Annotated in this window: 413 protein-coding genes, 4 tRNA genes and 1 pseudogene (2 of these 418 running past the window's edge); 217 read left to right on the top strand and 201 right to left on the bottom strand. The window is 68.5% G+C overall.

All coding sequences use genetic code 11. From position 1 onward, the window contains the following. From KVY00_RS10300 to KVY00_RS10290, 3 genes are all read right to left on the bottom strand, one after another. Positions 1-194, bottom strand: the 5' portion of a protein-coding gene (locus KVY00_RS10300) for an alpha/beta hydrolase (RefSeq protein WP_223042876.1). It extends 1366 nt beyond the left edge of the window; the window shows 194 of its 1560 coding nt (coding positions 1-194); its start codon is at positions 192-194; its stop codon lies off the left edge, out of view. Then, positions 191-1357, bottom strand: coding sequence for a DNA polymerase III subunit delta' (locus KVY00_RS10295; RefSeq protein ID WP_223042875.1), 1167 nt, complete (start codon positions 1355-1357; stop codon positions 191-193). Before KVY00_RS10295 ends, KVY00_RS10300 begins: the two co-directional genes overlap by 4 nt. Positions 1358-1643: 286 nt before the next feature. Further along, positions 1644-2276 (bottom strand): YigZ family protein, encoded by a 633-nt coding sequence (locus tag KVY00_RS10290; protein WP_223042874.1) that lies wholly within the window; start codon positions 2274-2276, stop codon positions 1644-1646. 54 nt (positions 2277-2330) lie between these two features. Between KVY00_RS10290 and KVY00_RS10285 the strand changes: the two genes are divergently transcribed. Further along, positions 2331-2708, top strand: coding sequence for an RNA-binding S4 domain-containing protein (locus KVY00_RS10285; protein ID WP_223042873.1), 378 nt, complete (start codon positions 2331-2333; stop codon positions 2706-2708). Positions 2709-2838: 130 nt separating this feature from the next. Here KVY00_RS10285 and KVY00_RS10280 read toward each other — a convergent pair whose 3' ends face one another. Both KVY00_RS10280 and KVY00_RS10275 read right to left on the bottom strand, forming a co-directional pair. Then, on the bottom strand, positions 2839-15330 hold the full coding sequence (locus KVY00_RS10280) for an isopeptide-forming domain-containing fimbrial protein (RefSeq protein ID WP_223042872.1): 12492 nt from the start codon (positions 15328-15330) through the stop codon (positions 2839-2841). Positions 15331-15494: 164 nt separating this feature from the next. Further along, positions 15495-17108, bottom strand: coding sequence for a helix-turn-helix transcriptional regulator (locus tag KVY00_RS10275; RefSeq protein WP_223042871.1), 1614 nt, complete (start codon positions 17106-17108; stop codon positions 15495-15497). Positions 17109-17345: 237 nt separating this feature from the next. Between KVY00_RS10275 and KVY00_RS10270 the strand changes: the two genes are divergently transcribed. Then, positions 17346-18227, top strand: a complete 882-nt coding sequence (locus tag KVY00_RS10270) for a 3-methyladenine DNA glycosylase (RefSeq protein ID WP_223045276.1) — start codon at positions 17346-17348, stop codon at positions 18225-18227. Here the strand turns inward: KVY00_RS10270 and KVY00_RS10265 are convergent. The 5 genes from KVY00_RS10265 to KVY00_RS10245 all read right to left on the bottom strand — a co-directional run bounded on the left by KVY00_RS10265 (position 18214) and on the right by KVY00_RS10245 (position 22158). Continuing rightward, positions 18214-19284 (bottom strand): Rv2578c family radical SAM protein, encoded by a 1071-nt coding sequence (locus tag KVY00_RS10265; RefSeq protein ID WP_223042870.1) that lies wholly within the window; start codon positions 19282-19284, stop codon positions 18214-18216. The genes KVY00_RS10270 and KVY00_RS10265 overlap by 14 nt on opposite strands. Before the next feature lie 154 nt (positions 19285-19438). Next, on the bottom strand, positions 19439-19738 hold the full coding sequence (locus KVY00_RS10260; protein WP_223042869.1) for a chorismate mutase: 300 nt from the start codon (positions 19736-19738) through the stop codon (positions 19439-19441). Positions 19739-19896: 158 nt separating this feature from the next. Continuing rightward, positions 19897-21183: an adenylosuccinate synthase gene (locus tag KVY00_RS10255; protein ID WP_223042868.1), complete on the bottom strand. Its 1287-nt coding sequence runs from the start codon at positions 21181-21183 to the stop codon at positions 19897-19899. Between the two features lie 57 nt (positions 21184-21240). Continuing rightward, a complete protein-coding gene (locus KVY00_RS10250) occupies positions 21241-21651 on the bottom strand; it encodes a DUF3151 domain-containing protein (RefSeq protein ID WP_223042867.1) in 411 nt (136 codons plus the stop codon). 18 nt (positions 21652-21669) lie between these two features. Further along, positions 21670-22158 (bottom strand): YajQ family cyclic di-GMP-binding protein, encoded by a 489-nt coding sequence (locus KVY00_RS10245; protein WP_223042866.1) that lies wholly within the window; start codon positions 22156-22158, stop codon positions 21670-21672. Between the two features lie 245 nt (positions 22159-22403). On the opposite strand from KVY00_RS10245, the gene KVY00_RS10240 reads away from it, so the two are divergent. The 3 genes from KVY00_RS10240 (at position 22404) to KVY00_RS10230 (ending at position 25810) form a co-directional block, all read left to right on the top strand. After that, the gene (locus tag KVY00_RS10240; protein ID WP_223045275.1) at positions 22404-23810 is read left to right on the top strand and encodes a dicarboxylate/amino acid:cation symporter; all 1407 of its coding nucleotides are present in this window, start codon (positions 22404-22406) and stop codon (positions 23808-23810) included. A gap of 253 nt (positions 23811-24063) precedes the next feature. After that, positions 24064-24495 carry a YciI family protein gene (locus tag KVY00_RS10235; protein ID WP_223042865.1) on the top strand — a complete coding sequence of 144 codons (432 nt, stop codon included), beginning with the start codon at positions 24064-24066 and terminating at the stop codon, positions 24493-24495. A gap of 7 nt (positions 24496-24502) precedes the next feature. Beyond that, positions 24503-25810, top strand: a complete 1308-nt coding sequence (locus tag KVY00_RS10230; RefSeq protein WP_223042864.1) for an RNA polymerase sigma factor — start codon at positions 24503-24505, stop codon at positions 25808-25810. 157 nt (positions 25811-25967) lie between these two features. Here KVY00_RS10230 and KVY00_RS10225 read toward each other — a convergent pair whose 3' ends face one another. Next, a complete protein-coding gene (locus KVY00_RS10225; RefSeq protein ID WP_223042863.1) occupies positions 25968-26879 on the bottom strand; it encodes a LysR family transcriptional regulator in 912 nt (303 codons plus the stop codon). A gap of 108 nt (positions 26880-26987) precedes the next feature. Here KVY00_RS10225 and KVY00_RS10220 point away from each other — a divergent pair, with 108 nt between their 5' ends. Then, positions 26988-28010 carry an MBL fold metallo-hydrolase gene (locus KVY00_RS10220; protein ID WP_223042862.1) on the top strand — a complete coding sequence of 341 codons (1023 nt, stop codon included), beginning with the start codon at positions 26988-26990 and terminating at the stop codon, positions 28008-28010. Positions 28011-28036: 26 nt separating this feature from the next. After that, the gene (locus KVY00_RS10215; RefSeq protein WP_223042861.1) at positions 28037-29389 is read left to right on the top strand and encodes an MFS transporter; all 1353 of its coding nucleotides are present in this window, start codon (positions 28037-28039) and stop codon (positions 29387-29389) included. A 139-nt stretch (positions 29390-29528) separates the two neighbouring features. Here KVY00_RS10215 and KVY00_RS10210 read toward each other — a convergent pair whose 3' ends face one another. The 4 genes from KVY00_RS10210 to KVY00_RS10195 form a co-directional block, all read right to left on the bottom strand. Further along, a complete protein-coding gene (locus KVY00_RS10210; protein WP_223042860.1) occupies positions 29529-30242 on the bottom strand; it encodes a hypothetical protein in 714 nt (237 codons plus the stop codon). Beyond that, on the bottom strand, positions 30239-31183 hold the full coding sequence (locus KVY00_RS10205; protein ID WP_223042859.1) for an ABC transporter ATP-binding protein: 945 nt from the start codon (positions 31181-31183) through the stop codon (positions 30239-30241). The genes KVY00_RS10210 and KVY00_RS10205 overlap by 4 nt, the downstream gene beginning before the upstream one ends. Continuing rightward, positions 31180-31647 carry a GntR family transcriptional regulator gene (locus KVY00_RS10200; RefSeq protein ID WP_223042858.1) on the bottom strand — a complete coding sequence of 156 codons (468 nt, stop codon included), beginning with the start codon at positions 31645-31647 and terminating at the stop codon, positions 31180-31182. Before KVY00_RS10200 ends, KVY00_RS10205 begins: the two co-directional genes overlap by 4 nt. 178 nt (positions 31648-31825) lie before the next feature. Next, positions 31826-32845, bottom strand: a complete 1020-nt coding sequence (locus KVY00_RS10195) for a LacI family DNA-binding transcriptional regulator (protein ID WP_255572593.1) — start codon at positions 32843-32845, stop codon at positions 31826-31828. 281 nt (positions 32846-33126) lie between these two features. Between KVY00_RS10195 and KVY00_RS10190 the strand changes: the two genes are divergently transcribed. From KVY00_RS10190 to KVY00_RS10180, 3 genes are all read left to right on the top strand, one after another. Continuing rightward, positions 33127-34428, top strand: coding sequence for an oligosaccharide MFS transporter (locus KVY00_RS10190; RefSeq protein ID WP_223042857.1), 1302 nt, complete (start codon positions 33127-33129; stop codon positions 34426-34428). A 127-nt stretch (positions 34429-34555) separates the two neighbouring features. Further along, the gene (locus KVY00_RS10185; protein ID WP_223042856.1) at positions 34556-36004 is read left to right on the top strand and encodes a glycoside hydrolase family 32 protein; all 1449 of its coding nucleotides are present in this window, start codon (positions 34556-34558) and stop codon (positions 36002-36004) included. Continuing rightward, a complete protein-coding gene (locus KVY00_RS10180) occupies positions 36001-36897 on the top strand; it encodes a carbohydrate kinase family protein (RefSeq protein ID WP_223042855.1) in 897 nt (298 codons plus the stop codon). The genes KVY00_RS10185 and KVY00_RS10180 overlap by 4 nt, the downstream gene beginning before the upstream one ends. A 368-nt stretch (positions 36898-37265) precedes the next feature. On the opposite strand, the gene KVY00_RS10175 is transcribed toward KVY00_RS10180, so the two are convergent. The 4 genes from KVY00_RS10175 to KVY00_RS10160 all read right to left on the bottom strand — a co-directional run bounded on the left by KVY00_RS10175 (position 37266) and on the right by KVY00_RS10160 (position 41598). Next, a complete protein-coding gene (locus KVY00_RS10175; RefSeq protein WP_255572592.1) occupies positions 37266-38075 on the bottom strand; it encodes a response regulator in 810 nt (269 codons plus the stop codon). Continuing rightward, positions 38072-39619: a sensor histidine kinase gene (locus KVY00_RS10170; protein WP_223042854.1), complete on the bottom strand. Its 1548-nt coding sequence runs from the start codon at positions 39617-39619 to the stop codon at positions 38072-38074. Before KVY00_RS10170 ends, KVY00_RS10175 begins: the two co-directional genes overlap by 4 nt. Before the next feature lie 99 nt (positions 39620-39718). Next, complete coding sequence (locus KVY00_RS10165) at positions 39719-40591, bottom strand: ABC transporter permease (RefSeq protein WP_255572591.1); 873 nt, start codon at positions 40589-40591, stop codon at positions 39719-39721. After that, positions 40588-41598, bottom strand: coding sequence for an ABC transporter ATP-binding protein (locus tag KVY00_RS10160; protein WP_223042853.1), 1011 nt, complete (start codon positions 41596-41598; stop codon positions 40588-40590). Before KVY00_RS10160 ends, KVY00_RS10165 begins: the two co-directional genes overlap by 4 nt. Positions 41599-41865: 267 nt before the next feature. On the opposite strand from KVY00_RS10160, the gene KVY00_RS10155 reads away from it, so the two are divergent. Next, positions 41866-42909, top strand: a complete 1044-nt coding sequence (locus tag KVY00_RS10155) for a threonine aldolase family protein (RefSeq protein WP_223042852.1) — start codon at positions 41866-41868, stop codon at positions 42907-42909. 148 nt (positions 42910-43057) lie between these two features. Here KVY00_RS10155 and KVY00_RS10150 read toward each other — a convergent pair whose 3' ends face one another. Then, entirely contained in the window at positions 43058-43684 is a 627-nt protein-coding gene (locus tag KVY00_RS10150) for a LysE/ArgO family amino acid transporter (protein ID WP_223042851.1), read from the bottom strand. 362 nt (positions 43685-44046) lie between these two features. On the opposite strand from KVY00_RS10150, the gene KVY00_RS10145 reads away from it, so the two are divergent. Next, complete coding sequence (locus KVY00_RS10145) at positions 44047-44931, top strand: LysR family transcriptional regulator ArgP (protein ID WP_223042850.1); 885 nt, start codon at positions 44047-44049, stop codon at positions 44929-44931. Between the two features lie 116 nt (positions 44932-45047). Here KVY00_RS10145 and KVY00_RS10140 read toward each other — a convergent pair whose 3' ends face one another. Next, positions 45048-46424: a TRAP transporter large permease subunit gene (locus tag KVY00_RS10140; RefSeq protein WP_223042849.1), complete on the bottom strand. Its 1377-nt coding sequence runs from the start codon at positions 46422-46424 to the stop codon at positions 45048-45050. A gap of 142 nt (positions 46425-46566) precedes the next feature. Further along, the gene (locus KVY00_RS10135; RefSeq protein ID WP_223042848.1) at positions 46567-48198 is read right to left on the bottom strand and encodes an amidohydrolase; all 1632 of its coding nucleotides are present in this window, start codon (positions 48196-48198) and stop codon (positions 46567-46569) included. A gap of 94 nt (positions 48199-48292) precedes the next feature. Here KVY00_RS10135 and KVY00_RS10130 point away from each other — a divergent pair, with 94 nt between their 5' ends. The 5 genes from KVY00_RS10130 to KVY00_RS10110 all read left to right on the top strand — a co-directional run bounded on the left by KVY00_RS10130 (position 48293) and on the right by KVY00_RS10110 (position 53377). After that, a complete protein-coding gene (locus KVY00_RS10130; protein ID WP_223042847.1) occupies positions 48293-48967 on the top strand; it encodes a TetR/AcrR family transcriptional regulator in 675 nt (224 codons plus the stop codon). Positions 48968-49053: 86 nt separating this feature from the next. Further along, positions 49054-49827: a cyclase family protein gene (locus tag KVY00_RS10125; RefSeq protein WP_223042846.1), complete on the top strand. Its 774-nt coding sequence runs from the start codon at positions 49054-49056 to the stop codon at positions 49825-49827. After that, on the top strand, positions 49827-51656 hold the full coding sequence (locus KVY00_RS10120; RefSeq protein WP_223042845.1) for a thiamine pyrophosphate-binding protein: 1830 nt from the start codon (positions 49827-49829) through the stop codon (positions 51654-51656). Before KVY00_RS10125 ends, KVY00_RS10120 begins: the two co-directional genes overlap by 1 nt. Further along, complete coding sequence (locus KVY00_RS10115; RefSeq protein WP_223042844.1) at positions 51657-52577, top strand: AEC family transporter; 921 nt, start codon at positions 51657-51659, stop codon at positions 52575-52577. Between the two features lie 224 nt (positions 52578-52801). After that, the gene (locus KVY00_RS10110; protein WP_223042843.1) at positions 52802-53377 is read left to right on the top strand and encodes a nitroreductase family protein; all 576 of its coding nucleotides are present in this window, start codon (positions 52802-52804) and stop codon (positions 53375-53377) included. 84 nt (positions 53378-53461) lie between these two features. On the opposite strand, the gene KVY00_RS10105 is transcribed toward KVY00_RS10110, so the two are convergent. From KVY00_RS10105 to KVY00_RS10070, 8 genes are all read right to left on the bottom strand, one after another. Beyond that, positions 53462-54253 carry a uroporphyrinogen-III synthase gene (locus KVY00_RS10105; RefSeq protein WP_223042842.1) on the bottom strand — a complete coding sequence of 264 codons (792 nt, stop codon included), beginning with the start codon at positions 54251-54253 and terminating at the stop codon, positions 53462-53464. A 183-nt stretch (positions 54254-54436) separates the two neighbouring features. Then, entirely contained in the window at positions 54437-54697 is a 261-nt protein-coding gene (locus KVY00_RS10100) for a DUF3618 domain-containing protein (protein WP_223042841.1), read from the bottom strand. After that, positions 54694-55158, bottom strand: a complete 465-nt coding sequence (locus KVY00_RS10095) for a phage holin family protein (protein ID WP_223042840.1) — start codon at positions 55156-55158, stop codon at positions 54694-54696. Before KVY00_RS10095 ends, KVY00_RS10100 begins: the two co-directional genes overlap by 4 nt. Further along, positions 55155-55577: a YtxH domain-containing protein gene (locus KVY00_RS10090; protein WP_223042839.1), complete on the bottom strand. Its 423-nt coding sequence runs from the start codon at positions 55575-55577 to the stop codon at positions 55155-55157. The genes KVY00_RS10095 and KVY00_RS10090 overlap by 4 nt, the downstream gene beginning before the upstream one ends. 130 nt (positions 55578-55707) lie before the next feature. After that, positions 55708-57243 carry a hypothetical protein gene (locus KVY00_RS10085; RefSeq protein ID WP_223042838.1) on the bottom strand — a complete coding sequence of 512 codons (1536 nt, stop codon included), beginning with the start codon at positions 57241-57243 and terminating at the stop codon, positions 55708-55710. Further along, positions 57236-58366 carry a CPBP family intramembrane glutamic endopeptidase gene (locus KVY00_RS10080; protein ID WP_223042837.1) on the bottom strand — a complete coding sequence of 377 codons (1131 nt, stop codon included), beginning with the start codon at positions 58364-58366 and terminating at the stop codon, positions 57236-57238. The genes KVY00_RS10085 and KVY00_RS10080 overlap by 8 nt, the downstream gene beginning before the upstream one ends. Before the next feature lie 532 nt (positions 58367-58898). Further along, positions 58899-60284: a glycine--tRNA ligase gene (locus KVY00_RS10075; protein ID WP_223042836.1), complete on the bottom strand. Its 1386-nt coding sequence runs from the start codon at positions 60282-60284 to the stop codon at positions 58899-58901. Between the two features lie 123 nt (positions 60285-60407). Then, positions 60408-61343, bottom strand: a complete 936-nt coding sequence (locus KVY00_RS10070; protein ID WP_223042835.1) for a 2-hydroxyacid dehydrogenase — start codon at positions 61341-61343, stop codon at positions 60408-60410. A 152-nt stretch (positions 61344-61495) separates the two neighbouring features. Here KVY00_RS10070 and KVY00_RS10065 point away from each other — a divergent pair, with 152 nt between their 5' ends. Both KVY00_RS10065 and KVY00_RS10060 read left to right on the top strand, forming a co-directional pair. After that, positions 61496-61645, top strand: a complete 150-nt coding sequence (locus tag KVY00_RS10065) for a hypothetical protein (protein WP_255572590.1) — start codon at positions 61496-61498, stop codon at positions 61643-61645. A gap of 154 nt (positions 61646-61799) precedes the next feature. Beyond that, positions 61800-62015 carry a hypothetical protein gene (locus KVY00_RS10060; RefSeq protein WP_223042833.1) on the top strand — a complete coding sequence of 72 codons (216 nt, stop codon included), beginning with the start codon at positions 61800-61802 and terminating at the stop codon, positions 62013-62015. Between the two features lie 269 nt (positions 62016-62284). Here KVY00_RS10060 and KVY00_RS10055 read toward each other — a convergent pair. Beyond that, positions 62285-62366, bottom strand: a tRNA-Tyr gene (locus tag KVY00_RS10055). Positions 62367-62562: 196 nt separating this feature from the next. Between KVY00_RS10055 and KVY00_RS10050 the strand changes: the two genes are divergently transcribed. Next, a complete protein-coding gene (locus KVY00_RS10050; RefSeq protein WP_223042832.1) occupies positions 62563-63027 on the top strand; it encodes a GNAT family N-acetyltransferase in 465 nt (154 codons plus the stop codon). A 118-nt stretch (positions 63028-63145) separates the two neighbouring features. Here KVY00_RS10050 and KVY00_RS10045 read toward each other — a convergent pair whose 3' ends face one another. The 6 genes from KVY00_RS10045 to hisC all read right to left on the bottom strand — a co-directional run bounded on the left by KVY00_RS10045 (position 63146) and on the right by hisC (position 72564). Beyond that, a complete protein-coding gene (locus tag KVY00_RS10045; protein ID WP_255572589.1) occupies positions 63146-67024 on the bottom strand; it encodes an aldehyde dehydrogenase family protein in 3879 nt (1292 codons plus the stop codon). 221 nt (positions 67025-67245) lie between these two features. Then, on the bottom strand, positions 67246-68277 hold the full coding sequence (locus KVY00_RS10040; RefSeq protein ID WP_223042831.1) for an ABC transporter substrate-binding protein: 1032 nt from the start codon (positions 68275-68277) through the stop codon (positions 67246-67248). Positions 68278-68481: 204 nt separating this feature from the next. Then, positions 68482-69273, bottom strand: a complete 792-nt coding sequence (locus KVY00_RS10035) for an ABC transporter ATP-binding protein (RefSeq protein ID WP_223042830.1) — start codon at positions 69271-69273, stop codon at positions 68482-68484. A gap of 6 nt (positions 69274-69279) precedes the next feature. Beyond that, positions 69280-70248, bottom strand: coding sequence for an ABC transporter permease (locus tag KVY00_RS10030; protein WP_223042829.1), 969 nt, complete (start codon positions 70246-70248; stop codon positions 69280-69282). A 4-nt stretch (positions 70249-70252) separates the two neighbouring features. Continuing rightward, on the bottom strand, positions 70253-71266 hold the full coding sequence (locus tag KVY00_RS10025; RefSeq protein WP_223042828.1) for an ABC transporter substrate-binding protein: 1014 nt from the start codon (positions 71264-71266) through the stop codon (positions 70253-70255). Positions 71267-71472: 206 nt separating this feature from the next. After that, complete coding sequence (hisC, locus tag KVY00_RS10020; RefSeq protein ID WP_223042827.1) at positions 71473-72564, bottom strand: histidinol-phosphate transaminase; 1092 nt, start codon at positions 72562-72564, stop codon at positions 71473-71475. 156 nt (positions 72565-72720) lie between these two features. Here hisC and KVY00_RS10015 point away from each other — a divergent pair, with 156 nt between their 5' ends. Continuing rightward, entirely contained in the window at positions 72721-73188 is a 468-nt protein-coding gene (locus KVY00_RS10015; protein WP_223042826.1) for an Lrp/AsnC family transcriptional regulator, read from the top strand. Positions 73189-73195: 7 nt separating this feature from the next. Here KVY00_RS10015 and KVY00_RS10010 read toward each other — a convergent pair whose 3' ends face one another. Continuing rightward, a complete protein-coding gene (locus KVY00_RS10010) occupies positions 73196-73657 on the bottom strand; it encodes an Lrp/AsnC family transcriptional regulator (protein ID WP_223042825.1) in 462 nt (153 codons plus the stop codon). Between the two features lie 206 nt (positions 73658-73863). Here KVY00_RS10010 and KVY00_RS10005 point away from each other — a divergent pair, with 206 nt between their 5' ends. Genes KVY00_RS10005 through KVY00_RS09995 form a run of 3 tightly spaced genes read left to right on the top strand, consistent with a single transcriptional unit; the run spans position 73864 to position 76548 of the window. Then, the gene (locus KVY00_RS10005; RefSeq protein WP_223042824.1) at positions 73864-75291 is read left to right on the top strand and encodes a sodium:solute symporter family protein; all 1428 of its coding nucleotides are present in this window, start codon (positions 73864-73866) and stop codon (positions 75289-75291) included. Beyond that, entirely contained in the window at positions 75284-75979 is a 696-nt protein-coding gene (locus KVY00_RS10000) for an SDR family NAD(P)-dependent oxidoreductase (protein WP_223042823.1), read from the top strand. Before KVY00_RS10005 ends, KVY00_RS10000 begins: the two co-directional genes overlap by 8 nt. Positions 75980-76017: 38 nt before the next feature. After that, positions 76018-76548, top strand: a complete 531-nt coding sequence (locus KVY00_RS09995; RefSeq protein WP_223042822.1) for a YbhB/YbcL family Raf kinase inhibitor-like protein — start codon at positions 76018-76020, stop codon at positions 76546-76548. 242 nt (positions 76549-76790) lie between these two features. Here KVY00_RS09995 and KVY00_RS09990 read toward each other — a convergent pair whose 3' ends face one another. The 4 genes from KVY00_RS09990 to KVY00_RS09975 form a co-directional block, all read right to left on the bottom strand. After that, complete coding sequence (locus tag KVY00_RS09990; RefSeq protein WP_223042821.1) at positions 76791-77627, bottom strand: sugar phosphate isomerase/epimerase family protein; 837 nt, start codon at positions 77625-77627, stop codon at positions 76791-76793. 166 nt (positions 77628-77793) lie between these two features. Further along, positions 77794-78678: a carbohydrate ABC transporter permease gene (locus KVY00_RS09985; RefSeq protein ID WP_255572588.1), complete on the bottom strand. Its 885-nt coding sequence runs from the start codon at positions 78676-78678 to the stop codon at positions 77794-77796. Beyond that, entirely contained in the window at positions 78675-79562 is an 888-nt protein-coding gene (locus tag KVY00_RS09980; protein WP_223042820.1) for a carbohydrate ABC transporter permease, read from the bottom strand. Before KVY00_RS09980 ends, KVY00_RS09985 begins: the two co-directional genes overlap by 4 nt. Before the next feature lie 81 nt (positions 79563-79643). Then, positions 79644-80960 (bottom strand): ABC transporter substrate-binding protein, encoded by a 1317-nt coding sequence (locus KVY00_RS09975; protein WP_223042819.1) that lies wholly within the window; start codon positions 80958-80960, stop codon positions 79644-79646. Between the two features lie 343 nt (positions 80961-81303). Here KVY00_RS09975 and KVY00_RS09970 point away from each other — a divergent pair, with 343 nt between their 5' ends. The 3 genes from KVY00_RS09970 to KVY00_RS09960 all read left to right on the top strand — a co-directional run bounded on the left by KVY00_RS09970 (position 81304) and on the right by KVY00_RS09960 (position 84589). Continuing rightward, positions 81304-82305 (top strand): SIS domain-containing protein, encoded by a 1002-nt coding sequence (locus KVY00_RS09970; RefSeq protein WP_223042818.1) that lies wholly within the window; start codon positions 81304-81306, stop codon positions 82303-82305. Between the two features lie 157 nt (positions 82306-82462). Next, positions 82463-83410, top strand: a complete 948-nt coding sequence (locus KVY00_RS09965) for a PfkB family carbohydrate kinase (RefSeq protein ID WP_223042817.1) — start codon at positions 82463-82465, stop codon at positions 83408-83410. A 27-nt stretch (positions 83411-83437) separates the two neighbouring features. Beyond that, positions 83438-84589 (top strand): LacI family DNA-binding transcriptional regulator, encoded by a 1152-nt coding sequence (locus KVY00_RS09960; protein WP_223042816.1) that lies wholly within the window; start codon positions 83438-83440, stop codon positions 84587-84589. Between the two features lie 159 nt (positions 84590-84748). Here the strand turns inward: KVY00_RS09960 and KVY00_RS09955 are convergent, their stop codons facing one another. Continuing rightward, complete coding sequence (locus KVY00_RS09955; RefSeq protein WP_223042815.1) at positions 84749-85492, bottom strand: GntR family transcriptional regulator; 744 nt, start codon at positions 85490-85492, stop codon at positions 84749-84751. A 125-nt stretch (positions 85493-85617) separates the two neighbouring features. Here KVY00_RS09955 and KVY00_RS09950 point away from each other — a divergent pair, with 125 nt between their 5' ends. Together KVY00_RS09950 and KVY00_RS09945 are read left to right on the top strand one after the other, a co-directional pair. Continuing rightward, positions 85618-86631, top strand: coding sequence for an SIS domain-containing protein (locus KVY00_RS09950; RefSeq protein WP_223042814.1), 1014 nt, complete (start codon positions 85618-85620; stop codon positions 86629-86631). A 35-nt stretch (positions 86632-86666) separates the two neighbouring features. Further along, positions 86667-87512: a PfkB family carbohydrate kinase gene (locus KVY00_RS09945; RefSeq protein WP_223042813.1), complete on the top strand. Its 846-nt coding sequence runs from the start codon at positions 86667-86669 to the stop codon at positions 87510-87512. Between the two features lie 38 nt (positions 87513-87550). On the opposite strand, the gene KVY00_RS09940 is transcribed toward KVY00_RS09945, so the two are convergent. Together KVY00_RS09940 and KVY00_RS09935 are read right to left on the bottom strand one after the other, a co-directional pair. Then, the gene (locus tag KVY00_RS09940; RefSeq protein ID WP_223042812.1) at positions 87551-88660 is read right to left on the bottom strand and encodes an ABC transporter ATP-binding protein; all 1110 of its coding nucleotides are present in this window, start codon (positions 88658-88660) and stop codon (positions 87551-87553) included. 152 nt (positions 88661-88812) lie between these two features. Next, on the bottom strand, positions 88813-89370 hold the full coding sequence (locus KVY00_RS09935) for a YbhB/YbcL family Raf kinase inhibitor-like protein (RefSeq protein ID WP_223042811.1): 558 nt from the start codon (positions 89368-89370) through the stop codon (positions 88813-88815). 225 nt (positions 89371-89595) lie between these two features. Here KVY00_RS09935 and KVY00_RS09930 point away from each other — a divergent pair, with 225 nt between their 5' ends. Continuing rightward, the gene (locus KVY00_RS09930; RefSeq protein ID WP_223042810.1) at positions 89596-90414 is read left to right on the top strand and encodes a FadR/GntR family transcriptional regulator; all 819 of its coding nucleotides are present in this window, start codon (positions 89596-89598) and stop codon (positions 90412-90414) included. Here the strand turns inward: KVY00_RS09930 and KVY00_RS09925 are convergent. Further along, positions 90387-91283, bottom strand: a complete 897-nt coding sequence (locus KVY00_RS09925; protein WP_223042809.1) for a MerR family transcriptional regulator — start codon at positions 91281-91283, stop codon at positions 90387-90389. The genes KVY00_RS09930 and KVY00_RS09925 overlap by 28 nt on opposite strands. A 259-nt stretch (positions 91284-91542) precedes the next feature. Continuing rightward, a complete protein-coding gene (locus tag KVY00_RS09920) occupies positions 91543-92907 on the bottom strand; it encodes a pyridoxal phosphate-dependent decarboxylase family protein (RefSeq protein WP_223045269.1) in 1365 nt (454 codons plus the stop codon). 124 nt (positions 92908-93031) lie between these two features. On the opposite strand from KVY00_RS09920, the gene KVY00_RS09915 reads away from it, so the two are divergent. The 3 genes from KVY00_RS09915 to KVY00_RS09905 all read left to right on the top strand — a co-directional run bounded on the left by KVY00_RS09915 (position 93032) and on the right by KVY00_RS09905 (position 95387). Next, positions 93032-93961, top strand: a complete 930-nt coding sequence (locus KVY00_RS09915; RefSeq protein WP_223042808.1) for a tRNA uridine(34) hydroxylase — start codon at positions 93032-93034, stop codon at positions 93959-93961. 248 nt (positions 93962-94209) lie between these two features. Then, positions 94210-94719 carry an ArsR/SmtB family transcription factor gene (locus KVY00_RS09910; protein ID WP_255572587.1) on the top strand — a complete coding sequence of 170 codons (510 nt, stop codon included), beginning with the start codon at positions 94210-94212 and terminating at the stop codon, positions 94717-94719. 2 nt (positions 94720-94721) lie between these two features. Then, positions 94722-95387, top strand: coding sequence for an SRPBCC domain-containing protein (locus KVY00_RS09905; RefSeq protein WP_223042807.1), 666 nt, complete (start codon positions 94722-94724; stop codon positions 95385-95387). Between the two features lie 139 nt (positions 95388-95526). Here KVY00_RS09905 and ppgK read toward each other — a convergent pair whose 3' ends face one another. The 3 genes from ppgK to KVY00_RS09890 all read right to left on the bottom strand — a co-directional run bounded on the left by ppgK (position 95527) and on the right by KVY00_RS09890 (position 99798). Further along, positions 95527-96261, bottom strand: a complete 735-nt coding sequence (gene ppgK, locus KVY00_RS09900) for a polyphosphate--glucose phosphotransferase (protein WP_223042806.1) — start codon at positions 96259-96261, stop codon at positions 95527-95529. Beyond that, positions 96258-97673, bottom strand: coding sequence for a sugar porter family MFS transporter (locus KVY00_RS09895; protein ID WP_223042805.1), 1416 nt, complete (start codon positions 97671-97673; stop codon positions 96258-96260). Before KVY00_RS09895 ends, ppgK begins: the two co-directional genes overlap by 4 nt. 130 nt (positions 97674-97803) lie before the next feature. Beyond that, positions 97804-99798, bottom strand: a complete 1995-nt coding sequence (locus KVY00_RS09890) for a M13 family metallopeptidase (RefSeq protein WP_223042804.1) — start codon at positions 99796-99798, stop codon at positions 97804-97806. 243 nt (positions 99799-100041) lie between these two features. Between KVY00_RS09890 and KVY00_RS09885 the strand changes: the two genes are divergently transcribed. The 3 genes from KVY00_RS09885 (at position 100042) to nucS (ending at position 103573) form a co-directional block, all read left to right on the top strand. Continuing rightward, a complete protein-coding gene (locus KVY00_RS09885) occupies positions 100042-101367 on the top strand; it encodes an MATE family efflux transporter (RefSeq protein WP_223042803.1) in 1326 nt (441 codons plus the stop codon). A 65-nt stretch (positions 101368-101432) separates the two neighbouring features. Beyond that, on the top strand, positions 101433-102821 hold the full coding sequence (locus KVY00_RS09880) for an MFS transporter (RefSeq protein ID WP_223042802.1): 1389 nt from the start codon (positions 101433-101435) through the stop codon (positions 102819-102821). 59 nt (positions 102822-102880) lie between these two features. Then, positions 102881-103573 carry an endonuclease NucS gene (nucS, locus tag KVY00_RS09875; RefSeq protein ID WP_223042801.1) on the top strand — a complete coding sequence of 231 codons (693 nt, stop codon included), beginning with the start codon at positions 102881-102883 and terminating at the stop codon, positions 103571-103573. A gap of 291 nt (positions 103574-103864) precedes the next feature. Here nucS and KVY00_RS09870 read toward each other — a convergent pair whose 3' ends face one another. Continuing rightward, on the bottom strand, positions 103865-104569 hold the full coding sequence (locus tag KVY00_RS09870; protein WP_223042800.1) for a TetR/AcrR family transcriptional regulator: 705 nt from the start codon (positions 104567-104569) through the stop codon (positions 103865-103867). A 94-nt stretch (positions 104570-104663) separates the two neighbouring features. On the opposite strand from KVY00_RS09870, the gene KVY00_RS09865 reads away from it, so the two are divergent. From KVY00_RS09865 to KVY00_RS09845, 5 genes are all read left to right on the top strand, one after another. Continuing rightward, positions 104664-105014 (top strand): CHY zinc finger protein, encoded by a 351-nt coding sequence (locus KVY00_RS09865; RefSeq protein WP_223042799.1) that lies wholly within the window; start codon positions 104664-104666, stop codon positions 105012-105014. Continuing rightward, positions 105011-105805: a biotin transporter BioY gene (locus KVY00_RS09860; RefSeq protein ID WP_223042798.1), complete on the top strand. Its 795-nt coding sequence runs from the start codon at positions 105011-105013 to the stop codon at positions 105803-105805. The genes KVY00_RS09865 and KVY00_RS09860 overlap by 4 nt, the downstream gene beginning before the upstream one ends. 27 nt (positions 105806-105832) lie before the next feature. After that, the gene (locus KVY00_RS09855) at positions 105833-106612 is read left to right on the top strand and encodes an energy-coupling factor ABC transporter ATP-binding protein (protein ID WP_223042797.1); all 780 of its coding nucleotides are present in this window, start codon (positions 105833-105835) and stop codon (positions 106610-106612) included. Next, positions 106609-107286 carry an energy-coupling factor transporter transmembrane component T family protein gene (locus KVY00_RS09850; RefSeq protein ID WP_223042796.1) on the top strand — a complete coding sequence of 226 codons (678 nt, stop codon included), beginning with the start codon at positions 106609-106611 and terminating at the stop codon, positions 107284-107286. The genes KVY00_RS09855 and KVY00_RS09850 overlap by 4 nt, the downstream gene beginning before the upstream one ends. A 156-nt stretch (positions 107287-107442) precedes the next feature. Then, positions 107443-107976: an SseB family protein gene (locus KVY00_RS09845; protein WP_223042795.1), complete on the top strand. Its 534-nt coding sequence runs from the start codon at positions 107443-107445 to the stop codon at positions 107974-107976. Positions 107977-108039: 63 nt separating this feature from the next. On the opposite strand, the gene KVY00_RS09840 is transcribed toward KVY00_RS09845, so the two are convergent. The 3 genes from KVY00_RS09840 to KVY00_RS09830 form a co-directional block, all read right to left on the bottom strand. Continuing rightward, positions 108040-108612: an HdeD family acid-resistance protein gene (locus tag KVY00_RS09840; protein ID WP_223042794.1), complete on the bottom strand. Its 573-nt coding sequence runs from the start codon at positions 108610-108612 to the stop codon at positions 108040-108042. A 155-nt stretch (positions 108613-108767) separates the two neighbouring features. Continuing rightward, entirely contained in the window at positions 108768-109448 is a 681-nt protein-coding gene (locus tag KVY00_RS09835) for an NUDIX hydrolase (RefSeq protein WP_223042793.1), read from the bottom strand. Continuing rightward, positions 109445-110614: a hypothetical protein gene (locus tag KVY00_RS09830; protein WP_223042792.1), complete on the bottom strand. Its 1170-nt coding sequence runs from the start codon at positions 110612-110614 to the stop codon at positions 109445-109447. The genes KVY00_RS09835 and KVY00_RS09830 overlap by 4 nt, the downstream gene beginning before the upstream one ends. A 90-nt stretch (positions 110615-110704) precedes the next feature. Between KVY00_RS09830 and KVY00_RS09825 the strand changes: the two genes are divergently transcribed. Continuing rightward, positions 110705-110995 carry a cupin domain-containing protein gene (locus tag KVY00_RS09825; protein ID WP_223042791.1) on the top strand — a complete coding sequence of 97 codons (291 nt, stop codon included), beginning with the start codon at positions 110705-110707 and terminating at the stop codon, positions 110993-110995. Then, complete coding sequence (locus KVY00_RS09820; protein ID WP_223042790.1) at positions 110992-111456, top strand: GNAT family N-acetyltransferase; 465 nt, start codon at positions 110992-110994, stop codon at positions 111454-111456. Before KVY00_RS09825 ends, KVY00_RS09820 begins: the two co-directional genes overlap by 4 nt. 164 nt (positions 111457-111620) lie before the next feature. On the opposite strand, the gene KVY00_RS09815 is transcribed toward KVY00_RS09820, so the two are convergent. From KVY00_RS09815 to KVY00_RS09780, 8 genes are all read right to left on the bottom strand, one after another. Continuing rightward, on the bottom strand, positions 111621-112778 hold the full coding sequence (locus KVY00_RS09815; protein ID WP_255572586.1) for a glycerate kinase: 1158 nt from the start codon (positions 112776-112778) through the stop codon (positions 111621-111623). A gap of 19 nt (positions 112779-112797) precedes the next feature. Next, complete coding sequence (locus tag KVY00_RS09810; protein WP_223042789.1) at positions 112798-113883, bottom strand: alcohol dehydrogenase catalytic domain-containing protein; 1086 nt, start codon at positions 113881-113883, stop codon at positions 112798-112800. Beyond that, the gene (locus tag KVY00_RS09805; RefSeq protein ID WP_223042788.1) at positions 113880-114917 is read right to left on the bottom strand and encodes an aldo/keto reductase; all 1038 of its coding nucleotides are present in this window, start codon (positions 114915-114917) and stop codon (positions 113880-113882) included. Before KVY00_RS09805 ends, KVY00_RS09810 begins: the two co-directional genes overlap by 4 nt. Before the next feature lie 55 nt (positions 114918-114972). Then, entirely contained in the window at positions 114973-115971 is a 999-nt protein-coding gene (locus KVY00_RS09800) for an ABC transporter permease (RefSeq protein WP_223042787.1), read from the bottom strand. Positions 115972-115981: 10 nt separating this feature from the next. Then, on the bottom strand, positions 115982-117505 hold the full coding sequence (locus KVY00_RS09795; protein ID WP_223042786.1) for a sugar ABC transporter ATP-binding protein: 1524 nt from the start codon (positions 117503-117505) through the stop codon (positions 115982-115984). A gap of 3 nt (positions 117506-117508) precedes the next feature. Then, positions 117509-118546 carry an ABC transporter permease gene (locus KVY00_RS09790; RefSeq protein WP_223042785.1) on the bottom strand — a complete coding sequence of 346 codons (1038 nt, stop codon included), beginning with the start codon at positions 118544-118546 and terminating at the stop codon, positions 117509-117511. Positions 118547-118633: 87 nt separating this feature from the next. Then, positions 118634-119677: a sugar ABC transporter substrate-binding protein gene (locus KVY00_RS09785; protein ID WP_223042784.1), complete on the bottom strand. Its 1044-nt coding sequence runs from the start codon at positions 119675-119677 to the stop codon at positions 118634-118636. Positions 119678-119870: 193 nt separating this feature from the next. Further along, positions 119871-120875, bottom strand: a complete 1005-nt coding sequence (locus tag KVY00_RS09780) for a LacI family DNA-binding transcriptional regulator (protein WP_223042783.1) — start codon at positions 120873-120875, stop codon at positions 119871-119873. A 233-nt stretch (positions 120876-121108) separates the two neighbouring features. Between KVY00_RS09780 and KVY00_RS09775 the strand changes: the two genes are divergently transcribed. Continuing rightward, the gene (locus tag KVY00_RS09775; protein WP_223042782.1) at positions 121109-122605 is read left to right on the top strand and encodes an aldehyde dehydrogenase family protein; all 1497 of its coding nucleotides are present in this window, start codon (positions 121109-121111) and stop codon (positions 122603-122605) included. 47 nt (positions 122606-122652) lie between these two features. Beyond that, positions 122653-124275, top strand: a complete 1623-nt coding sequence (locus tag KVY00_RS09770) for a GMC family oxidoreductase (protein ID WP_223042781.1) — start codon at positions 122653-122655, stop codon at positions 124273-124275. Between the two features lie 139 nt (positions 124276-124414). On the opposite strand, the gene KVY00_RS09765 is transcribed toward KVY00_RS09770, so the two are convergent. The 6 genes from KVY00_RS09765 to KVY00_RS09740 form a co-directional block, all read right to left on the bottom strand. Next, on the bottom strand, positions 124415-125581 hold the full coding sequence (locus KVY00_RS09765; RefSeq protein WP_223042780.1) for a DUF993 family protein: 1167 nt from the start codon (positions 125579-125581) through the stop codon (positions 124415-124417). Positions 125582-125585: 4 nt separating this feature from the next. Next, a complete protein-coding gene (locus tag KVY00_RS09760) occupies positions 125586-126428 on the bottom strand; it encodes a sugar phosphate isomerase/epimerase family protein (protein WP_223042779.1) in 843 nt (280 codons plus the stop codon). A gap of 9 nt (positions 126429-126437) precedes the next feature. Continuing rightward, entirely contained in the window at positions 126438-127619 is a 1182-nt protein-coding gene (locus KVY00_RS09755) for a Gfo/Idh/MocA family protein (RefSeq protein ID WP_255572585.1), read from the bottom strand. Beyond that, a complete protein-coding gene (locus tag KVY00_RS09750) occupies positions 127616-128959 on the bottom strand; it encodes an FAD-binding protein (RefSeq protein ID WP_223042778.1) in 1344 nt (447 codons plus the stop codon). The genes KVY00_RS09755 and KVY00_RS09750 overlap by 4 nt, the downstream gene beginning before the upstream one ends. Before the next feature lie 160 nt (positions 128960-129119). Next, positions 129120-129530 carry an acyl-CoA thioesterase gene (locus KVY00_RS09745; RefSeq protein ID WP_223042777.1) on the bottom strand — a complete coding sequence of 137 codons (411 nt, stop codon included), beginning with the start codon at positions 129528-129530 and terminating at the stop codon, positions 129120-129122. A gap of 167 nt (positions 129531-129697) precedes the next feature. Continuing rightward, a complete protein-coding gene (locus KVY00_RS09740) occupies positions 129698-130369 on the bottom strand; it encodes a GntR family transcriptional regulator (RefSeq protein ID WP_255572858.1) in 672 nt (223 codons plus the stop codon). Between the two features lie 234 nt (positions 130370-130603). Here KVY00_RS09740 and KVY00_RS09735 point away from each other — a divergent pair, with 234 nt between their 5' ends. From KVY00_RS09735 to KVY00_RS09725, 3 genes are read left to right on the top strand one after another with little or no spacing between them, the layout of a single operon-like run. Then, positions 130604-131998: an APC family permease gene (locus tag KVY00_RS09735; RefSeq protein ID WP_223042775.1), complete on the top strand. Its 1395-nt coding sequence runs from the start codon at positions 130604-130606 to the stop codon at positions 131996-131998. Between the two features lie 18 nt (positions 131999-132016). Then, positions 132017-133072, top strand: a complete 1056-nt coding sequence (locus tag KVY00_RS09730; RefSeq protein WP_223042774.1) for an amidohydrolase family protein — start codon at positions 132017-132019, stop codon at positions 133070-133072. Further along, the gene (locus KVY00_RS09725) at positions 133069-134289 is read left to right on the top strand and encodes an MFS transporter (protein ID WP_223042773.1); all 1221 of its coding nucleotides are present in this window, start codon (positions 133069-133071) and stop codon (positions 134287-134289) included. The genes KVY00_RS09730 and KVY00_RS09725 overlap by 4 nt, the downstream gene beginning before the upstream one ends. A gap of 127 nt (positions 134290-134416) precedes the next feature. On the opposite strand, the gene KVY00_RS09720 is transcribed toward KVY00_RS09725, so the two are convergent. Then, positions 134417-134575 carry a hypothetical protein gene (locus KVY00_RS09720; protein ID WP_223042772.1) on the bottom strand — a complete coding sequence of 53 codons (159 nt, stop codon included), beginning with the start codon at positions 134573-134575 and terminating at the stop codon, positions 134417-134419. 82 nt (positions 134576-134657) lie between these two features. Between KVY00_RS09720 and tagD the strand changes: the two genes are divergently transcribed. Continuing rightward, positions 134658-135056: a glycerol-3-phosphate cytidylyltransferase gene (tagD, locus tag KVY00_RS09715; protein WP_223042771.1), complete on the top strand. Its 399-nt coding sequence runs from the start codon at positions 134658-134660 to the stop codon at positions 135054-135056. A 271-nt stretch (positions 135057-135327) separates the two neighbouring features. Further along, positions 135328-136350 carry a hypothetical protein gene (locus KVY00_RS09710; protein ID WP_223042770.1) on the top strand — a complete coding sequence of 341 codons (1023 nt, stop codon included), beginning with the start codon at positions 135328-135330 and terminating at the stop codon, positions 136348-136350. Between the two features lie 134 nt (positions 136351-136484). Here the strand turns inward: KVY00_RS09710 and KVY00_RS09705 are convergent, their stop codons facing one another. The 3 genes from KVY00_RS09705 to KVY00_RS09695 are packed head-to-tail and all read right to left on the bottom strand — an operon-like array spanning position 136485 to position 139215. Continuing rightward, positions 136485-137264 (bottom strand): amino acid ABC transporter ATP-binding protein, encoded by a 780-nt coding sequence (locus tag KVY00_RS09705; protein WP_305069207.1) that lies wholly within the window; start codon positions 137262-137264, stop codon positions 136485-136487. Beyond that, positions 137261-138298, bottom strand: coding sequence for an amino acid ABC transporter permease (locus tag KVY00_RS09700; RefSeq protein ID WP_223045265.1), 1038 nt, complete (start codon positions 138296-138298; stop codon positions 137261-137263). The genes KVY00_RS09705 and KVY00_RS09700 overlap by 4 nt, the downstream gene beginning before the upstream one ends. A 14-nt stretch (positions 138299-138312) precedes the next feature. After that, the gene (locus KVY00_RS09695; RefSeq protein ID WP_223042769.1) at positions 138313-139215 is read right to left on the bottom strand and encodes an ABC transporter substrate-binding protein; all 903 of its coding nucleotides are present in this window, start codon (positions 139213-139215) and stop codon (positions 138313-138315) included. 286 nt (positions 139216-139501) lie between these two features. Between KVY00_RS09695 and KVY00_RS15695 the strand changes: the two genes are divergently transcribed. After that, positions 139502-142060 (top strand): LuxR C-terminal-related transcriptional regulator, encoded by a 2559-nt coding sequence (locus KVY00_RS15695; protein ID WP_255572584.1) that lies wholly within the window; start codon positions 139502-139504, stop codon positions 142058-142060. Between the two features lie 157 nt (positions 142061-142217). Here the strand turns inward: KVY00_RS15695 and KVY00_RS09680 are convergent, their stop codons facing one another. Continuing rightward, positions 142218-143852 carry an amidohydrolase gene (locus tag KVY00_RS09680; protein WP_223042768.1) on the bottom strand — a complete coding sequence of 545 codons (1635 nt, stop codon included), beginning with the start codon at positions 143850-143852 and terminating at the stop codon, positions 142218-142220. 255 nt (positions 143853-144107) lie between these two features. Between KVY00_RS09680 and dhaK the strand changes: the two genes are divergently transcribed. The 3 genes from dhaK to ptsP all read left to right on the top strand — a co-directional run bounded on the left by dhaK (position 144108) and on the right by ptsP (position 148682). Further along, a complete protein-coding gene (dhaK, locus tag KVY00_RS09675) occupies positions 144108-145106 on the top strand; it encodes a dihydroxyacetone kinase subunit DhaK (RefSeq protein WP_223042767.1) in 999 nt (332 codons plus the stop codon). Between the two features lie 120 nt (positions 145107-145226). Then, complete coding sequence (gene dhaL, locus KVY00_RS09670; protein WP_223042766.1) at positions 145227-145856, top strand: dihydroxyacetone kinase subunit DhaL; 630 nt, start codon at positions 145227-145229, stop codon at positions 145854-145856. Positions 145857-146090: 234 nt separating this feature from the next. After that, positions 146091-148682: a phosphoenolpyruvate--protein phosphotransferase gene (gene ptsP / locus KVY00_RS09665; RefSeq protein WP_223042765.1), complete on the top strand. Its 2592-nt coding sequence runs from the start codon at positions 146091-146093 to the stop codon at positions 148680-148682. A gap of 61 nt (positions 148683-148743) precedes the next feature. Here the strand turns inward: ptsP and KVY00_RS09660 are convergent, their stop codons facing one another. Continuing rightward, on the bottom strand, positions 148744-149400 hold the full coding sequence (locus KVY00_RS09660) for a hypothetical protein (RefSeq protein ID WP_223042764.1): 657 nt from the start codon (positions 149398-149400) through the stop codon (positions 148744-148746). Positions 149401-149909: 509 nt separating this feature from the next. On the opposite strand from KVY00_RS09660, the gene KVY00_RS09655 reads away from it, so the two are divergent. Further along, entirely contained in the window at positions 149910-152048 is a 2139-nt protein-coding gene (locus tag KVY00_RS09655; protein ID WP_223042763.1) for a DUF7507 domain-containing protein, read from the top strand. A gap of 253 nt (positions 152049-152301) precedes the next feature. Here KVY00_RS09655 and KVY00_RS09650 read toward each other — a convergent pair whose 3' ends face one another. Then, positions 152302-153672 carry a hypothetical protein gene (locus tag KVY00_RS09650; protein WP_223042762.1) on the bottom strand — a complete coding sequence of 457 codons (1371 nt, stop codon included), beginning with the start codon at positions 153670-153672 and terminating at the stop codon, positions 152302-152304. 205 nt (positions 153673-153877) lie between these two features. Here KVY00_RS09650 and KVY00_RS09645 point away from each other — a divergent pair, with 205 nt between their 5' ends. Next, positions 153878-154717 carry an SDR family oxidoreductase gene (locus tag KVY00_RS09645; protein WP_223042761.1) on the top strand — a complete coding sequence of 280 codons (840 nt, stop codon included), beginning with the start codon at positions 153878-153880 and terminating at the stop codon, positions 154715-154717. Positions 154718-155177: 460 nt separating this feature from the next. On the opposite strand, the gene KVY00_RS09640 is transcribed toward KVY00_RS09645, so the two are convergent. The 5 genes from KVY00_RS09640 to KVY00_RS09620 all read right to left on the bottom strand — a co-directional run bounded on the left by KVY00_RS09640 (position 155178) and on the right by KVY00_RS09620 (position 158317). Beyond that, positions 155178-155564, bottom strand: coding sequence for a PaaI family thioesterase (locus KVY00_RS09640; protein ID WP_223042760.1), 387 nt, complete (start codon positions 155562-155564; stop codon positions 155178-155180). A gap of 115 nt (positions 155565-155679) precedes the next feature. After that, positions 155680-156054: an apolipoprotein A1/A4/E family protein gene (locus KVY00_RS09635; RefSeq protein ID WP_255572583.1), complete on the bottom strand. Its 375-nt coding sequence runs from the start codon at positions 156052-156054 to the stop codon at positions 155680-155682. A gap of 156 nt (positions 156055-156210) precedes the next feature. Next, positions 156211-156717: a metallophosphoesterase family protein gene (locus KVY00_RS09630; RefSeq protein WP_223042759.1), complete on the bottom strand. Its 507-nt coding sequence runs from the start codon at positions 156715-156717 to the stop codon at positions 156211-156213. A gap of 4 nt (positions 156718-156721) precedes the next feature. Beyond that, a complete protein-coding gene (locus tag KVY00_RS09625) occupies positions 156722-157555 on the bottom strand; it encodes a cytochrome c biogenesis CcdA family protein (RefSeq protein ID WP_223042758.1) in 834 nt (277 codons plus the stop codon). A gap of 9 nt (positions 157556-157564) precedes the next feature. After that, complete coding sequence (locus tag KVY00_RS09620) at positions 157565-158317, bottom strand: DsbA family protein (protein ID WP_223042757.1); 753 nt, start codon at positions 158315-158317, stop codon at positions 157565-157567. 121 nt (positions 158318-158438) lie between these two features. On the opposite strand from KVY00_RS09620, the gene KVY00_RS09615 reads away from it, so the two are divergent. Further along, positions 158439-159095 (top strand): GntR family transcriptional regulator, encoded by a 657-nt coding sequence (locus KVY00_RS09615; RefSeq protein WP_223042756.1) that lies wholly within the window; start codon positions 158439-158441, stop codon positions 159093-159095. 29 nt (positions 159096-159124) lie between these two features. On the opposite strand, the gene KVY00_RS09610 is transcribed toward KVY00_RS09615, so the two are convergent. Continuing rightward, positions 159125-160147 carry a LacI family DNA-binding transcriptional regulator gene (locus KVY00_RS09610; RefSeq protein ID WP_223042755.1) on the bottom strand — a complete coding sequence of 341 codons (1023 nt, stop codon included), beginning with the start codon at positions 160145-160147 and terminating at the stop codon, positions 159125-159127. A 62-nt stretch (positions 160148-160209) separates the two neighbouring features. Between KVY00_RS09610 and KVY00_RS09605 the strand changes: the two genes are divergently transcribed. Both KVY00_RS09605 and KVY00_RS09600 read left to right on the top strand, forming a co-directional pair. Next, positions 160210-161067: a nitrilase-related carbon-nitrogen hydrolase gene (locus KVY00_RS09605; protein WP_223042754.1), complete on the top strand. Its 858-nt coding sequence runs from the start codon at positions 160210-160212 to the stop codon at positions 161065-161067. A gap of 21 nt (positions 161068-161088) precedes the next feature. Further along, positions 161089-162447, top strand: coding sequence for an MFS transporter (locus KVY00_RS09600; protein WP_223042753.1), 1359 nt, complete (start codon positions 161089-161091; stop codon positions 162445-162447). A gap of 87 nt (positions 162448-162534) precedes the next feature. Here KVY00_RS09600 and KVY00_RS09595 read toward each other — a convergent pair whose 3' ends face one another. Then, positions 162535-163533 (bottom strand): helix-turn-helix transcriptional regulator, encoded by a 999-nt coding sequence (locus tag KVY00_RS09595; RefSeq protein ID WP_223042752.1) that lies wholly within the window; start codon positions 163531-163533, stop codon positions 162535-162537. 90 nt (positions 163534-163623) lie between these two features. Here KVY00_RS09595 and KVY00_RS09590 point away from each other — a divergent pair, with 90 nt between their 5' ends. Beyond that, positions 163624-163989: a VOC family protein gene (locus KVY00_RS09590; RefSeq protein ID WP_223042751.1), complete on the top strand. Its 366-nt coding sequence runs from the start codon at positions 163624-163626 to the stop codon at positions 163987-163989. A 68-nt stretch (positions 163990-164057) separates the two neighbouring features. Here the strand turns inward: KVY00_RS09590 and KVY00_RS09585 are convergent, their stop codons facing one another. After that, the gene (locus tag KVY00_RS09585; protein ID WP_223042750.1) at positions 164058-164549 is read right to left on the bottom strand and encodes a mycothiol transferase; all 492 of its coding nucleotides are present in this window, start codon (positions 164547-164549) and stop codon (positions 164058-164060) included. Between the two features lie 37 nt (positions 164550-164586). On the opposite strand from KVY00_RS09585, the gene KVY00_RS09580 reads away from it, so the two are divergent. Both KVY00_RS09580 and KVY00_RS09575 read left to right on the top strand, forming a co-directional pair. Then, positions 164587-164952 (top strand): ArsR/SmtB family transcription factor, encoded by a 366-nt coding sequence (locus tag KVY00_RS09580; RefSeq protein ID WP_223042749.1) that lies wholly within the window; start codon positions 164587-164589, stop codon positions 164950-164952. A 40-nt stretch (positions 164953-164992) separates the two neighbouring features. Then, positions 164993-166240, top strand: coding sequence for an MFS transporter (locus tag KVY00_RS09575; protein WP_223042748.1), 1248 nt, complete (start codon positions 164993-164995; stop codon positions 166238-166240). 152 nt (positions 166241-166392) lie between these two features. Here the strand turns inward: KVY00_RS09575 and KVY00_RS09570 are convergent, their stop codons facing one another. From KVY00_RS09570 to KVY00_RS09560, 3 genes are all read right to left on the bottom strand, one after another. Further along, on the bottom strand, positions 166393-167064 hold the full coding sequence (locus tag KVY00_RS09570) for a transient-receptor-potential channel family protein (protein ID WP_223042747.1): 672 nt from the start codon (positions 167062-167064) through the stop codon (positions 166393-166395). A 58-nt stretch (positions 167065-167122) separates the two neighbouring features. Further along, positions 167123-168454: a replication-associated recombination protein A gene (locus KVY00_RS09565; protein WP_223042746.1), complete on the bottom strand. Its 1332-nt coding sequence runs from the start codon at positions 168452-168454 to the stop codon at positions 167123-167125. 180 nt (positions 168455-168634) lie between these two features. Further along, positions 168635-169024 (bottom strand): winged helix-turn-helix transcriptional regulator, encoded by a 390-nt coding sequence (locus KVY00_RS09560; protein WP_223042745.1) that lies wholly within the window; start codon positions 169022-169024, stop codon positions 168635-168637. Between the two features lie 95 nt (positions 169025-169119). On the opposite strand from KVY00_RS09560, the gene KVY00_RS09555 reads away from it, so the two are divergent. Together KVY00_RS09555 and KVY00_RS09550 are read left to right on the top strand one after the other, a co-directional pair. Continuing rightward, positions 169120-169686, top strand: coding sequence for a dihydrofolate reductase family protein (locus tag KVY00_RS09555; protein WP_255572582.1), 567 nt, complete (start codon positions 169120-169122; stop codon positions 169684-169686). Next, positions 169686-170498 carry an MBL fold metallo-hydrolase gene (locus KVY00_RS09550; RefSeq protein ID WP_223042743.1) on the top strand — a complete coding sequence of 271 codons (813 nt, stop codon included), beginning with the start codon at positions 169686-169688 and terminating at the stop codon, positions 170496-170498. The genes KVY00_RS09555 and KVY00_RS09550 overlap by 1 nt, the downstream gene beginning before the upstream one ends. 1071 nt (positions 170499-171569) lie before the next feature. Here KVY00_RS09550 and KVY00_RS09545 read toward each other — a convergent pair. The 6 genes from KVY00_RS09545 to KVY00_RS09520 form a co-directional block, all read right to left on the bottom strand. Next, positions 171570-172763: a hypothetical protein gene (locus KVY00_RS09545; RefSeq protein ID WP_223042742.1), complete on the bottom strand. Its 1194-nt coding sequence runs from the start codon at positions 172761-172763 to the stop codon at positions 171570-171572. A gap of 2 nt (positions 172764-172765) precedes the next feature. Beyond that, positions 172766-173620: a serine/threonine-protein kinase gene (locus KVY00_RS09540; protein ID WP_223042741.1), complete on the bottom strand. Its 855-nt coding sequence runs from the start codon at positions 173618-173620 to the stop codon at positions 172766-172768. 105 nt (positions 173621-173725) lie between these two features. Then, positions 173726-174238 carry a beta/alpha barrel domain-containing protein gene (locus tag KVY00_RS09535; RefSeq protein WP_223042740.1) on the bottom strand — a complete coding sequence of 171 codons (513 nt, stop codon included), beginning with the start codon at positions 174236-174238 and terminating at the stop codon, positions 173726-173728. Positions 174239-174467: 229 nt separating this feature from the next. Next, positions 174468-175382, bottom strand: coding sequence for a DNA-processing protein DprA (locus tag KVY00_RS09530; protein ID WP_223042739.1), 915 nt, complete (start codon positions 175380-175382; stop codon positions 174468-174470). A gap of 239 nt (positions 175383-175621) precedes the next feature. Beyond that, the gene (locus KVY00_RS09525) at positions 175622-175867 is read right to left on the bottom strand and encodes a hypothetical protein (RefSeq protein ID WP_223042738.1); all 246 of its coding nucleotides are present in this window, start codon (positions 175865-175867) and stop codon (positions 175622-175624) included. A gap of 843 nt (positions 175868-176710) precedes the next feature. Further along, positions 176711-176793 (bottom strand) — tRNA-Leu (locus KVY00_RS09520). A gap of 156 nt (positions 176794-176949) precedes the next feature. On the opposite strand from KVY00_RS09520, the gene KVY00_RS09515 reads away from it, so the two are divergent. From KVY00_RS09515 to pknB, 7 genes are all read left to right on the top strand, one after another. Then, positions 176950-177786, top strand: a complete 837-nt coding sequence (locus KVY00_RS09515) for an FhaA domain-containing protein (RefSeq protein ID WP_223042737.1) — start codon at positions 176950-176952, stop codon at positions 177784-177786. Between the two features lie 5 nt (positions 177787-177791). Continuing rightward, positions 177792-178349: an FHA domain-containing protein FhaB/FipA gene (locus KVY00_RS09510; RefSeq protein WP_223042736.1), complete on the top strand. Its 558-nt coding sequence runs from the start codon at positions 177792-177794 to the stop codon at positions 178347-178349. A gap of 2 nt (positions 178350-178351) precedes the next feature. Next, entirely contained in the window at positions 178352-179743 is a 1392-nt protein-coding gene (locus KVY00_RS09505) for a Stp1/IreP family PP2C-type Ser/Thr phosphatase (RefSeq protein WP_223042735.1), read from the top strand. Further along, complete coding sequence (locus KVY00_RS09500; protein ID WP_223042734.1) at positions 179736-181133, top strand: FtsW/RodA/SpoVE family cell cycle protein; 1398 nt, start codon at positions 179736-179738, stop codon at positions 181131-181133. The genes KVY00_RS09505 and KVY00_RS09500 overlap by 8 nt, the downstream gene beginning before the upstream one ends. Further along, a complete protein-coding gene (locus KVY00_RS09495) occupies positions 181130-182617 on the top strand; it encodes a peptidoglycan D,D-transpeptidase FtsI family protein (RefSeq protein WP_223042733.1) in 1488 nt (495 codons plus the stop codon). The genes KVY00_RS09500 and KVY00_RS09495 overlap by 4 nt, the downstream gene beginning before the upstream one ends. Continuing rightward, entirely contained in the window at positions 182614-184437 is a 1824-nt protein-coding gene (locus KVY00_RS09490; protein WP_223042732.1) for a protein kinase domain-containing protein, read from the top strand. Before KVY00_RS09495 ends, KVY00_RS09490 begins: the two co-directional genes overlap by 4 nt. Positions 184438-184505: 68 nt before the next feature. Beyond that, positions 184506-186221, top strand: coding sequence for a Stk1 family PASTA domain-containing Ser/Thr kinase (pknB, locus tag KVY00_RS09485; RefSeq protein ID WP_223042731.1), 1716 nt, complete (start codon positions 184506-184508; stop codon positions 186219-186221). A 78-nt stretch (positions 186222-186299) separates the two neighbouring features. Here pknB and KVY00_RS09480 read toward each other — a convergent pair whose 3' ends face one another. The 3 genes from KVY00_RS09480 to KVY00_RS09470 are packed head-to-tail and all read right to left on the bottom strand — an operon-like array spanning position 186300 to position 187869. After that, positions 186300-186935 carry an anthranilate synthase component II gene (locus KVY00_RS09480; RefSeq protein ID WP_223042730.1) on the bottom strand — a complete coding sequence of 212 codons (636 nt, stop codon included), beginning with the start codon at positions 186933-186935 and terminating at the stop codon, positions 186300-186302. Then, positions 186932-187093, bottom strand: coding sequence for a hypothetical protein (locus tag KVY00_RS09475; RefSeq protein ID WP_223042729.1), 162 nt, complete (start codon positions 187091-187093; stop codon positions 186932-186934). The genes KVY00_RS09480 and KVY00_RS09475 overlap by 4 nt, the downstream gene beginning before the upstream one ends. Then, positions 187093-187869: a class E sortase gene (locus tag KVY00_RS09470; RefSeq protein WP_223045261.1), complete on the bottom strand. Its 777-nt coding sequence runs from the start codon at positions 187867-187869 to the stop codon at positions 187093-187095. Before KVY00_RS09470 ends, KVY00_RS09475 begins: the two co-directional genes overlap by 1 nt. A 61-nt stretch (positions 187870-187930) precedes the next feature. On the opposite strand from KVY00_RS09470, the gene KVY00_RS09465 reads away from it, so the two are divergent. Then, the gene (locus tag KVY00_RS09465) at positions 187931-188206 is read left to right on the top strand and encodes a cell division protein CrgA (RefSeq protein ID WP_223042728.1); all 276 of its coding nucleotides are present in this window, start codon (positions 187931-187933) and stop codon (positions 188204-188206) included. A 137-nt stretch (positions 188207-188343) separates the two neighbouring features. Here the strand turns inward: KVY00_RS09465 and KVY00_RS09460 are convergent, their stop codons facing one another. Both KVY00_RS09460 and KVY00_RS09455 read right to left on the bottom strand, forming a co-directional pair. After that, the gene (locus tag KVY00_RS09460) at positions 188344-189285 is read right to left on the bottom strand and encodes a rhomboid family intramembrane serine protease (RefSeq protein WP_223042727.1); all 942 of its coding nucleotides are present in this window, start codon (positions 189283-189285) and stop codon (positions 188344-188346) included. Positions 189286-189290: 5 nt separating this feature from the next. Next, entirely contained in the window at positions 189291-189800 is a 510-nt protein-coding gene (locus tag KVY00_RS09455) for a peptidylprolyl isomerase (RefSeq protein WP_223042726.1), read from the bottom strand. Positions 189801-189992: 192 nt separating this feature from the next. On the opposite strand from KVY00_RS09455, the gene KVY00_RS09450 reads away from it, so the two are divergent. Next, a complete protein-coding gene (locus KVY00_RS09450; protein ID WP_223042725.1) occupies positions 189993-190502 on the top strand; it encodes a DNA/RNA helicase in 510 nt (169 codons plus the stop codon). A 91-nt stretch (positions 190503-190593) separates the two neighbouring features. Here the strand turns inward: KVY00_RS09450 and KVY00_RS09445 are convergent, their stop codons facing one another. From KVY00_RS09445 to KVY00_RS09425, 5 genes are all read right to left on the bottom strand, one after another. Then, the gene (locus tag KVY00_RS09445; protein WP_255572581.1) at positions 190594-191106 is read right to left on the bottom strand and encodes an NUDIX hydrolase; all 513 of its coding nucleotides are present in this window, start codon (positions 191104-191106) and stop codon (positions 190594-190596) included. 64 nt (positions 191107-191170) lie between these two features. Further along, positions 191171-192187, bottom strand: a complete 1017-nt coding sequence (locus KVY00_RS09440; protein ID WP_223042724.1) for an alpha/beta hydrolase — start codon at positions 192185-192187, stop codon at positions 191171-191173. 40 nt (positions 192188-192227) lie between these two features. Further along, positions 192228-193196, bottom strand: a complete 969-nt coding sequence (locus KVY00_RS09435; RefSeq protein WP_223042723.1) for a hypothetical protein — start codon at positions 193194-193196, stop codon at positions 192228-192230. Next, positions 193193-193912 carry a response regulator transcription factor gene (locus tag KVY00_RS09430; protein ID WP_223042722.1) on the bottom strand — a complete coding sequence of 240 codons (720 nt, stop codon included), beginning with the start codon at positions 193910-193912 and terminating at the stop codon, positions 193193-193195. Before KVY00_RS09430 ends, KVY00_RS09435 begins: the two co-directional genes overlap by 4 nt. Then, complete coding sequence (locus tag KVY00_RS09425) at positions 193900-195384, bottom strand: sensor histidine kinase (protein ID WP_255572579.1); 1485 nt, start codon at positions 195382-195384, stop codon at positions 193900-193902. Before KVY00_RS09425 ends, KVY00_RS09430 begins: the two co-directional genes overlap by 13 nt. Before the next feature lie 128 nt (positions 195385-195512). Here KVY00_RS09425 and KVY00_RS09420 point away from each other — a divergent pair, with 128 nt between their 5' ends. Then, entirely contained in the window at positions 195513-196262 is a 750-nt protein-coding gene (locus KVY00_RS09420; protein WP_223042721.1) for a PIG-L deacetylase family protein, read from the top strand. 182 nt (positions 196263-196444) lie between these two features. On the opposite strand, the gene KVY00_RS09415 is transcribed toward KVY00_RS09420, so the two are convergent. After that, complete coding sequence (locus KVY00_RS09415) at positions 196445-197017, bottom strand: GNAT family N-acetyltransferase (protein ID WP_223042720.1); 573 nt, start codon at positions 197015-197017, stop codon at positions 196445-196447. 519 nt (positions 197018-197536) lie between these two features. On the opposite strand from KVY00_RS09415, the gene KVY00_RS09410 reads away from it, so the two are divergent. Beyond that, positions 197537-198187, top strand: a complete 651-nt coding sequence (locus KVY00_RS09410; RefSeq protein ID WP_223042719.1) for a GyrI-like domain-containing protein — start codon at positions 197537-197539, stop codon at positions 198185-198187. A 208-nt stretch (positions 198188-198395) separates the two neighbouring features. Here KVY00_RS09410 and KVY00_RS09405 read toward each other — a convergent pair whose 3' ends face one another. The 4 genes from KVY00_RS09405 to KVY00_RS09390 form a co-directional block, all read right to left on the bottom strand. Then, complete coding sequence (locus KVY00_RS09405; RefSeq protein WP_223042718.1) at positions 198396-198956, bottom strand: RDD family protein; 561 nt, start codon at positions 198954-198956, stop codon at positions 198396-198398. After that, positions 198953-199261 (bottom strand): hypothetical protein, encoded by a 309-nt coding sequence (locus KVY00_RS09400; protein WP_223042717.1) that lies wholly within the window; start codon positions 199259-199261, stop codon positions 198953-198955. Before KVY00_RS09400 ends, KVY00_RS09405 begins: the two co-directional genes overlap by 4 nt. Before the next feature lie 738 nt (positions 199262-199999). Continuing rightward, a complete protein-coding gene (locus KVY00_RS09395) occupies positions 200000-201046 on the bottom strand; it encodes an NADP-dependent oxidoreductase (protein ID WP_223042716.1) in 1047 nt (348 codons plus the stop codon). Positions 201047-201123: 77 nt separating this feature from the next. Next, entirely contained in the window at positions 201124-201510 is a 387-nt protein-coding gene (locus KVY00_RS09390; protein WP_114045794.1) for a DUF1304 domain-containing protein, read from the bottom strand. A 90-nt stretch (positions 201511-201600) separates the two neighbouring features. On the opposite strand from KVY00_RS09390, the gene KVY00_RS09385 reads away from it, so the two are divergent. Next, entirely contained in the window at positions 201601-202179 is a 579-nt protein-coding gene (locus KVY00_RS09385) for a TetR/AcrR family transcriptional regulator (RefSeq protein WP_062818758.1), read from the top strand. A 240-nt stretch (positions 202180-202419) separates the two neighbouring features. Here KVY00_RS09385 and KVY00_RS09380 read toward each other — a convergent pair whose 3' ends face one another. After that, positions 202420-202638: a hypothetical protein gene (locus tag KVY00_RS09380; RefSeq protein WP_223042715.1), complete on the bottom strand. Its 219-nt coding sequence runs from the start codon at positions 202636-202638 to the stop codon at positions 202420-202422. 52 nt (positions 202639-202690) lie between these two features. Between KVY00_RS09380 and KVY00_RS09375 the strand changes: the two genes are divergently transcribed. After that, complete coding sequence (locus KVY00_RS09375; protein ID WP_223042714.1) at positions 202691-203938, top strand: IS256 family transposase; 1248 nt, start codon at positions 202691-202693, stop codon at positions 203936-203938. Positions 203939-203963: 25 nt separating this feature from the next. Here KVY00_RS09375 and KVY00_RS15570 read toward each other — a convergent pair whose 3' ends face one another. The 10 genes from KVY00_RS15570 to dnaA all read right to left on the bottom strand — a co-directional run bounded on the left by KVY00_RS15570 (position 203964) and on the right by dnaA (position 214839). Continuing rightward, a complete protein-coding gene (locus tag KVY00_RS15570; protein ID WP_255572577.1) occupies positions 203964-204086 on the bottom strand; it encodes a hypothetical protein in 123 nt (40 codons plus the stop codon). 282 nt (positions 204087-204368) lie between these two features. Then, positions 204369-204444: transfer RNA gene (locus KVY00_RS09370), tRNA-Ala, on the bottom strand. A gap of 29 nt (positions 204445-204473) precedes the next feature. Beyond that, positions 204474-204547, bottom strand: a tRNA-Ile gene (locus KVY00_RS09365). A 95-nt stretch (positions 204548-204642) separates the two neighbouring features. Further along, positions 204643-205050 (bottom strand): DUF3566 domain-containing protein, encoded by a 408-nt coding sequence (locus KVY00_RS09360; RefSeq protein WP_223042713.1) that lies wholly within the window; start codon positions 205048-205050, stop codon positions 204643-204645. Beyond that, the gene (gyrA, locus tag KVY00_RS09355; protein ID WP_255572576.1) at positions 205043-207622 is read right to left on the bottom strand and encodes a DNA gyrase subunit A; all 2580 of its coding nucleotides are present in this window, start codon (positions 207620-207622) and stop codon (positions 205043-205045) included. The genes KVY00_RS09360 and gyrA overlap by 8 nt, the downstream gene beginning before the upstream one ends. After that, entirely contained in the window at positions 207612-209609 is a 1998-nt protein-coding gene (gene gyrB, locus KVY00_RS09350) for a DNA topoisomerase (ATP-hydrolyzing) subunit B (protein ID WP_223042712.1), read from the bottom strand. Before gyrB ends, gyrA begins: the two co-directional genes overlap by 11 nt. Positions 209610-210118: 509 nt before the next feature. Continuing rightward, a complete protein-coding gene (locus KVY00_RS09345; RefSeq protein ID WP_223045257.1) occupies positions 210119-210577 on the bottom strand; it encodes a DUF721 domain-containing protein in 459 nt (152 codons plus the stop codon). 32 nt (positions 210578-210609) lie between these two features. After that, positions 210610-211776 carry a DNA replication/repair protein RecF gene (gene recF / locus KVY00_RS09340; RefSeq protein WP_223042711.1) on the bottom strand — a complete coding sequence of 389 codons (1167 nt, stop codon included), beginning with the start codon at positions 211774-211776 and terminating at the stop codon, positions 210610-210612. A gap of 12 nt (positions 211777-211788) precedes the next feature. Further along, positions 211789-212931, bottom strand: a complete 1143-nt coding sequence (gene dnaN / locus KVY00_RS09335; protein ID WP_223042710.1) for a DNA polymerase III subunit beta — start codon at positions 212929-212931, stop codon at positions 211789-211791. Between the two features lie 429 nt (positions 212932-213360). After that, a complete protein-coding gene (gene dnaA / locus KVY00_RS09330) occupies positions 213361-214839 on the bottom strand; it encodes a chromosomal replication initiator protein DnaA (RefSeq protein WP_449405451.1) in 1479 nt (492 codons plus the stop codon). Positions 214840-215167: 328 nt separating this feature from the next. Here dnaA and rpmH point away from each other — a divergent pair, with 328 nt between their 5' ends. The 9 genes from rpmH to KVY00_RS09285 all read left to right on the top strand — a co-directional run bounded on the left by rpmH (position 215168) and on the right by KVY00_RS09285 (position 220763). Next, entirely contained in the window at positions 215168-215305 is a 138-nt protein-coding gene (gene rpmH / locus KVY00_RS09325; protein WP_187554654.1) for a 50S ribosomal protein L34, read from the top strand. Positions 215306-215328: 23 nt separating this feature from the next. After that, complete coding sequence (gene rnpA, locus KVY00_RS09320) at positions 215329-215688, top strand: ribonuclease P protein component (RefSeq protein WP_223042708.1); 360 nt, start codon at positions 215329-215331, stop codon at positions 215686-215688. Between the two features lie 41 nt (positions 215689-215729). Continuing rightward, positions 215730-215993 (top strand): membrane protein insertion efficiency factor YidD, encoded by a 264-nt coding sequence (gene yidD / locus KVY00_RS09315; RefSeq protein ID WP_223042707.1) that lies wholly within the window; start codon positions 215730-215732, stop codon positions 215991-215993. A gap of 5 nt (positions 215994-215998) precedes the next feature. Next, the gene (gene yidC / locus KVY00_RS09310; RefSeq protein ID WP_223042706.1) at positions 215999-216946 is read left to right on the top strand and encodes a membrane protein insertase YidC; all 948 of its coding nucleotides are present in this window, start codon (positions 215999-216001) and stop codon (positions 216944-216946) included. A gap of 7 nt (positions 216947-216953) precedes the next feature. Continuing rightward, complete coding sequence (locus tag KVY00_RS09305) at positions 216954-217457, top strand: Jag family protein (protein WP_223042705.1); 504 nt, start codon at positions 216954-216956, stop codon at positions 217455-217457. 95 nt (positions 217458-217552) lie between these two features. Beyond that, positions 217553-218197 carry a 16S rRNA (guanine(527)-N(7))-methyltransferase RsmG gene (gene rsmG / locus KVY00_RS09300; protein WP_223042704.1) on the top strand — a complete coding sequence of 215 codons (645 nt, stop codon included), beginning with the start codon at positions 217553-217555 and terminating at the stop codon, positions 218195-218197. Continuing rightward, positions 218190-219104: a ParA family protein gene (locus tag KVY00_RS09295; protein ID WP_255572575.1), complete on the top strand. Its 915-nt coding sequence runs from the start codon at positions 218190-218192 to the stop codon at positions 219102-219104. The genes rsmG and KVY00_RS09295 overlap by 8 nt, the downstream gene beginning before the upstream one ends. A 3-nt stretch (positions 219105-219107) precedes the next feature. Beyond that, positions 219108-220127 carry a ParB/RepB/Spo0J family partition protein gene (locus tag KVY00_RS09290; RefSeq protein WP_223042703.1) on the top strand — a complete coding sequence of 340 codons (1020 nt, stop codon included), beginning with the start codon at positions 219108-219110 and terminating at the stop codon, positions 220125-220127. 189 nt (positions 220128-220316) lie between these two features. Then, positions 220317-220763, top strand: a complete 447-nt coding sequence (locus KVY00_RS09285; RefSeq protein ID WP_223042702.1) for an SRPBCC family protein — start codon at positions 220317-220319, stop codon at positions 220761-220763. A gap of 279 nt (positions 220764-221042) precedes the next feature. On the opposite strand, the gene trxA is transcribed toward KVY00_RS09285, so the two are convergent. The 3 genes from trxA to KVY00_RS09270 all read right to left on the bottom strand — a co-directional run bounded on the left by trxA (position 221043) and on the right by KVY00_RS09270 (position 224533). Further along, entirely contained in the window at positions 221043-221366 is a 324-nt protein-coding gene (gene trxA, locus KVY00_RS09280; protein WP_223042701.1) for a thioredoxin, read from the bottom strand. Between the two features lie 29 nt (positions 221367-221395). Next, positions 221396-222322, bottom strand: a complete 927-nt coding sequence (gene trxB, locus KVY00_RS09275) for a thioredoxin-disulfide reductase (RefSeq protein WP_223042700.1) — start codon at positions 222320-222322, stop codon at positions 221396-221398. Positions 222323-222400: 78 nt separating this feature from the next. Next, the gene (locus KVY00_RS09270; protein WP_223042699.1) at positions 222401-224533 is read right to left on the bottom strand and encodes a DUF6049 family protein; all 2133 of its coding nucleotides are present in this window, start codon (positions 224531-224533) and stop codon (positions 222401-222403) included. A gap of 80 nt (positions 224534-224613) precedes the next feature. Between KVY00_RS09270 and KVY00_RS09265 the strand changes: the two genes are divergently transcribed. The 9 genes from KVY00_RS09265 to KVY00_RS09225 all read left to right on the top strand — a co-directional run bounded on the left by KVY00_RS09265 (position 224614) and on the right by KVY00_RS09225 (position 231555). Beyond that, complete coding sequence (locus KVY00_RS09265; RefSeq protein WP_223042698.1) at positions 224614-226044, top strand: CCA tRNA nucleotidyltransferase; 1431 nt, start codon at positions 224614-224616, stop codon at positions 226042-226044. Then, complete coding sequence (locus KVY00_RS09260) at positions 226044-226862, top strand: PIG-L family deacetylase (RefSeq protein ID WP_223042697.1); 819 nt, start codon at positions 226044-226046, stop codon at positions 226860-226862. Before KVY00_RS09265 ends, KVY00_RS09260 begins: the two co-directional genes overlap by 1 nt. Positions 226863-227017: 155 nt before the next feature. Beyond that, on the top strand, positions 227018-227380 hold the full coding sequence (gene rpsF / locus KVY00_RS09255) for a 30S ribosomal protein S6 (protein ID WP_223042696.1): 363 nt from the start codon (positions 227018-227020) through the stop codon (positions 227378-227380). Positions 227381-227383: 3 nt separating this feature from the next. Beyond that, positions 227384-227926, top strand: coding sequence for a single-stranded DNA-binding protein (gene ssb, locus KVY00_RS09250; protein WP_223042695.1), 543 nt, complete (start codon positions 227384-227386; stop codon positions 227924-227926). A 54-nt stretch (positions 227927-227980) separates the two neighbouring features. Then, positions 227981-228241, top strand: coding sequence for a 30S ribosomal protein S18 (gene rpsR / locus KVY00_RS09245; protein ID WP_017884085.1), 261 nt, complete (start codon positions 227981-227983; stop codon positions 228239-228241). Between the two features lie 19 nt (positions 228242-228260). Then, complete coding sequence (gene rplI / locus KVY00_RS09240) at positions 228261-228710, top strand: 50S ribosomal protein L9 (protein ID WP_223042694.1); 450 nt, start codon at positions 228261-228263, stop codon at positions 228708-228710. Between the two features lie 466 nt (positions 228711-229176). After that, positions 229177-230553, top strand: a complete 1377-nt coding sequence (dnaB, locus tag KVY00_RS09235; RefSeq protein WP_223042693.1) for a replicative DNA helicase — start codon at positions 229177-229179, stop codon at positions 230551-230553. A 45-nt stretch (positions 230554-230598) separates the two neighbouring features. Continuing rightward, complete coding sequence (locus tag KVY00_RS09230) at positions 230599-231237, top strand: hypothetical protein (RefSeq protein WP_255572574.1); 639 nt, start codon at positions 230599-230601, stop codon at positions 231235-231237. A 30-nt stretch (positions 231238-231267) separates the two neighbouring features. Then, a complete protein-coding gene (locus KVY00_RS09225) occupies positions 231268-231555 on the top strand; it encodes an ABC transporter ATP-binding protein (protein ID WP_223042692.1) in 288 nt (95 codons plus the stop codon). Positions 231556-231615: 60 nt separating this feature from the next. Here KVY00_RS09225 and KVY00_RS09220 read toward each other — a convergent pair whose 3' ends face one another. From KVY00_RS09220 to KVY00_RS09210, 3 genes are all read right to left on the bottom strand, one after another. After that, positions 231616-232473: a siderophore-interacting protein gene (locus KVY00_RS09220; RefSeq protein WP_223042691.1), complete on the bottom strand. Its 858-nt coding sequence runs from the start codon at positions 232471-232473 to the stop codon at positions 231616-231618. Between the two features lie 727 nt (positions 232474-233200). Then, positions 233201-234586: an adenylosuccinate lyase gene (gene purB, locus KVY00_RS09215; protein ID WP_223042690.1), complete on the bottom strand. Its 1386-nt coding sequence runs from the start codon at positions 234584-234586 to the stop codon at positions 233201-233203. A gap of 187 nt (positions 234587-234773) precedes the next feature. Further along, positions 234774-235259: a hypothetical protein gene (locus tag KVY00_RS09210; protein ID WP_223042689.1), complete on the bottom strand. Its 486-nt coding sequence runs from the start codon at positions 235257-235259 to the stop codon at positions 234774-234776. A gap of 41 nt (positions 235260-235300) precedes the next feature. Here KVY00_RS09210 and KVY00_RS09205 point away from each other — a divergent pair, with 41 nt between their 5' ends. Next, positions 235301-235891, top strand: a complete 591-nt coding sequence (locus KVY00_RS09205) for a hypothetical protein (RefSeq protein ID WP_223042688.1) — start codon at positions 235301-235303, stop codon at positions 235889-235891. Between the two features lie 124 nt (positions 235892-236015). Here the strand turns inward: KVY00_RS09205 and KVY00_RS09200 are convergent, their stop codons facing one another. Next, positions 236016-236261 carry an ATP-binding cassette domain-containing protein gene (locus tag KVY00_RS09200; protein ID WP_223042687.1) on the bottom strand — a complete coding sequence of 82 codons (246 nt, stop codon included), beginning with the start codon at positions 236259-236261 and terminating at the stop codon, positions 236016-236018. 120 nt (positions 236262-236381) lie between these two features. Continuing rightward, on the bottom strand, positions 236382-236873 hold the full coding sequence (locus KVY00_RS09195) for a low molecular weight protein-tyrosine-phosphatase (protein ID WP_223042686.1): 492 nt from the start codon (positions 236871-236873) through the stop codon (positions 236382-236384). A 75-nt stretch (positions 236874-236948) separates the two neighbouring features. Between KVY00_RS09195 and KVY00_RS09190 the strand changes: the two genes are divergently transcribed. Further along, a complete protein-coding gene (locus tag KVY00_RS09190) occupies positions 236949-237224 on the top strand; it encodes an AbrB/MazE/SpoVT family DNA-binding domain-containing protein (RefSeq protein ID WP_223042685.1) in 276 nt (91 codons plus the stop codon). Then, complete coding sequence (locus tag KVY00_RS09185; protein WP_223042684.1) at positions 237196-237609, top strand: PIN domain-containing protein; 414 nt, start codon at positions 237196-237198, stop codon at positions 237607-237609. The genes KVY00_RS09190 and KVY00_RS09185 overlap by 29 nt, the downstream gene beginning before the upstream one ends. 62 nt (positions 237610-237671) lie before the next feature. Here KVY00_RS09185 and KVY00_RS09180 read toward each other — a convergent pair whose 3' ends face one another. After that, complete coding sequence (locus KVY00_RS09180; protein ID WP_223042683.1) at positions 237672-238103, bottom strand: phage holin family protein; 432 nt, start codon at positions 238101-238103, stop codon at positions 237672-237674. Between the two features lie 70 nt (positions 238104-238173). Here KVY00_RS09180 and KVY00_RS09175 point away from each other — a divergent pair, with 70 nt between their 5' ends. From KVY00_RS09175 to KVY00_RS09160, 4 genes are all read left to right on the top strand, one after another. Next, positions 238174-239274 (top strand): histidinol-phosphate transaminase, encoded by a 1101-nt coding sequence (locus KVY00_RS09175; RefSeq protein ID WP_223042682.1) that lies wholly within the window; start codon positions 238174-238176, stop codon positions 239272-239274. Positions 239275-239461: 187 nt separating this feature from the next. Then, a complete protein-coding gene (locus KVY00_RS09170) occupies positions 239462-240649 on the top strand; it encodes a thiamine pyrophosphate-dependent enzyme (protein ID WP_223042681.1) in 1188 nt (395 codons plus the stop codon). Next, a complete protein-coding gene (locus tag KVY00_RS09165; protein ID WP_223042680.1) occupies positions 240646-241647 on the top strand; it encodes an alpha-ketoacid dehydrogenase subunit beta in 1002 nt (333 codons plus the stop codon). The genes KVY00_RS09170 and KVY00_RS09165 overlap by 4 nt, the downstream gene beginning before the upstream one ends. A gap of 27 nt (positions 241648-241674) precedes the next feature. Further along, the gene (locus KVY00_RS09160; RefSeq protein ID WP_223042679.1) at positions 241675-243021 is read left to right on the top strand and encodes a dihydrolipoamide acetyltransferase family protein; all 1347 of its coding nucleotides are present in this window, start codon (positions 241675-241677) and stop codon (positions 243019-243021) included. A gap of 157 nt (positions 243022-243178) precedes the next feature. Here the strand turns inward: KVY00_RS09160 and katG are convergent, their stop codons facing one another. Together katG and KVY00_RS09150 are read right to left on the bottom strand one after the other, a co-directional pair. Next, positions 243179-245380, bottom strand: a complete 2202-nt coding sequence (gene katG, locus KVY00_RS09155) for a catalase/peroxidase HPI (RefSeq protein ID WP_255572856.1) — start codon at positions 245378-245380, stop codon at positions 243179-243181. A gap of 31 nt (positions 245381-245411) precedes the next feature. Beyond that, positions 245412-245909, bottom strand: coding sequence for a Fur family transcriptional regulator (locus tag KVY00_RS09150; RefSeq protein ID WP_223042677.1), 498 nt, complete (start codon positions 245907-245909; stop codon positions 245412-245414). A gap of 240 nt (positions 245910-246149) precedes the next feature. Between KVY00_RS09150 and KVY00_RS09145 the strand changes: the two genes are divergently transcribed. From KVY00_RS09145 to KVY00_RS09135, 3 genes are read left to right on the top strand one after another with little or no spacing between them, the layout of a single operon-like run. Next, complete coding sequence (locus tag KVY00_RS09145; protein ID WP_223042676.1) at positions 246150-247409, top strand: glycosyltransferase; 1260 nt, start codon at positions 246150-246152, stop codon at positions 247407-247409. A 9-nt stretch (positions 247410-247418) separates the two neighbouring features. Further along, complete coding sequence (locus KVY00_RS09140) at positions 247419-248879, top strand: family 4 glycosyl hydrolase (protein WP_223042675.1); 1461 nt, start codon at positions 247419-247421, stop codon at positions 248877-248879. A gap of 42 nt (positions 248880-248921) precedes the next feature. Then, positions 248922-250019: a carbohydrate kinase family protein gene (locus tag KVY00_RS09135; RefSeq protein WP_223042674.1), complete on the top strand. Its 1098-nt coding sequence runs from the start codon at positions 248922-248924 to the stop codon at positions 250017-250019. A 76-nt stretch (positions 250020-250095) separates the two neighbouring features. Here KVY00_RS09135 and KVY00_RS09130 read toward each other — a convergent pair whose 3' ends face one another. The 4 genes from KVY00_RS09130 to KVY00_RS09115 all read right to left on the bottom strand — a co-directional run bounded on the left by KVY00_RS09130 (position 250096) and on the right by KVY00_RS09115 (position 254101). Continuing rightward, the gene (locus KVY00_RS09130) at positions 250096-251442 is read right to left on the bottom strand and encodes an ABC transporter substrate-binding protein (protein ID WP_223042673.1); all 1347 of its coding nucleotides are present in this window, start codon (positions 251440-251442) and stop codon (positions 250096-250098) included. A 22-nt stretch (positions 251443-251464) separates the two neighbouring features. Beyond that, positions 251465-252355, bottom strand: coding sequence for a carbohydrate ABC transporter permease (locus tag KVY00_RS09125; RefSeq protein ID WP_223042672.1), 891 nt, complete (start codon positions 252353-252355; stop codon positions 251465-251467). Next, on the bottom strand, positions 252342-253253 hold the full coding sequence (locus tag KVY00_RS09120) for a carbohydrate ABC transporter permease (protein WP_223042671.1): 912 nt from the start codon (positions 253251-253253) through the stop codon (positions 252342-252344). The genes KVY00_RS09125 and KVY00_RS09120 overlap by 14 nt, the downstream gene beginning before the upstream one ends. Before the next feature lie 89 nt (positions 253254-253342). Further along, positions 253343-254101 (bottom strand): GntR family transcriptional regulator, encoded by a 759-nt coding sequence (locus tag KVY00_RS09115; RefSeq protein ID WP_223042670.1) that lies wholly within the window; start codon positions 254099-254101, stop codon positions 253343-253345. A gap of 174 nt (positions 254102-254275) precedes the next feature. Between KVY00_RS09115 and iolC the strand changes: the two genes are divergently transcribed. From iolC to KVY00_RS09090, 5 genes are all read left to right on the top strand, one after another. Next, positions 254276-255229, top strand: a complete 954-nt coding sequence (iolC, locus tag KVY00_RS09110; protein ID WP_223042669.1) for a 5-dehydro-2-deoxygluconokinase — start codon at positions 254276-254278, stop codon at positions 255227-255229. Between the two features lies 1 nt (position 255230). After that, positions 255231-256112 (top strand): class I fructose-bisphosphate aldolase, encoded by an 882-nt coding sequence (locus KVY00_RS09105; RefSeq protein ID WP_223042668.1) that lies wholly within the window; start codon positions 255231-255233, stop codon positions 256110-256112. 76 nt (positions 256113-256188) lie between these two features. Further along, positions 256189-257700 (top strand): CoA-acylating methylmalonate-semialdehyde dehydrogenase, encoded by a 1512-nt coding sequence (locus KVY00_RS09100; RefSeq protein ID WP_223042667.1) that lies wholly within the window; start codon positions 256189-256191, stop codon positions 257698-257700. A gap of 23 nt (positions 257701-257723) precedes the next feature. Next, positions 257724-258644 carry a 5-deoxy-glucuronate isomerase gene (iolB, locus tag KVY00_RS09095; RefSeq protein ID WP_223042666.1) on the top strand — a complete coding sequence of 307 codons (921 nt, stop codon included), beginning with the start codon at positions 257724-257726 and terminating at the stop codon, positions 258642-258644. An 89-nt stretch (positions 258645-258733) separates the two neighbouring features. Beyond that, positions 258734-259750: a Gfo/Idh/MocA family protein gene (locus KVY00_RS09090; protein ID WP_223042665.1), complete on the top strand. Its 1017-nt coding sequence runs from the start codon at positions 258734-258736 to the stop codon at positions 259748-259750. Between the two features lie 67 nt (positions 259751-259817). On the opposite strand, the gene KVY00_RS09085 is transcribed toward KVY00_RS09090, so the two are convergent. After that, positions 259818-260585, bottom strand: coding sequence for a sulfite exporter TauE/SafE family protein (locus tag KVY00_RS09085; protein WP_255572573.1), 768 nt, complete (start codon positions 260583-260585; stop codon positions 259818-259820). Positions 260586-260835: 250 nt separating this feature from the next. On the opposite strand from KVY00_RS09085, the gene KVY00_RS09080 reads away from it, so the two are divergent. After that, a complete protein-coding gene (locus KVY00_RS09080) occupies positions 260836-262323 on the top strand; it encodes a sugar porter family MFS transporter (RefSeq protein ID WP_223042663.1) in 1488 nt (495 codons plus the stop codon). Positions 262324-262431: 108 nt separating this feature from the next. On the opposite strand, the gene KVY00_RS09075 is transcribed toward KVY00_RS09080, so the two are convergent. Next, positions 262432-263454, bottom strand: coding sequence for a Gfo/Idh/MocA family protein (locus tag KVY00_RS09075; protein WP_223042662.1), 1023 nt, complete (start codon positions 263452-263454; stop codon positions 262432-262434). Positions 263455-263573: 119 nt separating this feature from the next. On the opposite strand from KVY00_RS09075, the gene iolG reads away from it, so the two are divergent. Next, positions 263574-264581 carry an inositol 2-dehydrogenase gene (gene iolG, locus KVY00_RS09070; RefSeq protein WP_223042661.1) on the top strand — a complete coding sequence of 336 codons (1008 nt, stop codon included), beginning with the start codon at positions 263574-263576 and terminating at the stop codon, positions 264579-264581. A 210-nt stretch (positions 264582-264791) separates the two neighbouring features. Then, positions 264792-265817 (top strand): LacI family DNA-binding transcriptional regulator, encoded by a 1026-nt coding sequence (locus KVY00_RS09065; protein WP_255572572.1) that lies wholly within the window; start codon positions 264792-264794, stop codon positions 265815-265817. Between the two features lie 91 nt (positions 265818-265908). Here the strand turns inward: KVY00_RS09065 and KVY00_RS09060 are convergent, their stop codons facing one another. Both KVY00_RS09060 and KVY00_RS09055 read right to left on the bottom strand, forming a co-directional pair. Next, positions 265909-267060, bottom strand: a complete 1152-nt coding sequence (locus tag KVY00_RS09060; RefSeq protein WP_223042659.1) for a Gfo/Idh/MocA family protein — start codon at positions 267058-267060, stop codon at positions 265909-265911. Positions 267061-267064: 4 nt separating this feature from the next. Continuing rightward, the gene (locus KVY00_RS09055) at positions 267065-267859 is read right to left on the bottom strand and encodes a GntR family transcriptional regulator (RefSeq protein WP_223042658.1); all 795 of its coding nucleotides are present in this window, start codon (positions 267857-267859) and stop codon (positions 267065-267067) included. 96 nt (positions 267860-267955) lie between these two features. Between KVY00_RS09055 and KVY00_RS09050 the strand changes: the two genes are divergently transcribed. The 12 genes from KVY00_RS09050 to KVY00_RS08995 all read left to right on the top strand — a co-directional run bounded on the left by KVY00_RS09050 (position 267956) and on the right by KVY00_RS08995 (position 281451). After that, positions 267956-268984, top strand: coding sequence for a sugar ABC transporter substrate-binding protein (locus KVY00_RS09050; RefSeq protein WP_223042657.1), 1029 nt, complete (start codon positions 267956-267958; stop codon positions 268982-268984). Between the two features lie 25 nt (positions 268985-269009). Beyond that, complete coding sequence (locus KVY00_RS09045) at positions 269010-270461, top strand: sugar ABC transporter ATP-binding protein (protein WP_223042656.1); 1452 nt, start codon at positions 269010-269012, stop codon at positions 270459-270461. 24 nt (positions 270462-270485) lie between these two features. Then, the gene (locus KVY00_RS09040) at positions 270486-271544 is read left to right on the top strand and encodes an ABC transporter permease (RefSeq protein ID WP_223042655.1); all 1059 of its coding nucleotides are present in this window, start codon (positions 270486-270488) and stop codon (positions 271542-271544) included. Between the two features lie 21 nt (positions 271545-271565). Next, positions 271566-272738, top strand: coding sequence for a M24 family metallopeptidase (locus tag KVY00_RS09035; RefSeq protein ID WP_223042654.1), 1173 nt, complete (start codon positions 271566-271568; stop codon positions 272736-272738). Then, positions 272735-273211, top strand: coding sequence for a VOC family protein (locus KVY00_RS09030; RefSeq protein WP_255572571.1), 477 nt, complete (start codon positions 272735-272737; stop codon positions 273209-273211). The genes KVY00_RS09035 and KVY00_RS09030 overlap by 4 nt, the downstream gene beginning before the upstream one ends. A 16-nt stretch (positions 273212-273227) precedes the next feature. Then, positions 273228-274289, top strand: coding sequence for a zinc-dependent alcohol dehydrogenase (locus tag KVY00_RS09025; protein ID WP_223042652.1), 1062 nt, complete (start codon positions 273228-273230; stop codon positions 274287-274289). Next, on the top strand, positions 274286-275131 hold the full coding sequence (locus KVY00_RS09020; RefSeq protein ID WP_223042651.1) for an SDR family NAD(P)-dependent oxidoreductase: 846 nt from the start codon (positions 274286-274288) through the stop codon (positions 275129-275131). The genes KVY00_RS09025 and KVY00_RS09020 overlap by 4 nt, the downstream gene beginning before the upstream one ends. Beyond that, positions 275128-276009 (top strand): sugar phosphate isomerase/epimerase family protein, encoded by an 882-nt coding sequence (locus KVY00_RS09015; protein ID WP_223042650.1) that lies wholly within the window; start codon positions 275128-275130, stop codon positions 276007-276009. The genes KVY00_RS09020 and KVY00_RS09015 overlap by 4 nt, the downstream gene beginning before the upstream one ends. Before the next feature lie 157 nt (positions 276010-276166). Further along, the gene (locus tag KVY00_RS09010; protein ID WP_223042649.1) at positions 276167-277621 is read left to right on the top strand and encodes an aldehyde dehydrogenase family protein; all 1455 of its coding nucleotides are present in this window, start codon (positions 276167-276169) and stop codon (positions 277619-277621) included. Positions 277622-277751: 130 nt separating this feature from the next. Beyond that, complete coding sequence (gene iolD, locus KVY00_RS09005) at positions 277752-279728, top strand: 3D-(3,5/4)-trihydroxycyclohexane-1,2-dione acylhydrolase (decyclizing) (RefSeq protein WP_223042648.1); 1977 nt, start codon at positions 277752-277754, stop codon at positions 279726-279728. Next, entirely contained in the window at positions 279725-280516 is a 792-nt protein-coding gene (locus KVY00_RS09000; protein ID WP_223042647.1) for an HpcH/HpaI aldolase family protein, read from the top strand. The genes iolD and KVY00_RS09000 overlap by 4 nt, the downstream gene beginning before the upstream one ends. After that, positions 280513-281451 (top strand): NAD(P)-dependent oxidoreductase, encoded by a 939-nt coding sequence (locus tag KVY00_RS08995; protein WP_223042646.1) that lies wholly within the window; start codon positions 280513-280515, stop codon positions 281449-281451. The genes KVY00_RS09000 and KVY00_RS08995 overlap by 4 nt, the downstream gene beginning before the upstream one ends. A 107-nt stretch (positions 281452-281558) precedes the next feature. Here KVY00_RS08995 and KVY00_RS08990 read toward each other — a convergent pair whose 3' ends face one another. After that, positions 281559-282434 (bottom strand): sugar phosphate isomerase/epimerase family protein, encoded by an 876-nt coding sequence (locus KVY00_RS08990; protein ID WP_223042645.1) that lies wholly within the window; start codon positions 282432-282434, stop codon positions 281559-281561. A gap of 265 nt (positions 282435-282699) precedes the next feature. On the opposite strand from KVY00_RS08990, the gene KVY00_RS08985 reads away from it, so the two are divergent. The 10 genes from KVY00_RS08985 (at position 282700) to KVY00_RS08940 (ending at position 292946) form a co-directional block, all read left to right on the top strand. After that, complete coding sequence (locus KVY00_RS08985) at positions 282700-283710, top strand: sugar ABC transporter substrate-binding protein (protein WP_223042644.1); 1011 nt, start codon at positions 282700-282702, stop codon at positions 283708-283710. A 33-nt stretch (positions 283711-283743) separates the two neighbouring features. Then, positions 283744-284793: an ABC transporter permease gene (locus tag KVY00_RS08980; protein WP_223042643.1), complete on the top strand. Its 1050-nt coding sequence runs from the start codon at positions 283744-283746 to the stop codon at positions 284791-284793. Next, positions 284790-285722 carry an ATP-binding cassette domain-containing protein gene (locus tag KVY00_RS08975; protein ID WP_223042642.1) on the top strand — a complete coding sequence of 311 codons (933 nt, stop codon included), beginning with the start codon at positions 284790-284792 and terminating at the stop codon, positions 285720-285722. Before KVY00_RS08980 ends, KVY00_RS08975 begins: the two co-directional genes overlap by 4 nt. 62 nt (positions 285723-285784) lie before the next feature. After that, on the top strand, positions 285785-286585 hold the full coding sequence (locus KVY00_RS08970; protein WP_223042641.1) for an SDR family NAD(P)-dependent oxidoreductase: 801 nt from the start codon (positions 285785-285787) through the stop codon (positions 286583-286585). A gap of 177 nt (positions 286586-286762) precedes the next feature. Further along, positions 286763-287986 carry a Gfo/Idh/MocA family protein gene (locus tag KVY00_RS08965; protein ID WP_223042640.1) on the top strand — a complete coding sequence of 408 codons (1224 nt, stop codon included), beginning with the start codon at positions 286763-286765 and terminating at the stop codon, positions 287984-287986. Between the two features lie 43 nt (positions 287987-288029). Then, a complete protein-coding gene (locus KVY00_RS08960) occupies positions 288030-288941 on the top strand; it encodes a sugar phosphate isomerase/epimerase family protein (RefSeq protein WP_223042639.1) in 912 nt (303 codons plus the stop codon). Beyond that, entirely contained in the window at positions 288938-289939 is a 1002-nt protein-coding gene (locus KVY00_RS08955) for a Gfo/Idh/MocA family protein (RefSeq protein WP_223042638.1), read from the top strand. The genes KVY00_RS08960 and KVY00_RS08955 overlap by 4 nt, the downstream gene beginning before the upstream one ends. 78 nt (positions 289940-290017) lie before the next feature. Continuing rightward, positions 290018-290803: an SDR family oxidoreductase gene (locus tag KVY00_RS08950; protein ID WP_223042637.1), complete on the top strand. Its 786-nt coding sequence runs from the start codon at positions 290018-290020 to the stop codon at positions 290801-290803. A 47-nt stretch (positions 290804-290850) separates the two neighbouring features. Further along, positions 290851-291915, top strand: coding sequence for a Gfo/Idh/MocA family protein (locus KVY00_RS08945; RefSeq protein WP_223042636.1), 1065 nt, complete (start codon positions 290851-290853; stop codon positions 291913-291915). Further along, positions 291912-292946 carry a Gfo/Idh/MocA family protein gene (locus KVY00_RS08940; protein WP_255572570.1) on the top strand — a complete coding sequence of 345 codons (1035 nt, stop codon included), beginning with the start codon at positions 291912-291914 and terminating at the stop codon, positions 292944-292946. The genes KVY00_RS08945 and KVY00_RS08940 overlap by 4 nt, the downstream gene beginning before the upstream one ends. Positions 292947-293146: 200 nt before the next feature. Here the strand turns inward: KVY00_RS08940 and KVY00_RS08935 are convergent, their stop codons facing one another. After that, the gene (locus KVY00_RS08935; RefSeq protein WP_223042635.1) at positions 293147-294553 is read right to left on the bottom strand and encodes an amidase; all 1407 of its coding nucleotides are present in this window, start codon (positions 294551-294553) and stop codon (positions 293147-293149) included. 297 nt (positions 294554-294850) lie between these two features. On the opposite strand from KVY00_RS08935, the gene KVY00_RS08930 reads away from it, so the two are divergent. From KVY00_RS08930 to KVY00_RS08905, 6 genes are all read left to right on the top strand, one after another. Continuing rightward, on the top strand, positions 294851-296014 hold the full coding sequence (locus KVY00_RS08930; protein WP_223042634.1) for a metal ABC transporter substrate-binding protein: 1164 nt from the start codon (positions 294851-294853) through the stop codon (positions 296012-296014). Beyond that, a complete protein-coding gene (locus KVY00_RS08925; protein WP_255572569.1) occupies positions 296011-296838 on the top strand; it encodes a metal ABC transporter ATP-binding protein in 828 nt (275 codons plus the stop codon). Before KVY00_RS08930 ends, KVY00_RS08925 begins: the two co-directional genes overlap by 4 nt. After that, a complete protein-coding gene (locus tag KVY00_RS08920; protein WP_255572568.1) occupies positions 296838-297860 on the top strand; it encodes a metal ABC transporter permease in 1023 nt (340 codons plus the stop codon). The genes KVY00_RS08925 and KVY00_RS08920 overlap by 1 nt, the downstream gene beginning before the upstream one ends. Next, a complete protein-coding gene (locus KVY00_RS08915) occupies positions 297857-298663 on the top strand; it encodes a metal ABC transporter permease (RefSeq protein WP_223042633.1) in 807 nt (268 codons plus the stop codon). The genes KVY00_RS08920 and KVY00_RS08915 overlap by 4 nt, the downstream gene beginning before the upstream one ends. A 64-nt stretch (positions 298664-298727) precedes the next feature. Further along, positions 298728-299123, top strand: coding sequence for a Fur family transcriptional regulator (locus KVY00_RS08910; protein WP_223042632.1), 396 nt, complete (start codon positions 298728-298730; stop codon positions 299121-299123). A gap of 163 nt (positions 299124-299286) precedes the next feature. Beyond that, entirely contained in the window at positions 299287-300033 is a 747-nt protein-coding gene (locus KVY00_RS08905) for a hypothetical protein (RefSeq protein ID WP_223042631.1), read from the top strand. A 99-nt stretch (positions 300034-300132) separates the two neighbouring features. On the opposite strand, the gene KVY00_RS08900 is transcribed toward KVY00_RS08905, so the two are convergent. The 3 genes from KVY00_RS08900 to KVY00_RS08890 form a co-directional block, all read right to left on the bottom strand. Then, complete coding sequence (locus tag KVY00_RS08900; protein WP_223042630.1) at positions 300133-303831, bottom strand: efflux RND transporter permease subunit; 3699 nt, start codon at positions 303829-303831, stop codon at positions 300133-300135. A gap of 227 nt (positions 303832-304058) precedes the next feature. Continuing rightward, positions 304059-304823 carry an SGNH/GDSL hydrolase family protein gene (locus KVY00_RS08895; protein ID WP_223045252.1) on the bottom strand — a complete coding sequence of 255 codons (765 nt, stop codon included), beginning with the start codon at positions 304821-304823 and terminating at the stop codon, positions 304059-304061. Between the two features lie 263 nt (positions 304824-305086). Further along, entirely contained in the window at positions 305087-306121 is a 1035-nt protein-coding gene (locus tag KVY00_RS08890) for an Ldh family oxidoreductase (RefSeq protein WP_223042629.1), read from the bottom strand. Positions 306122-306289: 168 nt separating this feature from the next. Here KVY00_RS08890 and KVY00_RS08885 point away from each other — a divergent pair, with 168 nt between their 5' ends. The 4 genes from KVY00_RS08885 to rpsN all read left to right on the top strand — a co-directional run bounded on the left by KVY00_RS08885 (position 306290) and on the right by rpsN (position 308520). Next, the gene (locus KVY00_RS08885; RefSeq protein ID WP_223042628.1) at positions 306290-307570 is read left to right on the top strand and encodes a dicarboxylate/amino acid:cation symporter; all 1281 of its coding nucleotides are present in this window, start codon (positions 306290-306292) and stop codon (positions 307568-307570) included. A gap of 238 nt (positions 307571-307808) precedes the next feature. Then, entirely contained in the window at positions 307809-308045 is a 237-nt protein-coding gene (gene rpmB / locus KVY00_RS08880; protein ID WP_105805590.1) for a 50S ribosomal protein L28, read from the top strand. Then, the gene (gene rpmG, locus KVY00_RS08875) at positions 308045-308212 is read left to right on the top strand and encodes a 50S ribosomal protein L33 (protein ID WP_017884003.1); all 168 of its coding nucleotides are present in this window, start codon (positions 308045-308047) and stop codon (positions 308210-308212) included. Before rpmB ends, rpmG begins: the two co-directional genes overlap by 1 nt. Positions 308213-308214: 2 nt before the next feature. Next, entirely contained in the window at positions 308215-308520 is a 306-nt protein-coding gene (rpsN, locus tag KVY00_RS08870; protein WP_017884002.1) for a 30S ribosomal protein S14, read from the top strand. Positions 308521-308611: 91 nt separating this feature from the next. Here rpsN and KVY00_RS08865 read toward each other — a convergent pair whose 3' ends face one another. Both KVY00_RS08865 and KVY00_RS08860 read right to left on the bottom strand, forming a co-directional pair. Next, positions 308612-309019, bottom strand: a complete 408-nt coding sequence (locus KVY00_RS08865; protein ID WP_223042627.1) for an ArsR/SmtB family transcription factor — start codon at positions 309017-309019, stop codon at positions 308612-308614. 31 nt (positions 309020-309050) lie between these two features. Continuing rightward, positions 309051-310268, bottom strand: coding sequence for an MFS transporter (locus KVY00_RS08860; protein WP_223042626.1), 1218 nt, complete (start codon positions 310266-310268; stop codon positions 309051-309053). A 202-nt stretch (positions 310269-310470) separates the two neighbouring features. On the opposite strand from KVY00_RS08860, the gene KVY00_RS08855 reads away from it, so the two are divergent. Then, the gene (locus KVY00_RS08855) at positions 310471-311202 is read left to right on the top strand and encodes a GntR family transcriptional regulator (RefSeq protein WP_223042625.1); all 732 of its coding nucleotides are present in this window, start codon (positions 310471-310473) and stop codon (positions 311200-311202) included. Between the two features lie 42 nt (positions 311203-311244). On the opposite strand, the gene KVY00_RS08850 is transcribed toward KVY00_RS08855, so the two are convergent. After that, positions 311245-312723 (bottom strand): NAD-dependent succinate-semialdehyde dehydrogenase, encoded by a 1479-nt coding sequence (locus KVY00_RS08850; RefSeq protein WP_223042624.1) that lies wholly within the window; start codon positions 312721-312723, stop codon positions 311245-311247. Beyond that, a complete protein-coding gene (locus tag KVY00_RS08845) occupies positions 312720-314009 on the bottom strand; it encodes an aminotransferase family protein (protein ID WP_223042623.1) in 1290 nt (429 codons plus the stop codon). Before KVY00_RS08845 ends, KVY00_RS08850 begins: the two co-directional genes overlap by 4 nt. 162 nt (positions 314010-314171) lie before the next feature. On the opposite strand from KVY00_RS08845, the gene KVY00_RS08840 reads away from it, so the two are divergent. The 11 genes from KVY00_RS08840 (at position 314172) to solA (ending at position 327736) form a co-directional block, all read left to right on the top strand. Then, on the top strand, positions 314172-315236 hold the full coding sequence (locus KVY00_RS08840) for an isocitrate/isopropylmalate dehydrogenase family protein (protein WP_223042622.1): 1065 nt from the start codon (positions 314172-314174) through the stop codon (positions 315234-315236). 115 nt (positions 315237-315351) lie between these two features. Next, positions 315352-317004, top strand: a complete 1653-nt coding sequence (locus tag KVY00_RS08835) for an ATP-binding cassette domain-containing protein (RefSeq protein WP_223042621.1) — start codon at positions 315352-315354, stop codon at positions 317002-317004. A 19-nt stretch (positions 317005-317023) separates the two neighbouring features. Further along, positions 317024-318925 carry an ABC transporter permease subunit gene (locus tag KVY00_RS08830; RefSeq protein WP_223042620.1) on the top strand — a complete coding sequence of 634 codons (1902 nt, stop codon included), beginning with the start codon at positions 317024-317026 and terminating at the stop codon, positions 318923-318925. A gap of 37 nt (positions 318926-318962) precedes the next feature. After that, positions 318963-320474, top strand: coding sequence for an ABC transporter substrate-binding protein (locus KVY00_RS08825; RefSeq protein ID WP_223042619.1), 1512 nt, complete (start codon positions 318963-318965; stop codon positions 320472-320474). 98 nt (positions 320475-320572) lie between these two features. Next, entirely contained in the window at positions 320573-321850 is a 1278-nt protein-coding gene (locus tag KVY00_RS08820) for an NAD(P)/FAD-dependent oxidoreductase (RefSeq protein ID WP_255572855.1), read from the top strand. A 34-nt stretch (positions 321851-321884) separates the two neighbouring features. Further along, complete coding sequence (locus KVY00_RS08815) at positions 321885-323387, top strand: aldehyde dehydrogenase family protein (RefSeq protein WP_223042617.1); 1503 nt, start codon at positions 321885-321887, stop codon at positions 323385-323387. Positions 323388-323398: 11 nt separating this feature from the next. Then, complete coding sequence (locus KVY00_RS08810) at positions 323399-324502, top strand: alanine racemase (protein WP_255572567.1); 1104 nt, start codon at positions 323399-323401, stop codon at positions 324500-324502. A 47-nt stretch (positions 324503-324549) separates the two neighbouring features. Continuing rightward, entirely contained in the window at positions 324550-325014 is a 465-nt protein-coding gene (locus KVY00_RS08805; protein ID WP_223042616.1) for a RidA family protein, read from the top strand. Continuing rightward, positions 325011-325763 carry an SDR family NAD(P)-dependent oxidoreductase gene (locus KVY00_RS08800; RefSeq protein WP_255572566.1) on the top strand — a complete coding sequence of 251 codons (753 nt, stop codon included), beginning with the start codon at positions 325011-325013 and terminating at the stop codon, positions 325761-325763. Before KVY00_RS08805 ends, KVY00_RS08800 begins: the two co-directional genes overlap by 4 nt. A gap of 48 nt (positions 325764-325811) precedes the next feature. Further along, positions 325812-326489: a haloacid dehalogenase type II gene (locus tag KVY00_RS08795; protein WP_223042615.1), complete on the top strand. Its 678-nt coding sequence runs from the start codon at positions 325812-325814 to the stop codon at positions 326487-326489. Between the two features lie 59 nt (positions 326490-326548). Next, the gene (solA, locus tag KVY00_RS08790) at positions 326549-327736 is read left to right on the top strand and encodes an N-methyl-L-tryptophan oxidase (protein ID WP_223042614.1); all 1188 of its coding nucleotides are present in this window, start codon (positions 326549-326551) and stop codon (positions 327734-327736) included. A gap of 67 nt (positions 327737-327803) precedes the next feature. Here the strand turns inward: solA and KVY00_RS08785 are convergent, their stop codons facing one another. The 4 genes from KVY00_RS08785 to KVY00_RS08770 all read right to left on the bottom strand — a co-directional run bounded on the left by KVY00_RS08785 (position 327804) and on the right by KVY00_RS08770 (position 331710). Next, complete coding sequence (locus KVY00_RS08785) at positions 327804-328481, bottom strand: HAD-IA family hydrolase (protein WP_223042613.1); 678 nt, start codon at positions 328479-328481, stop codon at positions 327804-327806. Between the two features lie 125 nt (positions 328482-328606). Further along, entirely contained in the window at positions 328607-329779 is a 1173-nt protein-coding gene (locus KVY00_RS08780) for an ROK family transcriptional regulator (protein ID WP_223042612.1), read from the bottom strand. 65 nt (positions 329780-329844) lie between these two features. Further along, positions 329845-330564: a GntR family transcriptional regulator gene (locus KVY00_RS08775; protein WP_223042611.1), complete on the bottom strand. Its 720-nt coding sequence runs from the start codon at positions 330562-330564 to the stop codon at positions 329845-329847. Between the two features lie 87 nt (positions 330565-330651). Further along, positions 330652-331710 (bottom strand): cation diffusion facilitator family transporter, encoded by a 1059-nt coding sequence (locus KVY00_RS08770; RefSeq protein WP_223042610.1) that lies wholly within the window; start codon positions 331708-331710, stop codon positions 330652-330654. A gap of 116 nt (positions 331711-331826) precedes the next feature. Between KVY00_RS08770 and KVY00_RS08765 the strand changes: the two genes are divergently transcribed. Continuing rightward, entirely contained in the window at positions 331827-332210 is a 384-nt protein-coding gene (locus KVY00_RS08765; protein WP_223042609.1) for a cupin domain-containing protein, read from the top strand. A 94-nt stretch (positions 332211-332304) separates the two neighbouring features. Here KVY00_RS08765 and KVY00_RS08760 read toward each other — a convergent pair whose 3' ends face one another. The 4 genes from KVY00_RS08760 to KVY00_RS08745 all read right to left on the bottom strand — a co-directional run bounded on the left by KVY00_RS08760 (position 332305) and on the right by KVY00_RS08745 (position 336127). After that, the gene (locus KVY00_RS08760; RefSeq protein WP_255572565.1) at positions 332305-332514 is read right to left on the bottom strand and encodes a YHS domain-containing protein; all 210 of its coding nucleotides are present in this window, start codon (positions 332512-332514) and stop codon (positions 332305-332307) included. Positions 332515-332544: 30 nt separating this feature from the next. Continuing rightward, entirely contained in the window at positions 332545-334869 is a 2325-nt protein-coding gene (locus KVY00_RS08755; RefSeq protein WP_255572564.1) for a heavy metal translocating P-type ATPase, read from the bottom strand. 35 nt (positions 334870-334904) lie between these two features. Next, positions 334905-335846, bottom strand: coding sequence for a heavy-metal-associated domain-containing protein (locus KVY00_RS08750; protein ID WP_223042607.1), 942 nt, complete (start codon positions 335844-335846; stop codon positions 334905-334907). 68 nt (positions 335847-335914) lie between these two features. Beyond that, a complete protein-coding gene (locus tag KVY00_RS08745) occupies positions 335915-336127 on the bottom strand; it encodes a heavy-metal-associated domain-containing protein (protein ID WP_223042606.1) in 213 nt (70 codons plus the stop codon). Between the two features lie 112 nt (positions 336128-336239). Between KVY00_RS08745 and KVY00_RS08740 the strand changes: the two genes are divergently transcribed. The 3 genes from KVY00_RS08740 to KVY00_RS08730 all read left to right on the top strand — a co-directional run bounded on the left by KVY00_RS08740 (position 336240) and on the right by KVY00_RS08730 (position 340107). Beyond that, positions 336240-337421 carry an FAD-dependent oxidoreductase gene (locus tag KVY00_RS08740; RefSeq protein WP_223042605.1) on the top strand — a complete coding sequence of 394 codons (1182 nt, stop codon included), beginning with the start codon at positions 336240-336242 and terminating at the stop codon, positions 337419-337421. A 230-nt stretch (positions 337422-337651) separates the two neighbouring features. Beyond that, positions 337652-337930 (top strand): HU family DNA-binding protein, encoded by a 279-nt coding sequence (locus KVY00_RS08735; RefSeq protein WP_017884001.1) that lies wholly within the window; start codon positions 337652-337654, stop codon positions 337928-337930. A gap of 122 nt (positions 337931-338052) precedes the next feature. Continuing rightward, a complete protein-coding gene (locus KVY00_RS08730) occupies positions 338053-340107 on the top strand; it encodes a cytochrome c oxidase assembly protein (protein WP_223042604.1) in 2055 nt (684 codons plus the stop codon). A gap of 119 nt (positions 340108-340226) precedes the next feature. Here KVY00_RS08730 and KVY00_RS08725 read toward each other — a convergent pair whose 3' ends face one another. The 6 genes from KVY00_RS08725 to KVY00_RS08700 all read right to left on the bottom strand — a co-directional run bounded on the left by KVY00_RS08725 (position 340227) and on the right by KVY00_RS08700 (position 344614). After that, positions 340227-340835 carry a DUF305 domain-containing protein gene (locus tag KVY00_RS08725; protein ID WP_223042603.1) on the bottom strand — a complete coding sequence of 203 codons (609 nt, stop codon included), beginning with the start codon at positions 340833-340835 and terminating at the stop codon, positions 340227-340229. Between the two features lie 154 nt (positions 340836-340989). Then, a complete protein-coding gene (locus tag KVY00_RS08720; RefSeq protein WP_223042602.1) occupies positions 340990-341487 on the bottom strand; it encodes a hypothetical protein in 498 nt (165 codons plus the stop codon). A 113-nt stretch (positions 341488-341600) separates the two neighbouring features. Continuing rightward, entirely contained in the window at positions 341601-342242 is a 642-nt protein-coding gene (locus KVY00_RS08715) for a LysE family translocator (RefSeq protein ID WP_223042601.1), read from the bottom strand. A gap of 31 nt (positions 342243-342273) precedes the next feature. Beyond that, positions 342274-342879, bottom strand: a complete 606-nt coding sequence (gene dcd, locus KVY00_RS08710; protein ID WP_223042600.1) for a dCTP deaminase — start codon at positions 342877-342879, stop codon at positions 342274-342276. Between the two features lie 27 nt (positions 342880-342906). Next, on the bottom strand, positions 342907-343620 hold the full coding sequence (locus tag KVY00_RS08705) for a helix-turn-helix domain-containing protein (protein ID WP_223042599.1): 714 nt from the start codon (positions 343618-343620) through the stop codon (positions 342907-342909). A 121-nt stretch (positions 343621-343741) separates the two neighbouring features. After that, complete coding sequence (locus tag KVY00_RS08700; protein WP_223042598.1) at positions 343742-344614, bottom strand: NAD(P)-dependent oxidoreductase; 873 nt, start codon at positions 344612-344614, stop codon at positions 343742-343744. 118 nt (positions 344615-344732) lie between these two features. Here KVY00_RS08700 and KVY00_RS08695 point away from each other — a divergent pair, with 118 nt between their 5' ends. The 3 genes from KVY00_RS08695 to KVY00_RS08685 are packed head-to-tail and all read left to right on the top strand — an operon-like array spanning position 344733 to position 347532. Beyond that, the gene (locus KVY00_RS08695) at positions 344733-346112 is read left to right on the top strand and encodes a M24 family metallopeptidase (protein ID WP_223042597.1); all 1380 of its coding nucleotides are present in this window, start codon (positions 344733-344735) and stop codon (positions 346110-346112) included. Between the two features lie 52 nt (positions 346113-346164). Next, on the top strand, positions 346165-346551 hold the full coding sequence (locus KVY00_RS08690; RefSeq protein WP_223042596.1) for a RidA family protein: 387 nt from the start codon (positions 346165-346167) through the stop codon (positions 346549-346551). 6 nt (positions 346552-346557) lie between these two features. Next, entirely contained in the window at positions 346558-347532 is a 975-nt protein-coding gene (locus KVY00_RS08685) for an alpha/beta hydrolase (RefSeq protein WP_223042595.1), read from the top strand. A gap of 316 nt (positions 347533-347848) precedes the next feature. On the opposite strand, the gene KVY00_RS08680 is transcribed toward KVY00_RS08685, so the two are convergent. Then, the gene (locus KVY00_RS08680; RefSeq protein ID WP_223042594.1) at positions 347849-348499 is read right to left on the bottom strand and encodes a cupin domain-containing protein; all 651 of its coding nucleotides are present in this window, start codon (positions 348497-348499) and stop codon (positions 347849-347851) included. Positions 348500-348661: 162 nt separating this feature from the next. Between KVY00_RS08680 and KVY00_RS08675 the strand changes: the two genes are divergently transcribed. The 5 genes from KVY00_RS08675 to KVY00_RS08655 all read left to right on the top strand — a co-directional run bounded on the left by KVY00_RS08675 (position 348662) and on the right by KVY00_RS08655 (position 353514). Continuing rightward, positions 348662-349864, top strand: coding sequence for an acyl-CoA dehydrogenase family protein (locus KVY00_RS08675; RefSeq protein WP_223042593.1), 1203 nt, complete (start codon positions 348662-348664; stop codon positions 349862-349864). A gap of 56 nt (positions 349865-349920) precedes the next feature. Beyond that, complete coding sequence (locus KVY00_RS08670) at positions 349921-350451, top strand: flavin reductase family protein (RefSeq protein WP_223042592.1); 531 nt, start codon at positions 349921-349923, stop codon at positions 350449-350451. A 123-nt stretch (positions 350452-350574) separates the two neighbouring features. After that, on the top strand, positions 350575-351483 hold the full coding sequence (locus KVY00_RS08665; protein WP_223042591.1) for an N-acyl homoserine lactonase family protein: 909 nt from the start codon (positions 350575-350577) through the stop codon (positions 351481-351483). Positions 351484-351565: 82 nt separating this feature from the next. Then, positions 351566-352630 (top strand): hypothetical protein, encoded by a 1065-nt coding sequence (locus KVY00_RS08660; RefSeq protein WP_223042590.1) that lies wholly within the window; start codon positions 351566-351568, stop codon positions 352628-352630. Next, a complete protein-coding gene (locus KVY00_RS08655; RefSeq protein WP_223042589.1) occupies positions 352627-353514 on the top strand; it encodes an alpha/beta hydrolase in 888 nt (295 codons plus the stop codon). Before KVY00_RS08660 ends, KVY00_RS08655 begins: the two co-directional genes overlap by 4 nt. A 16-nt stretch (positions 353515-353530) precedes the next feature. Here the strand turns inward: KVY00_RS08655 and KVY00_RS08650 are convergent, their stop codons facing one another. Together KVY00_RS08650 and KVY00_RS08645 are read right to left on the bottom strand one after the other, a co-directional pair. Then, positions 353531-354241: a GntR family transcriptional regulator gene (locus KVY00_RS08650; protein ID WP_223042588.1), complete on the bottom strand. Its 711-nt coding sequence runs from the start codon at positions 354239-354241 to the stop codon at positions 353531-353533. A 28-nt stretch (positions 354242-354269) separates the two neighbouring features. Next, complete coding sequence (locus KVY00_RS08645) at positions 354270-354797, bottom strand: VOC family protein (RefSeq protein WP_223042587.1); 528 nt, start codon at positions 354795-354797, stop codon at positions 354270-354272. A 148-nt stretch (positions 354798-354945) separates the two neighbouring features. On the opposite strand from KVY00_RS08645, the gene KVY00_RS08640 reads away from it, so the two are divergent. The 3 genes from KVY00_RS08640 to KVY00_RS08630 all read left to right on the top strand — a co-directional run bounded on the left by KVY00_RS08640 (position 354946) and on the right by KVY00_RS08630 (position 362533). After that, positions 354946-357138: an alpha-ketoacid dehydrogenase subunit alpha/beta gene (locus KVY00_RS08640; RefSeq protein WP_223042586.1), complete on the top strand. Its 2193-nt coding sequence runs from the start codon at positions 354946-354948 to the stop codon at positions 357136-357138. Beyond that, entirely contained in the window at positions 357138-358577 is a 1440-nt protein-coding gene (locus tag KVY00_RS08635) for a pyruvate dehydrogenase complex dihydrolipoamide acetyltransferase (RefSeq protein ID WP_223042585.1), read from the top strand. The genes KVY00_RS08640 and KVY00_RS08635 overlap by 1 nt, the downstream gene beginning before the upstream one ends. A gap of 413 nt (positions 358578-358990) precedes the next feature. Continuing rightward, a complete protein-coding gene (locus tag KVY00_RS08630; protein WP_223042584.1) occupies positions 358991-362533 on the top strand; it encodes a choice-of-anchor I family protein in 3543 nt (1180 codons plus the stop codon). Positions 362534-362878: 345 nt separating this feature from the next. Here the strand turns inward: KVY00_RS08630 and KVY00_RS08625 are convergent, their stop codons facing one another. After that, positions 362879-363565, bottom strand: coding sequence for a TetR/AcrR family transcriptional regulator (locus KVY00_RS08625; protein WP_223042583.1), 687 nt, complete (start codon positions 363563-363565; stop codon positions 362879-362881). Positions 363566-363704: 139 nt separating this feature from the next. Between KVY00_RS08625 and KVY00_RS08620 the strand changes: the two genes are divergently transcribed. The 3 genes from KVY00_RS08620 to KVY00_RS08610 all read left to right on the top strand — a co-directional run bounded on the left by KVY00_RS08620 (position 363705) and on the right by KVY00_RS08610 (position 369944). Continuing rightward, the gene (locus KVY00_RS08620) at positions 363705-366545 is read left to right on the top strand and encodes an MMPL family transporter (RefSeq protein WP_223042582.1); all 2841 of its coding nucleotides are present in this window, start codon (positions 363705-363707) and stop codon (positions 366543-366545) included. Further along, a complete protein-coding gene (locus KVY00_RS08615; RefSeq protein WP_223042581.1) occupies positions 366542-368728 on the top strand; it encodes a YhgE/Pip domain-containing protein in 2187 nt (728 codons plus the stop codon). The genes KVY00_RS08620 and KVY00_RS08615 overlap by 4 nt, the downstream gene beginning before the upstream one ends. Before the next feature lie 253 nt (positions 368729-368981). After that, positions 368982-369944: a quinone oxidoreductase family protein gene (locus KVY00_RS08610; RefSeq protein ID WP_394358285.1), complete on the top strand. Its 963-nt coding sequence runs from the start codon at positions 368982-368984 to the stop codon at positions 369942-369944. An 82-nt stretch (positions 369945-370026) separates the two neighbouring features. Here KVY00_RS08610 and KVY00_RS08605 read toward each other — a convergent pair whose 3' ends face one another. From KVY00_RS08605 to KVY00_RS08590, 4 genes are all read right to left on the bottom strand, one after another. Continuing rightward, a complete protein-coding gene (locus KVY00_RS08605; protein WP_223042579.1) occupies positions 370027-371718 on the bottom strand; it encodes a hypothetical protein in 1692 nt (563 codons plus the stop codon). A gap of 81 nt (positions 371719-371799) precedes the next feature. Then, positions 371800-372849 carry a lipoate--protein ligase family protein gene (locus KVY00_RS08600; protein WP_223045248.1) on the bottom strand — a complete coding sequence of 350 codons (1050 nt, stop codon included), beginning with the start codon at positions 372847-372849 and terminating at the stop codon, positions 371800-371802. Between the two features lie 80 nt (positions 372850-372929). After that, positions 372930-373796, bottom strand: coding sequence for an alpha/beta fold hydrolase (locus tag KVY00_RS08595; RefSeq protein WP_223042578.1), 867 nt, complete (start codon positions 373794-373796; stop codon positions 372930-372932). Between the two features lie 47 nt (positions 373797-373843). After that, positions 373844-375487: an amidohydrolase gene (locus tag KVY00_RS08590; RefSeq protein WP_223042577.1), complete on the bottom strand. Its 1644-nt coding sequence runs from the start codon at positions 375485-375487 to the stop codon at positions 373844-373846. A 332-nt stretch (positions 375488-375819) separates the two neighbouring features. On the opposite strand from KVY00_RS08590, the gene KVY00_RS08585 reads away from it, so the two are divergent. The 3 genes from KVY00_RS08585 to KVY00_RS08575 all read left to right on the top strand — a co-directional run bounded on the left by KVY00_RS08585 (position 375820) and on the right by KVY00_RS08575 (position 377987). Further along, on the top strand, positions 375820-376860 hold the full coding sequence (locus KVY00_RS08585) for an alpha/beta hydrolase (protein ID WP_255572563.1): 1041 nt from the start codon (positions 375820-375822) through the stop codon (positions 376858-376860). 96 nt (positions 376861-376956) lie between these two features. Beyond that, on the top strand, positions 376957-377307 hold the full coding sequence (locus tag KVY00_RS08580) for a YciI family protein (RefSeq protein WP_223042576.1): 351 nt from the start codon (positions 376957-376959) through the stop codon (positions 377305-377307). Positions 377308-377363: 56 nt separating this feature from the next. Then, the gene (locus KVY00_RS08575) at positions 377364-377987 is read left to right on the top strand and encodes a GNAT family N-acetyltransferase (RefSeq protein ID WP_223042575.1); all 624 of its coding nucleotides are present in this window, start codon (positions 377364-377366) and stop codon (positions 377985-377987) included. Positions 377988-378016: 29 nt separating this feature from the next. Here KVY00_RS08575 and KVY00_RS08570 read toward each other — a convergent pair whose 3' ends face one another. From KVY00_RS08570 to KVY00_RS08550, 5 genes are all read right to left on the bottom strand, one after another. Further along, complete coding sequence (locus KVY00_RS08570) at positions 378017-379279, bottom strand: alpha-hydroxy acid oxidase (RefSeq protein ID WP_223042574.1); 1263 nt, start codon at positions 379277-379279, stop codon at positions 378017-378019. Between the two features lie 68 nt (positions 379280-379347). Beyond that, entirely contained in the window at positions 379348-380688 is a 1341-nt protein-coding gene (locus KVY00_RS08565) for an MFS transporter (RefSeq protein WP_223042573.1), read from the bottom strand. A gap of 610 nt (positions 380689-381298) precedes the next feature. Then, the gene (locus tag KVY00_RS08560) at positions 381299-381979 is read right to left on the bottom strand and encodes a FadR/GntR family transcriptional regulator (protein WP_223042572.1); all 681 of its coding nucleotides are present in this window, start codon (positions 381977-381979) and stop codon (positions 381299-381301) included. A gap of 161 nt (positions 381980-382140) precedes the next feature. Then, entirely contained in the window at positions 382141-382875 is a 735-nt protein-coding gene (locus tag KVY00_RS08555; RefSeq protein WP_223042571.1) for a response regulator, read from the bottom strand. Further along, positions 382872-384218 carry a sensor histidine kinase gene (locus tag KVY00_RS08550; RefSeq protein ID WP_223042570.1) on the bottom strand — a complete coding sequence of 449 codons (1347 nt, stop codon included), beginning with the start codon at positions 384216-384218 and terminating at the stop codon, positions 382872-382874. The genes KVY00_RS08555 and KVY00_RS08550 overlap by 4 nt, the downstream gene beginning before the upstream one ends. A 132-nt stretch (positions 384219-384350) precedes the next feature. Between KVY00_RS08550 and KVY00_RS08545 the strand changes: the two genes are divergently transcribed. Both KVY00_RS08545 and KVY00_RS08540 read left to right on the top strand, forming a co-directional pair. After that, the gene (locus KVY00_RS08545) at positions 384351-385256 is read left to right on the top strand and encodes an ABC transporter ATP-binding protein (RefSeq protein WP_223042569.1); all 906 of its coding nucleotides are present in this window, start codon (positions 384351-384353) and stop codon (positions 385254-385256) included. After that, complete coding sequence (locus tag KVY00_RS08540) at positions 385253-386380, top strand: ABC transporter permease (RefSeq protein ID WP_223042568.1); 1128 nt, start codon at positions 385253-385255, stop codon at positions 386378-386380. Before KVY00_RS08545 ends, KVY00_RS08540 begins: the two co-directional genes overlap by 4 nt. An 11-nt stretch (positions 386381-386391) precedes the next feature. Here the strand turns inward: KVY00_RS08540 and KVY00_RS08535 are convergent, their stop codons facing one another. After that, positions 386392-387243, bottom strand: a complete 852-nt coding sequence (locus KVY00_RS08535) for an aldo/keto reductase (RefSeq protein WP_223042567.1) — start codon at positions 387241-387243, stop codon at positions 386392-386394. Between the two features lie 131 nt (positions 387244-387374). Between KVY00_RS08535 and KVY00_RS08530 the strand changes: the two genes are divergently transcribed. Together KVY00_RS08530 and KVY00_RS08525 are read left to right on the top strand one after the other, a co-directional pair. Further along, positions 387375-388826, top strand: a complete 1452-nt coding sequence (locus KVY00_RS08530) for a DHA2 family efflux MFS transporter permease subunit (RefSeq protein WP_255572854.1) — start codon at positions 387375-387377, stop codon at positions 388824-388826. After that, complete coding sequence (locus KVY00_RS08525; RefSeq protein ID WP_223042565.1) at positions 388823-389128, top strand: thiamine-binding protein; 306 nt, start codon at positions 388823-388825, stop codon at positions 389126-389128. The genes KVY00_RS08530 and KVY00_RS08525 overlap by 4 nt, the downstream gene beginning before the upstream one ends. A 132-nt stretch (positions 389129-389260) precedes the next feature. Here KVY00_RS08525 and KVY00_RS08520 read toward each other — a convergent pair whose 3' ends face one another. After that, positions 389261-389578 carry a helix-turn-helix domain-containing protein gene (locus KVY00_RS08520; protein ID WP_223042564.1) on the bottom strand — a complete coding sequence of 106 codons (318 nt, stop codon included), beginning with the start codon at positions 389576-389578 and terminating at the stop codon, positions 389261-389263. A gap of 198 nt (positions 389579-389776) precedes the next feature. On the opposite strand from KVY00_RS08520, the gene KVY00_RS08515 reads away from it, so the two are divergent. Continuing rightward, a complete protein-coding gene (locus KVY00_RS08515) occupies positions 389777-391648 on the top strand; it encodes an ABC transporter ATP-binding protein (protein ID WP_394358242.1) in 1872 nt (623 codons plus the stop codon). 22 nt (positions 391649-391670) lie between these two features. Here KVY00_RS08515 and KVY00_RS08510 read toward each other — a convergent pair whose 3' ends face one another. After that, on the bottom strand, positions 391671-392159 hold the full coding sequence (locus KVY00_RS08510) for a GNAT family N-acetyltransferase (protein ID WP_394358284.1): 489 nt from the start codon (positions 392157-392159) through the stop codon (positions 391671-391673). 147 nt (positions 392160-392306) lie between these two features. Here KVY00_RS08510 and KVY00_RS08505 point away from each other — a divergent pair, with 147 nt between their 5' ends. From KVY00_RS08505 to KVY00_RS08465, 9 genes and pseudogenes are all read left to right on the top strand, one after another. Beyond that, positions 392307-393533, top strand: coding sequence for a pyridoxal phosphate-dependent aminotransferase (locus KVY00_RS08505; RefSeq protein ID WP_223042562.1), 1227 nt, complete (start codon positions 392307-392309; stop codon positions 393531-393533). Further along, positions 393530-393988, top strand: coding sequence for a 23S rRNA (pseudouridine(1915)-N(3))-methyltransferase RlmH (gene rlmH, locus KVY00_RS08500; protein WP_223042561.1), 459 nt, complete (start codon positions 393530-393532; stop codon positions 393986-393988). The genes KVY00_RS08505 and rlmH overlap by 4 nt, the downstream gene beginning before the upstream one ends. A gap of 97 nt (positions 393989-394085) precedes the next feature. Beyond that, a complete protein-coding gene (locus KVY00_RS08495; protein WP_223042560.1) occupies positions 394086-394472 on the top strand; it encodes a hypothetical protein in 387 nt (128 codons plus the stop codon). 307 nt (positions 394473-394779) lie between these two features. Further along, positions 394780-395013 carry a glutaredoxin-like protein NrdH gene (gene nrdH / locus KVY00_RS08490; protein ID WP_024356182.1) on the top strand — a complete coding sequence of 78 codons (234 nt, stop codon included), beginning with the start codon at positions 394780-394782 and terminating at the stop codon, positions 395011-395013. 159 nt (positions 395014-395172) lie between these two features. After that, positions 395173-395574: a class Ib ribonucleoside-diphosphate reductase assembly flavoprotein NrdI gene (gene nrdI / locus KVY00_RS08485; RefSeq protein WP_223042559.1), complete on the top strand. Its 402-nt coding sequence runs from the start codon at positions 395173-395175 to the stop codon at positions 395572-395574. A 62-nt stretch (positions 395575-395636) separates the two neighbouring features. Beyond that, positions 395637-397742: a class 1b ribonucleoside-diphosphate reductase subunit alpha gene (nrdE, locus tag KVY00_RS08480; RefSeq protein WP_223045245.1), complete on the top strand. Its 2106-nt coding sequence runs from the start codon at positions 395637-395639 to the stop codon at positions 397740-397742. Positions 397743-397795: 53 nt separating this feature from the next. Beyond that, positions 397796-398764, top strand: a complete 969-nt coding sequence (nrdF, locus tag KVY00_RS08475; RefSeq protein WP_223042558.1) for a class 1b ribonucleoside-diphosphate reductase subunit beta — start codon at positions 397796-397798, stop codon at positions 398762-398764. Positions 398765-399128: 364 nt separating this feature from the next. Then, positions 399129-399518 (top strand): hypothetical protein, encoded by a 390-nt coding sequence (locus KVY00_RS08470; protein WP_223042557.1) that lies wholly within the window; start codon positions 399129-399131, stop codon positions 399516-399518. Between the two features lie 103 nt (positions 399519-399621). Further along, positions 399622-400870: pseudogene (locus KVY00_RS08465) on the top strand (IS256 family transposase). A 205-nt stretch (positions 400871-401075) separates the two neighbouring features. Here the strand turns inward: KVY00_RS08465 and KVY00_RS08460 are convergent. From KVY00_RS08460 to KVY00_RS08450, 3 genes are read right to left on the bottom strand one after another with little or no spacing between them, the layout of a single operon-like run. Continuing rightward, complete coding sequence (locus KVY00_RS08460; protein ID WP_223042556.1) at positions 401076-402278, bottom strand: amidohydrolase family protein; 1203 nt, start codon at positions 402276-402278, stop codon at positions 401076-401078. Positions 402279-402326: 48 nt separating this feature from the next. Next, on the bottom strand, positions 402327-402815 hold the full coding sequence (locus tag KVY00_RS08455) for a RidA family protein (protein WP_223042555.1): 489 nt from the start codon (positions 402813-402815) through the stop codon (positions 402327-402329). Beyond that, a complete protein-coding gene (locus KVY00_RS08450) occupies positions 402812-404140 on the bottom strand; it encodes an MFS transporter (RefSeq protein ID WP_223042554.1) in 1329 nt (442 codons plus the stop codon). Before KVY00_RS08450 ends, KVY00_RS08455 begins: the two co-directional genes overlap by 4 nt. Positions 404141-404395: 255 nt before the next feature. On the opposite strand from KVY00_RS08450, the gene KVY00_RS08445 reads away from it, so the two are divergent. Together KVY00_RS08445 and KVY00_RS08440 are read left to right on the top strand one after the other, a co-directional pair. After that, entirely contained in the window at positions 404396-405325 is a 930-nt protein-coding gene (locus KVY00_RS08445) for a LysR family transcriptional regulator (RefSeq protein ID WP_223042553.1), read from the top strand. A 156-nt stretch (positions 405326-405481) separates the two neighbouring features. Next, entirely contained in the window at positions 405482-406624 is a 1143-nt protein-coding gene (locus KVY00_RS08440) for a PLP-dependent cysteine synthase family protein (protein WP_255572562.1), read from the top strand. A gap of 138 nt (positions 406625-406762) precedes the next feature. Here the strand turns inward: KVY00_RS08440 and KVY00_RS08435 are convergent. Both KVY00_RS08435 and KVY00_RS08430 read right to left on the bottom strand, forming a co-directional pair. Continuing rightward, a protein-coding gene (locus KVY00_RS08435; RefSeq protein WP_223042552.1) for an IS3 family transposase occupies positions 406763-407985 on the bottom strand; the annotation gives its coding sequence in 2 pieces (ribosomal slippage) (positions 406763-407700 and positions 407700-407985; 1224 coding nt in all). Positions 407986-408139: 154 nt separating this feature from the next. Further along, on the bottom strand, positions 408140-409387 hold the full coding sequence (locus tag KVY00_RS08430) for an IS256 family transposase (RefSeq protein ID WP_223042551.1): 1248 nt from the start codon (positions 409385-409387) through the stop codon (positions 408140-408142). A 123-nt stretch (positions 409388-409510) separates the two neighbouring features. Between KVY00_RS08430 and KVY00_RS08425 the strand changes: the two genes are divergently transcribed. From KVY00_RS08425 to KVY00_RS08415, 3 genes are all read left to right on the top strand, one after another. After that, positions 409511-410140, top strand: coding sequence for a hypothetical protein (locus KVY00_RS08425; RefSeq protein ID WP_223042550.1), 630 nt, complete (start codon positions 409511-409513; stop codon positions 410138-410140). 357 nt (positions 410141-410497) lie between these two features. Continuing rightward, the gene (locus KVY00_RS08420) at positions 410498-411556 is read left to right on the top strand and encodes a Fic family protein (protein ID WP_305069205.1); all 1059 of its coding nucleotides are present in this window, start codon (positions 410498-410500) and stop codon (positions 411554-411556) included. A 66-nt stretch (positions 411557-411622) separates the two neighbouring features. Beyond that, positions 411623-412078: a DUF3817 domain-containing protein gene (locus tag KVY00_RS08415; RefSeq protein WP_223042549.1), complete on the top strand. Its 456-nt coding sequence runs from the start codon at positions 411623-411625 to the stop codon at positions 412076-412078. A gap of 129 nt (positions 412079-412207) precedes the next feature. Here the strand turns inward: KVY00_RS08415 and KVY00_RS08410 are convergent, their stop codons facing one another. After that, positions 412208-412768, bottom strand: coding sequence for a MarR family winged helix-turn-helix transcriptional regulator (locus tag KVY00_RS08410; RefSeq protein ID WP_223042548.1), 561 nt, complete (start codon positions 412766-412768; stop codon positions 412208-412210). Positions 412769-412952: 184 nt separating this feature from the next. Here KVY00_RS08410 and KVY00_RS08405 point away from each other — a divergent pair, with 184 nt between their 5' ends. After that, the gene (locus KVY00_RS08405) at positions 412953-414134 is read left to right on the top strand and encodes a ferrochelatase (protein WP_223042547.1); all 1182 of its coding nucleotides are present in this window, start codon (positions 412953-412955) and stop codon (positions 414132-414134) included. Positions 414135-414152: 18 nt separating this feature from the next. On the opposite strand, the gene KVY00_RS08400 is transcribed toward KVY00_RS08405, so the two are convergent. The 6 genes from KVY00_RS08400 to KVY00_RS08375 all read right to left on the bottom strand — a co-directional run bounded on the left by KVY00_RS08400 (position 414153) and on the right by KVY00_RS08375 (position 421741). Next, a complete protein-coding gene (locus KVY00_RS08400; protein ID WP_223042546.1) occupies positions 414153-414638 on the bottom strand; it encodes a hypothetical protein in 486 nt (161 codons plus the stop codon). A 153-nt stretch (positions 414639-414791) separates the two neighbouring features. Then, positions 414792-416480: an ABC transporter ATP-binding protein gene (locus KVY00_RS08395; RefSeq protein WP_223042545.1), complete on the bottom strand. Its 1689-nt coding sequence runs from the start codon at positions 416478-416480 to the stop codon at positions 414792-414794. Further along, positions 416477-417379, bottom strand: coding sequence for an ABC transporter permease (locus KVY00_RS08390; protein ID WP_223042544.1), 903 nt, complete (start codon positions 417377-417379; stop codon positions 416477-416479). The genes KVY00_RS08395 and KVY00_RS08390 overlap by 4 nt, the downstream gene beginning before the upstream one ends. Beyond that, positions 417376-418434 carry an ABC transporter permease gene (locus KVY00_RS08385; protein WP_255572561.1) on the bottom strand — a complete coding sequence of 353 codons (1059 nt, stop codon included), beginning with the start codon at positions 418432-418434 and terminating at the stop codon, positions 417376-417378. Before KVY00_RS08385 ends, KVY00_RS08390 begins: the two co-directional genes overlap by 4 nt. After that, positions 418434-420071, bottom strand: a complete 1638-nt coding sequence (locus tag KVY00_RS08380; RefSeq protein WP_223042543.1) for an ABC transporter substrate-binding protein — start codon at positions 420069-420071, stop codon at positions 418434-418436. The genes KVY00_RS08385 and KVY00_RS08380 overlap by 1 nt, the downstream gene beginning before the upstream one ends. Beyond that, positions 420068-421741, bottom strand: coding sequence for an amidohydrolase (locus tag KVY00_RS08375; protein WP_223042542.1), 1674 nt, complete (start codon positions 421739-421741; stop codon positions 420068-420070). Before KVY00_RS08375 ends, KVY00_RS08380 begins: the two co-directional genes overlap by 4 nt. A 155-nt stretch (positions 421742-421896) precedes the next feature. On the opposite strand from KVY00_RS08375, the gene KVY00_RS08370 reads away from it, so the two are divergent. Then, on the top strand, positions 421897-422613 hold the full coding sequence (locus tag KVY00_RS08370) for a TetR/AcrR family transcriptional regulator (RefSeq protein WP_223042541.1): 717 nt from the start codon (positions 421897-421899) through the stop codon (positions 422611-422613). A 48-nt stretch (positions 422614-422661) separates the two neighbouring features. Then, positions 422662-424002 (top strand): M20/M25/M40 family metallo-hydrolase, encoded by a 1341-nt coding sequence (locus KVY00_RS08365; RefSeq protein WP_223042540.1) that lies wholly within the window; start codon positions 422662-422664, stop codon positions 424000-424002. Between the two features lie 211 nt (positions 424003-424213). Here KVY00_RS08365 and KVY00_RS08360 read toward each other — a convergent pair whose 3' ends face one another. Beyond that, positions 424214-425380, bottom strand: a complete 1167-nt coding sequence (locus KVY00_RS08360) for a PucR family transcriptional regulator (RefSeq protein WP_223042539.1) — start codon at positions 425378-425380, stop codon at positions 424214-424216. Between the two features lie 158 nt (positions 425381-425538). Here KVY00_RS08360 and KVY00_RS08355 point away from each other — a divergent pair, with 158 nt between their 5' ends. The 4 genes from KVY00_RS08355 to KVY00_RS08340 all read left to right on the top strand — a co-directional run bounded on the left by KVY00_RS08355 (position 425539) and on the right by KVY00_RS08340 (position 431572). After that, the gene (locus KVY00_RS08355; RefSeq protein ID WP_223042538.1) at positions 425539-426870 is read left to right on the top strand and encodes an MFS transporter; all 1332 of its coding nucleotides are present in this window, start codon (positions 425539-425541) and stop codon (positions 426868-426870) included. A 73-nt stretch (positions 426871-426943) separates the two neighbouring features. Beyond that, on the top strand, positions 426944-428599 hold the full coding sequence (locus KVY00_RS08350; RefSeq protein WP_223042537.1) for a thiamine pyrophosphate-dependent enzyme: 1656 nt from the start codon (positions 426944-426946) through the stop codon (positions 428597-428599). Positions 428600-428634: 35 nt separating this feature from the next. Then, entirely contained in the window at positions 428635-430284 is a 1650-nt protein-coding gene (locus KVY00_RS08345; RefSeq protein WP_223042536.1) for an amidohydrolase, read from the top strand. Positions 430285-430312: 28 nt separating this feature from the next. Next, positions 430313-431572 carry a M20 family metallo-hydrolase gene (locus tag KVY00_RS08340; RefSeq protein WP_223042535.1) on the top strand — a complete coding sequence of 420 codons (1260 nt, stop codon included), beginning with the start codon at positions 430313-430315 and terminating at the stop codon, positions 431570-431572. A 175-nt stretch (positions 431573-431747) separates the two neighbouring features. On the opposite strand, the gene KVY00_RS08335 is transcribed toward KVY00_RS08340, so the two are convergent. Then, positions 431748-432176, bottom strand: coding sequence for a TFIIB-type zinc ribbon-containing protein (locus KVY00_RS08335; RefSeq protein ID WP_223042534.1), 429 nt, complete (start codon positions 432174-432176; stop codon positions 431748-431750). A 122-nt stretch (positions 432177-432298) separates the two neighbouring features. Between KVY00_RS08335 and KVY00_RS08330 the strand changes: the two genes are divergently transcribed. Continuing rightward, positions 432299-432688 (top strand): TIGR02611 family protein, encoded by a 390-nt coding sequence (locus KVY00_RS08330; RefSeq protein WP_255572560.1) that lies wholly within the window; start codon positions 432299-432301, stop codon positions 432686-432688. On the opposite strand, the gene KVY00_RS08325 is transcribed toward KVY00_RS08330, so the two are convergent. From KVY00_RS08325 to upp, 3 genes are all read right to left on the bottom strand, one after another. Next, complete coding sequence (locus tag KVY00_RS08325; protein WP_223042533.1) at positions 432681-433319, bottom strand: DUF4870 domain-containing protein; 639 nt, start codon at positions 433317-433319, stop codon at positions 432681-432683. The genes KVY00_RS08330 and KVY00_RS08325 overlap by 8 nt on opposite strands. A 125-nt stretch (positions 433320-433444) precedes the next feature. Next, the gene (locus KVY00_RS08320) at positions 433445-434161 is read right to left on the bottom strand and encodes a winged helix-turn-helix domain-containing protein (protein ID WP_223042532.1); all 717 of its coding nucleotides are present in this window, start codon (positions 434159-434161) and stop codon (positions 433445-433447) included. 376 nt (positions 434162-434537) lie between these two features. Continuing rightward, complete coding sequence (upp, locus tag KVY00_RS08315; RefSeq protein ID WP_223042531.1) at positions 434538-435176, bottom strand: uracil phosphoribosyltransferase; 639 nt, start codon at positions 435174-435176, stop codon at positions 434538-434540. A gap of 56 nt (positions 435177-435232) precedes the next feature. On the opposite strand from upp, the gene KVY00_RS08310 reads away from it, so the two are divergent. Continuing rightward, positions 435233-435667: a nucleoside deaminase gene (locus KVY00_RS08310; RefSeq protein ID WP_223045240.1), complete on the top strand. Its 435-nt coding sequence runs from the start codon at positions 435233-435235 to the stop codon at positions 435665-435667. 81 nt (positions 435668-435748) lie between these two features. Here the strand turns inward: KVY00_RS08310 and KVY00_RS08305 are convergent, their stop codons facing one another. The 6 genes from KVY00_RS08305 to KVY00_RS08280 form a co-directional block, all read right to left on the bottom strand. Next, positions 435749-436819 carry an ABC transporter ATP-binding protein gene (locus tag KVY00_RS08305; RefSeq protein WP_223042530.1) on the bottom strand — a complete coding sequence of 357 codons (1071 nt, stop codon included), beginning with the start codon at positions 436817-436819 and terminating at the stop codon, positions 435749-435751. A 1-nt stretch (position 436820) separates the two neighbouring features. Further along, positions 436821-437711 (bottom strand): ABC transporter permease, encoded by an 891-nt coding sequence (locus KVY00_RS08300; RefSeq protein ID WP_255572559.1) that lies wholly within the window; start codon positions 437709-437711, stop codon positions 436821-436823. Then, positions 437708-438556 carry an ABC transporter permease gene (locus KVY00_RS08295; protein WP_223042529.1) on the bottom strand — a complete coding sequence of 283 codons (849 nt, stop codon included), beginning with the start codon at positions 438554-438556 and terminating at the stop codon, positions 437708-437710. Before KVY00_RS08295 ends, KVY00_RS08300 begins: the two co-directional genes overlap by 4 nt. Before the next feature lie 65 nt (positions 438557-438621). Further along, positions 438622-439764: an ABC transporter substrate-binding protein gene (locus tag KVY00_RS08290; protein ID WP_223042528.1), complete on the bottom strand. Its 1143-nt coding sequence runs from the start codon at positions 439762-439764 to the stop codon at positions 438622-438624. Positions 439765-439917: 153 nt separating this feature from the next. After that, positions 439918-440220, bottom strand: coding sequence for a hypothetical protein (locus KVY00_RS08285; RefSeq protein WP_128387588.1), 303 nt, complete (start codon positions 440218-440220; stop codon positions 439918-439920). Positions 440221-440273: 53 nt separating this feature from the next. Continuing rightward, positions 440274-441242: an AraC-like ligand-binding domain-containing protein gene (locus KVY00_RS08280; protein WP_223042527.1), complete on the bottom strand. Its 969-nt coding sequence runs from the start codon at positions 441240-441242 to the stop codon at positions 440274-440276. Between the two features lie 214 nt (positions 441243-441456). Here KVY00_RS08280 and KVY00_RS08275 point away from each other — a divergent pair, with 214 nt between their 5' ends. The 7 genes from KVY00_RS08275 (at position 441457) to proC (ending at position 448485) form a co-directional block, all read left to right on the top strand. After that, positions 441457-441870 carry a carboxymuconolactone decarboxylase family protein gene (locus KVY00_RS08275; protein WP_223042526.1) on the top strand — a complete coding sequence of 138 codons (414 nt, stop codon included), beginning with the start codon at positions 441457-441459 and terminating at the stop codon, positions 441868-441870. Between the two features lie 36 nt (positions 441871-441906). Beyond that, a complete protein-coding gene (locus KVY00_RS08270) occupies positions 441907-442794 on the top strand; it encodes an NAD(P)-dependent oxidoreductase (RefSeq protein WP_223042525.1) in 888 nt (295 codons plus the stop codon). An 8-nt stretch (positions 442795-442802) separates the two neighbouring features. Beyond that, complete coding sequence (locus KVY00_RS08265; RefSeq protein WP_223042524.1) at positions 442803-443348, top strand: TRAP transporter small permease; 546 nt, start codon at positions 442803-442805, stop codon at positions 443346-443348. Positions 443349-443387: 39 nt separating this feature from the next. Beyond that, a complete protein-coding gene (locus KVY00_RS08260; RefSeq protein ID WP_223042523.1) occupies positions 443388-444842 on the top strand; it encodes a TRAP transporter large permease in 1455 nt (484 codons plus the stop codon). A 115-nt stretch (positions 444843-444957) separates the two neighbouring features. Next, a complete protein-coding gene (gene dctP / locus KVY00_RS08255; RefSeq protein ID WP_223042522.1) occupies positions 444958-446121 on the top strand; it encodes a TRAP transporter substrate-binding protein DctP in 1164 nt (387 codons plus the stop codon). A 35-nt stretch (positions 446122-446156) separates the two neighbouring features. Then, the gene (locus KVY00_RS08250; protein WP_223042521.1) at positions 446157-447560 is read left to right on the top strand and encodes an aldehyde dehydrogenase family protein; all 1404 of its coding nucleotides are present in this window, start codon (positions 446157-446159) and stop codon (positions 447558-447560) included. Positions 447561-447633: 73 nt separating this feature from the next. Continuing rightward, the gene (gene proC / locus KVY00_RS08245; protein ID WP_255572558.1) at positions 447634-448485 is read left to right on the top strand and encodes a pyrroline-5-carboxylate reductase; all 852 of its coding nucleotides are present in this window, start codon (positions 447634-447636) and stop codon (positions 448483-448485) included. Between the two features lie 17 nt (positions 448486-448502). On the opposite strand, the gene KVY00_RS08240 is transcribed toward proC, so the two are convergent. Both KVY00_RS08240 and KVY00_RS08235 read right to left on the bottom strand, forming a co-directional pair. After that, entirely contained in the window at positions 448503-448997 is a 495-nt protein-coding gene (locus KVY00_RS08240; RefSeq protein ID WP_223042520.1) for an oxidoreductase C-terminal domain-containing protein, read from the bottom strand. 87 nt (positions 448998-449084) lie between these two features. Then, positions 449085-450329 (bottom strand): substrate-binding domain-containing protein, encoded by a 1245-nt coding sequence (locus KVY00_RS08235; RefSeq protein ID WP_223042519.1) that lies wholly within the window; start codon positions 450327-450329, stop codon positions 449085-449087. A 148-nt stretch (positions 450330-450477) separates the two neighbouring features. Here KVY00_RS08235 and KVY00_RS08230 point away from each other — a divergent pair, with 148 nt between their 5' ends. The 4 genes in view from KVY00_RS08230 to KVY00_RS08215 are tightly spaced (at most 33 nt apart) and all read left to right on the top strand, a layout consistent with a single transcriptional unit that may run on beyond the window. Beyond that, complete coding sequence (locus KVY00_RS08230; RefSeq protein ID WP_223042518.1) at positions 450478-451998, top strand: sugar ABC transporter ATP-binding protein; 1521 nt, start codon at positions 450478-450480, stop codon at positions 451996-451998. Further along, the gene (locus tag KVY00_RS08225) at positions 451995-452951 is read left to right on the top strand and encodes an ABC transporter permease (RefSeq protein ID WP_223042517.1); all 957 of its coding nucleotides are present in this window, start codon (positions 451995-451997) and stop codon (positions 452949-452951) included. Before KVY00_RS08230 ends, KVY00_RS08225 begins: the two co-directional genes overlap by 4 nt. Then, positions 452951-453973, top strand: coding sequence for an ABC transporter permease (locus tag KVY00_RS08220; protein WP_223042516.1), 1023 nt, complete (start codon positions 452951-452953; stop codon positions 453971-453973). Before KVY00_RS08225 ends, KVY00_RS08220 begins: the two co-directional genes overlap by 1 nt. 33 nt (positions 453974-454006) lie before the next feature. Next, on the top strand, positions 454007-455235 hold the 5' portion of the coding sequence (locus KVY00_RS08215; protein WP_223042515.1) for an acetyl-CoA C-acyltransferase. Its footprint extends 10 nt past the window's final position; 1229 of the gene's 1239 nt are visible here — the first part of the coding sequence; the start codon lies at positions 454007-454009; its stop codon lies off the right edge, out of view.

The following is a 455235-nucleotide window of genomic DNA, read 5'->3' as shown; positions in this document are numbered from 1 at the left end:
GGGGTCCAGATCGGCTGCTGCGCCCCGAACGCCTCGACCCCGCCCGTGGGCCGTTCGGGCAGCTCGTAGCTCTGCTGCTTCCCCGCTTCCCCATCGAACAGCGAGAGGATCGGCGCGCACGCCGTGAGCATCACCAGCGCGGCGGCCAGGGCGGTTGCCGCAACAGCGCGCATCGCCCTGCGCGCGCCGGTCATGCCGCCGCCCCGAGGGACTCGGCGAGCTGCGGCGACACGATCGCCGCGAACAGCGCCTCGAGCACCAGACCCGGCGTGATGCCCCGCGCCAGCCGCTGCCGCGCCGATTCCACCGCCGTCACCATCGCCAGAGCCCGCTCCGGCGACCACCGCTCGGCGAGATCCTCGATGCGCGGCCGCTGCTCTCGGTTGACGAGTTCGGGATCGGCCTCCAGAGAGACGAGCAGCACGTCGCGGTAGAGCGACAGCAGGTCGGTGAGGATGCGGTCGATGCCGTCGCGCAGGCTGCGGGTCGCACGACGCTTCTGATCCTCTTCGAGCGCTCGCACCTGCGCGCGCATCTGGGGCGGGATCGCCGCGCCCGGGGCGAGGCCGAGACTGCGCAGGGCCTCTTCGCGTTCCCGTGCGTCGAGCTGCTCGGTGAGCGCTGCCGCGTCGGCCTCCGCCACCTTCACCAGTGAAGCCGCGGCGCGCATGGCGTCGCCCAGCGTCTCGACCGAGAGCGCCACTGCGATGGATCGCTCGCGACGCGCCAGCGATTCGGGATCGCTCGCCAGGCGACGGGCCATGCCGATGTGGCTCTGAGCGAGGCGGGCTGCCCGCTCGGCCGCTTCGGCGTCGATGCCGTCGCGCTCGTGCAGCAGACGCGCGATGTCTTCCGGGCTCGGGGTGACCAGGCGCAGCGAGCGGGTGCGCGATCGGATCGTGGGCAGCAGGTCCGCCTCGCTTGGGGCGCAGAGCACCCAGATGGTTCGCTCGGGCGGCTCTTCGAGGGCCTTCAGCAGCACGTTCGAGGTGCGCTCGGGCATGCGATCCGCGTCTTCGATGACGATCACCCGGAACCGGCCCTCGGCGGGCGCGTAATGCGCCGTGGTGACGATCTCGCGCGCGGCCCTGATGTCGATCAGCAGCTTCTGGGTGGTGAGCACGCCGAGATCGGGGTGGGTGCGGGCGCGCACCTGCTCGAAGACCGCGTCGCGCTCTGCCTCGCTGCGCGCGATGAGCGCGGCCGCGAAGCGGAACGCCAGGTTCGAGCGGCCGGATCCCGGGGGCCCAGTGATCAGCCAGGCGTGCGCCGGCGGCGCTGAGGCCGCGGGATCGGCGGCATGCTGCAGCGTTCGCACCGCCTCCGGTTGACCGACGATCTCTGTCCAGAATTCCACCCCCAAAGGCTATCGCGCGCCTCTGACGTTCTCGGGAGGGGCGGTCAGGAGGTGCTCGGGATCGGCCTTTCGCACAGAAAGGGTGAAAGCACGGGTGAAGTTCGATGCTTCCGCCGCCTGTGCGAAAACTGCGCTTCTAACATCGGTACTGGCGCTCGACCCAGTTCCCCCCGGGAAGACGCCATCCCTCCCTCCGGTGTCCATAATCCTCTGGGAGGGGCGAGCCCCCGGACCTGTCCCCCAGGTAGCCGGGGGCTTCATACGTTTCGTCCGGCAGCGCGCAGCGTCAGCCCGGCAGGTCGACGTAGCCGGCCTCGCCCGGCCGCACCTCGGCGGCCCCTGCGCTGACCTCCGCGGCGAGCGCGGTCAGCGCCGCGACCTCGCTCTCGGCGACGAGGTAGCGCTGCGCGACACGATCGCTGTACTCGGCGGCGCCGATCCCGAACCCGCGCCGTCGCGCCTCGGACTCGATCTGCGGAGCCAGGTCGTAGGCCGTCGTGATCAGCACCTCGCGCCGCAGGCCGCGCCGCACCCGCACCGCACCCAGCACGGCCTCCGCGACCGCCGCCCGATAGGCGCGCGTGAGCCCGCCGGCGCCGAGCAGCACCCCGCCGAAGTAGCGGGTGACCACCGCCACCGTGTCACTCAGTCCGGCGGAGACGAGGGCGTCGAGCATCGGGGCGCCGGCCGTGCCGCTCGGTTCGCCGTCGTCGTTGGAGCGCTGCACCCGGCCGTCCGCGCCGAGCACGAACGCCGAGCAGTGGTGCCGCGCCCTCGGGTGCTCGCCGCGCACCCGGGCGATCACCTCCCGCGCCGCCGACTCGGTCTCCACCCGCTCGAGTCGGGTGAGGAACCGCGAGCGCGAGATCTCCAGCTCCGCGTCGACGGGGGCGGCGATGGTCTCGTACTCCGTCTCCATGCCTTCCATCCTCGCAGCCCGCGGGGTGTCGCCGCGCCCGCTACGATCGAGCGTATGAGCGAGAGCGTGCGTGCGGACACCTGGGTGTGGGGCGTGCGTCTCGCGAAGACCCGCAGCCAGGCCACTGCAGCGTGCCGCGCGGGCCACGTGCGCGTCAACGATGCTCCCGCGAAGGCGTCTCAGCCGGTGCGCATCGGCGACGTGGTGCGCGTGCGGCTGCACGGTTTCGACCGCATCTACCGCGTCACCGGCCTGCCCATGCGCAGGGGCAGCGCGGCGGAGGCAGCGAAGCACTTCGAGGATCTGACTCCGCCGCCCCCGCCGCGTGTCGAGCGCCCGGCGATGGTGGTTCGGGATCGGGGCGCGGGGCGCCCCACGAAGCGGGAGCGCCGCGAGATCGACCGGCTGCGCGGCCGGGACTCCGCGGAGTAGGGTGCGGCGACGCGGCGCGTCCGCATACGCCGCCGCAGAAGCCCCTACACCGTCCCCGAGAGGCGGATGCAGCACGGGGATTCACCGATCCCGTATGCAGCACCCGCCTCCCGAGGGCGCAGCCCGAGCACTACCCGGCCGCGCCCGCACCGCTCTCTCCAGCCGCGGCCCTTGCCCGCCGCCGCTCCGCCGACAACGCACCGGTACCGCCGAGCAGCAGCAGGAGAGCCACCAGCGCTGCGAAGGCGAGGATGTCGCCGCCGGTGATCGCGAGAGGATCGCGGGGATCCGCCTGAACGACCGAGACGGTCGCTTCATCGCTGATCCTCGAATCGTCCGTCAGCGCGGAATCGGAGTCGAGCACCGCAGTGTTCGTCACGGCGGGGTAAGCGGCCCGCCCCACAGCGACTTCGAGCGTCAGCTCGATCTTCTCGTCGACCTGCAGGCCGCCCGGCAGCACCCAGGTGACCGTGCTGCCATCGACCGAGACGTGCTCATCGGGTGAAGCATGGAAGGTGAGCCCATCGGGCAGTTCGTCGGTCACGGTGATGGGGCCGGGATCGGCCGTGGGGCCGCGGTTCTCGACCTCGATCCGGTATGTGCCGATCTCGCCCACCTTGAACTCGCCCACGGCGGTCTTCGTCACGGCAAGCGTGACGAGGGGGTCCACTACGACCGTCGCATCGGACTCGTCGTTCAACGGGTTGCTGTCATCGTCGGTCGTGACGGTAGCGACGTTGCGCAGACCATCGGGCGCGAAACGGTCCGCGGCCGTAACGGCATCGAGCATCAGAACGATCGTTTCACCGGGTTCCAGGCTCTGCCCCTCGGCTACGGGCGTCCAGGTGAGGCGCTGCGCCCCGCCGGCCGAGCCGAGCTCTGGCTCGATCCCGGCACTCTCACCGTCGGCGACCTGCACCTGCGCGCTTCCGGGAACGTAACTCATGCCCAACGGGAGCGCGTCGGTAACGGTGATCGGTCCGTGCGCGCTGCTCGGCCCCTCATTCGTCACGACGAGCCGGTAGCCGACGGTGTCACCGGCCTGCACCTGCGCGACGTCGGCTGTCTTCACGATCGACAGATCGGCGCTCGCCTGCTGGTGCGAGTTATCGCTGTCATCCGGCCGCTCGTCCTCCGGCACGTTGTCGGCTCGGGCCTGCGCCCAGTTGACCAACTCTGCGTCGGGATCGAGGTCGGGCGCGGTGGTGAACGTCACGATGAACGACGCCGCTTCGCTCTTCCCGACGCCGAGGTCCTCTTCGAGAACCGCCATCAGGCAGTCACCGGCCGAGTACCCGGCCGCCTCAGCGATGCCCGCCTCGCACGCGGTCGTCTCGGCGGCCCACTCACCGGAGCCGATATTCGCCACCCGAGGGTCGCTGAGACCGGCTGGAATCGGATCGACGACCCGTACATCACGTGCGATCGCCGGCCCCTTGTTGATGACGTCGATGCGGTAACTGACGTCGGCGCCGGGTGTGATCGGAGGCGCCGCGGGCGCGATCGAGTTCGCGAGCACCCACTCGCCGTCGACGAGCACGACCCGATTCTTAGCAATGTCGAGCACCGTGCGGTCGCCCGGTGTCACAGTGCTGGTGTCCTCGTTCGGGCCTTCGGGGTCGGTCGTCTCACCCGGTGAAACGACCGCGACATTCGTGATGGCGCCGCCCTCCCACGCGGGGTCGATGAGAGCTGTGATCTCGATATCCGGTTCAGCGCCCACGAGGAAACGATCACCGCGGTATGTGAAGGTGATCATGTCGCCGGCGGTCGCGTGACTCCAACCGCCGGGGTTCGACGTCGTCGCCGCCCAGAAATCGTTCGACGGATCCTCGATCAGGCCGGCAATGCCCGGAGGCAGCGTGTCCATCACCGTGATCGGGCTATCAGCCGAGCTCCACGAGGTCGAGGGACCGGCATTGCGGGGCGTGAGCCGCCAGGTCACCGGCTCACCCGCAGTGATCGCCTCAGCGGGAGTGGTGGCCGTCTTGCCGATCGTGAGATCGGCGACTCCGGTCACGTCGACCGGATCGTCGTCGCGGTCGTTCGTGATGTCGTTGTCGTTCGGGCCGTCGACGACAGCTAGGTTCAGCACGTCCTCCGCCGGCTCGTGATTCGCGTCGACCAGCGCGGTGAAGTCGATCTCCACGGTGCCGCCGACCGCGAGGTCGAGGCCGCCGGTGATGTCGCCCCAGACGAGCCTCTGCCCGTCGAGCGCGGGCTCGACTGCGATGGCCTCCGCATCATCGACCGAGACGCGCGCCGTGCCCTCGACATAGCTAAAGCCGGTCGGCAGGGTGTCGGAGACGACGATCGGCTGGTCGGAGACGCTCGGCCCGTGGTTCGCGACGCGCAGACGGTACTCCACCGTCTCACCGGCCACGACAGCCTCGCCGACGGCGGGCGCCGTGTGCGACTTCTCGATCGAGAGGTCGGCGCTGCGATTGGAGGTCGCGTCGTCGTCGTCCCGGTCGAAGCCGCCCACCCAGTTCTCCGCGGTCGCCTCGGCCCAGTTGATGAGAGGATCGCTCTCGTCGTGCTGCATCGCCGCGTCGGTCGCGTAGGTGACGACGAACTGCAGCGCGGCCTCCGGGCCGACCTCCTGCGAGCCGTCGAGCGTGAAGGTGTCCCAGCCGTCGCTGCCGCCGTTGCTCGTCGTACCGCCGACCGCGTGCTGCCACAGGCGCTCACCGATGCTCTCGTGCCCGACGTACGAGAGCCCCTCGGGCACCTCGTCGACCACCGCGACCTCGCGCGCGTCGGCCGGGCCGTCATTGACGACGGTGATGCGGTAGCTGATGTCGTCGCCCGGAACGAACGGAGGCACCGGTTGCTGCTCGGTCGCGAGGACCCATTCGCCGTCGACCTGCACGACGCGCGCCTTGTCGATGCGCAGCGAGGTGTAGTCGCCTGGTGCGACGGGAACCTCGCTGTCGTTGTTCGACGGATCGCGGTCGCGGGTAGCGCCGGGAACGATCTCGACGCTGTTCAGGATCTCGTCGTCGACCCAGGCGGCATCGATCACGCCGGTCAGCGCGATGCTGAAGGCGGGGTCCGCCGCCTCGTCGGAGTTCGCCGCGATGCGGTCGCCCTGGAAAGTCCAGGTGATCGTGTCGCCGGCACGCGCCGGGAACTCGATCGGCTCGCCGCCGCGGGTCGCGGTGGCGGCCCACTCCTCGGTCGAGGGATCGGTCACGCCGTGCACACCGGCCGGCAGCACGTCGGTGATCGTGATCGGGCTCTCCTCGGTGCTCAGCGAGTCGGAGGGCCCGAGGTTGCGCACATCGAGCCGCCAGGAGAGCTCTTCGCCCGCGGTGATCGCCTCGGGCGCCGTGGTCACCGACTTCTCGATGGCCAGGTCGGCGAGCGGCACGGTGGTGATCACGTCGTCGTCGCAGGGCTCGGTGTTCGTGTTCGTCTCCGTCGTGGCGACGCACGCGTCATTCACGACCTCGACAGCGTCGCCGATCCCGGCGGTCACGAGCGCAGTGATCGTGAGCTGCGGGGCGCGCGAGCCGTCAGCCGGAGCCGCAGGCAGCATGCCGGTGTACTCGGCGACCACGACGACCCGCCCGTGGTCGCCCGGCTCGGCGCTCACGAGCGTCCAGCCGTCGCCTGCCAGCTCGACGAAGTCGAGACCGGTCGGCAACGTGTCTGTCACTGTGACGCCCGTGACGACCGAGGGGCCGTCGTTCGCGACGTCGAGGGTGAAGGTCGCCCTGTCGCCGACCTCGAACTCGTCGTTCGGCTTCGCCGCGACGTGGCTCTTCTCGATCGAGACCTCGACCTGTCGGTCGACGCGCACCTCGGCGATGTCGCTGTCGGGCGCCTCCGCGGGGTCGGTGGTGGGATCGCCGTTCGTCTCGAGGGTCTCCTCATCGATATCGGCGGTGTTCGTCAGAGGGGTGCCGTGACCCACCCCCGCGTCGATATCGACGGCGAAGCGGATCTCGGGCGCGCTGTCGCCGCTCGCGAGGCCCGCGTCGCGCGTGAAGGTCACGCGCTGCGGGTTCTCGGCGTCGACCGCGGCCTGCCAGCCGCTCGCGCCGACCAGCCCGGCGAAGGTCATGCCCTCGGGCAGGGTGTCGTGCACGACCAACGGGCCGACGGCGTCGCTCGGGCCGTCGTTGCGCACGACGAGCTGGTACCACAGCGAGGTGCCTGCGACGGCGACGTCGGTCGCCTCGCCGTCGGCCGGGTCGAGCGCCGTCTTCGCGATGCCGAGGTCGGCCTTCGCGCGCACGACGACATCGGCGCTGTCGGGCAGTTCGTGCGGCTCGTCGGGATCGGTCGTGCGACGATCGATCCAGGTGAGCAGCGCGTCGTTGGTGAGGGTCGCAGAGACGTTGCCGCCGTCCGCGAGCGCCTCGGGCGCGATGTCCACGACGATGTCGATGAAGCTCTCGCCCACCGGCAGCAGCGAGGCGCTGCAGTTCACGGCGCTCGCGCCGGCCTGGTTGCCGTCACTCGGGCAGACCCACGCGCTGCCGGCCTCGGGCGTCACCGAGGCGAGCGTGAGGTGCTCGGGCAGCGTGTCCGCGACGAAGGCTGGGTTCGCAGAGGGACCCTCGTTCTCGATGAACAGACGGAAGGTCGCCTGCTCTCCGGCGACGGCCTCGGCCGAGTCGACCCAGGCGCCGGTCTCGGCATCGTAGACCTTCTTCGCGAAGGTCATGTTCGCCTCGCGCTCGAGGTCGACCTCGTCGGTGGTCGAGTCGTCCGGGCCGTCGGGGCCGCCGACCGTTGCCGTGTTCAGGTACGCGCCGTTCGGGGCGTCGGAGGCGATGTCGACGGTGAGCCTGATGACGAATCCGTCGCCGACGGGCACCGTGAAGGTCTCTTCAGCGGTGCCGATCTCCCAGCTCAGCGTGCCCGGCTCGTCGCCGGGCGCCGCCGTGGTCGCGGCGATGGGCGCCCAGGTCGCACCGCCGTCGAAGCTGATCTGCGACGAGTCGGCGGCGTACGAGAGGTGCGTCGGCAGTGCGTCGGCCACCGTGATCGGGCCGCGCGAGGCCGAGGGACCGCGGTTGACGACGCTGAGCTCGTAGTCGAGCTGCGATCCTGCGACGGCATCGCCGAGGTGCGTCTTCTCGATCTCGAGCGCAGCGCGGCGCTCGACATCGGTCGACGTGCTGGTGTCGTCGTCGGGGTCGGAGTTGTCGGCGTCGGCCACGACCCGGTTGACCACCGCGCTGTTCTCGTCGAGCACGAAGTCCGCGTCGAGCAGCGTCGTGACGACGAACGAGGCTCGGTTCGAGGTGTCATCGGTCGGCAGTCCGACGGGGCTGGGGAGCGGGGACGGATCGGTCAGAGCGAAGAGCTGCTCGCCCGCAGCGTCACTCGTCTCGCGACTCCACTCGCCGACGACGCTCTCGTACGAGACGAACGTCAGATACTCGGGCAACTCGTCGGTCACGGTCACGCCGCGCGCCGTCGCTGGACCGAGGTTCGAGACCTCGACGAGGTAGCTGACGTATTCGCCCGGTACGGGCGCCTCGGTCGCCGCGACCCACTCGCCGCTCGCCTCGTCGTACACGGCGCGCGTCTTGGCGACGTCGATGGCGGTATCGGCCGAAGGCGTCACCGCCGGCGGCGTGGAGGTGTTGTTCTCGTCTTCGGGATCGGGGGTGTCGCCCGGAGTCACCCCTGCTGTGTTCAGCAGTTCGGCGCCGGCCGCCCAGTCGGGGTCGAGCGTGCCGGTCAGCGTGATCGTCGCGGGCGAGGCGCCCACAGCAATGGCCGCGCCCTGGTAGACCCAGGTGATCGTGTCGCCCGCCGAGGCGAGCTCGCCCGCGGGCCAGGCCTCGCCGTTCAGCCGCGCCGTCCAGGTGCCCGCGACCGAGGGATCTGCCACGCCGAAGATGCCCTCGGGCACCTCGTCGGTCACGGTGATGGCTTCATCTGCGCCGCTCAGCGAGTCCGAGGGGCCGAGGTTCGTGACCTCGATGCCCCACGAGATCGGCTTGCCTGCACCGAGGTCCTTCGCCTCCGTGTTCACGGTCTTCACGATCTGCAGATCAGCGGCGGCGCTCGAGGTCTTCTCGGCGTCGTCGCTGTTCGGATTCTCGCTGCCGGGCTCGGTCTTGCCCGGTCGCTCGAAGGTCTCGCCGAGCACCGAGGCGGTGTTCTCGAACGAGGATCCGTCGGCCACGGTCGCGGGGATGTTCACGTCGCCGACGATGCGGATGTAATCGCCGCCATCCGCCGAGAGCGTGATGTTCTCGCCGACGCGGAACTCGAAGGCACCGCTCGCGCCGCTGCCGCCGGTGACCTCGAGGTCGGTGAGCGGCACGACCGTGTCGCCGTGGTGGTAGCTCGCAGTCCAGCCGCTGACCGTGACCCCGCTCGGCAGCTTCTGGGCGTCCTCGAAGGCGAACCAGCCCTCGCTCGCGTCGGGGCCGTGGTTCGTGACGACGATCTCCCACTGCGGCTGCGCGTAGTCGGCGCCGACCGCGGCTCCTGCGACCCAGCTGCCGTCGTCCAAGCCGTAGAGCCCGTTGCTCGTGCCGCCGATGGCGCTCTTCACGAGCTTCAGGTCGGCCTCGGCGATGTGCGCGTCGGCCTGATCGTCGTCGCCGGTGAAGGCGTCGTCCGCGTTCTCCGTGCTGCCGGTCGTGTCGGTGGTCACCGCACGCAGCTGGTTGGTGTGCGGATTGGCCTCGGCACCCGTGCCGGCGTCATCGATCGCGCCCTTCTGCGGGGTCGCCGTGAAGGTGATCGTGACGGTGCGGGCCGCATCATCGCCGGTCGCGTTCGTGCCGGGCAGCAGCTCGAAGCCGTCGGTGTCTTCGCCGAGGCTCCAGAGCAGCGTCTGCCTGCCCGCGTCCGCATCGGTCTTCGGCTCGATTTGCCGAGTGGCTGCCGCGCCGATCTTCACCTGCGCGCTGTGCTCGTCATAGACCCAGTTCCGCGGCAGGACGTCGGTGACGTCGACGGTCTGTGCCGATCCTGCCCCCGTATTGGTGAGCGTCAACTGCCACTGGAAGGGGCTGCCGACCGTCGCGAGCCCGTCGGGGTTCGCATCGCCGACGGTCTTCTCGAGCTCGACGAACGGGAACACCGGTGCGACACTCGCGTCGTCGCGAATGCGGTCGTCGCCGTCGAGGGACGGGTCGTACTCGCGACCGCCGTCTGCGAAGGACTCGAAGTGCGTGACGTTCGCGTAGTTCACGAGCGCTTCGGTCGTCAGCGCCTCAGTGTCGACGAAGCTCGCGTCGTAGCCGAGGATCGCGGCGTTCGGCCGGTCGTCGCCGGCCTGAGCGGCCGGGTGCAGCGGGCCGGCGATCTTCCAGGTGATCGTGCCGCCCGAGCCGTTCGCGATATCGCCGTCGACCGCGGCCGGAGCCGGCGCGATGGAGCCGACGTCGACTCGCACGCCCTCGGGCACCCGGTCGGTCACCGTGACGTTGTGCGCCGCGGTGAGGTTCTGCGCCTCGACGCCGCTGTTGCGCACGGTGATCTCGTAGCTGAAGCCGCCGTCGGGGTTCAGGCTGATCGCGTCTTCATCGATCGCGGTCTCGGCCGCGAAGTCGACCTTCTTCTCGATGGCCAGCACCGGATCGAGCACGTCGACGCGCGCGTCGTCCGTCAGCGGGGCCACAGGGTCGGCGCCGGGCGCCGGGCGCCAGGTGAGGCCGGCGGTGTTCGACAGCTCGCCGATGTTCGCGGCGACGCCGTCGTGCGCGAGCAGCACGTCGTAGCTGAAGATCAGCGTGCGCGGCTCGGCGTTCGAGGCGATATCGCCTCCGTTCTGGCCGTAGCTCCAGGTGCTGGTCTGACCGCCTGCCGCACGGTTCCAGTCACCCGTCACGTCGACGGGGTCACCGGTGCCGGTGATCTGGTGCACGCGCACCGAATCGGCGTCGAGCTCGACACCCGCCGGCAGCGCATCGCGAACCTCGATGTCGTAGTAGTTGATGTTCGGGAAGAGATCGACCCGCACCTCGTACTGCACGGTCTCACCGATGGGAGCCGCGACGGCATCGGGGTCGTAGTCGGCATCGCCCGCGACGCGCACACCCTTGGCGATATCGGCGGTGGTGGCGCGCACCGTCGTCTCGTCTGCGGCGACGCGATCGCCGCGGCGGTTGGTCGCGTCGTCATCGAGGTCTGCCGGCAGCGTCTGCCCGGTGACGCGCGCGGTGTTCGGGTACTCGCGGCCCGCGCCGGCGCTGGGGCTGATGACGGCCGTGTAGCCGAGGGCGACCGTGCCGGGAGCGACGGGAGCGGGCAGCTCATCGAGCTGCGTGAAGGCCTCCGCGCTCCAGGTGATGGTGCCGCCCTCGCCGTCGAGCACGCTCTGCTCGACGACCACGGTGTTCGGCGAGAACGGGCCGGTGTGCGGCGCCTCCGCCACGACGTACTCGGCCGCACTGCCTGCGACCGTGAAGCTGTCGGGATCGACCTCGAGCCCCTCGGGCACCTCGTCGACCACGACGTTGTCGTAGCTCTTCGGGAGGTTCGCCGTCGCGCCGACGGTCAGCGTGTAGTCGACCTCGTCGCCGATCGCGACCTCGCCCCGGGCGTTCTGGGTCTTCACGATGGTCGGCCGGGGCTCGATGTACCGCACCTCGGCGCTCGCGTCGTGCTCGATGCGAGCGCCCGGCGTATTCGGATCGTCGTACCCGAAGGTGGCCGTGTTGCGCAGCTGCGTCGGGTTCGCGAGGTCGGGAGTGCGACTCGGGTTCGAGGCGTCGCGGTCGGTCACCCAGGCCGAGACGCGCACGCGGAACGTCTCGTCCGCGTCGCCGGTCGTGTACTCGTCGCTGCTGAGCACGCCGTGCTCGTCGCCGTCGCTCTGCGCGCAGGTGAAGCCGGCGAGCGAGCCTTCGTCGCAGGTGCCGGGGGCAGCGTCCGTGTCATCGGGCCCGAAGAACTGCGCGCTGCCGTCGACGAACTCGTAGGCGAGGCTCCGACCCCAGTTCGCGCCGTAGCCGAACAGACCGCCGTCCGAGAGCCTGAAGTTCTTGACGGTCGTCTTGGCGGGCAGCGTGATGGTGTACTCGAAGGTCGCGATCTCACCCTGCACGATGGCGTTCGCGGGGTTGCGCGGATCGCTCACCGGGGCGGTACCGGGGGTCGCGGGGGGCGCGATCTGCGTCGAGATCAGCGCCTTCGTCGGCCGCGGGTCGGGCAGCGAGAAGTGCGAGGGATCGGTCGCGAGGTCGGCGGAGATGCCGAATTCACCGTCGCCCGGAGTGTGGCCCGACACTGGCCGCGAACTGCCGCCGTCGCCAGCACCGCCGTGCGCCGCACCGCTCTCGTCGCCGAGCGTCGGCACGATGCGCGAGACGCCGCCGCCGTTGTTCTCGACGGCGAAACTGCTGATCGAGGCGGTGTTCTCGTAGCGCTGGGCGAGCTGCGCGGCGTCGCCGCCGGCGACGCCGTCCGGCGTCACGACGGTGTAGCCGAGGGTGAAGCCGCGCTGCATGGCGGCCTCGGTCTCGCTCGCCTCCGTGCTGCCGGGAATGGACTCCGAGATCTCCCAGACGACGATGGATCGGCCCTCGTAGAAGGGATCCACCTTGATCTCTTGCGGCAGATCATCCCAGTCGTAGACCACGGCGGTGTGCGCTGCCGCGCTGCCGACCGCGGTGCCCTGCCACAGCTGCGCAGACGAATCGAACTCGCCGCTCGCCTGGACGTAGCCCTTCAGGTCGGCGGCCCGGATGCCCTCCGGCAGCGCATCGTAGACCCGGTACCCCTGCGTCGTGGTGCTCGGAGCGGTGACGTCGATGCGGAAGCGCACCTCGTCGCCCTGCACGGCCTCGCCGCCGTCGACGTTGCTGTTCACCGCGTTGCCCGCGGCCGGCTCGCCGTCGAGAGTCTCGAGGCCCTTCGTGAGGCGGGCGCCGGTGTCGAGGTGGATGGCAGCGTCGTCGCGCAGGAAGAAGATCTCGCCGTCGACGTTGCGCTGCTGGTACTTGGCCAGATTCTGCGACAGGTCGACCTCATCGAACGCCGCGACGTCGACGACCCGCACCTTGATGAAGATGTCGATCTGCGTGTTCTTCGGGAAGAAGCGGTGGCCGGCGGTGTCGACGACTCCGCAGTCGGCGCTGCCGAGATCCCAGGTCAGCGACCGGGCGTCTTCGTTGAAAGCGGGGTTCGGCACGAACTCGTCGAGCCAGTCGTCGCCGCTCGGCGAGCAGGTGCCGAGAGCGGTCTCGCTGCTGACTCGGTAGGCGATGTCGGTGAAGCGCCCCTCACCGTCGAGGGCGGGGTCGAACTCCGTGCCCTGGGGCAGGAAGTCGGTGAGCTTCGGTGCGCGCACGTCTGCACCGGCCGGCGGGGTGACGGTGATGCGCCACCACACATCGTCGCCCACGGCGAAGGGCTCGGTCGCCTCCTCGGGCTCCCACGCATCGGCGGGCACGGCGGTGATGTCGCCGCCGGGAATCTCGGCGCTGCGCGGCAGCACCTGCTTCGAGAGCCCGCTGAGGGGCGCCTCGAGCGTGGCGTGCGAGTCGTCCTCCGCACGGTATTCGCCATCGGCGTCGGCCGGCGCAATGCCGTTACCGGGGTCACCTGCCGACGTGACGCCGCTCAGCTCGTCGATCGCGGCGGTGGTGGCGGTGATGTCGACCGTGTTGCGCACGGTGTCGCCCGAGGTGGTCGCGCCCGGCGCGTTCGCATGCTCGTTCTCGTGCTGCGCGTAGAGCGCGTTCTGGGCTGCCGTGTACACGACCTCGTGCCCGGTCGAGCCGCCGTCGTGCCCGTTGCCGGTGCCGGCCCCGAGCGGTTCGATGTACAGGTCGAGGAAGAAGTGGCCGGTGGCCGGGTCGAAGGCGATGCCGCTGAGCGTCGCCCCCTCGAGCGTCGTGTCTGCGCGCTCCGAGGGGTAGGCGCAGTCGGCGCCGACGCCGGCGTCGAGCAGCGCCCGACTCCACGCCTCGGGGCTCATCTCGTCGCTCACGACGGTGCCACCCGGACGGGGATCGCCGATGAGCAGGCGCGGGTAGCCGTCGCCCGGCGTGACCGCTCCGGCGGGGATCGCCGGGCAGATGCCGTCGCCGAGATCGTCGGTGAGTCGGTTGGGGCGGACGTCTGCACTGCTGTCGCCCGGTCCGCCGAGCTCGGCACCCGTGTACTCGCTCGTCGCGATGTCGAGCCGGTACCGCGCGAGACCGCCCTGGGTGAACTCGGCGTTGTCGACCGTTTTCAGCACGCGCACGTCCATCGCGGTCACGGTGTGCTCGGTCGTGTCTCGAACCCGCGCGTCTTCGGACGAGGCCACCTCGCCTGTGTAAACACCGCTGACGCCCGCGACGTTGGTCTGCGCCCGGGGTGCGCCCTCGGGGTCAGGCATCGCCTGGCCCTGGCGAGTGGAGGCGCCGCGGTTGTTGTCGAGGTTCGATCCCTGCAGGCCGCCCTCGGGCGAGGGGGTCTCACCGCCGAAGTCGAGCGTGTTCTCGAACAGCGGCACCGCTGCGCGGTATCGGATCTCGAAGAAACCCGGCCGGCCCGCGGCGTCCGGGTAACTCTGCGCGTGGGGGTCGACGATGCTGTAGTCGACGAGGCCGGCCGCGGCCAGTCGGCCGATGTTCCAGGTGACCTTCGTGTAGACCCTGCCGCTGTCGAGGCCGGGGAAGGCCGCGATGTCGTCGGCCGTCGGCACGAGCGTCTCGACGCGCTCGGCCCCGGCGAGCGCCGCGTTGCGCGCGAGCTCGTGATCGGCGGGGCGATCGGCGTCGGCGTAGAAGCTGTCGTGCGGGGCCGGGGCGTTCATCGCACCCTTGCCCGGATACTCCCCGGGACCGCCCTGTGTGCCGTTCGCGTTGGTCGTGTTGTCGGTGCCGCCCAGCCCGAGGTACTCGAGGCCGGCCGGCAGGAAATCGGTGACGACCAGGTCATCGATGTCGCCCTCACCCGTGTGCCACACGCGCAGCGTATAGGTCGTGGTGTTGTCATGCACGCCGCGCAGCAGCTCGTTCTCGGGGCTGGGCTCGCTCTTCTCGATGCGCGCGGCTCCGACGCGCAGGCCCGCCTCGCCGATGCCGGGCTGCGAGGTCGCTGCGGGGCCGCCGCTGCCGCCGCTGCCGGGGAAGCTGGGCAGGAAGCGTTCGTCGTCGCTCGCGAACGCGAAGACGCGGATGTCGAGATTCGAACCGACCGGGAACGCGCCGGCGTCAGGGCGCAGGGTGAGGGAACCGCGGTTCGAGGCCCCGGCTGGAAGATCCGAGATGTTGGGGAAGACGAGGTACTGCGATCCTTCTGGCACCGTGCAGGAGGCACCGGCTCCGGCACCGGTGAGGCCGACGGCCTCGCAGCTCGCGCCCTGGCTCGGCACGGTCTCGCCCGCCTGGTAGACGCGCTTCGGCTGGCCGAGCGATTCGCCGGCGCCGACGAAGATGACGCCCTGCGGCACGAGCACGCCGAGACCGAGGTTGTAGCCGTCGCTCGTGGACTCGTCGTCATTGGCAACGCCGATGTCGACCGTGACGTCTTCGCCCGCGATGAGCGGAGGGTTCTGCTGCTCGACGGTCACTTTCGGGGCAGCCACGGCGGCCTGCGCCATCTGGGCACCGATACCCACCGCGACGAACGATCCGGCGAGCAGCGACCCCGCCGCAATACCCGCCAACCACTTCTTCGTAGTTCCCTGCACGCGCGACTGTCCCATGTGCCCCGATCACTCCCCGCCCCGGCGCCTCTTCCCGCAGGCGCAATGATTCTGGGCACGAAGCCCGGATTCCCACGCTAGACAGGAAAATCATCCGGTGCCCGCGCAAAAGGGTGAGATCGGGGGTGAGATCGTAGGCGGGAGGGCGGCGGCGTAGCAACGCCTCAGAGCAGGCCCCGGCGCTCTCCCTCGAGCACGGCACCGGTGCGTGAGCGCACGCCGAGCTTGCGATACAGCGAGCGCAGGTGCGTCTTGAGCGTATTCATCGAGATGAACTCCGCCTGCGCTATCTGCTCACGCGACCGACCCGCCGCTAATTCTCCCAGTATCTCCAGCTCCCGCTCCGTGAGTACCGGCCGCACGTCGAACGAGAACCGTTCCGCCCAGCCGGGTAACGAGGGCCAGGCTGCGAAACGGGTTTCGGCGAACGCACGTACCTCACTCGTGAATGCCGCGAGTTCGCGAGGCCTCGGTCCGCCCGGTAAGCGGAGAACGAACCCCAGAACCTCGGCGCATTCCTCTTCCTCGCCGAGGGCGAGATGGCTGCCGGCGAGCACCGAGAGGCGGTACACATCCAGCATGCGCAATCCACGTGTCTCTTGCCGCAGCCCTGCAACGCGCTGCTGCGCTTCACGTGGACGACCGGACAGGAGATCCTGCACCGCTATCGCCAGCCTCGTCACCACCAGGTCGCCGTCGGCCTCAGCAAGGTTCTCTCTGGCCTCCTCGAGATTGCCCGACGCGAGCGCGTTTGCGTATCGGCATAGCGCGAACGCACTGCCGTTGAACCCCTCGCCCAGCACTCGCGGCAGCGCGAGGGTATCGAACAGCGCGAATCGAGCGTCGCTTTCCTCGACGCGCCCTGCGTCGGCGAGGAGTTGCTGCACGGCCACGATGTAGAAGGGCCAGAGCTCGCCGAAGTCTCGCATCGGCACACGGTCGAGCAGGCCAAGCGCGTCATCCGGAGTCTCCGACAGCACGAAGGTTTCGACCAACCGCTGAGCCGCATCGTTCGCCGCCTCGACCCAGCTCTCAGTACGGATGACGTCCTCGGCTTCGACCAGCAGGGCCCGAGCACGTTCGACATCCCCGTAGAGCACCTCGATGATCGCGGACTTCAGGCAGGCGTCTCGCACGAGGAATCCGTGTTCCGGAGCGTACCGCTGCATCCGAGCGCGCGTGAAGCTCGCGAGCGCCGCGGAGAGATCACCGGCCAGCATAGCTGTGATGCCGTGCTGCACCGCGATGAACAGAGTCCAGCCACGACTGCGGTCGAGCACCGTCTCCATGCTTCCCAGGTGCTGTTCGAGTGCCCCGATCACGCGCATGGCCTGCTTCGGTCGACCCTCGAGCCTCAGAGTGAACATGTGCAGCAACTGCACGAGGCTCGTCACCGGTACGCCCTGCTCACCACCCGAACGGCGCAATTGTTCGATCAGGCTGGAATCCATCCCCAGCGCTCCGCCCATCTCGACGACTGCGGCATCGGCATCGAGGGAGCGCTCAGGAACCGCATCGCGGGATCCGTCATCGCCCCCGCTCCTCTTCGACAGCATCAGCGCGAGGATTTGCAGCAAGGCGCCGGGGGGCTCATCGCTCCGCGAGAGATCGCTGACGATCTCCGCGAAGCGCTCCGGAGCAAGCCCGAACCAGCCGGCAATCAAATTGCGCTCGAGCAGTTCCCTCGCTCGGGCGTATCGGCCGTGCGTATATGCATAGTCGATCTCACCGACGACGCGGGCGAGCGGCGTACGGTCGGTGGCTCGGCGCCCGATCATTGGAGGTTCCTCGCGTTGCGCCGCAGCGTCCCGCCTATCAGACAAGCGCTGCCCCTTTCCGCACGCCGAAGCACACGCTCCTGGCGATAACCCGCTCGACGCCCGCGGATTCCGACGATCCGCCCCCGCTTGATTGTAGGCAGTGCGATCGATCCCCGTCGAGTCCCACCTCGCACAGACCGCCTCTCCAGTCTGCCCGGAGACTCGAACCGGTCGAGCGGGTACACTCGGCGGGTGATGCTCACCGAAGCCGCCTGGCGACTCCGCGAGGCCGACCACCAGCGCCGGGCCGACGCCCTCACCGCTGCGCATCGCGAGCGCAAGCAGCGGGGCGAGAAGCATCCGGTCGAGGACTTCCTCTGGACCTACTACTCGGTGAAGCCGAGCGAACTGCGGCGCTGGCATCCGGGCACCGGGGTGCTCGAGGGGGCGGCGGATCGGGCGTCGTGGAAGTACTACCGCGTTCACGGCGAGCACGACGCGACCATCGACCTCGACGCCTTCTTCGCGCGACGCGGCGGCACCGTCGATTACGTCGACGATCTGCTGCGCAGCACCCTCGACCACGCGCCCCGCTTCGGATGCTTCGGCCTCCACGAGTGGGCGATGGTCTACCGCATGACCCCGGAGCAGCTGCGGCACACGTCCCTCCCGCTGCGCATCGGGCACGAGGCCACCGACCGTGTCGTCGAGAGCCACCCCATCGGATGCACGCACTTCGACGCCTTCCGGTTCTTCACCCCCTCGGCGGCGCCGCTCAACGCACTGCAACCGACGCGGGAGACGCAGCCCGAGTTGGAGCAGTCGGGCTGCCTGCACGCGGGCATGGACGTCTACAAGTGGGCCGCCAAACTCGGCCCGATCATCCCCGGCGAGCTGCTGCTCGACTGCTTCGAGCTCGCGCGCGATATCCGCGAGGTCGACATGCAGGCCTCGCCGTACGACGTGACCGGCTTCTTCGGGGCCGACGGTTCGCCGCTCACGCCGATCGCGATCGAGACGGCGGAGGGCAAGCGCGAGTACGTGCGCAGGCAGCGCGTCTTCGCCGAGCGGGGCGACGCGCTGCGCCGACGGGTGCTCGCGGCGATCAGCGCCGCTCGGGCGGCTAGAAGAGCGTAGGCGCGGGAGCGCCTGGCGCATCGAGGGCCGCGAACTCGACGGGTCGGCGGGCAGCCTCGCGGCCGAGCTCCTCAGCTGTGCTGCGCCTCTCGCGCTCGAGGCCGAAGCGCCGGATCAACGGGCGGATCCGCGCCGCCAGTTCCATGCGGTACGCCTGCGGGGCACGACTCGCGCTGCCCGGGTAGAGCCTCCGGTACGCGGGCAGGAGCTCCGGGTACTCCCGTTCGAGCCAGGCGAAGAACCAGGGCTTCACGTGCGACCTGAGGTGGAGCGCGCCGTAGAGCACCGAACTCGCTCCGGCGTCGCGGATGTCCCGCAGGAGTCCGTTCAGGTGCGCCGCCGAATCCGTGAGGTGCGGCAGGACCGGCATCAGGAAGACATCCACCTCGAAGCCCGCCTCGCGCGCCGCGGCGACCGTGTCGAGCCGGGCGCGGGTCGTGGGAGTGCCCGGCTCGATCGACTGCTGCAGTTCGGGATCGCCGACCGCGATCGACATCGCGAGCGCGATGGGCACCCGATGCCTGGCCTCGGCGAGCAGGGGCAGGTCGCGGCGCAGGAGAGTGCCCTTGGTGAGGATCGACATCGGCGTGCCGCTGCGGGCGAGCGCCTCGATGATGCCCGGCATCAGGCGATAGCGCCCCTCGGCGCGCTGATAGGGGTCCGTGTTCGTGCCGAGTGCCACCCGTTCCCGCTCCCAGGAGGGCCTCGCGAGTTCGCGCCCGAGCACCTCGGCCACGTTGACCTTCACCACGACCTGCGAGTCGAAGTCGCGCCCGGCGTCGAACTCGAGATAACGATGGGAACCGCGGGCGAAACAATAAACGCACGCGTGCGAGCATCCGCGGTAGGGATTGATGGTCCAGGAGAACGGCATCGACGACTGGCCCGGCACCTTGTTCAGCGCGCTCTTCGCGATCACCTCGTGGAAGACGAGGCCGGCGAACTCGGGGGCGCGCACGGTGCGCAGGTGCCCGGGCACGGCGGCGACCTCGCCGAGCTCGAGCCCGGGGAGGGCCTCCTCGGCGGTCGCGTCTCGGCGCTGTCCGCTCCATCTCATGGATTCATTCGAACATATGTTCGAATGAATCGCAAGCGTGAGCGCGTGGAGGGACGACCTCTATTCAACGCGGAAGATCCGGCGTATCCCGAACCAGAACTCGCGAGCTGATTCGGGATACGCCGGATCTTCGGCGCAGTGCGGGCGCGGGCTGCTACTCCGAGTCCTCGGCGATCCGCGTGTGGTGGTGGATCACCTCGGCGACGACGAAGTTGAACCACTTCTCGGCGAACTCGGGGTCGAGGTTGGCCTCCTCGGCAAGCGAGCGCAGCCGCGCGATCTGGCGCGCCTCGCGGGCCGGATCCGAGGGGGGCATGTCATGTGCGGCTTTCAGATGGCCGACCTCTTGCGTGCAGCGGAAGCGCTCGGCCAGCATGTGCACGAGCGCGGCGTCGATGTTGTCGATGCTGGATCGCAGTGCGGCCAGTCGGGTCTCGGGCGTCTCTTGGCTCATGGTTCCTATTCGCTTTCGTCATCCGGCGCGAAGCCGCAGGATCTCACGTTCTCAGCGGCGGGTTCTGCGACTCGCTGCGACGCGGTGGCGCCGCCGCGGAATGCGCGAAACGCTGCACGTTTCACTCCAAGCATTCCACGCACGCAGCAGGACCGCGATCAGTCGAGCAGATCGTGGCGCACCACGACCTGCTCGCGCTCGGGGCCCACCCCGATCGCGGAGATGCGCGATCCGCTCATCGCCTCGAGGGCGAGGATGTAATCCTGCGCGTTCTTCGGCAGGTCCTCGAAGCGACGCGCCCCCGAGATGTCCTCGGACCAGCCGGGGAACTCCTCGTAGATCGGCTTCGCGTGGTGGAAATCGCTCTGATTGACGGGCATCTCGTCGTGGCGCACGCCGTTCACGTCGTAGGCGACGCAGACGGGAATGGTCTCGAGCCCCGAGAGCACGTCGAGCTTGGTGAGCACGAAGTCGGTGACGCCGTTGATGCGGGCGGCGTAACGCGCGATGGGGGCGTCGTACCAGCCGCACCGGCGCGGGCGCCCCGTGGTCGTGCCGTACTCGTGGCCGACGCTCGCCAGGTGCTCGCCGAACTCGTCGAAGAGCTCCGTGGGGAACGGCCCGGCGCCGACGCGGGTCGTGTAGGCCTTGACGACCGAGATGACGCGGTCGAGCTGGTGGGGCGGCAGCCCCGATCCGGTGCTCGCGCCGCCGGCCGTCGCGTTCGAGGAGGTCACGAACGGGTAGGTGCCGTGGTCGATGTCGAGCATGGTCGCCTGGCCGGCCTCGAACAGCACGGTCTTGTCGGCCTGCATGGCCTCGTGCAGCAGCAGCCCGGTATCGCACACCATCGGCTCGAGCATCTCGCGGAAGCTCAGCAGGTCGGCGATCACCTCGTCGGCCTCGATGGCGCGTCGGTTGTAGATCTTGACGAGCACCTGGTTCTTGAACTCGAGCGCCGCCTCCACCTTCTGGCGGAGGATGCTCTCGTCGAAGAGATCCTGGATGCGGATGCCGACGCGGTTGATCTTGTCGGCGTAGGCCGGGCCGATCCCGCGGCCCGTCGTGCCGATCTGTCGCTTGCCGAGGAAGCGCTCGGTGACCTTGTCGAGGGTGCGGTGGTAGGCGGTGATGACGTGCGCATTCGCGCTCACCTTCAGCCTCGACACATCGACGCCGCGGCTGCTGAGCGCGTCGAGCTCCTGCTTCAGCACGCCGAGATCGATGACCACGCCGTTGCCGATCACCGGCACGACGCCGGGCGTCAGGATGCCCGATGGGAGCAGGTGCAGCGCGTACTTCTCGTCGCCGACGACGACGGTGTGGCCGGCGTTGTTGCCGCCGTTGAACTTGACGACGTATTCGACGCGACTGCCGAGCAGATCGGTCGCGCGCCCCTTCCCCTCGTCGCCCCACTGGGCACCGGTGATCAGTACAGCGGGCATCTCAGCCCCTTCCTTACAACTGGTCAGTTACCGGCCCAGTCTACCCGGCGCGGGTCGTCACCCCTCGATCGCGGCGATCGCTCCGGGGTCGGCGCCGTTCAGGAACTCGGTGAGTCGCTCGACCTCACCCTGCTCGCCGATGCGGCCGGCAGCCCGGCGGAGCGCGTAGAGCGCGCGCAGCACACCGCGATTGGGCTCGTGCGACCACGGCACCGGACCGGCGCCGCGCCAGCCCGCCTTGCGGAGCGCGTCGAGGCCGCGGTGGTAACCGACGCGCGCGAAGGCGTAGGCCTCGATCTCGTCACCGGCCGCATCGGCGCGGTCGGCGAGGATCGCCCACGCGAGCGGCGATTCGGGGTGCTCGCGCACGACGGATTCGGGATCCGCGCCCGGCTGCGACGCGGTCGCCGCTGCGGGATCCTCGCTCAAGAGGGTCGGCTCGGGGCCGAGCAGGTTCTCGCCGATCATGTTGCGCCTTTCGAGAACTCAGCGGAAGTTGACGAACTGCAGCGCGACATCCACGTCGGCGCCCTTGAGGAGCGCCATGGTCGCCTGAAGGTCGTCGCGGCTCTTCGAGCTGACCCGCAGCTCATCGCCCTGGATCTGCGACTTCACGCTCTTGGGGCCCTCATCGCGGATCAGCTTGTTCAGCTTCTTCGCGGTCGGCTGATCGATGCCCTCCTTGAGCTTGCAGTCGATGCGGTACTCCTTGCCGCTCGCGTAGGGCTCGCCGCTGTCGAGCGCCTTCAGAGAGAGCCCCCGCTTGATGAACTTCGACTGCAGCACGTCGAGCACCGCGTTCGCGCGCTCCTCGGTGTTCGCCTTGATCTGGATGCTCTCGCCCGAGAGCGTCACGTCCGCGCCAACACCCTTGAAGTCGTAGCGCTGCTCGACCTCCTTGCGGGCCTGGTTGACCGCGTTCTCGACCTCCATCGAGTCGATCTTGCTCACCACGTCAAACGAAGAATCTGCCATAGGCACCAGGATACCGGCCCTCGACGCGACCGCCCAGCAGGACGACATATGCAACGTTTCACAATACGTGGAATAACTCTCGCGAATACATTGCTACACTCATCTGCGGCCCGGGCTTCACGCCCGCATGCACTCCGCGGATCCGCCCCCTACCGGCCGATCCCGCGCTCACCCAGCGAAAGGAACACCTCGTCGTGTCGACAACAACGGCCGCCCCCGAAACGCGGCGGCGCCTCCCCAAGTGGATGACCTCCTTCGGCTGGCAGATCCTCGCCGGCCTCGTACTCGGTCTCGTGCTCGGCGGCATCGCCATGTCGCTCGGCGCAGACGCCGAGGACAACAAGAACGGCCTCCACGCCACCCTCGCCACGATCGGCAGCAGCTACGTCTCGCTGCTGCGCGCCGCGGTCGTGCCGCTCATCTTCACCGCGATCGTGTCGAGCATCGTCGGCCTCCGCCAGGTCACGAACGCGGCCCGCCTCGCCGGCCAGACCCTGCTCTGGTTCGCGATCACCGCGCTCATCGCGGTCTCCATCGGCATCGTGCTCGGCGTGGTCTTCCAGCCCGGCACCACCGCCTCGCAGTCCGAGCTCAAGCCCGAGGACCCCTACACGGTGGGCACGTGGTGGAACTTCCTCACCGGCCTCGTACCCGCGAACTTCCTCGGCCTGGGCGTGAGCGTCTCCACCGACGAGGCGACCGGCACGGTCTCCGCGAGCCCCAGCTTCAACGTGCTGCAGATCATCGTGATCTCGGCCGCCGTCGGCATCGCCGCGCTCAAGATCGGCGAGAAGGCCGAGCCCTTCATCCGGCTGACCGAGTCCGCGCTCTCCATCATCCAGAAGGTGCTGTGGTGGATCATCCGCATCGCCCCGATCGGCACCGTCGGCCTCATCGGCAACGCCGTCGCCGAGTACGGCTGGGACAAGATGGGGTCGCTCACCTGGTTCGTCGCGGTGCTGTACCTGGGCCTCGCGCTGGTGCTGTTCGTGGTGTACCCGATCCTCGTCAAGACCCACGGTCTCTCGGTAAAGCAGTACTTCTCGGGGGTCTGGCCCGCGGTGCAGCTCGGCTTCGTGAGCCGCTCATCGATCGGCACCCTGCCCCTCACGCAGCGCGTCACCGAGCGCAACCTCGGCGTGCCCCGCGGCTACGCCTCGTTCGCGGTGCCGCTCGGAGCCACGACCAAGATGGACGGCTGCGCCGCGATCTACCCGGCCGTCGCAGCGATCTTCATCGCCCAGTTCTTCGGCATCGACCTCACGCTCGTGCAGTACCTGCTCATCGTGATCGTCTCGGTCGTGGGCTCGGCGGCGACCGCGGGCACCACCGGCGCGACCGTCATGCTGACCCTGACGCTGTCGACGCTGGGCCTGCCCCTCGAGGGCGTCGGCCTGCTGCTCGCCGTCGATCCGATCATCGACATGGGCCGCACCGCGGTCAACGTCGCGGGCCAGGCGCTCGTGCCCACGATCGTGGCGAAGCGCGAGGGGATCCTCGACACCGACCTCTACAATGCGCCGCGCCAGGGCGTCGCGTTCAACGACGACGAGGCCGGCGACACGCGGGCCCCCGAGTCGGCGCAGGCGGGCGCCGCCGAGGGGCCCTCGGCTGACGAGATCCGGGATCCGGAGCCCGCGGCCCGCCAGTAACCGGCCCGGCCTGCCGGCCTGTTCCCAACGCGGAGTCCGATTCTGCGGCTTCCCCTCACCGGGATGCAGCAGAATCGGACTCCGCGTTCGCATTGGGCGCGGAAGTTGGCTCGGGATCGGAGCGAAACGAGCACCCTACACAAGGCTCAGGATTTTTTCGAGAAAGTTTTCGGCTCGTGTCGATCTCCGCTGTTCCCATTCGACGTCTTCAATGACAGGGTCGAAACAGCCCTCGAATCGAATGGAGAACATCATGAAGTACATGCTCATCATGCGCGCGACCGACGAGGCCCTCGAGGCATCGCAAAACATCCCGCTCGAGGAGATGCTCGAGTCCATGGGCCGCTACAACGAGTCGCTCGTGAAGGCCGGCGTCATGGCCGGCGGCGACGGGCTCACCCCGCCCGAGGAAGGCTTCGTGGTCGACTTCTCGGCCGATCCGCCCCTCGTCACCGACGGCCCCTACGGCGAGACGAAGGAGCTGTTCAACGGCTTCTGGATCCTCGACGTGTCCTCGCGCGAGGAGGCTGCGGAGTGGGCCAAGCGCTGCCCGCTCGGCCCGGGGAGCAAGCTCGAGGTGCGCCGCATCCACGGGCCCGAGGACTTCCCGCAGGACAACGAGTGGGTGCAGAAGGAGCAGCAGTGGATCGCCGAGGCCGAGGCGAAGGCTCAGGGCGAGCAGTAGGGGCGGCATGACCGTCGACAGCAGCGGCGCGGGGCTGGGACCGGACAGGCTTCCGGATCCCGCCCCCGCCCGGCGCGCGGTCGCCGCGGTCTGGCGCATCGAGTCCGCGCGGATCGTCGCGACCCTCACGCGCGCCGTCGGTGACTTCGGTTTGGCCGAGGACCTCGCGCAGGAGGCGCTGGCCGACGCACTCGCGCAGTGGCCCGACTCCGGGGTACCCCGCAATCCGGCGGCCTGGCTCACCGCGGTCGCGAAGCGCAGGGCGGTGGATCACTGGCGTCGCGCCGAGCGCTACGACGCGCGGATCGCCGCGATGATGCGGGATCTGGAGCAGGAGCAGGATCTCGGCACCGGCGGCGATGCGCCGTGGGATCCGGATCGCATCGACGACGAGGTGCTCGGCCTCGTCTTCGTCGCATGCCACCCCGTGCTCTCGCAGCAGGCCCGCGTCGCCCTCACCCTGCGCGTCGTCGGCGGCCTCGGCAGCGAGGAGATCGCGCGGGCGTTCCTCGTGCCGACCGCAACCGTTCAGCAGCGCATCGTGCGGGCGAAGAAGACGCTCGCGGCGGCGCGGGTGCCGTTCGAGGTTCCGGATCGCGCGGAGTTCCCCGAGCGGCTCGCCGGCGTGCTGAGCGTGCTCTACCTCATATTCAACGAGGGGCACACCGCGAGCTCGGGAGACGAATGGATGCGCCCGGAGCTGGCCCGCGAGGCGATCCGGCTGGCGCGGGTACTGGTGGGGCTCGTGCCGCGGGAGCCGGAGGCGCTGGGCCTGCTCGCGCTGATGGAGCTGACTGCGGCGCGCTTCCCGGCCAGGGTGACCGCGAGCGGCGAGCCGATACAGCTGGACCGGCAGGATCGCACCCGCTGGGATCGCGACGCGATCGCGCGGGGCCGAGCCGCCCTCGAGCGCGTCGACGCGCTCGGACGAGGGCGCGGCCCCTACGCGCTGCAGGCCTCGATCGCCGAGTGCCACGCGATCGCCCCGTCGATCGACGACACTGACTGGGAGCGCATCGTGGTGCTCTACGAGGCGCTGGGCCGTGTCGCCCCGTCGCCCGTGGTCGAGCTGAACCGCGCCGGAGCGGTGGCGATGGCCGCGGGGCCGGAGGCGGCGCTGCCGATCCTGGACCGGCTCGAGGCCTCCGGTGAGCTGCGGGGCTACCACCTGCTGCCGGCGATGCGCGCCGACCTCCTGCGCCGCTCGGGCCGCGAACGGCTCGCTCGCGAGGCCTTCGCCGAGGCGGCCGCACTCACGGGCAACGCGCGCGAGCGGGCGCTGCTGGAGGCGAAGGCCGCCGGGGAGCCTGGGTGAGGCTCGAGGTGCCCGTACCCACCCTGCGGTGCGCGCGGAAACGCGGAGTCCCGAATGGCTGCTTCCGGAATCCGGGAAGCAGCCATTCGGGACTCCGCGTTGGTCGTCAGGGGAGGATGCGGGCTGAGGGGCTCCGCGATCCCGCGCTACCGCACCCTCACCCGAGCGCTTCGAGCACCGAATCTTTCATCAGCAGATCCTGCAGCGCCTGCAGTCTCGCGGTCATCCGCTGTCCCTTGGGGGTCGCGAGCACCACCTCGTTCGGGGCGATCGGGTCGGCGAGCGGCACGTAGGCGACGCGGCCGCCGTCGAAGCTCTCCAGCGAGATCGGACGGCCGCTGAACACCGAGTATCCGAGCCCTCGGGCGACCATCGCACGCACGGTCTCCGGGTTCGAGAACGCCCAGCCCCGCTTCGGAGAGACGTCGGCCTCCTCGAGCAAGCGCTCGATCACACCACGCGATCCCTCCGGGTTCACCAGCAGCAGCGGTTCGCTCGCGAGATCCTGCAGGGCGACGCGGTCTCTGCCTGCCAACGGGTGGTCCGCGGCGAGTACGGCGTAGGGCACCACCTCGCGCACGGTCCTCGAATCGAGATCCGACTCGAGTTGGCGGCGGTAGAGCAGACATGCGTCGGCCTCGCCCCTCAGCACCATGCGCTCCACGTCGGAGGCGAGCCCATCCACCAGATCGAGATCGACGAGAGGATGCTCCGCTCGGAAGGCCTCGGCGAGCGCTGGCAGCACCCGGGGCGACAGCGCGCTCGTGCAGGCGACCCGCAGCGGCCCGGCAGCCTCGCTCGCCTCCGCCGCGGCGAGGAGTTCGAGCTCTCGCGCGTCGCTGAGCATGCGGCGGGCGATGGGCAGCGCACGCTCCCCGCTCTTCGTGAGGCGCACACCCTTCGCCGTTCGCCGCACGAACAGCTGGATGCCGAGACCCCGCTCGAGTTCGTTGAGCGCAGTCGACACCGCTGCCTGGGAGGCCGAGCAACGCAGCGCAGCCGCGCTCACGGTGCCGGTGTCAGCCGCCGCCACGAAGTACTCGAGCTGACGAAGAGTCGCCGTATTCATAAACAAAACCTGATCTATGGATTAATTTTATTCATTTTACATAAGGTTGCTTCCTGCCCACACTTGAAGAGTTCTCAACCTCACGTCCGGTTCCGAAGGAGCAGCCCCGTGTCCTCAATCCCCAAGATCGTCACCCTCGGCACGGCCGGCGGACCCCGCTGGTGGACGCCGCTCACCGCGGAGTCGCGCTTCGGCATCTCGACAGCGGTCGTCGTCGGGGACCGCAGCTACCTCGTCGATGTCGGGCTCGGTGCGGGGCGCCAGTTCACCCGAGCGGGTCTCGAGATGGATTCGCTCGGCGGCGTCTTCCTCACCCACCTCCACTCCGACCACACGACCGACCTCGTCAACCTCGCACTCTTCGGCATGTTCGGCTTCACCCGCGAGCGCACCCCGGTGCCGATCATCGGCCCGGGGAACCGCGGCATGCTTCCTCCGGTCTCCCCCCGAGCCACCGGTCCGGTCGAACCGGTCTCCCCCTCCCTCCCCACACCCGGCACGGCAGATATGTTCCGCCTCCTCATGGAGGCTCACGCGACCGACCTCAACGACCGGGTGCTCGACGCTCTTCGTCCGTCCCCGCTCGATCTGTTCCGAGCCCAGGACATCGAGATCCCCGAGGGCATCGGATACCACCCCAACGACAACATGACGCCCGACATGGCGCCGTTCACCGTGTTCGAGGATGATCGCGTGCGAGTCGACGCGATCCTCGTGGAGCACCCGCCCATCGCCCCGGCCTTCGCGTACCGCTTCACCACCGATGAGGGGTCGGTCGCGATCTCGGGGGATACCGCGAAGACCGCCAACATGGCGCGCCTCGCCGAGAACGTGGACCTGCTGCTGCACGAGGCCATCAGCTTCGAATGGGTCGAGGAACTGTACGGCGGCAGCGCCGACAGCACCGGTCAGGCCTCGAAGGATCACCACTACAAGTCGCACACCTCAGTCGCGGAGGCGGCCGACATCGCGCTCGAGGCGGGTGCCCGCCGGCTCGCGATCCACCACCTCGTTCCCGGCCACCTGCCCATCGAGGCCTGGCGCCGCACCGCGGCGCACGCAGCCGTCGACGTACTGATCCCGAACGACCTCGACGTCATCGAATTCGCCCGGACCGCCTCCTCCATCTGAACGCCCGCACACGAAAGAAGTCAAAGATGACTACCCCATCCTCGGACCCCGCCCTCGACCACTCCCCCACGGTCTCGTCGACCACCAACAGCGACGGCACGCAGATCTCGATGACGACGAAGGACATGCGTCGCGTCATCGCTTCGAGCTTCATGGGCTCGATGATCGAGTTCTACGACTTCATCCTCTACGCCACCGCGGCGAGCATCGTCTTCGGCAAGGTGTTCTTCTCGAATCTGCCGCCGGGATTCGACGTGCTCGCATCGTTCGCGACCTTCGCGGTCGGCTACCTCGCCCGCCCGCTCGGCGGGATCGTCTTCGGCCACTTCGGCGACAAGTACGGGCGTAAGAACGTGCTGATCCTCTCGATGCTCATGATGGGCATCGCCTCGATCGTCATGGGCCTGCTCCCGTCGACGGCGACGATCGGCATCGCCGCCCCCGTCATCCTGGTGCTCCTGCGCATCGTGCAGGGCGTCTCCGTCGGCGGCGAATGGGGAGGCGCCGTGCTCATCGCACTGGAGCACGCCCCGAAGAAGAGCCGAGGGCTCGCCGCAGGGCTCGCGAACGCCGGAGGACCGGTCGGAGCCGTGCTGGCGACCCTCATGCTCGGGCTCTTCTCCAACCTGCCGGAGGACCAGTTCCTCGCCTGGGGCTGGCGCGTGCCCTTCCTGCTGAGCGTGGTGCTGCTCGTCGTCGGGCTCGTCATCCGCCTCCGCGTCGCGGAGACCCCGATGTTCCAGAAGCTCGAGGAGGAGGGCGCGAAGAAGCGCGCACCCATCGTCGACGTGCTGCGCCATCACTGGCGCACCGTGCTCGTGGCGCTCGTGGCCGTGCTCGCGTTCACCGCCACGCAGGGGCTCATGACCGTGTGGGGCGTCTCGGAATCCGTCGCCGCGGGCGCCGATCCGACCGGGGTGCTGAACTGGAAGGCCGTCGGCGCGGTCACGACCGTCGTCATCGCGATCTTCGCGGCCAGGCTCAGCGACAGGCTCGGTCGCCGCACCGTCATCATCGCGGGCTGCGCCCTCGGCGTGGTGCTCGCCTTCCCCATCATCTCCCTGCTGCAGACCGGCACGGTCTGGGGATTCGCGGTCGCGATCATCCTCGGCAACGGCTTCGTGCAGGGCATCGTCTACGGCCCGATGGCCGCGTTCGTCGCGGAGCAGTTCCCGACACAACTCCGCTTCACGGGAGCCTCCGCCGCATACCAGACGGCGTCGACGCTCGGCGCGGGCTTCTCGCCGATCATCGCGACGAGCCTCGTCATCGGGATGTCGGCCACCTGGCCCGTGGCGGTCTTCTGGATCGCGGTGCTCGTACTCGCGGCGCTCGCGGTCTTGATCACCCCCGAGGGCAAGGACCGGAAGATCCACTGAGCCTGGCGGCGCGGTGCGCGCGGAAACGCGGAAACGCGGAGTCCCGAATGGCTGCTTCCGGAATCCGGGAAGCAGCCATTCGGGACTCCGCGTTGGTCGTCAGAGAAGGATGCGGGCTGAGGGGCTCCGCGATCCCGCGCTACCGCACCGACGCGCGGCGCATCGCGAACCAGGTGCCGACGAGCGCGACCAGCATGATCACGACCGAGACGAGGCCGACCCGCCCGAAGCTCAGGCCCGCGAAGATCTCTCCGAGTCGCGGTGCGATCGCGAGCAGCGTCAGAGCGAGAACGAGGCCGAGGGCGAGGCCCATGATGAGCGGCCCCTTCGGCCCGAAGCGCACCCACACCGCACCGAACACCCCGCCGATGGTGAGGAAGAACAGCGTGCCGACGAAGGCCGCGCCGAACAGAATGGCGGGGTTGCCCTCGCCGAGCACGTAGGTGTCGAGCACGTAGATGCCCATGAACCAGTGGTTCGTCACGAGCTCCACCCCGAGCAGCACGAGCAGCAGCACCGCTACGTACAGCGACTGCACCGCGTTCGCGAGCACCGTCCCCAGAATGAAGTTGCGGCGCGTCGCCCCGAGCGCGAGGCCGAAGGGATAGGTCGTGGCCACGGCCTGCACGCCGTAGTAGACGAGGAAGCCGGGCAGCGACCAGAGCACCGACGAGTTGTAGCGGGCACTCGCGATGTATTCGGCCGAGTGCACGTCGAGACTGCCGGCGCGCTGGATCGCGAGCTGGATGACGATCGACACCACCATCACGATGGCGAGGATCAGCGGCGGTGTCATGGCATAGGTGCCCAGCTTGTTGAGGTGCAGCCTGGTCACCTTGACGATGCGGTTCATGATGCGCTCCTTCCGGTGAGCGGCGAGACGGTGGCGAGTTCGGGATCGGCCCCTGCTTCGGCGTCCGCGAGATCTCCGAGCCCGTAGGCGGCGACGAGGTCCTGCAGCGAGACCGGCGTGATCTCGAGGCCGTCGGCTGCGGCCGCGCCGCGATCCGCGTCCCCGAGCACACCCTCGATGACGGCGGTGCCGAGGCCGCCGATGGTGCGGCGGGACAGGGCTCGGCGATCCCGAGCGAACTCCTCCACCGCGGCGGCCTTGCCGGCCACCTGATAGGCCCCGCCCCGAAGTTCGTCGACGTCGGCGTGCCGCACGACACGGCCCTGGTCGAGCACGATGACGCGCTCGAGCAGGCGGTCCATCTCGTCGATGAGGTGCGTCGACAGGATGATCGTGCGCGGATGCGCGGAGTAGTCGCGCAGCAGCTCATCGTAGAAGATGCCGCGGGCGGTGGCGTCGAGGCCCAGGTAGGGCTCGTCGAAGAAGGTGATGGGCGAGCGCGAGGCGAGACCGAGCACGATGCCGAGTGCCGAGAGCTGGCCGCGCGAGAACTTCTTCACGACGGGCTTCGTCGGGATGCGGAACAGGTCGATCAGCCGGTCAGCGACCTCCTGCGACCAGTTGGGGTAGAAGATCGCCGCCGCCCGCACGGCGTGCTTCAGCTTGTAGTCGTCCGGGTAGCGCTGGTTGTCACGCACGAAGCACATCTGCTCGATGATGTCGGCGTGCTCGAACGGGGCGCGGCCGTTCACGCTGACGGTGCCGGCGCTGGGGCGATCCTGCGCGGTGATGAGTGACATGAGCGTCGTCTTGCCGGCGCCGTTGCGCCCGAGCAGGCCCGTGATGACGCCGGGTTCGATGTCGAGGGTGACGTCTTCGAGCGCGGTCGCGCCCCGGTAGCGGCGGGTGAGGCCGCGCGTCTGAATGGCTGGTGCGGTCATTGTTCTTCCTTCGCTTGCTGCGCCGCGGGGTGCGCGACGACTTGCGGCTCGGTTTGCTGCTCTGCTCGCCGCTCTGCTTGCGGCTGGGTGGCCTCCGGACCCGCCTGCGGATCGGCCTGCTGCTCGATGAGCCCGACGACGTCGCGGGCGTCGAGGCCGAGATTGCGGGCCTCGGCGAGCAGCGGCACGATGAATCGCTGCACGAACGCCTGCTGGCGCTCGCCGGCGATGAGGGATCGGGCTCCGGGGGCGACGAACATGCCGATGCCGCGGCGCTTGTAGAGCACGCCGCGCTCGACGAGCAGGTTCAGCCCCTTGCCCGCGGTGGCCGGGTTGATGCGCAGGTGCGCGGCGAGCTCGTTGGTGGAGGGCACCTGCTCCTCCTCGGCGTAAACCCCCCGCAGCACGTCGTCGGCGATGCGGTCGGCGAGCTGCTGGAAGATCGGGCGCGTGTCGTCGAACACCGGCGCCTCCGTTCTCTGAGGGGCGGGGTCGGATTCGGGATCCTCACCACGCTTCCCTGGTTCATTACTTCACTAATGAACCTACGAGCCGCCGGAGCGATTGTCAACCCTTGAGCACCGGACAGCGTCCAAAACCTCCCGGCTGGAGGGGGAGCTACACAGCAGCGCTGCTGTGCAACTAGAGCGCCCGCACCGATCCGCGCTCGATGAGGGGCATCGGCAACCGCACGCTCTCGGCGCGCCGATCCCCGAGCAGCATCTCGACGCCCAGCCGACCCATCTCCTCATAGGGCAGGCGAGCGGTCGTGAGCCCCGGCCTGAGGTACGCGGCGAGCTCCTCGTCGTCGAAGGAGACGATCGAGAGGTCGTCGGGGATGCGCAGCCCCCGTTCGGCGGCAGCCTGGTAGATGCCGAACGCCACGTTGTCGTTGCCCGCGATGATCGCCGTCAGTTCGGGGCGCTCGTCGAGCAGGCGCCCGCCGTACTCGTACCCGACCTCCGGCGACCACCCGGGGACCTCGACCCGCGCCGACTCGAGCCCCTCTCCCGCGAGCGCGGAGGCGATGCCGTCGAAGCGGTCGCGGATCGTCGCCGAAGCGGCGAGCGCGGTCATCTCATCGGGGAGCTCGCCCACGATGCCGATCCGGCGATGCCCCCGCGCCACGAGATGCCGGGCCACCGTCTCCCCCGCCAGCTGCTCGGCCGGCAGCACGCAGGGGCGGCCGTCGGGGGACGCCCCGTTGACCAGCACGATCGGCAGCGGCCCCGGCGTCGGCGGCACCTCGATGACCCGGGCGGCCATGAGGCCGATGAGCAGGCCGTCGACCCGGCGATCCACCATCTCCTCGACAGCCTCCGACAGCCCGCCGCCCCGACCGGTCTCGCTCATGAGCACCGTGCGGCCGTGGGCGCGCGCAGCCTCGAGCACGCCCCCGATCATGGCGGAGGCGTAGCGCGTGAGCGTCACCTGATCGGAGACGAACCCGATCGTGCGGGTCTTCCCCAGCCTCAGGCTCTGGGCCGCCGGGTTGGGCCGATAGCCCAGCTCGGCGGCGGCGGCGCGAACCCGCTCGACCGCCTCGGCGGAGAGGCGGGAGCCGGGGCGATCGTTCAGGATCAGGCTGACGGCGGCCGGAGACATCTCCGCCCGGCGCGCGACATCGGCGAGTGTGGGGCGGCGGGACGAGGCTTCGGCCACGGCTTCTCCTCACTCCGATGGGCGCCCGGTGCGGCGCTGCCTCCAAGGTACCGGCGCTGCCACCACGATACCGAGGGCTTGAGCACGGAGCGAGCCGGCGTGAGGGCCGGACGGCAGGTCGCTCCCTCGGACAGCACGCCCGCGAAAACATTGACCGCCCGCGCGCCGGTGTGCTACTTTTCCCATGCTAAATCCTTTTAGCACCGATACAACCCGATTTTGCACGTCCCACCCGAGCAGCGTCGCCCGGATCGGACCGGAGACCGACGGAGGTCCACACCGTGGCAATCAACACGCGCCTGTTCAGGAACGGCGCCTATCTGCAGAGCTCGACAACGCTGTTCGTATTCTTCGCCGGGTGGGGCATCTGGTGGTCGTTCTTCGCGGTCTGGCTCGACAAGGGCCTCGGCCTGAGCGGCGGGCAGATCGGCACCGTCTACTCGGTCAACTCGCTCACGACGATCGCCGTCATGTTCCTCTATGGCATGGTGCAGGATCGCCTGAGCCTCAGGCGGCACCTGGTCATCCTGTCGTCGGCCGTGATGGCGAGCCTCGCGCCGTTCGTGCTGTTCGTCTACCAGCCGCTGCTGCAGAACGAGGGTACGTTCTACGCCGGCGTCGCGGCCGGCGCGATCTTCCTGCCCTTCGGCTACACCGCCGCGGTCGGTCTGCTCGAGGCGTTCTCGGAGCGCATGAGCCGCACCTACGGCTTCGAGTACGGGCAGGCCCGCGGCTGGGGCTCGCTCGGCTACGGCATCGCCGCGCTCTTCACCGGCTTCATCTTCACGATCAACCCCGCGATCAACTTCTTCCTCGGCTCGGCCCTGGGCATCATCTGCCTGCTCGTGCAGATCTTCTGGAAGACCGACCACGTGCCCCTCGCGCCCGGCCATGTGTCGCACCCGTCAACACCGGGCCTGCGCGAGATGGCTTCCGTGCTGAAGATGAAGAACCTGTGGGTGGTCATCGGCTTCGTGATCTTCAGCTGGACCTTCTACAACCTCTACGACAACCAGATGTTCCCGAACTTCTACGCCGGCCTGTTCGAGAACGAGGACGTCGGCATCCACACCTACGGCGTGCTGAACTCGGTGCAGGTGTTCGCCGAGGCGGGCTGCATGATGCTCGTCCCGATCCTCATGAGGCGGGTCGGTGTGCGCAACATCCTGCTCCTCGGCGTCTCCGTCATGTGCCTGCGCATCCTCGGCTCGGCCGTCTTCACCGACCCGATCATCGTGTCGATCGTGAAGATGTTCCACGCCATCGAGGTGCCCCTGTTCATCCTCGGCATTTTCCGCTACCTCACCCTGCACTTCAACGCGGCGCTCTCGGCCACGCTGTACCTGGTCGGTTTCGAGGTCTCGGCCCAGCTGGGCAATACGATCTTCGCGATCCCCTTCGGGTACATCCGCGACGCGCTCGGGTTCCAGCCCACGTTCTTCGTGATCGCCGGCGTGGTCGCGTGCGCGGGTATCTGGGCGTTCTTCGCGCTGAAGAAGGACGATCAGGACGTCGAGGGCGATCCGTTCATCCGCACCGGTCGCTCGGGTGTGACCGGTGTCGTCAAGACGGTGCAACAATAGCGTGAGCCTCACCACCGCGACGGAGACTCCCGCCCGCGCCGCGCTCAGGCGCACGCCGGCGGGGGTCTCTTCGCGTGCAGTAGAAGTCGGCTCGCTCCTCCAAACGCCCGATCCAGAACCCGGAGACATGAACAGCCTGCACTTCGCTCCCCGTCGCAACTGGACGAACGATCCGAACGGCCTGGTCTTCCACAAGGGCCGCTATCACCTCTACTTCCAGCACAATCCGATCGGCATCGACCACCGCAATATGAGCTGGGGGCACGCGTCGAGCCCCGACCTGGTCCACTGGGAGGAGCACCCGGTCGCGATCGAGTTCGACGAGGCCGAGGAGATCTTCTCGGGTTCGATCGTCGTCGACGCCGAGAACACCTCCGGCCTCGGCACGGTCGCGGATCCCGCGCTCATCGCGATCTACACCTCGGAGGCGAGGGATCGCGATCACGAGGCGCAGTCCCTCGCGTTCAGCCTGGACGACGGCATGACGTGGACCAAGTACGCGGGCAACCCGGTGCTGGATCGGTCGTCGGCGCACTTCCGCGACCCGAAGGTGATCCGCTGGGAGGGCCGCGAGGAGTCGTACTGGGTGATGCTGGCCGTGGAGGCCGAGGATCGCCAGGTGCTGTTCTACCGCTCGGACGACCTGCTGACCTGGACGCACCTGTCGTCGTTCGGCCCGCAGGGCGCCGTCGGCGGGGTCTGGGAGTGCCCGGATCTGTTCCCGCTGCGAGTCGAGGGCACGGACGAGACCCACTGGGTGCTGCTCGTGAGCCTCAATCCGGGCGGGATCGCCGGCGGCTCGGGCACGCAGTACTTCGTCGGCGATTTCGACGGCCGGGTGTTCACCCCGCACGAGCGCTTCCCCGAGGTCCTGCCCGACGACGAGGCCGGCATGCGCTCGCTCGACTGGCTCGACTACGGCCGCGACTGCTACGCCGGCGTGAGTTTCGCCGGGCTGCCCGAGGATCGCCGCACCCTGATCGCCTGGATGAGCAACTGGGACTACGCTCGCGTCTTCCCGGTCGACCCCGAGCGCCCCGCACGCGGGCGGTTCACGCTGCCGCGCCGACTGTCGCTCGTGGCCGGCGACGCTCGCCCGCGGCTGCGCCAGACCCCGGTCGCACCCGCGGTGCGCGAGGTCGCCCGCTTCGAGGATCTCGAGGTGTCGACTCCCGTCTCGATCCCCACCCCGGTCGGGCAGCGCGTCGAGCTCGCCGTCGCCCTTCGCGATACTGCGGGTTTCTCGATCCGCCTGGAGGGGGACGAGGATCGCGCGCTCGAGATCTCCTACGACGTCGCGGCGCAGCAGCTCAGCTGCGACCGCCGCGGATCCTCCGCCGGCTTCCCCGAGGGGTTCGCGAGCGTGCAGCGGATGCCGGTCGCGGCGGACTCCGAGCTCAGCCTCACCCTGTGGCTCGACGAGAGCTCGGTGGAGATCTACGCCGAGGGCGGGGCACGAGTGCTGACCGACCTCGTCGGCGTGCTGCGGGCGCCGACCATGCGGGTCGCCAGCGGCAGCGGCAGCGGCAGCGGCGCGATGATCCGGCGCCTGATCATCTCCGAGGTCGCGGAATGACGGATCGAACGGCCCGCGGACCCGCCGCCCTCGTGGTCGGCGAGGCCCTCATCGACATCGTGGAACACGACGGGGCCGTCGAGGAGCACGTCGGCGGCAGCCCCGCCAACGTCGCCATCGGCCTCGCGCGCCTGGAGCACCCCGTTCGGCTGCTCACGCGACTCGGCGCCGACGAGCGCGCCCGCCGGATCGCGGACGCACTCGGGCGAGAGGGGGTCGAACTGCTGAAGCAGAGCCGGGGCGACGGCGCCACCTCGACGGCGCGCGCCCGGATCTCGGCCGACGGCAGCGCGGAGTACACCTTCGACATCGACTGGCGGTTGCAGCCGTGCGATCCGGGCCCCGTGGCCCTCGTGCACACGGGGTCGATCGCGCTCTTCCTGGAACCGGGCGGATCGCAGGTGCTCGAACTGCTCGAGAGTCTCGCGGGTTCCGCCCTCGTCACGCTCGACCCGAACATCCGGCCCTCGCTGCTCGGCGGTCACGCCGAGGCGCTGCGCCGATTCGAGCGCGCGGCCGCGACGGCCGACCTCGTGAAGCTCAGCGATGAGGACGCCGAATGGCTCTACCCGACCTTCCCCCTCGAGGAGATCGCCGAGCGAGTGCGACGGCTCGGGCCGAGCGTCGCCGTGATCACGCTCGGGGGCGAGGGAGCGCTGGCCTCATCCTCGGCGGGCACGGTGCACGTGCCGGCGCGTCCGATCAAGGTGGTCGATACGATCAGCGCCGGGGACTCGTTCATGGCGAGTCTCGCGTCGAGTCTGCTCGAGCGCGGCCTCGCCAAGGTGACCGCAACGCTGCCCGAGGTGCTGGATCGCGCCGCCCACGCGGCGGCGATCGCGGTCTCGGTCGCCGGAGCGAACCCGCCGCTCCGGGCGCAGCTCGAGGCGTAGGCATAACCGCACTCCCGCCACCCCGCACTCCCGCCACCCTGCGCGCCCTCGTCATCCTGCGCGACGGAGGAGTCGCAGGATCCGTTCACCGCTGTAGACCTCCCGCACAGTTGTAGATCTCTCGCGCGGTCCGGGAGGTCTACAACCGTGCGAGAGGTCTACGTCGGCGGTGGGCAGGACAACGACTCTGCAATACCAGGAGCGAATTACACCGGTGTAATTATCCACAGGCAAGGGTGTGCACTGTGGGGAACAGGGCGCCCGGATCGGCGGCAGGCCCGCCCCGGTACCCGTTTTACCGCGAAATCACGCCCCTCCCGGCTTTCCACAGGGGTGAATTACATCGGTGTAATTATCCACAGGTACTCTCAGATCACCCCGAGCTCCATGGCGCGGATCACCGCACGGGTGCGGTCGGAGACCCCGAGCTTCTCGAAGACGTGCAGCAGGTGCGTCTTCACGGTCGACTCCCCGATGAACAGGCGCTGCGCGATCGCCGGGTTGCTCAGGCCCTCGGCCACGAGCCCGAGGATCTCGGCTTCCCGAGCCGTCAGGCGCGGCTGGGGGTCACCGCCTGAGTCGCCGGCCCCAAGCCCCTCTCCCCCGTCAGGCTCTCCCCGGTCCCGCTCGCGCGCGGTCCCGCGGGCGGCGAGCGCCAGAGCCGCCGCGACCGAGGGGGCGAGCACCGTCTGCCCGGCGGCCACCGCGCGCACCCCCGCCGCCAGCTCCTCCGCGGGAGCGGCCTTCACGAGGTACCCTCCGGCGCCCGCCTCGATCGCCGCGAGAATCTGGTCGTCGTCCTCGTACGTCGTGAACACGAGCACCCGCACCGGGCGATCGGCTGCGGATCCGTGCCCACTCGCCGAACCGTGACCACTCGCCGCACCCTGACCATCGGCGGCCGCGGGACCGCCTTCAGATCCACCGCCCTCGGAGGGCTCCCGGCCCGGGGCGGACCCGCGGTGCTCCGCGATCAGGCGGGTCGCCTCGACTCCACCCATGCCCGGCATGCGCAGGTCCATGAGCACGACATCGGGCTGAGCTTCGCCCACGAGCTCCAGCGCCTCCTCACCCGACGAGGCCTCCGCGACCACCTCGAAGTCGGGCTCGGTATCGAGCAACCCCACGATGCCCGCACGCACGATGGGGTGGTCGTCGACCACCATCACTCGGATCATGATGCCCCGCCTCTCTGCTGGGCCGCGCCCTGCACCCCGGGCTGCGCCTCGCCCTGCATGCCGCGCCGCGCCTCGCCCTGCGCCCCGGGCCGAGCCTCATTCTGAGCCCCGGGCGGAACCTCATCCTGAGCTCCGGGCCGGGCCGCACCCTGCATGCCGGGCCGAGCCTCATTCTGAGCCCCGGGCGGAACCTCATTCTGAGCCCCGGGCCGGGCCGCACCCTGCTCCCCGTGCTGCGCCTCGGCACCGGCATCGATCCTCACCTCGAGGCGCGCGCCGCCGAGCGGCGACTCCCCGAACGCGACCGCACCGCCGACCCCGCGCACCCGGTCGGCGAGACCGCTGAGCCCGAACCCGGCGGTCGCCGAACCCCTGGCCGCCTGGAACCTCTGCGCTTCGGCGAGGCCTTCCTCACCCGCCGAAGCCGCCGCACCCGGAGGCCCCACGCCGTCGTCGTCCACACGCAGCAGTGCACCGCCTCCCGGCTGCGCCTCGAGACGCACCAGCACCCTCGACGCATGCGCATGCCTGCGCGCGTTCGCCAGCCCCTCCTGCGCCGCGCGCAGCAGCACGACCTGCCGCTCTCGATCCAGCTGCACGGGCTCGAGTTCGCACTCCACGTCGAGACCGGTGTCGGCCCGCAGCCGGCCCACCACACGCGAGATCGCAGCCTCGAGCCCGCCGTCGCCGAGCGGCTGCGTGGTCGCGACCAGGGCCCGAGCCTCACCCACAGCCTCCCGGGCCGCCGAGTCCACCCGGGCGAGGCGATCCCGCGCCCGAGCCGTGTCTCCCGCGGCGAGCGCACGATCAGCCTGCTCGCTCAGCATCACGAGGCCGGCCAGCGTCTGCGTCAGCGTGTCGTGCAGTTCGCGCGACAACCGCTCTCGCTCAGCCGACGCGCCCGCCTCCTGCGACAGCTCGGCGACCTCCGCCTGCGAGGCGCGCAGGCGCTCCGCCAACTCGCGGTATCGCTCGCCCTGGGCGAAGATCCGCGTGATCCACGTGCCCATCACGACCGCGAACACGAACGACAACGGGCCCGAGAACATCGCACTGAGCAGCCCTGCCCCGGGGCTGACGACCGCGATCCCCGCGAACATCGACGCGCCCACGGTCACCGCGACGCCGGCGCTCCACAGCACCGCATCGCGGTAGCGGGCGACGAGGGTCCACACCATCGGATATGCGAGCGCCTGCAGCAGCGCGAACATCGGCTCCGTGAAGACCGCCCAGCCGATCGCGACGAGCAGCAGCCACCGGAACACCGTGCCCGGAGCGCCGACGGCCTCGTCGAGTATCGCCCGCCGCAGCGCCGTGCGCCCGACGACGCAATACAGAACGGCGAACCCGGCGAGCGGCGCCAGCAGCAGGCCGCGGCGCGCCGCCACCTGCGTATCGCCCGCCCACAGCGGGGAAGGGTCGTGCACCAGGAACTGCGCCATCAGCACCAGCACGGCGAGCATCATCGCGACGCCGAGGTCCCACCACAGCACGACGGAGCCCGCGGGCCTGTCGGCGGTCGTCTGCTCGCGCTGCGTGTTCATGGATTCACTTTCTCATGCCCCTGTGACATTCATGACCGCGGCGAGAATCTGCAGAGCCCAGAGCCCAGAGCCCAGAGCCCAGACCCGACCGCCCTCGGCTCACGTGCGCCGCTGCCACTTGAAGGTGAGGAGGCTGAGCACCAGTCCCACCACGAGCCACGCGGCGAGCAGCAGGGCGACGAGGCCGAGATCCCAGCTCCCCGAGGGCTCCGTCGCAGCGAAGCTCTCGGGCAGGAACACCGAGCGCATTCCCTGCGCGAGCCACTTCAGCGGGAACACCGACGCGATGTTCTGCAGCCACTCCGGCAGCATCGTGAACTGCAGGTACACGCCCGAGATGAACTGCAGCAGCAGCACGATGGGCAGCACCACGGCGGTCGCGCTGCGCGACGAGCGCGGTACCGCCGAGAGCGCGATCCCGAGCAGCGTCATGGTCGCGATCCCGAGCAGGAACAGCCATGCGAAACGCAGCCACAGCTCCGGCTCCGAGGGCAGTTCGACGCCCAGCACGAGCGCCGCGAAGGCGAGCAGCAGCGCGAGCTGCGCGAGCGACGTGAGCAGGATCATGCCGGCCTTGCCGATGAAGTACGACACCGGCGAGATGGGCGTGCCTCCGAGCCGCCGCAGCCATCCCTCGCCCTTCTCGCGCGCGATATCGACCGCGAGGTTCTGCACACCCGTGAGCAGCACACCGGCCGCGACCATGCCGGGCAGGTAGTACGCGGCCATCGTGACTCCGGGGGCGATCTCCCCCATCGACTCGAAGGCGACGCCGAAGATGCCCAGCATCATGATGGGGAAGAGGAAGGTGAAGAAGACGGTATCCGGCGCGCGGTAGTAGGCGCGCAGTTCGAGCGAGATCGACGCGAGGCCGGCCCGCAGCACGCCGGGGGCGCCGGAGCGTCGGGGGGATCGCGGATCGCCCGCCGCGAGCGACGCTGCGTCGGCGGTGGCGGTTGCTGGGATGGTCATCGTTCCGCTCCGTTCGTGGTCGATGGGGCCTTGCCCTGAGATCTGGCGCTCGGCTGCTCCTGCGCGGGGTGCTGCGGCCGGTCGCTCCGATCTCCCGGCGGCTCCTCACCCGCATCGTGCTGGGAGCGCTCGATGAGCCCCAGATAGATCTGCTCGAGCGACGGTCGCCGCACCTCGAGGTCGGCGGGCTCCCCGCCCGGCATCCCCGCCGCCGCGGCCTCCTCGCAGAGCCGCGCCACGAGTCGGCCCGGCGCCTCGGTGCGCTCACGGCGACGGACCCCTGACGCGTCGCGCCACACCACCTCGGGCACGCGCGCCCCCGCACCGCCGAGTTCGGCCGGCGGTGCCTCGGCCACGATCCGCCCGCCCGAGAGCACCCCGACGCGGTCGGCGAGGTGCGCCGCCTCATCGAGGTAGTGGGTGGTGAGCAGGATCGCGGTGCCCTCCCCGGTGAGGCCCGCGAGCATGTCCCAGAATCGGCGCCGCGCCTCGGGGTCGAAGCCGGTGGTCGGCTCGTCGAGGAACAGCAGCTCGGGCCGCCCGACAATCCCGAGCGCCACATCGAGCCGCCGCTGCTGCCCGCCCGAGAGCTTCGTCGCCCGCTTGCCGGCGTGCTCAGTAAGCCCGACCAGTTCGAGCACCTCGTCGGTGCCGCGCGGATCGGGGTACAGCGCGCCGAAGTGCGCGATGAGCTCGCGGGGCGTGTACGGGCCAAGATCGCCTGTGTTCTGCGCGACGATGCCGATCCTCGACCGCCACGACCGGGGCGCGCTCAGCGGCGCCTCGCCCAGCACGCTGACCTCGCCCGAGTCGGGGCGCCTGATCCCCTCGAGGATCTCGATAGTGGTGCTCTTGCCGGCGCCGTTCGGGCCGAGCAGGGCGTAGGTCTCGCCCGCCGCGATGTCGAGGTCGATGCCCGCGAGCACGGTCTGCTCCCGATACCGCTTCGCGAGCCCACGCACCCTGATCGCCTCGGATGAGCGCTCTCGGTTCAGATGCTGATTCATACTGCCAGTCTGGAGGGCGAGGCCGGGCTCGGGCAGCGACCGGTGGAGGGATCTTCGCGGGGCGGTGCATCCACCGATCGGTGGATGCACCGCCCCGCGCCGCGACCAGTCCCACGCCACGCCCCGCGAAGCGACCAGTCCACGCTCCGGTAGGAGATCCTGTTCCAAGCGGGCGAGATCGCGGATTTCCTCCTCCCCGGATCGCGATCTCCTACTTGGGGAGGCAAGAGCGGGCATAAGAGGCAAGAGCGGGCATAAGCTGAACCGGTGACCGTCGATACCACCCCCGCCTTCGCCTCCGACAACTGGGCCGGCGTGCACCCCGAAGTGCTCGACGCGATCGCCCGGGCCAACACGGGCCACGCGCCCGCGTACGGCGGCGACCCCTGGACCGCGCGCTTCCAGCGGCTCGCGAAGACGCTCTTCGGCGAGGACGCCGAGGCGTTCCCGGTGCTGAGCGGCACCGGTGCGAACGTGCTCGCCCTGCAGGCGGCGCTGCCCCGCTGGGGCGCGGTGATCTGCGCGAGCACGGCGCACATCAACACCGACGAGACGGGTGCGCCCGAGAAGACCGGCGGGCTCAAGCTGCTGCCGGTCGAGGCGCCCGGCGGCAAACTCACACCCGAGCTCGTGGCGCGCGAGGCGTGGGGCTGGGGCAACGAGCACCGCGCCGAACCGCTGGCGGTCTCGATCACGCAGTCGACCGAGCTGGGCACCTGCTACACGCCCGACGAGATCCGGGCGCTCGCCGACCAGGCGCACGAGCACGGCATGGTGCTGCACCTCGACGGCTCGCGGATCGGCAACGCCGCCGCGGCGCTTGATTTGTCACTGCGACAGCTCACGAGCGACGTCGGAGTCGATCTGCTGAGCCTGGGCGGCACGAAGAACGGACTGCTCGGCGCGGAGGCCGTGGTGGTGCTGCGATCCGGATCCGCCCCCGGCCTGCCCTATCTGCGCAAGATGAACCTGCAGCTCGCGTCGAAGATGCGCTTCGTGTCGGCGCAGCTACTGGCGCTGTACGAGGGCGACCTGTGGCTGCGCTCGGCGAGACACGCGAACGCGATGGCGGCACGGCTCGCGGCGGGGCTCGAGGGGCTCGCGACCGAGGGATCGGGGATCGGGATCGCGCACCCCGTCGAGGTGAACTCCGTGTTCGCGACGCTCCCCGCCGAGGCGGCCGAGCGGGCGCGGCAGCGGTTCGCCTTCGGCGCGTGGCCCACGGAGCCTGGGCTCTACCGGCTCATGTGCGCGTTCGATACGCGCCCCGAGGACGTCGACGCGCTGCTCGCCGCGCTCGCGGAGGACTAGGCGGATCGGATCGCGGCGCTCCCGAGCCGCCCCACCCCTCGCCTCCCCTGCATCCCAACGGCACCTATCGACCTTCGAGCACCTTCTTCACGCGAAACGAGGTGCTGCTACGTCGATCGGTGCGCGAGGATACGCGTAGGCCCGCCCCTTACACTCCCACCCCGCCGAAGACGAGCCTGGCCGCGATGACCAGCATGATCACGGCCACGATCCAGTCGAGCACCTGCCACGACCGCGGCGTCGCGAAGAAGCGGGTGAGCGCCCGCGCGCCGTACCCGAGCACGAAGAACCACACGATGCTCGCGAGCGCGCCGCCCGCCACGAACCACCAGCGGGCGGGGTCGCCCTGCGCGTTGCCGATCGACCCCATGAGCACCATCGTGTCGAGGTAGACGTGCGGGTTGAGGTAGGTGATCGCGAGGCAGGCGAGGATCGTGCGCCTCAGGCTTCCGGCTCGCGATCCCGCGTCCCCCTCGCCCGCGACGAGCGCCTCGGGCCGCATGGCCCTGCGCGCCGCAGACCACGCGTACCAGAGCAGGAACACGACTCCGCCCCAGCGCACGATCTCGAGCAGGATCGGCGCCCGCTCGATCACGAGGCCGATGCCGGCCACTCCGAGCGTCTCGAGCAGCGCGTCGGTGAGCCCGCAGATGAGCACGACGGGCAGCACGTGCTCGCGGCGGATCCCCTGGCGCAGCACGAAGGCGTTCTGGGCGCCGATGGCGACGATGAGGGAGAGGCCGCTGCCGGCGCCGACGAGGAGGGGGAGGATCACGCAGTCGACGTTACGGGCGCGGGGCTTCCGGGCGCCACTTCAGAAGCGCTACAGTTTCTGAAGGAGCATAAGCTGTGCTTCATGTCGTGGCGGGGCATCCTGTCTCACGGAGGTCGCCCATAGTTCGGATGTCACCCGTCTTTCGGAGCTGATCCCGGTGATCCGATCCGAAAGACGGGTGAGATCCGAAGTTGTGGCCAGAGCGCGCGGAGGACAGGGCGCAGGAGGCAAGGCGCAGGGCGCAGGGCACCGGAGGCAAGGCGCAGAGGACAGCGCGCAGGAGCAGGGCGCAGGAGCAAGAGCAGGGCGCAGGGCACCGGAGGGCACTGCGCAGAGGGATCAGAGAATGAGGAGAGGCGCACATGGACCTGCCGGTCGAGCATCTCGCGACCTTCGCGGCCATCGCCGACGAGGGCAGCTTCGAGGGCGCGGCCAGGCGCCTGCACATCACGCCCTCCGCCGTGAGTCAGCGCGTGCGCGCGATGGAGCAGCGCGTCGGATCGGTGCTGCTGCGCCGCACCCGGCCGGTCGAGACGACGGAGGCGGGAGCCGCCGTGCTCCGGGCCGCGCGACAGGTGGCGCGGGTGCTCGACGACGTCGCGGTCGAGCTGGGCGCGGGCCCCGCGGGCGGCACACTGATTCCGATCGTCGTCAACGCCGATTCGCTGGCGACCTGGTTCGTCCCCGCGCTGGTGCGCGCGGCCCGCGAGACGGGCGCGAGGTTCGAGGTGCTGCGCGCCGACGAGACCGTATCGACCGAGCGGCTACGCAGCGGCGAGGTCATGGCCGCGCTCACGGCGACCGCCGAGGCGGTGCCCGGGTGCACGTCGAGCCGCATCGGCGTCGACCGGTACCGCGCGGTGGCGTCACCGGAGTTCGTCGCCGAGCACTTCCCGCACGGCGTCACAGCGGCCGCGCTCGAGGCCGCACCGGTCGTCGAGTTCGACCGGCACGACATGTTCCAGCAGCGCTTCATCGAGCGCGTCACCCGGGTCGCCATCGATCCGCCGCGCCACTTCGTGCCGTCCTCGGCCGAGTTCGCCCTCGCGGTCGAGCTCGGGTTGGGCTGGGGCATGCTGCCCCACCTGCAGTGCGCCGACGCTCTCGCGGAGGGACGCCTGGTCGAGTTGACGGCGGGATCACCCTTCGAACTGCCCCTCTACTGGCAGAGGTGGAACCTTCGCTCCCCCGTGCTCGACCGGCTCTCGGCCGTCGTCGCGGAGGAGGCCGCGACCGCTCTGGGCTGAGCTCGTCCGCGCACTCTGCGCACCGGATCGGGCTGCCCGGACCCCGACACCCGGCCCCCGACACCCGGATCCGGCCCTGCTCCCGCGCCGCCCGCTACCTGCTCCCGCGCTACCCGCTACCCGACCGTCGCGAAGCCCGCGATGAGGTAGGCGATGAGGCTGAGGATCGCGGCCGCCCCCGCGTAGGGCAGGATCGACAGCATGAGGTTCAGCGGTTTGACGCCGACCGACTTCGAGGCGAGGATGATCCCGTCGCCGTAGAGGCAGGTGGTCGACCCGAGGGCCGCACCCGAGAAGACCGCCGTGCCGGCGAGCACCGGGTCGACTCCCACCGCGATCGCGAGCGGCAGCACGACCGGCGTGATGACGGCGGCGAGATCCCAGAACGCCCCGGTCGCGTAGGCGTAGACGCCGCAGACGAGGAACACGATCGCCGGCAGCAGCGCGCCGTGCATCACCGGCTCGGTCGCGCCGATCACCCATTCAGCGAGCTGCAGGTCCATGTTCATCTGCTGCACCATGAACGCGAGCACGAACAGGATCATGACGTATCCCATGCTCATGATGCCCTCGAACGCCTGCTCGAAGACGTCGCGGATCGTCATGCGGCGCTGCGCGAGATACAGGATGATGGCCACGACCACGGCCGCCGCGGAGCCCTTGACGATGTCCACCTCGGTGAGGATCGTCACGGCGACGAGCGTGACGATGGGAATCAGGAAGTTGAACGGCAGCGGTCGCTTGCCCGCATCCTCGGGCTCCGCGAGCTCGAATGCCCGCTCCTCCTCGGTGAGGCCCTCGGGCAGGGTGTCGCCGGTGCGGTCGACGCGCAGCTGCTCGCGGCGCAGCGGTCCGACGAGCGGCAGCAGGCCGAGTGCGAGCAGCAGCCCGATCGCGAGCGCGAACCAGCCGAAGAAGACGAACGGGAGGCCCTGCACGTACGCGCCGAATCCGGAGCCGTTCACCGTGACGCCGTCCTGCTCGAGCAGGGCGGCGAAGAAGACCGCCCAGGTCGAGAAGGGGATGATGACGGCGATCGGGGCCGAGGTCAGCTTCACGAGAGATCCCACGAGGGTGCGCGGCACGCCGTAGCGGTCGGTGACACGCTTCATCGAGGTGCCGACGGTGAGTGCGTTGAGGTAGTCGTCGATGAAGAGCGCGACCGTGAGCAGCCAGGTGAGCAGCAGCGACTTGCGGCGGGAGTTCACGAAGCGCTCGGTCCACCTCGCGAAGTCCGAGACCGCGCCCGAGGCGTTGAAGTATGCGATCAGGATCCCGAAGAGCACGACCACGAGCGCGAGCCAGTGCACCGTCTCGTTGGAGAGCGACGCGCCGAAGGTGGCCACGAGGGTGTCGAAGAAGCCCCACCCGCCGAGCAGGATCGCGCCGACGATCGTTCCGGAGAGCAGACCGAGCAGTGCGCGCTTCGTCAGCACTGAGACGAGAAGGACGGTGACGACCGGCAGGATCGCCAGTGCGGTGTTCTGGATCATGGGTGTCTTTCGAGAGGGGGCAGCGATGCCGCGGGGTTGGATCCTGCGAGGCGCTCGCGCAGGGTGACAGGAGGGGCGTTTCGCCGTCGTGGTGCGCGAGCGAAGCGGGTCGCAGCATCCCGCAGCACGACGGGGGCGGGGATCAGGCGGAGTGCTCCTCGCGCTCGCCGTCGAGGTAGGTGGCGAGCACCGGGAGGTCGACGAGCTCCCCGGCTGGGACCGCGACGGGGTCGTCGGCCCAGATCGCGAGGTCGGCGCGCGCTCCCTCGCGGATCACGCCGAGGTCGGCGTCGCCCTGCGCGAGCGCGGATCCGCGGGTGTAACCGTGCAGCGCCTCGGCCGGGGTGAGCCGCTCGTGCGGTTCGTACACGAAACCGTCGGCGTCGCGGGGGTCGCGCCTGAGCACCGACCAGGCGAGACCGAAGCGGGCGTCGAGATCGGCGATGGGCCAGTCGGAGCCGAGCGCGAGCGGAGCCCCGGCGCGCAGCACCGATCCGGCGTTCCACCCGCGCGCCGCACGCTCGGGTCCGAGACGCCTGGCCCACTCGTCGCTGCCGTCGGGGATGCGCCACTGCATGTGCGGGAGCTGCATCGAAGCCGTGATGCCGGTCTCGGCGAGCCGCGCGACGTCGCGGGGGTCGAGGCACTCGAGGTGCTCGATCCGATGCGGCGCCCGGCCGGCGGCCCGGCAGCCGACGGCCTCGTAGGCGGTGATGGTCTCACCGACCGCGCGATCCCCGATCGCGTGCGTCGCGATCTGGAATCCGGCATCGGTGAACTCCCGCACGGCGGCGACGAACTCGGACTGGTCTCCCCAGAACCCGCTGAGCCCCGCACCGTCGACGTCTGGCTCGTAGAGCCACCCGGCGCCGGTGTCGATCACGCCGTCGGCGTAGAGCTTGATCACGCCGCCCCGCCAGCGGTCTCCGCCGCGGTCCCGCTGCGCGCGGATCGTCGCCCGCTCGGAGGGGGTCGACGAGGGCTTCACGTCCATCGCGCTCACGATGCGCACGGGCAGCCCCGATCCCGTGGCGTCGAGCGCCTCGAGCAGATCCAGCGTGGCGGAGTCGCCGTCCATGATCGTGCCACCGGTGAGCCCCGAGCGCCGCATCCTCGCGAGGGTGGCCCGCGCCGATGCGAGCGTCTCCTCCCTGCTGAGCTCGGGCATCGTCGCGAGGAGCGGCTGGTAGGCGCTGTCCTCGCGCAGCTCGCCCGTCGGGCGCCCGGAGGCGTCGACGACGATCTCGGAGCTGTCGTCGAAGGAGCGCGGCCCGGTGATCCCGCCCCGCAGCAGCCCGGCGGTGCTCGCGAGCGCCGTATGGAAGTCGAAGAAGAAGAGCAGCGCTGGGAGCCCGTCGACGGCCTCGTCGATCAGTTCCGCGCGCAGGGTCTCGCCGTCGAAGGCGGCGTAGTCGAGGTTCCAGCCGCGCACCCATCCGTCGCTCGTCTCCCTGCGGACGCGGGCGGCCTCGCGGCGCAGCGCCTCGAGCAGTTGTCGGCGATCCGCAATCCCGCCGAGGTCGATCCCCTGCGTGAGTTCGACGCCCTGGATGGGGTGCATGTGCGCGTCGATGAGGCCCGGCGTGACGGTCGCGCCGCCGGCATCATCGATGCGGGTTCGGGATCCGCGGAAGGCCTCGGAGATCTCGTCGCGGCCTCCGACGCCGAGGATCCGCCCGCCCGAGATCGCTATCGAGCGGGGCGCGAGGTCGTCGTCTCCGGGCACGAGCGAGCGGATCCTCGCCCCATCTATGATGATTTCGGCTGGCGTCATTGGCGCGATCCCTCTCCCCTTCGGCGTCCGCCCGAAGAACCAGTGTTAATTTACGCGCATTCAATTACGGTCGCAACACCTCACCGGAAGGCCCATGTCCCCCGAACCCGACGCACGACGCCCGGCCGGCCGCCCGCGCGCCGCGATCCTCTCGCGCGACCGGATCCTCGAGGCCGCGTTCGCGCTCGCCGATGAGCGCGGAGGCGACTTCACCCTCGCGGCCCTCGCGCGCGCCCTCGGCGTGCGCCCGTCGGCCCTCCATCACTACTTCTCGAACAAGGACGACCTCGTCGCGGGCATGCGCGGGCAGCTCACGCTCCGCGTCGGCGACCCCGGCTTCGGCGACCTCCCCTGGCACGAGGCGATCCTGCCCTGGGCGCGGAGCTACCGGGAAACCCTCGGCAGGCACCCCGGCATCATCGCCGCGCTCGCGACGCTGCCGGTCGACGGCGAGCCCGAGTCGATCGCCGACTACGACCGCATCGCCCAGGCGTTCCGCCGGGACGGCTATCCCGAGCACCGCATCGTGCCCGCCATCGTCGCCGTCGAATCCTTCATCATCGGCTCGGCGCTCGACGCGCTCGCCCCCGACGACAACCTCCGGCCGTCCGACGGCGCCTCACACGCTCCGACGCTCGAGGCCGCGGAGCGGGCCGCGCGCCGGCACTCCGCCGAGCAGGGACAGTCTCCCGCGACCGCCGCCTTCGAGTTCGGCCTCCGCGCGCTCGTCTCGGGCCTCCGCGCGGCGGCGAGCGCCGAATCGGAGTAGCGGGCCCGGTGCTGCGCGGCCGCGACTCCCGCTCCGCGCCGCCGCGCAACGATACGCTGGGAGCGCACGCTCGACGAGGAGGATCCATGTCCCTTATTCCAGAACTGCTCGGCGCCATCGGCTCGGGATCACTACGAGTGGTCGATCTCACGAACAAGCTGCAGGCCTCGACGCCCACGCTGCGCCTGCCCGAGCCCTTCGCGAACCTCATCGACTTCTCGCTCGAGACGGTGAGCGCGTACGACGAACCCGGCCCGTTCTGGAAGCACGCGAACATCCACACCGGTGAGCACATCGGCACCCACATCGACGCGCCGATCCACTGGATCAGCGGCCGCGACGGGCACGACGTCTCCGAGATCCCTCCCGCCCGCCTCTTCGGGCCCGCCGCCGTGCTCGACTTCTCGGCCGAGGCGCAGGCCGACAACGACTTCCTGCTCGACGTGCACCACATCGAGGCGTGGGAGGCCGAGCACGGCGCGTTCGAGCGCGGCACCTGGCTGCTGCTGCGCACGGGGTGGGATCGCTTCTCCGATTCGCAGGAGGCGTTCCTGAACGCCGACGAAACGGGCTCTCACACGCCGGGATTCACGGCCGAGTGCGCCGCGTGGCTGGCCGAGCGCCCCGAGATCTCGGGGGTCGGCGTCGAGACCGTCGGCATCGACGCGGGTCGCGGCGCCGAGCTCGATCCGCCGTTCCCCGTGCACTACCACCTGCTCGGCGCCGACAAGTACGGCATCACCTCGCTGCAGAACCTGTCGCTGCTGCCGCCGAAGGGCGCGGCGATCGTGGTCGCGCCGCTGCCCATCGTGGGCGGCACGGGCAGCCCCGCCCGCGTGTACGCCCTCGTGGAGGCTTGATGCGGCCCGCAGCACCGGAGCCGGATGCGCCCGACCCGGCGGCATCCGACGCGGCGGGATCCGACGCGGCAGCGCCCGAGCCCGCCGGCGCCGATCTCTCGCCCTCACGTCTCACCGTCGCCGACCTCGTCGGCCGGGCGCTCGCCCGACTGGGCGCGGGACACTGCTTCGGAGTGGTCGGTTCCGGCAACTTCGCGGTGACCAACGCGCTGCGGGAGGCGGGTGTGCCGTTCACCGCCACGAGGCACGAGGGCGGCGCGGCCACCATGGCCGACGCGTTCGCGCGCATGTCGGGCACGGTCGCGCTGGTCTCCGTGCATCAGGGCTGCGGCCTCACCAATGCGGCGACCGGGATCGGCGAGGCCGCGAAGAGCCGCACCCCCGTGATCGTGCTGGCGGCCGAGGCCTCGGGGGCCTCGGTCGGTTCGAACTTCTCGATGGATCAGCCGGGGCTCGCGCGCTCGGTGCTCGCTGACTCGCACCGGGTGCACTCGGCGGCGAGCGCACTCGTCGACGTGGTGCGGGCCTTCCGCGCGGCGCGCGACGAACGGCGCACCGTGGTGCTGAACCTGCCCCTCGACGTGCAGGCGCAGCCGGCGCCCGCCGATGCGCTGCGCGCCCTCGACACGCTCGCCCCGCCGCCGAGACCCGTACCTCCGCGGGCCGACGCCGACGCCGTGACGGCGCTCGCCCGGCTGATCTCCACCTCGGAGCGGCCGGTCATCGTCGCCGGGCGCGGCGCGCGCGGGGCCGGCCCCGAACTGCGGGCGCTCGCCTCGGCGGCCGGCGCGCTGCTCGCCACGTCGGCTGTGGCGAAGGGGCTGTTCGCGGGCGACCCGTTCGACCTGGGCATCTCGGGAGGCTTCTCGTCGCCTCTCTCCGCCGAGCTGATCTCGCGGGCCGACCTCATCATCGGTGCGGGGTGCGCGCTCAACATGTGGACCATGCGGCACGGGCGCCTGATCGGCCCGGATACCCGGGTCGCGCAGATCGACCTCGAGGCGTCGGCACTCGGGGCGCAGCGTCCGATCGACCTCGGCGTGCTGGGCGACGCGGCGTCCACCGCCACCGCGGTGCTCGAGGAGCTCACGCGGTTCGGTCACGATCCCGAACCCCGCTACCGCACCCCCGAGGTCGCAGCTCGCATCGCGGCCGAGAGCCGATGGAGCGATGTGCCGCTCGATCCGCCCGACCTCGGCGGCCCCGCGAGAGGCGCCGCCGAGAACAGCGCCGCCGAGACCCGCATCGACCCGCGCGTGCTCAGTCGGGAGCTGAACCGCCTGCTCCCGGCCGAGCGCATCGTCTCGGTCGACTCGGGCAACTTCATGGGCTACCCCTCGGCCTACCTCGACGTGCCCGACGAGTTCGGCTTCTGCTTCACTCAGGCCTTCCAGTCGATCGGGCTGGGCCTCTCCACCGCGATCGGCGCGGCACTCGCGCGGCCCGACCGGCTGCCGGTGCTCGGCACGGGCGACGGCGGGCTGCTCATGGGCATCGCCGAGCTCGAGACCGCGGTGCGGCTCGAGCTGCCCCTGCTCGTCGTGGTCTACAACGACGACGCGTACGGAGCCGAGGTCCACCACTTCGGAGTGAGCGACGACCCGGACTTCGTCGCCCCGGATCTGGGCGCCGTCACCTTTCCCAGCGTCGACATCGCGAGCATCGCCCGCGGTTTCGGCGCGCAGGGTGCGACGGTGCGGGAGGCCGGCGATCTCGAAGCCGTGCGCCGATGGCTCGAGTCGGGTCCGACGAGTCCGCTCGTGCTCGACGCCCGCATCGCCTCCGACGGGGGCGCGTGGTGGCTGGCCGAGGCGTTCCGGGGCCACTAGATGCTGGGGGTGCTGCAGGGCTTCGCGCTGATCCTCGGGGTGATCGGAGCCGGGTATCTGACCGCTCTCTTCCGCGTGGTCGAGGGGGATCAGCGGCGCGTGCTCAACAACGTGGCGTTCTACGTCGCCACCCCGGCGCTGCTGTTCACGGTGCTGAGCCAGAGCGACCCGTCGGTGATGCTCTCGCCCGTGATCCTGGTGACGAGCGCGGCCGCGATCATCGTGGCCGCTGTCTTCGTCACCGCGTCGCGCCTCTGGTTCAAGCGGGATCTGGCGAGCACCACGCTCGGCGCGACGTGCTCGGGCTACGTCAACTCGAACAACCTCGGGCTGCCGGTGGCCGTCTACATCCTCGGTGATGCCGCCTACGTGGCCCCGCTGCTCCTGGTGCAGCTCGTGGTGTTCGCACCGGCGGTCCTCGCCATCCTCGAGAGCACGCGCGGCAACCAGCGCGGGTTCCTGGTCGCCCTGGGGCGCGCGATCTCGAACCCCATCATCATCGGATCGATCGCGGGCCTCGTGGTAGCGCTCCTGGGCTGGTCGATCCCGCAGCTGATCATGGCGCCGCTCGACATGCTGGGGGCCGCCGCCATCCCGATGGTGCTGCTGAGCTTCGGGATCTCGCTGCGCGGGCAGCGCGCACTGCAGCCGGGCACGGGCCGGGCAGCGGTGTTCGCCGCCAGCGGGCTGAAGGTGCTGCTCATGCCGCTCGTCGCCTGGCTGCTGGCAACGGCCTTCGGGCTCGACCCGCACGAGGTGTTCGTCGCGACCACGATCGCCGCGCTGCCGACCGCGCAGAACGTCTACAACTACGCCGCCACCTATCGACGCGCCGAGACCGCGACCCGCGACACCGTGTTCCTCACGACGTTCGCGTCGCTGCCCGTGATCGCGCTCGTCGCCTGGCTGCTCGGTTCTTGAGGCGATCCCGGATCCCGCGATCCCGCAACCCCGCGACGCCTGGGACACCCGCCGCGCCCCCGCCCGCGACGCCCGCGATCCTCATGCGGAATCCGCACCCGGGTACGGCAGCGGAGAACGCGGCTCGCGGTACGGAATAAAGGTCGAGGAACGCGCGTTGTGGTGAGGCGGAATGCGGGGTCTTCGCCGAGGCTCCGCCGTATCACCCCGTAAAGGAGCCTCACTTGAGTTCGCGCATCGCCCAGACCACCGCCCCCGTTCTCGACGCCCTCGCCGGGCGTTGGAGCCCCCGCGCCTTCGATGCCGAGCACGCCTTCCCCGAGGGTGCACTGCGCAGCGTGTTCGAGGCGGCTCGCTGGGCGCCGAGCGCGAACAACACGCAGCCGTGGCGCTTCATCGTCGCCCGTCGCGGCAGCGAGACCTACGCCCGCATCGAGAGCACACTCGTCGGTTTCAACCGCGAATGGGCGGTCAAGGCCGCGGCGCTCGTCGTCAACATCGCCGAGACAGCCGACGCCGAGGGCAAGCCCCGCCCCTGGGCCGAGTACGATCTCGGCCAGGCGGTCGCCCACTTCACGGTGCAGGCGCACGCCGACGGCTACTACACGCACCAGATGGGCGGCTTCGACCGAGAGGCGATCCGCACCGCGTTCGACCTCGACGAGCGCCTGGTGCCGGTCTCGATCACCGCGATCGGCGCGATCGGCACTCCCGAGCAGCTGTCTGAGGTGCTGCGCGAGCGCGAACTCGCTCCCCGCACCCGTTTCGATCTCGAGGAGATCGTGATCGTGCGCGACTGAGGCCGTCGCCCGAGACAACGGCGGAGGCGGTTCTCCGATGGGAGAACCGCCTCCGCCGTTCAGTCTTTCAGCGGTTCGACTCGTTCAGTCGAGCATGTCGCTCTGCTCGATCACCGACTCGACGCTTTCGATCAGAGCGCGCTTCTTCTCGTAGAGCGGATGCGACGGATCATCGGCCTCCGACGGCAGACCGAGGGCCGCTGCGGTCTCGATGGTGTTCACGCCCACGCAGGGCACGATGGTGCTCTTCGGAATCTCGGGGAACTGGGCGGCGACCTCTTCGGCGATCCTGGCCGAAGCCACGAGTATCGCGTTGATGCGCCCGGATTCGATGTCCTCGCGGATGTGCACCGAGGCCGGTACCCCGACCGTGCGGAAGGCGAGCACCTGCGTGACATCGTGACCGCGTTCGATGAGCCCCTGGGTGAGCACCGGGATAGCGACATCGGAGCGAAGCGTGAGCACTCGGAGCACCTCGTCGGTATCGATCTCCGACCACTCCTCGAGCAGCGCGTGGGTACTGTTCTCGCGCTGGGGCGTACGCGTGATGTGGTAGCCCGCGTCGCGGAAGGCGACGGCGGTGGCCTCGCCGACGACCGCGATCTTGGTCTCCGGGGGGATCACCGCGTTGTGGTGCTGCAGCACGTCGGCCACTGTTGAGCTGGTGGCCGTCATCCAGTCGAAGCCGCCCTCTTCGAGGGTCTTGAGCGCTTGGACCAGCTTCTCTTCTTCACGCGTGTGAGCGAAGTCGACGAGCGGCGCGATCACCGTGTGGGCTCCCTGCTCACGCAGCGCCTTTGAGACAAGGTCTCCCCAGGTCCCGCCCCTCGGGACGAGCACCCGCAGGCCGCTGAGCGGTTTCGCCTCTACCGACATACACCCCACTCACTCGACACCAATACAAAAGCCATACGATCAGTTGCGAACAAACCCTCAGTATGGCGGCGATGGAAAACCATCTGTCCTATTCTTACTCCGCGTTTACTCAGGAAGCAAAACGAGGCCCGACGGCCCGAGGAACGAAACTCAAATGTGACCTGCGATCCGAGCCCGCAGATGCTACTGGAAACGCTTGATCACAGCACTGGTCACGGTCCAGACGCCCAGACCGACGATGGCGGCGGCGCCGGCCACGCCGGCCGCGAAGGCGAGCGGGTTGCGCCGCTTCTGCTCGGCCGCACGGTGCTTGAAATCGTCGATGGCATCGTCGACGCGCTGAGCGTAGTTGAGGCGGTCCTTCAGGAGCGCGAGCGTCTCGTAGAGTTCTGCGCGCGCCTGCGCCGCCTCGGCCACACCCCGCTGCTTCTCGTGCACGTTCATCGCCAGTTCCCTTCCTCGCCGACGCGCGGCATCTGCGAACCCGAGGGGCGCGATGTCGGGGTCTCGGCATTGATCCGCACCTCTCCGATCGCCGAGATGTCGTCTCCGACGCGCTCCAGGGTCTCCTCGGGCACGGGGTTGCCGCGCTTGATGAGCGCGATACCCGCGAGGATCGCAAGGGCGGCGAGCACGAGCAGCGCTGCCGCCACGACGAGCGCGGCGAGCCACCACGGCCAGACGAGCGCCAGAGCGGCGATCGCCGCGATCACGAGTGCTTCGAGCATGAAGAACAGGAAGAAGAGCGCGATGACGATCGCGCCGGCTCCGATACCAGCCTTCTTCGCCTTCGAGACGATCTCACGCTTGGCGTTCTCGTACTCGATCTTCGCGAGCGAGACGATCTGCTGCGGCAGACGCGTCAGCAGCTCGAAAGTGCCGGCCTGATCTTTCCTACGGCTCATGCGTCACCGCCGGCATTCGAGGCAGCATTCGAATCCCCCTGCTTCGCGGAAGAGGAACCGCTGCTCTGCTTTGCGGTCGTGGAGCTCGCGCTTTCGCTCCGCGAGCCGCTGCCTGACGCGGGCTTGGCCGTGCCGGAGGATGCGCCCCTCCGTGCGGTGCCGCCCGCGCTCTTGTCGGCGCCGTCGTCGTGCAGGAACGCCGCCATCGCGTTCTTGCCCGCCCGGACAGCGGACGCCTTGAGATCATCGACGCGGGTCTGCGCGACGTCGCGCACCGCACCGACACCGCGCTGCACAGGGGCTGTGTGCCAGAGCGTCTGCGCGCCGTTCTTGATCTGCTCATAACGCTCACGGCCGGCCCGACTGCCCAGCACATAGCCGACTGCCGCGCCGAGAACGAATGCGATCTTGCCCTTCATCACTGCCTCCCCGCCGTTGGCGTTCTAATAGCCTGCAGCTAGCCTACCTGCCGCGGAGAGATGCATGTCGTTTCGAATGCCGCGGTAGTCATGGACTCGCGATTTCTGTAAGATTTGCGCGCTTCGATGTTCAATCCGCGATGCCGGCCAGTCGACGGCGCAGTCGCACCGCCTGCGTTCTCGCGTCAGCCACCGCGCTCGCGACGGCACCGCCGTGCAGGGCCTCCCCCACTACCAACCACCCGTGCGCCTGCTCACGAGCAGTGGCCACCCGGGTCTCGGCGGCGTCTCGCTCGTCGATCGAGGCATACGGCGCCGCACGCAGAACCGCGCCGATCTCCCCGGCCGGCCGCAGCCGGACCGCTGCGAGAGCCTCGGCGACGGTTCGCGTCAGCTGCGCCTCGCTCGGCGCGCCGCCGAGGTCGGGGCTCATGTCGAACACCGGCCCGCTGAGACGGGCCGCGAAGGCTCCGTCTCCGACGGGCTCGATCCGCACGGCCCAATGGGCCCCGTCAGCCAACTGGACGGTGCACAGCGCAGCGCCGCCGGCGATCTCCCCGATGGAAGCATCGGTCTCGGCCACGACAGCCGCATTCGCCTCGATCCGCCACCGCTGCGGAAACAGCTCGCGCAAGAAGTACGGCTGCGCGTCGGTCGCCGCCGCGGCGCGAGCGGCGCCGGCCACATCGGCGGTGGCGGCAGCGCCGCGCGCCGCGTCGGCGCCAGCGGCGGCGGGGTCGGTGTCGGCGGTGTCGGTGTCGGCGGTGTCGGCAGCGCCAGCGGCCGGCTCGAGAATGGAGAGTGCCTCTCGGGTCGACGAGGCCCCGATCCCGGCAATGATGGATCGGACCTCGAAGAACGCGCCGCCCGCCTCCTCCACGATCCAGAGCTCCTCACCGCTGCGCTGCACCGCGACCACGGGAGCCTCCGATGTCTCCGCGCTGTACAGGCCCAGCCGCCGCTCCAGCTCATCAAGACCCGCTGGCCAGCCGCCCGCGGGGACCACGCCGGTTTCACGTGCAACATCGCGGTCGGCGTTTGCGAGCACGGCGCCCGATAGGGAACCGGCCCTCGTCAGCGCCTCGTTGAGACCAGGAACCGCCACCGCCACCTCGACATCGTCGGCCGCCACCCCGAACCGCTCGCGCACGAACGGGTCGACCAGTCGCTCCACGACGATCTCCCCCAGACGGCCGCGCACCAGCTCACCGAAAGAGTGGGCTTTGCCGATCGTGAGCACGGGCTTCACTCGATCGAGATAGGCGCGAGCGGCGGCGCGGCCGCCCAGGAGCGCGATCGCCTGCGACGAGATCGGCACCGCGGGCACTCCCATCGCTGCCGGCATCGGCTGCGGGGCCCAATCACCCTTCGTGCTCCGCAGCAGCACCGGGCTCGGAGACACGGTCCGAGGTCGCAGCTCGTCGTGCGGCAAGCCGCCCTCTGCAACGGGAGCGGCGGCATGGGCCAGGAACTCCCGCAGCGCTCCTTCCGGATCCGGCAACGCGGTGGAGTATCCGCCGGCACGCTCTGCATGAGTTCGCGCGACAGTCGGATCGGAGCCCTCCAGGCTCCAGTCACCGACGCGCACCGAGAGGCCGACCTCGGCGAGTTCGAGTGCGGCGGCCAGTTCAGGCAGCCCCTTGCCGATCACGTAGACATCAATCACGCTGCTGCTCCTCGATTGTCGGACTCGTCGACTGCGGCGCGGATGGCACGGCGACCTGCACCAGATCGATGCGCGTGCGCCCGTATCCGCCTCGACGGAAGATCTTGAGCGTCAGCCAGACGAACACGCCGAGCCCGACGACCTGGCCGACGAGGCCGCCCGCGCTCCCTCCGTCGGCGGTCTGAGCCGTCTCACCGCCGACACCTGCGACCATGAAGCCGAAGCCGACGAAATTATTGACGATGTGAATGGCGATCGCGGCTTCCAGACCGCCGGTGCGCCAGGTCAGCCACGCCGCGACGACGCCGAGCAGCCCCACCGAGGCGAGCCCCCAGAAGTCGTATATATGCGCCATGGCGAATGCGAGCGAGGGGATCAGGATGCCGAACCACGGACTGCGCAGCCAGGATCCCAGCACCTGCATGAACAGGCCCCGGAACACGACCTCCTCGGTCGCGGCTTGAAGAGGCACCAGCACGATGACGAGCACGAGCGAGATGAGCGCCGCGTTCACGCTGAACTCCCGATCCTGAGCAACCGGCGGCTCGGACAGCGCCCCGGGATCCGTGAGCGCGAGCAGACCGAGATCCGCGACCATACCCACCAGGGTCATCGCGATCAACGCCAGCACCGCCGCACCGCTCAACCGGAGCAGCATCCCCCAGCGCATCCGCCCGGCGACCGACCAGATCCGCCCCACCGGCCGCATGCCCAGCGAAAGCATCGCCAGGATCACCGAGGGCAGCATCACGATGATCGACAGCATGCCCATCAGCACCGACAGCGGCCTCTGCGTGTCCAGCAACTCCGCGTTACCCGAGGCCAGATCGTTCAGGTAGTCGGGGTCGCCCATCAGCAGCAGCGGTGCGAACACGAACGCGAGGATCACAGTGAAGACACCGAAGTAAGCGCCCGAGAGCAGCAGGAGCAGCAGCGGCTTCCACCACCGGTAGTTCGCTACGCCCCGCAGCAGGCGGTGGTACTCCAGAGGCTCCGTCTCGACCGTCTGCATGACCGGCGCAGGCGAGGCCCACGCCCACTGCTGCGGCGCAGCCGCGGGCTGGGGCGCAGCCGCGGGCTGGGGCGCAGCGGGCGGCTGCTCGGGATGCTCAGGGACGGTCATCGGGGTCTCCTTATTACTCTCGCCTCGGATTCGCGGGGCGCAGTTCGGGGCAGGATCCTGTTGCTACAGAATCCTTCCCCATACCTCTGACATTCTCAGGAGAGCCGGTGATCCTGCCTCCCGACCGCGACGAGAGGCTCTCGCCGCGCACAGAGCCGCACACCAGCGCTGCCGCGCTGGGCTGTAGCGGCACCGCACTCCCAGGGTCTCGCACCAACGGTGCCGTGTGCAGCACCGCGCACCGGGGTCACACAAGAGCGCTGCCGTATGCAGCGCCGCGCACCGGGGTCACAGCACTGCAGTGTGCAGCGCCGCGTGAATAAACCGAAGCTTCGCTTCGGTTTTGATTCACGCCACCCCTCGCTTCGCTCCGTGGGCACGGAATGCTCAGCGAAAACGCGCCAGCGTTTTCGGCATTTCGTGCCAGCGCTACCGCGCTGGGCTGTAGCGGCACCGCACTCCCAGGGTCTCGCACCAGCGCTGCCGTGTGCAGCGCCGCGTGAGCACGCCGAAGCTCCGCTTCGTCGTCGGCTCACGCGCCCCTCAGACGCGCGGCGAGGTAGCCGTGCAGCTCGGAGAGCGGCACGCGCTCCTGCTGCATGGTGTCGCGCTCGCGCACCGTCACCGCGTTGTCGTCGAGCGAATCGAAATCGACGGTGACGCAGAACGGCGTGCCGATCTCATCCTGACGGCGGTAACGACGGCCGATCGCGCCCGAATCGTCGAAGTCGATGTTCCAGTCGTCGCGCAGGTCCGCAGCGATCTCGCGCGCGAGCGGCGAAAGCTTCTCATTGCGGCTGAGCGGCAGCACCGCGGCCTTCACGGGCGCGAGGCGCGGGTCGAGCGCGAGCAGCGTGCGCTTGTCGGTTCCGCCCTTCGCGTTCGGCACCTCCTCCTCGCGGTACGCGTCGACGAGGAACGCCATGAGCGAGCGCGTGAGACCCGCGGCCGGCTCGATCACGTAGGGCGTGTACCGCTCGTTCTTCGTCTGGTCGAAGAAGTTGAGGTCCTTGCCCGAGTGCTTCGAGTGCGTCGACAGGTCGAAATCGGTGCGGTTCGCGATGCCCTCGAGCTCACCCCACTCGCTGCCCTGGAAGCCGAAGCGGTACTCGATGTCGGCGGTGCGCTTCGAGTAGTGCGACAGCTTCTCCTGAGGATGCTCGTAGAAGCGCAGGTTGTCGGCGGAGATGCCCAGGTCGGTGTACCAGCGCATGCGCTCGTTCATCCAGTACTCCTGCCACTCCTCGTCGGTGCCCGGCTCGACGAAGAACTCCATCTCCATCTGCTCGAACTCGCGGGTGCGGAAGATGAAGTTACCCGGCGTGATCTCGTTGCGGAAGCTCTTGCCGATCTGACCGATGCCGAACGGGGGCTTCATGCGCGCGGCCTGTAGCACGTTCGCGAAGTTCACGAAGATGCCCTGAGCGGTCTCGGGGCGCAGGTAGTGCAGGCCCGACTCGTCGTCGACGGGGCCGAGGTAGGTCTTCAGCAGGCCCGAGAAAGCGCGCGGCTCGGTCCACTGACCGCGGGTGCCGCAGTTGGTGCAGACGATCTCGGCCAGGCCGCCCTCGGGGGCGCGGCCCTTCTTCTCCTCGAACGCCTCGATGAGGTGGTCCTCGCGCTGACGCTTGTGACAGCTCAGGCACTCGACGAGCGGATCGCTGAACACCTCGACGTGACCCGAGGCCTCCCACACCTGCTTCGGCAGGATGACGCTCGAGTCAATGCCCACGACGTCATCGCGCTTCTGCACCATGGTCTTCCACCACTGGCGCTTGATGTTCTCCTTCAGCGCGGTGCCGAGGGGGCCGTAGTCCCACGCGGAACGCGAACCGCCGTAGATCTCTCCCGCCTGGAAGACGAAGCCGCGGTGGCGGGCGAGGGCGATGACCTTATCGAGGCGGGACTGCTCAGCCATATTCTGTAATCACTCCAAGGGGCAAGCGGGGATCTTGGGACGGTGCGGGCAAGGCCCGGCACATCCGTCCATCCTACGCCCTCAGCATCCGCATGCTCCGGGCGTCACCGCCCACGGTGCCGCTCAGTGCAGGTCGACGAGATTCTCCGGAGACTCCCCCGCCTGCAGATGCGCGATCTGACGATCCAGCAGGGCCGCGATACGGGGCTGCATCGCGCTCGAATCCCCGCCCACGTGGGGAGTGATGAGGGTGCCGGGGCACTTCCACAGCGGATGATCCTCGGGGAGCGGCTCGGGATCGGTCACGTCGAGAGCTGCGCGCAGTCGGCCCCGCTGCAGTTCGGCCACGAGCGCATCCGTGTCGACCACCGGGCCGCGTGCCACGTTCACGAGGAGGACGTCATCCGGCATCGCCGCGAGTGCCGCCGCATCGATCAATCCGCGCGTCTCCGCGGTGGACGGCACCGCGAGGATCACCACCTCGGCCTCGGCGAGGCATCGATGCAGATCCTCGAAGCCGTGCACTTCGACCGTCTCACCCGCGAGGTTGCGCTCGTGACGCGCCGATCGGGCCAGACGCGTGAGGCTCACCTCGAACCCCGATAGGCGCGCCTCGACCGCCTTCGACACCCCGCCGTAGCCGACGAGCAGCACGCGCCGATCGGCCAGGCTCGGCAGACCGACCGGATCCCACCGACCGGCATCGCCCGACCGCACGAACCCGGGGATGCCCCGCTGCGACGCCAGCGCGAGCGTCACGGCCAGCTCGGCCGTGGAGGTCTCGTGCACGGAAGCCGCGTTCGCGAACGGAATCCCTCCCGGCAGATACTGCGGCACCCCGTCGTACCCGATCGACTGCCACTGCACCAGCCGGGTCTCGACGTCGGCAAGCGCGGCGAGACACTCGGCGCCTCCCCAGTACGGCGGCACGACGATGTCGAAATATCGACGCGGAGCAGGAGTTTTGAGATCCCAATCCACCAGCTCGAGGCCCGGCTCAGAACGCAGATGCTCCCGCAGCGGATCTTCGAAGGACAGGGAGACGACGAGGTCACTCATACGATCGAGTGTAGCGTCGAGCGCTCCTCCGGGCGGGTTCCGCGGCCCTCCGACGCACCTTGCTGCAGCGCTCAGCGGCACTTCGTTGTACGGTAATAGCTATGGACACCTCATATTTTGAGCGGCTTCCCGAAAGCATTCAGAAGCTCGTTGTGGACGGACTGGACGCCGAAGTGCAGGCCGGCCTCGAGAAACTCGATGACGCCAAGAAGAACGGTTCGATGAACCCCGAGCAGCAGGCCGCGATCGAGGGCGACATTCGCCGGGCCGCCGAACTGCGTCACCGTTTCGCTCCGGCCTGACCGGCGCACTGAGCCCATTCCGGCTTCGTCCCCCGCCCGTCTCCTCCGCTTCTTCGCCTGCGGCTCCGCCGCCAGTCGACGCGGGATCGCCGCGCACATCTGGCGCACAGCTTCATTCGAAAGTGTAGAGGCCTAGCTGAAGGGAGAACCGGCCATGGGATTTCTTGAGGACGCGAAGGAAACCGCGGGAGCCGCGGCGAAGAAGGTCAGCCGCGCGGTCGAGGACGGCGTGGACAAGGCCAAGGACAAGCTCGACGAGGTCAAGGCCGACGCCGACGTGAAGAAGGCCGAGGCCGAGGTCAAGAAGGCGGAGGCCGAGCGCGACGCCACGAAGGCGCGCAACGACATCAAGGACGACCTGCGCGACTGAGTTCACGGTTCGGCTCGCGCATGCTTGCGCCGAGACGCCGGAAGGCCCGGTCGGGATCCGCTCCCGACCGGGCCTTCTGCATGCGGCTCGACGCGCTCACACGGCGCTCCTCGTTGCTCCTCGTTCGCGCAAACGCGCCGAGGTGACGCGTGCGGCCCCTGTTCCTCGATCCCGGGGCCGCACGCGTCATCTCGTCGAGAGGGGGCACCCCTGACGGGACTAACGCACGAAAGCCCGGTCAGATCTGCGATCTGACCGGGCTTTTACTGTGGCGGGTGAGGGATTCGAACCCCCGTAGGCAGTGCCAGCTGATTTACAGTCAGCCCCCTTTGGCCGCTCGGGTAACCCGCCGTCGGCCGCGCGAACACGACCAAGAGACCACTTTAGCGGCTCATGAGCCCGAACGGAAATCGGCGCGGCCGCGCAGGCTGGAAGGCGCCGAGATACGGATCTCGCACGCCGGATCCCGATCGAGGATGCAAGATCCGTATCTCGAAGGGGTTCACCCTCCGTCAGACTCAGGGGCGAGGCATGGCAGGATCGGAGCATGCCCCCACTCCCCCCAGAGCTCACCCTGCGCACCGCCGATCGCATCTATGACGTCCCGACCACGACCTTCTACCGCATCGCACGCCTGCGGCAGGAGGTCTTCGTGGTCGAGCAGGACTGCGTCTATCTCGACCTCGACGGGCGCGACCTCGAACCGGGATCGAAGCAGCTCTGGGCCGAAACCACCGAGGGCGAGGTCGCGGCGACCGTGCGCATCCTGGACGAGCACGCTCAAGAGGCGGGGCTCATGAGCATCGGCCGCGTCGTCACCGCGCCGGCCTGGCGCGGTCGCGGCATCGCCGCCGCGCTGCTGCGCGCCGCGATCGAGGCCTGCGCGGGGCGCGCGATCCTGATCCACGCCCAGTCCCACCTCGCCGAATGGTACGGCGGATTCGGCTTCGTGCAGTGCGGCGACGAGTTCCTCGAAGACGGGATCCCCCATCTCCCCATGCGGATCGGCTGACGCCGAACTCAATTCTCGCTGTCGTGTACAGCGCATTCACACGGCTACGAAACGCTGCCGCGTTCCGCCCACGCCGTGTGCCCATGCGGATCGGCTGACGCCGGGGCCCGCTCCGCCCCTACTCGTCGATCAGCTCGTCGAGGCCGGGCACCGGAACCGCCAGCCCGTGACGGTGAGCCCGCGCCGAGACCGCCTGCTCGCGCAGCAGCGTGAGCAGTTCGACGGGTCCCGCCATCGTGACGGGTTGCGCCCACAGCGCCACGCGATCCAGCCCGCCCATCCACTCGGCAGCGCGCACCGCATCACCGCCGATGAGTCGCACTCGATCCGCGATCGTTCCGTCGGAGCCGACCGGCCCTGAGACAGCGAGCCTCTCCACCCAGTCGTCGTCTCGCTCGAGGGACACCTCGATCCCCTGCCGCTCGAGGAACGCCGTCACGGCCGCCGGCAGTACCTCGCCGGTAGAGACCGAGATCGGCGCCCGCACCAGCAGCGCCGCGGCAAGCACTCGCACCAGCAGGGCCACGCTGCCGCCCTCCGCGAGTCGCAGCTGAGTTGTGACGGGCAGATACCGGATCACGTTGCGCTCGATGCCGAGACCGATCGTGTCGTGCTCCACGCCGAACGACGTGCGCCACGCGAGCGCGTCGGCGAGCGCGGCGCGGCGCACCTCGTCGAACTCCTCGTAGGCGAGCACCGACTGAGCCGCCTCGATGAGCAGCCGCACCTCGGGTTCGAGCCCGCGCAGGTGGAGCGTTTCGCTGCGCGTCCCCTCCCGCAGCTGCCAGGCGCCGAGCGGCAGCAGCCTGTTGGGCCCGCCGCTCAGCGCAGGCAGGCCCATGGCCGCCCGGTTCCACACACCGCCGGGATGCCGCTCGATGCGCGCCACCGCGGTCGGGCGGTTGATCGTCAACGAGGCGGCCTCGACGGCCCCGAGCCAGCTCAGAATCTCGTCGGCGTCGTTCGACTGCAGCCCGGCCACCGCTCCGCCGCCGTCGGCGTTCTGCAATCGCAGCGCCTCCTCGAACGAGTGCGCGTGCGCGATCCCGAGCACAGGCACGCCCCGGGCGTCATCCCAGAACGAGGAGGCGGGGGAGACTCCGAGCCGCACACCGGGGCTCCACAGCAGCCCCTCATCGTCGAGCTGCCGGGGCTGCACGAGCCATTCCTCGCCCCGCTCCAGCTCGGTCAACGCCCGCAGCGCCCCTTCTCCCGGCGGCTCTGCCAGCGGGCCCACGTCGAAGCTGAGGGGGTCGGCGCCCCGAGGCTGCGCCGTGTCGCCCACCCGCAGCGCGCGCACCGCATCCGCAAGGCCGTCGCGGAATCTGCGCGACCGAGCCACACTGCCCAGCAGGATCGCGATGCTCGCCGCGCGGGGATGAGCACCGGCCGCGTAGAACGCCGAGGCCACAAGGTCTTCGACTGCCCCGTCGAGGTCGGCCGACGGGGCCACGAGCACGCTGCCCCGCGCGTGGAAGCGGCCCTCGATCTGCAGCTCGGGCCGACGCCTCGCGATCTCGCGGGCCGCGGCGCGGTCGCCGAGCACGATCGCTCGGTCGATCTCGGAGCTCACCGCGGAATCCAGCGCCCCGCCCTGCTCGGGCGCGGGCTCGATCCTCACCGAGCCCGGCGTGATGCCGCCGATCTCCCACTCCTCGAGCAGCACGGAGGCCGAGCGTCTGAAACGCTGCGGCACCATCCACAGCACACTGCTGCCGGCCCCGAGTGCCGCGAGCACGGCCTCGGCCTGCGTCGCGAACGGCGTGCGCGCGTCGGCGACGACCAGCGCCAGTCCCTCCGAGACGAACGTCGCGCCCCGCACGGCGGCGAGTCCCTCGGCGAGCTGCCCGTAGTACCGCGCGGCGTCGACGATGTCGCTCACCTCGGTGTCGAGCTCCCCCGCCGGAGCGCCGGTGTCGACCGCGAGCGACTGCAGCAGCCGATCTCGCGCTGCGACGACGGCCAGCGCTGCGCGACGCAGCCTCGACGCCCGGGTGCGGGCCGGCTGACCGCTCCAGGTCTGCCCGGCGGCCCGCTCGACCGCGCCAGCGGGTGCCGCAGTAGATACAGCGGGCGTAGCAGGCTCCGAGGACGCAGCGGAGCCGGAAGTCGCGGCAGCGCCGCCCGTTCCCGTGTCCGCCTCCGCAGAATCCGCGGCGTCTGCGCTCTGGCATCCCCGTGCACCCTCGCGCACGTCGCGGACGAGCAGCTCGCGCACCCAATCACGGTTGGCGGAAAGGCTGGCGTCAGTGGCCGGCTCGCCTGCGAAGCCCGACTCCGAGACGACCGGGATCGGGCGGGGCGGCGTGAGCGATTCGAGGCGCACCTCCCCCGTCGAACCGCGCGTGAGACCGAGCACCGCCGCCGTCAGGCCGCCCGTGTCGAACCGGGCGGGCTCGTCGGGCGCGCGGTAGAACAGCGCGCTGTCGCGCTCGCTCGGATCCCACTCTCGGGCGCGCAGCTGGGTGCGGTGGGAGGCGGGCGCAGGATCGGCGGCCCGTGCAGAGGCCGCCCGGAACGCGGCCCGCTCCACGGCTCTCACCGGAAGCGCTTCTCCGGAAGCAGGTTCGGAGACGCGGTCGGGGCTCGTCTCAGGAGCAGGGTCGGGATCCGGGGAGGGTGCGGGATCCGGAGAAGCATCGGGATCCGCGTCGGCCGCCCCGCGCCCCTCGTCCAGAAGCGCGTCGAAACGGGCGATGACGGACTCGGGATCGGCCGCCTCCGCGGCGAACCCGACCAGCATGTCGACGGCCCCGGCGAACTCGCGGGGCGCGACCACGGGGAGCGACATCCGCACCTCCGCGCCCCCGGCGGAGAGCACCTCAGCGAGCCCCGGAGCGAACCCGCTGCGAAGCTGCAGCGAGAACAGCCCGGCGGACCCCAGGTGCTCCGCCAGCTCAATGGTGCCGCTCAGCACGAACAGATCCTCCGTCGCGACGACGGGACGCAGCACGGCCGCCCTGGCCGGGTGCAGTGCGAGTTCGATGAGGCGCAGCAGCTGAGCGGTCACCTCTTCGCGATCCTCGAGCACGGGCACCGCGAGCCCGCTCTCGATCGACGCGATGCGCTCGGCGCTCGCCACCCCCGCCACACCGATCACAGCCTCGACGGCGGCCCCGCCGTCGGCGGCACGCTGCTGAGCCCACCTGCTGAGACGGTCGTAGTGCTCGCGCGACTCAGGCAGCTCGGCCATGATCCTCACGCCGACACGCACGCGATCGAGGGCCGCATCCGCGAAGGCTCGCACCACGATCTCGGGCAGCACCCGGGCCCAGCGCACGCTTCGGGGCTCGAGGTGCACGGTGGTGCCGTGCTCCGCCGCCGCATCGAGCACGGGGCGAAGAGACCGCACGACCCGGCACACGTCGTCTTCGGCCGTCCAGTCGGAGCCGCCGGGCGCGAGACGCGCCGGATCGATCACGAGGTGCCCGACCGTCGGCACGGCGCAGAGCGCGACGAGCCTGGCGACCTCGGCCTCGACGCCGGCCGGCCCGTGCACCGCCTCCCCGAGCGGCGTGACGACCGCCGTCACGCCCGCCTCCCCGAGGCGTCGCACCGCCTCCGTGAGGCGGCTCAGGCGCGCCGGCCCGGAGGAGGCGCCGCCGACCGGGAGCTTCGCCGCGAGCACCAGGTCTGCCACACGGTCGCGCAAGCGCTTCCTCGCCATCGGCAGGATCGCCCAGGGGAACCCGAGCGAGGTCGCTCCCCCGGCGCGCACGGCCAGGCGATCCCGCGCGGGCAGCGACTGCGGCACCTCTTGCGCGACCTCGCGCAGCGCCGCGGCAGAAGCGAACACGTCTTCCGTGCTCGCGAGCAGTTCGAGCAGTCGCCGCGTGAATTCGAAGCTCTCGGGCTCACGCCGCATCTCGCGCAGGAAGCCGCGCTGATGCTCCACACCGCGCTCGAGCAGCGCGCCGATCCACTCATCGACGCGCCCCTCCGCCCGGTCGGCCACCACCTGCCACGCGGCCTCGACTTCGAAAGAATCTGCTGCCATGTGCCCACTGTATGGGGCACCTCTGACAAACGTCGGGAGCGCACGCGGGGATCGGCGAAGCACCGCTGCAGACCTTCGGCGCCGCTGTAGACCTCTCGCACCGTTGTAGATCTCTCGCACGGTGCCGGAGGTCTGCAACGGTGCGAGAGATCTACAGCGGCGGGCCGGCGGGCGCACCTCGGTGACGGGCGCGCAAACCCCGCCGGCCCGCGCGAGCGCGGTTACTCCCCGACGGTCTCCGCCTGGTCGAGGATCTCCTGCGGGATCTCGACGCCCATACGCTCCGCGGCGCCCGGGTTGACGACGTACGCCAGTTCGGTCGCGAACTCGACGGGCATCTCTGCGGGGTCCTCACCCTTCTGCAGGATGCGGAGCGCCATCTCGCCCGTCTGGCGTCCGAGCGCGACGTAGTCGATGCCGAGCGTGGCGATCGCGCCGCCCTCTACGGTGCCGGATTCGGCGCCGATCACGGGGATCTGCTTCTCCTCGGCGACCTGCACGAGAGACGAGATGCCGCCCACCACCAGGTTGTCGGTGGGCACGTAGATGGCGTCGACGTCGCCGAGCGCGTCGGTCGCCTGCGGGATGTCGCTCGCGGTGGTGACGGTCTTCGTCACGATCTCGAGATCGAGACCGGCTGCGACCTTCTCAGCGGCCTCGACCTGCACCTCGGAGTTGACCTCGCCCGAGGAGTAGACGATGCCCACCTTGGCGGCGTCGGGCGCGAGTTCCTTGAGGAGCTCGAACTGCGACTGCAGAGCGTCGCTCGGCACGGCGTCGCTGGTGCCGGTGACGTTGCCGCCGGGCTTCGCGTTCGAGTCGACGAGGTCGGCGGTCACCGCGTCGGTGACCGCGGTGAAGAGCACGGGCTTGTCGACGATGGCCTGAGCGGCAGCCTGTGCTGCGGGGGTGGCGACCGCGAGCACGAGGTCGGCGTCCGACGAGGCGAAGCCCTGCGCGATCGACACGGCAGTGGCCTGCTCGCCGTTGGCGTTCTGCAGATCGAACTCGACCGTCTCGCCCTCGACGTATCCCGCGTCGATGAAGGCCTGCTTGAAGCCCTCGGTGGCCGCATCGAGCGCGGGGTGCTGCAGCAGCTGGCTGATCCCGATGTTCACCTTCTCGAGCTCACCCTCGCCGCCTCCCGTGGTGTCGGAGGGCGCGGACGAGCCGGAGCAGGCGCCGAGCGTGAGCGCGGCGACGGCGGTGAGGCTCGCTGCGGCGAGCGCACGGCGGAACGAGGTCTGACGCATGTGTATCGATCCTTCGCAGGTCTACCCGCCGGGACAGCGCCGCGGCGATCTGGGAGATCGGCGCGGAAGAACGCCGATTCCAGCATCGTAGACTGCGCCGCCCCCGTTCGCGCAAACCCCGCGCGGTTTCGTGATCGACACGTTGCCTGGGAGGGGAGGATCCCGATCGCGTTCGCGACCCGGCTCCGCCCCCCGGCGACCCCGTCAGGCGAGCAGTGCGCGGTCGTCGAAGCTGGCGCCCTTGATCTTCGCGAACTCGGCGAGCAGCAGAGGCACGGTCAGCTGCCGCTTCTCGGCCTCGGTCGCCTGAAACACGATCCGGCCCTCGTGCATCATGATCAGCCGGTTGCCGAGCTTCAGCGCCTGCTCCATGTTGTGCGTCACCATCAGCGTGGTGAGCCCGCCCTGGGCAACGATGCGCTCCGTGAGGTCGGTGACCAGCGCCGCGCGCTGCGGGTCGAGCGCCGCCGTGTGCTCGTCGAGCAGCAGGATCCGCGGCTGGGTGAAACCCGCCATCAGCAGCGACAGCGCCTGGCGCTGACCGCCCGAGAGCAGGCCGACCTTCGCCGTGAGCCGGTTCTCGAGGCCGAGCTCGAGCGACTTCAGCTCCTCCACGAAGCGCTCCTTGCGCGCCTTCGTCACACCCAGCCCGAGGCCCCGCGCCTTACCCCGCTGCAGCGCGAGCGACAGGTTCTGCTCGATCGTGAGATCCGGGGCGGTGCCCGCCATCGGATCCTGGAACACGCGCCCCACGTACCGAGCCCGCTGGTACTCCTTGAGCTTCGTGACCGGCTTGCCGTCCACGGTCAGCGTCCCCGTGTCGACCGTGTAGCGGCCCGCGACCGTGTTGAGCAGCGTCGACTTGCCGGCGCCGTTCGACCCGATGATGGTCACGAAGTCGCCCTCGTCGAGGGTGAGGCTCAGATCGACGAGCGCCTTGCGCTCGTTGATGGTTCCCGCGAAGAACGTCTTCGAGATGCGATCGATGTTCAGCATGGCGTTCTACCTCCCCGCCTCGGGCACGGTGACCCCGGTCGTCGCGGACGCCACGGGTTCGGGCGCCGGATCCGGATCCTTCGCCCCCGGTCTGCGATTGCCGCGATCCCTGAGCGACGGCAGCTTCTTCAAGAATCCCCAGCGCGGCAGCAGCAGCGCGAGCACCACGAGGATCGCGGTGATAGCGCGCATGTCGTTCGGGTTGAGACCGACCGACAGCGCAAAGAAGATGATGAGGCGATAGAGGATCGAACCCACGAGCACCGCGAGACTGGCCAGGAAGATGTTGCGCTGGCCGAGCACCGCCTGCCCCAGGATGACCGAGGCGAGACCGATCAGGATCACGCCGATGCCCATGCTGATGTCGGCGAAGCCCTGGTACTGGGCGACGAGCGCGCCGGCGAGCGCGACGAGGCCGTTCGAGATCGCGAGCGTCAGGATCTTCATGCCGTCGGTGTTGACGCCGAAGCTGCGGATCATCTGCTCGTTGTTGCCGGTCGCCTGGATCGCGAGGCCCAGGTCGGTCGACAGGAACCAGTCGACCACGAGCTTCAGCACGAACACCAGCACCGCGAAGATCGCCACGGCGATCCACGTCTTGCCGATCCAACCGGCGTCGCGCAGCGGGGTCATCAGCGTGTCCTCCCGCAAGAGCGGAGTATTCGCCTTCCCCATGATGCGCAGGTTGATCGACCACAGCGCGATCATCGTCAGAATGCCGGCCAGCAGGCCGTCGATCTTGCCCTTCGTGTGCAGCAGGCCCGTGATGATGCCCGCGATCACGCCGGCCGCGGTGCCCGCGAGGGTCGCCAGCACCGGGTTCTGCCCCGCCGTGATGAGCGCGGCGGCGACCGCGGCACCGGTGGTGAGGCTGCCGTCGACGGTGAGGTCGGGGAAGTTCAGCACGCGGAACGTGAGGTACACGCCGAGGGCCATGACTCCGTACAGGAGTCCGAGTTCAATCGCACCGATCATGGGATCACTCTACGATGTTCGCGGCGCGGTCGACGAGCTCCTGCGGAAGCTCGTAGCCCAGCCGCTCGGCTGCCGCGGGGTTGACGGTGAGCTCGAACTCGCTCTGCGTCTCGACGGGCATCGTCGCGGGGTCCTCGCCGTCCTGCAGGATGCGCACGGCCATCTCGCCGGTCTGGTGGCCGAGCTTCTCGTAGTCGATGCCGAGCGTGGCGACCGCGCCGCCCTCGACGTGCTGCGCGTCGGCGCCGACCACCAGGATGCCTCGCTCCTCGGCGACCGACACGATCGAGCCGAGGCCCGAGACCACCAGGTTGTCGCTGGGGGTGTAGATGGCGTCGACGTCGCCGAGCGCCTCGGTGGCCTGCTTGAGCTCGCCCGCGTTGGTGACGGTCTGCTCGACGAGTTCCAGGCCCTCGTCCTTCGCGGCCTCGCGGGCCAGCTTCACCTGCACCTCCGAGTTCACCTCGCCCGAGCTGTAGACCGTGCCGATCTTCTTCGCGTCGGGGTCGATCTCCTTGATGAGCGCGATCTGCTCGGCGACGGGGTTCATGTCGCTCGTGCCGGTGACGTTGCTGCCGGGCTCGTCCTCGGATTCGACGATGTCGGCGACGACGGGGTCGGTGACGGCGGTGAAGACGACCGGCACGTCGGCGATGTTCTGCATGGCCGCCTGGGCCGACGGGGTGGCGACGGCCAGCACGAGATCGAGCTCGTCCCCGGCGAAGGTCTGCGCGATGGTCGTGGCGGTGGGCACCTCGCCGTTCGCGTTCTGCTCCTTGAACTCGACGGTCTCGCCCTCGACGTAACCGGCGTCCGCGAAGGCCTGCTTGAAGCCCTCGACAGCGGCGTCGAGCGGCGGGGCCTGCACGAACTGGCTGATACCGACGGTGAGCTTCTCACCGCCTCCTTCGTTGCCGCCGGCCTCGTCGCCGGTGCTCGAGCACGCGCTCAGTGCGAGGGCCGCGGTGGCGACGCCCGCGACGGCGATCGCAAGGCGACGGTTTCGGATGATTGCCATGGTGTTCCTCAACTCGAGTGAAACTGGTGGAGCACCCGGGCGGGATTGCACCGGGCGAAAGCTGACAACACGGTGCTGGAGCACAGCACCGTCGCTGTTGCATGTGATGCTAATTCAGCCGGAATCCGAACTACAAGCTGCCAACTCTTCTCTAGACAGATAGGACACTTCAGGCAGCAGGATCAGCGATCAGCTATACATATTGTCTAGTTCACGGGCGCGAGTGCGCCGAGCACGGCGTCATTCTCCTCGGGCAGGCCCACGGTCACGCGCACTCCCTCACCGGGGAAGCAGCGCACGGAGACGCCCTGCCGCTCGAGCGCCTCGGCGATCCGCATGCTCTCCTCCCCCGCTGGCAGCCACACGAAGTTCGCCTGCGACGGCACCGGCTCGAGCCCCGCGGCACGCAGCCCCTCGAACAGCCGCGCCCGCTCCCGCACCAGGTCGTCGATGCGCTCGTCGAGCTCGGCCTCGGCTGCGAGCGACAGCACGGCCGCCTCCTGCGCCAGGCGCGAGACCCCGAACGGCAGCGCGACCTTGCGCAGCGCCTCCGCGACCTCCGGGCGGGCGATGGCGTAGCCGATGCGCAGACCCGCGAGCCCGTAGGCCTTCGAGAACGTGTGCAGCACGGCCACATTCGGGTAGCGGCGGAAGAACTCGATGCCGCTGGGAGATTCGGGATCGCGGTCGAAGTGCACATACGCCTCGTCGATCACCACGAGCACCCGCTCGGGCACCGCCGCCATGAACGCCTCGAGCTCGGCCCGGCTGACCACCGTGCCCGTCGGGTTGTTCGGATTGCAGACGAAGACGACGCCCGTGCGCTCGGTGACCGCCGCCGCCATGGCGGGGAGGTCGTGCCGCGCGTCGGCGTCGAGCGGCACCTCCACCGGCACGGCCCCCGCCACCCGCGTGAGGATCGGATAGGCCTCGAACGACCGCCAGGCGAACACGACCTCGTCGCCCGGCCCGGCCAACGCGTGGATCAGCTGCGCGGCGACCTCGACCGAACCCGCACCGAGCACGATGTTGTCGGGCTCGACCTCGAAGCGCTCGGCCAGCGCCGACGTGACCTCGGGGGCCGCGATGCTCGGATAGCGGGCGAGCGATGCGGGGAGCGCCTCGGCGAGGCGTTCGGTCACCGATGTCAGCGGGGGGTAGGGGTTCTCGTTCGACGAGAGCTTGATGCTGCGGCCGCCCGGTCCGACGGGTGCGGGCTTGCCCGCCCGGTAGGCGGCGATGCGCTCGAGCCCGGGACGGAAACGGTGGTCGGTACTCGCCTGGTACTGGAAGGTCATCTTCGACGCTCTCTCTTCGTGGGGCAGTTGACCCGCGCCACTCTAGAGAGCCTTCCGGGAGCGGTCAAACGGCAGTGGATTTCATCGGCAGTATGCTCATTACGTATAGCGGGATCCCGAATCCGCTATACACATTGCCCACATCAAGGAGGATGCATGACCATCGACCAGCTCGACGCACGACTCATCACCCTCATCAGCGAGGAGGCGGGCATCTCGGTGGTCGAGTGCGCCCGCCGGCTCGGGGTCGCGCGAGCCACCGCGCAGGGTCGCCTCGACCGGCTGCGCCGCTCCGGCGTGATCTCCTCGATGGCGCCGCACATCGACCCCGCAGCCCTCGGGTACCCGATCCGCGCGTTCTGCTCGCTGCTCATCCATCAGTCGGTGGGGCACCAGAAGGTGGCCGAGGGGCTGGCGAGGATCCCCGAACTGCTCGATCTGCACACGGCCACGGGCGATACCGACATGACCACCTCGGTGGTCGCCCGCTCCACTCAGGATCTGCAGCGCGTGCTCGACCTCATCTCGCACACCCCCGGGGTCGCGCGGGTGTCTTCCCGACTCGCGCTCGGCACCCACTTCGAGGGGCGCACGCTGCCCCTCGTGCAGGCCGCGGTGGAGTAGGGGAGTTTCAGAGGTCGAGCAGGTCGAGCGCCTGCACCTTCCGGTGGCTCACCAGGCTCGAGAGGATCACCGAGCTCTTGGTGCGAGTCACGGCCGGGCACTCGGAGATGGCGAGCAGCACCTCCTGCAGGTGCTGCGTGCTGCGCGCGACGACGCGGCACTGCACGTCCGCGCTCCCGGTGGTGGCGAACGCCTCGATCACCTGGGGCATGCGAGCGAGATAGTCCCGGATCAGATCGATCTCGCCCTGCTGCACGTTGAGCTGCACCCAGGCCTGCACTTCGAACCCCATCGAGGCGAGGTCGAGCTGCGTCTCATGCCCGATGATGATCCCGCTGTCCCAGAGCCGATCGAGCCGGGCTTTGAAGGTCGTGCGCGAGACGCCGACGGCCTCGGCCATCTCCCCGAGCGTGGCGCGCGGATCGTCCCGGAGCGCACGGAGCACCCGCCGGTCCAGGTCGTCGATCACCTGACTCGCCTCACGTCCCACGATTGCTCCCAACTGCTTCGATCCGCACCCGGATCCCCTACACCGACATTCTAATGGCATAGCCGCCTCATGCTTTCCGAAATTTCAAACAGAAGCCGCTTATGCTTGCGTTTTGATAAGCAGATATGTAACTTGGTGTGCGTATTGAACGCAGAGAGGCGTTCGATGAACGTTTAGGAGACAGCATGAATCTCGGCATCACCCTGATGATCATCGCCTACCTGGTGGTGATGTTCCTCATCGCGGCCTGGCTTCGGAAGCGGGTCAAGGACGACACCGACTATCTGCTCGCCGGCCGCAAGATGGGCGCGGGCCTCATCGCGATCATGCTCCTCGCCACGAACTTCGGCGGCGCCTTCGTGCTCGGCACCAGCCAGGACGCCTACTCCGTGGGCTTCGCGGCCATATCGTTCGCCGTCGGCATCTTCGTCGGCCTCGTATTCCTCGCGCTCTTCGTGGCGAAGCGGGTTCGAGCAGGATCCTTCGTCACCGTTCCCGAGTTCCTCGAGCACCGATTCACGAGCCGCCCGGTCCGCCTGCTCGCCTCCGCCCTCTCGATCCTGGCGCTCACCGGCATCCTCGCCGGGCAGGTCGGAGCCGCCGCCTCGTCGCTCACCGCGCTCGGCCTCACCCACACCTGGGGTGCGATCGTGGGCATTGTGCTGATCATCGCCTTCACCGTCCTCTCGGGCATGTGGGGCGTCGCCATCACCGACGCGATCCAGTTCGTCGTCATCGTGGCGGGGCTCGTCATCGTGACGGTCATCGCCATCGGCTCGGCGGGCGGCTTCACGACGATCGCTGAGACCTTCGCGACCGCGGGTGTCGCGCAACCCTTCAACCCGCTGAACCAGGGCTGGTCGTTCTTCCTCGGAGCCGCGCTCCCCGTCGTCGTCCACAAGCTCGTCGGACAGGACGTGATGCAGCGGGTCTTCTCGGCGAAGTCGGTCCGGTCCGCGGCTGCGGGCGCCGGCATCGCGGGGGCGCTCACGGCGCTCTTCGCCGTCGTGCCGGCCCTCGCCGGCATGGCCGCGCGCGTGCTCTTCCCCGATCTCGATCCCACCGTCGGGGTGATGCCGGCCCTCATCAGCAACGTGCTGCCCGTGTGGGCAGCCGGCATCCTGGTCGCCGCGATCATCTCGGCCGTGGTCTCGACCGCCGACGCACTGCTCCTCGCGGCGGTCAGCAACATCTCCAACGACTTCCTGCTCCGTATCAAGAGCGTGCGCGACGACCCGAAGCGGCAGCTGCGCTGGTCCCGCATCCTCACCGTAGCGCTCGGCCTGCTCGCCCTCGGGTTCTCGCTGCTCGTGCCCGGCATCATCCAGGTGCTCACCATGGCCTTCACGATGTACGGCTCCGGCGTGTTCGTCTCTTTCATCTTCGGGCTCTTCACCCGCTTCGGAGGGCGCTGGGCCTCTCTCACCTCGATGGTCGGCGGCGCTCTGACCGGGCTCCTGGGCCTCACGGGCCTCGTGACCGTCCCCGGCCTGCCACCCATCGTGCTCGCTGTCGCCGTCTCCCTGGTGATCTACGCGATCGTCGCCGTCGCCGCCCGCGAGACCTCGACGCGCCGGGCCGTTCTCCCGGAGCAGGAGACCCAGCATGCCTGACGCACCGCAGACCGTCATCGTCACCGGCGCCGGATCGGGGATCGGCCTCGCGATCGCGGATCGCCTCGCCTCCGAGGGGGCCCGCGTGATCCGCCTGAGCCGCAGCGCAGCGCCGGGGGTGCTCCCGTTCGACGTCACCGATGAGACCGCCTGGGAGGGCCTCGCCCACGACGGGGTCACCGGTCTGGTGCACGCCGCGGGCATCCGCGAGCGCAGTCCGCTCGTCGACACCGACGTGGAATCGTTCCGGCGCGTGCTCGACACGAATGCCACCGGCACCTTCCTCGCGCTGCGCTGGGCCGCCCGCCGACCGCAGCAGCCGGGCGGCGAGCCCGCGCCGCTCTCGGTCGTGACCCTCTCCTCGGCCGTGGTCGAGCGCCTCCCCGAGCATCAGCTCGCCTACAACGCCTCCAAGGCCGCCATCAACGTGCTCACGCGCTCCGCCGCGCGCGAGCTGGCCTCGGCGGGCGTGCGCGTGAACGCAATCGCTCCGGGCTCGATCCTCACCCCCATGACGGAAGCCGGATGGGCCGACGACGCCCACGCGGCCCGCATGAGAACCGAGATCCCCGCCGGCCGCCCCGGCACGTCGGAGGAGATCGCCTCCGTCGCCTCGTTCCTGCTGAGCGACGCCAGTTCGTATATGACAGGCTCGGTAGTGACGGTCGACGGCGGGTGGGCGGCCTGAGAGCCGATCCCTCGCACACCACCACAGAAAGGAACACCGTGACATACGATCCCTATGCGGCACTCCCCGAAGTGCCCTCGTTCGCGCTCGACTCCACCAGCTTCGCCGATGGGGAGCACCTGCCTCTGCCCCAGGTGTCGGGCATGGTGGGCACGGGCGGCGGAGACGCCTCGCCCCAGCTGAGCTGGTCGGGGTTCCCCGAGGGCACCAAGAGCTTCGCACTGACCTGCTTCGATCCCGACGCCCCTACGGCCAGCGGCTTCTGGCACCTGGCCGCCTACAACATCCCGCTCTCCGTCACGGAGCTCCCAGAGGGCGCGATCACCGTCGATGATCGCTCCGGGCTCCCCGAGGCCGCGTCGCTGCTGCGCAACGACGGCGGCGTGCGCGGGTTCGTCGGCGCCGCCCCGCCTCCCGGGCACGGCGACCACCGCTACATGTTCGTCGTGCACGCCCTCGACGTCGAGAAGCTCGAACTCGATGACCTCGCGTCGCCCGCGTTCCTCGGATTCCAGATGTTCGGCCACACACTGGGCCGGGCCCGGCTCACGGGCACCTTCGGGCACTGATCCGACGAGCGCCTCGTCGATATGACGCGTGTGGCCCCTCCCCGCCGTGGGGAGGGGCCACACGCGTCATCTCGGCGGCGGGCTGGGCAGCCGAGCGGGCGGGCGCGCGGGCGGCGGGCGCCCGGGCGAGGAGCGCGGGCGCGGCGCGGGGCCGAGCGCGCGGGCGCGGGGCGCTGGGGCAAGGAGCGCGGGCGCGGCGAAGAGCGGCAGCGCCAGGCACCGGACGCGGCACCCGCGCGGCCTCAGGCCGGCAGCGCCCGCTCGACCGCTCCGAGCGAGCGCTCGAGCACCGGCCGGGGATCGAACGCGTAGGATCCGTCGCCGAACAGCTCGACCGTCATCCACCCCTCGTACCCGTGCCGCGCCAGCGCCGACAGGATCGTCTCGAGCGGCAGCTCCCCGTCGCCCCAGGCGAGGTGCCCAGCGGGGGCGCCGTCGATGAGGTGCACGTGGCGCACGCGCTCGCCGAGCAGCTCGAAGTAGCCGTCGACGTCGTCGCCCGCCACCGCCATGGCGACCGTGTCGAGCGCCACGCCGAGGTTCGGCGCACCGACCTCGTCGAGCGCGCGCGCCGCGTCGGCGGCCGCGTTGACGAGGTTCGACTCCACCCGCTGCAGCGGCTCGAGCAGGCACTCGAGGCCCAGCCGATCCGCGTACCCCGCGATCTCGCCCAGCGCGTCGATCGATCGCCGCCAGGCCACTTCCTCGGGCTCGCTCTCGAACCCGCGGCCCGGCGTGAGGAAGAGCTTCGGGGCCCCGAACTCCACCGCAAGCTCCGCAGCCCGCCGGAACATCGCGATGCTCTCGGCGCGCAGGCGACTGTCGGGCGAGGCGATGTTCACGGGGTACATCACCTGCTCGGGCGTGAAGCAGACGATCTCGAGGTCGCGCGCCGCGGCCTCCCTCCGCACCGCCCGCGCCTCGGCGTCGCTCAGCCACGGCACGTGGAGCTGCGGGGCGATCCCCCACAGCTCCACGCCCGTGCGGCCGAACTCGGCGAGGTCGTCGAAGCACTCGGCGAGCGGCCGGTGCTGGTAGGAGAAGTTGGATCCGCTGATCTGCGCGAGTGAGAGCGCCACGGTGGTTCCTTTCGAAGCGGTAGAGGAGGTCGGGGATCGGGATCCACGCCGAACCCGACTGTTTCAGCGGGACCGACTGTTTCAGAGCCCCTGGACCAGTCGGTCTCGCTGAAACAGTCGGTTTCGAGGCAGCGGGGCGGGGCAGGGCAGGGCGCGCCCGCCCCCCCTACTTGCCCACGCCGTCGGCGAGGCCCTTGACGAAGTACCGCTGGCAGGCCAGGAACAGCACGATCACGGGCACCGCCGCGATGACCATGCCGGCGAACACCACCGGATAGTCCGTGCCGTGCTTGCTCATCAGGCTCGTGAGGCCGACCGGCAGCGGCTGCACCCCGGTCCCGCTCGTGAAGACCATCGCGAAGAGGTACTCGTTCCACGCGAACAGCACGTGCAGCAGCACCGTGGAGACGAGGATCGGCCGGCACATGGGCAGGATGATCCGCCAGAACGTCGTCCACCGGCTCGCACCGTCGATCTGCGCGGCCTCGTCGACCTCGCTCGGCAGGTCGACCATGTACGAGCGGATGAGGAAGGTGGTGAAGGGGATCCTGAACGCGGTGTAGAGGATCATGAGCGCCCAGAACGTGTTGTAGAGCCCCATCGCCTGGAACATCTTCACCAGCGGCACGAGCGCGACGGTCGGGGCGAGCATGAGGCCGCCGAGGATGATCCCCGTCCACACGCCGTTGAAGGGGATGCGCACGCGGGTGAGACCGTACGCCGCCCACGCGCTCACGAACACAGTGGTGATGGTCGAGGTGATCGTAACCAGCACGCTCGTCATCAGGTAGTTGCTCACGCCCCGGTTCCACGCCTTGACGTAGTTCTCCCAGCTCCACTGCTGCGGCATGGCGAACGGGTTGCCGAACAGCTCGGTGTTCGTCTTGAAACCGTTGAACACCATCCAGAGCAGCGGGTAGAGCACGATCACGACGAGCCCGATGAGCAACGACCAGACGAGGATCCGCCCGATGATCCCCAAGAATCCCAGCTTGCCGATGCGCGACCGCCCGGGCGGCACCGCCAGCAGCACTGCGGTTTCAGTACTCATACCTCGACCCTCCGCTTCCTCGTGTACCACAGCTGCAGCAGGCCGATCGCGAGCGACAGCACGAAGATGACCACGGCGATCGCCGCCGCGTAGCCGAAGTCATTGCGCACGAAGCCGTTGCGGTACAGCCAGGTGCCGAGCACCTGCGTGGAGTTGTTGGGGCCTCCCGTGGTCATCACCATGACCTCGTTGAAGACCTGGAACGCACCCGAGATGGTCACGATCATCATCAGACCCGACATCTCGCGCACCAGCGGCACCGTGATGGTGAAGAAGCGCCGCACGCCGCCGATGCCGTCGAGCTGCGCCGCTTCGTAGAGCTCGGAGGGGATGCGCTGGATCGCCACCGTGAAGAGCAGCGCCGAGTACCCGAAGCCCTGCCACTGGCTCATCGCGATGATGCCCATCATCGCCGTGCTCTCCTGACCGAGCCAGGGCTGCGCGAGGGCGTGCAGGCCGATGGAGTCGAGGAAGCTGTTGAGCATGCCGATGTTCGGCTCGTAGATGAAGTAGAACAGCAGGCCGGAAACGGTGATCGAGATGGCCGACGGGATGAAGTAGATGGTGCGCAGCGCGTTGCGGGTGCGCCTGCTGCGCACGCTCTCGACGAGGGCCGCGATCACGAGCGCCGCACCGACCTGGAACACGATCGACACGAGCGCGTAGAGCAGGTTGTTGCCGAGCGATCGCCAGAAGACCGGATCGTCGAGCAGGCGCTCGAAGTTCTTCGCGCCGACGAACTCGTTCGTGCCCGAGTAGATATCCCACTCGGAGGCGGCGAAGCCGAAGTTCTGGATCAGCGGAACGTAGACGAATCCGATCAGGATCAGGATCGCCGGGGCGAGCCAGAGGAGACCCCTGGCGCTGGTGAGGCGTGAGTGCATGTTGCTTCCCTCGGTACTGCGTCGACGTGCGCTGCGGGGCCGTGGCGCGGACTTCGCGTTCCGGCCCCGCAGCGCGACGGGTCAGCGGGCCATCTCGTTCGCCTTCTGGACGCTCTCGAGGATCTGCTCGGGCGAGGAGTCGCCGCTGATCAGCGCCTCGCCGCCCGCGAGCCAGGCGTCGGCTACCTCGGGAACCGTCACGGTGTCGAGCCAGACCACGATCTGGGACGCCTCGTTGACCTGAGTGATGCCGTCGTAGACGGCGGCGCTCGAGGTCTCCTCGGTGACGGCGTCGATCACGGTGCTCGGCTGGCCGTAGGGCGGCGAGGAGAGCGTCTTCGCGTTCTCGGGATTCGTGACGAACTTCATGAAGTCCACGGCGAGCGCGGCGCGGGGCGACTTGTTGTTGATGAGGTATCCCTCGGGCGAGCCCTCGATCGCGTCGGGATCGCCCTTCGCCCCCTCGGGCACCGGCAGCTTGAAGATGCCGAAGTTCTCGGGCGTGAGGGTGTCGCCCGAGGTGAGCTGGTCGAACTCGAGGATCTCCTGGTAGTACATCGCCGCGCGGCCGCCGGCGAGCGCCTCCTGCGCGGTCGTGTAGAGCACGCCGTTGGTGCCCTTGCCGGAGTCGGTGCACTCGGTCACGAGCTGCTCGAACTCCTCGAGCGACTTCACGTACCCCGGGTCGTCCCACTTGGCGGTCTCGGGATCGAAGTCGGCGTTGAGGGTGTCGCTCGGCACGTTGTAGGCGAACAGCTGCTGCAGGTAGTGCAGGCCCGGCCAGCCGTCCTTGTTGCCGAAGGCGATGGGCTCGTAACCGGCGTCGCGCAGCGGGCCGCAGCTGTCGATGAGCCCCTCGAAGGTTGTGGGCACCTCGATGCCGGCCGCGGCGAAGGCGTCTTTGTTGTAGCCCATGAACTTGCCGTTGTTGTAGAGCGGGATGCCGTAATACTTGCCGTCGTACTTGAATGCGTCGAGCGAGGCTTCGCCGAAGGTATCGCCCCACTCGGTGCCCGGCGCGATGACTTCGCTGAGGTCGGCGGCCAGACCTCCGTCGACGAAGTTCTGAGCCCAGGTGCCGGTCCAGGTGAAGTAGATGTCGGGGAGCGCACCCGACGCCGTCAGAGTCTTCGTCTTATCCTTGACCGACTGGTCCGTCTCTTGGATCAGTTCGAATTCGACGTCGGGGTGCTCTTCCTGATAGGCCGCAGCGAGGTCCTCGAAGTAGGGGCCGAGCGGTTCACCGGCGAACTTCGTGAGAATGCTGAGCTTGCCGGAGAACTCGGGTTCCGCGGTCACGTCGGCCTCCGCGCCGCCGTTGCCCCCGCCTGCGCACGCGCTCAGCATGAGTGCGGCTCCGACCGCCATTACCGCCAGAGTGGTCTTCTTCCGTTGCATGTGTATGCCCCTCCTCGTTGAGAGCGCCGCTTCAGCCCGGCCGGGCGACCGGTCGTGGAATACGGCGTCGAGCGGGCGGCCCGGTATCGCGGATCTGATACCGGTACCACCGACTTGCATTGAATTGTCACCCATGCGGGCGCGCTGCGCAAGCGGCAATCTGGAATATCACCCCTCGGTTGACCGAAATGGCCGCTTTTTACCGCACATCATTGCTGTCACGGCCTCGCCGATCCGCCCCTCCCGCCGGAGAGGTGTTGACGCGCACCGCGGGCTATGCCACGATGTTCGAACCTGATACCGGTACCAGATCGGGCAGGGTCTCGGCACGAAAGGATCAACGATGCTCGGTTTCAACGAAGCCCAGATTCGCGAACAACTCTCCAGCGCAGTCGCACTGCGCCCGCAAATCGAGCAGCTGGTCGACCAGTTGCTCGAGCGCGGAATCGACAATGTGCTGCTCGTGGGCTCGGGCGGCACCTACGCGCAGGCGTGGCCCTACGAGTATCTCGCCAGGCGCTTCTCGAAGCTCCCCATTCGCGCGGTCATCTCGCGCGAGCTCATCGAGTCGGGCGACGCCTGGCTCGGCGAGAACACGCTCGCCGTGTTCATGTCCGTCTCGGGCACCACCGAGGACGTGCTGCTCGCCATCGACTACGTGAAGTCGCAGGGCGCCACCACCGTCTCCTTCACCGGCGTACCCGAGTCGCCCATCGCGCAGAAGGTCGACCACACCCTCAGTTCGGCTCCCAAGACGTGGCCCTTCGACCCGCAGCTGCTGCTGCTCGTCGGCCGCATCATGAACGTGCGCGGCGAGTTCCCGGGATACGAGTCGCTCGCGGACGAGCTGACGGCTCTGCCCGACGCCGTGATCGACGCGGCGAAGGCCGCGGAGGAGCAGGCCTCCGCCTTCGCGGAGGCGCACAAGGACACCGACTACCACTTCCTCATCGGCGGCGGCCCGCTCTGGGGCTTCACCTACCTCTACTCGATGTGCATCCTCGAAGAGATGCAGTGGTTGCGCACCACCCGCGTCAACTCCGCCGAATTCTTCCACGGCTCGCTCGAGCTGCTCGAGGAGGATACGTCGGTCATCATCTTCCAGGGCGAAGACGAGACCCGCCCCCTCACCGACCGCGCCGAGGCCTTCGCGAAGCGCATCTCGAAGGACGTGAACGTGTTCGATACGCGCAACTACGAGCTCAAGGGCTTCAGCCCCGAGAACCGGGCGCTCATCGCCCCGATCGTGCTCGACGCCGTCATGGGGCGCGTGAGCAAGCACCTCGAGCGGGTGCGCGACCACTCCCTCGATCTGCGTCGCTACTACCGTGTGATGGACTACTGATCCGACTGACCGGCGCGCCGGATTGCGGGCCCCGGCGCCGTGCGCGCACGAGGCCCGCAGGCGCCGCCGGAACACCGAGCGGGGCGGATCGGCCGATCCGCCCCTTCCCGTCGGCTCCGGCGAGCCGCTCGTCGATCCACAATGAAGAGGTGACTCCGTGAAGATTCTCGGCCTGGGCGACAACATCATCGACCGCTTCGTCGATCGCGGTATCGACTACCCGGGCGGCAACGCGGTGAACGTCGCCGTCTACGCCCGTCGGCTGGGCGCGGAATCCGGCTACCTGGGGGTCTTCGGAGACGACGAGGAGGGCGAGTTCCTGCGCAGCTCGATCGCTGAGGAGGGGGTGGATCTCCACCGCTCCCTCGTTCGCGGGGGCGAGTCGGGCATCTCGCGGTTGCACGTGGTCGACGGCGACCGCACGTTCCTGGGCTGGAACGGCGGCGGCGTCACCGTGCGCGAGCCCATCGACCTCGCCGACGGCCGATTGGAGTACGCCGCAGAGTTCGACCTCGTGCACACGAGCGTCTACTCCGGCATCCTCCCCGAGCTGCCCCGCCTGGCGCGGCTGGGCCCGCTCGTCAGCTTCGACTTCTCCTCCGAGCCCGAGTACCGCACCGAGGAGTACTTCGCCCGGGTCGCCCCCCACATCGACCTCGCGCTGATCTCATGCTCCGAGCAGGGCGAGACCGAGACCCGCGCGATCCTCGACTCCCTCGTCGCCCACGGCGCTTCGCTCGCCCTCGCGACGCGTGGCACCGACGGGGCGATCGTGACCGACGGAACGCGAGTCGTCACGGGCAGCGCCTTACTCCTCGAGGATCCGGCGACCATGGTGGACACCATGGGCTGCGGCGACGCGTTCCTGGCGGGATTCGTCGTGCACCTGCTCGACGCCGGCTGGTCGAGGGATCGCCGACCCACCTCTGAGGAACTGCGCCTCGCGCTCCGCGCCGGAGCCGAGGCGTCCCGGGATCAATGCCTGGTCGAGGCCGCGTTCGACCACGGCCGGAAGACACCCGTCGCCTCGGCCGCGCACGAGGCTGCGGCCGCACCCGATACCGCGGAGGGGGCGGGCCGCACGCCCACCGGCGCGACCTCCTAGACTGGATACTCCACCGAGGAGGAAGCATTGGGCAAAGCGCGATCGTCCTCCCCCACGATCTCCGAGGTCGCGGCAGCCGCAGGCGTCGGCCGCGCAACCGCAGCGAGAACACTCGGGGGGTACGGCTACGTCAGCACCGAGGCGCGTCTCCGCGTGCTCGCCGCCGCCGAGGGACTGGGCTACCGGGCCAATCAGCTGGCCCGCAGCGTCTCCACCGGCATCAGCCACACCCTCGGGGTGGTCGTGGCCGATATCTCCAACCCGTTCTTCGGCGGGGTGGTGCGCGGCGTCTCGGAGGTCGCGAGCGCCCGGGGCTTCGACGCGCTCGTCATCAGCACCTACGAGCATCTCGAGGACGAGATCGCGGCGGTCAACGTGCTGGTCGACAAGCGGGTCGACGGCATCATCCTCTCCTCCGCCGCCTGCGACGCCGCTTCGACCGCGCATCTGCAGTTGGCGCGCGACCAGGGCATCCCGCTCGTACTGCTCGACCGGTTGATCCCGGGAGTCGAGCTCGACGCCGTGGTCATCGACAACCGCGCGGCAGCACGCGCCGCCACCGAGCAGCTGGTCGCGGCCGGGCATACGCGCATCGGCTTCGTCTGGGGCCCGCCCATGGTCGAGCGCCCCAGGTTCCGTCGCGACCTGGTGGACGCGGCCGCGCGCAATCTCTGGAGCGACGGCGAGCGCCTCATGGGCTATCTCGACGCCCTCGATGACTCAGGGCTGCCCCTCGACCCGGAGTTGGTCTCGGTGGGCGAGAAGACCGAGTCGCACGCGTACGACGAGGTCACCCGCATGCTCGCGCTCGACACCCCGCCCACCGCGTTCTTCTGCACCGAGACCGACGCGCTCACGGGCACGCTGCACGCCCTGCGCGACGGCGGGGTGCCCATCCCGTCGCGGGCGTCGGTGATCGGCTTCGACGACAGCTCGTGGGCGGCGGTCATGGAGCCCCCGCTCACGATGGTCGAGCAGCCCATGCTCGAGCTCGGGCGGCGGGCCGCGGAGCTGCTGCTGAGACGCATCGACGGCGAGGACGCCGACCCAGAGGGCAGCGGGAGCAACGAGAGCAGCGGGAGCAACGAGAGCAGCGGGAGCAGCAGGCACGGCGAATACACGCAGCTCGAACTGCCAGCGCGCCTGGTCGAACGGGCGTCGGTAGCGGCCCCGCACTGAGCTCGCCTGCCCCGCCCCGTTGAAACTCCGGCGATTCGCACGAGACCGGCGAACATCAGCCTCTAACGCCCGCCCTCCCGCGAATCACCGGAACTACGACGAACCGGCTCGTCAAACGTGCTCACTGAGCGCGGACCCTGATCGAGCAGTCCGCTCACGCTACCGCTGACGCAGCACGCTGAAGGAGATCTCGTCGCCGCGATGGTAGTCGCGGGCGTAGAGCACCCGGCGACCCTCCTTCGTGAGCCCGACCTCGGTCACCAGCAACCACGGACCCAGACCCTGGAGCCGATGCCGCTCGGCCCACTCCTCGGGCAGCGAGGTCGCGGAGATGGTCGCGAGCGAGGAGCGCACGTGATGACCGTGCGCGGCGAGCGCGGCGGTGAGCGATCCGCCCCAGTCGCGGTGCTCGAGGGGGCCGGGGAGCAGGTCGCGGGGAACGGTGTTCTCGCTCACCACGAGGGGGCGGTCATCACCGAAGCGGATCCTGAGGAGGCGGATCACGGGATCCCCCTCCTCCGCCTCCAGTGCTGCCGCCTCGGCTGCGCTGGCCGAGCCCTCCGCCACGTCGAGCACCGCACTGGTCACCGCGTACCCGCGCGCGGTCAGCATCTCGGTGATGCTCTCGTACTTGCTCATGGGGCGCTCGGGGCTCAGCGAGGCCACCGCCGAGATGAAGCGGCCCTGCCCCTGCACCGCGAGGAGAACCCCCTCCTGCTCGAGCCTCCGCAGCGCTTCCCGCACCGTCGAGCGGGAGACGCCGAAGAGGTCCGACAACTCCGCCTCGGTGTGCAGCCGGTCGCCGGCGCGCAGGCCGAGCTGCTGGATGAGCTGCAGCACACGTTCGTACACGCGATCCACCGCGCTGCCGGATCCGCCCATCGCGTCCGCGCCACTCTTCATCAAGCCCCCTCCAGGACGGTCTTCGAAAGCCCACGCCTCATCGGCGACCATAGCAGCTTCCCCGAATGACCAGACAACTGTTATTGTTGTCGGACAACATAATCCAATGACGGACAGGAGCAACGATGCTGAATTTCGACCCCGCCCACTACCTCTCCGTGCAGCAGGGCGCCACCGCCCTCGCGGCGCCGATCCGCGAGGCTATCGGCGAACTGCTGAGCGACGACGCGAAGAACGTCTTCTTCATGGGCGCGGGCGGCGTGAACTTCCTGATGCTGCCCGCTGCCCGCCTGCTGCAGACCCGTTCGACCTTCCCCGTGCACATCGAGATGAGCGCCGAGATCGTGAACACCGGAAGTGCGCACCTCGGCCCCGGGTCGATCGCCGTCTTCCCGTCCGTGTCGGGCACCACCAAGGAGGCGATCGCCGCGATCGAGTTCGCGAAGCAGCAGGGCGCCACGATCCTCAGCCTCACCGCCAAGGCCGACACCCCCATCGCCCGGCTCGCCGACGTCAACTTCGCGAACGACTGCGCCGATCCCACCTCGAGCGAGAACTTCTACCTCCAGTCGCTGCTGCTCGCCCTCGCCATCATGGACGTGCGCGGCGAGATCGACGACTACGACGAGGTGGTGGCGCAGCTGCAGACGCTGCCCGAGCTGCTCGTCGCAGCCAAGCAGCAGTTCGAACCGCGCGCCGAGGCCCTCGCCGACGAGATCAAGGACGAGCAGCACCACATCATGACCTCGGCGGGCGGATCGTGGTACGAGGCCGCCTACTACGGCATGTGCATTCTCGAGGAGATGCAGTGGATCTGGACGCGCCCCGTGCACGCCTCGGACTTCTTCCACGGCACCCTCGAGCTGCTCGAGGAGGACACGAGCGTCTTCCTGTTCAAGGGCGAGGACGAGCAGCGGCCGCTGACCGAGCGCGTCGAGCGCTTCGCGACCACCGTCACCCGCAAGCTGCGCGTGCTCGACGCCGCGGAGTTCGAGCTCGCCGGCCTCACGCCCCACGTGCGCGCCCTCGTGTCGCCGATCGTGTTCGCGGCGGTGCTCGAGCGCCTCAGCTCGCACCTCGAGCGGGCGCGCGACCACGACCTCACCACGCGCCGTTACTACAAGAAGGGCGACTTCTAGACTGGGCTGGTGGATCCCGAACCTCGGAGCGCCCCATGAGCACCTCCTCTCCCCTCATCGCGATCGGCGACAACTGCCTCGACGTGTACGTCGAGCAGGGCCGCGTCACCGTGGGCGGCAGCGCGCTCAACGTCGCCGCCCAGTGGCGGGCGGCGGGCCGCGGCGCCCGCTATCTCGGCGCCGTCGGCACCGATGCCGCCGCGGAGATCGTGCGGGGAGCCGCGGCCGAAGCCGGGCTGCGCCCCGAGGAGATCACGACGCTGCCCGGGCGCACCGGAGTCACGCTGATCCGGTTGCGGGATCGGGATCGCGAGTTCTTGCACGAGGATCTCGGAGTGGGCCCCTCCTGGGATCCGCCCGACCTCGTGGCGGCGACGGCGGGATCGGCCTGGTGCCACGTGACCGGGACCGCGCCGCAGGCGGCGATCCCGCAGCGGCTCGTCGAGGCCGGGCGTCGCGTGAGCGTCGACCTGCTGGGCCGACCGAACGGAGACCAGGGTTCGCTCGCCGGCGTCGAGATCGCGTTCACCTCGTGCGACGGCGATGCGGCCGAGGCCCGCGCGACTGCTACCGCACTCGTCGCGGCGGGCGCTGCCATCGGCGTCGTGATGCGCGGCGCCGACGGCAGCCTCGCGCTGCACGCCGGCGAGTTCTTCGACACCCGGGCCGAGCGCATCACGCCGGTCGACACCTGCGGAGCGGGCGACAGCTTCATCGCGGCATTCGTCGCGGCGCACCTCAAGGGCGCCGGGATCGCCGACGCCCTCGGAGCGGCCACGCGATCCGCGACCCAAACCTGCCTGCACCTCGGCGGGTTCCCGCAGCGGGCCCGTCCGATCCCGGGCTGGCTCGCCGAGCAGTACGCGCAGCACCTCGGTTGACCCGCCCGGGCCCGCAGAGCCCGGGCCCGGGCCCGGCGCTACGCTGCCAGGCGGCGGGCGCTCAGCGTGCCGATACGCCGACCGCTCTCGAACTCGAAGAGGTGCACACGATCGGGGTGGGGCGCGATCGTGATCAGGTCGCCCGGCTCCGCGTGATCCCGACCGTCCACGCGCACGACCAGCGTCACGCTCTCGCCGGCGATCTCCGCCTCGCCGAAAAGGTACCCGTCGGCCCCGAGCTCCTCGATCAGCGCGGTCTTCACCGCGATGCCCGGCTCGTCCGGTCCGCCCACGATGAGATCCTCCGGCCGCACCCCCACGGTCACCCGGCCGCCGCCGATCGCCGCTCGCACGTCGTCGGCCACCGGCAGCACGGAGGTGCCGAGCACGAGGCCCTGCTCGTTCAGCTCCGCGGTGAACAGGTTCATGGCCGGGCTGCCGATGAACCCCGCCACGAAGGTGTTCACGGGGTGGTCGAGCAGCTCGCGCGGCGAGCCCACCTGCTGCAGCACGCCGAGCTTCATGACGGCGATGCGATCCCCCATCGTGAGCGCCTCGGTCTGATCGTGCGTCACGTAGACGGTGGTGACGCCGAGCCTGCGCTGCAGCGTGGCGATGCGGGATCGCGTCTGCACACGCAGCTTCGCATCGAGGTTCGACAGCGGCTCGTCCATGAGGAACACCTTCGGTGCACGCACGATCGCGCGCCCCATCGCCACGCGCTGCCGCTGGCCGCCAGAGAGCGCCTTGGGCTTGCGGTCGAGGTACTCGGTCAGGTCGAGCTGCTCGGCGACCTCCTCGACCCGCTTGCGCCGCTCCTCCTTCGAGACACCCGCGATCTTCAGCGCGAAGCCCATGTTCTCGGCGACCGACATGTGCGGATAGAGGGCGTAGTTCTGGAAGACCATCGCGATGTCGCGGTCTTTCGGAGAGACCTCCGTCACGTCCTGCTCATCGATGAGGATCCGCCCCTCGGTCACCTCCTCGAGGCCCGCGAGCATGCGCAGCGCGGTCGACTTGCCGCAGCCGGAGGGACCGACGAGGACCAGGAACTCACCGTCCTCGATGTCCAGATTCAGATTCGTGACCGCGGGGCGCTCGGTGCCCGGGTACTGCAGGGTCACGTCGTCGTACACGACTCTCGCCATTGAGTTTTCCTCTCGTTTCACCGGCAGGTACGTGCCGGACGATCCGTTGTGAAATCGAAGCAGTCGGCGTCGCAGCCGACTGTGCCAGTGTTGCAGATGAACCCCGACTTGCCAAGCGGAACGGGAGCGTTTCAGAGCCCCTGGCGCGCGGCCTACGCGGCCTGGCCGTACTCCCCGGTGGCCACGATGATCGCCCTGGCGACGACGGCATTGCGCATCATGAAGCCCATCACCGCCGGCGTGGCCTGCGGGTCGACATCGATGTGATCGACGTCGAGCGCGTGCACCACGAACCAGTAGTGGTGCACTCCGGTGCCCTCGGGCGGAGCGGCGCCCGTGAACGCGGGCTCCCGCTTCTCGTTGGGCATCGTGAGCGCGCCCTCGGGCAGCAGAGCACTGCCGAGCGAGCCGGCTCCCGCCGGCAGCTCGGTCACGGTCGCCGGGATATTGGCGACCGCCCAGTGCCAGAACCCCGAGCCGGTCGGAGCGTCGGGATCGAAGCAGGTCACCGCGAAGCTCTTCGTCTCGGCCGGGAACCCCGACCAGCTGAGTTGCGGCGACCGGTTCGATCCTCCCGCCTGCTCCGCGTACAGCTCGGCGGGCAGCGGCTCACCGTCCTGGATGTCGGAGCTCACCAGCGTGAAGCCCGGCACCTCGCGCATCCCCGCGTACGGATCGATCATGCCTCGACTCGGATTCTTCTGCGTCATCGCTTCAGCCTTCCTGGGTAGTGCCCGGGCGCCCGCCGCGGCGCTCACCCGGCTTCTCAGCTCAGCCTAGAGCGGCAGGGGCCGCAGCGCACGCTGCAGTACGTCATCCTGCGTCTGCGCCCAGGATGACGTACTGCGAGACGGCTGCGCAGCCCCGGCTCCGCTCCGCGGACGCCGATATACTTGGCGGAACCCCGGATCCACAGCAGCGAAGCGAGGCGAAGCATGGCAAGCACCACAGGTTCTGAACGAGCCCGTGCGACCCTCGCCTACCTGCGCCGCAAGATCACCACGGGCGAATGGCCGGTCGGCAGCCGGATCCCGATCGAACCCGAGCTCTCCGAGCAGACGGGGGTCGGCCGCTCGACCGTGCGCGAGGCCGTGCGCTCGCTTGCCAGCATGGGCATGCTCGAGACACTGCCCGGCCGGGGCACCTTCGTGCGCTCGTCCACGCCGACCAGCACCCTGCTCAACGAGTTCCTCAACGACTTCACGCTCGAGGAAATTCTCAGCTACCGACGCGCGCTCGAGATCGAGGCCGCGCAGCAGGCCGCACTGCACCGCACGGACGAGGATCTCGCCGCGCTCGAGCAGGCCGCCGCCGAGGAGGTGGGCTGCACCCGCTGCCCCGTGCTCGGCCTGGCCGACGGCTCGGAGAACTCGGCGTTCGACAGCAAGTTCCACCGCCTCGTCTTCGACTCCGCCAAGAACCGGCTGCTGGCCTCGCTCTACGCCGGTATCAACGACCAGCTGCGCACCCCCGAGCACCGCGGGCGACTCGCGAACGTGGCCACCGGCGCCGAGATGGAGCGCGACCACGCCCGCGTGCTCGACGCGATCCGCCGCCGCGACTTCATCGACACCGTGCACGCCATGGTCGATCACGTCGACCACGACGTGGTGATCGTCAACGACCAGCACGAGGTCGTGCCCCCGCTCGTGCGCACCCCCGAGCAGCAGCAGCGCATCCGAGAGGCCCGCGCCGCCGAGGACGCGCGTGTGGAAGACGGCGAGCGCTATGCAGAGAGCTCGCGCGCCACGTAGATCCGCAGCGCGTCGCGCACGAAGCCTGCGCCCTCGACGCCGCCGTAGTTCGCGGCGAAGCGCTCGTCGGCGACGTACATCTCGGCAAGGCCGAGCACGTACCCCGCAAGGGTGGCGGCCTGCTCTCCGCCCGTCGCCGAGGTGCGCGCGGGCTGCTCCGCGGATCCCGCATCGCGCTCGCTCCACGCCGGCGTTCCCGGAATCCCCCGCAGCCACTCGACGTGGCGGCGGGCGAGATCCTGCGCTTCTGCGGATTCGGGATCCGAGCCGCTCCGAGCGGCGGCCGCCCAGTCGCGCCCCAGCTGCTCCGAGCGTGCGCGCCACTCCCGCTGACCGGTCTCGCCGAGGCCGCGCCACCAGGCATCGCTCCGCGCGTACGCGTCGGCGCCCCAGCGCTGCTCCACCTCCTCGCGGTACTGCGTGTGGTCGAAACCGTCGAACATGTTCTCGGACATGAGGTCCTCCTCTTCTCGTTCGCCCCCAGAAGGCGCCGCGCTCGGATCACCCGCGCGACGAAGCGCCGCGATGGTGCGCTCGACCGAGCCGATCTGCGCCTCGATCCGGCTCCGCTCGCTTCTCAGCAGCTCGAGGTGCGTGTCGAGGATGCGCGCCTCGGCGACAGCGGGGTGCTCCCCGCCCCTCGCCTGGGCGTCCTGCGCCGCGAGCACCTCGCCGATGGCGTCCAGCCCGAGACCGAGCCCGCGCAGCAGCAGCACTCGCTGCAGCCGCACGAGCGCGCGGTCGTCGTAGTACCGGTAGCCGTTGCCGCCGATGCGGCTCGGCCTCACGAGCCCGATGCTGTCGTAGTGACGCAGGGTGCGCGAGGTCGTGCCCGCTGCTCGGGCGATCTGCTGGATCGAGTACTCCATGCTCCGCCTCCGGGGTGTCGGCCGGGACTCTCCCGGCTCGAAACTCACGCTAGAGGTTGACGTTACGTCAAGGTCAAACAACTTGGGAAAAGAATGCCCGGGCTTCGATGAGGAGATCGTGATCCAGGCGGGCGGATCGGCGCGGATCGGCCCGCTCCAATCAGGATCTCCTCCCTGAAGCGCGCCGGAGGGGCCCGGGCCCGAGAAGGAGGAGAAGCCCGCGAAACCCGCGAAGCCCGAGGAGCTCGCGAAGCCCGCGCTACTCCATCGTGTCGAGGATCCCCGCCAGCTGCTCGAAGGTGGTGAGCGGGTTCACGATCGCGAAGCGGGTGTTGGGGCGACCGGCGTGCGAGCTCGGCACGACGAAGGCCCGCTGCTCCTCGAGCAGCCGATCCGACCAGCGGTCGTAGTCGGCGCGCTCCCAGCCGTCGCGCTCGAACACCACGACCGACAGCTGCGGCTGGCGCACCAGGCGCAGACCCGGGCGCCGTTCGATCTCGTCAGCGATCTGCCTGGCGAGCGCTATCGAGTGGGTCACGGCCTCCCGATAGGCGGCGACGCCGTAGGTCGCGAGCGAGAACCAGAGCGGCAGCCCGCGGGGCCGCCGGGTGAGCTGGATGGAGTAGTCGGAAGGGTCGTATGCCGCCCGCTCCGTGAGCACGTCGAGATACTCGGCGTGCTGCGTGTGCGCCTGGCGACCGAGTTCGGGATCGCGGTAGATGAGCGCGCAGACGTCGTAGGGGGCGAACAGCCACTTGTGCGGATCGACGATCACCGAGTCGGCGCGCTCCACGCCGGCGAAGTGCGGGCGCCCCAGCGGGGAGAGCATCGCGGTGAGCCCGTAGGCGCCGTCGACGTGCAGCCAGAAGTCGAAATCGTCCTTGAGCGCGGCGATCCCCGCGATGTCGTCGACCACGCCGAAGTTCGTCGATCCGCCCGTCGCCACGACCGCGAAGACCCGCTCGCCGTGCTGTTCGAGCGCCTCGCGCACGGCTTCTGCTCGCAGCACCCCGTGCTCGTCGGCGAGCACCGGGATCACGTCGACATCCATGACGCGCGCCGCCGACTTGATCGAGGAGTGCGCCTCGGCGCCGCAGACCACGGCCCAGCCGCCGTCGGGACGTGGCGACGCCCCCGCGGCCTCGCGCACCGAACGAGCATGATCGCGCGCGGCCACGAGCGCTGAGAGGTTGCCGATCGTGCCGCCCTGCACGAACACCCCGCCCGCTCCCTCGGGCAGTCCGAACTCGGAGGCGAGCCAGCCGAGCACCTCGTTCTCGGCGTAGACGGCGCCCGAGCCCTCCATCCACGAACCTCCATAGAGCGCGCTCGCCGAGACGACGAGGTCGAACGCGATCGCGGCCTTCGAGGGCGCAGAGGGAATGAACGAGAGGTACTGCGGATGGTCGGTCGTAATGCATGCCGGAGCGAGAATGTGCTCGAACACCGAGAGTGCGCGGCGGCTGCCGAGCCCCTCCTCGCTGATCGTCGGCCCCGCCAGCCGGCGGAGTTCCCGCGCCGAGGAGGCGTGGTCGAGCGGGGTATCCGTCGCCAATATACGGCGACGGGAATAATCGAGCACGAGGTCGACGATGCCGCGGGTCTCGTCTGAGACGGAGTGCATGCGCGCGTGATCGGTCGTCGTGGCATCGGGGAGACTTCCCGGGGTGCGGGAGAGCGGAGTCTGTGCGGCGGCGTCTGACATGGTCTCATCATAAAGGCGGACCCGCGGCCTCTAACATGGATGGGTGAGCGAGCCCAAGATCCTGCTGTACTACGTCTTCGCGCCGGTGGCCGATCCCGACGCCGTTCGACTGTGGCAGCGCGAACTCTGCGAGTCGCTGGGGCTGCGGGGCCGGATCATCATCTCGAAGCACGGCATCAACGGCACCGTGGGTGGCGAGCTCGACGCGTGCAAGCGCTACCTCCGTCGCACCCGCGAGTACGGGCCGTTCGCCGGTCTCGAGGCCAAGTGGAGCGACGGAACCGGCTTCGTGCCCGAGCGCCCCGAGGCGCTCCACGGTGTCGATCGCGCGGCCCCGTGGCGTCGCATCGCCGATTTTCCGAAACTGAGCGTGAAGGTGCGCGACGAGCTGGTGGCGTTCGGGATCCCCGACGAGTTGCGCGTCGACGAGCACGGCGTGGTGGGCGGCGGCACGCACCTCTCGCCGGAGGCCGTGAACGAACTGGTGGCCGAGCGGGGCGACGACGTCGTCTTCTTCGACGGACGCAACGCCTGGGAGGCCCAGATCGGCCGCTTCAAGGGCGCGATCGTGCCCGAGGTCGATACGACCCACGACTTCATCGCGCAGATCGAGAGCGGCGCCTACGACGACATCAAGGACCGGCCGGTCGTGACCTACTGCACCGGAGGCATCCGCTGCGAGATCCTCTCGGCCGCGATGCGGGAGCGCGGTTTCGAGGAGGTCTACCAGGTCGACGGCGGCATCGTGCGCTACGGCGAAGCCTTCGGCAACGACGGCCTCTGGGAGGGGTCGCTCGCCGTGTTCGACGGGCGCGAGTCGCTGGATTTCGCTCCCGGCGCCGCCGTGCTCGGCCGCTGCACCGTCTGCGAGGCCCCGACGAACCGCCTGGCGAACTGCGCGGATCCGAGCTGCCGCGCTCGCTTCGCGGCGTGCGCGACGCATCCCGACGCCGCCTGCGCCGAGCACGCCTGACCCGCGCGTTTCAGCGCTCGGCCGCGCTCGGTCGCCCGCGTTACACACGCTCGCGCCCCGCCGCGCTCCACGCCCGCGTTTCACACGCTCGCACCGCCCTCTTCCGCCGCAGCGCGCCGCACACGGTTGCCGCAGCGAGCAGCGAGCAGCGAGCGACGAGCGACAAGCGACGAACGACGAACGACGAACGACGAACGGCAGCGAAATTTAGACTTGACTTATATAAGTCGAGAGTGAAGAATCGGGGCATGCACGCGCTCGACATTCTCGGAGACCCCGTCCGCCGGAGGATCCTCGAACTCATCGCCGACGGCGAGGCGAGCGCGGGCGGCATCGCGGCGGTCATCTCGCGTGAGTTCGGGATCAGCCAGCCCGCGGTATCGCAGCACCTCCGCGTGCTGCGGGAGCACGGCTTCGCCTCCGTGCGTGCGGAAGGCACCCGCCGTCTCTACGCGGTCGATCCGCAGGGGCTGCAGCAGGCGAGCGAGTGGCTGACGCCGTTCGAACGCTTCTGGCGGGGCCCGTTCGCCGCGCTCAGCACCGAGCTCGCGCGTGGCAAGCGGGAGCGGCGACTCTCCGCCGAGCGCGCCGCTGCGAGCCCTCCCCCGCGCGGCGACGCCGCGGCACGCACCGCGGGCCCCTCGCATGACGACCGCGCTGACAGTCGCAACGGCACTAGCGCCGACAGCGGCAACGAGAGCAACAGCAGCAGCAAAGACAGCTACGACGACAACGGCAACAACGACAGTAAGGAATGATCATGGTCGACGTACATGCGCAGATCGAGGCGGTCAGCCGCACTCTCCGCGACGAAGAGATCGACGGCGAACCCGCACGCGTGCAGGCCCTCGCCCAGGAGTACCCGGCCGGTATCGCCGACGTGTGGGACGCCGCGACCAGCCCGGAGCGGATCGCCCGCTGGTTCATGCCGATCACCGGCGACCTGCGCGTCGGCGGGCGCTATCAGCTGCAGGGCAACGCGGGCGGCGAGGTGCTGGAATGCACGCCTCCGCACGACGGCCGCGCCGAGTACCGCATCACGTGGGAGTTCGGCGGCGGCGTCACGTGGGTCACCGTGCGGCTGACCGAGCAGGGGGCCGAGCGCACCCGCTTCGAGCTCGAGCACGTCGCGAAGACCGCCGACGTGCCGACGGAGATGTGGGACACCTTCGGTCCAGGCGCCACAGGCGTGGGCTGGGACGGCGGCCTGCTGGGTCTCTCACTGCACCTGGGCGCCGTGGAGGGCTCCCTGTCGCCCGCGGAGGCCGAGGCCTGGGCGTTCACCGACGAGGGACGCGCCTTCTACCGCGCGGCCGCCGACGGCTGGGGTGCGGCGCACGTCGCAGCCGGTGCGGATCCCGAGGTCGCCGCGCGCGGCGCGGACGCGACCTACGGCTTCTACACCGGCCAGGGAGCCGGGCAGTAGTAACCCGCACCCTCCCGATCCAGAGGCCGGTGCAGACCTCCGGCACGGATGCAGACCTCTCGCACGGTTATGGAGGTCTGCGCCCGCGGCGGAGGTCTGCACCGGCGGGCCCGACTGAGGTCGGAACCGCGCCCGAGGCCTACTCGACGCTGTGCAGCGCGGCGCCCACGATCCCGGAGTTCTGACGGAAGTGCGCCGGGATCACCGGCGCGCGCACCGAGATCAACGGCAGGAACCGATCGGCCTTCCGGCTGATCCCGCCGCCCACGATGAAGAGGTCCGGCGAGAACAGCGCCTCGACATGCGAGAAGTAGCGCTGCAGACGCGCGCCCCACTCCTCGTAGCTGAGCCCCTCACGCTTGCGAGCAGCGGCCGAGGTGCGCGACTCGACGTTCGGCCCGTCGAGTTCCAGGTGCCCGAGCTCGGTGTTCGGCACGAGACGGCCGTCGATGAAGAGCGCGGATCCGATCCCGGTCCCCAGCGTCAGCATCATCACGACGCCCGCCCTACCTCGCCCCGCGCCCAGCCGCATCTCGGCGAGCCCGGCGGCGTCGGCGTCGTTGAGCGATCGCACAGGAACGCCGAGGCGCTCGGCGAGCCGCGATTCAAGGTTCTCGCCCAGCCACTCGTCGTCGATGTTCGCCGCGGAGCCGACGACGCCGCCCTTCACAATGCCGGGGAAGGCGCAGCCGACGGGCGCCTCCCAACCGGTCGCGGTGACGACGGCGGCGGCGGTGTCGAGCACTCCCGCGACGGTCGCCGGCTGCGGGGTGTCGAAGCGCACCCGCTCGCTCAGCAACTCGCCGGTGCCGAGATCGACGATGCCCCCCTTGATGCCGGTGCCGCCGATGTCCAATCCGAATGCCGTGCTCACTCCATCGCCTCCAGTTCACGACCGCGGGTCTCCCTGATGAACTTCCACACGAAGAAGAGGGAGAGCACTGCCATCGTCGCATACAGGCCGTAGGCCAGGCCGAGACCGGCCTGCGCGAGCGACGGGAAGGTGAGCGATACGACGAAGTTCGCGACCCACTGAGCGGCCGCCGCCACCGAGATCGCGTAGGCGCGGATGCGGTTGTTGAACATCTCGCCGAGCAGCACCCACACGACCGGCCCCCAGCTCATGCCGAAGAACACCACGTAGAGGTTCGCAGCCAGCACCGCGACCACTCCGGCCGTATCCGAGAGGATCGGCTGCACCGCCCCGCCGACCGTCTCGGTCGGCGCGGTGCCGAAGATGAACGCCATCGTGCCGAGCGTGAGCGCCATGCCGATGGAGCCGATCATGAGCAGCGGTTTGCGGCCGATCCTGTCGACGAGCAGGATCGCGATCACCGTGGTCGCGATGTTGACGACCGCGGTGATCACTCCCGTCAGCAGCGCGTCGGATTCGTCGAAGCCCACCGCCTGCCACAGCATCGTCGAGTAGTAGAAGATCACATTGATGCCGACCAGCTGCTGCAGGGCGCAGAGCACGATCCCGATCCACACGATCGGCGCGAGCCCGAAGCGCGGCCCGCGGATCACCGAGATCGACTGCGTCGCCTCGAAGTCCAGCGTCGACCGGATCGCGCGGATCGTCTCGGTCGGCGTGCCGCCGACGTAGTGCGCGAGGATCCGCTCGGCCTCCTCCTCCCGCCCCTTGCTCACCAGGAACCGCGGGGACTCCGGGATCAGATAGGCCAGCACGCCGTACACGACGGCGGGCAGGCACTCCGCCATGAACATCCATCGCCAGGCCTCGAGCCCGAACCAGAGAACCTCGCCCGCGCCGCCGGCCGCCTGAGCCAGCGCGTAGTTGCTGAGCAGCGAGACGAAGATGCCGATCACGATCGCGAGCTGCTGCAGCGAGCCCAGACGCCCGCGCACCCTCGCGGGCGACACCTCGGCGATGTAGGCGGGAGCGATGACGCTCGCGGCGCCCACCCCGAAACCGCCGATGAAGCGGAAGGCCGTGAGCGACCAGATCTCCCAGGCGAGCCCGCTGCCGAGCGCCGACACGAAGAAGATGACCGCTGCGACCTGCATCACCCTGATGCGGCCGAACCGGGCCGCGATCGGCCCCGCGAACCAGGCTCCGATGGCGCAGGCGATCAGTGCGCTCGCGACCGAGAAGCCCAGCAGCACGGATCCCGCGCCGCTCCACTCGCCGACGGCGCCGACCGCCCCGTTGATCACCGCGGTGTCGAAGCCGAAGAGGAATCCGCCCATCGCCGCCGCAGCGGCGATCATGATCACCCGCGTGACCGGAGGGACGGGGACCGTGCCCGTGACCGTGCCTGCCATATATCAACACCACCCTGTGTCGAGGGATCGATGCCCGGACGCACCGTTGCGCCCGCGCGTGCTCAGAGTCTCCTCCGCTCCCGCGCGCCAGTCAACTTCGGGCGCGCGAGAGCGGGCTGCGTCGCAGCCGCTACCAGATCGAGACGCGCTGCTCGGGATCGAGCCAGAGCCCGTCACCCGGCTGCGTGCCGAAGGCCTCGTGGAACGGGGCGAGATTGCGCACGATCTGGTTGCAGCGGAACTCGTTGGGCGAGTGAGGGTCGATGGTGAGCAGGCGCACCGTCTCCTCGGGCCGCGACTTCTGCTGCCAGGCCTGCGCCCAGGCCAGGAAGAAGCGCTCGGCTCCCGTCAGCCCGTCGACGACGGGCGGCTCCGCACCGTCGAGCGAGCGCAGGTACGCCTTCCACGCGATCTCGAGACCCGACAGGTCGCCGATGTTCTCGCCGATCGTCAGCTCGCCGTTGACCGTCTGGCCGTCGGCGCCCTCGGGCGAGAGCCCGTTGTACTGACCGATGAGCGCGCCGGTCAGCTGCTCGAACGCCGCGCGATCCGCCTCCGTCCACCAGTCGGTCAGCCGCCCGTCGCCGTCGTAGCGCGAGCCCTGGTCGTCGAAGCCGTGGCCGATCTCGTGCCCGATCACCGCGCCGATCGCACCGAAGTTGGTCGCTGCATCCCACGACGCGTCGAAGAACGGCGGCTGCAGGATCGCGGCGGGGAACACGATCTCGTTGAAGCCGGGGTTGTAGTAGGCGTTGACCGTCTGCGGCGTCATGAACCACTCATCGCGGTCGATGGGCTTGCCGACCTTGCCCAGCTCGCGCGCGAACTCGAACTCGGAGACGCGGCGCGAGTTGCCGAGCAGGTCGCCCGCGTCGACGGCGAGCGCGGAGTAGTCGCGCCACTTCACCGGGTACCCGATCTTGGGGGTGAACCGGTCGAGCTTGTCGAGGGCGCGCTGACGGGTCTCGGGGCCCATCCACTCGAGCCTCTCGATGGACTCGCGGTAGGCCTCGATGAGGTGCCCCACCAGCTCGTCCATGGCCGCCTTCGAGTTCTCGTCGAAGTGCTGCTCGACATAGAGGCGCCCCACGGCCTCGCCCATCGCGCCCTCCACGAACGAGACGCCGCGGCGCCAGCGCTCGCGCTGCTCGGGCGCGCCCGTGAGCGCGGTGCCGTAGAAGTCGAAGTTCGCCCGCGAGATCTGCTGCGAGAGCAGGGCCGCCGATCCTCGCACGATCGTCCACAGCAGCCAGGCGCGCCACGCCTCGAGCTCATCCTCGACGAGCAGCTCGGCGAGCCCCGCGAGCGCCTCGGGCTGCGCCGCCACGACCTCGGCGAACGCCGCCTCCGGCGCCCCCATCGCGGCGAGGTACGCGTTCCAGTCGAGCCGCGGGGTGATCTCCTGCAGGCCCTCGAAGGTGCGCAGGTTGTAGAGCTTCTGGATGTCGCGGCTCGCGACCTTGTCCCAGTGAGACGCGGCGATGCGGCGCTCGAGGTCGTAGGCGAGCCCCGCGAGCCGCTCGGCCTCCGCGCCCTCGGCGACCTCCGCGAGCTCGAGCATGCGGGCGATGTGGGCGCGGTACTGGTCGCGGATCTCGGCGAACTGGTCCTCGCGGTAGTACGACTCGTCGGGCAGGCCGAGACCGCCCTGCATCACGAAGACGATGTAGCGCGAGGGATCGCCGGGGTCGTTGTCGACGAACATGCTGTAGAAGCCGCCGACGCCCTGCCGCTCGAGCTCGGCGACGAGGGCGATCAGCTCGGGGATCGAAGCGACCGCTCGGGCGCGGGCGACGTCGCCCTCGATGGGGGCCGCGCCGAGGCGGTCAGCCCGCTCGGTGTCCATGAAGCTCGCGTAGAGCGCGGCGACCTTGTCGGCCTCGCGATCCGCGCCGCCCTCGATCAGCCCCGGCGCGGGAGCCTCGGTGGTCGTGATGATGTCGCGCACCGCCTCCTCCGCGTTCTCGGCGAGCACCGCGAACGAGCCGTAGCGCGCCTTATCCGACGGGATCTCGGTGCGCTCGATCCATTTGCCGTTGACGTGGCGGAAGAGGTCGTCCTGCGGTCTCACCGCAGGATCGAGTTCGGCGAGGTCGATACCGGAGGTGTGCGCAGCATTGGTCATGGGAACAGCCTAGAGCGTGTCGCTCCCGCGATCCTGGAGCGCAGGCCCAGCGCCGCAATTCCGCCTTCGAGCACCCCGAATCGGCGAAAACGGGGTGCTCTACGGTAGATCGGTGCGCGAGGGGCGGGAGTGGGGAGCGGGCGAGGGGCGGACGGGACGGTGCGCGAGGGTCGGGGCGCGGGGCGCGCCGCGCAAAGGGCAGCAAGCCACGCCTGAGCCTGCCCGAACCGATACCTTGGAGCGATGAGCGAAAGCAGCAGGCGCATCGACCGCAGCATCGCGCACCTCGCCGTACCCGCGCTCGGCGCGCTCATCGCGGAGCCGCTCTTCATCGTGGTCGACTCCGCGCTCATCGGGCACCTCGGCGCCGCTCCCCTGGCGGGCCTCGCGGTCGCCGCGGCGATCCTGCAGACCGCGGTCGGCCTCATGATCTTCCTCGCCTACTCCACGACGCCGCTGGTGGCGCGGCGACGCGGGGCCGGCGACCTGCGTGGCGCGGTGCAGGCGGGCATCGACGGCCTGTGGCTCGCGCTCGGCATCGGGATCGCGGTGGGCGCGGTGCTGTGGCTCGCGAGCGATCCGCTCGTCGCACTGTTCCACGTGGAACACGACACCGCCCAGCAGGCACTCGCCTACCTCACGATCTCCTGCCTCGGCATCCCGGCCATGCTCGTCGTCTTCGCCGCGAGCGGCCTGCTGCGCGGCCTGCAGGACACGAAGACGCCTCTCGCGGTCGCCACCGTCGGCTTCGCCGCGAACGCACTGCTCAACTGGTGGTTCATCTACGGTCTCGGCTTCGGCATCGCGGGCAGCGCCTGGGGAACGGTGGTGGCGCAGTGGGGCATGGTCGCGGTCTACGTGGCCGTCATCACCCGGCACGCTCGCCGCGCGGGAGCGGGATTCCTGCCGCATCGCGACGGCCTCGCCCACGCGGGCCGCAGCGGCGGCTGGCTCTTCATCCGCACCGTCGGGCTGCGGGCCGCGCTGCTCGTCACGGTCTTCGCGGCGACCAGCCACGGCACGACCGCCACGGCCGGCTATCAGGTGGTGTTCACCATCTTCTCCACGGCCGCGTTCGCCCTCGACGCGCTCGCCATCGCGGCGCAGGCGCTCATCGGCGATGCTCTGGGGGCGCGCGACGCCCCGCGCGCCCGGCTCGTCGTGCGGCGCACCCTCTTCTGGGGCGTGGCGTGCGGCGCGGTGATCGGGGTGCTGCTCGCGGTCGCGAGCTCCGTCGTGGGGCGCATCTTCACGAGCGACGAGCAGGTGCTCGCGATCCTGCCTCCCGCTCTGCTGGTGCTCGGGATCTCGCTGCCCCTCGGCGGCTTCGTCTTCGTGCTCGACGGTGTGCTCATGGGCGCGGGCGACGCGCGCTACCTCGCCTGGACGAGCCTCGTGAACCTCGCCGTGTACCTGCCCGCGCTGTGGCTGCTCACGACGCTCGTGCCGAGCGGCACGGCCGCGCTGGTCGCACTCACGGCCGGATTCACGCTCGTGTTCATGCTGGCGCGGGCGGCGACGCTCGGGATCAGGGCGCGCGGCGACCGCTGGGTGCGCCTCGGGGCCTGATCCGCCCCCGATCCCGCCTCGTGCGGGGGTCGCGCCCGCTTCGGTGCGCCTCGTAGACTCGAGGGGTGACAGCTTCGGTGCCCTTCGAACGGGCCGCGGTGGTGCGCTGGGTGCGCACGATCCCCGTCGTCTTCCTCGTGGTGGGTCTGGGTTTCGGCACCTGGCTGAGCCGCCTGCCGGCCGTGCGCGATCACCTCGGCGCCTCCGCCGTCGAGATGAGCATCTACGGCCTGTGCCTCGCCGTCGGCAGCCTCGCGGGGCTCATGCTGTCGGGGCGGGTGGTGCAGCGCTTCGGGCCGCGTCGCACGCTCCTCTGCGGAACCGTCGCGACCACGATCCTGCTGCCGAGCGCCGCCGCGATCATCCTGAGCGGCGCGATCCCGGTGGGGCTCGCGGTGCTCTTCGCGTACGGCTTCGCCTTCAGCATCTGCGATGTCGCCATGAACGTCAGCGGCGCCAACGCGGAGGCGGCGTTCGGGCGGCCCCGCATGCCGCTCATGCACGCGGGCTACAGCCTGGGTGCGGTCGCCGCGACCGGGATCGGCGGGCTCGCCGAGGCGCTCGGCGTGCCCGTGCCCGTGCACTTCGCCGCGGTGATGATCGTGAGCGCCGCGGTGCTGCTCTCCCTGCTGCGCTATCTGCCTCGCGACGAGGCGACGGCGCGGGCCACGGCCGAGGGCGCCGGCGACCCGGGATCCGCCTCCTCGGCACAGCGCCTCCCCGGGCCTGAGGAGCGGTATCCCGTCACGGGCTCGATCCCGATCATCGAGTCCGCCGCCGGGCAGCAACCGGCGTTCACCCCGGTGACCGGGTCCATTCCGATCCAGTGGTCCGACGACGGCGCCCCGCGCGAGTCGTCGTCGAAGGCCCCCGGATCCGGATCCGGATCCGCCCGCCCCTACAGCCCATGGCGCGACCCGCGCATCTTCCTCATCGGCCTGATCACGCTCTCGTTCGGCCTCTTCGAGGGCACTCCGAGCGACTGGCTGCCGCTCGCCCTCGTCGACGGCAGAGATTTCAGCAACCAGCTGGGCTCCACGATGCTGAGCGTGTTCTTCGCCGCGGTCATGGCGGTGAGGATCGCCGGATCGTGGCTCATCACCCGCTTCGGGCGGGTCGGCGTGCTGCGGGTGTCGGCCGTGATCGCGGCGGTGGGAATCGTGATGACGATCCTCGTGCCCGGCACCGCGGGGGCCGTCATCGGCGTGCTCGCCTGGGGTGTCGGCACCAGCCTCGGCTGGCCGATCGCGATCTCGGCGGCTGCCGACCGCGCCGAGACCGCGGCTCGAGACGTGGCCGCGGTGTCGGCGCTCGGGTACGGCTCGATGCTCGTGGGGCCGATGGCGTTCGGCTTCCTCGGCGAGCACATCGGGCTGCTCGTCGCGTTCTGGGCGCTGCTGCCGTTCGCGGTGTACGTGCTGTTCGCCGCGTCGGCCGCGCGGTCGCGCCGCTGATCCGCGGTCGCCCGAGATGCCCGACCCCGCTCCCCGCCGGAGCGGCTAAACTACCGCGAGTGCGAATCGTTGTTGCAGACTGCTCCGTCGACTATGCAGGGCGGCTCTCGGCCCACCTGCCCCGGGCCAAGCGCGTGCTCATGCTCAAGAACGACGGCTCGATCCTCGTGCACAGCGACGGCGGCTCGTACAAGCCGCTCAACTGGATGAGCCCGCCCTGCACGCTCGCCACGCTTGAACTCGACGAGGATCAGCGCGAGGCCGGCATCGTCGAGGCCTGGCAGGTCACCCACAAGAAGACCGCCGACAAGCTCGTCGTGTCGGTGTTCGAGGTGTTCCACGACTCGTCGCACGACCTCGGCGTCGATCCGGGGCTCATCAAGGACGGCGTCGAGGCGCACCTGCAGGAGCTGCTCGCCGACCAGATCGAACTCGTCGGCGAGGGCCACACGCTCGTGCGCCGCGAGTACATGACCGCGATCGGCCCGGTCGACATCCTCGCCCGCGACGCCTCGGGCGCGTCGGTGGCGATCGAGATCAAGCGGCGCGGCGGCATCGACGGTGTCGAGCAGCTCACCCGCTACCTCGAGCTCATGAACCGCGACCCGAAGCTCGCCCCGGTGCACGGCGTCTTCGCGGCGCAGGAGATCAAGCCGCAGGCCCGCACGCTCGCCGAGGACCGCGGGATCCGCTGCCTCGTGCTCGACTACGACGCGATGCGCGGCATGGAGGACAAGAACACGCTCTTCTGACGCGGCAGGTGGCGGCCCGACGCGGCCTGCCTCTCCCCACCCCACCGCGTCCGCGCGTCCTGCGCTGGCTCTCCCGGCCCCGCCTGCCTCGCATTCGCCCGTCCTGCGCCGGCCAGCCCCTCCAGGCCCCGGCCAGCCCTGCCCCGCGCCGCCCAGCCCGGCCGCACCCCGCCGCACCCTGCTCGAGTGGCGGATTTCGCATGAGAGGCGCGGACCCAGCATGCGAAATCCGCCTCTCGGCGCTATATGCATGCGGCGAACGCTGCTGTCTCGCTTGCCTGCGAGCGCCGCTCAGCGAGGGGCGTCCAAGCCCCGCAGGATGATGTCGAGACCGCGACCGAACGAGGCGTCCAGGTCGAGGTCGGGATCCGGGGCCTCTTCCGCACCCCGCCCGGGCAGCGCGGCGGGATCGACCAGCGCCCCGAACGCCGCGGCCTGACGGTGGGTCTGCGTCGATTGCGCGTGCCCGAAGGTGTAGAGCAGGAGCGTGCGCGCGCCGTCGGCTCCGACGAGGGCGCCGAGGCTGCGCTCGATCCCCGAGGCTCCGAGCCTGAAGGCCGCAGCGGTCGCCACGACGTCGGCCCCGTCGCGCACGGCGAGCATGGCGTCGCGCAACGAGACGCAGAAGGACCGTGGATCGGCGTCGGGACCACCGGCAGGAGCTCCGGCAGCGGCGGCGCCGCCTCCCGCCTCGACCGGCGCAGTAACCTCTGCCCGCGCGGCGGTCTCGTCCGGCACAGCAGCCTCTGCCCGCGCGACATCCTCGACCCGCGAAACAGCCCCGGCCCGCGCGGCAGTCTGCTCCCGCGCCACCGGCGCCACGATCTCGTCGGCCATGAGCGCGAGCAGCGTCTGCTTGTCGGGCACGTGGTGGTAGAGCGCGCTCGGCTGCACGCCGAGCTCGGCGGCGACGCGGCGCATCGAGCAGCCCTCGAGCCCCTGGGCGTCGAGCACGCGCAGCCCGGCGGCGACCACATCGGCGAGGGTGTTGCGCATCGGGCCAGTCTAGCGCTAACCTGAACACCGTTCACCAGAACACTGTTCAGGTGACCGAGAATCACCGACCGCACTGATCGCCCAGGAGACATGAATGACCACGCCCACGCACACATCGGCACCCCGTGTGCTCGGTCGCGTGGTCGATGCCGAGACCCGGTGCGCGCACTATCACGGCCCGCTCGACGTCGTCGCGCTGCAGTTCAAGTGCTGCGAGGAGTTCTACCCCTGCTTCGCGTGCCACGAGGAAACCGCGGGGCATCCGACCGAACGCTGGAGCGCCGCCGACGGCAACCGCCGCGCTGTGCTCTGCGGGGTCTGCCGCACCGCGATGCGCATCGACGACTACCTGCGGGCCGAGGCCTGCCCCTCATGCTCCGCCCCGTTCAATCCGGGCTGCCGCCTCCATCGCCACCACTACTTCGACCTCACGGAGACATCATGACCGACCACTCCCGCGCCGACTCCGCTGCGGCCGACCCGACCATCCCGAAGAACGCGACCGCATCTACTGGCCTCCCGGCGGCCGCCTCCCCGACGGCCGCGATAGCCCCGACGGCCGCGACAGCCCCGACCGATCCGGCCGCCTCAACCGGCCCGGCCGCCACGACAGGCTCGACCCCCGCGACCACCGCAGCGACCGCCCCCGACCCCCGCCCCCGCTCGAGGCAGCGCCGCAACCCCGCGACCGACCTCGCCCTCATCGCCACCTTCGCGGCGCTCATCGCCGTGTGCGCGATCCTGCCCGCGATCTCGCTCGGCCCCGTGCCCTTCACGCTGCAGACCTTCGCGATCGTGCTGACCGGCGCGGTGCTCGGCGCGCGGCGCGGTTTCTTCGCGGCGCTGCTCTATCTCGCGGTCGGGGCGATCGGTCTCCCCGTATTCGCGGGAGGCAGCGCGGGGCTCGCCCCGTTCGCGGGCCCGACCATGGGCTACCTCGTCTCCTTCCCGTTCGCCGCTGCGGCGGCGGGCTTCATCGCGTCGCGGATCCCGCGCAGGGGCGCCGTGGCGACCACGCTGGCGCTCCTCCTCGCGACCGTCGTCGGGGTCGCGGTCAATCATGTGCTCGGGATCGCGGGGCTCGCCTGGCGCGGCGGCATGTCCGTAGGCCAGGCCGCGATCGTGGACGTCGCGTTCCTGCCGCTCGACCTCGTCAAGGCCCTGCTCGCCGCGATCGTCGCGACCGCGGTGCACCGCGCCTTCCCCGCGCTGCTGCCCGTGCGCGTGCGACGCTGAGCCCGCCGACACGCGTAGGATCTCCGAGTGATCGAACTCCGCAGCGCAGCCGTCGTCGCCCCCTCCCCCGAGGGTGAGGCGACGATCCTGCAGCCAACCTCGCTCGTGCTGCGCGAGCGGCGCGTCTCGATCGTCGGAGGCAACGGATCCGGCAAGTCGACCCTCGCCCGGTTGCTCAACGGGCTGATCGAGCCCACCTCGGGCGAGGTGCTGATCGCACCGGGATCCAGCACCTCCAGCACCTCCAGCACCTCCAGCACCTCCGGCACCTCCGACACCTCCGGCGCCCCGGACGCCGACACCGCGACACCCCCGCTCGACACCCGCCGCGACGGCCCCGCCGTGCGACGCGCCGTCGGGTTCGTCTTCACCGACCCCTCGGCGCAGCTCATCATGCCCACGGCCGTCGAAGATGTGGCGCTCTCCCTGCGCCGCACCCACCGCGGCAAGCGCGAGCGCACAGCCGCGGCGCTCGCCGTGCTCGAGCGGTTCGGGATCGCGCACCTCGCCGAGCGCAGCGTGCACACCCTGTCCGGGGGGCAGAAGCAGCTGCTCGCGATCGCGGCGGTGCTGGCGACCGACCCGGCGATCCTCGTCGCCGACGAGCCCACGACCCTGCTCGACCTGCGCAACAGCCGCCTCATCGGCGAACTGCTCATGTCGCTGCCGCAGCAGGTGGTGGTCGTCACCCACGACCTCGACCTCGCGCAGCGCGCCGACCGCACGCTCGTCATCTCGGACGGGCGGGTCGTCTTCGACGGCGCACCGGCCGAGGCCGTCGCGCACTACCGGGCGAGCATCGCATGAGCGGCTGGTCGCCGCTCGGCGCCTACCTGCCCGGGCGCGGGCCGCTGCACCGATTGCCGCCGGGGGCGAAGCTGCTGGGACTCGTCTGCTTCGCGGTCGCGGTGACCTGGACGCGCGGCGTGCCGATCACCGCGGTATGGCTCGGGATCGCCGTCGCGCTCGCCGTCCTCTCCGGTCTGCGCGGACGGCACCTGTGGCGCGTCGCCCGGGGGTTCGCGTTCATCGCGATCCCGCTGTTCCTCTTCGCGTCGGTGAACGAGGTCTCGACCGCGACATCGGAGCCCTTCACAACCGTGCTGAGCTCACCCGACTGGCTGCTGCAGGGCTGGCCGCGCGGCTTCGAGGTGGTCGGCGATCTGCTCGCCCTGATCCTCGCCGCGAGCGCCGTGACCGCGAGCACGGCGGTCGCCGACATGCTCGACACCATCGCTCGGGCGCTCGAGCCGCTTCGCCCGCTGCGGGTGGACCCGGATCGCGTCGCACTCGCGTTCTCGCTCGTCATCACCGCGATCCCGAACATCCTCGGCATCGCCCAGGAGACCCGCGCGGCAGCCCAGGCCCGCGGTCTCGAGCGCAGCGTACGCGCGCTGCTCGTACCGTTCGCGCTGCGCACCGTCGCGCACGCGCAGTCGACGGGCGAGGCGCTCGCGGCTCGGGGCGTCGGCGAGGAGTGAGGATCGCGGCACAGCCTCCCGTGGTCTCTGAACGTCCTCGTCGTGATTCGGGGTCACTTTCGTGCGTGTCGCGCGAGACGACACGCACGAAAGTGACCCCGGACCGAGGGGAACCGCCGATGAGGGGCGGCGGAAAGCCGCCGGTAGGGTGGAGGCATGGCCGAGAACCCGCAGCAGCCCGCACCAGACGCCGACGCAAACCCAGATGCAAACGCAAACGGGACGGCGGAAGCGGCGGAGGCTCTGATCCCTGACGAGGTGCACCCCGACTACGCGAACGAGGCCGTGCGCGGCGCGCTGCGGGCGCTGCAGGAGCAGCCCGATTACGAGCACCTCGCGACGTTCCTGAACTCGCTGCGCGAGGGCTATCTCGTGGCCGACGTGACGGGCACCTCATCGAAGAAGAAGGGCCCGCGGGTGCGCACCATCCGCTCGACCAAGGGCCAGCTGGTGCTCCCGCTCTTCACCTCGATGGCCGAGCTGCGCGCGGTCGCCCCGGCGGAACGCCGGAGCGAGATCAAGGGCGCCATCATGCCGGCACGGGAGGCGCTCGCGCTCATCGGCACCGACCGCTTCGTCGCGGCGGAGTTCGACAAGGCGGGTGCGTCGCTCGTCGTGCTCCGCAAGTACATCGCGCTGGCGAGCGGCGATGACCCGGTCACCGCCGCTCAGCTCGAGCAGATGCGCTGACGCGCGGGCGGGCGGCGGCCACCCGCGCACGGCGCCGCCCGGTAACCGCCCGCGCTGTACCCCCTACGCCGCGGAGCCGATCTTGAACGCGCGCACCACCTGCACGATGCCCATCGCCAGCATGGAGATCCCGAGCAGCAGCCACAGCGTGACCGCGCCGAGCAGCGGCGAGAACACGAGCGTCAGGCCGGCGAGCACGCTGATGATGCCGTAGATGACGGTCCAGGCCTTGTTGCCGCTCTGACCCACCACGGTGAACGCCATGACGCCCTCGAGCAGCCACAGCACACCGACGGTGACCGAGAGGAAGACGGCGAGCACCGCGGCAGCGGCGCCCAGGTTCACCATCATCACGATGCCGCCGATGACGTACAGCACACCGAGCAGGATGTGGCCGGTGCGCGCCCAGCCCCCGAGTGCTCGGCTGAAGATCGAGGATCCGATGTAGACCACGCCGACCACCAGCGCATAGGCGGCCATCACCGCCGCGATGATCTGCATGGCGACGGCGCCGGTCTTTCCGGGGAAGAAGATGATGAGCAGGCCGAGCACGATCGCGATGAGCCCGCCCACGCCGAAAGCGGTGCGGACGCCGTCGCCGGCGCGGTGGAGCAGCTTGGTTTCGGGCGAAGTCATGGGAACTCCTTACAGTCAGTAGTGCGCCACGATGAGGCGCATACCCTCATCATGGCGCATTTCACGTCTCTTCGAGGTGGAATCGGGGGCGCTTACGGCGTCTCCGGAGCGCTGAAGGCGCCGCAGGCGCCCCGGTTCGGGGACGGAGTCCGCCATCACGACCGGGTCGGGATGGCGGGGAGGAGCCACAGCAGGAGGGCCGACAGGGAGTGCGCATCGGCGACCGCGCCCGAGCGGATCATCCCGACGACCTCGTCGCGGCTGAACCAGCGCGACTCCTCCACCTCGCCGTCCACGTCGCCCGGTTCGCGCGAGGCATCGATCTCGCACAGCACGGCGCAGACCCGCTGCGGGAACACCGTGGAGTCGACCACGTAGCCGCCCAGCAGCTCGGAGCGGGCAGCGGTGAAGCCCGTCTCCTCGGCGAGCTCGCGCAGGCCGGCGCGCAGACCCGCGTCGCCGACGGGATCGGATGCGGGATCGGAGACAGGATCGGCGGGGCGATGAGGATCCGGACCCGAACCGCGAACCGGATCGGGATCGGCGGGGCGATCCCGATCCACCGCGTCCTCGGGCTCCCCCGACCCGCGAGGCAGCTCCCACAGCTCCTGCCCCACGGCGTAGCGGAGGCTGCGCACGAGCAGCACCTCTGGCGTGTCCTCGCGCTCCCCCGATCGCACCGCGACGACCACGGCGCCCGGCCGGCCATCGGCGACGACCAGGCGGTGGTGCAGATACGGTCGTCCGCGGGAGTCCTGGCGGGGGGCTGCCTCCAGGCGCACCGGCAGCCCATCCCGGGCCTCGTAGACCGGCGCGAACCCGACTCCATCGTTCATGACGCGATTCCTCTCCGATGCAGGATGAGCTCCGCCCGCGGATCGGGCACGAGCAGGCCCGCGAGCGCGAGCAGCGAGTCGAAGGGCACGGTCGTCACGATGACGCCGGCGAACACGATCCAGGTGAGCGGGTTCTCGAGCGCGACCGCCTCGAACCCCGGCACCGCGAGCACGACCGCGACCGCCGCCACGAGGAGCCGCAGCACGGAATCGCGCAGCACCCCTCTGCGGGTGCGCGCCGACGCGATCTGCGTCGCCTGGTAGGCGAGATCCCGCATCGACGCCCAGCTCGACCTGCGCCGCAACCGCTCGCGCTGCTTCGACGTGGTATCCCAGGCGAGGGCGATGCTCGCGGGGTTCGCCTCCCGGGCCCACTCGAGCAGACGCCTGGGGAGGCGGATCCGCCGATCGCTCCTGCGGACGGAATGCTGCAGCGGGCCGGCGGCCTCGAAACTCAACCAGTCGGCCCCGGCCTGGTCGGCGATCGCCCGGAGATACCTCGCGTTCCACCACGCGCGCAGGCGATCCTGATCCCGGGGATGCAAACCGGCCTTCTCGATGATCTCGAACGCCTCGCTGCGCCTCACGACGTTGCGCAGCGATGAGGCGAGCGCCGCGGCCTGTGTCGTCTGTGCTGCCTGCCCAGCCTGCCCGGACTGCGCCGCCTCGCCGCCCGCGGAGAGCGGCGGCAGCTCCCCGAACGCGGGCATGGTGAATCCCGGCGGCTGCTGCTCGTATCGGATGAGCCCGCGATCCACGGACCCCAGCCAATCCTCCCAGCGGGCCTCGACCGCGGAGGGCACCGCCTCGCCACGGTTCACACCGATGAGGGACCACGCGAAGCCGGCGTTGCGCCTGCGGAACTCCAGCCCGGCCGCGAGCGTCTCAGCGGGCCCGGTGACGGTGAGCGGGAACCTCCCGTCCCCGGCGCCCAGCTCGCGCAGCACACCCTCGGGGCCAAGCCTCATGAAGTACTCGCCGTCGAGCAGCATCGCATCGGTCACGAGCACGGTCTCGGCGACGAGCCGGCCGATGCGCAGCATCCCCGTGAGGTCGGCGGTGGCCGCCTCCGCCCCGTTCTCGGCATAACGTGCGGCCTGAGCGACGGAGTCGAACTCGGCGATGAGAATGCGCGTCGGCAGCCCGCCCATCGATCGATCGCTCATCCGCCCACACTAGCCGCGCCCGCGGCCGAGCTGCCACCTATGCTGGGAGGGGAGGCGCCGATCGGGCCCCGTCACGCATCGAGGAGGATCATGAGCAGCGGATCGCACAGCGAAGTACAGCTCGAGAACGAGCACTTCCGCGTCACGAAGTGGACCATCGAACCGGGCGGGGCGATCCCGATGCACAGGCACGAGCACGAGTACGTAGTGGTGCCGCTCGTGACCGACACGATGCACGTCACGAACGCCGACGGCAGCGAGATCGTCGCCGAGCTGGTCACGGGCCGCAGCTACACGCGCCCGTCGGGGGCGGAGCACCGCATCGAGAACCGCGGTAGCGAGAGCGACGTGGTCTTCGTCGAGGTGGAGAAGCTGTCGTGAGCGGGGACGGCCGCGCGGTGGTCGTGCGTCCGGTCACCGAGGGTGATCGCGAGGCGTGGGCCGCGCTCTTCCGCGGGTACCGCGATTTCTACGAGAAGCCGCACGATCCCGCCGTGCTCGATACGGTGTGGGGCTGGCTGATGGATCCCTCGCACGAAACGCGCGGGCTCGTCGCCGAGGTCGACGGCAGGGTGGTCGGGATCGGGCACTTCCGCCGCTTCTCGCGGCCCGTGGTCGGCGAGCAGGGCCTCTACCTCGACGACCTCTTCACCGCGCCGGAGGCGCGCGGCACGGGAGCCGGATCCGCGATCCTGCACCGCCTCGCCGAGATCGCGCGCGACGAGGGAGTCTCCCTGGTGCGCTGGATCACCCACGAGAGCAACACGACCGCGCGCCGCCTCTATGACCGGCTCGCGCAGCAGACGCCCTGGGTCACCTACGACCTGGCGCCGGCGGAGTAGCCTGCCCACCCCCTGGGCCTGTCGAAGGGGCCGGATCCCCTGGCTTCGGATCTCACCCGTATTTCGGATCAGATCTCCGCGATCGATCCGAAATACGGGTGTGCTCCGAAACAGTGGCGGGAGGGGGTCCCTTCGACAGGATCAGGGGCAGGTTCGGCCTTGAGCTAGGCCACGAGCTCGGGAAGACGCGCTCCGATCATGCGCCCGACGCGCTCGAGCACGGGCACAGGGGCCTGTATGCATCGATCGACGCGGGGCTCGATCCCGACCAGCTCGAACACTTCGCGGAAGCCCGCCGCGAGCGCCCGCTCGCGCGGGAGGGCGCTGGATCCGCACACGACCACCACGGGGATGCCCTGCGCGCGGGCGGCGACGCCTGCCGGAGCCTTGCCGCTGAGGGTCTGCGTGTCGAGGCGCCCCTCTCCTGTGATGACGAGATCCGCGCCGGCAACGGCCCTGTCGAAGTGCAGCAGATCGAGCACGAGGTCGATGCCGGGGCGCATCTTGCCACCGAGCACCGCGAGCGCCGCGAACCCAAGCCCGCCCGCCGCGCCGGCGCCGGGGTGCTCGGTCCAGGCACCGGGAGCGGCGTCGAGCGAGCGCTCGACAAGCGCTCCGAAGCGTGCGAGACCGGCGTCGAGCTCGGCGATGCGCGCGGGCGGTACACCCTTCTGCGGGCCGTAGACGCCCGCGGCACCGTCGGGGCCGCACAGCGGGTTGGTGACGTCCGAGGCGATGAGGATCTCGGTGTCGCGCAGGCGCGGATCGAGTGCCGCGGTGTCGATGCTCGCGGCGAGCGCGGCACCGGATCCGCCCGGCCCCACCGGGGCACCAGTGGCATCGCGGATGCGCGCGCCGAGCGCTGCCAGCATGCCCGAACCGCCGTCGGAGGTGGCGCTGCCGCCGAGACCGAGCACGATGCGTTCGGCCCCCGCGTCGAGCGCAGCCGCGATCAGCTCACCGACGCCCGCGCTCGTCGCCGAGAGCGCATCGACGGAACGGGAGCGCAGCGCCTCGGGATCGACCAGTCGTAGCCCGCAGGCCTCCGCCGCTTCGATCACCGCGGTGCGCGCCTCGGAGCCGAAGGCGAAACGAGCCTCACGGCCCTCACCGTACGGACCGGTCACCGCGCAACGGCGCTCCTCGAAAGTCGAGGAGGCGAGCGCAGCGTCGACCGTCCCATCTCCCCCGTCCGCCACCGGCAGCTCTTCGACGACCGCCTCGGGCTGCTCCGAGAGAATGCCCCGCCCGAGCGCGGAGACCACCTCAGCGGCAGTCGCGGAACCCTTGAACTTGTCGCACGCGATCAGCACACGAGACATCGCTCCTCCTTCTCGCCCGTCACACTGCGACGACGATCTTCATGTGCTCCGCGGATGCGCGACGGAGCTCTTCAAGCCCCTCCGCTACGACGTCCTCGAGTCGGATGCGCTCGCTCACGAACGCCTCAACGGGGAACTCGTTTTCACGCAGCAGTTCGATTGCGGCCGCGTGGTCCCCTGCGTAGCAGATACTACCGAGCACGGAGATCTCCTTCACGATCAACGGCAACAGGTCGACCTCGACGGCCCGGCCGGAGATCGCCACATTGACGACGACGCCGCCTGGACGCACGGCTTGCAGGCAGCCCTGCAGCGTCGCTCCGGTACCGGCGCACTCGAAGGCCGCATGCGGCGAGATACCCCATTCCGTGAGCTTCTTCTCGAGGTCGTCCTGCTTCGGATCGAGCAGCCTGGTAGCACCGAACTTCAATGCGTTCTCCCGCCGCCCGGCCCCGGGCTCGACCACGACCACCTCGGAGGCTCCGGAAGCGCGCAGCACCCACACGACGAGCGCACCGATCGGGCCTGCCCCCATCACGAGGACCTGTTTACCGTGCACTCCTCCCTCGATCCGGCGCACGGCGTGGGTCGCGACGGCGAGCGGTTCAAGCGCCACTCCCACCTCGGCTGGAATGCTGCCGAGATCATAGACGAGCTGCTCATCGACCGCGATGTAGTCGGCGAGCCCGCCACCGCCGCCCTGCAGACCGATCGTGGCCGCGATCGGGCAGCAGTTGCGGCGTCCGTCGAGGCAGGGCCCGCATTCGCCGCAGGCCTGACGCGGTTCAACCGCTACTCGCTGACCCTTCGAGAACCGGGACACCTCCGAACCGACAGATTCGATGACACCCACCATCTCGTGCCCGAGAACCACCGGCGCCGTCTCGCCCGTCAACGGGTCAGGGACATCCGCGGTCGGGGCGAAGATGGGCCCTTCCGTATATTCGTGCAGATCGGTGCCGCAGATACCGCAGAGTTCGTTGCGGATCAGTACCTGATGCTTGCTAGGTACCGGCTTCTCGAGGCGCTCCACCCGGACATCGCCCGGCCCGTAGTAGCGCACCGCGCGCATGGTCTCTCGCATCGCCTCGGCTCCGACGCTCATGATGCGCTCCTCTCATCGCCGGGCAGCGGCGCATCCTCACGGATCAGCCCCTCTGCCTGCATTTCTTCCCAAAGCGCGCTCGGCACGGCCAGACTGGCGTACTCGGCCGTCTGGGCCTGCTGCTCCGGACGACGCGAACCGATGCAGACACTCGCCACTACCGGGTGCGCGGCGGCGAATTGCAGGGCCGCTGCCGCCAGGGGGATGTCATATCGCCGGCAGATCGTCTCCAAGCGGGCGGCACGATCCAGCACCTCCCGAGGTGCTGGCGAGTAGTTGAACTTCGCACCATCCCTGGGGCCGGTGGCGAGAATACCGGAGTTGTAGACACCGCCGAGGATCACGCTCGCACCGCGTTCTCTGCAGAGCGGGAACAGATCGTCGATCGGATCCTGCTCGAGAAGCGTGTAGCGTCCCGCAAGCAGCAACACATCGGAATCGGTGCGCTGCATGGCCTCCAAGAGCACATCGGATTCGTTCACACCGAATCCGATCGCCTGCACCACTCCCTCGTCACGCAATTTCTCAAGCGCCCTGAAGCCATCGGTGACGGCCTGTTCGAAGTAACCGCGCTGCGCCTCGGCGCCGTGGGTGTACGCGTCCACATCGTGCACGAGCACCATCTCGATGTGATCGGTCATGAGCCGTTGCATGGCATCTTCCGCAGAGCGCATGATGCCGTCGTAGCTGTAGTCGTAGGTCACCGACATGGGCGCGGGATCGACCCATAGCCCGGAGTCGAAGGTACCGCGAGCCGCGGGCTTCAGCACCCGCCCCACCTTCGTGAGCAGAGAATACGCATCTCGCGGCCGCTCGTACAAAGCGTGGCCGAGGCGGTACTCGCTCAGCCCGTGGCCGTAGAGTGCCGCAGTATCGAAGTATCGCACCCCCAGCCCCCACGCCTGGTCCACCATTGCGCGGGCTTCGGCATCTGTGAGTGGTTGCATGAAGTTGCCGATCAACGTGGCGCCGAAGCCGAGCGTCGTCACCTCGACCCCCGTGCGCCCTACCCGATTCTTGCTCGCAATATCCACTGCTTCGTCCTCCTCTGTGAAAACGTGTCTTGCGCGGGCACCAACGGCGCTTCGCTCACGCTATTGCTCGCCCTCGGGCCCGGTCCGCAGTGACGGCGATCGTCAGTATGACGATCACACCGTAGATAATGGGTTGCACTGACGACGGTACTCCGACGATATCGAGGCCCACCCGCAGCACCGTGATGATGAGCACGCCCACCAGGGTGCGACCGATCCCTCCGACGCCGCCCGATATGGCGTTGCCGCCGAGTAGCACGGCGGCGATGCTCGGTAGCAGCAGCGCATCGGCGGTGGTCGCGCCCGCGGAGCGCAGTTCCGCGATTTGCAGGGTCGCCGCGAGGCCGCTGAGCGCGCCGGACAGCGCGAACACCGATACGACGACGAGCGTCGTGCGGATACCAGAGAAGGCGGAAGCTCGCTCGTTGAACCCGACGGCGCGGATGCTGCGCCCGATCGGGAAGAGCGCGAAGCAGAGCATCATGAGGCCCGCGATGCAGACCAGCAGTAGGAACGAGATCGGAATACCGAAGTAGCGCCAGGTCATCCATTCGAGCACCTCGTAACCTGATGAGACATAGAGGGAATCGGCTCCTGAGAGCCAGAGCGAGAGCCCTGCGAACACTCCCATACCGCCGAGCGACACGACGAACGAGGGAACCTGCGCGATCATGTGGATGGTGCCGAGCAGCAGGCCGAGCAGGGCAGCCCCCAGCACCACGGCTATGACGCCGAACCAGCCGTAATCGGGCAATAGCAGAGCGAGGCATACACCTCCGAGCGACGCGAGTGCCGCGTTGGCCAGTGTGATCCTGCCGGTGAGCACGACCACGGCTTGGGCGAGCGCGAGAAGGCCGAGCACCGCTGTCTGATCGAGCAGCGAGGTCAGCGCCCGCGGCGATAGGAAACCAGGATCGTAGATCGCAACCACGCCGACCACCACGATCAAGGCCACGAATGGTGTAAGGCCCCGCTCGTGGAACCATTGGAAGTCGCGTTTCTGCCGCGCTGCTATCAGTTGCGCCGAGGTGCTCGGGGCCTGTTCTTCATTCAACCGGGTCACCCTAGATCATCCTCTCCAGAATCTCGGTGCGCTCGGGCATCGAGCCAGCGGAGCAGAGGAACTCCCCGCTTGTACGCCCATCTTTCAGAGTGACAACCCGATGCGCCATGTGCATTCCCTCCTCGAGAGTGTCGGCGATGAGTATCACCGAGAGCCCGTTCTCCGCGAGCTCGCGGATCAGTTTGTAGACATCCGATTTGGCTCCGACATCAAGGCCGCGGGTCGGTGTATCGAGAATGAGCACCCTCAGTTTCGGATCGAGCAGCCATTTGGCGAGCACTACCTTCTGCTGGTTACCACCCGACAGGTTGCGCATAGGAGTGAAACCCGAGGGTGTCTTAATGCGCAACTTGTCGATCCATTGCTGTACTGTCTTCGATCCGAGCAGCGGATCGAAGACACCCGCCCGCGCGACGCGCTCCGGGTGCGCCAGCACCATGTTGTCCTGCACCGACATGGGCAGCACGCAGCCGTCGGTCTTGCGGTCGGAGGGGATGTAGCCGATTCCCTTACCCACCAGATCCGCCGGCGAGCGGAGGCTCACACGCACGCCGTCGACCTCGACAGTGCCGCGAGAAGTCGGCAGACCCCCGAACAGCGCCTTTCCGATCTCTTCGCGGCCCGAATCCTGCACTCCCATGAGGGCGACGACCTCGCCGGAACGCATCTCAAGATCGATATCGCTGAAGCCCGCGCCCGAGAGCCCGGAAAGCTTCAGCCGCACATCATCCCGAGGTTCGACCCGCAGGTCCTCATGGTAGTAGCCCTGGGAGAGGTCCTCACCGACCAGCAGTTCGTAGAGCTCCTCCTCCTCGACCCGGCCGGGGATCCGCTCGCCCGCGACCTCACCGTCCCGCAGCACGTACACACGGTCGCAGACGCGCAGCACCTCCTCCATGCGGTGGCTCACGAAGATCACCGAGGCGCGCTGTCGCAGTCCGTCGATGATCTCGAACAGTTTCTCGATCTCCTGCGCCTCGAGCACCGAGGTCGGTTCGTCGAGCAGGATCACCGGCTCATGATCGGAGCCATCGGCACTGGCAATGGCCTTCGCGACCTCGACCATTTGCCGTTTCGCGAAGGGCAGGGCACTGGTGGGCTGATCGGCGCTGATGTCGGCACCAACCATGTCGATGTATTTCTGCGCCTCTCGCCTCAGAGCTCCCCACCGGTACACGCCCGCCGTGACGGTTGCTCCCTCGTGACCGAGCAGCACGTTCTCACCGACGCTGATATTGCTGATCAGCGACTGCTCTTGAAAGACCATGGCGATGCCGTGCTCATTCGCTCCGCGGATACCGTTCAGGGTGACCGCTTCGCCTCGCAGCGAGATCTCGCCTTCGCTCGGCTGCTCGAGACCGGTGAGGATCTTCAGCAACGTCGACTTGCCTGCGCCGTTCTCACCGATGAGGCCGAGCACCTCGTGCCGACGCAACTCGAGCGAGACATTCTTGAGGGCGACCGTGCCGCGGAAGCGCTTGGTCACGTTGTCGATCGCGAAGACGACTTCGTTCTTCTCAGACATTCGTCACTTCACCACCCTCAGCCGTGCACGCGAGTGCCAGAGTGTCGCGACCGCGGCGCCGACCACTACGATGCCTTGGACGGCCTGCTGCACGTAAGGGTTCACACCACCGAGCACCATCGCGTTAGAAATGGACACAATCACCAGCACTCCCGCGACGGAGTGGAGCACGCCACCGCGACCGCCCGTCAGGTATGTGCCGCCGAGCACAACGCCTGCAATGGTCGTGAATAGCAAACCGCTGCCAATGCTGACATCGCCGACTCCGCCACGGCCGGTTGCCATGACAGCGGCCAGTGCGGCACATCCTCCGGCGAGCACGAACGCCATCATGCGGAACAAACGCACATTGACCCCCGACTGCATCGCGATCTCCTCACTGTCCCCGATCACATAGGCGTATCTGCCGAACCGCGTCATCCTCTGCAGCAGCAGTCCGATCACCACGATCGCGATCGCGATCCAGACGAGACCGGGAACACCGAGCACCGGGACCCTGATGAGGTCGCGCAGGAATTGATCCTCGACTTGAGGCGGGGCGCTGCCGAACATCATCTGTCCGAGCCCGAGGCCGATCTGCCAGGTGCCGATCGTCACGATGAACGAGGGTATGCGCAACCAGGCCACCGAGGCACCAGCGATCAAGCCGAGGCCCGCACCGAGCGCGATAGCCAGGAGCACACCGAGCAGACCTAGGTCGAAGGAGCTCTGAGAGTTGGCCACCAAAAGCGCCACGGCGAGCGAGGCCGCCGCCATGACACCCTCGACAGAGAGATCGATGCCTCCCATGAGCACCACGAACGTGAGACCGATTGCGACGACGACCGGTACCGCGGCCTGCTGCGCGATCGCCGAGAGGTTTCCCGGTGAAAGGAACTGGGGGTTGATCACCAGCATCACGAGAGCGATCACCACGAGGATCCCGAGCGCGGGGATCGGATACTTATCACCGCGGAGCAGCCGGCGGAACACCGACTCGCTGCCCTTCGATGTCGCGTCGAGACGCTGCCGCGTCTCCTCTTCCTGTATTGCGGAGGTCATCTGCTCCTTCTTCCGCTCTCGGTTCCAGAAATCAGGCACACGGACTGACGACCGGAGTGGGCATTCGCGGCCGTCAGCCCGTGTACATCACATTCCGCGTCCGTTGACCGCCCAGACGTCGGAAAAGTCGAGTTCGGAGACATCGGTTGCCGCGGGAGTGTCAGCGGCGTTCTCCTGCGTCACGATGGGTAGATCCTCGAGATAGAACTCGCGCTTCTCAGCGGGCAGCTCGTCGGGATCGATTTCTCCCGTAGCTGCGGCGAATCCGATCGCAAGCCCATACCCGCCCTGCAGCTTGCCAGTGGACTGGGTAGTAGCCGCATAGCCGTCCCCGGCAGCGACGAGCTTGATCGCCTGTTCCAAACCATCGACACCCGCTACCGGAACGTCGGCACGACCGGCATTGAGAAGTGCTTCTCGAGCCCCGAGAGCCATCTCATCGCCCGCTGCCCAGACTCCGCCGATCTCATCACCGTGCGCCGTGAGCCAGGTCTGGGTGATGTCCTGCGCTTTGGTGCGATCCCAGCCGGCAGTCTGATCCTCGATTAGCTCGATCTCCGGGTACTCTTCGAGTGCCTGCTGCAACCCCGCGAACCGTTCCTTCGCAGGAGGGTTGTCGAGGATCCCCTGAAGGGCGACGATCTTGCCCTTACCACCCATCTTCTCGAAGAGCGCCTTGGCGATCCCGTACCCCTGCGGCACGCCGTCGACAGACATATGCGCTACCCAGTGCTTGCTGCCGTCCAGCGGCGAGGCATCGTCGGGCTTATTCCACTGGGTGACAAGCCAAGCACCGCTCTTCTCGACCTCGCTGACGATCGCGGGAACGATCGATGACTCGTTAGCGTCGATGTTGAGCACAGTGCACTCCCCAGACTTCGCAAGGACCGACTTGATCTGCGAGAGCTGCTTCGACGAATCGCCATCGCTTGAGATCCACTGGTAATTGTCGAGGAGTCCTTTCGACTCGGCAAAGGCCCGCGCGCCGGCATCGACCGCCACGTAGTACTCGTTCTCGAGGCCACGACCCGACTGAACGATCGTGATGTCCTCGGGAGCGCAGGCCTCACCTGAACTCCCCGTGCCGGTCGAGACCCCGCCCGCACAGCCGACGAACACGGGCAGCGTCACCGAGATGGCTGCGACAGCGGCTACGCGCCTACGTGCTACGGCCAGGCGCGTGCGGTTGGAGGCAGTCAGTGCAGATTTCATGGGATCCTCTCCTTTGAGGCTTGAGAAAGCGTTTTCTCATAGTGCCACGGGAAAGCGGATCCAGCAAGCTCTCGCGAAGGAAATTTAGTTCAACGGCAGACCGGCGCCGTCTTCAGCGAGCCCGAACACCGAGTTCAGCATTCCCCTCGTCGGCATCCGGCGCCGGCCCGGTCGAGCGCCGCAGAATGACAGGGGCTGCGACGGGAGCGACCTCGGCGTTCCCCTTATCGGAGAGCGAGGCACGCATCGCTCTCCACGCGAGCCGACCGAGTTGGGCCTTCGGGCTCAGCACCGTTGTCAGCGGTGGCACCGAGTGCCGCGCGATCTCGATATCGTCGAATCCGGTCACCGACACTCTTTCCGGGACACCCACCCCCAACTCGCTGAATCGCGTGAGCACTCCGTAGGCCATGAGATCATTGAAGGCGAGCACTGCTGTCGGGGACAGATACACGGCCTCGTCAGCAGCCAGATACCCCCCCTCGATGCTCGGCTCAGCTCGCAGTATCTCAAGCGAGAACCCGAGCCGAGCCGCGTTCTCGACCATCGCCGCCTCGCGAGCACGCGCCTGCCAAGAGGGATATGAGTTGTTGATGAACACCATATTCCTGTGTCCGTACGAGAAGAGGTGGCGGCAGAGCTCGCCGATCGCAGTGTGATTGTCGGAAGTCACCGTGGGGATGTCGAAACCCGGCTCCACGCGATTCACCATGACGAGTGGAACTCCCGTCTCCACAAGCCCCTCGAGTTGCGACACCGTCATCCGGGGCGATATCAGGATGAGGCCGTCGACGTTCGGCACCTGCTGCAGACAGGCTTCATGCTCCTCATCGGCGTCACCCATCGAGTCCATCACCACGATGCGATAACCGTCGCCCTTGGCTGCAAGCACAGCCGCCCGCAGCACCTCCTGGAAATACTGATTGCCGAGATCGGGAACGGTGACACCTATCGTGCGGAATGTACCGCTGACCAGGCCCCTTGCGGCGGAGTTCGGGCGGTACCCCACCTTCTCGGCCGCCTCACGCACACGCACCGCCATCTCTGGGTTTACCGTTTTCTCACCCGAGAGCACACGGGAGACGGTCGCGATAGATACCGACGCCTCCCGCGCCACGTCTCGGATCGTGGCTCGATTCCTGGCCGCCATTCCCAACCTCCCGACACAAGCCTCTCTATCGGCTCTGCGTCACTGGAACGATGTCGTAGTGGTTCATTATCCCTTGTGAGCCCCTGACACAGTGAAGGCGCTGCACGATTTCATCGTCTCGGCCGGGCCTGGTTCTCGTATTTTGCACTGGAATCCCTTACTATCAGTTGAGTAAGCGTTTTCTCAAAGGAGAGTGGAGCATGACCGGTTCGGCGAATTCCCTGCAGCACGCACGGAACTATGGCCTGTTCATCAACGGCACGGAAACTGAAACCGAAGCCGTGTCGCAGCGGTTCTGTCCAGGTACGGGCGAGCACGTCGCGACGTTCGCATCAGGCACGGCAGGGGATGCCCTAGACGCCATCGCCGTAGCGAGGCGGACCTTCGAAGAGCGAGTGTGGTCACGCAAGAACGGTCCGCAGCGCTCGCATGTACTGCTGCGTCTGGCTGAGCTCATGCGCGAGAACGCCGAGTACCTCGCACGCATCGAGGCAGAGGAGGTGGGCAAGCCTGTCAAACTCGCCCGGGGCGATGTCGCGGCCTCGATCGCGATGGTGGAGCACGCCGCGGCGCTTGCCCAGACCGCTTCCGGCGAGGCTGTCGATAACGTGAATCCTGATGTCGTATCACTTGTGGTTCGAGAACCTGCCGGCGTCATCGGCATGATCACTCCCTGGAACTTCCCCCTCCTGCAACTTTCCCAGAAACTGCCCTACGCCCTCGCAGCCGGCTGCACCGCGGTGATCAAGCCCGCCGAGATTACCGCGGGCAGCACCGTAGAGATGGCTCGTTTCTGCAAGCAGGCGGGAGTGCCCGACGGTGTCGTAAACGTGGTGACGGGGCGCGGCTCCGTCGTCGGCAATACCATCGCCGCCTCTCCTGATGTCGACGTGCTCTCGTTCACCGGCAGCACAGAAGTGGGGGCACGTATCACCGAGGTTTCGGCGGCTACGACGAAGCGTCTCTCGATGGAGCTCGGCGGTAAGGCCGCCGCGGTCGTGCTTCCCGACGCCGATCTCGAGCAAGCAGCGAACGGTGTGGTGTTCGGTGCGATCTTCAATTCGGGAGAGTGCTGCGTCGCAACAACTCGTCTGATCGTGCACGAGAGCATTGCAGACGAGCTCATCTCGCGCGTCATCGAAATCATGGGACGCGTCCGCGTCGGACCACCTCTCGACGACGACTCAGAGGTCGGCGCCATGATTCACGAGGCCCACCTCGAGTCAGTGCTCGGCTACATCGAGAAGGGCGTGGCCGAGGGCGGCACCATCCTCTTAGGTGGCAACCGACTCATCGACGGCGCTCACGCGAGCGGGTTCTACGTCGAGCCCACCATCATCGACGGCGTGAAACGCGGCGACACTATCTTCCAGGAGGAGATCTTCGGTCCGGTGCTCGCAGTCACTCGTTTCGCTACCGTCGAGGAGGCTGCGGAGCTCGTCAACGCAGTGGACTACGGTCTTGCGAACACCATCTGGTCTGCAGGGATCCAGACCGCGATTCCGCTCGCCAAACGCCTGCGTTCGGGTTCGGTGTGGGTCAACACCACGCTTGAGAACGCACCTCAGATGCCGACTGGCGGCCTCAAGCGATCCGGCTACGGGCGCGAGATGGGCACTGCGGGGTACGAGGAGTTCACCGAGCCCAAGACCATCACTCTGCGACTCAAGGCTGCCGAACCGTTCTTCGGCATCTGAACGTTCCGCTCGCTTCACCACACATATCAAGCACACTAGGAGAATCAATGTCGCGTCTCCCGACAACCACCAGTTTCGACTACGTCATCGCGGGCGGCGGTACCGCGGGCTGCGTGCTCGCCAGTCGGCTCTCTGAGGATCCCTCGGTCACGGTACTGCTGCTCGAGGCAGGCCGAAGGGACCGCCATCCCTTCATCCACCTCCCTCTCGGATTCGCGAAGCTCACGGGAAGCACCTTCGACTGGGGCTACCGGTCCACTCCTCAGAAGCACGCAGGGGACCGTGTCATGGGCCTCGCCCAGGGCAAGGTGCTCGGCGGCGGCGGGTCCATCAACGCGCAGGTGTACACGCGCGGCATCGATTCCGACTACGACGGCTGGGCCGAACTCACCGGCTACGACGAGTGGAACGCCGAGAGCATGCTCCACTACTTCAAGAAGTCGGAGGGGAACGAGCGCCTCTCGGGCGCGCGTCACAGCGGCGACGGCCCGCTCAAGGTCTCCGATCTCATGGATCCGCACCCGCTCTCCCAAGCGTTCGTGAAGGGAGCGCAGCAGTACGGTCTGCCGTTCACGAGCGATTTCAATGACGGCGATCCGCTCGGCGTCGGCTTCTATCAGCGCACCACGACACCCGACGGGCTGCGCTGCTCGGCCGCCACCGGCTACCTCACGAAAGAGGTCATGCGTCGGAGCAACCTCACCGTCGTCACCGAGGCATACGCGCATCTGATCGACCTGCGTGACGGCCGCGCGGCCGGCGTGAAGGCGCGCATCGGAGACTCGAGTATCACTTTCGAGGCGAAGCGCGAGGTCATCGTGTCATCGGGTCCCTTCGGCTCGCCACGGTTGCTGCAGCTCTCGGGCATCGGCGATCCGGCCGACCTCAAAGAGGCCGGCGTAGAAGTGAAGCACGCGCTGGTCGGCGTGGGCAAGAACCTTCACGATCACTGCGACCTCGATATCATCTACGAACTCAACGAATACGGCTCACTCGACCGGCTGCAGCGGGTGAGCCCGGCAATGATCTCGGCAGGGGTGCAGTACCTCGCGTTCAGGTCGGGGCCCCTCACTTCGACCGGAGTCGAAGCGGGTGCCTTCTCACTAGCCGACCCCAACGACGACAAGGTTTCACTGCAGTTCCACTTCCTCCCAGCTTCGGGATCGGAGGCGGGAATCGCTTCGGCCCCGGTGGGACGCGGCGTGACCATCAACTCGTACTTCCTCCGCCCCCGTAGCCGGGGCACTGTGAGGATTGCCTCGAGCGATCCCAGACGACAGCCCCTCATCGACCCCAACTTCCTGAGCGACGAGTTCGACATGGAGATGAGCATCGAGGGCGTGCGCCAGACCCGCGCGATGATGTCGCAACCGGAGATGGCGAAGCATATCAAGCGCGAGATCATCGACGACAGCTACCGACTGAAGACCCAAGACGACTACCGTCGCTTCGTTACCGATTTCGGGCGCACGTCGTATCACCCGGTCGGCACCTGCCAGATGGGCGATTCCGAGGAAGCAGTAGTGGATGCGAGCCTGCGCGTGCACGGCATGGCCGGTTTGCGCGTAGTCGACGCATCGGTCATGCCCTCTGTGAACTCCTCGAACACCCAGGCACCGACAGTCGCCATCGCTGAGAAGGCGGCAGACATGATCCAGGCCGGTCGTTAAACCCGCCAGACGGGCGAAGGGCTCCCAGCATCGATACGACGCTGGGAGCCCTTTTCGATGCGCGGATATCCATTCTCAAACACCATGCGGAAGGGCCTCCCCGATGAAACACCGGGGAGGCCCTTCTTTCGGAGCTGGTTTACGACGGGAAGCCGAGCCCTGAGAAATAGGCCTGAGCCCGGCGCGCGGTGAATTCGGGATCTGGAAAGAGACCGATGCGGTCCCCCGCCTCGAGCAGCTCAACCAGATGCTGCACCGACCGTCCCGTTTCGAAGCCGTCCAGCATCTTGAAACTCTGCTGCCAACCGTTCAAGAAACTCAGCCAAGCCACGCCGACCTTGTAGTACTGCGTCGGAGCCTCGAAAACCAGTCGCGAGACCTCCTGCGTCGGTTCGAGGATGCGGCGGAACTCCGCCACATCTCCTCTGTCGAGTGCAGCGAACGCGGCGCTCGCGAACTGCGGTACAGCGGCAAACGCGCCGAGAAGGGCGTCGCTGTGCTCCTCGTTGTCCCCCGCGATGAGATTCACGTAGTTGAAATCGTCACCCGTATATACCCGTACCCCCTCGGGAAGAGAACGACGGAAACCGGCTTCGAACGTCTCATCGAGCAACGAGATCTTGATCCCGCTCACTCGTACCGCGTTCTGCTCGATGATCGACCGCACGGTCTGCGATGCCACCGCGATGTCCTCACTGCCCCAATAACCTCGCAGGGCAGGATCGAACATCGAGCCCAGCCAGTGCAGCACGACTCCGTTCTTCGAAGCGGAAAGAACCCGGTCGTAGACGCGCACGTAGTCGTCGGCGCTCGTCGCCGCGGCAGCCAGCTGTCTGCTCGCCATCATTACCGTCCGGCCGCCTACCCCTTCGATCTCTTCGAGTTGGGCGATGTAGGCGTCCTCGATCGCGATGAGGTCGCGCTCATCGGCGGCGAGCGTGTCGGTCGCGATGCCGACTACGACCTTGCCACCCCGATCTCGCCCTTCCGCAACGGTGCGCCGGCCGAGCTCCATAGCCACACGGGATGAGAGTCCCATACCTCGCTGCGCCGTATCCATCGACTCGGCGATGCCGAGTCCGAGGTCCCACAGTCGGTGCCGTACGCGCATCGTCGCCTGCCAGTCGATGCAGTCGGTAGCCCCCTTCGCAGCCAGCCGGGGGTCCGCCACCACATGGGCCGCCGAGTACACTTCCCGGGCTGTTGGAGGCATGCGTGACACGATGAGATCCGCGGGTTCCCGCAGCTCGATGGTGCGCAGGCCGCCGTCAACAGCCGGCACGGAGAGAAACGTTCGCTCTGACATGGGTTCAGCCCTCCTGCCGGGTCTGCCCGGGGATGGCATAGCCGAACGATTCAACAGTTCTGGCGACGATGACCTCGAGCGGCAGCCGCCACAGTTCCTCGTTGAAGACCTCAACCTCGATCGGATCCCGGTACCCCGCTTCGATCATCGAGTGGGTGAGTCCCGGGAGATCTATAGTCCCCTCCCCCGGCATCACCCGTCCATTCATGTTCTCGGGCAGCGGCAGCGGCAAGGTGAAATCGTTGATCTGGTAGCCGAAGAGACGGCCCGCAGATCCCGCGTCAGCTAGGGAGGACTCCAGTTCGGGATCCCAGAAGGTCGCCCAGGCGTCGATCAACAGCCCGACATGCTCGACGGCCAGCTCCTCGACGACACGTAGCCCTTGGCGCACCGTCGTCACCACGGAACGATCGTGCACGAAGAGCGGGTGGATCGGTTCCAGCGCGAGCTTCACGCCGGTCTGCTGCGCGTGCGGTACCAGCTCGCCGAGCGCGTCTGCGATGCGAAGTTCAGCGTTCGAGATGGATCTATCATTGGCCGTCAAGCCGCCCGCGATGAAGGTGAGGTAAGGCGCCCCCACCTCGGCGCAGACATCGAGAGCATGGCGCGTGGCGTCCAATGCCTCTCTCAGCGCAGTTCCCTGCTTGTCAGCCACGAAGCCGACGCGACACATCGACGTGGGTGTAAGGCCCGTGTCACGCAGAAGGGCGCGGGTGGCGGCCGTGCCGATCTGCTGCACGGGCTCGAGCCAAAGACCAATGTGCTCGATTCCCGCAGCCGCGGCCGCAGCCGCAGTCTCGGGGAGCCCGTACGGACGTGTGGTCGCTTGATTCAAACTCAGTTTCACCGGTGCTCCTCACTCAATGACGTTCGCTGCAACAGGTTGCCTGTCGAGGTGCGCGAAGATCGCAGGCTCGGCGCGTTCACCGAGCTTTACCGGCACCCCCGTGCGAGCAGACTCATAAACAGCCTCGATCATCGCCAGCGAGTGCAACGCGTCTTTGCCGGTCACTGTCGGTTCGCGGCCCTCCCGGATCGCTTCTACGAAGTCCTGCAATTGCAGACGGTGGAAGCCCTCGAGCGACGCATTGACTTCGTTCACCGTTTTGCTCGGCTGGAACCCTGCAGTCACGAGCATCGAGCCGGCCTCCTCTTCTCCGGGCACCGTCCAAACCTCAACGGTGGCATCAGATCCCTCCGGATACTCGGCGATCTCTACGGTGGCTCCCGAGCTACCCGTCACCGCAATGCTCGCCCCCAAACTCGGTGCGGCGGAGACGGTGGCGTTGATCGTGGCGATCGCACCCGATTCGAACGTCACCACGGCTGAGACCGTGTCCTCGACCTCGATCGAAGCCTGATGGGTGAAGTTGCCCGCCCTCGCATAGACCTCTACGGGCGCGCCCATGTACCACTGCAGCAGATCCAGGTAATGCACGGCCTGCGTCATGAGCACCCCGCCGCCGTCGGCGGCCCAGGTACCGCGCCAGGGCGCGGACCGGTAATAATCGTCACCGCGGTGAAGCAGCGCATCGCAGCGTCCGAGCATAGGCGTTCCGAGGGCACCGCTATCGATAGCGGTGCGGATGCGTTGGGCAGCCGGCCAGAACCGGCGCTGGTAGACCACGCCCAACAACACATCGTTCTCCTCGGCCGTTGCGATCATGCGGCGTGCGGCTCCGGCGTCGACCGATATCGGCTTCTCGCAGAGCACGTGCACACCGCGGCGTACAGCCTCCGTGACGACTTGCTCGTGCGTGGGGTGCGGGGTGCACACGCTCACCGCGTCGACGCCGAGGTCGACCAGCTTTTGCACCGAGTCGACTGCGCGCTCGATGCCGCGCTCGGACGCGAAGGCTTCGGCGCGTGCGAGGTCCACGTCGCAGACCGCCACCACTTCGACCGCGTCAAACGACTCGTAGGCGCGCACGTGATTGTCCGCAATATTGCCGCAACCGATGATCCCGATACGCAGCGAACGATTCGATCGCTCGGGGCCGGTCTGCGGCGTCGCCGTCGGTGCCTGGTGTCTGCTCACTCGCCTGCTCCGTCCAACGCCGTCTCAGCTGCTCGGCGACCGAGCACAAAGCCGAAGATGATGCCGCCGATATAGCGCAGATCCTGAGCCCCACCAGCGTCAGCCCCCACCGCGAAGAGTCCCTGGATAGCACGGCCGTCGCGGTCGAGCACGCGGGCGTCGCCGTCAATACGCAGACCGCCGTAGGGGATGGTCATGCAAGGCTGAATCTCTACCGCGCGGAACGGCCCCTCTGCGAGAGGTGAAGGACGCTCCGGCAACGGCGCGTCGAGCGCGCGCTTCTCGCCTGCGGCAGCTGCGCGGTAGTCAGCAAGCGTTTTCGCAAGAGCCGCGCCGTCGACCCCCCAATCACGTACCACCTCGATGAGCTCCTCAAGCGTCTCGGTCTCCGCGGTACGCGCACCGATTTCACGAGCCTCCGCGTGACGGTCGAGGGTGAGGCCCGAGGGGTAGGGTGCGGCGAGTGAGCGCTCGCGCTGCACCCGATCATCCCAGATCAGCACACCGCGACGGCCGGTCTGCTTCACCAGACGCTGATTCGTCACCTCGTCGCCGAGGGACTCGTCGCTGAAGCGGCGGCCCTCTCGATTCACCACCACGCCGTAAGCCGAGAAATAGAGAGTCAGTCGCAGAAATACCTCCGAGGTCACCTCCACCGGACTCGGCAGTGTATGGCCGTAGAACCCCGAGAGGTGCCGCGAAGCCGCGGCCCCCACACTGGCGCCTAGGCGGAAACCGTCACCGACCGAATTCGGATTCGAGCGCACCGCGATATCATCCGCCCCATTGCCGATGAACAGCTGCCGCAACTCGGCATCGCCCTGGAAGCCACCGGTTGCCAATACGACGCCCTTCGCAAGGGAACGCTGCTTTCGGCCCTCGTGGCGGTAAACAACACCGACGACCGCATCTCCCTCTTTCACGAGTTCGACATCAGTGACTCCGAGCTTCAGTTTTCCCGAAGAAGAGACCTTTTCGGACCACCTCGCAAAGACTCCGGGAATATCGATCTTGCAGGCGCGACCCCACTCCAGATGGTCGTGCCACTCCTCGGAGACCTCCACGCCGGCGTTAAGCACGTCCTGCTTCACGACATCGTAGTTGTTCACGATCAACGGGCCGATCACGGGGTCGTGATCCGGCTGGATCCTCCGCAACACCTCGAGGTTCGGCGCAGTCCATAGGATGCCGGCAGAAAGCAGGGCAGAGCCGCCCACTGCCTGCGATTTCTCGAGTACTAGGACCTTCGCGCCCAGATCCACTGCCCGATTGGCCGTCGCCAGCCCTCCAGCACCCGCACCGACAACAACGAGATCGAATTCCTCGGCTGCTTCTGTCATTTCACTCTCCATCGATTTGAAATCAAGCGACGCCGGAAGGCTGCGTCACACTGCTTCGAAGTTAAGTGAGAAAACGTTTTCTGTCAAACTATGGCGGTAGCCTGATTTCATTCCGACGCGAGCCTCCTCCCGAACCCCGGGCAGAGACTCCCCTGCCGATTCAGTGATCGACCGGCTCCCGCAACCGCTCCGTGCCCTCGGTCGTCTCGGTGCGTCCGTGCGCGACCGCGCGCCCGTCGGCGTCGACCGCGACGAACACGATGCGATCCAGCGTCAGCACCTCCTGGCCCGTCACCGCGTTCTCGACCCGGCAGCTCAGCGTGATCGATGTGCGCCCGAAGGCCTCGACGCGGTACTCGAGCTCGAGCAGGTCGCCGCGGTCGGCGCGCGCGGCGAAGTCGATGGCCGACATGTGGCGGGTCACGACGTCGATGGTGCCGAGCTGCGTCACGGCGACGATCGCGGCCTCCTCGTCGACCCACTGCAGCAGGCGTCCGCCGAACAGCGCCCCGTGCTGGTTGAGATCCTCGGGCTTGACCCACTTGCGCACCACGTGCCGGTACTCGCTCATGCCCTCAGCATACGGCGCTCGCCGACCCGCGGCGCGGCCCGAGCCCGGCCCTCGGCCCGCCCTCAACCACCCCGTCGAGATACGGAAAACGCACGCCCACCCCGCCCAGAACCTGCGTTTTCCGTCTTTCGATGCCGCTGTTGCCTGCTCGCCACTGCGCCCGCGCCTCACGTGAGCAGCGGTAACGTGTCCGCCCGACTGTGCTCGACGTGGGCGAGCGCCAGCGCGGCGGCGCGCTCGGTCTGGCCCCGCACGATCGCGTCGCACAGATCACGGTGCTCGTGGTGCACGTCGCGGTCGTCCCGGCCGTTCGCGATGTGGAACAGGCGCTTCACCCGCCCGCGCACCGGCAGCATGAGATCCTGCAGCAACCGGCTGCCCGCGAGCTCCACGACCGTGTCGTGGAAGTCGGAGGTCGCGTCGGCGATCTCCGCGCCGCGCCCCGAGGCGACCGCGCGCTCCGCTGCGGCGAGCGCCGCGATCAGGCTCTCGCCCGACGCGCCTGCGGCGCAGCGGGCCGCGGCGAGCCTCGCCGCGAGCACCTCGAGCGATGCCCGCACATCGAAGAGCTCGATCACATCGTCGAGCGCCATCGGCGCCACCACCGCCCCCCGTCGGGGCAGCGTGCGGATGTATCCCTCAGCCTCGAGGCGGGGGAAGGCTTCGCGGATCGGGATCCGCGAGACCCCGAGCTGCTCGGCGACCTCTCGCTCACGCACGCGGCTGCCCGTCGGCAGCCGACCGTCGATGATCCGGTCGCGCACCCACTCGTAGACGCGCTCCCCCTGGGGGAGTCCGGGCTCCGCCGCGTGCTCCGCTCCCGCCACCGTCATCGACATCTGCACCGATCCGCTCCTCGTGTCCCGGGCCGCTCGTGTGCGGCCCGCACCCCCGATCGACAGTGTAAGGCAGCAGCACCTTGATTGACTTTGGTATTCCAAAAAGACCGAGCACTGAGCCAATACCGCGATTTCTCGCATTCACAGTTCGCACTCGCTCACATTCTGGCATACAATCTCTCGTGGTTCGAGCTCGAACCCACAGGTCATTCACCAGAGCAAAGGAGTCTGCGCATGACCGCACCCGCACAAGCCCCAGCAGCACCGGAGGCCGCCCGACCGCGCACGCTCAAGCGCGAACTCGGGCTCCCCGCACTCATCGCCTACGGCCTCACGTCGATGGATGTGCTCTCGGTCGTCTCCGTCTACGGGCCGGCGACCGCGATCAGCGACGGGCACCTGCCCGCCGCCTACGTCGCCGCGATCGTCATCATGCTGTTCACGGCCCACAGCTACGGGCGCATGGCCGCGCACGTGCCGATCACCGGAGGCGCCTACGCCTACGTCACGCGCGGTTTCGGCTCCGCGACCGGCTTCCTCACCGGCTGGGTGATGCTGCTCGACTACCTCTTCCTGCCGATGGTGAACTTCCTGCTCTTCGGCCTCTACTTCAACAGCCTCTTCACCGGCGTCCCCTCGTGGGTGGGCACGCTCATCTGCATCGCCCTCGTCGCGGTGCTCAGCATCATCGGGGTGAACTGGATCAAACGGATGAACTCCGTCGTGATCATCGCCTCGGTGCTGGTGATCCTCGCGTTCCTCGTGCTGGCCGCGCTGAACGCACCCGACCTGAGCCTCGAGGCCGTCATGACTCCGCTCTCGATCGGCGAGGGCGGGATCGCCCCGATCCTGGCCGCGGCGGCGATCGTCGCGTTCGCGTTCCTCGGTTTCGACGGCGTCTCGACGCTCGCGGAGGAGACGAAGGATCCGCGCCGCAGGGTCCCGAAGGGCATCGTTCTCGCGACGCTGTGCGCGGGCCTCGGCTACCTGGCCTTCTCGATCGCGGGCAGCCTCATCGCGCCCGACTGGACGCAGCTCGAGAACCTCGACGCCGCAGGCACCGAGCTCATGCAGAGCGCGGGCGGTGATGTGCTCATGGTGATCTTCGTGATCGTGAACACGGTCGGGATCGTGCTCTGCGGCACGGCCGCGCAGATGAGCGTCAGTCGCGTGCTCTTCGCGATGGGCCGCGACGGCATCCTTCCGCCCGTGCTCTCGCGCCTGCACCGCCGCTTCCGCACGCCGTACGTCGCCGCGCTGCTCGTCTCGGTCGTCGCCCTCGTCGCGCTCTTCATCACTCTCGACCAGGCCGTCTACATGATCAACTTCGGCGCGCTGGCCGCTTTCGCGATGGTGAACCTCGCGACGATCAAGGTACTGTTCTTCGACATGCGCCTGCGAACCGGGTGGGGCCTGCTGCGACACCTCATCATGCCGGTCGTCGGGTTCGTGTCGATCGCGTGGCTCTGGACCTCGCTCGCACCGTTCACCTACGTGCTCGGCGGGGTGTGGCTGGTCATCGGCGCTGCGATCTACATCGCGCGCCGCAAACGGCACGGCGGCCCGCTCGCCCTGCAGCTCGACGGCGTGAGCACCGAGGCGATGCCCACCCTCCCCTATCAATCCTGATCCTTCGAAAGGAATCGCATGACCGCGCTCCCCTCCTCGCCGGTGCTGCGCACCCCCGGACTCGTCGACGGGCACATCCACCCCGACAAGACCTCCTGGGGTCTCCCGTGGATCTCACGGCGACCGGCCGCGACGCTCTCCGCACTGATCGAGAACGATCGCGCGACGCAGGCCGGGTACGAGACGAGCGTCGAGGATCGCGCCCACGCGCTGCTCTCGCGCGCGCTCGAGCACGGCACGCTCGCCATGCGCGCGCACGTCGACGTGTCGTCGGAGCTCGGCACGGGGAATGTCGAGGGGGTGCGGGCCGCCGCCGAGCGGCTGCCCGACCTGACGGTGCAGATCGTGGCCTTCCCGCAGTTCGGGCTCCTCACGAACCCGGGCACGCTCGAGGCGATGGCCGCGGCGCTCGATTCGGGGGCGGATCTCGTGGGCGGGATCGACCCGGGCGGGATCGAAGGAGACCTGCACGGTCACCTCGACGCCGTCTTCGGCCTCGCTGACCGTGCGGGGCGCGACCTCGACATCCACCTGCACGACGGCGGAGAGGACGGGCTGGCGCAGATCCGCGAGATCGCCCGCCGCACCCTCGCGGGCGGCAGGCAGGGCCGCGTGACCATCGGGCACGCCTTCGCCCTGTGCGACACGACGCTCCCCTCCCTCCAGGAGACGCTCGACCTCGTCGCAGAGGCGGGCATCTGGATCGCGACCTGCGCTCTCGGCCCAGACCCGGTACCCGACCTCGACCTGCTGGAGCGGCACGGGGTGCGCGTCGTCGCCGGATCCGACGGCGTGCGCGACGCCTGGAGCCCCTTCGGCACCGGGAGCATGGTCGACCGAGCGCACCTGCTCGCCTACCGCACCGGAGCGCTGATCGATGCCGAGCTCGAGCGGGCCTTCCGCATCGCCTCGATCGACGGCGGGGAGATGCTGGGGCTGCCCGAGATCGCCGAGTGGACCCGGGAGAGCGGCACCCGCCTCGAGTTCGCGGCCGAGAGCGTGGCGCAACTCGTCGCGGATCGGCCCGCGCCCCTGCGGGTCCTCCGCGACGGCCGCCCGGTCGCCTCCCGATGACTCGACGACTCGAACAGTCCGCTTCGGCCGACCGCCGCACCTCCCCTGACCGTCGTCAGGGGGTCGCGGCCGGGATCCTGATCCTCGCCGTCGGCCTGAGCGTGCGCTTCCCCATCACCTCCGTCTCGCCGCTGCTCGGCGACATCGGCGACGCCTACGCGCTCTCGCCAGGCGGACTCGCGGTGCTGAGCGCGATCCCGGTGCTGCTCTTCGGCCTGGCATCGCCGCTCGCCCCGCTGCTCGTCGCACGGCTGGGTCTCACACGCGCGCTCACGGTGCTGCTCGCGGTGCTCGCGATCGCGACGCTTCTGCGCCCGCTCGCTCCGCCCCTGCTGTTCGCGGGCACGGTGCTCGTGGGGGCGGCGATCGCGCTGCTCGGGATCCTCGCCCCGCAGATCATCCGGCACGCGCTGCCGCACCGCGGCGGCTTCTGGACCGGCGTGTACACGACCTCCTTCGGCGTGAGCGCGGCGGCGGGTGCCGCGCTCTCCGTACCCGTGCTGCACCTGCTCGGCGAGCGCGTCGCGCCGGCTCTCATGACCTGGGCGATCCCGCTGCTCGTCGCCCTCGGCCTCGCCATCGGATTCGGCCCGAGACTCGCCGCAGCCGGGCCCGTCGTGTCCCGCGCCGCCGCCGACCGGCGGGCATCGGTCTTCCGCGCGCATGGCATCTGGTCAGTCACGGGCTTCTTCGGCTCGCAGGCGCTCATCTACTTCTCGCTCACCGCGTGGCTGCCGACGATCGCGGCGGATCGCGGCATGCCTCCCGCCCAGGCTGGTCTGCTGCTCGCCTGGATGAGCGTGGCCGGCCTCCCGGCGTCGCTCCTCGCACCGACGCTCGCCGCACGCCCACGCCTGCGCAGCGGACTGATCGTCGGGGTCGCGATCCTCTCGGCGATCGGCCTCGCCGGGCTCGCGTTCGGGCCGCTCCCGCTCGCGCCGGTGATGGTCGCGGTGCTCGGGATCGCGCAGAGCGCGGCATTCGGGCTCGGGATCGCGCTCATCGTGTTCACGGCCCCGAGTGCCGCGGAGACCGCGAGTTTCTCGGCCGTCAGCCAGGGCATCGGCTACGCGTTCGCCGCCGCCGGCCCCCTGCTGCTCGGCCTGCTCTCGCAGGCGGGACTCGAGTGGTCGGCGATCCTCGCGCTGCTCATACTGGCGGCCGCGTGCGAACTCGTGTTCGGAGTGACGGCGTCGAGGGCGTCGGCGCGCGGGTAAGCCGCGGCGCCTCCGTTCTCGCACGGTGCGAATGACGCAGGCCTGCGTCGGCTCCCGGCGTCGACGAGGTCACGCCGCGCGCACGGGCGCGAGGCTCCTCGTCATCGCGGGGTGCCGGCGGCGACCGTCACTCCTCTTCGTCTGCGTGCGCGTGACCCGACTCGAGGTGGGTGGCCGGGCCGAGATGCGAGGCGCCGCCCTCGTCGGTCCACTCATGGCCGAGCTCATCGTTGCGGGCGGGATCCGACTCGTGATCCGGAACGCGTCGATCCTTGTCGTTCTGCATCGTGACCTCCCTCGTCTCCGGGCCGCCCGGTGGGCCGCCCTTTCCTCCAGGGTACGCGGGCGATGCGGCTTAGGATAGAAAAATGAAGCGTATCCTGACCTACGGCACCTTCGACCTCCTGCACTGGGGGCACATCCGACTCCTCAAGCGGGCGCGCGATCTCGGCGACTACCTCGTCGTGGCGGCCTCGACCGAGGAGTTCAACGCGGGCAAGGGCAAGAAGACCTACCACGACTTCGAGACCCGCAAGAACATGCTCGAGGCGGTGCGCTACGTCGACCTCGTCATTCCCGAGGAGTCGTGGGACCAGAAGATTCGCGACGTGCAGAAGTACGAGATCGACGCGGTCGTGATGGGCGGCGACTGGGAGGGCGACGAGCGCTTCGAGATCCTGCGCCCCTACTGCGAGGTCGTCTACCTCGACCGCACCGAGGGCGTCTCGACCACCAAGATCAAGCGGGATCTCGGCGTCAACTCGTAAGGCCCGGGGCCCTCGGCCACCCGCTCCGAACACGACGGTTTCATTGAGACCGACGGTTTCAGGGGCGCTGGAACAGTCGGTCTCACTGAAAGCGTCGGTCTCGCCGGAGAGAGCAACGAAGCAGGGCGTCTCGAGAGCCCACTTCGAGAGCCCACTTCGAGAGCCGCTCCTGCTTCGCTCACAACCTCGGGCAATGCTTGGGGTCGACGTACTTGTCCACATTCTTCGTCAGAGGCCCGCTCGCGACGCGCACCGCTGCGACCATGGCGTCGTGGACTACACGCAACATCTCGCACAGCTCGACGCTGCGCTCATCGTTCGACGGCATTTGCTGGACGGGGAGCTCAGCGATCACGAGTTGCGCGCGAGGACGGAGGCGGGGCTCCTCGTCAGAGTGATCCGCGGCTGTTATCTCGACCGGAGCCTCTGGGACGGGCTCTACGAAGAACAGCGTCTGCTCGCGCGCACGCTCGCCGTCGCCAGGCTCGGCAGTGCCAAGCCCGGCAGTGCCGGGCTCATCGACGAGCCACCCATCTTCTCGCATCTCTCCGCCGCCGTGCTCTGGGGTCTCCCGCTTTACGGCCTCAAGCGGAGCTCGCCTCAGCGGGTCCATCTGCTCACCCCGCCGGAGAGGCCGGGACGGAGCCGGGGAGCGGTGATCCGCCACTCCGAGCCCTATGGAGAGGACGACGTCACCACGGTCGCGGGGCCGCGGGTCACCACCCTCGACCGCACGGTCCGCGATCTCGCTCGGCTCGCAACGCCCGAACTCGCCCTCGGCTGCGCCGACAGTGCGCTACGCCGCATCCTCGGCGACCCGCACTACGCGGCACCGGCGCCGGTCGAGCAGTGGCGCGAGTCCCAGCTCCGGATCCTGCGTGAGCGACCGGGTGTGCGAGGAGTCCGCCGGGGCAGCCGGATCCTTGAGCTCGCCGACCCGCGAGCAGACTCGCTCGCCGAGAGCGTGAGCCGTCTGCAGCTGGTGCGGCTCAGGGTGCCGTTCGAGTTTCAGGTTGCGGTCTCAGGGCTGAACGGAGCCGTCCACCGGATGGACTTCGAGTTCGTCGGACAGGCCTGCTTCGGGGAGATGGACGGCCGGATCAAGTACACCGATCCCGACTACCGGAACGGGCGCACGCTCGAACAGGTACTGCTCGACGAGAAGGAGCGCGAAGACGAGGTGCGGGGCATCCATCGCAAGTCCGTGGCGCGCTGGGGATGGAGCAGCATCGGCACCGCACGCAGACTCGGGGCCCGGCTGAGCGCCTTCGGGCTGCATATCCCCGGGTTCTGAGCGCGCCTTCGCTCGCCCCGCTTCCCGCGCCGAACACGACGCTTTCAGCGAGACCGACGGTTTCAGGGCCTCTGAAATCGTCGGTCTCGCTGAAAGCGTCGGTCTCAGTGGAGCGACGAAGGCCGGCGCTCCGACTACAGCACCTTCGAGAGGAACGCCTTCGTGCGCTCCCGCTGCGGGTTGCTGAGCACCTCGACGGGATCGCCCGACTCCACGACCACGCCGCCGTCCATGAACACCAGCTGGTCGGCGACCTCGCGGGCGAAGCCCATCTCGTGCGTCACCACGATCATCGTCATGCCGCTCTCGGCGAGCCCCTTCATCACGTCGAGCACCTCGCCCACGAGTTCGGGGTCGAGCGCGGAAGTCGGCTCGTCGAAGAGCATGAGCTTCGGCTCCATCGCGAGCGCGCGGGCGATCGCCACCCGCTGCTGCTGACCGCCCGACAGGTGCGCCGGATAGTAGTCGTGCCGCTCGGCGAGACCCACGCGCGCCAGCAGCTCCATCGCCCGCGCCTTCAGCGCGGTCTTGCCGCCCTTCTTCAGCAGGGTCGGCGCCAGCATCACGTTCTCGAGCGCGGTCAGGTGCGGGAAGAGGTTGAAGCGCTGGAACACCATGCCGATGTCGCGGCGCTGCTCCGCCGCCTCGCGCGGGTGCATCTCGTAGAGCTTGTCGCCCTTCTGACGGTACCCGACGAGTTCGCCGTCGACGGAGAGCCGACCCGCGTTGACGGTCTCGAGGTGGTTGATGCACCTGAGGAACGTCGACTTGCCCGATCCCGACGGCCCCACCAGGCACAGCACCTCGCCGCGCTGCACCTCCAAGGAGATGGACTTCAGCACGAGGTTCGAGCCGTACGACTTCGAGACGGCCTCCGCCTTCACCATGGGCGTACCGGTCGCGTGCGCGCTCATGCGCCACCTCCTGGACGATTGTGCGGGGGCACGATGTTCTCGCCGCCGCCCGCACTCGGGTACGTGGGGTTCGCATCGGCGCCGCCCCGGCCCGCGGCCTCGCCCACGACACCGATCGCCGCGGTCTCGACCGTCGGCTTCATCACGTCGGGCCGCTGGGCGACACCCTTCGCGAAGTGCCGCTCGAGGTAGTACTGGCCCACCATGAGGATCGACGTCACCGCGAGGTACCAGATGGACGCCACGATGAGCATGGGCACCGGCTGGTAGGTCACGGCCGAGATGTCCTTGGCGCGGCCGTACAGGTCGAGCGTGAAGGGCACGGCCGTGACGAGCGAGGTCGTCTTCAGCATCGAGATCACCTCGTTGCCGGTCGGCGGGATGATCACGCGCATCGCCTGCGGCAGCACGACGCGGCTCATGGTGTGCCACCAGCCGAGGCCGAGCGCGGTTGCGGCCTCGTCCTGCCCCTTGTCGACGGAGAGCAGCCCGGCGCGCACGATCTCGGCCATGTACGCCGCCTCATTGAGCGCAAGGCCGATCACGGCGAGCGTGAAGTAGTTCAGCAGGTCCTTCGTCGTGAACGAGGTGACCGCCTCGGTGAAGGGGATCCCGAGCTCGATCGTCTTGTAGATGACCGGCATGAGACCCCAGAACGTGAGCTGCACGTACACCGGGGTGCCGCGGAACAGCCACAGATACACCCACGCGACCGATCGCACGACGGGATTCGGCGACTGGCGCATGACCGCCATCGCGACGCCGAGCACGATGGCGATGATCATCGAGTAGACGGTGAGCTGCAGCGTGTACCCGGCGCCGATGACGATGCGCTCGTCGAAGAGGTACTTGCCGACCTCGGCCCAGTTGTAGACGGGTCGGTTGAACGCGGTGTCGTACAGGAACAGCGCCGCGATCAGCACGAGCACCACCGCGAACACGCTGCGCCACGGATGCCTCAGACGTATCGCCTGGATCTGCTCGGGTTCCGTCTCGCGGGTCGCCCCGGAGACGGAACCGTCGGAATTCTGCATGTTCATGACGAGGATCAGGCGGAGCCGGCGTTGATCGTGGCCTCGGTGAGCGCGCCCGCCTCGATGCCCGCGTCGGTCAGGATCTCGAGGTACGTGCCGTCGTCGATGAGCGACTGCAGCGCGGCCTGCACCGCCTTCGTGGTGTCGCTGTCCTTCTGCGTCGCGAAGCCGTAGGGCGCCGCGTCGAAGACGTCGCCGACGGTCTCGAGCTGGTCCGAGAGCTTGGCCACCGCGTCGCCGGTCACCGGCAGGTCGGCCGAGAAGGCGTCGGCGCGGCCGTCGACCACGGCCTGCGTCGCCTCGGGCTGGCCGTCGAAGCGCAGAATCTCGATCGCGTCCTTGCCCGCGTCGGTGCACGCCTTCGACTTCGCCGGCAGCTCCTCGGTGTCCTGCACGGTCGTGGCCTGCACCGCGATCGTCAGACCGCAGGCATCATCGGGGTTCACGTCCGACCCGACGGGCGCCGCCCACTGCGTGCCCGCGTTCAGGAAGTTGACGAAGTCGACGGACTTCTGGCGCTCGAGGGTGTCGGTGAAGGACGACGAGCCCATGTCGAGGGCCCCCTCCTGGATACGCGGGATGATGCTGTCGAAGCCGAGGATCTCCCACTCGGGATCGAGGCCGAGCTTGGCCGAGACGGCCTCCGCGAGCTCGACGCCCCATCCGGTGGGGTTGCCGTCGGCGTCCTTGTACTCGTTCGGCGGGTACTCGGCGTCGGTGCCGATGCGCAGCACGCCGGAGTCCTTGAGCTCGTCGGGCAGCAGATCGACGGCCGCCTGGTCGGGGGCGATATCTGCAGGGGCCGAGGTGCTTCCCCCGCCTTGACCACCGCCCTCGGACTCGGCGTTGTTGACGCAGCCCGTGAGCGTGAGCAGAGCAGCCGCGGCGATGGCGGGAACTGCATAGCGAATCTTCATCGATTCCTCCAAATGACGGATGGCCGAGGGGTGCCCGGCGTTCGAACTCGCTCCGAGTGTACTGCCCCGATGTATCGAGCGGATCACAGGGTCTCTATGCGGCTCCAGAGCCGGACTGGAGCGCTCGTCTCCGCCGCGTCTTTCCGCGGGGCCCGACGATAAAACACTGATGTAACATTCGGGTTAAGCTGTCTATCGGGGGAGCCGACAGAAGTGGGCGGTGTCCAGGGGCCGAAGCGCGGGGGCGCTTCGCCTCAGATACCCTGGCGCGAAAGGGAATCACGCTGTGCTTGGCGACCCCCGACCCGATGCTGCAGTACCGATCGATGCACCGGGCCAACTGCGACGGGAGCGACTGCTCTCGCAGATCGAGAACGGCGGCCGCGTCGTGGTGGTGCGCGCCGAGGGAGGCGCGGGCAAGACGGCGCTCATCGCGCGGTGGGCTCGAGAGCACCGCGATACCGCGGTCGCCTGGGTGACGCTCGACGAGGGCATCATCGACGCCCGCAGCTTCTGGCTGCGCACCTTCGCAGCACTCAGAACCGCGGCTCCGGAGGTGTTCCAGCGCATCTTCGACGGCTACCTCAGCGGCTTCATCTCACCCGATGACGCTCCCGCCCTGCTGGCGTCGACAGTGCTGCGCGCCGAATCCCGTGTGGTGCTCGTGCTCGACGACCTCCACCTGGCCGAGGATGCCCTGCAGGATCAGCTCGTCTCCCTCATGCGCATCGCATCACCGCTGCGCATCATCGCCTCGAGCAGGCGTCGCACCCGGTTCGAGGCGCCGCTGACATCGACGGCCATCGAGACCACCGTCATCGATTCCGCAGAGCTCGCGTTCACGAGCGGGGAACTCGCGCAGCTCGCCTCCGCGCTGCCGTATCCGGTCACGAAGAGCGAGCTCGCGGTGCTCGAGCGCATGACCCGCGGCCACTCCCTCGCCGTGCGGCTCTCGCTCTCCGTGATGGAGGGGCTCTCGGCCGACGGCTCCCGCAGGCCCGAGCTCGACGAGGTCGAGCGCGGCATCGCATCGGTGCTCACCGATTTCACGCCGCGATTCGACGACCCGGCGAAGGAGGCGCTCGCACTCGCCGTCTCCCTGTGCCCCGAGGTCGATGAGCCGCTCGCGCGGCGTCTGGAGCACTCGGGCCAGGGTTGGAGACTGGTGGAGGCGCTGGAGGAGCGCGGGCTCGGGCGCATCGCGATCCGCCGCGGCCGCCCCGTCTTCCTCATGCACGCCCTCATCACCTCGGCCCTCAGGCAGCGGGCGGTGCACGAGCTCGGTGCCGAACGCGTCACCGAGGTGCGCCGCATCGCCTACGAGCAGCTGCGCGACCTCGCGGACCCCGTCGAGACGCTCGGGATGCTCATCGAAGGGGGGATGGACGGCCTGGTCTTTCCCCACTTCGCGCGCTACTTCTCAGAGCTCAGCCAGTTCCGCTCGGCCGAGGTGATCGCGCTGCTGAACCCGCTCCCCACCGAGCGCCTCCAGCGCAAGGGCGAGCTGCCGATCGCGCTCTCGATCGCGCTCAGCGAGAGCGCGATCATTCCCACTCAGCGCATCCGGCAGCTCCTGCGCATCGGCCTCACCGAACTCTCACGGCGGCCGATCCCCGCGGGCAGCGCCGAAGAGCTGTTCGCAGCGCTGGCCAGGTTCGGGGGCATGCGGGTGAGCCGCAACTACGACGAGGCCGCGCGCGCCGGCGAGGAGTTCGTGCGGCTCGTCGCAAGGGCGAAGGATCTCTCGGCCGAGCCCTGGCTCTACGCCGGCACCCTGCAGCTGGTGATCACGGCGCTGCTCGCCCACCGGATCCCGCGCGTGCTCGAACTCGCTCAGGGGATGGAGGGCGACCCGCACCCCGGCCGCCCGTTCCACACGCACTCTGTGCTCTCGTTCACCCGCGCCTACACCGGCGACATGGTGGGGGCCGAGCGCGAGATCGCGATGGTCGGCACCTCACCCTGGAAGGGCTGGGAGGGATCGCTCTACGCCGTCGGATGGCACCTCTCGAGCGCGCTCACCGCTCTGAACCGCGGAGACGGCGGCACGGCGCTCGAGGCTCTGCAGCCGGTCGCGAAGCGGCTCGAGGAGTTCGAGCAGTGGTCGACGATCGCCTGGACGCGAGGGGTCGTGCGGCTCCTCAGCGGCGAGGCCGCGCGGGGCCTCGAAGAGCTGGAGGCGACCCGCGATTCCCTGAGTTCGTTCCCGCTGAGCTCGGGCTGGGCCGAGGAGCTGCGCACGCTGCACGCCGACCTGCTGATGGCGGTCGGGGATCTGCCCCGCGCCCGCGCCGTGCTGACGCATCGCGGCGAGGCTCCCGTCACCATGCTCGCGCGGGCGAGGCTCGCGCTGCTCTCGGGTCAGCCGCAGGAGTCCGCCGCTCTGCTCGACAGGATCCGCACCCACGATCTGATCCCCTCGCATCAGGCGCAGCACCTGCTGCTGAGCGCTGCGGCGCACGCCCGGCTCGGCGAGACCGGGTACGCGGGCACGCTCCTGGAGCAGGCCCTGTACTCCCTCGATCGCACCCGCAACCGGCTGCCGCTCTCGTGGGTGCCCGCGGTGGATCTGCGAGTGCTGCGCGCACTCGTGCCCGAGGGGATCTGGATCGATCCCGTCGGCACGCCGTTCGAGACCGAGGCGGAGACCTTCGAGAAGCTCTCCAAGCGGGAGACGTTGGTGCTCCTCGAATTGGCGACCCAGGCGTCGAACGAGGAGATCGCGAACGCCCTCCACGTCTCCGTGAACACGATCAAGTCGCAGACGCGCAGCATCTACCGCAAGCTGCGGGTGTCGTCCCGCGCCGACGCGCTGGGGCGGGCGCGGCAGATCGGCCTGCTCTAGCGATCCGGCGCCGGCGGTGCGCGGCGCCCCCGGAAGCGGCCCGGCTCAGCAGCCCGGCTCAGCAGCCCGGCTCAGCAACCCGGCTCAGCAGCCCGGCTCAGCAGCCCGGCTCAGCAGCCCGGGGCCGAACAAGTCCCGGCCGGGCCCCGCCCAGCCGCTACCCCAGCTCGCCGTCGACCGCCGTCGCGAGCACTCGGGCTTCGGCGAGCGCTTCGGGATCGGCCGTGCGCGGATCCACGTCGAGCACCGCGAAGTCGGCGTGCAGCCCGGGCGCGAGCGCTCCGACCTCGTGCTCGCTGCGCAGCTGCCAGGCGGCGTTCGAGGTGTGGGCGCGCAGGGCGTCGAGGCGGGTGACGCCCGCGCCCCCGCCGAGGTGCCTGCCCGTGCGCGAGGTGCGGGTCTCGGCCACGGCCATGTTGCGCAGCGGCTCGTACGGCGTCACCGTGCCGTCGTTGTGGAAGGTGGCGCGGTGCCCCGCCGCGAACGCCGCCCCCGCATCGGCCCAGGCCGATCCGCGCTCCCCGAACAGGTCGTCGACCAGCACGTCGCCCCAGTAGGTGATGTGGTCGACGAAGAGGCTGACCGTCACGCCCAGCGAGGCCGCGCGGCGGAACTGAGCCGGGGTCATGAGTCCGCAGTGCTCCACGCGGAAGCGGTGGTCGCGCAGTTCGAACCGGCGGATCAGCTCCTCGTAGGCGTCGAGCGTGCTGTCGACGGCGACGTCGCCGTGCGAGTGGCAGGCGAGCTGCCACCCGTCGCCCGCGTACTGCGATCCGATGTCGATGAGCTGCTCGGTCGTGTAGTTCGCCCGCCCGATGTGGCCGGGCTCGAGGCCGATGCCGCGGGTGACGGCGTTGTCGAGGTACGGGAAGGAGGTGGCGATGTTGCCGACCCACGGCGATCCGTCGCTCCACACCTTGATGCCGGTCTGCCGCACCCAGGCGTCGCCGTTCTCGAGCGGAACGGTCGCGGTCGCACCGGGCCGCGACATCTCGTAGCCGCGCACCCGCACGGGCAGGCTGCCGGCCTCGCGCAGCCCCTCGTAGAGCGGGCCGAGCTCGGATGTCCAGGTGAGGTCTGCGACGGTGGTGATGCCGCGCCGACGCACGTCCGCGAGGTGCTCGGCCATGCGCTGCGGAAGCCGCGCCCGAGCGGCGGCCATGACGGGCCCGGCGATCCTCATCACCGCAGCGGCCTCGTAGGCGACGCCGCTCAGCTCGCCCGACGCATCGCGGCCGAACGAAGCACCCGCCGGGTCGGGGGTGTCGCGGTCGATGCCCGCCTCCCGCGCCGCCGCCGTGTTGAAGTAGGCGGAGTGCAGCGAGTTGTGCACGATGACGAGCGGGGTGTCGCCCGCGACCGCGTCGAGCTCTGCGCGATCGGGCGGGGTGAGGCCGCGCTGCAGCAGCGGATCCCAGCCGTTGGCGAGCACCCGCGCGGGCCCGGCGGCGAGCGCGGCCCTGATGCTGCTCCAGACCTCGTCAGCGGAGCTGAGAGTGACGGGGCGGATGTCGATGACGCCCTCGCCCAGCAGCTGCGCGGCCTCCGAGGGGTGGCCGTGGGGTTCGATGAGGCCCGGGATCGCCCACCCCTCGCCGAGGTCGATGCGCCGGGCTCCGGGAGGGGCCGGGACTTCGTCGCGCGATCCGATCGCCGTGATGCGGCCGTTCTCGACGAGCATGGCCTCGGGGGCGGATGCGGGATCGGCCGCGGCTCCCGGCTCCTCCGCGATGCAGGCGAGGTCGGTGCGCACGAAGCGCCCGGTGATGTGCAGAGCGCCGGATCCGGCCATGTTCGTGTCCTCTCATCGGGCCGCACGGCCCTTCGACATTTGTATCGGTTCGCGGCATCTCGCGGAAGACGAACCGGCGGCTTCGCGCCCGATTTCACCCGGCTCGCGGCGGGAGCGCCGGTCGGCCCCGCCATTGACAGGCCCCGCCGGATCCACGAGTATCGGCAGTGTCGACGGAACCCCGCACGCGAGACGTTCACGGACGCTCGCAGCATCCGCCGCGATCAGCTCGAACCCGACGTGGAGGTCGCAGTCATGAAGAAGCTCATCAATGATCCGGCGGATGTGCTCGCCGACGCGCTCAAGGGCCTGGATCGGGCTCACCCGGAGCTCACCGTCGACCACGAGAACCGCGTGATCTACCGCAGCGAGCCGAAGGAGCAGGGCAAGGTCGCACTGCTCTCGGGCGGCGGATCGGGCCACGAGCCCCTGCACGGCGGCTTCGTCGGCCTCGGCATGCTCGACGCGGCCTGCGCGGGCGAGATGTTCACCTCCCCCACCCCCGACCAGGTGGTCGCGGCGACGAAGGGCGCGGACCGCGGCGCGGGAGTGCTGCACATCGTGAAGAACTACACGGGCGACGTGATGAACTTCGAGATGGCCGCCGAGATCGCCGCCGCCGAGACCGGGGTGGAGGTCGCGACAGTGGTCGTCGCCGACGACGTCGCGGTGCAGGATTCGCTGTACACCGCCGGTCGCCGCGGCGTGGGGCTGACCGTGCTCATGGAGAAGATCGTGGGGGCCGCAGCCGAGGAGGGGCAGGATCTCGCGGCGGTGACCGCTCTCGCCGAGAAGCTCAACGAGCGGGGACGGTCGATGGGCATGGCGCTCACCAGCTGCACCGTGCCCGCGGCGGGCAAGCCGACCTTCGACCTCCCCGAGAACGAGATCGAGATGGGCGTCGGCATCCACGGCGAGCCCGGGCGCAAGCGCGTGCCGCTCGCCCCCGCCTCCGAGATCGCCGCGCAGCTGGTCGAGCCGATCCTCGCCGACCGCGACTTCACCGGCGAACCCGTCATCGTGATGCTCAACGGCATGGGCGGCACCCCGCTCAGCGAGCTGCACCTCATGTACGGCGAGGTGGCCGAGCTGCTCGACCGTGCCGGCGTGACCGTGGCCCGCACCCTCGTGGGCGACTACATCACCTCGCTCGACATGGCCGGCTGCTCGGTCACGCTGCTCTCGGCCGACGATGAGATCCTGCGTCTCTGGGACGCGCCGGTGCGCACCCCCGGGCTGCGCTGGCTGGCGTAGAGCCGGCCGCGGGGCCTCGTCTCGACACGGGCCCCGATCCCGATCCTGATCGCGACCGCCGTTCGCGGCCCGCGCCCCGCTACTTCCGTTCTCCGACCGCTCGCACCACCGAAAGGCATCATGACCGACACCATCACCATCGACGCCCTCACCCGCTGGCTCACCGGCTTCGCCGAGCGGGTCGCCGAGCAGCGCGAGTACCTCACCGAACTCGACTCCGCGATCGGCGATGCCGATCACGGCGCCAACATGGCCCGCGGCATGGGAGCCGTGGTCGAGAAGATCGGGCAGGATCCCGCGGCCACCGTCGACGCCCTGCTCAAGACGACGGGCATGACGCTCGTCTCGTCGGTCGGCGGCGCGAGCGGACCCCTCTACGGCACCTTCTTCCTGCGCATGGGAGCGAAGGCCGGGGCGGTCGCCGAGCTCGACGCCGCGGGCCTGGGGGCGGCGCTGCGGGCGGGCTACGAGGGGATCCTGCAGCGCGGCAAGGCCGAGCCGGGCGACAAGACCATGATCGACGCCATGCTCCCGGCGCTCGACGCGTACGACGCGGCGGCGGGATCGGGATCGCTCGCGGACGCGCTGACCGCGGCGAGCGCGGCGGCGGCCGAGGGGCGCGACGCCACGGAGCCGCTCGTCGCGCGCAAGGGCAGGGCGAGCTACCTCGGCGACCGGTCAGCGGGGCACATCGATCCGGGCAGTGCGTCGACCGCGCTGCTCTTCGAGGCGCTGGCTGCGGCGGCCTGAGCGGCCCGTCGGGGATCCCGCCGGCGGGCCGCGGTACCTGCCTCGCCACCCCGCCGTCACCCGCGCCTCGTTGCCCGCGCTTCGGGCCGCGCCTCATTGCCCGCGCTCCCACCCCGCGCCGGGTTGCCCGCGCGTCATCCATCGCCGAGATACGAATTTCGCAGGCCGTCGCAGCTATCCGCGTGCGAGATCCGTATCTCGGCCACCATCGGAACACCCATCGGAGGTCTCAGCATGACGAATCGCGTCGGAATCGTCGTCGTCTCGCACAGCGCGCCGCTCGCGGAGGCGGCGGTCGCGCTGGCCCTCGAGATGACCCCGTCGGATCCTCCGCGGGTCGTGCTCGCGGCCGGCACCGCCGACGGCGGTACCGGCACCGACGCGATGCGCGTGGCCGAGGCGATCGGCGAGGCCGCTGCCGAGGGCGGGGGTGTGCTCGTGCTCATGGACCTCGGATCGGCCGTGCTCAGCGCCGAGATGGCGCTCGAGTTCGCCGACGTCGGCGAGACCCCCGTGCGCCTCACGAGCGCGCCGATCGTGGAGGGACTGCTCGCGGCGGTCGTGACCGCCGCCTCGGGGGCCTCGCTCGACGACGTCGAGGCCGAGGCGCGGGGCGCCCTCGCGGCGAAGAGCTCGCACCTGGTCGAGGAGGACGCGGATCCGGGTTCGGGATCCGGTTCCGCCCCGGCCGACGGAGCGGGCGAGACGGAGACCTCCGCGGGAGCCGAGGAGACGAGGGCCGAGGTCGGGGTCGAAGCGGAGGTCGAGGTGCTGAACCGCGACGGCCTGCACGCGCGCCCCGCAGCGCTCGTGATCGGCGCGCTCGCGGGCCGCGACGCGGTGCTGCGGGTCGCCCGACCGGGATCAGATCCCGTGCGCGTGAGCGGGCCGACCGCACTTCTCGCGCTCGGCGTCGGCCAGGGCGAGACCCTGCGGCTCACCGCCGAGGGCGCAGACGCGCGGGCACTGCTCGACGAGCTCGTCGCGCTCTTCGCCGACGGATTCGGCGAGCCGACGGATCCCGCCCCTGGTGATGCCGGAATAGGCGATCCCGGATCAGGCGGTGCGGCCACGCCCGATCCCGCGCCGCCCGCCGCCCCGGATGCCCCCGCCACTGCCGCTCCCCCGCAGCCCGCAGGCCGTACCGACGGTCGCACCACAAGCCGCACCGCAGGCGGGTCAGCTCCCGGCGGAGCACCGATCGGCGTGAGCGCCGGTCGCGTCGCGGGGCGCGTGGTGCTCATGCCCGGGCCGGTGGCCGAGCCGCCCGAGGGTCCGGCGATCGCCGACGCGGACCGAGAGCGCGAAGCCGCGCGAGTCGCGGAGGCAGCCGACGCCGTCGCGGCCGCACTGCGAAAGCGCGCCGAGCGCGCGGGCGAGGAGGGGCGCGCGATCCTCGAGGCGGGGGCCGCGATCGCCGCGGACGAGGATCTCAGGGAGGCGGCCCGCGAGCGGATCCGATCCGGATCCCCGGCCGCACGAGCCGTCTGGGACGCCTTCGGCGCCGCCGCCGAAGCCCTCCGCGCCGTCGGCGGACGCACGGCCGAGCGCGCCGCCGACATCTCCGACGTGCGCGCCCGCATCGTGGCCGCGCTCACCGGCCAGCAGCAGCCGGGGCTCCCCGACACCGACGATCCCTACGTGCTCGTCGCCCACGACCTCGCCCCCGCCGACACGGCGGTGCTCGATCCCGAACTCTGCCTCGCGCTCGTCACCGAGGAGGGCGGCCCCACCTCGCACACCGCGATCCTCGCGCGCGGGCACGGCATCCCCGCGGTCGTCGCGGCCCGCGGCGCCTGGAGCGACCCCCAGGGCGACACCCTGCTCGTCGACGGTTCGACGGGAGAACTCGTGTGGGATCCCTCGCCCGAACTCACCGCCTCCCTCGCCGAGCGCGCCGAGATCGCTCCGTTCGACGGGGAGGGCCGCACCTCCGACGGCCACCGCGTGCCCCTGCTCGCGAACGTCGGCAAGGCCGCCGACGCCGAGGAGGGCGCCCGGGCGAACGCGGAGGGCGTGGGCCTCTTCCGCACCGAGTTCTGCTTCCTGGGCCGCACCGAGGAGCCGAGCGTCGACGAGCAGATCGCGGCCTACCGCGGCGTTTTCGCGGCGTTCCCCGGCAAGCGGGTCGTGGTGCGCACGCTCGACGCCGGATCCGACAAACCGCTCGCGTTCGTGCCGACCGGCGAGGAGGAGAATCCCGCGCTCGGCGTGCGCGGCCTGCGCACCTCGTGGATCGTTCCCGAGCTGCTCGATCGGCAGCTCGAGGCGATCGCGGCCGCCGCCGCGCAGGAGCGAGCCGAGGTCGCGGTGATGGCGCCCATGGTCGCCACCGTCGCGGAGGCGGCGGACTTCGCCGAGCGGGCGCGCGCACGAGGCCTCGAGCGCGTCGGCGTGATGATCGAGACCCCCTCGGCCGCGCTGCTCGCCGACCGCCTCTTCGAGGTGATCGACTTCGTGAGCCTCGGCACCAACGATCTCACCCAGTACACGATGGCCGCGGACCGGCTGCTGGGCTCGCTCGCCGCGCTGGGCGACCCGTGGCAGCCGGCCGTGATCGAGCTCATCGCGCGGGCCGGAGCCGCAGGGGCCGCGGTCGGCGGCAGCGTGGGCGTGTGCGGCGAGGCGGCGGCCGACCCTCTGCTCGCGGCCGTGCTCGTCGGTGCCGGCGCGACGAGCCTGTCGATGTCGGCGCGTGCGATCCCCGCGGTCGCCGCGCAGCTGAGGGCGGTGAGCCTCGAGCAGTGCCGGGAGGCCGCGTCGGCGGTCATCGAAGCCCGCGACACCGGGGCGGCCAGGGCTGCGGCGAGCGCGATCCTGCGCTGAGCGGGTGTGTGGCGGGCGGGTGCACTGCGGGAGGGCGCGCTGAACGGGGTGCGCCGCGTCGTCAGAAGTGCCGTAGCGCCTCGCGCGCGAGCGTGGGCTCGGGAGCACTCGATATCTCGACGATCCAGATGCGATCCTTGAAGAAGTAGCTGCGGTGCATCGGGGCGACCCCGCCCTCGGAGAAGTCGGAGTAGCGGATCCAGCCCTCCTCCTCCGACCGCACGAATACCGAGCCGTCGAGCTCCGCGATCAGGGCGTCCCGAGCGTCGGCGTTCAGCTCGGCGACGTACAGGCGGCTGATGCCGTCGCTCGCGGGGATACCCCACGCGCAGTGCCGCATCTGCTCGGCCCCGTCGAGCGCTGCGATCGCAGCGGGACCCAAGGCGAGCTCCCTCGCCTTGTCCTGGATCTCCTGCGAGTCGTGGAACGTCTCGATATCGGGCGCGCCCGGAAACTGCTCGCGGACCGTCTCGAGGGGCACCAGCTCCTCGCAGCTCGGGATCGCGACCGGGGACTCGGTGGGGTCGGGCTGCGGTGCTGTCGTCTTCGGCGGTGTGCTCTCAGACGGTTCCGTCGTCTCGGAGGAGCCTGTGGGGGCGGGATCCTCGGTCGGCCCCTCAGCCGGAGCAGCGCAGCCCATCAGCACCAGCGGGATCCCGAGGGCCAGCGAGGCCCGGAGGATCACGGCGGCGATTCCCGATCTCGGCTTCGCGACCATACCTCCACGGTACGCTTCGGAGCGCCTGCGCGGTAGGGCGCCGGTCGCGGGGGCGGGAGGGGCGCCGGTCGCGGGGCGGTAAGGGCGCCGGTCGCGGTCGAGTCGGCCCCTTTCTGGCGACTCGACGCCTTTCTGGCGAGGCAGCCCCTCCTACCGAGGCAGCCCCTTCCTACCGAGGCAGCCCCCTCCCTGCCGAGGCGGTCCCTCCCTGCCGGGACGGCCCCTTCCTGCCGAGACCGCCTCTTCCCACCGAGACCGCCCCTTCCTGCCGAGACCGCCTACAATTCGCGCGAATTGTAGGCGGTCTCGACGCTTTCAGGCCGACTCGATGTGCGGGCGCGGGGGGAGGCATCGCTCCTCGAACTTCGCTCACAATCACGGGCTTTTCGTGACCCCGCGCGACTTATCCACTGATCTACTTTTTCGCCGATTCTCGGGTCATCCACCCCCTCAGGATGGTGTGACCGGCGACCGCCGGGCCGATCAACGACCAAGGGATGACCCTCTTCATGAATACCTTCGACCAGCAGATGAAGCGCAGAGCGTTCGGGCGGCAGGCCGCTGCGGGCACGCTCTCAGTACTCGCGGTCGTGTGGCTCGCCCCCACGACCGCGCACGCCGTCGCGGACGCTCCGGCAGCACCCGACAGCTCGATTACCGACCCGCCCGCGGCATCCTCAGCGCCGCCCGAAGCGGCGCTCCCAGCGGTGCCCGACTCCGCACCCGAAGCGGCGCCCGTAGTGAGAGATTTCGCGCGGATCTTCACCGATATCACCGCCTCCGAGCAGAACCTCACCCCGGATGGCGAGCTGCACGTCACCGAGGGCGTCATCATCGTCGGCGGCGCGCTGAGGGTTCCCGCGGCCGCAAGAGCGGGAGAGATGATCGAGCTCGGTCTCGACAACGGATTCGCGTTCCGCAGCTTCAAGGATCTCGAGATCCGCACACCCGACGGCACGCTGATCGCCACCGCGTCGGCGACCGCCACGCGCTTGACGATCTCGTTCGCGGACGGTGTGGATCGTCTGCAGAACGTGACGGGTACCTTCACCGTGACCGTGCGCGGCGAGCACCTCTTCGAAGCCGCGAACTCGCAGGTGCTGAACCTCATCGCCCCGAACGGGCAGCTGCTCGGCCCGGGCAGCTCGCACACGATGCAGCAGCAACTCCCGAACGCGACCGGGATGCTCCTGAGCACCGGAATCGCCTCGGGCAATGAGATCGGCGTGACGGCGATGGTGCAGTACTCCCCGCAGGGCAGGGCCAAGGGACCGCTCGACCCGGGGACCGTGAAGTTCACGGTCGAATCGCGTGAGCGCGATGCCGTGGTGAACGCCGACTATCGGTGGAGCTACCGCTTCATCGACTCCGCCGGTCTCCTCATGAGCACCGCTGCCCCGGGCGTGACCGGCACCGCGGTCGCGAAGCGGGTGAGCAACAAGCGGGTCGTGCTCACACTCCCTACCGGGGTGCAAGTGCCCGAGGGCGCCGTCGGTGTTCGTCTCTCCGCCGGCTACATCGTGGGCAAGCCCTCGGCTCAGTATCACTTCGCCTACAGGGTGGAAGCGATGGGCGATACGCCCGTCGACACCTTCAACAACATCCCCGAGAACACCGATGCGAATCGCGACAGCGTGTATCGATCGACGATCCGGTCGGCGAAGCTCGACGGGGCCGCCGATGGAGTGCTCCGCCCCGCGCGCACGGCCATCACCAAGGAGGTGACCTCGGACGCGTCGCGCCTCATGGCCGGCGATACGGTCAGCTACGAGATCGTGACGACGAACGAGGAGACCTCACGGGCGGCGGTCGGCGTCGTGACGACCGACACGCTGCCCGATGGCGTGGAGGTAGTGTCGGTCTCCGACCTGGCACGAGCCGATGGACGCCGGATCGTGTGGCCCGCGGTCGACCTCGCCGGCGGCGAGACATCCACCCGCACGGTGGAGGTGAAGGTCACGGAGAAGAGCGCGGATCTCCTGAGGAATGAGGCCACCAACACGGGCGTGAACACCTGCTTCGCCAGCGATACGACGGGCTCGGTGTGCGCCGCAGACGCCTCGGTGCCGGTGGTGAAGCCCGGCCTCGAGACGATCAAGACGGTCGCCGAGGTGCAGGACACCAACCAGGACGGCGCGCGCGGCAACGCCGGCGACACGATCGTCTACGACATCACCGCGAAGAACACCGGTAACACGACCGAGGAGTCCATCATGCTCACCGACGAGCTCCTCGGACTCGAGGGGCAGGAGTGCCTCGCCGAACCGCTTCCGGCAGGAGAACAGGTCTCATGCATCGGCGACTTCGAGCACGTCATCACCGAGGCCGATGAGAAGGCCGGTGAGGTGCACAACATCGCGACCCTGCAAGTACCGGGGATCGATCCCGTTCCCGGCGAGGTGACCGAGAAGACCACGCCGACCCCCGAGCCCGCCGCGGAGCAACCGACGGAGACCACAAAGGAGGACGCTCCGAAGGAGGGCTCGAAGCAGCGGGCGCAGCACGAGACTCCGCTCGCAATGACCGGCGGGGAGGGTCTGCTGCCCCTCGCCGGTACCGTGGCGTCGCTTTTCGGAGCAGCCGGGGGTCTGCTCGCGTTCATGGCTTGGAAGCGGAAGCGCGCCGCGGCCGAAGGAGCCGAGCGGTGAGCGGCCGCGAATGCTCGCACGGCTGCTGAGCGAGCATTCGCGGCTGACCGGCTCCGCTGAATAACCCGGCTGAGCGGATCCGCTGAGCAACCCGGCTGAGCGACTCGGCTGACCGGATCGGCCGACCGGATCGGCGTTCGCGGTGAGCCCCGGGCCGGGGCCGGTCCCGCAACGCCGATCCGGGCGGCCCCCTCGCCACGCAGCAAGAGGCCGCCGTGAGTGAGTTCTCACCCGTCCCGACGTTCCGCCTCGCTCAGGGGGCGTTGTTCCAGCTCTCGATGAAGGCCCGTCCCTGCTTCGCGGCTCGAGGTCCGGCATCGTCGGGGTCGATCCTTGGCGCTGCGATCAGACAGAAGGCGCCATCGCCCTGTTCGACGCAGAGCCGTTCACCGGGCTCCGCGAGATCCTTCACCCCTGGCGCGTACTCCCCGAGATCGGCATCGGCGACATCGTCGGCTATCACGAGTTCGATCGAGTATCCGGCTGACCGGCGCACGGCCTCCACTCCATCCCGGGCGAGCAGATCCGCCATCGGACGGATCGAGTCGGCCAGGCGCGAGGGCGTCTCCTCCAGTTCGAGCGTCGGCTCATCGGGCCGACCGCTCGACACGGTGATCGTCTCGATCATCGCGGCGCGCGGATCCTCGGCCAACACCCCCACGAGCTCCTCGGCATCGACCACCGATTTCAGGTGGAATGCCGCCGTGCGATCGTCGGTCCACACGGTATCGATGGTGTCGATGCGCTCGTCGCCCATGTCGGCGAGGATCGACCTCACGGTGTCGCCGTTCGCACCCGGGAAGAGCGTGACGAGGTTGCTTTCCACGAACACCTCGATGCCCGACACCCCCGGCGCCGCGCGCGCGATCGATGCCGCCTCCGAAGCGTCCCGCTCGCTGCCGACCGTCACGGTGAACGCGTCCTGCTCCGCGCGGAACGACGTCAGAGCGACCTCCGCTCGCAGCGCGTCATAGGCGTGCTGCGCCCGCTCCAGCCACGGACCCGGCCGACCCGACAACTCCACCGACCCCTCCGACGCTGACTCGGCTGCGACCGTGATGGCGGGCTCCAGCCCCCTCTCCGAGAAGCGACCCGCGGTCTCTTCGAAGAGGGCGAAGGCGCTCGGCGCGTCCACCGCCTGCAGCGCGACGTGGGTGATGTCACTGCGGTGATCCTGAGATCCGATGGCCCCCGAGACCGATACGGCCTCGGCTCGCTGCGCGAGTGCGAGATCGAGGACCGCCTCGTTCGTCTCAGTGTCGGTGAGCACCGGGATCCGCCACTCATCGGCCTCGATATCGATACTGACCCGCGCCTCCCCGCCGCGGTCGGCCTCTCGTGCGGCGAACTCGACGATGCGCTCCGAGACGTCGCGCACTTGCTCGTCGCTCGACCCGTCGCGCAGGATCACCGTGCCGCCGACACCACCGGTGAACGGCATGTTGTCGGCGCTGGAGAGGTCGAGGCTCTCGATCGCAGGATCGGCGGAGAATTCCTGCCTGAACGCGCTCGCAACGCCGTCGCCCGTCATGCACCCCGTGAGCGACACGAGCGCGCACGTCGCTGCGGCGAGCGCGGCGCGAATGCGGTGCCGGCGTCGCCGACGCTCGTGCCGCTCAGGCATCGCACCTCCCGGCAGGATCGCGCTCGTCAGGCGGCCGCTCTCGGGCACTCCCCGCCGTCGGCGAGGGCATGTGGAGGCAGACCGTGAGAGAACACTATCCCGATTCAGCCGGTTCCGTGCAGGTAAGCGGCACCGTCGACACCGGGCGGGCATCAGGACCCCCGATACTCCTCACCCCCGTCAGCGCCGTCGCTAGGCTGGCAGCATGACCCGAACGACTGCGGCAATCATCACCGGCGCCTCCCGTGGAATCGGCGAGGCGATCGCGCGAACGCTCGCTGCGAGCGGCGTCGCGGTCGGGTTGATCGCCCGAGGCAGTGAGGGCCTCGCACGGGTCGCGGGCGAGATCGTCGAGGCAGGAGGCCGCGCGGCGCACCGCCCGGTCGACGTGACCGACGATGCGGCCGTGCAGGCCGCGGTCGCGGAGCTGACCGCCGAGCTGAACGCACCGATCAGCCTGCTCGTGAACAATGCCGGGCGCATCGACACCGAGGTACCGCTGTGGCAGGCCGACGCGCACGAGTGGCGAGAGGTGATCGAGACGAACCTCATCGGCTCATTCCATGTTTCCCGGGCGACCATCCCTCTGATGCTCGAGCAGGGCGGAGGCCGGGTGGTCGAACTGGTCTCCGGCGCCGGCGCCCGGGACTGGGCGAAAGCCTCGGCCTACACCTCGAGCAAGGCCGCCATGATCCGCAACGTCGGCCACCTGCATGAGGCCGGCTTCGCACTCGGTCTGCGCAGCTTCGCGGTTTCACCCGGCACGGTGAAGACCGCGATGAGCACGTCGATGCAGCTGCACGCGAACCGCACCGAGTTCACCCCGGTCGAGCGCACGACCGAGTTGGTGCTCGCGATCCACCGCGGCGAGCTCGACAGCTGGTCGGGCAAGTATCTGCGAGTGACGCACGACAGCCCCGAGTCGCTCGCCGCATATGCGGCCCTGCACGGCGCTCCCCCGGAAGCGGCCCGACGCCTCGGGATCGCCCCCTGGGGCGACGACGACCCGCAGCTGGCAGAGATGCTGGTGCCGAAGCCCCGCTGAGCGGGCGGAGATGGCCGCATCTCGCACGGGACACAGTGCTCTTCTCCCCGGGGATTCTTCTTGTCTCCCAGATGCGTCGATTTTCGGATGTCGAGCGGCCGGCTGCGCTGTCGTCAGATCCCGCTCCCCACTGTAAACCTGCGCCACTGTAGACCTATTGCACCGTTGTAGACCTCCAGCACCGTACGAGAGGTCTACAACGGTGCGGGAGGTCTGCATCGGCGGGACCGACGGGAACACACGAACCCCAGACGCGTCCCCCTGTTGGCGTGGCCCTGCGCGAGGGTCGTCGTCATAACTCCGGCGATTCGCGGGAGAGCGGGGGCTGGACACTGATGCTTGCCGGTCTCGTGCGGATCCCCGGAGTTCTGACGGGGCAGGCTCAGAGCGGACAGCGCCAGTGGGATGTGACGGCTCTCACTGCCCCGGACATGGACTGACGGGATCCCGATCACGGCTCCTAGAGCTCGGGCGGAATCTGGATCGCGACCATCTCCCCGGTGACGCACACCTCGCCCTCCGCGGAGAGTTCGAGCGCGACTACGACCTTGCGTCCGCTGATGCTGTCGAGCCGTCCCCGCACCGTCAGTTCGACGCCCATCGGCGTCGGCCTCCGATAGACCACCGTGAGAGTGCCCGTGACGAAGCGCAGCGGTTCGCCCCCGTCGCCCACCTCGCGCCCCCGCGCGCGATGCGCGAAGCCGGAGGCCGCCGCCGCACCGTGGCAATCCAACAGCGAGGCGAGCAGTCCTCCGTAGACATGCCCGGGCACTCCGCCCGTGTACTCCGGAGAAGGTGTGAACCTGAGCACGGCCTCATCGCCCTCGAGATAGCTCCTGAATCGCATGCCGTGTGGATTGGCGGGGCCGCAGCCGTGGCAGTGCGCGAACCGCTCGGGGTACGAATCCTGTATCGCCTGCATGTATCGCTCCCCTCCCGCACGAGCCTCTTCAGGGATGCGGCTAGCGCGTCAGCTGCAAAGGCGGCCGCGAGGGGCCCTCCAAGCGGGCGACGGCGACCTTCAGATCGGTCACCTCTGCCGCGAGGCCGCCGATACGCTCACCCATCTCGTCGATACGCCCCGTCAACTTCTCATCGACCTGATCGATCCGCGCCGTCAACTTCTCATCGACCTGATCGATCCGCGCCGTCAATCTCACATCGACCTCGTTGATCCGAGACGACAAATCCTCCTCGACTCGATCGATCCGATCCCCGAGCCCCGTCTCCACCCGATCGAGTCGCCGGTCGAAGTGCGTGATCATCCAACCGAACCCCGCCGCGAGGGCTACGAGCAGCGTGGCGGCGCTGACGACGGTGGTGATGACTGCGACCACGATGGAACCCCTCTCGACGATTGGCGCGATGCGATCGGATCGGATGCGATGCGATGCGATCCGACGCGATGCACTCAGTGTAGGCAGGGCGGCGGGGTCGTGAGACGGATTCCGGGAATCTGTGGATAACTCGCGCGAACCCGTCGGCTACTGCCCTCAGGTTCGGACGACCGGCACGAGTTCGACGTCTCGGAGCGCTCCCGCATCGGCGACGGCGGTCATGAAGGTGCAGACCGGCTGCCGGCGCCGATCAGTCGGGGAGCCCGGGTTGAGCAGCCGCAGCCCGCTCGGCGTCGTCGTGTCCCACGGGATGTGGCTGTGCCCGAACACGAGCACGTCGAACCCCGCGAAGCGCTCGTCCATGCGCTTCTCGCGCCCCTGCGCGGCACCGGTCTCGTGCACGACGGCGAGGCGGATCCCCTCGATCTCCGCGGTGGCGATCTCGGGCAGCCGCACCCGCAGCCCGGGCCCGTCATTGTTTCCGAAGACGGCGATCAGTCGGCGCGAGCGCTGCTCGAGCGCGTCGAGGGTGACCTCGTCCACCCAGTCGCCCGCATGGATGACGACATCGGCCGCTTCGACCGCGTCCCACACGGGGTCGGGCAGCGCCTTCGCGCGCTTCGGCAGGTGGGTATCCGCGAGCAGGACGAGAGATGCGGGCATAGATCTATTGAACCGGATCCCGCGCCGCTCGCTGCGCGCGCCGCTTGCGGAAGCGGACGAGGATCAATGCCGCCCCGCTGATGACGACAGCCCCGAGCAGCACCCACAGGTCCGAGATACTCCCCGTCGCCCCGAGCACCGATCCCTCGAGTCGCGCCTGGTCGGTGGCTCCGAGCACCCCGCCGAGCGAGGTGGTACCTCTGGTGACCAGCAGGAAGACGCCGATCGCGATGGTCAGCGCACCGCCGATCACCCCGGTCCACGTGTTGCGCCACGGCCCGATCCGGATCTCCCGCGGCCGCACCAGCTTCTTCACCGCCGGGATCCTGCCCCAGAGCAGCGCGAGGAACAGCAGTGGCAGCGCCATTCCCGCAGCAAAGACCAGCAGTACGAGCCCGCCGTAGACCGCGTTGCCGCCCATCGCCGCGTAGGTGAGCACGGCGCCGAGCAGCGGCCCCGCGCAGACGCCGGCGAGCCCGTAGACCGTGCCGAGCGCATACACCGACAATCCGGAGGTGCCGTCGAGCCCGGATGCACCGCGCAGGCGGAGGAACGGCAGGTTCAGCAGCATGATCGCGCCGAGCACGATCACCACGATCGAAGCGACCGTGACGAACACGAAGCGGTGCGCGTTGATGAACGCGCCGAGCGTGCCCGCGAGCATGCCGAGCGGCACCAGGGTGGTGATGAGGCCGAGGTAGAAGACGCCGGTGCGTGATACGACCTGCCGGGGCGCGGTGAACGCGTACGAGAAGAACGCCGGAAGCAGCATGACCGAGCAGGGGCTCAGCAGCGTGAGCACGCCGCCGAGCAGCGCACCGAGCAGACCGATGTTCACGAGTTCTCGCTACTTCTGCGCGTCGGCGAGCACCCCGTCGAGGAACTCGCGGAAGGCCTCGACCGGCTGCGCTCCCGACAAGGCCTGCCCATCGGCGACGAAGAACGGCACTCCGCTCACGCCGAGCTGCTGCGCCTGCGCCGTGCTCGCCTCGACGGCACGCCGCAGTTCGGGATCGTCGAGATCCCTCTCGAACTGCGCGAGATCCGCGATCCCCGCCGTCTTCGCGAAGCCGATTAGCTTCTCACGCGGCATGTCCGGGTGGCCCTCCTCCGGTGCAGCAGCGTAGAGCGCCTCCAGATACTCTGCGTACCCGCCCTGATTGCCGGCGGCGCGGGCAGCGATCGCGGCATCTGCCGACTCGTCGCCGAAGTAGGCGACATCGTTGATCTCGATGCGCACCTTCCCTGCTTCGACGTACTCCTCGATGATCGCCGGCAGGGTGTCCCGATTGAACACGGCGCAGAAGGGGCAGCGCATATCCGTCCACTCGCTGAGCACGACCGGCGCATCGGGATCGCCGATCGCCATCGGATCCTCAGGATCGGCGCGCACGTAGCTCGCCTCGTCCGGCCCGCTCTGCTCCGCCGACGGCGCCGAGGTCTCGGCGGGAGCGCCCGACGTCTCCGTGCCCTGCTCGGTCGACTGGGCGAACAGAGCGATGCCCAGGAACACGCATACCGCCAGGAGCAGGAGGGTGACGACCCTCAGTCGGCGGTACTTCTGCAGAGGGACGGTCGAGGACGGGGAGGGAGCGGCCATCCATCTAGGATACAAGCGGAATCCTACAGATGATGGGTAAGCGCTCAGCAAGCTCCAGCCGATTCAACATGGATACTAGTTGTACCCACGCCTGCCCCGACCCGAACGAGGTGCCCGCAGCATGATGCAAGAACCGGGATCCGCCGCCGCCCGCGCCTACGAGCACATCCGCGACGGGATCATCGAGGGGCGCTACGAAACCGGGGAGATGCTCGGCGAGTCCGGCCTGGCCTCCGAGCTCTCGATGAGCCGCACCCCCATCCGCTCGGCGCTGGTCCGGCTTCAGGACGAGCAGTGGATCACGATCTACCCGAAGCGCGGCGCCCTCGTGAAGGGGCTCGGCGATCGCGCGATCTCTGACCTCTCCGACACCCGCTACATCCTGGAATCAGCAGCGGTGCAGCGGGCGGACAGCTCCCAGATCGAGGCCCTCGCTGAGAAGCTCGCCCAGCAGATCACCGAGCAGCAGGCCGCGCTCGAGGCGCGGGACGTGCGCGGCTTCGTCGACCTGACCACGGCATTCCACCGCTCGTTCGTGGAGGTGTGCGGCAACCAGGTGCTGCTCGAGCTCAGCGACCGGCTTGCCGACCGGCAGCGCTACATGCTGTTCAAGCTGGGCCCGAAGCTGCTCGAGCAGTGCCAACTCATCCTCGACGAGCACCGGGAGCTCGTCGAGGCCCTGCAGGCCGCCGACCCCGCGCGATTCGCCGAGACGCTGCGGAGGCACATCAACGACGTGCACACCGAGCGGGTGGCCCCGCTCGCACCCGTGCCCTGATCGCGGAGACGAAGCCGGCGCCGCCGTTGTCACCGCGTGGAACCGCGCCGATGCACCTCAGTTGCGACCGTGCGCGGCTCGACGGTGCGACCCTCGAGCCGCGCGATCAGGAGCTCCACGCCTCGATGACCGGCCTCATCGAGCATGAGGTCCACCGCGGTCAACGGAGGATGGTTCACCTCGGCCATCCGACTGTCCGTGAACGATACGATCTCGACATCCTTCGGCACCGATAGCCCCCGGGCCTGGGCCGCCTGCGAGACGCCGACGCCAAAGCGGCTCGCTGCCACCAGAAATCGGCGGAAACCATGATCGAGCAGTGACTCCGCGGTGACGGCCGCGCCCGCGACGCCCTCGCCCTCGTAGAGCTCGATCTCGGTGAGGAGCTCCAGATGGTCGCGGTACACCTCCGCGACAGTAGAGCGAATGGCGCGACGCCACTGATTCTCCTCGGTTCCGATGATGAGCGCGGCCGGGGTCCGCTCAAGGTCCGTTAGCTGCGAGAGCGCCTGGGCTACGCCGCTCTCGTAGTCAACACGCACGTTCCACCCCGGATCGACGTTCGGGTCCTCAGGCACTCCATCGATCGTGACGACGGGCAGGCCAGTGCGGAGCGCTTGCACGAGCACCGCATCCTCGAAGTAAGGACTCGCGACAATGTACCCCTCAACGGGTAGCGTCGCGTCGAACCCGTCAGAGGTATTGGGGACGTGCACGAGTCCCAGCCCCTGCTCGAGCGCGCGTACTGCCGCCGCCCCGATCAGACGGAGGAAGTTGTCGGTGCCGCCGAGCGATCCCCGGATCGCGTCGCGCGGCCGGATGATCATTCCGATCAGGCCGCTACGACCTCGCCTCATCGAAGCGGCGAGCGCGTTGGTCGAGTAGTTCAGCGCGTCGATCGCCTCGAGAACCCTGAGCCGAGTGGCCTCCGAGATCGGGCGCTTGCCCGACAGTGTGTGCGAGACAGTGCTGATCGAAACCCCGGCCTTGGCCGCGACGTCCCGTATCGTCGGAGCCGCTCGCTGCCGCCCTTCCGGAAAACCGTTTGACACAAGATCATGCTAGCCGTACAGTCGGTAATCAAATCGTTTTGATGATGAATCGAGAGGCGCCCATGTCACCGAACGCACCCCACGGCGGAGAAGGGCGAATGCGTCCGGATCTCATCGTCAGCGCCGCTCAGTTCTGGGCCGGCACCGACGTCGACAAGAATCTCGAGACGATCAGCTCCATGGCCCGTCGAGCATCGGAACGCGGAAGCCACCTGCTCGTCCTCCCCGAGGCGTCGATGTACTCATGGAATTCGCCCGTCGAGGACCTGGCCGAGGCCGCCCGTCGACACAGCATCCGATTCTTCGATACCGTCGCCAGGATCGCGCGAGAGGAGAACCTGGCGATCATCGCCCCCGGCTACGCGCCGAGCGACGACGGCCGACCGTGGAACCGCATGGTCGCCTTCGACAGCGGCGGCACGCCGGTCGCGGTCTACGACAAGGTGCACCTCTACGATGCATACTCATATCTCGAGTCGAACACGGTCCGGCCAGGCCAGGCCGGAGACGACGGCTCCGAGTTCGGACTCTTCGACATCGAGGGGTGGCGGATCGGCATGCTCAACTGCTACGACATCCGGTTCCCTGAGATGTCGAGAGCGCTCGTCGACGGCGGAGCCGACATCCTCGCGATCGGTTCGGCCTGGGTAGTAGGCCATCGCAAGGAGTTCCACTTCAAGACGCTCGCGCGGGCGAGAGCGATCGAGAACACGGTCTTCCTCGCCGCCGCGACCCAGCACGGAGAATTCTCGATCGGCGGCAGCGCCCTCTACGGGCCACTGGGCGACACGCTCGCGTCCGCTGAACTGGACCGCGATCTGATTACCGCGAAGATGCGGGACGAAGTGCTCTCGGAGGCCCGAAGGCTCCTCCCCGTCCTGGAGAACCGACGCTACAGCTGGTCTCCGACCGCTCGTTGACCATACAAGGAGGTATACGACATGGCCAGTAACGGCTCACGCAGCGAGGGCGCTGCACATCTCGATCGACGACGTATCCGCCGCGTACTCTCGTCCGCGGCGATCGGACAGTTCGTCGAGTGGTACGACTTCGTCATCTACGCATACTCGGCGACCGTCATCGCCTCCCTCTTCTTCCCGAACGAGGACCGCATCGCCTCCCTGCTCGCGACCTTCGCCGTCTACGCGGTGGGCTTCGTGATGCGGCCGGTCGGAGCGATAGTCTTCGGGCACCTGGGCGATCGGATCGGGCGCCGCAACGTGCTTGCGGCGGTCATCCTGCTCATGGGCACCGCAACCTTCGGCATCGGCATCCTGCCCACATACGAGCAGATCGGCGTCACCGCCGCGTTCCTGCTCCTCCTCTGCCGACTGCTGCAGGGCATGTCCGCGGGTGCCGAAACGACCGGGGCGAACGCATTGGTCGCCGAGCACTCGCCGCGACGGCGCCGCGGCATGTTCGTGGCGTTCACCTATGCGTTCGCAAATCTGCCCGCGGTGTTCGCGTCGCTACTGGTCCTCTCGCTCACCTCCCTCATGGGGGACGAAACATACAACGCCTGGGGCTGGCGCATCCCGTTCCTGCTCGGCGGCGTCATCGCTCTCGTCGGCCTCTACATCCGAAGGCGCGTCAACGAGTCGCCTGAATTCGAGGCGCAACGCCACGCTGCTCCTGTTGCGGCGAAGCGCAGTATCCCCCTCTTCTCGGCGATCCGCGAGAATCCCCGTGCGGTCGTGTTCGCCTTTGTGCTCGCGGCCCTCTCGAGTCTCGGCTTCTACACCCTGACCGGGTACTTCACGACCTACCTCCAGGAATCGGTTCAGGTCGATTCATCCGTCGCCTTCCTCTCGAACGCGATAGCCCTCCTGCTCGCGTTCGTCGCCATGCCGATCACCGGAGCAATCTCGGACAGGGTCGGCCGCAAGCCGGTGCTAGTGGTCGGGGCTCTGCTGAGTGCGGTCATCGCACTCCCTGCGTACATGCTCGCCAGCAATGGCACAGCGGTGGGAGCTATCGTGGGACAAACCCTGCTGGGCCTCGCGCTCGCCGTCTATTTCGGCCCGTTCGGCGTCGCATTCGTCGAGCTGTTCCCGGTGAAGAACCGGTTCAGCGGTGCGGGCTTCGGATACAACATCGCGTACGTGGTGTTCGGAGGCACCGCCCCCTACGTCAGCACGTGGCTCGTCGGCACGACGGGCAGTCTGCTCGCGCCTGCTTTCTACATGGTGATCGTCGCCGCGCTCGTGGGCTTCATCTGCCTCGCTCTGCCGAAACCGCAGATCGATGAGGACGCGATCTCGACCGCTTCCGGAACCGAACCCGGAGCAGCGCTCGAATAGCGCTGGGAGCCGGCGGTCGGAACAACGGAGTCGGGGCCCGAAGGCGCGCTGCGCAGAGGCCCGCGTCGGGATGGTGAGAACACGAAACTATCCATCCGCGGTCTCACCAGAGCCCGCGACCCCGGCATCGCGGTGGCGGGAGGCGAGGGTCGTGGCGAGGTCCGCGATGAGGGCACGTGCCTCGGGCGGGTCCGTGATCTCGACGTGGTCGGCGAACTGGAGGAGCTGGCGCACGGCGGCGAGTTGGTCATAGCCGACGGTGATCCGCACCTCGGCGGGGTGCTCGGTCGGCTCGACCGAGAGCAGCCTGGTGCCGAGGATGCGGCGGGCCATATCCTCGGTCTTCGCGTCGAGCAAGGCGGTCACGCGGATGCTGTGACGCTCCTCCAAACCCGAGACGAGGCTCGCTGCGATGTCTGCGAGCGCGAGATCGGTGCGGATCCGCCGGTCTTCGTCGAGCACAGCCCAGGCCTGGAGCCGGCTCAGCGCGAACATGCGAGGCTCCCCGCCGGCGTCTGCGATGAGGTACCAGCGCCCGCCACGGGAGAACACCCCGTACGGATCGACAACGCGCTCCCGGGAGTCGGGCCGCCCGCTTGCGCGGTAGTTGATCCGCAGCCGTTTGCCGCGCCTGACATCACGGATCACGGCAGCCACATCGGCGGAATCGCCAGGGGTGAACCAGGCGGCATTATCGATCGCGACGACTTCGCTCAGCGGGAGCAGGCCGGCGGGGTCGCCGTGGGGCCAAGGCCTGCGCGAGGCGAGCTTCTGCGCGGCGGTGCGCGCGGCGGCCTCGATCCCGAGCTGCTTGGCGCGGGTGAGATCCACTCCGATGAGCTCGAGCACCTCTGCTTCATTCCCGCTGAGACGATTCACGTCCACTTCAGCGCCGGGCAGCAGCGCAACGCCACCATACCGGCCGCGCTCGGCGATGATGGGGATCTCGGCTTCGGCAAGCGCCTCGACGTCGCGCAGGATCGTGCGCCTGGACACGCCGAACTGCTCGGCCAGCTCCGCGGCGGTCATCTGCCGGTTCGCCTGCAGCGCGACGAGGAGCGCGAGGAGCCGTTGCGGACGTTCCACGAAGTTTTCTCCCTAAAGGTGACATGGACTGTCTTCTATCCGTGTCAGTGTAGGTCATGTACCGTTACCCAGCTCGCAAGGAGGCCTGCCGTGAGTGCACCCAACCAGTTCCTGATCTACGTCACCGACACCGAGCGCTCGACCCGCTTCTACTCCGAACTGTTCGACATGGAGCCGGTCTTCGTCGCCCCCGCCTACGTCGCGTTCGAGATCGCCCCGGGAGTGCTGTTCGCGCTCTGGAGCCGCCACGGCGAAACCATCACCTCCGAGACCCCGCGCTTGTCCGAGGTGGGACTGATGGTGCCGGGATCGGGCGAGAAGGTCGACGAGGTCTACGCAGAGTGGCGCGCCAGAGGCGTCACAGTGGTCGAGGAGATCCGCGACGACATCTTCGGTCGCACGTTCGTCATCGCCGATCCCGACGGCAACCGCATCCGAGTCGCACCGGTCGACTGAGCACTGAGCCGCGGACGCCTCCTGAGCGAAGGCGAGGGCTAAGGCTAAGGTGAAGCCGAGGGCGAAGGCTATGAACGCTCGTCGAACGAGGATGACCCGCGCAGCACGTCGATCGTGATCTCGAGCTGACCGAGGTGCTGGGACAGCTCCTCCAGCACGTGCAGCAGCACGCCCTCGGCCGTGGCCAGCCAATGATGATCGTCATCCCCACCCCCGGGCATAGCCTTCGGAGGTCGCTGCAACTCCGTGGCTGCTGCATCGCTCAAGAAGGCCTTCCGCGCCTGACTTGCGAGCTCCAACCCCTCGTCGACGGTCAGCCGGGTCTCGAACTCCGCGTCACGGTCACGCATTCGCGGGAGACCGAGGTTCACACTCGACGACCACCAGCGCAGCATCCCGCAGCAGTGCACCAGTATCTGCATCGGAGAGTTGCTCCCCGGCACCTGCAGCGCCGAGTTCGCCAGCTCATCGTCCAGAGATCCGACCGAGGCGATGAGCTGGTCGAGCTTGTCGAGGATGAGCTGAATGAGGATCCGCTCGCTCGGGGTCTGCTCTGCCATTCGGCCAGCTTAGTGCGCGGAGTGTTAATATCTGCGTATGGATGCGGATAAGCAGGTTTGCGGATTGAATCCTTCCTCGGAGTATGTCGACCTCGCGGCCGAGGTGCTGAGCCTGCTGTCCGATCCGACGAGGATCAGGATCGTACTCGCGCTGCGACGGGAGGGCGAGCTGCCGGTGAACGCGCTGGCCGAGCTCGTCGGGAAGAAGCCGTCCGGCGTATCGCAGCACCTCGCCAGACTGCGGATGGCGCGCATGGTCACCACCCGGCAGGAGGGAACGAGCGTGCTCTACCGCCTCACCGACGAGCACGCCGTGGCGCTGGTGGTCGAGGCGATCAAGCAGGCCGAGCACGCGGTCGCGAACGGGCAGATCCCTCCCCATCACCACGCGCCAGCGCAGTGATCCCTCGCTCCTCTCCACCCCTGACCGTAAGGCCTCGTCCATGATCTCCGTTCTCCGCAACCCGGGCTACGCGAAGCTGTTCGGCGCGCAGATCATCGCCCTGCTCGGCACGGGGCTGCTCACCGTCGCGCTCGGTCTGCTCGCCTTCGAGATCGCCGGCGGCGAGGCAGGCATCGTGATGGGGGTGGCGATGACCATCAAGATGGTCGCCTATGTCGCCGTCTCGCCGGTCACCACCGCACTCACGGCGCGCCTGCCGCGCAAGCCCGTCCTCATCGGTGCCGACCTGATCCGCGCCGGAGTAGCGGTGTCCCTGCCGTTCGTGACCGAGGCCTGGCAGATCTACATCCTGATCTTCCTGCTGCAGTCGGCCTCGGCGACGTTCACACCCGCGTTCCAGGCCGTCATCCCCTCCGTACTGCCCGATGAGCGGGAGTACACGCGCGCCCTGTCGCTGTCGCGACTGGCCTACGATCTCGAATCGCTGGTGAGCCCGATGCTCGCCGCCGCACTCCTCACCGTGATCAGCTTCCACACACTGTTCGTGGGCACCGTCATCGGGTTCATCGGATCTGCGGCCCTCGTGATCGCCACTCGATTCCCGCACATCGAGGTGCCACCGCCGGCACCCTTCTTCGACCGTCTCACACGCGGGGTGCGGGTGTTCTGGGCCAGCCGCGAGCTGCGCGGCCTGATGGGTCTCAACCTCGTCGTCGCGACGACCACCGCGATGGTGATCGTCAACACCGTCGTGCTCGTGCAGGGCGACCTCGGGCGCCCGCAACCGGACGTCGCGCTCCTGCTCGGCGCATACGGCGCTGGATCGATGGTCGTCGCGCTCGGCATGCCGAAGCTCCTGGACACGCTGCCCGACCGGCGCGTCATGCTCGCGGGCGGGATCGCCCTTCCGCTCCTGCTCCTCGCCGCGGCCGGGGCGATCGCGCTCATGCACGGCACCGCGCAGTGGGCGACGCTGCTGCTCGTCTGGATGCTGCTCGGCGCGGCCACCTCGACGATTCTCACGCCGTCGGCGCGACTGCTGCGCCGGGGCAGCACCGAGCAGAACCGGCCCGCGGTGTTCGCCGCGCAGTTCTCCCTCTCCCACGCCTGCTTCCTGCTCACCTACCCGCTCGCCGGAGTGCTGGCCGCCGCGATCGGCCTGCCCGCCGTCGCGCTCGTGCTCGTCGCCATCGGCGTCATCGGCACCGCGCTCGCGCTCCTGGCGTGGCGAGGCAGGGCTGGCATGGCGAGCCGTTCGACCGAGCGAGAGGTGCCGGCACGGGGGTGATCCAGCGAGGGACAACCCCGTGCTATCACGCCTCACTACCCTGCGGCTTCGCGTCGCGCTGTCGAACGGTAGCGCGCCGAACCCACGGCGAAAGTCCGCTCGGGCGAAGGCGCGGCAGCCATGTGCCGGTCTCGAGTTCCCCGGGAAAGGCGTCAGGCCGCCTCCCCCGTGATGAACGCGACCACTGGCTCCTGCGCGTAATAATCGGGCAGGGACATCCCGAGATTCGGCTCGACGCGTCCCACGTCAGCGCCGCGCGAGCGCAGCGCCTCGAAGATGCGCGAGAGGTCGCGATGCAGTTCGCTGTTCACCGGCCTGCCCTCCGCGTTTTCTCGCTTCGGCAGGATCTGACGAGCGTCGAGAGCGGCTCGACCGAGCACGGAATTGCCGTACGAGTCGAGGGCATTCGGATCCGCGCCCGCATCCAGAAGCGCCTCCATGATCGCGAACGACTCGTCAGCACCCGCCTGGGAACCGACCATCTTCCACTCCGTCACCGGACGGCCGAATGTCACGGGCCGCAGCCACCGCGATCGCCGCACCGCCAGCATCACCGCGTCGTGCAGCACGGGCGCCGCCCACGATCCCCCCGGCGAATTCGCATCATACTCCTCGATAAAGTTCGGATCCGCGCCCCGCTGCAGCAGCAGGGCGGCGATCTCCAACTGCTCGGAACGGATCGCCACCTGCAGGGGCGACTGCCCCGCATACTTCTTCGGACTGCCCGACGCAACCATATTCAGAACCGAAGGATCCTTCTCGATACGAGCGCGAACCTTCTGGATATCGCCCTTCACGATCTCGGTGAACAAAGCCTGCATCATCAACCTCTCTCAGAAATCAGAACCGCGGTTTCTACTCCGGGCCGGCACGGTGGGTTCGTCATTCTCCACCCTCGGCGCTCTCGCGCTCTCCTCGGGCCCGCTTCCGCCTCCGCAGCCGGTCCCACTCGGCGACCTGCTCACCGACCCACCGCTCGTAGCCGTTGCCCGTCGGGCGGTAGAGGCGTTCCCGCTCCATGCCCTCGGGGAAGTAATCGGCGCCGGAGAAGCCGTCTTCGGTGTCGGGGTCGTACTGGTAACCCTCCCCGTAGCCGAGGTTCTTCATGAGCTTCGTGGGAGCGTTCAAGATGTGCGGCGGGGGCATGAGGGATCCGGTCCGCTTCGCAAGCTTCCGCGCCGCGTTGAAGCCCCGGTACACGCTGATCGATTTGGGCGCGGTCGCGAGATAGACGACGGCTTGCGCGATCGCGAGTTCCCCTTCGGGTGAACCGAGGCGCTCATACACATCCCAGGCGGCAAGAGCCTGGTGCACGGCCTGGGGATCCGCGATGGCGATGTCCTCGTTCGCGAATCTGACGAGGCGGCGAGCGATGTAGAGCGGATCCTCACCTCCATCGAGCATGCGCGCCAGCCAGTACAGAGCGGCATCGGGATCCGAGCCCCGCATCGACTTGTGCAGCGCCGAGATGAGGTTGTAGTGCCCCTCCTGCGATTTGTCGTAGAGCGGGGCGCGCTGCTGCACCAGCCGAGCGAGGCCCGCTACGTCGAGCGTTTCGTGCACCGTCTGCAACTGCTCTACGAGGTTGAGCAGGTAGCGTCCGTCGCCGTCGGCCATCGCCAACAGCGCCTGCCGCGCTTCCGCCTCGAGCGGCAGGGGTCGCCCTATCGCGCGTTCCGCCCGCTCGATGAGCGTGTCGAGAGCTTCATCGTCGAGTCGCCTCAGCACGAACACCTGACAGCGTGAGAGCAGCGCCCCGTTGAGTTCGAAGCTGGGGTTCTCGGTCGTGGCGCCCACGAGCACGATCGTGCCGTCCTCGACATACGGCAGGAATGAGTCCTGCTGCGCGCGGTTGAAGCGGTGGATCTCGTCGACGAACAGCAGCGTGCCCTGCCCGATCTCGCGGCGCTTCTGCGCTGCGCCGAACACCTTACGCAGATCGGCGACGCCGGAGAACGTCGCAGAAACCGACTCGAAGACGAGGTTCGTGCGCTCGGCGAGGAGTCTCGCGATCGTGGTCTTTCCGCACCCAGGAGGCCCCCACAGGATCATCGACACGAGTCGCTGCTCGGCGACCATACGCCTGATCGGCCCGTCTTCGCCGAGCAGATGCTCCTGCCCGACGACCTCCTCCAGGGTGCCCGGACGCAGCCGGTCCGCGAGCGGGCGCGCAGAGTCGTCGGGCTCGAACAGCGAAAGCGGATCCTGACTCATCGGTTCGTCCCCTGCCCCGTCAGGCCCGCCCCTTCGCGCCCTGCCCGAACGGGCGTTCCGGAGCCACGCCCTGCCGCTCCGCACTGCGCGCGGTCGCGTGCCGCTGAAGTGATTCGCCGAGCATGCGGCCCCTCCTCTCATCGAGGCTGACGCGACCAGCCTACCCAGCGGGATCGGATCTCACGAGGTCTCCGCATCCGGCGCATGCCGGGCGCGGAGGTCGCGCATGAGCTCGTCCACAGGGAGCCGTCGTTCTGTTTCGGCTTCCGTATCGGTCGGCCTCCAGTCCCGCCCCCAGTCGGCGAACGCGAGCAGCACCGGGACGGTCTGCACCCCCGCCTCGGTGAGACTGTAGCGCGCGCGCTGGCCGCGTCCGGCGGCGCCGCGAGTGAGGATCCCGGCATCCAGAAGCCGCGCGAGTCGATCCGCGAGGATGTTCGTCGCGATCCCCTCGGCCGACCCGGTCAGCAGTGCGCGGAAGTAGCGCCGATCCTCGAACACGATGTCGCGCAGGATGAGCAGTGTCCAGCGGTCGCCGAGCACATCGGCCGCCGCGCTGATCGGTTCCATGTCTCCTCCTTGACAGACATCCTGGCATCGATGATAGTGGTTGTAAATTGCAATCACTATCGGGAGGTCTCGCCATGGGCCGATTCGTGTACTCGATGAACGTATCGATCGATCTGCGCATCGAACAGGTGCCGGGCGACAACGGCGCCGGCGAGTGGCTCCGCATCGACGAGGAGCTCCACCGCGCCGCCAATGAATTCGCCCGCGACGTGTCCGCCATCGTTCACGGCAGGGTGTTCTACGAGACCATGGAGGAGTTCTGGCCGCACTCCGCCTCCGACCCCTCTCTGCCCGACTTCCTCCGCGAGTACGGCGAGATATGGAAGGAGAAGCCGAAGATCCTGGTCTCCCGAACCCGCACCAGCGCGGAGTACAGCACGCGGATCATCGGCGACGACGCCATCCAGCGGCTCGCCGAGTTCCGCGCCGCTACCGACGGCCGGATCGGCGTCGGCGGTGCGAGCCTCGCGACGCAGCTGCTGCGCGCCGGGCTGCTCGACGAACTGCTGCTGTGGACGCATCCCGCCTATCTCGGCTTCGGACGCACACTGTTCGACGACTACGATCGGCCGTTCGACCTGGAACTGCTCGATGAGGCGAGATTCGCCTCCGGCGTGACCATGAGGCACTATTCGATCCTGCTCGAGGGCGGGGTGCGCTGATGCTGACCCGAATCGCCCCGGGCGTGCACGTGCACACCAGCGAATGCATAGCGACGAACTCCATCATCGTCGATGACGGATCGGAGGCGCTGGTCATCGATCCCGGGCTCACGAGTGAGGAGCTGACCGACCTCGCGGCCGGTGTGCGCTCGCTCGGCCTCGAGGTCGTCGCGGGCTTCGCAACCCACCCCGACTGGGATCATGCGCTCTGGCACCCGAGCCTCGGCGAGGTGCCGCGCTACGGAACGGCGCGGGCCGCTGCCGTACTGGCCGAGCTGCTGGCGCAGCCCGATTGGCAGACCCGGATCGCCGAGGGGCTGCCGCCGGAGATCGCCGACGACGTTCCGCTGGAGTTGTTCGGGCTGCTGACCGCGCTGCCCCGAGACGCGACCAGGATCCCGTGGACCGGCCCGAGCATCCGCATCCTCGAGCACCGAGGTCATGCCGAAGGCCACGCGGCCCTGCTCATCGAAGAGCACCGCGTACTCGTGGCGGGCGACATGCTCTCCGACGTGCTCGTGCCGATGCCGAATCTCTACGGCGACGCCCCCGATCCGCTGCGAGACTATCTCCACGGCCTGCAACTCCTCGAAGACGCATCGGCCGGAGCAGACGTCGTCGTGCCGGGCCACGGCTCAGTGGGAGACTCCGAAGATCTGCGGGCGCGGATCGCCCTCGACCGGGCATACATCGAGGCCCTGCGCGACGGACGACCCATCTCCGATCCCCGTGTCGCACAGCCGAAACCCGGCTGGGAATGGGTCGCATACATCCACGAGGGCAACGTCGAGCGAGTAGCTCGGCGCTCCTGATGCGAGGCGTCGCCCGCATCCAGCACTTCCAACGAAAATGACCCCTGACCTTGGGAACCGAATCCCAGGTCAGAGGCCATTTTCCATTCGTGGGGTGTTTCACGAAATCCGGAAGGCCTTGTGCCGCAAGGGATCGCGGAGAGCTCGAAGTACACAGTCACAGGTTAAGCGGTACAGAATCACACAGACCTCAGCACCGATGCGGCTGGCATGATGCCGTTCCTTGGGTCCGAAACTATGATTGATGGATCGAACGAAACTCAGGTGACTGACGTAGGCGGAACAAGAATCTTTGAAAAGGGCATGGTATGGCAAGAACTCAAAGTCGGAGCCTCCCAAGCCTCAAGTTCCGTTTCGAAGCCGACATGGTGCCCCAAATCCGGAACGCGTTACCGCGCCTAGCCTTTCGGCATGAACGTGAAACTCCAGTTGAAGTGTTCACCGAGGTACCCGCTGCACAAGGCGTACCGGATCTGGCAGCGGTGCGTTTTGCACCGGAAGCCATCACTATTCGTAGGGAGTTCGGAGTACGACCTTTAACGACAGACTTAGAGGTTCGAGCGGTTTTTGCAATCGGACGCAGCAGTCTCCGCGTCGACGAGCTTGCAAGACTCGTTGGCACTTCAAGTAATTACATGAGGCGTGCCGTCGTTCCGATGCTTGTAGAACTAGGTTGGCTTCACTATGGAGGCGGCGAAGTCCGGCGGAAGCCAGAAGCCCGCTGGGTAGGCAAACGCGTCGTAACCGTGGAAGCCAAACTACGTGATTGGCGTGCCGCGCTCAGCCAGGCTCGTACCCAATCGCGATCCGCTGACGCAGCTTATATGGCCCTCGAGAGGTCAGCTTTTGGCGCATTCAATTCCTACTTGCCCCAAATCAGCAATGGTGGAGTTGGCGTACTCCTCGTAGACCGCACAAGCGGCAGAACTGAGGTAGCTGCCCGCCCACGCCGACGGCCTGCAACCGCCACACAAGTCGGGAAACAGCTCCTCGCAGAACGATGCCTCGACATGGTGCAACGGGGAACTCGCGAAGGTCAGATCTATCCAGTTTTTGGACGGTCACAAGTTCCTAGCGAAGCACTTCATCCCAAAGCCCGAGATGCACTGGCATGTTAGGTCCTTGCAGCGTGTCAACCGTGTTTAGGCTCCCCATAAAGTCCAACCCTTGCCGGACGAGCCGCGCTGCGGCGTTCTGAGGATTTCGGGCGTTGAGCTTCGCAGTGAGATCACCTACGACAGCTAAGTAGTGCAGTCCCGCCAGTTCTGGCGTGTGGCCCGATTCTCGAACCTCTTGAAGGTATACGGAGTCTGGCTCGCTATGACGAGCCAGCTCGTCAAGCCTTTCGTATTCCAAGTACTGAAGCGTGTGTAGAACCCGGGGGTCAAATAAGCGTGGGATTCGCGGCGGGGTCTGTGATCCCGGTTGGCGACCCATCTTCCGTTGGCGTGCAAATGCTTGTTCACCCCAAGCAGTTCCCGTAGAAAAACCGGCCGAACCCTTGGCCGAGAGCAACCATCCAGTAAGTCCTGAATTAGGAAGATAGAGCCGCTTGCCCTCATTGTCGCATTCATAGGCAAGCTCCAGATAGCCTCGGACGATACTCTCGTCGGTCAGCTGCCCGTACCTAGGGCTGACTTCAGGCCACCAAAATCGCAGATACCAGTCGGGCTCGTTACTCTCCACTATCTCTTCGATAAGAAAGTTTCGAAGCGTCCTATTCGAAAGCCAAGCGGAGTCAAAAGTAAGGTTTACCCACAGACGGCTGTCTCCCGCCTGCTGCCGGCTTTCACGGACCCAATTCAACGTGTCCTGCAACGCGCGCTGACCATTTGCTTCAGGCACCCACCCCGATGCACTCAGAAGTACCGAAGCGTTTAAGCCACGCTGCTCATCTAGTACGGTCTTTACCCAAGAAGAGCTCACACGCTCAGGACGCGAATCAAAGTACTTCCAGTCCCGCCAACGCGACTTTGCTTCGGGCGCGTCGTGCCAGCCCCACGCTCGATGCAAGTATAGGTCAGGATCAAGAATCCGTACTGGAATGTTTGAGGTCTCTACAGCAAACGACTCCGCAGTCTTCCTTGTCATTGCTGGCAAGCGTGCAATAACCCCTAGCCCAAGACGATCTCCATTGGCCTTAGCGATCTCAGACATGACCTCAGGTACGCGCTGATTTTGCTGCACGCTGCGGTGAATCAAATACAACGGAACATCACCAGACAAGGAGCGCTGGATATCTGCACCTGCCCAAGAACCGTTCACCACTAGTTCTTCCCTTCTAGATCCAAGTAAGCACGACGAGCACTACCTCTCGCGCCAAGTGGTTCAGCCGTTAGCATTCGGCTCACTGTCCGCGCCAAGTCTTCAGGCACTGAAAATGGCAGGGAAGGAGAAGGACCAGAAACGAGATCGAGAATCTCGTCCTCATCATTCAAGATCTCGCGAAGATCCAAACCGTGAAAGAAGGGGTGCCGTCCAGTGAGAAGTTGGTAGAGAATCACCCCACACGCCCAAACATCCGCGGCTTTTCTAGCTCTACTGCCCCGCAATTGCTCCGGCGACATCCAAGGAATACTGCCGACACGTTGCGGATACAAGGTCATTGTGCCCCCATCAACCGGCCGCGAAAGACCGAAGTCAATGATGACGGCTTCCGCCCAATCACCGTTCCGAAGCATAATGTTGTCTGGCTTCAAATCACGGTGGATGCGGTCCGCACTGTGCAGTTCTACCAGAGCGCTGAGCAAGCTAAGCGCGAATCCTCTTACCTCGTCAGTCGTCGGTAAGCCCTCACTCGCTGCAGCAGAAACTGACTTCCCATCAATGAACTCACAAATCAGTACATGACGAGGTTCACCAGCAAGATCAACTCTCCCCGTGTCGTGAAGCTTTAAGATTCCTTGATGCGAGGAAGCGGAGAGCCCCTCAGTTTCCCGCTTCAATAACCTCGGGTCAAACTGCTCGGCTTTCAACAGCTTGACCGCAAAGACACCTGAGTATGACAGCGGATCGGATACGCGCCAGGTTTCCCCAAAACTACCAACTCCAAGCAAGGATGCGTCTGTTGCGTGCAATGCATCGCACACGTCGCGCGGAAGACTCGAGCTTGCAGGACTCACCGTTGTTCCCTCTCATCATCCTCATCGCAGATGTGCATTTCGCACCAAGGGATTACCTATTCAAGAACGTACCAGCAAACTGTGGATAACCGCGATTTCGTTCTTTCAGCCAGGGCAGTCGCCTCCGGTCCACGGGCAGCATCGCCAGTCGAACGGTGCGCCCAGGCCGTCAATGAAAGTCTTGTTCGCACCGTAACTCGGCTCGAGCACGCGACCCGCCGTCAGAATAGACACCTCGTCGTACCCTGCCATCTTCATGGCGGATGCGACCGACTGCGCGTGGGCCCCACTCACCCAGGAATCGTCAATGAGGAGCAGCTGGCGGTGCGGCGGCACGCTGGCCGGGACCGCCCACGCGCTCGGATCCAGCGCTCGCACCCCAGGACTGCCTACATATTCGACCGGCACGCGGCTGCGCGGGTTCTTCGCCAGCCGCGTGACCATATCGGAGAACTGCGACCGTCCCCGTGTCGACGGAACGACCGCCCAGTCGGTTTGCGAACACGATGGCGCGAGCGCAATCGCGCAGGGTGTGTGTGCTCGCAGCCCGACCGCGAGCAGCGACTGCATCGTGGATATATGCGTGGGGCCGACAAACGGAGACTTGTACTGCCGCAAGAACTCATACGCTTGTCCTCCCTTCGGTGCGTACACCAAAGAAGCAACACGATCAGCCAAAGGCAGGCCTCGCGCGACATGGGAACTGCACGTCCCGCAAATATGAGCGGACTGATCTCTGGGACACGAGCAGACCGTGCAGGTCGTCGCATCTCGGATCGTATTCCGCAGGTACGAACCTGCCATCAGCTCCAGCTGGTGACCGACCGCGACGATCTCGTCACTGAAGTTACGCGGCACTGCTCAGGAGCGCTTGGAGGGCGCGATCAAGGTCCGACGGGGCGCGGCGGACGGCGCGCACCGCGTCTTTCAGCTCCCCGAGATTCGACACGACCTGCACGTTCGGGGTGCCCACTAGAGCCTTCCCCCACTCAGTGTCATCGACCACTTTGGAAGTCAGGATTACGGGGCGCCCGTGCTGCCCTGCGACTCGGGCCTGAATCCTGGTGCCAGAATGATTCGACGCTTCGACGATGATCGTAGCGAGGCCATACCCGGACATCGCAGCATTACGGATCGGGAAGCTCTGCTTCGTGGGCGGAGCCTCGGGGTAGAACTGCGACAGCACGAGGCCGTACTCAGCGATTTCACGCTGCAGATCAGCGTTGCGGGCCGGATAGAACTTCGTGATTCCCGTCCCGATGAATGCCACTGTCCTACCGCCAGCGTCGAGGGCTGCTCGGTGCGCAGCGGTGTCGATGCCCTCTGCCAGGCCGCTGATGACGGTGAGTTGCTCACTCACGAGGAAGCGCGCGATCTCACCCGCGAGTTCACGGGAGCGCTCGGAGGCGTTGCGGGAGCCGACGACCGATATGCCATCGTCCTGAGGGAGGAGCGCACCCGCATAGAAGAGGAACGGCGGCATTTCGCGAATGTCACGCAGCCGTGCCGGGTAGGTCTCATCGAGCACGGTGACGACGTTCAGGCCATCCTGAGCCCATCCCTCGACGAGTACGCGCGCCTCGTCGAGGTACGCCGTAGCTTCTGGCGGAGGGATAAGAGCACCGTCGAAGCGACTGTCGTACACACGCTGCGCACTACCTTCGAATGCTGCCTCCGCAGCTATCGAGGCGTACGTTTCGCCACGCCGCTTCGAGCGCAGCAGCGCGAAGAGCGCGGCGGTCTCGGCGAGTGACTGGTTCATAAGACTTAGATTACCGGGCACCACTGACAGTGTCAGTAGATCGCCGCCTCCCATAGACTCCGCAAGACGGATTCGAATGGAGGATTCAGTAAGGGCGCAGCACTTCACGAGACCGACTCAACGGCGACTACCGGTGCGGCTGGTACACCCGGCACGACGACCACGACGGCACCAAAGTCGCCAGGTCGAAAGCCGCCTACGAACTCGACACCACCGTGCTCATTGATACCCGGAACGGGTCATTCGAGTTCCCGCTCATCACGGGCATCAATCTCCACCATCCCGGCAAGATCAAGCACGGCCCTCGCTCGACCATCGAGCAGCATGTCGCGTTCACCGAGCAGCGGGGCCTGGTCGTCGTCGATCGTGCGTTCAATAACCTGCAACCGCAATACTTCCAAGAACCCGTACGTCGCACCCAGTTCGAGACCGTCTACGACTACCGCGCGAACCAACTCGGACAGCAAGGCAAGGTCCCCGGACATCCCGTGATCGTCGTCGACGGAGCACTCTACGTGGACCGCATGCCGAGGAACTATCGAGAGATCAGCCGCTGGGTCGCAGAAAGAAGACCAACCCTGACACCGGTGTCCCCTACACGCTCGAAGACCGTGACAAGATCATGCGCGCCCGCGAGAAGAACCTTATGAAGCGCCACAGCCGCGTCGACGCCGACGGCTACCAGCGCTTCTCTTACCCCGACCCCACTGGCTACTTGGCGTTTGATCCCGTGACGGGGAAGCCGACGAAGGACAAGCCCCACCGGCACGATCCAGGTCGGCCTCGACTCCGATGTCATCCGGCACCTGCAGCGCTACCCTTGGAAGTCCGAGGACTGGTACCGCGCCTACGGGCAGCGCAACCAGGTCGAGACCAGCAACAAGACCCTGAAAGACGCCTGGGCTACGAACCTGGGTGATAAGAAGAGCCGCCCTGGACGCGGCTATGCCTACACCTACCTCGTCACCGCCCTCGCAGTCGTCGCGACGAACATCCAGCGCATCATCATCGGGATCAAGAACACCATCACCGAAGCTGCTGGGCAGAGAACCAGGGCGCGGCGCTGCAGAGACAGCAGCGGCCCACCATTGAAGCGACCTACGAACGCGATCTCGCCGCAACCGAGGCCGCGTCGCCGCCGGGCGACAGCAGTTGAGCGCCAGCCCACCCCGAACTGGAGAGAATGACGCCGGACGCGCAGAATGATGCCGAGCGGCGCAGGGGGCCGGAGTCCGCAGCACGGGGCACAGCACCGCACCAAGCACTTCCAACGAAAAAGACCCCTGACCTTGGGAACCGAATCCCAGGTCAGGGGCCATTTTCATTCGTGCGCGAGGGGGGACTTGAACCCCCACGCCCTTGCGGGCACTGGCACCTGAAGCCAGCGCGTCTGCCATTCCGCCACTCGCGCGAGACGTTCTCTGAGCCTTCCGGCCCGGACAACTCTGCAAGCTTAGCAGCACCAGGGCCCTCACACCAAAGCGGGCGGGCTCCGGGATACACTAAGCCTGACAGTCGCAGCCGATCGGCGTGCGATCCGACCGAGCGGAAAGGGCGAGCGCGGCACGTGGGCATTCTGGATAGCGTCGAGCGCGGGCTCGAGCGAGCCGTCAACGGCGCCTTCGCCCGCACCTTCCGCTCCGGCGTGCAACCCGTCGAGATCGCCTCCGCCCTGAAGCGCGAGCTCGACATCAGCGCCGTGATCGTGGATCGCGATCGCGTGCTCGCTCCCAACCGCTTCGTCGCGCGCGTCTCGCAGAAGGACGCGGATCGCCTTCGCGGCCTGGGCGACACTCTCGAGCAGGAGCTGCGCGGCGTCGTGGTGAAGCACGCGAAGCAGCAGAACTACCAGCTGCTCGGCGAGCCCGACGTCGAGATCCGCGCCGACGAGTCGCTCACCACGGGTGTGCTCGAGATCGATGCGTCCCGCGTCGAGGGCGCGGTCGACTGGGTCGCCGCGATCGACGTCGACGGTAAGCGTCACGAGCTGCCCCGCGGCACGACCACGGTCGGGCGCGGCAGCGACTGCGGCATCCGGATCGGCGACACGGCCGCCTCGCGCAAACACCTCGAGATCATCTGGGACGGCGCGGCCGGCCTGGCCCGTGACCTCGGCTCGACCAACGGATCCAAGATCAACGGGCAGCGCTTCCGCGAGGCCGCCCTCTCCCCCGGCATCGTGATCACGATCGGCCAGACGGCGCTGCAGTTCCAGTTGGTGCCAGGCAGAGCGCACCGGCCGGCGCAGCCGGCACGACCCGCGCGACCTGCACACCCGCAGCCCGCACCGCCACCTGCGGCGAGCGCGCCTCCCCGGGCCACTCCGCCCAGCGCCGCTCCCGAGCCGCCGCCCTCAGCGGGCGGCACCCCCGGCATCGACGAGGATTTCTGGAGGGGTCTATGAGTGAAATGAGTGAGCTCACCCTGCTCATCCTGCGCATCGGCTTCCTGCTGCTGCTCTGGTTCTTCATATTCGCAATCGTCTACGCGCTGCGCAGCGACCTCTTCGGCGCTCCGGTGCGGCGTCTGCGCAACGACGGCGACGGCAACCCCGTACCGCAGCCCGCACTGCAGGTCACGGCGCCTGCAGCACCAGCGGCTCCGGCACCCGCCGCCCCTGCGGCGCCGGCCGCTCCGCCTGTACCCGGGCCGATCCCGTCGGCCGGCGGCACAGGCCCCGCTCGCCTCCTCGTCATCACCTCGGGCGTCGCCGCGGGCACCTCGATCCCTCTCGAAGACGACATCCTCACGATCGGGCGCAGCAGCGACTCCACCCTCGTCATCGTCGACGAGTACACCTCGACCTACCACGCCCGTCTCGCCCGCAACGGCGACGAGTGGATCCTCACCGACCTCGACTCCACGAACGGCACCCGCCTCGACGGCGCCCGCATCACCCAGCCGGTGAGCGTGCCCCTCTTCACGCCCGTCACCATCGGCACGACCACCTTCGAGCTGAGGCCCTGAACGTGACGGTCGGTTACGAAAGCGCCATCGGCTCGCATGTCGGGATGGTGCGGTCCAACAACCAGGATTCCGGCTTCGCCGGCGACTACCTGTTCCTCGTCGCCGACGGCATGGGCGGTCACGCCGGCGGCGACGTCGCCTCGGCGGTCGCCGCGAAGTCGATGGCCGAGTACGACCTGGCGCCCACGGGCAGCCCGGAGGCCACCACCAATATCCTGCGCTCGGCGATCCTCGACACCAACACGAAGCTTCGCACCACCGTCAAGGAGCGACCCGAGCTCGCCGGCATGGGTACGACCTTCACCGGTTTCATCACCGTGGGCGACAAGCTCGCGCTCGCCCACATCGGCGACTCGCGCCTCTACCTGCTGCGCGGGGGCGAACTGCGGCAGATCACCAAGGATCACACCTTCGTGCAGCGCCTCGTCGACAGCGGCAAGATCACCGAGGACGAGGCGAAGATCCACCCCCGCCGCTCGGTGCTGATGCGCGTGCTCGGCGACGTCGAGGCCTCGCCTCAGGTCGACACCGAGGTGCTCGACACCCGTCCGGGCGACGTCTGGCTGCTCTGCTCCGACGGGCTCTGCGGCTACGTCGAGGATTCCGACATCGAGAAGATCCTGCGCCGTCGCACCTCCCTGCAGGGGGCGGTCGACGCGCTCATCGACAAGAGCCTCGCCCATGGCGCACCCGACAACGTGACGGTCGTGCTGGTCGAGACGGTGCGCGAGGAGGAGGCTTCGGCGAAGCAGGCCGCGCCGGCGCCCCGCCGCGAGACCGCGACCGACACGGTCGAACTCACCGACGTGGTGGAGCAGGTCACCACCGGAGGCCAGCCGGTGCCCACCGCTGAGCCCACCGCCGCCGAGCCCACCCCCGCCGAGGCCCCCTCGAACCGGCGCTTCGCGGGGTCCGCGGCCACCTCCGCCGGCTCCCGGGACGGCTCCGTCACCACCGCGCGCACCCGGCTCATGGGCCGCCGCCGCCCGGTGCGCCGCCCGCCGCAGATCGAGGAGAGCCACTTCGAGCCGCGCGTCGACGAGTACCTCGCCGAGCTCATGGCCGAGACGAAGCGCCGCAACCGCCGCCGCCGCCTGCTCTGGGCCTTCGGCGCGGTCGCCGTGCTGGTCGCCATCGGCGGCGCCCTGCTGTTCGGCTACCAGTGGACCCAGAGCCGCTACTTCGTCGGCACCGACGGCGAGACCGTCATCATCTACCGCGGCGTGCAGCAGGAGATCGGGTCGTTCTCGCTCTACTCGACCGCCGAGGACACCGAGATCCCGCTCACCGAGCTCGACGGCCTCGAGCAGCGTCAGGTCAAGCGCACGCTCAGCGCGGGGTCCCTCGAGGAGGCGCGCGACATCGTGCTGAGGCTGGGGGTGCACGATGAGTGACGCCAAGGGCACCGGCGACAAGCCGCGCACCTTCGAGAAGACCCGCACCAGCGAGACCGTGCTGCAGCGCATCACCGCGCTCCGCGCACCCCGCAAACTGCTGGGCCTCGAGCTCTCGCTGCTGCTGTTCGCCATCGCGATCGGGATCGCCGCGGTCGTGATCATCGATCTGACGGTGCGCGGCACCGTGACGACCACGCTGCTGCCGATGGGTTCGGCCTTCATCGTCGCACTGCTCGCGCTGCACTTCACGGTGCGCCGCATCGCTCCCGACGCCGATCCGCTCATCATGCCGATCGCGACCCTGCTGAACGTCATCGGCGTCGCGATGATCTACCGCATCTCGCTGGCCACGGAGGACGCGGACCCCGTGCGGCAGCTGCTGTGGTCGACCGTCGCCGTCGTGGCCGCGATCGCCGCGCTGCTCGTGGTCCGCAACCACCTCGTGCTCTTCCGCTACACGTATCTGGCGGGGCTCGGGGCCGTGATCCTGCTGCTGCTGCCGGTGCTCCCCGGCATCGGCGCCACGATCAACGGCGCACGGGTGTGGATCCGGCTCGGCAGCTTCTCATTCCAGCCGGGCGAGGTCGCGAAGATCCTGCTCGCGATCTTCCTCGCGGGATATCTCGTGCGCAACCGCGACTCGCTCGCGATGGTCGGCAAGAAGTTCCTGGGCATCCGGTTCCCGCGGGGACGGGATCTCGGGCCGCTGCTCGTGTTCTGGCTCGCAGCGATGTCCGTGCTCGTGTTCCAGCGCGACCTCGGCACGTCGCTGCTCTACTTCGGCCTGTTCCTGTCGATGCTGTACCTCGCCACGGGCCGGATCGGGTGGATCATCCTGGGTGTCGGCCTCTTCCTCTTCGGCGGCCTCGCGGCCAGCCAGACGCTCGATTACGTGAACCGTCGCTTCGCGAACTGGCTCGACCCCTTCGCCGACCCCTACGGGGCCAGCCATCAGATGGTGCAGGGCCTGTTCGGCATGGCCAACGGCGGCATGACGGGCACGGGTCTCGGGCAGGGCTACCCGGCTGACACGCCGCTCTCGTTCAGCGACTACATCATCCCGAGTCTCGGCGAGGAGCTGGGCCTCATCGGCCTGTTCGTCATCCTCGCCGCCTACCTGCTGCTCGTGGGCCGCGGCCTGCGGATCGGCTTCGCAGGCAAGGACGACTTCGGCAAGCTGCTCGCCGCGGGCCTCGCCTTCACGATCGCACTGCAGGTCTTCATCGTGGTCGGCGGCGTCACGCGGGTGATCCCGCTCACCGGCCTGACCGCCCCGTTCCTCGCCGCGGGCGGTTCGTCGCTCGTGTCGAACTGGATCATCATCGCCCTGCTGATCCTCCTCTCCAACTCCGTTCGCAACCGACCGAAGCTGGTGATCCGCTCGTGAACAAGCAGCTCAAGTTCATCACCCGCACCGTGTTCGTCATGTTCCTGGCGCTGTTCTTCTCGGTGACGATGATCCAGTTCGTGCAGGCCGACGAGCTGCGCGCGAACGAGCTCAACGGGCGCACCATCAAGAACAGCTACAAGATCGAGCGGGGTTCGATCCTCGTCGACGGCGAGCCGGTCGCCTACTCGACGCCCACCGGCGACTCGTTCCGGTTCGTGCGCCAGTACTCGAACGGTCCGCTCTACGCGCCCATCACGGGCTACTACTCGCACCTGCAGGGCGCCTCGGGGCTCGAGGCCGCGATGAACCAGGATCTCGCCGGCATCGGCAACGCGCAGTTCTTCACCCGCATCATGAACACGCTCAACGGCGTCGAACCGCAGGGCAGCTCGATCGAGACCACGATCGACCCCGCCGCGCAGGAGGCAGCGGTCACGGCGATGACCGAGAACGGCTTCGAGGGCGCCGTCGTGGCGATCGAACCGAAGACGGGCCGGATCCTCGCCCTCGCCTCCACACCGAGCTACGACCCGAACACCGTCTCCATGAACGACGACGCCGAGATCATCGCGAACTACCGTCAGTTGGAGCAGGATCCCGCTCAGCCGCTGCAGAACCGGGCCATCGCCGGCGACCTCTACCACCCCGGCTCCGTCTACAAGCTGCTCGTCGCCGCGGCGGCCATCGAGGCCGGCAAGGCGTCTCCGAGCACCGAGTTCGATAACCCCGCACAGCTCACGCTGCCGCAGTCGACCCACCTCATGCAGAACGCGTCGCGCACCACGTGCGGTTCGGGGGCGAAGGCCACGCTCGAGCAGGCGATCGTGCTCTCGTGCAACATCCCGATCGCGGAGCTCGCGATGAGCATGGACGAGAACACGGTGCCGAACATGGCCAACGCTTTCGGCTTCGGGCAGGATCTGTCGATTCCGCTCGCCGTCACCCCGAGCCAGTCGCCCACTCCGGCAGACAAGGCCGAGACCGCGCTCTCCTCGATCGGACAGCTCGACGTGCGCGCCACCCCGCTGCAGATCGCCATGGTCTCGGCCGGCATCGCCAACGCCGGCACGGTGATGAACCCCTACCTCGTCGACGAGATCATCACCCCCGATCTGCGCGTCGAGAAGGAATTCACCCCCTCCGAGTTCTCCAAGCCCATCTCGAGCGAAACGGCGCATGCGGTTGCTGAGATGATGGAACACGGCGTCTCGAACCCCGAGGGCCTCGCGAAGAACGCGGGCATCGAGGGCGTTCGCGTCGCAGGCAAGACCGGTACGGCCGAGAACGGTCAGGATGACGCGGGCAACGACCTGCCCTTCACCCTGTGGTTCACCGGCTTCGCACCGGTCGACGACCCGCAGGTCGCCGTGGCGGTGGTGGTCGCCGACGGCGGCGGCGAGGCATATGGTTTCGAGGGTGGATCCTACGATCTGCCCACGGCAGTCGGAAAACGAGTAATGGAAGCGGTGTTGAGCGAATGAGGCCATCGGCAGGGATCACATTCGGCGGACGCTACGAGCTGAGCTCGAGGATCGCCGTCGGTGGTATGGGCGAGGTGTGGAAGGCGACGGACAGCATCATCGGCCGCACCGTCGCCATCAAGATCCTCAAGGACGAGTACATGGGCGACCCGGGCTTCCTCGAGCGCTTCCGCGCCGAAGCCCGACACGCCGCACTCGTCAACCACGAAGGCATCGCCAACGTCTTCGATTACGGCGAGGAGCAGGGCTCCGCATACATCGTGATGGAACTCGTGCCGGGCGAGCCGCTCTCGGCGATCATCGAGCGCGAGGGGCGACTGCCGGCGAACCGCGTGCTCGGGATCGTGGCGCAGACCGCGACCTCGCTGCAGGCCGCGCACGACGCAGGCCTCGTGCACCGCGACATCAAGCCCGGCAACCTGCTGATCACGCCCGAGGGCCGCGTGAAGATCACCGACTTCGGTATCGCCCGGATCGCGGATCAGGTGCCGCTGACCGCGACCGGCCAGGTCATGGGCACGGTGCAGTACCTCGCGCCCGAGCAGGCGAGCGGTCACACCGCGACCCCCGCCACCGACATCTACTCGCTCGGGGTGGTCGCCTACGAGTGCCTCGCGGGCAAGCGGCCCTTCACCGGCGAGTCGCAGGTGGCGATCGCCATGGCGCAGATCAACGACACTCCGCCGGATCTTCCGGCCGACGTGCCCGAGCACGTGCGCAACCTCGTGATGGCCTGCCTCGCGAAGGACGCGGCGGGGCGCCCCCAGACCGCGGCGAAGCTCGCGCAGGCCGCGACCGCCCTCCACCGCGGCGACGTGCGCCTCGCGGCCAGCTACGTTCCGCAGGTGCTGGGCGACGCCGAGCCGGCGACGACCGCGCTGCCGCAGCAGACCCAGGTGATGGATGCCGCCACGACCGCGCTGCCGCAGACGACCGCGCTGCCCGGCCAGACGGCGGCCACCGCGGAATTCGTCGGCGAACCGGTGGAGCAGCCCGCGGAGAGCGAAGAGCAGCCCGCCAAGAAGAAGCGCAGTCCCTGGACCTGGCCGCTCATCACCCTGCTCGCGCTGCTGCTCATCATCGGCGCCGGCACGGCATTCGCGCTCTGGAACACCAACCAGAACGAGAAGCCTACGACCACGACCACGGCCACCACACCCAAGAAGACCACCAAGCCCCCGACCACTCCCGAGGTCGCCACCACCGGCGTGGTCGACGGGGAGGCTCTGCGAGGCATGAACATCGACGACGCCGTGGCCGAGCTGACGTCGCTCGGCTTCACCAACGTCTCCCCGCAGGAGGGCAACGCGGCGCCCGACGACCAGGTCGGCCTGGTGACCGCGGTCAACCCCACCGGCGACAAGGTACCGTTCGACGAGCGGATCACCCTCACCTACAACGTGCGGTTCGGCGACGCGGGACAGCCCGCGGCGCCCACCAGCGACCGCACCGAGGTGCAGTCCGGCCAGGCGTTCACGGTGCAGCTCGCGCCCGCGCAGAGCTTCTGCCCCGCGAACTTCACCGTGGAGAACTACGCGGTCACCCCAGAGGGCGCCGGTTCGCTCTCCGGCGTCTCGGGCGCCGTTGCGAACATCCAGGCCGATGAGCTGAACCCGGGCGATGACGACGCCACGATCACCATCACCTACTCCGCGACCTGCCAGAACAACCTGGGCGTCGTGCGCGAGGCGCCGGCATCGGAGCCCCTCGTCATCACCGTGAAGGCCCCCGCCGACAACAGCAACAACGGCAACAGCAACGCGAACGACACCGGCAGCGGCGGCGGCAACCCGAACTCGAACAGCAACCGGGCCGGATAACGACTCGCTGAAGCCGGGCGCGCTGCGAGGTCTTACTCAGCACCTGTCCCTATACACTTGGTACATCTATGAGCACGGAAGAGGTGGACATGCCAGAGACGCCAAATGGCGGCGAACAGCGCATCCTCGCCGGGCGCTACGCCATCGGCGAGTTCGTCGGCCAGGGTGGCATGGCCACCGTGTACCGAGGCACCGACACCAAGCTCGGGCGGCAGGTCGCCATCAAGGTGATGAAGGCGGATCTGGCCGGCGACGAGGAGTTCCGCTCGCGCTTCCGCCAGGAGGCGCAGTCGGCTTCTCGCATGGCGCACCCCACGGTGGTGCGCGTGTTCGACGCCGGCGACGACCTGATCCAGACCGCGGACGGGCCGAAGCAGCTGCCGTTCATCGTGATGGAGTACGTGGAGGGCACGAACCTTCGACAGCTGATCTCGGAGAGTGAACTCTCGCAGACCGAGGCCTGCCGAGTGGTCGACTCGGTGCTGACAGCGCTCGAGTACTCGCACCGCGCAGGCATCGTGCACCGCGACATCAAGCCAGCCAACATCATGATCACCAAGACCGGTCAGGTCAAGGTGATGGACTTCGGGATCGCGCGCGCCGTCTCCGAGACCTCGTCGACGCTGCAGCAGACCACCGCGATCCTCGGCACCGCCGCCTACTTCTCGCCCGAGCAGGCCAAGGGCGAATCCATCGACGCCCGCACCGACCTCTACTCGACCGCGGTGCTGCTCTACGAACTCCTGACGGGCGACGTTCCCTTCCGGGGCGACACCGCCGTGGCCGTGGCCTACCAGCACGTCAGCGAACGCCCTGAGGCCCCCAGCGAGCGCAACAGCGCCGTCACGCCCGAGCTCGACCGCGTCGTGCTCTACGGAATGGCGAAGGATCGCGCGAAGCGCTTCCAGTCCGCCTCGGAGTTCCGCGACGCGCTGCGGCTCGCCGCGAACGGGCAGATGCCCAAACTGACTCTGGCTCAGCCGGAGACCGTGCTGTTCACCGGCGGCAACGAGGTGACCGAGTCCGATCTCGCGCTGCGCCAGCTCGCCGAGGGCGGCGGCGGCGCGCGCACTCAGAGCCGCCCCCCGGTCATGTGGACCTGGGCCGCGATCCTCACCATCGGCGCGATCATCATCGCGGTCGTGTTCTGGCTCGTCACGCTGGCCCCGCAGACGTTCCAGCCCGATACCTCCCGGGAGGTGCCGCAGCTCGTCGACCTCGACCGCGAGGAGGCGATCACGAAGCTGGCCGAGCACGATCTCGCCGCGATCCCCATCGAGCAGACGAGCGAGGACGTGGCGGCGGGTCACGTCATCTCTACGGATCCCGAGGGCGGCATCATGGTGAATCGCGGCGATTCGATCACCCTCTACGTCTCGACTGGTCCGGTCACCGCCAAGGTGCCCGAGATCAAGCGCATGTCGGTCGAGGACTACAAGCAGGCCCTCGCCGATCTCGGACTCGAGGTCGGGCTCATCACGAGCGTCAACGACCCGCTGGCTCCGGCGAACCGCGTGCTCGAGGTCATCCCGGCGCCCGGCACCGAGCTGCAGTCGGGCGAGAGCGTGGAACTCCGGGTGGCGAGCGGCAAGGTGCAGGTGCCCGATGTCGCGAGGCTGCCGCTCGACATCGCGCTGCAGCGGCTCGACGGTCTCGGCCTCCAGGTCGATCCCAAGGAAGACACGTCCTGCCCGGCAGAGAGCGGTTTCCCCATCACTACGCAGTCGCTCACCGGCGAGCAGGAGCAGGGCGCGTCGATCGAGCTCATGTACTGCACGGGATAGTCGACCGCTCGCCGACAGACGAATGAGGGCCGGATCCTGGTGGATCCGGCCCTCATTCGTTCGACGCGGCTGCCCGCCTCAGGCCTTGAGCAACGGGGAGAGCGTCTGCGCGATGGCGGCAGCATTCGGCAGGCCGACCACGGTGAGCCAGTTGCCGAGCTGCTGGTAGCCTCCCTCGGTCAGCACCGACTCTGGGTGGTACTGCACGCCGTAGATCGGCAGCTCGCGGTGGCGCAGCGCCATCACGATGCCGCTCTCGGTCTCGGCCGTGACGAGCAGGCACTCGGGCACGGTATCGCGCACGACCGCCAGCGAGTGGTAGCGGGTCGCGTTGAACTCGGGGGCGACCCCCTCGAAGAACGCGTCCCCGGCGTGCCGCACGCGGGAGATCTTGCCGTGCATCAGCTCTTCGGCGTGGGTCACGGTGCCGCCGAGCGCTTCGGCGATCGCCTGGTGGCCGAGGCACACTCCGAGCACGGGGATGCCGGTGCGCAACGCGATCCCGACCATCGGGATCGAGACACCCGCATCGGCCGGGGTGCCGGGCCCCGGAGAGATGAGCACGCCGTCGTATTCGGCGGCCAAGTGTTCGAGCTCGCCGGTGCTCACCTCGTCGTTGCGGATCACCCGCGTCGACGCGCCCAGCTGCTGCAGGTAACCGCTCAGGGTGTAGACGAAGCTGTCGTAGTTGTCGATGATCAGGATGTTCGTCATGTTCCGACCGTCACCTCTTCCGGTTCGAGGAATTCGATTGCCACCCACGGGTAGACGTAGGCGACGAGGGCGTATACGAGCGCTGCCGCGACGAGCAGCATTACGATCACACGCAGCCAGGCGGGGCCCGGGAAAAAACGCCAGAGCAAGGAGAACATCAGCTTTCCTGATCTCCTCTCAGGGCCTGATGGCCCTCCATCGTCGGGTTCAGCTCGAGCAGTTCGGCCGGCGGGCCGTCGGCTCGGGGCTGGAAGGACTCGAACACAGAATACGCGATCGCACGCTCGTCGCTGCCCGCCCACTTCGGGTGGCAGGTGGTGAGGGTGAGGATCTGGTCAGTTCCGGGCTCGCCCTCCAGCCGCGGGAACGGGTTCAGCACGTCGCCCTCATCGGGCAGGACGTACTCGATGTTGCGGAAACGGTACGTGTACCAGCCGTCCGCGGTCTCGATGAAGAGGGGGTCGTCGACCCGCAGGTTCATGACCTCGCGGAAGGAGTTGATCAGGGGTCCGGATCGGTGCCCGGCCAACGCCACATTGCCCGGTTCACCCGGCATCTGGGTGGCCTCGTAGTGGCCGATGCCCTTGTCGTCGAGGTTGAGCACGGTCCACCAGTCGGTCGTCTCGGCGACGCGGTTGGCGTAGGTGACTCCGAAGGCGGGTACCCGCAGCACTCCGAACACCTCGGCGGCAGCGGGGCGGGCAGTGACAGGCACCGTCCCGTCGTAGGGCTGCGGCTGCTCCGCATCCCACCGCGCCGAATCCTCTGCCGAGAGATCCGCCTGCTTCGCGGTGACGCCGACGCCGGTGTGCCACGGCTGCCAGACGATGTAGCCGAGCACTCCCAGCCCGCCGAGCAGCAGCAGCTCACCGATCACGGTCAGCGGGCTGAGCCGCGCGCGCCTGCGCCGGCCGCGCCTCTCGCGGGTCTCCATCACCCTCATGATTCTAGAGCGATTGCCTGAGCGCAGCCGGAATCCCGGTAGAATCGAGGGCATGGCAGCAGCTGGGAAGAACGTAAGCAAGCGCAAGTCGGCGGAGCTCGCTCAGGGCGGGGCGGATCGGACCCCCTCGCGCAAGGATGCGCCGAACCCGGTCTGGTTCAAGCCGGTCATGTTCGGCTTCATGCTGCTGGGCCTGATCTGGATCGTGCTCTTCTACATCACGAGCACCACACTGCAGCTGCCCGTGCCCGCTCTCGGCCAGGCGAACATCTTCGTCGGCTTCGGCCTGGTGCTCGTCGGCTTCCTCATGACTCCGTGGTGGAAGTAGCCGCGCTCGCGCGCGTTCCCGCCTGAATGGTTCTCGGGTCCGTGCGCCGGCACGGACCCGAGAATGTCCTCAATCACACCGGTGTAATTCCTCCCCAGTTGGGGATATACCTGTGGATAACTCCGTGGCAACCCCGGTCAGGGAAGCACCGCGAAGTACGCGAAGCTGAGCGCCACCAGCACGGCGCCGATCGCCACGAGCGAGACGATCCGCCGCGTGCGCTTCCGCGGCCCCCGATTCGAGAGCAGCAGCCACATCGTGAGCGCCCCCACGATCAGCCCCCCGAGATGGGCCTGCCAGGAGATGTTCGCCCCCGGGAGCAGGCCGATGCCGAAGTTGATGGCGATCAGGGTGACGAGGGAGGCGACATTCGCGCCGGCGGCTTTGAACGCGACCGCCGTCGCCCCCAGAACGCCGAAGATCGCACCGGATGCGCCGACGGTGGGCACGACTACCGTGGCAGGATCCGCGTAGACCCACAGCATCACGGCGAGCGAGCCTCCCAGCCCGGCGAACAGGTAGAGCACGAGGAACTGCGCACGCCCCATCAGCTGCTCGAGATTGCGGCCGAACAGCCACAGCGCGTACATGTTGAACAGGATGTGCAGCAGGAACCCTGTCGAGTGCGTGAAGGTGGCCGTGAGCATGCGCCACGGCTCGAAACCCACGTCGCTGAACAACTGGCTCGACACCGATTCGGGCACCGAGTAGATCGGCATGTACCACAGCGCCCGCGTGACTCCGTCGGAGAAGAAGTACCGCCCGAGCAGCTGCAGCACGAACACCGCCAGGTTGACGGCGATGATCGTGTAGGTGACGGGAGTGTCGAGCGCAGCCACCCGGCGCCCGGTGACCCGGGCAGACCGGACGGCCCGCTTCGCAGCTCCCGGCTGCGTCTGCTTCACGCACTCGGGGCAGAGCACACCTACGGCGGACGCGGTCTGGCAGGCGGAGCAGATCGTACGCCCGCAGCGCTGGCACAGCGTGAAGCTGTGGGTGTTCGGGTGGCGGTAGCAGACGTCTTCAGGGCCGTACTCGACGCGCTCGCCGAACGTCGGCCCCGATCCGCTCGCTACCACTGGGCTCAGGCCTCGGAGATGTCGACGCCGGTGATGACCACGTCTTCGACGGGGCGATCCATGGCACCGGTCTGCACCGACTCGATGGCGTCGACGACGGCCTTCGAGTCGTCATCGGCGACCTCTCCGAAGATCGTGTGGTTGCCGTTGAGCCAGCTGGGCGCGGTGGTGGTGATGAAGAACTGCGAGCCGTTCGTGCCCGCCAGGCGGCCGGTCATATCGGGGCGCTTGCCGGCGTTAGCCATGGCGAGCTGGTACTTCTTGTTGAAGGTGAGTTCGGGGTGGATCTCGTCGTCGAAGGTGTAGCCGGGGCCGCCGGTGCCGGTGCCGGTGGGATCGCCGCCCTGGATCATGAAGTCCTTGATGATGCGGTGGAAGATGACGCCGTCGTAGAAGCCCTTGTTCGCGAGGTCGACGAAGTTCTTGACGGTCTTGGGCGCGTGGTCGCCGAAGAGATTGATGACGATGTCGCCGTGATTGGTGTGAATGGTGGCTACGGAGGTGTGAATGCTCATGAGTCCAGTCTAGGCGGGGCCACCGACAAGCTCACCGAAGACGCATCGGAATCGCGGGTGCACTCTACCCCCAACTGGGAATCCCTTGCAACCATCCGGTCAGAGGCCGCGCGACGGCCGTCGTTCGGTGTAGCGTTGAACTTACGAGCGATGTCGCTCAGAGCATTGCCTCGCCGAGCTAGGAGGACAGGTATGAAACTCTCACGCAAGCGCCGCCGCGAACTCCGCCGTCTGCGCAAGGACGCCCAGCAGCTGCTCGACCAGCAGCGCGTCGTACTGGGGCACGCGGGCGAGGTGCTGCAGACTGCCGGGCATCAGGCCCGTCAGCTGAGCGACGAGCACCTGCAGCCGCGCATCGAGCGGGCCGTCGAGACCGCGCGCCCGACCGTCGAGCGCGGCATCAAGCGCGCACGTCGTTCCGCGGAGAACGTGCGCCGCGCCACGGCGCCCCTCGTCGCGGCCGCGCTCACACGAACGATCCGCACGCTCGATGAGATCGAGAGCCACGACGCCGCCAAGCAGGTGCGCGGGTTCGGAGAGCGCACGGGATACCTCAAGCCGTCGAAGAAGCGCCGCGCGGGCGGCATCATCGCCGTGGGGCTCGGCATCGCCGCAGCCGCGGGCGTGGGCTACGCCCTGTGGCAGGCCTTCCGCACCGACGACGATCTCTGGGTCGCCCCCGAGAACTCAGCCGAGAGCTGATCGACCGAACTGATCAACGCAGACATCGCCGGGGCGGTGCCGGGTCCTCGTGATCCGGCACCGCTTCTTCGTTGCCGGGGCCGCGCCGCGTTCAGTCCCGAGGCTGCTGCTTGCGATTCTTGGCGTTCGGGCGGCCGCTCTGCTTGCCGCCGGACTTGCCGCCCGACTTCGCGGGTGAACGGCGCGCGGTGATCCCCGCCATGCGCATTCCCGTCTGCACCAGCGAGAGCGTGCGCAGCGAGCGGATCTCGCGGATCGCCACCCAGCGCGCCTCGTCGGAGGATCCGTCGACCTCGTTCTGCAGCGGCCCATCCTTCACCGAGGCGCGGTAGACGATCCGGATCGTGTGGAGTTCGGGATCCGACCCCTCCGGCACCTCCTCGCGCACCATGACACGGGAATCGACCCCGAGCAGTTTGCCGACGCGTGCCTCGAGACCGGTCTCCTCGAGCACCTCGCGCACCACGGCGTCACGGGGATCCTCACCGCTCTCGAGCCCGCCGCCCGGCAGAGTCCATCCGTGCAGGTGGCCTCGACGCCAGTGGGTGAGCAGGATCTTGCCGCGGCGTTCCACCACCGCGTAGGCGGCCACTCGAAGATCCATGTTATGAGCCTAGCCTGTCGCGCTGCGAGCAAGCCGCGCGCCCAATCGCTCCCGGGTGCTACGCTCAGCGATCCGGAGCGATTTCGACCGCACGCCAGCCCGTCAGCCACCGATCGAGGCGCCGATAGGCCTCGGTTCTGGCGGGTTCGCTCGACAGGAAGACATCGTGCAGGGCGCCGTCGATGCGATCCACCGTCACCGTCGGCCCCAGCTTCAGCGCGGCCTTCGCAACCTCGTCGACCTCGAGCACCGAATCGGCACGCGTCAGCTCCTCGCTCCACTTGAGCGGCATCGCGGTTCGCGCCGAGAGCAGCACCTGGATCGGCGCGTCGATGGCGAGGCCGCGGCTCACCCGCGAGTGCCCCTCCAGAATCGCCCTCAGCCAGCCGCCGCGCACGGCGTGCGTGCGCTCGGGGCGCCAGGCCGCGTTGACCTGGTCGAGTTCGTCGAGCGGCCCCACCTCTCGCTGCGCCCTCGTGTAGAAGCCGTAGTCGAGCTGCGGAGCCACCTCGCGCGGGTTCGTGCGCGCGCCGAGGTTGAGCAGCGGCATGAGCACCTGACGGCCCGCACTCGCGAGCTGGAACTCGAGCCAGGGGCTGTTGAGCACCAGCGCGGCCGCTCGGCCGGGATTCGCCGCGGCCCACAGGCTCAGGACGAGTCCGCCCGTCGAATGACCGAACAGCACGAGCGGGCGCGGCTCGACCGTGCCCTCCCCCAAGACCGAGAGAGCGGCGTCCACCTCGAGGTGGTAGTCGTCGAGGTTCTCGATGTACCCGGGCGTCTGCCCCTCGCGCAGACTGCGTCCGTACTTGCGCAGGTCGAGAGCGAAGAACCGGGCTCCCCGCGAGGTCCAGAAGGCCGCGAGATCGCGCTGGAAGAAGTAGTCCGACCATCCGTGCACGTAGAGCACATCGACGCCGTCGAGCAAACGTTTCCCGTGAAACATTCGCTCGAACCAGGCGTCGGGACGGGGCTCGGATCTCACCAGCGTCGCGACGATCGGCCCCTCGTCATCGGTGCCGAGATCGAGATCGATGCACTCGAACCCGGCACCGAGCACGTCCTCCCGCCACTGCGCCATGCGGCCATTCTACGGGCGGGCCTCAGCGGGCGGCGGGCGCTCAGCGCAGCGTCACCTCGGCGAGCGATGCCCGTACGCTCACGACGTTCTTCGACTGGTCGTTCGTGGAGAGCCTGTTGTCGGTCGCACCCAGCTCGCCTTCCGCGTCGACTCGGTACTCCCCCTCGGGCAGCTTCAGGTCGGCGCTGCCGGTGCTCGCTTCAAGGTCGACGAGCGCGGGCGCGGTCCCCGACAGCACGGCCCGCAGGTCCCCCACCTCGAGGTCGAACTCGGCCTCGCGCACGTCCTTCGCCTCGATCGAAGCCTCGCCCGTGCGCACAGAGGCCGACAGATCCCGTGCGCTGCCGATGAAGCCGAGCGAACCCGCGTTCACATCGAGCGAGAGCTCCGCGAAGTCGCCCGCGACCTGCAGCTCACCGCTGTTGATCGTGAGATCCCCGTTCAGCAGGTCCCCCTCGCCGAGGCTCCGCGGCAGCGTCAGCTTGACCCGCTCCCCGCCGCCCCGCTCGCCGCAACCGAACAGGCATCCATCGGTGCGCGGGCCCGAGGCGCGCTCGACCACCAGTTCCTCGTCCTCGGCGCGCATCGTCCACTCGCCGCCGCGACCGCTGCCGCGGTGGTCGACCGTCAGCACCGCCTCGTCCACGTCATAGAACTCGAGTGTGAATGACGCGGCCGAGGCGTCCACCTCAAGCCCGGTGATCCCGATCACGGGCGATCGCAGCTCGGCCCCGGAGGTCGCGTTGTCCGCGCTGCTCCCGCCTCGATCGTCCCACCCTCCGTCGTCGAAGACGCCGTCCTCGTCGAAGGGCACGACGGCCGAGAGATCCGGCCGCGGGGAGAACACGCCGAAGGTGTTCAGCGTGCTCGACACCGCGGCGCCGAAGAGCACGGCGCCGCCCACGACGGCGGTGACGATGGTGATGGTGCTCGCGGTCGAGGTGCGCGATGCGGAGGGGGCGGAGGGGGCGGAGGGGGCGGAGGGGGCGGAGGACTCGGTGGTGCTCATGAGAATGGTCCCGTCTGTGTGTTGATGGACGCACCGGGGGCGCCCGGGGCGGATCCCCCGGTCGGCCCGGCCGTGCTCTCGATATGGGCGATCGCGGCGAGCACGCGGCGGTTGCCGCCGTCCTCGGCGTCGAGCCCGAGTTTCTGGAAGATCGCCGTGATGTGCTTCTCCACACTCGCCTCCGAGAGGAAGAGCAGTGCGGCGATGGCCTGGTTGGAGCGCCCCTCGGCGAGGGCCGCGAGCACGGTGCGCTCGCGGTCGGTGAGGGATCGCATGCGGTTGTCGCGGCTGCGGCGGGTGAGCAGCTGCGCCACCACCTCGGGGTCGAGCACGGTCGCGCCCTGGCCGATCCGCTCCACCGATTCGATGAACTCCCCGACGTCGGCGACCCGGTCCTTGAGCAGGTAGCCGAAGGCTCCGCCCTGGCCCGAGATTAGCTCGCTCGCATAGCGCTCCTCGACGTACTGCGAGAGCACCAGCACCGCGAGGCCGGGGCGGGCGCGGCGCAGCTGGATCGCCGCGCGGATCCCCTCATCGGTGAACGTCGGGGGCAGACGCACGTCGAGGATGCAGAGATCCGGATCCGTCGCCCCCACCCGCTCCATCAGTTCGTCGGCGTCGGGCAGCGCGGCGACCACCTCGTGCCCTCCGTGCTCCAGCAGGCGCACGAGGCCCTCGCGCAGCAGCACCGAGTCTTCGCAGATCAGGATGCGCATGGCACACTCACCTCCAGGGTGGTCGGCCCGCCGAGCGGGCTGTCGAGTCGTGTGGTGCCACCCGCCGCGAGCACCCGGTTCTTCACACCGTCGAGACCGCCGCCCGGAAGCACTGTCGCTCCCCCGATGCCGTTGTCCTCGACGCGAGCCCACAGCGTGCGCTCATCTCGCACCCGCACGACCACGCGGCACTCGCTCGCCCGGGAGTGCTTCGCCGCGTTCGTGAGCGACTCGGCGATCGCGAAGTACACGGCCGCTTCCGCGTCGCGGCTGCACCGCTCGGGCAACCTGACGTCGAGCTGCACGGGCACGTGGGATCGCGCCGCGAGCGCCGACAATGCGGCATCCAAGCCCCGATCGTCGAGCACGGACGCGTAAATGCCGCGCGCCAGCTGTCGCAGTTCGGTGATGGCGGCCTTCGTCGAGGTGTGCGCCTCGGCCACGAGCGCCTTCGCAGCCTCGGGATCGGTGTCGATCTTCTCCTGCGCGAGCCCCAGGGTCATGCCCACCGAGACGAGTCGCGGCTGCACGCCGTCGTGGAGGTCGCGCTCGATGCGGGTGCGCTCGACATCGGCGGCCCGCACGGCGCCCTCGCGCTGCGCGGTGGAGGTGCGCACCTGCTCGGTGAGCTGCTCCTCCTTCACGTCGGCTCCCACGATCGCCACCGAGATCAGTCGGTGCAGCAACGCGAGCGCCACGATCCCCGCTGCGCACAGCACCGCACCGATGAGACCCGGTTGCCACCACACCGAGAAGGTGCGGAACATGCCGATGAGCGAATGCACGAGGCCCTGAGCGAGCCCCAGCACCCCGATGCCCATGAGGCTCGCGATGCCGAAGTTGGCCAGCGCGCGCCACATGCGGCCGTCGATCGACTGGCGGCCGATCGAGCGCAACCACCCCTTGAAACCGGGCTGCTCCTGCGGGCTCAGGCGCAGCGTCGGCGTGTCGAGCAGGTACAGGCCGCTCACGCGATGCGTCTCGAACCAGGCGATCCCGAACAGCGCATACACGAGCCCGACCAGCACCACCGCGCCGATGCCGAGCACCAGCAGCAGGCCGAGGCCCGTGCCGAGCGCCCCGAACAGGAGCCCGATCACGGTGAAGCCCACGACACCGACCGCGGCGAGGTGCAGGATCGTCATGGCGATGCGCAGCGGCGGACGCTTCGCCCGCGGCTGAGGATCGAGCCGGGGCTCGGGCTGAGGCTCGGGACGGCCCGCGGGCGGAGCCGGGGCCGGCGGGACCGGGGCGTGGGTGCTCGCCGGCGGGACCGGGGCTGGCGGAACCGAGGCCGGCGGGGCGCTCTGCGGCGGAAGAGGGGCGCTCCCCGGCGGAACCGGGCCGCCCGCCCCGGCACCGGTCGGCTGCTCGGGCAGTTTCTGCGTGACCTGCTGATCCGACGCGAGCGGCACTGTCGGGGCCCCGGGGGCGAGCTGCCCGTCGGGGAGCGGCTGTGTCTGTGGTGTCATGCTTCTACGCTAGGCCGTGGCCCGCGGCCCGCGACACCGAGGGACCCGGAGAGAAGACTTCCGGTTTCCCCTACCCCGGTTCTGCCACCCCCTGTTCTTCGCGCGGGATCCGTGCGTAGTCTGAGGTCATGGACACACACGAAGCACCGCATCCCGGCACTGACGCTCCCCTCCCGCAGCTCGACGAGACCGGGCTCTCCCGAGTGCTCGTGGTGGTCGCCCACCCCGATGACGCGGAGTACGGCACCTCGGCCGCGGTCGCCCACTGGGTATCGCGCGGCATCGAGGTGGGCTACCTGCTGCTCACGGCCGGTGAGGCCGGCATGCAGCGACCGCCCGAGGAGGCCGGCCCCCTGCGCGCTCGAGAGCAGCGCGCAGCCTGCGAGGCGGTCGGCGTGGAGCGCCTGACGATCCTCGACTTCCCCGACGGCGTACTCGAGTACGGCCTCGACCTGCGGCGCGCGATCGCTCGGGAGATCCGCGCCTTCCGACCCGATGCCGTGGTGTGCGGGGCGGGTGAGCTCGTGGTGGAGTGGGGATTCGACCACGCGGATCACCGCGCCGCGGGCCTCGCGACGATCGACGCGGTGCGCGACGCCGACAACCGATGGGTGTTCCCCGAGCTGCTGCACGAGGAGGATCTGGCGCCGTGGGGCGCGAGCCGGCTGCTGCTCACGGGCACCCGCCCCACGCACTGCGTGGTCGTCGACGAGGAGGCCGAGCGGCGGGCCGTCGCATCGCTCGGCGCGCACGAGGCCTACCTCGCCGATCTGCCCTGGCACCCCTCCCCCGAGGAGCTCGTCACCGGAGTGCTGGCCCAGCAGGGCGCCCTTGCCGGCGTGCCGCGCGGCGTGGCCTTCGCGGAGCACCGCCTGTAGGTCGCGTAGGGGCCGGTGCAGGCTATTGTCGGCCTGCGCGAGTAACGTGCGCCGCCCGGCTCCCCCGCGCCCCTACGTCCCTACACCCCCGGCGAGATACGGATCTCGCATGGGAATTCGCGGATCGGCATGCGAAATCCGTATCTCGGCGCCCTTCGGGCCGGAGAACCCGGCGGATCCCGTCAGCCCAGCGGCATCCGCATCAGCACCCGCGGATACCCGTCGAGCACCGATCCCGTGTCCGCGGCCTTCACGAACCCCGCGCTCTCGAACAGCCGGCGAGTGCCCACGTAGGCCATCGTGAGGTTCACGCGCTCATTCCCGTTGTCGACGGGGTACCCTTCGATGGCCGGCGCTCCGCTCGCGCGGGCATGGGCCACCGCACCCTCGATGAGGGCGTGCATGATCCCCCGCTTGCGATATCCCGGTCGAACGCGGAAGCACCACAGCGACCAGACATCGAGATCGTCGAGCTGCGGGATCAGCCGATTGCGCGCGAAGCTCGTGTCACGGCGCGGATGCACTGCCGCCCACCCGACCGGCTCGCCGTCGAGGTACGCGATCACACCCGGCGGCGGATCTTGAGCGCACAGCTCGCGCACGCGATCGGCGCGGGCGGGGCCGCGGAGCGCGTTGTTCTGCTTGTTGCCGATGCGGTAGCTCAGGCAGAAGCACACGTTCGAGGTCGGCTTCTTCGGCCCGACGAGCGTCGCCACGTCTTCGAACACCGTCGCCGGCAGCACCTCGATCCCCATCCCATCAGTATGAACCCGGCGGAGGCGCGGGGGAAGCCTTCGGAGCTCTGGGCGCGCGGCCCGCAGGATGCCGGGCTGCGGCCGCCGGGGTGGGGCCCTCGCCCGAGTAGCCCGGGAGCTGAAGCACCCTCCGCCGCTGTATACCTGCCGCACCGTTGTAGACCTCCCGCACGGGGCGGGAGGTCTACAACGGTGCGCGAGGTCTACATCCGTGCCGGAGGAACGGTTTCAGCAACACTTCGAACACGAGAAGCCGGTTATCCCCAAGATGTGCATAAGAATTGTGAAGATCTGGGGATCATTCAGGCCTGATCCGGGAGTGCAGCAGGTTGTCACTCGGATCGCGCGGGAATCACAACGATGTAATTCGTCCCCAGGTGTGGATAACTCTGGGGATGGAAGCGCGCCACAGGACTGTCGCTTCTCGGCGATCGCGAGTACGCTGAGGCGCTACATGTTCAGCGCCCGGCGCCCGTATCCGTCTCGCGCCGCAACCCACTTCCCGCTTGCGAGTGTGCGATGACCGACAAGATCGACTTCAAGAAGACTCTCGACTGCTACCGGGCCCCGCGAGGCGGGTTCCGCATCGTCGATGTTCCCGCTATGCAGTATCTGATGGTGGACGGGCACGGCGATCCCAACACTTCTCCGGCCTACACAGACGCCCTCTCCGCTCTCTACCCCGTCGCCTACAAGCTCAAGTTCTTCAGCAAGCGGGAGCTCGCGCGCGACTACGTCGTCCCGCCGCTCGAAGGGCTGTGGTGGGCCGAGGACATGAACAGTTTCACGGGATCCTCACGCGACAAATCCCGGTGGAGCTGGACGATGATGCTCATGACCCCCGATTGGATCGAACGCGCCGCGTTCCTCGAGGCGGTCGATCAGGCGGGGGCCAAGGACAGGCCCGCCCGCCTCGACGACGTTCGCCTCGAGACCCTGTCGGAGGGGCGCTGCGTGCAGACGCTCCACGTCGGCTCCTTCGACGATGAAGGCCCAGTGCTGGAGCGCATGCATCACGAGTTCGTTCCGGAGCACGGATTACGCCTGGAGGGCAAGCACCACGAGATCTATTTCAGCGACTTCCGCAGGGTCGCACCCGACCGGCTTCGCACCCTTCTGCGCCAACCCGTCGGCGTCTCGCCCTCGGACCTCGGCAGGGATCCGGCCTAGCCGGCGGTGTAGGCGCGACCTCGCCACCGGCGGCGTAGGTGCGACCTCACAACCAACGGCGTAGGCGCCGCAGCCGCGCCCTCGGCCGCTGTCGAAGAACCCCATCGAACCCACGAACAAGCATTGCGGAGTGCCAGCCCGGGCGGGCGGTAGCTGGTCAGGGTGTCGGCGCGCCCCCGGGAGCATCGGATTCCTGATCCGTCCTTCCCTACTGCCGGACGATCCCCGCGGCGCGGATCTTTCGGGTCGCCCGATCGTCGATGCTCGTGCGGACCGTGCTGAAGCTGTCATTGTGACCGCTGTCGAGGAAACCCACGATGAAGAACAGGGGGAAGAAAACTCGGATCAGCATCGCCCAGCCGGCCTTGCCCCAGCCGATGCGCTCACCGTCCTTGGCCCTCACCAACCGGGTTCCGGTGAGAAGTCCACCCAGTGCGCGGCCATTGCGGTAGCACCAGCCGTAGAGGAACGGCAGCACGAGCAGCAGAATGATCATGATCACCGCTGCCCCCGGCACCGGATTCGGCGACGACGAGGATCCCAGCACCGCGAGCCCCAGCCCGAGTGCGGCGCCCACGACGACGAACAGGTCGATGAGCCACGAGAGGAACGCACGACCCAGCGGGGCATCGATGTAGAGCAGACCGCTCTGCGGGATGGCTCGCAGACGCTTAGCCGCGTCGTCTCCGATCACCGAGGCGGCCTGCTGACGTCGAGACCCGAGCGGATCGGAACTCGTGATATCAGGCGAAGTGGAGGGGACTTTCATCGGGCGAACCTCTCGTGCGCGATTCGAAACAGGTGCAGGGTCTCCTCCTCGGTGAAACCCTCGATGCCGGGCAGCAGTAGATAGGGAATGTCGACGCGCAGGTACGGCTTGGGGCCGACGAGGTGCTTCCACCAACCAGGCTGAGCGTTCACCGCTGCGTGGCCCGCAGGTGTGAGCGGCATCAGCGTGCAGTCACCCCCGATGTCGTTCTTCACCGGCACACGCCGACGCTCGGGAGGTGCGAGCCAGCTCCATGGCAAGGGCCCGATTCCGCGCAGCGTCACGCCATGCGGGTCGATCGTCACGGGGTGCTCCTCTGCGGAGAGGCGCGGGTTCATCAGCCGTCGCAGGAGGAGCACGACGCCGATCCAAACCGCTCCGCAGAAGGCGAGCAGTGCACCGACCGGGATCGCCAGCGCCCAGAAGACACCGCTGTCGCGGAGCACTCCCCCCCCCCCGCGACCGTCAACCCCGCGCCGACCGCAAGGACGCTGATGGCGAAGGATCGCCACCGCCGCCAAACCCTGAGCCAGCGCAGGGTCGCGCCGGCAGGACGGCCGGGCAGCGTGACGCCTCCGTGGACGTCGAGCTGCTGCAGCGTACGCGCAAGCTGCGCCGTCATCGTCGGTGCAGCCGCGTACATCATGTCCCCCACCCTACGACGGAGGCCTGGGCGAATCACGTCGGAGGTCTGCACTGACGGGCACTACCCGGCGCGATCGATGAACACGAAGAAACCCCCGGCTTCGGTGATCTCTCACGGAAGCCGGGGTTCTGGCTGTGGACGCGGGTGGACTCAAACCGAACACCTGGCAGAGGTTCGAGCGGCTCGGCACCGCGTGGGAACAGGCGAAACTCGGTCTTGGCGACGAGCCGCGAGGTGCCGCCGACGATGAACCCGGAGTCGTAGTGAACGCTAGGAGACGAGCTAGAACACCTCTGACGGACAGCCAAGTGGACGCTATTACGCCACGTCTCCACGGTGCCGGAGCGTTGCCCGCGGATGAGGCCGCCGTCGACGGGAACTACGAGGGTGTCGTCCCTCACGCGTGCGCCTCCTCCTCGCCGCGGGTGTCGGTGGGGATGCGGACGAGCATCTTGCCGGTGTTCGCGCCGCGCATCATGTCTAGGAACGCATCCACGGTGTGGTCGATGCCGTCGACGATGGTCTCGTCGTAGGCGATCTTTCCCTCGGCGAACCAGGGAGCGATCTTCTCCTGGAACTCCGCGCCCAGCTGCAGGTAGGCGGCCAGGGTGAAGCCCTTCAGGGTGAGGGCGCGGGTGATGACGTTGGCGAGGTTGTCCGGACCCGGGGCGCGTTCGGTGGTGTTGTATCCCGCGATCGCCCCGCACAGTGCTGCCCGTCCGCCGCATTTGAAGACGTCGAGGGCCGCTTCGAGGTGGTCGCCGCCGACGTTGTCGAAGAATACGTCGATGCCCACGGGGGCGGCTTGGGCGAGCTGGCCGCGCACGTCACCGTTCTTGTAGTTGAAGGCCACGTCGTACCCGTACTTCTCGGTGAGCAGGGCGAGCTTCTCGTCGCTGCCGGCAGAGCCGATGACACGGTCGGCGCCGAGGAGCTTCGCGAGCTGTCCGACCGCGGTTCCTACCGCGCCCGCAGCGCCGGAGACGAACACCGTCTCACCCGGCTGCAGCTTCGCGATCGCCGTCAACCCGACGTACGCCGTCAGCCCCGTCACCCCGAGAATGTGCAGGCGCAGGGAGGACGGCACGCCGGGAAGATCTGGCACGGCGCGGAACGTCGAGGCGGCATCCTGCACGAGGTCACTCCACCCGTGCTGGTGCAGCACCAACGCACCCACCGGCAACTCCGGCGCCTCCGAGGCGACGACGCGGCCGATCGCACCACCGGTGATCGTCTCACCGAGCTGGTACGGGGCGACATAGCTGCGGACGTCGTTCATCCGCCCCCGCATGTACGGGTCGACCGACACGAACTCGTTCCGCACCCGCACATGCCCGGCCTCGAGCGCCCCCAACGGCACCGTCACGGTGCGGAAATCGTCGTGGGTGGGCCAACCCTGCGGGCGGGCGGCGAGCTGGATCTGCGTGCTGACAGGCGTGGACATGACTGATGAAACTTCTCAAAGCAACAACGAACAGTTCCGGGCGCCGGGCGCATACCCCCGGCATGGCAACGAAACGACTACAGGGCGACGCCGATGGCCAAGGCGATCACCCCGAGCAGCGGCAGGATACCCTGCTTGAGCGCGGCGCCGCGCTTGTCGGGGCTGGAGGCGAACAGCACGAGCGCAGCGGCAGCCATCGACCCCGCACCGGTGAACACGAGGGCCGCGCCGACCGCTGTCGCACCCGTGGCGAGGAAGACGATGCCCGCGACGACGGCGATCGCGAGGAACAGGTTGTAGAAGCCCTGGTTGAACGCAAGACTCTTCGTCGCCTCCGCTTCTTCGACCGTGGTCCCGAACGTGGCGCGCGCCTTCGCGCCCGTCCAGGCGATGGACTCCATGTAGAAGATGTAGACGTGGATCAGCGCCGCCAACCCGGCGAGCACGAGACCTGCGATGACCATGATGCGTTCCCTCTCCGGACTCCTGCCCGTTCTGTAATGACTCTTCCAGTATATACTGGACTGAACGTTACGGAGCGAGCGAGGTGCAACATGGCCCGGACGCAGGCCTTCGACCGCGACACTGTCGTGCGCGCCGCCCGCACAGTGTTCTGGGAACACGGCTACGACGGCGCCTCCATCCCCGAACTCGAGGAAGCGACCGGCATCCGCCGCTCCAGCCTGTACAACACCTTCGGCTCGAAGCGCGGTCTTTTCGACGAGGCCGTCCAGTCATACCTCGACGAGGTCATCCGCCCCCGCCTGCGCCCATTCAAGGCCGACCCCGTCGCGCCCGATGCCCTCACGGACTACCTAACCGGGCTGTGGGACGCGTTCGGCAACCTCGACTCCATGCCCGCCACCAACGGGTGTCTCCTGGTGAACACCGCGAGGGAATCCATCGCTCACGACTCCGCAGTGGCACAGCTCGTTGCCGAGTATCGGGCAGAGCTCGCCTCGGCGATGAGGCGGGGCGTACACGCCCAGCGACCCGCATCGTTAGCCACGCAGACAGACGATCTCGCGGAGAACATCGTGGCGCTCGTGATCGCGGCCTTCGCACTCGCCCGAGTCGACTCCACCCAGGCCCGCCACAACCTCACCCTCGCACTCCGCCTCGCCCACGACTGAGCTGAGACGGCCGATACGAGCAGACCGTGGCCGAAGACACCCGCGTCGTCCCTGTTCCCGCTGACGAACTCGTCAAGAAGGCGACGTGACGGCGCTCACCGCCGTCTGACGGCGGTCCGGCGCCACCCCACCAAGGCGGCGCCTGCCCGGACCTGGAGAACCGCGAGATCTCGGCGCGGACCAGTCGCCGCCACTTTCGTGCCAGGACGCGCCTCCCCCGATTGCATGGGCAACCAGCGCTCACATCGAGACACAGGCAACGCTCGCTGCTACCGGGACATCGCGATCACCGAGGTCGAGTACGCGGCGCTCGCGGCGCAGGTTGAGGCCGCGTTCGACGAACGCCTCGCCTCCCGTTCCCAAGAACTGGCCGAGCTGACCGAGAGTACCGAGAGTAGTGCCCCGTAAAGTGGTGTAGCGCACGGTGGCCAGCACGTCGTAGAACGTGGACGCGGTCACCGTGTGATCCTTCGAGGAATCTCCTACAACCCACTCGAAAGGCATCAACACGATGACCGCTCCTACTATTGTCGACCCTGCCGGCCTGCTCAGCGAAGCTCTCACCGACGCGTCCCCGGATCTGATGCGCAGTCTGTTGCAGACCATGATCAACGCGCTCTTGTCCGCGGACGCGGACGCCGTGGTCGGCGCTGAATGGGGCAAGCCCTCATCCGACCGGATCACGCAGCGCAATGGCTACCGACACCGCGACCTCGACACCCGGGTCGGTACGATCGATGTCGCGATCCCGAAGCTTCGGCAGGGAACCTATTTCCCCGAATGGCTGCTCGAGCGCCGCAAACGCGCCGAGACCGCGCTGATCACCGTCGTCGCCGACTGTTACCTTGCCGGCGTGTCCACACGCCGGATGGACAAGCTCGTCAAGACCCTCGGCATCCATTCCCTGTCGAAGTCGCAGGTGTCCCGGATGGCGGCGGAGCTCGATGCACACGTCGAGCAGTTCCGACACCGACCGCTCGACGACGCCGGTCCGTTTACCTTCGTTGCCGCCGACGCGCTCACCATGAAAGTTCGCGAGGGCGGCCGCGTCATAGGCGCAGTGGTGCTCGTCGCGACCGGCGTCAACGGCGACGGGCGCCGCGAGGTGCTCGGCCTGCGCGTGGCCACCAGCGAGACAGGAGCAGCCTGGAACTCGTTCTTCGCCGACCTCGTCGCCCGCGGTCTCGGAGGCGTCCGCCTCGTCACCAGCGACGCCCACCAAGGACTCGTCGAAGCAATCGCAGCGAACCTGCCCGGTGCTGTTTGGCAGCGCTGTCGCACGCACTACGCAGCGAACCTGATGAGTGTGACACCGAAGGCCATGTGGCCGGCGGTGAAAGCGATGCTGCACTCCGTCTACGACCAGCCCGACGCCGCCGCGGTCCACGCTCAGTTCGACCGGCTCCTGGACTACGTCGACGGGAAACTGCCCGACGCTCACGAGCACCTCGACGCGGCCCGCGCCGATATTCTCGCCTTCGCGCAGTTCCCGGAAGGCCTGTGGCAGCAGATCTGGTCCAACAACCCCAACGAGCGTCTCAACCGGGAAATCCGCAGCCGCACCGACTCCGTCGGGATCTTCCCGAACCGGGACGCGATTATCCGCATCGTCGGCGCGGTCCTCACCGAGCAAACCGACGAATGGGCCGAAGGACGCCGCTACCTCGGCCTCGACATCCTCGCGAAGAGCCGCCTCACCCTCGTCACAGACAACGACGCCGAGGGGGTGATCGACACCGTTCTCGAGCTCAGCGCCTGACCCCATCACCACGAAGGACCAACCGTTACACCACCACCCGGGACTTGACCTGACCGAGAACCGCAAGCGGCTCCAGAACGAGAGCGACAAGCTGCTCGCCGCGCACTTCGCCGACGCGATCGACCTCGACACCCTCAAGCGTCACCAAGACCGCATCCGCGCCGGCTCGCTGACATAGACCGTCGGCTCGCCAGCGAGCACGACCACCACGAGGGATCATGTAAGCAACTCAGCACCGCACTCCGCCTGCTGGTCGACTGCGCCACCCTCTACGCACGGACCGACGAGCACGGCAAGCGGCTGGCGAACCAAGCCTTCACTGATGGCATCGAGATCAGCGAGGACGAGCAGGCGACGATCCGACTCGCCGAGCCCTTCACCGCCCTCCCACCGGCATCAACCGATGTCAGGTGTTCTAGTACGTCTTCAATGGTGGATCCTGGGAGAATCGAACTCCCGACATCCTGCTTGCAAAGCAGGCGCTCTACCAACTGAGCTAAGGACCCGCAGAACAACTCCCGAGGAAGTCATTCGGTGGGGCTACCAGGACTTGAACCTGGGACCTCTTCATTATCAGTGAAGCGCTCTAACCGCCTGAGCTATAGCCCCTTGACCAAGAAACAACATTATCCGATACCGGCCGAAATCAAAAATCGAGTTCGGATACCGGGCGAGTTGCTCTGGTCGCGCTGGGAAAGCGCCGCTCAGTTGCTGGTAAAGCCCAGCTGGAACCCGCCCAGCACACGCACCAGCAGGTTGTAGATGAGCGAGCCGATAGCGCCGAGGGCGGTGCCCACGATCGTGTTGAGAATACCCACCACGACCGAGAAGCCGAGCACCTGCGGGAAGCCGATGAACTTCATCAGGCTGTTGTCCTCACCGACGATGTCCATGAACAGGGCGTCGACCTCGGAGAACACACCGGTCTGGATGAGCACGGTGTAGATGAGGATCGCAGAGATCACGCTCACGATCCCCACGCAGAGCGAGATGAGGAACGAGAACTTCACCGCCGACCAGAAGTCGATGTAGACCAGCTTCAGGCGAACCTGCTTCGCCGGGGCCTTCTTGCGGGTCTTCTTTGCCAGCTTGTCGGCGACAGTGTTACTCATTCACGTCTTCCTTGTTCTCAGCGTTCTCGGTGCCCAGGGACTCGGACTCTTCGTCGTCGAGCCCGCGCTCCGTGTTTCGCGCGATGCCAATGATACGGTCCTGCTCTGGGAATCGCGCAAACACGACCCCCATGGTGTTGCGGCCCTTCGCGGGAACCTCGGCGACCGCCGACCTGACGACCTTGCCGCTCGCGAGCACCGCGAGCACCTCGTCGGCCTCGTCCACGATGAGCGCGCCGACCAGATTACCGCGGTTCTCGTCGAGCTTCGCGACCTTGATGCCGTAGCCTCCGCGGTTCTGCACCCGGTACTCACCGGAGGCGGTGCGTTTCGCGTACCCGCCCTCCGTGACCACGAACACGTACCCCTCGGTGCCGTCGAGCCGCGACGCGGACAGCAGCGAATCGCCCTCGCGGAAGTTCATGCCGCGCACACCGCTGGTGGAGCGCCCCATCGGCCGGAGTGCCTGATCAGAGGCGGTGAATCGCACCGACATGCCCTGCTTCGATACGAGCAGCACGTCGTCGCTGGACTCAGCGATCAGCGCCGATACGAGCTCATCGCCCTCGCGCAGCTTGATCGCGATGATGCCGCCCGTGCGGTTGGTGTCGTACTCCGTGAGCGCGGTCTTCTTGACCAGGCCGTCGCGGGTGGCGAGCACGAGGTAGCCGGCTGCATCGAAGTCGCGGACATCGAGGATCTGCGTGACCGTCTCATCGGGAGCCAACGCCAGCAGATTCGCGAGGTGCTGACCCTTGGAATCGCGACCCCCCTCGGGCACCTCGTAGGTCTTCGCGCGGTACACGCGGCCGGTGTTCGTGAAGAACAGCAGCCAGTGGTGCGTGGTGGTCACGAAGAAGTGCTCGATGATGTCGTCGGCGCGCAGCTGAGCGCCCCTCACGCCCTTGCCGCCGCGGTGCTGCGAACGGTAGTTGTCGATGCGGGTGCGCTTGACGTATCCCCCGCGCGTCACGGTGACCACCATCTCCTCCTCGGGGATGAGGTCTTCCATCGACATGTCGCCGTCGAAGCCGTGCAGGATCGTCGTGCGCCGTTCATCGCCGTACTTGTTCACGAGCTCGGTGAGCTCGGACACGACGATGCCGCGCTGCTCGGAGGGCGAGGCCAGAATGGCCTGGTACTCCGCGATCTGCTGCTCGAGCTTGGCCGCGAGATCGAGAATCTTCTGACGCTCGAGGGCCGCGAGGCGGCGCAGCTGCAGGCCGAGGATCGCGTCAGCCTGGATCTGATCCACCGAGAGCAGATCCATCAGGCCCTCGCGAGCCTCCTCCACAGTCGGCGAACGACGGATCAGAGCGATGACCTCGTCGAGGGCGTCCAGCGCCTTGAGGTAGCCGCGCTGGATGTGGGCCTCGGCCTCCGCCTTCTTCAGGCGGAACTCGGTGCGGCGAACGATCACCTCGACCTGGTGCTTGGCCCAGGCGGTGATGAAGCCGTCGAGCGCGAGTGTACGAGGCACGCCGTCGACGATCGCGAGCATGTTCGCGCCGAAGTTCTCCTGCAGCTGGGTGTGCTTGTACAGGTTGTTCAGCACGACCTTCGCGATGGCATCGCGCTTGAGCACGATCACCAGGCGCTGACCGGTGCGGCCACTGGTCTCATCGCGGATATCCGCGATGCCCTGGACCTTGTTCTCCTTGACCAGGTCTGCGATCTTCACCGCGAGATTGTCGGGGTTGACCTGGTATGGCAGCTCGGTGACGACGAGGCAGGTGCGGCCCTGGATCTCCTCGATGTTGACCACGGCGCGCATGGTGATCGACCCGCGGCCGGTGCGGTAGGCCTCGCGGATCCCCTTGGATCCGAGGATCTGCGCCCCGGTCGGGAAATCCGGGCCGTGCACGCGCTCCATGAGCGCCTCGAGCAGCTCGTCGCGGCTGGCCTCGGGGTTCTCCAGATGCCAGATGGCCGCTTCGGCCACCTCGCGCAGGTTGTGCGGGGGGATGTTCGTCGCCATGCCCACGGCAATGCCGACGGAGCCGTTGACGAGCAGGTTCGGGAACCGGCTGGTGAGCACGGTCGGTTCCTGGGTGCGGCCGTCGTAGTTGTCCTGGAAGTCGACGGTGTCTTCATCGATGTCGCGCACCATCTCCATGGCGAGCGGTGACATCTTCGTCTCGGTGTAACGGTGGGCGGCGGCGCCGTCGTTGCCCGGCGATCCGAAGTTGCCCTGCCCGAGTGCGAGCGGGTAGCGCATCGCCCAAGGCTGCACGAGGCGCACGAGCGAGTCGTAGACCGCGCCGTCGCCGTGCGGGTGGAACTGGCCCATCACGTCGCCGATGACTCGGGTGCACTTCGAGAACGACTTGTCGGGACGGTAGCCGCCGTCGTACATCGTGTAGATGACGCGGCGATGCACCGGCTTCAGGCCGTCGCGCACGTCGGGAAGGGCACGGCCGACGATCACGCTCATCGCATAGTCGAGGTACGACCGCTGCATCTCGAGCTGCAGATCGACCTGGTCGATCCGACCGTGCACGGCCTGCTCCTGAGTCTGCTCCTCGACCGTCTCGTCGGCCTCGGTCTCCGGGGTGTTGTTCTCAGATGTCAAGGAAACGCACGTCCTTCGCGTTCTGCTGGATGAAACTGCGGCGAGCATCGACGTCCTCGCCCATCAGGGTGGCGAAGATCTCGTCGGCGGCCGCGGCATCCTCCATGGTGACCTGCAGGAGGGTGCGGGACTCCGGGTTCATCGTCGTCTCCCACAGCTCTTCGTGATTCATCTCGCCGAGACCCTTGTACCGCTGCACGCCGCTCTCCTTCACCAGGCGGCGGCCGTTCTCGGCCCCCACCTTGAGGCGCAGGTCGCGCTCGGCGTCGCTGTACACGTACTCGTGATCGGCATTGGCCCACTTGATGCGGTACAGCGGCGGCTGCGCGAGGTACACGTAGCCGAGATCGATGAGCGGTCGCATGTAGCGGAAGAGCAGGGTGAGCAGCAGCGTGGTGATGTGCTGCCCGTCGACGTCGGCATCGGCCATGAGCACGATCTTGTGGTACCGCGCCTTCTCGGGATCGAACTCCTCACCGATGCCGGCGCCGAACGCGGTGATCATGGCCTGCACCTCGGCGTTGCCGAGCGCACGGTCCAGACGGGCCTTTTCGACGTTGAGGATCTTGCCGCGGAGGGGCAGGATCGCCTGAGTGTGCGGATTGCGACCGGTCTTGGCTGATCCGCCCGCCGAATCGCCCTCCACGATGAAGATCTCCGAGACGCTCGGATCCTTGCTCGTGCAGTCGGAGAGCTTGCCCGGCATACCGCCGGACTCCAGCAGGCCCTTGCGGCGCGCAGTCTCCCGAGCCTTTCGAGCTGCGAGCCGCGCGGTCGCGGCCTGGATCGCCTTGCGGATGATGTCCTTCGCGCCTGAGGGGTTGCGCTCGAACCAATCGCCGAGCTGATCCCCCACGACCTTCTGCACGAAGGCCTTGGCCTCCGTGTTGCCCAGCTTGGTCTTCGTCTGCCCCTCGAACTGCGGCTCGCCGAGCTTCACCGAGACGACGGCGGTAAGGCCCTCGCGCACGTCATCACCGGAGAGATTGTCGTCCTTCTCGCGAAGAATGTTCTTCTCCCGGGCGTAGCGGTTCACGAGCGTGGTGAGCGCAGCACGGAATCCCTCTTCGTGGGTACCGCCCTCATGGGTATTGATCGTGTTCGCGTAGGTGTGCACGCTCTCCGTGTACGCGGTCGTCCACTGCATCGCGACCTCTACCGCGATCTTGCGTTCCGTGTCCTCGGACTCGAACGAGATGATCTGCTCGTTCACCACCTCGGCGCGCTTGGTCGAGTTCAGGTGCTGAACGTAATCCTCGATCCCTTTTTCATAGAGGAACTCGTCGTGCTGCGGAGAGGGGACGACCAACTCGCCCTCCGCGTTCTCGACCGGCTCCTGGGGACGAAGATCGGTGAGAGTGATCTTCAGACCCTTGTTCAGGAAGGCCATCTGCTGAAAACGGGTGCGCAGAGTCTGGTAGTCGAATTCGACGGTCTCGAAGATCTCAGCACTGGGCCAGAAGGTGATCGTCGTACCGGTCTCCTCGCTCGGCTCGCCCTGTGCGAGCGGAGCGTCTGGAACGCTGCCGGTGAACGACATGTTCCACGTGAAACCTTGGCGCTTGACCTCGACCTCGAAGCGACGCGAAAGCGCATTGACGACCGAGGATCCGACACCGTGCAGACCACCGGACACGGCGTATCCCCCGCCGCCGAACTTACCGCCGGCGTGCAGCACCGTCAGCACCACCTCCACCGTCGACTTCGACGGGTCGGAGGAATGAGGATCGACCGGGATGCCGCGCCCGTTATCGACGACACGAACCCCTCCGTCTTCGAGGATCGTCACTTCGATGGTGTCGCAGTAGCCGGCGAGCGCCTCGTCGACCGAGTTATCGACGATCTCATAGACGAGGTGGTGCAGACCACGAGGGCCAGTGGAACCGATGTACATACCAGGACGCTTGCGTACCGCCTCGAGGCCCTCGAGCACCTGGATTGCTCCGGCGCCGTAGTCTTCCTCGGACGAAGCCTGTTCTGAACTCATACCTTGAATGATCCTTTTCCGGCCCTCTCGGCGCGTTTTTGCGCCCGGGACACTTCCGCACACCAGCCTATCAAGCGCAGGCCGAGAAAAGCCCCACGACGGGCCGGAGCGAGGTATTTCCGGAGGAGGATCGACCCCGCCTGAAATTGTGCCGGCGAAGAACCTGTCCGCATCGCTTCCGCAACCCCACGATTCTACTCGTTCCCCGACCCTGAGGTACTGGCTTCCCCAGGCTGCCCACGGCCGGGTTCTCATCATCCAGCGCGACGAAATCAGTACCGGGATTCGCAGCGACGCAGTGGCGTCGCCAGGGAATACCCGTGCGCGCTTCACGTCCGCTTCAAAGCATGCCGCGTGCAGAATGAGGATGATGTGGAACGCGCGGCTCGCCCTCGCTCATGCAGGCTGTGGAATGCTCGCACTGCCGGAATTCCAGACGGCTCGGACCCGATCCAGCTCGCGATGCTCCCAGAGAACCCCAGTTCAGAACACGAATCAGAACGATCAAACTATCCGTAGGTATCGCGTGGACCACGACCCTTGACGGTGCGAGGACCGTGTCGCCAGCTCGGTGCACCAGGAGCGAGAAAGCGAAGATCGCGCACCTCGGCGTCCGGGTAATCCTTCAACAACCGCGTGAGCATCTCCGCACGCAGTCGCCGCAGTTCGGTGGCCCAGGTAGTCGAGTCGCACTGCACCTGCAGCACACCGTTACTGATTCCGACGACGGTCGTGTGCTCTGCTGTCGCCTCCCCCGCGAACTCAGGCCACTCTTCGAGTAAACGCGCTTGCTCGAGCTCGACGCTCCACCCCATATCGTTCGCCATGACGGTGAGCACCTCGCCGAGTGCACGGGGATCTCGGCCATGACCGAAGGGTCTGCCACCGGGGGCGTCGCTCTCCTGATTCCTCCGACTGCGTCGGCGTACCGGCGCTCCCCGCCACACCGACTTTGCTCGGAGATACATCTCGGTGGCGAAGCTGGTGTCGCAGGAAGTCGTCACGAGCCGTCCTCCTCCAAGATCCTGCCCGCCTCGATACGAACGCGATGCCAGGGTACGCCGTTCGGTACGTCCTCCTCAACCGCGGCCGTGACAATCACCTGCTCGAAGTCGCTCACAGCCGTCATGAGTCGCTCCCTTCGGCGCGCATCGAGTTCAGCGAAGACGTCGTCCAGGATGATGACGGGATCCCCGGCCGGGGATTCGGCCCGAAGAACCGAGGCGAGCGCCATCTTCAGCGAGAGCGCAAACGACCAAGACTCCCCGTGGCTCGCATACCCCTTCACCGGAAGCCCGTTCAGAGTGAGGACCAGATCATCGCGATGGGGACCGACAAGCGTCACGCCCCGCTCGAGTTCCCGCGAGCGCACCGATTGCAGCGCCTCTCGAAACTCCTCCGCTAGCGTTTCACGTGAAACGTCGGCCGAGTCGGCAACAGACTGGGTTTCACGTGAAACGTCAGAGAGCGCAGCGTTCACAGACTCGCTGAGAGCCAGCTCCGGTCCGTGATCCTGATCCACCAGAACTCGATACCCGTCACGTAGCGGCACCCTCAGGTCCCGAACAAGCTCACGCCTCGCAAGAATGATCTGTGTTCCGTACTCGACCAGCTGCTCATCCCAAATGCCGAGCGTGGCCTCGATTGCAGATCCACTCCCCCGTCGAGCCGACTTGAGGAGCGACGTACGCTGGCGCACCACCCGTTCGTAGTCGCTGAGGGCTCCTGCCGCGACGGGATGTCGTGAAACGAGAGCATCATCGAGAAACCGGCGCCGTCCTGATGGCTCTCCACGAACGATTCCAAGGTCCTCCGGCATGAAAGACACCGCCGTGAACCATCTCGTCACCTCGCGTGGACGAACCGAGTTGCGATTCACCTGCGCTCGGTTCGGCCGATCCCGATTCAATTGCAGCTCGAGCAGCACGTCTCGCTCAGCTGCTTCGACACGCAGCCTGGCAATGGCGGAATCAGCGCCCGATCTGATCAGCGGAGCATCACCCGACGCTCGATGCGATCTCAGGATCGCGAAGTACGCGATCGCCTCGACCAGATTCGTCTTCCCTTGACCGTTGCGCCCGACGAGAAGATTCGGTCCGGCAGCCAGTTCGAGTTCGGCCGTGACGTAGTTGCGGAAGTCCCCGAGTGAGAGATGCGCGACCCGCATCGCTCTCCTCCCCTACCGAAGCAGCAGGTTCGGCTGGAGCAGGTAGCGGAAGCTCTCCTCGTCGGCGTCGTCCTTGCTCCGCTGGCTCGTGATGAGCACCGGACCCGGCTTACCCGGGTTATCCGTGCGCGTGAACGCGATGCGCGCGAACTCCGAGTGGGTGGAGCGCAGTCCGTCGAGCAGGAACTGCGGCTTCAGCGAGACCACCATCTCGTCACCGACGAGGTGCGCGTCAACCGTCTCGACAGCCTGGGCCGACTCGGTGCCCGCGGCCTCGAGCGTCACCGTTCCCTCGGCGAACGAGAAGCGCAGCGCAGCTTCGCGCTCGAGCACGAGGCCGACACGGCCGACTGCCTCGACCAGCTCGGCGGTGTTGATCACCGAGTAGTTATCGACCGAGGTCGGGAAGAGCCGGCCCACCGGAGGATAGTTTCCCTTGATCAGCAGCGAGGTAACGGTCTTCGAGCCGCCGGTGAAGGCGATCAGCTCGCGCTCATCGTCCTTGATGATCGAGACCTGCACCTGACCGTCGCCGGAAAAAGTTTTGCCGACCTCGGTCACGATCTTGGACGGCACCAGCGCGCTGAGATCGCTCTGGCCGCTCTGGTTCTCCCAGTCGATGCTGCGAGTTGCGACACGATAACGGTCGGTCGCCGTGAGCGTGAGGGAGTTCTCACTGACCTCGAATTGCACACCCGTGATGACCGGGGTGACATCGTCCTTCGAAGCGGCGAGCGAAACCTGGGCGATTGCGTCCGAGAAGAGATCCGCCGGAACCGACCCTGAGACCGAATCGATCTGGGGCACCTGCGGGTACTCCTCCACGGGCATCGCCGGCAGGCGGAACGAGGCCGAACCGCAGCGAACCTCGACACGACTCTCGACCAGGGAGAGCTCCACGTCGGCGTGGGGAAGCCGCTGTGCGATCTCGCTGAGCAGCTTGCCGGAGACGAGCGCGCGTCCGGGCTCGGAGATGTCGGCGGTGACGCTCGTGCGAGCTGACACCTCGTAGTCGAATGAGGAGACCGTCAGGCTGTCGCCCTCGGCCTCGATGAGAGCACCGCTCAGCAGAGGCTGCGTGGGACGCTGCGGAAGCAGCTTCACTGCGAACGACACGGCGTCGCTGAACACGTCGCGGTTGACGGTGAATCGCATCTGGTTTCCCTCCCACGCGCACGAGTGTGCGTGAATCTCATCGGTTCACAATCTTTGCACACTCGGAGGGCACTGGCATCCGAACGTGTCGTTCGGTCTGCTCGAAGACCGACTCGAGAGGAGCGGTCCGCGTGATCGAGTGCCCGTTAACAAGTATTGAGGTGTTAACAGTGTTAACGGCTGTGGATAATGTGGATAACTCGCGACATCCCAATACTCCGTAGCGAACTACAACTCTGTGAGTTGTTGGCGAATGTGGAATGAGTGGGGATCCGCAGAATGATGCGGATTTCTTGGGATCCTCCTGTTTCCACAGGCGATCCGTTCTCCTCCACAGATTTAGGCGACTTCTCCCCATCTATTCACAGGGCGGTGGATAACTGTGGATAAATCCGCTCGCCTCGACCGCGGGCGAAGGCTCCGGAAACGTCAGCGCGATCCCTGCTTGATGCGGGTCGTGAGTTCCGTCACCTGGTTGTAGATCGAACGTCGCTCGGCGATGAGCTGCGAGATCTTCTTGTGGGCGTACATGACGGTCGTGTGATCCCGTCCCCCGAACAGCTGACCGATCTTCGGGAGCGAGAGCGGGGTCAGCTCGCGGCAGAGGTACATGGCGATCTGACGCGCCGTGGCGATCTGCTGCGCGCGAGTCGGACCGTACAGGTCGTCGACCGACAGGTCGAAGTACTCCGCGGTGCGACTGATGATGTCCGACGGCTGCACCTCGTTGTCGGCGTCGAGGGTGATCAGATCCTTCAGCACCGTGTGCACCAACTGCATGTCGATCCGCTGCTGGTTGAGGCTCGCGTACGCGGTGACCCGGATCAGGGTGCCCTCGAGCTCGCGGATATTCGAGGAGAACTTGCTCGCGATGAACTCGAGGATGCTGTGGTCGATCTCGAGGCCCTCGCGCTGCGCCTTCTTCCGAAGAATGGCGATGCGGGTCTCGAGATCCGGAGCCTGGATGTCCGTGAGCAGCCCCCACTCGAAACGGGAGAGCATTCGTTCCTCGAACCCGCGCAGCTGTTTCGGCTGCACGTCGCTCGTGATGACGACCTGTTTGTTGTGGTCGTGCAGCGTGTTGAAGGTGTGGAAGAACGCCTCCTGCGTCTCGACCTTGTCTTCGAGGAACTGGATGTCGTCCACCAGCAGGATGTCGACACTGCGGTACCGGGCGTGGAATGCGGCTCCCTGGTTGTTGGCGATCGAGTTGATGAAGTCGTTGGTGAAGTCTTCCGAACTGACGTAGCGCACGCGCACGTCGGGGAAGAGCTCGCGCGCGTAGTGCCCGATGGCGTGCAGGAGGTGGGTTTTGCCGAGACCCGAGTCCCCGTAGATGAACAGCGGGTTGTAGGCGCGGGCCGGCGCTTCGGCTACGGCGACGGCCGCGGCGTGCGCGAAGCGATTCGACTGTCCGATCACGAAGCTGTCGAAGCCGTACTTCTCATTCAGACGGCTGTCGACCTGTTCCTCGATGCCGTGCCGCCGACGGGGCTCGGCTACCGGGCGCGTGCTGTCGTGGCGAGTGGGCGCAGTCGACTGCAGCGCCGGATCGGTGTCGCCGACGTGGAAGGAGGATTGGGCGGGGGCTCCCTGCGCATGCGACGGCTCGGGTTCGGGATCGAGCGAGGGGTGGGCGTCCTCATCGACGATCACGACGAAGTTCTCGATCTCACGGGCTTCGGGGATGCCCGCGATCGCGTTCATGATGGCCGGTCGGAGACGGTTCTCGAGCAGCTTCAGCGTGAACTCGAGCTGGACGGCCAGGTAGAGCGTTCCCGCCGCGATGCCGCGCGGAACGGCGAGTGCGAGCTGGGCCCCCACGGCCGGGCCGACCGAGGGATCGCTCATGACGGCCTGGGTGACTCTGCCCCAGGCCTCTTGCAGTTCGTCGTCTGTCACGCGGATACTCGGTTCGGTCTCGTAGCTGAAATCTGAGAGATGTTATGCCCAGCTTTATCCACAGCTTGCACGGCGTGGAAGCCCGAGAATACTGGAGAGTTCGAGACCGGACGAACACCTGCGCCCACGTTAGTCACAGTTTTGTCCACAGGCAAGTCTGAAACTCCGAGCGGCACGACCGGGAGCACGACAAGAATCCGCTTTGACTGCACGGGAAATTCGGCGTAAAGTTACTACCTTGTATGGGCGGCAGCCGACTGCAACCCTGCCCAATTCCGACTTCCTCGTCGCCCAAGAGCTTCGGGGATCTGTTCCATAAGTCACGGAGTCTTTCATGAGCAAGCGTACGTTCCAGCCCAATAACCGCCGCCGCGCCAAGGTGCACGGCTTCCGCGCTCGCATGCGCACGCGTGCCGGTCGCGCCATCGTCGCGGCTCGTCGCGGCAAGGGCCGCGCGAAGCTCACCGCGTAGTCGTCCCTGTTCCCTGGCCGATCGTGCCTGCCAAACGGCATCGCGTCACCCGGGGTGAGGATTACCGGTTCGCCGTACGAACCGGCCGCCGCGTGGGTGGTGCGTACTGCATCACCCACGCGGTTTTGCGTTCACCCGGAGAACCCGCGCGGTTCGGCTTCATCATCTCGAAGGCCGTGGGCAATGCGGTGACGCGCAACCTCGTGCGTCGCCGTATGAAGACGGTGGTCGAGCGCAGGCTCAGGAGCGGCATCGTCGGCGTGGACGTCGTGTTCCGAGCGCTACCCGCATCGGCCTCCGCACCCTTCGGCGAGCTGGAGCGGGAGATGAATCGGGCGCTGGATCGCGTCGAACGCGAGGTGCTCGACGGGAGGGATCCGTGAGGCACGCGGCGTACGAGATTTGGTTCCTGCCGAGGAACCTGATGATCGCGTTCATGCTCGCCTACCGCCGGATCATCTCTCCGCTGTACGGCCAGGTGTGCAGGTATTACCCATCGTGTTCCAGGTACGCTGTGGATGCGTATCAACTGCGCGGATTCCTCGCCGGGTCGTTTCTGACGATCTGGCGTTTGCTGCGCTGCAATCCGTTCAGCCCCGGCGGTGTCGATGATGTTGCACCAGGGCGGCGCCAGAACTTCCTGATCAATCATCGCGGCTTCGTCCGCCCCATCGAGCGAAAGGCCTGATCCCGGTGGACTTCTTCGAAACGATACTCTGGCCGCTGCGCTGGCTCGTCGAGCTCGTGCTGTGGGCCTGGCACTGGCTCTTCACCGCGCTCGGCATGGATCCGGCCTCGGGTGTCACCTGGGTGCTGTCGATCATCGGCCTCGTGGTGGTGGTGCGTTCCGCGCTGATCCCGGTGATGGTGCGTCAGATCAAGTCGCAGCGCCGCATGATGGAGATCGCGCCGCAGCTGAAGAAGGTCCAGGACAAGTACCGGGGCAAGAAGGATCAGTTCTCGCGCGAGGCGATGAGCCGCGAGACGATGGCGCTGTACAAGCAGCACGGCACGAACCCGTTCGCGTCGTGCCTGCCGATCCTCATCCAGATGCCGATCTTCTTCTCGCTCTTCTACGTGCTCCGTCACGCTGCCGAGAACAAGACCGGTATCGGGTTCATGACCCGCGAGCTGACCGAGAGCTTCAATGCCGCCTCCATCTTCGGGGCGCCGCTCAAGATGACCTTCACGCAGGGCTGGGAGAGCGGCAACTGGATGGTCGTGGTGCTGCTCGGCAGCATCATGGTGCTGATGATCGCGTCGCAGTTCTTCACGCAGCTGCAGATCATGTCGAAGAACGTCTCCGACGAGACGAAGAACTCTCCGATGTACCGGCAGCAGAAGATCCTGCTCTACATCATCCCCTTCGCCTTCCTCTTCTCGGGTGTGGCGTTCCCGCTCGCACTGAACATCTACTGGTTCTCGTCGAACCTGTGGACGATGGGGCAGCAGTTCATCGTCATCCGCAACATGCCGACGCCCGGCAGCGACGCCTGGCGCGCGCGCCAGGCCCGACTGAAGGCCAAGGGTAAGCTGACCGACGAGGAATCGAGGGCGCTCGAGGTCGCAGAGCAGCCGAAGCCGCGCGGCCAGCGTCAGCAGCCCGTCAGCGCGAAGCGCGCCAAGAAGAAGAACAAGTGAGGTCACGTTGAGCACAGACGAGGCGGCAGTGGAGCGCACGCGCGAGGATCCCACTCTCGAGGAGCTGGAGGAGGATGGTGATCTCGCGGCCGACTACCTCGAGGGCCTGCTCGACATCGCTGATCTCGATGGTGACATCGATATCGACGTGGCGAACGGGCGTGCGTATGTCTCCGTGAACGGAGGCGGCACGGATCTCGACCGGCTGGCCACCGCGGACGCCGTGCAGGCGCTGCAGGACCTCACCCGGCTCGCAGTCCAGGCGAAGACCGGCCGCTTCTCGCGTCTGATCATCGATGTCGGCGGATCGCGTGACGCGCGGGCAACCGAACTCAAGAGGATGGTCGATGCCGCGGTCGCCCAGATCACGGCCGGTCGCGAGCAGGTCGAACTCGAGCCGATGTCTTCGTACGAGCGCAAGTTGGTGCATGACGATGTCGCCGAGCGAGGCTACTTCTCGGAGTCGCGAGGCGAAGGCCGGGATCGCCGACTCGTCATCAGCAAGCGCTGACCGTCGGCAGCGCGTTTTACGTGAAACGCGCTGCGTCGGCACTTCCGATTCGGGCTTGCACCCGTCATTTTCACGCGAACGAGAGGGAGGACGCGGTGAGCGAGATCCAGATCGAGACCGAACCGGCCTCCGCCGCTGATATCGCCGGTGATCGCATCGATGTGCTGCGAGAGTTCGCTGAGGATCTGGGTCGACGGGGCGAGGAGCTCGGCCTCATCGGCCCGCTCGAGCCTCCCCGGCTCTGGACCAGGCACCTGCTCAACAGTGCGATCCTCGCCCCTCTTGTGAACAGGGATGCCCGCGTCGCCGACATCGGCACCGGCGGCGGGATGCCCGGCCTCGTGCTGGCGATCGTGCGCCCGGACGTCTCGTTCAAGCTCATCGAGCCGATGGAGCGCCGGTGCAACTGGCTGAACGATCAGGTCGACCGTCTCGCGCTCGACAACGTCGAGGTGCTGCGGGGGCGCGCCGAGGAATATCACGGCGCATTCGAGGTCGACCAGGTCACGGCTCGGGCTGTGACCGCGCTGCGCAAGCTCGTGCCGCTCACCGCTCCCCTGCTCCGCGACGGCGGCGAGATGCTCTTCCTCAAGGGCTCGTCCGTGCAGGAGGAGATCGACGCTGCCGAGAAGGCTCTGCGCAAGCACCGGGTGCGTGAAATCGCCGTCGAGGAGCTCGGTTCGGGGCAGCTGACGGAGACCACTCGCGTATTTCGAGCTAAAATCGGTACTCATGGCTGAAGCGGAGAAGACGCTCGTCGGCGACCACCTCGTCGACAAGATCCGCCGACGCCGCAAGCTGGCCGAGACGGTCTCGCCGCTCCCCGAGGAGACGCGGGTGATCACGGTGTCGAACCAGAAGGGCGGCGTCGGCAAGACCACGACCACGGTGAACCTCGCCTCCGCGCTCGCTCGTCGCGGAGCGCGTGTGCTGGTCATCGACCTCGACCCGCAGGGCAACGCCTCCACCGCGCTCGGTGTGCCCCACCGGCCTGAAGTGACGAGCGTGTACGACGTGCTGCTCGGCGACAGCAGCATCGAGGACGCGCTGCAGCCGACCACCGACCACGAGAACCTCTTCTGCGTGCCGTCGACCATCAACCTCGCCGGCGCGGAGATCGAGCTGGTCTCACTGGTCGCCCGTGAGCAGCGCCTGCGCACGGCCCTGCAGACCTTCCTCGCTCAGCCCGAGCACACGTTCCACTACGTCTTCATCGACTGCCCGCCGTCGCTCGGGCTGCTCACCGTCAACGCCTTCGTCGCCGCCGACGAGGTGCTGATCCCGATCCAGTGCGAGTACTACGCCCTCGAGGGTCTGAGCCAGCTGCTCGGCAATATCCAGCTGATCCAGAAGCACCTCAACCCGGAGCTCGCGATCTCGACGATCCTGCTCACCATGTACGACGCGCGCACCAATCTCGCTCAGGAGGTCGCCGGCGAAGTGCGAGCGCACTTCCCCGAGCAGGTGCTCACTGCGGTGATCCCCCGCTCGGTGCGGATCTCCGAGGCCCCGAGCTACGGGCAGACGGTGCACGCGTACGACGGCGGCTCGATCGGTGCGCTCGCGTACCTGGAGGCGGCCGCCGAGATGGCGGAGCGCGGCGCGAAGCCGCACGAGGCAGACACACACGAAGACGGAGAGGCATAACGCATGGCGACGAAGAAGCGAGGCGGGCTCGGCCGCGGGATCGGTGCACTCATCCCGCAGGCGCCCTCGACGGGTGAGCGCCCCGTCGACGTGTTCTTTCCCGCCAACAACGGGGCGGCCGCGGTGGCGGCTGCCGAGAGCGAGAACGCCGCGGCGGCCGGCGCCGAGCAGACCGAGCAGAATGAGTCTCCCGAGCTGCAGGAGGTGCCTGGAGCGCAGCTGACGCGTCTGCCGGTCGCCGACATCGTTCCGAATCGTCTGCAACCCAGAACGGAGTTCGATGAGGAGGCGCTCGAGGAGCTCACGCACAGCGTGCGCGAGTTCGGCGTCTTCCAGCCGGTCGTGGTGCGCGCCATCGAGCCGCAGCCGGCCGAGGGCGAGCCCCGGTACGAGCTCATCATGGGCGAGCGCCGCCTGCGCGCGTCGAAGCGCGCCGGCCTCGACACCATTCCCGCGATCATCCGCAGCACCGCCGACGAGCACATGCTGCGCGACGCGCTGCTCGAGAACCTGCACCGCGCGCAGCTGAACCCGCTCGAAGAGGCCTCGGCCTACCAGCAGCTGCTCTCCGACTTCGGCATCACCCAGGAGCAGCTGGCCGAGCGGATCGGTCGGTCGCGCCCCCAGATCTCGAACACGATCCGACTGCTGCGCCTGCCGGAGCAGGTGCAGACCCGTGTCGCGGCCGGTGTGCTGTCGGCCGGGCACGCGCGGGCGATCCTCTCGCTCGACGGTGACGGTGAGGCGATGCAGCGGCTCGCCGACAAGATCGTCAACGAGGGCATGTCGGTGCGCGCGGCCGAGGCGGCGGCCTCCGAGGAGCCAAAGCGCAAGACTCCCCGGCCCCGCGCGGGCGGCGTGCAGGCGCAGCTGGGAGAGATCGCGGATCGGCTGGGCGATCGCTTCGATACTCGCGTGGCCGTGAAGCTCGGCGCGAAGAAGGGCCAGATCATCATCGACTTCGCGACGATCGCCGACCTCAAGCGCATCCTCTCGGAGCTCGGCGACCCCGGCTTCAGCTGATCGCTCGTTTCGACCGAAGCAGAGGGACCGGTGCGCCAGTGCAGACCTGCGGTGCCGTTGTAGATCTCTCGTACCGTACGAGAGATCTACAACGGCACGAAAGATCTACAACGGCGGGGCGTACGAGCGGTCACGTGAAAGCACCCCTGCGGGCCTCGGCCTCGCGGGCCGTTGTGATTGACTGGCACCATGACTGATGAGAACCGAGTCGTGCACGCCGAGCGCATCATCGACGCCGATGCCGCCGAGCTCTTCGAGCTGATCGCCGATCCCGTGCAGCAGCCGCGCTGGGACGGCAACGAGAATCTGGTCGAGGCGGCCCCGGACCAACGGGTGCGGGCAGTGGGCGATGTCTTCGTGATGCGGATCCACAACGGTCAGGACCGGGAGAACCACGTGGTGGAGTTCGAGGAGGGGCGGCGGATCGCGTGGAAGCCGTCACCGGTCGGCGAGCCCCAGCCCGGTCACCTGTGGCGCTGGGAACTCGAGCCGCGGCGCGAGGGCGGCACCCTCGTGCGCCACAGCTACGACTGGACGGGACTGTCGGATCCGGGGCGCTTCGACCGCGCGCGGCAGAACACCCCAGAGACGCTCAGCGCTTCGATCGACCGTCTCGCGGCTATCGTCGAGCGGTAGCGGCCCGCGCGGGGACGCGCGGCGCTCTCCCCCAGAACCGAACGGGATCGGTGTAAAACGAGAGCGACGGTGCGATCATCGGGGAAGCGTGCGCATCAGGGTTGGCGCGGCGCGACGTTCCCCAAAAACCGAACGGGATCAGGGTAAAAACAAGAGCGGCGGTGCGATCATCGGGGAAGCGTGCGCATCAGGGTTGGCGCGGCGCGACGAAAGAGCGACGCGCCGGGGTTCCCTGCCTAGCACGCGGCCGATGATCGCACCGCCGCGAGGGAAAACGGACTAGATGATCCCGTTCAGGTGCTCCTCGATCATGGGCTTCGGCATCGCCCCGATGATCTCGCGCACCTCTTCACCGCCCTTGAACACCTTCATCGCGGGGATGGACGTGATGCGGTACTGGGCTGCGAGGTTCGGGTTCTCGTCGACGTTCAGCTTCACGATGCGGAGCTTGCCATCCTGCTCGGCGGCGATCTGATCGAGCACCGGCGCGACGGCGCGGCACGGACCGCACCAGGCGGCCCAGAAGTCCACGAGTACGGGAATGTCGCTCTGCAGCACGACCTTGTCGAAGGTCTGCTCGTCTACGTTGATCGTTTCTGACATGGTGTCTCTCCTTTGAATCCGTGTGATGGTCAGCCGTCGAGTGCGGCCAGGTGGTGTTCGGCGTCGAGTGCGGCGATGGTGCCCGAGGCGGCTGCGGTGATGGCCTGGCGGTAGGTGGGGTCCACGACATCGCCCGCCGCGAAGACACCCGAAGCCGAGGTGCGCGAGCTGCGACCCTCGACGGCGATGGTGCCCTCGGGGGTGAGGTCGAGCTTGCCGTGCACGAGGTGGGTGCGCGGATCGTTGCCGATCGCGATGAAGAGGCCCTGGAGCGGGAGTTCGCGCTCGGAGCCGTCGACGGTGCTGCGCAGCGACACCCCGGTCACCTCGCTCTCGCCGTGGATCGCGGTGACCTCCGAGTTCCAGATGAACTCGATCTTCTCGTTGTCGAATGCGCGCTGCTGCATGATCTTCGAGGCCTTCAGCTCTTCGCGGCGGTGGATCACGTAGACCTTCTCGGCGAAGCGGGTGAGGAAGGTCGCCTCCTCCATCGCGGAGTCGCCGCCGCCGACGACGGCGATCGTCTTCTCGCGGAAGAAGAAGCCGTCGCAGGTGGCGCACCACGAGACGCCGTGGCCGGAGAGCCGATCCTCATCGGCGATGCCGAGCTTGCGGTAGGCGGATCCGGTCGCGTAGATCACGGTGCGCGCCTCGTGCACGCTGCCGTCGCCGGCGGTGACGCGCTTGATGTCGCTCGAGAAATCGACCTCGACGATGTCGTCGTAGACGACCTCGGTGCCGAAGCGCTCCGCCTGCTCCTGCATCTTCTGCATCAGGTCGGGGCCCTGGATGCCCTCGGGGAAGCCGGGGAAGTTCTCGACATCGGTGGTGTTCATCAGTTCGCCGCCGATGGCCACGGAGCTCGCGAAGAGCACCGGCTTCAGGCCCGCGCGAGCGGCGTAGATGGCCGCGGTGAACCCGGCGGGGCCGGAACCGATGATGATGATCTGGTGCATGAAGCTCCTCGCGCACGATGCTGGTCAGAGGGGCGGCCTGCGGCCGCTGCGGACAGTACAACCAATCCTAGGCGCGGCCTATTCCGAGAGGCTGGTGACGCGCGCTGCGGAGGCGGCGCGGCGACGGCGCACGCTGCGCCAGATCCCGAACCCGAGCAGTAGCGCGGCGAGTATGCCGAGCGTCGTGAGCGCGATGGTCTCGACGCCGCTGCGGACGGAGATGGCCAGGGTGCCGGTGAAGACGGTCAGGTCGCCCGAGGCCGCGCCGACCGTGACGACGAGGCCGGACTCCCCGGAGGAGACGCGGCTGTTCACCGGTACGAGCACGCGCTCGTTGCCCTCCGGTGGAACCAGTACGCCCGAGAAGTGCGGCTCGGTGACGGAGAGAACGGCCGAAGCCGGAACCACCTGAACGTCGACCGACGCCTCGAACGGAAGCGAGTTGTGCAGCTGCACGGGCACGCGCGTCGACGCCCCGACGAGTTGCATGCGCTCGGTGGTGATGCCCTGCACTCCCTGGAGCAGTTCTGCGTCGCGTTTCTGGTACCGTGCCGCCACCTCCTCGAAGGCGACACCGGGCGCCGCGTGCCGGGTGGCGAACAGCTCGAGCAGGCGGGCGCGCTGGTAGCCGCTGAGGTACTCGGGGTGCACGAGCACCGCGCCGAGTTCGCTCACCGAGGATTCGCGGCCGACAGCGGCGCGGAGCAGCTCCCGGCGCTCCTCGAGCGTGTCCGAGCCGCGGAGCAGCGCCTCTCCCTCGTCGAGGGCGCCGATGGCGGTCGGCTCCACCCAGCCGAGTTCGCGCAGCTGGGCGATGAGAAGCGCGGGATCTTGAGCATCGGCCGTCGCCCCGCGGTCGAGCCCGAGCACGAGATCCTCTGATCCGCTCTGCGCTGCGAGCAGCAGGTAGGCGGAGAGTCGCGAGAGGCCGGCGGCGCGTTCGACCTCCCCGGAGGCCGAGAGCGCGGTGCGTGCGGCGTCTGCCAGCGCGGCATCGGTGACGATCGCGGATCCCTGCTCGAGAGAGACCCTGGGGCCTCCGCTCGCCCGGTCGACGTTCTCGGAGTCGAGCACGACGGAGTCGATGTTCGAGAGCCGCAGCAGCTCGAGCGTGCCCTGATCCGCCGATCCCTCGGCGGGCCAGGCCATGGGCTCCGCCTCGTTCCAGCTCAGCAGCTCGTCGAGGGTCGGCAGCGGAGGGGCGGCATCGGTGCCGGTTGTATCGTCGGAGCCCTGGCCGGCCGCGCCGTCGGCTCCATCGGCGCCAGAATCGGAGGACGATTCGGAGGACGAGTCGGATCCCGCCGTCTCGTCCCGCGGGGGCGTCTCGGAAGCGGCGCTGCCGAACCGTGACACGAAATCGAGGCTTGTGGGCTGCAGAAGAGAGGTGAAGCCCAGGTCGGCCTGGGCAGAGGGATCCGCATCGGCGAACTGCAGCAGGAAGTTCGGCAGGGGGGTCGCCTCGAGCCTGGCGAGGAACTGCCGAGCGGGCTCGGGGGCTTCGTCGCCGTAGGCGCGGATCCCGGCGATGACCCGCGGGTCGATGGCGAGCGTCGCCTCCGCAGAGCGGGCCTGATCGAGCAGATCCGACCACCCCGGCACGAGTTCTTCGAGCTGCGGCCGTGTGGGCAGTGTGCGGATGTCGTCGGGGAGCACGATCGGCACGATGAGTCCGAGGCGCACGGAGGCCGCGGTTGCCGGATCCGATCTGGTCCCGGCGGAGCTCTCCCACGCGAGTGGCACGGTGAACTCGAGATCCGGCGCGATCGAGGCGCGCAGCAGGTAGACGCCAGACGGGGTGGTGGAGGTGAAGGGAAGCCGATCCTGCGGCACCGTGATGGTGAGCGACTGCTCGGAATCCGGGGCCGTGGGGCCGATCTCGGCCTCCCCGAGCTCGACCGGGTGCTCGGGGAAGACCCCGTCGAGATCCTCGATGGATGCGAGCGGGCGGGGGTCGACCTCGAGCCGGACCGTCCCCTCCGGGAGCTGCTGCTGCCCCGGGTTGTCGATCTGCACATCGATCTGCAGCTCGGAACCGGGGCCCCGCATCACGGGTTCGCGAGGCGCCGCGACGAGCGTCGCCGCTGTCTCGATCGGTGGTTCGTCGACGGTCTGCGCCGCCGCCGTTCCCGCGGTGCCGAGCATGCTGACCGCACCCAGCGCGAGCACCGCCGCGATGAAGAGGTCGCGGAACCGGGGTAGCGAGAGCATGGGCAACAGTTTAGGGCGCGCCCCCTCGAGGCGACCCGGCGGGGCCGCGCGCCATGCGGATGCCCGGGTACCCTTGAGGGATGCCAACCCTTGCCGAATCCATGGAGGCGCTGCGCACGATCGCGGCCTCCGCCCCCGTCGCGACGCTCGCGAGAGCCTTTGCCGATCAGGGGCATGAGTTCGCACTCGTCGGCGGCCCGGTGCGCGACGCGCTGCTCGGCAGGTCGGTCACCGACCTCGACTTCACCACGTCCGCGCGGCCCGAGGAGACGCGCGCGATCCTCGACTCCCTCACCAAGAACGTCTGGGACGTCGGCCGCGACTTCGGCACCATCGCGGCCAGAGTGCACGGCGAGACCGCGGAGATCACCACCTACCGCGCCGACACGTACCGCGATGATTCCCGCAAGCCGGAGGTGAGCTTCGGCGACACCATCGAGGGCGACCTCGTGCGTCGGGATTTCACGATCAACGCTCTCGCCCTCATGCTTCCCGAGATGCGCCTCGTCGACGTCTCGAACGGCGTCGAGGACCTCCTGGCCGGGCGGATCCGCACCCCCGGCTCTCCCGAGTCGTCATTCACCGATGATCCGCTCCGCATGCTGCGCGCGGCTCGATTCGCCTCTCAGCTCGGCTTCGAGGTGGAGCCGGAGACGCAGGCGGCGATGTGGGAGTTCTCCGAGCGCCTCGACATCATCTCGGCTGAGCGGGTGCGCGACGAGTTCGTCAAGTTGCTCGCGACCGCCGATCCGGTGCCCGGCATCCGACTGCTGGTCGACACCGGACTCGCCGAGCGCTTCCTGCCCGAGCTGACGGCGCTCATCGCCACGCAGGACGACCACGGCCGCCACAAGGACGTCTACGAGCACAGCCTCACGGTGCTGCGCCAGGCGATCGACCTGGAAGGCGACCGGGACCACGAGCCCTCCCCCGATGTCGTGCTGCGGATCGCGGCACTGCTGCACGACATCGGCAAGCCCGCCACGCGGCGTTTCGAGCGCGGTGGCGTCACCTTCCACCATCACGACATCGTGGGCGCGAAGCTCGTGAAGAAGCGACTGCGGGAGCTGCGCTTCGATAACGACACGATCAAGCGGGTCGCGCGCCTCGTCGAACTGCACCTGCGCTTCTTCGGCTACAGCGATCAGCAGTGGACGGACTCCGCGGTGCGCCGTTACGTGCGCGACGCGGGCGAAGAGCTCGAGCGCCTGCACATCCTCACGCGCGCCGACGTCACGACCCGCAACCGGCGCAAGGCCGAGCGGCTCGCGCACGCCTACGACGACATCGAGCGCCGCATCGACGAGCTCGCCGAGGCCGAGGAGCTCGCGGCGGTGCGTCCCGAGCTGGACGGCGAGCGGATCATGGCGCTGCTCGGCATCCCGCCGGGGCCTCTCGTGGGGCGCGCCTACAAGTACCTGCTCGAGGTGCGCCTCGACGAGGGGCCCATCGGCGAGGCCGCGGCCGAGGAGCGGCTGCGCGCGTGGTACGAGCAGAACGGAGCTGAGTGATGCAGGATCCGAAGGCGTGGTTCGACGGCCGTGCACGGGTGATGTTCGTGCACGCGCACCCCGACGATGAGACCATATGCACCGGAGGCACGCTCGCCGCGCTCTCCGAAGCGGGGATGGAGCCGCTGCTGGTCACACTGACGCGGGGCGAGCAGGGCGAGGTCGTCGCCGGGCCGCTCGAGGCGCTCGCCGCGACGCACGGCCTGGCGGTCGTCAGGCAGAACGAGCTGCGTACGGCTCTCGGCATGCTGGGCGTCGAGCGGCACTCCTTCCTCGGAGCCGAACCCGCTCGAGCGGAGGGGCTTCCCCCTTATATTTACGAGGACTCGGGCATGGCGTGGGGATCCGACGGTCGCGCGACCGCAGCGCCCGATGCGAGCCCCGACGCCCTCACGAGCGCCCCCGCCGTGGAGGCGCTGAACGATCTGCTCGCCGCCGCCTATCAGGCCGGTGCTCAGGGCATCGTGAGCTACGACGACGGGGGCGGATACGGGCATCCGGATCACCGCCTCGCCCACAGGCTCTCGCGTGCGGTAGCGCACGCGCTGGGTCTCCCGTTCTGGGAGATCGTCGCGGATCCCGATTCCTCGGCTTCCGCGACGGATCGCAGGGCCGAGGGATCCGATCCCCACTCCCCTGACGATCCCGACTCCCCCGCCGAGGCCGTCGAGCACCACGACGTCTCCCCCTGGCTGGATCGCAAGGTCGCCGCACTGCGCGCGCACGGCACCCAGCTCACGGTCGACGGCGACGACATCGTGCACGTGGGTGGTCAGCGCGAGCCGATCGGCCGGATCGAGAGCTTCCGCCGGCTCTAGGAGGCGCGCGCGGGATGACGAACGGCGCCTGCGAGTGCTAAGCTGTTCTAGTTGTCTGCGCGCGAGCGATCCGCTGAGCGGGTGGGCACGAAGCATAAACACCCTCCTGCCACAGAAATCCTGTGGCCGTGAAGTCCGAAGGAGGTGGGTCAGTAATGCATCCGTACGAACTCATGGTGATCCTCGATCCGGGTATCGACGAGCGCACCGTGGCCCCCAGCATGGAGAAGTTCCTCGGCGTCATCCGCAACGCGGGCGGCGAGATCGAGAACGTCGACATCTGGGGCAAGCGCCGTCTCGCATACGAGATCAAGAAGCAGTCCGAGGGCATCTACGTCGTGGTGAACTTCTCCGCGACCCCCGAGGCGACCGCAGAGCTCGACCGTCAGCTGGGTCTCTCCGAGGCCGTGCTGCGCACCAAGGTGCTGCGTGCCGACGAGCTCATCGCCCAGCGTGACGCTCAGGCCAAGCGCGATCAGGCCAAGGCCGCTCGCGCCGCCGCGAAGGTGGGCGCGTAGCTCATGGCCGGCGAGCCGCTGATCACTGTCGTCGGCAACCTCGTTGCCGACCCCGAGCCGCGTGTCAGTCAGGCGGGCAATTCGTGGGTGACCTTCCGGATCGCCTCGACGCCGCGCGTGCGCGACCGTCAGTCGGGCGAATGGTCTGACGGCGAACCGCTGTGGCTCGGATGCCGCGCGTACGGCGAGTACGCCGATAACATCGCGGCATCGCTCACGAAGGGCATGCGCGTCATCGTGCAGGGCCGTCTCACTCAGCGCAGCTACACCGATAACCAGGGACAGCAGCGCACCTCCCTCGACCTCGAGGTCGAGGAGGTCGGTCCGTCGCTCCGCTTCGCCACCGCCCAGGTGAGCCGCGGTCAGTCGCGCGGGCAGGTCGGCGGTTTCGGCGGCGGCAACGCCAACCAGCCGCAGGGCCAGAGCAGCTGGGGTCGTCCCGCGGCGCAGCAGCAGGAGAGCAACCCGTGGACCAACCCCGGTCAGGGCGGCAACTCCGGCGGAGGCGATTTCGGCGGCGGCTTCGACGACGAACAGCCCTTCTAAGGCAGAGAACTTCTTGATCCGGGCAACCGGATCGCATCACGAAAAGAGACCAATATGGCAGGCAAGTCCAGCGGCGCAGGCCGCAAGCCGGGTCGGGGTAAGAACGCCAAGACCCTCGCACCCGCGAAGAAGCAGACCGTCGGCGTCATCGACTACAAGGATGTCGCGACGCTGCGCAAGTTCATCTCTGAGCGCGGCAAGATCCGCGCCCGCCGCATCACCGGCGTGTCCGTGCAGGAGCAGCGACTGATCGCGAAGGCCGTGAAGAACGCCCGCGAGATGGCGCTCCTCCCCTACGCCGGCTCCGGCCGCTGAGCCGCAAGGAGTACACATCATGGCGAAGGTAATTCTCACGAACGAGGTCCAGGGCCTCGGTTCCGCCGGTGACGTCGTCGACGTCAAGAACGGCTACGCACGCAACTTCCTCGTGCCGCAGGGCTACGCGGTGCACTGGACTCGCGGTGGCGAGGCTCAGGTCGCACAGCTCCGCGCCGCCCGCGAGGCGCGCGCGCTCGCTTCGGTCGAGGACGCGCAGGCGCTCAAGGCCAAGCTGCAGGAGGGCAAGATCCGCCTGTTCGCGAAGACCGGTGCCGAGGGCCGTCTGTTCGGCTCGGTGAAGCCCGCTGCGGTCGCCGCCGCGGTCTCCGAGGCCGGCATCGGCGAGGTCGACAAGCGCAAGATCACGGTGCCGACGATCAAGTCCACCGGCGAGTACGAGGCCGTCGTGCACCTGCACGAGGGCGTCGATGCCAAGGTGACGCTGCAGGTCATCGCGCAGCGCTGATCCCCGACGCTCGAACGGGGCGGCGATCCTTCGGGATCCCGCCCCGTTTTTGCATCTCACGGCCTGAATCGTCCGTTATCCGGGCGATGAACAGGGTGTGAATAACGCAGCGCGCGCGGGCGCCCTCGACGCTTTGACAGGAGCGGATCTTGCCGCTAGTTGTCCACATCTGGAGGGCGCCCACAAGCCTCAATCTTTACCTGAAACTTGAATAACTTTTTGCCTGTGGAAAGTTAAAATACCTGATCAAGGGCATTATGGTGGGATTCATGCACAAGTCATCCACACCTTGTCCCCAAGCATGTGGAAAAGATGTGGCTCAAACCGGCAAGTTATGCACCGAGTTATCCACAGGGCGGATCTGCGTTCATTTGAGCAGTCATCGAGGTGCTCGTACCGTGAATGTCTGGGGTCTGGTGTCTCATCAGTGGGTAACAGACCCGGACAACGAATAAGGAGCCGTCGAGTGTCGATCGCACACCTGGGAATATCGGATCCGTTCAGCGAAGAAGAGGCCCGCGGGCAGGAGCGCACCCCGCCTTACGACCTGCTCGCCGAGCAGAGCGCGTTGGGCGGCATGCTGCTGTCGAAGGACGCGGTCGCCGACGTGACGGGGCTGCTCAAGGGTGCGGATTTCTATGTGCCGAAGCACGAGGTCATCTACGAGGCCGTGCTCTCGCTGTACTCGAGGGGCGAGCCGACCGATGTGATCACGGTCACCGATGAGCTCACCAAGGCGGGCGAACTGCAGCGCGCGGGCGGCGCGGAGTACCTGCACACGCTGACGAGCATCGTGCCCACCGCGGCTAACGCGGGCTTCTACGCCGAGATCGTCGCCGAGAAAGCGCTGCTGCGCCGCCTCGTCGAGGCGGGCACCCGCATCGTGCAGATGGGCTATGCGGGCGAGGGCGAAGCGATCGACCTCGTCAATGTCGCCCAGTCCGAGATCTACGGTGTGACCGGCGAGAGCCAGGGCGAGGACTACGTGCCGCTCTCGCTCGCAGTCGACGCCGCGCTCGACGAGATCAACAAGGCCAACGGAGCGGCTGACGGCATGCTCGGCGTGCCGACCGGCTTCAGCGAGCTCGACGCGATGACCAACGGCTTCGCCGGCGGTCAGATGATCATCATCGCGGCGCGTCCCGCCATGGGTAAGTCGACGCTCGCGCTGGACGTCGCCCGCAATGCCTCTGTGCACGCCGATGCCCCCACGGTCTTCTTCTCGTTGGAGATGGGCCGCGCCGAGATCGCGATGCGTCTGCTGGCGGCCGAGGCGACCATCCCGATGCAGACGCTTCGCAAGGGTGCGCTCGACAACCGCGACTTCCAGAAGCTCGCTGCCACGCAGGCGCGCATCGCCGAGAAGCCGCTCTACATCGACGACAGCCCCAACCTGACGCTCGTGGAGATCCGCGCCAAGTGCCGCCGCCTCAAGCAGCAGCACGGCCTCAGGATGGTGGTCATCGACTACCTGCAGCTGCTGTCGAGCGGCAAGAAGGCCGAGAGCCGTCAGCAGGAGGTCAGCGAGTTCTCGCGCGCGCTCAAGCTGCTCTCGAAGGAGCTCGACGTGCCCGTGATCGCGCTGTCACAGCTCAACCGTGCCTCCGAGCAGCGCGCCGATAAGATGCCGGCGATCAGCGACCTCCGCGAGTCGGGCTCGCTCGAGCAGGACGCCGACATGGTGATCCTGCTCCATCGGGAGGCGGTGGGTGATCGCGACAGCCCTCGCGCCGGCGAGGCCGACTTCATTCTCGCCAAGCAGCGCAACGGCCCCACGGGCACGGTCACGGTGGCGTTCCAAGGTCACTACTCCCGCTTCCAGGACATGCCGCAGGGAGTGTGAGAGCCGATCGCGCGATCAGCGAGTTCGCGGAGGAAGGCGATAGACTTGAGCACGAAGAAAAGGGGTGTCATGTCCGCTGCTGTATCGAGCGCTGCGGAGTCGACGACCCCGCAGGTCGCCTCCCGCTCCGTGAGACTGCTCCGTGTCGGCGTGCTCCTGCTCGCGGGCATGACGATCGCGTTCAGCGCGACCATGCACGAGCAACTCGGCTTCGATCTGGGCGTCTCAGCGGCGGCACTCGGGGCGATCGGCATCGCGCACCTGGTCGAGTGGAATGCGCGCCGCTCATCCGCGCCGAGCATGCTGCCGCTGCTGCTCGGCATCGTCGCGGTGGCATCGGCCGTCGCGCTGTCGCTGAGCGGCTCCGTGATCGGATTCTCCGTGACCATCGCGGCCTGGTCGCTCGTCAGCGGGTTGCTCGAGTTCATCGGCGCCGCGGTGCAGCCCGGCAGCCGGCAGGATTCGACACTGCTGGGAGCGGCGGGTGTGCTGCTCGCACTGCTCGCACTGCTCGCGCGTGAAGACCAGGTCGCGGTGCTCGGTTTCTTCGGCGCCTACGCGGTGATCGCGGGTGTCTTCCTCGGCATCTCCGCGTTCGACAGCCGCTCTTCCGATGCGCGCCGCTCCGCGACCGATGCGAGCCCGGCGGCGTCCGCCGAGCAGCCCTCGGCCGACGCCGACTGAATCTCCCCCTCACCGACCCGAAAGCAGACGATGACTGAGCCCACCGAGCCCGCGCCGCACGATCCCGTGACCCCGTCGCGCCGTGACCGCCTGCGACCGCTCGAGCTCCTCGGGTTCTCCGCCGTGCTCGGCGTCTTCGCAGGGGGCATCGTGTTCTTCGCCACGCGCGACTGGGTGCTCGCCCTCGTCTTCCTCGGCGTCGCATTCATCGTCTCGGTGATGATGGTCGCACTGGTCGGGCTCGGCGGCAAGCCGAGCCAGGAGGATCTCGAGGCGCGCAAGGATCTGCAGCGCCCCGACAGCGACAACTGGCACTGAGCTGGTAACCCGAGCGGGTGCCCTGGGCGACGAAACCGTCGAGGGCGCGCGCCGGGCGTCTCAGTCCTCGGGATCCTCGGGGTCGATGGGCGCGTGGTGGTCGAAGTTCGCCATGCCGCGCTTCCAGTAGCCGCTGAGCGCGTACTGGGCCCGCGGGATCCCGTATTCGTACTTCACCAGCCGGCGCAGGGGGATGAGACGGCTCGCCTCGCCGGCGGCGAACAGGTAGGTGCCCTCGTCGATGCCCGCATCGGCTGCGGCATCGGCGAGCGTGCCGAAGGCCTCGCCGACCGTCACCTCGCGTCCGCTCTGCTCGCGCAGGTAGGCCTCGATCCACTCGAGATCAGCGGGGGAGGCGTCGGCGATGACCTCGACCTCGGTGCGCTCGGGAACTTCGTTGATCCAGCGGGTCGCGGAGGGCAGAGCCGAGGGATCCACGATCAGCAGCAGACGGTCCGCGCCCTGCGGCGCGCGCACCGAGCCGCGCGGGCCCACCACGACGAGACGGTCGCCCGGCTTCGCGCTCGCGGCCCAGGCGGAGGCCGGCCCCGGGTCCGGGTGCTGCAGGAAATCGACGTCGAAAGCGCGCAGGCCCGTCTCGGGGTCGGTGCGAAGGTTCAGCGGGGTGAAGTCGCGGGGGAACATCGGAGCTTCGGGGCGTACGATCCCGTCCTCGCCGGGGCCGACCGGGGTGGGAGCGACGAGTTCGCCCGTGATCGGGTGGGGGAAGAAGAGCCTGGCGTGATCCGCAGGCCCGTCTGACACGAAGTCGTGCAGGTCGGGGCCCGAAAGCGTGATGCGGATGAAGGGCTCGGCCGGGGAGCTCACCGCGGTAACAGCGACCTCTCGGGCGGTGAAGCGGTGGCGCATCCGCTCGCGGGCGAATCGATCGGCGGCCGGGATCTGCTGCTCGGGCACAGGCGTCCTTTCATCGGATGTTTTCTCCGGCCACTCTGGCACATATCGCTCCGAAGCGCCAAGGGCGGGGCCTCGTGGGTGCGGGGCGGCGCGAACTCGGCGCCGACTGCGCCGAGAGGCGGATTTTGCACGCCGGATCGCGGTCTGACGTGCAAAATCCGCCGCTCGAAGCGATAACGGCAGGGATCCGACCCATGCCGGGAACTGGTCGGGGATCAGCCCATCGCGGCTGCGTCGAGGTGGACGGCCTCGAAGTGGTGGCCGTCCGGATCGACGAACGCGCGGTTGTAGAGCCAGCCGAGGTCGATCGTGTCCGTAGCCGAGTTCGTGGACCACCGCGGTGATCGACGTGCCGGTCTGCAGCAGTATCGCCGCCTCCCGCGCGCGTTCGATCTGATGGATCGCGGTCTGCAGTGCAGTGTCGTGCGCGAACACGATCCCGAGCGCCGATCCCTGTCCCGGTAGATCCACTAGCGAGGGGTCGTCTCCGGCCTGCGCACCGAATCGGATCCGCGATGCTCGGTGTTCAAACCGCTCACCCGAACAGTGTCGCACCGTGAGCGCGCCACCGGCTACGCCGAGATACGAATCTTGCACGCCGGATCGCGGTACGGCGTGCGAAATCCTTATCTCAAGGGGGCGGTCGTGGGCTCAGGAAGCAAAAACCGCCCGCACCCCAGGGGCACGGGCGGTTTCACGTGGAACCGGCGGGCAGCGCCGCCCGTGCCTACCGTTGCAGGAAGTCCACGAGGCGCACCGCATCGCCCACGTAAGTCGCGGGCGTCAGGGCGAGCAGCCGCTGCTTCGCCTCGTCGCCGATCTCGAGCCCCTGCACGAACTCGATGAGTTCGGCCTGGCCGATCCGGCGCCCGCGGGTGAGTTCCTTGAGGGCGGCGTAGGGATCCTTGATGGTCGAGCGCCCGGCGGTCACCTCGGCGCGGATCACGGTCTGGATCGCCTCGCCGAGCACCTCCCAGTTGGCGTCGAGATCCGCCGCGAGCACCTCGGGAGCGGCGTCGATCTGACCGAGGCCCTTGAGGATGTTGTCGAGCGCGAGCACCGAGTGACCGAGTGCGACGCCGATGTTGCGCTGCGCCGAGGAGTCGGTGAGGTCGCGCTGCCAGCGGCTCGTGACAAGCGTGGCGGCCAGCGAATCCAGCAGAGCGTTCGACAGCTCGAGGTTGGCCTCGGCGTTCTCGAAGCGGATCGGGTTCACCTTGTGCGGCATCGTCGAGGAGCCCGTGGCGCCGGCGACGGGGATCTGGCGGAAGTAGCCGATGGAGATGTAGCTCCAGATGTCGGTCGCGAGGTTGTGCAGGATGCGGTTCGCATGGGCGATCCGCGTGTAGAGCTCGGCTTGCCAGTCGTGCGACTCGATCTGCGTGGTGAGCGGGTTCCAATCGAGACCGAGGCCCTCGACAAACTCCTGCGACACCGCTGCCCAGTCGACCGAGGGATCGGCGGCGAGGTGCGCGGCGAAGGTGCCGGTGGCGCCCGAGAACTTGCCGAGGTACTCGACGTCGTCGATCTGGTTGAGCTGCCGCTCGAGGCGGTGCACGAACACGGCGAGCTCCTTGCCGAGTGTGGTCGGCGTGGCAGGCTGGCCGTGCGTACGGCTCATCATGGGCAGCTCGCGGTATTGCTCGGCCTGGCGGGCGAGCTCGGCGATCACCTTCTCGAAGCGAGGACGCCACACGTCGGCGATCGCCTGCTTGACGGTGAGCGCGTACGAGAGGTTGTTGATGTCCTCGCTCGTGCAGCACACGTGGGTGAGCTCGGCGAGGCGGCCGAGATCCATCTCGTCGAGTTTGCCGCGCACGAGGTACTCCACGGCCTTGACGTCGTGCTGCGTGGTCTTCTCGGTCTCGGCGAGCTGGTCGATCTCGGCCTGTCCGAAGTTCGCGGCCCAGGCGCGCAGCGTCGCGAGCTGCGATGGATCGAGCGGGGTGCCGCCCAGCAGCGAGTGCTCGGTGAGGTACGCGATCCACTCGACCTCGACGTGCACCCGCGCCTTGTTGAGCCCGGCCTCGGAGAGCGTATCGCCGAGATCGGCGACGGCCGCGCGGTAGCGGCCGTCGAGGGGGCTGATGGGCTGCGGGGGGAGCGGGGTCATGGGTGCCTCTCGGTGGTTCGGATCGCGGGCCGCCTCCCATTCTTCCACGTGGGGCGCGGACCGCCCATCCTTCGGAGCAGGCCGCTCTTTCGCATCCGATCCCCGGTTCCGATCCGAAAGAGCGGCCTGCTCCGAAGAACGGGACGCGCCTCGCCTCCCGAACCCGCCGAAGGGACGAGGACCGGAGTCACACCGCGGCGGCTACGGAGCGCAGCAGCGGCCGCGTCGCCGTGAGACCCGCCTTCACGAGCAGGATGCCCGCAGCGATCGACGCGAAGACGATCCCGACCGAGAGCGGGGCGAAGATGATCGCGATGCCGAGGATCGGCAGTGTGACGACCGCGGCCACGCCGGCGGAGCCGAGCGCCGCGAGCAGCAGCGGCAGCATCACCGAGCCGTGCCTGGCCGAGTCCTGGGTCTCGAGGGGCGTGCCGAGCATGTCGAGGGATCGGATCACGTCTCGCCGGTCGAGGATGTGCGCGGCCTGTCCGACGCCGACCGAGCAGGCGACGGTGAGGAACGCGCCGATGACGGTGATGAGGATGCCGGTGCGGATATCGGCGGGGAGGAAGACGGCCGAGGGATCCATGCTCGGCTGGGCCAGGTCGGCGTTGTCGACGGAGCCCATCATCGCCATTCCCGATCCGGCGAACACCGCCATGAAGCTCGCCATCGCGACACCCGAGACCTGACGCCAGGGACTATGCTCAAGGTATGGATAGTCCCGAGCCAAGTCGATCAATTTTTACACTAGCTCTACGCATCGTGGCGGCTGTCTTCCTCTTAGTTGCCGCAGGGACTACCGCTTTGCATATATTTTCTGCTCAAGGTCTTGCTGGGGAGATCACTAAAGCGGAACAAGCTGTTAATAAAGCCAAAACCACAGCTGAGTTGTTAGCCAAGGACGAGACGAATGCCTCTCTTGCGCTCCAGACTGCGCGGGAAGAGCGTGAAGAAGCAGAGCGATCAGCTTCATACAATAAGGCAAGCAGGTCGTTCTTTATCGGAACGGTGCAATCGCGTGAGTCAATTGACCAGAATTATCAAGCTGAGATGGATCTGGCAGCAGATGAGTTTAACCGGGTCGCTGACGCATACGAAAATGTCCGGGAAAAGCATGCTGAAGCAAAGGTGCAGTTAGAAGCTGAAACTGCCGCGCTTAGTGAGTTGAGGGCCTCGAGCGACGCTGCCGCTGACAAGGGCGTAATTATCTACGTCATCAGCGGCGTCCTCGCTCTATCTGCACTTGTCGCTATCGCTTTTTCATTCCGCAGAACCAAGAGTGAGAGTGGAATCGCAGAATAATGGAATCTTGCAATGTCGCAGGCGCGCTAGAGGCTCTATTTGTTGCAATATGGTTCACTGCTTCATGCTAGTTCCAGTTCGGCTTTTCATTTAATGAGACTGCGTAAGAGGTGCTGCGACATTCTCAATAACCTGTAAAAGCGACCATGTCGCCGAGCGCGGTGATCCGGGAGCCGGCGTAGTCGACGGCGCCCGCGTCGGGCGCGATGATGCCCGCGAGCGTGTGCAGCAGGGTCGTCTTGCCCGACCCCGAGGCGCCCATGATCGCGGTCGAGGTGCCCTCGACGAAACCGAGCGAGACGCCCGCGAGCGCTCGTGTCGCCCCGTAGTCCTTGGTGAGTCCCTGCGCGTGGAGGATGAAATCGTTCATGTCCTCCAGCCTCGCCGCCGGCGGGCCGGTCGGCATCGTGCTGCGGTGCCGAGGTGTGGCACCGCAGCACGATCCTCGAGTGCCGATCGGTGCTCGGCCGGGCGCCTCAGGCCGGGCGCCTCAGGCCCGGCGGGTGAGGTGCTCGAGCAGCGCGGTGCAACTGCGCTCGATCTGCTCGAGCACCTGATGGAAGGCGTGCTGATCGGAGTAGTACGGGTCGAAGACGTCGGGGTCGCCGGGGCGAGCGGGATCGTGGACCGTGAGCAGGGAGAGGCGTTCGGGATCGGCACCGAGTTCGCGCAGGCGGCGCTCGTGGCCGCGATCGAGTGCGATCAGCAGGTCGTGATCCGCGATGTCGGCGGGGGAGACCTGCGCTGCGCGGTGCGCGCTGCCGTCGTAGCCGGCCGCGGCGAGGGCGGTGAGGGTACGCGGATCGGCGGGCTCGCCGACGTGGTAGCCGTGCGTGCCGCGAGACGTGACGACGAAGCGCTCGGCGACGCCGGCCTGCTCGGCCATCGCACGGAAGATCACCTCGCCCATGGGGGAGCGGCAGATGTTGCCGGAGCAGACGAAGCTGACATGGAAGGGGCGGATCGGATCGGCGGTGTTCATGCGCCCAGTCTGCCCGAGACCACTGACATCCATCGCCCGAGTGCTTCTGCCATTTCTGATGGTACTATCGATGCCATGATCACTACCATCGACAAGGCAGGGCGGGTCGTCATCCCGAAGCAGCTCCGCGAGGCGATGGGGCTGCAGCCGGGCGCGAAGCTCGACATCACCTACGCCGAGGGGCGCATCGAGATCGATTACGCGCCGGTCGAGGCCCGAGTGCGCATGCTCGACGACGGCTTCCCTGTCATCGAGACGAGCGATCCCGAGCTCTACGCCGGGATCACCGACCAGGATCTCCGAGAGGCGAGGGAGGAGATCTATGCCGAGCGCGAAGCCCGTTGGGTGTGATTCGAGTGTGCTGATACCGGCGCTTTCGCAGGCGCACGAGTTTCACGAGTTCTGCCGCGTCCAGTTACCGCGCGTGACCGTGCTTCCCGCGCACGTTCTACTGGAGACCTTCTCCTGGTTGTCGGGGCTTCGCGACGGGCGAGCCGTGCCGCCTCGCGCGGTCATGGGCGCGTTGGAAGCTCTGGATCTGCCGGTGGTTCAGCTGCCGCCCGGTGAGTATCTCGAGATGCTGGGCTCGATGGCGCAGGGAGGGCGATCCGGGGCGGCGGTCTACGACGCGCAGATCGCCGCCACCGCGAAGCACCACGGTGTGAAGCTGCTCTCGCGCGACCGCCGGGCGGCCGCGACCTACGAGCTGATCGGCGTGGACTACGAGCTCATCTGAGCGACGGGTCCTGAGCGACGGGTCCTGAGCGATCGGTGCTGAACCCTGAGCGACCGGCGGGCTCAGCGGTCCTTCTTCTTGCCGGTGCCGAGCAGCGCGTTCATCAGTCCCGACAGGATCGACATGACCAGGGCCGCGAGCACGCCCCACCAGAATGTCTCGATACGAAGCCCGAAGCCCGCGAGATCGGAGAGCCAGGCCACGACGGCGAACAGGAATCCGTTCACGATCAAGCCGAATAGGCCGAGCGTGATGATGTAGAGCGGGATCGATACGAAGCGCACTACCTTGCCGAGCGTGCCGTTCACGAGCCCGAACACGAGCGCGACCAGCAGCAGAGTGATGATGTAGCCGATGCGGTAATCGGCCGCAGGCTCGGCCGGAACGTCGCTGATGGGCTCGATCCACACGCCGTGGGCGCCGCTGCCGCCGACGATGAGCGTGGTGAGCCACAGGGCGAAGGCGCTGACGAGAACGCGGACGATGGTGCGCATGGATCCAGTCTGCCACTCGGAGCGTCGGATCAGCCGAGCGTTTTCGCCGCACTCACTAGAATGGCGCTTCATGAGCGAAAACGCCGCGCCTCCCGTTCGCATCCGTGCAGACGTGCTCGCCACGCCCGCGTATCGGCAAGGGGCGACGCCCACGAAGCCGGGGTTCAAGCTGTCGAGCAACGAGAACCCGTTCTCGCCCCTGCCCGGCGTGCTCGAGGCGATCGCCCGGCGCTCGGAGGAGTCGAACCGGTACGCCGCGGCGGCCATGCCCGAGCTGCGGGCCGGCCTCGCGGGCGAGTTCGGGGTGAGCCTCGACCACGTGCACCTCGCAGCGGGGTCCGTGGCGATCCTCTACCAGCTGGTGCACGCCGCAGCCGGCAGCGGAGACGAGTACCTCTACGCGTGGCCGAGTTTCGAGGCGTATCCCGCGCTCGGTCTCGCCTCCGGCGCCTCCGGCGTGGCGGTGCCGCTGACCGCGGGCGCCGAGCACGACCTCGACGCCATGGCGGCGGCGATCACCGATCGCACGCGCGTGATCCTGCTCTGCACGCCCAACAACCCGACCGGCCCCGCGATCCGCCGCGCCGAGTTCGAGCGCTTCATGGCGCGCGTGCCCTCCGACACCCTCGTGGTGCTCGACGAGGCCTACCGCGAGTTCGTCACCGACCCCGAGGCGGTGCGCGGCGAGGACGTGCTGCGGGATCATCCGAACGTCATCGTGCTGCGCACCTTCTCGAAGGCGTACGGCCTCGCCGCGCTGCGCATCGGCTACGGCGTCGGGCACCCCGCGATCCTCTCGGCCGCGGCGAGTGTGGGGATCCCGCTCTCGGTCACCGGCATCGCCGAGAGCGCGGCCCTTGCCTCGCTGACGCCCGAGGCCCGCACGGTGCACGCGGAGCGGATCGCGGAGATCGTGCGGCGCCGAGACGCGCTCGCCGCGGGCCTGCGCGAGCTGGGGCTTGCCGTGCCGGAGGCCCAGGGCAATTTCGTGTGGATCCCAGAGGGGGGCGAGCGCGGCGGGATTGGCGACTCGCAGGCGCTCGCCGCCGCCTTCGCCGAGGCCGGCACCCTGGTGCGCCCGTTCGCGGGCCACGGCGTCCGCATCTCGGCCGGCGAGGCGGAGAGCCTCGACGAGGTGCTGCGCGTGGTGCGCGGGTTCCTGGCCGGCTGAGGCGACTGAGCGGCAGACCGGCCTCGATCGAGATGACGCGTCTTGCCCTTGGCCGGCGCGAGCAGGGGCTGTAAGCGTCACCTCGACCACAGGAAGGGAGAGGGCGGGCGGACCTCGGGGATCGCGAACCGCCCCATGCCGCGATATATCCGCGCAGTGTCGGGGGCGCTCATTACACTGGGTCGGGATGAGCGAACACACGACCTACGGCCCGCTGCACGGTGGGGCGGATCCCGAGCCGATCCGCTTCCTCGACGAGGCGGGCGATTACGCGCCCTCGGCCTCCGCGGCCGAATTCGCCGACGAGCTCGCGTCCGTGGGGCTCGACGACTTCAAGCAGTGGTACCGCGACATGGTCTCGACCCGTGCCTTCGACACCGAGTGCACGCACCTGCAGCGGCAGGGGCAGCTCGCACTGTGGGTGCCCAGTGTGGGGCAGGAGGGCTGCCAGGTCGGTCTCGGTCGCGCGGCCGAGCCGCAGGACACCATCTTCCCGGCATACCGCGAGCACGCGATCGCGCAGATCAGAGGCGTGCCGCTGGTGAAGGTCGCCGCGCTGTTCCGCGGTCTCACCCACGGCGGCTGGGACGTGACCGACCCCGCGAACGGCAATTTCCATCTCTACACGCTCGTGCTCGGCGCGCAGACCCAGCACGCCACCGGCTACGCGCTCGGCCAGGTGCTCGACGCCAAGATGCGAGGCGCCGACACGTCGCTCGACGCGGGCGAACCCGGTACCGCTACCGGTGAGGCCACCATGGTCTTCTACGGCGACGGCACCTCCAGTCAGGGCGACGCCAACGAGTCGATGATCTTCGCCGCCAGCTACCAGACCCCCGAGGTCTTCGTGGTGCAGAACAACCGGTGGGCGATCTCGGTGCCCGTCACCCGGCAGTCGCGCACCCCGCTCTACCGGCGTGCGCTCGGCTTCGGCCTGCGTGCCGTGCAGATCGACGGCAACGACCCCCTGGCCGCGTACGCCGTGGGCCGCCGCTTCCTGCGCCTCGCGCGCGAGGGCCAGGGACCCGGCTACATCGAGGCCCTCACGTACCGCATCGGCGCGCACACCACGAGCGACGATCCCACCCGCTACCGCGAGGCCGGCGAGCTCGAGCAGTGGCAGCAGCGCGACCCCATCGCGCGCCTGGAGCAGTACCTGCGAGCCCAGGGGGTCGCAGACGACTTCTTCGAGGAGGTGCGCGGGGAGGCGGATCGCGAGGCGAAGCGGATCCGCGACGAGATCCTGCGCCTGCCGATTCCCGAGGCCGACTCGATGTTCGCCCACGTCTACTCCGAACCCCACCCGCGCATCGAAGAGCAGCGGCAGTGGCTCAAACGCTACGAGTCCTCGTTCTCGGAAGGAGCAGCAGAATGAGCGGCGTCCCCACGCTCACCGAGCGCACCACACTGCCGTTCGCCCGCGCCATCAACGAGGGCCTGCGTGCGGCGATGGCGGCCGATGACCGCGTGCTGCTGATGGGCGAGGACATCGGCCCGCTCGGCGGCGTGTTCCGCGTCACCGACAGGCTGCAGGCCGAGTTCGGGTCGGCGCGCGTGCTTGACACCCCGCTCGCCGAGGCCGGCATCGTGGGCAGCGCGATCGGTCTCGCCATGCGCGGGTACCGCCCCGTCATCGAGATCCAGTTCGACGGCTTCATCTTCCCGGCCTTCAACCAGATCGTCACCCAGCTCGCGAAATTCACCAATCGGCACGACGGCACCGTCTCGATGCCGGTCGTGATCCGCGTACCCTACGGCGGGCATATCGGCGCAGTCGAGCACCACCAGGAGAGCCCCGAGGCCTACTTCGCTCACACGCCGGGCCTACGCGTCGTCGCGCCCTCCACTCCCAACGACGCGTACTGGATGATCCAGCAGGCGATCCAATCGTCCGATCCGGTGCTCTTCTTCGAACCCAAGGCGAAGTACTGGCAGAAGGGCGAGGTCGATCCGGCAGCCCCCTCCGCCGAGCTGCACCGCACCCGCGTGGCCCGCTCGGGCACCGACTGCACCGTCGTCGGCCACGGCGCGATGGTCACGACCCTGCTGCAGGCGGCCGAGGTCGCGCAGGCCGAGGGCACCAGCCTCGAGGTGGTCGACCTGCGCAGCCTTTCTCCTATCGACTACGAGCCGCTGCTCGAGTCGGTGCGCAAGACCGGCCGACTGGTCGTCGCGCAGGAGGCCCAGGGCGGGGCGAGCGTGGGCAGCGAGATCGCGGCGCACGTCGCCGAGCACGCCTTCTACTCGCTGCAGGCGCCGGTGCTGCGGGTCTCGGGCTACGACGTGCCCTTCCCGCCCGCGCGACTCGAGGGCCTCTACCTCCCCGACGCCGATCGAGTGCTCGAGGCCGTCGACCGCACGATGCACTACTAGACCTCACTTCGAATCCCAGGAGCAACCATGAGCGAGATGACGTTCCCCCTTCCCGACGTGGGCGAGGGTCTGACCGAGGCCGAGATCGTCACCTGGCACGTCGCGCCCGGCGACACCGTCGAGCTCAACCAGGTCATCTGCGAGATCGAGACCGCGAAGTCGCTCGTCGAACTGCCCTCGCCGTTCACGGGAACGGTCACCGAGCTGCTCGCCGAGGTCGGGCAGACGGTGCCCGTGGGCGATCCGATCCTGCGCGTCACCACCGACGCAGCCGGGGGCGACGCGGCAGCACCCGCGTCACCGGTCGCCGAGCCGCAGCGCGAAGACGATGAGACCCGTGAGGCGGTCGCCGACGCGGCGGGCAGCGTGGAGCGGGAGGACGAGGGCGGTGCCGTGCTCGTCGGCTACGGTACCGGCGGTTCGGTGAAGTCGCGTCGCCGCCGAGGCGGCGAACCGCTGCTGGACGGGTCGCCCAGGGCGCAGGCGTCGATCCCGGTCGCCGACGCGTCCCCGATCCTCGCGAAGCCTCCGATCCGCAAGCTCGCGAAGGACCTCGGCGTGGATCTCGCCCAGGTCACGGGCACGGGGATCGCGGGGGAGATCCTTCGCGACGACGTGGTGCGGCAGGCGACGCAGGCCAGCCTCTTCCGCAACATCTCCACCCCGGTGCCGGAGGCGACGGCGGCGCGCGAGGAGCGGATCCCGCTGAAGGGCGTGCGCAAGATGACCGCACAGGCGATGGTCGCGAGCTCCAACGATGCGCCCCACGTGAGCGTCTTCACCGACGTCGACGCCACACGCACCATGGAGTTCGTGAAGCGCCTGAAGAGCTCCACCGACTTCGCCGGCGTCAAGGTCTCGCCCCTGCTCATCTTCGCGAAGGCGATGCTGTGGGCGGTGCGACGCAACCCCGAGGTCAACTCGACGTTCACCGAGACCGAGATCATCCGTCACAACTTCGTCAATCTCGGCATCGCGGCGGCGACGCCGCGCGGCCTCATCGTGCCCAACGTCAAGGACGCGCAGGATCTCAGCCTGCTCGACCTCGCGAAGGCGATCGAGCAGCTCACCATCACCGCCCGCGATGGACGCACGCAACCGGCTCAGATGCAGAACGGCACGATCACGATCACCAACATCGGCGTCTTCGGCATGGACTTCGGCACCCCCATTCTCAACCCGGGCGAGTGCGCCATCATGGCGATGGGCACCATCCGGGAGAAGCCGTGGGTGGTCGACGGCGAGGTGCGGCCGCGGATGGTGACGACGGTCGGCGGCTCGTTCGATCACCGCATCGTCGACGGCGACGTGATCTCCCGCTTCGTGGCCGACGTGGCCTCGGTGCTCGAGGAGCCGGCGCTGCTGCTCGACTGAGGTCAGGCGGAGGCGGCTCGCTGGCTGAGCGCCACCCGCGGACGGCGAAGGGCGCCCCGGTCATGCGACCGGGGCGCCCTTCTGCATTGCGGCGCGGAGGTGCCGGGCCGCGGGTTCGGGATCCGTCGATGCCGAACCCGCGACCGCCCGCAGGCGACTACCGCGCGTCGAAGCGGTCGAGGTTCGCGACCTTGACCCACGCCTTCACGAAATCGTCGACGAACTGCTCGGCGGCGTCATCGCTGGCGTACACCTCGGCCACGGCGCGCAGCTCGCTGTTCGAGCCGAACACGAGGTCGGCGCGGGTGCCGGTCCAGGTCTCCTCGCCGGTGGTCTCGTCGGTGGCCTGGAAGGTGCGCGACTCGGGGTCGACCGCTCGCCAGTTCGTGTTCAGATCGAGCAGGTTCACGAAGAAGTCGTTCGTGAGCACGCCGGGGCGGTCGGTGAGCACGCCGTGCTGCGAGCCGTCCCAGTTGGTGTCGAGCACGCGCATGCCGCCGATCAGCACCGTCATCTCGGGGGCCGACAGGGTGAGCAGGTTGGCGCGGTCGATGAGCAGCTGCTCCGCGGGGCGGCCGAGGGCGCGGGCGCTCTCGTAGTTGCGGAAGCCGTCTGCGGCCGGGTTGAGGTACTCGAACTGCTCGACGTCGGTCTGCTCCTGCGTCGCGTCGGTGCGGCCCGGGGTGAACGGGATCGACACCGCGTGGCCCGCGGCGGCGGCAGCCTGCTGCACGCCCACGTTGCCGGCGAGCACCGTGAGGTCGGCGATCGAGACCTTCTTGCCCGCCGCGACGGCGGACTCGGAGGCGTCGAACTGCTCCTTGATGCTCTCGAGCACCTGCAGCACGCGGGCGAGCTGCTCGGGCTTGTTGACCTCCCAGTTGCGCTGCGGCTCGAGGCGGATGCGCCCGCCGTTCGCGCCGCCGCGCTTGTCGCTGCCGCGGAAGGTCGACGCCGCCGCCCAGCCGGTCGAGACGAGCTCGCTCACGGTGAGGCCGCTCTCGGCGATCTTCTGCTCGAGCGCTGCGATGTCGGCGGCGTCGATCAGCTCGTAGTCGCGGGCCGGCACGGGATCCTGCCAGATGAGGTCCTCGGCGGGCACCTCGGGGCCGAGGTACCGCGACTTCGGGCCGAGGTCGCGGTGGGTGAGCTTGAACCACGCGCGGCGGTAGGCCTCGGTGAAGGCCTGCTGGTCGTCGCGGTAGCGCAGTGCGATCTCCCGATAGATGGGATCCTCGCGCAGCGAGATGTCGGTGGTCAGCATGCGGGGCTCGCGGCGGCCGCTGAAGTCGGCCTCGGGGACCATGTCGGATCCCGCGCCGTCCTTCGGACGCCAGTGGTGGTGACCGCCGGGGCCCTCGACCCGCTCCCACTCGTAGGCGAAGAGGATGTGGAAGAACTCGTTGTCCCAGCGCGTCGGGTGGTAGGTCCAGGTGACCTCGAGGCCCGATCCGATCGCGTCCTTGCCGTGGCCCGCGCCGAAGCTGCTCTTCCAGCCGAGGCCCATCTGCTCCATGGGAGCGCCCTCGGGCTCAGCGGCGACGTGGTCACCCTCGGGGGCGGCGCCGTGGGTCTTGCCGAAGGTGTGGCCGCCGGCGATCAGTGCGACGGTCTCTTCGTCGTTCATCGCCATGCGGGCGAAGGTCTCGCGGATCTGCAGCGCCGCGGCCAGCGGGTCGCCGCTCGCGCGCGGGCCCTCCGGGTTGACGTAGATGAGGCCCATCATGGTCGCCCCGAGGGGCTCGGCGAGCTTCGCCTTGCCGTCCTCGCCGAGGCGCGCCTCGTCGCCCAGCCAGCCCGTCTCCGAGCCCCAGTACACGTCGTCGTCCGGCTCCCACACGTCGGGGCGGCCGCCGCCGAAGCCGAAGGTGGGCATGCCCATCTGCTCGTGAGCGACGTTGCCGGCGAGGATCATGAGGTCCCCCCACGACAGCGACTTGCCGTACTTCTTCTTGACCGGCCACAGCAGGCGGCGCGCCTTGTCGAGGCCGACGTTGTCGGGCCAGCTGTTGAGGGGCGCGAAGCGCTGCTGGCCGGTACCGCCGCCGCCGCGGCCGTCGAAGACGCGGTAGGTGCCGGCCGAGTGCCAGGCCATGCGGATGAACAGGGGGCCGTAGTTGCCGAAGTCGGCGGGCCACCAGGGCTGCGAGTCGGTGAGCACGTGGGCGATGTCGCTCTTCACGGCGGCCAGGTCGAGCTTCTCGAAGGCGGCGCGGTAGTCGAAGTCGGCGCCCTGCGGATTCGCGACATCGGGGTTCTTCGCGAGGATCTTCAGGTTGAGACGATCGGGCCACCAGTCGCTGTTCGTGGTCGCGCCCGCGGCGGGCTTCGCCGATCCCGAGGTGGGAGCGGGACCCATTCCACTGTGGTCGACGGGGCACTTGAGCTCGTCAGTCAATGCCGGTTCCTTTCTTCGGAGTGATTCGGTTCGTGTGTTCGGGCAGGCTGAGGTCTTCGCAGGCGGCGCAGATGCCCCTGAAGGTCACGGTCGCCTCGATGATGCGCATTCCGTGGGTCTGCGGCGGCACCATGCACGGCGCGGCACCGAGAGAGCAGTCGACGTCTTCGATGCGGTGGCAGACGATGCACTGCACGTGGTGGTGATTGTCGTGCAGGCGCGTCTCGTAGAGTGCGCTGCCCGAATCGGGAGGATCGATCCGCCGCAGCAGACCGCTCTCGGTGAGGTCGTTGACGATGTTGTGAACCGACTGCGGCGACAGCGAGGGGTGTTCGACAGCGAGGGCCGCGTGGATGGCGGAGGCGGAGCTGTGGGGATGGGCCGCGATGTGCGCGAGCGCGGCGATGCGCCCCTCCGTCGCCCGGAGACCGTGCGTGCGGAGCAGCTCGCTCAGCTGCTCGGGCGCGGTGCTCGGGGCGGTGCGGATCATGCCTCGAGTCTAGTTCTTTTGAATTATTCAAAATAGGGATCCGCGCGGTTCCGCGGTTGTCGGGGCCGTGGCCGGGCGTGTCGGAGGATGCTGCGAGCGGCGGCGCGATGGTGACTCCGATGATGTCTGTCAGGCTATACCCCGTGGGGGTATTGGTTCAAGGGGTGATGCCGGTAGCAGCCGCTCAGCGGCTCTCGCTCTGAGCCCCGAGCCCGAGCGTCGAGCCGGTACGCTCGAGGCATGTCCTCGAGCTCATCCCCGCTGCGCATCGGCTTCGTCATGCTGCACACGTCGCCGCTCGATGTTCCGGGCACCAAAGACGCTGGAGGTATGAACGTCGTGGTGCGGGCGCAGGCCGAGGCGCTCGCGCGAGCCGGCCACGAGGTGCGCATCTTCACGCGGCGCAGCGACCCCGCACCGCCGGATCAGGTTGAGCTGCGCCCCGGGCTCACGGTCGTCCATCTCGCAGCCGGCCCGGCGCGGCTGCTCGCGAAGGGCGAGCACGAGAGCGTGATGGAGCGGTTCGGCGAGCTGCTCGAGGTCGAGCTGCAGCGCGAGCCGGTCGACCTGCTGCACGCCGAGCACTGGTTCTCGGGCATCGCGGCGCTTCCGGCCGCGCGCCGCGCTGGGGTTCCGCTCGTGCAGAGCTACCACTCGATCGCGGCTCCCGTCGATTCGCCGCTCACCGACGGAGAACGGCCGGAGTCGCCGGGGCGGCTCGCGGGCGAGCGCCGGCTCGCTCACGAGGCGGATCTGGTGATCGCGGTGAGCGAGGCCGAGAGGCGCACGGTGCTCGAGCGGCTCGGGGGAGACGAGGATCGTGTGCGCGTGGTGCCGCTCGGCGTCGACACCGAGCTGTTCCATCCGTGTGCCACGCGTGATTGCATGGAGGATCGCGACTGGTTGTCGAGCGGCGGGCGGCCCGAGGCGATCGTCGTGGGCAGGCTGCACCCGCTGAAGGGCTTCGACCTGGCGATCGACGCGGTTGCCGCGATCGACGCGGAGCGCCGGCCGGCACTGCGCATCGTGGGGGCTCCGCCGCCCGACGGCGACGACTATGTGCGGGCGCTGCACGATGCGGTCGCCCGTCACGGGATGCTCCGCACGACGGCGTTCGATGGGGCTCTGCGCCGCAGCGATCTGGCGGAGCGCATCCGCCGCGCCGCTGTCATGCTCGTGCCCTCGCACTCCGAGACCTTCGGTCTCGTCGCTCTCGAGGCTGCCGCCTCGGGCGTCCCGGTGATCGCGCGCGCCGCCGGCGGGCTGCGGGAGGCCGTGCTCGACGGCGAGACCGGCATGCTGATCGGCTCGGGGTCGGGCACCGGTGCGGAGGACGCCGACGATCCGACGGTCTGGGCCGCCGCGATCGATCGCCTGCTCGGTGACGCGGAGCTGCGCGAGCGAATGGGGGCGGCTGCGCGGGATCACGCGCTCGCGCGCAGCTGGGACGCGTCGGCGGCGCGCCTGGCCGGGGTCTACCGCGAGGCGCTCGGGCGGTAGGCTGCGGACATGAGGCTCACGGTCATCGGCGGAGGCGGATTCCGCATCCCGCAGCTGTTCAGCGCGCTCGGTCGTGAGGACGCGCCGCTCGTCGTCGACGAGCTGCACCTGTACGACGTCCAGCCCGAGCGCCTCGACATCATGCGACGCATCACGGCCCATCTGGCGCCGGGACTGCCGCGGGCGCCCCGGGTCACGGCGGGTACCGATCTCGATGAGGCGATCCGCGGTTCCGATTTCATCTTCTCGGCGATGCGGATCGGCGGCATCGACGGGCGCATCGCCGACGAGCGCACGGCGCTCGACCTCGGGGTGCTGGGCCAGGAGACGGTGGGGCCGGGCGGTCTGGCGTACGCGCTGCGCACGCTGCCGGTGGCCGTCAGCCTCGCGGAGCGGGTGCGCGACCTCGCCCCCGAGGCCTGGCTGATCAACTTCACGAACCCCGCGGGGCTCGTGACCGAGGCCATGCGGCGCGTGCTAGGTCACCGGGTCGTCGGCATCTGCGATACGCCGATCGGCCTCATGCGGCGTGCGATCCGCGTGGCCGGGGAGATCGGGGGCTCGATGGCGGCGGGATCGGGGGTCGCGGCGGGCGGCATCGCTGGGAGCTGGCCGGCGGATTCGGGATCGGGGCTCGACCGCGTCGATTTCGATTACGTGGGCCTCAATCACCTCGGCTGGCTGCGCCGCCTCAGCGTGGACGGTATCGACGTGCTGCCGGAGGTGCTGCGCTCCGACGAGGCGCTCGAGGGCATCGAGGAGGCCCGGCTGATGGGCTTCGACTGGATCCGTGCGCTCGGAGCGCTGCCCAACGAGTACCTCTACTACTACTATTTCACTCGCGAGGCGGTCGAGCGCATCAGCACGGGGTCTGAGACCCGGGGCGAGTACCTGAAGCAGCAGCAGGATCGCTTCTACGCCGACGCCCTGACCACCGACGCCGCCGAGACGCACCGGCTCTGGGAGGCGACGCTGCGCGACCGGGAGTTCAGCTACATGGCCGAGAGCCGCAGCGAGGAGGATCGAGACGGCCGTCTCGCCGAGGACGTCGAGGACGGCGGATACCAGCGCGTCGCCATCGAGCTGATGACCGCGCTCTCCGGGGGCGCGCCGGCGACCATGATCCTCAACGTCGGCAACATGGCCGCCGCCGGCGCCGGGCCCATCGTCGCCGGGCTGCCCGAGAACGCGGTGATCGAGGTGCCCTGCCTGGTCGACTCGGCGGGTGTGCATCCGCAGCGGGTGGCGCCGGTGGCGGGCGACATGCTCGGTCTCATGCAGCAGGTGAAGGCGGCGGAGCAGCTGATCATCGAGGCCTCGCGCCTGCGGGATCCGCGGCTCGCGTGGCGCGCCTTCGCGATCCACCCGCTCGTCGACTCCGTGTCGGTCGGCAGGCGGCTGCTCGACGACTACCGGGCGCGAATCCCGGGTGTCGCCGCGGCGCTCGACGACGGTCCGGCGCGCGGCTGATCCGCCCCTCCCGCCCCTCCGCGCCCGTGCTACTGTCGGGCTGTGCACCCCTTCGATCCGATCCCGCGCACCGAACCCCAGCAGCTCGATCTCTTCCTCGCGGGTCCGCTCTTCTTCGACCTCGTCTTCACCGACCTGCCTGAGGATCCGCGGCCCGGCACCGAGGTGCGCGCCGGCGGTATGGGGTCCCTGCCCGGCGGGGTCGCGAACATGGCGGTGGCAGCTGCTCGGCTCGGGCTGCGGACGGGCCTCGCGGCGGGCTTCGGCGACGACGCGTACGGCTCCTGGAACTGGTCGGTGCTCGGCGAGCACGAGGGGATCGACCTCAGCCGCTCGCGCGTGATCGACGGCTGGCACTCCTCGGTCACCGTCTCGGTGAACCGGCACGGCGACCGCAGCATGATCACCCACGCCGACGAATCGCCCGTCTCCATCGAGGAGCTGGTCGGTGAGACGCCCCAGGCCCGCGCCTACTTCGTCGACCTGGGGGAGGAGCGCGTCGTCGACGCGGGCGGCGCTGCGACGGCTCCCTGGTGGACGGGTGCGCTGGGGACCGACGCGCTGATCTTCGCCGACGTCGGCTGGGACGACTCGGGGTCGTGGGATCCGCGGGTGCTCGACGCCCTCGACGGCTGCCACGCCTTCCTGCCCAACCGGGTCGAGGCCATGGCCTACACCCGCACCGACACCCCGGAGGCGGCGGCGCGAGCGCTCGCGGAGCGGGTGCCGCTCGCTGTCGTGACGCTCGGGGCGGAGGGCGCGCTGGCGATCGATGCCTCGACCGGTGAGGAGGCGCGTGTCGCCGGCGTGCCGGTCACGGCATTCGACGCGACCGGGGCGGGCGATGTCTTCACCGCGGCCATGATCACCGGCACGCTGCAGGGCTGGCCCCTCGTGGACCGCCTCAACTTCGCCACGCTGTGCGCGGGTCTCGCGGTGCAGAACTTCGGGGGATCGCTGGGATCCCCCAGCTGGAACGACCTCGCGACCTGGCGCATCGGCGTGCTCTCGCGCACCGAGCACGACGAGGCGGCGAGAGAGCTCGCGCAGCGCTTCGGATTCATCGACCGCGCGCTCCAGCAGGGGGCGCCCCAGACGCTGCGGGCGTGCGCCACCATCGGCTTCGAACCGCGACGCTGATCGTGCGGAGGGCCGCGGCGCGGGATCGGCCTCGAGCGTGTCGAGAAGGCCGACCCCGCGCCGCCCGGGCAGTCGGCTAACCGATCGCGGCGTTGGCCACCTCGTCGGCTTGCTTCAGGCCCTCCTCGACTGGCAGCTGGCCCAGGAAGATCTCGCTCAGGATCGGACCGAAGCCCTCGGAGGCGGCCCCGAAGTTCTCACCGACGGGGGCGGGGATCGTGACGCCGCTCTCGAGCACATCGAAGAAGGGATCGAGGTTCACGTCCTTGTCGGCCCAGTACTGCCGGTAGACGTCCTGCGCACCCTCGACCGCCGGCAGATTCGCTCCGGTCGCGCCGATAGCGCTGTTGCCGTCGGCGGTGCCGAGCCACTGCAGCACCTTGTTCACCGCCTCCTGGTGGTCGCTCTTCGCGTTGCCGACGACCGCGACGCCATTGGTGACGCTGACCGCGCCCTCGGGGCCGGCGGGCAGCATCGCGACGCCCCAGTCGAAGTCGGCGTTGTCGGCGACGTTCGCCAGGTTGTACAGACCCGACTGGAACAGCGCCATCTTGCCCTGCAGGAACTGGTCGCGGCTGAAGTCGCCGTTGGTGTTCGTGTCCGCGGCGTCGGGCGCGACGTGGTACTCGTTGATGAGATCCACGATGTACTGGAACGCCTCGACGGTCTTCGGGTTCGAGAAGGTGAACTTCTCGCCGTCCTGGAAGGTGCCGCCGTTCGAGCCGATGTAGGGCAGGTAGATGGCCTGCAGATCCTGCGCCGCGTTGTAGCCGTACTGGGCGATGCTGTTCGCGTCGAAATCGGCGTCCGCGGCGGTCTTGCCGGCCTGGTCGACGGTCAGCTTCTGCAGGGTCGGGATCAGGGTGTCGTCGGATCCGCCGCCGGGCGCCCACTGCAGCTCCGAGAGCTCTTCGGGTGCGACGCCCGCCGCCTCGAGGAGATCCGCGTTGTAGTACACCGCGATCCCGCCGTCGGATGTCTGGGGCACGCCGTAGAGCTTGCCGTCATCGGTGAACTGCTCGACGACGCTGGGCGCCCACTCCGCCTTCGCCGCATCGAAGTCGTCGCCGTAGACGTCGGCGATGTCGAGCAGCGCGCCCGACTGCGCGTAGGGGAGGTAGGAGGAGGAGTTGATCCAGAAGAGGTCGGCGGCGCTGTCGCCGGCGATGTCGGTGCGCAGCTTGGTGAAGTAGTCGGCCCACGGCACGACCTCGACGTCGACCGTGATGTCGGGGTTCTGCTCGGTGAACGCCGCGAAGGACTCCTCGTAGGCTGCCTGCGCGTTGGTGTCCCACGTGCGGAAGGTGAGGGTGACGTCGCCGTCGCCTCCGCCGTTCCCGCCGCCCTCCGAAGCGCATGAGGTGAGCGCGAGGCCCGCGATCGCGACCCCGGCCAGCGCCGCGAGAATTCGCCTCTGTTTCATGTGGATCCCTTTCTGCAGTCGATCACCGGAAGCTGGTGATCGCGATCGATGAGACGATCTGCTTGTTGAAGATGGTGAAGAGCACGATCAGGGGGAGCAGCGCGATGGTCGTCGCGGCCATCACGATCGTCCAGTTGCCGTTGAACTGCGTCTGCACGCTCGCGGTGGTCGTCGTGATGACGCTCCACTCGGGCCCACTAGTGATAATCAAGGGCCACATGAAGTTATTCCAGTGCGTCACCACCGTGATGATGCCGAGGGTGACGATGATGGGGCGCGACAGCGGCACGATGATGCGGGTCAGGATGCGCCAGTGGCCCGCGCCGTCGATGCGGGCGGCGTCGACGAGATCCTGTGGGATCCCGCGGAAGTACTCCCTCAGCAGGAAGATCGCGTACGGCGAACCGAACAGGTAGGGCAGCACGAGCCCCCAGAACGTGTTGCGCAGGCCCATCTCCGAGATCATCAGGTAGAGGGGCACCATCGTGACGACCGCGGGCACCATCAGGGTCGCGAGGTAGACCCAGAACAGGGCGTCCCGCCCGGGGAAGCGCAGGCGGGCGAAGGCGTAGGCCGCGAGTATCGAGAAGATGAGCTGCCCGACGAGCACGATCGCGACATAGCCGGTCGTCACGCCGATCGCGCGCGAGAAGTCGACGAGGTCGCCCTCGAAGAGGCGCTGGAAGTTCTCGAGGGTGAGCGGCCACGGCGGTGCCAGCTTCGACTGGGTCGCGAGCTGCTGCGGTGTCTTGAACGCGGTCATCAGGCTCAGCACGAACGGGCCGAGCACGAGCAGTGCGCCCGCGATCAGCACGACGTACACGCCCAGCGTGCCGAGCAGCCCGGGTCGCGGCTCGCCGCCCGCGCCGAGTCTGCGATCGCGGGCAGTACCGCTTGCGCTAGCTGAGGTCATAGGTCATTCGCTTCCGGAAGTACGCCTGCTGCACGATGGTGATGAGCACGAGGACGACGAAGAGGATGACCGCGATGACGGATGCGGATCCCACATCGAAGCGCTTGAATGCGGTCTGATAGAGCGTGAAGGCGGCCACCGAGGTGCTGCCGTTCGGCCCGCCCTGCGGCGTGAGCCCGTACACCGTGTCGAAGATCTGGAAGGTGCTGATCACCGAGGTGACCAGCACGAAGAACATCGTCGGGCGCAGCAGCGGAACCTTGATGCTCCAGAAGATCCGGGTGGCGCTCGCGCCGTCGATCCTCGCGGCCTCGATTACCTGGCTCGGGATCACCGCCAGCCCGGCCATGAAGAAGAGGGCGACGTAGCCCACCTGCGACCAGACGGTCACCGCCGCGACCGAGGGCAGCGCGAACGCGGGATCGGCGAGCCATCTCACGTGCGTGCCGAACAGTTCGTTGAGGGCGCCGCCGGTCGGCTGGAAGATCCAGTTCCACACGATTCCGAGCGCGAGCGGCGCGCACACCCACGGGATGACGTAGATGACGCGCAGCAGGCCCGAACCCGGCAGGCCCTTCGTGAGCAGGTTGGCGATCCAGAGGCCCAGCAGGGTCTGCAGCGGGATCACGAACACGACGAACAGCAGCGTGACCAGCATCGAGTTCCAGAACCCGCCGTCGTGCAGCACGGCCTGCCACTTCGAGAGCCCGGCCCAGCTCGGATCCGAGATGAGATCCCACTGGTGCAGGCTCAGCCAGAACACGACCACGATCGGGGCGAGCAGGAAGGCCAGGATGCCGAGCAGGCTCGGGGCGATCAGACCCCAGCCGAGGGCCGTGGATCGCGTGCGCGCGCGGCGACGCGTCCGCGGAGGCGGTGCTGCTGCGGCAGGGGGCATACGTACAGCATGCCAGGTGAGCGGCGCATCGCAATTCGCGGCGATATCGGGCGCAACAGGGAACGCGGGTCGAGTCGCGGTAGACCGCGTCAGCGGGAGACGAGCGTCGTCTCGAAAGAGTAGAGATCGGGTCGGTAGCAGTGGTGCCCCGCTTCGATGGCCCGCCCGCCGTGGTCGAAGGCCACGCGGTCCATGGTGAGCAGCGGACTGCCCTTCGCGAGGTCGAGCAGTTCGTGCTCGTCGCCGTGGGTGCGGCGGGCGCCGATGGTCTGGTTCGCGATCTTGATCGTGATGCCTCGTGCTCGGAGGATCTCGTAGAGCCCCTGGCGCTCGAGATCTGCGACGGTGATGTCGGAGAACTCGGGAGGGAGCAGGTTCTCGAGGATCGCCATGGGCGTGCCGTCGGCGTAGCGGAGCCTGCGGATGCGGGTGATCTCGGTGCCGGGCGCGATGCGCAACTGGCTCGCCACCTGCTCGTCGGCCTTCACGCGTTCGACGGAGAGCACACGAGTGGACGGTGTGTGCCCCACCCGCGTGAGATCCTCATGCAGGCTCGTCAGCTCGACGGGGCGGCTCACCCGCGCCTGCACGACCTGGGTGCCGATGCCGCGGCGGCGCACGAGCAGCCCCTTGTCGACCAGCTCCTGGATGGCGCGGCGCACGGTCGGGCGCGAGAGCCCGAGACGCTCTCCGATCGAGATCTCGTTCTCGAGGCGCGCGCCGGCCGGGATGATGCCGTCGCGGATCGCCCGTTCGAGGCGGCTCGAGATCTGGAAGTAGAGGGGCACCGGGCCGGTGCGGTCGAGGTCGGTGAACAGCTCTTCCGGCCAGACGGGTTCGGTGCTCATGTGACCCTCGCTTCGCTCGGCGCGGCGGCGAGCCGCTCGAGTCGCGCCACTCCAATGTGAGGACAACATTACCTGCTCTGAGTCTGGTCGTGCGTGCGGATTGTGTTATTGTTAGGACAAATATGAGGGCGCCGCAAGCGCTGCTCTGCCCGCGGGACTGGAAGCGAGGAGCGTATGTCGGAACAGCGGCGTCCTGATGACGTGTTGGTGATGGGGCGCCTCGGCGTCGACGTCTACCCATTGCAGAAGGGTCCGCTCGAGGACGTCGAGAGCTTCGGCAAGTACCTCGGCGGCAGTGCGGCCAACGTCTCGGTCGCGGCGGCCAGGTACGGTGACGCGAGCGCCCTCATCTCCCGCGTGGGCGACGACCCCTTCGGCCGCTATCTGCTGCGCGAGCTCGACCGCCTCGGCGTCGACCCCCGCGAGGTGAGGGTCGATCCCGAGTTCCCCACCCCGGTCACCTTCTGCGAGATCTTCCCGCCTGACGACTTCCCGCTCTACTTCTACCGCAAACCCAAGGCGCCCGACATGCAGATCGAGAGCTCCGACCTCGACCTCGACGCCGTGCGGGCCGCCCGCATCTTCTGGTTCACGCTCACCGGGCTCAGCGAGGAGCCCAGCCGCAGCGCCCACCGCACCGCCCTCGAGGCGCGTGCCGGCGCGCGGCACACCGTCTTCGATCTCGACTACCGCCCCATGTTCTGGGCCGATCCCGCTGAGGCCACCGCCGAGGTCGATCGTGTCATCGGCAACGCGACCGTCGCCGTGGGCAACCGGGAGGAGTGCGAGGTGGCGGTCGGCGAGACCGAGCCCGATCGCGCGGCCGATGCGCTGCTCGAGCGCGGCATCGAGCTCGCCATCGTGAAGCAGGGGCCGAAGGGCGTGCTCGCCAAGACCCGTGACGAGCGCGTCGAGGTGCTGCCGCACTTTGTCGACGTGGTCAACGGCCTGGGATCGGGCGACGCCTTCGGCGGCGCACTCTGCCACGGCCTGCTGCAGGGCTGGGATCTCGAGCGCGTCCTTCGCTTCGCGAACGTCGCCGGCGCCATCGTCGCGACCCGACTGGAGTGCTCGACCGCCATGCCCGACGCCGCAGAGGTCGAGGCGATTCTTGCGAAGGGGGCCTGATATGGCACTGGACTTCGAGCGTCTGCGCGAACTGCGCGCCGCCGACCCGGCGGACATCGGCCGCGCCCTCGCCGAGCGCCGCCGGCGCGACGTGATCCGCGGCGACGGGCGGCTGTTCATCGTCGCCGCGGATCACCCCGCCCGCGGCGCGATCGCCGTCGGTTCCAACAAGACCGCGATGGCCAACCGCTACGACCTGCTCGAGCGCATGGCGCTCGCCGTGTCGCGACCCGGCGTCGACGGTGTGCTGGGGACCCCCGACATCATCGACGACCTCGCCGCGCTCGGCCTGCTCGACGACAAGATCGTCGTGGGCTCGATGAACCGCGGCGGCCTGCGCGGCGCCTCGTTCGAGATGGACGACCGCTACACCGCGTACGACGTGCCCGCCATGAAGCGGCAGGGCATCGACTTCGCCAAGACCCTCATCCGCGTCGACCTGGACGACCCCGGCACCGCGCCCACGCTCGAGGCGACGGCCCGTGCAGTCGACGCGGCAGCTGCGTCGGAACTGCCCATCATGCTCGAGCCGTTCATGAGCGGCCGCGTCGAAGGCAGGGTCGTCAACGATCTCTCGGCCGACGCCGTGATCCTTTCGACCGCGATCGCCTCCGGCCTCGGCAACTCGAGCGCGTACACGTGGATGAAGCTGCCGGTCGTGCCCGAGATGGAGCGCGTCATGGAGGCCACGACGATGCCCACGCTGCTGCTCGGCGGCGACAACGGCGGCGATCCCGACGAGACCTTCGCCTCCTGGGAGAGCGCGCTCGCGCTCCCCGGCGTGCGCGGCCTCACCGTGGGCCGCACGCTGCTCTACCCCCACGACGACGACGTGGCGACGGCGGTCGACACCGCGGCCCGGCTTGTGCATCGAGGCCTATAGTTTTTCTGCGCGAGCGCATATGCTTGGACCGGTCCAAGTTCAGGTCGAATGAACCACAACATTTTTAGGAGCCGCTATGACCACCGACCTCCCCATCATCCCGCACTGGATAGACGGCGCCCGTCGCGAGTCGGCGAGCGGCCGCACCGCTCCCGTGTACAACCCGGCCACCGGTGAGGTGCAGGCCCAGGTCGCGCTCGCCGACGAGGCAGAGATCGCCGAGGCCATCGCCTCGGCCCAGCGCGGCTTCGAGCTGTGGAGCGAGTTCTCCATGGCGAAGCGGCAGGCCGTCATCTTCAAGTTCCGCGAGCTGCTCAACGAGCGCAAGCCGCAGCTCGCCGCGATCATCACCGCCGAGCACGGCAAGGTGCTCTCCGACGCGATGGGCGAGATCCTCCGCGGGCAGGAGGTCGTGGAGCTCGCCACGGGCTTCCCGCACCTCATCAAGGGTGCGTTCTCGGAGAACGCCTCGACTGGCATCGATGTCTACTCGGTCAAGCAGCCCATCGGCGTCGCGGGCATCATCTCCCCCTTCAACTTCCCGGCGATGGTACCGATGTGGTTCTTCCCCATCGCCATCGCGGCGGGCAACGCGGTCATTGTGAAGCCGAGCGAGAAGGACCCCTCGGCATCGCTGTGGCTCGCCGAGCTCTGGAAGGAAGCGGGGCTGCCCGACGGCGTGTTCACCGTGCTCAACGGCGACAAGCTCGCCGTCGACGGCCTGCTCACCTCGCCCGACGTGGCCTCGATCTCTTTCGTGGGCTCGACGCCGATCGCGCAGTACATCTACGAGACCGCGTCGAAGCACGGCAAGCGCGTGCAGGCGCTCGGCGGCGCGAAGAACCACATGCTGGTGCTGCCCGACGCCGACCTCGACCTCGTCGCCGACCAGGCCATCAACGCGGGCTACGGCGCCGCGGGCGAGCGCTGCATGGCGATCTCGGTCGTGCTGGCCGTCGAGCCGGTGGCCGACGAGCTGATCGAGAAGATCAAGGATCGCATCGCGAAGCTCAACATCGGCAACGGCGCGTCGAGCCCCGAGCCCGACATGGGGCCGCTCATCACCGACGTGCACCGCGACAAGGTGACCGGCTACATCGACATCGCCGAGCAGGACGGCGCCACGATCGTGGTCGACGGCCGCGGCATCGCGGTCGACGGTCACGAGAACGGCTTCTTCGTCGGCCCGACGCTCATCGACAACGTGCCCACTACCTCGCGCGCCTACACCGAGGAGATCTTCGGCCCGGTGCTCGAGGTCGTGCGCGTGCAGACCTTCGAGGAGGGCGTGAACCTGATCAACTCGGGCGCCTTCGGCAACGGCACCGCGATCTTCACCAACGACGGCGGGGCGGCCCGCCGCTTCCAGCACGAGATCCAGGTCGGCATGATCGGCATCAACGTGCCGATCCCCGTGCCCGTCGCCTACCACTCCTTCGGCGGATGGAAGGCCTCGCTGTTCGGCGACGCGAAGGCCTACGGCGTGCATGGCTTCGACTTCTTCACCCGCGAGAAGGCGATCACCAGCCGCTGGCTCGATCCCGCCAAGCACGGCGGCATCAACCTCGGCTTCCCGCAGAACGACTGAGCGAAGCGGAGAGGGGCACGAACATGACTCAGCAGGCAGCGCGCTGGTTCCACCGCCGCGGTGAACTCGCCGAGGGCGGTTGGGAGACCGTGGTCGACGAGCGCACGCCCGGGTGGGAGCACACCGGCATTCGAGTGGGCAGGCTCGAGCAGGGAGCGTCGCTCGACCTCGACGGTACGGGCGTCGAGCGCCTGATTCTCCCCCTCTCCGGCTCGTTCCGGGTGGCGCACACGGAGGGCGGTGAGCAGGCGGTCACCGAGCTCGCCGGCCGGTCCTCCGTCTTCGACGGCCGCACCGACATGCTCTACCTCTCGGCGGCGGCGACCGGTACGGTCACCGCCCGCTCCGAGGGCGAGAGCCGCTTCCTCGTCGCCACCTCGCCGACCGGTATCGTGCGGCCCACCCGATACCTGTCGGTCGACGAGATCCCCGTCGAACTGCGCGGCGCCGGGGCCTCGAGCCGCCAGGTGCACAACTTCGGCCGCAAGGAGGTGCTCGACGCCGCCCGGTTCATCGTGGTCGAGGTGATCACCCCCGCAGAGAACTGGTCGTCGTACCCGCCCCACAAGCACGACGAGCACATCCCCGGCCACGAGTCGCAGCTCGAGGAGATCTACTACTTCGAGGTGGCGCCCGTGAAGGACGCCCCCGAGGGCGTCGATCCGGATCGCGCCTTCGGCATGTTCAGCTCGTACTCGTCTCCGGCGGGGCACCTCGAGATCGATTCGCAGGTGAAGACCGGCGACGTGGCGCTCGTGCCCCACGGCTACCACGGCCCGGCGGTCGCGGCCCCCGGCTACGACATGTACTACCTCAACGTGATGGCCGGGCCCGATCCCGATCGCAGCTGGCTCATCAGCGACGACCCGGCCCACGGCTGGGTGCGCGACACCTGGGAGGGGCAGGAGCTGGATCCCCGCCTTCCCTTCACCGCCGAGCGGTAATACCTCCTTACGCGCGAGTGGAGCGAGTCGAAGAAGCCTGAGCTCCAGATCTCGCACCTCGCTCAGAATGACAGATTGGAAGACACTCAATGACTGAAGAACTCCGCATCGCCGTCGTCGGCGCCGGCATGATGGGCGCCGATCACATCAAGCGCATCACTTGCCGCATCGCCGGCGCCCGAGTAGCGGCCGTCGTCGAGCCTGACGCGGGCCGCGCCGCGGCCGCGACGACGCATGCGCCGGGGGCGTTGACCTTCAGTCGTCTCGAGGATGCGATCGAGACCGACGCCCTGGACGCCGTGCTCATCGCGACCCCCGGCCAGTTCCACGCCCCGGTGCTGAAGCCCGCGCTCGCCGCGAGGCTGCCGATCCTGTGCGAAAAGCCGCTCACCCAGACCTCCGAGAGCTCGCGCGAGATCCTCGAACTCGAGCAGCAGCTCGATCGGCCCCACATCCAGCTCGGCTTCATGCGTCGATTCGATGCCGAGTACCAAGCGCTGCGCGAGCTCGTGGGCTCGGGCGAGAGCGGGGATCTGTTGATGGTGCGAGCGCTGCACCGCAATCCCTCGGTGCCCGACGGCTACACCCAGGACATGCTCATCACCGACTCCGTCGTGCACGAGTTCGACGTGGTGCCGTGGCTCGCCGGCTCGCCGGTGAAGACCGTCGAGGTGAAGCATCCGCGCCGCAACTCACTCGCACCCGCGCGCCTGAGTGAGCCGATCCTCGTGATCATGGAGCTCGAGAACGGCGTGCTGGTCGATGTCGAGATGAACGTGAGCGTGCAGTTCGGCTATCAGGTCGCCACCGAAGCCGTCTTCGAGAAAGGCATCGCGCGCATCGGCCAGCCTGCAGGTCTGCAGCAGTGGGAAGCCGGTTTCTTCCGTGTGAAGGAGCACGAGAGCTTCACCACCCGCTTCGCAGCGGCGTACGACGCGCAGATCCAGCGTTGGGTCGACGCCGTGCGCCGTGGAACCCTCATCGACGGCCCGAACGCGTGGGACGGCTACCTTGTGGCGCTGTCGTGCGAGGCGGGCGTCACCGCTCTGCACGGCGGCGGTATCGTGCCCGTGGAAGCGCCCGAGCGCCCCTCCTTCTACGCCTGATCCCACGAGAACGGCGGGGATGCGGGAGGGGGCTTCCCGCGCGATGCCGCATGCGGTGCTTCGGCGATCAGCTCACCAGTAGGTAGACCGCACCGAGCGTCGTGCACAGGATCACGGCCCACTCGAAGGCCTGCTGTTTAATGCGCCCGGCGATCCAGCGTCCCAGCACCGCGCCCCCGATCACGCCGGGCACGAGCAGCAGATCGAGCATCAGCGTAGCCGGTGTGACAAGTCCGAGTCCGGCGGAGATCGGCAGCTTCGCCAGGTTGAGCACCGCGAAGAACCAGGCGGCCGTGCCCAGGAAGGCCTTGACGGGGAACCTGGCCGCGAGGAAGTACATCGACATCACCGGTCCGCCGGCGTTCGCCACCATCGTGGTGAAGCCGCCGAGCGACCCGTACCCGACACGAGCGAAGGCGGCGGCGCGAACCGATTCTTCTTCGGCGGTGCGCAGGCGCTTCGCGCTGCGCCTCCAGACGGTGAATGCGATGATGAGCAGCAGGATCACTCCGATCACCCGCCGCACCCACGAATCATCGGCTAGAGCGAGGAAGACCGCCCCGAGCGCGAGACCGACCACGACGGCGGGAACGAGGCGGAGGAGGGTGGCCCAATCGGCGTGCCGACGGTAGCTGAGCAGCGCGAAGAGATCGCCTACGATGAGCAGGATGAGTAGCGCGCCAGTGGAAGCCCGCGCGGGCAGTACGGCCGCGAAAACAGCGATCGAGAGGGTGTTGATGCCCGGGATCGCGGTCTTCGAGACGCCCACCAGCAGGGCGGCGACCGCGAGGAGAGCCCAGGCGGCGGGCGCGAGATCGGGGAGTAACGATGTCACCGGCCCACCATACGCTCGAAGCCACATTTGTACAAATGTAACGACATTGAAATGGCGTTGGTATCGCGTGACCCGAGTCCGCCTCGCACCCACGGTGCAGGATGCGGATGTCGGGGTACTGGATTCGAGCGGGCAGAGAGTGGACGACAAGCGCAGTGCAGAGTGTTTCCGGAATGTTGCGACGAGGAGAGATTCTGCCTAGACTTTGGACCGGTCCAAGCTTCACGATGGCCAAGACGAAGGAGTCCGTATGTCCGGAGGCACAGCAGCCTCAACCACTGGAAGTGTCAAGCTCCCGCCCCTCACAGACGGCTCGCATAAGCGGCGCCTCGGTATCGTAGCCGTCGTCGCGACCTTCGGCGGGCTGCTCTTCGGCTACGACACCGGTGTTGCGAACGGTGCGGAGCGCCCCATGCAGGCCGAGCTCGGCCTGAACGATCTGCAGCTGGGGTTCGTGATCAGCTCTCTCGTCTTCGCCGCAGCGTTCGGTGCGCTGATCGGGGGTTGGTTGTCGGATAGGATCGGTCGCCGCGCCACGATCATTCTTCTCTCCATCGCGTTCTTCGTCGGCACGATGTTGGTGATCTTCTCGCCGGGCAGCGGCGCCTATGGAGAATTCTCAGCGGCCGGTTATGGCGTACTGATCACCGGGCGCATCATGCTCGGTCTCGCGGTCGGAGGTGCCTCGACCGTGGTGCCGGTGTACCTGGCGGAGATGGCTCCGTTCGAGATCCGCGGATCCCTCGCGGGTCGCAATGAGCTCATGATCGTGGTCGGACAGTTGGCAGCCTTCATCGTGAATGCCGTCATCGCCGCGATGTTCGGTCACCACGACGGCGTGTGGCGCTATATGTTCGCCATCTGCGCGCTGCCCGCCATTGTGCTGTTCGTGGGTATGCTGCGGATGCCGGAGTCGCCCCGATGGCTGCTCGAGAAGGGGCGTGAGGATGCTGCTCGCGAGGTGCTGCATTCGATCCGATCGAGGGATCGAGCCGAGGCCGAACTCGCCGACATCGAGCGCGTCGCCGAGGAGGAGCGGCTCATGGGGGTCCGCTCGATCGGGCTCAAGGCGATCCTGACGAACAAGAACCTGCTCATCATTCTGCTGATCGCGAGCGGCGTCGGCGTTCTGCAGCAGTTCACCGGCATCAACGCGATCATGTACTACGGGCAGCGCATGCTCGCCGAGGCCGGTTTCAGCGAAGCGATGCTCGGCTGGGTGAACATCGCCCCCGGGGTCATCGCGGTGGTCGGTGGCTCGATTGCGCTATTCATGATGGATCGCATCAATCGGCGCACCAACTTCCTGTGGGGCTACGGTCTCGTCTCGATCGCGCACATCCTCATCGTGATCGCGATGCTGTGGGTGTTCCCCGAGGGCGACGCGGCTCGGCCGTGGGCGTTCCTGGTGCTGGTGCTGGTCATGGTGGGCTCGATGCAGCTGTTCCTGAACATCTGCACCTGGGTGTACGTCTCTGAGATCTTCCCGCTGCGGGTGCGCGGCATCGGCATGGGCATCGCGATCTTCCTGCACTGGATCGCGAACGGCTCCCTGGCGCTGTCGGTCCCCTCGATCGTCGGATCTGTGGGAATGGGCCTGTTCGTGCTCTTCGCCGCGGTGAACGTCTTCTCGTTCTTCTTCTTCTGGAAGTGGGTGCCGGAGACGCGCGGCCGCACCCTCGAGCAGCTCGACGAGGATGTGACCACAGGGGCCATTCGCCTGCCTGCCGTCAAATAGGAGCTGGTGGCCGAGGCCTCCAACTCCGAAGCCCTCGCGGTAGGAGCTCAGTGCTCTTCCGCGAGGGCTTCGTGCTCGGCGGCGGGTGCCGCGGCCGGGTGAGGCCGTTCAGGGCAGGTCGATCGAGCGACCCCGTGCGTCGCTCTCCCGGGCGGCGTCGAGCACCGCGATCGTGTGCAGCGCCTCGTCGAGTTTCACCGGCAGCGGTGCACCATCGGCGATCGCGGCGTGCAGCTCTCGGTAGAAATCGGAGTAGTCGCCGGCCGCGGAGGGCACGCGCCGTTGCCCGGACGCGGTCGAGAGCACGCCCCAGCGCTCCTCCTTCTCCACGCCCCACTGCTCGGCCGTCGCCGGACGTTCGCCCGCAAGGAGCTGGTCGAACTGCACGTCGTGCATCCGCGACGCGTACGAGCCCTCGCTGCCGTAGACGATCATGCCGCGCTCTGCGCGATGCCCGAGTTTGCTCGCCGAGACCGCACTGTAGACACCCGATTCGTGGTGCAGGCCGAGAGCGAAGCCGACGTCGATCCTGCCTGCGTCTGCGTCGAGCCAGTCGAGGTGCCCGTCGACGCGCGCTACCGGTCCGAACAGCTGAATGACCTGATCGACGACGTGCGCCCCGAGATCGCGCAGGAGCCCGTCCCCGGGACCCGCCTCGAGCGTACCCGGATCGTTTTGGTCGAGTACGAAGTTCGCTCTCCATGGCGTGCCGAGCTCGCCTGTTTCGAGCACGTTCCTCAGCGTGATGAGGTCCGTGTCCCAGCGCCGGTTCTGGAAGACGGTGAGGATCTTTCCCGCTGTCTCCGCGGCCTCGGCGAGTTCGCGGGCGACCTGCTGGTCGGGCGCGAAAGGCTTGTCGGCGACCACGTGAACGCCCCGCTCCAGGGCCCGCAGCACAAGCTCGCGTCGTGTGCTCGGCGGGGTGGTGATCACGACGGCGTCGAGCCCAGTGTCGATGAGCTCGTCGAGCGAGTCGAAAGTCGGAAGTTCCGGTGCTTCGGCCGCGAGTGCGGCGCGTCGCTCGGGAGAGCGAGTCACGACGCCGACGATCTCCCACTCGGTCGCGGCTTGAATGTAGGGCAGATGGAAGAGTCTGCCGCCGGCGCCGTAACCGACGAGTCCAATGCGCATGCGTTTCCTTTCGTCTTTGAACCGGTCCAAATTTGAGTATACTTATAGGCGGTTCGTTGTCCTATCAAATCGGTAACCACGAGGGTCGTGCGATCCTGATCTCAGAGGAAATTGACGCAATGACGCAGAATCCAGTTCGTTTCGGACTTATCGGCACCGGACGCATCGGGCAGGTGCACGCCGCCAGTATCGCGGTGGATCCCGAAGCGACGCTCGCGTGGGTCGCCGACCCCTTCGTTGCGGGAGCTGAAGACATCGTCAAGCGTTTCGGCGGTATTGCGACCGCATCACCGGAGGAGCTCATCGCTTCGGGCGAGATCGACGCCGTGCTCATCGCCTCGCCCACCCCGACTCACGTCGACCTCATCGCAGCCTCGGTCAAGGCAGGTCTACCGGTGCTCTGCGAGAAGCCCATCGACCTCGACATCTCCCGCGTCGAAGCACTGCGGCCGCTCGTGCAGTCGAGCGGCGTGCCGGTGGCGCTCGGCTTCAATCGACGCTTCGATAGCAACTTCCGCGAGGTGCGCACCCGCATCGAAGCGGGCGATATCGGCGACGTCGAACAACTCACCATCATCAGTCGGGACCCGGTCGCTCCTCCTGCCGATTATGTGAAGGTGTCGGGCGGCATCTTCCGAGACATGACGATCCACGACTTCGACCTGGCCCGGTTCTTCCTCGAAGACATCGTCTCCGTGAGTGCGACCGGAACGCAGACCTTCGACGCCGGCGCCCGCGAGCACGGCGACTTCGACACTGCCGTGACGACCCTGCGTACCGCCTCTGGCGCCATCGCCACCATCATCAACTCGCGGCACAGCGCGATGGGTTACGACCAGCGCATCGAAGCATTCGGTGCGAAGGGGATGCTGCAGGTCGCGAATGCTCCCATAAGCCTCGTGAGCCGTTCTTCGGCTGACGCCGTCGACGCGAAACCGGCTTTCGGGGGGTTCTTCCTCGAACGCTACGCGCAGGCGTACGCCACCGAACTGGCCGAGTTCATCAAGCTCGTGCGCGGTGAGGCCTCCACGAGCCCGACCTTCGATGACGGGCGTGCAGCGCTCGTTCTCGCTGATGCTGCGCAGCGGTCCGCTACCGAGGGTGTCGTGGTCTCCGTCGCCCTCTGACGCCCGAGGCCTGGCCCCTGTGCCGCTCCGACGCCCGTACCGGTCGGACGATACTCTCCGTCGACTCTAAGATGAATGGAACAGAGCAAACATGCGGGAGCCTCTAGGGGGCGCCAGCGCACTCCTGCTGTGCGAGTGAAAAGGCGGGCGAAGATGGTGGATCGGGTGGGAGAGGACGTGCTACCCGTGCGTCCTCCGACTATCCGGGACGTGGCTCGAGAGGCGGGCGTCTCGAAGTCTCTCGTCTCGCTCGTGTTCAATGGCGGCGAGAACGTCAGCGTCGAGCGTCGACGGAGAGTGCTGGAGGCCGCCGCTGCGCTGGGGTACCGTCCCAATCTCGTGGCGCAATCGCTTTCGGCCGGTCGCCGTGATGTGGTCGGCATTCTCGTGTCGAACCTGTCGAATCCGATCTTCGCCGAGATAGTGGGAGCCGTGAAGATCCGGCTGAGCGAGGCGGGCCAGCGCACCGTGATCGTCACCGCCCAGGTCGAGGACGGCAGCGGCGAGGCCGTCCTCGACCGCGATAACCTCGACGTGCTGCGCGACCTGCGGCCGGCGGGGCTGGTGACCGTCGGCACGATTCCCGATTTCGGGGAACTGGCCGACCTCACCGCGACGATCCCCACGGTCGTGGCGAGCGCCATCGACGCGACCGACGACACTGTCGCGACCGTGCGCACCGACGATGCGGCAGGCATCCGAATGGTGGTGGATCACCTCATCGACCAGGGGCTCGAGCGCATCGTGTTCATCGGCGGCAGCGGCGGTACGGTGTCGGCGTCGCGCGAGACGGCGTTCCGTGCCGCCATGGACGCCCGTGGTCTCGGATCCTCTGGCGCGGTGCAGCGTGCGGATCTCACCGAGGCAGGCGCTATGCGCGCGGTGAAGCAGATCCTCGCCTCCGGAGAGCAGCCGGAGGCGATCGTCGCGGTGAACGACCTCGTCGCGGTCGGTGTGATCACGGCACTCGAAGCGGCCGGCGTCTCTGTGCCCGACGACTGCCTCGTGACGGGCTTCGACGACTCGATGCTCGCGGGGATCCCACGCATTTCATTGACGACGATCGACCCCATGAACCGGCGCATCGGTCGAGAGGCGGCGGGAGCGCTGCTCACCGCCATGGAACTCGGCACCCACGGGGCCCCGGGGAGCCGATCGTGGAGGCAGCCTGCCGGAGGTGCGACGGTTCTCATCCCGCCGCGACTCATCGTTCGAGACTCGACGCGCGCCGAATAATCCGGGGTGACAGCCCCGGAGCTGTGCTCCGAATCGATGTCTGAAGGACGGTTCGCCGCCGTGGCAGCTCGCAGGACAGCCGGGTCGATGCTTATGACGAGGAGACGGATACCCATCGTCCGGTGGTGGCCGAGGCCGTGAGAGCCTCCTCCAGTCGGGCGACGCGTAAAGCGTCATCGATCGTCGCCGCCTGGGACGGCATCCCTCGCATCATCTTGACGAACTCGCCGAGCTCGATGAGTTTGACGTCGTCGAAACCGAGGCCGAGTCCGGGCCCAGGAAGGAAGCGACGGTATTCGCCCATGCCGGCGTCGACGTGCTCTCGCGTCACGCTTCGCATCGCGCGGTCGCGCCAGAGAAACTCGTTCGGGCGCTCGGAGTTCCACTGCGCATAACCGTGGCTGCCGTGCACCTCGAGCAGGATCTCATTCTCGCCCGCACGCGAGACGCGGCTCGCGTTGAGAGAACCGAAGGCGCCGTCGGCGAACGCGACGAGGGCGACGGCGATGTCGTCGTTGTCGACGGTGCCGCGGTTCGTGAGAGCGGGGCCTCCGAAGTGCCCGCCTGGTGCGAGCGGGAGTGGACGCGACGCGTGCACGGTGCGCAGCCGCCCTGTGATCTCGGTCGCGGGACCGCACACGTGCTGTGCAAGATCGAGGAGGTGGCTGAGGATATCGCTCGAAGCTCCACCGCCGGCTTGCTCGCGGGAGAAGCGCCAGGTGAGAGGCGCTTCCGGATCGGCGGCGAACCCCGCGTCGTAGTGCCCGCGGACCTGTTCGACCCTTCCGATCCGTCCCTCGCCGATGCGCTGCCGCAGTTCCCTGATGGCGGGGGAAGAACGGTAGTTGTGCCCCACCGCGAGGGCTGTGCCGTTTCGCAGCACCGCCTCGCGCACGCGTTCGACCTCTTCGACCGATCGTCCTACCGGCTTTTCGATCCACACGGCCTTGCCGGCGTCTGCTGCGGCCACGGCGAGGTCGACGTGCTCGGCGTTCGGTGTGCAGACCGAGAGGACATCGATGTCCTCCGCTGCAGTGAGGAGCATCGGCTGATCGACGGCGCTATCGAACCCCCAGCGCGTGACGGCCTCATCGCGCAACACAGCTGATCGGCTCGCTGCGGAGACGAGGTCGAATGAGACCTCGAAGTCGGGGAAGACCTCTGAGAAGCGACGGTAGCTTCGGGCGTGCAGCCCGCCCATCCAGCCGAGTCCCGCTACTCCTGTCTTGAAGCGTCGGCTCATCGTCTCAGTTGCTCCTGCCAGTGGTCGAGTCGGATGACGGCACACTCGACTCGAGGTGGGACAGGAGGCGCGCGGAGATGCCGTCGATATGCGCCACTACTGCCTGCTGTACCAGTTCAGGCTTCCCGGTCGCCATGGCGTCGAGTGCGGCGAGGTGCTCCTGCACGGAGGCGCGAAGGTGCTCGTGCAGGGGGTTCGCGAATACCCGCACCCTGGCCAGGGGCCCTTGAAGTCGAGCGATGAGATGCAGCAGCATGGGATTTCCGCAGCGATGGATGTAGAGGTTGTGGAAGGCCGCATCTGCATCGGCGAAGGAATGGCTGCGCCCCTCCGAGAGATCGACGAGTACGCGCTCCATCATCTCGCGCACCGCGTTCATCTCCTCGGACGGAATATCTCTGGCCAGCAGCGCAGCCTCACCCTCGAGTGCGCGTCGCACCTGGTAGAGCTGGGCTACGAATCGGGTGGTGATCGGCGGCACCGAGAAGCCGCGCGGGCCGGATTCATTGAGCATGCCCTCGTCCTGCAGGCGACGGATCGCTTCTCGTAGGGGCGAGCGGCTGATTGAGAGCTGGCGGGAGAGGTCGTTTTCGCTGAGCACGGTTTCGGAGGTGATCGCGCCGGAGATGATGAGCTCTTGAATAGCTGCATAGGCCTGCTCAGCGAGCGAGGGACCGCGTTGCAGCGCTGTCGTAGCCTGAAACGTTTTCATACTGTTACCTGCCTCTAATGAGCTCTGTTTGAGTGCGGATCGCGGAACCGGGCCCCTGGTTGTCCTCTCCGTTTCGAGTCCATCCATTGACAAACTTACCGAAGGATCCCTAATCTGTCGACAGGCGACGGACGACGGACGTCTGTCGCCAATGCACTCAAGGAAGAGACAGGAGAAGGATCGATGGCAAAGAAACTCGTGAAGGCGATGTTGTCGCTCGCCGCCGTAGGGGCACTGGTAGGGCTTTCGGCTTGCTCGTCGGACGACAGTGGGGGGAACGGCGATGGCGGCTCGGCGGAGGCCGGCGATATCACCATCGGTTACTCGGGCTATACGGTGTCGAATCCGTTCTTCGCGGGTATCCTCGAGGGCCTTGAGCGCGGTGCAGAAGAAACCGGCGTCGAATTGATCTCGACCAATGCGAACGGCGACCCCAATCAGCAGGTCACAGACGTCGAGAATCTCATCACCCAGGGCGTCGATTACATCGCCATCAACCCCGCAGACGGCAAGGCCATCGTCCCCGCGGTGAAGGCGGCAGACGCCGCCGGTATCCCCGTGATCGCGCTCGCCGACTCGATCGGCACCGACGTGACCTTCACGATCAGCCAGAACCATGTCGAGGCCGGCAAGATGGCTGCCGAGGAGATCGCCGCGTTCCTCGAAGAGAAGAACGGCGAGCCCAAGGGCAAGGTCGTCAATATTCAGGGCCTCGCGGGATCGCCCGCCGCGATCGACCGCGACAAGGGCTTCCTCGAAGCGATGGAGGCGTACCCCGACATCGAGATCGTCGCCACCGCCGATGGCGGCTGGGACACCGCGGTGTCGAACGAGGTCATGACCGACATTCTCCAGGCCCAGCCCGAGATCGACGCGGTCTTCGCGGCCAACGGCGCAGAGGCGGTCGGTGTGAGCCGCGCGATCGAGTCGGCGGGGCGCTTCAAGCCGGTCGGCGAAGAGGGTCACATCTACGTCATCGGCATCGACGGCCCGAAGCCGGCCGTCGAGAACATCCGCGCCGGGATCCAGGATGCCGAGATCAGCCAGCAGCCGATCACCATGTCGGAGGAGGCCGTGCGCCTCATCGTGAAGCTCTCCAAGGGGGAAGAGGTCGAGAAGAACGTCGAGTGGCCTTCGATGCTGCTCACCGCCGACAACCTCGAGAGCCCCGAGGTGCAGGAGTTCGGGATCTGGGCGGACGAAATTGAGTGATCAGCCTCTCGCCAGATTGGTCGGGGTGAGTAAGCGCTATCCGGGCGTTCGTGCGCTGACGGATGTCAGCCTCGATATCTACGCGGGCAAGGTGCTCGCGCTCGCCGGCGAGAACGGTGCGGGGAAGTCCACGCTCATCAAGAGCCTGGCCGGTGCCGTTCGCCCCGACGAGGGTGTCGTCGAGATCGGCGGCAGGCCTGTTGCCGCCGATCCCGGCGAGGTCATCAAGGCCGGCGTCAGCGTCATCTATCAGGAACTCACCGATATTCCCGATATGTCGGTCGCCGACAACCTGCTGCTCGGTGCGATGCCGGCGAGCGCCGGAATGATCCATCGAGCGCAGGCCGAGCACACGAGCCGCAAGGCGATGGCCCGCGTCGGCCTCGCCTACGTCGACCCGCGGCGCACGGTATCGAGCCTCACGCTCTCCGAGCGCCAACTTCTCGAGATCGCCCGCTGCCTCGCCCGCGACGCGAAGGTGCTCATCTTCGACGAGCCCACCTCCTCGCTACCGGAGAGCGAGGTCGAGATTCTTATGAACGTGATCAAGGGGCTCAAAGCAGACGGCCTCGGCATCCTCTACGTGAGCCACCACCTCGACGAGTTCTTCGAGATCGCCGACGACATCCTGGTGCTGCGCGACGGCCAGGTCGTCGAACAGCGCCCCACAGCCGAATGGGATGAGCAGCAACTCGTACGCGCGATGCTCGCCCGAGACCTCGGCCGCGCCTATCCGTATCGCGAGCGCGAACTCGGCGATGAGGTGCTCGAAGCCGAGGGCTTGAACGCCCCCCGCGTCAGGGATGCGAAGATCCATGTGCGCAGCGGCGAAGTCGTAGGCCTCATCGGGCTGGCAGGCGCGGGACGCACAGAACTCATGCGGGCGATCGCCGGAGTCGACCGCCCGGACAGCGGCACGGTCAAGATCTACGGTAAGCCGGTGCCGACCGGCAGCATCGCCGCCGCGCGCGGTGCAGGCATCGCCTACGTCACCGAGGACCGCAAGCAGAGCGGGCTCGTACTCGAGGGCAGCGTGCGTGACAACATGGCGCTCGGCAATTACGGCCTGTTCAGCAGGTTCGGGTGGATCAGGCAGACCAAGCTCGCCCGGCTGTGCAAGCAGTGGATCGCCGACTTCGAAGTGAAGACGGCCGGCATGAACGGCGCGGTCGGGCGTCTCTCGGGCGGCAACCAGCAGAAGGTCGTGCTCGCACGGTACGCCGCGACCGAGCCGCGCCTGATCCTGCTCGACGACCCGACCCGCGGTGTCGACGTCGGCTCGAAGGCTGCCATCTACGAGAAGGTCTTCGAGATGGCAGAAGGAGGTGCCGGCGTGATCGTCACGAGCTCGGATACCGACGAAGTGCTCGCAGTCTGCGACCGGGCCTACGTATTGCGCGCCGGTCGCATCGTCGGTGAAGTCGATCGATCCTCCTTCGACCGCGAGGCAGCTCTGCACCTCGCCTCACTCGGCTGAACACTTCTACTCGAGGAAGAACTCATGAATCAGAAACCAACCAGGCTCGAAGAGCGCGTGACAGCACCGACGACCTCGGCGCTGCCGACACTCGCCGAGCGCCAGACCAGCTGGACCACGCGCGCGTGGCAACGCATCAAGTCGAGTCCGACCACGCCGATCCTCGTCGCTCTCGTGCTGATCTGCATCGTGCTCGCCGTGCTCACGGACCGTTTCTTCCGCGCCGCGAACATTCTGAACATCCTCAACCAGTCTGCGATCGTAGGCATTGCAGCGGTCGGTGCGACCCTTGTCATCATCACCTCGGGCATCGACCTGTCGGTGGGTTCGAACATCGCCCTGTCGGGCATGGTCGCGGCAATGTTCGTCGCCGGCGGCGGAGACGGGATGCTGGGGGTGATCCTGGCACTGCTCGTCTCCACTCTCATCGGCGCTTTCAATGGTGCCTCGGTCGCCTGGCTCAATCTCGCCCCATTCATCGTGACGCTCGCGACACTGGGTATGGGGCGAGGGCTCACTCTGCAGCTCAGCCAGGGTCAGAGCGTGTACGACCTGCCGGAGTCCTTCAACTGGATCGGCAGCGCGTCGGTGTTGGGCATCCCGTTCGCCTCGGTGCTCACCGTGATCATGTTCATCATCGGCCATCTCATCCTCAACAACACGGTGTTCGGCCACAAGGTCCTCGCGACCGGAGGAAACCGGGAAGCGGCTCGCTTGTCGGGCATCAAGGATCGCCAGACGCTGTTCTGGGTGTACGGGTTCGCTGGTCTGTGCGCGGGTATCTCCGCCGTGGTGCTCGTCGGCCGTCTCGGCTCGGCGACCCCGACTGCCGGCACCGGCATCGAACTTCAGGTCATCGCAGCCGTCGTCATCGGAGGTACCAGCCTGCTCGGCGGCAAGGGCAGCATGCTCGGTACTTTCATCGGCGTACTGCTCATCGGTGTGCTCAACAACGGACTCACCCTGCTCAACGTGAGCCCCTTCTGGGTGCAGTTCGTACAAGCCGCGATGATCTTCCTCGCGGTGCTGCTCGACTCGTTCAACACGCGCCGCCTCGCTCGGCGAAAGGTCAAGACGGCCTGAGGCCCGTTTGGAGATAGAACCATGGATATTCCTTTCAATACTCGGCAGCTCGATGAGCTGATGGCGGCGGAAGACATCGATGCTCTGCTCGTCACCTCGAAGCACAACGTGCAGTACCTGCTCGGAGGGCACCGCTTCTTCTGGTTCGACTACATGGATGCGGTCGGCGTGAGTCGCTACCTGCCCGTAGTCGTCTATTTCCGCGGTGCTCCCGAGGCCTCCTGCTTCATCGGCAACGCCATGGAGGGCTTCCAGATCGAGAATGAGCCGATCTGGGTGACTCGCATCAAGGCGGAAGCCTGGGGAGTGCGTGATGCGATGGAGATGGCCCTCGACGCGGTGCGCGAGCGCCTCGGCACCGAGGCCCGCCTCGGCATCGAGCCGAGCTTCCTCCCCGTCGATGCTCTGCCGGTACTCGAGGGGCACGGCAAGTACGACCTCGCCGACTCCGAGTTTCTGCTGGAACGACTGCGTGCCTGCAAGAACGAGACTGAACTCGATCTCGTGGAACAGGCCTCGGACCGCACTGTCGCGGCGATCCTCGAGGTGTTCAGCCAGCTCGAGCCGGGTATGACCAAGCGCGACGCCGTCGACCGGCTGCGTCTGGCAGAGGTCGAACGCGGTCTCGTGTTCGAGTACTGCCTCGTATCGGCCGGCTCGAGTTACAACCGCGCGGCCTCTGACGACCGCCTCGAAGCGGGGGATGTGATCTGCCTCGATTCGGGCGGTAATTACCGCGGCTACATCGGCGATCTCGCGCGGATGGCCGTGCTCGGCGACCCCGATGCCGAACTCGAAGACGCACTCGCCGAGATCGATGCGGTGCAGCAGGCTGCGCGATCCACCATCGCCGCGGGCACCCTCGGTCGCGAGGTCATCGCCGCCGGCGATGCTCGTGTCGCGCAGAGCCCCTTCGCCGACAAGCTCGCCTATGTCACCCACGGGATGGGGCTCGTAAGTCACGAAGCGCCCAGGCTCACCGCGACCGGGCCAGTGCCCTACCCGGACACCGATGCCGACGCGCCTCTTATGCCTGGAATGGTGCTCTCGGTCGAGACGACGCTGTGGCACGAACGCCGCGGCTTCATCAAGCTCGAAGACACCGTGCTCGTCACAGAGGACGGCCATCGCGCGGTCGGCGACGTCGGGCGAGGCTGGAACGTCTGCGGTCAGTCGGCGCTGGTGACCGCATGAGCGCGCAGTTCTCGTTTCACCATCTCGGATTGGTCGTCGAAGATCTCGACCGCGCCGTCGGCTTCTACACCGACGTGCTCGGCATGACGCGGGATGGGCGCACCGAATGGACCGTCATCGAGGGTGAGCCCCTCGGCATCGACGCTGCCGAGGTCGAGCTGCGCTGGGAGTTCCTCAAGCTCGGTGCGGTCCGACTCGAGCTGCATGAGTTTCGCAATCTGCCGGCGACCTCGGCCCGCCGAGCGACGCAGGATCCGGGGCTCGGCCACCTGGCGCTGGCAGTGACAGACATGGACGAGGCGGTAGCCGCGCTCGTGGCCGGCGGCGTCGATTTCTTCTCGCCCGTGAATCTGCTCACCGATTCGCCTGGCCAGGAAGGCGATCGATGGGTCTACTGTCGAGACCCGTTCGGCTTGACCATCGAACTGTACGAGACCGCTTCACCCGCGCGCCGCGCGGCCGTAGCGGCCTGATTGAGAGGGAGGAACTATGACGCAGGATATGCGTGCCGCGGTATTCATGGGGGAAGGACGCCTCGAGCTCGTCGAGCGGCCTCGTCCCTCTATCGATCGGCCCGAGGACATCGTGCTGCGCGTGCGTGCGGTCGGCATCTGCGGGTCTGACCTGCACATTCTCGATGTGCCGCCGACGCATCCGGCGAAACCGGGTGTGATCTTCGGACACGAGTTCTGCGGCGAGGTCGTCGAGGTCGGCCCGGAGGTGCGTGACATCAGCGTCGGTGACCGTGTGGCGATCGACCAGAACCCGCCGTGCGGCCGCTGCGAGTCGTGTCGCACCGGCAGCCCGAACTTCTGCAAGGTGGTCTTCGACAACCCCGAGTGCGATCTTCCTGGCTGGCCGAACACACCGGGGCAGTGGTGGGACGGCGGTATGGCGGAGTACGTGCGTGTGCCGTCCTACTTCGCCTACCGGGTCTCGGATAAGACGCCGATGGAGCACATCGTCGTCGCCGAGCCGCTCGGCTGTGTGCTGAACGGCGTGCATAAGGCCGGCGTGCGCCCCGGTGAGAGCGCCGTGATCATCGGCGGCGGCCCGATCGGCCTGCTCACCGTGATGGTGATGCGGCTGCTCGGCGCCGGTGACATCATCATGGTCGAGCCGTCCGAGGCGCGCCGTACTGTGGCGCTGCGGCTCGGGGCGACCGTCGGCATCGATCCTCGCGACACCGATGTGGTCGCGGCGGTGCGCGAGGCTACGGGCGGCAAAGGGCCGACGCTGATCTACGAGGCGGTCGGCTCGCAACTCGACGCCGCGGTCGCGATGGCCGCCGATGAGGCGCGGATCGTGGTCGTCGGAATCAACTCGGCCGTGCGCGCCGGCTTCGCGCCCACAGACATCGTGAACAAGGAGTTGAGCATTCACGGCGCATTCCTCATGCGCAACACGATGCGCGAGGCGCTCGACCTCATCGAGAACGGCTCGATCCCGGTTGCCGAGATCGTCAGTCACGTGCTTCCTCTCGAAGAGGTGCACGAGGGGATGCGGCTGGCTCGTTCGGGTGAGGCGCTGAAGGTGGTGTTCACTCCATGATCTCCGAGGATGTCAAGACTGTGCGCAACGGCGCACAAGATGACCGTAAGAGGTGGGTGTTCGTCACCGGTGGAGCGTCGGGCATCGGCGAGGGTATCGCCCGCGTGCTGCACGACAGCGGCTACGGCGTGATCCTCGCCGACCGTGACGCCGAGCGGCTCGCCGAGGTGTCCGCCTCGTTCGAGCACGTGCGCACGGTCGTGGCTGACGTGAGCGACCCGGCCGCCACCGCAGTGATGCGTGACGCGGCGGAATCAGTCGACGGGCTCTGGGGACTCGTGAACGCTGCCGGCATCTCGATGGTGAAGCACTTCCTGCTCAACACGGAGGAGGAGTGGACGCGCATTCTGCGGGTGAACCTTGAGGGCACCTTCCGCAGCATCGGCGCGATCGCCCCGGTGCTGAAGAACAACGGAGGCGGAGCGATCGTGAACATCGCCTCGATCACCGGCCGGGCGCCGGCCGCGCTGCAGGCAGCCTACGCCGCGTCGAAGGCAGGTGTCATCGGTATGTCGAAGAGTCTCGCGTTCGATTTCGGCCCACTGGACATCACGGTCAACGCGGTGTGCCCCGGTGTCGTGCGCACACCGATCTGGGATCGCATTCTCGAACAGGATGCGGCCGCGACCGGGCGCAGCGAGGACGAGATCTTCGCCGAGCACGTGAAGCCGATCCCGGTCGGCCGTCCGCAGTCGGTGCAGGATATCGGTGAGATCAGTCGTTTTCTGCTCTCCGATGCTGCGCGAAGCATCTCGGGCGAAGAGATCGGGGTCACGGGCGGCATGGGCTTCGTCGAGTTCGATTTCGCGACCGCAGCGCGAGAACTGCCGGAGCAGCTGTGAACGCCGCGAGCGCAGTCGGAGATGCGAGCGTTGCGACCGACACCGAGGTCATCGCCTCCTGCTGGACGAGCGCCGGACGGGTGGCCCCGCTCGACCCCGATGAGCGCAGTACGTACTCCATCGACGAGCGCATAGCGGCTCTCGTGAAGACGGGTTGGTCTGGCATGGGTCTCAACCAAGCCGACCTTGCCGAGATGCGCGGCACGATCGGTTTCGCCGAGCTGCGACGCAGGCTCGATGTCGCCGGGTTGAAGTACCGCGAGGTCGAGTTTCTGAATGACTGGTGGAAGGCCGAGGAGCTCTGGCGTGACACGTGGGAGCTGCTGCTCGAGGCGGCTGAAGCGATCGGAGCTTCGTTCGTGAAGGTCGGCGCTGCGTTCGACGGGCCTGAGGATGACTTCGGGTACCTCGTCGAGCCGTTCCGCCGTCTCGGTCGCGAGGCGGCGGAGCGCGGGCTGCGCGTCGCCATCGAACCCATCGCCTTCTCGGGGGTCGACACGTCGCCGAAGGGTGCGGCACTCGTCCGAGACGTGGGGCTGTCGAACGTCGGCATATGCATCGACTTCTGGCACGTTTTCCGTGCGGGCACGTCCTTCTCCGAGATCACAGCTCAGGTGCCTGGCGAGCAGATATTCTCCGTCGAGATGGGAGACTGCCCGAGGGAATCGCTGCCTGATCTCTTCATCGACACGACGGACAACCGACGTCTCTGCGGCGAGGGGGACTTCGATGTGCAGGGGCTGGTCGATGCGATCCGTGCGACTGGATTCCACGGCCCCTGGGGAGTGGAGATGCTATCGCGGGAGTATCGGGAGCTGCCGCTCGAGGCGGCGCTGCGAGCGGCTCACGACGCTGCTCTGCCATATCTGCGGGAGTAGATTCGGGGCGGGCGGATCGTGGCTGGAAGGCCGAGCTGCGTTTCGCCCGCCGACCCGGACCGGTCGTCTGCTGCGCGTCGGCATTGACGCGCAGCAGCGGATGCGTCTAAAATTTGGACCGGTCCAAGATCAATGGAGACTCAGGGTAAGGGGCAAGATGAACGCGGAGAGCACACCCGGGAATGGCCGTTACGGCCTCTTGATCGGCGGCGAGTGGCGAGAGGCGTCCGACGGCGCGCGCGCCGAGGTCCGCTCGCCATACGACGGCCGTGCGGTCGGGGAGGTCGCGGTTGCTACCGCCGACGACGTGACCGCGGCCGTCGATGCGGCTGAGCGAGGTGCCGCGGTGTGGCGTCGCACCCCCGCCCACGAGCGCGCCGCTGTCCTCAACCGCGCAGCTGATATCGCCGACCAGCGCGCCGACGAGATCGCCGCGGTCATCTCGGCTGAGAACGGCAAGCCGCTCGGCGAAGCTCTCGGGGAGGCGAAGCGCTCCGGCGCCATCATCCGCCTCTCTGCTCACGAAGGCAGCCAGCTCTACGGCGTCAGTCTGCCTCTCGACGCGAACCCGGGTACGGGGCAGGAGAAGGTGGGCTTCACGCTCCGCCAGCCTGTCGGGGTCGTCGTCGCCATCACCCCGTTCAACTACCCCGCGTTGCTGGTTCTCCACAAGGCTGGCCCGGCCCTGGCGGCCGGCAACGCGGTAATTCTCAAGCCCGCCGGAGCAACGCCGCTCACCGCGCTCGCTCTTGCGAAGATCTTCGTCGATGCGGGCGTGCCCGAGGGGGTCGTCTCGGTCGTAACGGGATCCGGCGGTGTGCTCGGCGATGCTCTTGTCACGGATCCCCGAGTGCGCAAGATCTCCTTCACGGGGTCGACCGGAGTGGGCGAGCGGATCGCGTCGATCGCGGGGGTGAAGAAGCTCTCGCTCGAACTCGGCGCCTCGTCTCCGACGCTTATCCTGCCGGGCGCGGACATCGAGAAGGCCTCCTCCGCGGTCGCCGCAGGAGGATACGTGAATGCCGGACAGGTCTGCATCTCAGTGCAGCGCGTGATCGTGCATCGTGATGTCGAGGCCGACTTCATGGATGCCTTGCTGCCCAAGGTCGCGGCGATCCGCATGGGAGACCCTTTCGCCGAGGGCACGACGCTCGGGCCGCTCATCGCGGAGCGCGAAGCGATCCGCGTGGAGCAGAGCATCGGCCGTGCCGTCGAGGACGGGGCGCGTCTGCTCACCGGCGGAGAGCGCGACGGCGCGTTCGTCTCGCCCGCGGTCGTGACGGGAGTGGACACCCATCAGGCTTTCGCCCAGGAGGAGCTCTTCGGCCCTGCTGTCGCGGTGACCTCGGTGGTCAGCTTCGAGGCGGCGCTCGACGCCGCGAACGGCACGTCCTACGGTCTCGCTGCGGGCGTCTTCGGCGGCACTCTCGGAGAAAGCGTTCGTGCGATGCGCGAGATCGACGCGGGAAGCGTGCACATCGGTTGGACGCCGCTGTGGCGAGCGGATCTCATGCCCTACGGCGGTCTCAAGGCCAGCGGTTACGGTAAAGAGGGCATACGGTCCGCCATCGAGGAGATGACAGAGGTGAAGACCATCGTGATGCACGGGTGAGCCCCGTCAGCCCGCGCGACATGAGCGAAGCGAATGCGGCCGCGGGACACAGATACATGGATCCCGCGACTCGATATTGCGCGGGATGACAACAGAGAATCCGAACAGATTGCAAGGGAGCAGAGGAACAATGGTCCAGGGAACATCGGGGCAGACGGTACGCCTCACGGTCGCACAGGCGATCGTGCGCTACGTCGCAGCCCAGTACTCGGTCGCCGACGGAGAGCGGCGCCGGTTCGTTCCGGCGGCGCTCGGAATCTTCGGGCACGGCAACGTCGCCGGACTCGGCCAAGCGCTCGCCGAGCACGCCGATCGCCTACCGTTCGTGCAGGGGCGCAACGAGCAGGCGCTTGGCCACATGGCGACCGGTTTCGCAAAGGCCACGAAGCGCCGCCAGACCCTCGCGGTCACGGCATCGATCGGCCCGGGCGCGACGAACCTCGTGACCGCTGCGGCGCTCGCAACGGTGAACCGCATCCCGCTGCTGCTCTTCCCCGGGGACACCTACGCCACTCGCCGTCAGGGGCCCGTACTGCAGCAGCTCGATCTACCCGGATCCGGGGATGTCACCGCGAATGATACATTCCGGCCCGTGTCGCGGTTCTTCGACCGCATCAACCGTCCCGAGCAGTTGCTCACCGCGCTCCCGCAGGCGTTCCGCGTGCTCGCGAATGCAGAGGAAACCGGCGCCGTCGTGGTGGCGCTGCCCCAGGACGTGCAGTCTCACGCCTTCGATTTCCCGGTCGAGTTCTTCGAGGAGCGCGATTGGCCGATCCGTCGCCGCGCAGTCGACACGGAAGAGGTCAAGCACGTCGCCGAACTCATCAAACGGGCGGAGCGCCCGCTCGTCATCGCCGGCGGCGGTATCCACTACTCAGATGCTCAGGCGGAGCTCACCGCGCTCGGGAAGCAAACGCTGCTGCCGGTCAGCGAGACCTTCGCCGGCAAGGGCGCTATCACGGAGGACGGCCCGTGGAGCGTCTTCGGCATCGGCCTCGAGGGCTCCCCGAATACGAATCGTCTCGCCGAGCGCGCAGACCTCGTGGTGCACATCGGCACCCGCCTCACTGATTTCGCGACCGCCTCGCAGTCTCTGTTCGCGAACCCCGATGTGCGCTTCGCCTCGATCAACGTCGTCGAACACGACGCCGTGAAGCAGGGCGCCACCGCGATCGTCGCGGACGCGAAGCTCGCGCTCACCGCGCTCGCCGCAGAGCTCGACGGCTACTGCGTACCCGCCGCCTGGGCCGATGAGGTCGAGGCCGCTCGTGCCGCCTGGGTGCCCGTGCGCGACGCCGCGCTCGATCCTGACACCCGGTTCCCCAAGGAGGAGCATCCCGAGCTCCCCGAGACGGACGCGGTGCTCACCCAGGGCCAACTCATCGGCCTCATGCAGGAGCACGCGCGATCCGGTGACACGATCGTCGCAGCGGCGGGCGGGCCTCCCGGCGATCTGCAGAAGGTGTGGGACGCGACCGGCGGCCGTCACGCGCACCTCGAGTTCGGCTTCTCGTGCATGGGCTACGAGCTGCCCGCCGCGATGGGTGTGCGCGTCGCGGATCCCGATCCTGCCCACCGGATCACGGCTTTCATCGGCGACGGCACCTTCATCATGATGCCGACGGAGATCGTCACGGCGGCGCAAGAGGGCATCCCCTTCACTGTCGTCATCTCCGAGAATCACGGTTACCAGGTGATCCGTCGTCTGCAGATGTGGCGTACGGGCGAGCACTTCGGCAACGAGTTCCGCTACCGCGAGGGCGAGGGTGCGCTGGTGGGCGCCGTCGAACGTGCGGAAGCGGCAGCGGCGCGCGCCGATCGGCTCGAGGGCGACTACCTGAAGATCGATCTCGCCCAGATCGCCGCGGGTCTCGGCGCAGAGGTGAGGCGGCCGACCACGGCTGCCGAGGTGCGCACCGCACTCGATGAGACTCGCGGCGCCCGGGGTCCGGTCGTGCTCGTCGTGCCCACGATTCCGCACGCCGACCTGCCGGGTGCCGAGGCCTGGTGGGACGTCTCGCCGGCAGAGGTCTGGGAGCACGTCGACACCTCCGAGAAGCTCGCGGAGTACGGCGAGGGCCTTGCCATGCAGCGGTGGCACGGATGAGCGTCGAGCCGAACCCCCTGGCACCGGGTCGTTCACTGCGCGAGCGGTTCCTCGCGGGAGAGACGACGATCGGCACTTTCCTCGGTCTCGGGTCCGTGAGCGCCGCTGAGGTGTGTGCTGCCTCCGGCCTCGACTGGGTGCTCGTCGATCTCGAGCACGGCGGCGGCGACGAGGATCAGGTCGGGGCGATCGTCGCGGCCGCCGGTGCGTACGGCACCGCCACCGTCGTGCGCGTGGAGCAGCCGGAGCGGATCCGGATCGGCCGCGTGCTCGACGCCGGCGCGGCCGGAGTGATGTTCCCGCGCATCTCGAGCGCGGCCGAGGCCGCCGAGGCGCGCAAGCATCAGCTGTACCCGCCGGAGGGGGACCGGGGCGTCGCAAGCTACAATCGGGCCGCTCGCTGGGCGCTCGACACCGCGGCTCTCGACCGCTCGAACGAGCAGGCCATCGGCATCGTGCAGATCGAGACGCGAGGTGCGGTCGACGATCTCGAGGCGATCGCGGCGACGCCCGGGGCAGATGTGCTGTTCGTCGGGCCGCAGGATCTGAGCTATGCGCTCGGGGTGCCGCGTCAGTTCGACGATCCCGGGTTCCAGGAGGTGCTCGACGGGGTCGTCGACGCTTGCCGTAGGCACGGCAAGGTCGCGGGAATCCTCGCGAATGACCGAGCAGCCATCGAGCGCTATCGCGAGCGCGGCTTCGGCTTCCTCGCCCTCGGATCCGACGCGACGCTGCTCGCGGCCACGGTGCGTGCATCGATCCCCGACGGGCTGGGAACCGCGCGATGAGCCGGGCGGATTACCCGGTCGCAGCCGAGGCCGTCGTCGTGGGGTTGGGGCCGGTCGGTTCCGAGCTCGTGCTGCCCCACCTGCCGGAGAACGTGCTTTTCGTCGCCGAGCCTTCTGCCGGTGATCTCGCGGTGGCGGAGGGCGCCATCGTTCGGGCGGCGTACGACGTCGACCGCGATCTGCTCGCGCGCATGCCGAGGCTGCGCGTGGTGGCGCGCACCGGGGTCGGGGTCGAGCGCGTCGATGTCGCGGCCTGCGCTGAGCGCGGAGTCGCGGTCGCGGTGACCCCCGGCAGTAATAGCCGGGCTGTGGCCGAGGGTGCGTTCGCCATGATCGCCTCGCTCGTGAAGCGTGTGGGCGAGTCGAACGCCTTCGTCGCGTCCGGGCAGTGGGGCAGCGGGTCGATCCCCGTGCCGGGCGATCTCTACGGCAAGACGCTCGCCGTGCTCGGCTTCGGCCGCATCGGTCGGATCATCGCCGGGTTCGGAGCGGCCTTCGGAATGCGGATCGTGGTGCACGATCCCTTCGTGCAGGCCGAGGAGTACGAGAATACGAGCCTCGACGAGGCGGTGCGTCAAGCGGACGCGATCTCGCTGCACCTGCCCGGCGGCGGGGGCGAGCTGCTGCCCCTCGAACTGCTGCGCACCGCGAAGCCCGGCCTCGTGCTGGTGAACTGCGCGAGGGCGGACCTGGTGGACACGGCCACGCTGCAGGCAGCCCTCGATGCGGGGGTGCTCGGGGGAGTCGGCCTCGATGTCTTCGAGACCGAGCCCGTGCGGGAGCATCCTCTCGCCGGAGACCCTCGGGTGCTGCTGAGCCCCCACACGACGGGGCTCTCCGAGGGAGCCATGGCGGCCACGTTCCGCATGGCGGCCGAAGCCGTCACCGCCGTTCTGGCGGGCGGATCCCCGGCGCACACGGCCGCGGTCGCGTAATCACCGCGATTCCCGCGGGCCTTCGACGGAATGACGGGGGTCCCCGGGAATCGTGGGTCGCGAGGGCGCGCCCGCGGGTGTCCCGCGAGGCTCACCGACGCGAACTCCTAGACGAGGCGCCGATCGGCCTCGGTGAAGCAGGCGAGAGCGGCGCTGCGAGCTTCTTCGAGCGCGCGAGGGAGTTCGAGGGTCCGGTGCCGATCGGAGAGCATCTCGACCCCCCACATCCCCCTGTAACCAGTGCGCCGAACCGCGTTGATGAATCCGGGAACATCGAACGAGCCTTGACCGGGAAGCAGCCTGCGGTGCACGGTGTCTTCGAACAGGCTGCCGACAGGCCGCGTCGAGGCATCGTTGAGCTCGACCGCGAAGAGATACCTCCCGGGTAGAGACTCCGCGATCACCGAATAGTCCGTACCGGGCCTGGCGACGTGCCAGATGTCGAGGCAGAGACCGCCTGCAGGATTGTCGACGCCGGTGACGAGTTCGATGCCGGCCTCCAGATCGTGCATGGTGTGGGCGAAGGGCAGGAACTCGAGTGCTACGCGAGTGCCGTGCTCTGCTGCTTCCGTCGCGAGAGCATCGAAGCTCTCCGCGAAGCGCTCGGGGTCTGCGGGCGCAGCGGTGTCGGGACCGACCTTGACTGTGGCCGCGCCGAGGACTTCGGCTGCTGCGAAGATGTCGTGGCGCACGGCGTCCGAGGCTGAACGGCGATCGTCGTCCGCCCACCAGTCCTCGATGAGTTCGAGTTCGAGCTGTTCGATGCCGTGATCGTCGAGGAGACGTCGGATGTCTTCGAGGGGGCGCGCACGCTGGAATTCCATGAGGTCGGCGTGCACGAGGCCGAAGCCCGTCCAGCCGCCGGCGGCTGTCGCCGCAATGCGTTCCTCGAGGGTGAAGGGGCTTCGGTAGATGGGGCCTGCCGGGCTCGCCGAACCGGCGGTCGTCCAGCAGGTGGCGAGCAGTCGGGTTTCGCTGGTCACGTCGCTCCTTTGCGTGAGCACGACTTCGCCTTGACAGTGCAGTGCGTTCGTGTAATGATTTGGACCGGTCCAAGATTACCAGGGTGTTTCATCCTCGAGTCAAGGGCCCGGTGACACCGGGCTTCGCGGGCAGTTAGCGCTCGCGCGGTCGGGCAAATGCGGGCAGGTATTTCGAGTGTTGCCGAACAAAGAAGTTGCATTACGGTAAGCGCGAAGCGCAAGCTTTTGTAAAGACATAAGTTCAAAAACACGATGGAGTGAGACTATGTTGAAATCACGTAGGGGCCGGTGGGCCAAATTCGGGCTCGCGGGAATTGTCGCAACGGCCGCTCTGCTGCTGACGGCCTGCAGCGGGCCGGCGGGTGTGCAGGGTGAGAACAAGAGCGACGGTGATGGTGGTGGGGCTGGACCCGAGAAGACGATGAAGGTCGCTCTGATCACCCATTCCACTCCCGGTGATACCTTCTGGGACATCCTGCGCAAGGGTGCCGATGCGGCTGCGGATAAAGACGGCATCGAGGTGCTGTACAGCTCCGATCCCGATGGCGCTCGCCAGGCGCAGCTCGTCGAGCAGGCAGTGGACCAGAAGGTCGACGGTATCGTCGTCACCCTCGCGAAGCCCGAGGCCATGTCGGGAGCCGTGAAGAAGGCGACGGATGCTGGCATCCCGGTGTTCAGCATCAATGCCGGTGAAGGCTCCTACAAGGAGCTGGGTGTTCTGGCTCACTTCGGCCAGGACGAGAGGGTCGCGGGTCAGGCGGCCGGTGAGAAGTTCAACGAACTCGGGGCGAAGAAGGTGCTCTGCGTCATTCAGGAGCAGGGCCATGTTGGTCTCGAGGACCGGTGCGGGGGCGTGAAGGATACCCTCAACGGGGAGTTGGAGATCATCTATGTCACAGCTGCGGACCCCACCAACATTGCGTCTACGATCACGGCGAAGCTGCAAACCGACAGCACTGTTGATTACGTTCTGACGCTCGGTGCCCCCCAGGCCCCCATTGCACGTGATTCCATCGCTGAGTCCGGTAGCAGCGCTAAGCTCGCCACATTCGATATGAATCCCGACGTGGCCGAAGGCCTTGCTAATGGTGACCTGCAGTTCGCCGTCGACCAGCAGCCGTACCTGCAGGGCTACTCCGCCGTAGACGGCGTCTGGCTGCACAAGACCAACGCGAATGTGCTCGGAGGTGGTCAGCCCGTGCTCACTGGGCCGGCGATCATCACTCCGGACCAGGCGGACACGCTGAGCGAGTTCGTGAACAACGGCACCCGCTAGTTGCTGGTACTCCGAAGTGCAAGGACCTAGTCTATGAATGCTCAGGCGACTACCAAGCCGAGCGATGAGCGCGTCGCCTCCGCCTCCCTGTTCGTGAGATTTTTCACGAAGCCGGAGGCGGGGGCCACCGCCGCCGCCCTCGTGCTTGTGATCATGTTCGCGATCGTGGCTCCGCAGTTCACTCAGCCTGACTCGATCGCAACGACACTCTACGGCGCATCCACTGTGGGAATCATGGCGGTTGGTGTCTCCCTGTTGATGATCGGCGGGGAGGTCGATCTTTCCGCCGGTGTCGGTGTGACAACGGCGGGTCTTGCGGGAGCGCTGACGATCTACTGGTTCGCAGCAAACGTCTGGCTCGGCGTGCTCGTCTCGTTGGCGATCTCGCTTGGGATCGGCTTCCTCAACGGATGGCTGCTCACCAAGTCGAAACTGGCCAGCTTCATCGTCACATTGGCGACCTTCTTCATGCTGGCCGGTCTCAATCTGGGTCTGACCCGGTTGATCACCGGTGGCGTCGCAACTCCGTCTATCGGGCCGGCCTCCGGCTTCGAAACGGCGGCGGCGGTCTTCGCCGCGGATATTCCGGTGTTTGGGGTGAAGGTTAAGATCACGGTGTTCTACTGGATCCTGCTGGTCGCCATCGCCACGTGGATCCTGAAGCGTACTCGCGCAGGCAACTGGATCTTCGCAAGCGGAGGCGCGCCCGACGCAGCCCGTGCCGTTGGTGTGCCGGTGGTGAAGACCAAGATCGGCCTGTACATGGGTGTCAGCTTCTGTGCTTGGCTGCTGGGCATGCACCAGCTGTTCGCGTTCAAGACCGTGCAGTCGGGCGAGGGTGTGGGCAACGAGTTTCTCTACATCATCGCCGCGGTGGTCGGCGGCTGCCTCATGACGGGCGGCTACGGCAGCGCGATCGGCGGCGCGATCGGCGCCCTCATCTACGGCATGGCGCTCAAGGGCGTCGTGTACGCGGAGTGGAACCCCGACTGGCTGAAGTTCTTCCTCGGCGCGATGCTCCTCGGAGCGACCGTGCTCAACTTCACGCTGCAGCGCCGCGCGGGCAAGGGAGGCAAGAAATGAACGCCACGGCAATCGCGGCCCCGCAGGCCGGCGCGCCACTCGTCGAGCTCCGTGACGCGGGCAAGCGCTACGGCAACATCATCGCGCTGCGCGACGTGAGTCTGGAGGTGAGTCCCGGCGAGGTGATGTGCGTGCTCGGCGACAACGGCGCCGGCAAGTCGACGCTCATCAAGATCATCGCCGGCCTGCACCAGAACACCGAGGGCGCCTACCTCGTCGAGGGCGAGGAGGTGAAGTTCAACTCGCCCCGCGAGGCGCTCAACCGGGGCATCGCGACGGTGTACCAGGATCTCGCCGTCGCGCCGTTGATGCCAGTGTGGCGCAACTTCTTTCTCGGCTCCGAAGTGACGAAGGGGTTCGGCCCGTTCAAGCGTCTCGACGTCGACTTCATGCGGAAGACCGCAAAGAAGGAACTGCTCGATATGGGCATCGATCTGCGCGACGTGGATCAGCCGATCGGCACCCTCTCGGGTGGCGAGCGCCAGTGCGTCGCCATCGCCCGCGCCGTGTACTTCGGCGCGAAGGTGCTGATCCTCGACGAGCCGACCGCCGCTCTCGGAGTAAAGCAGTCGGGCGTGGTGCTGCGTTACATCATTCAAGCGCGCGACCGAGGTCTGGGTGTGATCTTCATCACGCACAACCCGCACCACGCCTACCCCGTGGGCGACCGCTTCCTGCTGCTGAAGCGCGGCCAGAGCATCGGCTATCACGAGAAGTCGGAGATCACGCTCGAGGAGCTCACCGGGCTGATGGCGGGCGGCGCCGAGCTCGAGCAGCTGGTGCACGAGCTGCGCCAGGTCGGAACGAACACCGACACCGTGCGCACCATCCGCAACGAGATCGAAGAGGATGCCACAGCCGGTGTCGGCCACGTGCCCGTGACGGAGGCTGTCAACATTCGAGATCTTCCGGAGGCTGAGGGCAAGTAGCCGGCAGTCGCCCGTGCGAGAGGCACCGCACCGCTCAGGTGCGGTGCCTCTAAGCTTGACTCATGACGGCGGATGTGGAGCGAGTCGCGGTAGTCTCGGGCGCGGGCGCCCCTGATGGGATCGGGTTCGCGACGGCGATGCGACTTCTGCGAGCGGGGTACCGCGTGGTCGTGGGGGCCACGAGCGACCGCATCCTCGCCCGTGCGGAAGAGCTGGGGCACGTCGTCGCGGAATCGCGTGGCCGGAACGACGTACCTCTGGTGATCCCCGTCATCGCCGATCTCACCGAGGAGGCGGGAGCCGAACGCCTGGTGGCCGCCGCGATCGACGGCTTCGGGCGGCTCGATGTGCTCGTGAACAACGCGGGCATGACCTCGGTCTCCGATCCGCAGGATCCCGCTCCCGCCTCCGAGCTCGACCGGGCAGGTTGGGATCACGCGATCGCCCGGAATCTCACGACGGCCTACCTGGTCTCCCGATGCGCCCTGCCCCATCTCACGGCGGCGGAGCACGGGCGTATCATCACCGTGTCGTCGGTGTCGGGTCCGCTGCTCGCCTACCGCGGTGATGTCGCCTACCACGCGGCGAAGGCCGGGCTCGTCGGGCTCACCCGGTCCCTCGCCGTCGACCTGGCCGCGGAGGGCACCACGGCCAACGCGGTCGCCCCGGGCTGGATCAGGACCGGCTCGGCGACCGAGCACGAGAACCGGATGGGCGATGCGACCCCGATGGGGCGCTCAGGCACGCCCGACGAAGTGGCGGCAGTGATCGAGTTCCTGGCCTCGCCAGGCGCCTCCTACGTCACCGGGCAAGTGCTCGTGGTCGACGGCGGCAACGCCATTCAGGACGAGAAGGGGGCCTGAGCGTCACCTCCGCGGCGTCGCGGCACGGTGTCGGTGTGGTAGGCGGCTGTCAGGTCTCGTGGGATGGGCGTTGACAGGCGTGACGCTGTGTCCGTACAATTTGGACCGGTCCATTTTGATCCGGCCCATCCGCAACGAGGCACGGTGCGCAGCACCTCGAATGAAAGAAACGCGATCATGCAGACGAATGAAGACGGCACCACCACGATCGGCGTCGGGCTCATCAGTGTGGGATGGATGGGCCAGCTGCACAGCCGGGCCTACGCCAACCTGCGTTACGCCTACCCCGACCTCAAGATCCGCCCCCGTCTCGTGCACGCGGCAGATCCCGCCCCCGCGCGGGCCGAGGAGGCCGTCGAGGTGCTCGGCTATGAGCGGGCCTCGGCCGACTACCGAGAGGTGCTGAACGATCCCGAGGTCGACGTCGTCTCGATCTGCGCTCCCAATTTCCTCCACGCCGAAATCGGTATCGCTGCGGCGAAGGCGGGCAAGCACTTCTGGATCGAGAAGCCCGTCGGCCGTGGAGAGCACGAGACTCGAGCGGTGGCCGAGGCCGCCACCGAGGCCGGCGTGGTCTCATCGATCGGTTTCAACTACCGGCACGCTCCCGCTATCGAATATCTGCGAGAGCTCGTCGCGGAAGGCAAGCTCGGTCGCATCACGAACGTGCGTGGCCAGATGTTCGCCGACTACTCCGCCGACCCCCGCGGCGCGCTGTCGTGGCGCTTCGTGAGGGGGCTCGCGGGCAACGGCGTGCTGGGTGATCTGATGGGTCACCTCGTCGACCTGGTGCAGTACACGCTGGGCCCGATCCACGAGGTCAGCGCGCTCGCCTCGACCGTCTATACCGAGCGCCCCGAACTGCCGATGGGCACGGGCACGCACTTCGCGGTCATCGAGGACGGCGAGATGAAGCCGGTCGAGAACGAGGACTACGCGGCGATGCTCGTGCGCCTCTCGGACGACGCCTCCGCCTCCGGGGCGGTCGGCACCCTCGAGGCGTCCCGGGTCGCAGTCGGGCCTCGCGCCAGCTATGGCATCGAGGTCTACGGCACCGAAGGCTCGGCCTACTGGGATTTCGAGCGGATGAACGAGCTGCACCTCTCAGGCGGCCTCGGTACGGAGAACCAGGGTTACACACGCATCATGGCACGTCCCGGCATGGGCGATTTCGCGCGGTTCCAGCCGGGAGCCGGCACCTCCATGGGTTACGACGATCTCAAGGTGATCGAGGCGAAGAAATTCCTGCAGGCCGTGCTCGGCCGCGAGGCGCTGAACTCGAACATCCAGGACGCGCTGTCGGCCGCCCAGGTCGTCACCGCTGCCGAGCGCTCGGCCGAATCCCGCAGCTGGGAGCCGAGCGCCCCCGTGGCCGGCACTACCGCCTCGAAGCGGGACTGATCCCGTACCCCACAACTCGCATTATCCCGACAAAGGAGTCCCCATGAACGCACGCATCGCATCGGCCCCCATTAGCTGGGGAGTCATCGAGGTCCCGGATTGGGGGGTGCAGCTCGATCGCGAGCGAGTCCTCTCTGAGATGGTGTCGCTCGGTATCTCGGCCACCGAGTTCGGCCCGGAGGGTTTCCTGCCGGATGCTCCCGCGGAGCGAGCCGCGGTGCTCGCGGAGGCCGGCCTGCAAGCCGTCGGCGGTTTCTTTCCGGTCGTGCTGCACAAGACGGCGGAGCCGGGCGCGCCCGGCGATCCGCTGCCGATCATCGAGCGGGAGCTCGAGGCGTACGTCGCCGCCGGCGCGGGCACGATGGTGCTGTCGGCGGTAACCGGCGAAGACGGCTATGACGGAGTCGCCGAACTCACCGAGCCCGAGTGGGCCGCTCTGTTCGCGAACCTCGACCGCGCGCTCGACGCCGCTGCCGCAGTCGGGGTCGTCGCCACGCTGCACCCTCACCTCGGCACCGTCGTCGAGTCGCCCGAGGCCGTCGCCCGGGTCATCGCGGGATCGCGGATCGGCCTCTGCCTCGACACCGGCCACTACACGCTCGGCGGTGGCGATCCCGTCGATTTCGTCGAGCGATACTCCGATCGGATCGTGCACGCCCACCTCAAGGATGTGAGCCTCGAAGTCGCCGCGCGCGTACGTGCGGGCGACGTCGGCTACAGGGAGGGGGTGCGTCAGGGCATGTACCAGGCGCTCGGCTCCGGCGACGCCCGCATCGGCGAGATCGTGTCGGCGCTGCGCCGCTCCGGGTACGACGGGTGGTATGTGCTGGAGCAGGACACCGTCGTGGAGAACGAGGAGGACGCCGCGCGGGCGCTTGAGAACGCCCGGCGCAGTGTCGCCTTCATCCGCTCCGCCGTCGAGGCCGAGCCCGAGTCCGCGGCGGTGCCCGCATGAGCGAGCAGTTGCGGATCGGCCTGCTGGGGGCCTCGCGCATCGCGGAACTCGCGGTGACCGAGGCGAGTCGGGAGACCGGAGACGTGCGTGCCGCTGTGGCGGCTCGGGATCCAGAGCGTGCGCGGGCCTACGCGGCGGAGCACGGCTACGAGGGCATCCGGGAGGGCTACGAAGAGCTCATCGCCGACGACTCGCTCGACCTGATCTACATCGGCCTGCCGAACGGTCTGCATGCGACGTGGACGATCGAGGCGTTGCGGGCGGGCCGCAACGTGCTCGTCGAGAAACCCTTCGCTTCCAACCTCGCCGAATTCAATATCGTCGCGGCGGAGCTCGAGCGCTCTCCGGGATGGGCGTGGGAGGCCTTCCACTACGCCGACCACCCGCTCATGTCGCGCCTCATCGAAGTCGTGCGGAGCGGGGAGATCGGCGAGGTGCGCGAGCTCCGCGTCAATATGTTGATGCCGCCACCACCCGCCTCCGATCCGCGCTGGAACTTCGACCTCGCCGGCGGCACGATGATGGATCTCGGCTGCTACGCGATCAACGGACTGCTCCTCCTCGGCGCCTCCCTCGGGCTCCCGCTCGAACTGCGGTCCGCCGAGTCGACCCCGTACGGACCCGATCCTCGCCTGGATGCCACGGTGCATGCGGAATTCGTGCTCGGCGATGCTCCGGCGACGATGCGTACCAGCATGGAAAGCCTCGAGTGGGACTTCAGCTTCGAGGTCAGAGGCACCAGTGGCTCGGTGCGCGCTCCGAACTTCGTCAAGCCGCAGGAGGACGACCGGCTCCTGGTGCGGGTCGGAGACGTCGAACGGATCGAGCGTCTCGGCATCGTCTCCTCGTATACCTACCAGCTGCAGCGCATTCGCCAGGCGATCCGCTCGGGTGAGCATTCAGTGGATGCGCTGGGGCGTTCTCGACGCACCGCGGAGCTCATCGACGCAGTGTATGCCATGAGCGGCCTGCCGTTGAGGCCCGGCCGACTGAGCTGAATCCCGGCTGATCAAGCTGAGCGGGGCCGGCAGAGGTCGGCCCCGGTGCCCAAGCCGCATTGCAGAGGAGCGAACGACGTGCAACGACTCATGAACGACAAGATCCTGCTGGTTACCGGCGGAACGCAGGGGCTCGGGCTGGCGATAGCGGAGGCGGCCGCGAGAGAGGGTGCGGCCGGCATCGCGATCGTCGGGCGCAGCGAGGAGAAGGCCGAGAGAGCCGTCGAGCGCCTGCGAGCGCACGGCGTCGAGGCGCTCGCAATCATCGCGGATCTGGCTGAACCGGGTGAAGCAGAGCGGGCCGTGGCCGAAACCGTGGAGCGTTTCGAGCGTGTCGACAGCCTCGTGAACGCGGCGGGCGCGACGAGCCGCGGCACCCTGCTCGACACGACGCGCGAGCTGCTCGACGAGCACCTCGCTGTGAACCTCGTGGCGCCGTTCATGACGATGCAGGCCGCCGTGCGCGACATGCGGCGCCGCCGCGCTCCCGGCACGATCCTGAACATCATCTCGATGGCGATGCACGGCGGGCAGCCCTATCTCGCGCCCTACACCGCTTCGAAAGCAGGTCTCGCCGGTCTCGTGCGCAACGCGGCTTTCGCCCATCGCTTCGACCGGATCCGCATCAACGGCCTCAATATCGGCTGGACCGCCACCCCGGGGGAGACTGAGACCCAGCGCACCTTCCACGGTGGGGGCGCCGACTGGCTCTCGCGGGCTGAGGCGGCGCAGCCCATGGGCAAGCTGGGGCAGCCCGACGAGATCGCCGACGCGGTCGTCTTCCTGCTGAGCGAGCGCAGCGGTGTGGTCACGGGATCGATCATCGATTGGGATCAGAACGTGCCCGGGGCATACGACCAGTAGTCACTCGGCCATCGAGAGCAGATTTGTGAGACCGTGAGGAGCATCGCATGAGGATCGGCATCATCGGCACCGGGGTCATGGGCGCCTTCCATGCACAATTGCTGCATGGAGAAGTCTCGGGGGCGACGGTGACCGCGGTCGCGGATCCGGATCCCGAGCGCGCCGGCGCCGCGGCGGCCGCCGTCGGCGCGATCGCGCTGAGCGACCCCCGGGAGCTCATCGCCCACCCCGAGGTCGACGCGGTGCTCATCGCCTCGCCCGACTTCCTGCACGCCGAGCAGACGCTCGCCTGTATCGCCGCGGGCAAGCCGACGCTCTGCGAGAAACCGCTCTCGTACTCGGTCGAGGAGGCGGATTGGGTCCTCGTCGCGCACCGCGCCGCGGTGGGCGACGGGATCCCCCTCGTGCACCAGGGCTTCATGCGTCGCTTCGATCCCGGCTACGTCGAGCAGAAGCGCGTCGTCGCTTCGGGTGCGCACGGCCGCCCCGTGATGGTGCACTCGATCGGCCGCGGCGTCGCGTCCGGACCCGGTGCCACCGACGAGACCGTCATCTTCAACTCGGCGATCCACGACCTCGACCTCGTGCCGTGGCTGCTCGACTCGCCCGTCACCGAGGTGAGCTGGCATGCTCCGGAGGCCCCCAGCGGCACGGGCGGCGGGCTGCGGGATCCCTTCCTGATCCTCCTCCGCACCGCCGACGGGGCCCTATCGACCGTCGAGGTGTTCCTCAACGCGCGCTACGGCTACGATATGCGCTGCGAGGTGGTCTGCGAGACGGGAGCGGTCTCGATCACCGAGCCGCACCGGGTCGCGATGGCGACCGGGCTCACGAGCCGCACCGGCATCCCGGAGGACTTCCGCCCGCGCTTCGCGGAGGCCTACCGCCTCGAACTGCAGGAGTGGGTGACGGCGCTGCGCGAGGGGCGGGCGCCGACGCTTGCGAGCGTCGAGGACGGTGCGGCGGCGACTCGCGTGGCCGCGGCGGCGGTGGCGTCGATGCGGGCGGGCGGGGCATTCGTCGCGGTCGCGGGCGCAGGCTCGGCCGGTGCCTCGGGGCTGGCTGCGGGATCGGGATCAGCCGCAGGTGCGGGATCGGGGGAGCCCCGATGAGTGAGCGGATCCTGCCCCTCCCCGACGTCCCCGACCCGAGGTCAGGCCCCTCGCTGCGCTGGGCGATCCTCGGCACCGGGTGGATCGCCGCCCGCTTCGTCGAGGCACTGCAGACTTCGACGAACCAGCGGATCGTCGCCGTCGGGTCGCGCACGCGGGCCCGCGCCGAAGCGTTCGCCGCCGAGCACGGCATCGAATCGGCCCACGGCTCCTACGAGGAGCTCGTCGCGGCCGACGCCGACGTGGTCTACGTGGCGACCGGTCACCTCGACCACTTCGGGCACGCGCGACTCGCGCTCGAGGCAGGCCGACCCGTGCTGATCGAGAAGCCCCTGACGCCGACCGTCGCCGAGGCGCGGGAGCTGGTTGAACTCGCCCGCGCGAAGGGGCTGTTCGCCATGGAAGCCGTGTGGTCGCTCGCGCTGCCCCGCTACTCGGTCGTGCGACAGGTGCTCGACAGCGGCATGCTCGGCGAGGTCGTCGAGGCCTCGGCGAACCTCGGAGAGCGTCTCGTCGACCACCACCGCGCCATGGACCCCGCGCAGGGCGGCGGCGCCATGAACGACATCGGCACCTACGTCATGATGTTCGCGAACGAGGTGCTGCCCGGCCTGCGGGTCACGGCCGCGCACGGCATGCGGCACGCGGTGCCGGGGATCGCGGGGCCGGGTGCGATCGGGCAGTTCCACGCACTGCTCGCGGACGAGCGGGATCGGCTGGCCACCGTGAGCGCCTCGATGTTGGCGGATACCCCGACCGCCGCCTACATCGCCGGCACCGAGGCGACGCTCGAGCTGGAGGCGCCCTTCTACCAGCCGGGGCCGGTCGTCGTGCGCTTCCACGACGGCGAGGAGCTGCGCTACGACGAACCCGCGCTCGCGCACACCCAGCTGTTCTGGGAGGCGCTCGAGGTCGCCCGCTGCATCTCCGAGGGGCTCACGGAGTCGCCGCTGCGCCCGCTCGCGCAGACGCTCGCCACGCTCTCGCTCATGGAGCAGGCGCGCGAGCTGATGGGCGACCCAGCCGCCTGAGCCCCTCTGCTCCTCAGTCGCTCGCGGGGTCTTCTTGAGGCCGTGCTCCGGCTCGCCTCCCTGCTCGAGGTACGGGTTTCGCATGCTGGATCGCGATCAGAGCTGCGAAATCCGTATCTCGGCTGGGGTAGGCGCGGAGTTCCTGTGGGTTTGCGGGCCTGCGGCGCGCCGGGCTCGGGAGCGGATCCTCGCCCCGCCCCTCACCCCCGCGTGAGCTGCGCCGCGAGCTGCAGCAGCAGCGGCTCCGACCCCGGCCGTCCGATCAACTGGGCGCCCATCGGCAGCGGTCCGCCGCCCGAGGGGTTCGGCACCTCGATCATGGGCACCGCGATCGCGGGCAGTCCGGAGACGTTCACCATCGACGTGAAGGGCGTCCACTCACACTGGGCGCGGTAGTCCGCGGCCGCGTCGAGGTCCATGAACGCGCCGATGCGCGGTGGCAGGGTCGCGAGCCCCGGGGTGAGCACGACGTCGTAGCGGCGCCACTCGGCGCGCAGCCCGGCGGCGATGCCCTGCAGCTCCTCGGCTGCTCGGAGGTGCGCCTCGCGCGGTGTCGCGATCGCCCGTTCGCGGTGGGTGCGTGTGAAGGGGGTGAGGAGCGCCTCGGCCTCGGGCGTCAGGTCGAGGAGCGACAGCCCCGCCATCCAGCAGCTCGTGAAGACCTCGGTGTAGCGCGGGTCGTACGCGATCCTCGCCTCTTCGACATGATGCCCGCGGGCGGCGAGCCCGGCCGCGGCTGCTTCGTAGGCGGCCAGCGCCTCGGGGGAGAGCGGTGTGGGGTGCGCGGCCTCGAACGGCGATGCCGTGCTCATGCCGATGCGCAGCCCCGTCACCGCATCGGCCTCGTGCACGGCGACGAGGGCGGGTCGCGGCGATCCGGTCATCGCGTCGAACAGCAGCGCGGCGTCCTCGGCCGTGCGCGCCAGCGGGCCGCTGACCGCGAGCCTGGGGGCTCCGAAGTCGTCGGTGCGTCCTCCGATCACGTCGGTGGGAACCGTTCCGAGGCCGGGCTTCATGCCGATGAGCCCGCAGGCGAGCGCCGGGATGCGGATCGACCCGCCCCCGTCGCTGCCCGGAGCGACCGGCAGCAGCCCCGCGGCGACCGCGGCCGCGCTGCCGCCCGACGACCCTCCCGGCGTGCGCTCGGGATCGAGCGGGTTGCGCGCGGGCGGCGCGACCAGGTTCTCCGAGTAGGAGTTGAGGCCGAACTCGGGCACCTGCGTCTTGCCCAGCGAGATCGTGCCCGCGGCGCGCAGCACGGCGACGCCGGGGTGGTCGTGCTCGGCGATCGCGTGGGGCAGTGCGGCAGTGCCGCGTGTCGTCGGTGCGCCGGCGACCTCCACGAGATCCTTGTGGGCGATCGGCAGGCCGTGCAGCGCGGGCAGAGCGCCTGGTCTGCTGCGCTGCTCGGGCGGAAGCGCTGCGAGGTGCGCGTCGGCCCCGTCGGCCTCGGCGAGGGCCTGATCCTCGGTCACGGTGACGAAGGCCCCGAGATCGGAGCGCTCCGCGATCCTGCTCAGGAAGTGCTCTGCGGTCTCGCGCGCCGAGATCTCGCCGGAGCGCAACGCCGCGTGCAGTTCGACGGCGGTCAGAGTGGATTCGCTCATGCCTCGACTCTACGTGCGGCGCTACCGCCCCGCACCCGCGTCCGCCCCGCACCCGCCCGCACCCGCCCCGCACCCGCACTCGTTCGCCCGCACCCGCCGCGCGCCCGCTCGCGTTCGCGTTGCCCTGCGACGCGGAGTCTCGAATTGCTGGTACCGACCGTGGAGTAGTAGCAGTTTGGGACTCCGCGACGGCGGGGCGGAGCAGGGGGCAGAGCAGGAAGGGCAAGAGCGGCTCTTGTTGCGAATGGTTCTCATGGTCGGTATGCTGAGATTCGTTCTCATCTAGAAAGCTCACTCATGTCACGAACCTCCTCCTCACGCCATCCGCTCCGCCTCGCCGCGCTGGGGGGCGCCGCGCTCGCCGCGGTGCTCGCCCTGACCTCCTGCGGTGCAGGGGGAGCAGGATCCGGCGACGCCTCCGACGAGCTCAAGGTCGTGGCGACCACCACGCAGCTCACGGACTTCGCCGCGCAGGTCGGCGGCGATGATATCCAGCTCACCGGTCTGCTCGCTCCCGGCGGCTCGGCGCACCACTTCGACCCGTCTCCCGCCGACCTGCTCGCACTGGGCGAGGCCGACGTGCTCATCGTCAACGGCGTCGGCCTCGAGACCTTCGTCGACAGCGCGATCGAGGCCTCCGGCTTCGACGGGGAGATCATCACCGCGGCCAACGGGCTCGATCCCGAGATGCTGCGCGAGGTGACCGCGGAGGGCGGCGGCGCCGAGGAGCACGATCATGCGCACGAGGGGGAGGCGGCGGATCACGCCGATGCGGAGCATGCCCACGACGAGCATGCTCACGAGGCCGAGGCTGAAGCCCACGACGAGCACGCCGAGGAGGAGCACGACCACGACCACGGCGATGTGAACCCGCACATCTGGACATCGCCCAGCAACGCCGAGGGCATGGTCTCGATGATCGCGGGCGACCTCGCGCGCATCGATCCCGATCATGCCGACGATTACACCGAGCGCGCCGACGCCTACGTCGCGCAGCTGCAGGATCTCGACGCCTGGGTCGCCGCGCAGTTCGAGAATGTGCCCGCCGAGCAGCGCGTGCTCGTGAGCGGCCACGACTCGCTCCGCTACTACCTGCACGACTACGGCATCGCGTTCGCCGGGTCGATCCTGCCGAGCTTCGAGGACAACGCCGAGCCGAGCGCCGCCGAGATGGACGCTCTGGTCGCGTCTATCAAGGAGCGCGGGGTGAAGGCCGTCTTCGTGGAATCGTCGATGAGCCCCAAGCTCGCGCAGACGATCGCCAAGGAAGCGGGGGTCGAGGTGGTCGACGCGGAGGCGCTGTACGCGGATTCGCTCGGCGCCCCGGACGCCGCGGAGGGTGCGGTCGACGACGGCATCAGCCCCGACACCTACATCGGCGCGACCGTGCACAACACGCGGGTGATCCTCGAGGCGTGGGGTGTCGAGCCCGAACCGCTTCCCGCTAGTCTGCAAGAGTGACCGCGCGCTCCGTCCCTGACGCCTTGCACCCCGAGACCGCCGCCGAGCCCGCGCTCGTCCTCGACGGCGCGGCGTTCGGTTATGCCGGCGAGACACGCGTCGAGCGCCTGAGTCTCGTGGTGCCCGCCGGATCGGCGGTGGCCCTCATCGGGCCCAACGGCTCGGGCAAGTCGACGCTGCTGCGCGGAGTGCTCGGCCTCGCGGAGCTGACCGCGGGCGGCGTGCGCGTGCTCGGCACTTCTCCGGATCGGGCGCGGCGCAGCATCGGCACGCTGCCGCAGGCGGACACTCGCGACACGGCGCTGCCGGTGAGCCTGCGTCAGGTGGTGACGATGGGGCTGTACCGCTCGCGGGGCCCCCTGCGACCGATCGGTCGTGACGGACGCGCGGCGGTAACCGATGCCCTCGAGCGCGTGGGACTCGCGACGCTCGCCGGGCGCAGGTTCGGCGAGCTCTCGGGCGGGCAGCAGCAGCGCGGGATCCTCGCGCGCGCACTGGTGTCGGATCCGCGCCTCCTGCTGCTGGACGAGCCCTTCAATGGTCTCGACCGCGAGAACCGCGACAAGCTGCTCGATCTCGTGCGCGAGCTGCGCGAGGAGGGCCGCACGGTGATCGTCTCGACCCACGACCTCGAGATCGCGCAGCAGGCGTGCACGCACGTGCTGCTGCTCGCGAGCGGCCACACCCCCTCCCAGCCGGGGCACCCCGCGGCGTTCGGGCCGCTCGGCGAGGCGCTCACGCTCGATGCTGTGCAGCACGCCTTCCAGGACACGACGGTCGAGCTCGACCAGCACACCGTGACGACGACCCGGGAGACCGAGTAGTGCTCGCCGCGGTCGCGGGCGTGCTCGCCGGCGCCGGATCCTCCCCCCTCGCCCAGACGCTGATCGGAGCGGGCCCGGTCGTCGCCGCCTCCCCCCTCGAGATCTTCGCGCTGCCGTTCATGTGGCGCGCGCTCGTGACCGTCGCGATCCTCGCGGTCGCCGCGGGAGTGGTGGGGCTCTTCATCAGCTTCCGCGAGATGGAGTTCGTGAGCGACGGTCTGGTCCACGCGGTATTTCCGGGGCTCGTGGTGGGGTCGGCGATCGGCGGCACTGCTGGCCTGCTGCCCGGGGCGGTCGTGGCCGCGGTGCTCGCGGCCGTGCTGTTCACGGTGATCGAGCGGCGCGGGATCGGCGCCGACGCCGCGATCGCGGTGGTGCTGACCGGCCTGTTCAGCCTGGGCGTCGTGCTCGTGTCGCGGCAGGAGAGCTACGTGTCGCAGCTGCAGGAGCTGCTCTTCGGGCGCCTGCTCACGGTGACGTCCACCCAGCTCTGGCAGATCCTGGTCGTCGCCGTCGCGGCGATCCTGATCGTGCTCGGCACGCGCCGGGCGCAGCTCTTCCGCGCCTTCGATCCGGCCGGTTTCGAGGCTGCTGGGTTCCGCACCCTCCGCACCGACCTCGCCCTGGGCATCGCCGTAGCGCTGCTCACCGTCGCGGGCGTGCAGGCGCTCGGCGTGCTCATGGTGGTGGCGCTGCTGACGGTGCCGATGGCGGCCGCGCGGCTCGTGACGCGCGGATTCGCACTGCTGGTGCCGATCGCGATCCTGCTGCCGCTGGCGGCAGGGATCGCGGGGTTGTGGCTGTCGTTCGAGTGGTCGGTCGAGGCCGGGGCGACGGTGTCGCCCGGCGCCGTGGTCGTGCTGCTGCTCGTCGCGGCGTATCTGCTCGCAGCGCTGCTGCGGATGACGGTTCTTCGGAGCAGGCCCGTCATTCGGAGCGGATCGCCGGAATCGCTCCGAGATACGGGTGAGCTCCGAAGTTCGGGACGCCGCGTCGACGCCGCAGAGGGGGCCGACTCGTGACCTACTTCGCGCTCGCGGCCCTCGAACTCGTGCTGCTCGGTCTGCTCTCGGGGCTTGCCGGCACGCTCATCGTGCTGCGGCGGCGCTCGTTCTTCGCGGTCGCGCTGAGCCACGCGACCTTCCCCGGCGGCGTGATCTTCGCGGTGCTCGGCTGGAACCTGCTGCTCGGCCAGGCTGTGTTCGCGCTGCTGCTCGTGCTCGTGATGACGCTGCTCGCTCGCATCCCCGGGCAGGGCAGACAGGTGGCGAGCGGTGTGGTGCTCTCGCTCGGCTTCGCGCTGGGGACGCTGCTGGCCAGCCTCAACTCCGGCCTCGGGGTGCCGGTCGAGGCGCTGCTCGTGGGGTCGCCGCTCGGGGTGTCCCCCGGAGACGTGCTCACCACCGCGATCGTGCTGGTCGTCACCGCGGCGGTGCTCGCGGTGATGCGGCGTCGGATCCTGTTTCACACCTTCGACCCCGTCGGATTCGCCGCGGCGGGTTTCCGCGCGTGGCCGGTCGAGCTCGTGGTCTCGGGCGCGGTCGCGGCCGCGGTCGTGGCGGCGATGCCCGCGGTGGGGGCGATCCTGGGCGTCGCGGTGCTGATCGGGCCCGCAGCCGCGGCGCGCGCGCTGACGTCGCGCATCGAGCGGATTCCGCCGATCGCGGCGCTGCTCGGGGTGGCCGGCGGGCTCGTCGGGCTCTGGGCGTCTCGGGAGTTCGGGATCGCGGCGGGCGGATCCGTCGGGCTCGTCATGACGGCGATCTTCGTCGTGTCCCTCGCGATCCGGGCGATCGCGCCGAGGCGGGTTCTGAAGTCCGCGTGAGCGGCGATGCCGCCGCGGGCCGAACTTCGCTACGGTGGAGGCAGTGCAGGAGAGGAGGCGCGCCATGCAGCCGAAACGGAACACGTGGCAGCGCGAAGCGGTGCGCGCGGCGCTCGCCGAGGCGCGAGGGTTCGTGAGCGCTCAACAGCTGCATCAGGAACTGCGCGAGAGCGGGTCGACGATCGGCCTCGCAACCGTGTACCGCGCGCTCGGGAGCCTCTCCGAAACCGGTGAGGCGGACTCGCTGCAGTCGCCGGAGGGGGAGAACCTGTTCCGCTCGTGCACGATGACGGGGCACCATCACCACCTCATCTGCCGCAGCTGCGGGGATACGCGCGAACTCTCGGCCGCTGTCGTCGAGGAGTGGACGCGCAGGGTCGGAGCCGAGCACGGCTTCACCGAGATCGAGCACGTGGTCGACCTCTTCGGACTCTGCGAGCGCTGTCGGGGAAAATCCTAGAGGTCCTTACGGGACCCGGTGCTCGGGTACTTCGCTCACAACCGAGGCGGATGCGGAGACCGCGAGGAGTTATCCACAAATATGAACTTCGGCCTGTTTCTGTGCTGTAGCCGTCGTAAGCTGAACACGAAACCACCCTTCCGACTGGAGAAAGGCGGCGCTGATGTCAGCCGAGACGATCACCACGATGCTGACCGGCGTCGGGCTGCTCTTCTCACTGGCCGTCGGCTTCGCCTGGACCATGCGACGCACCGATGTCATCGCCGAGAAACTCGGCGAGCGCATCGACGGGGTCGATGAGAAGCTGACGTCGCGCATCGACCAGGTTGATGAGAAGCTCACGACGCGGATCGACGAGGTTGATGAGAAGCTCACGACGCGCATCGGTGAGGTTGATGAGAAGCTCACGACGCGCATCGGTGAGGTTGATGAGAAGCTTACGCGCCGGATCGACGAGGTTGATAAGAAGTTGACGTCGCGCATCGACCAGGTCGATGAGAAGTTGACGACGCGGATCGACGAGGTTGATGAGAAGCTCACGACGCGTATCGACGGGGTCACTCATAATCTCAGCGGGAGTATCGACGGGGTCGCTCATAATCTCAGTGGGCGCATCGACCGGCTCGATGAGAAAACGGGTGCCCGCTTCGCTGCGGTCGATGAGAAATCGGGCGACCGCTTCGCTGCGCTGGATGAGAAGCTGACGACGCGGATCGACGCGGTGGGCCGCGATGTGGCCGAGTTGAAGGCCAGCGTTGCCGTTCTGAAGAACGGCGTGACCGAGCTGAAGGGGGATGTGGAAGAACTCAAGGTCGACGTGACCGAGCTGAGAAGCGATGTGACCGACGTCAAGATCGCGGTCGCTCGGCTCGAAGGGCCGCAGCGACCTCCGCTGCTTCTCGCGCGCTGAGGCTGACCGGGCTACCGCGGCGCGGACAGGCCGGGTTCACGGGGCCTCCATTGAGGCCCCGTGAACCCGGCGCTAGAGCGCCGCGACGCGGGCCGCGCCTCAGTTCTCGAGCAGGGTGTCGATGTCGTCGGCCCGCGGTGCGTCACTCGCGCTGCCGGTCTCGGCACCGCGAGCGCGCTCGAGCCGAGCCCGCTTCGCGACGATCCGCCTCGCCCTGCGGCGGGCCCTGCCCAGGGAGACCCGCTCGCGCCGGCGCTCGACGAGGGTGTAGAGGATCGGCACGAGCACCAGCGTGAGCAGCGTCGATGAGACGAGCCCGCCGATCACCACGATCGCGAGCGGTTTCGAGATGAACACCCCTCCGCCCGTGAGCCCGAGCGACATGGGCACCAGGGCGAAGATCGTCGCCGCCGCGGTCATGAGGATCGGGCGCAGGCGCAAGCGGGTGCCGTGCTCGACGGCCTCCTCGAGTGAGGCCCCCGCCGCGCGCAGGCGGTTCACGAGATCCATGAGCACGATCGCGTTCGTCACGACGATACCGATGAGCATAAGCAGTCCGATCAGCGCGGGCAGTCCGAGCGGGGTGTTGGTCAGCAGCAGACCCAGGATCGCGCCCGTCGCGGCGAACGGGATCGAGATCAGCAGCACGAGCGGCCCGCGGAAGCTGCGGAACGTCGCGACCATCACGAGCAGCACCAGCATGATCGCGGCGAGCATCGCGGCACCGAGCTGCGCGAAGGCGTCGTCCTGCTCGGCGCTCACTCCGCCCAGCTCGAAGCTCACGCCGGACGGCAGCTCCGCGGTGGCGATCGCCTGCTCGACGGCCGCGTTGGCCGCGTCGAGCTGGCCGGAGCGCGGGGTCACGGTGAGAGCGACCTGGCGCTCGCCGTCGGCACGGGTGATCGTCGGCGCGGTGAGCTCCTCCTCGACGGTGGCGATGTCGGCGAGGGTGATGGCCGTGCCGGTCGCCGCCGCAGCGGCCTTCTGCTCGGCCTCGGCCTGCTCCTGCTGGGCGAACTGCTCGTCTGCATCGGCCTGGGCCTGGTGCAGCGCCGAGATCTGCTCGTCGAGCCCCTCGATGCCGCTCTGAGCGCCGGCGATCGCCCCCTCGATCGCCGCGAGCTGCTCCGCGCGCTCCTGCTGCGCTCGGGCGACGGCCTCTTCGGCCGGATCCCGCGGTGATTCGGGTACGACGGGCAGACTTCGCAGCTGCGCGAGCTGGGCGTTCAGCTCGCCGAGCTGGGCGACGAGCTGCGACCGCTGGGATCCCGCCTCGTTCAGCTGATCCGCGAGTTCCGCGGCAGCGTTGGCGCGCTGCGTCTCAGCCTCCGCTTCGGCCTTCTCCTGCAGCTGATCCGCGGCGAGCTTCTGCGCCTGCGCCGTCTGCTGAGGCGTGACCGGCAGCACGATCGCGCCGAGGGCCTCCGCGGTGCGATCCGCGCCCGGCGTGCGCAGCAGGATGTCGCGCTCCTGGCCGTCGAGCATCATGCTGCCCACCGTCGTGCCCTCGAGCGCGCCGCGCACGGCGTCGGCGACGAGGGCGCGGTCGAAGCCCAGCAGCGCGGCGCGATCCTCGTCGAGGGTCACCCGCATGACGGGCTGTTCCCCGGTGAGTTCGCTGCGCACGGACTGCACGCTCGACGAGTCTGCGAGCTGCTTCTCCAGCAGGTCGCTGGCTTCGCGCAGCGCTGCGGGATCGTTGCCGCGGATCTGGAGGGCGATGCCGCCCCCGCCCGGGCCGCCCACGAAGGCGTCCTGGGTGAGCAGCTGCACATCGCCGGCGTCGGGAACCTTCTCGAGCGCGCGTTCGACGGCGTCGCCGACGGTCTCGACGTCGGCCCCGTCTTCGAGCTGCACGTCGTAGGAGATCGCGGTGGGCATGCCGGCGGTGCCGCCGACGGGGATCGAGGTCATCACATCGCGGACGCCGGGCACTCGGGCGAGGGCGCGCTCCACGGGCTCCGCCGCCGCGACGAGCTGCTCTCGATCGCCGGCCTGCTCGGGCGTCTGTGTGAGTTGCAGGCTCTCGTTGCCCGACGACCCGAGGAAATCGCTCTGCAGGAACGGGGTCATCGCGAGCGTCGCTGCGAGCACGAGTGTCGAGGCGATGAGTGTGATGACGGGGTGGCGTCGCGTGGCCCCCAGGGCGGGCATGAGCGCCCGCTGCAGACGGTCGGGAGCGGATCGGGTCTCGGCGAGCTCGTCGTCGTGGTGCGGCGGTGCGGGATCCGGATCCTCTGCGGACGCCGCCGGATCGACCGCCGGACCCGCCGGATCCACCCGATCTGCCGAGGCAACCGCGGCGACGGACCGCCGCGTCCGCCCGCGCATGAACCAGTACGCGAGCACCGGCACGATCGTGAGCGCGACGAGCAGCGAGGCGAGCAGCGCGACGGTCACCGTCACGGCGAACGGCCGGAAGAGCTGGCCGGCGATGCCGGAGACGAATGCGATGGGCAGGAAGACGGCGACGGTGGTGAGCGTCGACGCCGTGATCGCGCCGGCCACCTGGCGCACGGAGGCGACGACCCCCGCGACAGTGAGCGGACCGGATCCACGGCGTCGGCTGATGTTCTCGATCACCACGATCGAGTCGTCGACCACGCGACCGATGGCGATGGTGAGCGCGCCGAGGGTGAGGATGTTGAGGGTGTTGCCGCTCCACCACAGTCCGACGAGGGTGATGAGCAGCGACAGCGGGATCGAGAGGGCCGCGATGACGGTCGAGCGCCACGAGCCGAGGAAGGCGAGGATCACGAGTACCGCGAACAGCAGGCCGAGGCCGCCTTCGACCGAGAGATCGTGGATCGACTGCTCGATGAAGGGCGCCTGATCGAAGATCGTGACGAATTCCCCGCCGAGCTCGGGGGCCAGGCGGTCGAGCTCGGCCGTCACCGCGTGCGAGATGTCGATCACGTTGGCGCCCTGCGCGGGGAACACCTGCAGTGTGAGTGCAGGCTTGCCGTTGACGCGCGAGATGCTGTCGGCGGGCACCGTCTCGGTGCTCACGTCGGCGAAGTCGGAGAGGTGCACGAGGCTGACGTTGCCGTCGGCGTCGGTCGCGGTGAAGGGCAGCGCGGCGATCTCCTCGACCGAGCCGAGCGAGGAGCCGACGGTCACTGCCAGCCGGCCCTGCTCGGACTCCGCCTGCCCTGCGGGAAGCGAGGCTCCGCGCGTCTCGAGGGCGGGCGCGATCTGGGCGGGGTCGATCTTCAACCGATCGACGTCGGCGGGGCGGAGCGCGATGAGGATCCGCTGCTCCTCCCTGCCTGCCAGCTCGACCTTCTGCACGCCGTTCAGCCCCTGCAGGGCCGGCACCACCTCGCGGGCGAGCTCGTCGGCGAAGGCCGTCGCGTCGCCCGAGGTTCCGGCGCTGAGCATCATCGCGGGCATGTCGTCGGCGCCTCCCGAGAAGACCTGCACCTCGGTGCCGCTGGGGAAGGTCGGCTTCAGGCCGTCGGCGGCCGCGCGGATGGTGCGGATCGTCTCCTCGTCGCTCTCGTCGAACGTCCACTCGACGGTGATGTCGGCGGTGCCGCTCGAGGTGCTCGACGTCACCCGGGTCACCCCGGGCACCGCGCGCAGCGCCTGCTCGGCCGGCTCGGTGACCGTGCGCGCCATCTCCTCGGGGGCGAGGCCCTGGGACTGCACCGATACGAAGGCGGCGGGCACCTGCATGGAGGGCATGAGCTCCTGCTTGAGCGAGCCCATCGAGATGAGACCGAGCACGGCCACCGCGATGGTGGCGAGCCCGACGATCAGGCGGTTCTTGAGGCTGGTGCGAGTGAGAAAGGACATGCGCTCTTTCGGTGTGAGCCGGCCGGGCAGCCGGTGGCTGCGGTCGGGGGCCTGCTGCGGGCGGATCGCCGCGGCTGCATGGCGCACGGCTCGGTCGATGCTTCCAGCTTGGCGGGCGCGGGGGAGCGGCGCATCGTGCCGGGGTACTATTTCGGCTCATCCCGAAGTATGAATCGGGAAACCCCGAACGCGCGGGCGGGGCTGCGGAGGGGCTCGGCGAGGACCGCTCAGCCCCGGGGCCGGGTGCGCGGCGCGATCCAGGCCCACTCGCCGTACTTGGCGGTGCGCCCGTCGCCGCTCGAGCGACCGGTGAGGCGCCGCTTCACCCACGGCACGACGTGCTCGCGGGTGTAGCGCAGCTGCTCGCGGCGTGAGGGGTTCGGGATCGGCGACGCCTCGATCACCCAGTCGCTCGGTGCCGGGTGCCCGAGCGCGCGCAGCACGTTGGCGGCCACGCGGCGGTGGCCGACGGGCGCGAGGTGCAGGCGGTCGTGCGACCAGTACTGCCGTCCGGCGAGTTCGGCGTCGCTCCAGTTGTCGGCGAAGCGGATCCCGAGCCGCTCGGCGATGCCCCGCGCCTCCCGCACCAGCTCGTCGCCCTTCGCGCGCACGCGTGCGCCGCCGGGCAGCCCCCCGGTGGGGTTCGCGCCGGCGAGCAGCAGCGGTTCCGCGCCCGCCTCGCGGATACGTCGCAGCGCGCGCTCGGTCTCGGTGCTGATCCACGCGAGGTCGGTGCCGGGGCGCAGCATGTCGTTGCCGCCGCCGTTGAAGGTGACGAGGGTCGGCCCGAGGGCGAGCGCCGGCTCGAGCTGCTCGGCGATGATCGGACCGAGCAGGCGGCCGCGGATCGCGAGGTTGGCGTACTGGATCGGCGCGCCCGTCGCGTCGGCGAGGCCCTGCGCGACGAGGTCGGCCCACCCGCGCACCGAACCGTCGGGCTGCTCGTCTCCCACGCCCTCGGTGAAACTGTCGCCGATCGCCACGTAGCGGATCGCGGCCCGCTCGCCCGTCGCCCCCTGCTCGCCCGTCGCGGCCCGCTCGCCCGTCGCGCCTCCGGTCTGCTCGTTCACCGCTCCAGCCTACGGGGTGGCGGTGCGCAGGCCCCTGAGGGGCGTTGGATCCTCGGCCGCCTCCGCCGAGATACGGATTTCGCATCTCTGATCGCGAGCGGGGGTGCGAAATCCGTATCTCGAGCGGGGTGAGCCGGATCAGGGGCTGCGAAGGGGCGCAGTCCGGATCCGGATCCGGATCCGCCTCAGCGCTCCAGCAGCTCGCGGATCGCGGCGGTGACCGGGATCCCGAGCCTCTCGGCTTCTGCTCGCGCCCGGTAACGGTGATCGGCGGGCATGCGATCCATGCCCGCTTCTCGGAGCGTTCGCACCAGCTGCGCGGCGCGCGCTGCGAAGCCGCTACCGGAGCCGCCGCGATCCGGATCGAGCACGAGGAGGAACTGGCCGGTGCGCGTGGAATGCGCGTCGGCCGGCTTCTCGCCGCCGGTCTCGAACGAGAAGTCGCCGCCCGTGAGGCCGGACGCCAGCAGTTCGACCAGCATCGAGAGCATCGCGCCCTTGTGCCCGCCGAACGGCAGCAGCGAGCCGCCTTCGACGATGGCGCGCGCCTCGGTGGTCGCGTTGCCGGCCGAGTCGACCCCGGTGCCGGGCGGCACTTCACCGCCCGCGCTTGCCGCCAGGGTGACGTCGCCGAACGACATCGAAGAGGTCGCGAAGTCCGCGATGAGCGGGCGAGCACCGTCGACCGGGATCGCGAAGGCGAACGGATTGGTGCCGAAGACCGGTTCGCGGACCCCGGCGGGTGCGACGTTCGGCTCTCCGCCGGTCACCGCGGTGAGTGCCACGGTGCCGGCCTCGGCGAACGGCTCGAGATCGGGCCACAGGGCGCTGTGATGATGGGAATCGCGGATCGCGACGACCGCGACGCCCTGAACCTCGACCGCCCGCATGATGTCGCCGCGTGCGCGCTCGAGCGCGAGCTGTGCGATGCCGTTGGCGGCATCCACCCTGATGTAGCCAGGGCTGACGACTTCGACCCCCGGCTCGGCCGCGCCGTCGAGATAGCCGCTGCGCAGGGTCTCCACGTGCTGCGGCACTCGGAAGACCCCGTGGCTGAGGGCGCCGTCGCGCTCGCACCCCGCGTGGTTGCGGGCGAGGATCGCGGCGACCTCGGGCGAGGCCCCGGCCGCGGAGAGCGTCGTCTCGATGGCTTCGACGAGATGCTCGAACGGGATGCGTTCGCCGGTCTTCTCGTGGGGTGGAGCAGAGCCCGTCCGCATAGTGGCCTCCTGGGTGCGTGGGAGAGCAGGACTGTCTATTGCAAGATACAAGAGAGGGCCTGCTTCCCGCGCCGCATACACTGTCGGGAGCGCCCCGGTTCGGGGCGCGACCTCGCCGGAGCCGCCGAGCCCGCGCGAGCCGCTCCGCCGCAGGCCCGAAGGATCCCCATGAAACTGTTCCGCTCCGTCCCTCTTCTCGGATGGATCGTCGTCGCGATCCTGCTCGGCATTTTGCTCGGCCCGGTCATGCCCGACTGGTTGGGAGGCGTGTTCCTCACCTACAACTCGATCTTCTCGGGGTTCCTCGGCTTCGCCGTGCCGCTCATCATCTTCGGTCTCGTGACCCCCGCGATCGCGGAGCTCGGCAAGGGCGCGGGCAAGTGGCTCGGGATCACCGCGGTCATCGCGTACGGTTCGACGATCATGGCGGGCCTGCTCGCCTACGTCGTGAGCCGCTGGCTCTTCACCGCGTCGATGTCGGCCGGCGGCGTGGAATCACTGGACGAGGGAAGCGGATCGGGGTTCGCCCCTTACTTCTCGGTCGTGTCCGCGCCGGGCGACTCCGCCACCGAGATCGTGCTCGCTCCCGTGATCGACGTGATGAGCGCGCTCGTGCTCGCGTTCGTCATCGGGATCGGCCTGACCGCGTTCCGCAGTCGCGTGATCTTCCGCGGCGCGGTCGAGTTCCGCACGATCATCGAGTCGCTGATCCGGCGCATCGTCGTGCCTGCCCTACCGCTCTTCATCTTCGGTATCTTCATGGATCTCTCGGCGAGCGGTGCGGCGATCGAGGTCGTCACGAAGTTCCTGCTCGTGGTGATCGTCTCGTTCGCCCTGACCTTCGTCGTGCTCCTGCTGCAGTACGCGGCGGCGGGCGCGATGGCCGGAGCCAACCCGCTTCGCGCGCTCTGGAACATGCGCGATGCCTACTTCACCGCTCTCGGCACCTCGTCGTCGGCCGCCACGATCCCCGTCACGCTCGCGTCGACCAAGAAGAACGGCGTCTCCGACGCGGTCGCGGGCTTCGTGGTGCCGCTGGGCGCCACGATCCATCTCTCGGGCTCGATGGTGAAGATCACCTGCTTCTCGATCGCGGTGCTGCTGCTCACGGGCGGTGATGTGTCGTTCGGCGCCTACTTCCCCTTCATCCTCATGCTCGGCGTGATGATGGTGGCGGCGCCCGGCGTGCCTGGAGGCGCGATCGCCGCCGCGGCGGGCCTGCTCGTGCAGATGCTCGGCTTCGGCGATATGGAGGTCGGGCTCATGTTCGCCGCCTACATCGCGCTCGACAGCTTCGGCACGGCCACCAACGTGACCGGCGACGGCGCGATCGCCATGATCGTGAACCGTCTCTCCCGCGGCCGCCTCGGGCCGCAGGCCCAGGAGGAGGCCGACGAGGTCGTCGAGACACTGGATCCGGATCCGGATCAGCGCCACTCGCTGGCCTGAGCGCTCGCGCTCGCCCTCGAACCCGTGTGACTACAGACCGGATCCACCCCGCGACACGCCCGAGTGTTGCGCGGTCGGCGATCGTCGTCTAAGCTCGATCTTTGGCTGTGCGCCGTCCCAGTGCGCAGACCGCGGGAGCCGCTCGGCTCGAGACCGGAATGATTCGTCAGGCCGGGGTTCCTGCAGACAAGAAATCTTGGGTGAGGCCGTCCGGTCTCACGGTATGAGAGGAAACACCATGGCAGCAGTGTGCCAGGTGACCGGCGCCGTTCCCGGCTTCGGTCACAACATCTCGCACTCGCACCGTCGCACCAAGCGTCGGTTCGATCCGAACATCCAGAAGAAGACCTACTACGTGCCGTCGCTCGGCCGCAAGGTGACCCTCACCCTGTCGGCCAAGGGCATCAAGGTGATCGATGCCCGCGGCATCGACGCCGTCGTGGCTGATCTGCAGAAGCGTGGGGTGAAGTTCTAATGGCGAAGGACAAGGACGTACGTCCGATCATCAAGCTCCGCTCGACCGCGGGCACCGGGTTCACCTACGTGACGAAGAAGAACCGTCGCAACACCCCCGATCGCCTCGTGCTCAAGAAGTACGACCCGGTCATCCGCAAGCACGTCGAGTTCCGAGAGGAGCGTTAATCATGGCGAAGAAGAGCATGATTGCGAAGAACAAGCAGCGCCAGGCGATCGTCGACCGCTACGCGGAGAAGCGCGCCGAGCTGAAGAAGGCGCTCGTTGACCCCAACGGCACCGACGAGAGCCGCGAGGCCGCTCGCGTGGGCCTGCAGAAGCTGCCCCGCAACGCTTCGCCGGTGCGCGTGCGCAGCCGCGACGTCATCGACGGCCGCCCCCGCGGCGTGCTGTCGAAGTACGGCGTCTCGCGTGTGCGTTTCCGCGACATGGCGCACCGGGGCGAGCTGCCCGGCATCACCAAGTCGAGCTGGTAAGTCTCCCGGCCCGTTTCACGGGCTGACCAGCGGGCGCGGATCCTCCGGGATCCGCGCCCGCTTCGTCGTTTCCGGAGGTGCGATCGCGTCGCTACGCGCGGGCTGCCGCCGGTGCGCTCCGGGCCTGCTCAGTCTCGCCAGCTTCGGCGAAGCGGTGGTGCGGCGGCTCGGCGAACAGCTCGTGCTCGGTGTGCTGCAGGAGGTTCTCGACGAGCAGCGACACGTGTTCGCCGCATAGCCGGTACTTGATCGAGGTGCCCTCGCGCCGGCTCAGCACGAGCCGTCCGCTCTTCAGTTTGGCGAGGTGCTGGGAGACCGCGGGTACCGGCCGCTCGAGCCGCTGCGCGATCTCACCGACGGAGAGCTCGTCGCCCGGCAGCAGGATCGCGATGATGCCCAGGCGCGTGCGGTCGGAGAGCAGTTGGAGCACCGCCGCGGCGTGATCGAGTTCGGCCGCGGTGGGCTGCCGCGGGGGCGGGGTCTCTGCTGGCTTACCCATGGCGAATCTCCCTTCTGGTCTCCATCCTGCCCTATGCGACCGTGAGCTTCTCGGGTGCGGGCCACAGTCTGGCCGAGAACCCGAGGGCGGCGAGGGAGAAGGCTGCCAGGAGCAGTGTCATGGGGCCGTAGCCGAGCGCGGTCGCTCCCCAGCCGGCTACGGGGTAGCTGATGAGCCACCAGCCGTGAGCGAGCGAGAACTGGGCGGCGAAGACGTGGGGCAGGTCCTCATCGGGCACCGAGTCGCGGATCACGCGTCCCATCGGAGCGAGCACCGCGGAGTTGCCGAGCCCCGCGAAGAACCACACGGCCCCGAGCCAGGGGAGCGCCTCCGTGCCCGGATGCCAGGAGAGGATGGGCCACACGAAGAGCATGGCGGCGCTCATGACGAGCAGGCCCGCGAAGATGTAGGAACGCGGGCCGATGCGGGCCACGATGGCGGGCATGAACACCGCAGAGGTGATGGATCCCACACCGTAGACGGCAAGCAGGCCGGCTGCCTGGCCCTCGTCTCCGCCGAGCCCGCCGAGCACGAGGGGAACTGTGAGCACCATCGTGATTGCGCCGACCGACGCGTGGGCGAGGTAGATGGCGAGCACCCCGCGCAGCTCGGGCACCGTGGCCATGAGGTGAGTGCCGCGGGTGATCTCGCGGCGCACCGTATCTTCTTCACCGGCGACGCTCTTCGGTAGCGCGGCCGAGAGGATCAGCGCCGCCGAGCCGAGGAAGCCGGCGCTCGTGCCGAGGAAGAGCGCCGCCGAGGGGGCGAATACGAGCACCGCTCCGGCGATGGTCGGTGAGATGAGCGCCTCGGCGTCGTAGGCGAGACGGCTGAGCGCGAGTGCCCCCGTGTACTGGCGCTCGTCGGTCACGACGCGAGGGATGGTCGCCTGGAATGTCGGCGTGAAGAGCGCCGACGCCGACTGCAGGAGGAAGATGAGCACGTAGGCGACCGCGACGTTGTCGACGAAGGGGAGCGCGATCGCGATCGCCGCTCGCGACAGGTCGGTGAGCACCAGGAGGCGCTTCTCGCCCACGCGGTGGGCGATGGCGGGTGCGAGCGGGCCGATCAGCAGGAACGTCAGCATCTTGATCGCGAGGAGTGTGCCCAGCACCGCGGCCGCCCCGTTGCCCGATATGTCGAATACGAGGAAGCCGATGGCGATCGTCGAGAGCCCGGTGCCGAGCAGCGCCACCACGTGCGCGGCGAAGAGGCGGCGGAAGATGCGGTGACGGAGTGCGATGAACATACTTGATTATTTGCGCAATTGCGCAAGTAGTCAAGTATTGATTTCGAGTGGCCGCTGCTCCGCTCGGACCATGCCGTCATTCTGGATACTGCGGTTCGCTCCGCTCGCGCAGCATGGCGGGGAGTCGCAGGGTGACGGCTGGGCTGGGGAGCGATCACACGGGCGCGTGCTCCGAGGAGGCGCGGGTGATACTCTTCAGCCGATGACGAGAGCAGCCGACGCGACCGGGACCCGGGGGGCCGATGGGTCCGGCCCCCCGGCCCTCGTGCTGCAGCGCGCGAGCGCGGCCGAGCAGGTGGCCGACCGGCTCACCGCCCTGATCCTCGAGGGGACGATCGGCCCCGGGGAGCGTCTGCGCGAGAGCACCCTCGCGCAGACGCTCGACATCTCCAGGAACTCGGTGCGCGAGGGCATCCGCCTGCTCGAGCGCGGGCGCCTCGTGAAGTACGAGATGCACCGGGGCGCGGTCGTGGTCACCCCCTCGATCGAGGAGCTTGACGACCTCTACCGTACGCGGCTGCACCTCGAGTCTCTGGGGGTGGGTGTCGAGGCGACGCCGGCTCACACGGCCGCGCTCGAGCGGGCCTTCGAGCACCTCGTCGACGCGGCGGACACGGGGAGCGCCCGCGCGGTCGTCGCGGCCGATCTCGCCTTCCACTCGACCCTCGTGGCGCGGCTCGGCAGCGCCCGCATCGACTCGTTCTTCGAGACCGTGATGACGGAGACGGGGTACTACCTGCTCATCCTCTCGCACGCCGATGACGAGATCGGCCGGATCGACGAGGCCGTGCTCGATGACCACCGCCTGCTGCTCGAGGCTGTGCGCTCGGGAGATGCGGGCGAAGCGCGGCGCGCGCTGACGGCGCACCTGCGGAGCAATCACGAGCGGATCCGCCAGATCCTCGCCGGAGGCGACACGGCGGATGCGCGGTGATCCCGGTGCCGGCCTGCCCGCCGGCACCGGGATCGACCCGGTTCAGCGGGCCCGCCTCGCCAGATTGTAGAAGCGGATCTCCTGGTACTCCTCGAGGCCCTCGCCGCTGCCCTCGCGGCCGAGGCCCGAAGCCTTCACCCCGCCGAACGGTGCCGCGACGTTAGAGACGATGCCCTGGTTGATCCCGACCATGCCGGCGTCGAGGCGGTCGGCCACGTCGAACGCGCGATCGATGTTCTCGGAGAAGACGTAGCTCGCGAGGCCGAACGGGGTGCCGTTGGCCCGCTCGATCGCCTCCTCCTCGGTGCCGAAGCGCGCGATGGAGGCGACGGGGCCGAAGATCTCGGTGTTCGCGATCTCGGCGGTCTCGGGCACCCGGTCGAGCACGGTCGCCTCGAAGAAGTGCCCGTCTCCCTCGGGTGCGGAGCCGCCGAGGCGCAGATCGGCGCCGTGCTCGACGGCGTCGGCGACGAGGCGCTCGAAACCGCGCACCGCGCGGTCGTCGATCACCGGACCGAGCGTGACCCCCTCGGCGAGGCCGTTGCCGAGCACCGCCTCGCGCATCTTCTCGGTGAAGCCCTCCACGAAGGCGTCGGCGATCCCGTCCTGCACGAGGATCCGGTTCGCCGCAACGCACGACTGCCCGCCGTTGCGCAGCTTCGCGACGACGGCGCCCTCGACGGCGCGCTCGAGGTCGGCGTCGTCGAAGACGAGCAGCGGCGCGTTGCCGCCGAGTTCCATGGAGCTCTTGATGACGTGCTCGGCAGCCTGGCCCAGCAGCACGCTGCCGATGCCGGTGGACCCTGTGAACGACACCTTGCGCACGCGACCGTCGGCCATGAGCGCAGAGCTGAAGCCCGCCGAGTTCTTCGTCGTGACGACCTGCACGAGGTCGGCGGGCACCCCCGCCTCCACGAAGATCTCCGCGACGACGAGGGTGGTCAGCGGGGTCAGCGCCGCCGGCTTCACGACGGCGCCGCAGCCCACCGCGATCGCCGGCGCGATCTTGCGGGTGGCCATCGCCATGGGGAAGTTCCACGGGGTGATGAGGAGCGTGGTGCCGATCGGGGCGCGAGTGGTGAGGATCGTGGACCCGCCTACCGGGTTCTCCCGGAAGTTGCCCGCGGGGCGCAGTGCCTCCTCGGCGTACCACCGCACGTAGTCCGCCGCGTACTGCACCTCGCCGTAGGCTTCCGCGAGGGGCTTGCCCATCTCGCGCGTGATGACACGGGCGAGGCGGTCCTTCTGCTCGATGAGCAGGTCGTAGGCCCGGTGGAGCACGTCGGAGCGGTGGCGGGCGGTCGTGCGGGCCCAGGTCTTCCCGGCGGCGTCGGCGCGTCCGAGCGCGACGAGCGCGTCCTCGATCGAATGATCGGGCGGGGTCGCGATGACCCGCTCGGTCGCGGGGTCGCGCACCTCGAACGTCGCGGTCGTGCCGAGGTCGAGGCGGTCGAGCACGACGCTCGCGAGTGCGGCGTCGGCGCTTTCGATCAGCTGCTGGTCTACGGTGCGAAGGGTCATCGTGCTGTCGCCATTTCCGGGGTCGAGGTGGTCGCGCCGATCGTGTCGAGTGCGGAGACCGCGGCGGCGACGATCCCGCGGACCTCCTCGTCCGTCGTGGTGAACGGCGGGCTGATCTGGATCACGTTGCCGCGCAGCGGTCGTGCGATCCAGCCCTGCTCCACCATCGCGTCGGTGACCTCCTCGGCCGAGAACTCGGGCCGCAGCTGGATGCCGCCGAGGAATCCGGCGAAGCGGGTCTCCTCGATCCGATCGTCGCCCGCGAGGCCCTCGAGCTCCGTCGCGAGCACGCCCTCGAGGCGCCGCACGCGCTCGAGCAAGCCCTCGCGCTCGATGATCTCGAGGTTCTTCAACGCGAGTGCGGCCGAGGTTGCGTGGCCGGAGTAGGTGGTGCCGTGCCGATACATGGGCGCCCCGGTCTCGTAGAAGGGTGCCCAGACTTCGGGGGCCACGATGATGCCGCCGACGGCGGAGTAGCCCGAGGAGATGCCCTTGGCCATCGTGACGATGTGTGGGCGCAGCCCGTATCGCTGCGCGGCGAACCAGTGCCCGGTGCGCCCGAAGCCGGTGATGACCTCGTCGAGGATCAGCAGGATGTCGTGCTCGTCGGCGAGCTGCTGCAGCCCTTCGAGGTAGCCGGGGGCGGGAGGGATCACGCCGCCGGTGCCCTGGACGGGTTCGGCGATGATCGCGGCGATCCGGTGCGGGCCGATCTCGGCGACGGTCTTGCGCACCTGCTCGATGTCGTAGGTGTCGAAGCGCGCAGTCTCGGGCACGAGCGACTCGGTGCCGTAGCCCTCGCGGTTGAAGTCGAGGCCCGCCACGCTCGTGCCGTAGGCGTGAAGGCCGTGATAGGCGAGGTCGCGGCTGAGCACCATCGTCTTCTCGGTGCGGCCGCGCAACTGCCAGTAGCGGCGCGCGAGCTTGAGCGCGACGTCGATCGAGTCGGATCCGCCACTGTTGAGGATGATCTTCGGGTCGGTGATCGGCGCGATCGAGGCGATCTTCTCGGCGAGCTCGACGGCCCGGTCGTTCAGGTAGCGTCCGAACACGTGGTAGGTCTCGAGCCGTCGCATCTGGGACGCCGCGGTCTCGGCCATCTCGGCGCGGCCGTGGCCGATGTTCGCGTGCCACAGTCCGGCGGTGCCGTCGAAGAGGCGCCGTCCATCGCTCGTGAAGACGTAGTTGCCCTCGCCTCGCTCGACGACGATCTGCCGTCCGAGCACGGAGGGCATATGGGCCTGGGCGCTCCAGAGGGCGGGGCCGGTGTGCAGGGGTGGGGTCACGATGGTGAGATCTCCTTTGTTCTCGTCGCCACCGCGCCGGGGTGGCTATGAATTGTAGGGCAATACTACGATCTAGATGACTCTGCGTCCAGGTCTATCGCGACTTATCGCCCTATTGTAGATTGTTGACAGTTTGCACGCTATCGTAAGGAGCTGGAAGTGATGAACGCGCACACGATCTCGGTGCTGGCCGGTGACGGTATCGGGCCCGAGGTGATGCCGGTGGCCATGGAGGTGCTCGACGCCGCCACCCGCGACCGCGGGATCCGGCTCGAGTGGCGGGAGCAGCCGTGGGGCAGCGACTACTTCCGCTCCCACGGCCGTATGATGCCCGTCGATGCGATCGAGACGATGGCTGCAACCGACGCCGTGTTCCTCGGGGCGGTGGGGCACCCGGAGGTCTCGGACGTCGAGACGCTGTGGGGCATGCTCATTCCGATCCGGCGCGAATTCGATCAGTACGTGAATCTCCGGCCGGTGCGCTCGTTCTCGGGTGTGCGCTCCTCGCTGGCGGGCGATCCCGAGATCGACACTGTGATCGTGCGCGAGAACGTCGAGGGCGAGTACTCCTCGGTCGGCGGGCGCAGCTACCCCGGAACGCCGTTCGAGGCCGCGCACCAGCAGGCGATCTTCACGCGTCACGGCATTGAGCGTATCGCCCGGTACGCCGTCGAAGTCGCGAGGGGGCGTTCCGGTCGCCTCGTGTCGGCGACGAAGTCGAACGGCATCATCCACACGATGCCGTTCTGGGACGAGGTCGTGGCCGAGGTCGTCGAAGATGCCGGCGGAATCGAACTCGAGTCGGTGCTGATCGATGCCCTTGCGGCGCGGGCCGTCCGGGATCCGCGGAGCCTCGATGTGGTGGTGGCCTCGAACCTGTTCGGCGACATCCTCTCCGACCTCGTTGCGGGCGCGGTCGGCTCGATCGGCATCGCCCCGAGCGCGAACCTGAACCCGGAGGGCAGGCACCCCTCGATGTTCGAGCCCGTGCACGGTTCGGCGCCCGACATCGCGGGGCGCGGGATCGCGAACCCCATCGGGCAGATCTGGGCGGGGGCGATGATGCTGCGCCACCTGGGCCACGCGGATCGCGCGGAGGCAGTGGAGCGGGCGTTCACGGCCGTCATCGAGCGGGGCGAGGTGACCCCGGACCTCGGCGGCTCGCTCACGACCGCGGAGGTCGGGGCGGCGGTCGTCGAGGAGCTCTCCGATGACGCCGATGTGTGACGCGTATTGCGACATCGTTTCGTAATCGTTGGATTGTTGACAATCTATCGAGACAAAGGTTAGGCTCGCCGAAGGTCGGCACCGGAGCCGGCCCCGAGACCACTCGCGGAGGATCATGAACAGTCTCGAAGTGACCGACCTGCGGATCGCCATCGGCGGTCGCACCATCGTGAACGGCACCACGTTCTCGGTGGGCAAGGGCCAGCGCGTCTGCCTGCTCGGAGAGTCGGGATCGGGCAAGTCGCTCACGGCGAGCGCGGTGCTCGGCCGTCTCCCGGCCAACGCCGTGACCGAGGGCAGCATCAGGGTCAATGGCGTCGAGGTGCTCGGCGTGCCGGCCTCCAAGCGGCCCGAGGAGGCCCGCGTGGCGATGGTCTTCCAGGACTCGGCCGTGGCTCTCAACCCCCTCGTACGCATTCGCGAGCAGCTCGTCGAGCCGCTGCGGCGGCACCGCGGGCTCTCGCGAGCCGACGCAGCTCAGGCGGCCGTGGAGCTCGCGGAGTCCGTGGGGCTCCCCGATCCCGCGGGCATCATCGACCGCTTCTCAGCCGAGCTCTCCGGCGGTCAGCGGCAGCGCGTCTGCATCGCGCTGGCGCTCGCCTGCAACACCCGCCTGATGGTGGCCGACGAACCGACCACCGCACTCGACGTCGTCACTCAGAAGCGCGTGCTCGATGTGCTGAAGAAGTACACGGCCGGTCAGCACACCCCGGCGCTGCTGTTCATCACGCACGACTTCGCGGTGGCCTCCGAGCTGTGCAGCGACTCCGTGGTGATGAAGGACGGCGACGTCGTCGAGCAGGGGCAGATCCACTCCATCTTCGCCGCACCGGAGAACCCATACACCCGGGAGCTGATCCGCGCCGCCCGCGCCGCCACGGTCGATCCGTACGTGCAGCAGTTCCGCCGGGAGCTCGCCGAGCTCCGCGCCGAGGACGCCGCGGAGCAGCCGAAGGCCAAGGTCTTCTACGACATCGGCGACGTGAGCCGCGAGTACCCGATGCCCCGCAAGGGACTCTTCGGCAAGCGCGAGATGAAGACGGCGCTCTTCCCCACCGACCTCGTGATCCGCGAGGGCGAGCGCGTCGGCATCGTCGGTGTCTCCGGCTCGGGTAAGACGACGCTACTGCGCCTCATGCTCGCCCTCGACACGACCGACACCGGCGCGGTCACCTGCTCGGGCCGGGAGGTCTACCCGGCCGACGTGAAGAAGCTCAAGTGGTACCGCCGCAAGGTCCAGTATGTGCCGCAGGATCCCGCGAGCACCCTCGACCCGCTCATGACGGTGCGCAAGCTCGTGCGCGAGCCGCTCGTGCGGCTCGGCGTGCCGGGCGACCACGACACGATGGTGCGCGAGGCGCTCGACTCGGTCGGCCTCGACGAGAAGTTCCTGCACCGCCGCGCGAACGAGCTCTCCGGCGGTCAGGCGCAGCGACTCGCGATCGCCCGCGCGATCGCCACGCGGCCGGACTTCCTGCTCGCCGACGAGCCGGTGAGCGGACTCGACCTGCCCATGCGCGAGTCGATCGTCGCCCTGCTCCGACGCATCTCCGAGGAGCGGGGGACCGGGATCGTGGTCGTCTCGCACGACCTCTCGATGGTCGCGAACCTCTGCGAGCGCACGGTCGTGATGCACGCCGGCGAGGTGGTCGAGGATCGATCCACCCGGCAGCTCCTCGCGGATCCGCGGCACGAGCGCACCAAGGAGCTGCTCGACGCGATTCCCGTGCTCCACGTCATGCCCGACGCCCTCGAACCGGCGATCTGAGACCGGGAAGGAACACCCAATGGCGATCTCAACTCAGGCGGTCCCCGCCCTCCGGCGCGCGCAGCGCCGCACCTCGTCGTTCTCCAGCGGCTCGAAGGCCGCGATCGTCTCGGCCCTCTCGCGGGTCGTCACGATCCTCGTGGTGATCTTCCTCCTCGGCATCCTGCCGCTCCTCTCCGGCCGTGACATCGCAGAGTCGGTCTACCGCTCGCGCTACGCCGAGGGCGAGATGGATCCGCAGGCGCTCGAGGCGATCCGGCAGGAGCTCGGGCTCGAGAACGGCGTCTTCGGCGCCTTCCTCGCCTGGGCGGGCAATGCCGTTCGAGGCGACTTCGGCGTCTCCTGGACCACGCGCAAGCCCGTGCTCCCCGAGATGCTCGACGCGCTCGGCGCGTCCCTGACGCTCATGCTGGCCGCCCTCGTCATCGCGATCGTGCTCGGCGGCCTGCTCACCATCCCGACCTTCCGCCGCGGGCTCGCCGGCCGCTCGGATCGAACGGGCGGCGGCCTCGCAGCCGCGTTCACAGCGCTCCCCGAGTTCCTCCTCGCCTCAGTGTTGCTCGTCGTCTTCGCCGTCTGGCTCGGCTGGTTCCCTCCCTTCGGGTGGCGCGGCCTCGACTACCTGGTGCTGCCCGCGCTCTCAATGGGCCTGCCGGCCGGCGGCTTCCTCGGCCGACTGCTCTCGGATGCGCTCGCCAGCACGTTCAGCGAGCGCTGGGTCGCCACCTGGCAGGTCGCGGGCTACTCGAAGACGCGCATCGTGCTCGCCGCGATCCGCCGCACCCTGCCCGGCGTCACCGCGCCGATGTCGCTCATCCTCGTCGGCATCACGGCGGGGGCCGTCGTGGTCGAGGAGGTGTACGCCATCCCCGGCATCGGCCGTGCGACGCTCGCCGCCGCGCAGTCGCAGGACCTGCCGACGCTGCAGGGCGGCGTGATCCTGCTGATGCTGCTCGCCGTCGCGTTCGGCATCGGCGCGACGCTGCTGCGCCGGATCCTGCTCGGCCCGGCCCTGCGGTCGAACTCGCTCCCCGCGGCCGTGCCGAAGACCCCGAGCTCGAAGTGGGCGCTCGTGCTCCCCGCGGCCATGCTCCTCGTGCTCGTCGTGATCGTCGTCGCCGGTCTGCCCCGCGACCCCTACGCCCTCGACTACACCCGCTTGCAGCCGCCGAACTGGGAACTGCCGCTCGGCGCCGACGCCAGCGGTCGCGACGTGCTCGCCCGTATCTCGCACGGCGCGCTGTCGACGATCGGGGTCGGCGCGATCGTCGCAGCGATCTGCCTGCTGATCGGCCTCGTCGTCGGCATGTTCCCCAACCTCGGCGCAGGACCGATCGAGGTCACCAACGCGGCGCCCCCGATCCTCGCCGGCCTCATCGTCGCCGCCGTGCTCGGCCCCTCCTCCTTCGGCGCCGCAATCGCGGTCACGCTCGTGAGCTGGGCCCCGCTCGCCGCGCACACCGCCGCGCTCGTCGCCGAGGTGAAGGCGCAGCCCCACATCAAGATCGCCCCCGTGCTCGGCGTGGGCAATACGCGCCTCATGCTGCGCTACGTGCTGCCGAGCGTCGTCGGGCCGGTGTTCCGCCACGCGTGCCTCCGCCTCCCCGGCATCTGCCTCGCGCTCGCGGCGCTCGGCTTCCTGGGCCTCGGCCCGCAGCCGCCGCAGTCGGACTGGGGCCTCGTGCTCGCCGAGGGTATGCCCTACGTGGAGCGCGCCCCGCTCGTGGTGCTCGTGCCGGCCGGAGCGCTCGTGCTCCTCTCGATCTTCGCGGTCTCCCTCTCGAGCCTCAGCATCGACTTCCGCGGGGGCCGTGCCCGCCCGAGCCGACGCCGGCGTTCCCGGCGCAGTGCGCAATCGCCCTCGACGGGACTCACCCCGACCGGCGTTGTCGACATGTCCACCGTCCGCGACCCCTCCTGACCCCGTCAGCCCCACCCAACGAAAGGTACCCATCACCATGAGCAAGCACACGGGCCGCAGAGTCGCGGCCGCCCTCGCTCTCACCGGCTCCGCCGCGCTGCTCCTCAGCGGCTGCTTTAGCGGAGGAGGCGGCAACGGCGGAGGCGACGGCGACGACCGGATCCAGGTCGCCTTCATGCAGCCGCCCAAGTCCAACCTCAACCCCTTCAGCGATGACGCGTTCAAGCTGTCGCGTTGGAGCACCGGCGAGACGCTCGTGCGCCTCAACGACGACATCGAGATCGAGCCGATGCTCGCCACCGAGTGGGAGCAGGTCGACGACCTCACTTGGAAGTTCGCGCTGCGCGACGATGTGACCTTCCACGACGGCACCCCCTTCAACGCCGAGGCGGTCAAGAACACCCTCGACAAGGCGATGGCCGCGTCGCCGCCGCCCCGTGCGCTGAACGGCGTCGCGATCACGACCGAGGCGACAGGCGAGTTCGAGGTCACGGTGACGACCGATGCGCCGGATCCGCTGCTGCCGAACCGCCTCGCGAGCCCGCAGATGTCGATCCTCTCAGCCGCCGCCTACAACGACGACGGCACCGTCACCCCGATCGGTACCGGCACCGGCCCGTTCGAACTGGTCGACGTCAACGGCAGCACGACCGCCACCCTCGACCGCTTCGACGACTACTGGGGCGAACCGGCGGCGATCTCCGGTATCGACGCCTCCTTCGTGCCCGACGGTGCGGCGCGCGCGGGATCCCTCCGCTCCGGTGAGACCGACGTCGCGGAGAGCATCCCCGTGTCGCAGATCGACCTCCTCGAGGAGGGCACGGCGCACGAGGTGCAGCAGACTCGCACCACCTACCTCGCGCTGAACACGAAGACGGGTCCCTTCGCCGACCCCGCCGTGCGTGCGGCGGCCCGCGCGGCGATCGACCCCTCGGGCATCGTCGACGGCGTCTACGAGGGCCACGCCGACCCCTCGGTCGGCCTGCTCGGCCCCGCCATCCCCTGGGCCGCCGAGCTGCGCGACGACGTGGAATCGGCCGCCGAGCCGGGTGACGCCTCGGGCGTCGAGATCACGCTCGCTACCTACACCGACCGTGCCGAACTTCCTGAGATCGCGGTGCAGCTCGAGAAGCAGCTGGAAGACGCCGGCTTCGTCGTCACTCAGGACGTGCGCGAGTACGTGAACATGGAGAAGGAGATGCTCGGCGGCGGCTTCGACGCGGTCATCTACTCCCGCAACACGCTGCTCGACACGGGCGACCCGCTGTCCTTCCTCGCACAGGACTTCATGTGCGGCGGCGGCTCGAACGTCGCGCAGCTCTGCGACGACACCGTGGACAGCCTCATCACCGCCGGCCAGCAGGTACCGCTCGGCGAGGAGCGCCAGAAGGCGACGATGGAGGCCGAGGCCGCCGTGCTGCAGCTCGACGCCGCGATCCCGCTCGTGCACGACCGCGTGGTGCAGGGCGAGGCCGGCACCTTCGCCGATGTCGTGCGCGACCCGCTCGAGCGACGCCTCATCACCGAACTCACCAAGCCCGCCGAGTAGGGCGCCGCCGCGGTGGGCGGCGCCCCCGCCTGCGCCGCCCACCGCGAACCACCCGATCCATCCCGACGAGAGAAACCCCGGAGCACCCGAACGTGAAGATGCACTCCTACTGGCTCGATACCGCCACCCCGAGCGGCGACTACAGTCGAACCGAGATCCCCAGGGAGGTCGATGTCGCCGTGGTCGGCGGCGGCTTCACCGGGCTCTCGGCCGCCTACCACGCAGCCAAACAGGGGCTCTCGGTCGCGGTGCTCGAGGCGCACACGGTCAACTGGGGCGCCTCGGGGCGCAACGGCGGCATGGCCACCACCGGTCTCGCCATCGGCTTCGGCAGCGCCGTGAAGCGCTACGGCGAGCAGCGCGCCATCGCCTACTTCAAGGAGTACAACAAGGCCATCGATCTTATCGAGGACCTCGTGCGCGAGCACAACCTCGACGTCGACTACGCCCGCACCGGCAAGATGAACCTCGCCGTCAAGCCGGGCCACTTCGAGGGGATGAAGCAGAGCGCGGAGCTGCTGCAGAACCTCGTCGGGCAGCCCGTGAGCCTCGTCGACCGCGCGAACATCCGCAGCGAGGTCGGCTCCGACTCCTACTACGGTGCCATCGTCGACCCCCTCGGCGCCGGCATGCACGTGGGCAAGTTCGGTCACGAGCTCGCCAGGCTCGCGGTCGAGGCCGGCGCGACGATCCACGAGCGCGCCGAGGTGCTCGCCACCGAGCGCATCGGCAGCGGGGCGATGCACATCCTCAAGACCACCCGCGGCAACGTCAAAGCCGGCGCCGTGATCCTCGGCACGAGCGGCTACACGGGCAAGCCCTTCGGGTGGAATCAGCGCCGCATCATCCCGGTCGGCAGCTTCATCGTCGTGACGGAGCCGCTGCCGCAGGAGATCGTCGACGAGCTCCTGCCGAACCGCCGGATGACCTCGACGATGGTCAACTTCACGCACTACTTCCGGATCACGCCGGATAACCGCCTGCTCTTCGGCGGTCGCGCGCGCTTCGCGCTCAGCGACCCGTCGCAGGACCGCGAGAGCGGCGAGATCCTGACCAAGGCGATGCGCGAGGTTTTCCCCCAGCTGCGCGACGCCCGCATCGACTACATGTGGGGCGGCCTTGTCGATATCTCGATGGACATGATGACGCACGCCGGCCAGCACGAGGGCATGTTCTACAGCCACAGCTACAACGGCCATGGCGTGCAGATGGCCAATTACATGGGCAAGGTCATGGTTGAGGCGGTCAAGGGCAACCCCGAGGCCAACATCTGGCGCGACCTGAAGAACCCGTGGATCCCCGGCTACTTCGGCAACCCCTGGGCGCATCTCCGCGCCGGCGGCGCTTTCTTCGCGCTGCAGGACAAGCTGAGCTGAACACGACGAACGAGAGGGAGGAAAGATGTCGACGATGACCGATTGCGCGACCGAGTGCCTGTGCGAGCCGCAGTCCGTCCCGGCCGTCGCGGAGGACGCGCTCCTCCGCGACCTCGGGATCCCCGGAGGCGGGTACGTCGACGGGGAGTGGGTGCAGGGACCCCTCACCCTGGAGGTGACGGACCCCGAGGACGGCGCCCTCGTAGCGCGCGTCTACGAGGGAACGGTTGATGACGTCGACCGGGCCGTCGCCGGCGTCCAGCGCAGCCTGCGCGAGGATCGCTGGGAACTGTGGGAGCGCCGCGAGGTGCTCGAGCGCGCCGCCGACCTCGTGCGCGAGGAGGGCGACCGCCTCGCCCGCATCATCTCCTCGGAGGGCAGCAAGACGATCACCGAGGCCACCCGCGAGGTGGCCCGCACCGCCGAGACCCTGAAGATCTCGGCGCACTCGGCCGCCCTGCTGGAGGGCGAGACCCTGCCGTTCGAGGACACGGCCCGCGGCTCGGGCAAGTTCGGCTACTACCGGCGCGTGCCCCTCGGCATCGTCGCCGCCATCACGCCGTTCAACGATCCCATGAACCTCGTCGCTCACAAGGTCGGCCCCGGTCTGCTCGCGGGCAACGCCATCGTGCTCAAGCCCGCCGCCGTCACGCCGCTGTCGGCGCTCGCGCTGCACGACATCCTGCTGCGCGCCGGCATGCCCGCGGGGCGCATGGCCGTGCTCGCGTCCGACCGCGAGGTCGGCTCGGCGCTCGTGGGCGATCCCCGTATCGCCGCGGTCAGCTTCACGGGCGGCCCCGCGACGGGCGACACGATCGCCCGGATCGCCGGCGCCCGCAAGATGCTCATGGAGCTCGGCGGTAACAACGCCGTGCTCGTCTGCGAGGACGGCGACGTGGAGACCGCGGCCGCGGGCATCGTCGACGGCGCCTTCGGCGTGGCCGGGCAGAACTGCCTCTCGGTGCAGCGGGTCTTCGTTCACGCCTCGCACTACGAGCGACTCGTCTCGCTCGTCACGGCGGGTGCCGAGCGGCTCACGGTCGGTTCGAAGCGCGACGCGACGACGGACGTGGGGCCGCTCATCGGCGAGCGCGAGGCCCGCCGCGTCGAGGAGTGGGTCGAGGAGGCCGTCGCGGGCGGTGCCCGAGCGGTGAGCGGCCGCCGCCGCGAGGGCGCGTTCTACTGGCCCACGGTGCTCGTCGACGTGCCGGGCGGTGCCCGCATCTATCGCGAGGAGGTGTTCGGACCGGTCGTGCTCATCGAGCCGTTCACCGACGTCGACGCCGCCCTCGAGGCGATCGACGATACCGACTACGGGCTGCAGGCGGGCGTCTTCACGGCCTCGCTCCGCACGGCCATGCACGCGGTCGACCGGCTGCACATGGGCAGCGTGCTCGTCAACGACACGAGCGACTTCCGGATCGACGCGATGCCGTTCGGCGGCTCGAAGCGCTCGGGCGTGGGCCGCGAGGGTGTGGCCGAGGCCGTCCGCGAGATGAGCGAGCCGAAGAACGTGATCCTCAACCGGACATTCTGAGGAGAGAGAACGTGCAGCAGTTCCAGACGATCGTGGACCGGCTCGGCGACCGGCTGAGCACCCCCGCTCCGGTCGTGCTCCTCGACGTGATGGAGGAGAACATCATGCGCATGCAGGCCTTCGCCGACCGCCACGGCAAGGCGCTGCGCCCGCACGTCAAGACCCACAAGAGCATCGAGATCGCGCGGAGGCAGCTCGCCGCCGGGGCGGCGGGGATCACGGCCGGCACGCTCGGCGAGGTCGAGATCTTCGCGGCGGCCGGTTTCGGCGACATCTTCCTCGCCTACCCCCTCATCGCCGTGGGAGAGAAGGGGCGGCGCCTGCGGGCCGTCGCCGGCACGACGAAGCTGCGGCTCGGCATCGAGAACACGGTCGCGATCGACGCCGTCGCGCGGGCCTTCTCGGACGATCCCGACCTCATCGGGCTCGTCATCGAGGTCGACAGCGGCGCTGGCCGGTCGGGAGTGGCTCCCGAGGAGGCCGGGGACCTCGCGCGATACGCCGGTGCACGAGGGTTGCGCGTCGACGGCGTCTTCACCTACCCGGGCCACGGCGGCAAGCCCGGCAACCGGGAGGCTGCGGCCGAGGATCAGGCCCGCGCGCTGCGCGGCGCCGTCGACGCGCTCGCGGCGGCGGGCGTGCGCGCCGAGGTCGTGAGCGCGGGATCGAGCCCCACCGTCGCCTTCAGCACCCACGACGTGATCACCGAGGTGCGGCCGGGGGAGTACGTGCTCAACGATCATGACAACTACGCGCTCGGCAACTGCGAGGCCGAGGACATCGGTTTCTTCGTCGCCACGACGGTCGTCAGCGACCAGGGGTTCGCGCACGTCATCGTCGATGCGGGCACCAAGGCGCTCGCGCGCGAGGGCAACTACGACCGCGGCTACGGCCAGGTGCCCGAGGTGGGCGGCGTGCTGAGCGTGCTCAACGAGTACCACGGCTTCCTCACCCTGCCCGAGGGCGGGGAGCGGCCCGCGCCGGGCCGCGTGCTGCCGATTGTGCCGCATCATGTCTGCCCGGTGATGAACAGCTTCGACGAGGTGATCCTCAGCGATCGCCAAGGGCGCTACCTGGGTACCTGGCGCATCGACGCCCGTGGCCAACTCAACTGACCATCCGCCCTCCGCCGCGAGGCCGACCCACACGAAAGGACCCCACAGTGACCCGGACACCAGCAGAAGCGCTCGCCGAACTCGGCGTCGAGCTGCCCGAGGTGAAGCTCGATCCGTTCTATATCAACTATCGCGAGTCCGGCTCAGGCCAGATCCACATCTCGGGCCAGATGCCCTACGTGAACGGGGAGCTGCCGGCCGTCGGTACGGTGGGCGCCGACATCGACGTCGAGACCGCCCGCCAATCGATGCGCATCGCGACGATCAACGCGCTCGCCGTCGGCGCGCACGCCGTCGGCGGCCTCGACAAGCTGCGGATCGTGCAAATGCTCGTCTTCGTGGCGAGCGCCCCCGACTTCGGCGGTCAGTCGAACGTGGCCGACGCCGGCAGCGAGCTGCTGGTGGAGGTGCTCGGAGAGCACGGCCGTCACGCGCGCACCGCGATCGGCGTCGCCGCCCTGCCGCGCACCAGCCCGGTCGAGGTGCAGATGATCGTCGAGGCGCTGACGTGAGTTCGTCCGCGGTCGATCGCGAGCCCCTGCGGGTGCTGATCACCGGCGCCTCCAGCGGCATCGGCGAGGCGGTCGCCGAGCGCTTCCGCGAGGCAGGCGACCGCGTGCTCCTCACCGGACGCCGCGCCGAGCCGCCCGCGTCCCTTCGGGAGGGGGAGCGCTACCTGTCGGGCGACCTCGGCGATGAGGCGTTCGTGCGCGAGCTCGCCGCGGATGCCGCGAGCGAGTTCGGGGAGATCGACGCGCTTGTGCTCTGCCACGGACTGCAGAAGGATGCCGAGCTGACGGAGATGCCGGTCGACGCCGCCGCGCAGGTGCTCGACGCCAACCTGCTGAGCGTCTTCACGGTCGTCAAGCACGCGACGCCGCTCATGAGCCGCGAGCGCGGTTCGATCGTGTGCGTGAGTTCGCGGCTCGGCATGGTCGGGATCGCCGGTCAGGTGCTCTACTCGGCCGCGAAGGGCGGGCTCATCATGTTCGCTCGGGCCGCCGCCGTCGAGCTCGCGCCGCAGGGCATCCGCGTCAACGCGGTCGCGCCGGGCCTCACGCTCACGCCGAAGATCGCCGAGTCGTTCGGGCAGCGCCCAGATCCCGAAGGCTACACCGCGCAGCGTGCCTCGACAATCCCGCTCGGCCGCCTCGCCTCGCCCCGCGAGGTCGCCGATCCCATCTACTTCCTGGCCTCACCGGCCGCCTCCTACATCACCGGCGCCGTGCTGCCCGTCGACGGCGGATACACGGCGGCGTGAGCCCGTGCGCATCCATCACCCACCGCACACCCACCGAGAGGACCGCCCATGTCTGAATCCCCTGCCCCGCTGAGCCCGAAGTTCATCAGCTTCGACATGCTCGGCACGCTCATCAAGCTCGAGTGGCGCGAGACGGCTGCGGAGCTCGTCCGCGATGTCGTCGGCGAGGAGGCCGCCCCGAGGTTCGCGCGCGACTTCAGCATCTTCCGCGACGCCGAGGTGATCGGCGCGTACAAGGTCTACACACGCGTGATCCGCGACTCCTGGCAGCGCACCTGCAACAAGTGGAGGATCCAGTTCAAGCAGAGCGACGTCGACGCGCTCATCGACGCCCTCGGCACGTGGGGGCCGCACCCCGACGTGGTCGAGCCGCTGCAGCGCCTCGCGGCTGAATACCCGCTCGTGATCTACACGAACCACTGCGACGCCCTCGTGATGCGCAACGTCGAGAAGCTCGGCGTCGACTTCCACCGGGTGTTCACGGCCGAGCAGGGTCGGGCGTACAAACCCAACTACGCCGCGTTCCACTACATGTTCGACCAGCTCGACGCGCAGCCGATGGATCTGCTGCACGTCTCGGCCCACCTGTGGTTCGACTGGCTGCCCGGCCAGCAGCTCGGCATGAAGAACCAGGCCTACATCGACCGCGGCTTCGACCCAGATATCAGGGGTGTGAACGCGTGGATCGACACCCTGGCGGGTGTGGCCGACCGCGTCGGGGCCTGACCCCGAGTTCCGTGAGCCCGCGCGATCGTGGGATACGACAACGAAAGTAAGGTGGAAACATGAGTGCGCGCGAAGCGGACGTCGTCATCGTAGGAGTCGGGTCGGTGGGTAGCATGGCTGCATGGCAGCTCGCCTCCCGGGGGCTGCGGGTCATCGGGGTCGACCGATTCTCCATTCCGGGACCCTTCTCCTCCTACGCCGGGGAGTCCCGCATCTACCGCAAGGTGTACTCGGAGGGCGGGCACTACACACCCATCCTGCAGCGCTCGCAGGATCTCTGGCGCGAGCTGGAGCGGATCAGCGGCGCCGCCCTGCTCCACACCGTCGGCGCACTGACGATCTACGATGAGCACAACCCTCGCCTGGCGACGCTCCTGGCCGCGAGTGCGGACAACGGGCTCGAGCATGAGCTGCTCAGGGGCGACGAGGCGAGGCACCGGTACCCCCAGCATGTGATCCGGGACGGCGACGTGACGCTCTTCGATCCCGAGGGCGGGTACCTGAGTTCCGAGAAGGCCGTCATCGCGGCGCTCACGGAGGCCGAACGGCTCGGCGCCGAGTTCCTGGGCAACCGGAAGGCGCACAGCGTCGAGACCCACGGCGACCGTTACCTCGTCCGCACAGACCAGGAGGAGATCATCGCCTCCCGGGTGGTCATCTCGCAGGGCAACGGCGCCGGTGCGGTCTGCGAGGCGCTCGGCACCCACCTCGCGGTGCTGCCCCAGGTCCTGACCTGGTTCCCCATGCGCAACCCGGCGGAGTTCCGCCGCGAGGGCATGCCGGTCTTTCTGCGGCGCGCGGAGGATGGCGAGCGATCTGACGGCGGCGCCCGCCTCTACGGTTTCCCGAGCGCCGACGGCTGGACGATCAAGGTCTCCGGCAGCGTCTACATGGACGAGGTCGAGTCGATGGAGCGACCTCTCGTGTGGGAGCCCGAGCACATCGACCCCATCCGGTCGTGGGTGCGGGAGTTCATGCCGGATCTGATCCCGGAGCCGGTGCGCGTAGCGACCTGCGCCGACGGCTACCTGCCTGACGAGACCGCCCTGCTGGGCGCGGTTCCGGGCATGGAGGGGGTCATCACGGCGGTGGGGCTCTCGGGCCACGGCTTCAAGATGGCCTCCGGGATGGGAGCGATCGTCGCCGATCTGGCGGTGGACGGGGCCACGGTCACCGAGGTCGGATTCATGAACCCGGCCAGGTTCCTCGCGCCCGAGGCGCGGTTCACGTCGCTGCCGCTGAGCTGAAGCGGGACGGAAGGGGCGGCGGAGGTTTCCGAGAACCTCCGCCGCCCCTTCCGCTGCGCCGCGCGGCTCAGTCGATGCCGAGCGCCGTGTTGATCTCGTCGAGCGAGGTGAACCGTACCGAGCCGTACTCGGGCACGTGTACGAGGTCGTAGCCGCGGTCGAGGAAGGCGAGGTTGCGGAACCCCAGGTGGTACATCGGGAAGTGGTCGTAGAACTGGTGCGATGAGATGTGGAGGAAGTCCTCGGGGCTGGCGTCCAGCTGATCGAGCATGTAGTCGAAAGCCTGCACGCGCGGCTTGTAGGCCTTGGCGCCCTCGGCCGTGTAGACCGCGTGGAAGGGCGCCTCGAGGCGGGGGATGAAGGTGTTGAGGTACTCGTCGTCGGCGTTGGAGAGGGCGACGAGCGGGAAGTGCTCGGCCATCTTCTTGAGCGGCTCGACCACGTCGGGGTGCGGGCCCCACTCGAAGATGTCGCGCTGGATCGCGGCGATGTGCTCGGGCTTCGCCTCGAGACCGTAGCGCTCGCAGATGCGACGGTAGGAGCGCTCGAGCACCTCGCCGTAGGGGCGGTACTCGAGGATCTCGTCGTAGCGGATGAAGCTGAAGTCCTTGAAGAACTGCTCGAGCTGCTCCGCGTCGAGCTGGTCCTTCACGAAGGGCTCCACTGTCTTGCGCATCTCGAAGTAGATGAGCGTGCCGATGACGTCGAAGGAGATGTACTTCGGGCTGGGCAGTTCGAGGGGCATGGCAGGCCTTTCGGAGTCGGTGCGTGCGGACGTGAACCCGTCCTGATCCAATTTTGGCTTAATGTGAAACAAAAAGCCAGGGGTGGGAGGAGTGTTGTCGAATCGCCCCGGGCGGATCGGAATACTCAACTGAGCGCGGAGAGACCCTCGCCCGAGACGCGGTCGAGAAGCTCGGAGGCCGCCTCAGCTCGAGCCTCGCGGGCGCCTCCCAGCGCGGCCGGATACCCGTTCTCGACGTGACCGATCACTCGAAGTTCAGGAGGCCGTGTCAGTTCGCGGCGTAGGACCGCTTCGACTCGAGGCAGCGTCAGTCGCACGAGCGGCGAGAGGGTGCCAGTGAAGATGACGAGGGCCGGATCCGTCATCACCGCGATGATCCGAATCGCCTGCACGAGGGCGGAGCAGAAGACCTCCCGCAGCCGCTCGAGATCCTCCCCCTCGGACTCCCAAAGATCCTCCATCGAGTCGAGGGGGTGGCCGAGGCGGCGAGAGAGCTCGAAGAGGCCGTGGGCCCCGAGCAAAGCGCCGAGGGTCGATGGGCCCGTCTCTGCCTCGACGGGGATGAGCTCGAAGTCGCCGAACGAGGCGGTCAGGCCTCGGGCGATGGTGCCGTCCCGCCTGCGCAGGGACATCGTCAGGATCGAGCTCGCGTTCAGCAGTACGGGAGCGGTGCTCGCGTCGATGAAGCCCAGGCTCTCGAGGCCGACGAGCACCATCGTGGCATCGAGCTCGATGCGGATCGGGCACGCGAGGCGTTCGGCGAGCACCCGCGCGAACGCGTCGCCCTCGATCGCCGCCATGAACAGCGGCGGGCGCGTGATGATGGCCCCGTCGATCGCCCGTCCGGGTATCGCCACGACGACCCGCCTGAGGGGACCGGGAAAGCCTCGCACCGCCTGCGAGACGACCTCGACCGACCAGTCGACGGCATCCTCGAAGCCCGTCCACTTCGGGGTGGGGATCTGCTGCCAGGCAAGCTCCCGTCCCGAGAGATCGGTGACGAAAATGCTGGTCATGCGCACGCCGAGACTCAGCCCCGCGACGAGACCGAGCGATGCGGCGGGGCTCAACGTCTCCGCTCGCCGTCCCCGAGCGGAGGGATCCGCGGGAGCGACGGGCCGCGAGACCAGCGCGCCGGCCTGGAGCAGCTCATCCGCCAGCCGGGATACCGTCGCCTTGCTGAGGCCGGATTCCAGCTCGATCTCCTTGCGGGTAGCATCCTGGTGGCGCAGGACCGTGCCGAGCAGCAGCGAGAGGTTCCTGCGGCGGAGGTCGGGGTGCGACAGCGGTTGTGACATCGTGATGAAGCGTACCCCGGCCCGGCCTCGCATGCCCGATGCGGCGATCTTTCAGAGCGCCGCCGTCAGAGCGCCGCGTCCTCCTCGTTGCGGCCGTGCCGCAGCGCGCCCTCGTCGTCGTGCGTGTGGATCTCGTACTCGCTGAGCGAGAGGTGGCGGTGGAGCGCGAGGTGCAGCGCCTCCATCTCCCCCTCTCGCAGCAGCTCCGCGATCTCGGTGTGCCCCACGATCACCCGCTCGGGCTTCGGATACGCGCCGGGGAAGTGGGCGAGGCAGATGAGCGCCTCGGTGGCGAGGGTGGCGTAGGCGCGGGCGAGCCGCGTGTTGTCGGCGTTCGCCACGATCGTCGTGTGGAACTCCATGTCGACGCGGCCGAGCTGGGTCCAGTCGCCGTCGATGAGCGCCCCGTGCATGCGATCCACGATCGGCAGGAGCTGCTCGGCGATCTGCGCACGCTGCTCGGCGGGTTTCTTCGTGATGATCTCGGCCGCCGCGCACTCGATGACCTCGCGGGCTTCGAAGACCTCGGCGACGTCGCGCACCGTGAGTTCCTGCACGAATACGCCCCGATTGGGGCGCGAGAGGAGCAGCCCCTCCTGCACGAGACGGTGCAGCGCCTCGCGCACGGGCCCGCGGGAGACGTTCAGCTGACCGGCGACCTGGGCCTCGTTGATCTGGTCGCCCGGCGAGAACGAACCGTTGATGATGCCCTCGCGCAGCTGATCCGCGATGACGACCGCGGTGGGGCGGTTGTTGATCGCGGAGAGCGCCTGTACGCCGTTCATGGGAACTCCCTCATCTGGCTCACAGCTGTTTCAATTGTGGACAATCTTACGGCACGTGCGACGAACGTCGGCCGAGCAGCCAGCGACTCAGTCGTGTGTGTCGCTCTCGTGGCTCGCGTGGTGCGAGGGCTCGAGCTGGATCGTGCAGTGCTCGGTGTCGAAGTGCTCCCCGAGGCAGGCGTGCAGCTCGTCGAGGATGCGGTCGTACCGCTCCCAGTCCAGCGTCTCCTCGTCGACGACCACGTGGGCGGACATCGCGTTCACCCCCGAGGTGATGGTCCACGCGTGCAGGTCGTGCACCTGCTCCACGCCCGGCACCGACAGCATGTGCTCGCGCGTCTGATCGAGGTCGACGTCCTTCGGCGTGCTCTCGAGCAGGATCCTCACGACGTCCTTCAGCAGGCTGTAGGCCCGCGGGGCGATCAGCAGCGCGATCGCGAAGGCCGCGACCTGGTCCACCCAGTTCCAGCCGGTGAACATGATGATGAAGCCCGCGATGATGACTGCGCCGGAGCCGATGAGGTCGCCGAGCACCTCGAGGTAGGCGCCGCGCACGTTGATGCTCTCCTTCTGCCCCGATTGCAGGATGAGCAGGGAGACGAGGTTGGCGACGGCGCCGATGATCGCCGCGATGAGCATCGGCCCGGTCTCGATCTCGACCTCGCTGCCGATGCGCTGGATCGCGCTGTACACGATGACGATGCAGATCACGCTGAGCACGATGCCGTTGATCATCGCCGACAGCACCTCCACGCGCATGAGCCCGTAGGTGCGCTTCGAGGTGGCAGGCAGAGCCGCGATGAACGTCGCGATGAGCGCGATGAGCACGCCGGTGGCGTCCGTGAGCATGTGCCCCGCGTCTGCGAGCAGCGCGAGCGATCCCGAGATCAGCGCGCCGACGACCTGCACCAGGAAGATCGTCGCGGTGATGCTGAGCACGAGGATCAGCTTCTTGCGGTGCTTGCCGCCCGCGGTCGCGTGCCCCTCCAGGCCGTGATCGTGGTTGTGCCCGTGGCTGCCGGTCTCGTTCGCGGCGGGCCGTGCCGGGTGTCCGGTGCTGAAGGCGTGCCCGTGGTCGTGGGGCTCGTGGCCGTGCCCGTGGTCGCCGTGATCGTGCCCGTGAGCGTGTCGCTGCGAAGAACTCATGCTCTCACGATAGCAGGATTGTAAATTGTTGACAATTAGAAAGATGGCTTCGATACTGGAGGCGCGCGGATCGTCCGATCCGCGCCAACCATCTCATCGAGGAGCGTGCTGAGCACATGACCCAGGCCATCGTCATCACCGACGTCGTCACGACCGATGCGGGCGAGCACCGCGACAAAGCCACCGCCGAGCAGCCCGGGCAGACCGAGTCCTCGCGCACCGTGTGGGAGTCCGCCGAGGGCATCCGCTCAGGCGTCTGGGAGGTGACGCCCGGCTCGTTCAGCAGCACCCGCCCCGAGTACCATGAGATGTGCCAGATCGTCTCGGGCCGCGCCACGATCGAGGAGGCCGACGGAACGGCCTTCGAGGTGGGGCCCGGATCCCTCTTCATCACTCCCGAGGGCTGGACGGGGCGCTGGACCGTCCACGAGACCCTCCGAAAGGTCTGGGTCGTGATCCCCTTCGCCGCGCTCGCCGCGCCCGTGCGCGGCGAGGCGTGAGAGACCGGCCTCCCCCAATGGAAAGAGGCGCCGTTCCCGATCGGGAACGGCGCCTCTTCTTGCGCGACGGCAGCGTCGCACGTCGCGCGAGCGCTTACAGCGCCGAGACGTACTTCTCGGGATCGGCGTCGAACAGCGGGCCGCAGGCCGCGCAGCAGAGGTAGTACTTCTCGCCGTTGTACTCGCGCACGAGGCCCTGCGCTTCGGCGTCGGCCTTGTTCACGAAGTTGCCGCGCATGACGGGGCACTCCGCGGTCTCGGCCTCGGTCGTCGCAGCGGCTCCGTGGTTGTGGGCTTCGCACATGGTGGTGGGTTCCTTTCGATGTGGGTGCATTCAGGCATCGCCGCCGCGGCTGGGCGCGGCGGCAGACGACCGGGGGTCCACCGCGCGGCTCTTGAAGGAGCGCAGGCGGAGGCTGTTGCCGACGACGAAGACGCTCGAGAACGCCATCGCCGCACCGGCGAGCATGGGGTTGAGCAGGCCGAACGCGGCCAGCGGGATCGCGAGCACGTTATACGCGAAGGCCCAGAACAGGTTGCCCTTGATCGTGCCCAGGGTGCGCCGGGCGAGCCGGATCGCGTCGGCCGCGCTGCGCAGGTCGCCGCGCACGAGCGTGATGTCGGACGCCTCGATCGCGGCGTCCGTGCCCGTGCCCATCGCGAGCCCGAGGTCGGCCTGCGCGAGGGCCGCGGCGTCGTTGACCCCGTCGCCGACCATCGCGACGACGCGCCCCTCCGACTGCAGTCGCGAGATCACGTCGGCCTTGTCTCCCGGCAGCACCTCGGCGATGACGTCGGTGATGCCGACCTCGGCCGCGATGCGCCGCGCCACGGTCTCGTTGTCGCCGGTGAGGAGGATCGGCGACAGGCCGATCTCGCGGAACTGGGCGATCGCCTCGCCGCTCGTGGGCTTCACCGTGTCGGCCACCACGAGCAGCCCGCGCAGCGCGCCGTCCCAGGCGACGAGCACGGCCGTCTTGCCCTCCGCCTCGGCGGCCTGCTTGCGGCGGAGGATCTCGGGATCCTCGGCGATGGACCAGTCGTCGAGCAGTGACTGCCGGCCCACGAGCAGCGCACGGCCCTCGACCACACCGGTGACGCCCCGTCCCTCGACGTTGCGGAAGTCCTCGACGGGTGGCAGCACGACGTCGAGCTCCTCGACGGCACCCTTCGCGATCGCCTGGGCGATGGGGTGCTCGGAGGCGTCCTCGATGGCACCCGCGAGGCGCAGCAGCTCGGCGCGATCCGTGTCGCCCGCGGTGACCGCGTCCACGAGGGTCATGCGTCCCGTGGTGACGGTGCCCGTCTTGTCGAGCACGATCGTGTTCACGCGGCGGGTCGATTCGAGTACCTCAGGGCCCTTGATCAGGATTCCGAGCTGGGCGCCGCGTCCCGTGCCCACGAGCAGCGCGGTGGGGGTCGCGAGACCCAGGGCGCAGGGGCAGGCGATGATGAGCACGGCGACGGCCGCCGTGAACGCGCTCGCCGCGGGGAAGCCGGCGCCGAGCCACGCGCCGAGCGCGACCACGGCGATCGCGATCGCGATCGGCACGAAGATGCCCGAGACCCGATCCGCGAGGCGCTGCACCTCGGCCTTGCCCGACTGCGCGTCCTCGACGAGTTTCGCCATCTGGGCGAGCTGCGTATCGGAGCCGACCCGGGTCGCCCGCACGACGAGCCGCCCGCTCGCGTTCACCGTCGCGCCCGTGACGGCGTCGCCCGGCCCGGCCTCGACGGGCACCGACTCGCCGGTGAGCATCGAGGCGTCGATCGCCGACATGCCCGAGACGATCACACCGTCGGTCGCGATCTTCTCGCCCGGGCGGACGACGAACTCGTCGCCCACGGCGAGATCCTCGATCGGGATCCTGACCTCCTCGCCACCGCGCACGATGGCGACGTCCTTCGCACCGAGCTCGAGCAGCGCCCGCAGCGCGGCGCCCGCCTGGCGCTTGGAGCGCTTCTCGAAGTAGCGGCCCGCGAGGATGAACATCGTCACGCCGGCCGCGACCTCGAGGTAGATGTTCGCGGCGCCATCGCTCGGTGCGATCGACAGCTCGAACGCGTGGGTCATGCCGGGTTCGCCGGCGGTGCCGAAGAAGAGCGCGAAGAGCGACCAGAGGAAGGCCGCCGTCGTGCCGACTGAAACGAGCGTGTCCATCGTCGCGGCGCCGTGGCGCAGGTTCATCCAGGCGGCACGGTGGAAGGGCCAGGCGGCCCATACGATGACGGGCGCGGCCAGGGCGAGCGACGCCCACTGCCAGTAGGTGAACTGCAGTGCGGGGATCATCGCCATGAGGATCACCGGAACCGACAGCACGATCGAGCCGATGAGGCGCTGGCGCAGCACGGTCAGCTCGCGATCTTCGGCGGGATCCTCGTCGCCGTCGGCGGCCGCGTCGGCCGACCGGGTCTTCGGCTTCGGCAGCTCGGCGGTGTAGCCGGTCTTCTCCACCTCCGCGATGAGCGCCTGGGGGTCGAGGCCGCGCGGGGCGGTGACCCTGGCCTTCTCGGTCGCGTAGTTGACCGAGGCCTCGACGCCGTCGAGTCGGTTGAGCTTCTTCTCGATGCGCATCGCGCACGACGAGCAGGTCATGCCCCCGATCGCGAGCTCGTAGCTGTCGACCGGGGCATCGCTGGTCATTTCGGGTGCTGACATGTCGCTGTCCTTCTGGTGGGGCGCCGCGCGCCGGGTCAGTGGGAGTCTTCGCCGTCGTCGTGGCCGCCTGCGGGGGCATCGCCCTCCGCGGTGGTGAGTGCGAACGGAGCGGAGTAGACCTCGTCGCCGACCTGGAAGTCGAAGTAGAGGAGGTAGCGGCCCGCGGTCGGGGCCTCCGTCGCGAAGTCGACCGTGGGCCCCGAGAGGTCGCCGGGCTTCGGCTCCTCCCCCTCGGGGTGCACGTGCAGGTAGGCGAGGTCGCCCTCGCGCAGCGCGACCAGGTGCCCGAACGCGCCGAGGTAGGGCTGCAGTTCGGTGACCTGCTCGCCGTCACGGGTCACCTCGAGGGTGAGGGTGGATCCGCCGCCCACAAAGAGGTCGCCCTGCAGCTCGACATCGAACTCGCCCGCCTTCGCGGTGCGCACGTCGTCGTGGCCGTGCGCCGGCTCGAAGTCGCCGCCGATGTTCAGGCTGCGCGTGAGAGTGAGCTTCTCGCCGCTCTCGGCCGGGATGAAGTCGGCGAAGACGCGGTAGGTGCCCGCCTCCGACCAGGACCAGGGCAGCGACCAGGTGCCCTCGGCGTCGAGCGTCGGGTGCACGTGGCGGAACTCGGCGCCGTCGTTCCTGACGACGATGAGATGGAGGTCCTTCTCGTGCTCCTCGGTGAACTCGGTCACGGCCTCCCCGTGCTCGTCGAGGATCGAGAAGCTGAGCTCCCCCTCCTCGCCGAGCTCGTGCGGGGCTGAGACGGGACCGAGCTGGTAACCGCCCTCGGCGAGCGACAGGCCCGGCAGCGAGGCGGTGGCCGCCTCGGTCTCGGCGGGGGCTTCGCCGTGGCCGCCGTGACCCCCGGTGGTCGCCTCGGCGCGGGCCTCGACCGCGGATTCGGGCACGACCGCTCCGGCGACGAGGAATGCTGCGCCGAAGGCGGCGACGAGGCCGACGCCGTAGAGGCCGAGCTTGGCGGGAGTGTTCATCGGGTCCTTCTCACTGGATCGAGCGGGTGGGAGCGGCGGTCGTCGGTGCCGAGGCCGTGCTGTCGCCGCTAGGCGACGCTCGCCTCGTACCCGGCCTCCTCGACGGCCGCGAGCACCGCGGCGTCGTCGACGGGAGCGCCGTCGGTGGTCACCGCGAGGTTGCCTGTGGCTGAGCTGACCTCGATGCCGGTGACGCCCGGGATCTGCTCCACCTCGCCGCGGATCGCGACCTCGCAGTGGCCGCAGCTCATCCCGCTGACCTGGTACTTCGTGGTTGCCATGTGTGTCTCCTCTGAATGGTGTGCCCGGCCCCGTGCCCGGCGCTGCTACAGTGAGAACACTATACCCAGGGGGGGTATTCCCGCAAGGTGTTCCGGAGAGGTGGATTCAGCGATGAAGTACGCAGATGCAGTGGTGATCGTGGGCTCGGGAGCGGCGGGCCACAGCTGCGCCCGGACCCTGCGCCAGAGCGGATTCACGGGTGGCGTTCTCGTGGTCGACGCGGAGGGCGCCGGCATCAATCGCACGCTCGTCGACACCGGACTGCTGCCGGGGCTGCTGACCGCCGAGCAGATCGCGCTGCCGACCCTGCCGGAGGTCGAGGCGGTGCGGGGCCGCGTCGTCGGGCTCGAGGGCGACGGTCGCACGGTCGTGCTCGACGACGGGCGGCGGCTGAGGGGCGAGCGGCTCGTGATCGCCTCCGGCAGAACTCCGCGTGCGCTCGACCGGGGGATTGCGGTCGAGGCAGGGGCGCCGCTGCACCCGCTCCACGGTATCGCCGACGCCGAGCGTCTGCGGCGGGCTGTGCCGGATCCCTCCGCCGCCCGCGTGGTCGTGCTCGGGGCAGGGTTCATCGGCGCCGAGGTCGCGAGCTTCTACGCCGATGCGGGTGCCGTGGTCACGCTCATCGGGAGGTCATCCCGCCCGCTCGAACGCGCTCTCGGCAGCGGTATCGCCGAGCGGCTCGCGCGGAGGCACGCCGAGCGCACGGACTTCCGCTGGGGGCGCGGCGTGCGCGCGATCCGCAGCGCATCCGGCGGTGCGCGGGGCGCGCGGGTGGAGCTCGAGACGGCCGAGGCGGTGGGGGCCGACGCCGTCATCGTCGCCGTCGGATCCGTTCCCGCCGCCGCGTGGGCGGGCTTTCCCGGCGGCATCCCCACCGATGATCGGCTGCGGGTCGCCGGGTGGGACGGCGTGTACGCCGCCGGCGGAGCCGCGGCGCCCCGGACCGCCGCCGGAATCCTGCGCGTCGATCACTGGGACGCGGCGGCGGCTCAGGGCGCCCACGCCGCCCGCGCCCTGCTGCACGACCTCGGTGCGGGCGAGGACCCGGGTCCCTACTTGCCCGTGAGCGGCTTCACTCTCATGGCGCACGGCGCGGCCATCGCGGCCCGCGGCGTGCGCGCAGAGGGCGCGGCCGAGGAGGAGGTCGCCCTTGACGGGGGCGGCCTGCTGACCCGCTTCATCGGCGCCGACGGACGTGTGACCGGGGTCGCCGGCTGGAACGCCGGCGCGCGCGTCGCCGCGGAGGCGGCTCGGATCGTCGCGGATCCCGACCTCGCCGCCACCGCCTGATCGAGACCGCCTCCCGAGTGGCGACCGAGGGCGCGGTGCCGACCCCGGAACCGGTCACCGGCAGGCGGTTCCGACACGCGAACCCTGAAATACTGCGGAGAATCCGCGAGATTCCGCCGAATTGGGGTAGATTCGTACGCGATCAACCGATCGGACCCTCCCAACGGGTGGGGGACACCTGAACAAGATCAGGGGCCGGCGCCGCGCGTCTCGCCCTGGAAGGACACAACATGGCACTCAACAAGACTGAGCTCGTCGCTAAGATCGCGGCCGAGACCGGCCAGAGCCAGGCCGCCGTTTCGAGCGTTATCGACGGCCTCTTCGCCGCGGTTTCCGAGACCGTCGCCGGTGGCGACAAGGTGTCGATCCCGGGCTGGATCTCCTTCGAGACCGCGACCACCGCTGCCCGCACCGGCCGCAACCCCCGCACCGGTGAGACCATCGAGATCCCCGCCGGCAAGCGCGTGAAGGTCTCGGTCGGCTCGAAGCTCAAGGCTGCCGTGAAGTAACTTCTTCACCCTCAGAGAGCCCCGGTCGCGCCTCGGCGCCGCCGGGGCTCTCTGCGTTCAGGGGCGGGCGCCGCGGTGTCGGTGTAGAGGAGACGCCCGGGCGGCCGGGTTAGGCTGGTTCGGTGCCCCGATACCTGCGCGTGCTCGCGCCCGCCACCCTGCTCGCGGCGACCCTCGTAGCCTTGATCATCGGGCTCTCGATCGGGGGCGCCGCCGATGAGCGCGCACTGGCCGATCCCGGCGCGATCGTGCGCTTCGGCCTTCCCGTCTCGCGCACGCTCGTGAACGTGTCGATGGCGGGGCTCATCGGCTCCGTGGTGATGGCCGTCTGGGCGCTCGCGGGCCTCAACCCGGCCTCGCACGCAAGCGGGACCCGCACGCACGCGCCCGCATCCCGCGGGGGAGGCGAGCCGCCCGCAGAGACGCGGACCGCAATGGATCTCGCCGCGGCGTCGGCCGCCGTGCTCACCGTCGCGAGCGCGGCGACGATCCTCTTCACTTACGTCGACGTATCCGGCCTCGCGTTCTCGCCCGATGCGCAGTTCGGCGCGGGGCTCGCCCAGTTCGTCACGGAGATCGAGCTGGGCCGGCTGTGGCTGCTCGAGTTGCTGCTCGCCGCGGTTACCACGGTGATGGCCTTCGCGATCCGGGGGCGCCGCCTCACCCTGCTGGTGCTGCTCGCCGCCCTGGTCTCCACGCTGCCCCTCGCGCAGCAGGGACACGCCGCGGGTGCGTCGGGGCACGGGCTGGCCGTCAACGCGCTGCTGGTGCACCTCATCGGCGCGGCGGTGTGGCTGGGGGGTCTGCTCACCCTGGTCTTCGTGGCGAGGGTCGTCGACCGGCAGCGGCTGGCGGTGCTCACCGCGCGCTACTCCACGCTGGCGCTCTTCGCGTTCATCGGCGTTCTCGCCTCGGGGGTGGTGAGCGCCTGGATGCGCATCGGCTCCGTCGACGCGCTGTTCGGCACCGGTTACGGGCAGCTCGTGGTGCTGAAGACCGCGGCGCTTCTCGCCCTCGGCGTGTTCGGCGCGGTGCAGCGCTCGCGCCTGATCCCGCGTATCGCGAGCGGTGCGACCCGGGCTTTCGCCTGGTTCGTCGTCGCGGAGCTCGCCGTCATGGGCATCGCGAGCGGTGTGGCGGGAGCGCTCGGGCGCACCGCGACGCCGGTCGCGCTCGAGCCGGCTCGCGATCAGGGCGGCAGGATCAGCCCGGCCGAGTGGCTCACCGGCGATCCGCTGCCGCCCGAGCTGACCGCCGGGAGCTACCTCACCGAGTGGAAATTCGACCTCGCGTGGGTGCTCGTGTGCGTCTTCGGCGTCGCGCTGTACCTGGCGGGAGTGCTGCGCCTCGCCCGCCGCGGCGACCGGTGGCCCATCGGCCGCACCGTCGCCTGGATTCTCGGCCTGCTGCTGCTCTTCTACACGACCAACGGCGCGCTCAACGCGTACGAGCAGTACCTGTTCAGCGTGCACATGCTGGGGCACATGATGCTGACCATGCTCATTCCCCTCGTGCTCGTGCTCGGCGCGCCGATCACGCTCGCGCTGCGGGCCGTGGAGCGCCGCACCGACGGCTCGTGGGGCGGTCGCGAGTGGATCATGTGGGCGATCGCGACGCCCTACTCGAAGATCATCACGCACCCGGCCGTGGCCGCGGTCGTGTTCTCGGGGTCCCTGTGGGTCTTCTACTTCACGCCGATCGCACGTTGGGCCGCCGAGGAGCACCTCGGCCACCAGTGGATGATCATCCACTTCCTCATCTCGGGTTACCTGTTCAGCCTGTCGATGATCGGCGTCGATCCGGTGCCGTACCGCTTCCCGTACCCGCTGCGACTGGTGACCCTGTTCGCGACGATGGCGTCGCACGCGTTCTTCGGCGTGACGCTCATGACTGGTGACGGGCTGCTGCTCGCGGACTGGTACGGCGCGATGGGCCGCACCTGGGGTGCGACACCGCTCGAGGACCAGAACACGGGAGGCGGGATCGCGTGGGGGATCGGCGAGCTGCCGACGCTCGCGCTCGCGCTCGTGGTCGCGGTGCAGTGGTCGCGCAGCGACGCGAAGGAGCAGAAGCGCAAGGATCGGGCCGCGGATCGCTCGGGGGACGCCGAGCTCGAGGCCTACAACGCGATGCTGGCGAAGACCGCGGCGCGCGACGAGCGCGCCGCGCACCGCTGAACGGGGTCGAGGTCGGGGGCGGAGGGCGTCGCGTTCAGGGAGGAGATCGTCGCCCGGGCGGGAAGCTGTCGACTATCCCGCCCGCGCGGGCGCGGATCTCCTCCCTGGGAGCGGGGCGGCTACATCGTGGCGAGCAGCTCGCGCATGTGATCGATCTCCGCGGTCTGCGCGTCGATCACGGACTGCGCGAGTGCGACGACGTCGGCGTTCTCGCCGCCCTCGACGGCGGGTTCGGCCATGACGAGTGCGCCCTCGTGGTGCTCGATCATCTGCTCGAGGAAGAGCTTCGACGCCGCAGCACCGTCAGCGGCTTGCAGCGCGGAGATGCCCTCTTCGCTGATCATGCCGCCGGATCCGTGGCTGCCGTGCTCGCCGGCGGCCGCGGCCTCCTCGACACCCCACTCGGCGAGCCAGTCCCTGAGCTGCTCGATCTCGGGACCCTGCGCGGCCTTGATCTCCTCGGCCAGCGCGACGACGCGCTCGTCGACGCCGGTCTTCGCGAGCACGATGTCGGACATCTCGATCGCCTGCTCGTGGTGGGCGATCATGCCCGAGGTGAAGGTGACGTCGGCCTCGTTCACGTCGGCGGGAAGGGCCGGTGATTCGGTGGTCTGCACCTCGGTCGCGGTCGGTTCTGCCGCGTCGGGAGCGCTGCTGCAGGCCGAGAGCGTGAAGCCTGCGGTAATGGCGATAGCGGCGAGCGCGGTGGCAGTGGTGCGAGTACGCATGATGGTTCTCCTGAGATCGGTTTCGTGCTGATGCGATGGGAGCGCCCGCGGGCGCTCTGTCGAACCGCGCCGCCGCGTGGACGAGCGCGGTGGGGTGCCTGGGCGCAGCGCGAGCGTGGCGGTTGCCGTCTGCTCGCTGCGGGGCACCGATCGATCAGGTGCGGCTGATACCGAGAGCGTCGAGGGAGGGCGGCCGCATCGGTGGGAGGTGCGCGACGGCTCGTGGACGCGTGGAGGGTGGGATCGCCGCGAGCCAGGGTGCTCCGCGCCGCTCGGGCAGCAGGAGCGAGATGAATAGCACGAGCACGCACAGTAGCGCGAGCCCCGGGGCGTGCGGATCGAGTCCGCCGTCGTCTGGCGGACCGCCGAGCGAGAACGCGGGGGTTGCGGGGACGTTCACGGGCTCGACGGCGGGCGGCGGATCCAGGTGCGCCACGGTCAGCTCGGCATGGGGCTGCGCGTGGGATCCGGACCCCGGGGCCACGCTATAGCCCGCGGCGTTCTGCGAGTCGCTCGAGGCGCAGTGGAGGCTCAGCGTGTGCATGGCTGCGAGCCCGACGATGACGGCGAGGGTGATCAGTGCGACGAGCAGCGCGGTGCGGGATGGGGCCGCGAGGCCCGATCCGTGCAGCGGTGAACGGTTGATGCGCATGTCACCCCGAGTTTATTGATGGAGCCGGGGCCGACGTCTGGGAGGCCGGTGGGCATCAGCTGTTAATACCCCGAGGGGGTATCGGCACTCGCGGCTCCGTGGCCGCCATCGCGTCAGGGCCCGGTTCGGAGGTCGAGCGCCAAGCGGATCCCGAACAGCAGCAGTACGCCGCCGGTGACGCGATCGAGCCAGCGCATGAATCGGGGTGACCGGAGGCGCGCGCCGAGCGCCCCGCCGGCGACGATGATCACCGCGAACCAGATGAGGCCGAAAGCGTTGTGCACGAGCGCGAGCACGGTGCCCATGAGGATCGGCGACACGCCCTCCGGCACGAACTGCGGGATCGCTGCGAGGTAGAACACTCCCACCTTGGGGTTGAGCAGGTTGGTGACGAGCCCGGTCGTGAAACCGCGCCACGCGCTGCCCCGCAGCTCGGGGAGGTCCTGGCCGTGCGTCGCGGCACCGCGGAAGCTCGAGACGATGAATCTCAGTCCCATCCAGGCGAGGTAGACGGCCCCGGCGACGCTGAGAATCCGGTAGGCCGTCTCTGAGGCGGCGAGGAGCGCGCTCGCTCCGACGGCCGCGGCGATCCCCCAGGCGACCACCCCGGCCAGCACGCCCAGCGCGGTGGCCCAGGAGTAGCCGCGGGAGTGGGAGATCGAACTCCTGAGCACCAGGGCCGTATCGACGCCGGGCACGACCGTGAGCAGCGCGGCCACGACGGAGAAGCCCAGGATGGCTTGCTCGAACGTCATTGTCTGAGGTTCCGGCTACGGGCGCCTCGGGCTACTCGCCCGGGGCGCCCTCCTCGGTCAGGGTGACATCGGCGCGATGGAAGTTGAGGTGCGAGCGCGAGGCAGTGGGGCCGCGCTGTCCGAGGTAGCGCGAGAAGGTGGCGCCGGCGCCGTAGGGGCGGTCGGCGGGCGACGAGAGCTTGAAGAAGCAGAGCTGCCCGATCTTCATGCCGGGCCACAGACGGATCGGCAGCGTGGCCACGTTGGACAGCTCGAGCGTGACGTGTCCCTCGAAGCCCGGGTCGATGAAGCCCGCGGTCGAGTGGGTGAGCAGCCCGAGGCGGCCGAGCGAGCTCTTGCCCTCGAGACGCGCGGCGATGTCGTCGGGCAGGCTCACCCGTTCGAAGGTCGAGCCGAGCACGAACTCGCCCGGGTGCAGGATGAACCCCTCGGCGGGATCGACCTCGATGAGGCGGGTCAGCTCCGGCTGCTCTTCCGCCGGGTCGATGACCGCGTACTTGTGATTGTCGAAGAGTCGGAAGTAGCGGTCGAGGCGTACATCGACGCTCGACGGCTGCACCATCTCGGAATCGGTCGGCGTCAGACCGATGCGCCCGGACTCGAGTTCGGCGTTGATGTCGTGATCGGAGAGCAGCACGGGAACGATTCTAGGGGAGAGCGGTGGTCAGTCCCGGAAGGCGCGGAGAACGTCGACTGCGGAGTTCAGCGGAGCGCCCGCGGAGTGGTGGTCCCGCAGCACCTCCTCCGATCCCGCGGAGGCGGAGTGCGCCGCGGCGGCCCGTCCCACCATGTACCAGATGCCGACCGCGGGGGCGGAACCGCGGTTGACGAAGAGGTGCGGGCGCTGCGAATCGAACACCATCGAGTCGCCGGCGTGGATCAGGTGCGTGTCGAATTCGAGCTGGAGGGTGAGTTCGCCGCTGAGGAGGTAGAGGTGTTCCACGCCGAAGTGGCGCATGAGATGACCCTCGATCGAACTCGATGCTCCGGGTTGATAGGTCACGCGGAGCGCCTCGACATCGGCGTCGTCGAGCACAGCGAGGCGCTCCCATCTGACGCCGTTGTCCATCTCGAGCGTCGGGTTCTCTTCGGACCGCTGGTGAGCGAAGGTCGTCGCGAGCTGCGGCGCGACCGGGGCGGGTGCGGGCGCCGCCGCCTCCACGGACGGGGGCCGGTCGTCGCGGCCGAGTAGGGCGTCGGTGGAGATGTCGAGCTCCGAGACCAGCGAGTAGAGCGTGCTGACCGACGGCTTGGTCTTGCCCGTCTCGATCTGAGAGAGCAGGCTCGGAGAGACGCCGATGGAGGACGCGAGTGCCCGTAGGCTCATGCCCCGCGCCTCGCGCGCCTCCCTGAGACGGGCGCCGATGGAATCGGACATGGTCGAGGAGCCTCCTGAATCAGATCGCGGAACCGCGGTCGGCGACGCGCTGTGTTCAGTGTAGCCAGAGCGGATGCCGTTCGCTCGGATCGGGGCTGCCCGCGGAGGGTAGGAGCCTCCGCTACTCGGCGCGCCGGATGATCTCGGCGATCGCGGACCAGTCGGCATCTCGGAGATCCGGATCTGCGAGGGCGGCGTCGAAGACCTCGTTCATGACCGGCGCGGTCGGGAGGGCCGCGCCGAGTTCGGCCGCGGCCGCAGTGGCGAGGCGAAGATCCTTCAGCCCGAGCGCGACCGGGAATCCGGCCGGGTGGTAGGAGCGCTGCGCGATGATGCCGCCGTATCCCCGGTAGGCCGAACCCGTGAACGCCGTGTCGGTCAGAATGTCCACGAAGGTCCGGGAATCGACACCGCCGTGCTCGACGAGGGAGAGCGACTCCCCGAGCGCCTGCAGAGCGTGGATCAGGTTGTAGTTCACGCCGATCTTCACGAGGCTCGCTTGCGCGGGGTCGTCGCCGACCCGCCAGACCTGCTTGCCGAGGAGGGAGAGGATCGGCTCCGCGCGATCCACGAGCGCTTCCTCGCCCGCGGCCACGATGTTCAGCTGCCCGGCCGCCGCGACGTCCGGCCGCCCGAGGACAGGCGCGGCGATGTAGCCGACGCCGTGCTCGCGGTGGCGTTCAGCGAGCTCTCGGCACATGGCGAGGCTGATCGTGGCCATGTTCACGTGCAGCGTGCCTGAACCCCGCTGCAGCGCGTCCTCGGAGAACGCGGCATCGGCGGCTGCGTCGTTCGCGAGCATGGAGAGCACGATGTCAGAGCGTTCGAAGACCTCGGTGGGGGTGCTCGTCTCGCGCGCGCCAGCCGAGACGAGCTCGTCGGCCTTCCCGGCGGTCCGATTCCAGACGAGCAACTTGTGGTCGGATTGGGCGATCCGGAGTGCCATCGCGGATCCCATCGTGCCCAGACCGATGAAGCCGACTGCGATTCCCATGATTCCCCGCTTTCACGCTTGCGAATACCGTTCCAGACAGTTTAGTCTAACTAAACAGGATGTGCAGTAGTGCAGTTCGATCTCCGTCCCATGAGCAACGATGAGGGTGTGGTACCTGATGGCGATTCCGACTTTCGGTATGAACGACGTGGACTGGGAGACGCGCATCGATCGGGATGCGCTCCGCGACGGGCGGGTGTCGCGGCTCCGCGCGGAACTCGATCGCTCGGACCTCGGCGCGCTGCTCGCCTTCGACTTCTCGAACATCCGCTACATGTCGGCGACGCACATCGGCACCTGGGCGATGGACAAGGCCATCAGATTCTCGCTGGTCACCCGCAACAGCGACCCGATCGTCTGGGACTTTGGATCGGCCGCGAAGCACCACGATCTCTACAACCCGTGGCTGCACACCACGACCACGGAGATGGACGCCGATCCGCACCAACCTCACCACGGCGCGGTGAAGCCGCGCCTGGAGTCCGGCGCCCGGGCCGGCATCTCGACCCTCCGCGGCGCCTTCCACCCCGATGCGGGTATCGCAGACGAGGTGGCGCGCAAGGTCAGGCGCGAACTCGAGAAGTTCGGTCTGCTGCACGAGCCGCTCGGCGTCGACATCGTGGAGATGCCGATCCTCATCGCTCTGCAGAAGGCCGGCATTTCCGTCGTCGATGGTCAGCAGGTCTTCTTGAACGCCCGTGCGGTCAAGATGAAGGAGGAGATTCAGCTCCTCACCCAGGCAGCCTCAATGGTTGACGCCGCCTACGATGAGCTCTACCGCTTCCTCAAGCCCGGCGTGCGCGAAAACGAGACTGTTGGCCTCGTGTCGAAGGTGCTTTACGACCTCGGGTCGGAGTACGTCGAGGGCGTCAACGCGATCTCGGGCGAGCGCTGCTCCCCGCACCCGCACGTGTTCTCGGACCGCCTGATCCGACCCGGCGATCCCGCGTTCTTCGATATCCTTCACTCTCATCAGGGCTACCGCACCTGCTACTACCGCACGTTCGCGGTCGGCTCGGCCTCGCCGGCGCAGGTCGACGCTTACAAGCGGGCGCGCGAGTACATGGATCGCGCGATCGCTCTCGTGAAGCCGGGGGCGACCACGGCCGACATCGTGGCGGTCTGGCCGAAGGCCGAGGAGTTCGGTTTCCCGAACGAGGAGGCCGCGTTCGCTCTGCAGTACGGCCACGGTGTCGGGCTGTCGATCTGGGAGAAGCCGATCTTCTCGCGGCTCGTCTCGTTCGACCACCCCGAGGTGCTCGAGGAGGGAATGGTCTTCGCGCTGGAGACCTACTGGCCCTCGGCTGACGGCATCGGCGCGGCGCGCATCGAGGAGGAAGTCGTGGTCACGGCAGACGGGTGCGAGGTCATCACCAAGTTCCCGGCGGAGGAGCTGCTCGTCGCCGGCCCGAGGTACCACGCGGTCGGCTTCGAACTGCCTACGATGCGAGACTCGCAGTCGCACCTCAATACCCCGTGGGGGCGCGGCGAGGGCTGACCTTCACCCTCGCGCGTACATTCAATACATCCAATCGAGTCAGGAGCAATCGATGAACAACGATCGAATCCAGCGTCAGCCCGCACCCGTCGTCCCGGGCATCTCGGACAGCGTCAGGGTCTCCTCGGGAGACCTCGTCTTCATCTCCGGCCAGGTCGGTTTCGAAGCGGACGGCTCGGTGCCTGAGAGCTTCGAGCGCGCAATCGAACTGACCTACGCCGAACTGAAGCGTGCGCTCGACGCGCAGAACGTCGGGTACGAGGATCTGGTGCGCGTCAACGTCTACATCACCCACCTCGACCAGGAGAAGTTGGCGATCTGGCGCTCGACCCGCGACCGCATCGTCGACGCTCCGGAGCCCTCCGCGAGCACCGTGATCGGCGTGTACTCGCTGTACAACGGCGCCACCATCGAGATCGATGCGGTCGCCGCGGTCTGAGGATCCATGAAGCGCGGAATAGCCCGGATCGTACTGAGTCTCTTGGGCACGGTCACGCTGATGGGCTGTCAGCAGCCGCCGGATAAGGAAGCCGTCATCGAATCGAAGCCGTTCTCCCACTTGAGCGAGTTGGACATCGTTGAAATGGTTCCGACACGAGCGCCAGATGCCAGAGTGCGCTATGACGAGCATCCGCTCACTTTCGGAAATCTTCGACTCCCTGATGGTGCGACAGGGAAAGATTCACCGTTGGTGATTCTGATCCACGGCGGGCAGTGGGAGTCGAGCTTCACACTCGACTATATGGAGCCTCTGGCCGAAGCGCTCACCGAGGCCGGTGTTGCTACCTGGAACATCGAGTTCCGAAGATTGAACAACCCCGGCGGCGGTTATCCAGGCATGTTTCATGATGTCTCGAACGGAATCGATTTTGCCCGGCAGCTCGCACAGAACTATCCAATTGACGCCGAACGTATCGTCCTGCTGGGGCATTCCTCCGGAGGGCATCTAGCCGCTTGGGCGGCAGGTCGTCAGAACCTACCGCAAGACAGTGAACTCTTGGATTCCGATCCGTTGCCAGTGAGGGGAATCGTGGACTTGGCTGGAGTGCTGGATCTCGAGTATGCCTATAGTGCTGGGCGCACTGACATTCTGGAGGTGGTCGGCGTTGGAAATGGAGAAGAGCTGGGCAGGCTGGCCACTGAGGTTTCTCCTATTGAATTGTTCCCGAGAGGGATACCGCAGACGCTTGTTATTGGAAGTGATGACAGCCCATGGCGGCTCGAAAGCCAGGAACGTTACAAGACAAGAGGAGAGACCGAGGGCGATGTTCTCGACCTCATTGTGTTGGATGGGGCGAACCACTTCGATGTCGTCGACCCGTGCACCGAAGCATGGACCCCTATCGCCACTGCTGTATTCGAGTACCTAGATGAGTCTCTTGACTCCGCTGAGTCGTCCAATCCTGTGTGCGCACGGTGAGGTCGGGCGACTGACAGAAGATTAAGACGGGTCGCTCTCTTGACGAGTGAGCCGACAGCGGTGACCGTGCCGATCCGCAGGGCGAGGACGCCCTCACTGTGAATGTCTGGTCGGGGAATGGAGCGCCGCCTGCTCGATCGTCGTGGTCCTCATCCACGGCGGTCGAGTGGCGATGAGGAGTTCGATCGCCTCCCGCACGAACTGATCGCGCAACTCGCTGCGTTCGCCGGTGTTCGCGACGATGACGGGACGCGACGTCTGAACTGAACTGAACTGGATAGGCCGGTGTTCATTCCGCATTAACGCGGTGCAAGGATCACATCCCCGATTGGAGTGCACGAAGGGCCTGTGTGACCTGACCTGCGCCTGCCTCAGAGGTCGGCGAGGGTGAGGTCTGCTCCGGAAGGACGTACCAGATCCCCTGAGCGGCGGCCCCGCTCTCGTTCGTGAAGACGTGGGGCCGCTGGGCGTCGAAGGAGAACGAGTCGCCCTTCCGCAGCACCATCGTCTCGAAGCCGAGGCGGAACGTCAGCTCGCCCTCGAGGACGTAACCGAACTCCCGTCCAGCGTGCCGCATGAGCTTACCGTCCATCGAGCTCGAGGAGCCGGGGTCGTAGGTCACGAGCAGGGCTTCGACGTTCTCGTCCGCGGCCGAGGCGAGGCGTTCCCAGGTGACCCCGTTCTGGATGTCGATGCGAGGCGCCGCCTCTCGGCGCTGGACGGCTCGTTCGACCGCGAGCCGGGACGGCCCCGCTTCTTCGCCCGAGGGGAGGCCGAGCAGGGAATCGACGGAGATCTCGAGGTAGGCGGCGATCTCGAAGAGCTTCGGGACCGACGGATGGAGCTTGCCGGTCTCGACCTGCGAGAGCATGCTCGCCGAGACGCCGACGGCGGTCGCTACCGAGCGCAGGCTCAGGCCTCGCGCCTCGCGCTGGCGGCGCAGCCCCTTGCCCAGCTCATCGTGCATATCTGACCTCACTCCAGAACTCCGACGGGTTTCGATGTTAAGCCCACCCTACCGAAGGTCGAAAAATGTTCATCTATTATTGACACCGGTCGACGGTTATGTGAATCTGTACTAAACACCGCGGTGTGTCATTCAAGGTCGAACAGACAGTCTGGAGTGAAAATGTCAGAACTCGGAATCCGCCCAGAGATCGCGGCGATCGTCGACAGGATCGACGCAATCCGCCCTCAGCTCGTTGCGGGCGGCCGCGAGAGCGATCAGCTGCGACGGCTCAGCGATGAAACGTTCGATGCGATCGCCGCCACGGGGGCCTTCAACATCTCCGTTCCGACGAAGTTCGGCGGTTTTGCCGCGAACACCCGCGAGGCGCACGCGGTCGCGCGTGCGATCGGCCGAGGCGACGGGAGCGCGGCTTGGATCCACGGAATCCTGGACTCCGGCGCGTGGGTTGTGAGCCTGATGCAGGAGCAGGCTCAGCGCGATGTCTGGGAGGGTCCGAACGGCACCGAAGCCTTCATCTCCATCGTGCTCGCAACCTCGTCCACGGCCGAGCACGTAGAAGGCGGGTACCGAGTCTCGGGCAAGTGGGGATATGGTACCGGCAGTCAGCACGCGACCTGGTCCCTGCTCGGGATCCCGCTGACGGACGAGAGCGGGGCGGTGACCGACGCCGGGCTAGCCCTCATCCCGACAGCCGACCTGTCGATGGAGGATAACTGGTATGTGGCCGGTATGAGGGGCAGCGGGAGCGTCATGCAGATCGCGGACGGCGTCTTCGTGCCAGAGCACCGGGTGATGCCGTTGACCGCGGCGGTCGAGGGCGGTTACCTCGGTGACAACCCCGAGCAGAGCTATAACACGGTCTTCGTGCCTTCGCTGTTCATGAAGCTCATCGGGCCGCACCTCGGCATGGGCCGCGCGGCGCTCGACTTCGTGATCGCGAAGGCTGAGACGAAGGCGATCGCCTACACCGGATATGAGAAGCAGGCCGACGCCGTGTCGTTCCAGCTCGCGGTGGCCAAGGCCAGCATCGCCCTGGATGCGGCGGAACTCCTGGCCGCGGATATCGCCGACGAGATTTACGACGGCGCGGCCCGCGACTATTACGCCCCGTATTCGGAGCGAATCGAGATGCGGGCGAAGGCGGGGTGGATCGTGGAGACGATCACGAACGTCATCGACTCCCTCGTCACCGCTCACGGTTCGGCGGGGTTTGCGGAGTCCTCTCCGCTGCAGCGGATCTGGCGCGACCAGGCGACGGCAAGCCGTCATGGCCACACCCTCAGCGCGAGCGGCTACGAAGCATTCGGGAAGATCGTCTTCGGCCGCCAGGAAGAGGCGTCGAAGGTGCTGCCCGTCGTCTGACGGTCGGCCACGAACCCGGATGCGCGCACAAGCATAAGAAGATCAAGGAACAGCTCATGACTGCAACCGCTCAGAAGAGCAGAGTAACCGCGGACGATTTCAAGTTCGCCTTCCGTCACCACCCCGCTGGCGTCGCCGTGGTGACGGCCGACGCGGGCAACGGACCCGTGGCGATGACGGTCAGTTCGATGTCGTCGGTCGCCATCGACCCACCGACGCTGGTGTTCTCCGCCTCACCGCTGTCGTCGGCGACGCCGACCATCCGTGAGGCGGAGACGGTCGTCGTGCACCTGATCGCATCGGATCAGGTCGATCTCGCACGCCTCGGTGCGCGGTCGGGCGCGGACCGCTTCGGCGACGACGTGGAGTGGGGTCGGCTGCCCACGGGCGAGCCCTACTATCCCAACGCCACCGAGTGGTTGCGGGGGCGCGTGGCGCGGTTGTTCGAGATCAACGGGTCGGTGCTCGTGATCGTAGAGGCGCTTGAGGCGAAGCCGCGAGAGGGACGCGAGGACACGGACGAGAGTCCTCTCGTCTATCACAACCGGACCTGGCATTCGATCGGAGACCACACGCAGCTTCCCTGAGCCGCTGTGCTTCTCGGCGTTGTGCCGCATCCGGATGCCCGCTGTTTGAATCCGATCGAACAGCGGGCACCCGGCCCAACTCCCCACTTCAACTCAGACAAAGGTGTCGCCAACATGTCACATATGACTGCATCCGCTTCCCGGACAACTGACTGGACGATCTATTCGCTCGAATTCTGTCATGCGGATATGCCGCATGACTTCTTCGGAGGATCGGGTCTCTTCAGCAATCAGGGGATCATCCGCATTCCCATGCTCTACACGTTGATCGTCGGCGGCGAGGTCGGAGGGAAGCAGCATGTCGCGCTCGTAGACTGCGGTTTCAGGAACGACTACTGGCTCGACCGGTATGCGTTCTCGAACTGGGAGAGCCCGGCCCAGGTGCTGGGAAACCTGGGCTTCACTCCGGAAGACGTGGACGTGATCCTCGTCTCCCACATGCACTTCGACCACATGGGGAACTTCGAAGCCTTCCCGAACGCTCAGCTTTACGTGCAGTTCGAAGAGTATGCGGGCTGGTCGAATGCCGTAGACGCGGCGAATCAGATGAACTCCGAAGAGGAGAAGGCGTGGATCTTCTCGTCCTTCGACCCGCAGGACCTGGCACGCGCGGCGCAGGGTATCGCCGACGGGAGAATCCGTTTCGTGCACGGAGACGATGAGCTGCTCCCCGGTGTGACTGCGCGTCTTGCCAGGGATTCGCACACCTTCGGCTCTCAGTGGTTCAAGGTGGAGACGCAGAATGGTCCGTATGTCGTTGCCGGCGATACTGTCTACTGGTACTCCAACATCGAAAAGATGTGGGCGCCCGGATACGGCCAGGGCAATTCGTTCAATCTCATCAATCTGTACCGCACGCTGCAGAGCGAACTCAAACGCGAAACCACCAGGATCATCCCCGGTCACGATCCTGAGATCTCCCAGCGATATCGCTCATGGGTCTCCGAGAGTGGCAACTCGATCACCGAGGTCAACCTTCGAGAGAGTGAAAGCTCTCGGATGCCCGCCAACGCGCCTCGCCTCCTGGCCTGATCGCTAGGTGGAAAACATGTCATCAGATCATGCCCCACGGACTCGCAGCACCCGACAGCCTCTTCTCGGAATCGCAGGACTCGTGTTCGTTGTCATCACGGTTCTCGCGCTCGGGCTCGTCCCTGGCCGAGTGGCCGCGCTGACGACGACCATCACCGCCATCACCTTCGGCCTGCCCGTGCTCATCATTGCGACGCTCTGGTGGAACGGTTGGCCGTTCACCGCCCTCGGCCGCAGTGCCGGAGGGTGGGCTCGATTTGCATTCCTGGTCATCTCCACTTTGGTATTGACCGCGGTGGGTCAGCTCGCCACGGGAGCTCTCGATGTGGCCGGTATCTTCGGCGTCGCGGGATCCTATGGGATCTTCCCCTATGCGTTTGTGCTCGGTGCCGGCGTGTTCGTCGCCGCGCTGCAACTGACCTTCGTTACCGGTCGGATGCCTTTCACGAATCTCCGGCCGGTTGCCGCCGGGTGGGCAGCCATCGCGACAGCGTGGATACTGGGTCTTGCCCAATACTTCTTCCTGCTCAATTGGGACGACGGCCCGGGTCGACCGCCCGCTCCCCCTCTCTCGGGGTATGGGCCGGTGTACGCGCTGGACTGGCCCGCGATTCTGCTCAGCATCTGCGTGATTCAAATGGTGTTCTTTGTGCTTCTCAAAGGCGATCCTTTCGTCAGGATTCGCAGCGCATGGCTCCGTTTCATTGTGGTGAACGTTTTCAGCATCGCCGGCGGGTTGCTGCTGCACTGGGGGCTGCAACTCCTCGGGTTGAACGGCAACATCATCTCCGCCGTGGCAGCCGCCGTGATTGCGGCGGTGATCCTCATCGAGATTCTCTTCTCGGGTTGGCCATTCACCGGTGGCACCGGTGCACCCGCCCAGATCGGGCGGGTAGCGCTCGCGCTGACGATCGCAGCCGTCCTCTACGCGATGCTGGTCGGCTTGGGGTCCATCGGTTATCCGGCGGCGGGTGCCGGAGTGCCTCCGATCGAGCTATGGGTCGCAGGAGTGTGCCTCAATCTCATCGCCGCCTTCTCGATCGTGCATGTCGCAGTGTTCGATCGGTGGCCTCTCGCGGGCTCGGAGCCTGAGACGGCCGGTGATGAGCACCGCGCAACACGAGAATCATCGGAGGTCGGATCATGAGTGAGTTCTATCGAGCATCGAACGGAGCTGTCTTCGCGGACAGACTGGAGCTCGACGCGGCGTACGACGTCGAAGGCGCTGTGGAGGACTTCGGCGTGTACGTCGACTTCTTCGTGAACACCAGCGAACGGGCGAGGCGAGACCTACGCTGCGAACTCGACATCTCCTACGGGCCCACTCGCGCGGAGACGCTCGACATCTTTCCCGGAGAACCCGGCGGGCCGGTCGTCATCTTCATTCACGGCGGGTACTGGAGAACACTGACGAGTAAGGAGTTCAGCCTTGTGGCCCCTGGCCTTGTCTCTCGCGGTGCGACTGTGGTCATTCCGAACTACGCTCTCCTGCCGAGCGTGACGATCGACGAGATCGTGCGTCAGATGCGGGCGGCGGTCGCCTGGGTGCATGACCACATCGCCGAGTACGGAGGCGACCCGAAACGCCTTCTGGTCTCGGGGCATTCGGCGGGTGGCCATCTGACGGCCATGCTGCTCGACACCGATTGGGAAGCCGAGTACGGCATGGCTCCGGACTGCATTACCGCCGGGTGCGCGATCAGCGGCCTGTACGATCTGCGGCCGCTCGCGTTCACCTCCATGCAGCAGGATTTCCGCTTCACCGGCGAGGAGATCCTGCGGAACAGCCCGCAGCTCGGCCTTCCCCGCTCGGCACCGCCCCTGCTCATCACATACGGGGTGGATCAGCCGTCGGAGTTCGCGAGGCAGTCCGAGGACTTCTACGCGGCGTGGAGAGGCGCCGGACTCGAAGCGGAGCTCTGGGCGCGCGAGGGGCTGAACCACTTCGACGAGCTGGAGGCTTTCGGAGAGCCGGGAAGCGAACTGGTCGAAAGGCTGATGGCTCTGCTCGAGCAGGGTGGCCACAGCTGACCAGGCTGCCGCCGGCTCACGCGCTGAAGATCTCTGGATGCTTCGTGAGCTGGCGGCGCGTGCGGCGGATGTGGCCAGTGAGTACGCGCTCCGCTTCGGCAACGTTGCCGTCCCGCAGGGCGGCGATGAGGATGTTGTGCTCGTCGTTCGCGATGCGGCGCTGCTCCGCCGACCAGGTGGCGACGTACGCCCTGCGGTACGGCGCCGTGCTGTTCCACAGCTTCGAGATGAGGTCGCTGAGCTGCTGCGTCTCGGCCCGGGAATAGCTCGCCAGGTGGAACGCGCGGTCGAGCTGCAGGAAGCGGTCGATGTCGCCGGCGTGCGCGATGTCGTCGATTTCGGCGGCGAGCCGTTCGAGCTCGACGTAGTCCTCCTCGGTGAGTGACGGCGCGCTGTACCGCAGCAGCAGCGGTTCCAGCCGCTCGCGCATCTGGTAGATCTCCTCGCACTCGGCGAGGGTGAGGCGGGAGACCCAGGATCCCGAATTCGCGACCGTGGTGACCAGTCCCTCGTGAACGAGGATCCGCAGCGCCTCGCGCACGGGCGCGCGGCTCGCGCCGAAGCGCTCGGCGAGGTCCTCCTGGCGGATCCGCGCGCCCGGGCCGAGTGCGCCGGAGAGGATCTCGTGGCGTAGGCGCCCCGCGATCCGCTCCCCGGCATCGCCCTCGCGGGGTCTGCTTGGGGCCGAATCGGAAAACGCTGGATCGGAAAGCACTGGATGGGTCATGGGAAAGCCTCTCTGAACGCCTGCCCTCTCAGTCTTGCGGATGGGCGGGGTGCCAGAGAAGAGTTCGGGCGTCCTTCTCGTACGCCTTGCCGTCGGGGTAGCTCACGAGCTCGAACTGCATGCCCCACGGCGAGCGGAAATAGACCCAGCGCTGGCCCTCGCTCGCGTTCGAGCTGTGCACGGGCTCGCCCATGATCTCGACGCCCTCCGCGTGCAGGTACTCGAGCGCGGCGTCGAAGTCGTCGACGTAGAACGCGAGGTGGTGCCCGCCGAGGTCGCTGTTGCGGGGCTGGGGGCGCTGCTCGTCGGCCGCCTCGTACTCGAACACCTCGAAGTTCGTGCCGAAGCCGCAGCGGTAGAAGTTGAGCCGACGCATCACGGTGCGGGGGTGCACGCCGAGCTGATCCGCCATCCAGTCGTCCTCGCCACGCAGGAACGGCCCGAGCGAGTAGATCCGTTCGCAGCCGATGACGCGCACGAAGAAGTCATCGGCCTGGTCGAGGTCGGGAACGGTGAAGCCGATGTGGTCCGTTCCGCGCAGTCCCGGTAGTGGCATGTTGGCTCCTTCTGATCGTTCATTGTGGGCAATGCCCAGTATGTGAGCTGGGTCTCGAGGGCTGATTATCGCGAAAACATTGCGATTGGATCCAATTGTGCGTACAGTCATTCTAAACACTTGGCCGCAGGAATCAATGGAGACGTACATGCCGAGACGCCGCAAACTCGATACCGGGGTGCCCTGGGTCGAACTCTCGACCACCGCCGCCGACTGGAAGAAGGCGGATCCCGAACTGCTCGCGACGATGCTCGGTCAGATCCAGCTCATCCGCTCCTTCGAGGAGACGGTACTCGAGCTCGCGGGCGCCGGCCTCGTGCACGGCCCCGCGCACTCGAGCATCGGCCAGGAGGGCGGCGCGGTGGGCTCGATCCTCACCCTCCGCTCGACCGATGCGGTCAACGGTTCGCACCGCGGGCACCACCAGTTCCTCGCGAAGGCGATCACCCATGTCTCGGGCGGCAGGCTCGATCTCGGCTCCCTGGTCGACGCCGACATGCAGGCGATGCTGCAGCGCACCCTGGCCGAGATCCTCGGGCTGGCCCAGGGCTTCTCGGGCGGGCGCGGCGGGTCGATGCACCTGCAGTGGCTCGAGGCCGGCGCGCTCGGCACCAACGCGATCGTGGGCGGCGGAGCGCCCCTCGCGGGCGGCAACGCGTGGGCGCAGAAGTTCGCGGGCACCGACGACGTCTCGATCAACTACTTCGGCGACGGGTCGAGTCAGATCGGCTCGGTGCTCGAATCGATGAACCTCGCCGCGACCTGGAAGACCCCGGTCATGTTCTTCATCGAGAACAATCTCTACGCCGTCTCGACCCACGCGAGCGAGGCCAGTGCCGACACCCGCTTCTCGGTGCGGGGGCAGGGCTTCTCGATCCCGTCCTGGCGCGTCGACGGCATGGACCCGCTCGCCGTGCACCTCGCCACCCAGGAGGCGCTCGAGCGCATGCGATCCGGGGAGGGCCCCGCGATCATCGAGGCCGAGGTCTACCGCTTCTTCCACCAGAACGGCCCCTTCCCCGGCAGCGCCTTCGGCTACCGCACGAAGGACGAGGAGAAGGAGTGGCGGGCGCGCGACCCGCTGACGCGCGTGGCGGCGCAGATGCAGGAGCTGGGGTACGCGACCGAGGCCGAGGTGGCCGCGGTTCGGGATCAGGCCAAGCAGGCCATGACCGACGCCGTCGGGCAGCTCATCGAGGACGACCCGGAGCGGGAGGGCAAGCGGCGGATCAAGCCCGAGCTGTGGCCGGATCCCGCGGTCGTCGACACCGGGATCCGCAGCGACGCGAGCGAGCTCGAACCGCTCGAGGCGAAGGAGCCCTCGGAGATCGGCGGCGAGTGGCGCGACGTCAAGTACGTCGATGCGGTCGCGCAGACCATGGATCGCCGTATGGAGGTCGACGATCGCATCGTCGTGCTCGGCGAGGATGTGCACCGGCTCGGCGGCGGCACGAACGGCGCTACGAAGGGCCTCGCCAAGAAGTACGGCCCCGAGCGCGTCGTCGGCACGCCGATCAGTGAGAACGCCTTCTTCGGCTTCGCGACCGGCGCCGCGCTCGACGGGCGCATCCGCCCCATCGTCGAGTTCATGTACCCCGACTTCATGTGGGTGGCCGCCGACCAGGTCTTCAACCAGGCGGGCAAGGCGCGCCACATGTTCGGCGACAACAACGACCTCCCCCTGGTGCTGCGCACCAAGGTCGCGATGGGCGTCGGCTACGGATCGCAGCACCTCATGGACCCCGCGGGCATCTTCGCGACGCAGGCGGGATGGCGGATCGTCGCGGCGTCGAACGCTGCCGACTACGTCGGCCTCATGAACGCGGCGCTCGCGCTCGAGGATCCGGTGCTCGTGATCGAGCACGTCGATCTCTACGGCAAGGCCGACCGGCTCCCCGAGGGCGACCTCGATTACATCATCCCGCCGGGATCCGCCGCGGTGCGGCGCGCGGGATCGGACGTCACCGTGCTCAGCTACCTGACGATGGTCGATCACTCGCTCGAGGCGATCGAGCAGACCGGCGTCGACGCCGAGCTGATCGACCTGCGCTGGCTCGACCGCGCCTCGCTCGACTGGGACACCATCGGCGAGAGCATCAAGAAGACCAACGCCGTGCTGATCGTGGAGCAGGGCGCGAGCGGGCCGTCGTACGGCGGCTGGCTCGCCGACGAGATCCAGCGCCGCTACTTCGACTGGCTCGATCAGCCCGTCGAGCGCGTCACCGGCGGCGAGGCGAGCCCCAGCATCTCGAAAGTGCTCGAGCGCGCGGCGATCGCACGCACCGAGGAAGTGGTCGCCGGCCTCGAACGGGTGCGCGCCGCGATGGGAGGCGAGAACTGATGGCTGCGATCGTGCGCATGCCCGAGCTCGTCACCGGTTCGGCCGAGGCGGCGATCGCCGGCTGGCTCGTCGCCGAGGGCGACGAGGTGTCGGAGGGTCAGGCGCTCGTTGAGATCGAGACCGAGAAGGCCACCGTCGAGTACGAGGCCGAGGCCGCGGGCGTGCTCGCCGGGATGCTGGCCGAGGCCGGCGCCACCGTCGAGGTCGGCACGCCGATCGCGGTGCTCGCGACCGGCGGCCAGTCGGCGGAGGAGGCGCTCGCGGAGGCCGGGGTCTCGGGTGCATCGGGTTCGGGATCGGACCCGGCCTCCGAGCCTGCTCCGGCCCCAGAGCCTGCTCCGGTCCCCGAGTCCGTCGAGGAGCCGTCCGAGGCGGCCCTCGCAGCGGCAACCTCCGAGGAGGATGCCGGATCACCGGCTGCCGAACTCGTCCGATCCCCTGACCCCGACAGCGCCCCTGAGCCCGTTCCGTCCTCTGGACCCGCCTCGGCCTCCGAACCCGCGGCCGCGGCCGATCCCGCGATCCCGCACGAGCGCCTCTTCGCGAGCCCGCTCGTGCGCAAGCTCGCCCGGGAGCGCGGCCTCCAGCTCAGCGGCGTGCGCGGCACGGGCCCGGGCGGGCGCATCGTCCGACGGGATATCGAGCGGCTGGAAGCCGCACCGGCCCAGGAAGTCCCCGCGGAGCAGCGGGCGACCACCGCGTCGCCTGAGCCGCAGGCGACGCCTCCTGCCCCCGCGGCCGCTCCGTCTGCTGACGGGGCGTACACCGATGTGCCGCACACCGGCATGCGCCGGGCGATCGCGCGACGACTCACCGAGAGCAAGAGCACGGTGCCGCACTTCTACCTCGTCGCCGACTGCCGCGTGGACGCGCTGCTCGCACTGCGCAAGCAGATCAACGAGTTCGAGGGGACGCGCATCTCGGTCAACGACTTCGTGGTGAAGGCCGTCGCGGCCGCCCTGCAGGACGTGCCGGGAGCCAACGCGATCTGGACCGACGAGGCCACTCGCCGCTTCGACAGCGTCGATATCTCGGTCGCGGTCTCCGTGCCCGACGGCTTGTTGACGCCCGTGGTGCGCGGTGTCGAGAAGCTCTCGCTCGGGGCGCTCAGCCGCGAGATCCGCGACTACGCCGAGCGCTCGCGCGAGGGCCGGCTCAGGCAGCACGAGCTCGAGGGCGGATCCTTCTCGGTCTCCAACCTCGGCATGTACGGTACGAGCGAGTTCTCGGCGATCCTGAACCCGCCGCAGGCCGGCATCCTGGCCGTCGGCGCCGCCGAGCAGCGGCCCGTGGTCGAACCGGACGGCACGCTGGGCGTGGCGACGCTCATGACGGTCACGCTCTCCGCCGACCATCGCGTGCTCGACGGTGCGCTCGCCGCCGAGTGGCTCGCCGCGTTCAAGAAGCGCATCGAGCAGCCGATGAGTCTGCTGATCTGAGGTTCTGACGGTGCCCGTACTGCTCCGTCTCGATTCCTCCGCGGGAGGGGCGTCCTTGCGCGCCCGCTGAGCGGACTGGCGGCGGCGCTCCACGGCCTGCCCGGGGCCGGGAGCAGAGTGGCCATCGGCCCGCGCTCGTGGCCAACGAGCAGATCCGGACCGTGAGCCGCGACCGGATCACCGGAATCGCTGGTTCGGTGCCTCCGTCGGCACTCGTCGAGGTCCGCCGGTGACTCACCGACTTCCTGGAGCTCGAGGTGCTGTAGGCGCCTTGCGGCCGGTGTCGAGTCGCAGGGGCCTGCCGCGCGAAACAGCGCCGCGAGTTCGCCTGCCGTTATGCAGCGGTTCATCTGCCGGTCGACCGGGTGCTGAAACCTGGATGAGGTGCATGAGCACCTACCAGGAGGAGAACTATGAAGGCCCCGAAATCGAGGCTGTGGCTGAAGAGCGCCGCGGCCGCCGTCGTGAGTTGCGCGCTCGTCGCCGCGCCGCTGGCCTCGACGACGGCGACCGCCGCCGTCGTCGACGCGCCGATCGCCTACTCGGCGAGTGACGCCACGCTCGCGCTGACCCCGATCGGCTCGTTCGAGACCGGCGTGTTCGACGAGTCGGCCGCCGAGATCGTGCAGGCGCACGGCGATCGCCTGTTCGTGGTGAACGCGCAGGCGGGATCCGTGAGCGTGCTCGACTACTCGAATCCGGCCGCGATGACCGAGCTGTTCGCCATCGGCTCCGAGGGTGTGGCGAACTCGGTGGCGATCCGGCCCGACGGGCTCGGGGTCGTCGCCTTCGAGGCGAGCGTGAAGACCGATCCCGGCCACCTGCTGTTCTTCGACGCGAACGCGAGCGACGCGGCATCCGCGGTTCTCGGCACCGTCACCGTGGGAGCGCTGCCCGACATGGTCACGATCTCAGGAGACGGCGCATACGCCGTCGTCGCGAACGAGGGTGAACCCGCCGACGACTTCTCGGTGGACCCGGAGGGGTCGATCGCCGTGGTCGCGCTGCCCGGAGAGCTCGCCGCCCCCGCGCAGGACGCGGTGCGCATCGCGGACTTCCACGCGTTCGAGGGCGACGCGCTGCCGGAGGGCGTGCGCGTGTTCGGTCCGACCCCGCACGGCGACGATCTGCCCGTCAGCCGCAACCTCGAACCCGAGTACGTCGCGGTCGACGGCGGCGCCGCATACGTGGCCCTGCAGGAGGCGAACGCCGTCGCAGAGGTCGACCTGGCCTCGGCGACGGTCAGCGCGATCAGACCGCTCGGGTTCAAGGATCACGGGCTCGCGCAGAACGCGCTCGATCCGAGCGACAAGGACGGCAGGGCCGAGCTGCGCAGCTACGAGGGGCTCAAGGGCGTGTACATGCCCGACGCGATCGACGCGTACACCGCCGGCGACGGCGCGAGCTACCTCGTCACGGCGAACGAGGGCGATGCCCGCGAGTGGGGCGACTACGCAGAGCCGTCGCGGGTGAAGGACCTGGCCGACGAGAGCGGGGCGCCCGGAGACGGGTACGGCCCGGTCTGCGCGGACAGCGCGCTCGCGGACAAGCTCGGCGACGACGAGCTGGGGCGCCTGAACGTCACGAAGGAGCTCGGCTTCGACGAGGCCCGCAGCTGCTACTCCGAGCTGTACGCCTTCGGTGGACGGTCGTTCTCGATCTGGAGCACCGCGGGCGAGCTGGTCTGGGATTCGGGATCATCGTTCGAGGAGGTCACCCTCGCCGCGAACCCCGAGTACTTCAATTCGAACCACGGCGAATCGAACCTCGAGGGACGCAGCGACGACAAGGGTCCCGAACCGGAGTCGGTCGTCGTCGGGCAGGTCGGCGACCGCAGCTACGCGTTCGTCGGCTTCGAGCGCGTGGGCGGCATCGCGGCCTACGACATCACGAACCCGGGCTCGCCCTCGTTCGTGACCTACGTCAACAACCGCGACTTCTCCCAGTCGGTCGAGGAGGGCGGCGACCTCGCCGCCGCCGGTGATCTCGGTCCCGAGGGCCTCGCCTTCGTCGACGCGGGGGATTCGCCCACCGGCACTCCTCTGCTCGTCGCGGGCAACGAGGTCTCGGGCACGACGACCGTGTTCTCGATCGAGGATCTGCTGGCCCCCGTCGACGTGCAGGTGCTCACGATCAACGACTTCCACGGCCGGATCGAGGCGAACGTCGAGAGCGGGGAGGCTGGTGCGGCCGTGCTCGCCGGCGCGGTGCAGAGCTATCGGGCCGAGAATCCGAACACCCTGTTCGCCTCCGCGGGCGACAACATCGGCGCGTCGACCTTCACCTCGTTCATCGACGACGACTCGCCGACCATCGAGTCACTCGCGCAGGCGGGGCTCGACGTGAGCGTCGTGGGCAACCACGAGTTCGATCGCGGTTTCGCCGACCTCGTGGAGCGTGTGATCCCCGGCTTCGGGGGCGATCAGTTCGCGCTCGGAGCGAATGTGTACCGGAAGGGCACGAAGACGCCCGCGCTGCGCGAGTACGTCGTGCAGGAGGTCGACGGGGTGCGCGTCGCATTCATCGGCACGGTGACCGAGCAGACCGCCGCGATGGTCAGCCCGACCGGCATCGCCGACATCGAGTTCGGAGACCAGCTCGAGGCCGTCAACCGGGTCTCGGCAGAGATCGAGGCGGGGGACCTCGCGGACGTGACGGTGCTGCTCACGCACGAGGGATCCGAGACGAGCGACTGCGCGGCCGTCGAGGCCGACACCACGAAGTTCGGCGAGCTCGTCCGCGGCGCAGATGACGCGGTCGACGCGATCGTCTCGGCGCATACCCATCAGAAGTACGACTGCGTGATCGACGGGCGCCCGGTCATCCAGGCGCACCAGTACGGCACGACTGTCGGCAAGCTCGACATCCGCGTGGACCGGGCGAGCAAGCAGCTCGTCTCGATCGAGGGCGGGCTCGTGCCGCTCGTCGTCGACGGCGCCGCGGCGTTCGAGCCGGATCCGGAGGTCGAAGGTATCGTGAACGCAGCCGTGGAGAATGCCGAGGAGCGGGGATCCGTGCCCGTCGGCCGCATCAGCGCCGACATCGTGCGCGGCGGCGAGCCGTCGGGGAGCGACCGCGGAGTGGAGTCGTCGATCGGCAACCTCGTCGCCGACATGTACCTGTGGTCGACCTCGAACGAGGGGTACGCGGGAGCACCCGCCTCGATCGGCCTCATGAATCCCGGCGGGCTCCGAGACGATCTGCGCTTCGGCGACGACGGCACGGTGACCTACCGCGATGTCGCGAACGTGCAGCCGTTCGCGAATACGATCGTGACGGTCTCGCTGACCGGGGCGCAGCTGAAGGCGGTGCTCGAGGAGCAGTGGCAGCCCGACGGGGCGTCGCGGCCGAAGCTGCACCTCGGAGTCTCGGAGGGCTTCAGCTACGAGTACGACCCCGATGCGGCTCGCGGGGAGCGCATCGTCTCCATGGCGCTGCACGGAGAGGCGATCGACCCGGCGGCGACGTACACGGTCGCGACCAACTCGTTCCTGGCAGGCGGAGGCGACAACTTCCTCACCTTCGCGGAGGGGACGGATCGCACCGATACCGGCCAGGCGGACCTGGCGGCCTCGATCGCCTACTTCGAGGCGCACGAGGTCGTCGACCCGGCTCCGCTCGGCCGGGCGGTGCTGAGCGACGGGCCGGGCGGCGGCGATCCCGAGGGTGACGTCGACAACGACGGCAACGCGGATAGCGGGAGCGGTGCCGACGGCGATGGGACCGACAGCGAGGGTGACGCCGCGGGATCCGGTGCCGATAGTGACGGTGCCGGTAGCGGCGGCGATGGCGCGGGCGCCGATGGTGCGGGATCGGACGGGCGCATCGCCGAGCAACCGGGCAGCGACCTGGCGAGCACCGGAGGCGATGCGCCGCTCCTGATGAGCGTCGCCGCGGGCGCGCTGCTCGTGCTCGGCGCGGGCGTGCTCGTGCTGCGCGCTCGACGAGGCGCCTGAACCGGGCGCGGGGCGGTCCGTCCGCGCGGGCATGACAATGCCGAGTCCCCGCGGGCGGGCCACCGCGCGGGGACTCGGCAGCTCGGAGGCGCCTCTAGGACTTCGCTGCGACGAACTCGATCGCGCAGCGCGCGTCGGCGGGCAGCCCGACCGACATGGTGATGTGCTGCGGGTGTGCCCCGTCGTAACCGCACCGATCTGCCCTGAAGCACCGAAATCGGCCGAAATCGTGTGTTCTACGGCAGATCGGTGCAGTTGCGTGCGGGAGTGCGGGGTGCGTGCGGGGGGTGCGGTGGGTTGCGTGCGGGGGCGACGGGTGGAGCGGGCGGCGGCGTGGCGCGCGCCTCACTCCACCTCTTCGGTGATCACGAAGAGCAGTTCGGTGATCCGGCCCCCGAGCTCCTCCGACCCCTCCGAGACGGCGCCGCCCGAGAGCGCGGCGAGTCGAGCCGCGCGGTCGTAAAGCCCGTCGAAGACGGCGAGGGCCCGCTCGACGGGCAGGATGAAGCGGCGGCCCGCGGCGTCGACGAGTTTCTCGACGACCTCGGCGAGCTCGCTCTTGAGCGCGTCGAGGAAGCCCGCGAACCCCGGAGGGGCGATCTCGGGATCCCGCATGGCGAGCAGCATGAACTCCGTCTCGAGTGCGAACCACGCCGATTCGGCGTCGACCGGCGCGAGGAACTCCTGCACGTACTCGGCGACCTCGGCGGGCTGCAGGGGCTCGTTGCACTCCTGCAGGTGCGGGATGAGTTGCTCGGCCCGCCGGGTGAGCTGCGCCGCGCGCAGCTCGTACTGGTGCTGCAGTGCGGCGAGGAACAGCTCCTCCTTGCTCGAGAAGTTCGAGTAGAACGCGCCGCGGCTGAATCCGGCGCGGCTGCAGACCTGCTCGACGGTGGCGCCCTGCAGGCCGGCTTCGGTGAAGACCTCGGCGGCGGCATCGAGGAGCCGATTGCGGGTCTCCCGGCGGCGAGCGCTCGGAGCCGGATCCGACCCGGATCCGGGCGCTGCGGGTTCGGGAGCGGCGGAGAACATGCCTGTCATTGTCTCACGCGAAGCCGAAGCTGAGAACGCACCGATACATCCGTGTATCCAGTCGGATACACTGGTGTATCGATTCGATGCATCCGTGCATCGAAACGCGTCAGCTCGCTCGCGCCACCGGAAGGCCCGCATGTCCACACTGCTCTACGCCCTCGGACGCTGGGCGGCCCGTGCCCGAATGCTCGTGCTCGTGCTCTGGATCGCCCTGCTCGCGTTGCTCGGCACGGGCGCCGCGCTCTTCGGCCAGGGCGCGAACGCACCGATCACGATCCCCGGCACGGAGTCGCAGCAGGCGCTCGACGAACTCGGCCGCACCTTCCCCGAGGTGAGCGGCACGAGCGCCACGATCATCGTGGTCGCGGCAGACGGGGAGCGGGTCGACGATTCGGTCTACGAGCGCATCATCGACGACGCCGCCTCGGCACTCGAGGACGTGCCGAGCGTGACCGCCGTGCAGACGCCCTTCAGCGACCAGGCGAGCGGCGGCCTCGCGGACGACGGCAGCGCCGCGCTGATCACGGTGCAGGTCGAGGGAGATATGTCCACCGTGCCCGACGCGACCGTGGAGGGGATCGAGCGGGCCACCGACGAACTTCGGGATCGTCTGCCCTCCGGCGCTGAGACCTCCTACGGCGGCGAGATGTTCTCCGCGGCCGTGCCGGGCATCAGCCCGACCGAGGCCGTCGGCGTGGTGATCGCGTTCGTGGTGCTGATCCTCACCCTCGGCTCGCTCATCGCTGCCGGTATGCCGCTGCTCATCGCGATCATCGGCGTCGGGGTCTCGATTGCGGGCCTCTTCCTGGTCACCGCGTTCGCCGACCTCACCTCGACCACCCCGATGCTCGCCCTCATGCTCGGCCTCGCCGTGGGCATCGACTACACGCTCTTCATCGTGAGCCGGCACCAGGAGCAGCTGCGGGCCGGCGCCGAGGTCGAGGAGTCGATCGCCCGCGCCACCGCGACCAGCGGATCGGCCGTGGTGTTCGCCGGCCTCACCGTCATCATCGCCCTCGTGGGCCTCGCGGTCGCGGGGATCCCGTTCCTCACCGCCCTCGGCGTCGCCGCGGCCGCGGCGGTCGCGGTGGCGGTGCTCATCTCGGTGACGCTGACGCCCGCGATCATGGCGATGGCGGGCATGCGGATCCTGCCGAAGAAGCAACGGCGCGCGCTCGCCTCCGCTGCCGAGCAGGCCCGCGAGCTCGCGCAGGATGACGCGATCTCCCACACCCCCTCCCGCGCCGACCGGTTCTTCGCCGGCTGGGTGCGCGCGGTGACGCGGCGGCCGATCCTCACGATCGTCGCGGTGCTCGCCGCGCTCGGCCTCGCGGCCGTGCCCGCGCTCGACCTGCGGCTGGCCCTGCCCAACGCGACCTCGCTGCCCGCCGACGATCCCGCCCGCGTCACCTACGAGCTGACGGGGGAGCACTTCGGCGAGGGCCACAACGGCCCGCTGCTGCTGACGGGTTCGATCATCACGAGCGAGGATCCGCTCGGCCTCATGGACGACCTCAAGCGCGAGGTCGAGCGAGTGCCGGGCGTAGCCGATGTGCCGCTCGCGACCCCGAATCAAGGGGCCGACACCGCCATCATCCAGGTGGTGCCCGAGGCGGGGCCGCACTCCGAGAGCACCGCCGATCTGGTGCACACCCTGCGCGAGCACCACGACGAGTGGCTGCACGAGTACGGCGTCAGCCTCTCCGTCACCGGGTTCACCGCGGTCGGCATCGACGTCTCCGAGATGCTGATGCACGCGCTGCTGCCGTTCGGCGTGCTCGTGGTCGGGCTCTCGCTGATCCTGCTCGCCATGGTCTTCCGCTCGGTCTGGGTGCCCATCAAGGCCACGCTCGGTTATCTGCTCTCGGTGGGGGCGGCGTTCGGCGCGGTGGTCGCGGTGTTCCAGTGGGGGTGGTTCGCGGATCTGCTGCACGTGAGCTCCACCGGCCCCGTGCTGAGCTTCATGCCGATCATCCTCATGGGCGTGCTCTTCGGCCTGGCGATGGACTACGAGGTCTTCCTGGTCTCGCGCATCCGCGAGGAGTACGTGCACGGCGCTTCCGCCCGCGAGGCGATCAGCCGGGGCTTCGTGGGGAGCGCCAAGGTGGTCACCGCGGCGGCGCTCATCATGTTCGCGGTGTTCGCCGCGTTCGTGCCCGAGGGCGACCCGTCGATCAAGGTCATCGCGCTCGGGCTCGCAGTGGGCGTGTTCGTCGACGCGTTCATCGTGCGCATGACGCTCGTGCCGGCGGTCATGGCGCTGTTGGGCGACCGCGCCTGGTGGATGCCGCGCGGGCTGTCACGGGTGCTGCCGGCGTTCGACGTCGAGGGCGAGGGCCTCGCGCGCGAGATCGAGCACCGGGAGTGGCCGGCCGATATGCCGCACGCCGTCATCGCGGCCGAGCGGCTGGGACTGCGCGGCGCGCCGGCGCTGCCGACGCTGCGGGTGGCTCCCGGCGAGGCGCTGCTGCTCTCGCCGCGCGATCCGCTGTCGCTGCCGCTCGCCGAGACGCTCACGGGGCGCGGACCCATCGTGACCGGCACCGTGAAGGTCGACGGGCTGCTGCTGCCCGAACGCGCCGCGTCGTTGCGCGCCCGCTCGGCCTGGGCGGATCCCGAGTCGCTGCGCGAGGCGCTGCGGGATCGGCCCACGGTACTGCTGCTCGATCTGCGTGCGGCGGCTGCGCGCCCGATGCCGCTCCCGCTCGTCGAGAGCGCGCGCTCCGCGCTCGCGGCGGCGCATATCGAGGGGAGTCGCGGATCGGCGCCGCCTCCCACGGTCATCGTGCTCGGCCCGCGCGAGCTCGCCGAGCGGCTGCTGCCCGCAGGCACGGTGCTCGTCGAGCCGGTCGCGGCGGGTGCACTCGAGACCGCCGCCGCTGGAGCCGCGGGCCAGGCCGCGGGCGACGATCCTGCCTCGCCGAACCTGACCCGGCCCGCCGCCGACACCACGACTCTGGAAGGAACCGCACGATGAGCCTGCCGCTCACGCCCCTCCGGGGCCGCAAGCCCGTTCACTGGACCACCGTGCTCGGGCTGCTGCTCGTACCGCTCACCGTCGCTGGCCTGCTGCTGTGGGGCCTGTGGAACCCCACGGAGCGCCTGGACACGGTCACCGCCGCCCTCGTCAACCACGACGAGCCGGTCGAGGTCGACGGGCAGCTCGTGCCGCTCGGGCGCGTGTTGGCGGGCGAGCTGATCGGATCCGCCTCGCCCTCCGATCCTCCCGGAGAGAGCGGCTCGGGTTCCGACACCGACGAACCCGCGAACTTCACCTGGGTGCTGACCGACGAGGACGACGCCCGGCAGGGGCTCGACGACGGCCGGTACTCGACCGTCGTCACGATCCCCGAGAACTTCTCGGCCGCCGCGACCTCGCTCTCGAGCGGGCCCGGCGACGCCGAGCAGGCGCACATCGACATCGCGGAGAGCGACCGCGGGCGGCTCATCGACACCGCCCTGAGCGGCATCGTCACGCAGACCGCGACGAGCGTGCTCAACCAGCAGCTCGGCTCGCAGTTCGTGGGCGGCGTGTTCGTCGGCATGAACGAGCTGCACGGCGGCATCGGCGAAGCGGCCGACGGGGCGGCGCAACTCGCGGACGGCGGTGCGCAGCTCGCCGATGGCGCGGGATCGCTCGCAGAGGGCGCCTCCCAGCTCTCCGAGGGCACGCAGCAGCTCTCCGCGGGCGCCGGCGAGCTGGCATCGGGCGCCGGCCAGCTGTCGGCCGGCGTGGGAGCGCTGTCGGGCGGCGCCGGCGAACTCGCGACCGGAGCCGCGGGCCTCGCCGACGGGGTCGGCCGGTACGTCGACGGAGCCTCGACGCTCGCGCAGTCCTACGCCCCCCTCGAGCAGGGTACGGTCGCCGCGGCGACGCAGCTGAAGACCCTCGTCTCGGCACTCGGCCGGCTGCAGGTCGACGCCGCGGAGCCTCAGTCCCAGCTCGAGGTCGGGATGACGGCGGCGGGTGCGGCCGCTGCGGGGCTGGGCGAGGATCTCGGCACCCTCTATCCGCAGTGCCTCGCGTCGGGTGCGACGCAGGAGTTCTGCGACAGCATGCTCGCGACGCTGCAGACGCGCGCCGGCGAGATCGGAGCCGGGCTCTCCACCGCCCAGACAGGGGCCGAGGGCCTCGGAAGCGCCATGACGACGCTGCAGGGCTCCGTCGGCGGCGGGCAGCCCGGCAGCGATCCGACCGCGCAACTCGACCAGCTCATCGCCGGCACCGGCGAGTTCGGCCGCGGCCTCGAGTCCTTCGCCGCGCAGGGGGCCGACCTCTCGGCGGGCGCGTCGCAGCTGGCGGACGGCTCCGCCGAGCTCTCATCGGGCACCGCGCAGCTCTCGGAGGGAGCCTCGGGCCTCGCCTCGGGGGCCTCGCAGCTCGCCTCGGGCACCTCCGAGCTCGCGGCCAACGCCCCCCAGCTCGCGGAGGGGGCATCGCAGCTCGCCGAGGGGACCGAGCAGTCGGCCAGCGGCGCGGGCGACCTCGCCAGCGGTCTTGACGAGGCCGTGAACGGGATCCCGAACTACACCGAGGCCCAGCGCGACCGTCTCGCCGAGACCGCGGTCGCGCCGGTGGAGGCGCGCGGCGTCAGTGACGAGCTGTTCAACGCCTCGGGCGTGCCGCTGTTCGCGGGGATCGCGCTGTGGGCCGGGGCGCTCGCCGCGTTCCTCGTGCTCGCGCCGCTGTGGCACCGCACGCGCGAGGCAGCCCGCGGAGTCGGGTGGATCACGCTGCGCAGCGCCGCGCCCGCCGTCGCGCTCGGCGCGGTGCAGGGTGCCATCGCGGGGATCGTGCTGCCGCTCGCGCTCGGCTACGAGCTGGGGCGCGGCACGGCCTTCTTCGGGCTCGCGCTGCTGGCGGGGGTCGCGTTCGCGCTCGTGGTGCAGGGGCTATCCGCGCTGCTGGGCGGCTTCGGCCGGTTCGTGGCGTTCGTGCTGCTCGTGGTGGCGTTCGCGGTGGGCATCGTGTCGACCGTGCCCGGCCCGCTCGCCGCGGCCGGCGACGCGAGTCCGATCGGGGCGGCGCTCGAGGGCTTCCAGGCGATCGCGACGGGCGCCTCGGGGGCAGGGATCGCGGCGGTGGTGCTCGCGCTGTGGGCGCTGGGCGGGCTGGTGCTCACCGTGCTCGCGGTCGCGCGGGATCGGCGTCGCGCCTGAGCGGGCGAGGGCCCCGGGCTGCGGCCCGCGGTTCCAGTGGCGATTGCGGCCCACGGCCCGCTTCGTGTTCTAAACGGCCCCGCGCCTGGGCGCCACCGCTCGAGATACGGATCTCGCATGCCTGCCCGCGGGTGGCGCTGCGAAATCCGTACCTCGAGGGGGATGGAAGCTGGGTGAGGCGGGACACGACTTCAGGTGGGTCCGAGCTCCGGGTGCGCATGTCAGCGGGCGGGCGTAGGGTTGGGGTATGACTATGCGAGCGATCACTGCGGAGCAGAGCGGCGGGCCCGAGGTGCTGAGGATCACGGAGGAGCCGGATCCCCGGCCGGCGGCCGGTGAGCTGCTCGTCGAGACCGCGGCCACGGGCGTTAACTTCATCGAGACCTACCAGCGCTCCGGCCTGTACCGGGTGGAGTTTCCGTTCACGCCGGGCGCGGAGGCCAGCGGCAGGGTGCTCGAGGTGGGCGAGGGCGTCGAGGGGTTCGCCCCCGGCGACCTGATCACCACGGCCGAGGCTCGGGCGACCTACGCCGAGCGCTTCGTGGTCTCGGCGGACGCTGCTGTCGGCGTACCCGACTCGGTCTCGGCTGAGACCGCCGCGGCTCTCCCGCTGCAGGGCCTCACCGCGCACTACCTCGCGACCTCCGCCGCGAATCCGCGGGAAGGCGAGACCGTGCTCGTGCACGCGGGGGCCGGCGGCGTCGGCCTGCTGCTCACCCAGCTGCTCACGGCTCGCGGGGTGCGCGTGATCACCACGGCCTCCACCCCCGAGAAGCGCGACCTCAGCCACGCCGCGGGGGCGAGCACCGTGCTCGACTACGAGGGCTTCGCCGACCGGGCACGCGAGCTCACCGACGACGAGGGCGTCGCCGTCGTGTACGACGGGGTGGGCAAGAGCACGTTCGACGACTCGCTGCGCGCACTGCGCGTGCGAGGCGAGCTCGTGCTGTTCGGCGCGGCGAGCGGCCCGGTGCCGCCGTTCGATCTGCAACGGCTCAACTCCGGCGGATCCCTCTCGGTCACCCGCCCCTCGCTCGGCCACTTCCTGCGGACCCCCGAGGAGCGTGCGTGGCGCTACGGCGAACTCTTCGATGCGATCGCGGCTGGCCAGCTCGACGTGCGCATCGGCGCCCGCTTCCCGCTCGCGGAGGCGGCCGATGCGCACACGGCGCTCGAGTCGCGCGCCACGACCGGCAAGGTGATCCTCGAGCCGTGAGCGAGGCCGGCCGCCTCGGGGCGGCCCGTGTCGCACGCGACACGCCGCTTCAGCGATCCGGCCCCGGCCGCCCGGCGCCGGTTCAGTCCAGGCGCTCGAGCTCCGAGCGCAGGTGATCCCGCGCCTCGATGATCACGGTCCGTCGGGCGGAGGTCATGAGCTCGGGGTCGCCGAGCGCGACATCGAAGTAGGGGTCGGGATCGACCTCGAGCGCGCGGAGCATGGGCTCGGCGCGCTGCCGCGGGGAGCCGTTGAGGCCCATGCTCTGCATGAACGCCTGCACCGTGTCTCCGCTCTCCGAGAACCAGCCGTTGTTCTTCGCGGCGATCCAGCAGATCGCGGCGGCGCCGGTCTCGTCTCGCGAGCGGCGGCGAAAGATCGCCGGGTCCGCAGCGGCTACTCGAGTGAGCACCCGCAGCGCTACCGTGCCGATCTCGGGGTCGTCGAAGTAATCCTCGGCCGAGGCGGTTGCGAGTTCGGCGGTACGACGCACCCGGGGGAGGATGTCAGTGGGGACGCCGGTCTCGTCCAAGGTCTCGCTCGGCAGCGGGCGCGTGTCGAGGTCGTCGAGCGCCTCCGGGCTGCCTGCGACCTCGGCGAGATCGTCGAGCTGCAGCCGGTAGAGCTCCCGAAGCGTGCCGCGGAGTCGCGGGTCGGAATCGCCGGAGAACGGGTCGCCGGAGAACGGGTCGCCTGAGAACGGCTCGCCATCGATCTCGAGCAAGTAGTTCGGCTCGTAGGCGTCGACGGTTTCGAGCACGTCGTCGACGAGCTCCTGAGGAATGCCCGAGCGCTCGTTGGTGAACTGCGCGATCGCGCGCAGAGCCCCGGGCATCGAGGCCATGTACTCCGCCTCGGCGATCACCTTGCGGGGGTACAGGTCGCACAGCAGACGCTCCACGAAGAGGGCGCCCCATCGCAGCGGATCGCCGGTGCCGTAACTGCACTGCAGTTCGAAGAGCCGTGCCGCGTGTTCGAGCCCGTCCTCCGACAACTCCGCGCCGTGCGGGGAGGCGGAGAGCTCGTCGACGAGGCCCGCGAGATCCTCCTCGGAGAACGTGCGCGGCTCGTACCCGGTGCCGCCCTCGGGCATGAGACGCAGCATCCACTCCAGCAGCGGGCTGGTGCCGGGCCAGCTCTCGGTCTCGACCGGGGGCACCGTGATGCGCGTCAGCGCCAGGGCTCCCTCGACGCGGGCGCGGGTGTTCGCGAGCGGGATCTCGCTGCGCACCAGGCCGAGCGGATCGTGGTGCCCCAGCTCTGCGAGGGCGCCGGCGAAGCTCAGCGGGATGGCGTACGCGTCCTCGAGCATGGGGCCGTTATGGAAGATGGCGACCGCGAGGGTGAACGAGTCGACGGGGGTGGCGACCTCGATGAAGATCGTCTCGTTCTCGCCGAATGCGTCGCCGACCGACACGGCGCGTACCGGGTGGATCTCGTCGAGGTTGCGCAACCACGTCGGTACGGCGAGATCTCGCTGCTCGACCGTGCCGCTGATCCGCCGCCGGGCCGACTCGTCGTCGAGCATCCGCGACCAGACCCGCAGGAGGGCATCGGTCTCGGGCAGCCCCACGTCGAGGACGGAGGCGATGAGGTCGGTCGACGAGACTCCGGGCTCTCCCGCCCACGGTGCCGGCGGGCCGGATCGGGGCTGGGTGGCCGCGAGCAGCATGCTCGCCGCGTCGAGGAAAGCGAGCGGCGCGGACGCCTCCATGGCCTGTCGCAGGCCCCGCACGAGGTCGAGGTCCTCGGGGTGCTGGGGAAAGGTGTTCATTGCGCTCCCTCCGGAATGACGGGGACCCGATCGAGCCGCGTGCTGCCGGCCACCAGGTCGAATGCGGGTCTGCCGAACCGTCTACGGCACGCGGCGGATCCACGCCTCCGTGAGGAACTTCTTCTCGACCAGCCGCTCAGCCGCGTCCCACTCGCCCTCGGTGACCTCGCCGTCGGTGCCGCCGTGCCGCTGCTTGAACACCGCGATCATCTTCTCGATGATCGCCTCGCGTGTGAGGCCGGTCTGGCTGCGCAGGGGATCGACCCGCTTCTGCGCGCTCGTGGTGCCCTTGTCCGAGAGCTTCTCGCGTCCGATGCGCAGCACCTGGGTCATCGCCGCGGGGTCCATGTCGTAGGCCATCGTGACGTGATGCAGCACAGCGCCCGATCCGAGCCGCTTCTGAGCCGCGCCGCCGATCTTGCCCTGCGGGCTCGTGATGTCGTTGAGCGGCTTGTAGTGGGCGTCGATGCCGAGCGCCTGCAGCGCCTCGAGTACCCACTCGTCGAGGTACGCGTACGAATCGGCGAAGCTCATGCCGCGCACCAGCTCGCCCGGAACGTACAGCGCGTAGGTGATGCACGCCTCGGGCGCCATGTACATCGCGCCGCCGCCGGAGATGCGCCGCACGATCTGAGCTCCGTGCGCCGCGGCCTGCTCCTCGTCGACCTCGTTCTTCACGGACTGGAAGCTGCCGATGAACACGGCGGGCGCGTTCCACTCCCAGATGCGCAGCGTCGGGCCGCGTAGGCCCTCGCCTACCGCGGCCGTGAGCACCTCGTCGAGCGCGGCGTTCAGCACGGGGGCGACCGGCGGTTCGTGGAGGATCTGCCAGTCGTAGTCGCGCCAGTGCGCGGCACCGGTCACGGCGCGGCGGATCGCGACGCCCACCGAATCGGGCGTGAATCCGAGCAGGTGCACCTCGGCGGGGAGGGCCTTGCGGATCGCGTTGCCCACCTCCTCGATGGTGCTCGACGGATTCAACCCCTCGACGGCGCCGTTGATCGTGGCGAGCGCGTCGTCGGGTTCAAGGAAGAAATCGCCCGAGAGATTGAATCCGCTGATGCGCCCGTCGACCACGTCGAAGTCGACGACCACCAGCTTGCCGCCGGGGACCTTGTACTCACCGTGCATGCTCATGATCTCAGCGTACGCCTCTCGGGCCCGGGAGGGGAGCAGGCGACGGCTCAAGCCGTGCGAACCGGTATCGCGGGTTACTCGGCGCCGACGCGATCCACGATCCACGTGATGAGATCGGCGAACACCTCGTCGCGATTGGTCTCGTTCAGCGTCTCGTGCCGTGCCCCCGGATAGATCTTCACCGTGACGTCGCGCACGCCGCGCTTGCGGTAGGCGTCGGCGAGCTGCCGCAGGCCGTCGCCGCGGGTGAGCGGATCGTCGCCGCCGGAGACGATGAGGATCGGCAGGTCGCTCGGGATCCCCGGCCCCGGCTTGCCGAACAGCCTCAGCGAATCGGCCACGCCGAAGAGCTTCGCGATATCGGCCGCGAAGCAGAGCTCGTCGGCGATGAAGGCCTCGGCGGTCTTCGGGTCGCGGCTCAGCCACTCGAATCCGTTGGCGTCGTCGCTCTTCCACTTCGCGTTGAGGTCGCCGCTCTCCATGTGCTTGAAGGTGCGGAAGGCCGTTCCCGAGAGCACCAGGGCGTCCCAGGCCCGCGGGTGCTCGCCGAGGATGCGCTGCGCCATGAGCGAGCCCCACGAATGGGCGAACATGACGACGGGCAGGCCCGGGTGCCGCTCGCGGGCGATCCCGGTGAGCTGCAGGATCGCCGCCTCCGCAGCGCGCAGCCCGCCGGGGCCGAGGCGACCGAGCTTCGACAGGTCGCCCTCGTGCTGCGCCCGCCCCGTCTCACCGTGACCGCGGTGGTCGTCGGCGTAGACGGTGAAGCCGGCGCCGGTCAGCGCGCGGGCGAACGCGTCGTAGCGCTTCGCGTGATCGCCGACGCCGTGCGAGATCTGCACGATCCCCACCGGCTCGGCGGCGGCCCACTCGTACGCCGCGATCTCCACGCCGTACTCATCGGTGTAGCTGAACTCGGTGTACCCGTTCGCTTCGGTCATCCCCTCATTCTGGTGTGCGGGGCTGAACAGCGCCAGGGTGCGTCCGACTACTCCCCGCCACGGTGCACGATCTCGCCGTCGACCATCGTGATCGCGGCCTCCGTGTCGAGCAGTTTCTCGGGCGAGTCTGTCAGCGCGTTGGCCGACCAGACCACGACGGTGGCCCGGTATCCGGCCGCGATCCGCCCCGCCTCATCGTCGCGCCGCGTCGCGTACGCGGTGCCGAGGGTGAGCGCCTCGAGCGCGTCGGCGGGTGTGAAGATGCGCTCGGGCTGGTACGGCTCGCGGGCCCGGTCGAGCACCGACTTCGCGGTGAGGGCGATGAAGAGGTTGTTCGGGGCCTCGTGCGGCGCGGTCGGCGCGTCGGTGCCGAGAGCGAGCGGCACCCCCGCATCGCGGAACTTGTGCCACGGGAAGCCCGTGTGCGCCCGCTCGTCGCCGAGCTGCGCCATCCAGTTGTCGATGATCGCCGGGTCGCAGTGCACGGGCTGCATCGACGCCGTCACACCGAGGGCCGCCATGCGCGCGATCGTGTCGTCGGCCACCGACTCGAGGTGCTCGACTCGGGGCCGGCGATCCGCGCGGGGACCGTTCACCCTGATGCACTCCTGCACCATGTCGAGTGCGATCGTGCTCGCCTCGTCGCCGATCGCGTGCAGCGCGAGCTGCAGCCCGGCCGCGTCGGCCGCGACCGCGGTGGGCAGTGCGAACTCGCGCTCCCAGATCGGGCCGGGCATCTCGCCGTTCTCGTAGGGCGCCCGCATCGCCGCGGTGCAGGCATCGATCACGCCGTCGAGGATGAACTTCACGCCCGCGATCCGCAGCCAGTCGTCGCCGTACTGCGCCGCGACCTCGTCGCGGACGCGCACCACCTCGTCGATCTGCGCCAGATCGCTCTCGAGGTCGCCCGTCGCAGTGAGCATCCAGTGCGCGTTCACCGGGAAGGGGAGCCGCCCGTCGCGGTCGAGGATGCGGCGGTAGGCCTCGAGGTCGGGGCGCCCGAACGACATCTCGGTGGCGCCCGTGACGCCCGTCTCGAGGTACGCGTCGAAGGCGGCCGCGAGGTAGCGATCGCGATCCGCGTCGGTCATCACCTCGTCGAGGTAACCCCACGCGTACTTCACGGCGGCGGTCTCGATGAGGAAGCCGGTGGCGTCGCCGTGCTCGTCGCGCACGATCTCGCCGCCGACCGGATCGGGGGTGTCGCGGGTGATGCCCATCGCCTCGAGCGCGGCGGAGTTCACCCAGGCCGAGTGCAGGTCGTTGGCGTCGAGGATGACGGGCACGTCGGGCACGGCCGCATCGAGCATGGCGGCGGTGGGGCGCTCGCCCTCCTCGAAGATGTCGAAGAGCCAGCTGACGCCGAGGATCCGGGTCGCCTCCGGGTTCGCCGCCCGGGCGGCGGCCAGGCGCTCCTGAACCTCGGCGACCGTCTTCGCGTCGCGCAGCTGCACCTTCGACAGCGCCTCGCCGAGCATGAGCATGTGGGAGTGGCCCTCGATCACGCCGGGGGTGACGAGCGCGCCGCCGAGGTCGACCTCCTCGGCCTCGCCCGCTGCGAGGCGCACGGCATCGAGGTCTCCTGCGGCGAGGATCCGGCCGTCGCGCACCGCGAAGCTCTCGCGGGGAGCGACGGCGGCGTCTCCGGTGAAGACCGTGGCGTTGCGGTAGATCGTGGTGTTCGTGCTCATGGGTGCTCGCTTTCGTGCCGCTCGAGGCCTCGCAAAATGAAGACCGTTCATATTCGATGCTAGCCCCGGCGGGCGGGTTCCGCAGTGTCCGCAGTTCAGGCAGGTCGCGCGGACTCTGGAGCGCGCTCTAGACAGGGCGCTCTTCAGGCAGGGCGCGCTTCTGGCAGGGCGCGCTCCACACGTCGGAGTGCGCTCCCCAGGTAGGAGATCGCGGCCTGTGCGGTCGGGATCCCGCGTTTTCACCCGCTCGGATCGCGATCTCCTGCCTGGCGCGTGCGCCCGCACCAGGCCCGGGGCATGCGCCCCGGCCCGGAGCGGCCTAGACTGTGCCTGTGCGTCGAGGCTCCGTCCGAGAGGGCAGGGCCCTCCAGCTGGTGGCTGCGTGCGCGCTCGCCGCAGCGGGTGCGGTGTGGCTGCCGCGCAGCGAGCCGGTCGAGCCGCCGCACGCGGCGGTAGTCGAGCAGCCGCTGGTCGTCGAGCAGGCGGCGGGCGAGAGGGGCGGGGAGATGCGGATCACCGACACCGAGATCGAGGGCCCCGCTGCCGGGCGCGATCCGGGCCTGCCGAACCGGGTCGGCTCCTCCGCCGTGCCGGTGCGCACCTACGAACCCGATGGTGCGGCGTGGGCGACGCTCGTGTGGGCGCACGGCGGCTCGTTCTCGCGCGGCAACCTCGACTGGCCAGAGGCCGACTGGGCAGCGCGCCGCTTCGCCGAGGCCGGGATCCGCGTGCACTCCGTCGACTATGCGCTCGCGAGTGACACCGTGAAGGCGCCGGCACCCGTCGCCGACGTCTCCGCAGTGGTGCGCTGGGCAGGGGCGGAGGACGGCGTGCACCCCCTCGTCGTGGGCGGGGCGAGCGCGGGCGCGCACCTGGCCGTGCTCGCGGCACTCTCCGGAGCCGACGCCGCGGGCGGGCGTCCGATCGCAGCGCTGCTGCTGGAATACCCCACCCTGCACCGGACGCAGCGCTTCGACCCCGAGCTCGACGCGGCAACGGCCGTCCTCCCCGCTCAGCGCCGCTTCGGCGCTGAGCGCATCGCGGGCATGTACGACTTCTACCTGGGCGACCCGGGTGAGGCGACTGCGGCGGGCGCCGTGATCGCGGGCGAGCAGCCGCCCGAGCGGCTGGCGGTGCTGCCCCCGTTGATCATCGTGAACGCGGATGCCGACGATCTGCGGGCGTCGAGCGAGCAGTTCGCGGATCAGCTGCGCGCGGCGGGGGTTCCCGTCGTCGAGGCGGTGCAGCCGGCGACGGTGCACGGATACCTCAACCGCCCGGACGAGTCGGCGCAGGCGCGGATCGACGCGCAGCAGAGCATCGACCGCTTCGTCGCCGAGCTGCGGCTGATCCTCGTTCCGAACGGCGAGTAGCCGCCGATCTCGACGCGGCGCCTGGTTCGTGTCACGATGTGAGCACCGGGGACCGGGCGCGCGCTTGCTGCGGTAGCCCCGGGGGAGGAGGGCATCATGCGTTTCATGCTTCTGCTGCACCGCCGAGAATCCGAGCTGCTGCAGCGCGCTCCGGAGTGGATCGAGGAGGTCGTCGAGTACCTCGCGCGGTTCGAGGACGAGCTGCTGAGCCGCTCGGAGCTCGAGTGGACCGAGACGCTCGACAGCGATGCGCACGCCGAGGTCGTCGGGCCGGGCGGCGAGCGTCGCGACGGCTGGTACAACGAGGCGGGCAAACCGCTGCGGCGGCTCTGGGTGGTGCGGGTGCCCGATCGCGCCCGCGCGCACGAGCTCGCCGGGCAGCTGGCGGGCGAACTCGACACCTGGGTCGAGGTGCGGGAGTGCATGCCGGGGGCGCAGCGGCCCTGAGCGGAATCATCGCGGGCCGACCGGGACGCCGCCCTCGATGCGTGCAGAATGGGCGTATGGCACTCGAACACCCGGGCACCCTCCGCGGCCGCCTCGTCACCCTCGAACCGCTCTCGCTCGATCACCGCGACGAACTGGCCGACGCCGTGCGCGACGGGGAGCTGTGGCGCCTGTGGTACACGCGGATCCCGGCGCCCGATCGCATGGATGCCGAGATCCGCCGCCGACTCGCGCTGCAGGATCAGGGCAGCATGCTGCCCTTCACCGCTCGCCGCAACGACACCGGGCGCGCGATCGGCATGACGACCTTCATGAACATCGATGCGGCGACGCCGCGGGTCGAGATCGGTTCCACGTGGAACGCCGCGAGTTCTCAGGGCACGGGCACCAACCCCGAATCGAAGCTGCTGCTGCTCGGCCACGCCTTCGACGCGTGGGGCTGCACGGCCGTCGAGTTCCGCACCGACTTCCACAATCACCAGTCGCGCGCGGCGATCGCGCGGCTCGGGGCGAAGCAGGACGGGATCCTGCGCGCCCACCTCAAACCCGAGGCCGGCTACGTGCGCGACACGGTGGTGTTCTCGATCACCCGGCCGGAGTGGCCGGGTGTGCGCCTCGGGCTCGAGCACCGGGTCGCCGGGCACCTCCCCGGGGATCCGGCCTCGCCGCGACTCGGCTGAGGCCGGCACCGTCCCGGATCCTCCCGGCCCTACCCGGCCTGCTCGATCCCCTCGCTCGCGGCCTGCGGGACTGGGGTCAGCCGGCTGAGCTGCGTTACGTGCCGGGGTTCGAGCTCCTCGAGCGACGACACCCCGAGCAGGGCCATGGTGCGCTCGATCTCGCTGCGCAGGATGGCGATCATCCGGTCGACGCCCGCGCGGCCACCGGCCATGAGGCCGTAGAGGTAGGCGCGGCCCACGAGCGTGAACTTGGCGCCGAGCGCGACCGAGGCGACGATGTCGGCGCCGTTCATGATCCCGGTGTCGATCATCACGGTCGCGTCGCGGCCGACCTCACGCACCACCTTCGGCAGCAGATGGAACGGCACGGGGGCGCGGTCGAGCTGGCGCCCGCCGTGATTCGAGAGCACGATGCCGTCGACGCCGAGGTCGATGAGCTTCACCGCGTCGGGCACGTTCTGCACGCCCTTGATCACGATCCTGCCCGGCCACATCTCGCGGATCACCGCGAGGTCCTCGTAGGAGATGGTGGGATCCATCGCCGCGTTGAGCAGGTCGCCCACCGTGCCGCCCGTCGTCGAGAGCGAGGCGAACTCGAGCTTGGGTGTGGTGAGGAAGTCGATCCACCACCACGGCCGTGGGATCGCGTTGATGACCGTGCTCAGCGAGAGCTGCGGCGGGATGGAGAACCCGTTGCGCTTATCGCGCAGGCGGGCCCCCGCGATCGGGGTGTCGACAGTGAACATGAGTGTGTCGAAACCGGCCGCGGCGGCGCGTTCGACGAGGCCGTACGAGATCTCGCGGTCGCGCATCACGTAGAGCTGGAACCAGTTGCGGCCGTGGGGATTCGCGGCCCGCACGTCCTCGATCGAGGTGGTGCCCAGGGTCGAGAGCGTGAACGGGATGCCCGCCGCGCCCGCCGCGCCCGCGCCCGCGATCTCGCCCTCCGTCTGCATGAGGCGGGTGAAGCCGGTCGGGGCGATGCCGAAGGGCAGTGCCGAGCGGCCGCCGAGAATCTCGGTCGAGGTGTCGACGTGCTCGGCGGGCTTGAGGATGTCGGGGTGGAACTCGATGTCCTCGAACGCCTGCCGGGCTCGCGCCAGCGACAGCTCGCCCTCGGCGGCCCCGTCGGTGTAGTCGAAGGCGGCCTTCGGGGTGCGGCGCTTCGCGATGCGCTGCAGATCGGCGATGGTGAGTGCCGACTCGAGTCGCCGCCGCTTGCCGTTGAGGTCGGGCTTCTTGAACTGCATGAGTTCTAGGAGCTCGGCCGGGTTGGGGAACTGCCGCTTCATCTGGGTGACCCTTTCGACTCGGGGACTGGGGTGCTGGGGGCGGTCGGAGCCGGGATGCTCCGGGGACTCTACGCGATCTGCGCGGAGCGCGCGATCGGATCCTTCGCCTGCTCGTCCTCGACGTGGGCGACACGCTTGATGAAGAACGAGGCCACGATCGAGATACCGGCGCAGACGGCGACGTAGATCGCGATCGGCCACCACTCGCCCCCGCTGATCTCGAGCAGCCAGGCGCCGATGAGGGGAGCCGTGCCGCCGAAGATCGCCGCGCCGAGCTGGTAGCCGAGGGACGCGCCGGTGTAGCGCACCTCGGGGGCGAAGTTCTCGGCGATGAGGGTGCCGAGGATCGCGTTCACGCTGCCCCATAGGAAGCCGAAGCCGAGGATCGTCGCGACGAACAGCGCCCAGGTCTCGCCAGTGTTGAGGATCAGGTAGTAGGGCACCACGAGCACGATGGTGGTGCAGGCCGACCAGCGGTAGAGGGCCGCGCGGGAGACGCGGTCGGAGATGCTGCCGAAGATCGGCATCCAGATCGTCGCGACGAGGGCGGCCGCGGCGACGGCGAGCAGCACGACGTTGTCGCGTGCGCCGAGGATGTCGGTGGCGTAGGCCACGACGTAGGTGCCGAAGATGTAGAACGGGCCGGTCTCGGCGGCCTTGGCGCCGATCGAGACGAGCACGGCGCCCCAGTGCTTCGTGATGACCTCCTTGATCGGCAGCTTGAGCCGCGCCCCGGTTTCCTGCACGCGCTTGAACTCGGGGGTCTCGTCGAGGCCGTTGCGGATCCACAGGCCGACGAACACGAGCACGATGCTGGCGACGAACGGCACGCGCCAGCCCCAGGTCATGAACTGGCCGTCGGGCAGCTGGGTGAGCAGCGCGACGACGCCGGCGGCGAGCAGCATGCCGAGGCTGATGCCCATCTGGGGCACCGCGCCGTATAGGCCGCGGCGGTTCTTGGGGGCGTACTCGTAGGCGAGCAGCAGGGCGCCGCCCCACTCGCCGCCGATGCCGAGGCCCTGCAGGATGCGGAAGCAGATGAGCAGGATCGGGGCCGCGATCCCGATCGCGGCGTAGTCGGGCAGCAGGCCGATCGCGACCGTGCCGCCGCCCATCAGGGTCAGGGTGATGAAGAGGGTCTTCTTGCGGCCGATGCGATCGCCGATGTGGGAGAAGATGATGCCGCCGAGCGGGCGGAAGAAGAAGGTCAGCGAGAACGACACGAAGGCGAGCATCGTGGAGACGAACTCGTTGTCGCTCGGGAAGTAGAGCTTGTTGAAGACCAGCGCTGCGACCGTGCCGTAGACCAGGAAGTCGAACCACTCGATCACGCTGCCGCTGAGGCTGCCGAGGAGTACACGGTAGTTGATCCCCGGCACCGTATCGGCCCGGAGTGCGGTGCTCGTCATGTCGTCTCTCCCTTGAGATCTCTGTCGTGAGGATGTCACGTCCTCGAAATACTTGTGGTCTGACCATGTGGTATGACCACAAGTAGTGTAGGTCGGGTGTCGCGATCCGTCAATTCGCGGCGAGGGGATCTCGGTGTCGAGACTGCTTGCTGTCGCCGAGACCGCCTGCTGCGGCTGAGACTGCCTTTTGCCGCCGAGACCGCCTGTTGCGGGTGAGGCTGCTTGCTGCCGCCGAGACCACCTCTTGCGTTGACGGCGACAGGCGGTCTCGACGACCGGAGCCCGTGTCGGATCCGTGTCGATCTGCGTCGGCCGTCGTCACGGCCGGCCCCTACCCCCGAGAGGTCGAGAAGGGCTCTGAATCCCCAGGATCGCAGCCGTTTTCGTCCTCTCGGATGGTGCGGGCGTGACAGGGGGGAGCGGGGAGGGGCAGGGCAGGGCGCGGGTGTGGGCAGAGGCGCCGAGGTACGGATTTCGCGTGTTCTGCGCGAGCTGAGGCTGCACTTTCCGTCTCTCGACGGGGGTGAGCGGGCGGTTATGGGGTCAGGGGCACGGTGCGGGTGCGGGCGGGTGCGGGTGCGGGCGGGGTGCGGCCGACCGCGGGCTCGGCTCAGCGGGCGGTCTCGAAGTAGTAGCCGCGGATGTGCGAGCGGATCCTCTCGACGGCCGCGTCGCGGTCGCCCCCGCGCAGGCTCTCGAGGATGCCGCGGTGCTCGGCGCGCAGGCGTTCCGCGGTGCGCGCCCAGTCGGGCAGCGCCTGGGCGCGCTGCAGGGTGTGGTCGGCGATCGAGATGCGCAGGGCGTCCATCAGCGTGCTGATGAGCGGGTTGTCGGCCGCGCGCGACAGGAGCACGTGAAACTCCGCGTCGAGGGGCAGAAACTCCTCGACCGGCAGATCCGGATCGTCCATCAGTTCGAGCAGCCGGTCCGCGCGCTCCCAGTCGCCGCGGGCGGGATCGGAGTGCTCGGCTGCCCAGCACTCCAGCAGGAGGCGCATCTCGTAGACGTGGTGATGCTCGACCTGACTGGTCGCGAGCTGGAGGTTGAGGGCGAGCGTGAGGGCCTGCTCGGGGACGGCCGTGATGACGGTGCCGGATCGTGGGCCGGAGCCCGTGGCCGTGCGGATCGTGCCCAGCGCCTCGAGTACGCGCAGGGCCTCGCGCAGCGAACTGCGTGAGACCTGCAGCGTCTCTGCGAGGGCCCGTTCACCGGGGAGATGGTCGCCGATGTGGAGCCGCCCGCTCCGCAGCTCCTCGGTCACCCACTCCATGACCACCTCGTGCGCTTTCATCGTCATCGATTATCGCAGTAACGCGATTCGGTGCGGCCTCGGTCTCTGGCTGGACCGGCTCGGAGCGCGCGAACTCCGGTGAGTTGCGCGAGACCGGCAGCCATCGGCCTCCGACGCCCGATCTCCTGCGAATCACCGGCTAGACCGGAACCCGACGCCGACTACCGGGGCCGGTGGGCCTGCGGGCCCCCGCGAGTGTGCGCCCACACGACGGCCTGGATGCGGTCGCGCACCTCCAGTTTCTGCAGCACGTTCGAGACGTGGGTCTTGATCGTGGCTTCGCCGAGGAAGAGCGCCGCGGCGATCTCCGCGTTCGAACGTCCCTCCGCCATGAGCGCCAGCACCTCGCGCTCCCGCTCGGTGAGCCCCGCGCGGTCGAGGGCCGACGGTGATCCGCCGCTCTGACTGTTCTCCGGGGCAGCCGCCTCGCTTCGCGCAGACGTCTCCGCGCTTTCGCCGCTCTGCGCCGCGCCCTGCGAGATCCGCTCGATCACGGCTCGGGTGACGTCCGGTCCGAGCAGTGCCTGACCCGAAGCCAGCGTGCGCACGGCGTCGATGAGCTGCTCGGCGCGCGAGGTCTTGAGCAGGAAGCCGCTGACTCCCGCCGCGAGGGCATCGAAGAGGTAGGTCTCGTGGCCGAAGGTGGTGAGGATCAGTACGGCCGGGCCGACGGCGCCCGGGTCTCCGAGGATCCGCCGGGATGCCTCGATGCCGTTCATCTCGGGCATCTCGACGTCCATGCAGATCACGTCGGGCGTGAGCGACCTCGAGAGCTCGACCGCCTCGAGCCCGTTCGAGGCTTCGCCGACCACCTCGATATCCGGCTCCGTCTCGAGGATGATCCGAAAACCTGATCGCACGAGCGCCTGATCGTCGACGAGCAGTACGCGGATCATGCGTCTATCGCTCCTGCTTCTGATTCTGCCGGGTGCGCACTGTTCGCATATGCGGGGGTGGGGGCTGGGGCGGGAGCGGGCACCGACGCCCGCACGAGGAAGCCGCCCGTACCCGCTCCGAGCGCGGGTTCTCGACGCCCGGCCTGAACCGTCCCGCCGACGGCGCCGATGCGTTCGCGCATGCCTCGGATGCCCAGGCCCGCGCCCTCCGAGTGCTCACCGGCGCGCTGCCGCACGCCGTCATCGCTCACCTCCACCTCGACGGTGCCGGCTGTGAAACGCAGCCGCACGTCGGCGGTGGCTCCGCGGCCGGCGTGCTTGCGCACATTGGTGAGCGCCTCCTGCACCACCCGGTACAGCGCGACGTCGACCAGCATGGGCAGCGGACGGGGATCCCCGGCGACGATGAGCGTGGTGGGCACGCCCGCGCTCTGCGACTCGGCGATGAGCGTTGCCAGCTGCGCGATGCCCACGGTGCTCGACCCGGTCTCCGCTTCGGGGGTGCGCAGCGTGTGCACGAGGCGCCGCAGCTCCTCGACCGCCGTGTGGGCGCTCTCCTCGACCACCTCGAGCGCGGCCGCCGAGCGTACGGGGTCCCGTTCGATGCTGCGCCTCGCGGCGGCCGCCTGAATGCCCATCACCGAGACGTGATGCGCCACGACGTCGTGCAACTCGCGGGCGATCGCGATCCGATCGAGGGCGACGGCCTGCGCGGCGCTCGTCTGACGCTCGAGTTCGAGCTCGCGCCCCTGCGCCTCGAGACGCGCCTGAGCACGCGCCGCGCGCCATGAACGCTCGCCGAAGTAGTAGGCGCCGCCGAAGTACATGAGGTTGGTGATGAGCTGGATCACCGCGAACGTCGCGTAGGCCGAGAACAGGCCCGAGCGAGACAGGCCCGGGAAGGCGTCGGTGTCTGAGGAGGAGATGATCAGCGACAGCACGAGCCAGAGGATGAGCGCCCCGCCGATCGCGATCCTCGCCCACACCGCGAGGGCCCGCCGTTCCTCCCAAGCGCCGACGGTGTACAGCGCGATGAAGAGGCAGATGTTCACGATGAGGATCTCGGGCACGGCGAACTGGCCGCAGATGAAGAAGCCCACCGACACGATCACGGCGACGGGGACGGGATATCGGCGCCGCAGCGAGAGCGGCAGCGTGGCGAGCCCGAGGCCGAGCCCCCACACCCACGGCTCGGCCGGCTCGGCGATGAGACCCGTGCGCTGGTAGAGCAGCGAGGTGGTGAGAGCCGCGAAGGCGAGCAGCACCGCGAGGCCGAGGTCGCCGCGCATGCTGCGGGGGCTCGGCTTCGGGCGCACCCACTCTGCGCCTCTGAGATCTGTCATGCCATCCAGCGTAGGGGGACCCTCCGACATTGCGCGTCCTCCTCCCGGAGGAGCGGTTTCCGCCTCGCGGGGGACGCGCGATGTCAGAGGTCGCCTCTAGCGTGGAGTCAACGAGGAAAGGAGCGAGACGAGATGATCGAGATCACAGGCGTCTCCCGCAGCTTCGGCGATCGCAGAGTGCTCAGCGACGTGAGCTTCGGCGTCGAGAGCGGCCGCATGACCGGTTTCGTCGGCGGTAACGGCGCGGGCAAGACCACCACGATGCGCATCATCCTGGGCGTGCTGTCCGCTGACAGCGGCACGGTGGCGCTCGACGGCGAGCTCGTCACCGCGGCGGACCGGGCGCGCTTCGGTTACATGCCGGAGGAGCGGGGCCTATACCCCAAGATGAAGGTGCTCGAGCAGCTCGTGTATCTCGGGCGGCTGCACGGCATGAGCGCGCACGCGGCCAAGGCCTCGGCGAGCGGTCTCGTCGAGCGGCTCGGTCTGGGCGAGCGCGCCGACGACACCCTCGAGAACCTCTCGCTCGGCAACCAGCAGCGGGCGCAGATCGCGGCCGCGCTCGTGCACGAGCCCATCGCGCTGGTGCTCGACGAGCCGTTCTCCGGGCTCGACCCGATCGCGGTCGAGGTGGTGCTCGGCGTGCTGCGCGACTACGCCGCGCAGGGGGCTCCCGTGCTGTTCTCGTCTCATCAGCTCGACATCGTCGAGCGGCTATGCGACGACGTGGTCGTGATCGGCGGCGGCAAGATCCTCGCCTCCGGATCACGGGAGTCTCTGCGGGCCGAGCACTCGGGGCGAGAGTTCGAGATCGAGCTCGCGGGCCCCGGGGCGGATGCCGGATGGGTTCGGGATCAGCCGGGCGTCTCCGTCACCCACCTCGACGGCGGCTTCGCCCGCTTCGACGCCGACAGCGACGCCGCGGCCCAGGCGATCCTCACGCGCGCCGTCGGCCAAGACCCGGCATCGTCCGTCGTCCGTCGTTTCGGCCCCGTCACCCCGACGCTGGCCCAGATCTTCAAGGAGGTCGTGCAATGACCACGCAGATCCAGTCCCGCAGCGAAGCGCGTCGGGTGAGCGGTGCACAGGGCGCCTGGCTCGTCGCCGAGCGCGAGATCACCACCAAACTGCGCAGCAAGGCATTCGTCGTCTCGAGCATCGTGCTGCTGCTCTTCGTGCTCGGCGGGGTGCTGTTCAGCGGTTTCATGGCGAACTCGGGCGGTTTCGGCGGCCCGACCAAGGTCGCGGCCGTCGGCGAGGCGAGCTCGGTGCTGCAACCGCTCGACGGCGAGTCCTTCGAGGTGACGCAGGCGTCCGACCGCGCCGCAGCCGAGCAGATGGTGCTCGACGGCGATGTCGACGCGGCCGTGGTGCCGGGTGGGGACACCGCGGTCGACCTCACGGTACTCGCGAAGGACAGCGCGCCGAGCGACGTGCTCACCGCCCTCTCGGCGGCGCCCTCGGTCGAACTGCTCGCCCCCACGACCGACAATCCGGGGCTCGCCTACATCATCGCCGTCGCCTTCGGTGTGGTGTTCATGATGAGCGCGATCACCTTCGGCACGACGATCGCGCAGAGCGTGGTCGAGGAGAAGCAGACCCGCATCGTGGAGATCCTGCTCGCCACGGTCTCGGCGCGCACCATGCTCGCCGGCAAGATCCTCGGCAACAGCATCCTCGCGCTCGCGCAGGTGGTCGCCATCGTCGCGGTGGCCTCGGTCGGCATGCTGGCGACGGGGCAGGACCTGTTGCTCGGCGAGCTCGGCACCTCCCTCATCTGGTTCGGCGTGCTCTTCGCGTTCGGCTTCGTGCTGCTCGCGACGATGTATGCGGCGCTCGCCACCCTCGTGTCGCGGCAGGAGGACGTGGCCTCGGCCGTGAGCCCGGTCATGTGGCTGGTGATGCTGCCCTACTTCGCGATCATCTTCTTCAACGACAACCCGCAGGCGCTCGCGATCATGAGCTACGTTCCGTTCTCGGCTCCGATCGGCATGCCGATGCGCCTGTACCTCGGCACCGCCGAGTGGTGGGAGCCGCTGCTCTCGGTCGGCGTGCTGCTCGTCTCGATCGCGATCGTGCTCTGGATCGGCGCCCGCATCTACAGCAATTCGATCCTGCGCACCGGGGCGAAGGTGAAGCTGAGCGAGGCGATCAAGGGGTAGGTCGCCGGCTCTCAGTTCACCTCGTCGGGGTGCGAGCCGCTGCGGAAGCCGCGATCCATGGCCGCAAGCGTGTCCATGCTCGCGGCGTCGAGCTCGAACGAGAACACGTCCCCGTTCTCGGCGATGCGTGCCGCGCTGCTCGCCTTCGGGATCACCGCGTTGCCGATCTGGAGGTGCCAGCGGATCACGAGCTGCGCCACCGAGACGCCGCGATCCCGCGCGAGGCCGAGGAGCGCGGGATCGTCGAGCAGTCGCCCGCGGGCGAGCGGCGACCAGGCTTCGGTGGTGATGCCGTGCTCGGCGTGGAACTCGCGCAGGTCTCTCTGCTGCAGCCACGGGTGCAGCTCGACCTGGTTGACCGCCGGCACGGTCTCCGTGCTGTCGAGTAGTCGCTCCAGGTGCGGGATCTGGAAGTTGCTCACGCCGATCGCCCGGACCCGGCCCTCTGAGTGCAGGCGCTCCAGCGCGCGATAGGTCTCGATGAACAGTCCGCGCTCCGCGCACGGCCAGTGGATGAGGAAGAGATCGAGCTGTTCGAGCCCGAGATCGTCGAGGGTGCGATCGAACGCGCGCAGCGTCCGGTCGTAGCCCTGCTCGGTGTTCCACACCTTGCTGGTGACGAACAGATCCTCGCGGGAGAGGCCGGACTCGAGTGCGGTGCGGATCCCGCGCCCCACCCCCGCCTCATTGCCGTAGAACGCTGCGCCGTCGAGGTGCCGGTAGCCGGCTGCGAGAGCGAGCCCGACGAGATGCTCGGCATCCTCGGCGGGCACCTTGTAGAGGCCGTAGCCGAGCTGGGGCATCTCCACGCCGGGAGCGATCGGGATCGGTGAAGCGGGAAGGGGGGCGCCTGCAGCAGTCATGCCTCGACGCTATCGAAGGTCGGCCGCCGTGCCCAGGGGTGAGTGTCGGAGGCCCGGAGTAGGCTTGCCTGGTGAGCATCGAACAGCCCTCGCGGCAACCCGATATCAGGCCGTGGCCCGCCCTCTGGTCGATGGTCATCGGCTTCTTCATGATCCTCGTGGACACGACGATCGTGTCGGTCGCGAACCCGTCCATCATGCGCGGTCTCGACACCACGATGGTGGCGACGCTGTGGGCGACGAGCGCCTATCTGCTGGCCTACGCGGTGCCCCTGCTCATCACCGGCCGCCTCGGCGACCGCTTCGGCCCGCGCCGCGTCTACCTCGTCGGCCTCTTGATCTTCACGCTCTCGTCGCTGGCCTGCGGCCTCGCCTCCGGAGTCGAGACCCTCATCGCGGCCCGGGTCTTCCAGGGGCTCGGGGCGTCGCTCATGACTCCGCAGACCATGTCGGTGATCACGCGCATCTTCCCGCCGCGGGAACGCGGCTCGGCGATGGCGGTCTGGGGCGTCACCGCGGGTGTGGCCACGCTGGTGGGTCCGATCCTCGGCGGTTTCCTCGTCGACGCCTGGGGTTGGGAGTGGATCTTCTTCATCAACGTGCCGGTCGGCGTGATCGCCTTCGTGTGCGCGCTGCGCTTCGTGCCGGTGCTGCCGACGAACGCGCACCGCTTCGACTGGCTGGGCGTACTGCTCAGCGCCGTGGGCATGTTCCTGCTGGTGTTCGGTATCCAGGAGGGCGAGAGCTTCGAATGGGGCACGATCTGGGGCCCGATCACGGTCTGGAGCCTCATCATCGCGGGCGCGGTCGTGCTGGCGCTGTTCGTGGTGTGGCAGCGGGTGCAGAAGGGCGAGCCGCTGATTCCGCTGCAGATCTTCCGCGACCGAAACTTCTCGGTCGGGTCGGCCGTGATCGTGACCGTGGGTTTCGCGGTCACCGGCATGTCGCTCCCGCTCATGTTCTATCTGCAGCTCGTGCGCGGGCTCACCCCCACGCAGTCGGCGCTCATGATGGTGCCGATGGCCGTGCTGTCGATCCTGCTCGCGCGCCCGGTCGGGCTGCTGATCGACAACCGCGATCCGCGCCGTCTGCCGGTGCTCGGTCTGCTGCTCGTGGCCGCGGGGCTCGTGTGCTACTACTTCATGTCGCGGCCCGACGTGCCGCTCTGGCTGCTGCTGATCCCGAGTGCCGTGCTCGGCTTCGGCAACGCCTTCATGTGGGGGCCGCTCGCGTCGATCACCACGTTCGGTCTCGCACGCCATCTCGCAGGAGCGGGATCGGGTGTCTACAACACGAGCCGCCAGGTAGGCGCGGTGCTCGGCTCCGCGGCGATGGCCGCGTTCATGGGGTCGCGGATCGCGGCCCAGCTGGGCTCGGAGGTCGCCGATGCCGCCGGCGGGGCCGGGGCCGAAGGCGGCGGATCGGGCGCGCTCCCGGAGGCGCTCCACGAGGGCTTCTCCGCAGCGATGGCCGAGTCGATCCTCATGCCCATGGGTGTCATCCTGGTCGGCGCGCTCATCGCCCTGCTGTTCGCGCGGCGCCCGGCTCGCTCCGTTGAATCAGAAAGGAAGGATCACGCATGATCGTCGCATTCTCCGTCGCACCGAGCGGCACCGGCAAGGCCGACGCCTCGGTGTCCGATGCCGTAGCCGAGGCCGTGAAGGTGGTGCGAGCGTCGGGGCTCCCGCACCGCACGAGCAGCATGTTCACCGAGATCGAGGGAGATTGGGACGAGGTCTTCGACGTCGTCAAACGCGCCACGGAGGCGGTGCTGCCCTTCGGCTCGCGCGTCTCGCTCGTGATCAAGGCTGACATCCGCCCCGGCTTCGAGGGTGAGCTCGACGGGAAGCTCGAGCGCCTGGAGCGCGCGATCGAGGGCGCCTGATCGCACGGGCGTGAGCCTGTCGCGGTATCGGGAGCCCGCGGCGTCGGACTGATGTGGCGGTGTCGGCGTGCGCCGACGTCAGGCCTTGCGGCAGGCTCAGGGCGTGCGCCGGCGTCAGGCCTTGCAGCAGGCTCAGGCCTTGCGGCGGCGCGCCCCCTGCTCGGTTCTCGCGCGGATGAGGTCGCGGGCCGAGAGCTGGTGCGAGCGGCGGCCGTAGTCGTCCGCGGTGATGCCGGAGAGGAAGGTGCCCGGGTCGACTTCGAGGGCGGTGGCGAGGCGCACGAGGGTCTCGGCCGTGGGGCTGGAGACGCCGCGTTCGATCTTGCCGATGCTGGTCCAGCTGATCTCGGAGAGCTCGCCGAGATCCTCGAGTGAGATGCCGAGACGCTGGCGGATCTCGCGGATGCGGCGACCGATCTTGAGAGCGGCTTCCGAGTGGATAGTTGGCACCGATCCAGCGTGCTCGTCTCATGCATCGTGCACCAGAGCTTGCTCGCACAGGGTGAGAACATCTAGTGCGCAAAGTTCTTGATCGGCGCACGGGCCGGCTCGAGCGCGAACCGCACGCATGCCGGCCGGGCGTTCGGGGACTGCGCCGTGAGCGGACGCGCCGCATGAATGTCGGCGGTTCCGGGTAATCTCCGAACCATGAGCATGAGCGGTGGACCGGTAGCGCGCGGATCGCGCGTCTCGTCAGGCGACGCCGCGCGCCAGCGCGAACTCAACGAGGCCGCCCCCGCGATCCCGAACCTCGGCCCGCGCATCGCGGCACTCTTCAGGCCGTATCGCTGGCAGCTGTCGGTGATCGTCTCGCTCGTGCTGATCTCGGCCGCGCTCGGGATCCTGCCGCCCCTCCTCACGCAGCGCGTCTTCGACGAGGGACTGTTCCCGCCGAACGGTGAGCCGAACCTGGGGGTGCTCTCGTGGCTCGTCGCGGGTATGGTGGCGGCGTTCGTGCTGTCGTCGGGCCTCGGCATCGTGCAGACCCTCTTCACGGCGCGGGTCGGCAACCGGGTGATGGGCGACCTGCGGGTGCGGCTGTTCGCGCACCTGCAATCGATGGAGCTCGGCTTCTTCACCCGCACCAAGACCGGCGTGATCCAGTCCCGCCTGCAGAACGACGTCGGCGGCGTGGCGAACGTGCTCACCAACACGGTGGGCAACATCATCGGCAACACGGTCACCGTAGTCGCGGCCGCGGTCGCCATGCTGCTGCTCAGCTGGCAGCTCACCCTCATCGCGGTCGTGCTGATGCCGGTCCTGGTCATTGCGCAGCGTCGGGTGGGGCAGGTGCGGGCACGGATCGCGGGCCGCACCCAGGAATCCCTGTCCGAGATGACGGCGATCACACAGGAGGCGCTCTCGGTGTCGGGCGTGCTGCTCGCCAAGACCTACTCGCGGCAGCGAGCCGAGACCGAGCGCTACGCCGCCGAGAACAGCAGGCAGATCGGTCTGCAGGTGCGGCAGACGATGAGCGGGCAGGTGTTCTTCGCGCTCGTGCAGGTGTTCCTCTCGGCGGTGCCCGCGATCGTGTACCTGGTCTCCGGGTGGATCATCGCGAGGGGCCAGGGAGAGGGCTTCGACCCCGGTATCACCGCGGGCACCATCGTCGCGTTCACCACGGTGCAGTCGCGGCTGCTCTTCCCGCTCATGGCGCTGCTGCGCATCGCACTCGATCTGCAGACCTCGCGTGCGCTCTTCGCCCGCATCTTCGAGTACCTCGATCTCGAGCCGGCGATCACCGATGCTCCCGACGCGCGGGAGCCCTCCGAGGCGCCCGGCATGGCGGGCCGGGTGGAGTTCGAGAGTGTCTCGTTCCGCTACCCCGACGCGGGCGGGCAGGAGCGCCCGACGCTCGACCGGGTATCGTTCGAGGTGCGGCCCGGTGAATTCGTGGCGTTCGTCGGGGCATCGGGATCGGGCAAGACGACGATCGGCTCGTTGATCCCGCGCCTCTACGACGCGACCTCCGGCACCGTGCGCTACGCGGGAGACGACGTGAGAGAGCTGCGCCACGAAGCGCTGGTCGACCGCATCGGCGTGGTGACGCAGGAGCCGTATCTGTTCCACGCGTCGATCGCGGCGAACCTCCGCTACGCGAAGCCCGACGCCTCGCAGCAGGAGCTGGAGGCCGCGGCGAGGCTCGCCAACATCCACGACACCATCACGACCTTTGCCGACGGCTACGAGACGGTGGTGGGGGAGCGGGGCTATCGACTGTCGGGCGGTGAGAAGCAGCGGATCGCGATCGCCCGCGTGCTGCTCAAGAACCCGCGCGTGCTCGTGCTCGACGAGGCCACGAGCGCGCTCGACACCGTGAACGAGCGCATCGTGCAGCGTGCCCTGGAGGGCGCGCGCAGCGGCCGCACCACCATCGCCATCGCGCACCGCCTCTCGACCGTCGTCGACGCCGATCGCATCTACGTGGTGGGTGGCGGCCGCATTCTCGAGCAGGGCACGCACCGTGAACTGCTCGCGCGCGGTGGGCCCTACGCGGAGCTCTACGCGCAGCAGAGCTGAGGCGAGCACCGGGGCGCCGACCCTACACGGGGCGCACGAAGTAGACCCGGTCGAATCCGTTCTCCCTGCGTCTGCCGGTCTCGCGGTAGCCGCGCCGCGGGTAGTACTCGAGATTCTCCGTCATCTTCGCGTTCGTGTAGAGCCGGGTCTCCGGGAGCTTCAGGGAGCGGGCCTCGTCGTCGGCGCGATCCAGGAGTGCGGCTCCGATCCCGAGCCCCTGAGCCTGCGGGGCGACGGCGACGTTCTCGATGAGCAGGTGGTCGGAGTGAGCCTCCGTCACGAGCACCCCCGCGATCCCTCCGTCGATCCGGGCCACCAGCACTCTGCCCTCGTCGACCGCGGTGGTGTAGTCCGCGGTCATCGGGGCGGGTTCCCGCCCTATGCGTGAGATGTAGGGCGTGTAAGCGGCCCGCACGAGTGCGACGATCTGCGGCACATCCTGCGGCGAAGCCGTCTCGATCTTCGCTGTTATCGTCATGCTTCCAGTATCCCCGGAGCGACGGGGCCGCAGGGCATGGTGGTGCGAAGCGCACGCGGGGGCCGGGCGCTCTCGGATCGCAGAATCTGCGGACCTCGGCGCACGGCGTGTCGCTTTCTGCTGTTTTGCGAGCTAGGGGACCTGTAAAATCGCACACTGTTCGGGTGGGATAATGGCCGGGTGCGCCTCATCACCCAGTCCAGCAAGCTCACTGGTGTGCGTTACGACGTGCGCGGGCCGATCCTGCAGGAGGCGGAACGCCTCGAGCGAGAGGGGCATCGGATCCTCAAGCTCAACATCGGCAATCCCGCTCCGTTCGGTTTCGAGGCTCCCCCCGAGATCGTCGACGAGCTGCGCCGGATCCTGCCCTCCGCCCAGGGGTACAGCGACTCGCGGGGCATCCCGGCTGCCCGCGAGGCCGTCGCCCGCTACTACACCGAGGAGGGCGTCGCCGGCGTCGGGCCGGATGATGTGTTCATCGGCAACGGTGTGAGCGAGATGATCTCCCTCGTGCTGCAGGCGCTGGTCGACGACGGTGACGAGGTGCTCGTCCCCGCGCCGGACTACCCGCTCTGGACAGCCCAGGTCACCCTCTCGGGCGGCCTCGCCGTGCACTACCCCTGTGACGAGTCGAACGGGTGGATGCCCGATCTCGAGGCGATCGAGCGGCTCATCACGCCGCGCACCAAGGGCATCGTGCTCATCAATCCCAACAACCCGACCGGCGCCGTCTATTCGGCGGGGCTGGTGCGGGGGTTCGCGCAGCTCGCCGAGCGCCACGGCCTCGTGCTCATGGCCGACGAGATCTACGAGCGCATCCTCTACGACGGCGCGGTGCACGAGCATGCGGCGCTGCACGTGCGAGAGACGCTCTGCCTCACGTTCAGCGGGCTGTCGAAGGCGCAGCGGGTGGCCGGTTACCGCTCGGGGTGGATGGCCGTGTCGGGGGATCGCTCGCTCGCGCGGGACTTCCTCGAGGGTCTCACCCTGCTCGCCAACATGCGGATGTGCGCGAGCGTGCCCGCGCAGTACGCGATCCCGGTGGCGCTCGCGGCCGAGTCGAACTGGTCGGGCATCACGGAGCTGTGCGCCCCCCGCGGGCGATTGCGGGAGCAGCGCGATACGGCGCATCGGCTGCTCGCGGAGATCCCCGGGGTGACCTGCGAGCGGCCCGGGGGAGCGATGTACCTGTTTCCGAGGCTCGATCCCGAGGTCTACCGGATCGACGACGACCAGGCGTTCGTGATCGATCTGCTGCGCGCGACTCGGGTGCTCGTGACGAACGGGCGAGGCTTCAACCTGCCCACGACGGATCATCTGCGATTCGTGACGCTGCCGTCGGTGCCGGTGCTGACCGAGGCGATCGGGCGCATCGCGGAGTATCTCGAGACGAGGCGGGCGGGGTGACGATCAGGATCCTCGCCGTCGGAAAACGCCACGAGTCGTGGGTCGCCGAGGGTATCGACCGCTACGAGAAGCGTCTGCGCAAGCCGTTCGACGCGAGATGGCAGCTGCTGCCGCACTCCTCCCGCGAGGGGGATGCCGCTCGCGCGGAGGAATCCGAGCGCATTCTCGCGAAGGTGGATCGCGACGCCTACCTGGTGCTGCTCGACGAGCGCGGGCGCAATGTGGAGTCGCCGGTGCTCGCCTCGAAGCTGCAGGGAGCATTCGACGCGGGTCGGGCGGTGACGGTGGTCATCGGGGGCGCGTACGGGGTGGCGGATCGCGTGCGCGAGCGCGCCGACTTCGTGTGGAGCCTGTCGAAGCTGGTATTCCCGCACCAGCTCGTGCGTCTGATCCTCGCCGAGCAGCTGTACCGGGCGCAGGAGATCTCGGCCGGACGGCCGTATCACCACGTGTAGACGGGCCGGTTGCGCGTCGGTGCGTGGTGCTGGGCGGGTGGACGCGGCCCTCGGTCAGACCACTCACAATGTCAGTGGTGCGGTTTAGCGTGAGGGCATGAACCCCTTCCGTCTCACCACCCGGCTGCAATCGCCCCCTCGCGGGCGTCTCCTGCCGAGCCGGCGTGCGGAGGAGACACAGCCGGCCAGGCACGAGGGCGGTGGCCCCGTGCCGGTGCCCTGGCGCGTGGTGGGCAGGTCGGCTGCGGGGGTGATCGAGGTCGAGCACTGCGGTGAAGGGCCGCTGCACTCGGTGCGATTCGCGCTCGCGGGCGACGGCATGCTGGGGCTGTCGCTGCCGCGCACGGTGTATCCGGAGGAGCGACTGCGGGTGGTGGTGCGCGGGCGAGGCGGATCGCGGGCCTCGGAGGCGTCCGACGCGATGCTCGTGCTGCGCTGGTTCCAGCCCGACGGGAGGGAGCTGCTGTGGCCGATCGCACTCTGAACCGGGGCCCGCCGGGCGAGTATCGAGGGTGTTTCGTGCCGCCTTGGAGGTGCTGACGGGGTGGTGCTGGCGACACGCCGGGGAGCGGGTGTGGGGGAAAAATTTTTCGGGCCGATCGACCTGTGGATAACCCCGTGAGAGACGCGGAACTCCGCCGAAAGTTCTCCCCAAGCGGCGCCCGGCGGCGGTGGAAATAAAGTGGAAAACTACAGCGTTGTAACTACTGCATCTTGTGGTCGGTGCAGGTGTGGTTCACTATATGTAGTGCCCCGGGCGGGGCGCGTGACTTTTGAAAGAGGGGCGTGAAATGGCCATCACGGTGTACACCAAGCCGTCGTGCGTGCAGTGCACGGCGACCTATCGGGCGCTCGACAGCAAGGGGATCGAGTACGACGTGCTCGACCTCTCGCAGGACGAGGCGGCGCTGGAAACGGTGAAGGAGCTCGGCTACCTCCAGGCTCCCGTGGTGGTGACCGACGACGAGCACTGGTCGGGCTTCCGCCCCGACAAGATCTCGGAGCTCGCCGGGCGCCTCGCGTAAGCGACTCGGGATCGGGCCTGGTGATGCGTTCATCGTGCGCCCGACGCACTGTCATCATTTCGAACCGCTGCGGCGGGTGGAGCCCGGGGGCTCGGCCCGCCGCAGCGGTTCAGCAGCGAGGGGCCGAGGGGCCCGGGGGATCGCTCGGAGGTGGAGAACATGACCGACCTGGTGTACTTCTCCAGCGTCTCGGGCAACACGCATCGTTTCGTCCAGAAGCTCGATCGCCCGGCTCTGCGCATTCCCCTGTACCCGCGCGAGGAGCCGCTCGTGGTCTCCGAGCCGTATGTGCTGCTCGTTCCCACTTACGGCGGCGGGCCCGAGACGCGGGCCGTGCCCAAGCAGGTGATCCGCTTTCTGAACGACGAGCGCAATCGCAAGCTGCTGCGCGGTGTGATGGCGGCCGGCAACACCAACTTCGGTGAGGCCTACGGGATCGCGGGCGACATCATCGCCCGGAAGTGCCAGGTGCCCTTCCTCTATCGATTCGAACTCTTTGGAACCCCGGACGACGTCACAGCCGTCCAAGAAGGATTGGAACAGTTTTGGGCTCTGCAGTAACAGCCGCTGACGCAGCGAGCGCCGTGATCGAGGCCGGCCACGAGTCGTCGAAGATCAGCGACATGGATTACCACTCGCTGAACGCGATGCTCAACCTGTACGACGCCGACGGCAAGATCCAGTTCGACAAGGATCGCGAGGCCGCGCGCCAGTACTTCCTGCAGCACGTCAACCAGAACATGGTGTTCTTCCACAACTTCGAAGAGCGCATGCGCTACCTGCTCGACAACGACTACTACGAGCGCGAGCTCATCGAGCAGTACTCGTTCGACTTCATCGAGAAGCTGCGCGACGAGGCGTTCGCCATGAAGTTCCGCTTCCCGACGTTCCTCGGCGCTTTCAAGTTCTTCACCTCCTACGCCCTCAAGACGTTCGACGGCAAGCGCTACCTCGAGCGCTTCGAGGACCGTGTGGTGATGGTCGCGCTCGGCCTCGCCCAGGGCGACGAGGAGCTCGCCCGAGGGTACGTGCGCGAGATCATCTCCGGTCGTTTCCAGCCGGCGACGCCCACCTTCCTGAACCTGGGCAAGGCGCAGCGCGGCGAGCTGGTGTCGTGCTTCCTGCTGCGCATCGAAGACAACATGGAGTCGATCTCCCGCGGCATCAACTCCTCGCTGCAGCTCTCGAAGCGCGGCGGCGGCGTCGCGCTCTCCCTGTCGAACATCCGCGAGGCCGGTGCTCCGATCAAGAAGATCGAGAACCAGTCTTCGGGCATCATCCCCGTGATGAAGCTGCTCGAAGACAGCTTCAGCTACGCGAATCAGCTCGGCGCGCGCCAGGGCGCCGGCGCCGTCTACCTGTCGGCCCACCACCCCGACATCATGAAGTTCCTCGACACCAAGCGCGAGAACGCCGACGAGAAGATCCGCATCAAGACGCTCTCGCTGGGTGTGGTCGTGCCCGACATCACCTTCGAGCTCGCCAAGAAGAACGAGGACATGTACCTGTTCTCGCCCTACGACGTCGAGCGCATCTACGGCGTGCCCTTCGGCGACATCGCGCTCTCCGAGAAGTACTACGAGATGGTCGACGATGCCCGCATCAAGAAGACCAAGATCAGTGCCCGTCACTTCTTCCAGACCATCGCCGAGCTGCAGTTCGAGTCGGGGTACCCCTACATCGTGTTCGAGGACACGGTGAACCGGGCCAACCCGATCAAGGGCCGCATCAATATGTCGAACCTCTGCTCCGAGATCCTGCAGGTCAACACCCCGACCACCTACAACGAAGATCTCAGCTACGACGCGATCGGCAAGGACATCAGCTGCAACCTGGGCTCGATGAACATCGCCATGATGATGGACGGCGAGCACTTCGGCAAGAGCGTCGAGCTGTCGATCCGCGCGCTCACCGCGGTGAGCGATATGAGCCACATCTCGTCGGTGCGCTCGGTCGAGGACGGCAACGAGAAGTCCCACGCCATCGGCCTCGGCCAGATGAACCTGCACGGCTACCTGGCGCGCGAGCGCGTGCACTACGGCAGCGAAGAGGGCATCGACTTCACGAACATCTACTTCTACACGATCCTCTTCCACGCCCTGCAAGCGTCGAACACGATCGCGCGCGAGCGCGGCACGAGCTTCGACGGCTTCGCCGACTCGAAGTACGCCTCGGGCGAGTTCTTCGACAAGTACACCGAGCAGGTGTGGGAGCCCGCGACCGAGCGGGTGCGCGAGCTGTTCGCGAACGCGAACATCGCGATCCCCACGCAGCAGGACTGGCGCGAGCTCAAGGCGAAGGTCATGGAGCACGGTCTGTACAACCAGAACCTCCAGGCTGTGCCGCCCACCGGCTCGATCTCGTACATCAACAATTCGACCTCGTCGATCCACCCGATCGCCTCGAAGATCGAGATCCGCAAGGAGGGCAAGCTGGGTCGCGTGTACTACCCGGCGCCGTTCCTCACGAACGACAACCTCGAGTACTACGAGGACGCCTACGAGATCGGCCCCGAGAAGATCATCGACACGTACGCCGCTGCGACGCAGCACGTCGACCAGGGGCTGTCGCTGACGCTGTTCTTCAAGGACACCGCGACGACTCGCGACATCAACAAGGCGCAGATCTACGCATGGCGCAAGGGCATCAAGACGATCTACTACATCCGCCTGCGTCAGCTCGCGCTCGAGGGCACCGACATGTCCGAGTGCGTCAGCTGCATGCTGTGACACTCTGATCAGAGCCGATTTTTACTGAATCCACCGGAGTAGGAAAGAACCCGATGAACTTCAAGCTGGGCCACGTGGTGCAGGCGATCAACTGGAACCGCATCGAGGACGACAAGGACCTCGAGGTCTGGAACCGTCTCGTGAACAACTTCTGGCTGCCCGAGAAGGTGCCGCTGTCGAACGACGTGCAGTCGTGGGCGACGCTCACCGACGCCGAGAAGCTGCTCACCATGCGCGTGTTCACCGGCCTCACCCTGCTCGACACCATCCAGGGCACCGTGGGTGCGGTCTCGCTGATCCCCGATGCGATCACCCCGCACGAAGAAGCGGTGTACACCAATATCGCCTTCATGGAGTCGGTGCACGCGAAGAGCTACTCGTCGATCTTCTCGACGCTGTGCTCGACGAAGGAGATCGACGACGCCTTCCGCTGGTCGGTCGAGAACCCGAACCTGCAGAAGAAGGCTCAGATCATCGTCGATTACTACGAGGGCGACGATCCCCTGAAGCGCAAGGTCGCGTCGACGCTGCTCGAGTCGTTCCTGTTCTACTCGGGCTTCTACCTGCCAATGTACTGGTCCTCGCACGCCAAGCTGACCAACACGGCAGACCTGATCCGCCTCATCATCCGCGACGAGGCCGTGCACGGCTACTACATCGGCTACAAGTTCCAGAAGGGGCTTGAGAACGAGACCGAGGAGCGCCGCCAGGAGCTCAAGGACTACACGTTCTCGCTGCTCTACGACCTCTACGAGAACGAGGTCAAGTACACCGCCGACCTCTACGACCCCGTCGGGCTCACCGAGGACGTCAAGAAGTTCCTGCACTACAACGCGAACAAGGCGCTCATGAATCTCGGCTACGAGCCGATGTTCCCCAAGGAGATGACGGACGTCAACCCGGCGATCCTGTCGTCGCTGTCGCCGAACGCGGATGAGAACCACGACTTCTTCTCGGGCTCGGGATCGAGCTACGTGATCGGCAAGGCCGTCGCCACCGAAGACGAGGACTGGGACTTCTAGGAGTTCAGTTTGAGCCTGTAGCCCGAAAGGGCTGATGAGGGCCCGGAATCGCAGGAAACTGCAGTTCCGGGCCCTTTTTCGTACCACCTCCCAATGGACACAGGAGGTCGGAAATGAACATCAGTACCCGTTCGGTATGGCACGGGGGAGGCACGAGGGCACCTCGTCAGCGAGAGCGGAGTGGCCCGCCGAGGGGAAAGCGCCTTCGGCTCGCCACCCGAGCCGTGCCAGATCGTGCCATGGCGCAACGCGCTGACTTGGAGAAAGCCCAGATCAACAAGGGTATCTACGATGCTTTGGCGCTCTGTGGCACGCAATGGCATGACCGGCGATTCGAGTCCGCTCCAGGCAGTTGGAGGGCATCATGAACGACAAGAACTGGCGGGGCGGATCATCGAGACGCGAAGGGTGGGGGAGCCTGCGGAAGCTCCCCTCGGGGCGCTGGCAGGCGCGATATCCCGGACCTGATGGAGAGATGTACACGGCTCGTACCGACGATGACAAGCCGCTCACCTTCCTCACCAAGACCGACGCCCGTGAGTGGCTCGCCAGCGTCCACACGCAAATCGCGCGTGGATCGTGGGAACCACCATCCGTGACCGCCGCCCGGCGCCGGGCCGAGGCGGCAGCGGAAGAAGCACGTTCGATCGGCTTCACCGAGTACGCCAACAAGTGGCTGGAGATGATCCGTACTCGGCGGAACAAGCGAGGCAAGCTGCGGGCTGCTGGAACCGTTCGCAGTAGTGCCCCATAAAGTGGTGTAGCCCGCGGTGGCCGGCCTCGTCGTGAACGTGGGCGCGGTCACCGTGTGATCCTTCGAGGAAACTCTCACACCCCACTCGAAAGGCATCATCACGATGACCGCTCCTCGTATTCTCGACCCTGCGAGCGTGCTCGCTGAAGCCCTTCTCGACGCGTCGCCCGATCTGATGCGCAAACCTGCTGCAGACGATGATCAACGCGCTGCTGTCCGCGGATGCGGACGCCGTGGTCGGCGCGGAATGGGGCAAGCCCTCACCGGACCGCACCGCGCAGCGAAACGGGTACCGGCACCGCGACCTGGACACCCGTGTCGGCACGATCGATGTCGCGATCCCGAAGCTGCGGCAGGGCACGTACTTCCCGGAGTGGCTGCTGGAGCGGCGTAAACGAGCGGAGACGGCGCTGATCACGGTGGTCGCGGATTGCTATCTCGCTGGCGTCTCGACTCGCCGGATGGACAAGCTCGTGAAGACCCTCGGGATCCACTCCCTGTCGAAGTCGCAGGTCTCGCGGATGGCGGCGGATCTCGACGAGCACGTCGATCAGTTCCGGCACCGCCCGCTCGACGACGCCGGGCCGTTCACGTTCGTCGCCGCCGACGCGCTCACGATGAAGGTCCGCGAAGGCGGCCGGGTCATCAATGCGGTCGTGCTGATCGCGACCGGCGTCAACGCCGATGGCCGCCGCGAGGTCCTGGGCCTGCGAGTGGCGACGAGTGAGACGGGAGCGGCCTGGAACTCGTTCTTCGCCGACCTCGTCGCCCGCGGCCTCGGCGGGGTGCGCCTGGTCACCTCCGACGCCCACCAGGGCCTGGTAGAGGCGATCGCGGCGAACCTGCCCGGCGCGGTCTGGCAACGATGCAGAACCCATTACGCCGCGAACCTCATGAGCGTGACGCCGAAAACCATGTGGTCAGCAGTGAAAGCGATGCTCCACTCTGTCTACGATCAACCCGACGCCGACGCCGTCAACGCCCAGTTCGACCGACTGCTGGACTACGTCGACGGGAAACTGCCCGAGGCGTTCGAGCACCTCGACACCGCCCGGGCGGACATCCTCGCGTTCACCGGGTTCCCCGAGGGGCTCTGGCAGCAGATCTGGTCCAACAACCCCAACGAGCGCCTCAACCGCGAGATCCGCCGACGCACCGACTCCGTCGGGATCTTCCCCAACCGGGACGCGATCATCCGCCTCGTCGGCGCCGTCCTCGCCGAGCAGACCGACGAATGGGCCGAAGGACGCCGTTACCTCGGACTCGACATCCTCGCGAAGTCCCGACTCACCCTCGTCGCCGACACCAGCATCGAGGAGGTGACCCACCCCGTCCTCGAACTCAGCGCCTAACCAACATCACCAGCAGAAGGATCACCGACCGCTACACCACCTCACGGGGCTTGACCGTCCGATGTCGCATGAGTACTTATGCGAGGAGGATTTAAGAAGCACGATCTATCTCCTTCTCTAACACAAATGGGGCGTACAGGCTCTAGCCTGTACGCCCCATTGTCCACCAAGGGCGCTTGGGCGCAGCGCATCCTTGGAGGTTTCTCTATGCGGCCGAAGAGCGCACCGTGATCAGGCGGGAGGGCGCCGGCGAGTTGCGGCTGCGCTGGGCGCGAATTTGCCCGTCGATGATGACTCCTGCGATACCGGGGATGTCGCCACGAGCGATGGACTTCAGCGGGTGGTCCTGCGAACCTCCGGTCGGCTCCTGCAGCAGCACCAGGTCTGCGGGACGCCCCTCTTCGAGGATGCCCTCCTCTCGGCGGAGCACGCGGCCGGCGTTTCCGGTGGCGTAAGCGATCACTTCGGTCGGATCGATGCGGCCAATCGAGGAGAGCTCGGCGATCGTCTTGATGATGGCCATGGGCATAACTCCCGTGCCTGACGGGGTATCCGATCCGAGAATGATGCGTGAAAGGCCGTCATTCTCGGCGGCGAGCTCGCGGATCTTGAGACTTGCTGAGAGGTTCCCCGCCTGGACGAGCTGCAGCGCTGCGCGGGACTCCTTGACGAGCCGCTCCACGTCCGCATCGGGGAGACTTGTCGTGCCACCGTTGATGTGTCCTGCAATGTCAGGGTCCATGGCAAGCAGATCGTCAACGGTGATCGGCGCGATGCCCGGCACTGACGAAGCCCCTCCCGAGTGTGACATCACGAGGAAGCCTGCTTCCTGCGCCCACCGCACATGCGGCACAGCGTCTTTGGGCTTGTCAAAGCCGCCGAAACCGACCTTCATCAGCCAAATACCCATTGCCGCGAGCTCAGCGTAGTCAGATTCCTCCATGTACGGACCCGTCATCAGGGAACCACCATGGATTCTGACGCCGCCGGGTCGGTTCAGTTCAAACGATCGTGCTGCGGCGACCGCAACCGCCTTCACGCCGTCCCGATCCATGGGCCGCCCGGGGAAATGCACCTCACCCGCCGACATCATGGAGGTCACACCACCGTGCATATAGCTCTCGATGAATCCGATTGCGTTCTGCTTGGGATTGAAGTCCCCGATCGCGAAATGGGTGTGAGTGTCAAAGAGACCTGGGATCGCTACCGCTCCCTGCGCATCGACCACCACGTCGGCAGCGTCCGCCGCTCCCCCGAACTCGATAATGCGACCGTTTTCGATCAGCACCGTTTCGACCTCGCGCACCTGGTCTCCAAGGCGCCCCGTGACGACACCGCGAAGGTTTCGGATCAGCAGTCGTCCGTGTTGCGGGCCGAAGTGGCCCGCCTCATAGCTCTCATCCCACATATTCCTATACTCCTTTTTCTTGTATTCGTCGTGGCTGCCAGCAGGTTCTTATATTTCGTCGTGCAGTTCGACGATCAGCTCTACCTCGACCGGACTGTCCTTCGGCAAGGTTGCCACGCCGACCGCAGATCGTGCGTGCACGCCTGCTTCGCCGAGCACATCGTGCAGGAGCCGACTTGCTCCATCGATCACCAGAGATTGCTCGGTAAACGACGGGTCACTTGCCACGAAGCCGACAAGTTTTGCTACGCGCTTCACACGGCCCAGGTCTCCGATGGCGCTGACAAGTGCCGCAAGAGCGTTCACAGCGCATCGCGCGGCAAGCCTCGCAGCCTGCTCGGGATCGATCCCCCCTGCCCCGACCTTTCCAGTCGCTTCGAGGACGCCGTCAACGAGGGGCAGCTGGCCTGAGGTGAACACGAAGTTACCCGCTTGAAGCGCAGGTGTATAGGCTGCGAGAGGAGCCTGCACTTCGGGTAGCGGATACCCGAAGGTTTCGAGCTTCTGGCTAATCTCTAGGTGAGTGAGCTGGGTCAAGGTCGGTCCTCCATAATCGCCGAAGTTGGGGTAGTGGGGTTCTTTCCTGCCGACTCCCGCGCGACTGCGACAGAAATGATAGTGATCAGCAGCATCGCGCTCACGTAGATAGCGATTGCTACCCAGCTCTGGAACCTGCCGTACAGCGCGACCGCGATGATGGGAGCAAACGCACCACCGAGAATCCCCGCCAGCTGGTATCCGAGCGATGCACCCGAGTAGCGCACCTGGGCTGGGAAAAGTTCGGTGGTAAATGCCGCGAGCGGACCGTACATGGCTGCCCAGCACAGCATTCCGATAAAGTCTGCGAGCAGAATCAATGGCACGTTCTGGGTATCAAGCAGCGGGAAGAATGCAAACACCCAGACGAGCGCGCCCACCGCACCTGCCAGATACACAGGGCGACGTCCGACACGGTCCGACAACGCTCCGAATGCTGGAATGAAAAGCAGCATGGCTGCCGCGCTAACGAGGACGGCGAGGAGTGCGATGGACTGATCCATGCTGACCATTTGCGTCAAATACGTGACGATAAACAGGACGTAGATGTAGAACGCAACATCGGTGCCGATACGTGCGCCGGTGGAGATCAGGAGTTCACGCCGCTGCGTGCGAAGTACCTCCACGATCGGGAGCTTCACCCGGATACCGCTCGTAGCGACCTTCTCGAACTCGGGCGACTCTGTCACGTGCAGGCGGATCCACATCCCGATCCCGACGAGCAAAATACTAAGAAGGAACGGCACTCGCCATCCCCACGCCATGAACTGCTCATCCGTGGTGATCGCAGTCATGACCGCAAGCACGCCATTTGCCAGCAAGAGTCCGAGTGGGACTCCGATTTGCGGCCAGCTCGCGGAGAGACCTCGACGTTTGGGGTCGCCATGTTCGAGCGACATCAGGACGGCTCCGCCCCACTCGCCACCAAGACCGAACCCCTGCGCGAATCGGAGGACGGTGAGCAGAATGGGGGCGAAAATACCCAGAGTCTCATAGGTCGGCACCAGGCCGATCAGCACGGTGGCAATACCCATGATGATCAAGGTGATCACCAGCACCTTCTTGCGACCAATCCGGTCACCGTAGTTGCCGAATACCACCGCGCCGACGGGCCTTGCGATGAACCCGACGGCGAAGCTACCGAAGGCGAGCAAGGTGCCAGTGAGCGGGTCGACCGAGGGGAAGAAGAGCTGGTTGAACACCAGTGCTGCAGCGGTTCCGTAGAGGAAGAAGTCGTACCATTCCAGCGCTGTGCCGACCACGCTACCCCCGACCGCGCGAAGGCGCTGAGACCGTGAGCTTTGCTGAATATCCTGTTCGCTCATGAGGCGTCTCGCCCTCCGGCTAGAGGTTTGTTCTGCGGCCCAAGTCTGCGGCGCGCGCTCGATCCCAAATTACACATACGCTTTCTCTCCTTTGAGTCCGCTCCTCCCATCACGCGCTCGACGCATCAGCATGCGCGAACCGTCGGGAGGTCGCTTGTTCCTGAAGGTCGACCACTTCAACTTTCACAGACCCATATATCAAACAGCAAGAGAGGAAATATTGCCTATCTCAAAAGAATTCTTATACTTATGGACATGTTCGACGTGCAGCAACTGATCACTTTCGACGCAGTCGTGCGCGAGGGCACCTTCGCCGCTGCCGCCAGGTCCCTCGGGTACACGCAACCGGGGATCAGCCAACAGATCCGGGCCTTGGAGGACCGGCTGGGAGCCGCACTGTTCGTACGGGCGGGTCGCACATTGCAACTCACCAACGAAGGCGAAACCCTCGCGGAACAAGCCCCCGTACTTTTGGCCGCGCTGCAGTCTGCCCAGGAGCGTGTCAACGCCGTGACCCGACTACGTCGCGGCTCAGTGCGCGTATGTGCGTTTCCGAGCGCAAACGCAGCGCTCTTGCCTCCGGCGATCTCACATTTGCGCTCCGCGCAGCTGGGGATCGAGATTGAGCTCTTCGAGGCGGAGCCTCCGGAATCTCTTAACGGACTCAGCCAGGGTATCTACGACGTAGTGATTTCGTTCCACTACGCCGACGGGTCAACACCGGAAGAGCACCAAAGCGAAGATCATGACACGATAACCGTGCCGCTTCTTTCGGAGCCGCTCCTGCTCTTCATGAACGACTCCCACTCACTCACCCGCAGGCAGAAGATCTCCCTCAGCGAACTCAGCAGCGAAAGATGGATCGCTGGATGCGTGAGGTGCCGTCAGGCGTTCATAGACGCCTGCGCCGCAGAAGGGTTCAACCCGAAGGTCGATATCGCCACTGACGACAACCTCGCCGTCCAGAGCTATGTCGTTTCGGGGCTGGGACTCGCCCTCATGCCACGCATGGTGCAGTCAGTGGTGAAGCTCCCCCGACTCAGAACCCGCCAAGTGTCCCCCGAGCGGGTCAGACTCGTTACAGCCACCTTTCTGCGATCGAATGCTTCATCACCGGCCGTCCAGCACTTGATCTCCTCTCTGCAGTGGGCTGCAGAGCGTCTTTCTCAAGGTGCAGAAACATAAGCATTTCTTTGATTTGACGCATTAATCATTGCTTGCACTTTGCCCAAAGGTAGGCAGAATCGGTAACAAGGGCTGACCGCGAGGTTCGCTGCACAGCCCACCGATTTGCGGGCTGGTGATGCCTGCGCCCCCACCCCGAAGGAATTGATCTGAGTTATGAAGGCACTGCAGCTTGTCGAGATGGATGCTCCCCGAACGAACACACATCGAGCATGGACGCGTGAAGCCCTACGACGGATCGAAGCCGAGACACAGCAGAGCGTAAGAACGCCGCTGATAAAGCTGCCACTCCCCCAGTTTCGCAACGTCACCGTCTATGCCAAGGACGAGTCGGTGCACGTCACCGGAAGCCTGAAGCATCGCCTCGCTCGATCCCTCTTCGTTCAGGCGCTCTGCAACGGTGAGATCGGCCCCGACACGGTCATCATCGAGGCGTCGAGCGGCTCGACCGCCGTGAGTGAAGCGTACTTCGCTGCGCTCATAGGCCTCCCCTTCATAGCTGTCGTACCAGCGCATACAAGCGCAGAGAAGCTCCGAATGATCGAGCATTACGGGGGCCGCTGCCACACCGTGGAAGAGGCGTCAGCCGTTACCACGGAGGCACAGCGTCTCGCGACAGAGTGCGGCGGGTACTTCATAGATCAATTCACGAATGCAGCCACCGCAACCGACTGGCGCACCGCCAACATTGCCGAAGAAGTGCATGAACAGCTCCGGCTCTCGGAGAACCCCGTTCCCAGCTGGGTCGTCGTGGGTGCCGGCACGGGCGGTACGAGCACCTGCTTCGCGCGCCACGCGCGCTATCGTGGGTATGACACACGTGTAGCTGTGGTCGACCCGGATGGCTCAGCCTTCTTTGAAGGATGGCGACAGAATGACCGGTCCGTGCGAACGACTACGCCGTCTCGCATCGAGGGAATCGGACGCACGCAGGTCGAGCCTTCCTTCTACCCCGAACTCATCGACCGCATGATCCACGTTCCGGATGCCGCTTCCATCGCGACAATGCGCTGGTTCTCCCGGCTCCTCGGGCGACGCGTTGGCGCCTCAACTGGGACGAACCTTTGGGGAACGCTACTCCTCGCACAAGAACTCGAACAATCCGGAGAAGCTACCAGCCTCGTCACACTCATTTGCGATTCCGGTGACCGGTACGTCTCCACTTACTACAACGATGACTGGCTCACCACGCAAGGAATCGATGTCAGAACCTACGCGTCCATGCTTACGGAGTTTGAGGGCGCGGGTCAGCTGAAACGAACGGACACAAGCGATTGCACGGTTTCAGCAGCGGAATGAACATAAACCAGCGTTAAGCGCCGATTCGAGTGAGAGGGCGAGGCTCCTGGATCATGCCTCCAGCGTTCTATCGCCAGCGACCGTAGCACCTAGAATCAGAGTGAATTGGCCTGGTTTGAGTTCCGACCGGTTTTCCTGTCAACCTGTCGGTGACAGAAGTTCCTCGGCCTCAGCATAGTAGGCCTGCTCGACCTCGATCGGGGTGCGCATATCGAGTTCCCCGTGAAGGCGCTCATGGTTCCACCACCACACGTATTCGAGGGTCGCGAGTTCGACCTGCTCAACCGTCCGCCAGGGGCCCTGCTGTCGGATCAGTTCGGTCTTGTAGAGGTTGTTGACCGCCTCAGCCATGGCATTGTCAAAACTGTCGCCGACCGTCCCGGTCGAGGGCACTGCTCCGAGTTCCGCAATGCGATCCGTATAGACCATGGCAGTGTAATTCGACCCGTGATCGGCGTGATGGATCAGCCCATCGAGCCTGCCGCCCGATTGCCACGCAGCCATATCGAGTGCCTGCATCGGCAGAACCTCAGATTTCAGCGTCGCAGCGACATTCCAGCCCACGATTCTGCGCGAGTACACGTCAGTGACGAACGCGACATAGGCGAACCCAGACCAGGTGGCGACGTAGGTCACGTCGCACACCCAGAGCTTGCGCGGCCCGTCAGCGGCGAATCTCCGGTTGACGAGATCGGCAGGCAGTGCCGCCGTTTTGTTGGGGCGTGTGGTGAACACGCGCTTTGATTTCCGTACCCCGCGCACGCCGGCGAGCCGCATCAGACGCTCGGTCTGGTCGCGGCCGATCTTCCACCCCTCACGCTTCAGCAGGGCATGCATCTTCCGGCGCCCGTACACGCCATAGTGCTTCGCGTGGAGCCGCCGGATCTCAGGGAGGAGCAACTCGTCGCGCAGCTGCCTGGCTGAGGCCGACCGGGCTTTCGCGGCCCGGTATCCGCGGGAGGTGAGGAACCCACGAACTGGCGCACGCAGCGTACGACAGAGGAACTCGACCCCGAAACGATCACGGTACTCGTCGATGAATCTGATCATTTCGTTCGTGGCCGGTCGAGTTCCTTCGCGAAAAACACGCTCGCGGCTTTGAGTATCTCGTTGGCCTTACGGAGCTCGCTCACCTCGCGGCGTAACCGCCGGTTCTCCTGGGCCATATCGATCGAGGTGCCAGGCTTCGCGCCGGTATCGATGTCGTAGCGGCGCTGCCACACGCGCAGCGTCTCCGAGCTCACTCCGAGGAGCCCACCGACGTGACGGCAGGCCGCGGTCAGCGACTCGTGCTCGGGGCGGGCTTCGGCGAGCATCCGAAGTGCGCGCTGGCGAAGTTCAGGGTCATATTTGCTTGGCATCGTAGTTCCATCCTTGTATAAAGATCGGAACTCAACCCAGGCCAATTCAGAGATCAACGTGCGGTTTCTCTGCGTCGACTACTTCCTAGAGCAACATGACTCCTGGTCAAGTCCCGGGTGGTGGTGTAACGGTTGGTCCTTCGTGGTGATGGGGTCAGGCGCTGAGCTCGAGAACGGTATCGATCACCTCCTCGACGTCGTTGTCTGTGACGAGGGTGAGGCGGCTCTTCGCGAGAACGTCGAGGCCGAGGTAGCGGCGTCCTTCGGCCCATTCATCGGTCTGCTCGGCGAGGACCGCGCCGACGAGGCGGATAATCGCGTCCCGGTTCGGGAAGATCCCGACGGAGTCGGTGCGGCGGCGGATTTCCCGATTGAGACGCTCGTTGGGGTTGTTGGACCAGATCTGCTGCCACAGGCCTTCCGGGAACTGCGCGAAGGCGAGAATATCGGCGCGGGCCGCGTCGAGGTGCTCGTGAGCGTCGGGCAGTTTCCCGTCGACGTAGTCCAGGAGCCGGTCGAACTGAGCGTGGACCGCGGCGGCGTCGGGCTGGTCGTAGACGGAGTGCAGCATCGCCTTCACCGCCGGCCACATGGCCTTCGGTGTCACACTCATCAGGTTCGCCGCGTAGTGCGTGCGACAGCGCTGCCAAACAGCACCGGGCAGGTTCGCTGCGATTGCTTCGACGAGTCCTTGGTGGGCGTCGCTGGTGACGAGGCGGACGCCTCCGAGACCGCGGGCGACGAGGTCGGCGAAGAACGAGTTCCAGGCCGCCCCTGTCTCGCTGGTGGCCACGCGCAGGCCGAGCACCTCGCGGCGCCCGTCGCCGTTGACGCCGGTCGCGACGAGCACCACTGCGCCTATGACGCGGCCGCCCTCGCGAACTTTCATGGTGAGCGCGTCGGCGGCAACGAAGGTAAACGGACCGGCGTCGTCGAGCGGTCGGTGTCGGAACTGCTCGACGTGTGCATCGAGCTCCGCCGCCATCCGGGACACCTGCGACTTCGACAGGGAATGGATGCCGAGGGTCTTGACGAGCTTGTCCATCCGGCGTGTGGACACGCCGGCAAGGTAACAGTCGGCGACGACGGTGATCAGCGCGGTCTCGGCGCGTTTGCGGCGCTCGAGCAGCCATTCGGGGAAATAGGTTCCCTGCCGAAGCTTCGGGATCGCGACATCGATCGTACCGACCCGGGTGTCGAGGTCGCGGTGTCGGTAGCCATTGCGCTGCGTGATCCGGTCGGATGAGGGCTTGCCCCATTCAGCGCCGACCACGGCGTCCGCGTCCGCGGACAAGAGCGCGTTGATCATGGTCTGCAACAGACTGCGCATCAGATCCGGGGACGCGTCGGTGAGAGCTTCGCTGAGCAGGCCGGCAGGGTCGACAATAGTAGGAGCGGTCATCGTGTTGATGCCTTTCGAGTGGGTTGTAGGAGATTCCTCGAAGGATCACACGGTGACCGCGTCCACGTTCTACGACGTGCTGGCCACCGTGCGCTACACCACTTTACGGGGCACTACGTAAAGGTGCTCAACGATGCCTCGCTGTACGATGATGACCTCATGCAGACCTATGTGGCTGGCATGATTACGGGTTCCAGAAACGCAGACGGTAGCGATGACCGCCCCGTCTACTATCTCACCGTCATGGACGGACTCAGTGCCGCCCAGCTTAGGTGCTTTCACGTTCTATACTCCGCCGCAGCTTGGCTCGGCGCTCAGGCACCCGAAGGGCACTTCAAGTTCATATCGATCAGCGTCGAAGAACTCAGAGCTAATCTCCGCCTGCTCCAACCTGAGGGCTCACCGGAATCTGATTACATGCCTGCGATTATCACGCTCGAAGCAGAGGGGCTTATACACGCTGTAGCAGTTACCGATGACGAAGGCGACGAGTGGAGAGTGTCATTCAAGTCGACGCTTCTAGGTGTACTGCTTTTTGATTGGGCGCACGGATTCAGCGACGAGAATATCTTTGCATTCCCCGGGACAGCTGCCCCAACAACGGGCTTCCGAAGCTCTCGTTTAGGGAGCCGTCAGCGGATCGAGCGGTGCGCTAACGTCGGCGGACCTTTCTCGGTGGGTCAGGGGTTCCTCAGATCGTGTCGGCGGGCGGACTTCATCAGGCCGGAGAGGGGAACAGTAGCAGCCGGTTGACCGCGTCGGGCATGAGTCCCGCTTCGGAGTGCAGATTGCTGAGGTGCAGGATCAGGTTACGTCCGGTAGGCGCGAGGGTCACGGGGATCGTGACACACCCAATGTAGGCCGCATCTGCGAGGAGCCGGATCAATTACCAACATTTAATTGCGTAAGTGTTGGTAGAATGAAGATGTGCCCACGCCTCCTGTTCGCTCTCGAATTCCGATCGATCCGGTTTCGTTTGAGACTTTCGATTGGAGGCCACGCGCGCCTGAAATGCACTCGCGGGCGGAGGTGGAGCGCCAAACCGGACCGTACCGGGCAGCTGTGGCGGCAGCGATCGCAGACTGGTCGCCTCGTGTCGTCTCAGAGGACTTGGCCGACATTGAGGATGCGACGCGGCGGCTAGTCGAGTTCGACCGTCACGCGCAGCGCCGGCTTGGTTCCGATAACCCCGCGCTCGGGCCGATGACGGCGATCCTGCTCCGCACGGAATCGGCATCCAGCTCTCAGATCGAGCAACTGACGACGTCGGCGAAGCAGCTCGCCCTCGCTGAGATCCACGAGGGCGACAAGGCCAACGCACTCACCGTCATCGGCAACGTACGTGCTATGGAAGCGGCACTCCGGCTCGCGGGCGATATCAGCGAGGGCTCTATCCTCGCGATGCACAGAGCACTGATGCTTCACCAGCGCGGTTTCGATCCGGCTGATGCCGGGCGCTTCCGCGAGGAGCAGGTATGGATCGGGCCAGGTGAAGCAGGCCCGAGAGTCGCCGACTTCGTCGCGCCTCATCATGAGCGTATTCCAGAGGCGATCGCGGATCTTGTGCGCTTCGCGAGACGAGAGGATGTCCCGGTGCTCGTTCAGGTCGCCGTTGCGCATGCGCAGTTCGAGACGATCCATCCGTTTCCCGATGGGAATGGCCGCACGGGACGGGCCCTTGCACAGTCGATCCTTCGCAATAAGGGACTGGTCGGCTCGACCGCAGTGCCGGTGTCGGCAGGGCTCCTCGTTGAAGTCGACCGCTATTTTGGGGCGCTGGGTTCGTTTCGCAGCGGCGATGCCGCACCGATCGTTCGGGAGTTTGCGAAGGCAAGCCGGATTGCCGCCACGACGGGCACCAGGCTCGTCGACGATCTCGTTGCGCAGCTCGATGACTCTCGGGCAAAGTTGAGGGGTCTTCGTTCGGATGCTGCGGCGTGGAAGGTGCTCCCGGTACTCGTGGGGCAGCCTGCAGTGAATACGAGGTACTTGATGAGCGAGCTCGGTATCGGTGAAATGGCTGCGCTTCGCGCGCTGGGTACCCTCACCGAGCGCGGTGTGCTCGCCGAGACCACGGGCCGAACTCGTGGACGAATCTGGCAGCATCGCGGCATTCTCGGCGTGCTCGACGACTACGCCGTTGAGATTCGCCGAATGTCCGCGCAATGACCTACCCCTGAGGCCGCCCCCGAGGCGAACCGCGAATCGTCAGGTCGCACCGGATACGGTTGAACCATGTCGCCCCGCCTGCTCTTCCGCACCTTCGCGTTCGCCGAACTCGTCACCTGGGCGGGGCTGATCACCGCGCTCATCCTGCGCGGCACGGGCGTCACCGATGCGATGGTGGCGCCGGCGGGCGGAGTGCACGGCTTCGTGTTCCTCGCGTACTGCGTCATCACCGTATTCGTCTGGGCCAACGACCGTTGGCGCTTCGGGGCCGGTGCGCTCGGCTTGATCTCCGCGGTGATCCCGTTCGCGACGCTGCCGTTCGAGCTGGTCATGGATCGGCGGGGCCGCCTGGGGCGCAGCTGGCGCCTCGCGCCCGGCGAGGATGAGCCGCGCGGCTTCGTCGAGCAGGTGCAGGCATGGGTGCTGCGTCACCCCTGGTGGTCGGTCGTGATCCTCCTCGCCGGCGTCACCGCGGTGTTCTCGGTGCTGCTGTGGCTCGGCCCGCCGATTCCCAAGGGGTAGCAGCCGGAATCGAGGATCAGCGCGCCGCTATCCGCCCCAGCAGCCGACCGCAACGTCGCAATCGGCCCGGCTTCGTCCTGCTGACCATCACAGGATGAGGCCGGGCCGATCGTTTGAGCGCCGCGCGAGTCAGACCTCCGGCGCGGCCGCGGTGCGGGGTGTCGAATCCCTTGGATCGGGCTCGGAGGTGCGGCCGGGGGCTGCGGCCTCGCTCGATTCGTGCAGCAGCGCGCGATAGAAGCGGAGCACTGCGGCCCGGTCCTCCGTGCTGAGGCCGGCGATGGCGTGGAAGCGGCGCGCGTGCCTGCGCCCGATGGATTCGCGGGCGTCGAGCCGGCTCGCCTCGCTCACCTGGATGGTCATCCGCCGACGATCGGTCCGGTGCGGCACGCGCCGCACGTGCCCGGCGCGTTCGAGGCGGTCGAGGATCTTGGTCATGGCCGCGGGCGTCACTTCCACGTGCTGTGCGATCATCCCGGGGGTGACTTCCAGGCACTGGTTCTGGGCAGCGATGAGGTAACGGAGTGCCTGCATGTCCGTTTGGCCGAGTTTCATGAAGTCCCGGGCCGACTTGCTCGCCGCCCGTTCGGCTGCGCTCCATTCGTGCATGGCCTCGAGCACCGCAGCGACTTCGGCGACCGTCTCGTCTGGCACGGCCTCGCGCCCGACCACTTCTCCGAGCGGATCCATCACCCTCGGGTCCACGAGCGACCGCAGCGTCTTCGCGGGAGGTCGAGGCTGCTCGGACATGTGTACATCGTACATCTGATTTATAGTTATATTGGAGTATTGTTAACTTGGTTAAATAAGTTCGGGCGGGAAGCCGCTTCCGACCCGGGCGCCCGTAGATCACCTGTCACGATCGGAGTTCGAAATGGACCAGCCCACCACCGCGGTGCCCTATGCCTCGCCGGCCAGCGCGCAGGGAGCACCGTTCGCCGAGCGGCCCCAGAAGTACGACGGCCTCCTCCTTGCCGGCTTCGGCGGCCCGGAGGGGCAGGACGACGTCATCCCCTTCCTGAGGAACGTCACCCGCGGGCGCGGGATCCCGGATGAACGGCTCGAAGAGGTCGCCCACCACTATCGGCATTTCGGAGGAGTCAGCCCGATCAATGCTCAGAACCGTGCGCTGAAGGCCGCGATCGAGGAGGAGCTGGCGCGTCGCGGCCTGGACCTCCCGGTCTACTGGGGCAACCGGAACTGGGCGCCTTACCTCTCCGAGGCGGTGCGTGACGCCGCCGACGCGGGTGATCACCGGCTGCTCGCATTCGCCACGAGTGCCTACAGCTCCTTCTCCAGCTGCCGCCAGTACCGAGAGGATTTCGCACGGGTGCTCGAGGAGACCGGTCTCTCCGAGACCGTGACGATCGACAAGATTCGGCAGTTCTTCGACCACCCCGGGTTCGTGGACTCGTTCGTGGACAGCATCCGGGAGGCGCTCCAGCGCTTCCGGGAGGAGGGCGTCGGGATCGCGCAGATGCGCGTGCTCTTCTCGACCCATTCGATTCCGGTCGACGACGCTCAGCGCTCGGGGCCGCGCGACACCGACTTCGGGCCCGGCGGCGCGTACGAAGCGCAGCATCTGGCAGTCGCGGCCGCTGTGATGGAGCGTGTCAGCGCGCAGGATCCGACACTGCAGGACGTCGCGTGGGAACTCGTCTACCAGTCCCGTTCCGGCCCCGCCTCGCAGCCGTGGCTCGAGCCCGACATCTGCGACCGCATCGCGCAGCTCCCGGCCGAGCCGGTCGAGGCGATAGCGATCTCGCCCATCGGCTTCGTGAGCGATCATATGGAGGTGCTGTGGGACCTCGACACCGAGGCGCTCGAAGCCGCGGCGGAGGTCGGAGTGCGCGCCGTCCGCACCGCCACTCCGGGGGTCGATCCGGTCTACGTCGCAGGGATCGTCGATCTCGTCCAGGAACGGATCGCCGCCGTCGACCCCGCGGATCGAGCCGCTGCGACCCCGCTCGGACCGTGGTTCGACGTCTGCCGTCCGGCGTGCTGCGAGAACGTGAGGGCGGGGTTCAAACCCGCCGCTGCGGGAATCGCTCCCTGACCGCTCCGGCTCAGCCGTTCACGCGGTTTCCCAGGCTCGTGAGAGGCGCCGCAGCTTCGCTGCTCGCCAGTGCCACATCGGCCAGAGTGCGAGGGCGGCCACCGGGGAGAACCACCCGCCGACCGTGAGCTCGTCGCGCCACATCGCGGTGCGCGGTCCCGCGGGGACGACCGTGATCTCGTGATTCCATGAGCCCACCGGGGCGAGGGGGCCCGAGAGCGGTCGTCCTGCGTCACGCATGGTTCTCGTCAGCGATCCGGCCTCGATCCTGACGAGGTCCCTGATCACGATGCGCTGCGTTCCGGCGGGGCATACGCCGAAGAAGCGCAGGGCGACGTCGATGCGGCTGCCGTCCTCGAGGGCGGCGGGGAATCGTTCCCCACCGCGGGGACGCATCTGCAGCAGCGGACGGTAGAGCTGCGCGGCGGCAGCGGGAGAGTGCGCGGCTCGCCACGCGGCCTCCGCCGAGCAGTCGAGTGCCGCAGCGACCGTGATCCGCATCATGCCGTCCCCCTCTCGGCCCCGAGCGACGCCTCCGCCCACGTCGGCTCTCAACGCTACCCCCTGAAGCGCCGGCTGTCCTCTCCTCGAGAGCTGAGCCTCTTGGGGGGGGGGGGGGGGGGGGGATACCCGCCCCGGAGAGGCATTGCCCCGGGTCTACGCGGCTCGCTGCCAGAGCGGCTCGGGGCGGGACGCGAGCAGACGGCGCGTGTACTCCTCACGGGGCGCGCCGAGAATCTGCGCGGTGCGCCCGTGCTCCACGACGCGACCGCGCTGCATGACGAGGGTCTCCTCGCAGATCCGCGACACCACGGCGAGGTCGTGGCTCACGAACACGATCGTGAGGCCGAACTGCTCGCGCACCTCCTCGACCAGCTCGAGCACCTGCGCCTGCACCGACACGTCGAGGGCGCTCGTCGCCTCGTCGAGCACGAGCATGCTCGGCTGCGCGGCGAGCGCCTTCGCCAGGGCCACGCGCTGCCGCTGCCCGCCCGACAGCGCCCGCGGGCGCGAGGCCAGGTGCTCGGGCCGGATCCCGACGCGTTCGAGCAGCGCACAGGCCTCGCGCTCGGCGTCGGCTCGCGAGGCACCGCGGTGCAGCCGCACGACGTCGGCGACCGCGCGTCCGACAGGGATCCGGGGGTCGAGCGAGAGATAGGGATCCTGGAACACCATCTGCGTGTGCGCCGCGAGCGCCCGCCGCTCCGAGGCGTTCAGCGACCGCTGCGGGCGCACGACGCCGTCGACAGCGAGCGCACCCGTGCTCGGCTCCTCGAGGCCGACGATGATGCGGGCCAGCGTCGACTTGCCCGATCCCGATTCGCCCACGATGCCGAGCGAGCCGCCCTGCGCCAGTTCGAAGCCGACCTCGGACAGGGCGTGCACGTCTTCACGACCCGGCACGCGGTAGTGCTTCGAGAGGCCCTCGGCGCGGATCGCAGGCGCGGGCGACGATGCCGACGGGGTGAGCACGGAATCGGCGGCGGTGGGCAACGCGGAGGTCGAGAACTCGATCCGATCGGCTCCCGTCTGCGCTGCCGCCGCGCCAGAAGCGTCGCCGAATCGGCCCAGCTCGATCTTCGGCGTCGCCGCCAGCAGTTCGCGCGTGTACTCCTCGCGCGGGGCGCGGAACACATCAGCGGTGACGCCCTCCTCCACGACGAGCCCGCCCCGCAGCACCACCACCCGCTCGCAGAGCGACGCCGCGAGCCCCAGGTCGTGCGTGATGAACAGCATGCCCATGCCGCGGGCCTGCTGCTGCTCGCGCAGCAGCTCGACGATGCCGGCCTGTGTGGTGACGTCGAGCGCGGTCGTCGGCTCGTCGCAGAGCAGCAGCTCGGGCTCGTCGAGCAGGGCCGCCGCGATCATGACGCGCTGCAGCATTCCCCCGGAGAGCTGGTGCGGGTACTGCTCGAGCAGCGCCTCGGCGCGCGGCAGCCCGACCTGTTCGAGCTGGGCGACGGCGCGTGCGGCGGCATCGGCGCGGCTGAGGCCGTGCCAGCGCACGAGCGTCTCGGTGAGGAAGTCGCCGAGGGTGCGGACGGGGTTGATGCCGGATCGCGGATCCTGGAAGATCATCGACGCGCGGGTGCGGCGGATTGCACGCAGCTCGACGGGGGTCGCGGTGACGGTGTCGACGCCCGCGACCCGCACCGAGCCCGTGAGCGATGCGTGCTCGGGGAACAGGCCGAGGGCGGCGCGGGTGGTGAGCGATTTGCCCGATCCCGATTCGCCCACGAGCGCGACTGATTCGCCGGCCGCGACCGAGAGCGAGACGCCGTGGAGCAGCGGCCCGCGGCTGGGGACGCGCAGGGTGAGGTCGTCGATCTGCAGCAGTTCGGTCATGAGAAGTTGCCTCCGATCCGGTCGGACAGTTCTTCGCCGATCACATTGATGGCGACCACCACGAGCACCACCACAGCCGCCGGCACGAAGGTGGGCAGCAGCGCGCCGCTCATGAGCGCGCCGCGGCTCTCGTTGATCATCGAGCCCCAGTCGGCGGTGGGCGCCTGCACGCCGAGGCCGATGAACGACAGCGCGGCGAGGTCGGCGAGCACGTAGCCGAAGTTGAGCGTCGACTGCGCGCCGACGGTGGGCACGACGTTCGGCAGCACCCGGCTGAACGCGATCCACGAACTGCGGAAGCCGAGCACCCGGTAGGCCTGCACGTAGGGGCGCGAGCGCTCGGCGATGATGAGTCCGCGGGTGAGCCGTGCGACGTAGGGGATGTACGCGATCGTCATGGCGAGCACGGGCGCGAACAGTCCCTTGCCGAAGAGCGCGACGCCGAGCATGGCGAGCAGCATCGCCGGGAACGAGAACAGGAAGTCGAACACCCGCGACAGCACCGCGTCGAGCCAGCCGCCGCGCCACGCCGCGACGAGTCCCAGCACGAGGCCGAGCGCGGTCGACCCGAGCACCACGATGAGCGGGCCGATGAGCGAGGTGCGCGCCCCGAACATGAGACGCGTGAGCAGGTCGCGGCCGAGCGCGTCGGTGCCGAGCCAGTGCGCCCACGTGGGGCCGGCGAGCACGTTCTGCAGGTCGACGTGGTCGGGGTCGTAGGGCGCGATCAAGGGGGCGAACGCGGCCGCGAGCACGACGGCCGCGACGAACACGACGGCGATCCGGCCGGTGACGGTGAAGAGACCGCGGCGCTTCGGCTTCACGGGTACGGTGAGGGCGCGGGTGCCCTCGGGGGGAGCGGGCGTCGCGGCGCGCGAGGGGCTGGCTGCGGTGCTCATCGGGTCTCCGTTCCCGCGGCGACGCGCGGATCGATCAGCGGTTGGATGAGGTCGACGACGGTGTTGACGGTGACGAAGGCGACCACCACGACCAGCACGATCGCCTGCACGACGGGGAAGTCGAGGCGGTCGACCGACTGCACGAGCAGCGAGCCGATGCCCGCCAGGCCGAAGGTCTGCTCGACGATCGCGCTCGAGACGAGCAGTCCGGCGACGAGCACGCCGCTCACCAGCAGGATCGGGCTGATGGAGTTGCGCAGCACGTGCCGCAGCACCACCGACGACTTCGTGAGCCCTCGGCTGGTCGCGACCTCCACGTGCTCGCGCACGAACTGCTCGTTCATCGACGATCGTGTGACGCGCGCCACGAGTGCGACGAAGGCGAGCCCGAGTGCGAGCGCCGGCAGTACGAGGTGCACGAAGCGGTCGATCCCCTCGTCACCGCTGCCGAACGACGGGAACCAGCCGAGCTGCACCGAGAACACCGCGATGAGCAGGATCGCGATGACGAACGACGGGATCGCGCCGAGGGCGGTCGAGGTGATGAGGATCGCGCGATCCGCGAACCTTCCGCGGCGCAGGCTCGCGAAGATGCCGGCCGCGAGACCGAGCACGGTGATGAGCACCGCGGCCATCGCCACGAGCTCGAGGGTGACGGGCAGGCGCTGCATGAGCACGTTCGAGACGTCGTCGCGGTACTGCAGGGAGCGGCCGAAGTCGCCGCGCAGCACGCCGCCGATCCAGCTCAGGTACTGCTCGATCGGCGACCGGTCGAGGCCGTACTGCCTGGTCACCTCGGCGATCGCCTCGGGGCTCGGACTGCGGCCGCGCAGCAGGAAGCGCGCCGGATCCCCCGGCACCACGAAGCGCGAGAAGAACACCACGAGCGAGGCGGCGAACAGGGTCGCCACGAGCCCCGCGAGGCGCCCCGCGATGAAACGTGCGGTGCGGGCGCCGCGGCGCGATCCGCCTCCGCTCCCGGAACTCCCGCTCTCGCGCAGGCGCACGGCGCGCGTCTGCGTCGCCGCACCGGGTCCCATTGCGGTGTCGCTCATCACTCGGCCCTCCCGATCGTCGCGGCCCAGGGGTAGTACATGTAGTAGATGGAGGGATCGACGCCCGTGATCCGCTCGCCCATCCACAGCGTCGCGGGGAGGTCGATGAGCGGGATCCAGGGCAGCTCCTCGCTCGCGATCCGCTGCGCCTCGGCCGACAGGAAGGACCGCTCGCCCGCGTCGTCGGTCTGCAGAGCGCGGTTCACCACGTCGTCGAACTCGGGGTTCGACCACTGCCCGTAGTTGGAGAACTCGCCGGTGCGCAGCACCGCGTACTGCTCGAGCGGATCGGTGCTCGACAGGTACCAGGTGGTGGCGAACAGGTCGACGCCCTCGATCGCCGAGGGATCCGAGAAGAGCAGCGTATAGGCGTTCGGCGTGCGGGTCTCGATCTCGATGTCGAGACCGATCTCGCGGCCCGCCGACGCCACCGCCTGCGAGATCACGTCGAACGACGAGTCGAGCGGCGCGGTCACGTAGGTGATCTTCGCCCCCTCGGCACCGGCCTCCTCGACGAGCCGCTTCGCTTCCTCGAGGTCGTAGTCGTGGTCGGGCAGACCCTCGAAGGCCTCTCTGGTGGCCTCGGGATCCCCGTTGACCCACACCGACTCCGAGGTCAGGGCGTCGGTCGGGCTTCCGTATCCCTGCACCGCTGCCCGCACGAGCGCCTCGCGGTCCAGCGCCATCGTGAGCGCCCGTCGCACGCGCGGGTCGCCCAGCGGCCCCTCCATGTTCGAGACCACGAGACTCTGCACGGTCGCGTTGGTGCCGAAGTAGACGGAGCCTGTGTCGCTCGCGCGCAGCACGTCGATGGCGTTGCTCGGGATCGTCCAGGCCCCGTCGATCTCACCCGTCTGCAGGGCGTTCACCCGGGCGTTCGGATCGTTCAGGATCACGAAGGTCATCTGCTCGGCCCTGGCCCGCAGCTCGGGATCCCAGTAGTCGTCGAAGCGCTCGAGCGTGATCGACTCGCCGGCGCGCCACTCGCCGAAGCTGAAGGGGCCGGTGCAGTTGACGCCGGCGGACTGATTGCCGTAGTCGGAGCCGGCGGCCTCTGTCGAAGCGGCCGACTGGATCACGCCGGGCGCCGCCGACATGAGCTGGTTGAACTGCGAGTCGGGCACGACCGTGCGCACCGTCACCTCGTGCTCGCCGGTCTGCTCGATCGTATCGACGTTCTTGAAGGTGTCATACCAGAACGAGGCCACCTCGGGATCGAGGTGCCGGCTCAGCGACACCACGACGTCGTTCGGGGTCATCGTCGTGCCGTCGTGGAACTTCACTCCCTCGCGGATCGTGTACACCCAGCTCAACGGGTCGGGGTGGTCGACGGCCGTGGCGAGTCCGGGTGACTGCGACAGGTCGGAGTTCCAGCGCAGCAGCGACTCGCACATGTTCGAGAGCACCGTGTTATCGGCGTAGTCGAAGGCGTAGGCGGGGTCGAGCGAGTACGGCTCGGTCGAGAGCGCCCAGGTGAACGAGTCGATATCTCCCGCGGGTGTCGGCGTGTGCGCGGTCAACTCGAAGGTGCCGGCGTCGCGGCCGACCGCGCTCTGTCCGCAACCGGTGAGGGAGCCCGTGAGCGCGCCGACGAGCAGGATCGCGGCGCCGGAAGCCGCGATCCGTCGCGCGCTCACGCCGCGCCCTCCGCGCGAGCGTAGACGCGCTCGCCGCCGATCCACGTCTCGTCGACGACCGCGGTGTGGATCGCCTCGGGCTCCAGATCGAAGAGGTTGCAATCGAGGATCGCGAGGTCGGCGTAGTAGCCGGGTACCAGCCGCCCGGTCGCATGGTCGAGGTGGTTGATGCGCGCCGTGCCCTGCGTGTAGGCGTCGAGCGCCTGGGGGAGCGTGAGCTTCTGGTGCTCGGGCCCGAGCGGCGGTCGCTGCTCGCCCGGGGCGACCCGGTTCACAGCGACGTGGATGGCCTGGATCGGATCGGGGCTCGACACCGACCAGTCGCTGCCCGCGGCGAGCGACGCACCCGCAGCGGCGAGGGCTCCGAAGGGGTAGTGATCCTGCTCGGCGTCCTCCCGCATGAAGGGGAGCGTGAGCTCGTCGAGCTGATCCTCATGGCATGCCCACAGCGCCTGGATGTTGGCCGTCGCGCCCAGCTGCGCGAAGCGGGGCACGTCTTCCGCGCGCACCACCTGCAGGTGGGCGAGGTGGTGGCGGTTGTCGGAGGGGCCGTTCTCGGTGAGCGCGTGCTCGAGCGCGTCGAGCGCGTCCGTGACCGCGCGGTCGCCGAGCGCGTGGAAGTGCACCTGCACGCCCTCGCGGTCGAGGGCCGCGACGAAGCGTGCCATGTCGGCGGGATCGAAGAAGGAGATGCCGCGGTTCTCCGTGGCGTTGCCGTGGTGGTCGTGGTAGCAGTCGTGCATGGCCGCGGTGAAGTTCTCGGCCACGCCGTCGACCATCACCTTCACCGAGGCGAGCGAGAGGCGATCCGCATCGCACTCGGCGGCGACGGAGTCGCGGTGGGCCAGGATCGGTGCGAGCTGCGCGTCGCCGTCCTCGCGGTTCCACCACTGCGCCCCGCGCACGCGCACTCTGAGAGTGCCCTCCCGGGCGGCGCGCAGATAGGTCTGCACCGTGTCGGGACTGCCCATGAACTCCCCGACGGCGGCGTCCTGCCAGGCCGTGATGCCGAACGAGACGAGGTGATCCTGCGCGGCGAGGAGGCCGGCGTACGCCTGTTCCTGAGTGGCCCGCGGGCGCACCGTGTCGAACAGGTCCATCGCGCCCTCGTGCGCGGTGCCCGCGGGGGTGCCGTCCGGCTCGCGCTCGAGGCGGCCGTCTGCGGGATCGGCGGTGCCGGCGTCGATGCCGGCGAGTTCGGCAGCGCGGGTGTTGAACCAGGCGCCGTGGTGGTCGCGGTTCTCGAGGAAGACGGGGCGATCGGGCACGACGGCGTCGAGCGCCCGGCGGGTGGGCGTGCCGCCGGGGAAGGCGTCCATCGACCAGCCCGCGCCGAGGATCCAGTCGAGCTCGGGGTGCGCCTCGGCGTAGGTCGCGATCGCGGCGAGCGTCTCCTCGGCGGTCTCGCAGGCCGAGAGGTCGCAGCTCAGCAGTTCCATGCCGGCCAGGATGGGGTGCACGTGGGCGTCTTGGAAGCCGGGAATGAGCAGGCGGCCGTCGAGATCGACGCGCTCGGTCGCGGTCTCGGCGAGCTGGGCGACCGTCTCCGCGTCGGTGCTGAGGATCCGGCCGGCGGCGACGGCGAGGCCTCCGCGTCGGGGCGCGGCCTCCGTGCCGGTGTAGAGCCAGCCGTTCTCAAAAACGATGTCTGCGTGCGGGGTGTCGGTCACCGGTGCCTCCTGGGTATCGCCATCGATCCGTGGTGCAACACTAGGCAGTGCGCAATGGGTATGTCAACTATATTGACAATGTAATTGACAAAGTGTGAACGGAGTGTCGCCGACGCCTACACTGGGGTGAGGAAGTCGGAACGACGGGAGTTCAGATGGTGGAGGCCGCGACGGAGCAGGCCGGTGCGCGACGCGTGCGGCTCGATCAGCGCACGATCGTCGATGCGATGCTGCAGCTCGCGCGAGACGAGCCGCACACGAGGATCACCTTCAAGCGCCTCGGAGAGGCACTGGGCGTCGACGCGACGGCGATGTACCGCCATTTCCGCAACAAGGACGAGCTCACGCGCGCCGCGCTCGACCGCATCACCGGCTGGGCGACCGACACCGGGCGGGAGAGTTCGGGCACCTGGCGCGAGCGGCTCGAGGCGCACCTCATGCGCACCGCCGAGCTCGCGCTCGAGTACCCCTCCATCGGCGCCGAGGGCGCGGTGATCGACCCCGTCGGCCCGGGCGACACCTCCGCGGTCGAGTTCATGCTCGAGATGCTCGCGGAGAGCGGCCTGCGCGACGAGGCTCTGCTGCAGGCCTACGCGGCGGTCTCGGGCTTCACGCTCTCTCAGAGCGCCGCGCTCGCGCACGACGTGCTGCGCAATCCCGAGGCGGCGCGCGACGGATCGGAGCCCTGGATCAGCACATTCGGATCCATCAACCTCTCCGAGTACCCGCTCGTGAACCGGCACCGCGATGCGCTGCTCGCGATGGACGGCATGACCGTCTTCCGTGCCGGCATCGCCGCGATCCTCGACGCCGTCGAGCTCGCGGCGGGCCGGAGCCCTGATCCGCATCAACCCGCAGCACCCCGGGGCTAGGCTAGGAGGGGTCGAGGCCGGACCCTCGACGCGAGCGGAGGTGCGACGGTGTCCGAGGAGCGGGTCGACGGCGGGGCCGATGAGGCCATCGAGCTGCTGCGCGAGCTGATCCGGGAGGGGTGCGTCAACGACGGCACGCCCTCCTCCGGCCAGGAGATCCGCAGCGTACGGGTGCTGCAGCGCTTCCTCGCCGAGGCGATCGCCCTGGGCCGCGTCGAGACCCACGTCTTCGAGTCCGCGCCCGGTCGCGCCTCGCTCGTGGCCCGCGTGCACGGCACCGATCCCGAGGCTCCCGCGCTCGGTCTGCTCGGCCACCTCGACGTGGTGCCGGTGGACCCCGACGGCTGGACCCGCAATCCGTTCGGCGGCGAGCTCATCGACGGCGAGGTGTGGGGGCGCGGCGCCGTCGACATGCTCTACCTCACCGCCGCGTTCGCGTGCGTGCTGCGCGAGGTCGCGCTCGCCCCGGTGCCTCCGCGCGGCGATCTGGTGCTGATGGCCGTCGCGGACGAGGAGGCCGGCAGCGAGCTGGGCATGCACTGGCTCGTGCGCGAGCACCCCGAGGCCGTGCGCGTCACCGAGGCGATCTCCGAGTCGGGCGGCATGCGCATGGGGCAGCACGTCGCGATCGAGGTGGCCGAGAAGGGCTCGGCCGGTCGGCGCCTCGTGGTGCAGGGCAAACCCGGGCACGCCTCGATCCCCTATGGTGCGACGAGCGCCGCCTACCGCATGGGGGAGGTGCTGCAGCGGCTGCAGGACGTGATGCCCGCCGCGCAGCTCGGGGAGCTGTGGAACGCGTTCGTCGACGCCCGTATCGCGGATCCGGTTCTCGCCGAGCGGCTGCGCGATCCGGTGCGCCTCGATTCCGCGCTGCCGCACCTCGGGGGCATCGCGGGGTACGCGCACGCGGTCTCGCGGATCACGATCTCCCCGACGGTGGTGCGCGCCGGGGCCGTGCACAACGTCATTCCCGGGTCGGCCTCGATCGACCTCGACATCCGCACCCTGCCGGGCACCACCGATGAAGAGGTCGACGAGCTGCTCGCCGCCGTGCTGGGTCCGCTCGTGGATGAGGTTGAGATCCGGCACCTGCGGGGATGGGCGGCGACGGGATCGCGATCCGACACCCCGCTCTTCGCGGCCATCAAGCGCGCGATCGCCGAGGTCGCCGACGCCCCGACGGTGCCGATCATGGCGGCGGGGGGATCGGATGCCCGGGTGCTGCGCGAGCTCGGGATCCCCGCCTACGGCTTCGGGCTGCTCGCCCCCGACTGGAGCTACGAGCGCTACCGGGAGGGCGTGCACGGCAACGACGAGCGCATCGACGTCGAGTCGATCGAGCTGTCGATGGCGGCGCTGCGGAGCATCGTGGCGGACAGGATCCGCTAGCGCTGCGCTTCATTCCTCATTCCTGAGCCCGCCCCTATTCCTGAGCCCGCCCTCACTCCTGCTGCCGCCCCCATTCCTGCTCCCACCCCCAGGGAGGAGATCACGTTTCAGGCGGGTGCAGGCCCGGAGAACCACCCGCCTGAAACACGATCTCCTCCCTGACGGCGGGCCGTGTCACGCGCAACTGCGCACAGCTCCGCACGGACTGTCCTCACGCCCACCCGACGACGAGGCGCGCGGCCTGCTCAGGGATCGTGGGATCCACGCCCGTCAGCTCCGCGAAGCGACGCAGCCGATTCGCGAGGGTGTTGCGGTGGCAGAACAGCTCGGCCGCGGAGGCGCCGATGCTGCCCGTGCGCAGGTAGCTGCGGGCGGCCTCCTCGAGACGCGTGCGCTCCGCCGCTCCGCTCTGCGCGAGCGCGCTCTGCACGTCGGCGAGCACGGGGCGGCCGGCGGCGTGCAGGCTCCGCGCTGCGAGTCTGGCCCAGCCGCGCCCCCAGGTCATCGCCCCCTCCTCGCCCGGCTCGAAGAGGTGGGCCAGCTCCCTGGCCGTGGCGGCCGACCGGCGCAGTTCGGCGATCCCCGAGACCGCCACCACCACGCCGATGCGCAGTTCGAGCAGGCGCTCCACCAGCGTCTCGATGCGCGAGCCGGGGAGCTCGACTTGGCGGGTGAACGCGATGAGCGCGTCGCCCAGGTGATGGGTGTGCACCCGTGTGCCGGCGCGCTCCAGCTCTGAGACCGCCACCCGCATCGGCGCGATGTCGTCGGTGGCCGCGGCGATGACGACGAGCGGGGCGCCGTAGGGGAGGCCGAGTTCCGTCGCAACGGTGCGGATGTGCCGTTCCGCGGGCTGCGGCTCCTGGAAGAGCGAGGCGATGAGCCCCTGCCGCACCGAGGCCTGCTCCTCGCGCATGCGCTCGCGCTCGGCGACGTAGGCCCGCTGGGTCTGGCCCACGTACTCGTCCACGGTGCGCAGCACGATGCCGGTGTGGCGCACGATGAGTTCGGCGTCGTCCGTCTCGGCCACGCGGGTCAGCGCTTCCCACAGCACGGTGAAGTCGTGCCGGATCGCGGTCATGAGCGAGGGGAGGGGGACCCCGGCCCGTGCGCGTGAGACTCCGACGTCGGTGGCGATGCCGATCGGGCCGTCGAAGCCTCCCGCTCGCAGACCCTCGATGAGGGTGAGGAAGGAGAGGAGAGCGGTGCGTCGCAGCTCGGCGCCCGGGATCGGCGCTGGATCGTAGCCCGGGACGGCCGCGACCAGCGAGAGGAAGGTGTCTGTGAGCGCCTTCGGGTCGAGCCGGTCGAGCAGTTCGAGCCAGCGCGTTCGGTCGCCGGGGTCTGGGGTGTCGCTCAGTGGATGGATCGGGGCCATACACGTATGGTATGTGCATATGCATAATTCGTAACGTGATTTCAGTGGCGATACGTGCCGACAACAGGGCGAATTACCTGGGATTCTGGGAAACGGTGTCACTGCAGCCGCGATGGCACGCCCCGCATCCGCATCCGCATCCTCGACGGAGAGAGAGCATGAGCCAGACAACGAACACAGCGGCGATCGAATACGACGCCACCCAAGAACTGAGCGTCAAAGACGCGAACAAGGTCGCCCTCGGTGCGCTGATCGGCACCGCACTCGAGTGGTACGACTTCTTCCTCTTCAGCGCCGCGGCGGCGCTGGTCTTCAACGTCCAGTACTTCACGAGCGAGAATGCGACGGCGGCCGCGCTCGCATCCTTCGCCACTTTCGGCGTCGGCCTCGCGGCCCGCCCCATCGGCGGCATCATCTTCGGTCGCATGGGCGACCGCATCGGCCGCCGCAAGGTGCTCATGATCACGATCGTCGGCATCGGCCTCGTGACCGGCCTGATCGGCATGCTGCCGACCTACGCCGCGATCGGCATCGCCGCGCCGGTGCTGCTTGTGCTGCTGCGTGTGCTGCAGGGCCTCTTCGTCGGCGGCGAGTGGTCGGGGGCCATGACCATCGTGGTCGAGAACGCGCCGCTGCACCTCCGCGCCCGCTACGCGGCGGTCCCGCAGATCGGCTCGCCCATCGGCACGATCCTGTCGTCGGGCGGCTTCTTCATCATGACGCTGCTCTTCTCGCAGCAGAACTTCGACGCTTGGGGCTGGCGCATCCCGTTCCTCATCGCGCTGCCGCTGCTGCTCGTGGCGGTCTACATCCGGTCGAAGCTGGAGGAGTCTCCGGTGTTCCGTCAGCTCGAGGAGTCGGGGGAGGTCGTCAAGAGCCCGGTGCTCACCACCTTCCGCGACAGCTGGAAGCAGATCATCGTGGGTATGGCCGCGGCCCTGCTCGGCGTGGGCGGCTTCTACCTCGTGACCGCCTTCTGCGTCTGGTACGGCGTGAACGTATTGGGCTATGACTCCTCCCTCATGCTGCTCGGCAGCATGGTCGCGGCAGCCGTCGAGATCTTCGTACTGCTCTGGGGCGGCATCCTGGGGGCGAAGTACGGTGCGAGCCGCGTGATCCTGTGGGGCGGCATCCTCTCCGCCGTCGTCGCGATGCCCGCCTTCCTCATGCTCTCGTCGGGCAACGCCGTGCTCGTGGTGCTCGCGATGACGCTCGCCGTCTCCGCGCTCTCGCTGCCCTACGCCGCCTCGGGCACGGTGCTCACGGGCCTCTTCCCCGCGAAGACCCGTTACACCGGCGTGGGGCTCGCGCAGAACGCCGCGGGCATGCTCTCGGGCTTCATCCCGCTGCTCGCGACCGGCTTCGTCGCCTCGGCCGGCGATCACTGGTGGCCCGCCGCCGCGATGCTCGCCTTCCTGTCGTTGTTCACCGCCGTCGCCGGTGCTCTCGCGCCGCGCCTGAGCGTGAACCTGCCCGGTTTCAAGCACTAGAGGGTCGCGCCGCGAAGCTCCCGGCGCGGTCCCTCCACTCCTTCTCCCCGCCTCCATCCGAAAGGATCGACCCATGTCACAGTCCGCCGGCCACCTGATCGTCCGCACGCTCGAGGCGCACGGCGTGGAGCGCGTCTACGCCGTGCCCGGCGAGAGCTACCTCGACGTGCTCGACGGGCTGCACGACTCCTCCATCGAGACCGTCGTATGCCGGCACGAGGGCGGCGCCGGTTTCATGGCGCTCGCAGAGGGTCGGCTCACGGGCCGACCGGGAATCGCGATGGTCACCCGCGGGCCCGGAGCGGCGAACGCCATGATCTCGATCCACACTGCGTGGCAGGATGCGACGGCCCTCGTGCTGTTCGTGGGGCTCATCCCCGTGGCGGATCGCGAGCGCGAGTCGTTCCAGGAGTTCGACCTCGCGGGATGGTTCGGATCGACCGCGAAGCGGGTCATCACGATCGACGACCCGGCTCGTGCCGGCGAGCTGACCGATGAGGCGATGCGGATCGCCGCCGCCGGTCGGCCGGGCCCCGTCGTCGTCGGGCTACCCGAGGATCTCCTGGTCGAGGTCACCGATGCTCGCGTGACGGGCCCCACCGCTGCGCCGGTGCTCGCGCTGAACTCGGACGAGATCTCAGCGCTGGTGGAGCGGATCGCGCGTGCTGAGCGCCCCGCGATCGTGGTCGGCGGCGACGGCTGGCATTCAGGCTGCGGGGCGGAGCTCGCGGCCTTCGCCGAGGCGGCGGGAGTGCCCGTGTTCGCCGATTGGCGCGCGTACGACGCGGTGCCGCACGACAGCGGCGCGTGGGCCGGCTGGCTCGGGTACGGGCGGGCCGACGCGGTGGCCGCGGGGTACGCGCGGGCCGACCTGCTCGTGTTCGTCGGCTGCGCCCGAACCGACGTGCTCAGCGACGGCTACACGCTCGGATTCGAGGCCGAGACCGTGCTCGTCACCGCCGATGCCGAGGGCAAGGCTCACGCGGGCCGGATCGATCAGCAGATCGTCGCAACACCGCGAGCGTTCGTGAGCGCGCTCGCCGCCGTCGATCCCGATCTGGCGCGCGGGGATCGCGACGACTCCTGGCGCGGGGAGCGCGCAGCCGCCCAGACTCGTTTCGCGATGCATCGATCCGACGCCTCGGTGCCCGGAGCCCTCGCCGATGCCGGTGTCGACCTCGGCGTCGCGTTCGCCGCACTCGACGACCGCCTGCGGGGCGAGGCGATCCTCACCTTCGGTGCGGGCAACGCGACGATCTGGGCGCATCGCTTTGTGCGGCACCTTGCGCCGGCGAGCCTCGTGGGTGCCCGCAATGGCGCGATGGGTCTCGCGGTACCGGCGGCCGTCGCCGCCTCGCTCGCGTTCCCCGACCGGCGCGCGGTCGCGGTGTGCGGCGACGGCGACTTCCTCATGAACGGCCAGGAGGTCGCCACAGCCTTCGCGCACGGGTCGAAGCCGCTCGTGATCGTCGTCGACAACGGCATCTACGGCACGATCGTGCAGCACCAGCAGAAGCACTACCCCGGCCGCCCCTCCGGTACCCGCATGGCGAACCCCGACTTCAAGGCGTGGATGGAATCGTTCGGCGGACACGGCGAGCGGGTCGAGACCACCGAGGAGTTCGCCCCCGCCCTCGACCGGGCGCTCGCCGTGGACGGCCCGGCGCTGATCCACGTGCTCATCAGCAGCGAGGTCATGCCGCCCGCCCCCGACGAGATCGCCGCCTGAGCGATCCGCGACCACGACCGAGAAGGAGCAGCACCATGAAGCTCGACCTGATCCTCACCGCGGGTGAGATCCTCACGATGGATCCGGCACGCCCCACCGCGCGCACCGTCGGCGTGATCGGCGGCCGCATCGTCGGCTTCGACGAGCAGATCGCCGGGCTCGAGGCGGATCGCACGCTCGACTTCGGTGACGCCGTCGTCACGCCCGGTCTCATCGACGCCCACTGCCACACCGCCTGGTGGGGGCTCGGTCTCGCCTCGATCGACCTCAGCCGCGCCCGCGGCCTCGATGAGCTCTACGCGCTGGTCGAGGCCGAGGTTGCCCGCCTCGACGCGGCAGGTGATCCCGACGCCTGGGTGCACGGCACCGGCTTCAACCAAGCGCACCACGGCGGCGCCTTCCCCGACATCGCCAGACTCGACGAGATCACGGGCGCGCGCCCGCTCTACCTGCGCCACACCTCGGGTCATGCCTCGATCACCAACACCGCCACGCTGCGGCTCGTCGGCGCCATGGATCCCGGCTTCGAGAATCCCGTCGGCGGGGTCGTGGTGCGCGACGCCGACGGCACGCCGACCGGACTCGTCGAGGAGGCGGCGCAGGGGCTCGTGCAGACGCTGCTGCTGCCCTACTCGACCGAGCGGCTCGTCGAGGCGCTCGAGGCGGCCACCTCGCGCTACGCCGCAGAGGGGATCACGAGCTTCACCGAGGCGGGTGTGGGCGGGGGATGGATCGGCCACAGCCCCGTCGAGGTCGCCGCCTACCAGGCCGCGACCGAGCGGGGGCGCCTGCACGCCCGAGCGCAGCTCATGCCCGCCATCGACGCGCTGCGCCCCCTCGAGGGGCACGCCGCCGACTTCCACGGCGAGGGTCGCGGCCGCGGGCTCGACCTGGGCATCCGCTACGGCTTCGGCGACGACGCCGTGCGATTCGGGCACGTCAAGGTATTCCTCGACGGCTCCCTGCTCGGCGCCACGGCCGCCGTCACCGAGGATTTCTGCGGCCACGACCACAGCCGCGGCTACCTGCTCGACGAACCCGAGACCTACCGCGAGCGCGCGCTCGGCGCCTACCGCGCCGGCTGGCCGCTCGCGCTGCACGCCATCGGAGACGCGGCGATCGATCTCGCCCTCGACCTCATCGAGGAGGCGCAGGATCGCTACGGCCGCCTCGCCGCACCGTGCCGCATCGAGCACTTCGGCATCGCGCGCCCCGACCAGCTCGAGCGCGCCGGGAGGCTCCGGATCGCGGTGACGCCCCAGGCCGGCTTCATCGGCCCCATCGGCGACCAGATGGCGGATCGCGTCGGCCCCGAGCGCGCCGACTGGCTCTACCGCGGCCGCTCGGTGGTCGATGCCGGGGTTCTGCTCGCCGGATCCTCCGACCTGCCCGTCGCCGACAACAACCTGCGCCGCGGCATGCAGTCGGCCGTCGACCGCCGCACCGACAGCGGTGCGGTGCTCGGAGCCTCCGAGGCGCTGACGCCCGGGGAGGCACTGCGCACCCATACCGAGTGGGCCGCCCGCGCCACCGGTCAGATCGCCGACAAGGGTACGCTCGAGCGGGGCAAGCTCGCCGACTTCGCCGTGTTCTCGGCCTCGCCGCTCACCGCACCGAGCATTGCCGAGCTCGAGGTGGTCGCCACCGTGCTCGGCGGCGAGCTCAGCTACGACTCGCGATCCTGATCCCAACCCCGCACCGAGAGGACGAAACATGACCGAGCAGAACTCCCCGCAGGCGGAGGCGTTTCTCGCCGACTGGGCCGTGCACTCGCGCTTCGGCGCGGTCGAGGGCACGAACGGCGTCGAGCGGCAGGCCGCGAGCGAGGCCGACGGGCAGCAGCGGAAGTGGTTCGCGAGGCTGCTCGAATCGCACGGCTTCACGGTGCAGCGCGACGCGATCGGCAACCAGTTCGGGCTGCTCGAGCTCGTGCCCGGCGCGCCCTACGTGCTCACCGGCTCGCACATGGATTCGCAGCCGACCGCCGGGCGCTTCGACGGGGCCTACGGCGTCATGGCTGCGGCGCACGCGTGCTTCCGCGTCGCCGAGGAGCTGCGGGCCCACCCCTCGAAGGCGCGCTTCAACCTCGCAGTGGTGAACTGGTTCAACGAGGAGGGATCCCGCTTCAAGCCCTCCATGATGGGCAGCTCGGTGTTCACGGGCAAGATGCCGCTCATGGACGCGCTCGCGACGCCTGACCCTCGTGGAATTACCGTCAAGGACGCGCTCGACGCGATCGGCGAGCGCGGCGGATTCGAGGGGCCCGATGTGGCGTCGTACGCCGAGATCCACGTGCAGCAGGGGCGCAGCATGGAGGAGGACGGCGTGACCATCGGCCTCGTGAACGCCACCTGGGGAGCGCGCAAGTTCGAGTTCAAGATCACGGGCGAGCAGGCGCACAGCGGATCGACGCTCATGTCCGACCGTCGAGACGCCCTGCTCGGCGCCGCGCGACTCATCGTCGCTGCGCGCGAGCTCGTCGACGAGTTCGAACCGGGAGCGCTGCACACGGCCTGCGGCGAGATCAACGTCTACCCGAACTCGCCCGTCGTGGTGGCGAGCGAGGTGCAGCTGCTGTTCGACCTGCGCTCGCCGAGCAGCGAGGTGCTGAGCGCCGCCTACGCGAGGGTCATGGAGACCGTGGAGCGGGTGAAGCGCGAGGATCGCGTGGAGATCGAGATCGTGGCCGAGCACAGCTGGGATCAGAACCCCTACCCCGAGCACGGCCTGGAGCTGGCCCGCGAGGTCGCCGAGGAACTGGGCCTCACCAGCGACCGGGTGATGACGGTGGCCGGCCACGACTCCACCAATATGAAGGACACGGTGCCCACCGTGATGCTCTTCGTGCCGAGCGTCGACGGCATCTCGCACAACCTCAAGGAGTTCACCCGCGACGAGGACCTCGTGGCGGGCGTCGACCACCTGACCGGCGTGGTGCGCCGCCTCGCGCAGGGGGCGCTCGTCGGGGAGTAGCAGTCTTGCTCTGCTAGTCCTGCTTGCTCTGCTAGCCCTGCCTGCCTGCTCCGGCCTTGCAGTCCCATCTGGGCCCGCTCCCAGGGAGGAGATCGCGTTTCAGGCGGTGGATCCGCCCTGGAACCCACCCGTCCGAAACGCGATCTCCTCCCTGGGCGGCGGCGCGAGCCCGCGCTCAGTCGAAGAGATCGTCGAGGAAGTCGAAGGGCCTCTTCTTGCGCGCTCGGGGATCGCGGCGGCGGTCGTAGCCGCGGTTGTCGTAGCCGCGGTCGCCGTAGTAGGGATCGCGCGGGCCGTCATGGCGGCGATCCTCGTACCGCGGCTCGTCGTACCGCGGCTCGTCGTACCTGGGCGCGGCCTGCGGGTAGGCCGGGGGCTGCGCAGGCTGCGGATAGGTCGGCTGCTGCGGCGCCTCCGTGGGAGGGGCAACCGAGGACGGTGCCTGCGATGATGGGATCGCGTCAGCCTCGGCGTGTGCGCGTTCGAGGATCTTGTCGAGCTCACCGCGGTCGAGCCAGACTCCCCGGCACTGCGGGCAGTAGTCGATCTCGATGCCCTGGCGCTCGCTCATGAGCAGGGTGGTTCCGTCACTGGGGCAGTTCATGCTCCGACAGTACCGCCGCGCCGCTGGTGGACGGGGTCACTCGGGGCGACTCGCGGCGGATTCGGAGGTGCGAGACGCGACCTCTCAAGCCGAATGCCAGCCCGAACCCGTATTCTCTCGGTATGTCCGACCCCTACGCCGGCGATGCGGAGCGCGTCCATCGACTGAGCAAGCGCTTCGGACGCTTCATGGAGCGCTGGCGCGCTGCGATCCGTCGACGCCCCTGGCTGAACACGACCTACAAGGTCGTCGTCACCGTGCTGGGCGTGCTCGTGGTGATCGTCGGGCTGATCCTCGTTCCCCTACCCGGTCCGGGCTGGCTCATCGTCTTCATCGGGCTCACGATCCTGGGCACCGAGTACCACTGGGCGCGCCGCCTGCTCGGGTGGCTGCGGAAGGTGCTCGCCCGATTCTGGGAGCGCTGGAACATGTGGAGGGCGGCGCGTCGGGCTCGCAAGGCCGAAGCCGGCGAATCCGACGAACCGCCCTCCGGGGCGTCACCGCTTACTTGACGAACGGGATGTTGAAGATGAATCCGGGCTGCTCGCCGCGGCGGTACGCCTCGGGGGCCTTCGCCGCAGCGATGATGTGGAAGATGAAGGTGACGATCTGGGCGATCCAGATGAGCGGCACCAGGATCAGGTTCAGGTAGGGGATGAAACCTGCGATGACGATGATCACGTAGAGGCCCGTCCGCACCAGCGAGAAGTTGAGGTTGTCGCGGTGGAAGGCGTACGACTGCGGATTGCCCTTGTCCTTCTCGATGAGGTAGAAGATCAGCGCGGGCACCCAGACGAAGAACACCGACAGCCAGTAGTTCAGCGTGATGTTGCTCACGGGATCGGCGACGGGCTGCTGGTACCCGGCCTGCTGATAGCCCCCCGGAGGCACCTGGCCGCCCGCCGGAGGCTGGTAACCCGGCTGCTGCGGAGGCGCCTGGTACTCGGGGGCCACCGGAGGAGCGTACTGAGGCGGGGGCTGCGGGGCGTCGTACTGAGGCTGCGCGGGCGGAGTCTGGGGATCAGGATTCTCAGGAGCCGTGGGGGCTGCGGGCGGCTCGTTCGGAGCGCCGGTCGGCGGGATGCTGGTGGGCTGGCCGCCGGTCGGCTGTTCGCCCTGGCCTTCGGGAGGAAGCGTTGACATATCGGTGTCTCCTTCGAAACTTCGTGTGAAAACGACGTTACCGCAGGCCGGGGCCCGCCGGAAGCTACGGACGTCTCGGTTTACCGATCCGCTCGTCGTCGATCTGCTCGGTGCGCAGGTGACTCTCAGAACACATCGGGGCTCGGGGCCGCGGTGTGCAGGATCGAGACGTCGGCGTGCCGGTCGAAGCGGTAGCCCGTGCCGCGCACGGTGCGCACGATGTCCTGGTACTGGGCGAGCTTCACGCGCAGTCGCCGCACGTGCACGTCGATGGTGCGCTCGCTCGGCACCTCGTCGGCGGGCGCATCGCCCCACAGGCCGGTGATGAGCTCCTCGCGGCTGATGGTGCGGCCCTCGCGCAGTACGAGGTACTGCAGCAGTTCGAACTCGCGGAACGTGAGCGCCGCCGCAACATTGTCGAGCAGCACGCGCTTGCGGGAGAGATCGAGCACGACGCCGCCGGCGACGCGATCCTCGGTTTCGGCCTCGTGCTGCTTCTGGCGCGCGTGCGCGGCGGGATCGCCGAGGGCGAGGCGCACCACGTCGACGTCGCGGCCGCCGGTGCCCTCGGGGGCGAGCGCCACAGCAGCGTATGTCTCGGCAGCGGGTGACAGCTGGGCGACGAGCTGCTTGATGCGGGTGACGATCTCGCCGAGTCGGGGGTCGCCGTCGGCGATCTTGTCGTCGGCGAGTCCGACGTAGAGGGCGAAGCCTCGCACCTCGGTGCCCTCGGGCACGTTGCGCTCGGGTGCCGCCTGCGCGGGCAGATCGGCGGCGAGGTCGGGGCGGACCGAGCGGAGGGTCTGGGCGGAGCGGGGGGCCTGTGCGGTGGTGGCGTTCATGATGATGTCCTTCGAAGCTGTCGTGCCGCGTACCGGAAGCGGGTACTGCGGCGGGTGCGGTCAGAGCCGCGGGTGCGATGCTGCGAGCCGGGCCGGGAAGGGGCACGGTGCTCGCGGGGTGCGAATCGAGCTGCGGATCCGGGATCGACGGCGCTCAGCGATTCACGCGGGTGACGAGTCTGCGGACTCGACGGGGCGAACGAGGTTCAGAAGTCGTTCACATGCACATTCGACAGCGCATGACACCGTGACCGGCCATCATCATGCCGGTCTGCCCAAAGTTCACCTCGAAGGCGGACTGGGTGCGAATGGTCTCATGCATAACGCACAGTTAAGCAAAGCATTGCGGGCCGTGTCAAGCGGCGGATCGGCCGCTTCAGCGGTCGACGGTGCCGTACAGGCGGTCGCCCGCGTCGCCGAGGCCCGGCACGATGTACGCCTGCTCGTTGAGCCCCTCGTCGAGCGCGCCCAGCACGAGGGTCACCTTGCGGTCGCCGGCGGCCTTGCGGATCACCTCGACGCCCTCGGGGGTGCCGAGCACGCAGATCGCGGTGACGTCGTCAGCGCCTCGCGCGAACAGGAACTCGATGGCCGCGGCGAGCGACCCGCCGGTCGCGAGCATGGGGTCGAGCACGAAGCACTGGCGACCCGCGAGCGAGTCGGGCAGACGCTCGGCGTAGGTGGTGGGCTCGAGCGTCTGCTCGTCGCGCACCATGCCGAGGAAACCCACCTCGGCGGTGGGCACGAGCTTCACCATGCCCTCGAGCATGCCGAGACCGGCCCGCAGGATCGGCACGATGAGCGGCAGCGGCTCGCTGAGGCGCACCCCGGTGGTGGGGGAGACGGGCGTGACGATCCCGTGCGGCTCGACGCGCACCTCGCGGGTGGCCTCGTAGGCGAGCAGCGTCATGAGCTCCTCGATGAGCAGCCGGAACGTGGGCTGCGGCGTGTTCTCGTCGCGCAGCACCGTCAGCTTGTGGGTGATCAGCGGATGATCCGCAACGAAGACTCGCATGCGCCTATCCTATTGCCGTGCCCCCCTTCCCTCCATCGCCAGGCGACCTCGCCGCGATGGACCTCGCGCTCGCGGAGGCGCGCCGCGCCGCTGGTGAGGGGGAGATCCCCGTGGGCGCGGTGCTGCTGGGGCCGCAGGGCTCGCTGCTCGGCACGGGCCGCAACGCGCGCGAGGGCGATCCGGATCCGACGGGCCACGCCGAGGTCATCGCCATCCGCGAGGCGGCGCGGGCCCTCGGCGACCGGGTGCTCGACGACTGCACGCTCGTGGTCACCCTGGAGCCGTGCGCGATGTGCGCGGGGGCGATCCTCGCCGCGCGCCTGCCGCGGGTCGTGTTCGGCGCGTGGGACGAGAAGGCCGGGGCCGCGGGCAGCGTCTACGACCTGCTGCGCGACGGCCGCCTGCCGCACCCGGTGCCCGAGGTGGTGTCCGGGGTGCGCGCCGAGCAGAGCACCGCGCTGCTGCGAGAGTTCTTCGAGCAGCGTCGGTGAGGGCTCCGACTCCGGTGCGACCGCGGCGTTCCGAGGCCGCACCGGAGCCGGATCCCTCACCGCGGGCGCGCGGCGCGTCGATCAGCTCCGCGGCGCCACCGTCACGGGCTCCGCGGCGAACGACACCCGCACGCGGTCGCCCGCCCCGTAGGCCGCCTCGGCGCTGTGCTGCACCGCGAGCGTGTCGCCATCTGCGAACTGCACGATGGTGCGTCGGATCGGCCCGAGGAATCCGCTCGACACCACCACTGCGTCGAGCTGCCCCGCGCCCCGCTGGGAGCCGGCCCCGAGCCGCACGTGCTCCGGGCGCACGTAGACCCGAACCTCGGCGCCGCCGGTCGCGGGCGGCGCCACGACGGGGAGTTCGGCGCCGCGCACGATTACCCGATCGCCCTCGAGTCGGCCGTCGACCCGGTTCGAGAGCCCCACGAAGTCGGCCACGAAGGGCGACGCGGGGCGGCGGTAGAGCTCTTCGGGCGTGCCGAGCTGCGCGATCCGGCCGCCCTCCATCACGGCGACCCGGTCCGAGACGGCGAGCGCCTCCTCCTGATCGTGGGTGACGAACACGGTCGTGATGCCGAGCTCGGTCTGGATGAGCCGGATCTGCTCGCGCAGCCGTACGCGCACCTTGGCGTCGAGCGCCGAGAGCGGCTCGTCGAGCAGCAGGGCTCGCGGCCGGGTGACGAGGGCGCGGGCGAGCGCCACGCGCTGCTGCTGGCCGCCCGACAGCTCGTGCGGAAAGCGCTCGGCGAGGTGCGAGAGGCCCACGATGTCGAGCATGTCGGCGCTGCGCGCCGCCCGCTCGGCCCTCGGCACGCGCCGCATCTCGAGGCCGAACTCGACGTTGCGCGCCACCGTGAGGTGGGGGAAGAGCGAGTACTGCTGGAAGACCATGCCGATGTCGCGGCGGTTCACTGGCACCCCCGTGACGTCGTCGCCGCCGATGAGCACGCGGCCGCCCGAGACGGGCTCGAGCCCGGCGATGCAGCGCAGCGCGGTCGTCTTGCCGCAGCCCGAGGGGCCGAGCAGGCAGATCAGCTCTCCGGGGGCGAGCTCGAGGTCGACGCCGTGCAGCACCGTGGTGGAGCCGTAGGACTTGGCGACCCGCTCCAGGCGGACCGAGGAACCGGTGGTCGAGGGATCGGTGGACACGTCAGGACTCCTTGGCGGTGGCGGAAACGGGGGCGGGCGCGGCCGGGGCGCCGGGTGCGGCGAGCGCGCCCGCGACGGGGCCGCCGACGCGTCGCGCGCCTCGCCGCTTCGCCGATCCGGTGCTGCTCACCGCGAGCAGCACGGCGAAGGCGCCGATGAGCGAGAGCAGCGAGACGATGACGGCCGCGAACGGGTCGGACTTCGACACCTGCAGCAGCGCGACCTGCAGGGTCGTGCGGTTGAGCAGCGACGAGACGGTGAACTCGCCGAGCACGATCGCGATGGTAAGCAGCGAGGCGGCGAGCAGGCCTCGCCGCACGCCCGGCGCGATGACCCGCACGAGCACGGTGCCCCAGCCCGCGCCGAGCGACCGGGCGGCCTCGGCGCGGGTGCGGGCGTCCATGCCCTGCAGATCGGCCACGATGGCGCGGTACGCGAACGGCAGCACGAGCACGCCGTAGGCGAGTCCGAGCGTCCAGGCCCCCGACCCGAACAGCTGCCCGATCACCCGGTAGACGGGTGCGAAGCCCACCACGAGCACGATCGCGGGGATCGCGATCGGCAGCACGGTGAGCAGGTCGAGCCCGCGCTCGAGGCGCGGGAAGCGCAGGTGCACCAGCACGATCGTGGGGAAGAACAGCACGAGCACGATCGCGAGTGCGATGGCCGCGAGCGCGAAGGAGTTGCCGATGCCCTGGAACAGCGTGCGGTACCTGCGCGCGTTCTCGGGATCGAACAGCGCCGCCCAGTGCTCGAGGCCGTAGCCGCCGGCGGTCTGCCGCAGTGTGAACTCGAGCATGGCGACCAGCGGGATCAGGAAGAGGCCGCCGACGACCGCGACGACGATGCGGGCGGCGACGGGCGAGGGGCGCCCGGTCACTCGCGCGCTCATCGCTGCCACCTCGCGGCGCGCGCCATGAGCCGCCCGTAGACGAGCATCACCGCGGTCATCACGACGATCATGCCGAGCGCGAGGGCGCCCGCCGAGCTCGCGCTGCTGCCGCCGGTCTCGCCGATGAGGGCGGCGCGGATCTGCAGCGGCACGATCTGCGAGCCCTGGCTGATGAGCGCCGCCGCGGTCGCGTACGACGAGAACGCGTTGGCGAACAGCAGCAGCAGCGAGCCGAGGAACGCGGGCGCGAGCATCGGCAGGCCGACCCGCAGCCAGTACGCGCCGCTCGACCCGCCCAGCGTGGCGACCGCCTCTGCCCAGCCCGGCCGCAGCGCGCTGACGGCGGGCAGGAAGGTGATGACCATGAGGGGCACCTGGAAGTAGAGATAGGGCAGGATGAGGCCGGGCAGCTCGTAGAGCCAGACGCCGCCCGAATAGATGTCGACCCCGCCCCGCTCGCGCAGCACCACCGTGACGATGCCTTGGATGCCGATGGTCGCGATGAACGCGAAGGCGAGCATGACACCGCCGAACTGCGCCAGCACGGAGCTGGCCGAGTCGACGACCCGGCGCAGCGGCCCCGTCTCGGGCAGAGCCGCGAGGGCCCAGCAGAGCACCGCTCCCACCACCGCGCCGATGGCGGCGGTGAGGGCGCTCACCCAGACGCTGGCGCCGAACGCCTCGAGCGTGGCGGGGGCGAGCAGCGCGCCCAGGTTGTCGAGGGTGAACCCCTCGTCGTCGAAGAACCCGCTGCCGATGGCGAGCAGCGTGGGCACGGCGAGGAACAGCAGCACGTAGGCCGCAAACGGGGCGAGCCCGAGTGCCGGGAGGATGCGCGACTTCATGAGGGAAGCGGAGCGGCGCCCCGCGCGACCCGGCTCGACCGGGAGGCGCGAGGCGCCGCGAGCCGTCACTTGATCGTCGCGGCCCAGCGCTCGGCGAGCACCTCGTTCGCGGACTCGGTCTGCGCCTGGTCGGGCGAGATCCAGTCGTCGCCCTCCGTTCCGAACGTCGCTGCCTCGATGACACCCTCATCGGCGGCGCCCGAGGCCTTCAGGGCGTCGACGCGCACGGGCACGGCGTTCCCCTCGAGGAACAGGGCCTGCGCCTCGTCCGAGAAGATCCACTCCTGCCAGAGGCGGGCGGCCGCCGGGTGCGGGGCGTCGGCATTGATGGCCTCGTTGTAGAAGCTGACGTACGCGGCGCCGGGGATGACCGTGGTCTTCCAGCTCGGCTTGTCGGCCGCGGCGGCGACGTTGTTGAACGACCAGTCGAACACGGCCGGGGTCTCGCCCGACGCGATGGTCGCGGGCGTGGGGTCGAGGGTGAGGAAGTTGCCCGCTCCGCGCAGCTGACCCACGAAGTCGATGCCGGGGCCGAAGTCGTCGACGCCGCCGCCGTTCAGCGCCGCGATCCAGCCCACCGCGGCGAACGCCGCACCGGCCTGCGTCGGGTCGCCGTTCAGCGCGACCGCACCGCGGTAGTCGTCGCTCAGCAGATCGTCGAGCGAGGTGGGCTCGGGCAGCTTGTCGCTGTCGTAGCCGATCGACATGACGCCCGAGTAGTTGTTCACCCAGAGCCCTTCGGGGTGCTTGTTCTCGTCGGGGATGTCATCCCAGGTCTCGACCTTGTAAGGCGCGAACTTGTCGGTGTTCTCGAGCGCGACGGCCGCGCCGAGGTCGAAGACGTCGGGGGCGGTGTCCTGGCCCTTGAGATTCTCGGCGGCCTGGATTTCCTCGGCGCTCGACGCGTCGGGCGACGCGGAGTTGACCGCGATGCCGTACTCCTCCTCGAAGCCGGCGATGATCGCGCCGTAGTTGGCCCAGTCCTCGGGCAGCGCGATCACGTTGAGCTCGCCCTCGGCTTGAGCGGCCTCGACGAGCGCGTCGAAGCCGCCGAGATCGGCGGCGCTGGTGGCGGTCGAGGCATCGACGACGCTCCCAGAAGCGGTGTCGTCGCCGTCGCCGTTCGAGGAGCAGGCCGCGAGGGTGCCGCCCAGCAGGAGGGCGGTGGTGACCAGAGCTGCGGAGCGCAGGAGTGCGCGAGAATTCACGTGGATTCCCTTTCGTGACGTGGGTGCGGATCGCCGGGCCGGCGCTCGCGGCACCGCCCGGGGCGGTGCCGATCCGACACCACGCTAGGGAGCGCGGATGTCCTCCTGGGGCTCGGCGCGTGACGCGCCGGTGAACTCTCGGTGCCCGACGGGTCAGTCGTACGACAGCGTGACGATGGAGCTGGTCGACGGCGTCGCCGCGTTCGGGTCGAGGTAGACGTCGGGCTCGAGGTAGATCACGGCGACCTCGGCGACCGCGGCCTGCACCCGGCGCTTGGCCTGGTGCAGCACGAACGAGACCTCGCGCATCGTGAGATCGGGATCGAGGTCCACCTTCGCCGCGACCATGAGTTCGCCGTCGACCTCTCCGAGGTCGAGGCTGATCACCCGGGAGATCCTCGCGCCGTCCAGCAGCGCCTCTTCGATGTGTGCCCGGTGCTCGCTACTCGCGGTCATCTCGATCCCTTCGTCGCTTGCCCACATTCTACGGGGGAGGCCTCCGGATCGGGTCATAGAAGCGGGACTGCGCGGAGATGCGCGAGTCGGTGCTCGCGCGGCGTGCGACCGTAGGTCGACTTGAAGAGCTTGCTGAAGTGACTGAGGTCGATGAAGCCCGCGGCCTGCGCGATCTGCAGCACTGTGCGTTCCCGCAGGGCGGAGTCCTCGAGATCGATCCGGCAGCGTTCGAGACGCCGGGATCGGATGTAGCCGGAGACGGTGAGGCCCTCTTCCTGGAACAGGTACTGCAGCTGGCGGGTGGAGATGAAGTGACTCTTGGCGATCGCATCGATGGTGAGGCCGGGATCGGTGAGGTGCGCGTCGATGTACCTGCGCACCGATTCGAAGGCCACTCCGTGCTCGTCTTCGGATGCTCTCGATTGGATCTCGGCGGAGAGGAGCGCTGTGATCAGCTCGAAGGCGCTGTGCATGATGCGCGAGCCGTTCACCCCCTCGAGGTGATCGAGGTTCTCGGCCATGTGCTGCATGAACGGGCAGATCACCCTGCCGATCCCGCTGTCGCCCGCCAGTCGCGCCGCGGTCACCGTGTGCACCATGCTCGCCGACAGCCCGAGCATGGAGTGGGGGAAGAGCATGACGAGCGAGCGCATCGGACCGTCGTACTCCAGCGTGTAGGGGCGGGAGGTGTCGTAGATCGCCGCGTCCCCCGGGCTCAGGTGAGCGCTGCGCCCGTCCTGCATGACGAGCCCCGTCCCCTCGAGCTGCATGCTCAGCTTGAGGTGGTCGTTCTTATCCCGGCGGATCGCGTTCGAGAGGCGGTGAACGCTGTGCGGAGAGGCTGCGATATCGGTGATGCAGATCCCGCCGATCGTGCGGGTGCGGATCGTGCCCGAGAAGGTCTCCGGCGACTTCGTCGAGAGCGCGAGGGGAACGAACCGATTGCCGACGAGTCGTACCCAATCATCGAAGCCCACCGAGTCGTGAGACTCCATCGAGTATTGCGGATCGTGCGCCGACATCGGCTTGCCTCCCTGTCAGATGAACATCCTCGTCCGCCTTAAGAGTAGGCGCATCGGGGCGAGCCATCCATACGTGACGGGGTGAACCCTGCGGCGGCTGCGCGAACTGCCAGTTTGCGTGCGGCGTTGGACAACTTCAGGGTGCCGTCGCTCCGCCACACTGTGAGATGCACGCGGCGACGCGGTCGCGGGGGAATCTTCAAAGGAGCGGATTGTGATCCAAGACGAGCTATACGAGGTCGGTCTGAACCAGCGGCGCACGATGTTCGGCCCGGAGGGGGCCGAGGGGCAGGTCGAGCACACCACGGACCTCAACGACAAGCTCCAGGATTTCGTCACCCGGTACTGCTTCGGCGATATCTGGCAGCGAGAGGGGCTGACGTATGCGGAGCGCAGCCGGGTCACCTTCGCGATGCTCATCGCACAGGGCAAATCCCACGAGCTCAGAGTGCACGCCCGAGGCGCGCTCGAGAACGGGGTCACCCCGCTCGAACTGCGCGAGGTGGTCATCCACTCGATCCTCTACTGCGGCATCCCCGCGGCGGTCGAGGGTCTGCGCGCGGTCGAGGAGATCCTCGCCGAGCGGGGGATCGTGCCGGAGTTCGACGGCGAGGCGGCCCGCCCCTGACGGGCGGCGGGCATGAGAGCTGAAAGGAACGACGATATGAACAATCAGATCACGCGGGTCGGCTTCATCGGCCTGGGCACGATGGGGGATCCGATGTCGAGCAACATCTCGGCATCGGGCGCGTTCGACCTCGCCCTCTTCGACGTGGATCAGGATCGGGCGCGGAAGCTCGCCGCCCGCATCGGTGCGACGGCGGTGTCGAGCGTCTCCGACCTCTCCGATCGCGAGGTCATCGTGATGATGCTGCCGACGAGCGCGATCGTGCGCCGGGCGCTCCTCGATGACGACGGAGCGCCGAGGATTCCCGCTCGGCCCGGAACCGTGTTCGTCGATATGAGCTCCTCGGATCCGACGGAGACGGTCGAGACCGGCGAGGCGCTGGAGAGGGCGGGGTATGCGATGGTCGACGCGCCGGTCTCCGGTGCGCGGGAGCGCGCGGTCGACGGCACGCTCTCGATCATGCTCGGGGCCGACGACGACGCCGCAGCCGAGCGTGCGATCCCGGTGATCGAGACCATGAGCTCCCGCATCTTCCGAACGGGCAGGCTGGGCACCGGGCACGCGATGAAGGCGCTCAACAACTTCGTCGCCGCTGCGGCGTTCACGGCCTCCTCAGAGGCGTTGATAGCGGGAAGCCGTTTCGGCCTCGATCCCTCGGTGATGGTCGACGTGTTCAACGCGTCCACGGGTCAGAGCTTCGTGACCACCCACGTGCTGCCCGAGCACGTCGTCGATGGCCGCTTTGCCAGCGGGTTCGCCCTGCCGCTGTTCACGAAGGATGTGCGGATCGCCCAGCGCGTGCAGCGGGCCGCCGGTCGCGAGGCTCCCGTCTGCGACGCGGTGACGGGCGCCATGGGTGAGGCGCTCGAGGCGCTCGGCGACGTTGACCACACCCGCGCCTTCGAGTTCTGGCGGGATCGGTAGGGCTCGGTATGGGAACCTCTGCGGAACCCGGCGGATCGGCTTTCGACCGCCTGTTGCAGCGGTGCAGCGCCGCGCTGGGCGTCGTCGCGGCGAGCGCGCTCGTCGTGCTCATGCTCGCGACCGTGATCGATGTGCTCGTGCGCAGCATCACGCGGGCGAGCTTGCCGGGGATGATGGAGATCGCGGAGACCGCGCTGGTCGCCTCCGTGTTCCTCGGTCTGGCATGGACCTCGATTCAGGGCGGTCACGTCGCTGTCACCGTCGTCACCGATCGTTTGAAGCCGGTGCCGGCTCGCGTCGTCTCGATGCTCGTCTGGGTGCTCAACACGGGCATTCTCGCTTGGACGACCGCCGCCCTGTTCCTGCGCGCCGCGCAGTCCACGAGCATGAGCGAGACCCGGTTCGGCCTCGTGCAGTGGCCGATCTGGCCCCTGCGCTGGATCATCGCCGTCGGCGTGCTGTTCTGGACGGTCGTCGCGATCGTCAACCTGGTGCGCGTGATCCGGGGGCGCACCGCTTACGGAGAAGAGACGGAGGTGGTGCTCGATGCGTAGGGATCGCACCCGCACCCTCCCGCTGATGGGAGGCCAGTCATGCTCGTCACAATGATCGTGCTCGCGGTGGTCGCCCTGCTGCTCGTGCTGCTCATGCTGCGCATGCCGGTCGCGCTCTCGCTCGCGCTGACGGGGGCGCTGGGCCTCGGGATCCTGCAGGGTACCGACTACACCACCAATGTGCTCGGCTCGGTACCGTTCAGCGCGACGGCGAGCTTCTCGCTGACCATCATCCCCATGTTCATCCTCATGGGCATGTTCGCCATGCGGGCGCGGATCGCGGAGCACGTGTTCGCGGTCGCCAACCACATGGTCAGCCGTTTCCCCGGGGGTCTCGGCGTCGCCACGGTGATGGCGTGCGCGGGGGTCTCGGCGGTTTCCGGTTCGAGTATCGGCACGGCCGCGACCATGTCGAAGCTGTCGGTCGGGCAGATGCGAGCCTACGGCTACCCGGCTGCGCTCGCGACGGGCATCGTCGCGATCGCGGGCACGCTCGGCGTCGTCATCCCGCCCAGCACATTCCTGGTGCTGTACGCGATCATGACGGGCGAATCGGTCGCGCAGATCCTCGCGGCCGGCATCATTCCCGGCGTGCTCTCCGCGCTCGGCTACATCGTGTACATCCTGGTGGTGGGGCACCGGCAGATCGTGCGCCCCGAGGCGACGCTCACCGAGGCTGTCGCGGTCGCGCACGCGGATGCGGCGGCGCAGCGCGGAGCGCGATCCGGAGCCGCCGAGCCGGCCGCGAGCATCTCCCAGCTGCCCCCGGGGACCCCCGACACCGAGGCCGTGCGACAGGTCTACGGGCGCACGCTGAGAGATCTGCCGTGGCGAGGCCTCGTGCGTCTGGGCGTGATCTTCTTGATCATCCTCGGCGGCATGTTCTCCGGGATATTCACCTCGACCGAATCAGCCGCCATCGCGGCATTCGTGGCGCTCGTGATCCTGCTCTGGGAATTCCGGCGCGAGGGCTGGAGCGTCGTGTGGGACAAGGTGAAGGGCGCCCTGCTCGACACGGCTCAGACGACGTCGATGGTCTTCATGATCCTGGTGGGCTCGAGCGTGTTCTCGACCTTCCTGATCGCGGCCCACGTGCCTGACACGGTCACGAACTGGGTGGCGGGGCTCGACGTGCCGCCGCTCCTCACGATCGGCCTGCTCCTGCTCCTCCTGCTGCCGCTCGGCACAGCGCTCGACGAGATCTCAGTGCTCATCATCACCATCCCGATCATCTACCCGATCGCGATGGAACTGGGGTTCGACGGGATCTGGCTCGGGCTCATGATCGTGAAGCTGACGGCGATCGGGATGGTGACCCCGCCGGTGGGCATGACCTGCTTCGTCGTATCCGGTGCCACCGGGGTGCGCACGGAGACCGTGTTCAAGGGCGTGCTGCCGCTCATGCTGATGGATCTCGTAGTCTCGGCGATCCTCTTCTTCGTGCCCGCGATCACCCTGTTCCTGCCCTCGCTCGTCGCGCAGGGGGCCGGCTGATCAGGCTTGCGCGAACGCCTCACCCGGCTGCGCCGTTCGCCAACGACAGCGCGGCCGGGCCGCTGAACAATGAAGTCAACCCCGCCCCACGCGGCGGAACACCCACGAAAGGACGATGATGTTCTCCACTCGACAGCACCCCAGGGGGCTCGGCCGAGCCGCCGGATCGATCGGCCTCATCGCGGTCGCGGGCCTCGTGCTCGCCGGCTGCTCGGGCATCAACAACGCGTCGCCGGGCGGCGAAGGAGGCGATGGCGGCGGGGAGACCGTCACCTGGACGCTCGTGACGGGCGCTCAGGCCGACACCCCCAACGCGGCGGTGCAGAACTGGTTCCTCGACCGCGTCGAGGAGGTCACGGAGGGTCGCATCAACTTCGAGCGGACCGCCACCGAGGCGCTGTGCAAAGCGCCCGAAGTCGCCGACTGCGTACGCGACGGCCGGGCCCAGATCGGCGTGACCGTGCCCGACTACACGCCGCAGTACTTCCCGTCCACGAGCATGGTGAGCATCCCGTTCCTAAGCCAGAACGCTCAGGCGACGATGCAGTCGATCTACGACCTGCACCGGGACTACGATCCGGCGAAGGCGATCATGGAGCGCAACGGCCTGCACCACGTCGCCACGTGGCCGGTGGGGCGCTTCCTGCTCGGCGGGCATGAACCGATCACGAACGTCTCCCAGTTCCAGGGAGCCCAGGTGAGAGTCTCGGGCCCGATCATCCAGCAGGCCGTCGGCGACGCGGGCGGGAACATCGTCGCGGTCACCGCTCCCGAGACCTACGAGGCGGTCGAACGGGGTGTCGTATCGATGATCGGCGGCGCCATCGACTTCCCCGTGAACTACGGACTGATGGAGCTGCTGCCCGACTGGACGGATCCCGGCGTCGGCCAGTACTCGACCTTCGGCATGTGGGTCAACGCCGATGCCTACGACTCTCTGCCGGATGACCTCCGTGAGCAGTTCGATCAGGTGACCGACGAGCTCAACACGGGCGCCGGCATCGCCGCCTTCAACGAGGTCGCGGCGGGTCAGTGCCAGCAGATGAAGGACGCGCCGACGGTGAAGTCCCTGAACGCGTGGGAGGAGCAGGACACGCAGGCATGGAAGGACGCACTGGGCGACACGGGCAAGGAGATGTGGATCGACCTCGCCACGGAGCAGGGTCTCGACGACGCCGAGGGCGTGCTGGATCAGTACATCGACGGCCTCGAGACCTACGACGATGTCGCCTATGACGATGCGACGGCGGCCTGTGTGGCGTCGTTCGAGGACCGCTGACCGGTGCGCCGGCAGAGCGAGAAGAGGAGCAGAGAATGACGGACAACGCATTGCTGAACGCGATCACGGTGGCCGAGGCGGCCGGGCGCGCGATACCCGACGCCGCTACCGGGGAGACGATCGGGTATGCGCCCGTGCACACGGTCGCCGATCTCGACGCCGCCGTGGAGACGGCGCGGGAGGCGCAGACGGGGTGGGCCGCGCTGGGCCATCACGAGCGCTCGCGGCTGCTGCGCATCGCCGCCGACGAGATCGAGGCTCACGCCGAGGAACTCGCCCAGATCATCGCGCGGGAGCAGGGCAAACCGCTGAACGGCGCAGGCGCGCGGTTCGAAGCGGGCGGGTGCGCGGTGTGGGTGCGGAACGCGGCCGACACCGCGATCGAGCCCGAAGTGCTGTTCGAGGCGGAGGGGACGCGGTCGGAGCTGCACTACGTGCCGCTCGGCGTCGTCGCGGCGATCGGCCCGTGGAACTGGCCGGCGCTGATCGGGATCTGGCAGATCGCGCCGTCGCTGCGGATGGGAAACGCCGTCGTGGTGAAGCCGAGCAGCTACACGCCGCTGAGCGTGCTCGCGGTGGTGGAGCTCATGAACTGTCATCTGCCGGCCGGAGTGCTGACCGTCGTGTCCGGCAACCGCGAGGTCGGGGCGCGCATCGCGAGCCATCCCGGGATCGACAAGGTCATGTTCACCGGCTCGACCGAGACCGGCCGTGAGATCGTGCGCAGCTCGGCCGACAACCTCGCGAGGCTGACGCTCGAACTCGGAGGCAACGATCCGGGGATCGTGCTGCCCGGCGCGGATGCGCGGGCGATCGCAGAGGGCCTGTTCTGGGGCATCTTCATCAACACGGGTCAGACCTGCGCGGCCCTCAAGCGCCTGTACGTGCACGACTCGGTGCATGACGACGTGGTCGCCGCGCTCGCGGAGATCGCGGATGCGGTGCCCATGGGGCCGGGCACGGAAGAGGGGAACCTGCTCGGCCCGCTGACGACGCCGCAGCAGTTCGAGATCGTGGGGCGCCTGGTCGACGACGCGCGTGCCCGGGGTGCGCGGATCGTGACCGGAGGCGAACCAGCCGCCGAACTCGGGGCGCAGTTCTACCGCACCACGATCGTGACCGACATCGAAGACGGTGCGGCGCTGGTCGACGAGGAGCAGTTCGGTCCGGTGATCCCGATCATCCGCTACACCGATCTCGAGGATGCGATCGCTCGGGCCAACGCCTCCGAGCAGGGCCTCGGCGCCTCGGTTTGGGGTGACCCCGACGAGGCCCGCAGGGTTGCGGAGCGGATCGAGGCGGGTACGGTGTGGATCAACCAGCACGGCACCCTCAACCCGATGGTGCCGTTCGGCGGGGTGAAGGCCTCGGGGTACGGGCTCGAGTTCGGAGCGCACGGACTCAAGGCCGTCGCCGCGCCGAAGGTCATCACGGTCTGAGCGACCGGGGCCGCGCGGAGAGACACCCACCGGCGGGCGTCTCCCCGCGCAGCCTCGCTCGTAGACTTGAACCATGCGCGAGACGACGAACGAAACCCTGCCCCGCACCGCCATGATCGGAGTCGGCTCGATGGGGGGCGCGATCCTCACCGGCCTGCGAGCGCCCGACGTGAGCATCGAACTGCCGATCGCGGTGACGACCCGATCGGCGGCGAGCGCCGCGGCATTCGACGACGCCGAAGACGTGGTGGCCTTCGCGGGAGAGAGCGATCCCGAGGCGAACCGCCGCGCAGTGCGCGGCGCGGGCCTCGTGATCCTCGCGGTGAAGCCGTGGATGATCTCGGACGCCGCGCGCGAGATCGCCGACGCGCTCGAGCCGGGCGCGATCGTGGTCAGCGTCGCGGCCGGGGTTCCGAGCAGCGCGATCGAGGCGGAACTGCCCGAGGGCGTCTCGGTGGTGCGGGCGATGCCGAACACGCCGTCGCACATCGGGCGGGGCGTGACGGGAATCGCGGGAGGCTCGTCGGCGAGCGATCAGGCGGTCGACACGGTGCGGCGCCTGTTCGAGACGGTCGGCTCGGTGCTCGTGGTGCGCGAGGACCAGATCAACGACGTCGCCGCGGTCTCGGGATCGGGGCCGGCCTATGTCTTCCTCTACGCCGAGCACATGACCGCCGCTGCTCGGCGGATGGGGTTCGACGCGGAGCAGGCGCGGCTGCTGGTGCAGCAGACGATCGCCGGCGCCGCCGAGCTGATGGTGCGCAGCGACGAGGAGCCCGAGCAGCTGCGACGCAATGTGACGAGCCCGAAGGGCACGACCGAGCAGGCGGTCGCGGTGCTGCAGGAGGCCGACTGGGGCGATCTGTTCGACCGGGCGCTCGCCGCGAACGTGCGCCGGTCCGAGGAGCTCGAGCGCGGCGAGTAGCGGCGTTCCTTGCCGGGTCAGGCGAGCGCGCGCCGGGCCGGCATGTGAGGCCCCGGGGCATTGATCGTCTCGACGGCGACCAGCCGGCCGGCGCGCCACCGCTCCACCACGAGCTTGCCGTCGTCGCCCTGCTCAATCGGGCGGGCCTCGTCGTCGGGCATCGCGATCCCCGCGATCTGCAGTCGGCGGTCGCCCTGGGTGCTCCAGAACCAGAGCACGGAGCGGTAGTCGCTCTCGGCGGCGCCGGTGAGCACGGCCGCAACGTGGCGCGCGTGGTCGGTCGCGTTCTGCACCGACTCGACGCGCATCTCAGTACCCGCGAACCGGTTTGGGTATCGCGCGCAGTCGCCGATCGCGAAGACGCCCTCGTCGCTCATCCGCAGGTTGCCGTCGACCACGATCCCGGAGGCCGCGATCCGCTCGCCGTCCGCCAGTTCGACGCCGACCGCCCATCCGTCGCGGCCGAGGATCGCGGTGACTCCGTCTGACTTCTCCCGCCGGATCCCTCTCACCGTAGCCGAATCCCTCACAGAGCCGAGCGCGTGGGAGGGCCCCGCTCCCCGGTGCGGTTCACCAGGGGAGCGGGGCCCTCTCGGGACTCAACCCGGGTTGTTGAAGAACTCGTCCAGCGAGTCGCCGGGGAAGTACGCCTTCGGATCGCCCGCGAAGTCGGTCTGGTCCGCAAGGTCCCAGGACTCGTCGCCCCACTCCTCGATGTTGTCGCGATTGACGATGAACGGGTGGGTGATGACCTGGTTCACCTTCGGGCCCTCGCCGTGCAGGGTTCGGATCCCCACCTCCGCCATGGCCTCCCCCATCCTCGCGGTGGGCGACGCGGTGCCGACGTAGGGGTAGTCGGGGTTCTGCAGCGCCCAGCTGATGAAGCCCTGCAGGGCGCCGATGTCCGCGATGGGCACGGGTTCGCGCCCGGACTCCAGGAAGGCGTTGAGCACGCCGAGGCCCATCGTGCCCGAGTGGATGACGCCGTCCACCGGCGCGGGGTTCGCCGAGAGGTACTTCAGCGTCTCCGCCTGGGCGGTGCCCGACTCGAAGAAGCCGGTCACCTCGCCGCCGATGGAGATGCCCGGGCAGAGTTCGAGCGCGGCGTTGTAACCGGCCAGCGCGTCGGTGTCGCTCGTGATGCCGGGGACTCCGGCGACGCGCAGGAGGTTGCCCTCGCCGCCCATCGCCTCGTAGACCTGGGCGCCCACTTCCATCGACTGGAGCACCTGGTTGCTCGCCACGCTGAGGGCGTACTCGGAGTCGACCGGGGTTTGGAAGACGACCACCGGGATCCCCGCCTCCCCCGCGGCCTCGATGACCTCGAGGCTCGGCTCGGGGGCGAGCGGGAGGAAGTAGATGATGTCGGGATCGCGGGACATCGCCTCCTCGAACTGCTGCAGCTGCTGCGGCACGTCCTGGTGGTTCGCCGGGGCGTACTCGGCGATGAGCTCCACGTCGTTCTCGGCGAGCGTCTTCTTGATCGCATCGTAGAGGCTGACCTGGAACGGGTTGGTCGGCGGATTGGTGATCATGGCTGCAGTGAACGGCCCCTCGTGGTCGGGGGTCCAGTCGGCCCAGGCCGACTCCTTGATCTCGAGCGGGTAGCCGTTGTATGCGGACTTCACCTCGTCGCTGAGGCCGTCCAGCAGGCCGTTCGGATCATTGGGTTCGAGCACGGGCACGGTGCCGCACTCGCCGAGATCGGAGGACGCGGTGGTGTCGTCGGCGCCGTCGGACCCGCCGCCGGAGCCGGAGGCGCAACCGGAGAGCGCGAGGCCCGCCACGGCGAGGGCGGTGAACGCCCTGGTGATCGGTCGTCTCTGGTGGATGTGCTTGCTCAATCTGAACTCCTCGTCGAGTGGATGTTGAGTGTGTGGTGAACGCCCCGGGGGCGTTGCACAATGATAGCCACATTCGATACGATACGTACAGTTTATGTTATGGAAACGTGCCCTCCGCGACGATGCGGAGAACTCGACGAGGAGTCGCATGAATGAGCATCAACCCCCGCGCCTAAGTCTCGACGGCATCGGCAAGCGCTTCGGCGCCACCCGCGCACTCGTGCACGCATCGATCAAGCTGCACGCCGGCGAGGTGCACACGCTGCTCGGCGAGAACGGGTCGGGGAAGAGCACGCTCGTCAAGATCATCGGAGGCGTGCATCAGCCCGATCAGGGCACCGTGCGCCTCGGCGGCTCGGACGTCTCGATGCGCTCGCCCCGGGAGGCGAGCGAGCTCGGGATCGAGACGGTCTTCCAGGAGGTGCTGACCGCCGGAGGGCAATCGGTCGTCGACAACGTCTGGCTCGGCGCGGGCGGACTCTTCCGCCGGAGGCTGTCCCCCGCCTCGCAGCGGGAGAAGGCGGCCGAAGTGCTGGGGCGCCTTCTCGGAGACGCTCCGCTCGACCTGCCGGCGGCGAAGCTCTCGCTCTCCGAGCGCCAGGCCGTCTGCATCGCGCGGTCGCTCGTGCGCGACCCCCGAGTGCTGATCCTCGACGAGTCGACTGCGGCGCTCGACGTGCAGACCCGCGACCGGCTCTTCGCCGAGATGCGGCGACTCACCGAGGAGGGGGCGAGCGTGCTATTCATCTCGCACCGCATGGACGAGGTCGAGGCCGTCTCGGATCGGGTCACCGTGTTGCGCACCGGACGGACCGTCTCGACGGTCGAACGTGAGGCGATGTCGATCCCGAACCTGATCCAGGACATGACCGGGGAGCGCGGCGGGCTCGCCGCCCGCGAGAAAGAGCCCCGCACGCCGGGTGCCGCGGTGCTGGAGGCGCGGGGCGTGCGGCTCGGGGACGGCGCCGCCCCGATCGACCTCACGGTGCGGGCCGGCGAGATCATCGGGCTCTGCGGACTGGAGGGGCACGGGCAGGACCTCTTCATCCGCCGGCTGGGCGGTGTCGCGAGCGGAGCGGGCCGGGTCGTGCGCATCGGTTCCCGCGGCCGGGGCGACACCGAGGTCACGTGGCGGCGGGCCGGGCGGCTCGGGATCGCGTACCTCCCCCGAGAGCGCCGGGGCGAGTCGCTCTTCGAGGCGATGTCGATCCGGGAGAACTTCGCGCTGCCGACGCTGCGGGAGGACCGCCGGGGCGGGCTGGTCAGCGCGCGGCGGATGCGGGAGCGATTCAGCGGGTTCGTCGACGGCCTGAGCATCCGCCTCGGCAGCCCCGACGACCCGATCTCGACCCTCTCCGGCGGCAGCCAGCAGAAGGTGCTGCTGGCCAGGTGGCTCGCCACCGGCCCGGACGTGCTGCTGCTGAACGATCCCACGCGCGGAGTGGACATCTCGACGAAGCGGGAGATCTACGCGACGCTCAACCGCCTCGCGTCGGAGGGGATGGGCGTGGTCATGCTGTCGAGCGAGGTCGACGAGATCGTCGAGCTCGTCGACCGCGCACTCGTGTTCCGCGACCGCGAGGTGTTCGCCGACCTCGCCCACGAGGGGATCACGCACGAGGCGGTCGTCTCCGCCTACTTCGGCCAGCCGGCGGGGAGCGTCTCATGAACGGCGTCCTCTCGTTCTTCCGTCAGCGCCCCTGGGCGTTCGCGCTGCTGCTGTGCGTTGTGCTCCTGGTGCTCAACGTCATCGTCTCCCCGAGCTTCCTGGACCCGGCCCGATGGCCGGCGATCCTCGGCACCTTCGCCCCGTTCGCCCTCGTCGGCTTCGCCTCGACCCCCGCCATTCTCTCCGGCGGCATGGACGTGTCCGTGGGCCCCCTGACGACGTTCATCAGCGTCGTCTTCATCGCCGTGCTCATGCCCGCGGGGCTCGGGAGCGCGCCGCTCGCGATCCCGATCCTGCTGCTGCTCGCGACCGGGATCGGCGCGATCAACGGCGTGCTCGTCGCCGTGGTGCGGCTGCACCCGGTCGTCGCGACCGTGGGTATGCTCTTCCTGCTCGTCGGGCTCTCGCAGACCATCGCACGGACCCCCGTGTCCGCGAGCGACCGATGGAGCGAGGGGCTGGCGCGCTCGGTGGGCGTGGTGCCCGGAGCCGTGATCACCATCGGTTCGGCACTGCTGATCTGGTACCTGCTGCGCCGCACGGCGTTCGTGCGAAACCTGCTCGCCACGGGCGACAGCGACGTGTCGGCCTACGGTTCGGGCGTGAACGTGACTGCCGTGAGGGTGCTCGCCTACTCGCTCGGCGGCCTCTTCGCCGGGATCGGGGGAATCGCGCTGTCCGCCCTGCTGCAGTCCTCGGAGACCTCGCTCGCGACCACCTACGCGCTCCTCGGCCTCGCCGCGGTGGTGCTCGGGGGGACGAGCCTGCTGGGCGGGCGGGGAGGCCTCGTCGGATCCATGCTCGGAGCCTTCGCGCTCTACCTGATCCAGCAGTTCCTCACCGCCGCCGGCGTGCAGACCAACTTCATCCAGTTCGCGTACGGCGCCGTGCTCATCCTCGGGGTGCTGCTCAGCGCGACGCTGCTGTCGACTCGCGGCGAAGGGAAGCGATGATGAACACACGACCCCCGACCGCGACGGTCAACACCCCTCTGCCTTCGCCGCGCGGGATCGCGGGATTCCGGACCGCACTGCTGCGACTACCCATCCTGCAGATCGCGGTGCTGACGGTGCTCGCCGCCTGGCTGGTGGCGACCGTGCCCAGCATCTTGAACCCGGTGTCGATCGTCTCGATCCTGATGCTCGTCTCCCTGCTCGCCCTCGCCGCCATGGGGCAGACCCTGGTCGTCATCCTCGGAGGGCTCGACCTGGCGATCCCGGGGTACATCATCGTGGGATCGTTCGTTGCCTCGAATCTCGCCACCGGAGCCGGATGGCCCCTGCCGCTCGCCCTGCTGACCACCGTCGCCGTCTGCGGCGGGGTGGGAGCCTTCGTCGGCTTCGTGAGCCACCGATACGAGGTGCAGCCCCTGGTGCTCACGCTCGGCGTCAGCGCGGCCCTGACCGGGGGCACGTTGTTCATCGCGAACGCCGACTACTCCTCGGCTCCCCCCGATGCCCTGCGGAGCCTGACCGGCATCACGAGCACGACCTTCGGCCTGCCCGTACCTCCCCTGATCCTCATCGTCGTCGTCGCCGCGGTGCTCGTCTGGCTCTTCCTCGCGCGCACCGTGAACGGGAGGCGCCTCTACGCGACGGGCGCCAACCGCCGCGCCGCGGGGCTCGCCCGGATCAGCACCGGCACGGTCTGGACGGGGGTCTTCGCCATGTCGGGCGTCACCGCCGGGATTGCGGGCATGCTCCTCGCGAGCTTCAGCTCGGGGTGGAACGCGACCAGCGGCGACCCCTACCTCTTCACGGGTCTCGCCGCGGTGCTGCTCGGCGGCACCACCTTCGGCTCGATCCGAGGCAGCTACACGCGCACCGTGCTGGGCGCCACGATCCTCACCCTGCTCTCGACCATCGTGGTGAGCAACGGGATGAGCGACGGCCAGAGCCGCATCATCTACGGCCTGGTCATCATCGGCGTCGTTGCGCTCTACGGCCGCGATCGCCACGTGAGAGACCGGTTCTGAACGTTCTGGAAGAACCCGAAGGAGACCGTGCGAATGCCGCAGATCAGCGCCCCCAACAGACCCCTCGCCGCGACGGATGCCGTGCTCGTGTCGTATGCCAGGACCCCGTTCGGGCGGGCCCGGAAGGGCTCGCTCGCATCCGAACGACCCGAAGATCTGGGCGTCGCCGCCATTGCCGCGGCGATCGAGCGGGTTCCGGGTCTCGACCCGGGGGAGCTGCAGGACTTCTGGGTGGGCACCGCGGTCCCGCAGGGCGCGCAGGGCGACAACCTCGCCCGCAGGATCGCGGTGCTCGCCGGCCGTGACGGGTTGCCCGGTGCGACGATCAACCGCTTCTGCGCATCATCGCTCGAGGCCGTGGCCTCGGCCGCTCGGGCAATCCGCGCCGGCGACGGCGACGCCTACCTCGTCGCGGGCGTCGAGTCGACCTCCGTGGAGCCGCCGACGACCACGAACCCCCACCCCGCGTCCGCGCGCGCCGCGGCTCGGGCCGACGCGCTCTTCGCCTCGGGAGAGCCGTGGCGGGATCCGCGCGAGAGCGGTGAGGATCCCGACATCTACATCGCGATGGGCAAGACCGCGGAGTTCGTGGCGCGGCTCACGGGCACGACGCGGCTCGACCAGGACTCCTGGGCGCTGCGCTCGCAGCAGCGCGCGGCGCGGGCGATCGCGGACGGCTACTTCGACCGCGAGATCGCCCCCTATACCCGTGCGGACGGCTCGGTGGTCGACGCCGATGACGGCCCGAGGCCGCAGACCACGCTCGAGGTGCTCCAGGGGCTGCCGCCCGCATTCATCGAGACCGGCACGGTCACCGCGGGGAATGCGAGCCCGCTCAACGACGGCGCCTCGGCCGCCGTGCTGATGAGCGCGCGTCGCGCGCGGGAGCTCGGCCTGACCCCGCTCGCACGCGTGCTCGGAGCGGGAGCGAGCGCGCTCTCCCCGGAGATCATGGGGCTGGGGCCCGTCGAGGCCTCGGGACGCCTGCTCGAGCGGCTGGGGCTCGGCATCGGGGATCTCGACCTGATCGAGCTGAACGAGGCGTTCGCGGCCCAGGTCGTGCCGGTGGTCCGGCAGCTCGGTGCGGATCCCGAGATCGTCAACCCGCACGGCGGAGCGATCGCTCTGGGCCACCCGTTCGGGGCGACGGGGGTGCGCCTCGTCGGGACGCTGGCGCACGGGCTGGCGGATCGTGACGGAACCCTGGGGCTTGCGACGCTCTGCGTCGGGGGCGGTCAGGGCATGGCGATGGTCATCGAGCG

Source organism: Leucobacter tenebrionis (assembly GCF_019884725.1).
GTDB classification, from domain to species: domain Bacteria; phylum Actinomycetota; class Actinomycetes; order Actinomycetales; family Microbacteriaceae; genus Leucobacter; species Leucobacter tenebrionis.
The sequence above is the reverse complement of the archived record's forward strand: the minus strand, read 5'-3'. Positions and strand labels throughout refer to the sequence as shown.

Coding starts and splice junctions, on each gene's coding strand:
- KVY00_RS09190 (WP_223042685.1), top strand. CDS start 236,949: ATGATCACTACCATCGACAAGGCAGGGCGGGTCGTCATCCCGAAGCAG.
- KVY00_RS09550 (WP_223042743.1), top strand. CDS start 169,686: ATGCTGACCCGAATCGCCCCGGGCGTGCACGTGCACACCAGCGAATGC.
- rplI (WP_223042694.1), top strand. CDS start 228,261: ATGGCGAAGGTAATTCTCACGAACGAGGTCCAGGGCCTCGGTTCCGCC.
- KVY00_RS09140 (WP_223042675.1), top strand. CDS start 247,419: ATGAGGCTCACGGTCATCGGCGGAGGCGGATTCCGCATCCCGCAGCTG.
- KVY00_RS09465 (WP_223042728.1), top strand. CDS start 187,931: ATGGCAGCAGCTGGGAAGAACGTAAGCAAGCGCAAGTCGGCGGAGCTC.
- KVY00_RS10185 (WP_223042856.1), top strand. CDS start 34,556: ATGAACAGCCTGCACTTCGCTCCCCGTCGCAACTGGACGAACGATCCG.
- KVY00_RS09570 (WP_223042747.1), bottom strand. CDS start 167,064: ATGATGCAGGCTTTGTTCACCGAGATCGTGAAGGGCGATATCCAGAAG.
- KVY00_RS09660 (WP_223042764.1), bottom strand. CDS start 149,400: ATGGTCGCGAAGCCGAGATCGGGAATCGCCGCCGTGATCCTCCGGGCC.
- KVY00_RS09295 (WP_255572575.1), top strand. CDS start 218,190: ATGGCTGAAGCGGAGAAGACGCTCGTCGGCGACCACCTCGTCGACAAG.
- KVY00_RS08645 (WP_223042587.1), bottom strand. CDS start 354,797: ATGCCACTACCGGGACTGCGCGGAACGGACCACATCGGCTTCACCGTT.
- KVY00_RS08835 (WP_223042621.1), top strand. CDS start 315,352: ATGAACAGTCTCGAAGTGACCGACCTGCGGATCGCCATCGGCGGTCGC.
- KVY00_RS09865 (WP_223042799.1), top strand. CDS start 104,664: ATGACCACGCCCACGCACACATCGGCACCCCGTGTGCTCGGTCGCGTG.
- KVY00_RS08670 (WP_223042592.1), top strand. CDS start 349,921: ATGACTGCAACCGCTCAGAAGAGCAGAGTAACCGCGGACGATTTCAAG.
- KVY00_RS10240 (WP_223045275.1), top strand. CDS start 22,404: ATGACCTCCTTCGGCTGGCAGATCCTCGCCGGCCTCGTACTCGGTCTC.
- KVY00_RS09075 (WP_223042662.1), bottom strand. CDS start 263,454: ATGCGCATTGGACTCGTCGGTTACGGCGCCGGCGGCAGACTCTTCCAT.
- KVY00_RS09100 (WP_223042667.1), top strand. CDS start 256,189: ATGACCACCGACCTCCCCATCATCCCGCACTGGATAGACGGCGCCCGT.
- KVY00_RS08650 (WP_223042588.1), bottom strand. CDS start 354,241: ATGACCCATCCAGTGCTTTCCGATCCAGCGTTTTCCGATTCGGCCCCA.
- KVY00_RS08440 (WP_255572562.1), top strand. CDS start 405,482: ATGAAGGCACTGCAGCTTGTCGAGATGGATGCTCCCCGAACGAACACA.
- KVY00_RS08970 (WP_223042641.1), top strand. CDS start 285,785: ATGACGGCGGATGTGGAGCGAGTCGCGGTAGTCTCGGGCGCGGGCGCC.
- nrdI (WP_223042559.1), top strand. CDS start 395,173: ATGACCGACCTGGTGTACTTCTCCAGCGTCTCGGGCAACACGCATCGT.
- KVY00_RS10145 (WP_223042850.1), top strand. CDS start 44,047: ATGGACCTGCCGGTCGAGCATCTCGCGACCTTCGCGGCCATCGCCGAC.
- KVY00_RS09580 (WP_223042749.1), top strand. CDS start 164,587: ATGGATGCGGATAAGCAGGTTTGCGGATTGAATCCTTCCTCGGAGTAT.
- KVY00_RS08360 (WP_223042539.1), bottom strand. CDS start 425,380: ATGGCCCCGATCCATCCACTGAGCGACACCCCAGACCCCGGCGACCGA.
- KVY00_RS08750 (WP_223042607.1), bottom strand. CDS start 335,846: ATGAACACTCCCGCCAAGCTCGGCCTCTACGGCGTCGGCCTCGTCGCC.
- KVY00_RS10100 (WP_223042841.1), bottom strand. CDS start 54,697: ATGAACGTGCACGAGAAGCAGCGGGGTGTGGCCGAGGCGGCGCAGGCG.
- KVY00_RS10245 (WP_223042866.1), bottom strand. CDS start 22,158: ATGGCAGATTCTTCGTTTGACGTGGTGAGCAAGATCGACTCGATGGAG.
- KVY00_RS08525 (WP_223042565.1), top strand. CDS start 388,823: ATGATCGTCGCATTCTCCGTCGCACCGAGCGGCACCGGCAAGGCCGAC.
- KVY00_RS09775 (WP_223042782.1), top strand. CDS start 121,109: ATGACCGGTTCGGCGAATTCCCTGCAGCACGCACGGAACTATGGCCTG.
- KVY00_RS09425 (WP_255572579.1), bottom strand. CDS start 195,384: ATGACACCACAGACACAGCCGCTCCCCGACGGGCAGCTCGCCCCCGGG.
- KVY00_RS09430 (WP_223042722.1), bottom strand. CDS start 193,912: ATGCGCATCCTGATCTGCGAAGACTCGGTGCTGCTGCGCGAGGGCCTC.
- KVY00_RS08345 (WP_223042536.1), top strand. CDS start 428,635: ATGAAGCTCGACCTGATCCTCACCGCGGGTGAGATCCTCACGATGGAT.
- KVY00_RS09940 (WP_223042812.1), bottom strand. CDS start 88,660: ATGGCGAGAGTCGTGTACGACGACGTGACCCTGCAGTACCCGGGCACC.
- KVY00_RS10165 (WP_255572591.1), bottom strand. CDS start 40,591: ATGACCATCCCAGCAACCGCCACCGCCGACGCAGCGTCGCTCGCGGCG.
- KVY00_RS10130 (WP_223042847.1), top strand. CDS start 48,293: ATGTCCCCCGAACCCGACGCACGACGCCCGGCCGGCCGCCCGCGCGCC.
- KVY00_RS08735 (WP_017884001.1), top strand. CDS start 337,652: ATGGCACTCAACAAGACTGAGCTCGTCGCTAAGATCGCGGCCGAGACC.
- KVY00_RS09730 (WP_223042774.1), top strand. CDS start 132,017: ATGACCGCGCTCCCCTCCTCGCCGGTGCTGCGCACCCCCGGACTCGTC.
- KVY00_RS10160 (WP_223042853.1), bottom strand. CDS start 41,598: ATGAATCAGCATCTGAACCGAGAGCGCTCATCCGAGGCGATCAGGGTG.
- KVY00_RS09480 (WP_223042730.1), bottom strand. CDS start 186,935: ATGACGAACATCCTGATCATCGACAACTACGACAGCTTCGTCTACACC.
- KVY00_RS09695 (WP_223042769.1), bottom strand. CDS start 139,215: ATGAAGATTCGCTATGCAGTTCCCGCCATCGCCGCGGCTGCTCTGCTC.
- KVY00_RS08310 (WP_223045240.1), top strand. CDS start 435,233: ATGGACCTCGCGCTCGCGGAGGCGCGCCGCGCCGCTGGTGAGGGGGAG.
- KVY00_RS09040 (WP_223042655.1), top strand. CDS start 270,486: ATGAATCAGAAACCAACCAGGCTCGAAGAGCGCGTGACAGCACCGACG.
- KVY00_RS09600 (WP_223042753.1), top strand. CDS start 161,089: ATGGCCAGTAACGGCTCACGCAGCGAGGGCGCTGCACATCTCGATCGA.
- KVY00_RS10285 (WP_223042873.1), top strand. CDS start 2,331: ATGAGCGAGAGCGTGCGTGCGGACACCTGGGTGTGGGGCGTGCGTCTC.
- KVY00_RS10005 (WP_223042824.1), top strand. CDS start 73,864: ATGAATCTCGGCATCACCCTGATGATCATCGCCTACCTGGTGGTGATG.
- KVY00_RS09000 (WP_223042647.1), top strand. CDS start 279,725: ATGAGCGTCGAGCCGAACCCCCTGGCACCGGGTCGTTCACTGCGCGAG.
- KVY00_RS09185 (WP_223042684.1), top strand. CDS start 237,196: ATGCCGAGCGCGAAGCCCGTTGGGTGTGATTCGAGTGTGCTGATACCG.
- KVY00_RS08725 (WP_223042603.1), bottom strand. CDS start 340,835: ATGCGTACTCGCACCACTGCCACCGCGCTCGCCGCTATCGCCATTACC.
- KVY00_RS08755 (WP_255572564.1), bottom strand. CDS start 334,869: ATGTCAGCACCCGAAATGACCAGCGATGCCCCGGTCGACAGCTACGAG.
- KVY00_RS09740 (WP_255572858.1), bottom strand. CDS start 130,369: ATGTCGATGACGGTGGCGGGAGCGGAGCACGCGGCGGAGCCCGGACTC.
- KVY00_RS09735 (WP_223042775.1), top strand. CDS start 130,604: ATGACCGCACCCGCACAAGCCCCAGCAGCACCGGAGGCCGCCCGACCG.
- KVY00_RS08405 (WP_223042547.1), top strand. CDS start 412,953: ATGGACCAGCCCACCACCGCGGTGCCCTATGCCTCGCCGGCCAGCGCG.
- KVY00_RS08395 (WP_223042545.1), bottom strand. CDS start 416,480: ATGACCGAACTGCTGCAGATCGACGACCTCACCCTGCGCGTCCCCAGC.
- KVY00_RS09640 (WP_223042760.1), bottom strand. CDS start 155,564: ATGCGATTCAGGAGCTATCTCGAGGGCGATGAGGCCGTGCTCAGGTTC.
- KVY00_RS08680 (WP_223042594.1), bottom strand. CDS start 348,499: ATGCACGATGAGCTGGGCAAGGGGCTGCGCCGCCAGCGCGAGGCGCGA.
- KVY00_RS10105 (WP_223042842.1), bottom strand. CDS start 54,253: ATGTCGGTAGAGGCGAAACCGCTCAGCGGCCTGCGGGTGCTCGTCCCG.
- tagD (WP_223042771.1), top strand. CDS start 134,658: ATGAAGCGTATCCTGACCTACGGCACCTTCGACCTCCTGCACTGGGGG.
- KVY00_RS08785 (WP_223042613.1), bottom strand. CDS start 328,481: ATGCCCCTCGAACTGCCCAGCCCGAAGTACATCTCCTTCGACGTCATC.
- KVY00_RS08325 (WP_223042533.1), bottom strand. CDS start 433,319: ATGTCAACGCTTCCTCCCGAAGGCCAGGGCGAACAGCCGACCGGCGGC.
- KVY00_RS08415 (WP_223042549.1), top strand. CDS start 411,623: ATGTCGCCCCGCCTGCTCTTCCGCACCTTCGCGTTCGCCGAACTCGTC.
- KVY00_RS08225 (WP_223042517.1), top strand. CDS start 451,995: ATGAACGGCGTCCTCTCGTTCTTCCGTCAGCGCCCCTGGGCGTTCGCG.
- KVY00_RS08370 (WP_223042541.1), top strand. CDS start 421,897: ATGGTGGAGGCCGCGACGGAGCAGGCCGGTGCGCGACGCGTGCGGCTC.
- KVY00_RS09470 (WP_223045261.1), bottom strand. CDS start 187,869: ATGGAGACCCGCGAGAGGCGCGGCCGGCGCAGGCGCGCGCGGCTCAGC.
- KVY00_RS08775 (WP_223042611.1), bottom strand. CDS start 330,564: ATGAACGGCGTACAGGCGCTCTCCGCGATCAACAACCGCCCCACCGCG.
- KVY00_RS08985 (WP_223042644.1), top strand. CDS start 282,700: ATGTTGAAATCACGTAGGGGCCGGTGGGCCAAATTCGGGCTCGCGGGA.
- KVY00_RS08530 (WP_255572854.1), top strand. CDS start 387,375: ATGGTCATCGGCTTCTTCATGATCCTCGTGGACACGACGATCGTGTCG.
- KVY00_RS09055 (WP_223042658.1), bottom strand. CDS start 267,859: ATGGATGGACTCGAAACGGAGAGGACAACCAGGGGCCCGGTTCCGCGA.
- KVY00_RS10170 (WP_223042854.1), bottom strand. CDS start 39,619: ATGAACACGCAGCGCGAGCAGACGACCGCCGACAGGCCCGCGGGCTCC.
- KVY00_RS08830 (WP_223042620.1), top strand. CDS start 317,024: ATGGCGATCTCAACTCAGGCGGTCCCCGCCCTCCGGCGCGCGCAGCGC.
- KVY00_RS09265 (WP_223042698.1), top strand. CDS start 224,614: ATGCCAACCCTTGCCGAATCCATGGAGGCGCTGCGCACGATCGCGGCC.
- KVY00_RS08560 (WP_223042572.1), bottom strand. CDS start 381,979: ATGAAAGCGCACGAGGTGGTCATGGAGTGGGTGACCGAGGAGCTGCGG.
- KVY00_RS10280 (WP_223042872.1), bottom strand. CDS start 15,330: ATGGGACAGTCGCGCGTGCAGGGAACTACGAAGAAGTGGTTGGCGGGT.
- KVY00_RS08855 (WP_223042625.1), top strand. CDS start 310,471: ATGACGAGAGCAGCCGACGCGACCGGGACCCGGGGGGCCGATGGGTCC.
- KVY00_RS09445 (WP_255572581.1), bottom strand. CDS start 191,106: ATGGATCTTCGAGTGGCCGCCTACGCGGTGGTGGAACGCCGCGGCAAG.
- KVY00_RS08220 (WP_223042516.1), top strand. CDS start 452,951: ATGAACACACGACCCCCGACCGCGACGGTCAACACCCCTCTGCCTTCG.
- KVY00_RS08570 (WP_223042574.1), bottom strand. CDS start 379,279: ATGAAGCGGCAGTTCCCCAACCCGGCCGAGCTCCTAGAACTCATGCAG.
- KVY00_RS08410 (WP_223042548.1), bottom strand. CDS start 412,768: ATGGATCCGCTCGGAGAAGTGGTCGGGCGCGAGGCCGTGCCAGACGAG.
- KVY00_RS09890 (WP_223042804.1), bottom strand. CDS start 99,798: ATGACCAATGCTGCGCACACCTCCGGTATCGACCTCGCCGAACTCGAT.
- KVY00_RS09720 (WP_223042772.1), bottom strand. CDS start 134,575: ATGCAGAACGACAAGGATCGACGCGTTCCGGATCACGAGTCGGATCCC.
- KVY00_RS10180 (WP_223042855.1), top strand. CDS start 36,001: ATGACGGATCGAACGGCCCGCGGACCCGCCGCCCTCGTGGTCGGCGAG.
- KVY00_RS10090 (WP_223042839.1), bottom strand. CDS start 55,577: ATGAAGGGCAAGATCGCATTCGTTCTCGGCGCGGCAGTCGGCTATGTG.
- KVY00_RS10045 (WP_255572589.1), bottom strand. CDS start 67,024: ATGGCAGCAGATTCTTTCGAAGTCGAGGCCGCGTGGCAGGTGGTGGCC.
- KVY00_RS08595 (WP_223042578.1), bottom strand. CDS start 373,796: ATGACCGAAGCGAACGGGTACACCGAGTTCAGCTACACCGATGAGTAC.
- KVY00_RS08330 (WP_255572560.1), top strand. CDS start 432,299: ATGTCCGACCCCTACGCCGGCGATGCGGAGCGCGTCCATCGACTGAGC.
- KVY00_RS09790 (WP_223042785.1), bottom strand. CDS start 118,546: ATGACCTCCGCAATACAGGAAGAGGAGACGCGGCAGCGTCTCGACGCG.
- KVY00_RS10140 (WP_223042849.1), bottom strand. CDS start 46,424: ATGATCCAGAACACCGCACTGGCGATCCTGCCGGTCGTCACCGTCCTT.
- KVY00_RS09925 (WP_223042809.1), bottom strand. CDS start 91,283: ATGGAGTACTCGATCCAGCAGATCGCCCGAGCAGCGGGCACGACCTCG.
- KVY00_RS09765 (WP_223042780.1), bottom strand. CDS start 125,581: ATGTCAGAGCGAACGTTTCTCTCCGTGCCGGCTGTTGACGGCGGCCTG.
- KVY00_RS08930 (WP_223042634.1), top strand. CDS start 294,851: ATGTCACGAACCTCCTCCTCACGCCATCCGCTCCGCCTCGCCGCGCTG.
- KVY00_RS09950 (WP_223042814.1), top strand. CDS start 85,618: ATGCTGAATTTCGACCCCGCCCACTACCTCTCCGTGCAGCAGGGCGCC.
- KVY00_RS08765 (WP_223042609.1), top strand. CDS start 331,827: ATGACCCAGGCCATCGTCATCACCGACGTCGTCACGACCGATGCGGGC.
- KVY00_RS09680 (WP_223042768.1), bottom strand. CDS start 143,852: ATGGCCGGATCCGGCGCTCTGCACATCACCGGGCGCTTCGTGCGCACC.
- KVY00_RS09395 (WP_223042716.1), bottom strand. CDS start 201,046: ATGTCCACGCCTGTCAGCACGCAGATCCAGCTCGCCGCCCGCCCGCAG.
- KVY00_RS08975 (WP_223042642.1), top strand. CDS start 284,790: ATGAACGCCACGGCAATCGCGGCCCCGCAGGCCGGCGCGCCACTCGTC.
- KVY00_RS08600 (WP_223045248.1), bottom strand. CDS start 372,849: ATGCACGGTGAGTACAAGGTCCCCGGCGGCAAGCTGGTGGTCGTCGAC.
- KVY00_RS09770 (WP_223042781.1), top strand. CDS start 122,653: ATGTCGCGTCTCCCGACAACCACCAGTTTCGACTACGTCATCGCGGGC.
- KVY00_RS08460 (WP_223042556.1), bottom strand. CDS start 402,278: ATGTGGGATGAGAGCTATGAGGCGGGCCACTTCGGCCCGCAACACGGA.
- KVY00_RS10025 (WP_223042828.1), bottom strand. CDS start 71,266: ATGGCAATCATCCGAAACCGTCGCCTTGCGATCGCCGTCGCGGGCGTC.
- KVY00_RS09620 (WP_223042757.1), bottom strand. CDS start 158,317: ATGGCCGCTCCCTCCCCGTCCTCGACCGTCCCTCTGCAGAAGTACCGC.
- KVY00_RS08470 (WP_223042557.1), top strand. CDS start 399,129: ATGAACGACAAGAACTGGCGGGGCGGATCATCGAGACGCGAAGGGTGG.
- KVY00_RS09985 (WP_255572588.1), bottom strand. CDS start 78,678: ATGAGTACTGAAACCGCAGTGCTGCTGGCGGTGCCGCCCGGGCGGTCG.
- KVY00_RS09970 (WP_223042818.1), top strand. CDS start 81,304: ATGCTCGGTTTCAACGAAGCCCAGATTCGCGAACAACTCTCCAGCGCA.
- iolG (WP_223042661.1), top strand. CDS start 263,574: ATGACGCAGAATCCAGTTCGTTTCGGACTTATCGGCACCGGACGCATC.
- KVY00_RS08840 (WP_223042622.1), top strand. CDS start 314,172: ATGAACGCGCACACGATCTCGGTGCTGGCCGGTGACGGTATCGGGCCC.
- KVY00_RS08665 (WP_223042591.1), top strand. CDS start 350,575: ATGACTGCATCCGCTTCCCGGACAACTGACTGGACGATCTATTCGCTC.
- KVY00_RS08390 (WP_223042544.1), bottom strand. CDS start 417,379: ATGAGCACCGCAGCCAGCCCCTCGCGCGCCGCGACGCCCGCTCCCCCC.
- KVY00_RS09920 (WP_223045269.1), bottom strand. CDS start 92,907: ATGCACTCCGTCTCAGACGAGACCCGCGGCATCGTCGACCTCGTGCTC.
- KVY00_RS09910 (WP_255572587.1), top strand. CDS start 94,210: ATGCACGCGCTCGACATTCTCGGAGACCCCGTCCGCCGGAGGATCCTC.
- KVY00_RS09165 (WP_223042680.1), top strand. CDS start 240,646: ATGAGCGGCGTCCCCACGCTCACCGAGCGCACCACACTGCCGTTCGCC.
- KVY00_RS09440 (WP_223042724.1), bottom strand. CDS start 192,187: ATGGCGCAGTGGCGGGAGGACGTGCTCGGTGCCGGGTTCGAGTGCATC.
- KVY00_RS09605 (WP_223042754.1), top strand. CDS start 160,210: ATGTCACCGAACGCACCCCACGGCGGAGAAGGGCGAATGCGTCCGGAT.
- KVY00_RS08705 (WP_223042599.1), bottom strand. CDS start 343,620: ATGTCCGATTCCATCGGCGCCCGTCTCAGGGAGGCGCGCGAGGCGCGG.
- KVY00_RS08355 (WP_223042538.1), top strand. CDS start 425,539: ATGAGCCAGACAACGAACACAGCGGCGATCGAATACGACGCCACCCAA.
- pknB (WP_223042731.1), top strand. CDS start 184,506: ATGAGCACGGAAGAGGTGGACATGCCAGAGACGCCAAATGGCGGCGAA.
- KVY00_RS09980 (WP_223042820.1), bottom strand. CDS start 79,562: ATGCACTCACGCCTCACCAGCGCCAGGGGTCTCCTCTGGCTCGCCCCG.
- KVY00_RS09090 (WP_223042665.1), top strand. CDS start 258,734: ATGACTGAAGAACTCCGCATCGCCGTCGTCGGCGCCGGCATGATGGGC.
- KVY00_RS10095 (WP_223042840.1), bottom strand. CDS start 55,158: ATGAGCCGTAGGAAAGATCAGGCCGGCACTTTCGAGCTGCTGACGCGT.
- KVY00_RS09205 (WP_223042688.1), top strand. CDS start 235,301: ATGGATAGTCCCGAGCCAAGTCGATCAATTTTTACACTAGCTCTACGC.
- rpsR (WP_017884085.1), top strand. CDS start 227,981: ATGGCAGGCAAGTCCAGCGGCGCAGGCCGCAAGCCGGGTCGGGGTAAG.
- KVY00_RS08720 (WP_223042602.1), bottom strand. CDS start 341,487: ATGCGCATCAACCGTTCACCGCTGCACGGATCGGGCCTCGCGGCCCCA.
- KVY00_RS08860 (WP_223042626.1), bottom strand. CDS start 310,268: ATGTTCATCGCACTCCGTCACCGCATCTTCCGCCGCCTCTTCGCCGCG.
- KVY00_RS08445 (WP_223042553.1), top strand. CDS start 404,396: ATGTTCGACGTGCAGCAACTGATCACTTTCGACGCAGTCGTGCGCGAG.
- KVY00_RS10265 (WP_223042870.1), bottom strand. CDS start 19,284: ATGAGATGGAGCGGACAGCGCCGAGACGCGACCGCCGAGGAGGCCCTC.
- solA (WP_223042614.1), top strand. CDS start 326,549: ATGAGTGCGCGCGAAGCGGACGTCGTCATCGTAGGAGTCGGGTCGGTG.
- KVY00_RS10135 (WP_223042848.1), bottom strand. CDS start 48,198: ATGACGCCAGCCGAAATCATCATAGATGGGGCGAGGATCCGCTCGCTC.
- KVY00_RS08605 (WP_223042579.1), bottom strand. CDS start 371,718: ATGAACACCTTTCCCCAGCACCCCGAGGACCTCGACCTCGTGCGGGGC.
- KVY00_RS08865 (WP_223042627.1), bottom strand. CDS start 309,019: ATGGGTAAGCCAGCAGAGACCCCGCCCCCGCGGCAGCCCACCGCGGCC.
- KVY00_RS08760 (WP_255572565.1), bottom strand. CDS start 332,514: ATGTGCGAAGCCCACAACCACGGAGCCGCTGCGACGACCGAGGCCGAG.
- KVY00_RS09080 (WP_223042663.1), top strand. CDS start 260,836: ATGTCCGGAGGCACAGCAGCCTCAACCACTGGAAGTGTCAAGCTCCCG.
- KVY00_RS09385 (WP_062818758.1), top strand. CDS start 201,601: ATGGCCCGGACGCAGGCCTTCGACCGCGACACTGTCGTGCGCGCCGCC.
- KVY00_RS09490 (WP_223042732.1), top strand. CDS start 182,614: ATGAGGCCATCGGCAGGGATCACATTCGGCGGACGCTACGAGCTGAGC.
- KVY00_RS08675 (WP_223042593.1), top strand. CDS start 348,662: ATGTCAGAACTCGGAATCCGCCCAGAGATCGCGGCGATCGTCGACAGG.
- KVY00_RS09650 (WP_223042762.1), bottom strand. CDS start 153,672: ATGCCTGAGCGGCACGAGCGTCGGCGACGCCGGCACCGCATTCGCGCC.
- KVY00_RS08655 (WP_223042589.1), top strand. CDS start 352,627: ATGAGTGAGTTCTATCGAGCATCGAACGGAGCTGTCTTCGCGGACAGA.
- KVY00_RS08280 (WP_223042527.1), bottom strand. CDS start 441,242: ATGTCGGCGCACGATCCGCAATACTCGATGGAGTCTCACGACTCGGTG.
- KVY00_RS08815 (WP_223042617.1), top strand. CDS start 321,885: ATGACCGATTGCGCGACCGAGTGCCTGTGCGAGCCGCAGTCCGTCCCG.
- KVY00_RS10000 (WP_223042823.1), top strand. CDS start 75,284: ATGCCTGACGCACCGCAGACCGTCATCGTCACCGGCGCCGGATCGGGG.
- rpmG (WP_017884003.1), top strand. CDS start 308,045: ATGGCGAAGGACAAGGACGTACGTCCGATCATCAAGCTCCGCTCGACC.
- KVY00_RS10080 (WP_223042837.1), bottom strand. CDS start 58,366: ATGACCGTCCCTGAGCATCCCGAGCAGCCGCCCGCTGCGCCCCAGCCC.
- KVY00_RS09270 (WP_223042699.1), bottom strand. CDS start 224,533: ATGCTCTCGCTACCCCGGTTCCGCGACCTCTTCATCGCGGCGGTGCTC.
- KVY00_RS08610 (WP_394358285.1), top strand. CDS start 368,982: ATGCGAGCGATCACTGCGGAGCAGAGCGGCGGGCCCGAGGTGCTGAGG.
- KVY00_RS09945 (WP_223042813.1), top strand. CDS start 86,667: ATGAGCACCTCCTCTCCCCTCATCGCGATCGGCGACAACTGCCTCGAC.
- KVY00_RS09180 (WP_223042683.1), bottom strand. CDS start 238,103: ATGCGCACCATCGTCCGCGTTCTCGTCAGCGCCTTCGCCCTGTGGCTC.
- hisC (WP_223042827.1), bottom strand. CDS start 72,564: ATGACCTTCCAGTACCAGGCGAGTACCGACCACCGTTTCCGTCCCGGG.
- KVY00_RS09125 (WP_223042672.1), bottom strand. CDS start 252,355: ATGACCTCAGCTAGCGCAAGCGGTACTGCCCGCGATCGCAGACTCGGC.
- KVY00_RS08250 (WP_223042521.1), top strand. CDS start 446,157: ATGACGGACAACGCATTGCTGAACGCGATCACGGTGGCCGAGGCGGCC.
- KVY00_RS09210 (WP_223042689.1), bottom strand. CDS start 235,259: ATGGCGAGCTTCATGGCGGTGTTCGCCGGATCGGGAATGGCGATGATG.
- KVY00_RS09390 (WP_114045794.1), bottom strand. CDS start 201,510: ATGGTCATCGCAGGTCTCGTGCTCGCCGGGTTGGCGGCGCTGATCCAC.
- KVY00_RS08745 (WP_223042606.1), bottom strand. CDS start 336,127: ATGGCAACCACGAAGTACCAGGTCAGCGGGATGAGCTGCGGCCACTGC.
- nrdH (WP_024356182.1), top strand. CDS start 394,780: ATGGCCATCACGGTGTACACCAAGCCGTCGTGCGTGCAGTGCACGGCG.
- KVY00_RS08960 (WP_223042639.1), top strand. CDS start 288,030: ATGAACGCACGCATCGCATCGGCCCCCATTAGCTGGGGAGTCATCGAG.
- nrdF (WP_223042558.1), top strand. CDS start 397,796: ATGAACTTCAAGCTGGGCCACGTGGTGCAGGCGATCAACTGGAACCGC.
- trxB (WP_223042700.1), bottom strand. CDS start 222,322: ATGCACCAGATCATCATCATCGGTTCCGGCCCCGCCGGGTTCACCGCG.
- KVY00_RS09955 (WP_223042815.1), bottom strand. CDS start 85,492: ATGAAGAGTGGCGCGGACGCGATGGGCGGATCCGGCAGCGCGGTGGAT.
- KVY00_RS10250 (WP_223042867.1), bottom strand. CDS start 21,651: ATGATCGGCGAGAACCTGCTCGGCCCCGAGCCGACCCTCTTGAGCGAG.
- KVY00_RS09020 (WP_223042651.1), top strand. CDS start 274,286: ATGATCTCCGAGGATGTCAAGACTGTGCGCAACGGCGCACAAGATGAC.
- KVY00_RS08625 (WP_223042583.1), bottom strand. CDS start 363,565: ATGTTCTCCGCCGCTCCCGAACCCGCAGCGCCCGGATCCGGGTCGGAT.
- proC (WP_255572558.1), top strand. CDS start 447,634: ATGCGCGAGACGACGAACGAAACCCTGCCCCGCACCGCCATGATCGGA.
- KVY00_RS09870 (WP_223042800.1), bottom strand. CDS start 104,569: ATGCGCAACACCCTCGCCGATGTGGTCGCCGCCGGGCTGCGCGTGCTC.
- KVY00_RS08885 (WP_223042628.1), top strand. CDS start 306,290: ATGAAACTGTTCCGCTCCGTCCCTCTTCTCGGATGGATCGTCGTCGCG.
- KVY00_RS09555 (WP_255572582.1), top strand. CDS start 169,120: ATGAACGTATCGATCGATCTGCGCATCGAACAGGTGCCGGGCGACAAC.
- KVY00_RS10260 (WP_223042869.1), bottom strand. CDS start 19,738: ATGAGCCAAGAGACGCCCGAGACCCGACTGGCCGCACTGCGATCCAGC.
- KVY00_RS09860 (WP_223042798.1), top strand. CDS start 105,011: ATGACCGACCACTCCCGCGCCGACTCCGCTGCGGCCGACCCGACCATC.
- KVY00_RS09030 (WP_255572571.1), top strand. CDS start 272,735: ATGAGCGCGCAGTTCTCGTTTCACCATCTCGGATTGGTCGTCGAAGAT.
- KVY00_RS09560 (WP_223042745.1), bottom strand. CDS start 169,024: ATGGAACCGATCAGCGCGGCGGCCGATGTGCTCGGCGACCGCTGGACA.
- KVY00_RS10075 (WP_223042836.1), bottom strand. CDS start 60,284: ATGGCTGAGCAGTCCCGCCTCGATAAGGTCATCGCCCTCGCCCGCCAC.
- KVY00_RS09655 (WP_223042763.1), top strand. CDS start 149,910: ATGAATACCTTCGACCAGCAGATGAAGCGCAGAGCGTTCGGGCGGCAG.
- KVY00_RS09810 (WP_223042789.1), bottom strand. CDS start 113,883: ATGAGCGTCGGAGCCGAGGCGATGCGAGAGACCATGCGCGCGGTGCGC.
- KVY00_RS10040 (WP_223042831.1), bottom strand. CDS start 68,277: ATGCGTCAGACCTCGTTCCGCCGTGCGCTCGCCGCAGCGAGCCTCACC.
- KVY00_RS08690 (WP_223042596.1), top strand. CDS start 346,165: ATGAACAACGATCGAATCCAGCGTCAGCCCGCACCCGTCGTCCCGGGC.
- KVY00_RS10115 (WP_223042844.1), top strand. CDS start 51,657: ATGCTGGGGGTGCTGCAGGGCTTCGCGCTGATCCTCGGGGTGATCGGA.
- KVY00_RS09150 (WP_223042677.1), bottom strand. CDS start 245,909: ATGATCCGCACCGCCCCGAGCACCGCGCCCGAGCAGCTGAGCGAGCTG.
- KVY00_RS08580 (WP_223042576.1), top strand. CDS start 376,957: ATGCGTTTCATGCTTCTGCTGCACCGCCGAGAATCCGAGCTGCTGCAG.
- rpmH (WP_187554654.1), top strand. CDS start 215,168: ATGAGCAAGCGTACGTTCCAGCCCAATAACCGCCGCCGCGCCAAGGTG.
- KVY00_RS08630 (WP_223042584.1), top strand. CDS start 358,991: ATGAAGGCCCCGAAATCGAGGCTGTGGCTGAAGAGCGCCGCGGCCGCC.
- KVY00_RS10035 (WP_223042830.1), bottom strand. CDS start 69,273: ATGCTGAACATCGATCGCATCTCGAAGACGTTCTTCGCGGGAACCATC.
- KVY00_RS08335 (WP_223042534.1), bottom strand. CDS start 432,176: ATGAACTGCCCCAGTGACGGAACCACCCTGCTCATGAGCGAGCGCCAG.
- KVY00_RS10235 (WP_223042865.1), top strand. CDS start 24,064: ATGAAGTACATGCTCATCATGCGCGCGACCGACGAGGCCCTCGAGGCA.
- KVY00_RS08450 (WP_223042554.1), bottom strand. CDS start 404,140: ATGAGCGAACAGGATATTCAGCAAAGCTCACGGTCTCAGCGCCTTCGC.
- KVY00_RS09840 (WP_223042794.1), bottom strand. CDS start 108,612: ATGACTTCGCCCGAAACCAAGCTGCTCCACCGCGCCGGCGACGGCGTC.
- KVY00_RS09500 (WP_223042734.1), top strand. CDS start 179,736: ATGAGTGACGCCAAGGGCACCGGCGACAAGCCGCGCACCTTCGAGAAG.
- KVY00_RS09290 (WP_223042703.1), top strand. CDS start 219,108: ATGGCGACGAAGAAGCGAGGCGGGCTCGGCCGCGGGATCGGTGCACTC.
- KVY00_RS10030 (WP_223042829.1), bottom strand. CDS start 70,248: ATGATCGGTGCGATTGAACTCGGACTCCTGTACGGAGTCATGGCCCTC.
- KVY00_RS10215 (WP_223042861.1), top strand. CDS start 28,037: ATGACTACCCCATCCTCGGACCCCGCCCTCGACCACTCCCCCACGGTC.
- KVY00_RS08780 (WP_223042612.1), bottom strand. CDS start 329,779: ATGTCACAACCGCTGTCGCACCCCGACCTCCGCCGCAGGAACCTCTCG.
- KVY00_RS09930 (WP_223042810.1), top strand. CDS start 89,596: ATGGCAAGCACCACAGGTTCTGAACGAGCCCGTGCGACCCTCGCCTAC.
- rpsF (WP_223042696.1), top strand. CDS start 227,018: ATGCATCCGTACGAACTCATGGTGATCCTCGATCCGGGTATCGACGAG.
- KVY00_RS08270 (WP_223042525.1), top strand. CDS start 441,907: ATGAACAATCAGATCACGCGGGTCGGCTTCATCGGCCTGGGCACGATG.
- KVY00_RS09420 (WP_223042721.1), top strand. CDS start 195,513: ATGGACACACACGAAGCACCGCATCCCGGCACTGACGCTCCCCTCCCG.
- KVY00_RS10070 (WP_223042835.1), bottom strand. CDS start 61,343: ATGAGTGACCTCGTCGTCTCCCTGTCCTTCGAAGATCCGCTGCGGGAG.
- KVY00_RS08565 (WP_223042573.1), bottom strand. CDS start 380,688: ATGACGAGCACCGCACTCCGGGCCGATACGGTGCCGGGGATCAACTAC.
- KVY00_RS08640 (WP_223042586.1), top strand. CDS start 354,946: ATGCCGAGACGCCGCAAACTCGATACCGGGGTGCCCTGGGTCGAACTC.
- KVY00_RS08740 (WP_223042605.1), top strand. CDS start 336,240: ATGAAGTACGCAGATGCAGTGGTGATCGTGGGCTCGGGAGCGGCGGGC.
- KVY00_RS08515 (WP_394358242.1), top strand. CDS start 389,777: ATGAGCATGAGCGGTGGACCGGTAGCGCGCGGATCGCGCGTCTCGTCA.
- KVY00_RS08900 (WP_223042630.1), bottom strand. CDS start 303,831: ATGTCCTTTCTCACTCGCACCAGCCTCAAGAACCGCCTGATCGTCGGG.
- KVY00_RS09360 (WP_223042713.1), bottom strand. CDS start 205,050: ATGAGTAACACTGTCGCCGACAAGCTGGCAAAGAAGACCCGCAAGAAG.
- KVY00_RS09450 (WP_223042725.1), top strand. CDS start 189,993: ATGAAACTCTCACGCAAGCGCCGCCGCGAACTCCGCCGTCTGCGCAAG.
- KVY00_RS09130 (WP_223042673.1), bottom strand. CDS start 251,442: ATGAAACAGAGGCGAATTCTCGCGGCGCTGGCCGGGGTCGCGATCGCG.
- trxA (WP_223042701.1), bottom strand. CDS start 221,366: ATGTCAGAAACGATCAACGTAGACGAGCAGACCTTCGACAAGGTCGTG.
- KVY00_RS08495 (WP_223042560.1), top strand. CDS start 394,086: ATGAACCCCTTCCGTCTCACCACCCGGCTGCAATCGCCCCCTCGCGGG.
- KVY00_RS09745 (WP_223042777.1), bottom strand. CDS start 129,530: ATGAGCGAGTACCGGCACGTGGTGCGCAAGTGGGTCAAGCCCGAGGAT.
- KVY00_RS08980 (WP_223042643.1), top strand. CDS start 283,744: ATGAATGCTCAGGCGACTACCAAGCCGAGCGATGAGCGCGTCGCCTCC.
- KVY00_RS09825 (WP_223042791.1), top strand. CDS start 110,705: ATGAGCAGCGGATCGCACAGCGAAGTACAGCTCGAGAACGAGCACTTC.
- gyrB (WP_223042712.1), bottom strand. CDS start 209,609: ATGAGTTCAGAACAGGCTTCGTCCGAGGAAGACTACGGCGCCGGAGCA.
- dhaL (WP_223042766.1), top strand. CDS start 145,227: ATGACCGACACCATCACCATCGACGCCCTCACCCGCTGGCTCACCGGC.
- KVY00_RS09170 (WP_223042681.1), top strand. CDS start 239,462: ATGAGCGAACACACGACCTACGGCCCGCTGCACGGTGGGGCGGATCCC.
- KVY00_RS09050 (WP_223042657.1), top strand. CDS start 267,956: ATGGCAAAGAAACTCGTGAAGGCGATGTTGTCGCTCGCCGCCGTAGGG.
- KVY00_RS08945 (WP_223042636.1), top strand. CDS start 290,851: ATGAGGATCGGCATCATCGGCACCGGGGTCATGGGCGCCTTCCATGCA.
- KVY00_RS10125 (WP_223042846.1), top strand. CDS start 49,054: ATGTCCCTTATTCCAGAACTGCTCGGCGCCATCGGCTCGGGATCACTA.
- KVY00_RS09835 (WP_223042793.1), bottom strand. CDS start 109,448: ATGAACGATGGAGTCGGGTTCGCGCCGGTCTACGAGGCCCGGGATGGG.
- KVY00_RS08615 (WP_223042581.1), top strand. CDS start 366,542: ATGAGCCTGCCGCTCACGCCCCTCCGGGGCCGCAAGCCCGTTCACTGG.
- KVY00_RS08430 (WP_223042551.1), bottom strand. CDS start 409,387: ATGACCGCTCCTACTATTGTCGACCCTGCCGGCCTGCTCAGCGAAGCT.
- KVY00_RS09285 (WP_223042702.1), top strand. CDS start 220,317: ATGACTGATGAGAACCGAGTCGTGCACGCCGAGCGCATCATCGACGCC.
- KVY00_RS09060 (WP_223042659.1), bottom strand. CDS start 267,060: ATGAGCCGACGCTTCAAGACAGGAGTAGCGGGACTCGGCTGGATGGGC.
- iolB (WP_223042666.1), top strand. CDS start 257,724: ATGACTCAGCAGGCAGCGCGCTGGTTCCACCGCCGCGGTGAACTCGCC.
- purB (WP_223042690.1), bottom strand. CDS start 234,586: ATGACCCCGCTCCCCCCGCAGCCCATCAGCCCCCTCGACGGCCGCTAC.
- KVY00_RS09405 (WP_223042718.1), bottom strand. CDS start 198,956: ATGAAAGTCCCCTCCACTTCGCCTGATATCACGAGTTCCGATCCGCTC.
- KVY00_RS08230 (WP_223042518.1), top strand. CDS start 450,478: ATGAATGAGCATCAACCCCCGCGCCTAAGTCTCGACGGCATCGGCAAG.
- KVY00_RS09475 (WP_223042729.1), bottom strand. CDS start 187,093: ATGTTCTCCTTGCTCTGGCGTTTTTTCCCGGGCCCCGCCTGGCTGCGT.
- KVY00_RS09260 (WP_223042697.1), top strand. CDS start 226,044: ATGCAGGATCCGAAGGCGTGGTTCGACGGCCGTGCACGGGTGATGTTC.
- upp (WP_223042531.1), bottom strand. CDS start 435,176: ATGCGAGTCTTCGTTGCGGATCATCCGCTGATCACCCACAAGCTGACG.
- KVY00_RS09035 (WP_223042654.1), top strand. CDS start 271,566: ATGGATATTCCTTTCAATACTCGGCAGCTCGATGAGCTGATGGCGGCG.
- KVY00_RS09645 (WP_223042761.1), top strand. CDS start 153,878: ATGACCCGAACGACTGCGGCAATCATCACCGGCGCCTCCCGTGGAATC.
- KVY00_RS09905 (WP_223042807.1), top strand. CDS start 94,722: ATGGTCGACGTACATGCGCAGATCGAGGCGGTCAGCCGCACTCTCCGC.
- KVY00_RS10015 (WP_223042826.1), top strand. CDS start 72,721: ATGACCATCGACCAGCTCGACGCACGACTCATCACCCTCATCAGCGAG.
- KVY00_RS09575 (WP_223042748.1), top strand. CDS start 164,993: ATGATCTCCGTTCTCCGCAACCCGGGCTACGCGAAGCTGTTCGGCGCG.
- KVY00_RS10270 (WP_223045276.1), top strand. CDS start 17,346: ATGCTCACCGAAGCCGCCTGGCGACTCCGCGAGGCCGACCACCAGCGC.
- KVY00_RS08340 (WP_223042535.1), top strand. CDS start 430,313: ATGACCGAGCAGAACTCCCCGCAGGCGGAGGCGTTTCTCGCCGACTGG.
- KVY00_RS08965 (WP_223042640.1), top strand. CDS start 286,763: ATGCAGACGAATGAAGACGGCACCACCACGATCGGCGTCGGGCTCATC.
- KVY00_RS08260 (WP_223042523.1), top strand. CDS start 443,388: ATGCTCGTCACAATGATCGTGCTCGCGGTGGTCGCCCTGCTGCTCGTG.
- KVY00_RS09145 (WP_223042676.1), top strand. CDS start 246,150: ATGTCCTCGAGCTCATCCCCGCTGCGCATCGGCTTCGTCATGCTGCAC.
- KVY00_RS09565 (WP_223042746.1), bottom strand. CDS start 168,454: ATGAGTCAGGATCCGCTTTCGCTGTTCGAGCCCGACGACTCTGCGCGC.
- KVY00_RS10060 (WP_223042833.1), top strand. CDS start 61,800: ATGGGATTTCTTGAGGACGCGAAGGAAACCGCGGGAGCCGCGGCGAAG.
- KVY00_RS09850 (WP_223042796.1), top strand. CDS start 106,609: ATGAGCGGCTGGTCGCCGCTCGGCGCCTACCTGCCCGGGCGCGGGCCG.
- KVY00_RS09815 (WP_255572586.1), bottom strand. CDS start 112,778: ATGTCTCGTGTGCTGATCGCGTGCGACAAGTTCAAGGGTTCCGCGACT.
- KVY00_RS09415 (WP_223042720.1), bottom strand. CDS start 197,017: ATGGGGATCGAGGTGCTGCCGGCGACGGTGTTCGAAGACGTGGCGACG.
- KVY00_RS08850 (WP_223042624.1), bottom strand. CDS start 312,723: ATGACCCTTCGCACCGTAGACCAGCAGCTGATCGAAAGCGCCGACGCC.
- KVY00_RS10175 (WP_255572592.1), bottom strand. CDS start 38,075: ATGATCCGAGTGATGGTGGTCGACGACCACCCCATCGTGCGTGCGGGC.
- KVY00_RS08685 (WP_223042595.1), top strand. CDS start 346,558: ATGAAGCGCGGAATAGCCCGGATCGTACTGAGTCTCTTGGGCACGGTC.
- KVY00_RS08995 (WP_223042646.1), top strand. CDS start 280,513: ATGAGCCGGGCGGATTACCCGGTCGCAGCCGAGGCCGTCGTCGTGGGG.
- KVY00_RS08535 (WP_223042567.1), bottom strand. CDS start 387,243: ATGACTGCTGCAGGCGCCCCCCTTCCCGCTTCACCGATCCCGATCGCT.
- ptsP (WP_223042765.1), top strand. CDS start 146,091: ATGACGAATCGCGTCGGAATCGTCGTCGTCTCGCACAGCGCGCCGCTC.
- KVY00_RS10275 (WP_223042871.1), bottom strand. CDS start 17,108: ATGATCGGGCGCCGAGCCACCGACCGTACGCCGCTCGCCCGCGTCGTC.
- katG (WP_255572856.1), bottom strand. CDS start 245,380: ATGGGTCCCGCTCCCACCTCGGGATCGGCGAAGCCCGCCGCGGGCGCG.
- KVY00_RS09345 (WP_223045257.1), bottom strand. CDS start 210,577: ATGTATCTCCGAGCAAAGTCGGTGTGGCGGGGAGCGCCGGTACGCCGA.
- KVY00_RS09615 (WP_223042756.1), top strand. CDS start 158,439: ATGATGCAAGAACCGGGATCCGCCGCCGCCCGCGCCTACGAGCACATC.
- KVY00_RS08555 (WP_223042571.1), bottom strand. CDS start 382,875: ATGATCCGCGTACTGCTCGTCGACGATCAGGCGCTCGTGCGATCAGGT.
- KVY00_RS08940 (WP_255572570.1), top strand. CDS start 291,912: ATGAGTGAGCGGATCCTGCCCCTCCCCGACGTCCCCGACCCGAGGTCA.
- KVY00_RS10230 (WP_223042864.1), top strand. CDS start 24,503: ATGACCGTCGACAGCAGCGGCGCGGGGCTGGGACCGGACAGGCTTCCG.
- KVY00_RS08795 (WP_223042615.1), top strand. CDS start 325,812: ATGTCTGAATCCCCTGCCCCGCTGAGCCCGAAGTTCATCAGCTTCGAC.
- KVY00_RS09895 (WP_223042805.1), bottom strand. CDS start 97,673: ATGGCAGGCACGGTCACGGGCACGGTCCCCGTCCCTCCGGTCACGCGG.
- KVY00_RS08385 (WP_255572561.1), bottom strand. CDS start 418,434: ATGAGCGACACCGCAATGGGACCCGGTGCGGCGACGCAGACGCGCGCC.
- KVY00_RS09160 (WP_223042679.1), top strand. CDS start 241,675: ATGAGCGAGATGACGTTCCCCCTTCCCGACGTGGGCGAGGGTCTGACC.
- KVY00_RS10225 (WP_223042863.1), bottom strand. CDS start 26,879: ATGAATACGGCGACTCTTCGTCAGCTCGAGTACTTCGTGGCGGCGGCT.
- KVY00_RS09700 (WP_223045265.1), bottom strand. CDS start 138,298: ATGCAGAATTCCGACGGTTCCGTCTCCGGGGCGACCCGCGAGACGGAA.
- KVY00_RS10205 (WP_223042859.1), bottom strand. CDS start 31,183: ATGACCGCACCAGCCATTCAGACGCGCGGCCTCACCCGCCGCTACCGG.
- KVY00_RS08820 (WP_255572855.1), top strand. CDS start 320,573: ATGCACTCCTACTGGCTCGATACCGCCACCCCGAGCGGCGACTACAGT.
- KVY00_RS09105 (WP_223042668.1), top strand. CDS start 255,231: ATGGCACTGGACTTCGAGCGTCTGCGCGAACTGCGCGCCGCCGACCCG.
- KVY00_RS08715 (WP_223042601.1), bottom strand. CDS start 342,242: ATGACGTTCGAGCAAGCCATCCTGGGCTTCTCCGTCGTGGCCGCGCTG.
- KVY00_RS08905 (WP_223042631.1), top strand. CDS start 299,287: ATGTCAGCCGAGACGATCACCACGATGCTGACCGGCGTCGGGCTGCTC.
- KVY00_RS08550 (WP_223042570.1), bottom strand. CDS start 384,218: ATGACAGATCTCAGAGGCGCAGAGTGGGTGCGCCCGAAGCCGAGCCCC.
- KVY00_RS09410 (WP_223042719.1), top strand. CDS start 197,537: ATGACCGACAAGATCGACTTCAAGAAGACTCTCGACTGCTACCGGGCC.
- KVY00_RS08635 (WP_223042585.1), top strand. CDS start 357,138: ATGGCTGCGATCGTGCGCATGCCCGAGCTCGTCACCGGTTCGGCCGAG.
- ssb (WP_223042695.1), top strand. CDS start 227,384: ATGGCCGGCGAGCCGCTGATCACTGTCGTCGGCAACCTCGTTGCCGAC.
- KVY00_RS09750 (WP_223042778.1), bottom strand. CDS start 128,959: ATGACAGAAGCAGCCGAGGAATTCGATCTCGTTGTTGTCGGTGCGGGT.
- KVY00_RS09025 (WP_223042652.1), top strand. CDS start 273,228: ATGACGCAGGATATGCGTGCCGCGGTATTCATGGGGGAAGGACGCCTC.
- KVY00_RS09225 (WP_223042692.1), top strand. CDS start 231,268: ATGACTGAGCCCACCGAGCCCGCGCCGCACGATCCCGTGACCCCGTCG.
- KVY00_RS08700 (WP_223042598.1), bottom strand. CDS start 344,614: ATGGGAATCGCAGTCGGCTTCATCGGTCTGGGCACGATGGGATCCGCG.
- rpmB (WP_105805590.1), top strand. CDS start 307,809: ATGGCAGCAGTGTGCCAGGTGACCGGCGCCGTTCCCGGCTTCGGTCAC.
- nrdE (WP_223045245.1), top strand. CDS start 395,637: ATGGATTACCACTCGCTGAACGCGATGCTCAACCTGTACGACGCCGAC.
- yidD (WP_223042707.1), top strand. CDS start 215,730: ATGATCGCGTTCATGCTCGCCTACCGCCGGATCATCTCTCCGCTGTAC.
- KVY00_RS08540 (WP_223042568.1), top strand. CDS start 385,253: ATGACCACGCAGATCCAGTCCCGCAGCGAAGCGCGTCGGGTGAGCGGT.
- KVY00_RS09010 (WP_223042649.1), top strand. CDS start 276,167: ATGAACGCGGAGAGCACACCCGGGAATGGCCGTTACGGCCTCTTGATC.
- KVY00_RS09830 (WP_223042792.1), bottom strand. CDS start 110,614: ATGAGCGATCGATCGATGGGCGGGCTGCCGACGCGCATTCTCATCGCC.
- KVY00_RS08910 (WP_223042632.1), top strand. CDS start 298,728: ATGCAGCCGAAACGGAACACGTGGCAGCGCGAAGCGGTGCGCGCGGCG.
- KVY00_RS09175 (WP_223042682.1), top strand. CDS start 238,174: ATGAGCGAAAACGCCGCGCCTCCCGTTCGCATCCGTGCAGACGTGCTC.
- KVY00_RS08300 (WP_255572559.1), bottom strand. CDS start 437,711: ATGAGCGCGCGAGTGACCGGGCGCCCCTCGCCCGTCGCCGCCCGCATC.
- KVY00_RS09195 (WP_223042686.1), bottom strand. CDS start 236,873: ATGAACACCGCCGATCCGATCCGCCCCTTCCATGTCAGCTTCGTCTGC.
- KVY00_RS08890 (WP_223042629.1), bottom strand. CDS start 306,121: ATGCGGACGGGCTCTGCTCCACCCCACGAGAAGACCGGCGAACGCATC.
- KVY00_RS10255 (WP_223042868.1), bottom strand. CDS start 21,183: ATGCCCGCTGTACTGATCACCGGTGCCCAGTGGGGCGACGAGGGGAAG.
- KVY00_RS10210 (WP_223042860.1), bottom strand. CDS start 30,242: ATGAACCGCATCGTCAAGGTGACCAGGCTGCACCTCAACAAGCTGGGC.
- KVY00_RS09375 (WP_223042714.1), top strand. CDS start 202,691: ATGACCGCTCCTACTATTGTCGACCCTGCCGGCCTGCTCAGCGAAGCT.
- KVY00_RS09525 (WP_223042738.1), bottom strand. CDS start 175,867: ATGTCCGGGGACCTTGCCTTGCTGTCCGAGTTGGTTCGCGCGGTAGTC.
- KVY00_RS08320 (WP_223042532.1), bottom strand. CDS start 434,161: ATGAACGCCACCACCGCACAGGCCCCCCGCTCCGCCCAGACCCTCCGC.
- KVY00_RS09795 (WP_223042786.1), bottom strand. CDS start 117,505: ATGTCTGAGAAGAACGAAGTCGTCTTCGCGATCGACAACGTGACCAAG.
- iolC (WP_223042669.1), top strand. CDS start 254,276: ATGTCGGAACAGCGGCGTCCTGATGACGTGTTGGTGATGGGGCGCCTC.
- KVY00_RS09630 (WP_223042759.1), bottom strand. CDS start 156,717: ATGCCCGCATCTCTCGTCCTGCTCGCGGATACCCACCTGCCGAAGCGC.
- KVY00_RS08265 (WP_223042524.1), top strand. CDS start 442,803: ATGGGAACCTCTGCGGAACCCGGCGGATCGGCTTTCGACCGCCTGTTG.
- KVY00_RS08770 (WP_223042610.1), bottom strand. CDS start 331,710: ATGAGTTCTTCGCAGCGACACGCTCACGGGCACGATCACGGCGACCAC.
- KVY00_RS08295 (WP_223042529.1), bottom strand. CDS start 438,556: ATGAAGTCGCGCATCCTCCCGGCACTCGGGCTCGCCCCGTTTGCGGCC.
- KVY00_RS09705 (WP_305069207.1), bottom strand. CDS start 137,264: ATGAGCGCGCACGCGACCGGTACGCCCATGGTGAAGGCGGAGGCCGTC.
- KVY00_RS09115 (WP_223042670.1), bottom strand. CDS start 254,101: ATGAGCACCGAACCCGTCTGGCCGGAAGAGCTGTTCACCGACCTCGAC.
- KVY00_RS09975 (WP_223042819.1), bottom strand. CDS start 80,960: ATGCAACGGAAGAAGACCACTCTGGCGGTAATGGCGGTCGGAGCCGCA.
- KVY00_RS09585 (WP_223042750.1), bottom strand. CDS start 164,549: ATGGCAGAGCAGACCCCGAGCGAGCGGATCCTCATTCAGCTCATCCTC.
- KVY00_RS08400 (WP_223042546.1), bottom strand. CDS start 414,638: ATGATGCGGATCACGGTCGCTGCGGCACTCGACTGCTCGGCGGAGGCC.
- KVY00_RS08620 (WP_223042582.1), top strand. CDS start 363,705: ATGTCCACACTGCTCTACGCCCTCGGACGCTGGGCGGCCCGTGCCCGA.
- KVY00_RS10050 (WP_223042832.1), top strand. CDS start 62,563: ATGCCCCCACTCCCCCCAGAGCTCACCCTGCGCACCGCCGATCGCATC.
- KVY00_RS08350 (WP_223042537.1), top strand. CDS start 426,944: ATGTCACAGTCCGCCGGCCACCTGATCGTCCGCACGCTCGAGGCGCAC.
- KVY00_RS09455 (WP_223042726.1), bottom strand. CDS start 189,800: ATGAGCATTCACACCTCCGTAGCCACCATTCACACCAATCACGGCGAC.
- KVY00_RS09435 (WP_223042723.1), bottom strand. CDS start 193,196: ATGAGCACCACCGAGTCCTCCGCCCCCTCCGCCCCCTCCGCCCCCTCC.
- KVY00_RS08695 (WP_223042597.1), top strand. CDS start 344,733: ATGGCGATTCCGACTTTCGGTATGAACGACGTGGACTGGGAGACGCGC.
- KVY00_RS08590 (WP_223042577.1), bottom strand. CDS start 375,487: ATGAGCACGAACACCACGATCTACCGCAACGCCACGGTCTTCACCGGA.
- rpsN (WP_017884002.1), top strand. CDS start 308,215: ATGGCGAAGAAGAGCATGATTGCGAAGAACAAGCAGCGCCAGGCGATC.
- KVY00_RS08575 (WP_223042575.1), top strand. CDS start 377,364: ATGGCACTCGAACACCCGGGCACCCTCCGCGGCCGCCTCGTCACCCTC.
- KVY00_RS10120 (WP_223042845.1), top strand. CDS start 49,827: ATGCGGCCCGCAGCACCGGAGCCGGATGCGCCCGACCCGGCGGCATCC.
- KVY00_RS09725 (WP_223042773.1), top strand. CDS start 133,069: ATGACTCGACGACTCGAACAGTCCGCTTCGGCCGACCGCCGCACCTCC.
- KVY00_RS09510 (WP_223042736.1), top strand. CDS start 177,792: ATGAGTGAGCTCACCCTGCTCATCCTGCGCATCGGCTTCCTGCTGCTG.
- KVY00_RS09845 (WP_223042795.1), top strand. CDS start 107,443: ATGGCCGAGAACCCGCAGCAGCCCGCACCAGACGCCGACGCAAACCCA.
- KVY00_RS10290 (WP_223042874.1), bottom strand. CDS start 2,276: ATGGAGACGGAGTACGAGACCATCGCCGCCCCCGTCGACGCGGAGCTG.
- KVY00_RS08285 (WP_128387588.1), bottom strand. CDS start 440,220: ATGACCGCGAGTAGCGAGCACCGGGCACACATCGAAGAGGCGCTGCTG.
- dctP (WP_223042522.1), top strand. CDS start 444,958: ATGATGTTCTCCACTCGACAGCACCCCAGGGGGCTCGGCCGAGCCGCC.
- KVY00_RS08545 (WP_223042569.1), top strand. CDS start 384,351: ATGATCGAGATCACAGGCGTCTCCCGCAGCTTCGGCGATCGCAGAGTG.
- dhaK (WP_223042767.1), top strand. CDS start 144,108: ATGAAGAAGCTCATCAATGATCCGGCGGATGTGCTCGCCGACGCGCTC.
- KVY00_RS09935 (WP_223042811.1), bottom strand. CDS start 89,370: ATGACGCAGAAGAATCCGAGTCGAGGCATGATCGATCCGTACGCGGGG.
- KVY00_RS09120 (WP_223042671.1), bottom strand. CDS start 253,253: ATGCCCCCTGCCGCAGCAGCACCGCCTCCGCGGACGCGTCGCCGCGCG.
- KVY00_RS08825 (WP_223042619.1), top strand. CDS start 318,963: ATGAGCAAGCACACGGGCCGCAGAGTCGCGGCCGCCCTCGCTCTCACC.
- recF (WP_223042711.1), bottom strand. CDS start 211,776: ATGCGGGTCGCGCATCTCTCACTCGGGGACTTCCGCAACTACGTCACG.
- KVY00_RS08935 (WP_223042635.1), bottom strand. CDS start 294,553: ATGAGCGAATCCACTCTGACCGCCGTCGAACTGCACGCGGCGTTGCGC.
- KVY00_RS09530 (WP_223042739.1), bottom strand. CDS start 175,382: ATGAACCAGTCACTCGCCGAGACCGCCGCGCTCTTCGCGCTGCTGCGC.
- KVY00_RS09885 (WP_223042803.1), top strand. CDS start 100,042: ATGAGCGAAAGCAGCAGGCGCATCGACCGCAGCATCGCGCACCTCGCC.
- dnaN (WP_223042710.1), bottom strand. CDS start 212,931: ATGCGATTCACCGTCAACCGCGACGTGTTCAGCGACGCCGTGTCGTTC.
- KVY00_RS08955 (WP_223042638.1), top strand. CDS start 288,938: ATGAGCGAGCAGTTGCGGATCGGCCTGCTGGGGGCCTCGCGCATCGCG.
- iolD (WP_223042648.1), top strand. CDS start 277,752: ATGGTCCAGGGAACATCGGGGCAGACGGTACGCCTCACGGTCGCACAG.
- KVY00_RS09200 (WP_223042687.1), bottom strand. CDS start 236,261: ATGAACGATTTCATCCTCCACGCGCAGGGACTCACCAAGGACTACGGG.